Below are 351,099 nucleotides of genomic sequence, written 5' to 3' on the forward strand. Positions count from 1 at the left end.
GTCGGCCGCACCAGGATTTCATTGACGTCGACATGGGCCGGCTGGGACACCGCGTACATCACCGCGTTGGCAATGTCTTCGGATTTCAGGGCGTGGGCCGGGCGCTCATCGAAGAACGGTGTGTCCACCATGCCGGGTTCGATCAGGGTCACCCGGATGCCGCTACCGCGCAGCTCCTCCCGCACCCCGTAGCCAATGGCCGACACTGCCCACTTGGTGGCGCTGTACATGGAGCCGGGAATGGTCACCCGGCCGGCAGCCGACCCGGTCAGCAATAAGTGCCCCTGGCTCTCGCGCAGCGCCGGCAGGCAATGCTGGACGGTGAGCCCGACTCCGTAGATGTTGGTCAGGATCATGTCTTTCCAGACCTCCGGATCGGCGCCGCTGAAGCCGCCGGGCTCGCCACCCCGACCGGCGTTGGCGAACACCGCATCGATCTGGCCAAACTCCGCCAGGGCCCGGTCGACCATGGCCTTCTGATCGTCCCCGCTCTGAACGTCGCACTGCACCGTCAGCACCTGGCCGCTGCCACCCAGCTCCTGGGCCAGCGCTGCCAGTTTGTCCTCGGACCGGGCCGCCAACACCAGCCGGTAGCCGGCCTGGGCCGCCGCTCGGGCCGTGGCGGCGCCAATGCCCGACGACGCCCCGGTAATCAACATCACTGGCGAGTTCGCCATAACATCATGCTCCTGTGCGAGTGTGTGTGGGAGGGTCTACGGCCTCCGGCAGGCAGCCGATCAACGTCAGGGCGGGATGGACGCTGCCGTGGGCTGACTCAGTAGGCGTTGAGCAGAAACACCGCGACGATGGCCAGGGCCAGCAGGAACCACCGGGCATAAAAGTCCGGCTTGTCCTCGGCTGGATCGGTGGCGATCACGGCGTGGCCGCCGGCCTCGTATTCCCGGACCAGTTCCCGGGCCCGGTACAGATCGTCGTCTTCGACATGGACATTGCTGAATCCGGCTGTGCCGATTTCACCCATGGCGCCCTGAAGGTAATGGCCACCTACGTGCGCCTCGATGCCATGGGCATTGAGCAGCCCGGCTACGATGTGAGCCTCGGTGATATCACGGGCCCGATATGCTATTTGCATCGCCCTGCTCCTTCTGTGATCTTTGAAGGCAGCACCCGCCGCCATCTACGGGTATTATCTGAAGCATAGTTCGCCCCTGACCCCGGGGCCAATCTGACACGGTCCGCCCATGCTCTGGTTTGTTCTCGCCCTGATTGCCCTGATCGTCATCATTACCCTGGTGCTGTTCCGGATTGAGGATCTGTCCCATCTCGACCAGCACGACCACCCGGTTCGCGAGGGCGCACCCAGCGACGCCCATCAGGAAGTGCTGGGCCGCATCCGGGAACTGGGCCAGAGTTCCCGGGGCTTGCGCGGCAAGGCCAGGCTGCTGGCCTTGCGGCAACACATGGACGGTTTGAGTGATGGTCTGGAGCTGGCCTCGGAATTCCGCGGCACCGACGACCCCAAGGGCGAGTGGGTGCTAGCACCGGGTGTCGATACCCGCCGGCGGGTCCTCTACATTCACGGTGGTGCCTGGGCCGCCGGCAGTCCGCGCAGCCACCGGGGCATTACCGACCGTTTGTCGCACCTGGCCAACGCCGCGGTGTTCGCGGTGGACTACCGGCTGATGCCGGAGAACCGCTACATGGATGGGGTTCGGGACTGTCGCAAGGCCTACACCTGGCTGCTCAAGCATGGCCCCGACGGCGCGGAGGACGCGTCGTTTGTGGTGGTTGCCGGCGATTCCGCCGGTGGCAGCCACACCCTCGGCCTGCTGGCGTGGATCCGGGATAACGGGCTGCGTCAGGCCGACGCTGCCGTGGCGCTGTCGCCCTCCACCGATCTGACCCTGACGGCCCCGAGCAATCGGGACAACATCCGCACCGATCCCCTGCTCGGTCCCACCTTCGGCGGCCTGTCCCGGGTGCCGCTGCCGGTCATCTGGTGGGCCACCCTGGCCGCCTTCCGGGTGTCACCGGCGAGCGCGGTGGCGTCACCGGTGCGCGGAGATCTGCGCAACCTGCCACCGGTGCTGATTCACGCCAGTGACAGCGAAATGCTGCTCGACAATGCCCGGCGTTACGCCGCCAAGGCCCAGGCCGAGGGCTCACCGGTGGAGCTGCACACCTGGCCCGGCATGGTCCATGTCTGGCACATCTTCGTGTCGCTGCTGCCGGAGGCAGACGAGGCCTTTGACGACATCCAGGCGTTCCTGCAGCGAGTCGAAGCCGGCGAACAGGAGCACCGCGCCCGTCAGAGCTGAACCTTGCCGCGCAAGGCCTTAACCTTGCCTTTCTGGGTTTTCTTGTCGACCCGCTTGCGCTTGGCGGACCGGGACGGCTTGGTCGGCCGTCGGGCCTTGCGCGGTTTCACCGCTTCCTGAATCAGTTCCTTCAGTCGCTGCAGCGCGTCTTCCTTGTTCAATTCGAGGGTTCGGAAGGATTGTGCTTTGATGATAAGGACACCGTCCTTGCTGATACGCTGATCGTTCAGGGCCATCAACCGTTCCTTGTAGAACGGCGGCAGGCTGGAGTGCAGAATATCGAAGCGCAGGTGCACCGCCGAGGCAACCTTGTTCACGTTCTGGCCACCGGCACCCTGGGCACGGATCTGGGAGATGTCGATTTCCCAATCAGCAAGTTCAACAGCATTGGACAGTTTCAGCATGGCCGAAGGATAACAAATCCCGGGCCGGCAAGCCGCAAACGCAGGAACAGGACATGTGCGGACGATTCACCTTCTACACGCCGCCGGAAACCCTGATCAACGAGTTCGACCTTGACGATCTGGAAGTGGACGGCCACTTCGAGCCGGGCTACAACATTCCGCCCGGCGTCGGCATTGCCATGATCCGCTCCACCATGACCGGCCCGTTGCTGCTCACCCACTCCGACTGGGGCTTCCGTCCGGCCTGGGCCGGCGCCAAGGCGCCGACCCCGATCAACGCCCGCGCCGAGAGCGTGGCCACGTCCGGTTACTTCCGGGAGGCGTTCGCCCAGCACCGCTGCCTGATCCCTGCCAACGGCTGGTACGAATGGCGGCAGACCCCGAGCGGCAAGGAACCCCACTACATCACCCCGGCCGACGCCCGGCAGAACCCGGCGATTTTCTTCGCCGGAATCTGGACGCCGCACGAGGGCGACCACACCACCGCCTGCGCCATCACCACCGAGCCGGCCAGCGAACACCTGCGTCACATTCACGACCGTCAGCCGGTGGTGCTTGACCCGGGTTGCCTGAGAGACTGGCTGGACCCCGCGCGCACCGACCGCGACAGCATACGCGCCGCCACACGCCGGCTGCCGCCCGAGCAGCTGCAGGCCTTCCGGGTCTCGACCGCGGTCAACAACGCCCGGCACGACGCCCCGGAGCTGATCCGAAACATTGGGTAGCGACATTTCAATGACCGTAACCTGACATTCGGCGCCGGCACGAATAAGGTAAGGGCTGATTTGATCGCCCGGAGTCCTTGCATGCCTGCCCCATCCCGCCCGCTGTTCCTGGTGCTGCTGCTCACCCTCGTGCTTGGCGGCTGCGCCAGCACCAACCAGCTGTCGAGCGGCCCCGACCTGCGGCCCACGACCGTTGCCGGCGCGCCCGATTCGGCCAAGGCGGAGAAGCTGTGGCAGGTGTATGAGCGCTACGCCGGCGTGCCCTATGAATACGGCGGCACCTCGGCCCGGGGGTTCGATTGCTCCGGGTTTATCCGCGCGGCGTTCGATGAAGGTCTGGGCCAGCAGCTGCCACGGACCACCTCGCAAATGCTCCGATACGGGGAAGTGGTGGCAACGGACGACATCCGCCCGGGCGACCTGGTGTTCTTCCGGATACGCGGCAAGGAGCAACACGCCGGGATCTACATGGGCGACAATCGCTTCATGCATTCCTCAACGTCGGTGGGGGTGACCCTGTCGGACCTGGATGGCTACTACTGGAAAGACCGCTACACCCAGGCCCGACGGTTCGAATGACGCCCCGGCGCTAGCGTTTCTTGCGCACGTACAGGACCTTGTGCACCCGGGCGACCACTTCACCGGATTCGTCCAGGATGTCGACGTTCCATTCCGGCAGGTGCTTGTCGCCATTCTCGGTCAGGCGACGGATTTCCTCGACCCGCTCGTCGGTGAGCTCAAAGTGGGCCCTGACCGTGCCCTTGCCGGGCCGGACGAAATCAATGCTCGCCGATTTGTCCCACACGATGTAGTCACTGCCCAGCCGCCGCATCAGCAGCAGCATGTACATGGGGTCGGCCATGCTGTACAGCGAGCCACCGAAGTGGGTGCCCACGTAGTTGGTGTTGTACCAGCGTTGGCGCAGCTCAACGGTCGCGGAACTGAAATCCTCGGCGACGTGGGTCACGGCCACGCCGGCGCCCAGGTACGGGGCGAAAGCGGTCAGCATCCGGCGCAGGGCACCGGCACTGGCAAACCACTGGCGTACTTTTCGATTCATGGGTGGGCCCTTGTCGAGGAATTGGCTTTAAGTAGCAGCCTATCTTCTACAAGGGCGCGCGGGCATGCAAGGAAAATTCATACGGTCGTTTGATTTTTTTGCGGGCCGGTCACAGCCCACTGAAGGCCAACTGAAGGGCGATACCCGCCATCATCAGACCGATCACGCCATCGATCAACCGCCAGGCGGTCGGACGCGACAGCACCGGCGCCAGGGCCGAACCGCCCCAGGCGACCAGGCCAAACCAGAGGATGGAGGCGCTGCTGGCGCCGGCGACAAAGGTGGTGGCGTTTTCCTGCTGGGCCCCGACTGCGGGAATCAGCAGCAAGGTGTCCAGATACACCTGCGGGTTGAGCAGGGTAACGGCCAGGGTGGTGAACAGTACCCCCTTGAGGCTGCGCTTGGTGAACTCGCCCGCCTCCAGGGCTACCCGGCCCCGGCTGGCACGGTAGAACGCCTGCACCGCGAGCCAGCCGAGAAACGCGACCCCCAGCCAACGCAGCAGTTCCAGGGCTTCCGGCATGGCCATCAGCGCGGCGCTGACCCCGAACATGCCCAGGGTAAACAGGGTGACGTCCGCCACCATGCAGATGCCGGCGGACCACCAGTGGTGCTCCCGGCGAATGGCCTGGCTCAGGATATAGGCGTTCTGGGCGCCAATCGCCACGATGATGCCGCCACACACCACCAACCCGGTCAGATAACTCTCCAGCACAGCAGGACCTCCTCAAATGATGGCGCAAGCATAGCGACTCCCGGCTATACTTGAAATTCATACTCATAATGCTGCATAAGTTTTACTTATGATTGACTACAAACTGCTGGAAGCGCTGGCCACGGTGACCGAGTGTGGCGGTTTCGAAAAAGCCGGAGCGGCGCTCGGACTCAGCCAGTCGGCGGTGTCCCAGCGGATCCGCACCCTTGAGATTCGTATGGGCCAACCGGTGCTGGTGCGCAGCCCGACCCTGAAAGCCACGCCCGCCGGCCAGCGCCTGCTGAACCACGTACAACAGGTGCAGCTGCTGGAACGGGACCTGGCCCGGTCGATTCCGGCCCTGTCGGAACCCTCGGCACGACTGCGCATCGCACTCAACGCCGATACCCTGGCCACCTGGTGGGGTGAGGCCATCGGCGCCTTCTGCAGCGAGGAAAGCCTGTTGCTGGACCTGGTGATCGAGGATCAGGACGTGGGCCTGCGCCGCATGCGTGAAGGGGATGTAGCCGCGTGCCTGTGCAGCAGTCCGCAGCCGGTCGCCGGAGCCCGCAGCGTGCCGTTGGGCAGCATGACCTACCTGCCCCTGGCCACGCCGGACTATGTGCGCCGGCACTTTGCCGGCGGGTTTAACCACGACAGTCTGGAGACCGCCCCCGCCATCGTGTTCGGTCCCAACGACCAACTGCAGCACCGGTTCCTGGCCGAGTGCGGCTTTCACGGCAGTGTCCCGCACCACCTGTGCCCGTCATCGGAGGGATTTGTTAAGCTGGCGCTCGCCGGGATGGGCTATGGCATGATTCCCGAACTCCAGGTCCGCAAGGAACTGGCCGCCGGCAGGCTGATCAGCATTGCCCCCGGTAAGTCCTTGCAAGTACAGCTATACTGGCACTTCTGGCGCCACGGTGGTGGCATCATGGACCGACTGACACAAACCCTGACATCCAACGCAACGTTTACCCAATAAGGAGCTGTGGGAATGGCCACACTGATCGCCGGCCTTGTTCTGTTTCTCGGCATTCACTCGCTGTCCATCGTCAACGAGCCACTGCGCAATCGCCTGCAGGCATCACTGGGCGAAATCCCGTTCAAGGGCCTGTACTCGCTGATCGCACTGATCGGCCTGGTCCTGATTGTGGTCGGCTACGGCGCCGCCCGCATGGACCCGACCGTCCTCTACACCCCGCCGGGCTGGCTCCGGCATCTAGCCCTGTTGCTCCTGGTGCCAGTGTTCCCGCTGCTGCTGGCGACCTACCTGCCCGGCCGCATCCGGCACACGCTGAAGCACCCGACGCTGGTGGCGGTGAAACTCTGGGCCCTGGCGCACCTGCTGGCCAATGGCATGCTCCACGACACCCTGCTGTTCGGCGCGTTCCTGGCCTGGGCCGTGGTCGACCGGATTTCCATCAAGCGACGCGCGCCGCGGGCGACGCCGACCCTGCCCCAGGGCAAGGCCAACGACCTGATCGCCGTGGTCGGGGGGCTGGCGCTGTACGTGGTCACCGTGCTTTGGGCCCACCAGTGGCTGATCGGCGTATCGCCTGTCTGACCGGGGCAGCCCGGGGTCTATACTTACCCCACTGCCTTACCGACTGAACAAGGACCCGATTTTGGATCTGACCACACCCGCCCTGCTGTTCCCGGCCATTTCCCTGCTGCTTCTGGCGTACACCAACCGCTTCCTGGTCCTGGCCCAGCTCATCCGCCAGTTGAAGCAGATGGACACCGAGGAAGACCATGCCCTGATTGCCCGCCAGATCAGCATGCTGCGCAAGCGCATCGTGCTGACCAAACGGATGCAGGCCTTTGGGGTGCTGAGCTTTCTGATGTGTACGGTGTCGATGTTCCTGCTGTTTCTCGGATCGGAACTGCCTGGCGCCGTCGCCTTTGGTATCAGCCTGGTGCTGCTGTCGCTGTCGCTGCTGTATTCGTTCTACGAGATTCAGCTCTCGACCAACGCCATCAATGTGGAGCTGGCCAATTTCGAGGCGCGCAAGGAAGCGTCGGCCCAGACCGAGCGTCAGTGAGGCTGGCGCGGCGCCAGGCCGAACCAGTGGGGAAAGCGGAGCAGGCAGAACAGGGCGATCATGTCGTAGACCGCGTGCCAGACCATGACCATCGCCAGGCTGTCTGACAGGGCGTAGGCGCCGCCCAGAATCAGGCCCAGGCCGGTCGCCACCAGAAAATAGACAAAGGAAATGTAGTGGGCCAGGCCAAACGCCAGGGAGGCCAGCGCCACCGCGGTCATGGTTCCGAAGCTTGCGTCCAGCCAGCCCTGGAGGGCGCCCCGGAACAGCAGCTCCTCCCCCACCCCGGCCAGGATGGACAGGACCACCAGGGTCGGCCAGCCAAAACCGGCGGCAAACTCCCGCAGGTGACGCATCTGGCGCTCCAGGCCGACGGGGAACAGGCCCGGAACCCGGGTCAGCAGCATCAGGCCGGCGTAGGTCGCCAGTGCCCCGAGGCAGCCCCAGCCCAGCACCGCCCCCCAGGCCAGGCCCTGATTCTGCACCGGAATATCCAGCAGCAGGATGCCGATCAGCCCCACCACCCCGAGACCGCCCTGGAAAGCCAGCGCGGACAGGGCAGACATACCGGAGCGGGAGCCCGTTGCCGCCATTCAGGACTCGAACAGGGGTTTCACGGGCAGCAGGTCGTCGTACTCCGGCGCCTGCTTCTGGGCCTTGGCTTGGAAGGTCTTCATCATGTCGTTGGGCCGGAACATGCCCGCCTGCCAGGTCGCCATGTAGCGCAGGCTGTCCTCCACCGAATGGTCCCGGCTGTAGTTGAGCATTTCCTTGCAGCCGGTGACCGCCAGCGGCGAATTGGCGGCAATCTGGCCGGCGATTGCCATCACCGCTTCCAGCATCGCTTCCTGGTTGGCGTAGGTGGCGTTCACGAAGCCCAGTTGCTGGGCTTCCTGGGCGGTAAACTTCCGGCCGGTGTAGGCCAGTTCACGCACCACACCCTGGGGCATCAGCTTGGGCAAACGCTGCAGGGTGCCCACGTCGGCGGTCATGCCCAGCTCGGTTTCCTTGATGGTGAAGTAGGCGTCCTCGGTGCAGTAGCGACTGTCGGCGGCACACACCAGATCCAGGGCACCGCCGATACAGCCGCCATGGATCGCCGCCAGCACCGGCAGGCGGACTTTTTCGAGCGAGGTCAGGGTGTCCTGGAGCTGCAGCACAATGCGCCGCAGGTTTTCCGCCATCCGTCCTGGATCGCCCTTCATGGGCACCGCATTGGGATCACTGAATACGCCCAGATCCATACCGGCGGAAAAGTGCTTGCCGGTGCTGGAGATCACGATGACGCGGGCCTCGGTGTTGGTCTCAATGTCCTGCATGCACCTCGGCAGCTCGGTCCAGAAGGCCTTGGTCATGGAGTTCAGGGCTTCCGGACGGGAAAACTGGACGTGGGCGATGTAGTCCTTCACTTCAACGTTGAAGCTTTCGTAGGTGGCAAGATCAGACAAGGTGAGACTCCTTCGTTGCTATTGTTCTGTGCTGTTGAGCGGTGCTGGGTTCTGGCCGCGGGCCTGACGCCTGCCCGGGCGGTAAGGCCACATCATTAACCAGCTAACCATCTGCCGACAACCCGGAGCCCGAAATTTCTGATACGTTCAGGGGAATTGCCTCTGGTGCCGGACTTGCCGACGGCATCGGAGCAATCCATGCTGAAGCTTTGAGCAGGAGACGGACATCATGACTCAGCGTTTTCAGGCCCGCACCAGCGATGTGGGCGGCATCCCCGTAGCCCGGAATCTGCCCACCCGGGGGCGCCGGCAGATCGGCGCCTGGTGTTTTCTCGACCACATCGGCCCGGTCCACTTTGGTGCCGACGACGCGGGTTTGCAGGTCGGCCCGCACCCGCACATCGGACTGCAGACCTTTACCTGGATGATTGAGGGCGAGCTGCTGCACCGCGACAGCCTGGGCACCGAACAACGCATCCGCTCGGGGGAAGTCAATCTGATGACTGCCGGTCACGGCATCAGCCACACCGAGGAATCGGTGTTCGGCGACCGCGACCTGCACGCGGCGCAACTCTGGATTGCCCTGCCGGAAGCCGAACGCCACACCGAATCCCGCTTCGATCACTACGCCAACCTGCCCTGTTGGCAGGACCAGGGCGCGACCTGGACCCTGCTCACCGGCCACTACCGCGACAAGAGCGCCGATACGCTCCAATTCTCCCCACTGGTGGGACTGGATATCGACTGCGCCGAGGCCCAGGAAATCGAGCTGGACCTGAACCCCGGGTTTGAGTACGGACTGCTGACGCTGACCGGCGGGGTCGACATCAATGGCGACCCGTTCCTGACCGACGAACTGGCCTATCTGGGCGATGACCAGTCGAGCGCCACCCTGACCTGTCAGCCGGGCACACGCCTGTTGCTGGTCGGGGGTGAACCCCTGGGCCGGGATGTGGTGATGTGGTGGAACTACGTGGGCTACGACAAGGCCGAGATTGTCGAGGCCGAGCTGGACTGGGAGGCGCACAGCCCGCGCTTTGGCAGCATTCCCGAATGGCCGGGCGAGCGCCTGCAGGGACCCGCCTCACCGTGGCGGCGGTGACATCATCTCGGACCGTTCGGTGTCGACCATGCGGGCCCGAATCCGCGGCAGGAATTCGGGGTAGTGTTCCTGTAGGAAGGTAATCAACCCCTCCCGCACCGCGCAGCGCAGATCCCAGGCCTGGCTTGAGTCGGGTGCGCTCATCAGGAACCGGACCTGGATGGTCTGGTCGTCGGAATCGGTGACCTGCACCGTCTCGATCTTGCCATCCCACTGGGGTGACTGGCGCAACAGGCGGGCAAACTCCTCCCGCAGTGGAAAGATTGGCATGGCGTAGTCCACCCGGATAAACACCGTGCCCAGGAGATCGGCGGTGTTGCGGGACCAGTTCTGGAAGGGATTCTCGATAAACCACTGCAAGGGCACGATCAGGCGACGCAGATCCCATACCCGCAGCACCACGTAGGTGGCGGTAACTTCCTCGACCCAGCACCATTCGTTCTGGACGTAGAGCACGTCATCAATGCGGAACGGCTGGGTCAGCGCGATCTGCATGCCCGCCAGCAGATTGCCCAGCACCGGCCGGGCGGCGAACCCGAGGATGATGCCACCCACACCGGCGGACGCCAGCAGACTGCCACCGACGTGGCGGACCGAGTCAAAAGTCATCAGGGCGGCGCCCAGGCCTACAATCACGATCAGGATATTCAGGCCCCGAACCAGGAACCGGGTCTGGGTTTCCACCTTACGCGCCCGCTTCCACTCCCCTTCCAACACCGGATTCAGGGTCACGATGACCTCGCCGATGGCGGAGGTGCAGCGCACCAGCGCCCAGGTAACGGCAAAGATCAGCAGCAGGGTGGCAATGTGTTGGAATTCGCTCAGGTAAGGCAGGTCCTGTGGGCTGGCCTCCAGTACCCCATTCAGCACCAGCAGGCTGACCACCCAGCCCACCGCCCGGGCCGAGGCATCAAGAAACAGCCGTGGCACCGCCTTGCGCCGGGTGAGCCGATGCACCAGGCCCAGCGCCAGGCGAAACCCACCATAGGCCAGAAGCGCGGACACCAACGCCGATATCGCGGGATACAGCCACCCGCCCAGTCCCGCGTCCACGGATTCCAACATGGGCCACTCCACCGCCTGAATTCATTTGCTTTCAAGATAGCAGTCAATCCAACTGCTGCACCCCCGGCGGCAGTACGACCCACTCCGGATCTTCGAACTCGCCCAACGGCGTGATGTCGACGAACGGCGCGACGCTGCGAATAATCTCGGCTACATTGGGGTTATGCTTCGACTCCATGGCGTCCCTGGCTTCCTTGCTGTCCCAGCTGGCAATGGCAATCAGCGTATCCGGTGCCCCGATTTTTCGGTGCAGCGCCGTGCCGCGCGCGCCCGGCGCCTGCTGGATCAGTTCACTGGCCCGCACCCAGGCATCGGCGTAGTCCTCGGCCCGATAGCCTTCCCTGATTCGGACTTCAAAGATAAACTTCATAGGCACCTCCCAGGTGACCGCACGCGGCGGTTTTGCGTTACGTTTGATCGGCCTGATGCCGGGCCGCGGGAAGGCTGGCCCGGATTTGCCCGGGCCGCCCCAGGATGCAGTACTGCTCAGGAAGGCAGTCGATGAGCCAAAAGCCAAGGAAAACCATCCGGTTACTTCAGGATGCCCTGCTCGTTGCCCGGGGCTTGCTACCCTGCGGCTGCGTTGTAACCAGTGTAGATAGCAGGAACGACGAGGTCACAATCAGCCTTGAGCGGGTGACATCGCCGGCGGTCGCGGATGCACTGTCCGAAGGCGCCGCTCAGGGCATAGGTGTGGACCTGCACCTGTATCCGCCCGAAGTGGTTGGCGGCCTGCACATTCGCGGCAAGGTGGTGAAAGCGTCGAAACAGAGCTTCAGCCTGCGCGCCAAACCCGGGCAGCCGGTCATTGCGCAGGTCCAGTCGCTCGAGAGCCAAGCCAGCACCGCTCAGCTTCTTGCCAACCCCTCGGGCCTTGAGGGGTTGAAGCGCCTGTTCCAGAGCCACAGCCATCGTCTGCTGGACCGGCTGCTGCACGATTTCGTCGACACCACCCAAGACAAGATCCAGAAGGCGCTGGACGACGCCACCGATCTGCGGGAAATCACCCGCCTGAAAGACATGCGCTTCATCGTCGGCAGCCGCCGCAACCAGATCTTCGACGACTTCGCCGCCCGCTTTTCCGCCAACAGCGCGGTCCTGACCGCGGACACGGGTGAACAGGCCAAGGGGTCGGAACTGCACGTGCTCCAGCAGCAGGTGTTCGAGGACTGGCTCGACCTGCAGAACGTGGCCTCTCGCCTGCTGGCCAAGCACCGCGATCTGCTGTTTGCCCTGAACCAGTTGCTCAATCAGGTGTTCGGACGCGACCTCAAGGACGCCTCCAATCCCCTGGCCCCGGCTGCCCTGTGCGCCTGCCTGCAGTATTCCGCAGACCGTCTCGGCATCGCCCGTGAGCACCGGCATGTGCTGTACCAGGCCTTCCAGTCGGCACTGGAACAGGCCTGGGCCCCCGCCATGCAGTCGCTGATTGCCGACCTGACCCGAGCCGGACTGCACAGCCTCCGCTACGACCAACTGCCGCCCAACTGGTCCGCCCGGGACGAGGACACCGAGAAGCCGGAACCGCCGAAACCCGCGGGCGCTGGGGGCTCAGCGTCGGATGCGGACGGGCCCGAACCGGCGCCGGCGCCCGAGCCAGCCAGCCACACCCCGGACCAGTCCCTGTTCCGCCTGATGGGGCTGGAAAACCACAGCAATCTCGGCGGCTGGGAACAATCCAGTCCGCAGTTCAGTGCACACCTACGGCCCAAGCGGGAAGACCTGCTGGAGAAGCTCCGGTCACGGCAACCGGCCATCAGCGATGCCATTCGGGAGATGGCAGAGCTGGATGCCGAATTTGGCGCGTCGATCGATCAGCCGACGCTGGCCAAGGCCGATCTGGTCGATCAGTTGTTTGCCCCCCTGCAGGCCAGGAACGGCATGTCGGAGCCACTTCGCGACAAGCTCGAGCAGTTGCGACTGCCGGTGTTCGAGGTGCTGCTGGACACCCCGGAGTTCCTGAACCAGGAAGATCACCCGGCCCGGGAAATCGTCAACGATCTCATGCGACTCTGTTTTGCGGAGCGGGCCTCGACCAAGAGTCTGGAGTCCACCGTCACCGCCATCATCGACGAGCTGATTCACAGTGAAACCCTGGACGCCGACCAGCTCGACCGCCTGAACGGCAAGCTCAAGGTGCTGGTGGAACGCCAGGGCCAGTCCTTCGTGCGCAACTCCGAGCGCCTGGCCAAGACCCTGGAGGGCAAGGAGCGCCTGAGAGTGACCCGGCAGCAGGTCCAGCGCCGACTGAACGCCATTCTTGGTGGCCGGGATGTTCCCAGGGTGCTGCTGGACCTGCTGGAAACCGGCTGGGAGCAGCTCATGGTCCTGGCGGTGCTACGGGAAGGACCGCAAAGCGACCAGTACGCCGAACTGTTCGACGTGGTCGGGCTGCTGCTGTCCTGGCTGGCCCCCGAGGCCCAGACCGAGGAACTGGCGTTCGAGCGGGAGCTGGAAAGCGGGCCCATCCTGACCTTCATCGATCGCGAGCTGCGCAACGTGGGTGACATCGGACGATTCAGGTCGATCATGGCCGACCTGACCGGTCAGCTCCAACAGCAGAAAAGCATCAGTACGGTTTACGTTGAGACGTATGGCGACGCGTCGGAGCCGGCGCCCGGGCCGGAAGTGGATGCCGGCGACCGATGGACCACCCGGGCCCGGGAACTGGCGGTGGGCGACTGGGTCGAGATCACACTGGATGACGACGAGAAACGCAAGTTGCGCCTGGTGTGGGGGGGCGAGGAGGTACTGCGGTTTGTCTTCCTCTCCCCCACGGGTATGAGCGAGATCAGCTTCGAATTCCCGGAATTCGTCCAGAAACTGCGTACCGGCGAGGCTTCCCTGGTGGACGATGGCGACATCCCGTTCGTGGACCAGAGCCTGTTCAACATGGTCCAGGACGTGTACCGGCGGCTGAACTTCGAGGCCACCCACGATGCCCTGACCGGCTGCATGCACCGCCGGGATTTCGAAAAGCTGGTCACCGCCATGCTGGCCCAGTCCGACGATGGCGGTGCAACCGGCGCCCTGGTGGTGGTGGATATCGACGAATTCAGCGTCATCAACACCACCTATGGCGCCAATGCCGGCGATCAGCTGCTGCAGGCCACCGGCGAACTGGTGACCCGCCATTGCCGCAGGTTGCACCCCGAGCCCCACGCCGGCCGGATTAGCGGCAACGAGTTCGCCATCCTGATCAGCAACCCCGCCATTGAGGACAGTCTGGATTTCGCGGAGAACCTGCGCCAGGACTTTGAGAAGCAGGCCTTTGCCCACGCCAACGCCGAATTCCGGGCCACCCTGAGCGCCAGTGTCTGCCCGATCACCCCGGCCGCCCTGTCCGCCGGCGACCTGCTGAATTCGGCCAGTCTGTCCCTGAAATCGGCCAAACGGCGCGGTGGCAACCTGGTTGAACTGGTGTCCGAGTCGACCAACACCGCCAAGCCGGAGACTCCGCAGTGGGTCTCGGAGATTGATCGGAGCATCCGGGACGGCAGCCTGTTCCTCCGGGCCCAACCCATCGTTGCCATCGACGGCCCGGCGAATGCGGGAAAATCGTACGAACTGCTGCTGGGTCTGACCGACGCCTCCGGCAAACAGGTCTCGCCCCAGGCCTACATTGAGGCGGCCGAGCAGTTCCGGCGCAGCACCCGGGTGGACGCCTGGGTGGTGGAGCAGACGCTGACCTGGATGCAGACCCACCCCGAGGTGCTGGCCGGCATCGATACCCTGAACGTGAACCTGTCCGGGGCCTCACTCAGCGACGACGGCTTCATGCTGGAACTGGAAACCCGGCTGAAAGCGAACCGCCAGCACGCCTCCAAGATCTGTTTCGAGGTCACCGAAACCTGCGCCGTATCCAACCTGCATTACGCGGCGGATTTCATGCGCGAAATGAAGCGCCTCGATTGCCGGTTCGCCCTCGATGATTTCGGCACCGGGCTGTCGTCGTACGCCTACCTGCAGAAACTGCCGGTCGACTACGTCAAGATCGACGGCATTTTCGTTCGCGACATGGCCACCAACCTGACCAACTACGCCATGGTGCGCTCCATCAACGAGCTGTGCCACTTCCTGGACCTGAAAACCATCGCCGAGTACGTGGAAGATATGGAGATCCTGGAAACGCTTCGCGAAATCCAGGTGGATTACGCCCAGGGCTTTGGCATTGCCAAGCCCCGACGCCTGGACAGCCTGACCCGGGACATCACTGCCTCGGCTGGAGCCACGCTCTAGTCTCCGACTCTGCCGGCGCTGACCGCCATCGGCGCCGATTTTTACGTCGCTGTTTTTTGCAGATCGACCGGGCCACTGCCATGCTTATGATACGCGCGTAACCAAGAGTATTGCCGGACGGCAATACGGGGAGGACGCCATGTACCACAAGATCCTGGTGCCGGTCGATCTGGCCCACACGGAGAAAATCGGCAAGGCGTTGAACACGGCCATCGACATGGCCAAGCATTACCACGCCACGCTCTGCTACATCGCCGTCACCAACACCGCACCCGGGGCCGCCGCCCACAACCCCAAGGAACTGGAACAGAAGCTCCAAACCTTCGCGGAGGAACAGGGCAAGTCCCACGGCATCCACACCGAGAGCAAAGTGCTGTCCACGCCCGACACCGCCGTGGAACTGGAGGACAAGCTGCTGCGCGCCATCGAGGACACCGGCTCCGACATGGTGGTGATGGCGTCCCACGCCCCGGGGCTGGGCGACCGGCTGCACCTGCTCCACTCCAACGCTGCCAACATCGTCAAGCAAAGCACGGTCGCGGTCTTCGTCGTGCGCTGACCGGCAGGCAGCAACCCGGGCTTCCCTTTCCGTTACCAGGGCAGCTCCTCGCCATTGCTGTGCCAGAAGGAACCGCTGTTTTCCAGGTTCAGACGCTCAATACACGCCGCCAAACCTCGGGCCGACTCCTCGGGTGAGATCAAGCCACCGAAATTCACCATTCGGGTCTGGACGTATCCCGGGTGCAGTTGCGCCACCGCCACGCCCTGGGGTTTGAGGTCGATGGCCAGGGATTTGCCGAAGGCATTGAGCGCGGCCTTGGACGCCCGGTAGCCGTAGCGACCACCCGAGTCGTTATCGGCGATCGAGCCCATGCGGCTGGTGATGTTGGCGATCTTGCCGCCGGCGGGAATCTGGGGCGCCAGGGCCTCGGCAATCCTCAGGGGCGCGTAGGCATTGACCTCCATCAGGGTGCGCAGGGAATCCAGGTCGATCGAGCCCAACTGGTTGTCCTGTAGCAGGCCGGCGTTGTTGATCAGCAGGTCAATACGCTCACCGGCCAGGGCGTCGACGAGCCGCTCGATACCGCTGTCGGCGGTCACATCGACCCCGTCGATGACCTGGCTGGCGATGGCCGCCAGCTCCTCCGACCCGCTCCGGCAGACACCAATCACCCGCCAGCCCTCGCGGGCATAGTGCCGGGCCAGCTCGAGACCAATGCCCCGATTGGCACCGGTGATAACTGCAACTTGTTGATCAGACATGACAACCTCCTCGGGTAAGCATAGGGTAAGATGACGAAACACCCATCCGGACCGGAATCCTGCGAATGTCCGCTCTGCTTGTCTTTGCCGTGTTTGCGCTGGCCTTTATCGGCCTGGCCGTGTTCTACCTGTTCTTTTACCGGGACTGGCGCCGGCGCCGGCAACTGCGCCGGCCCTTCCCCGGCGGGTGGCGAGCCCTGCTGACAGACAATGTGCCCCTGTATCGACGGCTGCCGCCGGAGCGTCAGCGAATGCTTGAGCAACACGTTCAGCTGTTCCTGGCGGAAAAAACCTTCTACGGCTGCGCGGGCTTCGAGATCGACGATCGGGTCCGGGTCACCATCGCCGGCCACGCCTGCCTGCTGATCGTTGCCCGGTCGTTCGACGACTACAACGACATCCGCAGCATTCTGGTCTATCCGGACATTTTCCGGGTTCGGGAGCAGGAACACGACGGCCCGGTGGTGAGTGTAAATGATGAGATTCGCGCCGGCGAAGCCTCCAGCCACGGCCAGGTCGTACTGGCCTGGGCCGAATGCGAGGACAGCGCCCGGTACCCGGACGAACCCTACAACGTGATCCTGCACGAATTCGCCCACCAGCTCGACTACCTGGACGGCGCCGCCGACGGCGCGCCACCGTTGAGCGGGCACCAGGCCCAGGCCTGGCAGACCACCATGTCCGACGCCTACAACCACCTCCAGGACACGCTGGAGCAGCATGAAGAAAGCTGGCTTGATCCCTACGGTGCGACCGAGCCGGCGGAATTTTTTGCGGTGCTGACCGAGACCTTTTACCAACAACCGGGCCACCTGAAAGCAACCCAGCCGGCGGTCTACGCGGTGCTGTGTGACTTCTTCAGGATCGACCCGCTTCACCTGTTTCGATCGGAGCCGCCCCCGCCCGTCACCTGAGATGACAGATTCGGGGTTTGGATATAGGCTAAAAAGACCGTTTTATAGGGATGTAAAACAAGTGCGACGGTACTGGTCCCTTCTATCCCTGCTGGCCCTGTTTGCTGTAGCGACTGGCACCGACGCAGCCCCGGGCAGCGGCGATCGACCATTGCCCATGCTCAACGCGGAAATGAGTTACCAGGGCCCCATCGCCCACCGGGTCGCGTTCATTGCCGAGCTCGGCGAAGAACTCTCGGTCGGCGATATCCAGCACCTGATCCGAACTGCCCCCCACCGCCTGGAACGAACCGATGCGCGCGTGCTCACCCGCGGAGTGAACGCCGGCGCCATCTGGATCACCGCCGACATCCTCAATCTGAACGACGCCCCGGTGACCCGGCGCCTGACGGTGCGGACCGGCTGGTTGGATCGGGTCGATTTCTACTTCCTGGGCAATGGCCGGCCCGTGCGCCGGCTGGCCGGCGGTGACAGCTTACCCGTGTACCAGCGCTTCTTGGGCAAGCGCATCGCCACCGCAGACCACGCCTTTCACCCCGGCGTTACCCGCCTGATGCTGAGGGTCGAGACGGCCGACCCGCTGGTGGTGCCGTTCTATTTTTCCAGCCGGGAAGAGGCCCACGAACGGGAGCAGTTTGAAACCGCCTTCCACAGCTTCGTCTATGGGGTCATGCTGGCCCTGGCGGTCTACAACCTGCTGCTGTTTGCCGGACTGCGCCGCCGACGCTACCTGTACTATTTTCTGTTCATGCTCGCCTTTGTCGCCATGACCGCCGCCTACAACGGCATTGGCATGGCGCTGTTCTGGCCCAGTGCCCAGGTCTGGCAGCAGTGGGCACCTCCGCTGCTGATCCTGTGTTTCGCGTTCACCGGGCTGGCCTTTGCCACCAGTTTTCTGCAGACCAGACGTCGGCGGCGCCGGCTCTACCGCCTGACCCAGATGGTCTGCGGCGCCTATCTGTGCGCCTTCGCCGCCTGTTACTTGTTGGGGGAACGGGGCTGGGCAATGTGGCTGGCGCTGTCCCTGGCGCCGGTGTTCACCCTGCTGATGCTGTACCTGGGCATTTCGAGCTGGCTCAGTGGCATGCAGTCGGCCCGTTATTACCTGCTGGGTACCGTGGCTTCGGCCACCGGCGCCAGTGTCACCGCCCTCACCGTGTCCGGCCTGGTCGGCTACAGCCGGCTCGGCTATTACGCGGTGGACATCGGCATGGTCCTGGACGCCATGCTGCTGGCCCTGGCCCTCGCCGACCTGGTGCGACGGACCCACAACGCCCGGGTGGCGGCGGAGCGCCGGGCCCAGGTGGACCACCTGACGGGCCTGGAAAACCGGCGGGGCTTCGTACCGGTTGCACAGTCGCTCTGGGGCCTGGTCAAACGCAAGAACCGGGACATGTGCGTGGCCATGATCGACATCGACCATTTCAAGGCGATCAACGATCAGTTTGGCCACGCCACTGGCGATCGGGTGTTGCGGGGCATCGCCCGGGTGCTGGACAACTCCCGGCGGCACGGGGACCTGCTGGCCCGCTGGGGTGGCGAGGAATTCGTGCTGCTGCTGCCGGAAACCGATCTGGAGGAAGCCTGCCAGGTGGCGGAGCGACTCCGACAGAACGTGGAGGCACTGACCGTTCGCGAAGGCGCGGACCGAATCCAGTGCACCGTCAGCATTGGGGTCGCCAACCGCGACTCGGAGGAGGTGAGCCTGGATAAGACCCTGGTCATGGCCGACCAGGCGCTCTATCAGGCGAAAATGGGGGGCCGCAACCGGGTCTGTGCCGGGCCCACCACCGGCACCCCGGTCAAGGCCGCCTCAGCCTGACACCGTTCACCGGGGTCGGATCAGGAACCAGCTGAACAACACCAGCCCCCCGAACACCGTGTAACTGAGGATGAACACCCATTCCGGGGCGCTGTAATAGAGGATGGCCTGAAGCCAGTGCTGGATGAACGAGCCCTCGTAGCTGGCGTCGCCAGCCCGCTCCCGCAGCGCCATTTCCCAGGTGGTCAGGGGGCAGATCAGCCCCAGCCAGGACTGCAGCACCACGATGGCGATGGCCACCAGATGGCTGACCCGAAACCAGAAATTCCTCACCCAGCGCCACGCCAGGAAGTGCCCCAGGTAGATCAGCACCAGGCCGAGCACCACAAACGCCACAAACAGCACGTGCAACACCAGCAGTGCATCGGCGAGTACGAGGAATCCGGTCCCGGAGCCCATGGCGGTTACCGGTCGTTAGTGACCGGCGTGGTCGCCATGGCCGGAGTGATCATCTTGGCCATCCATGTCCCCGTGCTCCATGGGCTCGACCGCCAGTTCGACCTCAATCTCGCCGCCGTGGTCAAACCGGAGCGTCAGGGGGATGCGCTCCCCGGCCTGCAACGGCCGGTTCAGCGTCTCCAGCATCAGGTGGTAACCGTGGGGTTTGAGCTCCACGGTGTCGCCGGCCGGAATGGTCAGGCCCTCCGTCAGTGGCCGCATACGCATCACGCCGTCAGACATGCTGGACTCGTGGATGGACACGGCGCCGGCCCGGGGGGTGTTGGCGCCGGTCAGGGTAATCGCGCTGTCGCTGTTGTTGCTGATCGCCAGATAGCCCACCCCCATGGGTGTGCCCGGCGGCGTGGGTCGGCTCCAGGGGTGATCGATCTTGATGGCGCCCTGGGTGTAGTCGTGAGCCATGGCCAGGACCGGCGTCAGGGCGAACATCAGGGTAAGAACACTGGCTCTAACATTCATGGGCTTGCATATCCTTTGGCATCAACAGGTTGTATTCCTGTGAGCTTAACCGGTGCGGGGTCGGGAACAAGCTTTTTTTCTGTGGCGAATCGTCGCAGTCGGGTCACTCCACAGACGCAAACAGGGTTTCCTTGATCTGGTCGATCGACACCGGCCGGCTGAAGTAGAAGCCCTGGAACCGCCGGCAGCCCATGGCGATCAGGGTCTTTACCTGTTCTTTCTGCTCCACCCCCTCGGCCACCAGTTCCATGCCGTGGTTGTGGGCGATGGCGACGATGCTTTCCACCATGTTGCGAGCCTGCTGGTCCTCGTTGATGTGGTCCACGAAGGTCTTGTCCACTTTGAGTTCATCAATGGGCAGGCTGCGCAGCAGGCTCAGTGACGAATAACCCGTGCCAAAATCGTCCATGGACAGCCGGATACCGGCATCGCGCAATCGGTGCAGCACCGGCAGGATGGCACTGTGCCGGGACATGAACAGGGTCTCGGTGATCTCCAGCGTCAGCTCACCGGGCGCCACCCTGTAATGGCGCAGCTTCTCCAGCACTGTCTCGGCAAAGCCGCGCTGCATGATCTGCAGCACCGAGATGTTGACCGACAGCTCCAGCGGGAATTCGGGGGACCGGGGCAACTGGCCGAAATCCGCTAGGCTGTGGTCCAGGACATAGTCACCGAGCTGCACCATCAGCCCGGACGCTTCCGCCACCGACACGAATTCGTAGGGGGGCACGTAGCCCAGTTCCTCATCCTGCCAGCGGGCCAGCGCTTCCATGCCAATTACCCGGCCGTTGGCGTCCACCTGGGTCTGGTAGGCCATGGTAATGAGATTGGGCTCGAGCGCGCCGCGCAGCCGCTGTTCGATGTGCACCCGGCGCAGGTAGCCGGTCTCGATGTCGCTTCGGAACAGGCACACTTCGTTGCGGTTTTTCTTGGCCCGATGCAAAGCCAGGTGCGCACTGCGCACGATGCTGCTGAACGAGTTGCCGTTGGCCGGGAACATGGCGGCCCCGATGCTCGCGCCCAACTGCAGATTCAGCGGCCCCCGCTGCAGGCCACTGCCGGTTTCCGACAACAGGTGCCAGCAGTACTCGGACAAGCGCTCTGGCTCGGTCTGACTGGTCACCACTGCAAACTCATCGCCACCCAGGCTGGCCACCACGGCCTCATCTCCAGCCGCCTGACGCAGGGCCCGGGACCACTCCGACAGCACCCGGTCACCAAAATCCTGGCCGAACCGGTCATTGATGCCGCGGAAATTGTCGATATCAACCAGCACCATGCTGAAGGGCTCCCGATGATCGATCCGGGAATGGATCTGCTCAATCAGGCCGGCCCGATTGAGCAACCCGGTCAGGTCATCGTGCCGGGCCTGGTGAAACAGCTCCAGGCGTCGCTTTTTCTCGACCCGGTCAATCATGTTGAAGAGGTAGTACAGCAGCGCCGACACCACCAGGAACAGCCCGGCGTAGACCATCAGCTCCTCGAAGAACTCGCGCAAGATACCGGCCATTCCCGACTCGGAAATGATCCACAGTTCGAAACGGGGGTCGAAGACCGCGGCGCCAAGGTAGGTACCGCTCTCCCGCTCGGAGTAGTAGACCTCGGCCTCGTTGCCGGCCTTGATGGCCTCGATGCTGCGCCCGGATTCCGCCTCCAGGCGCCGGGCCGCGTTCTCGATCTGTTCGTCGGTGCGACGGATGGTGGAGTAGATCTCGGGCCCCACCCCTTCCCGGGCCAGGAACTGCAGGTAGCCGTCCCGCGCCCGGAACAGCATCAGGCTGTCGCCAGGGTGATGGCGTGGATACTGGCGGAAGACCCCATTGTCACCGTCCAGGCGAATGCCAGCAGTCAGTACCGCCAACACGCTGCCATCCCGCCCTCGCAAAGCCTTGCGGATAGGAATGATCCATTCGCCCAAAGGCTCGAAAAAATAGGTCCGGCCCAGCACCATCTTGTTCGACTGAAGCGCTTGCTCGAAACCGTCCCGGGTCTGCTCCTGAGCACGAAGGTTCGGCCATTCCTCCATTTTGATGTTGGAGGTCATTGAGACAACCTGACCATCCGGTCGGGCCAAACCCAGTCCGACCAGCGATTGGCTGGAGGCAAGAACGCTGTCCAGCAGTGGGATCGCGTAACGCTCTACGGGGAAATGGCCCTGGCGCAGCAACTCACGACCGACAACATCCAGCACCAACTCCTGGGTACTCAGAATGCTGGAGACAGACTGGGCAAAGAACTCGGCTCGCGCCCGGTGACGACGCTCATTATCTTCGACGGTGTCTTGCCAGGAGGACGAAACCAGGACGGCGAGCAGCACCAAGCCGACCGCGTAGACCAGCCAGAACAGCGTCCAGATATTTCGCTTAAAAATGGTCAAAGTGAACTCCCGGGCACGCCCATGACGTTGCGTGGGCATCCTGCCAGTAAGTGGAGTATAGGCTTTGTCCACCTCCTCGGAATTTACGATTCGTTAATTGCCCGCCCCGTTAGCCCTCCGTCAGGGCGCCAACAAGGGCCTCGAGAAACCGGGCCGCCTCACCGCCCGTCGCCGCCCGATGGTCAAAGGTCAGCGACAACGGCAGGATGCGCCGGACCGCCGGCTTGCCCGCCACCGGCACCACCTTGTCCCGAATCCGGCCGGCGCCCACGATGGCGACCTGTGGCGGTGTCACCACCGGGTTGGCGTACTGGCCGGTCAGGGTGCCGAAGTTGGACAGGGTGATGGTCGCCCCCTGCATTTCACTGGGTGGAATCTTTCGGGTCGCCACCGCCTCGCGCAGGTTCTCCAGGCCCTGGCGCAGGTTTTTCTGGCTGCGGTGGTTCACGTCCCGCAACACCGGGACGAACAGACCGTCCGGCGTGTCCACGGCAATGCCGACGTGGACCTCATTGAGCAGGCGCCGGCTCAGGTTGTCGCCATCGAACCAGCAGTTCAGCTCCGGCACGGTCTCGCAGGCGAAGGTGATGGCCTGAACCAGGCGCATAGTGATGTCCGTGCCTTTTTTCCAGTCGCTGATGTCGGCATCCTCATAGATCGACACCGGCACCACCTGCGCGTGGGACAGGGCCATGTTCTTGGCCATGGTGCGGCGCGGCCCCCGCAGCAACTCGGCCTCGCCCAGCTGTTTCTGGTGACTGGCCTGGCGATGGACATCGTCGTTGGTGATCAGCCCGCCCGGGCCACTGCCCTTGATCTGCTCAAGGCTTACGCCCAGGCGTTCGGCCAGGGCCCGAACTCCCGGTGTTGCCCGATTGGCCCGGGCCCGGCGGCTGGACGCCGCAGCGCCAATGATGAACTGATCCTCGTCCGGCGGCTGGTCCTTACCCTTCCCGGCCCCCTTAAGTTCGCCGACCACGGTACCGCGGTCGGCGCCCTCGCCTTCAAAGGCCAGCAAGGGCTCGCCGGTGTGAATGATGTCCCCGGGCTCGCCGTAGAGTTTGGCGATGGTGCCCGATTCCGGCGACGGCACCTCAACGATGGCCTTGGCCGTTTCCACCGACACCAGCACCTGATCCAGCGCCACCCGGTCGCCCACCTTGACGTGCCACTCGACGATTTCCGCCTCTGGCAGTCCTTCGCCCAAATCGGGGAGTTTGAAGTTCTTCATAGTGCGATCACCTGTTCCACCGCCTCCAGGATTTCACTCACCTGGGGCAGGTAGGCCTGCTCATTGCGATAGTAGGGCATGATGGTGTCATAGCCGGTAACCCGAACCACCGGCGCCTGCAGATCCAGAAACGCCCCTTCGGCGATGGAGGCGGCGATCTCGGCCCCCACGCCGCCATTGCGGCAGGCCTCGTGCACGATCACCGCGCGGCCGGTTTTGGCCACCGAACACAACAGGGTGTCCCGATCCAGCGGGCTGACCGTCGCCACGTCGATCACCTCCGCCGACACGCCCTGCTCCAGCAGCTGATCCGCCGCCTGCAGGGTTTCCATCACACAGGCGCCCCAGGTAATGAGGGTGACATCCTCCCCCTCCCGCAGGGTGAAGCAGGTGTCCAGGGGCAGGGCCTCGCCATTGTTGGCGACCCGCTGGGTGACCGCCCGGTAGATGCGCTTGGGCTCGAGGAAGATCACCGGGTCGGGATTGCGAATGGCGGCCAGCAACAGGCCATAGGCGCGCTGGGGCGAACTGGGAATGACCACCCGCAGCCCCGGGATGTGGGCAAACAGCGCTTCGGTGCTTTCGGAGTGGTGCTCGGGCGCGTGAATGCCGCCGCCAAACGGCGCCCGATAGACCAGCGGGCAATGCAGCCGGCCGCGGGTGCGGTTGCGCATGCGGGCGGCGTGACTGACGATCTGCTCCATGCCGGCGTGGATGAAGCCCATGAACTGGAATTCCGCCACCGGTTTCAGGCCCTGGGTCGCCATGCCCACGGCGGTACCGGCGATCAGGTTTTCCGCCAGGGGCGTGTCCATCACCCGCCGGAACCCGAAGCGCTCCTTCAACCCCACCGTGGCCCGGAACACGCCGCCGTTGGTGGCCACGTCCTCGCCCAGCACCACCACGCTGTCGTCGTGGGCCATTTCCCAGGCCAGCGCCATGTTCACCGCTTCCACCAGGGTGATGTCGCGAACCTCCGTGCCGCTCATGACTGACCTCCCCGATACTTGGCCTGAATCCGCTCCCGCTGCCCGGCCAGGGCCTTGGGCAGGGATTCGAACAGGTAATCCAGCATCGCCGTCGGCGGCTCCGGCTCGGTGGCCAGATAAACCTCCACGGCCTCCTCCACCGTCCGCTTGCAGTCGGCCTGAAGTGCCTTTTCCTTATCCGGATTCCAGAACCCGGCGTCGTGCAAATAATTCTGCAGGCGTTTGATGCCGTCCCGTTCCCAGGCCCGTTTCAGATCCTCGGCGCCGCGATAGCGGGTGGCATCGTCGGCGGTGGTGTGATCCCCCAGGCGATAGGTGACCGCCTCGATCACCGCGCCACCCTTGCCCGAGTGCGCCCGTTCCAGGGCATTGTCCAGCGCCTCGATGCAGGCGAAGTAATCATTGCCATCCACAATGTGTCCGGGCAGGCCGGCGCTGATGGCTTTCTGGGCAATGGTTTCGGCTCCGGTCTGGACGCTGCGCGGGGTGGAAATGGCCCACTGATTGTTGATGACCACAAACACCACGGGCAGGTGCCAGGCCCCGGCCAGGTTGATGCTTTCGAGAAAATCGCCTTTGGAGGTGCCACCGTCGCCCACGCAGCAGACCACGGCGCGGGCCTCGCCACGAATCCGGAAGGCCGACGCCACACCCACCGCATGGCAGCATTGGGTGGCAATGGGCACGGCGATCGGCAGGTCCTGCGGGCAGTTCTTCCAGGCACTGCCCCGCTCATCGCCGCCCCAGTACAGCAGCAACTCCGGAAGCGTGGCACCGCGCAGGATGTGCACCGCCTGGTCCCGGTAATAGGGCACGAACACGTCGGTTTTGGCCAGGCTCTGGCCGATGGCGGTACCAATGATCTCGTGACCCAGCACCGAGGGGTAGGTGCCGCATTTTCCGGTCCGTTGCAGGGCAATGGTTTTTGCGTCGAAGGTGCGGGTCAGCACCATGTTGCGATAGGCGGCCAGGGTACGCTCGGTGTCCTCGGCCTGGGGCGGCAGGTCTTCAACGGGCTTGCCTCGGTCATCCAGGTAACAAACGCTGTCCACATGAAATTCGTGGCGCTGTCTCATCCCATCCTCCTTACCCCGTCCACGTTCACGTCAGAAGCAGGGGCCGATCGGATGCCCGCTTGTGGCAGGCGGTAAATCGGCATGGGGCCAATCTTTATGGTACTGGCGTGGGTTACACGCTCCTGGGACTTGCACGAATGCCAAAACCGGCTCTCTGTCTATTATTTAGACGATTGCCTTCAATTGATCAAAGCCGCCCCAGACGATGGGCGATAGCGCGGGGTCGGATGAGGCTTACTTGCCCGGCGCCACGCGGGCCAGAATCTGGGGCGAATCGGACAGGGGCAGCGCAATGATCACGCCCTCGTTCGAGGCCGGGTAGATCCCGGTCAGCGCGGTGGTGTTCACTTGATGCGAGACCAGAATAATCGGCGCGCCCTGGCCCATCTCGTTCACACCGACAATGGTGTCCCGAGTCTGCCTGGGCCCGTCACCGCGGTTCTGAAAAAAGGAATTCAGCGGCGGCCAACCGGTAACTTCGCCCATGTCCATGCCCGTGGCGGTATCCATGCAGCGGCACCACTGAGACGAAAACACCCTCGCCGTGGTAATGCCATGCTCCGCCAGAAAAGGCTTCCAGGCTCGAGCCTGGGCCCGCCCTTCGTCGTTGAGGTTTCGTTGCGTGCTGCAATCGCCCAGCTCAAAATTGCCCGGGTCGCCGGTGCCGGGTGCGAGCGCATGGCGCATCATCAGGACGGCTTCGCCATTTCGAAGTGCCTGCCAAGCCTCACCGTTGTCATCGGCTGCCAGCAAGGGCGCCGCCATCATTAAGACACAAAGCGCCAACCACGAACCTTTCGTTTTCATCGCTTGTTTCCTCTCGACGCAGTTTCAATTACGAAAATAGTCCAGACGATTTGCAGCCGTGCAGGGCCGGGGAATTGGGAGAGCGCTTCCAAAAACCGCTACAAGCACATCCATGTGCGCTTGGCTCCGGCCATCCATGGCCTCCGACATTTTTGGAAGCGCTCTCCCAATCCCCCAGCCACCGAACTGGGTGCATAGTCCAACATACGTAAGTCCCTACTACCGGGCTCACGCTCTCAACCTGTAAACTCGCGTCAACAACCACTGAGCTTTTGATGCATTCAAGGACACCACTATGCCAATCTGGGTCGACGCCGACGCCTGCCCCGTTCCGATTCGGGAAATCCTTTGCCGCGCGGCGACTCGCTGGCAGATTCAGACCACGTTTATCGCCAACCACGCCATCAACCTGCCGCCCAGCCCGTACATCTCGCGCCGACAGGTGGCCCACGGTTTTGATGTGGCGGACAACGAGATCATGGAGCAGATGACCCAGGGCGACCTGGTCATCACCCAGGACATCCCCCTGGCTGCCGAGGCCATCGAGAAGGGCGCGGACGTGTTCAACCCGCGGGGTCAGGCCTTTACCAAGGAAAACATCCGTCAGCGCCTGGCCATGCGCAATTTCATGGAGGAGATGCGCAACGCCGGCCAGGTGACCGGTGGCCCGGCGCCGTTCAGCCAGACCGACCGCAAGGAGTTTGCCGACAAACTGGACCGGTGGCTGCAGCGTAACCACAAATCCTGACGGCCACGCTACAACAGTCATCGGACACTTGTTGGAAATGATTCTCTTTTATTTTTAGCAGCTAACCGCTACCCTTGGCGCTTTTCCCAGCCCCATGGAGTGTCCCGATGTCTGGCCAGACCCGCCAAACCACCAGCAGTTTTGCTGCGCTTGCCCGCCTGCTGAAATACGCGCGGGGCTACCGGCGCCAGATCATTGCCGCCACCACCTGCTCCATCATCAACAAGCTGTTCGACATCGCGCCGGAGATCCTGATCGGGGTCGCCATCGACGTGGTGGTGAACCAGGAGCAGAGTTTTGTTGCCGGGCTGGGCTTTGAGACGGCGCGGGAGCAGATCACCATCCTGGCGATCCTGACCTTCTTCATCTGGGCCGGAGAATCCCTGTTCGAATACCTGTTCCAGATCTTGTGGCGCAACCTGGCCCAGCGGCTGCAGTCGGACCTGCGCCAGGACGCCTACGAACACGCCCAGCGCCTGGACATGAGCTTCTTCGAGGCCCGCAGTTCCGGCCAGCTGGTGGCCACCATGAACGACGACGTCAACCAGCTGGAGCGCTTCCTGGATGGGGGAGCCAACGCCATGATCCAGGTGCTGGTCACCGTGGTGGCGGTGGGCGCCGTGTTCTTCGTGCTGTCTCCGCTGATTGCCCTGCTGGCCTTCACCCCGATTCCGCTGATCATCTGGGGCGCGTTTTTCTTCCAGCGCAAGGCGGGGCCGCTGTACGCTGATGTCCGCGAAAAAGTGGGCGACCTGTCCAGTCGCCTGGCCAACAACCTGGGTGGCATTGCCACCATCAAGAGTTTTACCGCCGAGCGGCGTGAAGCCGAGCGGCTGAAAGCCAGCAGCGAGGCCTACGTGGAGGCCAACCGCCGGGCCATTCGCATCAGCTCCGCGTTCATTCCGGTGATCCGCATGGCGATCCTGGCCGGCTTCCTGGCCACCTTTACCGTGGGCGGGATGATGGCCCTGGAAGGCTCCCTGAACGTGGGCGCCTACGGCGTGCTGGTGTTCCTGACCCAGCGCCTGCTCTGGCCCCTGACCGGCCTGGCCGAAGTCATCGACCTGTTCGAGCGGGCCATGGCCAGCACCCGGCGCATTCTGGACCTGCTCGCCGAGCCGGTATACGTCCACGACCAGGAAGGCGTGCCCCTGGCGCAGCCGGTCCGGGGTGACGTGCGGTTCGAGCAAGTGAGCTTTCACTACCCCGCCAGCGGCGCTGGCATCAAGGGCATTGACCTGCAGGTGCCGGCCGGCCACACCCTGGCGCTGGTCGGCGCCACCGGCTCCGGCAAGTCCACCCTGGTCAAGCTGTTGCTGCGCTTTTACGACCCGAGCCAGGGCCGCATCCTGATCGACGGCCAGCCCATCCAGTCCCTCAGCCTGAACTCGCTGCGCAGCGCCATCGGCCTGGTCAGCCAGGACGTGTACCTGTTCGAAGGCAGCATTCGTGAGAACCTCGCCTACGGCAAACCGGACGCCACCGACGCCGAGATCGTCGAGGCCGCGAAAACCGCCGAGGCCTGGTCCTTCATCGAGGCCCTGCCCGACGGGTTGGACACGCCGGTGGGCGAGCGCGGCATCCGCCTGTCCGGCGGCCAGCGCCAACGCCTGTCCCTGGCCCGGGCCCTGCTGAAAGACCCGCCCATCCTGGTGCTGGACGAGGCCACCAGCGCCGTCGACAACGAAACCGAGGCCGCCATCCAGCGCTCCCTGAAACGCATCGGCCACAACCGCACGGTGATCATGATTGCGCACCGCCTGTCGACGATCGTGGACGCGGACACCATTGCCGTGGTCGAGGCGGGCCAGGTGGTGGAAGCCGGCACGCACCAGGCACTCCTGCAACAGCAGGGCGCTTACCACGCCCAATGGCAGGTGCAGACCGGTCAGGTGTGAGATCGCTGCCAGGGTCGGTGACGCCTGTGGCCGACCCTGAACTTTATTGATAGTGATTCGCGTTTAGATTATCCTGCGAGGCTTCTGATTGCCGGGAGCCCCCATGTCTGCGTTTTTCGAAGTATCCAGCCTGGGTGTCAGCATTGGCGACACCACCATCATTAAGGACATCAATCTGGCGTTTCGGGAGGGCGAGGTCACCGCCCTGCTCGGCCACAACGGCTCCGGCAAATCGACCCTGCTCAAGGCCCTGGCCCGCCAGCTGGCGCCGGCCCGGGGCGAGATTCGCCTGCTTGGCCAGTGCGGCCGCAAAACCGACCAGCGGGAATTCGCCCGCACCGTCGGTTACCTGCCCCAACACCCACCCGGCACCGATGGCCTGACCGTGCGCGAGCTGGTGGCCCTAGGGCGCTACCCCTGGCGCGGGCCACTGGGCCGCTACACCGCCGAGGATGACCGGCTGATCGACCAGGCCATTGCCGATACCGGCCTCACCCCGTTCCGGCACCGCTCGGTGGATACCCTGTCCGGCGGCGAGCGCCAGCGGGCCTGGATCGCCATGCTGCTGGCCCAGCAGACCCGCTGCCTGCTGTTGGACGAACCCATCTCGGCCCTGGATGTGAAGCATCAGGTTGATACCCTGCGCCTAGTGCATCGCCTGGCCCAAGAACGGGACCTGACCGTGGTGGTGGTGCTGCACGATGTCGACCTGGCGGCGCGCTTCTGCGATCGCCTGGTGGCCCTGCGCGGCGGCCAGTTGATTGCCGACGGCAGCCCCCGGGAGATCATGAACAGCGGTACCCTGGAGACCATCTACGGCGTGCCCATGGGAGTCATGGAGCGGGCCCCGGGCCAGTGGGTGTCCTATGTCCACTAGCCCGGTATGCCGGGCGCTGGCCGCGCTCTGGCTGTGCCTGCTGTCCACGGTGGCCCTGTCCCAGACCTGGCCGCACGAGCAAGGCCAACTGACCCTCGATAAAACACCCGGACGCGTCGTCACCCTGAACTGGGCCGCCACCGAAGCCCTGCTGTTGCTGGGCGTTACCCCGGTGGGGGTGGCCGACAAGTCGGGCTACGCCACCTGGGTTCGGGAGCCGGCATTACCCGACCAGGTGCCGAACGTCGGCACCCGGGTTGCCCCCAGCCTGGAGGCCATCGCCGAACTCAAACCGGACCTGATCGTCACCAGCTCGGAAATGGCGCCGGCCGCAGACCTGCTGCAGCAGATCGCACCGACCTACGTGATCAGCGTGTACAAGCAGGGTGTCGAGCCTTTCGAGCGGGCCAAGACCATGCTGCTCACCCTGGGCGACATGTTCGACCGCGAGGACCGCGCTGAGGCGATACTGGCCGACATCGACGCCACACTGGCCGAACAGCGCCGCCGCCTGGCCGCCCACGGCGCCGATCAGTGCCCGGTGGCCCTGGTGAGCTTTATGGACGACCGCCACGTGCGCATTTTCGCGCCCAACGGCCTGTACCAGACCGCCCTCGACGGCCTCGGTCTAAAGAACCTCTGGCCCAAGGAAGGCAACTACTGGGGCTTTTCCACCGTTGGCCTGGAGGCAATCGCGCCCTACCCGAGCGGCCGCATCGTGGTGCTGGAGCCCACGGTAACGGGGCTGTCGGAGAACCTGGCCGACAGTCCGTTCTGGACTTATCTGCCGGCGGTGCAGCGCAATCAGGTGTACCAGATTGAACCGGTCTGGCCCTTTGGCGCGGTGTTCCCGGTCAAGAGGCTGGCAATCCTGCTGACTGATGCACTGATTGCGGGAGGCGCCGACAATGTACGCTGACGCCCAAAGAGCCCCGACTTCGCCCCGGCTGCCCGGCCGCCTGCCCCTGACCGCCGTATTGCTCTGGCTCTGCGCCCTGGCCGCCAGCGCCGCCCCCTGGCTGATGACCCTGGACCCGTTAGCGGTGGTGTCGGTGTTCTGGTCCTACGACGGTAGCAATTACACCTCGGTACTGGCCCATTTCAGCTGGGCACCCCGGGTCTCCATCGCCCTGCTCATCGGCTGCGGCCTGGGCCTGGCCGGCGCCGTCACCCAGCAGGTGCTGAGTAACCCCCTGGCCTCGCCGACCACCCTGGGGGTGGAGGCCGGCGGCCAGTTCGGGGTCACCGTGGCCACGCTCTTCGCCCCCGCCCTGCTGGCGTTCAGTCAGGATCTGGTGGCCGTGGCCGGCGGCCTGCTGGCGATCGGCATGGTCATCGCCCTGACCTGGCGCCTGGGCTTCTCGCCGGTGACCGTCATCCTTGCCGGCCTGGTGATCACCTTCTTCATGGGTGCCCTGAACATGGGGTTCATGCTCCTGAAGGGCGAATGGCTGGGCAACCTGTTTATCTGGGGCGCCGGCTCCCTGGTGCAGAATAGCTGGCAGCCGTTCATGGATCTGTGGCCGCGCATTCTGGTGCTGGGCGCCGCCCTCATATTACTGATGCGGCCCCTGCAATTGCTGCAGCTGGGACAGGCGTCCGCTAGCTCCCTGGGTGCCCGGGTCGGTTTGCTGCGGGCGCTGGCACTGGTACTGGTGGTGCTGATGAGCGCCACCGTGGTCAGCCGGGTGGGCGTGGTCGCCTTCGTGGGCCTGGCGGCGCCGGTGCTGGCGCGCCTGCTGGGCGCGAGAACGCTGAAGCAGCGCCTGCTGTGGAGTACCCTGCTCGGCGGCGGCCTGCTGTTGCTGGCCGACACCCTTGCCCATTGGGCGTCCACCTGGGGTGACGGCTCGCTGGTTCCGACCGGGACCACCACGGCGTTGATTGGCGGGCCGATCATCCTGCTGGCGCTGCAGGGCTTCAAAAACACCCACCACATGCCCGGCCAGGACGCCAACCCCGGTGCCTTCTTGCCCAAACGCCGCTCCCCACTGATTATCGGTTCGGTGTTGCTGGTGCTGTTGCTGGCGACCTTCCTGGTCTCCATGGGGTGGTCCCCGGGCCTGCAGCAATGGAGCTGGACCCCGGTGGCAGACTGGAGCGAGGCCTGGGTCTGGCGCGGGCCCCGGTTGTTGGCCGCGATTCTGGCCGGGGTCTGCCTGGGCCTGGCCGGCTGCCTGATCCAGCGCATGACCGGCAATGTCATGGCCAGCCCGGAGCTGCTCGGGATCAGCGGCGGTGCCGCCCTGGTCATGGTACTGATCGTGTTGACCGGCACCGAGATCGGCCGGGTCGGACAACTGGCCGCGGCCACCCTCGGCGCGGCCGGCGCGCTGGGCCTGCTGATCCTGCTGGCCCGGCGTCACCGCTTTGCCGGCAACCAGTTGCTGCTGGGCGGCCTGGCCCTGTACGTGTTCATGGATTCCGGGCTGCGGCTGGTGATGGCCTCGGGCGGCACCGTCGCCGCCAAGCTGCTGAACTGGATGTACGGCGCCACCTGGCTGGTGTCCGAAACCGAGGCTCTGGGCCTGCTCGCCCTGACCCTGGTAATTTGCGCCGGATTGCTGGCTACCCTCCGGCCCCTGACCCTGCTGGCGCTGGGCGACACTTCCGCCTCGTCCCTGGGGCTGCCGGTCGGCCGCGCCCGGCTCGGCCTGCTGCTGCTGGCCGCGGTGCTGACCGCCGCCGCCACGGTGGTGATCGGCCCGCTCAGTTTCGTGGGTCTGATTGCCCCACACCTGGCCCGGGTCCTGGGTCAGCAGACCGTGGGTCGGCAGATGCTGGTATCGGCCCTGGCCGGCGGCCTGCTGCTGGCGTTGGCCGATTACCTGGCCCGAACCCTAATCTTCCCGTCCCAGTTGCCGGCCGGCCTGCTGGCCGCCCTGGTCGGCGGCATCTACTTCCTGTGGGGGCTGAGCCGTCATGGTCGTGGCTGAGTACAAGGGATTCGATTGCTTGGCCGGCTACGACCGACTGCTCAGGGCGTCGAACCTGGACCCGCTGACGGTGCTGTCCGCCGCCGTGCCCGCGAACGAGACCGACCGCCCGGTACGCCTGTCCCTGGCCGAGGCCCTGGCGGAACCCGATCGGCTGCGTCAGCGGCTGGTTCAGGAGTATCCGCACACCACAGAGCCCCGGCTGCAACGCGCCGGCCTCTCGGTTCTGCACCAGGATCTCGCGCTGTCTGCGATCGCACCGCTAACCTTGCGGCTGTTTCGGGACGGCTGCACCCACCTGCCGGACCCCTCGCGGATTTTTCTGACACCGCCCTCCAACGCCAACGCACCCTCGCGCTGGCTGCATTTGCCAGCGGGCAACACCGTGGGGGTCGATGAATTTGTCGCGGAGACGACCGGGCTGTTGAACAGCTGGTATCCGGTGTTTCGGAAATCCCTGGGGGTCAGCCCCGGGGCGTACTGGAGCAGCGTTGCCCTGGCGCTGGCCGCGCCTTTCTCAGCGGTCTGGAACCTGGCCGAACCGCCATCGGTCTGCACACTTGCCCAGGCCTGGCTGGAACAGTTTGACTGCGACAGCCATCGCTACGTGGACTGGATTCCAGCGACCTTCAATGGCCAACAATGCGCCATTCCCCAGCGGCGGGGTTGTTGCCTGAAATACCTGTTGCCGGAAGGGGGCTACTGCGGAACCTGCGGCATCTACCGCAAGGCACGGATGAACGCCGCCTGCCGCCCTAGCCGAGGCCAAGGGCCAGAGCAGTGGCAACCAGGGCAATAGTCAGCCCGGCCACGGCGGCAATCTTCAAGCCTTCGATCATTTCCTGTTCCGGCGTCATGGCGTCAACTCCTTGTCCACGTGATGACTGGGTTGCTGACCCATATGTTAATGCGAATCACTTTTATTTAAAACAAAAAATTGACTGCCGGGAAGCGGCGCCCGCTGGAACCGGCCCGGACCCGGCAGCCTGTTCCGCCAGATGCTATTCTGAGAAAGCCTCAGGCACGGGAATTCGCGATCCGTTTCTCTCCACCTATTTGCACCCGGGAGGTTCCAATGCGCCTGTTCATGCACCTGGCGATGGCCGGCTTGATGGTCATCGCCACCCTTCCCGCCCAGGGCCAAACCTTTTCATCCAAGGCGGTCCAGTTTCGGCTGGAACCCGTGGCCCAGGGGCTTGAGCACCCCTGGGGACTGGCATTCCTGCCGGACGGCAACCTGCTGGTGACCGAGCGAGCGGGCCGGCTCCGGATTGTTCGGGACGGCACACTGGACCCGGAGCCGGTACCCGGGGTCCCGGATCTGGTGGTCTCCGGCCAGGGCGGTTTGCTCGAGGTGTTGCTGCACCCCGAATTCACCGCCAACCGCACGCTCTTTCTGAGCTATTCCCACCGGAACGGTGCCGGGATGACCACCCGGGTGGCGAAGGCCAAATTCATCGAGGACCGCCTGACCGACGTTTCAGTGATTTTTGAGGCCGAGCCCCGTTCCAGCAAAACCCGGCATTTCGCCGGGCGCATGGCCTTTGATGGCGAGGGGTACCTGTACATTGCGGTGGGCGACCGGGGCGAAATGGACCGGGCCCAGGACACCGGCGACGATGCAGGCGGCGTGCACCGGATCACCGTGGACGGTGAGCCGGCACCGGGAAACCCGGGCCTGGACGATCCGCGCATCCAGGACACCTTTTACACCTGGGGTAACCGCAACATCCAGGGTATGACCGTGCACCCGGAATCCGGCGCCATCTGGACCCATGAGCACGGCCCCCGGGGCGGTGACGAGGTCAACATCCTGCAGGCAGGGACCAACTACGGCTGGCCCGAGATCACCTACGGCATCGATTACTCCGGCCTGCCCATCACCATGGACACGGAAAAGGAAGGCATGGCCCAGCCACTGCATTACTGGGACCCATCGATCGCGCCTTCGGGCATGGCGTTTTATGACGGCTCACTGATACCGGAATGGCGAGGCGACCTGTTTGTCGGCGCCCTCAAGATGCGCAAGCTGGTCCGGCTGCGCATTGCCGATGGCGAGGTTCAGGACGAGGAGGATCTGTTGACCGACCTGGGCGAGCGGCTCCGGGACGTACGGATGGGGCCGGACGGAGCCCTGTGGCTCCTGACCGACCACGCGCGAGGCAATCTCTACCGGCTGGTTCCGGCTCAGTGAGGGTCGTTGGTTCGCTCGGTTTTCTCGAACTGGGGCAGGTCGTCGGTGATGGTGAACCAGTCCGATTTTGAGCCGACATACACGTGCTGTGCCGGGCCTTTGCCGAGGGGTTCGTTGAGGCTGCCCACCCGCAGCCGGAGGATGCCGGGAATGGCATCGACCCGGCTGTAGAGCTGGCTGCCGCACCGGCGGCAAAACGCCCGATACTTGCCGGGACGGGACTCGAATTCGTTGACCTGCTCCTCACCGGAGAGGAACCGGAACCGAATCTTCTGGACCGGAGCGCTGGCCGAGAAGGCGCTGCCGTGGGCGCGACGACACTGACTGCAGTGGCACAGGGCAACCGGACCCAGCGGACCGTCGTATTCATAGGTGATGTCGCCGCACAGGCACTGGCCGGTATACATAGGTAGGGCTCTCATTACAGGTGGAACGTAACACCGCTGATGATAACTGCGGGCCACTTGAAGAACCAGCGCGCCGGCACCATCTTACAAACACACATCTCCACCAGGAGGACCGTATGTCATTCAGCACACTTCCGAACATCGGCATGGGAACCTTTCGATTGAAAGGCAATGACGCGCGCGAAGCGGTCAAAAGCGCCCTGTCGCTCGGGTACCGTCACATCGACACAGCCCAGATGTATGATAACGAGGCGGAAGTGGGCGACGGCATTACCTCCAGCGGCATTCCCCGCCGGGAGATCTTTCTGACCACCAAGGTGTGGCAAGACCAGCTGCACGCCGATGACCTGATCCACAGCCTGCACGACAGCCTGGCCCGGCTGAAAACCGACCACGTGGATCTGGCCCTGATCCACTGGCCTTCGCCTGACGACGAAGTGCCCATGGCCGAATACCTGGGCGCGCTGCGGGATGCCCAGCGTGAAGGTCTGGCCAAGCACATCGGCATTTCCAACTTCACCTGCGCGCAAATGGACCAGGCCGTCAAAATCCTGGGTCAGGACGCCATCCTGACCAACCAGGTGGAGGTGCACCCGTTCCTGGCCAACCGCAAGGTGGTGGAGCACGCCCAGAAACTGGGCATCACCGTGACCGGCTACATGCCACTGGCGGTGGGCAAGGTCATGGAGGATGACACCCTGCAACAGATCGGCCAGGCCCATAACGCCACACCGGCGCAGATTGCCATCGCCTGGGTCGCCGCACGGGGCGTGGTGCCGATTCCCTCGTCCACGCGACCGACGCACCAGAAAGCCAATCTGGATGCGCTGAACATCCGGCTCAGTGATGAGGAAATTCGCGCGATCGATCAGTTGGATCGGGGCGAGCGGATTGCCGACCCGGATTTCGCGCCCGCCTGGGACTGATCCACAGCCCAAGCACCGCGAGGACCAGTGCGGCCACGGGAAACAGCAGCAACCAGTAGGTGTGCAGCGTTCCATAGGTGGCCGCGCTGAAGACCAGCCAAATCGCCGGCACGGGCATCAGAAGCCAACGCGCCGGGCCCGAAAACACACCCAGTAACAGCGCACTGGCGGCCACGGTGGTATCCGGCACCAGCCCGAACAACGCCAGCGCCATGCCCTGCCCCGACTGCAGCACCGCAACCCAGGGTAACAACACCACTGCGCCCAGCCAGGGAAGTCCAAACCTGATCACCGACCTGTGATCCAGCGGGTCGTTGTCACCGCCGCCGGCCAGCAGGGCGAGCCCCACCCCCTGGGCGACAAACGCCCAGCCAAGGAGCTCGGCGGGCCAATTGATCGGGCCGAAATACTGCACCAGAAAACCATAGCCGCTACCGACCCAGGCCGCCGCCACCAACCATAGCGCCAACCGGCGACATCCCGGACGGGGATGACACAGCAGCCAAGGTATCGCCAGGGTCAAAACCAGCAGTAACGGGTGCCAGGGCCAGAGCGCGTGATTGATCCTGACGTACAGCCGCAGGAACACGTCCGGGCCGAACATGATGAAATCCTGCAGGGAATAGCTGAGCCAGTCGGCACCGCTCACAACGACCTCACGTAGGCCAGCATCCGCTCCCGCTGGGACCGATCAGGCAGCTGCCCGTACAGGGCGGCCATGTTCTCCTGCATGTGGGCTACCTGGGACGTCGCGGGGATGGCGCAGGTCACCGCCGGATGTCCGAGCACGAACTTCAGGAAAAACGCGGCCCAGGTCCGGACACCGAACTCCTCGGCCCACGTCGGCAGCGGCCGGGACTGGAGCCGACGGAACAGGGCGCCGCCCTGAAACGGCCGGTTCACGATCACCGCGATGCCCCGCTCCTGGGCCAGGGGCAGCAGGCGTTCCTCGGCCTCGCGGTCGAACAGGTTGTAGGTCAATTGCACAAAATCGAGCGGCTCGGAAGCCATGATGCGGGCCAACTCGCCATGGCGGCGGCCGTGGGACGTCGTGATCCCCAGGTAGCGGAGTTCGCCCCGGGCCTTCATCGCCTTGAGGCTGTCCAGGTGGCCGGGCCAGCCCAGCAGATTGTGCACTTGCAGCAGATCAAAGCGTCGGACGCCCCATTTCTGGCGAGAAGCTTCGGCCTGGCGTTCGGTCGCCGACTCGTCACTGGTCCAGATCTTGGTGGCGGCAAACACCCGGTCCCGGGCATCCAGGGTTCGCAGGGCCTCGCCCAACACCTCGGCCGAGGATCCGTACATGGGCGAACAGTCCACCAGGGTGCCACCGGCCGCGAGGAAGGTTTCAAGAACGCGGGTGCGCTGCTCGACCAGATAGGCGTCGCCGCCCACGTTGAAGGTGATCCAGGTGCCCATGCCAATGGCCGGCAAGGCTTCACCGGTCGACGGTATGACCCGGGTGATCGGAGCGCCGCTCGCGGTCCCGGCGGCATCGGCGAACACCCACGGCGCCCTTACCACCAGCCCCGAGAGACCGGCGCCCATCAGAAAGCGCCGGCGACTGAACCCCTGTGCCATGTCCGCCCCCCTTTACCTGCCCTTACCTGCCCTTACCTGCCCTTGCCCGTTCCACGGTAGCGTCGCACAGAGCGATCCTTAACGGGAATAGCCGCCCCGGTGCACCTGAACGTATGTACGCGGCCGCCGGAAAAAGGATGACCGGCAGGCTCGGGGCGCAGCAACTGGTCAGGCCGGCCGATCAGCGGGCGTACTCGGTCTCCAGGTAGCCCAGAATGCGGGCGGACTCGAACAGCCCCTTGCCGGTGTTCGGATCCTCCAGGTACGGCACCTGAACACGATTGTGTTGCTGGAAGAACGCATCCCGCTTGCCACCGGCAATGGGCGCGTAACGGCCGGGCTTGAGACGCTGAAAGGCCGGGCCGATTTCGGTCCAGTGCTCCTTGCCGAGGTTATGCAAACGGTAGGGGATTTCCAGTTCGCACAGTTTCTCGCGCACCAGGCGGGAAAAGGGACTGCCTTCGAAGCTCCACAGGTGCAGTGGCTGCTCCGGCTGCCTGCCGGCGTCGGCCCGCAGACCCCGCAGGGCACTGGCCGCCGAGGCCAGGGAGCCCAACGCGGACTGCCAAGGCTTGTCCTGATAAAGCCGGGGCACGGAGCGCTGGCCATACTCGCGGAACAGGTACGCAACAATCGCGGCGGACTCGTACATGACCGTGTCGGTGTTCCGGTCTACCAGCAAAGGGAACTGTTGCTTGCCGCCCAGGGCTTCCGCCTCGGCCCGGAAAACGCGGCCGCCCTTCGGGCAGGGCCGGATATCCACGTCCAGGTGCAGCGCACTCAGGGCTTCACGCACCTTGCGACAAAACGGGCAGGCCTCCATGTCGTACAGGGTCAGGGGCTGTTCCGGCTGGGCGGCGGGCTTGACCACCATGCAGCCGCGCCAGCCCGATAGGGACGAGGTGGCCAGCGAACCAAAGACGTTAACGGTGTGGACCAGGGGATTGGGCATATCGGAACCTTGTTGTGACTGTGCCTGCATTATCAGGCTATTAGCGGTTTTTCCATTGGCCAGGACGTCGAGCCAGCCGCAATTCAAGGCTAAGCCAATGATTCCGAAGGAGACTTACACGCAGTCACAAAAGTCAATACAAACAATGAGTCTACTGCCATTTTTTAACGTCATGTAGAGCTTTTCTGCATAGTACGCACGGCAAAGATGGGCTATTGTTGAAGAATAAGAAATCTCTAATGGATAGCAGGGTGAAACGGGGTATGCAGCGCGCTTACAGGGCTCCACATCGGCGGTCGGTCCTCAAACGTACAGTCATTGCTGCGGGAACGGCTCTTGCACTTGCGGCCAGCGCCGGTGTGCAGGCGCTGGAAGGCGGCGAGTCCGAGTACTCATCCGCCGGCACCTGGAGCAAACAGGTCCGGGATTACGCCCACAAATCCCTGAACAACGACGACGCCCTGAGCATGGCGGCCATCCCCCTGAACGGCCCGGGCATCGAGCAGTACATCAATGCCGATGAACTGATGAGCCCCGGCTCCATCATGAAGCTGGTCACCACCTTCGCCGCGCTCGAGATCCTGGGCCCGACCCATCATTGGGACACCGATTTCCTGACCGATGGCAAACTGGTCGGCGATACCCTGGAAGGCAACCTGTACGTCCGCTTTGGCGGCGACCCGAAACTGACCCTCGAACGGCTCTGGTCCACCCTGCGTGAACTCCGCGGCATGGGCGTCACCACCATCAACGGCGATCTGGTGCTCGACGGCAGCTACTTCCGGGTGGACGAAGGCTTCCCGCTGTTCGAGGACAACGGCGACAACCCCCACGCGCCCTTCCTGGTGGAGCCGTCGGCCTACCTGAGCAATCTGAATCTGCTGCACTTCCAGGTGCGGGCGGACGAGCGCGGCACCCAGGCCTGGAGCACGCCCAACCTGGCCGAGGTCATGATCGACAATCGGGTTATCGCGACGGCGGAGGGCCCCTGCCCCAGCCGCCGCAACTTCGACTGGGAACCCATCTTCCACGACGACAACCGGGTGACGGTGCGAGTCACCGGCGAATTGCCCCAGGGCTGCCGCACCACCAGCTACCTGTCGCTGCTGCCCCACGACCAGTACAGCGCCTCCCTGATCCGCTCGCTGCTTGAGGAAACCGGCGTCGCTTTGACTGGCAGCCACAGCAAAGGCGTCACCCCGGAAGAGGCCCGGCTGGTGCTGAAGACCACATCACCCGACCTGGTCACCATGGTGCGCGACATCAACAAGTGGAGCAGCAACGTCATGGCGCGCCAGATGCTGCTGACCATTGGCGCCGAAAACCGTCTCGATGGCGAGGACGACGACCGGGTGGCCGGCATCCGGGTGATTTATCAGTGGATGGAGAACAAGGGCATCAACACCGCCGGCATGGTGATCGACAACGGCGCCGGCCTGAGCCGCCACGGCCGCATCACTGCCCGCCAGGGTGCCCGGTTGCTGCAGCACGCCTGGAACAGCCCGTTTGCCGCCGATCTCATGGCCTCGCTGCCGATCATCGCCATGGACGGAACCATGGCCCGCCGCCTGCGCAACACCGGCATGGACGGCAGTGGCCGGATCAAGACCGGCTACCTGGAAGACGTGCGCTCCATAGCCGGCTTCACCCGGGACGAGCACAACACCACCTGGGCCGTGGTTGGCATGGTCAACAACGACCCGGCCTGGAACGGACAGGCGGTACTCGACCGCATCCTCTACTCCCTGCACTACCGGCCACCGACCGGCACGGCGATATCCCGGGCGGAGTCCGGGTCTTCGTCGGAAACCTCGATTCAATAAAAAAGCCCCGGCGGTGCCGGGGCTGCATGAGAAAATTCAACTCTCGCCTTACGGTGATACGAAATCATCCAGCAAGGTGACGGTAGCAACACTCGCCACGTCCTCATTGAGTCGGGCCAGCGCGGTATAAACGCCGCCAGCGGCCAGCGACAGGCTCGGTGATTTGTAAAGCTCGGTAGCTCCATCGTCGGTAGTGATGAAAATGACATAGTCGTCAGCCGCCACGCTGACGTAGCCGGAGGATTGGCCATACTGGAAATCATCCAGGGCCGGAACCGAATTACCGATCAGCGTCGCACCCGCGCCACCCGCTGCGGTCGGTATCAGGAACACATCAACACTCTGGGCCTCGACCGCGCCGTGCAGAACGCGCAGCTTGGCTTCGGTCGCAACACGTCGATTGTCGTCGGTAAAGGCAAACAGATCGAGCCCGTCGGCCAGCACCCCGGCCGCAACCAAGGTTCTAAGATCGCCATTGGCCAGCTCCAGGGTTTCGTCGATGACCGCTGTACTGGTATCGCCGGCGGCCGTGATCGCCACCCGGTTCGCACCGGTGGCCAGTTCGACGTAGGCCCCAGTGGTCGCGCTGGCCGGCACGGTCTCACCGAACGCCACGGCTCCGGCGGCAGGAGAGCCGTCGGGATCTTCATTGACGTAGATATCCACGTCCGGTGTCGGGGCTGACGAATTGTGCGCTGCCCGTATACCGACTCCGGTGTTTACATCCAGGAGCTCGGCGGTGTCGGCCCCGTCCAGCACCAACAAACTGACCGGAGAGTCACCGAATACGGTGTTATCCACCGCCCCAATCAGCAAATCCGCGCCGGCGGCCAGTGCCACACTGCCGCTGTCATAAACCACGGTATCCGAACCGGCCGGCGTTACCCGAATCTGATAGTCGCCCGCGGGCACTTCCAGGGGGCCAACGCTTTCCTTGAAGGCAAAGGTGAAGGTGGCCTCAGCGGGCAAGGCATCGCCCGCAGCCGTCACGTACACATCCACCGGACCTGCGGCGGCCGCCTGGGCATCGGGCGACAGGTGCGCAACCCGCAGGCGCACGGACGACGCCGAATCCCGACTGCCATCGTCGGACAGAATCAGCGGTTCAATGGTGCTGTCCCCCACCTTGCCCAGGGCAATGACATCGTAACTGGTGTCGAAACGGAACGAGGTGTCCGCCTCAATGACCGTGGCGGTGTCCCCGCCAGGCAAAACACCATCGATGGCGAGGCTGGCATTGCCGGCTCTGGGCGTGAGTACAGCGGCCTGTTTGAAGTCCGCGCCCGACACGACCGTGTTGCTGTTTACACGCACATTGACCGCCGGCGCGTCCGAGGAGGCGTGGATTACCCGGACACTGGAGTTCCGTTTATCGTCGTCATCGTCGAAGCAGCCGGTCAGCACCAGGCTGCCGGCCACCACCAGGGGTATGGAGAATTTGATGTTCATCGTCACTGTTCCTCGAAGGCTGAGGTTGGCTACCCACAGCAAGTCGTTAGAGACTTCACTAGTTGCAGAGCTGACACGCTTGCAAAATTTTTCTACGGGGGCCCAAACAGTTCGGATTTACATTATTTGACATTTCGGCGCACGGGTGTGCACCGACGTCAGGACTCGAATCGGCGCAGGGCCAGATCCGTCAATTTGCCGGCCACGGGCGCGATGAAGGTGACCAGGGGAAAGGCGACGACCCAGGCCACCAGAAACGCCGCAGCCCAGCGGGCCGGGTAACCGGCATCAACACCGGTGTTGATCAGTGTAATGACACCGGACATCAGGAAGGACATGATGCCTGACATGAAAAAACCGAAAACAAGCTGCCGGACTCGCGCCGGCTTGAGCTTGGACATGACACCTCCCGCTCGCGCCATCTGAACTATAATCGCCCCATGCGAAGACCATGGAACAGTCATCCGAATTCGATCCGATTACGCATAGTAATAAGCTTGCGATCTTTTTGCGAGAACCCCTCGCCAAACACCGGGTGTCAGCAATGAACCGAACCCATCCCCGACAACGACTCACCTGGCTTGCCCTGCTCGCCATCGGCCTGATGATGATCTCCGCGTGCAGCTCCACGCGCATGGCCTACCGCTATGCCGACTGGGGCATCGTCTGGTGGGTCGAGGATTACCTTACCCTGACCGACGCCCAGAAAACCGAACTGAACCGCAGCCTGGACGAACTGCGGGCATGGCACTGCGCATCGGAGTTGCCGCGTTACCAGGCGTGGCTCGACACCCTCCAGGACGACGTGCGCGCACGGGAATTCTCCCCGGCCACCCTCGCTCATCACCAGCAACGGCTGTTCGGATTTTTCCCGCCCCTGATGAACCAGATCACCCCCATTGCCACTCGCCTGCTCGCCAGCCTGTCCGATGCCCAGGTCAGCGAACTGGAACAAAACATGAGGCAGCGACAGCAGGACCTGGCAGACGAATACCTTGAGGGTGATACCGAAGACCGGATAGCGGCCCGGGCCGAACGTACCCGGGAACGGACAGAGCGATGGCTGGGTGAGCTGAATGCGCAGCAACGGGCGCTGATTGCCGAGTGGTCCGAGCAGCGCGGACGTCAGACCGAAATCTGGCTGCAGGGGCGCCAGCAGTGGCAAGACGCCCTGCTCGCGGCCCTCGAACACCGGCACCAGCCGGGCTTCGCCAACCAGGTCGAGTCACTGATTCTGGACGCGGAGCGGTTCCGGGGAGAGGACTACCGGGAGATGATGGCCGACAGCCGCGCGGCGCTGAACGCCTTGATGCATGAACTGATGATGGCAAGCGATGCGATCCAGGTTGCCCACCTGGCCGACCGCGCCGCCGAGCTGAACCGCGACTTTGAGGCCCTGACCTGTCACGGCGGCGCCAAAGTCGCGAATGCGATGGACGATCAGACCGTCAGGTAACCGCCATCGGCGTTGATGCAGGCGCCCGTGGTGTAGCTCGACGCACCGGATACCAGGTACAGCACGGTACCGGCCATTTCGTCGGGGTCGGCCACCCGCTTCATGGGGATGTGGGCCATGGCCTGTTTCTTGATGGCTTCGTTGGTGGTCAGGGCACTGGCGAACTTGGTGTCGGTCAGGCCCGGCAGGAGCGCATTCACCCGGATGTTCTGCTGGCCCAGCTCCATGGCGAAGGATTTGGTCATGGAAATGACCGCCGCCTTGGTGATCGAGTAGATGCCCTGGAAATGGCCGGGGTTCACGCCATTCACCGACGCCACGTTGACGATGGCGCCGCCACCGGCTTTCTTCATCATCTGCGCACCGCGGGCACACATAAAGAAATAACCCCGGATGTTCACATCCACGGTCTTGTTGAAGGCGCCCAGATCGGTGTCTTCAATCGGGCCAAAATAAGGGTTGGCCGCGGCGTTGTTGACCAGAATATCGAGCTTGCCATGGGCCTTCTCGATGTGACCCCAGACGGCGTCGATCTGTTCCATATCACCGATGTGACAGGCGTGCGCTTCGGCGCTGCCACCGCTCTCCCGAATGCTACTGGCCACTGCCTCGCAGCCATCGATCTTGCGGCTGCTGACGATCACGTGGGCGCCATAGTTGGCCAGGGTGCGGGCAATGCTCTCACCGATGCCCCGGCTGGCACCGGTAATCAGGGCTACCTTGCCGGTCAGATCAAACAGATCTTTGTTGCTCATTCGTTCACCTCTTGCTTAGCGGAAAGTCACTCTTGGCGGAAAGCCACTTTTAGCGGAAAGTCACCAGACCCGGCTCTTCGGCTTCCAGGTGACTGTAATTGTTGAACACCGCGAGACTGCGCCGGGCTCCTGAATAAAGCACCCGACTCACGCTGGTGTTGGCGATCACCTCATTCAGCGCCAGGGCCCGGGCGTCATCCAGACCCAGCAGTTGCTGACAGATCACGGAAATCGGACCACCGGAGGTGGCGACCAACACGTCACCACCATCGGCGTAGTCGATCATCTCGGCAAACGCCGACAGGACCCGGGTCTGGAACTGCGGCCAGGTTTCCGCGTAGTCCTGATCATGCTCACCGGAGGCCCAGCGCCGAACCGCCTGCACAAATGCTTCCTGGAACGCCCGCGCCGGCTTGGGAAAAGCCTTGAGATTCCGGGCCATGACGGCCCGGTCGGCCCACTCGGGCCGAAGCCGGTTCACCACCTCGGTGTGGTCAAATTCATTGAATCCCGCCGACACCTGCATGTCCGGCAGCTGACTGCCAAAGCCCGTGGCGATGGCTTCCACCGTCTCCCGATGCCGTTCGAGATCGCCACCAAACACCGCCTGGGGCCGGACCTTGCCGGTCAACCAGCGGCCCAGCACCCGGCCCTGTTCCCAACCGGTGGGTGAAAGCTGGTCGTAATTGGCTTTACCAAAACTGGCCTGGCCGTGGCGGATCAGATAGATGGTGGCCATTACAGGGCACTCTCGGCGATCAGCCGCTGACAGCGCTTCTCCAGGTAGTTGGCGGCGTGGCCAAAGGCGGCAAAGCGCTGGTCCTTGGTCTGCCCGTGGTAGTAGCGGTAGTAGATCTGCTGGATGATCACCGCCAACCGGAACAGCCCGTAGATCTCGTAAAAATCGAAGTTATCGACCCGGAACCCGGACTTCTCCATGTAGTACTCCACCACTTCCTTGCGGGTCAGCATGCCCGGCCGGTGGGTGGGCTGACGGCGCAGCATCTGGAACGGACCTTCGTCGTCGGCCTCGATCCAGTAGGCCAGGCTGTTGCCCAGATCCATCAAGGGGTCGCCGATGGTGGCCATCTCCCAGTCCAAAACCCCGACCACCTCAAACGGGTTGTCCGGGTTCAGCACCACGTTGTCGAACCGGTAGTCGTTGTGGATGACCACCTGGGCGATGTCGTCCGGCATCTCATCGTTAAGCCAGGCCATCACCTCTTCAAAATCACCGACATCCTCAGTGCGGGCCTTGCGGAAGCGGTCGCTCCAGCCGCCGATCTGGCGCTGCACGTAACCCGCACCCTTGCCCAGCTTGTCCAGACCGGCCGCCGGCGCATCCACCCGGTGCAGATCCACCAGCTTGTCGATCACGTTCAGGCACAGCTTGCGTGTATCCGCCTCGCTGAGCTCAAAACCGTCGGGGAAATCCTGGCGCAGGATGATGCCCTTCAGGCGCTCCATCACATAGAAGTCGCAACCCAGCACCTCATGGTCGTCGCAGATGGCGATGATGTTGGGCACGTAGGGATAGACCGGCTTCAGCGCCTGCATCACCTTGGCTTCCCGCAGCATGTCGTGGGCGGACTTGGCGATCTTGCCAAACGGCGGCCGACGCAGCACGAAGGAACGGTCGCCATAGTCCACCTGGTAGGTCAGGTTGGAGGCACCGCCCGGGTACTGGCGGATCTCCGGCTCACCGCTGAGATCGGGAATCGCCTGCTTCATGAACCGGTCGACCGCGGCCGCGTCCAGCTCCTCGCCCTCGCGGACATCCTTTGCCTGATCAATCTGGGTCATTCAGGACTCTCCTCTCTTCTGTACGTTCAGGCCTTGGCCTTGCCGCCCATCTTGCTCATCCAGCGTTTGCTTTCCTGGTGCATCAACCAGTCAAACGCCTTCGGCGCATGGCGCTTGACCATCCACATCCGGCGTTCCTTGGCGTGGGGCAGCACCCAGAAGCTCTTGTCCTTCACCGAGCGGACGATGTCTTCAGCCACATCCTCGGCGGTGATGTTCGAGCGCTTCATCAGCTTGTTCACATTCTGCTGGATACCGGGCAATTCCGAACGCATGCTGCTGGCCAGATTGGTCTGGAAAAACGCCGGGCAGACACAGCTGACATGGATACCGGCATCCCGCAGCTCCTGGCTCAGGGTTTCGGACAGGGCAATCACCCCGGCCTTGGAGACATTGTAGCTATCCATCAAAGGCGCCAGCATCAGACCGGCCATGGAGGCAATATTCACAAACGCACCAGAGCCCTGCTTCTTGAACTGCGGCGTGAACGCCTTGCAGCCCCGAACCACGCCCAGCACGTTGATGTCGAGAATCCACTCCCAGTCCGCCATGGTGGTGTCTTCGATGGAACCGGCAGAAGCCACACCGGCGTTGTTCACCACCACATCAACACCGCCCCACTTGGCGGTCAGCTCGTCACAGATCTTCTCCAGATCCGTCAGCCGGCGCACATCGCACTCGACGTAATAACCCTCGCCACCGGCGCTGTTGATCTCCTGCTCCACCAGGGCACCCTGCTCCGGGTTGATGTCGCCGATGCAGACCTTGGCGCCGTCTTTGGCGTAACGCAGCGCAATCGCACGACCAAGCCCGCTGGCGCCACCTGTAATGAAAATTCTCTGAGTCATTGTCATTTCCGTCACGTGTTAAAAAATCGAAGCCAACTCCGAACATCGACGGAGCTGGCGGATGGGTATTTCTGAAACTGTGCGGAGCCATGGATGGCGGAGCTCAAGCGTCACATGGACGTGCTTGAGCGGGTTTCAGAAATACCCATCCGCCAACTCCCGCCCCAGATTCAGGAACCCCGATTCTTATATTTAGCCAACTCCAGGCGAGCCACCATAGCCCGATGCACCTCATCCGGCCCATCCGCCAACCGCAAAACCCGAGCATAGGCGAACAACTGCGTCAGCGGGAAGTCATCGTCACTGACCCCGGCACCGCCGTGAATCTGAATGGCCTGATCGACAATGGTCTGCAGCATGGCCGGAATCACCGCCTTGATCATCGAGACTTCCTGCAGCGCCCCGGCAATGCCCTTGGTGTCCAGGGCCCAGGCGCACTTCAGGGTCAGCAACCGCGCCTGCTCGATCGACATGCGGGCGTTGGCGATGATGTCCGGGTTGCCACCCAGCTTGGCCACCGGGCGACCGAAAGCCTCGCGGCTGGTGGCACGCTTGATCAGCAATTCCAGGGTACGCTCGGCAGCGCCGATGGCGCGCATGCAATGATGCACCCGGCCCGGCCCCAGACGTCCCTGGGCAATTTCGAAACCACGGCCCGGGCCGGCAATAAAGGCACTCTTGGGCAGACGCACGTTGTCGAATACCACCTCGCCGTGGCCGTAAGGCTCGTCGTAGGCGCCAAACACCGGCAGCATGCGCTCCACCTTCACGCCCGGGGTGTCCAGGGGCACCAGCACCATGGAATGGCGACGGTGCTTGTGGGCGTCCGGATCGGTCAGCCCCATGAAAATGGCGACCTTGCAGTCCGGGTGGCCGATGCCGGTGCTCCACCATTTGCGACCGTTGAGCACCACCTCGTCGCCTTCCACCACCGCGGTGGCTTCCATGTTGGTGGCATCGGAGGAGGCCACGCCCGGCTCAGTCATGCAGAACGCGGAGCGGATCTCGCCGCTCATCAGGCGCGGCAGCCACTCGGCCTTCTGTTCCTCGGAGCCATAGTGGATCAGCACTTCCATGTTGCCGGTGTCCGGCGCGTTGCAGTTGAAGATTTCCGGCGCAATGAAACTGCGGCCGGTTTCCTCGGCGATCAGCGCGTAGTCGGAATTGAGCAGGCCACAGCCGTATTTCTCATCCGGGAAGAACATGTTCCAGAGCCCCTGGGCCCGGGCCTTCTCCTTCAGTTCCTTGATGATCGGCAGAACCACCCAGCGGTTGTCCTGGGCCATCAGTTCCTTGTGGTACTGCGCCTCAATGGGAAAAATCTCGTCGGCCATGAACGCCTTCACGCGCTTCAGGTAATCCTGGCCTCTCTCGGAAATGTTGAAATCCATCGCCCTGTCCTCGCTGAAATCCTGACGGCTGGTGCATTGCATTGATCACAATGACGCCAGTCTAGGACCGCCCAAACTATTACGCGACTGAATTTTTCTTATCCTTTATCATTAACCGTACTTATTCACCGACACGGACTTCGAGATGGCCCTGAATCGCCTCGACCTCAACCTGCTGCATGTGTTCGACACCATTTACCGGGAGGGCAGCCTGACCCGGGCCGCCAAGGCCCTGCACCTGACCCAGCCGGCGGTCAGCCACTCCCTGTCGCGGCTGCGGGACCATTTTGACGACCCGCTGTTCACCCGCCAGGGCAACCAGATGATTCCCACGCCGCTGGCGCGCCGGTTCCTGGAGTCCATGCGCCCGGGGCTGAACCAGATCCAGGGTGCGGTGAACCAGTTCCACGCCTTCGATCCCGCCAGCCAGCGCAAAACCTACTCCCTGGGGCTCAGGGACATTCTCGAATCCACCGTGCTGCCGCAACTGATGCAGCGACTGGACCCTTACCCGGAACTGGAGGTGGTGAGCCAACGCACGGCCCGGCGCGACATGGAAACCCTGCTGGCGGCGGGCAAGCTGGACTTTGCCGTGGATGTGCTGTTACCGGTGAGCAACCAGACCGCGCACGAACGTCTGCGGCGGGATCGCCTGGTGGTACTGGCCCGGTCGAACCACCCGCTGACGCGACAGCCACTGACCATGGAGGGCTACCTGTCGGCCCGCCACGTCCTGGTATCGTCCCGATCGGAGGGGCCGGGGGTGGAGGATTTCGAGCTGTCCCGGCTGGGAGTGACCCGCGACATCCGGCTGCGCTGCCAGCACTATTTCGCCGCCTGTCGGGTGGTGGAGACCTCGGACCTGCTGGTGACCATGCCCGAGGCCTACGCAGGCATCATGGCCCAGCGGGCGGACGTGGTCATCATGGACCCGCCCGCCGACCTGCCGGCACTGGACGTGCACCTGTATTGGCACCAGGCCTACGAGAAGGAACCCGCGCTGGTCTGGTTCCGGGACCAGCTCAGGGACATCGGCTAATCCGTGCGGTCAGTAGGCACCGACCACCATCAAAAACCCGAAGAACCCGATGGCGCACAGACCGAGGGCGGCCACAACAATGCCAAAACCCCACCAGATGGCGGCGCTGTCGGAGATGGCAACATCGTGGCCTCTCAGGGTGCGGTAAAAGGCCCAGGGCCCCAGGACAAAGGCGCCAACCACGGCGAACACCAGGCCCACGCTGATGCCGGCGAAGGTCCAGGTGGCCAACACCATGGCCCGGTCCGATACCTGATCGGTGACCCCGTGGCGTTCGAGGAATTTCTTGCAGAAAAACCAGAGCAGTGCGAACAACGCGACCACGAACACGAGGCCGCCGATAAACGTGATGATGCGATAAAGCAATGGAATACCCTGTCAGTTAGAGCCGCCCTACACCGGGAAAACGGGCTCGGGCAGACATTCAAATCCCGGTTTGGCGAACAGATACCCTTGATAGAGATTAATGCCCTGGGAGCGGAGCCAGAAATACTCCTGTTTGGTCTCAACACCTTCAGCGACAATCCGCCCGCCGAGATGGTTCATCATGGTAATAATGCCAGATACCACCGCCTGCTTGTTAGGGTTGTCGTGAATGCCGCGTATCAGTCCCATATCCAGCTTGAGAATATCTGGCGGGCTCGCAATCATGATGTTGAAGCGTGAGTAGCCGGCACCAAAATCGTCGATCGCGGTGGCGAACCCCATTTCCTTATAGGCTTCAATGATCGATACCAGGTGCTCCACGGATGCCAGCTTTTCATTCTCGGTCAGTTCAAAGATGATCTTTCGAGTATCGAAGTCGTAGGTCTTCGCTGCAGCCAGGGTGGTGCGGATGCAATACTCGGCCTGATAGACCGCGTTAGGCATAAAATTGATGCTTAGACGCGACTCCATACCCAATCGAGCCGCCAGCTTAACCGCCTTCACGCGGCAGACCTGATCAAAGGTGTAGCGATTGCGCTCATTCACCTGTTCCAGAACCGACATCGCCCCCTCTCCTTCCAGTCCACGGACCAAAGCCTCGTAGGCATAGACGGACCGATTCACAACATCGACAATGGGCTGAAAAGCAAATGAGAAGGAGAAGTCCAACCCTTCGCCACATTCACACTGACCACAGTGGCTTTCGTCGAAAAGTACAGCGGACTGTTTCACCATGCATCCTTATTTATCCGGGTGAGATTAAGGTTCTAGAGATACCGATATTCCGGTGCATTACACTGATCGCCGCTCGAAAGGCAGTTAGGTCACCTAAAGTCTGCAAAGCGGCGGTGGCGGCTGCTCCTCAGCCGACTAAACTGGGGAACACAAACATGTACGCGCACAATCTGAAAAAGGAGTATTCCGAATGGCCGAAACCATCCGCATTGCGGTTACCCCCGGCGACGGCATTGGCCCGGAAGTGGTGAGCGAAGCCGTCCGCTGCCTGGAAAAACTGCGCGCCAGACACGGCCTGGCCCTGGAGTGGACCCGGTTTCCCTGGCCATCCCACGCGTGGCACGAGGAGCACGGCGAATCCATGCCCGAGGACGCCCTGACCCAGTTGCAGGCCTACGATGCCATCTTGCTGGGTGCGCTGGGTGACCCGGGGCCCATGGACGACAGCGAACGCTACCTGCTTCCGGACAGCATTTCCCTGGCGCCGCTGCTGGACATGCGCAAGGGCTTTGACCAGTGGGTGTGCGAACGCCCAGCCCGCCTGCTGCCGGGTGCGCGCCAGTACTTGGCGGACGAGCGGGCCAAGGACATCGACATGCTGGTGATTCGGGAGAACTCCGAGGGCGAGTATGTGAGCCAGGGTGGCCGCCTGCGCAAGGGCACCGAGGATGAAGTGGCCACCCAGATGGAGGTGTTCACCCGCAAGGCCACCGATCGGATCATCCGGTATGGCTTCGAACAGGCCCGACTGCGGGCGGCGCAACGGGTCAAGGAAGGGCGCACCCGCAGCTTCCGCACCCTGGATGGCCGTACCTGCGAAAGCCAGGTGTGCCTGGTGACCAAGCGCAACGCCCTGCGCTACTGGGGCGATATGTACACCGAAGCCTTCGAGGCCATCAGCCAGGAATTCCCGGACGTCGCCGTCCACCACGAGTTGGTGGACGCGGCTTGCATGAAATTTGTCCAGAGTCCCTGGGCGTTTGACGTGGTGGTCGCCAGCAACCTCCAGGGCGATATCCTGACTGATCTGGCGGCGGTGCTGTCCGGCGGTATGGGGGTGGCGCCGTCGTGCAACCTGAACCCGACCAACCCGGACATGCCGTCCATGTTCGAGCCCACCCACGGCAGCGCCCCCGACATTGCCGGCCAGGGTGTGGCCGACCCTACCGCCATGCTGTTCACCACCGCGCGGATGCTGGAATGGCTGGGACGTCGGGATCCGGCCCTGGCCGCCGCCGGCAAGCAACTGTTTGATGCGGTGGCGGCGGACCTGGCCGAACAGTCCGGCAATCCCCGCAGCACCCACGAGATCGGTTCGGCCATCTGCCAGCGACTGGACGGCTGACCGGCCACCGGCCCCAAAAAATGGCGGACCCTAGCGGTCCGCCATGACAAACTCCAGGCGCCCCGGCGCCACCCGCACGTCCACCGGCAGCGCTCCGAACATGCGCTGGGTGAAGTCGGTCTCATCGAGTCGGTAGACCGGCATGGTTTCCAGCATCTGCGCCACCGCCCGCATGACGTTCTGGGTCAGCGGGTTCAGGTCGCCACGAAAGAACGGCGACTCGACGCTGCTCTCCAGCAGTTGCAGGCGGCGGATGAAGATCGCCTTTTCAGTACTGTCGTACACCGGCGCCCCCTCCACCTTGAGCGCGATGTCCACCGGCAATCGCGCCAGCATGGCGTTGACCGCCACCTGCCCCCGCACATCAATCACCGCCACATCCCGGCCATCCGGCCCCAGGGTGATGTCGGCGTCGCTGAGACTGAGGCTCAGGGGCGAGCCACTGCGCAACTGCTGCCGGTCAAACTCCTTGACCACATCCTGCAGGTGGCGCTCCAGCTCGCCTTCGGAAATCGAATAGGGGGAAATGCTGGCGCAGCCGGTGCTGAGGACCAGGGCCAGGACAGTCAGGGCCCACAGGCCGTTTCGGAAAGGTGTCAGCATAAGAGGGTCTCCGGGAATTCGCCTCTTATCCTGCGGCACGGCAGCACCGCGGGCAAGGCAGGAAAATTAACAATTGGTCAGGCGGCGGGCGGGCCGTTACTCGTTTTCGGCCCGGGCATCCACGTGGGGCGTGAGGTCGTCATCGAAGCTGACGTGGATCAGGATGGGGCGACAGCAGACCTGGCAGTCTTCCACATACTCCTGCTCCGGCACCGACGGGTCGACACTGACATCCAGGGTCTCCCAGCAGTAGGGGCATTGTATGAGGACAGACTCCAGGGCTGACATGCCGGCTCCTCAGAATTGCTGTTTCGCCATCCAGGGGATGATGCGGTCGAAGGCCTGCTCGAGCTTCTCGCAGGTGGTCGAGAAACTGATTCGCACCGCGTTGGTGGACTCCTCACCAAAGGCATCCCCGGGTACCACACAGACGCCGGTTTCCTTGAGCATGCGCAGCGCCAGGTCGGACCCGTCGACGTGGGGCGGCAGATCCGGGAACGCGAAAAAGGCCCCGCCCGGCTTGTACCCGGTCAGGTAGGGGGTCTGGTCCACCAGTTCCACCACCTTGTCCCGCCGCTCACGGTAGATATCCACCATGTCCCTGACGCACTGCTGGTCGCCGGTGAGCGCCGCCACACCGGCGAACTGGGACGGGGTATTGGCCACCGAGGTGGTGAACATGTGGTAGCGCCGCAGGGACTTGATGGCGGCCTGGCTGGAAATCACCCAGCCCACGCGCAGCCCCGCCATGCTGTAGGTCTTGGAGAAGCTGCTAATGCACATGATGTTATCCAGGTCCATGGAGCAGTTGAGGACACTGGCAAAATCGTCGTCGTCAAAGATCAGGTGGTCGTAGACCTCATCGGCGTAGACCTGGATGCCCCGGTAGGCACATTCCTCAAGGATGGTCTCCACGGTGCTGCGCGGGTAGACCGCCCCGGTGGGGTTGTTCGGGTTGTTCAGGATCAACGCGAAAGTGCGCGGCCCCATGGCCTTGATCACTTCGTCCGGATCCAGCTGGTGATCGTTCTCGGCCCGGGTCGGCACGAACTTGACCTCGCCACCGTTCATGCGGATCAGCGGCGCGTACAGCAGGAACGAGGGGTCGGTCACGATGAACTGGCGCCCCGGCGCCGACGTGGCGGAAATCGCCAGGTACATGGCCTCGGTGGCGCCACTGGTGATCAGGATGTTGTCCCGGGTGAGCTTGCGGTTGTAGCGTTTGCCGTAATAATCCCGCAGCGCGACCAGCAACTCGGGCAGGCCCGCGTCCATGGTGTAGCCGGTCTGCCCGGCATTGAGCGCATCGATGTAGGCGTCAATCACGTGCTTGGGGGTCGGCAGGTCGGGCTGACCAATGGAAAGATGGATGACATCTTTCATGGTGGCCGCCATGTTCACCATGCGACGGATACCCGGCACCGGAATCGCCTGCATGGCAGGGTTCCAGCTGGCCTTGTTCTTCCGGTACTTCACTTTTCGCGGTCTGGCCTGGCCGGTTTCGTAGTTGGCGGCGGATGCCATAAACACCTCCTGCAGAACGGGGCAAAAAAGAACCTACCCCTGCAGGTTAGCCAGTAACAACAGGGCGTACAAGACATAAACGCAGAAAGTATGGTGTCGCTCCTAAGCCCATTGCAACGGCGATTGGCGGGCGACCGTCCGGACCGAAGTTGACCCCACCGCACGGGCATACCAGACTGACGTGAGACCCGGATTCGGGGCTCGACACCCAGTTCATCAGGCGGAGGTTCAATGACACAGCCAAGCAAACCCGTGGTTACCGTTCTCACTGCACCGGACGAGCCGGAACCACCGGGCATGGACGCACTCCGGGCCCGGGCGGAGGTGCGGTTTGCCTGCGACGAGCAAACCCTGAACGACACCCTGCCCGGCACCGACATCATGATGGTCACCGACTTTCGCACCGAAGCACTGGAAGCGGCGTGGGGCTCGGCCGACCGACTGCAGTGGATTCACGCCACCAGCGCCGGGGTCGACGCGCTAATGTTCCCGGCCCTGATCGAGGGCGACGTGGTGGTGACCAACGCCCGCGGCATTTTCGACCGGACCATCGCCGAGTATGTGCTCTGCACCATCCTGATGTTTGCCAAGGACTTCCCCGGCTCCCTGCGCCTGCAGCAAAAGCACCAGTGGCAGCACCGGGACACCGAGAGGGCCCAGGGCAAGCGGGTTCTGGTGGTGGGCGCCGGCTCCATCGGCCGGCAGATCGGGCGCCTCGTGGGCGCCATCGGCATGAACGCCCACGGCATAGCGCGCACCCCGCGCCAGGACGACCCGGACTTCGTCGCCGTCCACGGCAACGACGACCTGTATGAGCAGCTGGGGCACGCCGATTACGTCGTGATCGCCGCGCCCCTGACCCCGAAGACCGAAGGCCTGTTCGACGAACGCGCCTTCAAGGCCATGAAACCCAGCGCCCGCCTCATCAATATCGGCCGGGGCCCCATCGTGAAAACCGGCGATCTGCTGGCGGCACTGCGCAACGGCGAGATTGCCGGCGCGGGTCTGGACGTGTTCGAGGAGGAGCCCCTGCCCGCGGACCATCCGCTCTGGGACATGGAGAATGTCACCATGACCGCGCACATGGCCGGCGACTTCATCGGCTGGAAACGCGCCTTGACCGATCAGTTCCTGGAGAACTTCGATCACTGGCATCGGGGCGATGATGTGTTCAACCTGGTCGATAAGGAACTGGGCTACGCCGGTAGCCGCTGACCCGCCCCGCGTCGGGGGTGGCTCAGCCACCCCCGCCCTTTCAAACACCCTGACCTTACAGGCGATTGCTGGCAGCGTACTGCCGCTGCAACGGCAGTAGATCCACCACCCGTTCCGGCCGGTTGGGGTCGACCAATTCCGTGGCCGACTTGTAGACCCGGGGCGTGGTGTACAGGAGTTTGAGCGCGGTACCGTGGGGCATGGCCACGTAGCGTTCTGCGTGATGCTGCTCCAGCCAGGCGCGGACCCTGGGTGCCTTGTTGGACGCCATCTTCGGGAAGAAGTGGTGCTCGACATGGTGACTGAAGCGGAAATGCAGACGATCCAGCAGCGGATGACTGCGCAGGCTCATGGAGTTGTCCAGCGGGTTATTGGTGGCGGTCTGCGGGCGCAGGAAGTGATTGGTCAGAATGTAACCCTGGCCCAGGGCGTTGGCGACCATGAACGGAATCACCACGGTGAACACCATGAGTGGCCCAGACACCACCGCGAGCGCCACCCAGGCGGCCAGACAGACCAACGACTGCCGGATGGCCCGTTGCCGGTCAAAGCCTCGGAACTGCTTGCGCCGTTTGGCCTGGAACCAGAGCACCAGCTGGGCGTGGAAGGTGAAGGAATAGGTCAGGAACAGGTAGCTGTACCAGGAGCCTGAACCGGGCGCGAGCTTGGTGAACTTCTTCTGCTTCGGGTCGGTCTTGTAACGGCGCAAGGTGCCGAAGCTGTCCGGATCGACGTCGCCGGCGTTGGTGTTGCCGTGGTGAACCACGTTGTGCCACTTGCGCCAGAATTCGGGCGGCACGATGAACGGACCAAAGCCCAGCCAGCCGAACAGATTCTGCCACCGGCGACTCATGCCCAGGGCGCCATGCAGGACCTCATGGGCCAACAGCGCCTGACAGCCGATGCTATGCCCCACCAGTAGACCAAGTCCGAGGTTGGCGTACCAGGGCAGGCCGGCCAGCAGGATGACCGCCAGTCCACCCCAGATCAGCAGTTGCAGTGGCAGGAACCAGATCACCCGCCAGCTCTGGGCCTGGAAGGTATCCGCAGGCAGATCCCGCTTCATTGCATCCCGGAGCTCACGCTCGTCGGGCTGGCCATACACCGGCCGTTCCAGGCCTTCAGGTTTTACCGCAGCGTTCATGCGTAGTCCTCATCCATCCGTCGCACAATTTCAGACGCCAATTTCAGCGTACATTTGTACGCCGAAAATACATAAGGATCGCCCATGCTGCAATGACCGAGCTGTTATTTTTTGATGAATTTTCCATATCAGGGTACAGGTGTACCAAAAAAAGAAAACAATGAGGCAAAAAAAACGGGAGCCCCAGGGCTCCCGTCTTGTCTCTGTTTGCCGCTGCGTCAGCGGCTGCGACCGGAAGGTCAGCTGCCGGACAGGGACTGGTCCGACGGATCGATCTCCATCTGCTGGATGGCGATCACCGCCTGGGTCCGGTTACGGACACCCAGCTTGCGGAACACCGCGGTGATGTGTGCCTTGATGGTGGCCTCCGAAACATCCAGATCGTAGGCGATCTGCTTGTTCAGCAGGCCCTCGGCCAGCATGCCCAACACCCGGAACTGCTGGGGTGTCAGCGATGCCAGCTTCTCGGAGAAATCGGTCGCGTCCGAGTGCATGCGCTCGATCTTCTCGGCCACGCCCTCGGGCAACCAGACGTCCCCTTCCAGCACGGCCTGGATGGCCTCGGTGATCGTCGGCAGCGGCGCCGACTTCGGAATGAAGCCGGACCCGCCGTAGTCGATGGAGCGGCGCATAACCTGCAACTCTTCCGAACCTGACACAACCACCACCGGCAAGCCCGGATACTGGCCTCGCATGAACACCAGGCCGGAGAAGCCGTGGGCCCCCGGCATGTTCAGATCCAGTAACACCAGATCCGCATCCGGGTGCGACTCTACCGCCGCCTGCAGTGCCTTAATGCTATCGACCTCTACGGTCTCGGCATCGGGCACCGCCTGACTGACCGCCTGCTTCAATGCTGCTCGAAACAACGGATGATCATCAGCGACGATAATTGTTTGTGCCATTCACAGTTTCCTTGCAGAGTTACGCCCTAATGCCGGGCCTTATTTGAATTCACGACTGCTGATCAGCTCGTCCACCACGCCCGGATCGGCAAGTGTGGAGGTATCGCCCAGCTGGTCGTGCTCGTTGGCAGCGATTTTACGCAAAATCCGCCGCATAATCTTGCCCGACCGGGTCTTGGGCAGTCCAGGTGCCCATTGAATCACATCCGGCGAGGCAATCGGACCGATTTCCTTGCGAACCCACTGCACCAGTTCCTTCTTGAGCTCGTCGGACGGCTCCTGACCCTGCACCAGGGTGACATAGACATAGATGCCCTGCCCCTTGATCTCGTGCGGATAACCCACCACCGCGGCTTCAGCCACCTTGTCGTGGGCCACCAGGGCGCTCTCGACTTCCGCCGTGCCCAGACGGTGACCGGACACGTTCAGCACGTCGTCCACGCGGCCGGTGATCCAGTAGTAACCGTCTTCATCGCGACGGGCACCGTCACCGGTGAAGTAACGCCCCTTGTAGGTGCTGAAGTAGGTCTGCTTGAAGCGCTCGTGGTCGCCGTAGATGGTGCGCATCTGGCCCGGCCAGCTGTCGAGGATGACCAGGTTGCCCTCGGTCTTGCCCTCCAGGATGTTGCCGTCGTTGTCGACCAGCGCCGGTTTGACACCGAAGAAAGGCACGGTGGCGGAACCGGGTTTGAGGTCGATGGCGCCGGGCAGCGGCGAAATCAGGATGCCGCCGGTTTCGGTCTGCCACCAGGTATCGACAATCGGGCACTCGCTGTTACCGATGACCCGGTGATACCACTCCCAGGCTTCCGGGTTGATGGGCTCACCCACCGAGCCCAACAGGCGCAGGCTGTCGCGGGTGGTGCCGTCCATGCAGGAGGCACCCTCGGCCATCAGCGCGCGAATGGCGGTCGGTGCGGTGTACAGGATATTGACCTTGTGCTTGTCCACCACCTGGCCCATGCGGGAGCTGTCCGGGTAGTTGGGCACCCCCTCGAACAGCACGGTGATGGCGCCGTTACACAGCGGGCCGTACAGAATGTAGCTGTGGCCGGTCACCCAGCCGAAGTCGGCGGTGCACCAGTAGACGTCGCCGTCGTGGTAATCGAACACGTACTGGTGGGTCATGGAGGCGTACACCATGTAGCCGCCGGTGGTGTGCAGAACCCCTTTGGGCGCGCCGGTGGAGCCGGAGGTGTAGAGCATGAACAGCGGGTCTTCGGCGTTCATCGGCTCGGGCGGGCAATCGGCAGAGGCGCCCTGCATCAGGTCCTCGTACTTCTCATCGCGGCCGTCGGTCCAGGGCACTTCCGAGTTGCCGGTGCGGGTCACCACGACCACCTTCTCCACCAGATCGGCACCCTCGATCTTCAGCGCCGCGTCCACGTTCTTCTTGAGCGGAATCTTGCGGCCGCCGCGCACGCCTTCATCGGCGGTGATCACGAACCGGGATTTGCCGTTGACGATCCGGGCACCCAGAGCCTCCGGTGAGAAACCGCCGAACACCACTGAGTGGATGGCACCAATGCGGGCACAGGCCAGCATGGCGACTGCCGTCTCAACAATCATGGGCATGTAAATGGTAACCACATCGCCCTTCTTGACGCCCAGGCCCTTCAGGACATTGGCAAACTTGCTAGTCTGCTCGTGCAGCTCTCGGTAGGAGACATGACGAGAGTCAGCCGGATCGTCGCCCTCGAAGATGATGGCCGTCTGGTCGCCTTTGTCGGCCAGGTGACGGTCCAGGCAGTTGGCGGAGGCATTCAGCTCACCGTCTTCAAACCACTTGATGGACAGGTTGTCGTAATCGTAGGTGGTGTTCTTGACCTTGCTGTAGGGCTTGATCCATTCCAGGCGCTTGCCGTGCTCGCCCCAGAACGTCTCCGGGTCCTCAACGGATTGACGATACATCTCGTCGTACTGCTCCCGGGTAATCAAGGCCCGTTTGGCCACGTCCGGACTGACCGGATAAACCTGTTTATCAGTCATTGTGCTCCCCCTTCTCAGAGTCTGTTGTGATTGTCGGTTTTTGGAATACAGAGCGATGAGGCCTACTTGGGCCTTTTAAGACGGATAGCCGTAGTTCAACATGGGCACGACTGCTCGATGAATTAGACTAACGTCCTAATGTGCTTGCACTTTTAGCCCACAACCGCAGACACCCCGAGGGCCCAAAGCAGCAAACCGCGGCATCCGGGAAGTTCTCTTAAGGATAGACACAACGAGGCCGATCGCAACCGGGCCCCGGGGGACCCGGCGCCGGCGTGCGATGGCAATAAACAGGAGGAAATCCGGAGGCCGCCAGAGATCTGTCGGCCTCCCATGGACGGGACTCAGGCCGCTTTCTTGCGAGCCTTCGCCGAACGCAGACTGTACAGCTTACGCTCCTTCAAGGCATACCGGTTCAGACCGGCCAGATGGATCTTACGCAGGTACACGCTCCAGTCGATCTGGCGCGCATCCACCGGGAACAGCACCGAATCCAGCTCTCCCATCCGGGTCGAGAGCGACAGCAGTTCGTCGTTGCGGAAGATGTAGTTCGGCGCGGTGTAGAAACCGAAAATGGTCGCCAGTGACCGGGTGGTGTCGAGGTTGCGCAGCGCCCGGAGCTCACGGCTGTGGCCCAGCATTTTCAGGAATCGGCCGGTCAGACTCAGCGGAATGCGCACGCCACCAACAACCGCCTGGAACAGCCGGCGGTTGACCGCAATGAAGGGTTTGCTGGGCTGACGGTAGAACAGCTGGTCGTACTCGGCGTAGCTGGTCTTGGCCTCCACCATCAGGTGATCAATGAATTCGCCCAGGGAGATGGGGTTGGAGCTGCCACTGCAGCACTGGTAGATGCGGTGATCGGTGGGCTCGGACAGCATTTCCGCCAGGGACAGGATGATGGCGTTGCCGACCAGATCCACCGGAATCACATCGATCACGCCGGACCGCTTGCCCGGGAACAGGGTCACCTTCTCCCGTGCGTAGGCCAGGATGATGGCATCGGCCACTTTCACGCCCTCGATCCAGCCCGGCGCAGGCTCTTCCAGGGCACTCTCAATGATGGACGGCCGAACGATGGTCAGGGCCCGGCCAGTCAGCGCCTTCATCAGCAACTGCTCACCCAGCCATTTGGTGAAGGTGTAGGTGTCGCTCCAGCCATAGCGGTTGGCTTCGCGAATGCCCAGGTCCACCAGCTTCTTCTCGAGCATCTTGCCGGCGTAGCGGGAGCGCACGTCGGCGATCTTGTCTTCCAGCAGTCGCACCAGCTCATCGATCTCGTAGTAGCCGTCGGTGCTGCGCGGGATACTCTCGCCCGCGGGCTTGATCACGGTCTCACGGACCTGACCGGCGTTCATGCCGTTGACGTAGCAGGTGGACACCTGAAGAACGGCCAGTTCGCTGTTCTGGCGCGCCAGTTCAGCGATGTTACCCAGGCAACGGGTGTTGATGGCCAGAGCCTTGTCCAGCTCTTCCCGGAAGTTGACGCTGGCCGCGGAATTGATCACGGCATCGATACCCTTGGCCAGGGTTCGGAACTGGTCCGACGACAGCCCGAACAGAGGTTCGGTGACCTCGCCCGTCACACAGTGCACCCGCTCCTCCACGAAGTTCTCAAACGCCTCGTTGTCATCGTGGCGCAGACGCTCGAACACCGAGGACGTGGCGATTTCTTCCAGGAACCGGGTGCGGGCATCCGGATGACGCTTGTTGCCGCGAATCAGCAGGTGAATGCCGCCAATATCGGGAACCGCCCGAATCAGTTTTTCCAAAACCACCTTGCCGAGGAAGCCAGTGGTACCGGTAATCAGGACGTGCTTGCCACGGAGTTGCTCGAGGACTTTCGAGGACGACTCTCCGGGTTTCAACTTCTGTGTTGCCATGGGTGGAACTCCTTCTCAACGTTAAGGTCTGCGACCGGCTTACTGCCTTGCCGGCTCAATTTTTAAAGGGGGGGCGTGACTGACGCTTGTAAAAGACAGTGCATTATACGGGCCACGGTTTTCCGGCGTGATTAATATTTGCACACCTTCTGTGACAACGCGGTGACGTAATGCAAAATTACGCCACAAAAAATGCCAATGAAATGACTGATTAGAAGGCAGGATTTTCGAGCCCGCAATCAGCGGGAATCGCGGTCCTTGCCAGCCAGCGAGCGCAGCAGTTCGTCGAGGGAGATTTCTGCCGGCTGCTCCTTCAGAACCCGCACCAGACGGGCCTGCTCGCCGAAACTGACGCGATCATAAACCGGGTCGGACGGCTCGCTGGCAGGGTTGGCTTCGGCAGTGGCCGGGGCCGGTTCCGGAAGCATCTGGTCGGCCATGTGGCGCAGGTGCGCCGCCAACTGGTGACGGTTGTCGTCGGACAGTTTTTCCCACTCGATGGCGCCGATCCCGGTCTGGATAATCTCGATGGTATCGCTGTCCGGCTTGCGCCCTAAAAGTGCAAACAACCGGGTGAATGCCTCATAACGCAGCAACGAACTGTCGCCGCCGGCCGCCAGCGCAGACTCCAGATCCGCCACCGCCTGCAAGCAACGTTCCCGAGGCGTACTCGGGGTCGGGGCAGCTTGCGCCGTTGCCGGCGCCTGTTGTCGGGACAACCAGTGCCAGTAGGCAGCGATACCGGCCTTGCGGCGGGACAACTGGGTCAGACGGACATCGAGCATGTCCGCCAGGGTATGGAACTGTCGACAGGAGGGATCGGCCACCGGCAGCAAGGCCACCGGTTTCTGGTTCAACACGGACTGACGCAGGGTCTCGTCCCGCCAGATGCCGCCCATATAATGAAGGGACAGGTCGAGATGACGCTGCGCCGCCGAATCCAGACGCTGGAACACCGAACGGGCCTGGCTCGCGCCCTGGGCCATGTTGACCAGCACGCTGGGCACCCGTTTATAACCCCGACGCTTGAGCACCTTGATCAGAGAAAAGGCGTCGGTCAGGGACGCGGGATCCGGAGTCACCACGATGCACGCGAGTTCCGCCGCGGCAATCATATGCAGCCCCGTGGCCTGAAGCCCGGCCGCGGTGTCCGTGATGACGTAGTCGTACCGACGTTCGAGCCGGGACAGCGCGCGCAGAATCTGCAGGCTGTCGGTCGGGCCCATGTCGATGCACTCCTGCACGCCCGAGGCGCCCGGCACGATGTGCAGGCCAAAATCGGTTTCCAGCAGGGTGTCTTCTAGGGTGCAGTCGCCGGCAACCACGTTGGCAAGGGTCTTGTGGGGATACAGCCCGACCATGATGCTGACATTGGCCAGATCGGTGTCGCCGTCGAGCAGCAGCACCCGCTTGTCCTGCCGCGCCAGGGTGAGCGCCAGATTCAGCGCCACCGAGGTCTTGCCGACGCCGCCCTTGCCCCCGGTTACCGCGATGGTGCGAGGCTGGTTCACAGTGCGCTGGCCGGGCTGCTGGGCGGTCATGATCGGAACGGAGTGTCCTGTATCGGTTAAGAATCGGTTAGTATAACCTGTCAAAATTCTACACATATCACAGCGTAGATCATACGCTGCTCAAAAAAACATCAATAAGCATTTAATAACGACGGATTATTGTCTAAGCTCAAGCGCAAAAATAACAATGAACCATCCGTCAGAAACGGAATAACGATACTAACGACTTCATTAGGGTGCGGCGGATAAGCTTCATGGATTTAGCTCCTGATCTCCAGTTACCGAGCCTTCCGGAGGTGACCCTGCGGGCGCTCGAGGCGTGCCATCGGGACGAGAACTACCGCACCATCAGCAACATTGTGTCCATGGACACCGCCCTGGTGGCGCGCATTCTCGCCCTCGCCAATTCGGCCCTGTACGGCCCTGGCACCCGCATCACCTCGGTGGACCAGGCCCTGACCCGACTGGGCACCCGACGCTTTCACACCCTGGTACTGACGGCGGCCTTGCGCCAGTTGCTGTTCGAATTGGGCGGCGACGAGTGGCAACAGCTGCGGGATTTCTGGCGGCATTCCCTGACCACGGCCCTGACCGCCCGGGCCCTGGCCACCCTGACCCGCTACCCGGAGCCGGACGAAGCCTTCATGCTGGGGATGCTGCACAACATCGGCGAACTGATCGCCATCAAGACCCCGGCCGAGGACGCCAAGCAGTATTATCTGAACCAGCAAAATGAGGTGGCCGCCGCCCTGGTCGACGCCTGGGGGCTGGGGCCGATGGCCGTCGACGCCATGCGCTACCAGCAGGCGCTGCCCACCGAGCTGCGCGATGCCGGCCACCTGGTCAAACTGATCAGCCTGGCCACCCGCCTGGCCCTGTCCGACGCCGCCGGTATTGCCGCCGCGGCCACCGTCTTCGGCCTGAGCGAGGAACTCACCCGGGAAATCAACCGTCGCATTGCCCACGAGGTCGCGGGCATGGCGACGTCCATGGGCATCCCGCTTGAGGGCGATTACGACGGCGACAGTGCCACCCAGCAACTGAAACAGACCATCCTGCAACAGGCCCTGGCAAATCAGGCGCTGGGTCTGGCCAACCTGAACGGTCCGCTGGACGAGGTGCTGCCGGAAACCGTCAACAGCCTGACCCTGGTGACCGGTTTGCCGGCGCTGTGTTTCAGCCACAGCGACGACACCCTGGTGCTCAGGTCCGGCACCATGGGCCATATTCCCCAGCTCGCTACCGCGGCCCAGCCCGGTGGCAGCGTACTGACCGAAGCCCTGCATAGCCGGGCGCCGATCAGTCTTGGCAGCCGGACACCAACGGTACTGGACCGCCAGCTCCTGTCACTGCTGAAGTCGCCCTCCTTACTGGCGGTTCCGGTGGTCGTCGACGGCCGCTGCCCGGGCGTGTTTGCCCTGGCCACCGACCGGGACAGCGCACCGGCCATCACCGAACTGGCCACCCTGTTTACCCGGCAGCTGGCCACCGCGCTGGCTGCCCAGCACCACGGCCAACCCCTGCCCGATGAGGCCGATGACCTCGGCCGGCAACTGGCCCGGGAACGCATTCGCGAACAGATCCATGAGGTCAGCAATCCGCTGACGATCATCCGGCAGTACCTGTTCCAGCTGCGGGAAAAGCTCAACGACGGTGAGGTCCAACAGGAACTGGACGTCATACGGGAAGAGCTTGACCGGGCTGCTAACCTGCTCCTGCAGATGAGCCAGAGCGACAGCAGCGAGGGCGACACCGACCGGGTCGACCTGAATGCCGAACTGAAGAACCTGGCACGGATTCTGGACGACAGCCTGTTCTCCGACGGCCAGCACCAACTGGGCCTGGAGCTGTGCGACCAGCCGACCACCCTGCAGGCCGGCGCCGCCCCCATTCGCCAGATCATCATCAACCTGGTGCGTAACGCGGCCGAAAGTCTGCCGGAGCCCGGCGGCGAGGTCCGTCTCCGCACCCTGGCGCCGGTGTGGCAGAACGGCCGTACCTGGGTGGAACTGGAGATCAGCGACACCGGCACCGGTATTCCCGATTCGGTTCGGGACCGCCTGTTTGCGCCAGTGCAGACAACCAAGGGAGAGGGCCACAGCGGTTTGGGCCTGAGCATTGTGAAACAGCTGATGGATGACATGGAGGGCATCATCGCTTGTCGCACGGGACCGGAGGGCACCAGCTTCCGACTTCTGCTACCGGCGGCGGGACACGAAAACACCGAGACCGATTGACGACGCGAAAACGGACACTGACCGATGGCACCTGAACTTACTGATCCGCATTTCAGTACTGGGTTAACGGCACGCATTCTGGTGGTGGATGACGAACCCCGCCTGCTCACCACCCTGGCAACGCTGTTGCGCGGCCGTGGCTACGAGGTGACCGAGGCGCACGGCGGTGAACGGGCTTGCGAACTGGTGGACACCCAGCGCTTCGACCTGGCGCTGCTGGACCTGCGGATGCCCGGCGTGGACGGATTCGAGGTCATGTCCCACCTGGCCCGGGTACAGCCCGATTGCGGCGCCATCGTGGTCAGTGGGGAAAGCTCGTTCAGTGCGGTCAGTCGCGCCCTGCGTCGCGGCGCCCTGGATTACATCCGCAAACCCTTCGACCCGGAAGAACTGCTGGCCACGGTCGCCAGCGTCACCAACAAACAGTCGCTACTGAAAGCCCACGAGAACATCCAGTTGCGCCTGGAAAAGTCCGAGGCCCTGCACCGCTACATCGTCAACAGCTCGCCCGACATCGTGTTCATGCTCGATGCCCGGGGCCACTTCTGTTTCGTGAACAGCAAGGTGGAGAGCCTGCTGGGCTATCAGCCCGCGGAAATCTGCGGCAACCATTTCCGCCACATTCTCGACGACCGGGATGTGGCCCGGGGCATGTACGCCCTGAGCGCGCCCAACGTCTCCTCGGACAATCCCAGGACCCTGGAAGTGCGGCTGAAAACCCGGGGCAGCCGGCGCGCCACCCGGCATTTCGAGATCACTGCCTTTCCGATCGACCCCCAGACCTGGCCTCACTCCGACGCCACCCGCGGCGGAGGTTCCGGTCAGAGCGCCCGGTATTACGGCACCGCACGCGACGTCACCGAACGGAAAGAGGCCGAAGCCTTCATCAATTTCCAGGCCTATCACGACCTGTTGACCCGGTTGCCCAACCGGGCCCTGTTCAAGGACCGGCTGGAGCTCGCCATCACCCAGGCCCGGCGCAGCGGCCAGAAACTGGCGGTGATGTTCCTGGACCTGGACCGGTTCAAGGTGGTCAATGACACCCTCGGGCACGCCATGGGCGACCGGCTGCTGCAGGCGGTGACCCATCGGCTCGAGCGCTGTCTGCGCAAGGGCGATACCCTGTCCCGCTTTGGCGGCGACGAATTCACCCTGCTGCTGCCCGCCATCCGCAATCCGGAGGACGCCCGGCAGATCGCCAAGAAGCTGATCAAGGCCCTGCGCGCGCCCTTCCAACTGGGCGAGCACGAGGTCTTCGTGGGCGTGAGTATCGGCATTGCCATTTACCCGGACGCCGGTGATTGCATGGACCAGCTGATCCAGAACGCCGACATCGCCATGTACCACGTCAAGGCCCGGGGCAAGGATGGCTACCGGTTCTACTCCGAAACCATGAGCATCGACTCGGCCAACCGCCTGAATCTGGAACGGGACCTGCGCCTGGCCCTGGAGCGCAACGAATTGCGCGTGTTCTACCAGCCCCAGGTCTGCTCCAGCGACAACCGGATTGTCGGTCTCGAGGCCCTGGTGCGCTGGCAGCACCCGGAACGCGGTCTGCTCTTCCCCCGGGATTTCCTGCCCCTGGCCGAGGAAACCCGGCTGATCGGCCAGCTCAGTGAACAGGTGCTGGACCAGGCCTTCCAGGATGTCGGGCACTGGATCCGCTCCGGCCATGGTGACCTGCGGCTGGCGGTGAATCTGTCCCCGGTCCAGGTGGAGCACCCGAAATTCGTGGAAACGCTGATGCAGCGAGTGCAGGCCCACAACTTCCCGGCCGGCAACCTGGAGATCGAAATCACCGAGAACGTGATCATGAACGATCTCGACCAGATCAGTCAGAAACTGCGAGAACTGGCCGCACTCGGGGTGCGCATCGCCATTGACGATTTCGGCACCGGCTACTCCTCCCTGAACTATCTGCATCGGCTGCCCATCCACACCCTCAAGGTCGACCAGTCCTTCGTCAAAGGCATGCGCAGCGGCGAGGACGGCGCCTGTATCGTCAACGCCATCGTGGCCATGGCCCACGGCCTGAAACTGGAAATCGTTGCCGAAGGGGTCGAAACCGATCAGCAGCTGACCTACCTGCGCAGCCTGGGCTGCCATCAGGTACAGGGCTTTTTCTACGGACCGGCCGAGCCCGCGGCCCGGATCGCCGTGACCCTGGAGCAGACCCTGGCCAGCGTGACTCCCGCCTGACTCAGATTAACGATTGTCAGACACTCCGATATAAAAGCATGAAACGGTTTGCAAACTATTGCCATGCGTTAACTTTTGTATCCGGAAATGCGCAGTACTGCACATAAATCCCCCACCCCGTTCCCTAAGCTCAAATCCATCAGGCGTCGCTCACCGAACCCCGACAGGCTGTCAGGCCAACAACGACAACAACGGTGACGACATCCAGAGCAACGGGAACAGGCAGCAGTCACCATGCGCGATAAATACAAATACATTGGTCCGGTTTACGATTTCCTGAGCAATCTCTACAGCGGCAAGAACATCCACCGATGCAAAACCGCCATGCTGGATGTCGAAACCGTGCAACCCGGCGACCGCATCCTGTTTGCGGGCGTTGGCCATGGCCGGGACGCCATTCGCGCCGCAGAACTGGGCGCCGAGGTCACGGTGGTGGACCTGTCCGAAACCATGCTGCGCAAGTTTGGCGAAGCCCAACAAAAAGAAGCGCCCCACCTGAGTATCCGCCGGATCCACAGCGACATCATGACGGTGACGGAATTCGAGCAGTACGACATGGTGGTGGCGAACTTCTTCCTGAACGTGTTCGACGAGGACATGATGGTGCGGGTGCTGGAGCACCTGATCCGGCTGGGCAAAGCCGACGCCCGGGTGGTGGTCGGGGACTTCTGCTACCCCACCGGCAACCTGGTGGCGCGCCTGTTCAAGAAGCTCTACTGGTACATGGCCGTGTTCATCTTCTGGCTGTTCGCCAACAACGCCTTCCACAAGATCTACAACTACCCCGAGCACATGCAGCGCCTGGGTCTCCAGGTCACCGAGAAGAAGCATTTCAAGCTGCTCAACATGGACTGTTACTGGTCGATCCTCGGCCGCAAACAGGCCTGATCTTTCGCATCAGCCAACCTAACGGAACTTGGGGAGCACCGATATGAGCGATCAGATTCTTGCCCTGGACGGACTGCGTGAACTGGCCGGCAATGCGTTTACCTTCGCCGAGCGGGTCGGCTACCTGAAGAAGCACGGGGTCCATTCCCAGTCGTTCTCGACCCTGCAACCGGGCATGCAGTACTTCGACCTGCCCGGCGTTGGCTACATCGCCTACATGCGCAAATGGGGCGGCACCTTCGTGCTGTCGGACCCGGTGTGTGCACCGGAAAACTTCCCGGTCATTCTCGAGCAATTCCACAACCGCTTCCCCAACGCCAGCTACATCCAGGTGTCCAAGCCGGTGGTGGACGTGCTGAACCTGCGCTTCGGCCTCTACGGCACCCAGTTCGGCAGCGAGTCCCGCATCGACCTGGGCACCTGGTCGCTGTCGGGCAAGAAGAAACAGATCCTGCGGACCGCCCTGAACCAGGCCGAGAAAACCAACATCACCGTCAGGGAGCGGTTCAGCGACGACCACACCCGGGAGATCTCAGAAGCCTGGATCCGCACCCGCAAGTGCAAGAGCAACGAAATCCGCTTTCTGATCCGCCCGATGGAGATGGCGTATCGGGAGAACGAGCGACACTTCTACGCCTACCAGGATGGCAAGGCGGTGGGGTTCATCTACTTCGATCCGATTTACCGCAACAACGAGATCATCAGCTACGTCCCGAACATCTCCCGGGCCAACGCCGATTTTCGCCAGGGCATTTTCTACACCCTGATGGCGCACGCCATGGACGTGTTCAAGGCCGAAGGTGTGCCCTACGTCGATCTGGGGCTGATTCCCCTGTCACTGGCCAACGAGCTGGAGCCCCAGGAGAGCCGGTCCCTGAAACGACTGCTGCACCTGGTCTACGAGAAGGGTAATTTCCTCTACAACTTCAAGGGACTGGAGTTCACCAAATCGCGCTTCCGGGGCGAAGGCTTCAAGACCTACTGCTGCCACCGGCGCGCCATCCCGGCGCTGGAATTCCTGGCTATGTTCAAGCTGACGCGGTTGCTGTAGCCCGCGCCGCGCCTCCGGACCAGTTATCCCGGATGGCACCGGGTTCAAGATCCAGGCCGGCCATATAGCGGGCCAGTCCGCTCGGGGCCGGCCCGGAGAACAGGGCCACCCGAACCGGGGCGCCGGGGCGTTGGTTCCCGGACACCGCCGCATCCGCACGACCCTGGTCCGCCAGCAACTGATGTACCCGCCGGGCGATGGCGTCTCCCGAATCAATCCAGAACCGCACCGCCGGCAGCGCCGCCCGCAGATTCTCCAGCAACAGCGGATAATGGGTGCAGCCGAGCACCACGGTATCGACATCGGCGCGGGCAAAGCCGGCAACGGCCTCGGCCAGGGCGGCCTGCGGCACCGGTGCCCCGCCCACGGATTCCTCGACCCAGCGCACCAGGTCCGGGTGGCCAATGCGCTCGACCTGACAATGACCGGCAAACTCGTTCACCAATCGGTCCAGATAGGGTCGGCGAATGGTGGCCGGGGTGGCCAGCAGGCCAATCCGGCCGTTCCGGGTCTCGGCCGCGGCCGGCTTGATTGCCGGCACCACGCCCACCACCGGCACCGGGGCCATGGCCCGTAAGTGCGGCAGCACCACGGTACTGGCGGTGTTGCAGGCCACCACAATGACGTCACAGGGGTACAGCGTCAGCGCTTCGGCGATCAGCCGACAGCAGCGTTCAATCACCACCGGCTCGGGCTGATCACCGTAGGGGAAACCGGCGTTGTCGGCCAGGTACAGCAGTTCCGCCGCCGGCAATTGGCGCCGGATGCAGGCCGCGACGCTGAGGCCGCCAACCCCGGAATCGAACACCAGCACGCGGGGCGCAGACAGGCTCGTCAACGGGCAGTGCCTCCCTGGCCGATTTTCTCGGCCATGGTCCGGATCAGCCGGCCGGCGATGGTGGTTTCGGGCGGAACGGGCGGGGTGTCGCCGGGTACATACCAGTCGGCATGGGCCAATTCGTCTTCCTGCAGCACCAGCTCACCACCGGCGTAATCGGCGAAAAACCCCACCATCAATTGATGCGGAAAGGGCCAGGGTTGGGACGACTGGTACCGGACGTTGGTCACCGTCAGCCCGGTTTCCTCCATGACCTCCCGGGCCACCGCGCCCTCCAGACTCTCGCCCGGCTCGACGAAGCCGGCGATCAGGCTGTAGAAGTGATGACGGGCCCGGGTCGATCGGGCCAAAAGCATCCGGTCGTCCCGGCGGATGACCACGATCACGCAGGGCGCCAGCCTTGGGTACCAGGGAATCTCGCAGGTTTCACACCACTTGGCCCGTTCCCGGGGATGGGGACCCGTCTGCCCGCCACAGCGGCCGCAGTAGCGGTGATCGCGCCACCACTGCCAAACCTGGAACCCGGTGCTGAGCAGGGCCGCCGGCGCCTCCGGCATCATCAGCAGCGCGTCTCTCAGGGGTACCGACTCCAGCCCGGGCACCGGCTCCTCGACCCCGGTCACATACACCGAGCCGGCTGCCAGGTGCCCAAGCGCAACCGCGTTCGCCAGGCCCGGTTCGCACCGGGCGTCATCCGCCGGCAGCAGCCAGCCGTCCGCCGGTTTCAGGATGTCCGTGCCAGACACGACCAGAACCCCATCCCCGGAGCGCGGGGCGTCCGAGGTCCAGCCGGGGGTCCAGCCTGTGGTTGCGATCGCCATCGTGGGTTCTCACTTGCGAATTGGAAGAATCAGGCTGAAATGTACCACACTGAGCCCAGGTTCCAGTACGATGACCGACTTTCCGCCCCGTGCGCAACCAAGTAAACTTGGCCCCAATCTGAGTCACCGGAGCACCACTTTATGCGACTTTATCAGGGCATTCGCAGCCTGATCCTGACCATTCTGCGCAAGATTCTCTTCCTGTGGGTCAGGACAGACGTCAGCGGCAACAGCCTCGACGCCCTGAGCCTCGACCCCGACAAGCCGGTCTGTTACGTGCTCCAGTACAGCTCCCTGTCGAGCCGACTGGTGCTGGAGCAGGAGGTCATTCACGCCCGCCTGCCCGGCGCCACCGAAGCCCTGCCGGTCAAGAACGGCCCGTCGCACTCGTTCTTCTTCCTGTACCGGCGAACCGGCGGTCTGTTCCGCCGCCGACAGACACCGATCCTGACCCCGGAGTTCGCCGCTCTGGTCGGCTATGGCCTCGAGCAGCCGGACCAGGACGTGCAGATCGTGCCCGTGTCGCTGTTCTGGGGGCGCTCGCCGGACAAGGAGAAGTCGCTGGTCAAACTGCTGCTGTCCGACACCTGGAGCGTGGCCGGCCGTCTGCAAAAACTGCTGATCATCATGCTGCACGGCCGCAACACCTATGTGCAGTTCAACCAGCCACTGTCGCTCAGACAGGTGGTCGACGAATACCGCAACTCCGAAGAGCGGGCCAAGCGCAAGCTGGCGCGAATCCTGCGCACCCACTTCCGCCGCGTTCGCCAGGCCGTGCTCGGGCCGGACCTGTCCCATCGCCGCACCCTGGTGAGTGGCCTGGTCCGGACCCAGGCGGTCAAGGAAGCCATCCGAGAAACCGCGGCCAAGGACGACATTCCGCCCGAAAAAGTGCGCGCCAAGGCCTGGAAGTACGCCGATGAAATCGCGGCCAGCATGTCCATCGTGACCATCCGCTTCCTGGAGGTGGTACTGGCCTGGCTGTGGAACCGGATCTACAACGGCATTGCCGTCAACAACATCCGGGTGGTCAAGGAAGTGGCCCAGGAAAACGCGGTGGTGTATGTGCCCTGCCACCGGTCCCACATCGATTACCTGCTGCTGTCCTACGTACTGTACAAGAACGGCCTGATGCCGCCGCACATCGCCGCCGGCATCAACCTGAACATGCCCATCGTCGGCCCGATCCTGCGCCGGGGCGGTGCCTTCTTCATGCGCCGCAGCTTCAAGGACAACCCGCTGTACGCCACCGTGTTCAACGAGTACATGCACGTGATGTTCTCCCGGGGCTACTCCGTGGAGTATTTCGTCGAGGGCGGTCGCAGCCGCACCGGCCGCATGCTGCAGCCACGCCCGGGCATGCTGTCGATGACCGTGCGCAGTTTCCTGCGCGACCACCGCAAGCCGATCGTGTTTGTGCCGGTGTACATCGGCTACGAGAAAGTCATGGAGGGCCGGTCTTACCTGGGCGAGCTGCGGGGCAAGAAAAAGCAGAAGGAAAACGTGTTCGCCCTGGCCAAGACCGTGCGCAAGCTGAGCAACTCCTTCGGCCGGGTGGCGGTGAACTTTGGCGAGGCCATCCCGCTTGCCGAGGTGCTGGACCAGGTCCACGACAGCTGGCGCCAGGAAGCCTACGACGCCGAGTACCGTCCGCCCTGGCTGAACCAGGCGGTCGATGAACTGGCCGTCCGTGTGGCGTCCAACATCAACGCCTCGGTGGCGGTCAATCCCATCGGCATGACCGCCACGGTGCTGCTCGGCACCGATCGACTGGCGATGGACGAGGACCAGCTGGTGCGCCTGATGGACCAGTACGCGTTACTGCTGAAGGCCTACCCCTATGCCGACACGGTCACCCTGCCCGAGGGCAGCGGCAAGGACTGGGTTGCCTACTGCGAGAACATGGGCCTGGTCGAGCGCCAGCCGCAAAAGCTGGGCGACATCATCGCCCTGGCGGGCAGCAACGCGATCCTGATGACCTACTACCGCAACAACATCCAGCACCTGTTCGCCCTGCCCTCGCTGATCGCCAGCCTGTTCGAGAACAAGGACAGCCTGCGTCGGGACAAGGTGGTGTTCCTGGCTGAAGTGGCCTACCCCTACCTGCAATCGGAACTGTTCCTGCAATACCGGGCGGACGAGGCCGAACAGGTGATCAACCGCTGGATTGACGTACTGATCGATCAGGGCCTGCTGAACGCCCTGGAGGATGACCGCATTGGCCGGCCCGAGGAAGGCACCGAAGCCATGCTTCGGCTGCGGGTGCTGTCGCGCTTCATCATCCAGACCCTGGAGCGCTATCACATTGCCCTGGGGATTCTGCGCAAGTACGGTTCGGGCAAGATCAGCGCGTCCGAACTGGAGGAGCAGAGCACTCTGCTGGCCGAGCGCATGTCCATTCTCTTTGGCCTGAACGCGCCGGAGTTCTTCGACAAGAGCCTGTTCCGCAACTTCATCGCCAACATGCAGAAAAACGGGGTCATCACCACCGACGAGAACGGTCTGATCTATTACGGCGAGGGGCTGGACGACGTCGCCGAGGACGCCCGCCTGGTTCTGAGCGTGGAAAAACGCCAGGCCATTCAGCAAGTCACCATGCTCGGGGCCTGAGCGCCCTAGCGTGGCTCTGGCAGCGCCTTGAGGGCATAGACGTCGTACCGGCTACTCTTGCCCTCAACCCGCATGGTTGGCTCGGGCCCGGCGATCGCCGGCGCCTTGCGGGGGCGCTTGACCACCACCCGATAGCCGGCGGCTGACAGCGCCGCCGCCAGCAGTGCCTCGCTGTCGTCATCGTCGCCCACCACCCGCTGGAACACCTGCATTTCCTTTTTCACCAGCGCCGACTTGTCCCGATGTGGGAACATCGGGTCCAGGTAGATCACGTCCGCGGCACCGGGGTCGGCCGACGCCAGCCAATCGATGCTGCTGCCCTGGCGCAGGGTCATGCGTTCGATGATCGGGGCGCAGTCGACGTTGAGGCCGGCGCGCGCCAGGCCATCGGCCAGCAGGGCATGAATCACCGGATTACGTTCAAACAGAGTGACCCGGCAACCGAGCCCCGCCAGCACGAAGGCATCCTGGCCCAGACCGGCGGTGGCATCCAGCACGTGCAGGTGGGCGCGGGTCTTGTGCAGGCCGACGGCCTTGGCCACCAACTGACCGGCGCCACCGCCGTGCTCGCGCCGATAGCCCATCTTGCCGGTAACGAATTCGGCCCGGACCGGACCGGGCGCGCCCTTGCCCGTCAGTTGCAGGCCCAGGCCCTGATCATCCAGAAACAGCAGCACCGAATAGTCCCGGACATCCCGCGGCCGAACTATGCCCAGGTTGGGCAAAGACAGGGCATCACTGAGCGCGGAAGCCTGGTCGGCGTCGCCAAGCGCGCTGCGGCCCACGGCCATGTGCTGAGCCAAATCAGCGGGAGACACGGAAGAAGAGGCAGGCGTCGTCATCAGACCAGAATATCGATACCGGCCAGGGGTGCGTCGGCGCCGGACTCCTGCCCAGAGGCGGCAATTAGGGCGAAGGTCGAAAGGGCCTGGGCGGTAGGCAGGGGTATCTCGTCGGCACGGAAGCGTTCGAGCCGGGCATCCTCGGCGGCCCGCCGGGCTTCGACCCGACGCTCCAGGCTCTCGGCCGGAGTGCGCTCAACCGGGGTGCGCTCAATCGTTGCGGGCGGACGGCCGTCGGCCAGATCCCGTCGAGCGGTTTCCGGCGCCTGCTCCGGACTGGCGGCCGGCGCCCGGGCAACATCGCTACGTTCCCGCGCCGGATTGTTGGTGCCGGTCTGGTAGCTGTAGGGATTGCTTGAGTTGATGTTGCCAATCATGACCTGATACCGCGTGATCAGTGACCAAGAACCACACTCAAAGTATGGTAGAAGACGGGGTCGAAAGGAAGCCTGGCAACCGCCTCAGGGGCGGCTTGTTCGGCCAGCCTCATTCACGGCCAGGCAGCTTTTTCCAGGCCACCTCGTCGCGAATGTACACCGGCTGGGCCCGTTCGGCGGGGACCGCCTGTCCGTCTCGATACCCCACCTCGGCGAGCCGAGCGACCCAAGCGGCACGGGGCACCAGGGATTCGTCAATGTCGGTCATGCCCTCGGCGACGGCCGCGGGCATCTGGTCCCGGAAGCGCCAGCCCTGGCCGGCACCGTGCCATGGCGACACACTGTCCGGCAGGGTGACCAGCCCGGGCGGGCACACCCGCTCGTCGGCCACGGCGACCGGTCGGCCGTCGCGGCACACGAAGCAGCCCCAATACACCTCGTGCATCCGGGCATCGAAGGCCACGGCAATGCCCTGCTCCGAGCCCAGATCCATGGTCTCGATCGCCCCCAGGGCCACACTGGCCAGGGACGACACCGGCACCACCGGAATGTCCAGGCCCCAGGCCAGGCCCTGCACCACCCCGGTCGCGATCCGCAAACCGGTGAACGAGCCCGGACCGCAGGCGAACGCCAGGGCATCCAGCTCGGCCGGAGCCAGCTGACGCTCGGCCAGCAACTCCCGGACCATGGGCATCAGCAGCCGGGTATGGCCCCGGGGCGCCAGTTCGAAGCGCTCGGACAACTCCCCATCAACCAGAAGGGCTGCCGAGCAGCCCTCCGATGACGTATCCAGTGCCAGCAGTTTCACGACCTAGAGATTCCTCGCATCGGGGCTCGCCGGCGCTTACTGGAGCTTGGCCAGGATCTGGTCGCGGATGCTGTCCAGGCTGCCTACCCCTTCGACGCGCACGTACTGGGGCGCGGCGGCGGGGGCTTCGGCGGCCCAGTCCTGGTAATAGCCGACCAGCGGAGCGGTCTGATCGTGGTAGATCTTCAGGCGCTTGCGGACGGTCTCTTCCTTGTCGTCCTCACGCTGCACCAGCGGCTCGCCGGTCTCGTCGTCCTTGCCTTCGGCTTTCGGCGGATCGAATTTGACGTGGTAGATACGGCCGCTGCCTTCATGCACACGACGGCCGGACAGGCGGCTGACGATTTCCTCGTCATCAACGGCAATTTCCACCACGTAGTCGATGGCGATGCCCTGCTGCTTGAGCGCTTCCGCCTGGGGAATGGTGCGCGGGAACCCGTCCAGCAGGAAGCCGTTCTTGCAGTCCGGCTGCTGGATCCGTTCTTCGATCAACGCAATGATGATGTCATCAGACACCAGGCCGCCGGTCGCCATGACTTCTTTGACCTGCAGCCCCAGCTCGGATTCGGCCTTCACTGCTGCGCGCAGCATGTCACCGGTGGAGATCTGGGGAATGTCAAAGCGTTCGGTGATGAACTGGGCCTGGGTGCCCTTGCCCGCTCCCGGCGCGCCTAGCATGATGATTCGCATAACGTTGTGCTCCCGTATTAGTCATTATCGTTTGAAAAATTGCGGCAAAGATCCGTGCCTTTGCGACAATCTCTCGGCACAGGGAAGGCGTGGGCCGGTCCCGGCGAAGGCGCATTATACGAAGTCAGCTGCCTCAGAGAAAGTCGACCTCCGTATCATGCACAGAAATCGGGCACAAGCGGCCCGAAAGACTCGAGGCCTCAGGATGACAGGGAATTTGCCAGGGCGTCCAGATCCGGAGCGACTCGATCGATCTCCTCCTCCAGATCGGCGACCACGGCCGGGTCCAGATCCAGGGCCGCCAGCAGCGCGGGCAGATCGTCGGGATTGAACTCGTCGCCAACGTCACGGGCCTTTAACAAACCGTTGGCCAGCTGCACCATGCGCACGTAATTCTCGTGCTCCCCATGGTAACCCGGGTGCTGGTGCATGCCGGCGGCCTTGACCACGGGTTCAGGCAACTGCCAGAGCTTGTGCAGGATCCCCCCGATCGCGCCGTGGCCAACGGCCAGCACCTGATCGCCCCGGGCCTGACCAAACACCTGCTGCTCCAGCGAGTACATACTGATCTCCGGGTTGGCTTCGCGCAGGGTGTTCAGTTCCTCAAACTCGGCCGGAAACAGGTGGCCGACCAGCAGCAGACCGAAGTTGTGGAGCAAGCCACAGAGATAGGCCAGGCCTTTGTCCGCGCCACACTGGTCGGCCAGGCTCTGGCACAGGAAGGCGCAGTACAGGGAGTGGCGCCAGAAGTTGGCCAAGCCCAGCATGCCCTGCCGGGGCACATCGAAGGCCCGGACCGCGGCGATGCCAATGGCCACGTGGGCCACCCGGTCGAAGCCGAGCACGCGGGTCACCGCGTCCTGCACGGTGTTGATCTCACCCGGGTAGTTGAACAGGGCCGAGCGGGCGTAGCGCATGATCTGGGCGGTGAGGCTGGGATCAAACTCGATCAGCTCCGCCAGTTCCCGGGCGGTGGCCTCGCTGTTGGTGGTCAGCCGAAGAATGCGCAGGGCCAGGGCCGGCATGGGCGGCAGGCGGTACAGACGCTGCAGCTTGTCGGCCACTTCGTCCAGCGAGAGGGCCTTGCGGTCGCCATTGCCCTGGCCCCGAATCACCAGGTGCCCCTGGCGCGCGCCGGCCAGGGCCAGCCGCAGGTCACGCCCTTCCATCTCCAGCAGGCTGTCGTCGCTGCCGCTGGCCATGACCGCACGCTCGGCCTGGGCGACGTCGTCGTCCAGCAGCACCGGCAGGTCGTAGGCGCCTCCGATGGGCGGAATGAAGCCCGGGTCGCAGTCGCTGAACAGGCGCATGGACTGACGCGCGGTCAGGGTCTGCAGTCGACGCCCGGTGAACTGGTGGATGGCCTCCAGATCCAGGGCGCTGTCGAACTGGTGCACCGCCATCACCGCGCCCTTGATGTCGATCAGCAGGGTCGCCTGGACCACGTCGGCGCGAGGCTGCCCGGACTCCATCACCGCTGCGTTGAAGCTGGTGGCCTGGGGGATGGGTACATCCGTGTAGGGTATGCCCTTTCGGGCCAGGAATCGTTCCAGTCGCGCAGCCAGAGCCACAGCTTACTCCCCTTTTGATCGTCAGCGGCGCCCGGCCACCGGTTGTTGTTTTCAGAGCCTTAGCCGGTGTTGCGCATGCCTGCGGCAATGCCCGCCATGGTGACCTTGAGGGCCCGTTCGACCAGCTCCGGCACCTCACCCTTGCCCTCGCCTTCGCGGTTCCGGCGCAGCAGTTCCGCCTGCAGGTAGTGCAGTGGATCGGTGTAGGGGTTGCGGACGCGCATGGAGTGGGCGAACACTGGCTCGTCTTCCAGCAGTGCGTCCTGCTGTTTCAGCTCCAGCAACCGCTGGATACAGCGCTGCAGCCGCTCCCGCAGCTCCGTGCCCAGGGCTTCGAGACGGTCGTCGTCCAGCAGTGTCTGCTCATAATGGCTGGCAATGCGCAGATCGGCCTTGGCCAGTACCATCTCCAGCATGTCCACGTAGGTCCGGAAGAACGGCCAGCCCTTCATCATGGCGCGCAATTGTCCCAGCCGGTCGTCCTTGGCGGCCGCTTCCAGCGCCACGTCGCTGCCAAGCCAGCTGGGCAGCATCAGGCGCATCTGGGTCCAGGCGAAAATCCAGGGTATGGCCCGCAGGCTCTCCACGCCCCCGCTGGCCTTGCGCCGGGCCGGTCGACTGCCCAGGGCGAGCTTGCCCAGGGCCTGCTCCGGCGTCACCTGCCGGAAGTAAGGCACAAAATCGGGGTTCTCGCGCACCACATCGCGGTAGGCCTTGAGCGAACGCTCGGTCAGCCAGTCCATAGTGTCCCGCCAGGCCGGTTCCGGTTCCGGCGGTGGCGCCAGCGTGGCCTCGATCACCGCGGTGGTGTACAGGGTCAGGCTCTGCACGGCCAGGTCCGGCAGACCGAACTTGAAGCGGATCATCTCGCCCTGCTCGGTGATGCGGAAACTGCCGTTCACCGAGCCCGGCGGCTGCGACAGGATGGCCCGGTTGGCCGGACCACCGCCCCGACCCACGGTGCCGCCCCGGCCATGGAACAGGGTCAGGTGCACGCCGTAGCGATTGGCCACCTGGGTCAGTTTCTCCTGGGCCTGGTATTGGGCCCAGGCGGCCATGAGCTGGCCGGCATCCTTGGAGGAGTCGGAGTACCCGATCATCACTTCCTGGCTGCCCTGGCAGTAGTCGCGATACCAATCCACTTCGTACAGCGCGGACATGCTGTCCGGCGCACCCCGCAGATCGTCCAGGGTTTCGAACAGGGGCACCACCCGCATCGGGAATTTCATGCCGGACTCCCGCAGCAGCAGGATCACGCTGAGCACGTCCGAGGGCTTGCTGGCCATGGAAATCACGTACGAACCCAGCGCCTGAGGCGTCTGCTGGGCCACCACTTCGCAGGTGGCCAGCACTTCCCGCACCGGCTCCGACGGTTCCCAGTTGCGCGGCACCAGGGGCCGACGGCCCTGGAGCTCCCTGACCAGGAAGGCCTGGCGATCAGCCTCGGACCAGGACAGATAATCCCCCAGCCCCAGGTAATCGACCATTTCCGCCACCGCCTCGGCGTGGCGCGAGGCCTCCTGACGGATGTCGAGCCGGATCAGCGGCAAGCCGAAGGTGTGGGCCCGGCGGATGGTGTCCAGCAGCGGGCCATTGGCGATCGACTCCATGCCGCATTCCACCAGCGAGCGGTAGCAGAGCTCCAGGGGTGCGGTGAAATCCTCGTTTTCGAACAGGATATCGGTGGCATCGGCGGCCTCACCGGCAACCCCGGCCTCGGCCCAATCCCGGGTCTTGGCCAGACGCTCCCGCAGGTCCGCCAGCACCTGCCGATAGGGCTCCCGGGCGTCGCCCACCTGCGCCCGCAACTCGTCACTGGCCTGCCACATGGACAGCTCCGCGCGCAGAGCCTGAATATCCCGCAGGTACAGGTCCGCCGCCATCCAGCGGCCCAGCAGGAACACCTTGCGGGTGACCTGGTGGGTGACGTTGGGATTGCCGTCCCGGTCGCCGCCCATCCAGGAGGCGATGCGAATGGGCGACGCCTGCAACGGCAGGCCCTTGCCGGTGGCTTCCGACAGGGCCGCGTCCAGGCTGCTGAGGAACCGGGGCAGCGCCTGCCAGAGGCTGTTCTCGATCACGGCAAAGCCCCACTTGGCCTCATCGACCGCGGTCGGCCGCTCGTGGCGAATCTCATCGGTGTGCCAGGCCTCGGTGATCAGCCGGGTCAACCGGTTCACGCTCTCTTCCCGCTCGGCCGGCATCAGGTCTTCGTGGTCGAGCCGGGCCAGGCACTCGGACATCTCGTCGTACTTCATGATCAGCGTCCGCCGGGCCACCTCGGTCGGGTGCGCGGTCAGCACGAACTCGATGCGCAGCTCCGCCACCCGACGGTGCAACTCCTCGGCGCTGACGCCATTGGCTTTCAGGCGGTCAAACACCTGACCCAGGGATTCCACCATCAAATCGGACTGATGACCTTTCTTGCGCCGGATACCGTGGTACTGCTCGGCCAGGTTGGCGAGGTTGAGAAACTGGTTGAAGGCGCGGGTAACCGGCAGCAACTCGTCGTCGCTGAGCTTGCCCAGCAGGTTGATCAGGCGCTGGCCCGAGCCGCTCTCCTGGCGCCGGTCGGCCTTGGCCGCGGCGCGGATCTCCTCAATCAGATCGTAACAGTCCCGGCCGGGATAGCTCTGGATGCTCTGGCCCAGCAGCTCGCCCAGCATGCGCACGTTTTCTCGGAGATCGGGGTGTAGCTCAGTCACAGTGACGTCCTTTTAATTGACGGAGACAAAGTAAACTTACGATACTAAGGAATCGTCGAGAAAGTCTATTGGCCTTTCAAGCTGTTGGCCGCAAGGAGTACTCATGAAAGTGACTGATCTGCCCAAGCATTGGGAAAGCAAAAAAGAGCCCGTGGAGCGGACCCACGACTACAACCTGCGGCTTCCGTTGGAAGACGCTGCCCGGATTGCCGCCCTGGCGGAGTTGTACCCGGATCGCTCGGAAACCGACATTCTCAACGACATGATCGGAGCGGCCCTGGACGATCTGGTGCGTCAGAGCCCGCTGAAGGACCGTCTGGAAGGTAAGGACAAGTAACGGGCGCGGAACGCGCACGGGAAGAATTCAGAGAGTCAGGGGTATTGTCCGCGGGGTGGCTACCGTCACCCCGCGCAGGAAATGGGCGTCGCCCTGTGGCCGGTCAGGCGCTCAGGCTACGGATTCCAGCTGTCGAGCCTTGAGCCGCTGGATGTGCTTCTGGCTCAGACTCACGAACTTCGGGGTCAGACCCTGGTCTTCGTAGAGCTCGAACCCATCCTCGTCGTAAGCCACCACCTTGGTGCCCTGAACGTAGGGAAAACTGGTTTCCATCTCATCCAATGACGCCGAAATCAGGTCGCGCATCAGGTCTTGCGGCGACTTCATCGGATACAGTGCCGCCAGTTTTTCCAGGCGTTTGTGATGCTGGTCGGACAACGCCATGAAGTAGGCGTCGCGGGTCAGCCGACCGCGTGCGTGCTTGTCCCAGTAGTTGACCAGATCCTTGATTTTCATGGTGCCTTCACTCCTGCATCTTATTGATGGCGCACGGCGCACAAAGTCGGTGCAACCGTTACCCGAAGTGTAGACGAAGCGGCCTCGCCGGGAACCTGCTAATTGGTAACGGATTGTACTTACCGCACCCCAGGGCTCAGGCGCCCGAACCGCCCTTCTCCACGCCTTTGACCGACTGCCAGACGGCATCCAGCGCTTCCAGGGATTCCTCGTCCATGTCGCGGCCGTCACGTCGAAGCACCTGCTCGATCGCCCGGAACCGGGCCTCGAACTTGTGGTTCGTGCGTTTCAGGGCCTGCTCCGGATTCACTTTCATGAAGCGTGCCAGATTGACACAGACGAACAGCAGATCGCCCAGTTCGTCCTCGACGGCATCATGGTCACCGGTGCCGGACTGGGCGGCGTGCCAGGCTTCCTTGAGCTCGTCGATTTCCTCATGCAGCTTGTCGAACACCGGCTCGATGTCCGGCCAGTCGAAGCCGTGACGGGCCGCCCGCTTCTGCAGCTTTTCGGCGCGGGCCATGGGTGGCAGGGTCCGGGCCACGCCATCCAGCCGGCTGGCGGGGGTATCCGAGGGCGCCGCCTGCGCCCGCTCCTCGGCCTTGATCCGTTCCCAGCTTTCCTTGATCCAGGCCTCGGTCGGGCGGTTGTCCGGATCGATGCGGCTGTCCAGGGTGCCGTCCGGGAACACGTGGGGATGACGCCGGATCAGCTTGCGCACCAGGTTGTCGACCACGGCGTCAAAATCGAAGTGACCGTCCTCTCGCCCCATCTGGGCGTAGAAGATCACCTGGAACAGCAGGTCCCCGAGCTCGTCCTTCAGGTGCGGGTAATCGGCGCGCTCGATGGCGTCGGCCACCTCGTAGGCTTCCTCGATGGTGTGCGGCACGATGCTGCCGTAGGTCTGCCGGGTGTCCCAGGGGCAGCCGGTCTCCGGCTCCCGCAACCGGGCCATCAGGGTCTTCAGGTCGTCGATGCTGTAGCTCATCCGCGCTTACGCCTCACGTCGATGATGTTGGGCAGGTTGCGGATCTGGGCCAGCAACCGGGCCAGCTGTTCCAGGCTGGAAATCTCCACCGTCACGGTCATGGTCGCGGTGTTCTCGTCCTGGTTACTGAGGGTGTTGAGCGCCAGCACGTCGCTCTTGGAGGCCGACAGCACCTGGGTGATGTCCCGCAGCAGACCGGACCGGTCATAGGCCTGGATCTCGATGTCTACCGGGTACACCGCCGCCGGCCGGCCGCCCCAGCTCACCTCGATGATGCGGTTCGGCTCGAACTCGCGCAGGTTCAGGAAGGTCAGGCAGTCCTCCCGGTGCACGGTCACCCCGCGCCCGACGGTGATGTAGCCACCGATGGGGTCGCCCGGCAGCGGCTTGCAGCACTTGGCCACCTGGGTCTTGAGCTTGCCGACGCCCTGGATCTGGATGTCGGTGGCGGTGTCGTAAGGCTTGTGCCGTTGGGTACTGAGCTTGAGATCGAGCTGCTCGGACTTGGGTTCCAGCATCTGCTGGGCCACGTTGGCAACGTGGGTCGACCGCAGGTCGCCGGCCCCGATGGCGGCGAACATGTCGTCCGCGCTGTGGTAGTTCACCTTCTCGGCCAGCTCGGTCAGATTGATGTCGTACAGCGACAGGCGCTTGAATTCGTCCTCGAGGATGGCCCGGCCATCGACGATGTTGCGGTCCCGGTTCTGCTGCTTGAACCAATGGGTGACCTTGGCCCGGGCCCGGGAGGTCTGCACGTACCCCAGGCTCGGGTTCAGCCAGTCCCGGCTCGGGGCCGGGTTGTTGGAGGTCAGGATAAAGATCTGGTCGCCGGTTTTCAGCGGATAGGTCAGCGGCACGATCCGGTTGTTGACCCGGGCCCCGCGGCAGGCGTGACCGATCTCGGTGTGCACCCGGTAGGCAAAGTCGACCGGGGTCGCGCCCTGGGGCAGATCGACCACGTGCCCTTCCGGGGTGAAGACATAGACCCGGTCCGAGGCGACATCGGACTTGAGGTGATCGGCCAGCCCGGACAGGTCGCCCAGATCCTCCTGCCATTCCAGCACCTGGCGCAGCCAGTTGATCTTGGCGTCGTAGCCGGTGGACTTGTTGCTGCGGTCGGTGCCCTTGTACAGCCAGTGGGCGCAGACCCCGAGCTCGGCTTCCTCGTGCATCTTGTGGGTGCGGATCTGCACCTCCATGACCTTGCCCTCGGGGCCGATCACCGCGGTGTGCAGGGACTGGTAGCCGTTTTCCTTGGGGTTGGCGATGTAGTCATCAAACTCGTTGGGAATGTGGCGCCACAGGGTATGGACAATGCCCAGGGCCGCGTAGCAGTCGCGCACTTCCGGCACCAGGATGCGCACCGCACGCACGTCGTAGACCTGGGAGAAGTCGATGCCCTTGCGGCGCATCTTCCGCCAGATGCTGTAGATGTGCTTGGCCCGGCCGGACAGATCGCTCTTGATCCCGGCCTCGTCCAGTTCCTTGGTCAGGGTCTTGATCACCCGCTTGATGTAGCCATCCCGGTCCAGGCGTTTTTCATCCAGCAGCTTGGCAATTTTCTTGTAGGCGCTCTCATGCAGGTACCGGAACGACAGGTCCTCCAGCTCCCACTTGATGTGACCAATACCGAGCCGGTGCGCCAGCGGCGCGTAGATGTCGAAGACTTCCCGCGCCACCCGCATGCGCTTTTCTTCCGGCGCATTCTTGACCGCCCGAATGGCGCTGGTGCGCTCGGCAAGCTTGATCAGGGCGACCCGGACGTCGTCGATCATGGTCACCAGCATCTTGCGGACGTTGTCCAGCTGGCCCTCACTCTGGCCCAGGACATTGCCCTTGAGCGGGTGGTGGATGGAGGAGATCGCGGCCATCTGCTGGACGCCGTTGATCAGCCCGGCAACCTCGTCGCCGAATTCCTTGCGGATGTCCTCCAGCGGCACCCGTTCCTCGCGAACCGCCCGATACAGGATGGCTGCCACCAGGCTGGCCTGATCCAGATGCAGCTCGGCCAGAACCTGGGCCATCTCGATGCCGATCCGGAAACTGCTCGACCCCGGAGCCCAGAGCCGGTCCTCGCGGAAGGCCTGGAGATCGATCTCCGCCGCCTTCTCACAGGCTTTGCGGAACTGGTCGACGTCCTCCAGATAGGTTTGGGCGGCGATTTCCTGGACCCACCGCTCGATGTCCACCTCGCCGTCGCCGGTCACTGCGTAGTCTTCGCGAACTTTTACCATATCGGTCTTGCCATTCCAGGTCTTACCCTCGTCCCCCGGGACCCGTCCCGGGGGCGCATCCCAGGTCTCAGCCCGGGTCCCGCTCGAACAGGGCCATGGATTCCACGTGCGTGGTGTGCGGGAACATGTCCATCACACCGGCGCGCACCAGCCGATAGCCATTGCGCACCATCACCCCGGCGTCGCGGGCCAGGGTCGCCGGATTGCACGACACGTACACGATCCGGTTGGCGCCGAATGCGGTCAGGTACTTGCAGATGTCCTCGGCGCCGGACCGCGGCGGATCGATCAGGATCTTGTCGAACCCTTCTTTGGCCCAGCTCTGGCCGGTGAAATCCCCATGAAGGTCGGCGCCGTGGAAGGTGACATTCTCCAGGCCGTTCAGCTGCGCGTTTTCCCGCCCGCGCACCACCATGGCGTCATCGCCTTCCACACCGACCACCTGGCCGCCCTTGCGCGCCAGCGGCAGGGTGAAGTTACCCAGGCCACAGAACAGGTCCAGGACCCGCTCGCCGGGCTGCACATCCAGCCACTCCACGGCCCGGTGCACCATGGTGCGGTTGATACCGGCGTTGACCTGGGTGAAGTCCATCGGGTGGAACTGCATGGTCAGGTCGAACTCTTCCAGCCGGTAGCTCAGCCGTTCGTCGGCGGCGCCGGCCGATTCGGGCCAGATCCGGTGCACGGTATCCGGTCCCTTGGGCTGCAGATAGATATGCAAACCGTGGGCCTGGCCGAAGGCAATCAGCCGCGCCCGGTCGGACTCGCTTAGCTCGTCCATGTTGCGGAACACCATGACCGCGTCGTCATCGCCACAGGCGACTTCCACCTGGGGAATACGATTGTAGGCGTCCAGTTCATGCAGCATATCCCGCAGGGGCTGGATGCGCTCGCCGATGCGGGGGTCGAGCACCACACACTGGTCGATGTCGGTCAGGAAACTGTTGCGCTTTTCCCGGAAGCCCACCAGCACCGACTCCCGTGCCGGTACGTAGCGCACGCCCAGGCGTGCCTTGCGGCGATAGCCGAGACTCTGTTCGGACCGCATCGGCGCCACCCACTGCTCCGGCTCAATGCCTCCAAAGTGGGCAAAATGCTCGCGCAGGGTGTCTTCCTTGAACCGGATCTGGGCGTCACCGCTCATGTGCTGCAGGCTGCAGCCGCCACACAGGTCGGCAAAGTCACAGGGCGGGGTCTGGCGTTCCGGCACGCTCTCGAGGATGTCCAAGGCGCGCAGCTCGTCGAACTTGCTGCGGGTGCCGACCATTTTCGCCATCACGGTTTCGCCCGGCAGGGCGCCGTCAACGAACTGGGTCTTGCCATCCTGGCGGGCAATGCCACGGCCGTCGTGGCTCAGTTTCTCAATCTCACAGCGCACCGGCTCTTTGGGCAGAGCCTTACGGCGTCGTCTACTCATACTGACTACTCTTGATGATTGGGTCCGGGTCAGGCGCCGGGAAAGACGCCTGTGGACAGGTAGCGGTCGCCACGGTCACAGATAATGGCAACGATGACGGCGTTTTCAACCTGCTCGGACAGGCGCAGGGCGGCCGCAATCGAGCCACCGGACGACACGCCACAGAAAATGCCTTCCTGGGAAGCCAGGGCGCGCATGGTGTTTTCCGCCTCTTCCTGGCCGATGTCCAGCACCTGGTCGACCCGGGTAGCGTCATAGATTTTCGGCAGGTATTCCTCCGGCCAGCGGCGGATGCCGGGAATGGCCGCGCCCTCTTTCGGCTGCAGGCCAATGATGCGGATGTCCGGGTTGCGCTCCTTAAGGTAGCGCGACACCCCCATGATGGTGCCGGTGGTGCCCATGGAGCTGACAAAGTGGGTAACCCGGCCTTCGGTCTGGGCCCAGATTTCCGGGCCGGTAGTGCGGTAGTGGGCCAGCGGGTTGTCGCCGTTGCTGAACTGGTCCAACACCTTGCCCTTGCCTTCGGCCTCCATCGTCAGGGCCAGGTCCCGGGCGGTCTCCATGCCCTCTTCCTTGCTGACCGTGACAATCTCCGCGCCATAGGCGCGCATGGAGGCACGACGCTCCTCACTCATGTTGGCGGGCATGATCAGCACCATCCGGTACCCCTTGATCGCCGCCGCCATCGCCAGGGCGATGCCGGTGTTGCCACTGGTGGCTTCGATCAGGGTATCCCCTGGGCGGATTTCGCCCCGACGCTCGGCTTCCTGGATCATGCTGAGCGCGGGCCGATCCTTCACCGAGCCGGCCGGGTTGTTACCCTCCAGCTTGGCAAGAATCACATTCGAGGTCTGGCCCGGGAGTCGCTGCAGGCGCACCAGGGGGGTGTGCCCGACATAATCTTCGATGGTGGGGAAATTCATATCATTGCCCTGTGATACACTTTTGGACCGCATGATACGCGTTATGACGGCGGTGTCCCAATACAGCTTCCAGCTATATCAATCACCCCTGGCTATAACCGTATCTTAACTTTGGACGGCACTGGGACTGATACCACAGTCATTCGCCTGCGGATCAACTATTCTGACAAGGACGTGCCCCGAAAATTACACCACGGGGCTCAGGCATTAGATCGGGAACCGGATATGCGACGCTGGGGCATTCGCAAAAAAGTGCTGGTGGTGACCCTCGTCCCCACGCTGCTCACCACGCTCATGCTGGGTATGTTCTTTACCTACAGCTGGGTCACCAATATCGAGAGCCTGCTCCGCGACCGCGGCGAATCCCTGTCCCGCCAGCTTGCCGCCGGCGCCGAATACGGCCTGTTCACCGCCAACCGCAGCCTGCTCAGCAGCCTGTCCAATGCCCTGCTGGAAGAGCAGGATGTCCGATCCATCACCTTCTTCGACAGCGACGGCGCCCGCCTGCTGCACACAGGCCCGGGCAGCTCCGACACCCTCAGCGCCGACCAGCTCACCGCGGACCAGGCGGTGCGAATCCTGCGCGAGGACAGCACCCGGTTCGTGACGCCAGTGTCGCTGCAGGACCTGATGATCGAAACCATGCTCGATCCGGACGCCCGCGAATCCATGAGCCGGCCCCAGGCCCCGCTGGGCTGGGTGGCGGTCGAGATGTCCCACGTCCGCACCGAGAAGGAAACCTACAAGGCCCTGCTGATTTCCCTGCTACTGGTCCTCGCCGGTGTGATCGTCAGCCTGATCATCGCGCTGCGCCTGAGTCGTGCCTTCACCGACCCCATCTTCGAGCTCAATCGCGCGGTGGCCAAGCTCAAGGAAGGCAAACTGGACACCCGCATCTTCACCGGCGCTGGCCCGGAATTCGAGCAACTGGAGTCCGGCCTGAACGCCATGGCGGAGGAGCTGAGCAAGGCCCAGGCGGAGATGCAACAGAACATCGACCAGGCCACCGAGGACCTGCGGGAAACCCTGGAGACCATCGAGATCCAGAACATCGAACTGGATTTCGCCCGCAAGGAGGCGCTGGAGGCCAGCCGGATCAAGTCCGAGTTCCTGGCCAACATGTCCCATGAGATCCGCACGCCCCTGAACGGCATCATCGGCTTTACCGAACTGCTGCTGAAGAGCCCGCTGCCGCGGCAGCAACGGGACCACCTGAGCACCATTCGCAAGTCCTCGGAGATCCTGCTGACCATCATCAACGACATCCTCGACTTCTCGAAGATCGAGGCCGGCAAACTGATCCTCGACCGGGTGCCGTTTCAGCTCCGGGACATCGTCGAGGAAGTCATGGTGATGCTGGCGCCGGCGGCCCACGCCAAGAACCTCGACCTGGTGCCCCTGGTGTACAACGACGTACCCGACAACATCATGGGTGACCCGTTGCGGGTCAAGCAGGTGATCACCAACCTGGTCAACAACGCCATCAAGTTCACCCAGACCGGTGAGGTGGTGCTACGCGCCAGCCTGGAAGAAGACGCGGCCGACAATAACCGGGTCACCCTGCGCCTGAGCATCACCGACTCCGGGGTCGGCCTGTCCCGGGCCCAGCAACAGTCGCTGTTCAACGCCTTCAGCCAGGCCGACGCCTCGACCGCCCGGCAATACGGCGGCACCGGCCTGGGGCTGGCCATCTCCAAGCGCCTGGTGGAGGAAATGGGGGGCAAGATCGGCCTGGAGAGCGAACTGGGCAAGGGCTCCACCTTCTGGTTCACCCTGACCTCGGAACTGTCCGCCAGCGGCGAGACCGTGGCGCCCCGGGACGCCCTCAGCGGCGAACGGGTGATCTACCTGGAGCAGCAGAAAACCACCGGACTGGCGGTCGAGCACCTGCTGCGGGACTGGGGCATGACCGTGGACCGGGTTGCCTCCCCGGCCGCCATGCAGGAACAGATTGAGGAAGCCCAGAAAAGCCAGGCCGGCTACGCCCTGGCCATCATCGGCATCACCCGGCACGTGCTCAATTCCAGCCAGTACTGCGCGCTGGTCCGCGCCCTGGAGATCGAGCGGGACTGCCGGACCCTGCTGCTGACCCCGACCCTGGAAACCCACGACGCACCGCTATCCGGCCTGGCCAGCGGACACCTGACCAAGCCGGTGTGCCGGGACGCCTTCTACGACGAACTGGTGCTGCTGGTGCACGGCATCAACTCAGGCGGGCGCATGGTGCTGGAGCACGACCGCCCCGCTGCGCCCCGACTGCCAGCCGGCAACGTCCCGAGGGTGCTTGCCGTGGACGACAACGAAGCCAACCTGAAACTGGTGATGACCCTGCTCAACGACTGCCAGATCGAGGCCGAAGGGGCGGCCAGCGGCTTTGAGGCCCTGAGCAAGGCCCGCCACAAGCCGTTCGACCTGGTATTCATGGATCTGCAGATGCCGGGCATGGATGGGGTTGAGACCACCACCCGGCTGCGGGACATGGACCCGGCCACCCACCGGACCCCGGTCATCGCCCTGACCGCGCACGCCCTGGCCGATGAACAGGACCGGCTGATCCAGCAGGGCTTCGACGGCTACATGCCCAAGCCCATCAGCAGCTCGCAGCTGACCGACATCATTCGCGACTACACCGGTTTCGAGTGCGGCAAGGCCGACCGCCACGATCAGGTGCGGGTACCCGAGATCCGGGACACCCGACGGGCCATGCGCCCCTCGACCCGCAAGATGCAGCAGGACTGCGTGAGTATTTCAGAGAGCATTCAACTGGCCGCCGGCAAGGCGGACCTGGCGGAGGAACTGTTCAGTATGCTGCTGGAGCAGGTGCAGAGCGACCGGTCACGGATGGAGGAATTCTGGCGCAGTGGCGACCAGGATGGGCTGCTGGAATGCGTGCACAAGCTGCATGGCGCCACCCGCTACTGCGGCGTGCCGGAACTGCGGGCCGCTGCCAACCGGCTGGAGACCGCGCTGAAATGCTCGGCGCCGGATCTGGAGCACCAGAAGGACCAGCTGGTCTCAGCCATCGAGCGGCTGCAGAACTGGAGCGACCAGACCGATTGGCAGCAGCTATTCCGGGAACAGCATCAGCAGGCCGAGACCAGCTGAGCCGACGGCCAGGCCTTCAGCCCCGCCCGCGGGCCTGATCCAGAATGGCCCGCATGTCGCGCACCGCGTCCTTGAGCCCGGTGAACACCGCCCGGGCAATGATGGCGTGACCGATGTTGAGTTCGTTGATGCCCGGGATTGCCGCGACTCGCTCGGTGTTGTGGTAGTGCAGGCCGTGGCCGGCGTTGACGATCAGGCCTTTCTTACGGGCGTAGCCGACGGCCTTGGCGATGGTCTGGAATGCGGCGTCGGCTTCCTCGGCGGTTTTTGCCTCGGCGTATTCCCCGGTGTGCAACTCCACCACCGGCGCGCCACAGCGTACCGCCGCATCGATTTGGGTCGGGTCCGGATCGATGAACAGCGACACCTCCGCGCCCAGACGCGCCAGCCGGTCACAGGCCTTGGCGACCCGCGCCTCCTGGCCGTCCACATCCAGGCCACCCTCGGTGGTCAGCTCCTCGCGCTTTTCCGGCACCAGGCAGACGCACTCGGGCCGAACCTGCTCGGCAAAGGCCAGCATGGCGTCGGTCACGGCCATTTCCAGGTTCATCTTGGTCTGCAGGGTCTCCCGCAGCAGCAGCACGTCGCGATCCTGAATGTGCCGCCGGTCCTCCCGGGGGTGGATGGTGATGCCGTCGGCGCCGGCCTCCTCCGCCATCAGGGCGGCCTGCACCGGATCCGGATACCGGGTGCCGCGGGCCTGCCGGAGGGTGGCCACGTGATCAATGTTAACGCCGAGTAAAACCCTAGGATTCATGCCGTTCTCCCCGAAGATGACTGAATAGACTGCGACTGTGCAGGGGCCGGCCCTGCAGAAGAAAATCGAAAAGCACCCGCATCACCCGCTTGGCAAGGCGGCGGCCGGACTCCGACGCCAGGTCGCCGTCGGCCAGGGCCAGGAGCACGTCCCCCGGCAGGTGCTGCAACCGGGTACCGGGCCCCGGAGTGGCGACGATGCCCTGCTCCGGATCATAACAATACTCCTGCCCCGGCTCGACGGAACGCCCGGTATCGGTCGCCAGGTCCCAGGCAAAATCGACCCCCAGCGCCGCGGCGAAGGCCAGCTCGAACCGCCGAAGCACCGGCTCGATTTCCGTGGTTTCGGACAGCTCGGCGAGGACATCGATGTAGGCGGCAAACAGGGTGGGATGCGGGTCGGCCGCCGGCAAGATCCGCTGCAGCAACTCGTTGAGGTAGAGTCCGCTGTACAGGGAGGCGGTGCGTTTCAGGGCCGGACCCGGTCGAACGTCGACCTGGGTCAGCGTCTTCAGGTCCCCGCGTCCGGTCCAGTCCAGCATGAGCGGCTGGAAGGGCTGCAACTGGGCCTTGAGCGGACTCTTGGCGCTGTTGGCGCCACGGGCAATCAGGGTCATGCGGCCGTGATTGAGGGTGAATACGTCCACCATCAGACTGGTTTCCCGCCAGGCCCGGCGGTGGACAACGTACGCGGGCTCCTGCTGCTCCGCCCCCTTCATGCCAGCCTCAGAGGTCGTTCATCCCGAGACTTTTCAGCGCCCGGTCACTGTCGGCCCAGCCGCGCTTCACCTTGACCCAGAGCCGCAGCATGATCTTGCTGTCGAACAACCGCTCCATGTCGGCCCGGGCTTCCTGACCGATGCGACGCAGGCGTTCGCCCTTGTCGCCGATCATGATCTTTTTCTGGCCTTCCCGTTCCACCAGGATCAGCGCCGAGATGTGCAGGGTCTTGCCATCGCGCTTGAATTCCTCGATTTCCACGGCCACCGAGTACGGCAGTTCGGCACCCAGCTGGCGGGTGATTTTCTCCCGCACGATCTCCGAGGCCAGGAAGCGCTCGCTCCGGTCGGTAATCTGGTCGTCCGGGTAGAAGTGGATACTCTCGGGCAGGAAACGGCCGACCGCCTCTTCCAGGGGCGCCAGGTTGTCTTCCTTGAGCGCGGACATGGGAATGATCTCGGCAAACTCGCGCTTGCGGGACAGCATGTCCAGGTGCGGCAACAGCGCCTCGCGCTTTTCGATCCGGTCGACCTTGTTCACCGCCAGGATCACCGGGCACTTCAGCTTGCTGAGTTTCTCCAGCACCAGTTCGTCGGCGGTGGTCCAGGCCAGCTGGTCGACCACAAACACCACCACATCGACGTCGATCAGGGCCGAGGTCGCGGCCTTGTTCATGTATCGGTTCAGGGCCCGTGGCTCTTCCTCGTGCATCCCCGGGGTATCGACGTAGATCGCCTGTACCGGGCCCACGGTCTTGATACCGAGCACCTGATGCCGGGTGGTCTGAGGCTTGCGTGAGGTGATGCTCAGCTTCTGGCCGAGGATGTGGTTCAGCAGCGTGGACTTGCCGACGTTGGGTCGACCCACGATGGCAACGAAACCACAGCGGCTGTCCGGATCGTCCGGACGGGTAATATCATTCATTATGGACTCTCTACCCCCAGTTCTTTCAGGGCATTTCGGGCGGCCTGCTGTTCCGCCACCCGCCGGCTGCTGCCGGTCCCGGTGGTCTTCCGGTCCAGCGACGGCAGCGCGCAGGAAACATGGAAGGTCTGGTTATGGGCCTCGCCATCGACGGAAATCACGTCGTACCGGGGCAAGGGGAATTGCCGGGACTGCAGGTACTCCTGCAACCGGGTCTTGGGATCTTTCTGGGTGTCCTGCAGATCGAGGTTTTTCAGCCGCAGCTCAAACCACTGCAGCACCTTCTCCCGACAGGTGTGGAAGTCGCTGTCCAGGTAGATGGCGCCGATGATCGATTCGACCGCGTCGGCCAGGATCGACTCGCGCCGGAACCCGCCGCTCTTGAGCTCACCGGAGCCCAGTCTCAGGTAGCTGCCCAGGTCGAACTCACGGCCGATCTCGGCCAGGGTCACGCCCTTGACCATGCGGGCGCGCAGCCGGCTCAACTGGCCCTCCCGGGCCTTCTCGAAATGCAGAAACAGATACTCGGCGATCACCATGTTGACGATGGAGTCCCCGAGGAACTCCAGGCGTTCGTTGTTCTGGTTGCCAAAACTGCGGTGGGTGAGCGCCAGCAACAGCCGTTCAGGTGTTTTGAACTGGTATCCGATGCGGCGCTGTAATTGATCCAGGTCCGGTTGCGAACTCACTTGCCCTTCATCTCGTATTCGTGCTTGAAGTGAACGACGGTATCGACGTTACTGAAAAGATTGTTGCGTACCTCGTAGTCGACGTTGATCAGGACCAGGTCACCGTCCTTGTCGACTGAGATGTTCTTGGCGTCAAACCCGCGCACGTTATTGACGCTCAGACGCTTGTTGATCAGGGTCCGGATCTGCGCCGGGCCCATGGTGGACAGGCCGTCGGTGCCATCGAGACTCTCCAGGGCCTCCTGGATGGTGATGTCATCCAGATAGACCGGGCCGAGTTTGATGGCCAGGGTCAGCAGGCTGCCGAAGAACAACACCATGACCAGCATGGTCAACGCCGACGCACCGCCCTGACGGCGCATCACGGAGAGACTGTTTTTCTTCATTGTTACTGCACTCCAGAATAGTCGGGATTACTCAATGCCGCCGACACGATCAAAGGACGGCAGGCTGGTCAGTGACTTCCAGTGCATCCAGATCGCGAAGGCCTTGCCTACTACGAGCTCGTCCGGGACCATGCCCCAGTAACGGCTGTCATTGCTGTTGTCACGGTTGTCGCCCATGACGAAGTAGTGTCCCTCGGGCACTACCCACTCGCCTTCACCCCCGGCACCGGGCCGCCCCATGGTCAGGAAGACGTCGTGCTCGACATCGCCCAGGGTCTCCCGACGCAGCTCCACCGGCGGCAGGCGGGCAATAAACCGACTCTCAACCTGCTCGCCGTTGATGAACAGCTGCTTGTTGCGGTACCGGATCCGGTCGCCGGGCATACCCACCACCCGCTTGATGTAATTGGTCTCGCCGTCTTTAGGATAGCGAAACACCATGACATCGCCCCGCTCCGGGTCGCCGATGTCGACCACCTTGGTGCCCGCCACTGGCAGGCGCAGGCCATAGGCGTACTTGTTGACCAGGATGAAATCGCCCACTTCCAGGGTCGGCAGCATGGAGCCGGACGGTATCTGGAACGGCTCCACCAGGAACGAGCGCAGCACCAGCACAATCGCCAGCACCGGAAAGAACGACCGGCTGAGATCGACCAGGTAGGGTTCCCGGGGAACCTCGGTCCCGTCCACCGCCGCCCCGGCGTCATCCGGGGATTGTGGCTGGCCGCTGGCGCGGGCCGCCGCCAGCCGGCGCTCCCGCAGGAACAGCTTGTCCGCCAGCCAGATCAGACCTGTGGCAAAGGTCAGTACTACCAGTACCAGGGGAAAATCGATATCCATCCAGGTGCCTTTTATTTATCCACTTGCAATACAGCCAGAAACGCTTCCTGAGGCACCTCAACATTACCCAGCTGCTTCATGCGTTTCTTACCCTCTTTCTGCTTCTGAAGCAGCTTCTTCTTCCGGCTTACGTCGCCACCGTAGCACTTGGCGGTCACGTTCTTGCGCAGCGCCTTGACGGTCACCCGGGAAACCACGTGGGTGCCGATCGCCGCCTGAATGGCGATATCGAACATCTGCCGTGGGATCAGTTCCTTCATTTTCTCGATCAATTGCCGGCCCTTGTAGTGGGCCTGATCCTTATGCACGATCAGCGCCAGGGCATCGACCCGGTCGCCGTTGATCAACACGTCCAGGCGCACCAGATTGGCGGTCTGGAAGCGGGCAAAATGGTAGTCCAGCGAGGCGAACCCGCGACTGGCGGACTTGATGCGGTCGAAGAAATCCATGACCACTTCCGCCATCGGCAGTTCGTAGGTGACCTGGACCTGAGTGGACATGAAGTGCATGTTTTTCTGCACCCCGCGTTTCTCTTCACACAAGGTGATGACATTGCCCAGGTGTTCCTGCGGCACCAGAATACTGGCCTCGACGATGGGCTCGCGCATCTCCTCGATGGAGCCAATATCCGGCAGCCGTGACGGGTTGTCCACCGACAGGGTCTCACCCTGCTTGGTGACCACCTCATAGATAACCGTCGGCGCCGTGGTTATCAGGTCGATGTCGTACTCGCGCTCGAGCCGCTCCTGGATGATTTCCATGTGCAGCATGCCCAGGAAGCCGCAGCGGAAACCGAAGCCCAGGGCATCGGAGTTCTCCGGCTCGAAGAACAGCGAGGCGTCGTTCAGGGTCAGCTTTTCCAGGGCATCCCGGAAATCGTCGTAGTCGTCCGCGCTGACCGGGAACAGGCCCGCGTAAACCTGGGGCTTGACCTTCTTGAACCCCGGCAGCATCGGGGTTTCCTCGGCGAACTTCTGGTGCACGATGGTGTCACCCACCGGGGCGCCGTGGATGTCCTTGATTCCGGCCACCACGAAACCAACGTCGCCGGCCTCGAGAATGTCGGTGTCCTTGGGCTTGGGATTGAAGATGCCCACCTTGTCGGCGCTCCAGGACTTGCCGGTGGACTTGATGACGATCTTGTCGCCCTTCTTCATCACGCCCTCGGTGACCCGCACCAGGGACACCACGCCCAGGTAGTTATCGAACCAGGAATCGATGATCAGCGCTTGCAGTGGCGCCTCCCGGTTGCCCTTGGGTGGCGGGATGCGCTTGATCAGATCCTCCAGCACGTCCTCGACGCCCAGACCGCTCTTGGCACTGCAGCGCACGGCGTCGGACGCCTCAATGCCGATGATGTCCTCGATTTCCGCCGCCACCCGCTCGGGCTCGGCCTGGGGCAGGTCCATCTTGTTCAGGACTGGCACCACTTCCAGGCCCTGTTCAATGGCGGTGTAGCAGTTGGCCACCGACTGGGCCTCGACGCCCTGGCCGGCATCCACCACCAGAAGTGCGCCTTCGCAGGCGTACAGGGAGCGGGATACCTCGTAGGAAAAGTCCACGTGGCCGGGGGTATCGATGAAATTCAGCTTGTATTCGTTGCCATCCTTCGCGGTGTAGTTGAGGGTGACACTCTGAGCCTTGATGGTGATCCCGCGCTCCCGCTCCAGATCCATGGAATCCAGGACCTGCTCGGCCATTTCACGATCGGTCAGGCCACCGCAGATCTGTATGAAGCGGTCGGCTAGGGTCGATTTACCATGGTCGATGTGGGCGATGATGGAGAAGTTACGGATTCGGCTCAGTTCAGTCACAGACAATGAATACTCATAAATAGACGAAGGATTGAGCCCGGAAGGGCCGGTACCGGGATCCGGGGACGCCGTGATTTTACCGGTTACCGGCTGTTATTGCCATGATCAGGAAATCAGCGGTTTCTCATATTGCCGGATCAGGAAGCCAATCAGGGCATCTTCATCGAGCGGATAGCTGAACAGGTTGCCCTGGCACTGGGCGCACCCGGAGGACTTCAGGAAACTCAGCTGCTGCGGGGTCTCCACGCCCTCCGCCACCACCGTCAGGTGCAGCTTGCGCGCCAGGGCAATAACCGCAGAGGCGACGTCGGTGGCGCTCACGTTGTAGGGAATGTCGCGGATGAACCGGTGGTCGATCTTGATCACATCCAACGGCAACTGCTGCAGGGCCACCAGCGAACAGGAGCCGGTACCGAAGTCGTCCAGGATCAGGCAGACCCCCAGATCGTGCAGCGCCACCAGCAGTTCCCGCAGTGCCCGGGGGTCCTCGTTCAGCAGTTCCGCCGGCATTTCCAGCTCCAGCCGCTCCGGCGACACCCCGGTCTCGGTGATCACCTGCCGGATCATGTCCAGGAAACCGGGGTCGGTGAGCTGCCGGACCGACAGGTTGACCGCCATCTTCAGGGCCTCGAACCCGGCGCGCTCCAGCGCCTGGACCTGGATGCAGGCCTGCCGCAGCGCCATCTCGCCGAGCCGCAGGATCAGGCCGGTTTCCTCCGCCAGCCCGATGAACTGCTGGGCCGACACCAGGCCTTTTTCCGGGTGGTGCCAGCGCAGGAAGGCTTCGACGCCAATGACCCGCTCGGTCACCAGGTCCACCTTGGGCTGGTAATGCAGCACGAAGCGGTCGCCCTCCAGGGCCGTAGCCAACTCCTCCTGCTGCAGCAGGCGACGGGCGGCCTTGATGTTCATGGCCGGGGTGAAGAACTGGTAGGTGTTGCGGCCCAGCTCCTTGGCCTGGTACATGGCCAGGTCCGCGTACTTCATCAGCGTGCCCGAGTCTTCGCTGTCGTGGGGCATCATGGTGATGCCGATGCTGACGGTGATGCCAACCTCGTGATCGTTCAGGCGCACCCGCTGGCACAGCCGGTGCAGGATGGTCTCGGCGACCTTGCCGGCGGCCTCCGGGCCGCTGATCCGGGACAGCAGCACGACGAACTCGTCGCCACCCAGGCGGGCCACGGAGTCCTCCTCCCGCACACAGCCTTCCAGCCACTCCGCCACCTTGCACAGCAACTCGTCACCGGCATCGTGCCCGAGGGTGTCGTTGATGCGTTTGAAACCGTCCAGGTCCAGGAACATGAGCGCGGCCGGCTCGCCGCTGCGCCGACTGCGGCGGACCACATGATTGAGCCGATCCCGGAACAGCTGGCGATTGGCCAGGCCGGTCAGCGGGTCGTAGAAGGCCAGCCGATGCAGTTCCGACTGGGCTGCCTTCAACTGGGTCAGATCGCGCAGGCTCAGGACCACGCCATTGACCCCGGGTACGTTCAGCATGGCGGTGAAAGTGCCTTCCATATCCCGCCACTGGCCGTTGGCGTCCCGGATCCGGGCACGAATCACCGGTACCTGGGCGCCCGGCGCCGCCACCGCGTCCTCGAAGCCCTGCTGCAACTTGGGCCAGTCCTCGCCATGAACCAGGGCGTCGAGCGCCTGCGCCTGCAGTCGGGCCGGTTCGTAGCCCAGGATGTCGAGGCTGGACGGACTGGCGTACAGGGCCTGGCCGGCCCGGTCCATGACCAGGGTCACGTTGGCCGCGCCTTCGGTGATGGCCCGATAGCGGCCGGCACCGATCTGGGCCATCAATCTGGAGCGGATCAGCATGAGCACGAACAGGAACATCAGGACACTGATGAACAGGCCACTGCCGAGCACGATGGGCGGGCGGGGATCCGAGGCCAGAAAATCGAACGCCGGCGTCGAGCGGGTCTGCAGCAGCCATTCGCGCCCCCCGGCGTTCAGGGTCTGGCTCATCTGGAAGCTGAAGTCGTTGTCCAGAGACCCCAGGTTGGAGCCGTACATCAGGGTGTCCCGCTCGATCACGCCGTTGTCGTAGATGCGGACATCCAGGAAGGGCGAGATCAGCCCGACGATGCCATCGATCAGATTGTTCATCCGGAAGGCACTGAACACGTAACCGGCCAGCATCATCCGGCGTTCGGCCCGGATTTCCGGCACCTTTCCGCCCTGATACACCGGGTAGTACATCAGGAAGCTGGCCTGGTCTTCCGCCAGCTCTTCCTGCACCAGCACCACCTTGCCGGTCACCGTCGGCACGGCATCGTCCCGGGCCACTTCCATGGCCCGGCGATGGATCGGATCGCTGAAGGCGTCGTAACCGAGGGCCCGGCGGTTACGCTCGGTCCCGGGCTCCAGATACACCATCGGGTAGTAGTAGGGCCCGGTGCCCAGGGGGCTGACCAGGTAATTGTGGACCCCGCCGGCCCGCACCGAGGCAATGTGATCGGCCATCTGACGCACGCCGATCCGGCGCACAAAGCCAATGCCCTGGATGCCGGGGTAATAGCGATCAATGTCCACCCGTTCGACGTACTCACGCCACTCCTCACGGGACACCTCTCCGGCCACGGCAAACAACCCGGCGCTGCCGGCCAGGACTTGCTCGTAGTTCAACAGGCGTTCTTCGATGGCGGTCTTGAGCTGGAGGGACTGGCTGCGAAAGCGCGCCTGGGTGCGGTCTTCCACCAAGTGAATGGAAACCTGCCAGAGCAGCAGGGTGACTGAAATAACTACCGCAAAGATGAGCCACGCGATCCACGCGTTGCGAAATTCCAGCAACCGCCGGAGAGGGAGTTCCTTACTGTTCATCATCAAATCGGGTCCGTTCCATGGCCTTACTTCTTTTTATCGTGCGGCCAGTATAACAAAAGCCCCCGTCACTGTCGTTTCTGACAGCGGCCGGGGGCATTCGTTACCCGAAAGACTGGAACGGAATTAAATCAGGGTTTCATCACCAGGTAGATCGCCCTGCCCTGGCGGATCACCCGCACCGACACGGCCCGATCCTCGGGCAGAGACCGGACCACGGTGCGGAAGTCCTCCACCGAGCCGACCTTTTCCCGATTGATCTCGGTGATCACGTCCCGGGGCCGGATACCCGCCTCGAACGCCGGCCCCCGGGTCACGTTGGTAACCACCACGCCGTCCTCGCCGTCCAGAGATTTGGCCAGCTCGGCGGGGATAGGCTCGACGGTCAGACCCAGCGGCGCCGACGACGACCCGCTATCGCCACCCTCGGGCGCGGACTGCTGGGCGCCGTTCTGCTCAGGCAGCTTGCCGATCTCGACGGTCATGGTCATTTCCTCGCCACCCCGCAGGATGGTGAGACTGGCGCTTTCCCCGATCGGCGTGCGCCCCACCATCGGCGGCAGATCCGACGACAGCTGAATGTCCTCGCCGTCGTAGGCGAGTACGATATCGCCGGACTGCAACCCGGCCGCCTGGGCCGGCGAGCCATCCAGCACTTCAGCCACCAGCGCGCCCCGGGGCCGTTTGAGACCGAACGACTCGGCCAGGTCGCGATTGACCTCCTGAATCAGGACACCCAGCCAGCCCCGAGCCACCATGCCCTTGTCGCGAATCTGCCGGAACACGTTCATGGCGTCGTCGATGGGAATGGCGAACGATACCCCCATGAAGCCACCGGACCGGGTGTAGATCTGGGAATTGATGCCAATGACCTCGCCGTCCAGGTTGAACAGCGGACCACCGGAGTTGCCGGGGTTGATGGCCACGTCGGTCTGAATGAAGGGCACGTAGTTCTCGGTCGGCAGGGACCGGCCGAGGGCGCTGACGATACCGGCGGTCACGGTGTAGTCGAAACCGAAGGGAGAGCCGATGGCAAACACCCACTCACCCACTTCCAGATCACGGGAGCGGCCGACCTTGACCACCGGCAGGTCGTCGCCGTTTTCCAGCTTCAGCACCGCCATGTCCGAGCGCGGGTCGGTGCCCACCAGCGTGGCCGGCAGTTCGCGCCGGTCGTTCAGACGCACGATGATCTCGTCGGCGCCTTCAACCACGTGGTTGTTGGTAAGCACGTAACCGTCGCTGGACACGATAAAGCCCGAGCCCATGGAGGTGCGCGGCTGGGGCTTACCCGGCGCGCCACCGAAGGGCGAATTCGGGCCGCGGAAAAAATCCTGGAAGAATTCCGGCAGCTGCTCGAACTGGCGCTGATCGAACGGGGTGCCGTCAAAATTCCGGAACCCGCCACTCTTCTTGGGGGTGCTGGTGGTGCTGATGTTGACCACCGCGGCGGAATTCTCCTCCACCAGCTCGGTGAAATCGGGCAGGCCTCGGGCGGCAACCGCCTGGCTCCAGAACAGCGCAACCATGACGGACAGCGTTAGCAGGACCTCCAGCGACCGCTGCCAGGGGGCAGCAGGCGATGGCTGAACGGCCCGGGTCAGAGTTCTCGGCATGTGGTTCTCCCTTACGTTCATGTCATTAGCTGTAATTTTTGGATCGACGTGACGTTTTTCAACTTAAAAAACCGTAGGATTTGCAGACAGTTTTCGAACTTACGCGCCGGAGGCGATGCGGTTCACCCGCAGCAATCGGGGTTCGTACCGGTGACCGCGGCCGGTCTGGCGCCAGCGCCCCAGGACAAACCCCAGGGTCAGACCTCCGACAGCACCGGCAATGGCGCCCAGGTCGGCGCCACCGGACAGCTGGTGGCCGGCGACACTGGCGAGCACCATCAACAGCAGCGGCAGCGCGTACACCAACAGTGACGCCCCGAGCAGGGCCTGTTCATCGATGCCAAGGGTCACCTCATCGCCGACCCGGGCGTCCACGGTGTTGCGCACCAGGACCTGGTTGGCGCGCCCGGACGTGGCCGAGGCGAGGACCCGTTGGCCGCAGCCACTGCGGGCGGAACAGCTTTCACAGGCGCTCTGGCGAATGGTCTGCACCCACGCCTGATCCTCCTTCAACGCAATCACCTTGCCGGTTTCAGTAATCATCTGGGGTCCTAGTGCAGCGCCAGGGCATCATCGATGCGCACCGAATCGGCCACCTGACGGGCGGTCCTGGGCGGAATCTCGCCCACCACGGTAATCAGGAACTGGCCGCCGCCGGCATCCAGCTCCCGCATGTAAACGGTAGTGGCACCAATCCGGGAGGCACCCAGGGGCATGCTTACCTGGCCCTTGGGTTCGACGAAGACCGAGAACGCAGCCACGCCGTCGGAGAAGGCCACTGCCCGGCCCTGGCTGGTGCGCGGCGCGGCCGCCGGAACAAAACCATCGGGCTGCCAACTCAGGTCCCAGCCCTCCATGAAGGGCGTTTCGAGGGTCCGGGCGGTGACCGGCTCATCGAGGCTGTGAGTAACTTCGCGCCCCTCGGTCTGGATTTCGAATTCCCGATCCGGAATCTCATCGGTAATGTCGAGACTGGTGAACTGGAAGTGTTCCAGGACCTTGCCGTCGGGATCACCAACGTGACTCTTGACCAGCAGCCCGGTGGACTTTTCCAGCCATAGCCGGTGGTTGTAGCGGTGGGCGTCATTGGCGGTTAGCCCGATGATGACCGCGTCGTAGCCGGCAACCCGGTCCTCGCCCAGCAGTTTCGCGGTGTACCACCGGCTGACCGGGACCTGCTCGTTGGTGTAGGCCTCGGCGAACGGGCCGGACGGAATCACCTGGTCAAGCCGGATGCGGCCGTGGTGAGGCAGGACACAGATCACGTTCATGCCCTTGCGGACAATCTCGCCACTGCCGCCATCCTGCAGGACCAGCCGCTCCTGCACCATGCCATCTACGAAGCGGTGGGCGATGCGCATGGAATGCACCCGATCGCCCCGGGCGTAGACAAACACCCCGCGGTAGGACGTCATGTTGAGCGCCGGTGCCAGTTGCTCCAGCCAGCGCACCGCAACCTCGTCATCGGCCTGGGCCGCCGGCACCAGCAACACGGACAGGCCCAGCAGCACCAGCGCCCGGAGGCTGCGACGCAGCCGGCCGCTCGGGCCGGGCCTTGTTAGTCGGCTTGGCTCTGCCATGGTCAGTACCCGCTGTCGGTAGCGCTGACCAGGCGCGCGTAACCCACCGAGCCTCGCCCGGCGCCTACGCTGTTGTGCTGGGCGTGTTCGAGCAGGTAGCGACTCATGTGCTCCCACTGCTCCTGATCCAGGCCCCGAAGTGCAATCTCGTCCACCGGCGCCGCCGGCGCGGATTCGGTGGCGGCAACGGAGGCCGCGCTCGGCCCATCGACCGAGTCCCAGCCGGCGCCGGCGCCAAAGCCGATCAACAGCGCCAGGGCCACCATGGCCACCGCCGGCCACTGCCAGCGCGCCACCGGTTTGAGGTCGCCCAGCTCTGCCGACAGCGGGCGTGTCGGACGACCGTCCAGCACTTCCCGCACCGCGCCGCTGACGTCAACGCCATCGGCCGGGGAGTGATTGCTGTGCATCAGCCCCCGAACCTGCTGCCACCGCTGCCACTGGTCCCGAACCTGATCCTGGTGATCGTGGGACAGCAGCCGCCGGACCGAGAGCTCGTCGGCCTCGTCGTCCATCATGGCTGATAGCGTTTCTCTGAGACGATCATCCATAGGATGCACCCTCTACTACGTCACTGTTTGGTTAAGCAAAGGCCCGAGGTGGCGGTCAACGGAATCGCGGGCTCGAAAGATCCGCGACCGCACCGTACCAATCGGACACTCAAGAATTCGGGCAATGTCCTCATAACTGAGGCCATCGTATTCGCGCAGCAGGAAGGCCGAGCGCAGTTCTTCGGGCAACTGGGCGATGGCTTCCGATAGCGCTTTCTGCAATTCCTCGCGCTGCAACAGGCGCTCCGGTGACGCCACGTCCCGGAGCCGGCTGCCATCGTCGAAGTTTTCCGCCTCGGTCACGTCGGCGCTGCCCTGGGGCCGTCGGCCGCGGGATTCCAGGAAGTTTTTGGCGGTGTTGACCGCAATCCGGTACAGCCAGGTGTAGAACGCGCTGTCCCCGCGGAACCGGTCCAGGGCCCGGAAGGCCTTGACGAAGGCTTCCTGGGTCAGGTCCATGACTTCCTGGCTGTCGTACACATAGCGGCTGATGATCGAGGCCACGCGCGACTGGTACTTCACCACTAGCAGGTCGAACGCCGACCGGTCGCCATTCCGCACCTTGCGCACGAGCTGCAGGTCGGTCTGGCTGTCGGGGGTTTCACCCTGTCGCTGGTCTTGATCAGGAGTCATGGACGGTGCGCCGCGCTTCCCTGTGGTTTCGGCCAGTTGTTCGGCCTTCATGAGGTTTCTTTGCGTCATCAGTGCTGTCCGGCGTCCATGGATTGCTCGGGTAAGGCCAACCGGCGGGCGGTCCCCCCTGTCAGGCCAAATAGACAGCACGGGCAAAGTTTAGTTCAATAGACGTCCACATTATGGCCCGCGATCACGACCCAATGCCACAGTCCTACGAATACGATGTCCTGATTATCGGCAGTGGTGCTGCCGGCCTCACCGTCGCCCTGAATCTCCCCGAACATTTGCGGGTCTGCGTCCTGAGCAAGGCGGAGATCTCCAGTGGTGCCACGCTCTGGGCCCAGGGCGGCATTGCCGCGGTTCTGGATGACGACGACACCATCGAGGACCACATCCAGGACACCCTGGCCGCCGGTGCCGGCCTGTGCCACGAGGACGCGGTCCGGTTTACCGTCGAGCACGGCCGGGAAAGCATCGACTGGCTGATCAATTCCGGCGTCGACTTCACCAAGGACGACAACGCCCATTACCACCTGACCCGGGAGGGTGGCCACAGTCACCGGCGCATCATCCACGCCGCCGACGCCACCGGGCACGCGGTTTCCACCACCCTGACCGAACAGGCCAGGGCCCGGACCAACATCGAACTGATGTCGAGCCGGGTGGCCATCGACCTGATCACCCACCGCAAGCTATCGCTGCCGGGCAACCGCTGCGTCGGGGCCTATGTCCTGAATCTGGAAGACAATCACGTCGAGCTCTTCCGTGCCCGCTTCACGGTGATCGCCACCGGTGGCGCTTCCAAGGCCTACCGCTACACCACCAATCCGGACGGTGCCTCGGGCGATGGCATTGCCATGGCCTGGCGCGCCGGCTGCCGGGTCGCCAACATGGAATTCAACCAGTTCCACCCGACCTGCCTGTATCACCCGCACGCCAAGTCGTTCCTGATCACCGAGGCGGTCCGGGGCGAAGGCGGCCTGCTGAAGTTGCCCGACGGCAGCCGGTTCATGGATCGCTTTGACGAGCGCGCCGAGCTGGCACCCCGGGACATCGTCGCCCGCGCCATCGACCATGAAATGAAGCGCCTGGGCGCGGACTACCTGTACCTGGACATCAGTCACAAGCCCGCCGAGTTCATCAAGCATCACTTCCCGACCATCTACGAGAAGTGCCTGGGCTTCGGCATCGACGTGACCAAAGAACCGATCCCGGTGGTGCCGGCCGCGCACTACACCTGCGGTGGCATCATCACCGACGAACGCGCCCGGACCGACGTTAACGGCCTGTACGTGGTCGGCGAAGCCGGCTTCACCGGCCTGCACGGTGCCAACCGCATGGCCAGCAACTCGCTGCTGGAATGCCTGGTGTACGGCCGCTCGGCGGCCCAGGACATCACCCGCCGGGAAGCGGATATTCCGGCGCCGCCGGAGGCACCGGACTGGGACGAAAGCCAGGTCCGGGATTCGGACGAGGACGTCGTTATTTCCCACAACTGGGACGAACTGCGCCACTTCATGTGGGACTACGTAGGTATCGTAAGGACCACCAAGCGGCTGCAACGGGCCAAGCACCGGGTTGATCTGCTGTCCCGGGAAATCGGCGAGTTCTACAGCAACTACCGGGTGTCCAACGACCTGCTGGAACTGCGGAACCTGGTGACGGTGTCCGACCTGATTATCTGCTCGGCGCTGCAGCGCCGGGAGAGCCGGGGACTCCACTACACCCTGGACTACCCTGGATTGAACAATGAAGCCACCGACACCATCCTGGTGCCCACGACCTACCGGACGCTGGCGCCCTGACCCGGCCCGGTAGCGCTTACCCAGTCAACTTACTTATGGAATCTGCCATGTCTGACAACGCAGCCTCAACCGACAATACCGAGTTCAATCGACTGTGGTGGCACAGCCGTCGCGGCATGCTTGAACTGGACAACCTGCTCATTCCATTCATCGAAGAGGTGTACCGGACGCTGCCGGCGGAGGACAAGCTGCGCTACCAGAAGCTGCTGACCTGCGAAGACACCGACATGTTCGAATGGTTCATGCAGCGCAGCCGGCCCCAGGATCCGGACCTGCAACGGATCGTCGACATGATCGTCAACCGTGTCCAGCCGAATTGAGGTCGCCCTCACCCCCTCAATACCCGCCGGCCTGATCGCCGCCCTGCCCTGGTTGGCGCTGACCGCCTTCCTGCTCGTGGCGGCGGGTTCGGCCCAGCCCTGGCTGCTGGCCGGCGTGCCGGTCTCCCTGCTCGGCGCGGCCTGGCAGTTCCGGCGCACCGGACTGCTTCGAGGCCACCGGGCGGTCGCGGGCCTGACGGTTACCGACGGCCAACTCCTGGCCCGACTGGCCGACCAAACCGCCGTGGCCGTGGACGCCGCCGGCGCCAGCCGCCTGGGCCCGCGCCTGACCCTCTTGAAACTGCGCCCGGTCGGCACCACCTCTGGTTCATATTTCACCGTCCTGCTGGCCCCGATCGCCGGCCTTGCCGGCAACGCGTCGGCGGACGATTTTCGTCGCCTGAGGGTATGGCTCCGACTGGGCCGGCCCCGAAAGGAACAGGCGCGACATCCCGATCTGGAGTAATTCATGAGCGATGCCGAACAACCCGAGCCCGGTCTGCCAGCGCAAGCCCTCGCCAGCCTCCCACGCCCGGACAGCGGCTGGTCGCCGGTGAGCAACCGTATCCTGGTGCGCATCAGCGGCCCGGGCACCGACAAGTTTTTGCAGGGTCAGTTCAGCCAGCACCTGGACGAGGTCGTGCCCGGCTTCTCGCCCCGGGCCGCGGCCGCCACCCCGAAGGGCCGGGCCTACTGCCTGACCCGGATGGTCCGGGCCGGCGACGACGTGCTCATCGACCTGGAAGCCGACCTGGCCGAGGCCATCCTGGGCCAGCTGCGTAAATACCTGATGCTGTTTCGGGGCACCTCGGCCCAGGTGCTGGAAGACGGCGCCGTGATCGGCCTGTACGGCAGCCCGGGCGCGGAGCAGTTGGCTGGTGCGGCGCTGGCCGACCTCAAGGCCCCGGGCGATACTCTCGAATTGCCCGCCGGGTTCCTGATCCGGGTGGAGCCCACCGCTGACGGCGTGCCCCGGTTTGAGCTCTGGCAGCCCGAGGCCGCTGCCACCGGTCTGACCGAGGCCGATGAGCACACGCCGGCCGACTGGCAGGCGAGCGACATGGCCGCCGGCATTGCCCGCCTGACCACCGAGACCACCGAGGCGTTCGTGCCCCAGATGCTGAACTGGCAGCACCTGGGCGGCGTGCACTTCAAGAAGGGCTGCTACACTGGCCAGGAAGTCATTGCCCGGATGCACTTCCTCGGCCAACTGAAAAAGAGCCTGTTCCGCTTCCGGCTGGCCCAGGCCCCGGCGCCGAGCCCGGGCGTCCAGGTCGTGGCCGGCGACAAGAGCGTCGGCACGGTGGTGGATGCCGTTGGCTTCACCGATGGCAGTGCCGAGGTGCTGGCAGTGGTTCGGCACGATGCCGCCGACGGCCCCCTGGCTATCGACGGCGGGCCGGACCAGGTCCTGGAACCCTTGCCCCTGCCCTACCCGGTGCCGGAGCGGGGCGAAGGCGCCACACCGGATACATAAGTTGACAGGAAAACCCGCGTCAATTTGCTATAACGTAGCTCACTCTTTTGATTTTATTGGACGCCGGCCCCGGTCATCCGCCGGCATCGCTTCTGACAACCGGACTGTTACTGACCATGTCGAATATCGTCGAAACCATCAAAACCGATCTGATCAGCGCCATCGAAAACGACAAACTGGTGCTGCCGACCCTGCCCGAGGTGGCCTTGCAGGTACGCGAGATTGCCGAGTCCGAGGATTCGGCGATCAACGACCTGGTCAAAGTCATCAGCAACGATACGGCACTGTCCGCACGCATCATCCGGGTCTGCAACAGCCCGCTGTTCCGGGGCAGCCGCGCCATCGAGAACCTGAACATGGCGGTCAGCCGCCTGGGCATGGCCTACACCAGTAACCTGGCCATGGGCCTGGCCATGGAGCAGATGTTCCAGGCCACCTCGGACATGATCGACAAGCGCCTGCGCGCGACCTGGCAGACCAGCACCGAAGTCGCCGGCATCTGCCACGTCCTGGCCCAGCACTACACCAAACTGAAAGCCGACCAGGCGACACTGGCCGGACTGGTGCACCTGATCGGGGTGCTGCCGATCCTGCGCTATGTGGAAGACCAGGACATCCAGATCAGCAGCATCATGCTCGACAATGTGATCGACGAGCTGCATCCCCGGGTCGGGGCGACGATCCTGGAGAAGTGGGATTTCCCGAAGGAACTGCAGAACGTGCCCCTGGAGTTTGCCAACTTCCAGCGCCAGGTGGCGCAGACCGATTACGCGGACCTGGTCATGGTGGCGAACCTGCAACTGGTGGCCGGTTCTGACCACCCCTGGACCGAAATGGACTGGAATGGCATCAGCGCGTTCGACCGTCTGGGCCTGGATCCCAACATCGACATGAGCGAGGAAGAAGACCTGAACGCGCAGATGGAAGCCGCGATGGCGCTTCTGCAGTAATACCGGTCAATCAGTTGCGGTAACGGGCGATCAGCTCGGCCTTGGAGGGCAGCGTCCAGTCGATGGATGGCTGCCCTTTTTGTTGCAGCCAGTCGTTGGTCTGGGAGAAGTGGCGGCAGCCGAAGAAACCCCGGTAGGCGCTCAGGGGGGACGGGTGCGGCCCCTCCAGCACCAGGTGCCGCTGCCGGTCAATGTGCCGGCCCTTTTTGCGGGCGTAGCTGCCCCAGAGCAGGAACACCACGCCTTCGCGCTCCCGGTTGACGGTCTCGATCACCCGGTCGGTAAAGGTTTCCCAACCCTGGCCCTGGTGGGCCCCGGCCTCGCCCTGCACCACCGTCAGGACACTGTTGAGCAGCAGCACTCCCTGGTCGGCCCAGGGCTGCAGGCAGCCGTGATCCGGCGCGGGAATCCCCAGATCGCTGTCGATTTCCTTGAAAATGTTGACCAGGGAGGGCGGCGGCGGCACGTCCGGCCGCACCGAGAAACACAGACCGTGGGCCTGGCCCGGCCCGTGGTAGGGATCTTGGCCCAGGATCACCACCGAGACCTTGTCCAGAGGCGTGCTGTTGAGGGCGTTGAAACAGTGTTTGCTGGCCGGGAACAGGACCTTGCCGGCCTGCTCCTCGGCCGCCAGGAATTCCGCCAGCGCGTGCATGTACGGCTCGCGGAACTCAGTGGCCAAGTGATCGGTCCAGCCCCGGTCGGATTTGAGCTGGCTGGCCAGAACCTCAACCGGGCTCACCGATCACTCCTCGTCCTGACGCTGGTCCGGCTTGTGCTCCGGACGCATGGCCGGGAACAGGATGACGTCGCGGATGGACGGGCTGTCGGTCAGCAGCATGGCCAGGCGGTCGATGCCGATGCCTTCGCCCGCGGTCGGCGGCAGCCCGTACTCCAGCGCCATCACGTAGTCCTCGTCGTAGAACATGGCCTCGTCGTCGCCGGCGTCCTTCTCGGCCACCTGCTCCTGGAAACGCTCGGCCTGGTCCTCGGCGTCGTTCAGCTCGGAGAAGCCGTTGGCGATTTCCCGACCGCCGACGAAGAACTCAAAGCGCTCGGTCACGAACGGGTTACTGTCCTTGCAGCGGGCCAGCGGCGACACCTCCTTCGGGTACTCGGTGATGAACGTCGGCTGCATCAGGCGGTGCTCGGCGGTGGCCTCGAAAATCTCGATCTGCACCTTGCCCAGGCCCCAGCCGTCTTTCAGATGGATACCCAGATCCTTCGCGACCTGACGGGCCGAGGTTTCGTCCGCCAGCTGCTCGGCGGTCACATCCGGGTTGTGGCGCTGGATCGCCTCGACCACGGTCAGGCGCTCGAACGGCTTGCCAAAATCGTACTCGATGGTTTCCTCGCTGCCATCGGCCAGGGTACGGCTGTTCACCACGGTGGTGGTACCCAGCACCTTGTCGGCGATGGTGCGCAGCATGTCCTCGGTCAGATCCATCAGGTCGTTGTAGTCGGCGTAGGCCTGGTAAAACTCGACCATGGTGAATTCCGGGTTATGACGGGTCGACAGGCCCTCGTTCCGGAAGTTGCGGTTGATCTCGAACACCCGCTCGAAACCACCCACCACCAGGCGCTTGAGGAACAGCTCCGGGGCGATACGCAGGTACATGTCGATGCCCAGGGCGTTATGGTGGGTCACGAACGGCCGCGCGGTGGCACCACCGGGGATCACCTGCAGCATCGGGGTTTCCACTTCCATGAAGTCCCGGTCGGTGAAGTACTGGCGCATGGCGCTGATGATCTTGGAACGGGCGTGGAACACCCGACGGCTGTCCTCGTTCACCATCAGATCCACATACCGGTGCCGGTAGCGGGCCTCGGTGTCGGTCAGGCCCTTGTGCTTCTCCGGCAACGGCCGCAGCGACTTGGTCAGCAGCACGTACTCGTCCATGGTCACGTACAGGTCGCCCTTGCCCGACTTTGACAAGGTGCCCTTAACACCCACGATGTCGCCCAGATCCCAGTGCTTGGTGTCCTTCTGGACATCCTTGGAGGCGTAGATCTGAATGCGGCCGGAGGCATCCTGAACCACCTTGAACGCCTTCCGGTCCAGCATCATCCGGCCGGCAATGGCGACCTTGATGCCCAGGGACTCCAGCTCTTCCTTGCTCCTGTCGCCGTATTTGGCCTGCAGCTCAGCGGCCGTGGCGTCCCGGCGAAAATCGTTGGGGAAGGCATTGCCCTGCTCGCGCAGCTCCGACAATTTGGCGCGACGCTCGGCAATCAGCTTGTTGTCCTCTGGCTGGGCATTCTGAGTGTGTTCAGTCATGTTGGCTCACTAAAATCGGGAATGTCGGTTGGGCTTGGCGCGGTAGAACCTACAGCGCCATTTTCAGACTGGCTTCGATGAACTTGTCGATATCACCATCGAGCACTGACTGGGTGTTGCTGGTTTCGACCTTGGTGCGCAGGTCCTTGATCCGGCTGTCGTCGAGCACATAGGAACGGATCTGGCTGCCCCAGCCGATGTCGGCCTTGGCGTCCTCGGCCTTCTGCTTCTCGGCGTTACGCTCCTGCATCTCGCGCTCGAACAGCTTGGCCTTCAACTGCTTCATGGCCTGGTCTTTGTTCTGGTGCTGGCTTCGGCCAGCCTGACAGGCCACCACAATACCGGTCGGGTTGTGAGTCAGACGCACCGCGGACTCGGTCCGGTTAACGTGCTGACCACCGGCACCGGAGGCGCGGTAGACGTCGACGCGCAGGTCGGCCGGGTTGATCTCGACCTCGAAGCTGTCGTCCACTTCCGGCGACACGAACACCGACGAGAACGAGGTGTGACGGCGGTTGCCGGAGTCGAACGGCGATTTCCGCACCAGGCGATGCACCCCGGTCTCGGTGCGCAGCCAGCCGTAGGCGTAATCGCCCTGGATGTGAATGGTGGCACTCTTGATGCCCGCCACTTCACCTTCCTGCAACTCGACGATCTCCGCCTTGAAGCCCCGACGCTCCGCCCAGCGCAGGTACATGCGCAGCAGCATGTTGCCCCAGTCCTGGGCCTCGGTACCGCCGGAACCGGCCTGGATGTCCAGGTAGGCGTTGTTGGCGTCCATTTCGCCGGAGAACATCCGGCGAAACTCCAGCTTCTCGAGTTCCTTGTCGAGCCCTTCCAGATCGGCTTCGATCTCGGCGACGGTGGCTTCGTCTTCTTCCTCGGCCGCCAGCTCCAACAGACTTTCGGCGTCGCCTAGCCCGCTGGTGAGGTTGTCGATGGTTTTCACGATCAACTCAAGATCGGAACGTTCCTTACCCAGCGCCTGGGCCCGTTCGGGATCGTCCCAAACCGTCGGCAACTCCAGTTCACGCTCTACTTCGACCAGTCGTTCACTCCGCTGATCGTAGTCAAAGATACCCCCTGAGCGCTTCAGTGCGCTCACGAAGCTCTTTAATCTTCGTCACAATGGGATTAATTTCCATGAAACCCTTACTCGCTCTTGAAAATGATGAGTAAAAACAGAGGCGGGATTCTACCGGAAATCGGTTTGTAAATCAGCCTGCGGGTTTCCGCACAGGGAAGTTGACTTGACTGGCCCTGGGGGGCTGGCCGCCGCCCGGGGTGTCTTTTCTTCTGGGAAAAGAACTCGCTACGCTCGGACACCTTTTCCCGGCAGAAAAGACACCCCGGACCCCGTCCGATTCTCACGACGGCAAATAACAACCGCGATTGGCGAGTCTCGACTTTTGGGGGTACTGACAGGCGGTCAGCACTGTTGTCTGCCGGCTACGGTGTGGGGGGAGGTTTTCTGCAGCAAAAAGCTGTCCGAGCGCAGCGAGTTCTTTTTGCGAAAGAAAAGCTTCCCCCGCGCCGGAGCCAGCCCCCAAGCCAACAGTTCACCCAGAAACCAAAAGAGTCAGCCCAACGGCTCCAGATAATCCACCAAAAGCTGCAAATTGGTCCGTCCCCGGAAGGTATTGGCATCCGGTTTGTAGACCACCCGAGCCCCGGTGCGGGTGTAGTCAGGCACTTCGGGCCCGGTGTTGAAGGCAATGCCGTCGACGATGCCGCCGCCGTCCACCGGCTGCAACACCAGCTTCAGGTGATTTTCGCCTACGATGCGCTGACTGACCACGCGGAACTCGCCGTCGAACACCGGCTCGGGGAAATGCTGGCCCCAGGGACCGGCCCGCTTCAGCAGCGCGGCGGTATCCAGGGTGAGTTCGTCCGGCGTCAGCGGGCCGTCGGTGGTGATGGCGGCCTCCAGGTCCTCCGCGCTCAGGGTGTCCCGCACGGCGCGGTCGAAGGCGTCGGAGAAGGCATCCAGATCGTCCTTTGCCAGGGTCATGCCGGCGGCCATGGCGTGACCGCCGAATTTCTTCAGCATGCCCGGGTGGCGGGCATCCACCGCGGCCAGCACGTCGCGGATGTGCAGGCCGGGAATCGACCGGGCCGAACCTTTGATGTCCTCGCCGTTGTCGTCCCGGGCGAAGGCAATGGTCGGACGGTGGGTCTGCTCGCGGATGCGCGCCGCCAGGATGCCGATGACCCCCTGATGCCAGTCCGGATCGAACAGCGCCAGACCCCAGGGCAGACCCTCGATGTCCAGGGACATCGACGCCAGCAGGTCCTGAGCCTGGGATTTCATGTCTTTTTCGATGGTCCGCCGTTCCCGGTTGAAGGTATCCAGCTCCCGGGCCAGCCGACGGGCCTCGTCCGGGCTGTCGGCGAGCAGGCAGGCGATGCCGATGCTCATGTCGTCCAGGCGCCCGGCGGCGTTCAGGCGCGGGCCCACGACGAAGCCCAGGTCGGTGGAACTGATGGCGCTGTGGTCACGGCCGGCCACTTCCAGCAGCGCCAGGATGCCGGGCCGGGCTTCGCCCCGGCGGATCCGGCGCAGGCCCTGTTCGACAAGAATCCGGTTGTTGTGGTCCAGCGGCACCACGTCGGCCACGGTACCCAGGGCCACCAGGTCCAGCAGGGTCCCGAGGTTCGGTTCCGGCTCGGGCAGGCGCCCCACTTCCCGCAGGTGCTTGCGCAGCGCGGTGAGCACGTAGAACATCACCCCGACACCGGCGGCGTTCTTGCTCAGGAAGGGACAGCCCGGCTGATTCGGGTTCACGATGGCGTCGGCGTTCGGCAGGGACTCGCCGGCCAGGTGGTGGTCGGTGATCACCACCCGGATCCCCAGATCCCGGGCCGCCTGCACGCCCTCCATGGCGGAGATGCCGTTGTCGACGGTCACCAGCAGATCTGGCAAATCCCCTTCGTCCCGCAGCCGCTCGATGATGCCCGGGGTCAGGCCGTAGCCGTCGGAAAAGCGGCTGGGTACCCGGAAATCCAGGCTCTGCAGCCCGAGCATGGACAAGCCGAGCATGGCGACCGCGGTGCTGGTGGCGCCATCGGCGTCAAAATCCCCCAGGATCAGCACCCGTTGTTGCTGCTCGATGGCCTCGGCCAGCAACTCGACGGCACGGTCGATGCCCTGCAACGCCATGGGCGACGCCAGGGATTTCAGGGTGTAGCTCAGCTGGTCATCGGACTGGACACCCCGGGCCGCGTACAGGCGCCGGAGCAAGGGAGGCAGGTTTTGCCCCCAGGCCGGCACGCTGGCCGGCTGGGGGCGACGCAGGATCTTTTTCGGTGTCATTCCGGATCAGGCGTTTTTCCAGTGTTTGGCGATAAATTCCTGGACCCCGGCAATGTTGTTGTCCAGCACGGTGTAGTTTTCGTCGCGCTCGAACAGATCCGCCATATGGGCCGGAAGCTGGGGCTTCACAGTCAAACCGGACTCGGCAATGGCGTCCGGGAATTTGGCCGGATGGGCCGTGCCCAGGGTGATCATGGGCACCGAGCTGTCGCGCCGGCAGTTGCGGGCCGCCCGTACGCCGATGGCGGTGTGCGGATCCAGCAGGTATTCGTTCTGCTCGTAGATTTCGCGAATGGTCTCGCAAGTGCCCTTGTCATCGACCGCATCGCTGTCGAACAGCTTGCGCGCGTGCTTCCAGCGGTAGTCCTCGATGCTGACCGGGCCCTTGCTGGCGTTTTCCAGCAGGGTCTTGACCGCCTGTCCGTCTCGGCCGTGCAGATCGAACAGCAGGCGCTCGAAGTTGCTGGACACCATGATGTCCATGCTCGGCGACAGGGTATGCTCGAGCTGGTGCTGCTCGTACTTATTGCCGCTCATGAACCGGTGCAGGATGTCGTTGCGGTTGGTGGCGATGACCAGCTGGGAAATGGGCAGGCCCATTTTCTTGGCCAGGTAGCCGGCGAAGATGTCGCCGAAGTTACCGGTCGGAACCGAGAACGCCATGCTCCGGTCCGGGCCACCCAGGGCCAGGGACGCCTGGAAGTAGTACACGATCTGAGCCATGATCCGGGCCCAGTTGATCGAGTTGACCGCCGCCAGTTGGGTCTTGCCAGCCAGGAAGCCCTGATTGCCAAAGCTTTCCTTCACCATGCGCTGGCAGTCGTCGAAATTGCCACGCACCGCGATGTTGTGGATGTTGTCGCCTTTGACCGTGGTCATCTGACGGCGCTGCACCTCCGACACCCGCTCGTGGGGGTGCAGGATGAAGATGTCCACGTGCTCGCAGCGGCGGCAGCCTTCGATGGCCGCCGAGCCGGTGTCACCCGAGGTGGCCCCCATGATCACCACGTGCTGCTTGCGCTTTTCCAGCACGTAATCCAGCAGCCGTCCCAGCAGTTGCAGGGCAAAGTCCTTGAACGCCAGGGTGGGTCCGCGGAACAGCTCCATGACCCACTCATTGGCATCCAGCTGCACCAGCGGCGCAACGGACTGGTGACTGAACACCGAGTAGGTGTCATCCAGCATCTTGCGGAAATCGTCGGCCGGAATGGCGTCATCCACGAACGGGTGCATGACGTTGAAGGCCAGTTCGCTGTAGGACAGACCGCGCCAGCTGCGGATCTCCTCCAGGCTGAAATGGGGCAGCGATTCCGGCACGTACAGACCGCCATCGCTGGCCAGGCCAGTGAGCAGAACGTCTTCAAAGCCCAGTGCGGGGGCTTCGCCCCGCGTACTGATATATCTCACGAGGGTACCTTCAGTTAAAGTTTTCAGCGCGGATGCGGACAACCTGACCGTCGATGTCGGTCAGGGCTTCCAGCTCCTCGATGGCGCGGTTCATCTGCCGCTCCTGGACCGTGTGGGTCAGGATAATCACGGGGATGCGACCGTCCTTCAACTCCGACTCCTTCTGCATGATGGACTCGATGTTGATGCCATGCTCGCTGAGGACCGAGGCGATCTTGGCCAGCACGCCCGGGTGGTCCAGGGCGGTGATGCGCAGGTAGTAGGCGGACTGAATGTCCTCCATCGGCAGCACATCCAGCTGCTCCAGCGCGGCCGGCTCGAAGCCCAGGTAGGGCACGCGCTGGGCGCTGCCACTGGCAACGGCACGGGCCACGTCCACGATGTCGGCAATGACCGCCGAGGCGGTGGCCTCGTCACCGGCGCCGGGGCCGTAGTACATGGTCTGGCCAACGGCGTCGCCGTCCACCAGCACCGCGTTCAGCACCCCGTCGACCTGGGCAATCAGGTGGCTCTGGGGCACCAGGGTCGGATGAACCCGCAGCTCGATGCCGTCGTCGCGACGACGGGCAATACCCAGGTGCTTGATCCGGTAACCCAGCAGCTCGGCGTGGGAAATGTCGTACGGGGTGATCTTGGAAATGCCTTCGGTGAAGCCTTTCTCGAACTGCAGCGGAACCCCGAAGCCGGCGGAGGCCAGGATGGTCAGCTTGTGCGCGGCATCGATGCCTTCCACGTCAAAGGTCGGGTCGGCCTCGGCGTACCCCAGGTCCTGGGCTTCCTTCAGCACTTCGGAGAATTCGCGGCCGGCGCGCATTTCGGTAAGGATGTAGTTGCCGGTGCCGTTGATGATCCCGGCAATCCAGTCGATGCGGTTGGCAGCCATGCCCTCGCGGATCGACTTCATGACCGGGATGCCACCGGCCACACCGGCCTCGTAGGCAACCACGACGCCCGCCTTCTCGGCCGCCTCGAAGATTTCGTTGCCGTGCACCGCGATCAGCGCCTTGTTGGCGGTCACCACGTGCTTGCCATTGCGGATCGCAGCCAGCACCAGCTCTTTCGCGGTTTCATAGCCACCAATCAGTTCCACCACAATGTCCACGGCTGGATCGTTCACCACGTCAAAAATGTCGGTGGTAAACGGCACCTCTCCGAGATCCATGTCGGTCCGGGGACGGCGACTGGCAATCCGGGTAATTCGGATGTTGCAGCCAGCCCGGCCGGCAATGAGCCTGGCATTGCGGGCCAAAACATTGAAGGTACCGCCGCCAACGGTTCCCAGTCCGCAGATTCCGACACTGACGTCTTTCAAACTCTCACCTCTGATCCCGAAGGGTACTGATGAATTGCATTTAGGGACGCATAGTATACCCATTCAGGTGGCCTTGAATAAGCCCTGAACAGTCAGTGATTAAAATCCGTGAAAGACCCCGCACCGGGGCGGGGTCGAGAGGGACGAGCGCAGGCGGGATCAGAGCAGGCCGAGACCCTGGGCAAGGTTGTTGGCGGGCACATAGCCGCGCACCATGTTGCCGTCTTCCAGCACGATGGCCGGGGTGCCGGTAACACCAACCTGGCCGCCGAGCTGATACTGCTCCAGTACCGGGTTGTCGCAACTGGCCTGGGCAACGGAGCGACCTGCCTTGGCGTCGTCCATGGCGGCTTGCGGGTCTTCGGAGCACCATACCGACACGTACTTCTGGAACGACGGCGTACCCGGGCCGGAGCGCGGGAAGGCGTAGTAGTTCACCGTGATGCCGTAGGCGTTAAGCTGGGGCACCTCGTCATGGAGTTTCCGGCAGTAGGGGCAGTCGATGTCGGTGAACACGCTGATCACCGCTTTCTCGTTTTCGGCCGGAAAGCGGATCACGCCCTCGTCACCGAACGCCGCCATCGTCTGTTCCCGCTGGCTGGCTCGAGCCTCCTCGGTGACGTTGGCAATGCCGTTTTCGGTGATCTTGAGCAGATCGCCGGTCAGCAGATACTGGCCGTCCGCGGTGGTGTAGATGGTGTCACCGTTGTTGCTCTGGACCTCGTACAGGCCCTCGGCTTCGGATTCACGCACCGACTGGACCTTCAGGCCCGGGACGGCGCTGGTCAGGCGCTCGGCGATTGCGTCTTCAACCTCACCGGCCAGCACCGGCACCGCTGTCAGGCCGCTGACCAACAGGCCGGCCACAAGGACCACTCGCTTCAACTTCATTCTGGCAGACATACTTTAATCCAGTCAGATGACATGGGACCCGGCCGCACAGGGTCGAGCCATGGATACGCTACTGCGACACAGGCCGGCCGCAAAAGTTCAACGGGCTACCTTAACCAAAATCCGGCAACTCAGCCACGGGGATGATGGGCCTGATGAAGACTCTGTAACCGCTGGCGTGCGACGTGGGTGTAGATCTGGGTGGTGGACAGGTCGGAGTGACCAAGCAGCATCTGCACCACTCGCAAGTCCGCACCGTGGTTGAGCAGATGGGTGGCAAAGGCATGCCGGAGGGTGTGGGGCGACAGATGCTTGCGAATGCCAACCCGGGCGGCGTAGTGCTTGATGCGGTACCAGAAGGTCTGGCGGGTCATGGCGGCCGGCCGGTTGCCGGGAAACAGGGCGTCGCAGGAACGCCCCTTGAGCAACTCGGCCCGGGCCTCTTTCATATACCGCAGCAGCCAGTCCACCGCCTCCTCGCCCAGCGGCACCAGGCGCTCTTTGTCGCCCTTGCCGGAAATGCGTACCACGCCCTGACGCAGGTTGACCTGATCGACCCGAAGCCCGGTCAGCTCCGAGACCCGAAGTCCGCAGCCGTAGAGAATTTCCATCATCGCCTTGTCCCGGAGCTCGATGGGCAGCTCCGGGTCCGGCTCGGCCAACAGAGCCTCGACGTCAGCCTCGGTCAACGAGTCGGGCAGGCGCCGCGGCAGGCGCGGGCTGTCGATCCGCAAGGTCGGGTCTTCGGCGATCAGGCCCTCGCGCAACAGATACCGGTAGAACCGGCGCATGCCGGACAGGCGGCGGGCGGCGGTGGACGTCTTGACCCCCTGCGCCAGGCCGCTGGACATCCAGGCCAGCAGATGGGTCCGGTTCGCCGCCATCAGCAAGGGCCGTCCGGGCTGGCCTTCCAGCCAGGCCGCCAGTCGGGCAAGGTCACTGCGGTAGGCCTGCCGGGTCTTCTCACCCAGACCATCCTCAAGCCAGATGGCATCGGCAAAACGGGTGATGATCGCCTCATCTTCCGGTCTCACGACTCCTCCTACGGGCTATCCGGCCTGAGCACGTCCGACCCATGGGCCAGACACAAAAAAAGCAGCCAGAGGCTGCCTTTTTGACTGCGTACTGTTCAGCGTGCCGCTGATCAGCCCAGCTTTTCCTTGATGCGAGCTGCCTTACCAGACAGGTCACGCAGGTAGTACAGCTTGGCCTGACGCACGTCACCCCGACGCTTCACGCTGATGCCGTCGATCAGCTTGGAGAAGGTCTGGAAGGTACGCTCTACGCCCACACCGTAAGAAATCTTACGAACGGTGAAGGAGGAGTTCATGCCACGGTTACGCTTGCCGATGACAACACCCTCGAACGCCTGCAGACGCTCACGGTTACCCTCGGTGACGCGAACCTGTACGACCACGGTGTCACCCGGCGCAAAGGCAGGGATTTCCTTGGTCATCTGTTCTGCTTCAAGTTGACTGATGATGTTGTTCTTGCCGCTCATCGTAATGCTCCTGATACCCAATCTTTTAATGCCCTGATGATTCAGAGGCACCCGGTTCGTTCAAAATCTCGTCCAGCAACTGACGCTCTTCCTCCGTAAGCACCCGCTGTTCCAGCAGGTCGGGGCGCCGTTCCTGGGTTCGCCTCAGCGACTGTTTCAGCCGCCAACGCCGGATCTGATCATGGTGACCGCCCAATAAAACATCCGGCACCGCCTGACCTTCGTAAACCTCGGGCCGGGTGTAGTGCGGACAATCCAGCAAACCGTCGGCGAACGAATCCTGTTCGGCCGACTGCGCATGACCCAGCGCTCCGGGGATGAGGCGCGTAACCGCATCAATGACAGCCATGGCCGCCAATTCGCCACCAGACAGCACAAAATCGCCCAGTGACACTTCCCGATCGACTTCCGCCGTAATCAGGCGCTCGTCCACGCCCTCGTAACGCCCCGCCACCAGGATCAACCGCTCTTCCGCCGCCAACGACTCGACCACGGACTGATTCAGCGTTTCTCCCTGGGGTGACAGATACACCACGCAGGCCTTACCGGGTGCCGACGCTCTGGCCGCATGGATGGCATCCCTAAGAGGCTGGATTTTCATCAGCATCCCGGGCCCGCCACCGTAGGGCCGGTCGTCGACCGTGCGGTGCCGATCGTGGGTGAAATCACGGGGATTCCAGCTCTGGAAAGTCAACAGACCGTCCCGAACCGCCCTACTTGTGATCCCGTAGTCCGTTACCGCACTGAACATCTCCGGGAACAGACTGACTGCGCCAATCCACACCCGTCAGAACTCCGGATCCCAGTCGACCACCATGCGCGACTCGGCCAACGCCACTTCCCGGACCACTTGATCCGGCAGGTAGGGAATCAGCCGTTCGCGCTGATCGATGGATTCAGGCGTTGCCTGCACCACCAGCACGTCGTTGGAACCCGTTTCTATCAGGTGATGCACCTTACCCAGGCACTCACCCTCGACCGTAAAGACATCCAGGCCTTCGAGCTGAAACCAGTAAAACTCCCCGTCGGGGAGTTCCGGCAACGCATCGGTATCGACTCTGACCTCAGCACCGCAGTACGTGAGGGCGACATCTCGGTCATCAACACCTTTAAGCCTGACGACGATCCCCTGCCCTTGGCGGCGACCCTCTTCAAGCCTGGCGGGAATACGTCGACCGTCCAGATCCAGCGTCCAGTTCCGGTAACTCAGTATTCCTTCCTTGGGGTCGGTGTAGGAATAAACCTTTAACCACCCTTTGACCCCAAACACCGAGGTAATCCGGCCGATCACAGTTTCCTGCGAAGTCTGTGTCATGCCACGAACCCCGGTCGAACGCTATTAGCCAGCGGCTTTCAGCAGCTGTGCAACGCGCTCGCTGGTCTGTGCACCCTGGCCCAGCCAGAATTCAACACGCTCACGATCCACACGCAGACGCTCTTCCTGGCCGCGGGCGATCGGGTTGAAGAAACCAACGCGCTCAATGAACCGACCGTCGCGAGATTTGCGGCTGTCGGTGACTGTCAGATGGTAGAACGGGCGCTTCTTGGAGCCGCCACGAGCCAAACGGATTGTTACCATTTAACCAATATCCTGTTCTGTTGTACGAAACTTGTACGATTCACGCCAACTGTTCGGCAGCTGACGAGAAGACCCATACTCGAAAGGGGCGCTATTCTATGCTAAAAAAGCGCCGATGAAAACAGGGAAACTCGTTGATTCCCCGTTTTCGGTGTAAGGCTTTTTACATACGGCCAAACGGGGGCACACCACCCCCACCGCCGCCCGGCGGCATCATGCCACCCAGGCCACGCATCATGTTGGCCATACCGCCTTTTTTGCCAAACTTCTTCATCATTTTCTGCATCTGCTTGTGCTGCTTGAGCAGACGGTTCACGTCCTGAATCTGGGTACCGGAACCGGAGGCGATGCGGCGCTTGCGGGAATTGTTGATCACGTCAGGGTAACGACGCTCTTTCGGGGTCATGGAGCAGATGATGGCCTCCATTTGCCCCATGGACTTGTCGTTCACCTGCTGCTGGGCCATCTGGGCCATCTGCCCCATACCCGGCAGCTTGTCCATCAGGCCACCGATGCCGCCCATGTTTTTCATCTGCTGGAGCTGATCCCGGAAATCCTCCAGGTCGAAGCTCTTGCCCTTCTTGATCTTCTTGGTCAGCTTCTGGGCTTTCTTCTGGTCAAGCTTGCGCTCCGCTTCCTCGATCAGCGACAGCACATCGCCCATGCCAAGGATGCGGGATGCAACACGATCGGGGTGGAAGGGCTCCAGGGCGTCGGACTTCTCACCCACACCCAGGAACTTGATCGGCTTGCCGGTAATGTGGCGAACCGACAGGGCGGCACCGCCGCGGGCGTCACCGTCGGTCTTGGTCAGCACCACACCGGTCAGCGGCAGGGCATCGTTGAAGGCCTTGGCGGTGTTGGCGGCATCCTGACCGGTCATGGCATCGACCACGAACAGGGTCTCAACCGGATTGACCGCTTTGTGCAGACGGCCGATCTCGCCCATCATCTGCTCATCGATGTGCAGGCGACCGGCGGTATCGAGGATGACCACGTCGACGTGTTTCTTGCGGGCGGCGGAGATCGCACCCTCGGCGATATCGACCGGATCCTGTTCGGTGGTGCTGGGGAAGAACTCCACCCCCACCTCACCGGCCAGGGTCTCCAGCTGCCGGATGGCCGCCGGGCGATAGACGTCGGCACTGACCACCATCACCGATTTTTTCTGACGCTCTTTCAGGAAGCGGGACAGCTTGGCCACGGTGGTGGTCTTACCGGCGCCCTGCAAACCGGCCATCATGATCACGGCCGGCGGCTGGACCGCCAGATTGAGCGACTCGTTGCCCTCGCCCATGACCCGTTCCAGCTCTTGCTGGACGACTTTCACGAACACCTGGCCCGGGGTCAGGCTGCGCTGCACTTCCTGGCCGATGGCACGCTTGCGAACCCCTTCTACAAACCCTTTCACCACCGGCAGGGCGACGTCTGCCTCAAGCAGCGCCTTGCGGACTTCTCGCAGCGTATCCTTGATGTTGTCGTCGGTTAGCCGCGCCTGACCGGAAATCTTGCGCAGGCTACCGGAAAGTCGGTCTTGGAGGTTCTCAAACATGTTGCTCTTCCGTACCCCGGATAAATTGAGTGCATGGCCCTCAGAGCCGGGCTCGGCTCCTTGATTCCAGTTGCATAATCGCGACATTATAACCAGACTATCGCCCTGAAACGACCAGCCCGGTCAAATCGGTGCACATCGCCACCGATTCGCAATAAAAACAGTGCTATATAAGGATGTCATGGGAACGCTGATTCTCGCGGTCACCTCTCTTTTTCTCTACAGTGTCGGCACCGCGCTGCAAGCGCTCCACGTCAGAGGTCGCGTCACCAGCAACCTCGCGATCACCAACCTGATTGGCGTCCTGGCACTCACCAGCCATGGTTTGCTTATCGCCCAGAATGTCCATCACGACGGCGGCTTCGACTTCGGCTTCTTCAAAAGCTCTATGCTGATTTCCTGGCTCATCGTGTTCCTGCTGCTGGGCCTGAATCTGCGCAAACCGGTCCAGAACCTGCTGCTCGGGGTCTACCCGCTGGCCACCCTGACCATCATCCTGGCCCTGGTGACCCACACCCCGTCACGCCTGGTGCCCGACGACAGCTACGGCATGCTGTCCCACATTGCCCTGTCGGTGACCGCCTACAGCTTGTTCACGCTCGCGGCCATCCAGGCAATGCTGCTGTACGGCCAGAACCGGCAACTGAAACACAACTACAACAGCCTGCTGGTTCGCAGCCTGCCACCGCTGCAAACCATGGAGTCGCTGCTGTTCGAAATGGTCTGGGCTGGCGTGGTCATGCTGGTGCTGGCAATTGTCACCGGCGCCCTGTTCGTGGAAGACCTGTTTGCCCAGGATCTGGCGCACAAGACCGTGTTCTCCCTGCTGTCCCTGCTGGTGTTCGTGGCCCTGTTGATCGGCCGCTACACCAAAGGCTGGCGCGGCATGACCGCCAGTCGCTGGACCCTGGCCGGCTGCGCCCTGCTGATGCTGGCGTTCTATGGCAGCAAATTCGTGCTGGAGCTGGTGTTCCAGAAAGGCGCCTGACGGCCATCGCCCTAACTTGACACCGGGCTCGGCGAACCCCTATTTTCCCCACTTGGCGGTAATATAAGGATCCCTCTCTTGAACGAAACATCGCTCACCGCGCTGTTTGTCCTCCTCATCGGCCTCATCTGTCTGTCCGGTTTCTTCTCCAGCTCCGAGACCGGCATGATGTCCCTGAACCGGTACCGACTCAAACACCTGGCCAAAACCGGTCACCGGGGCGCCAAACGGGCCCAGAACCTGTTGCAGAGAACGGATCAGCTGATTGGCGTCATCCTGATCGGCAACAACTTCGTCAACATCTTCGCCTCGTCCATCGCCACCGTCATCGCCATCGAAATCTGGGGCGACGCCGGCATTGCCATCGCCACCATCCTGCTGACGGTGGTCATCCTGATTTTCGCCGAGGTGACCCCGAAAACCCTGGCCGCACTGTTCCCGGAAAAAATTGCCTTCCCCGCCAGCTACGTGCTCGGGCCGCTGCTGAAACTGCTCTACCCGATCGTCTGGGCGGTCAACCTGCTCACCGGCGCCATCCTCAAGCTGCTGCGGGTCTCTCCCGACGAGGCCGCCAGCGACCACTTGAGCCGCGAGGAACTGCGCACCCTGGTAAACGAAGCCGGCGCGCTGATTCCGGCCAAGCACAAGGACATGCTGGTCAGCATCCTCGACCTGGAGAAGGTCACGGTCAACGACATCATGGTGCCGCGCAACGAGGTGGTGGGCATCGACCTGGACGACGACACCGACACCATCCTGCGCCAGCTGCGCAGCAGCCAGCATACCCGGTTACCGGTGTTCAAGGGCGACATCAACAACATCCAGGGCATTCTGCACCTGCGCAGCGCCTCCAAGCTGCTGCAGCAGGAAGAGATCAACAAGGCCATGATCATGCAGCTGTGCCAGGAGCCCTACTTCATTCCCGAGAGCACCCCCCTGAACACCCAGCTGATCAACTTCCAGAAAGGCAAACGCCGGTTTGGCGTGGTGGTGGACGAGTATGGCGATGTCCTGGGCTTGGCCACGCTCGAAGACATCCTGGAGGAGATCGTGGGGGATTTCACCACTGATTACGCCGCCACCAGCCCGGACATCATTCCCCAGGACGATGGCACCTTCATCATCGACGGCACGGCGCCGGTGCGCACCATCAACAAGACCCTGGGCTGGAAACTGCCGACGGACGGGCCCAAGACCCTGAACGGGCTGATCACCGAAACCCTGGAAAACATTCCCGACTCCAACGTCTGCCTCAAGGTGGCCGATCATCGGGTCGAGGTACTGCAGATCAAGGACAACGTGGTGAAGGCCGCCATCGTGCACCCGCGCAAACGGCGCAAGCGCTCGCTCATGAACTGATCGGACACCCCGGGCGCAGTCCGGCGGGTTTAAATAGACTTGCCGGTTATGATGGCGCCGGTTTTAGAAAGATCAAATATTAAGCACTTTCTTGACCGCCATCGGTTCGCCACCAAAACTAACCAATGTGACAACAAGAACAACGATGAGGCATTCGTCGGCACGCACAGTGCGCGGTGTTGGGCCAGTCCCCCACTCCCGATTCTTTGATGGCGGTCTCAGGTTTGCTTTTAGTCATGTATCGTTTGCCGAAAATGCGGTAAATTTGACCAATAACTAAAACAGAGAAGGATCTTTGCTCGGTCATGTATCCGGTTGAGGCGTAAAAGGAGTCTGCCATGAACAAGCAGTCCGGCATACATTACCTCCGGGAGCACAGGGAAGCGGCGAACGGCAAACCGGTCCCTGCGGAGGTTACCCGCATCCGTGACACCGTTGTCGCCGGACTGGGTGATTTACTGCAAGGCGCGTTCGACGCGGTGGACGATTCGCTGTTCGAACTGGCCAACAACGCCCGCAGCAACAATGAGCAGAACCGCTACTTCGAGGCCATGCGCGAGATCCGCATCAAGCGCAAGGGTGTCGAGCGGCATTTCCAAAAGGCGGTCACCGATTTCTTTTCCGACCCGCCCCATACTGGTCACAATCAGGAGGAAATGCTGAGCAAGCAGGCCAGCGCCGACGGACTGTCCCTGGTGGGCGATGAAGACCTGGAAGAACAGGTTGCCCTCAACGCCATGATCACCAAGGCCAAGGCCCATTTCCAGGGCCCATTGCTTCAGCTGCAGACCCGCTTCAGCCAGGTCTACCCCCAGGCCACCGAGGAGTCGCCGGTTAATCCGATGGCGCCCGAACACCTGTGCCACGCCTTTACCGACGCCATCGGAGCCCTGGAAATCCAGATCCGCGAGCGTCTGATCCTGCTCAAACAGTTTGATCGCTACGTGGTGTCCAACCTGGGCATGCTGCTGGACGAAGCCAACCGGATTCTGATTCAGGCCGGTGTGATTCCCAATTTCCGCTACCACGGCAAGGCCGGCAAACAGCACAAGACCGGGCCGGACCAGGCCTCGGACACAGCCGCCACCGACTCCCAACAACCACCGAGTGAAGACGTCAGCAACAGCGTGGTGTTCGGACAGATCCGGCAGATGCTGGCCCTGCAGCGGGCCAACGCCGGCATCCCGCCCCGCGCCTCGGACCCCACCATCCGGGTGGTCGGCGACTCGGAGCTGGCCGACCTGCTCAACGCCATGCCGCTGCCGGATACCCGGCCAATCAGCGGCAACCTCAGCGACGGCGAGCCAATCACCATCGACCTCAGGTACGTGGTCCAGCAGTTGCTGGCCAAGGCGGACTCCGGCGATGGCCGCAAGCCCGCGCTGAACGAAATGGACGAAGACCTGATCAACCTGGTGTCCATGCTGTTCGAGTTCATCCTCGACGACTACAACCTGTCGGCGCCGGTCCAGGTGCTGATCAGCCGCCTCCAGATCCCGATCCTGAAGGTGGTGATCCGGGACAAGAGCTTCTTCAGCCAGGCCACCCACCCGGCCCGCCGCCTGCTCAACGCCATGGCCCGGGCCGGCATTGGCTGGAGCACCAGCGACGAAAAGGCCAAGGACAAGCTGTACGGCCAGATCCACAACATCGTGCAACGAATCCTCAACGAATTTGACGGCGACATCGCCCTGTTCGAAACCCTGAACCGGGAGTTCGAGCAATTCCTGGAGAAGGAAAACCGGAAGGCGTCACTGGTCGAGCAGCGGACCCGGGAATCGGAGCGGGGCCGGATCAAATCCCAGAAGGCCCAGGAAACGGTCGACAACCTGCTGAAGCAGAAAGTGTCGCGCTACCGGCTGCCCGACACCATTCACGACATCCTGATGAACGGCTGGAGCCGGGTCATGTTCCTGGCCTACCTGCGCGACGACCTCGAGCATCGCTGGCAGGAAACCGTGCGCGTCGTCGATGACCTGGTCTGGTGCCTGCACCCCCATCACGAGGACGAGGAGCGTGACCAGTGGGTCCGGGTGGTGCCGCCCCTGCTGAAATCCCTGCGCGCCGGCCTCGAAGAGGTGTCCTACAATTCGTCCCGACTGGACGAGATGATGGGCCACCTGAAGCACGAACTGGCCGAAGCGTTCCGCACCAACGCCGCCATCGAGGCGCGCCAGGACTCTCCGGCCGAGCCGGAGGAAGAGGAGCCCCTGGCGACCCTGCACCAGACCGCGGTGGAGCGTCAGCAGGAACTGGAAGACGCGGCCATCTCCGAGTACGTGGCACAAATCGATGGCATCGAGATCGGCAACTGGGTGGAATTCCGCCTGGTCAATGGCGCCAATTTCCGGTGCAAGCTGTCGGCCATCATCGAGGAGGCGGACTGCTTTGTGTTCGTCAACCGCATGGGCCTGAAGGTGATCGAGAAGACCCGGGTCGAACTGGCGCACGAAATGCGGCGCGGACGGCTGACGCTGCTGGAACAGGGTGCGCTGATTGACCGGGCCCTGGATGCAGTGGTGGGCAGTCTGCGCAGCAAGACCGCCTGAGCTTGATGCAGGAATCCCCGGGCCGCCTGACCCAACTGCCGGCGAGTTACCGGATCGCCCTGGCGCTGTCCACCGCCGTGCTCGCGCACACCCTGCTGCTTGCCGGCTTGCCGGCACTGCCGGAGCAACCCGACCCCGCCCACCGGGTTCGGGTTGAACTGGTCTCGCCCGGAACGGCGGCAAGCCGCCCGGCCACTAGCCCAGCCGTGTCACCCCCGGCCGACAGCCGCAATCCCCGGTTCGAGATTCCCCCGGCCACGCCCGGTTCACGACCACAACGCCCATCTGCTGAAGCATCGCCCACACGCACTCACGGCAGGAGTGCAGAGACCGAAACGACGGTGGCCGAACGGACAACGCCCGCCGCCCCGCCCACGGCCAGCGCCCCGGCATCGACCGACTCTGCCGCCAGCAGAGGCGGCGCGCCGGCCCAGGTGGCCGAACGACCGGCACCAACCACGCAGATCACCGAAACCCCGGACGAGCAGGATCCCTACCTGATCAGACTGGCACTGCATCTGAGTGAGGAACTGGAACGATTGAGAGTGCCGGCGATACGCCAGCTGACGGACAAGGTCGCGATGGAGATTGAACTGCAATTGCTGGGTAATGGCGCCCTGACCCGGGCACGGGTACTGAAGTCGACGGGCATCGAACGGATTGATGATGCGGCCTACCGGGCCTCACTGGCGGCGAGCCCCTATCCGGAGCCGCCGGCAGACCGCCAGGACCAGAACCGGTTCGAGGTGGAACTGATCTTCACCCCGAGCCGACTCTGAGCAAGCAGGATCAGGCCTCGGCTTGCTTCGCGGCGTCCTTGACCAGCTTGGCCAGCTCACCGCTCTCGGACATCTCCAGTACGATGTCACAACCGCCCACCAGCTCGCCGTTGATGTACAGCTGCGGGTAGGTCGGCCAGCTGGAGTAGACCTTCAGCGCCTCACGCAGTTCCTGGTTGTCCAGGATGTTGACGAAGGCAAAGCGCTCACCGCAGGCCATCAGGGCCTGGACGGTCTTGGCGGAAAATCCGCACTGGGGTGCCTGGGGGCTGCCCTTCATGTACAGGATGATCGGGTTTTCTTCGAGCTGGCTTTTGATCGTTTCGTTGATGTCCATGAACATTCACCTCTGATGGAAAACGGAATTGCCAGTGGGCAATGCACTTGCCGCTATTGTACACGCCCCGCCGAGACCGCACCAAACCCCGCGCGGCTCGCGCCTTGGCAGCGTTGTCATCCCTGCTACGAAGGGCTAGACTTGATGGCCCATTTTTTCCGGCAGTTTCTAGCCAACCCGATTTTCCCCGGGCTTTGTTGATATAAGGGCCATTGCATGGCGGCACGACACTTTCTAACGCTGAACGACCTGACCACCACCGAGCTCGAGAGCCTGGTAGACCACGCCAGCAAACTGCGCAGCGACTGGCGCCAAGGCAAGGTCAGGGATTCCCTGAAAAACCGTGTGCTGGCGATGATCTTTGAGAAGTCCTCGACCCGGACCCGGGTGTCGTTCGAAGCCGGCATGACCCAGCTGGGCGGCTCCGCTCTCTTCCTCTCGCCCCGCGACACCCAGCTTGGCCGGGGCGAACCCATTGAAGACTCGGCCGTGGTCATTTCCAGCATGGTCGACGCGGTGATGATCCGGACCTTTGCCCACGACACCGTCGAACGCTTTGCGGCCGCCTCCCGGGTACCGGTGATCAACGCCCTGACCGACGATTTCCATCCGTGCCAGTTGCTCGCGGACATGCAGACCTACCGGGAACATCGGGGCAGCATTCGCGGTGCCACCGTGGCCTGGATTGGCGATGGCAACAACATGTGCCACTCCTACATCAACGCCGCCGCGCAGTTCGACTTCCACCTGAACGTCGCCTGCCCGGCCGGTTACGAGCCGGCCGAGCATCTACTCGAGGCCCACGGCGATCGGGTCACCGTGTTCCGCGACCCGGCCGAGGCCGCTCGCAACGCGCACCTGCTGGTGACCGACGTCTGGGCTTCCATGGGTCAGGAAGAAGAGCAAAAAATCCGCGAGCAGGCCTTCCGCGATTACCAGATCAACCCGGCGCTGATGCAGGTGGCCGACAAGGACGCCCTGTTCATGCACTGCCTGCCCGCACACCGGGGCGAGGAAATCTCGGTCGACATGATGGAACACCCGGGCTCCGTGGTCTGGGACGAGGCCGAAAACCGGCTGCACGCCCAGAAGGCCCTGCTGGAATTCCTCATCCTGAACCGCCTGGACTGAGCCGATGACTGAGAACACCCAGGCCCAGGGCGAGTGGCTGCTGGAGGTCAACAACCTGTCGTGTGGCTATGGTGGTGACTCGGTAATCCGGGACGTCAGCTTCGCCCTCAGCCACGGCGACATCGGCTGCCTGCTCGGTCCGAGTGGCTGTGGCAAGAGCACCATCCTCCGCGCCCTGGCCGGCTTCCTGCCGCTCAACAGCGGCGAAGTCCGCCTGCAGTCCCAGGCCATCAGCCTACCGGGCCGGACCCTGGCGCCGGAGAAACGCCGGATCGGCATGGTGTTCCAGGACTACGCCCTGTTTCCGCACCTGACCATCGCCGACAACGTCGGCTTTGGCCTGCACAACATGGCCCGGGCCGAGAAACGCCAGAAGGTCATGGAACTGCTCAATGTGGTACACCTGCAGGACCTGGCCGACAACTACCCCCATGAGCTGTCCGGTGGCCAGCAGCAGCGGGTAGCGCTGGCACGGGCCCTGGCCCCGGAGCCGACCCTGATCCTGCTCGACGAGCCGTTCTCCAATCTGGACGCGGACCTGCGCCGTCGCCTCAGCCTGGATGTCCGGGAGATCCTCAAGACCCTGGGCATCAGCGCCATCCTGGTGACTCACGACCAGCAGGAAGCCTTCGCCATGTGCGATCAGGTGGCGGTGTTGCGGGATGGTCACATCCAGCAGTGGGATGTGCCCTACAACCTCTACCACGAGCCGTCGAACCGGTTCGTTGCTGGCTTCGTCGGCCAGGGCGGGTTTGTGCCGGGCAAGACCTTGGGCCCGGACACCATCGAATCGGAACTGGGAGTCATCCACGGTAACCGGGCCTACAACTGGAGCCCGGGCACCCTGGTCGATGTCCTGATCCGTCCAGACGACATCGTCTACGACCCCGACTCCGAACTGCGGCCCAAGGTGGTGGAAAAAACCTTTGCCGGCACCTCGACCCTGTACCGCTTCCGCTGCTCGGAAGACACCGAGTTCGAGGCGCTGTTCCGCAGCCACCTCGACTTCCATCTGGGGGAAACCGTGCCGGTACGGGTCGAAGCCGACCATCTGATCGCCTTCGAACGCACCGTCTGACCGGCACTCAGTCGTTGCGCACGCGCTCGACCGCGTCCAGCCAGCCGGCGTACAGCGACGCCCGCAGCGCCGGCTTCATGGTCGGGTGAAACTGGTGCTCGCATTCCCAGAGCCGGCCAATCTGCTCGAGACTCTCGTACACCCCGGTCTGCAGTCCGGCCAGGTAGGCCGCACCGAGCGCCGTGGTTTCGGTCACCCTGGGCCGGTCCACGGTCACATTCAGGATATCGGCCAGGAATTGCATCACCCAGCCATTGACCACCATGCCGCCGTCCACCCGCAGTGACTCCAGGCGAGCACCGTCGTTCTGGATCGCGCGCACCAGATCCTTGGTCTGATAACAGACCGACTGCAGCCCCGCGGTCACGATTTCCGCGATGCCGGTGTCCCGGGTCAGCCCCATGATGGCGCCCCGGGCGTGTGGGTCCCAATGGGGCGCCCCCAACCCGGTAAACGCCGGTACCAGATACACCGGATTTTCCACCCCGACCGTTTCAGCGTGGGCGGTGGACTCGCTCGCGTGGCGGATCAGCTTGAGTCCGTCCCGCAACCACTGCATGGCGGCGCCGGCCACGAAAATGCTGCCCTCCACGGCGTAACAGGGCTTGCCATTCAAACGGTAGGCCATGGTGGTCAGCAACCGGTTTTCCGAGCGCAGGGCGCGGTCGCCGGTGTTCAACATAAGAAAGCAGCCGGTGCCGTAGGTGCTTTTGGCCATGCCCGGTTCAAAACAGGCCTGACCGATCAGGGCGGCGTGCTGGTCGCCAGCAACCCCGGCGATGACCACCGGCGCACCCAGCCACTCGGCCTCGGTGGTGCCATAGTCGTCGGCGCTGTCCAGCACCTCCGGCAGCAGCTGCCGGGGCACCCGAAACAGCTGCAGCAGCTCGTCGTCCCACTCCTGGGTGTGAATGTTGAACAGTGCCGTGCGCGAGGCGTTGGTGGCGTCGGTGTAATGGGACTGGCCGCCGGTCAGGTTCCACAGCAACCAGCTGTCGACCGTGCCGAACGCCAGCTCGCCCGCCTCGGCCCGAGTCCGGGCGCCGTCGACGCTGTCCAGGATCCAGGCAATCTTGGTGGCGGAGAAATAGGGGTCGATGAGCAGCCCGGTCCGGTCCACCACCGTGTCCTCGTGGCCGTCGGTCTTGAGCTTGGTGCACCAGGAGGCGGTGCGCCGATCCTGCCAGACAATGGCGTGATAAATAGGTTGACCGGTTGCCCGGTCCCAGATCACGGTGGTCTCCCGCTGATTGGTGATGCCGATCCCGGACAGCTCGGAGGCCTCGATCCCGGCCTTGGTCAGGGCGCCCCGGCACACTGCCAGGGTGCTGTCCCAGATCTCCTGCGCGTCGTGCTCCACCCAGCCGTCCTTCGGAAAATACTGGTGAAACTCCTGCTGATCGGTCGCAACGCTGGAGCCAGTCTGGTCGAACACGATGGCCCGGGAACTGGTGGTGCCCTGATCGATGGCAAGCAAATAGCGGGTCATGAAGATCTCCGGTTGTTTTTCTACCGGATTCTAGCAGCCGGCGCCGGCCCATGACGGTAAACAGTACAAAAAACAGCGAGAAAGGTACGCAATCGGGGTGGCGGCGGTGTTGAGCTGGGGGCAAAAAAAAGGGCCGGAAACCCGGCCCTCAAATGACGAATGAAACAAGGAAAGTTCGTAAGAACTACAACCTCAAAAGTCATCCCTTACGGCTGTTAGTATCGATCACAGGCCGCCCGGCTTCCGTAGCGGTTGTGTAGCAGGTTTGTTACATCTGGTGAGAGGCTGAGGCAAGGTTCACACTATGGCGTCAACGGGCTTCTTCCGGGGCCAGACCAGACTGAAGCGGGCGCCACCGAGCGCCTCGCTGCGGCCGACAAAGGCCTGACCGCCATGCCAGTACAGGATGCGTCGAACAATGGACAGGCCCAGGCCATAGCCACCGGAGGTTCGGGTCCGGCTGTCGTCGAGCCGGGCAAAGGCGGTGAACACCTTCTCCCAGTCCTCTTCCGGCACCCCGGGGCCATCATCTTCGACGTCGATCCGGCAGTTGTCCTCATCGATCTGGCAGTGCACCACCACCCGGCCGGCGGCGTAGCGGCCGGCATTGCCGACCAGGTTCTGGATCGCCCGGTGGATGTACCGGGGCTCGACGTCCGCCATGGCCCAGCGCTCGGCGCTCGACTCGATGTCGGCGGTAATTTCCAGGTGCGGCCGGATCAGCTGCTGCTCTTCCACCACCTGCCGGACCAGACCGGTTACCGAGGCCTCCTGCAGGGAGAACACCGGGCCGCCCTGCTCCAGGCGGGCGTAAGTCAGGATCTCGTCGATCAGCTCGTCCAGTTCCTGGATGTCGCCATCAATGCCCTCGAGCTGTTTGCGCAAGCGTTCCTGATCGTCGCAATCTTCAAGCATCTGGACGCCAAAGCGGATCCGCGCGACCGGGGTTCGCAGCTCATGGGACACCGCGTGGATCATCTCCCGCTGCACCTGCACCAGGCGCTGGATGTGCTCGGCCATGCCATTAAAAGAGGCGGCCAGGCGCGAGACCAGGGTGCCGGTGCCGGTTTCGACCCGGGCGCCCATCTCGCCCCGGGCGATGCGGATCGCCACGGACTCGACCTTGCGCAGGTTGCTGTCCACCTCGCGCAGCCCCAGGAACAGGGCCACCGCCAGCACCCCACCGATGACCACCACCAGCAGCAGTACCACAGGCCAGGCCCAAGGATTGAGCGGTGGGGCGAAATCGACCCGGAACAGCTCGCCATCGTTGAGCTGCATCAGGATGTGACCGGCCTCATCCCGGCCATTGCGGAAGAACACCAGCCCCGATTGGACCACCCGGTCGAGCACGTCCACCGAGGGCAACAGGCCGGCGTCATCCACTGGCCGGATCCGCACGTCCAGCGCCTTCGTCATCTGGCCAATCAGGTCCGGCCGCTCCTCGGCGCTGACCGCAGCCAGATGCCAGCGCACGATCAGCGCCACGGCCTCGGCCACATCGCGGTAGGGCTCATCAAATCGAAGCTGCAGCACCCGGCCATCTGCAGCGGCCACCAGCACCCGGTGCCCCAGGGTACTTTTCTCCGCCACCACCTGATCGTAGCCCAGGCGCTCACGGGTGACCGGCGACAGGCCCAGCTGCTCCGGCCCCGACACCCGGAAGTCGTACAGCGTGGTCAGCCAGTGGTAACGCTGGGCGGGGGCCGGATCGGACTGCAACCATCGCATCAACGGTTCGGGAAAGCGCTCTTGCCAAAACTGGGCACGGACGGCGTTGACCCCGACGAACAGCGCGACACAGAGAATCACCACCAGGGCGGTCAGGCCGGCAAAGCGGGCATAAAGCTTGAGGAAGAACATCAAGGGCATGTCAGCAACCCTGGCACGGAGTGCCGGTGCGGTCGCGGGGGCTCACACCGGCTCCGGAGACTGAAACCTCAGGCTTCCTTGACGAACAGGTAGCCTTTACTGCGAACGGTCTTGATCCGGCGGGGATGGATGGGGTCGTCGCCGATCTTCGGCCGGATCCGGGACACACGGACATCGATGGACCGATCCTGGCCGTCGTATTCGATGCCGCGCAGCGCGGTGAAGATTTCTTCCCGACTCAGCACCCGGCCGGCGTTGCTGGCCAACAGCCAGAGCAGGTCGAATTCGGCGCTGGTCAGGTCAATGCTTTCGTCGCTCAACCAGGCTTCCCGCATGGAGCGGTCCACCACCAGATCGTTGAACTGCAGACGCACCGGCTCTTCGCCACTGGCTTCGTCGCCCGCCGCCTGGCCGGTTTCGGTCACCCGGCGCAGCATGGCCCGAATGCGGGCAAGCAGCACCCGGGGTTTGACCGGCTTGCCAATGTAGTCGTCCGCGCCCATTTCCAGGCCCAGCACCTGATCGAGGTCGTCGGTGCGGGCGGTGAGCATGATGATGGGGCCGGTGTAGAAAGGGCGTACCCGGCGACAGATCGACAAACCGTCTTCGCCCGGCAGCATGAGGTCAAGTACCACCAGGTCCGGCTGCTCGTTGCGGATGCGCTCGACCGCGGGTCCGCCGTGGGTTTCGAGGGAGACGTTCAGGCCATTACTCTCCAGGTACTCTCGGGTCAGCTCGGCCAGCCGTTCGTCATCCTCAACGATGAGAATTCGCCAACTTTCGTTTGTCTGTTCCACGCCATCCATCTCTGGTTTTGTTATTCCAATGGTAAGTACCACACCCTGCCCGACCATACAGGCAACCTGATGTAACAGCAATTATACATGCTATTCAGAAATATACATGGAACGGGGGCACGGTTACAGCCGGTGACAGGACACCGTGGGCTGGCCCAATCGGCCAGGTTTTGTCATCGACACGTCACCCGCCGGTCACGGACGTGTCACACCGGCTTCATAGGCTTGTCGGGAAATGGAAACATAAGAGATCACGCCATGACCGCACAAACCGCGAAACCGCGTCGCAGCGCCCGCCGTCTCAAGACCGCCATCACCCGCCGCCCGGAACTTATCGAAGCGGCGCAGCGTTTGCGCTACCGGGTGTTTTCCGAGGAGTACGGCAGCAACCTGGGTGCCAAGGTACCGGGCCTGGATGCCGACGACTTCGACACCGTGTGTGATCATCTGATTGTCACCGATGGCGACAGCGGCGAACTGGTCGCCACCACCCGCATCCTGCACCAGGCGGATATCGCCGCCGTGGGTGGCTTTTACTCCGCCGGCGAGTTCGACCTGGCGGCGCTGACCCAACTGCCGGGCGCTGTGGCCGAATTGGGCCGGACCTGCGTGCATCCGGATTACCGCAATGGTGCCACCATCAGCCTGCTCTGGTCCGCGGTGGCCGAGTATTTGGTCGCCCACAACGTGGATTACCTGATCGGCTGCGCCAGCATCAGCATGGCCGATGGCGGCCTCAAGGCCTGGCGCATTGCCCGCCACCTGCAGCGGGAATACCTGGCCGACGACGGTATCCGGGTGACCCCGCGGCGGGAACTGCCACACCTGACCCACACGGTGGACGACGACCGCCCGGTCGACGTGCCCCCGCTGCTAAAAGCGTACATGCGCCTGGGCGCGCGGGTTTGCGGCGAGCCGTGCTGGGATCCGGAATTCCGGTGTGCCGACCTGCTGGTTCTGCTGGAGGTCAACAACCTGGCCGCCCGCTACAGCCGCCATTTCCTGGGCAAAGCCTCCTGACAACCGGATGGAGGGGCCCGCATGGCACCGCTGCGACTGTCACTTCGGCTGACCGCTTTTACCCTGTTCCTGGGCGCCACCGCCGTGCTGGCGGCAACGCTGCTGGCCACCGACACCCTGACCCGGCGCAGCATTGATCGCACCCCCTGGGCCCGACGCTGCTTTCGCTGGGCCTGCCGGTGCCTGGGTCTGCACATCCAGGTCCACGGAACGCCCTCCCCGGACCCGGTCCTGTTCGTGAGCAACCACATCAGCTGGACCGACATCCCGGTGCTTGGCAGCCAGGCACCGATGCTGTTCCTGTCCAAGGCGGAGGTCGGCGACTGGCCGCTGATTGGCTGGCTGGCGCAGCAGGCGGGCACGCTGTTCATCAAGCGAGGCGGGGGCCGGGCCCGACGGGTCCGGCAAACCATTGCCGAGCGACTGGCCGACGACGAGTCGGTACTGGTGTTTCCGGAGGGAACGACGAGCCAGGGTCTGCAGGTGCTGCCCTTTCACGGGCTGTTGCTGGCGGCGGCGGAGCAGTCCGGTCGACCGGTTCAGGCCATCACCATCAGCTACCGGCGCGACGGACGCCCCGATCCCATCGCCCCCTTTGTGGGCGACGACGCCTTCCACCGGCATCTGTTCACCCTGCTGCGTCAGCCCAGGGCCCGGATTGATGTGCTGTTCCACCCGCCTGAACCGGGGGACCCTGCGCTGGGCACCGGTGAACTGGCGGCCCGGCTGCAGGCACGCGTGCAGGCGGGGCTGACGCGGATTCAGGCGGGGGAGCTGGACGCCCCGCCCGCGGAGACGATCAGAACAGTGGCCGGCCCTGGGCTATCTCGTCCTCGGTAGCTTCCCGACGACCCACGATCTCCAGGTCAAAATACAGGGTGAAGCCGGCCAGGGGGTGGTTGGCGTCCACCTTCACCAGGTTGCCATCGATACCCACCACCTGGACGATCTGGGCCTCGTCGCCGGTATTGGTCTGGAACTTCATCCCGATCTGCAGGTTTTCCACCCCTTCGAACAGGGTGCGGGGCACCTTGCGCACCAATTCCGGGTTGTGCTCGCCGTAGGCCATGGCCGGCGGCACCGTGACTTCCAGGCAGTCACCCACGTTGCGATCCTTCACCGCTTTCTGGATGCCCTCGATGATGTCGGGGCTGCCATAGATAAAGTGCAGGGGCTCACTGCCCTCTGAGGTGTCTACGAGCTCGCCGATCTTGTTCTTGAGCACGTAGTGAACGGTGAAAACGTCGGGTCTGGCTTGTGAAACTTCCATCAGGCGTTCGAGTTTCCTGTATCGGTTGGCGAATCAATCTGTTGCAGGCCGTGGATCAGCAGCCGCTGGTCCAGCTTCTCCCGCAGCCCGGTGGGGCGCTCAAGCCCCATTCGGGCCAGCAACGTCCCATAGCGGTCGTGCTCGTCCCGGGCCCGGACGGCGTGCCACAGGGTCGTCAGTTTACCACGACGGGTCGCCGTTGCGGCCTTCAGGGTTTTAAGGGCTTTCCCTAACGTCAGTTCCTCATCGGTGAAATCCCGACCGAAGGGAAACGCCGGGAACAGCTGCTCTTCCCCGCTGCCGGCGACCACCGAGCGCACCGCCTCGGGCGTGTTGCCGCACCAATCCTCGGGCAGGCGGAATCCCGGATCGACCTTGCCGGCCTTCTGCGCCTGCTTCAGCAGGCCCGGCTGGAACCGGGAGTCGGCGATCCGGATCAGCTGCAGGTAGACCTGTTCGTCCGATTGGCCGCGCAGGTCGGCGATGCCGTATTCGGTAATGACGATATCCCGCAGGTGGCGGGGAATGGTGCAGTGAGCGTAGTTGAAAACGATGTTGGACAGGGTTTGCCCGCCGCTGTGGCGGGTGGCCCGCAGACAGAGAATGGAACGGGCCCCGGGCAGTTCGTGGGCCATGGCGACAAAGTTGTACTGCCCGCCGACTCCACTGACCACGCGGCCGTCTTCCAGGCCATCGGACACCGCCGCGCCACCCAGGGTGTACATCATCGCGGAATTGATGAACCGGCTGTGCACCCGCTGCGCCGCTTTCAGACGCTGGTTGCCGTAGCGATGGTCGTACAGGTGGTTGATGAAGTTCACGCTGGTCATGCAGATGCGCTGGCGCTGCTCGGCGTCCAGTTCCCTGAGCGCCTGGTAGAAGCGCTCCGGCCCGACGTAGAAGCCACCGTGCATGGCCACACCACCCTTGAGCCGCCGCCCCAGGGCCAGCACTTCGATGGCCTGGCGGGCCTCGGGATCGTCCAGATCCCCCTCCACCGACTGGCCATTGACCAGAAGCCGGCCGCCCTTGAACTGGACCGCCTCCTTGAACACACCGACGCTGACCAGCCAGCTGACATCCCGGGCCCGGAGCGGGGAATCGATCAGGCGGGCGCGCCGCAGCACGTCCAGCGACCCCATGGACACCTGCTCATCCAGCTCACCGGCGTTGATCAGTACCTGCAGGTCGGCGTGGTCGAACACCTCGCGCCGGAGGATGCCCGCCTGCATCAGATGCAGGAAGCCGTCCACCATCATCTCGCTGCACCCGTACAGGCCCCGCTCGAATGGCCCCGTGCCACCCTCCTCGCGCACCACCGGAAACCGCTCGCCCACGCGGAGCTGATCATAAACCGCACGCCAGTCGCCGTTGCGCTGGTGCCGGAGGATGGTGCTGTGCACCAGCGCCGCGCCCAGCGAGCCGATCCCCACCTGCAGGGTGCCGCCATCGCGCAGCAAGGCGCTGGCGTAGAACCCTATCAGATGGTCCTCGGGGCTGATCGCCATTTCCGGCGCCGAAAACAGCGGATAGTCGGTCGCGGGCTGCTCGAACACCAGATCAAAGTCCGACGCATGAACGGCCGCGTGCCGGTCCAGCCAGGGCAAATTGCGATTCAGCTCCGCCACCAGCGCGACCGGCGTACCCTGGGCCTGCCGCTCGCGCAGCAGCGGCATCAGGTCCAGGGTCAGATCGGGATTGCAGCTCAGGCTGACCATACCGGGTTTGCCAACGGCGTCCCCGGGCGCCACCATCTGGGCCACCACATTCACCCCCTGGGCCATCAGGTCTCGCACCGCGTGGGTGTAATTGCTGCAGACGTAGTGCCGCTGCTGGGAGGTGTTGTTCAGATAGTTGCCGGCTTTGAAGAAGAACTCGGAGACCCGGACGTTGTCCGGCAGCCGATTGCCGACCACATCCCGGGCGTAAGCCAGCTCCGGGATGGCACCATAGAGGCGTTCGGCAAAGGGCTCCAGGAATCGGCGCTCGAGGGAGGAGGAGCCTTTGGGCGCCAGCAGCGACAACGCGGTGACGATGTGCAACTGCAGCTCCGGGTCGTCCTTGGCGCGCTGATACAGGGCATTGACGAACCGGATGGGCTTACCCAGGCCCAGGGGCAGGCCCAGGGTAATGGTCTTGCCAACCCGGGCGATCAGCTCATCCACACAGGCGTTCACATCGTTCGAACGACGACCGGTCTCCTCCGCCATCACCAAGCTCCTTATGGGTCTATCAGACTGCTAATAACGAGCGATGATCACACGACAAAAAGACCCTGGCAATGCGCCAGATCATGATTTTTCGGGGATTTTCGGCGGGAAGGAAGCGCTGGATCGGCTTCAGAAGTTCCACTTGAGGTTCAGGCAGGCACCTTCGTTAAGCAGGGCGATGCCGTGGTCCGGTTGCGCCGGCTCGGAGGCGTAGCGCTTGCCCTCGCCAGCGGGCCTGCTCAGGGTGAGGGTCAGCAGGCGCGAGCCCAGTTCGCTGAACGCCTCCGTGGGATCGTTGTCGAAGTCCCCGGACATGCGCTCCTGCAGCTCGTAGATGTCCTCGGTGGTGACGACCTCGCCAATATCGTCAAATACGCGCTCAGCGGCTTCGGCGCGGACAACAAAAGCGACCAGATTGAGTGCGAGCAGGGCGACAAAGAGGCGAATAATCATGATACTTCTACAACCTTTAATGAGCTGGCAATCTTAGAGATTCATTAGGCTAAAGTCTAATCATTAAAGGCCAGAAAGATGTGAAACTGCACACATTTACGCCAGTATTTTGTCAGCGAATACCTGCTTTTTTGTCAATAAATAATCCTGAATATTACAGCGTGTAACACCGAGCCGGACCTCGCCGGCGGCGAGGCCCGGAATCAGGGAGTTACGGGCAGGGGAAGGTGTGTTCCCCGTGCAGCGCCTCGATCGCATCGAGCACCTCGTCACTCAGGACCACCTCGGCCGAACCGACGTTTTCCTTGAGCTGCGTCATGGTGGTGGCACCGATGATGTTACTGGTGACGAAACTCCGGCTGTTCACGTACGCCAGGGCCAGCTGGGTTGGCGTCAGCCCGTGCGCATGGGCCAGTTCCACATAGGCCCGGGTCGCCGCCATGCCGCGATCACTGGTGTAGCGGCTAAAGCGTTCGAACAGGGTGAGCCGCCCCTCCGCCGGCCAAGTGTCGGCCAGGTACTTGCCCGTCAGCATGCCAAACGCCAGCGGCGAATAGGCCAGCAGCCCCACCTGCTCCCGATGGGCAACTTCCGCCATGCCGACCTCGAACGAGCGGTTGAGCAGGTTGTAGGGGTTCTGGATGCTGACCGGCCGCGGCCAGTCGCGTTCGCGGGCCAGCCGGAGGTACTCCATGGTGCCCCAGGGCGTTTCGTTGGACAGGCCAACGTGGCGGATCTTGCCTTCCTCGACCAGCTCGGCCAGCGCCCCCAGGGTCTCCTCGATGGGCGTGAACTGCTCGTCCGGCTTGTGCTGATACCCCAGCTTGCCGAAGAAGTTGGCGTTCCGGTCGGGCCAGTGCACCTGGTAGAGATCAATGTAGTCGGTCTGCAGCCGTGTCAGGCTGGCCTCGCACGCCTCGCGGATGTGGGCCCGGGTCAGGCGCGGGCCGTTGCGCAGGTAACTGAGGCCATTTCCCGGGCCGGCGACCTTGGAGGCAATCACCAGGTCGTCCCGGCGCCCCCGGCGGGCCAGCCAGTTGCCCAGGTAGCTTTCCGTCAGTCCCTGGGTTTCCGCCCGTGGCGGCACCGGGTACATCTCGGCCGCGTCAATGAAGTTCACCCCGGCCGAGGTGGCGTAATCCAGCTGCTCGAACGCCTCCGGCTCGGAGTTCTGCTGGCCCCAGGTCATGGTGCCCAGGCAAATCAGGCTGACATCCAGGTCGGTCTGTCCAAGTTTTCGGGTTTCCATAGTCTCTCCGCTGTCGGGTTTCGGGAACGGGTAAAGGGAATGTCATGGGAATGTCGCAGAACTGTCACGCCCCCTTTCCACACTGGGTACATGTCAGGGGAAGCACAGGAACCATCGTGACCGATACCAGTCTGGCCACACGGCGCCAACAGCACATTACCATTGTATCTGAGACCTTTCCGCCGGAAATCAATGGCGTGGCGAATACACTCAGACACCTTTGCCAGGGGCTGATGCAGCGTGGCCACCGGGTCTCGGTGATTCGTCCGCGCCAGCGCCACGAGCGCAAGGGCATGGTCGAAAGCGCCGGCCGGGCCCTGTTCAGCCACGAACACGTGGTCACCGGTCTGCCCCTGCCCGGCTACGCCGACCTGCGTTTCGGTCTCGCCCGCAGCGGCCAACTGCGCAAACTCTGGAAGCAGGACCGGCCCGACGCGGTCTACGTCGCCACCCAGGGGCCACTGGGGGTGGCCGCGGTCGGTGCCGCTCGGGCACTGGCCCTGCCGGTCAGCTCCGGTTTCCACACCAACTTCCACAGTTACAGCCGGTATTACGGCGTGGGCATTCTGGAACGGCTGCTGTGCGCCTATGGCCGCTGGTTCCACAACCGCACCGCAATCACCCTGGTGCCGACCCGCAAGATGGCACAAACCACCGCCGCCATGGGCATCAGGCCCACCGGACTCTGGAGCCGGGGCGTGGACTGCGGCCGGTTCGCACCGCACAAGCGCGACCAGGCGTTGCGGGCCCGCTGGGGTCTGGCCGCCAACGACCGCGCCGTGCTCTACGTCGGCCGGCTGGCGCCGGAGAAAAACCTGCGTATGGCCGTGGCCTGTTACGAACGCATTCGCGCCCTGCACCCTCAGGCCAAATTCATTCTGGTGGGCGATGGCCCGCTGCGCCGGCAACTGGCGGACAAGCACCCGGACTACATCTTCTGTGGCACCCAGCGGGGCGAGGATCTGGCCCGCCACTACGCCTCCGGCGACCTGTTCCTGTTCCCCAGCAAGACCGACACCTTTGGCAACGTGGTCCTGGAGGCCATGGCCAGCGGTCTGGCGGTGGTGGCGTTTGACGACGGCGCCGCCAGCGAGCACCTGCGCCATGAGGAAAACGGCATGAAGGCGCCACTGAGCACGGACGAGGGGTTTGTCGACGGCGCGCTGCGCCTGGCCGACCAGCCCACCTTGCTGAATCGCCTTCGGGCCCAGGCCCGCCTGGACGCCCTTGAGCTGGACTGGAACTCGCAAATCGAGCAGTTCGAGCAACTGGTTTTCAATCAATCTGCCAGGACGGAATACCATGCCATCAACAAGCAGAGCATCTCGCTTCTTTGAACAGGCAGACCAGCGTGAATACGCCTTCTGCCAGGCCATCAACCGCGTCGCCGGGGTACCCTCGGTACTGGGTTACTTTCGGCTGGTGAGTCGGCTCGGGGATGGCTGGTTCTGGTACGCCCTGATCCTGGCCTTGCCGTTCCTGGCGCCTCCACCGGGGCCGGCGCTGGCATTGCTGATGGCCCTGACCGGGCTGAGCTGCACCCTCACCTACAAGCTGCTGAAACGGTGGCTGATCCGTGAGCGACCGTTCATTTCCTTTCCGACCATCAACTGCGGCACACCGCCCCTGGACCGCTACAGCTTCCCGTCCGGCCACACCTTGCACGCGGTCTGCTTCCAGACCATGCTGTTTGTCGCGGTGCCGGCGTTGGCGCTGGCCATCCTGCCGTTCACGCTGAGCGTGGCGGCTTCGCGGGTGGTGCTGGGTCTGCACTACCCCACCGACGTGGCGGCGGGTGCGTTGATCGGCGGTCTGATGGGCTTTGCCGCCAGCCACTACCTGCTGGCGGACATGCAGCGACTGATGGCGGGGTAGTTTCAGTCGAACAGTCGCAACTGGGTCACCGGCGCCTCGTCGTTGCGGAACCGTACCCCCAACCCCAGTAGCCGCACCGGCCGGTCCTTGTCGCCCACCAGCTCCTGGAACAGCGGCAGGTAATCGGTCTCGGCCGGCTCACTCACCTGCTCCCGCACCCGCTCCAGGGTGTGGGTGGAAAAATCGCTGTAGCGAACCTTCACAAACAGTTTGTGGATCGGTTTCTGCCGGGCCTTACGGGCCAGGCGCCGGTTCAGGTCCGCCACCAGCGCGGCCAGCACCGACTCGCAGGCGGCCCGATCCGGCAGGTCCTGGGAAAAGGTGCGCTCCACGCTCACCGACTTGGCGATCCGGGACACCACCACCGGTCGCTCGTCCCGGCCGTAGGCCATTTCATGCAGGCGATAGCCCTGCTTGCCGAAGCGATCGACCAGGACCTGCGGCCCCACCGCCTGGATGTCGCCGCAGGTCTCGACCCCGAGCGCATGCAGTTTCGCCGCCGTCACCTGGCCCACGCCGAACAGCTTTTCCACCGGCAGGGCCCGGACAAAGCGGTCGACATCCTCCGGCCGGATGACGAACAGGCCGTCGGGTTTTTGCCAGTCACTGGCAATCTTGGCCAGGAACTTGTTCGGGGCCACGCCGGCGGACACGGTGATCCCCACCTCCTTGCGGATGCGCTCCCGCAGGTAGCGCGCCATCAGGGTGGCACTGCCCTTGTGGTCGGTGATTTCAGACACGTCCAGGAAGGCTTCGTCCAGGGACAGGGGTTCGACCAGATCGGTCAGTTCCCGCAAGATCGCCATCACCTGCTTGGAGGCGGCCTGGTAGCGCGCCATGTCCGTGGGCACGGTCACCAGCCCCGGGCAGAGCCGCCGCGCCTCGCTGCCGGGCATGGCCGAGCGCACCCCAAACGCCCGCGCCTTGTAATTGCAGGTGGTCACCACCCCGCGCCCGCCGGCGCCCCCGACCGCCAGCGGTACCTCGCGCAGGCTGGGATCGTCCCGCATTTCCACCGCGGCGTAAAAGCAGTCGCAGTCCACGTGGATGATCTTGCGCTGAGGCATGGGCAAAGGGCTCGCGTCAACATTCTGTACATTTATACAGCCTTGTATCTTAAGCTATCATGCTGAGAATGTCAGGAACCCTACCGTTCACCCGTTGACGCATTGTGAGGCGCCATGACCAACCCCATTCCCAAAAACCAGCAAACCGAAATCGAAGCCGCCGCCTTCCGGCGCCTTGTGCAGCACCTGCGTGATCACACCGAGGTGCAGAACATCGACCTGATGAACCTGGCCGGCTTCTGCCGCAACTGCCTGTCGAAGTGGTACCGGGCCGAAGCCGACGCCCGCGGCATCGAACTGTCCGATCCGGATGCCCGCGAGATCATCTACGGCATGCCCTACGAGGAATGGAAGAGCCTCTATCAGACCGGCCCCAAGCAGGAACACAAGTGATGCATGTGAAGGAAGCGGTTCGGATTCACCTGGCCTCGGTTACCGCCGGCCATGCCCGCTTTGACGACACCCTGGCGCTGATTGCCGAGCATTTCGAATACCAGCCGGCCGGTTTCCACAACGGCGGTCTGTACAACGGCCCCGGCGAGAATGCCGGCTCCTGCCGGGTGTTCGCACTGGGCCAGCACTGCAACCTGTCGGAAACAGAGACCCTGAACCTGTTCGCCGAGCATTACCGTCAGGTCCAGGACGAGCCGGCCGGCGACAGCCACGGCAACATCCGTCAGTTCATGGCCACCGGCTGGTCCGGCATCCGCTTCGACAGCGCCCCACTGCGCCCTCGGCCCGCGGCCAACACCAAGGAAGAGACCCATTCATGACCGACTCCACCACCTCCGGGGTGCAACAGGTTTTCCAGCTGAAAAGTGCCAGCGTGTCCATGACCGCCCTGGAACTGCATCACTTCGACCCGGACGATTTTGAGGCCACGCTCCGGGACAAGATCAGCCAGGCCCCGGGCTTCTTCAAGGACATCCCGATCATCATCAGCCTGGAGAAATACGAGGGCCTGGACAGCGAGCTGGATTTCTTCAAGATCATCGGCACCTGCCGACGGCACCAGATCCATGTGGTGGGTGTGCGCGGCGGCAACGACGACCAGCGCCGACTGGCCCGGGGCGCGGCCCTGGCGCTGCTGCCCGGTAACAGCCAGCGCGACCGCGCCCACGCGCCGGAATCGGAACCGGCCGACACGGCCAGCGCGGACGCCGCCGGCACACCGGACGCCAAAGCCGCCGGTGCCGGCGAACCGGTTCCGGCCCGGGTGGTCAACCAGCCGGTGCGTTCCGGCCAGCAGATCTATGCCCCCGAGGGCGACCTGATCATCCTCGCCCCGGTGCAGGCGGGCGCCGAAGTGCTCGCCGCCGGCAATATCCACGTCTACGGCCCCCTGCGCGGGCGCGCCCTGGCGGGCATCCACGGCGCCGAGTCGGCCCGGGTTTTCTGCCAATCCCTGGAGGCGGAGCTTGTGTCCATCGCCGGACACTATAAAATCTCCGAAGATCTTCAGGACAACGGCTGGAAGACGGCAGTACAGATCCAGCTCAGGGACGACCTGCTGGTGGTGACGCCACTGGACAAGGCCTGATATCAACACGGACTTCAACAACGTGAGCCGACGCGTCGGCAGACACCACGAATCCACCGCGAAACAGGAATCTAACCTTGGCTAGAATCATTGTCGTTACTTCAGGAAAGGGCGGCGTTGGCAAGACCACGACCAGCGCCTCGATCAGCACCGGCCTGGCCAAACGCGGCCACAAGACCGTCGTGATCGACTTCGATGTTGGTCTGCGCAACCTCGATCTGATCATGAACTGCGAGCGACGGGTCGTGTACGACTTCGTCAACGTCATCCAGGGCGAAGCGACCCTGAACCAGGCCCTGATCCGGGACAAGCGGGTCGACACCCTGTACATCCTGCCCGCGTCCCAGACCCGCGAGAAAGAAGCACTGACCAAGGACGGCGTCGAGAAGGTCATCAACGAGCTGTCGGAAACCTTCGACTACATCGTCTGCGATTCCCCGGCCGGCATCGAGCACGGCGCCCTGATGGCACTCTACTACGCCGACGAGGCCGTGGTGGTGACCAATCCGGAAGTCTCCTCCGTGCGCGACTCGGATCGCATCCTCGGCATCCTGCAGAGCAAGTCCCGGCGCGCCGAGATGGGCCAGGACCCGGTCAAGGAGCACCTGCTGCTGACCCGCTACAACCCGGGCCGGGTGGAGCGAGGCGAAATGCTGTCGGTGGGGGACGTCGAGGAGATTCTGGCCATCCCGCTGCTGGGAGTGATTCCGGAAAGCCAGGTGGTGCTGAACGCCTCCAACCAGGGCCTGCCGGTGATCCTGGAACAGGACAGCGATGCTGGCCAGGCTTACGACGACGCCGTGGCACGACTGCTGGGTGAGGACCGGGAACACCGGTTCATGACCGCCCAGAAGAAAGGTTTCTTCTCACGGATGTTCAAGGGAGGCTAAGGGATGAGTTTCCTGGATTATTTCAAAGGCAAGAAGAACAACAGCGCGAACGTCGCCAAGGAGCGACTGCAGATCATTGTGGCCCACGAACGCGGCCAGCGGGATCAGCCGGACTACCTGCCCAAGTTGCAGCAGGAATTGCTGGAGGTCATTCGCAAGTACGTCCAGATCAGCGACGACATGGTGCAGGTGGAAGTGGACCGCAACGACAGCTGCTCGGTGCTGGAACTGAACGTCACCCTGCCCGAGCGATAACCGGGTGCCGCTGGTAGGCCCGTGCCGGGCCTACCAGCGCGCGAAATGGTCTTCCATCAATCCGCGCAGACCCTGAACCGGAATCTCCCGCCCCTCATCGTCAATGACGCGCCCGTAGAAGGTGCCAATGAACTGGCGGAAATTGGACGCCAGCACCCAGGCATTCAGCTTCTCCCGCCGCACTCCGGCCGGCTCGAACCGGAGCTCGACCCGACCGTCGTCGGTGCGCACCTGCCAGTCTCCACCGGGCCGAAAGCGATCGAAACGAAACTGCGCCGGCCCCAGGGGCAAGCAACGGCCATCGAGCCAGAGGGCGTTTTCGGTCATGCCGGTTTCGTTGACGCCGGCGGCCAGGTTCAGCCCCAGGGACCGGCCATCGCCCAGGGTGCCGGCCATGCAGGCCCAATTCCAGGCTGTTTCCCGGCGCATGAAACCGCAACTCCAGTCGATCGAGGCGCGGGTGCTGGCGTCGCAGCGCCAGATCCGGTGATCCCAGCGGATCTCGCCTTCCACCGGCAGGCCCGCCGATTTCCGGGTAAAGACCCAGCCGTTGTAACCGGCCGGACAGACCAGGCGCAGCGGGTCCTCGTCCTCTTTCAGCTCCAGATCCACCCGGATGCCGCCCGGCGCGGTCACCGCCACATTGCGACCGCCGGCCCCGGCCACGATCCTCAGTGCCACCTCGCCTTTCACGAAGGTGGCCATGCCGTGCTCCGGCAGGGGCTCGATCTGGCTGCCCCGGGCCAGTGGCTGCAGAAACGACTGCTCGTACAGGCGCCCGGTCTCGAAATCGAACAGGTAAAAGAAGCCATTGGCCACCAGCTTGAGGTCCACCAGGGCCATGCCGAAGACCCAGCCGGGCGCCATGGCACTGACAAACTGGAACTGGTTGAAGCGCCAGCGCCGGGCCAGACGGGACCGGGACCGATCCATGACCGAACGCAGGTCATAATCCAGATAGTTGATTTCATCCACCGGTCCGTCCAGCCGTCCCGGGGTGATCCGGCCTTGGTCATCAATGAGCTTGCGCATGGTCATCAGTTACCTGGTTCACAATCCATTGTTTCCGTGGCCGTCTCCCACATCACCGCATGCTAGACTCCGGCCACCGTCGTCAAGGAAGTGTACCCCATGAGAAAGACCGGAGCCCACCGTTTCACGGGCTGGGCCTCAGCCGTTTGCCTCGGCCTGTGCGCCCTGTTGCTGACCGGCCCGAGCGCGGCCGGCACCGGCGCCGATCTGCCGGCGGAGAACGCCGAGGGCTGGCGTCTGCGCAAGGAAGCCGACAACATCCGCGTGTTCACCATCGACCAGGACCAATCCAGCTTCAAGGCCTTCAAGGCCGAGGCCCTGCTCGACGCGCCCATCGAGAACCTGATGGCGGTGATGATCAACCCGCAGTCCTGCGTCGAGTGGGTGCACAACTGCACCGAATCCTACGCCTTTGGCACCGGCGACTTTCACGACCGCTACGCCTACTCGGTAAACGACATGCCCTGGCCGGTGACCGACCGCGACTACGTACTGCGCATCCAGACCCGGGGCAACCGCAGCACTGGCGAGGTGATCATGGATCTGAACGCCACCCCGAACCAACGCGCCGAGTTCGACACCCGGGTCCGGGTCGACCATTCCGACACCCTTTACCGGTTCATTCCCGAGGGCAGCAGAACCCGAATGATCTGGCTCCAGCACACCGACCCCAACGGCGCCCTGCCCGGCTGGCTGGTCAACAGCCTGCTGGTGGACATCCCCATCCGTTCACTGCAGGCGCTGGAGCAGGTGGCGGCCAAGCCCCGGTACCAGGATTTCGAGCTGGTGTACGACCCCGAGGGCCGGTTGATGGATGTGCGCCAATCTGGCCACTGAGGGGATGACGCGCCTGCGCTGACAGGCTAAGCTTGGGCAAACGGACTTTATGGCAGGCAGACCACGCGCAATGACGGTTCTCGCGTTCGAGATCATGACCCCCAGCATCAAGGCAGTCCCCCAGTCCTGGACCATGGAACGGCTGGCTCGCTTCCTCACCGACAACGAGATCACCGGCAGCCCGGTCACCGATGAAACCGGCGAAATCGTCGGCATTGCCACGCTCAAGGACATCACCGAGTTTCGCTGGAACGCCAGCCACTCCAACGCCGATGCCCGGCTCACCCAAGAGGAACAGCAGGAGGCCCGCCGCCTGCGCATGGCGATTTTCGAGGAAATGGGCAAGGTGCCGGTGGAGGTGCGGGATATAATGACCCCGAGTGTTTTATCAGTTGACGAGCAGACGCCCGTGCGCGACATTGCGGATATCATGATGCGCGAGCACCTGCACCGGATCTTCGTCACCAGGGATTCAAAAATTACCGGCATCATAACCACTTACGATATGCTGAAGTTGATTTCAGACAGGGAACTTACGCAGCGCTGCAGCCGTAACGACTGAGCCATCAGAGAGGTAACGCCACCTATGCCCAGAGCACCGCAAGCTCGCAAAAAGATGTACGTCCTCGATACCAACGTCCTGATCCACGATCCCAACGCCCTCCTCAACTTTGAAGAACACGATGTCATCATCCCGATGACGGTCCTTGAAGAGCTCGATAGCCTCAAATCCGGCAAGCAGGCGGTGGCTGCCGACTGCCGTCAGGCCATCCGCAACATCGACAAGCTGCTGGGCGACGCCAGCCCCAAGGAGATTGAGAAAGGCGTGCCGATCGTGCGGGCCAAGAAAGCCGAGCCGCTGGGCAAACTGCTGATCCTGATGAGCACCGACCACGTCGATTCCCATTCGCTGCCCGAACACCTGAACGACAACAAGATCATCAACACCCTGGCAGCGCTGCAGAACCGGCATAAGAGCCGCGACATCATCCTGGTGAGCAAGGACATCAACATGCGCCTGAAGGCGCGCGGCTTTGGCGTCGAGGCCCAGGACTATCACAACGACCAGCTGCTGGACGACATCGACCTGCTGCCCAAGGGCTACAAGGAATTCCCCAATTCGTTCTGGGACACCATCGAAAAGGTGGAGACCGTGCAGCGGGAGGGCATCACCGAGCACATCCTCAGGCGCGAGGGCGAGCTGGCCAGGCTCAACATCAATGAGTTCGTCATCGACCAGCAGGGCTTTGTTGGCAAGGTCTCGGACCTGTCCGAGGATCAGTTGGTGATCCGCGACCTGCACCAGCACGACCTGATGAACGAGGAGGTCTGGGGCCTGGTTCCGCGCGACGTATACCAGGCGCTGGCGCTGAACCTGCTGCTCGACCCGGACGTGCACCTGGTCAACCTGACCGGCTCGGCCGGCTCCGGCAAGACCATCCTGGCCCTGGCCGCCTGCATCGAGATGACCGTGGCCAGCAAGCTGTACAAGCGCATCATCGCCACCCGCTCGACCCAGGGCCTGGACGAGGACATCGGCTTCCTGCCCGGCACCGAGGCCGAGAAGATGGAACCCTGGCTGGGCGCCATCGTCGACAACCTCGAAGCCCTGCACGAGGACGATGAAAACATGACCGCCAGCGTCGACTACATCCTCAGCAAGGTGCCCCTGCACTTCAAGTCGATGAACTACATCCGCGGCCGCAGCTTCCAGCACAGCCTGATCATCATCGACGAGTCCCAGAACCTGACCCCGCACCAGATCAAGACCATCATTACCCGGGCCGGCAACGGCTCCAAGGTGATCTGCCTGGGCAACCTGGCGCAGATCGACACCCCCTACCTGAGCGCGCTCAGCTCCGGTCTGACCTACATGACCGAGCGCTTCAAGAGCTTCCGCCACGGCGCCCACATCCACCTCCAGGGTGTGCCACGCTCGGTGCTGGCCGAGTTCGCCGAGGCCAACCTCTAAACCGCCGGCGTTCGGCAGGCACAAAAAAACCGGGGCCGGGCCCCGGTTTTTTATCGCTTCAACTCAGACCCGATAACGACTGACCTGCTCGGCCATATCCCCGGCCAGGGCCGTGAGCCGCTGGGTCGCGGTGCCCGCCCGGCGCGTGCCCTGGGCGGTCTGCTCGGTGATGGCAACGATCTCGTGCACGTTCTGGTTGATGGTCTCCGACACGCTGGTCTGCTCTTCGGCAGCGCTGGCGATTTGGGTGTTCATCTCGTTGATGGTGGCCACCGCCTCGCTGATGCGCTGCAGGGCGTCGTTGACCTGGCGGGTCTCCACCACCGTCGCTTCGCTGCGCTCGCTGATGGCACCGATCAGGGTCACCGCGTTGCCGGCACCGGTCTGCAGACGCTCGATGGTGGCCTGGATCTCTTGGGTGCTCTGCTGGGTCCGGCTGGCCAGGGTGCGCACCTCGTCGGCGACCACGGCAAAACCACGCCCGGCTTCCCCGGCCCGGGCCGCCTCGATGGCGGCGTTCAGGGCCAGCAGGTTGGTCTGGTCGGCAATCTCCCGGATCACCTCGAGCACGTTGTCGATCTTGCGGGAGTCGGCGCCCAGCTTCTCGATGACCTTGACGCCCTCACCCACCTGCTCGGACAGACCGCCAATCACCTCGATGGTCTGGTGCACCAGACCCTGGGCATCGCAGACCTGGCCGTTGGCCCGGTCCGCCGCATCCGAGGCCTCGCTGGCGTTGTTGGCCACTTCCTGGGCGGCCGCGGTCATTTCGTTCATGGCGGTCGCCACCTGGTCGCTCTCGGACTTCTGGCGCTCAACGCCCTCCTCGGCTTCGCCCATGACCTGATTCAGTTCGGCGGAGGCCTCGTTCAGGGTCCGGGTCGAAGCCAGCACCCGCTCCACCAGCCCGTGCACCTGATCGGCGAAGCTGTTGAACGCGGTGGCCAGCTGGCTCAATTCGTCCTTGCCGTCGACATCGAGCCGGCGCGTCAGGTCGCCGTCGCCGCTGGCGATGCTGTTCATGGCCGAGACCGCGGATTTCAGCGGGCGAATGATGCTGCGCACCACCACCAGGGCCAGCCCGACGATGATGGCCAAGGCGATCAGGGAGGTGGTGATGGAGCCGATCACCGCATCGTTCAGGGATTCACCGACCTTGGTGTCCATAGCGGCGACCTGGGCCTCCAGGCCGTCGACCCAGAACCCGGTTCCGATCATGATGCCCCACTTCGGCAGCATCTCGGCGTAACCCAGCTTCGGGGCAACCTCGCCGGTGTCGCTGTTCTGCCAGCCGTAGGGCACGTACCCACCGCCGCCGCGGGCGACCTTCACCAGCTCGCGGATCAGGTAGGTGCCGTTCGGGTCCTGGAAATCCCACAGGTTCTTGCCTTCCAGGGCCGGCTTGACGCCGTGCATGACGTTCACGCCGCTGGTGTCGTAAGCAAAGATGTAGCCGGCGCTGCCGGAATCGTTGAACCGGAGCTGGCGCAGGATCTGGTAGGCCTGCTCCCGCACCTCGGGATCGTCGGCCGAGCCCGGCTGGTTATACAGGTGGGCGATGGAACTGCGGGCCAGGTCGAGGTAGTTCTTCAGTTCCTGGCGCTTGCTGGCTTCCATGTCGGCGGAGAAGCCGGCCACCGCCCCATCGCCGATCTCGCGGGCCTGGTTCAGGTTGTAGGTGGTCAGAAAAGCGGTCAGCACAATCACCGGCACCAGCGCCAGCAGCAACACTCGGGTCTGTATGGTCAGATTTTTCATAGCAAAAACTTTTGGTTTTTTTGGGGTGCGGGAACTGCCCCGGGATCACCGGGACAGGCAGATGGGCGCTATGTTACCGAACCATTACCGGAAAGATAATTGGACATCCTGGGGAGTTTGGAAACAGTCCGTAACCAAAAGCCCCCGCACCCGGCTCAGTCCTTGAACTGAGCCTTGTCCAGACCGTGCTTTTTCATCTTGTCGTAGAGGGTCTTGCGGGCAATGCCCAGCTGCACCATGGTGTCCTTGATGCTGCCGTGGCAGGCGTTCAGAGCACTGACGATGGCCGAGCGTTCGAAGCCGTCCATCATCTCGGTCAGGGTCTGGCGACCGGCGACGTTGGCGTCGCCCTCGGGGGCATTGCCATCGAGGGCCGCCGGACCGAGCAGCACGTAGCGTTCGGCCAGGTTGCGCAATTCCCGGACGTTGCCCGGCCAGGAGTGCTGCATCAGCCGGGCCGCCTGACTGGCGTCCAGGGGCACGCTCTCGCGATCGTAGCGGGCGGCGGCGATCAGCACGAAGTGGTGGAACAGCAGCGGAATGTCCTCCTTGCGCTCGCGCAGGGGAGGGATATCAACATTGACCACATTCAGCCGGTAATACAGGTCCGAACGGAACTCGCCGGCATCGCTCAGGGCCTTCAGGTCCGCCTTGGTGGCGGCAATGATGCGCACGTCCACGTCCTGCACCTGATTGCTGCCGAGCCGTTCGACCTTCTGTTCCTCCAGCACCCGCAGCAGCTTCACCTGCAATGGCATCGGCATGCTCTCCAACTCATCCAGAAACAGGGTGCCCTGGTGGGCGTGCTCGATCTTGCCGATGCGCCGTTTTTCCGCGCCGGTGAAAGCCCCAGCCTCGTGCCCGAACAGCTCGCTTTCGATCAGGTTTTCCGGCACCGCACCGCAGTTGATGGCGACAAAATTGTGGGCGCTGCGGCGGCTGTTCTCGTGGATGTAGCGCGCCAGCGCATCCTTGCCCGAGCCGGTCTCGCCGTGCAGCAGGATGTTGGCGGAGATGTCCAGCACCGGGTCAATGGTGGCCATCACCTTCTGCATGCCCGCCGAATCCCCGAGAATGCGGGGCCCCGGCCGGGCCAGGTGGCGCAGCTGGGCCTTCAGACGCCGGTTTTCCAGGGCCAGGTGGCGCTTTTCCAGGGCGTGGCGCAGCAGCTCGATCAGCTCCTCGTGATCGAACGGTTTCTCGATGAAATCGTAGGCGCCCTGCTGCATGGCAGACACCGCGGTGCTGATGTCGCCCTGACCGGTGAGGATCACCACCGGGATGGCATCGTCCAGGTTGCGGATCCGGTCCAGCAACTCCAGGCCATCCATGCCCGGCATGTTGTAGTCGCACAGTACGACACCGGCAAACTCCGCCGACACCTGCGCGAGCGCCGACGGTGCGTCCTCGAAGCAGGCCACCGGCAGATCCTCGAGGGCAAAGGTCTGGCTGATGGCCTGACGGATGTGCGGGTCGTCATCGACAAAGATAACCGAAGGTTCTGTCATTCCATGGACTCCCGTTTCTTCAGGGTTAACACAAACTCGGCACCCGGGCCGTCGGTGCGGTTGTGGCCGGTCAGCCGTCCGCCCAGGGCATCGACGATCTGGCGGGAAATGGACAAGCCCAGGCCCAGGCCCTGCTTGACGGACTTGGTGGTAAAGAAGGGTTCGAATATCTGCTCGGTGTTGCCGGGCAATCCCGATCCGTTATCGCGGACCCGGCACTGCCAGTGCTCACCGGCGTCCTCGACCTCGATCCTTATCGCCGGTTGCGGGCGACCCTCGACCGCCTGCACCGCGTTCGCCATCAGGTTCACCATGACCTGCTCGATGCGAATCAGGTCACCGTGACACATCACCGGCTGCTCCGGGCGTTGCCAGACGATGTCGATGTCGGCGCTGCTGGACTGGGCGGTGATGATTTTCAGGGCGGCGTCGACCGGCTGGCGCAGGTCCACCACCGAGGGCGGGCCCTCGGACTTGCGGGCGAAGACCTTGAACTGCCGGGTCAGCTCCGCCATTTTGTCGCACAGGGTGACAATTTCTTGCAGATTGGCATCGACCATCTCGGTGGCGCCCTTGTCCAAGAACTTCCGGCTGTTGCGGGCGTAGGTCTGGATGGCGGTCAGAGGTTGGTTCATTTCGTGATTGAGCCCTGCGGACATCTGCCCCAGCACCGCCAGCTTGGCGGCCTGAATCAGCTCCTGTTGGGTTTCCCGCAACTCGTTCTGGGTCCGCTCACGTTCGCGGATTTCCTCCTGCAGCTGCTGGTTCGAACGCTCCAGATCGGCGGTGCGCTCCGCCACACTGCGTTCCAGTTGCTCCCCGCGCAGTGCCAGCTCAGCCTCCCGGCGATAGCGCTCCCGCAGGTACAGCCAGGTCAGCAGGCCGCCCGCCAGCAGCGCCAGGCCCCCGAGCACAAACGCCAGGCGGGTCCAGACCACCGGCCGGGTGCTAACCATCACCTGCAACGACCAGTCCAGCCGCGGCAGGGGCGTGCGCACGCTCAGGTAGTCGCCGTTGGGGCCGTCGCCCTGGATGCGGATCTTGGCCGACCGCTGGGACAGACCCCAGGGCCGCCCGAGCGGCTGGATGTCCATGGGCGCCAGGTCCCGCTCCGGGTAGCGCAGCCGCGACTGCGGGTCGGTGCCGGCGCGGTCGTCGGACTCGAAATCCCGATACAGCCACTGCGGCTTGCTGGCCAGAAAGCTGATGCCGGCGGCGTCGAGCACCACCATTTGCGCCTCGCTCAGGGACGCCGGCCGATGCCACTGGGATTCCAGCTCGTGCACCAGCACCTTGACGGCGATGACGCCGACTATGCGGCTATCGTTGCTGCGAATCGGGTGGGAAAAGTAGAGTCCACGCACGCCGGACATCATGCCCAGGGCGAAATAGACGGTCGACGAGCCGGTCGCCATGGCGTCGGAAAAGTAGGGACGGAACGAGTAGTTGCGCCCGATAAAGCTGTTTTCCTGCTGGTAGTTGCTGGCGGCGATGGTCAGCCCCGTGGGGTCCATGAGATAGACATCGGAACTGCCCACGATGGTGGCCATGCGCTGCATTTGCTCATTGGCCAGCTGGATGACCTGCGGGTCGCCGGGGTGCCGGAGCGCGTCCTCCAGCAGCGGGTGCTCCGCCATCAGTTCGGGAATGGGCAGGTACCGGTTCAACTCGTTGGCCACCAGTTGCCGGTAGCGAAACGACTCCTCCAGACTCTCCTGCTCCACCTGGCGGTAGCCGACCCAGCCGCCGAGCGTCCAGGACAGCACCAGGGTCAAGACAAGAAGTGCAACTGCGCCAATGCGGAGGGGCATAGGGACCGGTTCCTGCAAAAACCGCTAGAGTAGCGTCCGGGTTCGGACGGGACAACCGCCATGCCGCGGCCGTCCCGTCCGTACCGGACCGGCGCTTAGGCCGTGGCCACTTTGCCAGCCCGCTGGCGCTGCATCAGGAACGCCACCACCACCAGCATGAAGCCGGCGAAGTCGGTCCAGATACCACCCTCGATCATCAGCACGGCCGCGACGATCAGCAGGATGCGGGTGAGCCAGGGTGCCGACACCCGGGCGAACCAGCCCAGCACGCCCGCCGACAGGATGTAGACCCCGAAGGTGGCGGTGATCAGTGCCCGCGCGACTTCAAACCAGCCCGCTTCCATCAGCAGTGCATCGTTGTAGAAGAACATGAACGGCACGATGAAGGCGGCAATGCCGATGCGGAACGAGGCCACCGAGGTTTCCATGGCATTGGCTCCGGAGATACCCGCTGCTGCGTAGGAGGCCAGTGCCACCGGCGGCGTGATGGCGGACACCACGGCAAAGTAGAACACGAAGAAGTGCGCGGTCAGCGGCTCGATGCCCAGCTGCACCAGACCCGGCGCCACCACCGAGGCGGCCACCGCATAGGCAGCCGTGGTCGGCATGCCCATACCCAACAGAATCGAGATGAACATGGCGAACACCAGTGCCAGCAGATGGCTGGTGGCGGCCACGTCAAGCAGCAGCACCGAGAAGCGCGCGCCCACACCGGTCAGGGAGATAACCCCGACGATCACCCCGGCCGCGGCACAGACCACGATGATCTGGATCGCCATGTAGGAGGCAATTTCCAGGGCCCGGAGGATGGCGGCAATGCCCATCTTGTTCGGGGAGATCCAGCTCACCACGGCGGCGGAGACGGTCGCCAGGGTGCCGGCGCGAATCACCGAGTAGCCCTGGAACAGCGCCACGATCAGGATCACGATGGGCACGAACAGATAGGCCTGTTTGATCAGGCGCTTCAGGTTCGGCAGCTCGTCCTCGCGCATACCGCGCATGCCCAGTTTCTTGGCCTCGAAGTCGACCATGAAATAGACCGAGGCGAAGTACAGGATCGCCGGAATGATCGCGGCGATGGCGATCTCGGTGTAGGGAATGCCGGTGATCTCGGCCATGATGAAGGCGCCGGCGCCCATGATCGGCGGCATGATCTGGCCACCGGTGGAGGCGGCGGCCTCGACCGCGCCAGCGGACTTCTTGCTGTAGCCCACCCGCTTCATCAGCGGAATGGTCAGGGAGCCGGTGGACACCACGTTTCCGGCACTGGTGCCGTTGATCATGCCCATCAGGCCGGAGGCAAAGATGGACACCTTGGCCGGACCACCCCGGGACCGACCGGCGGCGGCAAAGGCAAAGTTGACGAAGTAATCACCCACCTTGGACGCCTGCAGGAAGGCGGCAAAGATGATGAACAGAATGATGTAGGTGGACGACACCGCGGTGGTCGGCCCCAGGATACCGGCATCGGTGTAGACCTGACTGAAGAAGCGCTGGATCGACAGGCCCGGATAGCCGAGGAAGCCCGGCAGATAGGGGCCGGCAAACACGTAGGCCAGGAACACCAGGCCAATGACGACCAGGGCCATACCGGCAACCCGGCGGGTCAGTTCCATGATCAGGGCGGTGCCGGCAATGGCGGCGAAGGAAATACCGATCGGCGCAAAGGAGGTGCCGGTCGACATGCGCATGGCGGTGTTGTAGACCACCAGGAAGTAGCCGGCCACGGCCAGGGAGCAGACGATCAGCACCAGGTCCGGCAGGCTGAAGCGGGACCGCTCACGCTGATGAAACCAGGTCATGACAATACCCACGCCGGTGGCCGCCAGCAGGGGCCAGCCGTAGTGCCAGGTTTCCAGCTCGACCGGGATCCGCATCGCGCCGCCCTGCACCATCAGGTAGAAGTTGACGGTCTGGTAGAGCGTGTACAGGGCCGGCAGCATGGCGATTCCGGCAATCCAGGTGGTCCAGCGATGACGCGCGGGGCCCTCCTCGGCGGACACAAAACGGGCGCCGGCAAACAGAATGAAGCCCAGCACCAGGGCGCCGGCAATGTGGACAATCCGGAACGACCAGGTCTCCAGCGGTGCCACGTTCAGGGTGTACAGGTGGAAGGCCGAGTAGGCGATCGCCAGCAAGGTGACGAACTTCAGGAGGCCGCCTTGAAACAGCCGGCGGTTGGCCTCAACCGGCTCCTCGTCCACATCGTGGGCCAGCATGTGATCGTCTTCCGGCACCGTGCCGGCAGCCGATTGGGAGGCGCCGTCTTTGGGGTATTGTTCTGTGGTCATGATAAGCCCTGCTTACTGAAAGAGCGGTGTCGACGCGGGGTCGACGACTGCAGGAAGGGCCGCCGGGGCGACCCTTCCACTAGCTTGGTTACTGTTTGATCATGCTGTCTTCGATCGGGTAACCGTTCTCGTTGAACCAGCGAGCCGCACCCGGGTGCCAGGGCAGCACGTTGTTCTTGCTGTAGTTCTCCGGCACCGAGTTGCGCGCCGCCTTGTGGATGGAGACCATCTTGTCGTTGTTCTCCATGGTGAGCTTGGTGATTTCGTACACGAAGCTCTCCGGCATGTCGCAGTTCACCATCGCGAAGTTCCACATGGAGACCACGCGGGACGGCTCGTTCAGGGACTGGTAGGTCGCGGCCGGAATAATGAACTCGGAGACCGGGAAGTTGTCGGTGATGGTCTTGGCCTCGGCGTCGGTCATGCCGATGATGTTCACGTCGGTCTGCACTTCCAGCTGGCTCACCGCCGGAATCGGGATACCGGCCGCAAACGCGACCACGTCGATCAGACCGTCCTGGAGCTGACCACCCAGGTCCGACCAGCTGCCGTTACGACGCTCGAAGTTCACACCCAGGGTTTCCATCATGCGCGGGAAGTAGGTGTCGGAGGTGGAACCGGCCGGGCCGAAGCCAATGGTGGCGCCATCGGGAATGTCGGCGATCGAGGTGATACCGGAGCTGGACAGCGCGGTCACCGAGAAGGGTGTCTCGTACATCGGGAACATGGCGCAGACGTTGTCCATGGCCATGCCGGGTGCGAGCGGGCTCTTGCCTTCCATGGATTCCCGGGCCGGGCCCATGGTGGTCAGGCCGAATTTCAAGTCACCGGTGTGCACCAGGGCCATGTTCTGCATCGGACCACCGGTGATTTCGGCACCGCCGGATACGCCCAGGTTCTCGGCCACAAAGTTGGCCCAACCGGAGCCATAGGCGAAGTAGGTGCCACCCTGGCTGGCGGTGCCCACGGTAAAGCTGTCCGGCCAGTCGGACCGGTCCTGGGCAGAGGCTGGGTTGGCAACGATGAGAGTGGAGGCAAAGGCTGCCGCCATCACGGCTTGAGTTTTCATAGAGGATGCTCCCCGTTTCGTTTTTGATTGTTCGATGCGTCACGGAGTTGTGAACCCCGATGACCGTCATTGAGCAAGGAGCAGACCAACTTAATAAAATTGTTTTAAATCAGTGCCTTTTGTTCAGAGCCCTGCTATTCCCGCTCAAAAATGGGTGAACTCCCACCCATTCACTGCAGACAATGGGTGGAAGCTCACACTCAGTGTAGACGGAAGCGGGAATTCCAGCGGAAAAGCAAAAACAGGGACTTACCAGCGCCCTTGCAGGGTCGCCACCAGCCGACGGCCGCTGGCGTGGTCGCGATGCTCGCACAGATAGATGCCCTGCCAGGTACCGAGGGCCAGGCGGCCGTGGCTTACCGGCAGGGTCAGGGAGGGCCCGATCAGCACGCTTTTGATGTGGGCCGGCATGTCGTCCGGGCCCTCCATCACGTGGGCGTAGTGAGGCGCATTTTCCGGCACCATGACGTTGAAGTGGCGCTCCAGATCACCGCGCACGTCCGGGTCGGCGTTTTCATTGACCGCCAGCGACGCCGAGGTGTGCTGGATGAACAGGTGCAGCAGCCCCACTTCGCAATGGCTCAGATCCGGCGCCTGGGCCAGCACCTCGTTGGTGACCAGGTGGAAGCCCCGGGGCAGCGGCGCCAGCTCGATGAAGGTCTGATCCCAGATCATGGCTGGCCTCCGGTCATTTTGGGTTCTCGTCCCAAGGGTGCACCGGCAGGACATCGTCGGCCAGGTCAGATTCGTAGCTGCTGCGGAAGTGCTTCATGGCAGCTTCCGCTTCGCTCAACTCATCGAACCGGGCAATGTGGTAGATCGCCTCGCCCTCGTTGACCAGCGGCAGGTTGTTCACGCAGATGACGATGCCGGAACAGGGCGATAGCACCGCGCTCTCGGATTCGCCGAAGGGGTCGGCCACCATCGCCAGTTTCTGTCCCTTGCGCACCCGCTGCCCGAGCCTGGCCACCGGGCGCATGATGCCGTCCATGTCGGTCCGCACCCACTGGGAGTTGGCGGCGGTCTCGGAACGGGACTTGGGCGCCATGGGGCCTTTCTTGGCCGGAATCATCTCCAGGGCCCGCATTACCCGGACCACCCCTTTCACCCCACTGGAAATCACCACCTCGTCGAAGCGCAGGGCCTCGCCGCCCTCGAAGGTGATGACCGGAATGTCCTGGGAGTCGGCGTAGGCCCGCAGGCTGCCTTCCCGCAGGCTGGCGTTGATGATGATGGGTGCACCAAAGGCCTCGGCCATGCGGGTGGTTTCCGGGTTTTTCAGCTCGGCCCGGATCTGCGGCAGGTTGAAGCGATGAATGGCTCCGGTGTGCAGGTCAATGATGTGGGACACGTTCTCCATGATCTGAGAGCGCAGCAGGTAGGCGATGCGTCCTCCCAGGGAGCCGGTCTCGGTGCCCGGGAAACAGCGGTTGAGGTCGCGCCGGTCCGGCAGGTACCGGGTCCGCTGGACAAAACCGAAGATGTTGACGATCGGTACCGCCACCAGGGTGCCACGCAGGTGCCGCAGGGCGGAGTTCTTGAGCACCCGGCGGACTATCTCGACACCGTTGATTTCGTCGCCGTGGATCGCCCCGCACACCATCAGCACCGGGCCCGCACGACGGCCATGCACCACCTCCACCGGAATGTGCAGGGGGGTGTGGGTGTACAGCTTGGCCACGGGGATTTCCACCGTGCGCCGGGTGCCGGCGCGAACCTCGTAATCGCCAATAACAAAGGGAGCCCGTGCCGCCATCTCAGCCGCCTCCCCCTTTGGTGCGGGTTTTCCAGGGTTTCTGGTTCTTTTCGGTCCAGTTGATGATCATGCCGGCGATATTCTTGCCGGTGGCATTCTCGATGCCTTCCAGGCCCGGCGAGGAGTTCACTTCCATCACCAGCGGACCACGGCTGGAGCGCAGCAGGTCCACGCCGGCCACGTTCAGGCCCATGGCCTTGGCGGCGGCGATAGCGGTGCGCCGCTCCTGGGGTGTGATGCGCACCAGCGAGGCGCTGCCGCCCCGGTGCAGGTTGGAGCGAAATTCCCCTTCCGCACCCTGGCGCTTCATGGCGGCGATCACCTTGTCACCGATGACGAAGCAGCGGATATCGGCGCCGCCGGCTTCCTTGATGAACTCCTGCACCAGAATGTCCGCTTTCAGGCCCATGAACGCCTCGATCACACTCTCGGCAGCCTTGCGGGTCTCCGCCAGCACCACGCCGATGCCCTGGGTGCCCTGCAGCAGTTTGATCACCACCGGCGCACCGCCCACCATCTTCAGCAGCTCCGGGACGTTGTCCGGCTTGTTGGCAAAGCCGGTGACCGGCATGCCCACGCCCTTGCGGGCCAGCAGCTGCAGCGAGCGCAGCTTGTCCCGGGACCGGGTGATGGCCACCGACTCGTTCAGGGGAAACACCCCCATCATTTCAAACTGACGCAATACCGCGGTGCCGTAGAAGGTGACCGAGGCGCCGATGCGGGGAATGACCACGTCGTACTCTTCCAGCACCTCTTCGTGGTAATGGATCTGGGGCTTGGCCGAGGTAATGTTCATGGAACAGTGCAGGCAATCGATGACCCGCACCTCGTGGCCTCGGTTCAGCCCCTCCTCCACCAGCCGACGGGTGGAGTACAGGTTCTTGTTACGGGATAACACCGCAATTCTCATGTTTCAGTCCTTAGGGCCGGTTCGCCGGCAAGATAGGAAGCTTCGGGATAGACAAGGGCACGTCCGGACATGGCGGTGCGTCCCAGCAGCATGCGAAAGCGCATGGAGTCCCGATTGGTCAGGGTCATTTCAATGGGCCAGCTCTGGTCACCGACCACCAGGGTGGTCTCAATCACCAGACGCAGTTCTTTGTGGCCGCCGGAGTCGGACACCTCGCGCTCATCCAGCACCCGGGCGTCGCACTCCACCACCTGATGCATGTCGTTCTGGATCGGGTGCACCCAGAACCGGACCCGGCGCTCACCGTCCTCGGTGTAGGGCTCGGTGCGAAAGGTGTGCAGGCAGGAGGTGCGGGCACCGGTATCCACCTTGGCCTTGATGCGGCCGATATCGAGGTCCGGCAGCGCCACCCACTCCCGCCAGCCCAGCCCAGCCTTGTTGTCGTTGGGTTTGGGCGCAATGGGTTTGATCACTTCAACGGTCTTGGTCGACATCCACGGATTCCTTGTTGGCAATGGTTTCTGGGCCCAGCAACTGCACGCGGAAGGGCTCGGAATGGCTTCCGGCATAAATACTGGTATGGGGGAAGGGAATCTCGATGCCTTCGCGATCGAGCGCCTTCTTGATTCCGACCATGATGCCGCTCCGACCATCCAGCACTTTGTCCTTGGGCACCCAGAAAGAGAACTGCAGGTCCACGGACGAGGGCCCAAAAGCCGTCACCAACACAAACGGCTTGGGCTCTTCCAGGCACACCGGGTTCTGCTCAGCCAGACCCAGCAACAGCTTCTCGACCCGCTCCACATCTTCAGCGTAGGCAATACCCACGGTCAGGTCGAGTCGGCGGATCGGGAACCGGGACCGGTTCACCACCCGGGTCTTGATCAGGGTTTCATTGGGTATACGCACGTACAGGTTGTCCGGCGTTCGCAGTTTCACGCTCAGCATGTCGATGCCGATCACCTCACCAATGGTGGCGTCCACCTCGATCACATCGCCAATTTCGAAGGGTTTCTCCACCAGCAGGAACAGCCCGCTGATCATGTTCGACGCCGAGGTCTGGGACGCAAAACCGATGGCCACGGTCAGGATACCGGCGGCGCCCAGCACCACCTCAAGCGAAAACCCGGCTTCCCGCAGCGCCGCCATGGCGAACAACAGGACAATCAGGTAGAACACCAGCCGGCGGACCATCACCGTGTGATGGCGGGTACTGCGCTGGGCCATGAACTTGGCCGCACTGCGCCCGGCAAAGGAGCCCAGCACCAGGCCCAGGACCAACAGGAACAGCGAGCTGAACCAGGTACCCCAGGCTATGTCTGTCACTACCGACATGACGCCGGCCTGTATCTGTTCAAGCAAACCTTGTACTCCCTAGCGGGGGTTATCCAAAAATGCGATCGAAGGCGCGCACCAGTCGACCCCGGGCCATTTCTTCCCGGGCCGGACCCACGCGCTGACAGACGCCCGCCGCCGGCAACAGCTTGGTGTCGACATTCAGGCTGGCAGAATTCATCTCGGTCTCGCACACCACAGTGACTCCCGGGGTCCACAACTGGCCACGGTCGTTCAGGTGCAGCGACAGCAGCGGGGTCGGCAGACTGAACCGCTCCAGCAGCAGCGGTTCCTCGCGCCGGTTGACGATGGTCACCGGGGTCACGGCCCGCCAGGGCCGCTTGGGCACCGCTTCCAGCACCAGACGGGCGAAACTGGACGAGGAATAACACAGCTCCCCCTCCATGGTGTTGCGACCGACCCAAGTCAGCGACGGCGTCCCCAAGGGAATCTCCGTCAGTACGGACTGACTTTCGCCCACACACACCTTCATCCATACCACCGTGCCCACGTAGATCACGCAACGGCCGCCGGCGGGGATGGTGACCGGGTGATAGGGACGGATAACGGTGGGCAAGGAGGCGACAGCCGGTATGAAGGTGACCGTCTCGGATTCGCCACTGCGGATAAAACGCTGCAGCTGCACGTCGGCCGAAGGCAGGGTATGGCCAATGCTCTGGCTCCAGGTGACCGGATCGGTATCGGCGCCCAGGGTCTGGGAGCGGACCTGCCACTCCTGGTCCAGCAGAGTGACCCACAGCCGGACCTGACCAAGCTCGTGATACTGGGTCTGGCCCGAAGCCAGGGTATAGGGCAAGGCCCAGACACCGTCGTCACGGCCGGCGCTTTCGGAATCCATAGTCGCCACACATCTCCTGTCAGTCACTGGGGCGGATTGAACTTACTATAATCCAATCATGGCACCTCAGCGAATATCCAAGTCTGTGATTTTATTGAGACACTGGCATGTATTTACCCCTATGCCAACACGCCTAACGGGATACAGGATTTGCAATGACACAGCTCGTCTGGTTCCGCAACGACCTGCGGGTCGCCGATAACGCCGCCCTCACCGCCGCCTGCAAGGCCGATGACCCGGTTCACGCCTGCTTCGTGGTCACCCCGGAGCAATGGCAGGAACACGACTGGTCCCCGGCCCGGGTGCAGTTTGTCATCGCCCACGCCAATGCCCTGGCCGAGGACCTGGCGAAGCTGGGCATCCCCATGACCTTCCTCCAGGCCAGGCGCTTCGACGACAGCCTCGAGCCACTGACCCAGCTGTGCCGGGACCAGAACATCGCCCGGGTACACTTCAACGAGGAGTACGGGGTGAACGAGCGCCGGCGGGACAAGGCGCTGAAACAGAAACTGGACGACCTGGACATCGAGACCTGCAAATACCGGGACCAGACGGTGGCGCCGGTGGGCGACATCCTGACCCAGCAGGGCGAGCCCTACTCGGTCTTCACCCCCTTCTCCCGGCGCTGGCGCAGCTGGGTCGACGAAACCCAGCCGACCCCCTTCCCGATTCCCAAGGCCATTGCCGACCCGGTCAAACCCGCGCGCCTGGATGAGATTCCCGACGCGTTCCGCGACGCTCCACCGGCGCTGGTGGAGACCGGCGAAGACGCCGCCCACCACCAACTGGAGGCGTTCCTCAGCGAGCGCGCCGGCGCGTACAAGGACGACCGGGACTTCCCGGCCCTGGATGGCACCAGCCAGCTCTCCCCCTACCTGGCGAACGGCGTGCTGTCAGGGCGCCAATGCCTGCTGGCCGCCCGACAGGCCCAGGGCATGGGCGGTAACCAGGACGGTCTGACCACCTGGATCAGCGAAATTGCCTGGCGCGATTTTTACGTCAACATCCTCTACCACTACCCCCGGGTCAGTATGCACCGGGCGTTCAAACCGGAAACCGAGTCCCTGGCCTGGAACCCGCCAGGCGAGCAGTTCGAGGCCTGGAAAGAAGGCCGCACCGGCATTCCCATCGTCGATGCCGCCATGCGCCAGCTCAACGAGACCGGCTGGATGCACAACCGCCTGCGCATGGTCACCGCGATGTTCCTGACCAAGAACCTGTTCATCGACTGGCGCCTGGGCGAAGCCTACTTCATGTCGAAACTGGTGGACGGCTACCTGGCGTCCAACAACGGCGGCTGGCAGTGGAGCGCGTCCACCGGCACCGACGCCGCGCCCTACTTCCGGGTGTTCAACCCGGTAACCCAGAGCGAACGCTTCGACCCCAAGGGCGAGTTCGTGCGCCACTGGGTGCCGGAGCTGGCCAAACTCGACGCCAAGCGCATTCACGACCCGAGCAAAGGCGGCGTGATTCCCGGGGGCTATCCACGGCCCATCGTGGATTTGAAGGAGAGTCGAAAGGAGGCGATCGCCAAGTTTCAGGCGCTGAAGGACTGACGCCGACTTTGGTGCAGCAGCGGCCTGGTAGGGCCTTCCAAAACACGCTGTAAATACATCCCTGTACGCTCGGCTCCGCCATCCATGGCTCCGCACGGTTTTGGAAGGCCCTACCAGTCCACTGCGATCAGGCTCGGGTCGTTCCGCACACCGGACATTCCGGGTCCCGGGCCAGCTTCATTTCCCGCCAGGCCATCTGCCAGGCGTCGAGAATCAGCAGCCGGCCGACCAGCGGCTCGCCCACGCCGGAAATGAGTTTGATGGCTTCCATGGCCTGGGCCGAGCCGATCAGGCCCACCAGGGGCGCGATGACGCCGGCCTCGGAACAGGTCAGGTCCTCGTTGCCCTGCTCCGGATACAGGCAGTGGTAGCAGGGACTGAGGTCATTGCGGCTGTCGTACACCGAGAGCTGGCCCTCGCCGCGGATGGCGGCGCCGGAAACCAGTGGCACCTTCGACGCCACGCAGGCCCTACTGACCGCGAACCGGGTATGAAAGTTGTCGCAGCAGTCCACCACCAGACTGGCCTCTTCCACCTGCCGGGTCAGGGCGTCGCCGTCCAGGCGCTGGTTCAGGGCCGTTACCGAAATCAACGGATTCAGGCGTCGGACCCGGTTGGCCAGGGCCTCGGCCTTGGACTGGCCGAGTTCGGACTGTTCAAATCCAATCTGGCGCTGCAGGTTGGCCAGTTCGATGTCATCGTCGTCCACCAGGGTCAGCTGGCCCACACCGGCGGCCCCCAGGTACAGGGCAACCGGGCAGCCCAGGCCGCCCGCGCCGATCACCAGCACCCGGGCCGACTTCAGGGCAGCCTGGCCGGCGACATCGAAACGGGGCATGAGAATCTGGCGGCTGTAGCGCAGCAGCTCGTCATCACTGAGCATCTTGCTCTCCTGTTTTCTGGCCTGGGTTCTGGCCCGATGGACTCGGGCACCCACCCCACTGACCGAGCGTCATCCGGTCCCGGTCGCCATAGTCTTTCCGACTTACCACCGCGCCAAAGCCGCGGGCCTGCAACAAACTGGCCACCGCCGCGGCCTGGTCGTAACCGTGCTCGAGTAGCAACCAGCCACCCTCGGCAAGCCACTGCGGCGCCTGCTCGACAATCAGCCGGATGTCGTCCAGGCCGTCCCGGCCCGACACCAGAGCCGAGGCGGGCTCAAATCGCACATCGCCCTCGCCCAGATGATGGTCATCACTGGCAATATAGGGCGGGTTGGACACGATCAGATCAAATTTTCCCGGTGCCAGGCCGGAAAACCAGGAACTTTGCGCCACCTCGACGGGCAGCCCAAGGGCGCGGGCGTTGCGTCGGGCCAGGGCCACGGCGTCGTCGACGCAGTCGCAGGCACTGACCCGCCAATCCGGTTGCTCGCTGGCCAGGGCCAGGGCAATGGCGCCGGTGCCGGTGCCGAGATCCAGCACCCGGGCCTCCCTCGGCAGCGACAGCGCCAGGGCGGTCTCCACCAGGCACTCGGTGTCGGATCGGGGGATCAGGGTCGACGGACTGACGGCAAGCGGCAGGGACCAGAACTCCTGGTGACCCAACAGGTAGGCGATCGGCTCGCCCTGGGTCCGTTTGGCCACCAGGGTCTCAAACCCGGCAATCTGGTCCGGGGCGAGGACCCGTTCGGGCCAGGCCCGGAAGCTGGTGCGACTCAGGCCGGTGACGTGACTCAGCAGCAATTCGGCATCGAGCCTCGGGCTGTCGCCGGCAATTCGCTGCGCGGCCTGGCGCAGAAGGTGTTCGCAGGTGTCGGCGGGATTAGTGGTCATCGGCGAGCGAGGCCAGCAGCTCGGCCTGATGCTCCTGCTGCAGCGGCACGACCACGGCGTCCAGGTCACCGGACACCACCTCGTCCAGCTTGTACAGGGTCAGGTTGATGCGGTGATCGGTCACCCGCCCCTGGGGGAAGTTGTAGGTGCGGATGCGCTCGGAGCGGTCGCCGCTGCCCACCAGGCTCTTGCGGGTCTCAGCCACGGATTTCTGCTGGCGCTCGAGCTCCGCGTTCTGCAGACGCGACGCCAGGAAACTCAGGGCCTTGGCGCGGTTCTTGTGCTGCGAGCGTTCCTCCTGGCACTCCACCACGATGCCGGTGGGCAGGTGGGTGATGCGGATGGCGGAATCGGTCTTGTTGACGTGCTGGCCGCCGGCGCCGGAGGAGCGGAAGGTGTCGATGCGCAGGTCGGACTTGTTGATCTCCACCGCCTGGGCCTCGTCCGCCTCCGGCATGACCGCCACGGTGCAGGCGGAGGTGTGGATCCGGCCCTGGGATTCGGTTTCCGGCACCCGTTGCACCCGGTGCGCGCCAGACTCGAACTTGAGCGCGCCGTAAACGCCGTCACCCACGACCCGGGCAATCACTTCCTTATAACCACCGTGCTCGCCCTCGCTCTCGCTGACCACCTCCACCTGCCAGCGGCGACGCTCGGCGTAGCGGCTGTACATGCGGAACAGGTCGCCGGCGAAAATGGCGGCCTCGTCACCGCCGGTGCCGGCGCGGATCTCCAGGAACACGCTTTTGCCGTCGTTGGGATCCTTGGGCAGCATCAGGCGCTGCAACTCCTCGTCCAGCTCCTCGTTTTTCTGCCGGGCCGCGGCCAACTCGTCGGCGGCCATTTCCCGCATGTCGGCATCGCTGTCGTTGGCCAGCTCATTGGCCGCGTCGATGTCGTCCAGGGACGCGCGCCAGGCTTCGAAGCAATGCACGATGGGCTCGATTTCGGCGAACTCCCGGGACAGGTCCCGGAACTGATTCTGGTCGGCTATGACGGAGGCGTCGCTGAGCAGCGCGCTGACCTCCTCGAAGCGGTCGGTGAGCTGCTCGAGGCGGGATTGGATCGATGGTTTCATAGTTTTTCCGGGGTGGTCGGCTCGTCGGCCTGCAGAGCGTCCAGCTGGTGCAGTTCACGCAACCACTCGGTGACCTCGGGCCGACCCTCGGTGGTTGCCTTGCGCACCTGCACCGAGGGTTCGTGCAACAGTTTGTTGGTCAGGCCACGGGCCAGGCTGCGCAGCACCGTCTCGGGATCGCCGCCGTTGCGCAGAGTCCGCAGGGCCTTTTCGGTTTCCGCATCGCGCAGAACCTCGGCCCGCTGCCGGAATTGCTTGAGGGTGGACACGGCGTCCAGGGCACGCAACTGGTTCAGGAAATCCTGCACACCGGCAGACACCAGATTCTCGGCCTCCCGGGCGGCGCCCTCGCGGGACCGGATGTTTTCTTCAATCACTTGGCGCAGGTCGTCCACGGTGTAGAGGTATACGTCAGCCAGGGAAGAGACCTCGGGCTCGATGTCCCGGGGTACGGCAATATCGACCATGAAATAGGGCCGGTGCTTGCGCTTTTTCAGGGCCCGCTCAACCGCGCCTTTGCCCAAGATGGGCAGCGGACTGGCGGTGGAGGAAATAACGATATCGACGTCGGCCAGGTGCTCGGGAATCTCCGACAGCAGGATACCCTTGCCGCCGTGGGCACTGGCCAGGGTTTGGGCCCGTTCCAGGGTCCGGTTGGCAACCAGGAAATCCTTCACGCCGGCATCGGCCAGGTGCCGGGCCACCAACTCGATGGTCTTGCCGGCACCAATCAACAGGGCCCGGTTGCGGGCCATGTCGGAGAAGATGTGGTGCGCCATGCTGACGGCCGCGTAGGCAACCGACACCGGGTTCTCACCTATAGCGGTCTGGGTGCGCACCCGCTTGGCCACCGAGAAGGAATGCTCAAACAGTCGGGACAGGAAGGAACCGCTGGCGTCGTTCTCACGGGCCAGGGCGTAGGCGTCCTTGAGCTGGCCCAGGATCTGGGGCTCGCCCAGCACCATGGAGTCGAGGCCCGCGGCCACCCGCATGACATGCCGGACCGCATCGGCATCCCGGTGCACGTACAGGGACTGCTCCAGCTCCGCCGCTTCCAGTTCGTGGAACCCGGCCAGCCAGCGCAGTACCGCCGGGGCGCAGTCGTCGTCGCCGGCCAGGTACAGCTCGGTCCGGTTGCAGGTGGACAGGATGGCGGTTTCGGTGGCACCGGAGGCCACGCGCAGTTCGGCGAAGGCATCCGCCATCCGCTCCGGCGTAAACGCCACGCGTTCACGCAACTCCACGGGAGCCGTGCGGTGATTGATTCCGAGCGTTATCAGTGCCATCTATCCGGTGAACAACCTTTGTGCCAACTGGGGAATATTGCCGCCATTTTAACGGTCAGCGCCCTTCGCTGCCACCCAAACGCCGCGCGCTTCGGCAAGTGCGGACAGGTTGGGCAAGTTCAGACGCTTGTGCCATTATAGGGAACCGGCCGACGCCGGATGCCCAGCCAGCGCCTGATCAGTGCCAGAGCGGCCCAGGCTGGCGACTGTTTTTGATGCGTTGTCGACAGAATCACGGGAAGTTGCATGCACAAATCTGCACCGTTTTTGGTTACCTGCCTGACCAGCCTTACCCTGGTCGGCTGTGCCAGCTTTTCAGGCCCCCAGGAAGCCTCTGACACCGAAGCGCCTGCGCCGGCCAAGGCAGAGCCAAAGCGGGAAGACACCATTCAATACGCGGATTTCGAGCCGGACGTTCTCTATCTATTACTCTCCGGTGAGATTGCGGCGCAACGCGGCCGCTTCGACGTCACCCTGGTCAACTACCTGAAGGCCGCCAAGCAATCCCGGGACGAAGGCGTCATTGAGCGGGCCATGCGCATCGCCCAGTCCCTGAACAGCGACAACGCCCAGCATCAGCTGGCCGAACTCTGGCTTGAGATCGACCCGGACAACCTGCAGGCCCACCGGGTCTCGGCCATCCAGGCGGTCAAGCGCAACCAGCTCGACGTTGCCCTGGGCCACATGGAAAAAATCATGAACCAGGGTGGCGATGCCGACTTCGACAGCCTGGCCGCCATGGCCGGCAACCTGCCGCCGGACCAGCAGCAGGAACTACTGCTTCTATATAGGGAGCTTTCGGAACGCCACCCGGACTCCCCGGAACTGGAATACAGCATCGCCCTGCTGCTGAAAGTCATCGGCGATCCCGGCCAGGCCCTGAATCGCCTGGACCCACTGCTTGAGAAAAACCCCAACTTCCAGCCGGCGATCATTCTCAAGGGCGACCTGCTGTACGAGGGCGGCGCCGAGAAAGAAGCGCTCGACTACCTGATGACCAACACCCGCCGCTTTCCCGCCAATCGGCGCATGGGCACCCTGTATGGCCGCATGCTGATCGGCGAGGGCGAGCTGCAGGCGGCCCAGGACGAATTCAACCGACTGGTCCAGCAGTACCCGAACGCACCCGGGCTGCGGCTGTCCCACGCCCTGGTCGCCCTGGAAAACGGTCAGACCGATCTGGCCGAGGCGGAACTGACCCGCCTGGTGGAACAGGGCCATCACGTGAACGAGGCCAACTATTACCTGGGTCGCATCCAGGACGAGGCCGGCAACACCAACCAGGCCATCGGCTATTATCAGGGCGTCACCCAGGGCAACTACTATTTCCCGGCCCTGGCCCGGACCAGCGCCCTGCTGGCCGAAACCGACCGGCTCGACGAAGCCGTGGCCAACATCCGTACCCTGAAAGACAGCAACCCGGAGCAGGCGGAAAATTTCTGGCTGCTGGAGGTGAACCTGCTGCTGGACCAGGAGCGTGAGGAGGCAGCCCTGGCCACCGCCACCGAAGCCCTGGACGAATACCCGGACAACATCCAGATCCGCTACGCCCGCGCCATGTTGCTGGACACCCTGAGCCAGCCCGGTCGTGCCGAGGAGGACCTCAAGCACATCCTCAATCAGGATCCGGACAACGCCGTCGCCCTCAACGCCCTCGGCTACATCCTGACCACCCGTACCGATCGCCTGCGCGAAGCCCGCGGCTACATCGAGCGGGCCCTGGCACTGGACCCGGAGAACCCGGCCATTCTCGACAGCATGGGCTGGGTCCTGTTCCAGGAAGGGCAGCTGGAGCCGGCGCTGGATTACCTGGGCCGCGCCTGGTCCGCCTACCCGGACCCGGAAGTGGCCGCCCACTACGGCGAGGCCCTGTGGATGAGCGGCGCCGAGGACCAGGCTCGCATCGTCTGGAAAAAGGGCCTGGAACAGGACGCCGACCACGACATCCTGCGGGAGACCATCCTGCGACTGACCGACGACGGTGAGCTTTGATGGCTCCAGTGTTTCGACTCTGGCTCGCCCTGCCCCTCATCGCCCTGCTCGTCGCCTGTACCACCATTCAGGTTGAGCCGCTGCCCGAAGGCATGACCGACCAGCCGCCAGCGAACTGGGCCGCCCGCACCCGCAGCCTGAGCCAGTTCGACCACTGGCGCCTGATGGGCAAGCTGGCGGTGCGCCAGCCCTCCGACAGCGGCACCGCCATCATCAACCACTGGATCCAGCAGGGCGAAGCCTACGACCTGGCGCTGTCCTCATCCTTTCTGGGCATGGGCAGCACCACCCTGAAGGGTGTGCCCGGCTTTATTGAGCTGACCCTGCCGGACGGCGAGACCTACCGTTCGGGCGACCCGGAAGCGCTGGTGCAAGCCGCCACCGGCTGGCAGCTGCCGCTGGACAACCTGATCTGGTGGATTCGCGGGCTCCCGGCCCCCGGCGGCGACTTCCGACTGCTGTTCGACGCCAGCGAGCAACTGGCCATCATCCGCCAGGCCGGCTGGGAGATCCGCTACGACCGCTGGCAGACCTTCCTGCCAGACCAGCCCAGCCTGCCGGCGCGGATCACCGCGCTGAAGGACGACAAACGGGTGCGCCTGGTGGTCAGCCAATGGGACCGGCATGAGGTGACGCCGTGACCGGCAGCCTGACCCTGCCCGCCCCCGCCAAACTGAACCTGTTCCTGCACATTGTTGGTCGCCGCGCCGATGGCTACCACGAGCTGCAGACCCTGTTCCAGTTCCTCGATTACGGCGACGACCTGACCTTCACCTTGACCCCCGATCAGCCGGACATCCGCCTGACCGAATCGATGACCGACGTACCCGATGACGACAACCTGGTGATTCGGGCCGCGCGGGCACTGGCGGCCCGATCCCCGGCGCCCCTGCCCGGGGTTCGGATTGCCATCACCAAGCGCCTGCCCATGGGCGGCGGCCTGGGTGGCGGCAGCTCCAACGCCGCCACCACCCTGCTGGCCCTGAACCACCTGTGGCAACTTGGCCTGTCGGAGGACGAGCTGGCCGAACTGGGGTTGGGCCTGGGCGCCGATGTGCCGGTGTTCGTGCGCGGGCACGCCGCGTTCGGCGAAGGCGTGGGCGAGCGCCTGACTCCGGTCGAGCCTGCCGAGGACTGGTTCCTGGTGCTCAAGCCCGCGTGCAACATCAACACCGGAAAGATTTTTTCCGAGGAAGGGTTGACAAGAAACACCCCGAGAATCACAATAGCGCCCGCTTTTGAGGGAGACGCCTCGAGGTACCGAAACGACTGTGAGGATGTAGTTCGCAAACTGTATCCTGAGGTTAATCAAAGCCTGGAATGGCTTGCACAATTCGGACCTGCAAGATTAACCGGAACCGGGGCTTGCATATTTGGACGTTTCCCGACAGAATCCGCAGCCCGGATTATCTGGGAAAGCAAACCCTCCGGCATCACGGGGTTCGTAGCTAAAGGGGTGAACCATTCACCTCTACATAAAAAGCTGACTGAGCTGAAATGATGCCAAAGAAGCACGATACTGGGGTGTCGCCAAGTGGTAAGGCAACGGGTTTTGATCCCGTCATGCGCAGGTTCGAATCCTGCCACCCCAGCCACCTTTCTCCCGTTTCTTCAGACTCAAACGCCGATATTGAGAAGGATGCCGTCGTGTCCAAACTGATGATTTTTGCTGGCAACGCCAATCCCGACCTTGCCAAAGCCATCGCCCAGAAACTCCACATCCCGATGGGACAGGCCACCGTTGGCCGTTTCAGCGACGGCGAGACGACCGTTGAGATCAACGAGAACGTCCGCGGGCACGATGTGTTCATCATCCAGCCGACCTGCTACCCGACCAACGATAACCTGATGGAACTGATCGTGATGGCCGATGCGCTGCGCCGCGCGTCCGCAACACGAGTAACCGCCGTTATCCCCTATTACGGGTACGCACGCCAGGATCGCCGGGTGCGCTCAACCCGGGTCGCCATCAGCGCCAAGGTCGTGGCTGACATGATTTCCAGCATCGGCGTGGACCGCGTGCTGACCGTTGACCTGCACGCCGACCAGATTCAGGGCTTCTTCGACATCCCGGTGGACAACATCTACGCCACCCCGGTGATGCTGGAAGACATTGAGAAGCAGCGCTTCGAGAACTTTATTGTGGTGTCGCCCGACGTGGGTGGCGTGGTACGAGCCCGCGCCGTCGCCAAGAAACTGGACGACGCCGACCTGGCCATCATCGACAAGCGTCGCCCGAAGGCGAACGTGTCCCAGGTCATGCACATCATCGGTGACGTCAAAGACAAGACCTGCATCCTGGTCGACGACATCATCGACACCGCCGGCACCCTGTGCAAGGCCGCCAATGCCCTGAAAGAGCATGGCGCCGCCCGCGTGGTTGCCTACATCACCCACCCGGTTCTGTCCGGCCCGGCCATTGATAACATCAACGCGTCGGACCTTGACGAGCTTGTGGTGTGCGACACCATTCCGCTGGGTGACAAAGCGAAAAATTGTGATAGAATCCGCGTCCTCAGTATGGCCGGCCTGATGGCCGAATCGATTCGCCGCGTCAGCAACGAGGAATCGATCAGCGCCATGTTCGAGAATGCCTAAGCGGATTTAACGCCATTTCCAACAGGCAAAACAAGCAGTTACCGGGTCGGGAGCCTAATCAGGCTCCCGACTCTTTTAGTCAGTCGGAAAAAAATTCCGGCTTTTCAGAAACATCACCTGATGCAGCGCCTGGTCGCGGGCCCTTCAGGTGACGAGCGAGGTTAATACCATGTCTCAGGATTTTGTAATTGAAGCATTTCCTCGTGACGATCAGGGGAGAGGTGCGAGCCGCCGCCTGCGTCGCGAGGAGCGGAAGATTCCTGCCATCATCTACGGTGGCAACAAGGAAGCTACTCCGATCGCCATCTGGCACAACGAGCTGAAAAAGGCTCTGGAAAACGAAGCTTTCTTCTCCCACATCCTGACCGTTGAGCTGGGCGGCAAGAAAGAAAGCGTGATCCTGAAGGATCTGCAGCGTCACCCGTACAAGCCCATCCTGACCCACGCCGACTTCTTGCGTGTGGACAAGGACCACGAGATCCACGTGAACGTACCGCTGCACTTCATCAACGAAGAATCTGCACCGGCTATCAAACTGCACGGCGGTGTGGCTAACCACCAGGTCAACGAAGTGGAAGTCATCTGTCTGCCGCAGAACCTGCCTGAGTTCATCGAAGTCGACATGACTCCGGTTGAAATGGACCAGGTGGTTCACCTGAGCGACCTGAAACTGCCGGAAGGCGTTCGCGTTGCTGCCCTGCAGCAGGGTGAAGACCACGACCTGCCGGTTGTCGCCATTCACAAGCCGCGCGGCGCCAAGGTCGACGACGCGGAAGAAGGTGAAGAAGGCGAAGAAAACGGCGAAGAGAAGGAGTAAACACTCCGGGGGCAACGGCGAATGGCACAGGATATTGTCATGGTGGTCGGTCTGGGCAACCCAGGCTCTGACTACGAGAATACCCGCCACAACGCCGGCGCCCTGTTCGTCGAAGCGCTGGCCCGCCATGCGGGCCAGACGCTCCGTCCCGAGAAGAAGTACCACGGGCTGTACGCCCGCATTCACTGGCAGGGCCTGGACCTGCACCTACTGAACCCTTCCACGTTCATGAACCGCAGTGGTCTGGCCATCAAGGCCCTGGCGGATTTCTTCAAGATCGCTCCCGAACAGATTCTGGTTGCCCACGACGAGCTCGACCTGCCCCCGGGCACGGCCAAGCTGAAGAAAGGCGGCGGCCACGGCGGCCACAACGGCCTGCGCGACACCATCGTCCATCTCGGCACCAAGGATTTTCAGCGCTTGCGCCTCGGCATCGGCCATCCGGGCGACAGCCGCAAGGTCACCGGCTTCGTGCTCGGCCGACTGGGTAAGCAGGAAACCGAAGAGCTCAACGCCGTGTTCGACGAGGTGATGCGGGTACTGCCAGACGCAGCGGGCGGCAAGCTCGCGGCGGCGATGAACCGCCTGCACAGCTTCAAGCCCACGCCCTGAGCGGGCATTTCCCCTTACTCGCACGGACCGCCAGACACCGGTATAATCCGGCCACATTTTTTCAGTACCAGCAGAGGCATTCCATGGGATTTAACTGCGGCATCGTCGGCCTTCCCAACGTCGGCAAATCCACCCTGTTTAACGCACTGACCAAATCCGGCATCGGCGCGGAAAACTTCCCGTTCTGCACCATCGAGCCGAACGCGGGCGTGGTGGCCATGCCGGACCCTCGCCTGACCAAGCTGGCCGAAATCGTCAAACCGGAGCGGGTGCTGCCCACCACCATGGAATTCGTGGACATCGCCGGTCTGGTGGCCGGCGCGTCCAAGGGCGAAGGCCTGGGCAACCAGTTCCTGGCCAACATCCGCCAGACCGACGCCATCGCCCACGTGGTGCGCTGCTTTGAAGACGGCAACGTGATCCACGTCGCCAACAAGGTCGACCCGGCCTCCGACATCGACGTGATCAATACCGAACTGGCCCTGGCCGACCTGGACACCGTGGAGAAAGCCATCAAGCGCGTGCAGCGCGTGGCCAAGAGCGGCGACAAGGAAGCCAAGGCCCAGCTCGAGATGTTCGAGAAACTGCTGCCAGTGCTGAACGAAGGCAAGCCGGTGCGCAGCATGAACCTGGACAAGGACCAGATGGCCCTGATCCGCGAGCTGTGCCTGCTGACCGTGAAGCCGACCATGTACATCGCCAACGTCAACGAGGACGGCTTCGAGAACAACCCGCACCTGGACACGGTGAGGGAAATCGCCGCCTCCGAGAACGCGGTGGTGGTGCCCATCTGCAACAAGCTGGAAGCCGAGATTTCCGAACTGGAAGACGAAGAGAAATCCATGTTCCTCGACGAGATGGGCATGGAAGAGCCCGGCCTGGACCGGGTCATCCGCGCCGGCTACGGCCTGCTCGGCCTGCAGACCTACTTCACCGCCGGCCCGAAGGAAGTGCGGGCCTGGACCGTGCGCATCGGCGCCACCGCGCCCCAGGCGGCGGGTGTGATCCACACCGACTTCGAGCGCGGCTTCATCCGTGCCGAGATCGTCAGCTACGATGACTACGTGCAATACAACGGCGAAGCCGGCGCCAAGGATGCCGGCAAATGGCGCCTGGAAGGCAAGGACTACATCGTCCAGGACGGCGACGTCATCCACTTCCGCTTCAACGTGTAAGTTTTCCGGAAAAATTGGCCTCCAAGCCTTGACAGGCTGAGCCCAAATACTGAAAATACGCGCCTCGTTTGGGGCGAAGCCCGGAACGAAATGGCAAGGTAGCTCAGTTGGTTAGAGCACAGCACTCATAATGCTGGGGTCGGCGGTTCGACTCCGCCCCTTGCTACCATCTTTTCCGATCTTTGATCTCCAAAGCTGATAGCGTTGTTTTGCTACCAAGATCAAAGATTTAAAAAGACCCTCGCAGCAATGCCTGGGTCTTTTTTTATGCCTGCCGAACAATCATTTTGTTGAGACCAAAAAGCTTCAGATTCCCCCGGGGGTCCCTATGGGGTCCGAAAATCTCGATTTCGGCTCTAACTTATTATTTTGTGTGCAATAAAGATGGGTTGTGCGCAAAGATCTTTTGATTACAAAAAGCAGTGCGGAGTTTCGAGGTACATTTATTTTCTCGATAATTAGTGTGCCATTAATTGACTGCATCACTATATGTGGTACACTGGAGGTATAGAGTCGGAAAGCATCCCACAATGTTTATTTCCTATCTATGTCGTGCTGTTTTTCTCCTTGAGTAAGCTTAGCCCCCGGTCTTCGGGGGTTTTCTTTTTTTGGGCTCAACAATTCTTTGCGGCGCTTTGTCTTTCGATTTCAGGAGCTGCTCGAGCTTAGGATCAAACTTGATGCCCGACTTCTTCAGTGCGTCGTAGTCTTTCTTTAGTGAATCGAGGATGTCGCTCATGCCCTGCCCTTCGTTTAATCTGTCTTCTATATAATAGTGCACAGAGGTAATCATGACGCACACACAAAGACTGTCGATCAGCTGGAGCAATCGCCACCAGACTCTGTTTAACTCTGCGCTGCTGGATGCCCTGGACTCCGGACGCCTGGTCATCACTCCTGACGGCGGCTTCGAGCTCAGCCCGGTTTTTTTTGATCACGCAAGCGCCAAGGATTTTCTCGATAAGATTCCCGAAGACGATCTTAAGGAGATGATCCAGGTGTGGGTAGACAAGAGAAAGTGAGCCGCTTTCATGCGAATCGTCTGCATTTCTGACACCCACAGCTTGCACGATCAGATTGAAGGAATCCCTCATGGCGATGTGCTGATCCACGCCGGCGATCTCACCGGGAGCGGTCGGATCCCGGCCGGCTTTGAAGCCGTCGAGTGGCTCAGTCAGCTGCCCCACCGCCACAAGATTCTGATCGCTGGAAACCATGATTTTTGCTTTGAAGACTACAGCGCCTGGATGCGGGAGCACTGCGAGCGCTGCGAAGTCATCTACCTCGAAGACGAAAGCACCGTCATTGATGGAGTGAAGTTCCATGGCAGCCCCTGGACTCCCAGGTTTCGGGATATGGCGTACAACGCCGACCCGGCACTGGCGGCTGAAAAGATGAGGCTGGTACCGGCGGACACCGATGTCCTGATCACTCACGGCCCACCCCGGGGGGTCATGGACTACGTGCCGGAAGATGACCTGCATGTCGGCTGTCTGTCCGTCGAGGCCCGCATTCCCTTTCTGAAGTCCCTGAAAGCCCACGTCTTCGGCCATATCCATGAGGGCTACGGAATCCTGGAGAAAGGCGGAGTCGTTTACGTGAATGCGAGCACGTGCACAGAGAGGTACAAGCCGACAAACCCGCCGATCGTCATCGATATCTGATGATCAGCAAACCGCTCTCTCACGCTCCCGATGTGCGGTTTACTGCACTGAAAGGCCTTTCAGGAAAATGAGAGCCGTGTTTTGAGGGGAAAGTGCGCCGTCCGTGGCGCGTGCCCGGGCTTAGGCGGATGCCCGGAGTTCCTCGAAGCGGATCAGTGAAGCTTGAATCAGCTCTGCCTCTTCGTCTTTAGAGACCGGATCCAGGGCGGCCACCACCGGCTCCGACAGGGAGTTCAAACTCACCATCATCGGCGCGTACTTGTCGACGATCTCAGTAACGTTCACCAGCTCTTTGTTTAGCTTCTTGTACAGCGCAGTCACACCGTACTGAGTCTGCTTGTCCACCTGGCCCTGAGCTTCCATGTCGTAGCCGAGGGTGCGGATGCACTCTTTCACGATCTGGGTCTTGTACTTCTTACCGAAGTCCACAGAGCTGAAGACCAGCTTCACCAGCGCCATGGCGCGGACCGCGTGCCCGGATTCCAGTTCGATCGGGTTGGCCAGAGCTTCGAAGGCAGCCTCGGCTGAAGCCTTGGTGATCACTGACTGGAACGGCTTTTTGAAGTCAAAACCGGCCTGTGCCAGGAACTGAGCGGCGGCGTAGGCAGCAATGCTGGAGCGGGTCGGCACGCGACCGTCGGCTGCGTCGATGCGGGCTGCACTCAGCTGCTTTCTTTTGAGCACAATCAAATCGGCGTTCAGGCCGAACACTTCAGTGTAGGTCTGCTCGCACAGCTCTTTGAGCTCAAGAACATTCAGCGCGTCGATCGTACGGGCAGCGACTTCCTGCTTGAAGGTCTTCGTCTCACCGCCCATGTCGATCTCAGTGACCTTGCCGGCACGGCGCATGCGAGAAGCTTCAAACGCGGTCTCTTCCTGGATTTCGGCGTTCTTCTTACGACCGGCGGCTTTCGCTGCGGTACCGTCCTTTCTCTTTTTGACATCAACATCAGCGCGAGTAACGGTGAAGCCCATCTGCTCGGCGGCGATGATCACGGTCTGCTTGAAGCTCTCGAACTGCGTGTTGCGGGAGGCCGCGTGCCGAGCTAAGAAGCGGGCGCCTTTGTGCTCAAAGAGCTTTTGGGTTTCGGCGCCAGGGTTTGATGCAGTCTTGATCAGGTCCGAATAGATAATTTCATCTGCTTTAATCAGACGCTTTGAGGCCTGGCCGCGACGGAAGCCGATGAAGGCAGTGCGGGCAGCGCGGAAGCGACGGACGGACTGAAGAATGCTTGTGGCGTTCAGGGTCTGACCCGCGAGCACGTAGACGCGATCGTAGTCTTCGAGCTCGATAGAAGCACCGGAGTTGATGACCGGGCTGATCACAGCGGCGTCAGCGGCTTCAAGGATCTCGTTGATGTCTTCGACGGTCTTGCCCTTACGCTCCAGATAGTCGGCGGTCAGCTCAGTGACAGCGCGGTTGCTGGTGCGCAAGGCATTGGCGATCTCAGAGAAGCCTTCGGCGCGGTAGTCACAGAAGACGGCGACTTTCTTACCGGCATTCAGGTCTTCTTTAGCAAGAGCCAGAACTTCGCTCTCTTTGCTGATCTTGATCTCTACGTCCGTGCTGCTCTGGGCTGTCAGGACACGCGGGAAGGCACCAGTCATCGAGTACAGCTGGGACAGCGTCTGATCCGTGATCATGGCGTCAGCGACGACGACCCGGTCGGCCTGCTTCATCATCTTTTCCAGCGCATTCATAGCGGCGGCGCGGTCGTAGAAGCTGCTACCCAAGGTGCCAGTGGCCATGTGATCGAAGAGATCCTGGACTTCGTCGATGATCAGAACGCGGCAGTTTTTGCGGTCTTCGGCGTGCTTGTGCTGAGCGACCGTGTTGATGACGCCGATCAGACCCTGAGGGGCTTCGGCGGAGCTGTTCTTGTAGTGATCTTCATGATCGCTGCTGAAGAAGTTGGATGCGATAGAGCGCTTGCCAGTCACCATTACCGGGAACATGCGGCGGGCCCGGGCTTCGGTGTAGATGTCACGCAGCGCTGTGGTCTTGTAGGTAGCCATGCCGCCGTTCAGGACAATCAATTTATCGCTATTATCAAAGACACTGTTTTTAATGGTACGGTAATCTTCAACAGATTCACCATCGATCATCGGCAAGTGGAAAGAGCGTACGCGACCTTCGGTAATCATGATCGCTTCTTTCACTTTCAGGAACGCGGCCCGGGGGACTTCGCTTTCAAGCGCGTCGAAGTCGTCGCGGAAGAAGCTGACCTTCCACTCTTTGCTGATAGCGTACGCCAGATTCTTAGCAGCTCGGTCGTGCTCATAGACTGTGCGGGCGGCGTTCACGAGCAGCTTGGCTCCGCCGATGCGGTCTACTTTTCGGAAGTCTGTCTGTACGCCGTCGGATGTGATTGCGGTCTGACTGAAGCGACAAGCCAGGTCGAGCACCTCAAAGTCGGTCTCGATGCGGTCAGACTGTAGCGTGAAGTCGATCTTCTCGCCGGCCAGGTTGGCGTCGTGCTTAGCGGCGTCGACTTCGGATCGGTAATTTCGGGTGATAATCATGTGCTTATTCTCCATTTAGAGTAACTTTCTTCATCCCACACACTTACTGTATCATAAATTAGTGCATTTACATGCTACTAGAACCTCTTTTATTATACGCTTTTCACATAAGCACGTAATCTTTGATCGATTTCAGCTATTAAGACTCGCCGATCTCCCCTTCCCCCAGCGCCCCACACCTTGTCATTCCGCGTCAGCGGGCCCCCTAAAAATCAGCTAAACCCTTGCGCCCCAAGGCCTCCGAAGATTTTCGGGAGAAATTAAAGTTCTTATATATATGAATATCAATTTCGGGCAAAAATCTTCGGCATGAGAGTTACTCTCATTTAGAAAAGAAATGTCCCCACCTGGCGGTGGGAGTGACAACGTGGGGCGTTGCGGGTGGGAAGAGAGTTACTCCTGAAAGATCTAAGCGTGTAATTTGTTATGCCGTAATGATATAATGGAGAGACAAGAGGTAGCTCCATGTATGTTGGCATAGATCCCGGAAAGTCGGGTGCAATCGCAGTTTTAGACGACTCGGGAAAGATCCTGGATGTCATCGACATGCCGTGTCAGACCATCGGCTCCCGGGTCTTTCCGGACGGCGCCGCCATTGCCCAGGTTATCTCGAAGAGCCGCCACGCCTGCATTGAGCTGGTCTCCAGCCGCCCGGGCCAAGGGGTGGTTTCCGTCTTCACGTTCGGCCAAGGCTTCGGCGGTGTCGTGACGCTCTGCTCTGCCCTCGTCGACGACGTGCAGCTGGAGTCCCCGCAGGCCTGGCAGAAGCACTTCAAGCTCAGGAAAAAGAAGGGTGAGAAGTCACTGAGCAAGCAGCAGATCGCGGACCGGTGCCTCGCTCTCTACCCGGACGCCCCGCTCTACGGCCCCCGGGGCGGGCTCAAAGACGGACGCTCTGACGCGATCCTGATCGCTCGCTTTCTTTACGATCAGAAACAGTAGCATATATGAAAAGGACTAAGAGATGCCTCCAAGAAAAACGGCACAGAAAAAGGGCTCAACAAAGGCGAAGGACAAGTACCCTGGTCTCGGCCGACCGTCACGGTACAAGCCCGAGTACGCCCAGCAGCTGATCGAGCACTTCGACGTACCGCCCGGAGAGTACCTGGACGTCCCCCAGCGGGACGGGTCCATCAAATCCGTGTGGCGGGCAAACCCACTCCCCACCCTGGCCGGCTTCTGCCGCAAACTCCTGATCTGCCGAAAGACCCTGCACAACTGGGCCCACGAGGTCGACGAGTCTGGAGCCCCGGTTCGCCCTGAATTTTTACACGCGCTAAACGCGGTGAAAGAGATGCAGGAAGACGTCTTCACGACTAACGGTCTCTCCGGCGCTTACAACGGCCCCTTCGCCGCGTTGGCTGCAAAGAACATCCTCGACTGGCGTGACAAATCCAGCTCTGAAATCTCCGGTCCCGACGGTGCACCGATCCAGCAGCAGACCACCCTGGACCTCACGCCCGAAGCCGCTGCGGCCATCTCCAAGTCCCTGGAAGAGCAGTTCTGATGCCCCACTCGGCGGAGCAGAAGATCATGGATCCCCGGGTTCTGGCGGTGCTCAAGCACAAGCTGGAAACGGATTTCCTGTTCTTCACTCGGTACTTCTTTAAGCAGCTCACCGGTCAAAACTTCGTCGTCTCTGATCATCACCGAATCATCGAAGACCACGTCTACCAAGTCACCGCCGCCCAGATCTTGCGCCTGATCGTCAACATCCCCCCAAGATATGGGAAGACGGAGATGCTGGTGGTGATGTTCATCGCGTGGTGTATTGCGAAGAACCCCCGCGCCAAGTTCATCCATCTTTCGTACTCCGACGAACTGGCTTTCGACAACTCATCCCGGATCAAAGAGCTGATCCTCTCCGACGCCTTCCAGGCCGTCTGGCCTCACATCCAGCTCAAGGGCGACGCCAAGTCAAAGAAGAAGTGGTACACGACCCAAGGCGGCGGCGTCTATGCCACTTCCTCCGGCGGTGCGGTCACAGGCTTTGGTGCCGGCTCCACGGCCTCCGAGGGCTCCCAGGATGCGTCACATGAGCAGCTCCAGGAACTCGAAGAACACGGCATCGACACCAGCTTTTTGACTACAAACCAGGAGCAGCTGGACCCGGACCTCTTCTACGGCGCCATCATCGTCGACGACCCTTTGAAGCCCGGCGACGCCGAGTCCGCCACGGTCCGGAAGACCATCAACAAGCGCATGAGTAACACCATCGCGTCTCGGGTGAACTCCCGTAAGACTCCGATCATCGTGGTCATGCAGCGGCTGCACGAGGAAGACACCACCGGCTATCTCCTGGATGGTGGTACCGGGGATACCTGGACACACCTGAAGCTGGCTGCCCTCACCGAGGATCCGGTCACCGGGGAGCAAAAAGCCCTGTGGCCGTTCAAGCACACAGTCGAAGAGCTGGAGCGCCAGCGGGATGCCGACCCGTACGTCTTCTCCGGTCAGATGCAGCAGGAACCAACCCCAATCGCCGGCGGTGTCGTGTCGCTTGATTGGTTCGGCCGGTACGGCGAACACCCCGCAGAATGCGAGCAGATCGTCTTCAGCTGTGACACCGCGTTCAAGACCGCAGAGATCAACGACCCCTCGGTCATCTCAGTCTTCGGTAAGTACAACAAGAGATGGTATCTGCTCGACGTGTGGAGACGCAGAGCAAAGTACCCGGAGCTCAAGCGCACCCTGATCAACCTGAATGCGATCTGGAGCCCTCACGCCATCCTGATCGAGGACAAAGCCAGTGGGCAAAGCCTTATCCAGGACGGCCGGGAAGAAGGCTTACCCGTAATTGCTATCGAGCCGGAGGCCAACAAGGTCATCCGCATGAGCAATCAATCCAGCCTGGTAGAGGCCGGCCTGGTAGTGCTCCCGGAGAAAGCTTCATGGCTGTATGACTTTGAGCAAGAGATAATTCACTTCCCGAAGTCCAAGCACGATGACCAAGTCGATACCCTCAGCCAGCTCCTGAAATGGCAGCGTAAACAGTCGCTCAGCATCACCTTGGACTACGAGGATGTGGATATGAAAGAGCTGGAAGCGGAGCTCGAGGACTACTACTAACTGCTTTTTGACCCCAAAAACATCGCCCTCAGATTCCCAGTTACCCCAAAACCTGGACAATCCACCCTACTTTTCACGTGAAAGCGCTTTGGCCACAACCTAATCGCTCTGGTGTCTGAGTCCTGCCAAGGCCTTTCGTCCTCACTTCTTATTCCATTTTTAATGACAAATAGTTTTTTAGTGCTATAATTATCTTATAAGTATGGATAAAGGAAGGGAGCACAGGCATGAACCGATTTCTCAAAGAAGCACTGACCCACGGCTGCACACAGATGCTTGGCGGGCTCACGCTTCACACCCGGCAGCACATTCAGATGCAGCAGAAGAGCTGGCCAGACGATGCGCCGGGCAAGCACAAGGACTTCAGTGACTCGCCTTTTTGGCTTCAATCAAAAGACGGCCGCACGGTCGGCATGGAAAAAGACGCGCTGATCTGATTGCCCGGGGTCTCGGCACCCCGCTTCTTGTCCTCAATCGGCTTTGATCTCAACAAGAAGTTGGGGTCAAAAAGTTTTTGGGGTCAATAAACACCCTGCCCTCTCCTCCCCTCCTGTTTCGGCTTCTACGTACAAATTTATTTCATCTTTTTCTCATTTATCTTCTCGGGCGACTGCCTGGAATTGCACTTATTTCGCTATCCGACCTCGAAAAAAATGACAAATTAGATATTATTCCATAAATTTGTCGTTACCTTAAATTTTGGTATAGTATTTACAAAGAGTGAAGAAAAACAACAACCTGGAGAAACGTCATGAATACATTCACATACGACATCACTGACTGCATCGAAGCCAAAATTACTGTGAAAGAGCGCGATGACTTTCTTATGAACGGAACAGTCACGACTGTTTACGACGTCGAGATTGCCGGCCAAAAGTTCGAGAGATGTGAAGTCACCGCACCGACCACATCTCAAGCTTTTGTGCACGACGAGCCGACTTTCATGGAAATGATGCGCAGCCTTGAGCTTGATGCAAAAGACAGCGGCCGTCTTGCAGAGTGCATCGAAGACGCGGTCACGTCCGCCTAATAACCACCCCGGGACTCCGGCCCCGAATAAAAACTAAAAGGAGAAAACCATGGAACTCAAAATAAAAAGTCGAAAACTTGACCGCTTGCTTACGTTCTCACGCCCTGGCGGCACCTACATCTACGTCGATGCTAACGGACGAGCGGGTACCCAAGGCGAGCAAATCTGCAAAGGCGGCGAAACAAATCAAGGTCAGTGTCTCAGCTATCGAGGTGACGACAAGAAGGCGTTCGAAGCCATCTGTCGCAAGTGGCTGTCCGATCATATCTACAAGACCAAGACCGCTGGCTGGGGGGTGTGACATGACTCTTATCGAGCTTCTCAACGTCAAGATCAGCTACGACTTTTCCGGTGATCACGCTTCGCTCCAAGCGCCTCTTCCCGAAAAAGAAGCTGTCGCACTACGACGGTACATTCAGCAGAAGATCCGCACCGGCCGCTTTCCTGAACGCTTCCACGGCCGCTTCTCAGAGCTCGGAGCCTGACTCCAGTCCTCCCAGACCAGCCCCTTCATCAGGGGCTTTTTCGTTATTACAGTAGCATTTATTGTCCACAAAAAGCCTTACATGATATAATCAGTTATAACTGAATCAATTCTTATAGGCTTTGGGCATGAGCAGACTCCTCGGGGAATTCCGGAAGGGCGACGACTGGGACATCTTGATCCGCTTCAATCTCGCCGACGACTCCCCCATCGACATCACCGGCTTCAAGTACACCCTGACCCTGGTTGAGGATTTTGGCGATGCACCGGCCCTGGTGGCTGAGCACACCGCTAACACCGTCGAGGGTGCACAGGGTATCTGCCTGTTCCGTGTCGACAGTGAGCTGACCGCTGCGGTGGAAGCCGGCAAGTACTACTGGGATATTCAGCAAGAAGACCCGGACGGCCGGATCAACACCATTCTGCCGGAGCCTGAGGACTACAAAGACCGCTTCGTCGTTCGCCCTGACGCCACTCGGTAAGGGAACTATTTCATGGCGAGACCGCAAATTTCTGCCGGCAAGGCGGTGGTCATTAGGGGCGAGAAGGGAGATCCCGGGAAGTCCGTCGACTACAGCGTCGAAGAGCATCGAGTTGGTTTCAAAAGAGAAGATGAGACCGACTTTCGATACACAGAAGACCTGCGCCCGGAGATCGTCACTCGCACCATTCGGCCCACGGGACGGAAGTATCTGCTCGGGAAGATCGGGGAGATCCTGGATCTGCGGGCTTACACAGACGATGAGCGGCGACTGGAGGTCTCACTCGCGACTGAAGCTTATGAGAACAACTTGTACCTGACGTCGCTTGTCGACACCTCCAACCTCTTTATCGAACTCACTCTCCTGGAGAAATAAATCCCATGTCTGAAAGACTTTATTACCACAACCTCGATGGCGTTGGCGTCGCCCAGCTCAAAGGCATGCGTCTGCACAATGTCGCAGACCAGGCTGGCCAGGATCAGATCGTCTCTACCGGCAACAACGGCTCTCCGCTCAGCTCTCAGAACGCGGGCCTCGGCATCTACCGCACCGACCTGCGCCGGGTGGCTTACTGGTCCGGATCGGAATTCATCTTCCAAGAGATCGAGATTGATGGCGACATCCGATTTAAGGGCCAGCTCGATGCCTCTCTTGCGATCGACGACCCGGCTCAGCCGCAGGCGGTCGACAACATCAGCGGTTATCAGTACGTCGTCACCGTCGCAGGCACTCTGAATGCCGGCGCTACCGGCGTTGCCTTCTCGCCGTTTGCAGACGTAACCCCAGGCGATCAGATTCTTTTCGTATCTTCGACCGAAGCGTACGTAATCCAGCGCAACGACGTTCAGGCGACCGAGAGCATCATGGGCAACATCCGCCTGGCGACGCAGGGTGAAGTCGATGATGGTCAGAGCTCTAACACCGCCGTGACCCCGAAAACCCTGGGCGTCCGTCTCACCTCGCACCCGAAGATGTTTGTCACGTCCATGGATCTGACGGGCGCCGGCAACGACAACATTCTTCAACACGATCTGAATCTCGTGAACAAAGACGGCTTCGTGCTGAGCGCTTCGCACAACGGCCGAACGATCGATGTGGAAGTCGAGTCAATTGATGTCAACCGAGTGAAGTTGAGCTCCCTGCTGAGCCTCGGCGGTGTGGTGGTGGCCATCTCCGGCCTGGTGAAATAAATCGTTGTTACTGTAGCATTTATTTGTTGCGTGTTATAATAAGCTATTCTATAAAGGTTTCGATTCATGTCTAGCTCAGAGATCAAGCTCACCTACGCCCAGGCCCCACTCGTCATTGCCGGGGAGCAAGGCGCGCCCGGCCCAGAAGGACCGCAGGGACTGACCGGTCCTCAAGGCGAAGCCGGTCCCCAGGGTCCGCAGGGAGAAGTCGGTCCGATCGGTCCCGCCGGTGCAGACGGCGCCCAAGGTCCCGCTGGTCCCCAGGGTCCTGCGGGTGCTGACGGTGCCCCGGGTCCTGCCGGAGCGGATGGCGCCCAAGGTCCTGCTGGTCCTCAGGGTCCTGCGGGTACCCAGGGTGAAGCTGGTCCCGCTGGCGCGGATGGTGCGATGGGACCTGCCGGTCCTGCTGGCGCTGACGGCGCGGATGGCAAGACGATCTCGAGCACTGAAATCAATCCCCAGGGCGAGCTAGTCATCACGTACAGCGATGCATCTGTCGTCAATGCTGGCCCGGTGAAAGGTGCGGACGGAGCAGATGGCCCCCAGGGTCCTGCTGGTCCCGCCGGTGCTGATGGCGCTCAAGGCCCTGTCGGTCCTTCGGGCCCCGCCGGTGACGCTGGTCCTGCCGGCCCTGCGGGCGCTGATGGAGCCGCCGGGGCAGAGGGTGTCTCAGTCGTCAGTAGCACGATCAATGAACAGAACCATCTGATCCTGACTCTCTCTGACGCGACTGAAATCGATGCAGGTCTGATCGAAGCCTCCGGCGGCCCCCGCATCGGCGAAATCCTGCGCTTTTCCGGAGCCGAGCCAGATGCCAAGTGGCGCCGGGCTGACGGCTCTGCGTACGCTGAGGCCGAGCACCCGGAGCTTGCGGCAAGCGGTTTGTCTGCAAATCAGAGCGTGCCGGGCGGTGTGGAGTCGATGACTTTCACGGAGTACTACAGCGGCTTCGAGAACTCGAACCAGGGCGACATTCGGGTCCGATTCTCAAAGTACGACGCTAATCGAATCACCGTTGCCGGCAACGATAAGTACCCGACATTGATCGATCTATCGGACTTGAGCAAAAAATGCCGAATGTTGCTCAGGTCAGGTGGCACCGCTATTTCAAATGCTTACAACTTTCACGTGCACCACGAACTTGAGCAGGCTGGATATATGCCGGGGCTGATGTCCGCGAGCGCCGGAATGCTTGCATTCGACGTGCCTAGCACTCTCGCACCGACGACATCGTACGTATATGTAGACGTTGAAAATTATCGAATTGTTTACAGCACGGATGTTGTCGGAGCCCCAGCCGAAATGACTCCGGCGTTCTGCAAAGACAATCTATGGTCTTTCTACGACGGCTCTCAGATCATCTGTGTGACGTTATCAGACACCTACGAGTGCTACATCATCTCAAGCGATGACGCTGGAGCAACGTTTACATATCGCGCAAAGGTTCCCGGATACGATTCGAACAAGCGTGCGTACAACTGTGTCCGCGGAAGTGACGGATCATTTGTTGTAATGACGGGCGAGGATGTCCGCTACTACGCATCGCTTGATGACTTCAGTGCGGGCAATGCAATCGTGATCCAGATACTAACTGCTTATTACGCTGCCGGTCTTCAAGCAGCTTACAGTGCCGATCTCGGTAAGTGGATGATCGTTGAAGGAAGCAACTCTCTGTACACAACTGGAAATGTTGTCTTCTACGATCCCGCAACAAACACGACTGAAACCCACCTTTACGCTGACTACGCCGGCGCAAACGTCCGAGCCCAAATCGTTCCGGTCTCCGGTGGCTTTCTTTTCTACAGCGGCTTCGACAGCAAGATTGTCTACTACACATCTGCATCAACTCCGACCGAGATGACAACCGCGAGCGCAGATTCTGCGTACTCGAACGCCGCGACAACCGTCTCTTACAGCTACTTTGACGAAGCCAACTCCGTCTACCTGCTTTCCGGAGGCAGCGACTCGAAGATGCTACAGAGCTACGTCGTGAACATCGGCGCAATCACCTCCTACTTCCTGCCGAACGTCCCAGATTCTGGCGACGGCCGGGCCTACATCCGCGTCGAAAATTAAGATAGGGAAACAGAAAAATGTACGCAGTCATCAATGGCCTTGGACACATCCTGTCTTTCGAGCACGAGCCGCGAAACGACGGTCGCTTCACCGACGTAGAGATCTCCCCGGACCTAGTCCGGGAGCTCCGGGCACAGCGCGAAGCGGGCTTTGTCATCAAGTACAAAGACGCCGAGTTCGTTGTTGAAGCCCCGCGTCACGTGGTGACCTGGGAGCAAATCCGGGAGCAGCGAGACACGAAGTTTGCGGAAGCGGATGCGGAGCTTTTTCGTCTGATCGACGATGAGCTGATCAATGCTCAGGATCACACCGCTTCGAAGCGTGACGTCGCTACTTATCGAAAAGAGCTTCGTGACGTACCCCAGACTTTCGCACAGCCCCAGGACGTCGTCTGGCCCACCCCGCCGTTCGCCTGATTTCAGTAGCATCTATTTTCAAGGTCAATAAATATGTCTCACGAAGATATGGAAAAACGGAACATGGCCAGCTCGGTGGACACCCACTTTTCGGCCATGCCCCGGGCGTCCTGGACAGACTTCACCGTCAACAAGTCAGTGAAGGAAGGCATGCACGCAAGCGGCTGGGTGTACGTTGCCGTGTCCAAAATTGCTGCTGCCGTGGCCTCCGCGCCCCTGGTTGTCTTCAATAAGGATGGGCAGGTCGAGTGGAATCACCCGATCACCAAGCTGCTCGATAAGCCGCATCCGGAGCTGTCCCGCATCGAGCTGACTAAGCTTCTGGTCGCCTGGCTTCAGCTCGGGGGTGCCGGGTATTTTCAGAAAGTGAAGAGTTCCCGGGGCATCACAAAAGAGCTGTGGCCCGTGTCTCCAGACCGCATCGCGCCCGTCGGCTCCAAGAGCCACTCGGGACTTATTTCCGGCTATGAGATCTACGAAGCCGGACAGCGCAAGACCTCGTCTGACTACACGACCGACACCGTTATCCGGGTCTGCATGCAGGATCCGGCCGACCCCCTGCGTGGTCTCTCCCCGCTCCGTGCGGCGGCCAAGGCGGTGGACCTGGACGTCGAGCAGGCGAACTGGAACAAGTCTCTGATGCAAAACCGAGGCAACCCGGACATCGCCATCAGCGTGAAGGGTCAGCTGGACGACACACAGAAGAAGTCGATCCTGAAGTCCATTCTCAGCAAGTTCCGGGGTTCCAAGAACGCCGGCATGCCCCTGGTTTTCGGGCAGGAAGCATCGATCACGAAGCTCGGTCTGAACCAGCAGGAGATGGATTTCCTGAACTCCCGGCGCTGGAACCGGGACGAGATCCTGGGCATCTTTGGAGTACCGCCTCAGCTGGCCGGTGCGCAAGAGTCCAGCACGTACAACAACTACGCTGAGAGCAAGCGGATCTTCTGGCAAGACACCATCCTGCCGCTGATCAACCTGATCGTAGACGCCCTGAACAACTCACTGCGTAGCGAACTCCAGGATGGCTACTACATCGGTGCCGACCTCTCCAACATCGAGGCGCTCCGGGAATCCCAGGACGCCAAGATCGAGCGGGCGGACAAGCTGTTCCAGATGGGCGTGCCGATGAAGACCATCAATGAGCGCCTGGAGCTGGGCCTTCAGGAGTACCCGGGCTGGGAGATTCCGTTTGGTGGCAAAGAACTGTTGAACGACGGCGTGTTCCAGAGCACGGAGTCCCGCTCTTCAAAAAAGTCCCAAGACACGGATGTCTTGACTAGAAGAGAAGCATTCCAGAAGCAATACCAACTCGTCACTCGCGAAGCGGCCAAGAAGAATTCGGAGGCGGAAGCCGAAAGACGGGAAGCCTATGCGTCCTCGGTCATGGCCCCGCTGTTCGAAAAGATCCTGTCTACGCAGCTTGAGAGCCTAACAGCGGACGAAACGGCTCTCGGAAGCATCAGTAAGACAGATATCGTAGAGAAGCTCGTAGCGAGCGCCTCAGACGATCTGACGGAGATCGAGGCATTGCTGGCAGAAGCCGGCCGCATTTCCGCTGAAGCTGTGGTCATGCCAAAGCGTTCGGACATCCAGCTGCGCAGTGACCCCTTCGTCTACGAGCAGATCCTGACGAAGATTCAGGAAGAGACGCTGATCGCCACTGAGCTTGCGATGATCAATGCCACCTCCCTGGTAGCCGTGATGAAAGAAGTGCAGCAGTCCCGTGAAGCGAGAGAGACCGTACAGCAGCTCAAAGAGCGGTTGTCCTCAAATTACACTTTTTCCCCAGCCCGAAGCCTGGCGATTGCCCGGACCATGACCGGTACCGCATCCAGCATGGGGCAAGAGGTGGCCGCTCGGGAAGCTGGAGCCACGTTCAAGATCTGGGATACCTCGATCTTTGACTCAAGAGACTGGCACCGGGCCCGGGATGGTGAGCGCGTTGGCATCGATGAGCGCTTCTCCACTCAGGCCGGCGGCTCTCCCCGTTACCCGTGCGATCACGAGACCACAGCAGCGGATCGGGTGAACTGTCGGTGCTCCATGAGCTTCGAATAATTTTAGTAGCATTTATATACCACTGAATATTTTACGTGGTATAATAACGATATATTGCAAGTCGTTTTTATGACTCAAACGAATAAAGGTACCGAGCATGTCACTTGAGAAGCGAGCCCTGGGGTTTGTCGAAACCCGAGCCGAAGGCGAAGAAGGAATCTTCAGCGGATACGTTGTGACGTGGGATTCCGTGGACTCCTACAACACCTCGTTCAAGAAGGGCTCGTTCAAGAAGACCATCGCTGAGCGTGCGGGCAAAGTTAAATTGCTCTGGAACCACGACTTCGAAGGCATGCCACTCGGCTCCATCCTGGAACTCAAAGAAGACGACAAGGGTCTGTGGTTCCGTGCCCAGCTCTCCCTCGCCACCGAGCGCGGCAAAGAGGCTTACGAGCTGCTCAAGATCGGTGCCATCAACACCATGTCGTTCGGCTTCAAGATCCTGAAAGACGCTGGCTTCAAAGACGGCGTACGTCAGATCACCGAGGTCCAGCTGATGGAAATCTCCCCCGTAAACTTTGAGAGCAACCCGACTGCCACAATCAACGACGTCCGTGCCACCGACTTCTCCGAGACTCTGGACGAGCAGGACATGCGCTCGGGTGGCCGTCGGATCCTGTCCGCCTTCGAAGACACCATTTGGGATATCTGGTACGACGCCGAATCCCCTGAACAACTGATGCAGCTTATGGATGCCGCCTGGGGCTCTGCCCACACCGCGTATCTGGAGTGGCTGCAAAAGATGACTGAATCCGAGCCGGAACTGCGCGGTAACCCTGAAGCGAACGACCTTTCCCGGGCCTTCATTGAGTCCATGGAAGGCAAGACGCCTCTGGAATTCGCTGCACGTTCCACTCTGAATCTCGACCAGGTGGAAAGCCTGCGCCGGGGTAACACTGTCGACGAAGCCGCTGCTCAAGCACTTCCTGACAATCTGCGTTCCATTCACGCAAGTGAAAAAACCCGCATTGCAGAAGACCTGATCGCCCAGATCTCCAGTCTGTCTGTCGAGCTTCGCAGCACTGTGCTCGATGCCTTCGTCAAGCCTGAAGCGCCACAAGCGCCGGCCGCTCCGGAAGAGCCGCAGGTGGACGATGATCTGATGACGCAGCTGCGCGATGCACTGAATCAAATTGCTGCCCAATAAGTGTAGCAATTAAAAGCCCCAACTCCTTTATAGGAATATTAACGATGAACGAAGAATTGAAAGCAATGCTTGAGCAGCTGAAAGGCCTCCAGGCTGACGTGCGCTCTGCTAACGAAGCTGGCGAGAAGGTTGAAGCCTTGACTGCTCAGATCGATGAACTGCGTGGCCAGATCGACGAAATGACCGCTGCTGCTAACCGTCCGGCCGGTATCGCTCCCGCCGCTGACGTGGACGTAGAGAAGCGTGCCCAGGCATTCGACGCATACGCTCGTCAGGGCAGCATGGAAATTCGTACTCTGGATGGCTCCACCGACGCTGACGGCGCCGTATTCATGCCGGAAGACCTGGCTGCTCGCATCAAGAGCAACGCTGCTCAGATGAACGAGATCCGGAAGCACGCTTCCATCAACCGCACTGGCAACAACAGCGTCCTGGTTCCGACCCTGAGCCGTCCCAAGAGCTCCTACGGCACCGTGGCTCCGACCCCGGAAGAGCTGGCCTCTGGCTTCACCCGCCTGGAAGTTCACGACTGCAAGAGCCTGGTTGTGATCCCCGAGAACAGCCTGAGCGACTCTCAGTACGACCTGGCTGCAAAGCTGGAAGAGCTGTTCTCTGAGTCTGTGTCTGAAGAAGAAGCCCGTGCCTTCATCGCCGGCACCGGTACTGGTGAGCCCCTGGGCATCGTGTCTGCCGACACCAAGGCCAACGCCGTGACTTCCCTGGCCTCCGGCTCTCTGGGTGCGACTGACGAAGCTGTGATCGACCTGATCAACAAGGCCGTTTACAAGCTGAAGAAGAAGTACCGTCGCAACGCCAAGATCATGTGCAACAGCAACACCGAAGCGGTTCTGGCCAAGGTTCGTGACGGCAACGGCAACAAGCTGCTGACCAAAGAAGCTGGCGTTTCCTACTTCGACGGCATCGAAATCGTCACTTGCGAAGACATGGACGACATCGGCGCCAGCAAGCACCCGATCGTGGTTGGTGACCTGCGCCAGTTCGAAGTCTACGACCGCAGCGACATGACCGTTAAGCGTCTGACCGGCGGCGAGTACGACACGTCCAGCACTGTCGGCTTCCTGCTGAAAGCCCGTCATGCCGCCGGCGTGACCATGGTTGAAGCGTTCGTACCGGTGAAGTGCAAAGCCTAACCGCTGAGCACTGATCAAAACGGGGCTTGAGCACTGAGCCTGGCCCCGTTTTACCTCCCCCAAAAAGTATTTGGAGTCAAAAATGCGCGGTGGATTTAAAACGAATTTCGCAGTTGAGGAAGTGCTTGCGGTTGAAGCTCGCATCGACGCGACTGCTCCGGGTGCAGCGGTATACACCCACAATCAGCGCGGTATCGCTTTCCTCGTTCAAGTAGCGGCCGGCGGTTCTGTGAACGTCGCGGTTGAGTATTCAGACGACGGCGTGACCTGGACTGAAGACACGGACCGGGCTGTGACTGCGGGTGCGGGTCTCACTGAGATCAACATCAACAACGCGCAGTACGCGTACTACCGGGCCTCCGGCACCAACGCGGGTACCGTCACTTACGGCGTTTCCGCGATCAAAGGTCCGCACCGACTGGTAGCGATCTAAGCGTTTTCGCCGGCCCGGGATCTCCCCTTCCTTCCATAAGTCCCGAGCCGGCACCCCTTTTTGAGTTCAATTTGGAGAATTTCTGATGGCACTGTTTCGATTCGAAGCGATCCGCGACCTGATCGATCTGGAAGGTCCGGTCTCGAAAGAGGGTCCTGCGGAGCTGTCGGATTTTCCCCAAATTGCACTTCTCATGGATTCCGTACAAGCGTCTCTCGAAAGCTTCTGCGGACGTTCGTTTGAGCTGGAAACCTACACCGAGACTGGCTTCATTGACGGCCTGGAGCTGTTCCTGCCGGCCCTGCCGATCAAGAAAGTGAAGAGCTTCGAGGTGGACGGCGTGAGTGTCGATATCACGAAGCTGAAGATCACCCGCAGCGGCGTGAAGATCCCGAACTTCCCGTTGGATGCGCAGTGGAAGCTGAAGTACCAGGGTGGCTTCGACGACATCCCGGCGGACATTCAGCGTGCGGCTCTGCTTCAGACCGTGTACGAGTACAACCGGTTGCCGAACATCGGTGCTACCAGCGTCTCCACGGACGGCGGATCGGTCTCTACGCCGCAGCTGGGGCTGCTTCAGGAAGTGAAAAATTTGATTTGGAAGTATAGGAATTACGACATTTTGGGCGTTTAGATGAGATAAAAAGCGCCAAAAGTTTCCGGCAGAAACTCGGAAGAAAATGCCTCGCAACAATTTGTTTTTATTGACGTTTCCAGGCCTTCGAATTTTTAAAAAAATACCCCGAATTTTGGCGGCCAAACTCACGACATTTTTTCTTTCAAGATACTGTTTTGTATAGGTTTTTCGTTGAATTTTAATTTTTAAAAAATGAGCAGAAACCGGATCATTTTTTATACCATTTAAAACTAACCCGGAAGGATTTTGGTTCTATGTCTGTCGAGCACTCTTCTCACCCTAAGCCGCTGCACTCGACAGCTGATATGACCCATGCGATTGCCGAAGCAGTGGCTCGGGCATTCGAGAGTCAGCGCAAATCCCAGCGATCGGAAAGCTGGGAAGAGAAGCACTCGGAGCATCACGAAGCCCTGGAAGAGATGCTGCCGCATATCGGCGACCTGGTCAGTTACATCGTTGTGGTCAAAGCGCGGGAAGAGCGTAGAAAGCGGATCTACGAGAAAGTCACCGGTGCAGTTTTTGTCGGCGGGATACTGAGTTTTTGCGGCTGGGTCGGCAAGCAGCTGATCGAGAATCTAGGTAGCTGAGATGCCGTCGTATAGCGAAAAGTCGGCGTTTCGACTGTCGACCTGTCATCCGGATTTGCAGAAAGTGTTTCAGCGGGTCATTCGGGTGTTCGATCACTCTGTGCTGTGCGGACATCGCGGGAAGGACGAGCAGAACCGGTTCTTTCGCCAGGGTAAATCCAAGGTCCGGTGGCCAAACGGCAAGCACAACTCCGTGCCGAGCATGGCCGTGGATGCGGCGCCCTGGCCGATCGACTGGCACGACAGGGAAAGGTTCTCTCTGTTTGCCGGGTTTGTGATCGGAATTGCCCGGGAGATGTACGACGACGGCGAGATTGATCATCTGATCCGCTGGGGTGGTGATTGGGACTGTGATACGGAAGTAACTGACAATGGCTTCGATGATCTGCCGCACTTCGAACTTATCAACCCCTAGCCCCTCCCCTCGTCATTCCGCGTCAGCGGGCCATCTTTTTTAGCTGGAACCCGCGTGGCTCAAAGGCTCCGAAGATTTTCGAGAGAAATTGAATTCTTTATATATATGAATATCTATTTCTGCCCAAAATCTTCGGCATGAGAGTTATTCTCAACAACGTAACGATGTCCCCGCTGCGCGGGAGGTACGAGGGGGAGTGCTGTGGGAAGTGAAGTAAGAGTAGTCGGTTTGAGGGATGTGCTCGAACGCGTCCGCAATGCAGGCCCGAACGCCGCCCAGGCGACAAAGGATGCGATCCGCTCGTCTCTACTCAGTGTGCAGCGCAAGATGAGTCAGCGCACGAAGAACGGCCCGCTCTACTCTCGCACCGGCGAGTTGTCCAGGTCTTTCAATACCCGCACCTACGGCACCGACAAGATCGAATCCGTGGGTGGCCGGGTCTTCACGAACTCTGTCTACGCCCCGATCCACGAATACGGCGGCACCATTCGGGCCAAGCGGGCCTATGCCAGCCTCCCCGGCGGGCCGTTTCTCAACATCCCCTCCGATCAGAACAAAACCGCCGCTGGCGTGATGCGCCTGAGCCCCCGGGAAGCCTTCAATGCCGGCGCCTTTATCGTACCAATTAATAGTGCACGATCTAAATTTATGGTACTATTAAACAATAAACCGTTATTCTGGTTGGTAAAAAGTGTGACGATCAAACCCAGGCTGGAGTTCGTCAGCACTGCTGAAGCAGAAGTACCGACGTTATTGAGCACAATCACGAAGAACTTGGATAAAGAGCTCTGAGAATGGCACTACCCGCGACGATGCAGATACTCGACGAGATCGAGGCACGGCTGAAGCAGATCACCAAAGCCAACGGCTACAGTGTCGATCTGATGAAGCTCGAGCGTGCGCGACTAACCCCGTTTCAGAGCGGTGAGATGCCCTGCATCAACTACTGGCCCGAGTCCGATCAGCTGGTCGAAACTCTGCCGTCAAAGCATCTTCGTGAACTCTCACTCAACGTCGAATTTTACGACACCTCCGGGCGCTCTGCGGCACTCACAGACAAAGCCGCCTTGCTCGCAAACGACGCGTATACCGCACTCTGGCGCTCACCCGACCTCCCCTTGGTGTCCGACCGGCCCGATCCCAACCTGGGTGGAATCGTGGATTCCCTGGTCTTACAGAGTATTCAGCCCGCGATCGGCGAGGGTCAGAACCCTTTCTGCGGGGCTGTGATGAGCATAGCGGTGAGGTACCGGATCGATCCACACACCCTTACCGCGCTTGCATAAGTGTAGCATCTATTAATCAACGTTGAATTAAGGAAATATTTACCATGGCAAATCAATTGCTGAAGTACGAGGCGGGTCAAGAATCCGTGCCGATGGGCGCTCTGACCGATTCCGGAGACGCGAAAGTCTTCGAATCCGAAGCCCAGCTGTTCTCCAAGCGTTCAGGCTTCGCTCCTGTTGTTCGCCCGAACGGCATCTTGACCGGCGGCCAGGTGACGGCTGACGAAGGCACCAACAACTCTGTAGTTGCTGGCAACGCCACTGCCAACATCGGCGGTCAGAAAGTGACTGTGACCCAGGCCACCCTGGCGGTTGTTCGCGCTTCGACTGACACCCACATCGTCAACTCCGTCATCGTGAACGGCGCCGGCACTTACGCCGTGATCCAGGGCGCTGAAGGCACCACCTTCTCTGAGACCCGTGGCGCTGCCGGCGGTCCTGCTCTGATCCCGGACGACAGCATCGAAGTCGCTCAGGTTCGACTGTCCGGACAGGGCGCTGCCGCTGTTGCTGGTTCTGAGATTCAGTCCGTGCCCGGTCTGCACAAAGAGATGGCCCTGAGCCCGGTGTTCAAGATCAACGCCCTGAATGGCACCGTGGAATTCGCTGCTGCTCTGCCGCAGATCCACGTTGGCGGTTCTAAGGCTGTCTATGCGTCTTACGCTGAGCCGATCTTCGCTGACGTTGACCTCGCTTCTGACTTCCAGCCGTCTGAGAACAGCTACAGCCTGAGCTCCCAGGAAGTTTACGGCGGCGCCATCGCATCCGTGTCTACCTCTCTGAATGCCGCTGGCTTCACCGCTTACCTGGACGACGGCATCGCCGACCCTCTGGCCAAGCTGGAAGGTGAAGAGCTGTTCTTCGAGTTCTACCCAGATCGCTACCGCAGCAACAAGATCCTGGAACAGGGCAAGCTGGGCATGACTCGTAGCTACCCGGCCGGCGGTCGTGTACAGGGTGATTTCACTATCTCCCCTGAGAGCCGTGGCGTCTCTGTAGAGCAGTAAGGAAAAGGGCTCAAGCATGAATTTTGACACCAAAAAGTTTCAGAAGACTGTCTTTGAGCCTCGAACCCGTGAGGTGCCGGTCCCGGCCCTCGCGGAGTTTTTTGGTGACGGTGCGGACCCAGTCTTTACCGTTCGTGCGCTTGAGCACTCTGAGATCAGTCGTGTCCGTGAGTGCAATCAGCGCGACGAGATGATCAAAGCCGCCGTCAGTGCGCTGAGCGGTTCCGACGTTGAGAAAGGCAAAGCCATCAAGGAAATCCTGGGCGATGTCGACGACGTGCCGGAGCGTACCCGGGTGCGCATCGAGACACTGAAGATTGCGTGCGTTGAACCGAAGCTGGATCAGCAGACCGCTGTCCGCCTGGGCCAGTTCTTCCCGAACGTTCTGGAGCAGCTCACTGAAGTCATCTTTGAGCTGACCGACCAGGGTGGTGTCATCGCAAAAAAAAAGCGCTCGATCTCTGGCTGAACACGGACATTAAGTTCGACCTCTTCCTCTGTGCCGAGCAAGGCGGATTCCTCTATCAGCACAGACCCGACCTCTTTCCGGACGGGAGGCTCTCTGATGTGGAGCGACACCTCTGGTCCATGCATTACGAAGAACGACAGAAAAAACTCGACTCCGAACGTAAATAGGAACTTCAGGAATGGCAGCAAAAAGCACAGTAGAGATCGTTTTCGGAGCGATTGATAGAACCGGCGGCACGATCTCCCGGCTCGGAGGTCAGCTCGAGGACATGAGGGGCGCGGCCGATTCGGTTGTCTCTCCCCTTGCCAACGTCACTGACTCCATCCTCAAGCTGGATGCTGCCCTGGCTGCCATAAGCCTTGCTGCGGCGGCGTTTGCGACGAAAGAAGCGGTTGCTCTTGAAGCCTCTCTAATCGACTTGCAGAAAGTCCTGGGTGACGGCCAAAGCGCGTCTGACTACACCGACGAGCTGGTGGCCCTGTCCAATGAATTCGGCGTGGCCTCTGACGTAGCCACCCAGTCAGCGGCGGATTTCGTCCAGTCTGGCTTCACCATCGAAGAAGCCCTGGGGCTCGTGTCCGACCAGCTGATCGCGATGAACGCGGCGGAGCTGGATGCAGCCCAGGCCACCTCTATCATCATTCGATCCCTCAAGGGCTTTGGTGCCGAGGCGTCCGACGCCGGCCGTCTGATCGACATCCTGAACGGTGTCTCCAACAAGTACGGTGTGACCGTTGCCGAGCTGGGTGAAGGCTTCGCCAAGATCGCCCCTCTCGCTAACACGCTGGGCCTCTCGTTCGAGGACGTCACCAAGTACCTCACGCCGATGATCGAGGCGACACAGAGCGGCTCAGAGTCTGCGAACGCGCTCAAGACCGTGCTGTCGAAGCTGATCAAGCCGACCAAGGATCAGGCCGACCTGCTGGAGCGGGAGCTCGGCATCCAGCTGGAAGTGAACGGTCAGCGCAAGTCAGCGGCCCGGATCCTGGAAGAAGTCATCGCCAAGTCCGACCGCATGACGGAGGCTCAAAAGCAAAGCACAGCGGCGATCCTGGGTGGTGCTGAGCAGGCTTCCCGTCTCGCTATCTTGCTCAATACCTCCAGCGTACAGGCGGACGTCTACTCCGTCGCCATGGGCTCAGCTGGCTCCGCTGCTGCCGAATTCGCGGTCAAGACGGAGTCCGCGCAGTTCGCGATTAACCGACTCCAGACCGCTTTCAAGAACACCGGCAGCACGATCGGCATGGAGTACATCGAGCAGACCAAGGGCATTGCTGACGCTACCACCGGCCTTTTGCAGTCAATCCAAGAGACGTCGCAGGGAGAGAATGCCGACAAGCTCTTCAGCGTGCTGCGCTCAGCTCTGGAAGACCTGGAGGCCGACATCACGGCCATGGCGGAGAACCTGCCGGAGGCGTTTGAGAATGTGGATCTTTCGGGCCTTCTGGATGCCTTCGGGGTTGCCGGGGATGCGATTGATGAGATCTTCTCGATCGATGTGACGGATCCTGCGGCTCTCTCTGAAGCGATTCAGTTTGTGGTGGATTCGCTGGAGTCCCTGACCCGGGTCAGCACAGAGATCTTCAAAGAACTCGACAAGATGTTCGACCTGATCATCGCCGGAGTAGATGCGTTCAACCAATCTGGCGACGGCGCCAAGGAGATGGCCGGTCAGATCCTGGGCATGGCGAAGACCGCCAAGATAGCCCTGGGCGCGATGGAAGGGCTTACCGGAGCCATTGATGGCCTGGGTACCGGGCTGTCCCTGCTTGCCGGTGCGTCGGTTCTGAAGACCCTCGGCGGCCTTACTGCGTTCAACAAGATCACCCCCATCATTGCCGGCACCACGGCTGCGGTGGCCCGCCTGGCAACAAGCTTTACCCCGCTCGGTCTTGCCGTGAATGTTGCCGCCGGCGCAGTTGCTCTCGCTACGACTGACTTCGACGACCTTTGGTATTCGATTCAGAAGCTGATCGGTATCGAAACGGAGCAGGAAAAGCAGCACAAGAAGACCATGTCGGCGATTGATGAGATGGGTGAATCGATCGCTAAGTTGCGCAAGCAGTATGAGAGCGGCGCGATTGACTCTGCGACATACAACAAGGGCGTCAGCGAAGTGTCCGGAGTGACCCGGGACTGGGCCTCGAACATCAAGACCGCAGTCAGTGAGAGCGAGAAGCTCCGGGACTCATCGAAGAAAACCGGCGATGCCGCAGGAAAGCAGGCGCTTGAGATCGAGAAGACCACGAAAGCGTCTGAGAGTGCTGCTCAAGCCGGCGAGATGCTTGCAAACTCCGGCGTCAGCGTCGGCACGGCTTTCGAAGAGGCTTCGGAAAAGTTGGGCGTTGCTCGCAACGAAATTGAAGAGCTGGCTTTCAATGATCGGCTGCGTCTGATCGAAGTCGCATTCGACATTCAGTCTGAGCAAGCCCGGCAAAAGCTGGATGTGATGAAAGCAGAGCTCGGCTCTGTCAGCGATTTCTTCGACAGCACCGGCGAAACCATTGTTCAGATGTTCGATCAGATCGGCCGGCGCGATGGTTACGATCGAGAGCGCCTGGGCTTTCTCGAAGAGGAGCAAGATCGTCGAGGCAAGATTTTCCGTCAGCAGCAAGACTCCTTGGCACTGGCTAAGAGAGACCTGGAAACTCAGGGGCTTCTGACCGGCTCCGTGCAGGACTTGACCGGACTGCTCGATCTCGCCGCCCAAAATTACGGAGCGAAAGTCGGTGGGTCGATCAATTCCGCGTTCGGCGCCACGAAAAACCTGGTCAGCGAAACCGGCAATCTTGTCAGCCGGAACCTCGAAGCCACGGACTCAGTCGACGGATTGAAGCTGAAGCTAGATGAGATCTCAGCCGGGGTCTTCAAAACCGCTGTGGATCTCGACATCTCAAGAGCGAAAACCGCGCTGAGCTCGCTGGAGAACGCAGGCGAAACGGCGCTCGGCACGATCAGCAGCACCGGCAGTCTGATCACCAAGCTCGTCGACAAAATCAGCGACAAGAGCACCGGCTATTTCGATCGCAACAAGTTCTCCGAAATCCTCGACCAGGAAGTGCAAATGCGGCAAGAGTCGATCGATACTGCGAAGCGCGTTGCTGAAGCTCAAGTTTCGCAAGCGGAGTCAATGACTCGACTGAACAATGCCCGTGCCGAAGCTTTCTCAGATGGCCGTGCGCAGATTGAGATCAAAGCAGATGGCTTGGCACCTGAGCTCAGTCTTGTGCTTGAGAAGATCGTCGAGATGTCCCACATCGAAGCCCTGGCCGGCGGCCGTGAGTACCTTCTCGGCGAGATTTAATATCGCATATAAAACACTATATTGTTATAATGCAATAATATAAGCAAAGAACCATCATCATGAAAGCAGCTATCTTCACAGACAATTTCGACCCGGATGGTGATCGACTGCTCACGCTTGCCCCAGGTAAAAGCAAAATGGGGGACGTCTCCCGCCGACGAACTCGTGTGAAGACTTTAGACGGAGGGTATGCCATTGAAGACCGTGGCTACTCACCCGCCGACCGCTCAATGTCACTCGTGTTTGCAGTGAGCGAAAGCGAGCTGGACTACTTGCGCTATCTGACAGCGACGTACACCTACGCGTACATCTGCATCGAAAAGAATCTCTATTACGTGAGCATCGCCAGACTCAGTGAGGGAGTGATGCAGGCGACCCTTTTCGTCGACGTTGAAGAGGAATACTGATGTCAGCCGTAGCGTTCTACCGCGACCAGGAATTGGCCGAGCGAATTTACTCTCAGATCTTCCTCTCGGCCGACCCGAAGGTTACGTCGCTTGAAGTGATCGATGGGGTTGGCCTGCCGTCGGCAGGGGTTACGATCGATGGGACAGGAGATACGGTTTCCATCTCCTTCTCCGGTGGATCCGCATCGACTCAAGTGACCGCCGACGGCGAATACGTTCTCGATGTCTCCCCCGGGGTTTTCTGTGTTGTCAAAGTCACGGATTACGCTAATCTCGGCGCCACCTCGTCGCAGATGACCGGCGGCTTCGGCAGCGTCAAGAATGCGCTTTTCTCTGACATCACGGCTCAAGAAGCTACGGATGGTGATGTCGAAACAAAGTCGCTGTACGTCAAGAACATCGGTGATGCCATCAACGAATTCCGGCTCTATCTGACACCGAGCAATTCCGGAGAGAGCTACCGTATCGATGGCGCCGCACACAACAGCGTGGAGAGCGCAAAAGTTGTGACGAACTTTGCCGCTGGTGAAGTGCGTTCATTCAGCATTAATCGAATCGTTGATAGCAATAAAGCTCTGACAGCGACTTCTCTAACGTCTGCCGAAATCTGCTACGAAGCGCATTACGCCTCTGCTGCTGTCGCCTCAAGTAAGCAGACATTTAGTTTCTCTGTCGAGTCGAGGATCTACGAGATAGACCCGGGATTCGAGAAGCGGGTTACATATCACTGCGTCATCACGACAGAAGTCAGCGACATTGAGATTCCGTTGCAGAGCTTCAGCAGCCGCTCACGAGTCGATCTTGTCGGTTACGAAGTACCCAGCTTTTTCGTATTCGGAAAAGACGCGTCAGCTCGAGCTGAAGAGATTCAGAGCGACATCGACTCTGGAAGGATCAAGGGTGCTCCGATCTACAAACAGATAACGAATCTCAGCTTGCAGTCACCGGCATTTCATCAGCTCTCGAAGCTTGCCGAAGATCAGCTTGTTCGCATCTACAGACGTGTGCTGCTGTTTTCCGGTGCGACGAATGAAACAGAGATCTGCCGTGGGCTGATCAGTCAGATCCAAATTAACGAGAATCCCAGCAGCTCCTCGCTCCAAATAGCTGCGGTCGAGGAAATCGATGCCCCCGAAACCCAGCGAAATTCAAAGCTCCCGGCCGTCATTTCAGCGTCGGGAACCCTGGGTGGCGGGCTCACGATTCGAATGATGCCGCACGACATGCGTCCGACTGATCGCGTTTACTACCGGGCTACGAGCTACGAAGTTGAGCAGGTAGCGCTCATCGTTAACGAATCATCAAGCAGCATGGAATTGCGCTGTGGCTAGAGCAGAGATTGTTGAGAACATCGGCGGCGGTTACTACAGAATCCGGCTCATCAAGAAGCTGAAGCTGATTGCAGAGCGGCTCAGCACGCTTGAATCTAAGTCCTCTGAGCTTGCTTTGCGGATCGAAGGCGGCGGCACTGAAGAGGAAATGCGGCAGCTTCGGTCTGATCTGATCAACACTAACTCGATGATCAAAGTTCTTAAGAAAGCGAGCGCTCCTGGACAGCCGATTCTTTGCGCGTCAGCTGATGAAAACGCAACGATCCCCGTCGGCACGGTCGTGACGGTCATCGAACACGCATGTTCAGGAAACGCATCGACGTTTGTGATTGCTCCGAACGCCACGAATTTTGACAGCAAACAGCACTCAGAGATTGTGACGACACCTGAGATGTCGAAGTGGGAGTGGCTGTACGCCAGGATCGCTCAGCCTCTTGCGATCACTCAGAAGCCCAAGTTTTGGTTCGGCAAGATACTCTCGATATCGGAAGATCTGAGGTCAGCCAACGTCAGCATTTTCCCGCGCACGGTTGAGCTCAAGCCGCTTCTTCCAAAAGCCACCGAAGAGCACATATGCAACTGCCGATACCGCCTGGGTAATGACTTCGCCCGTTTCAGCGTTGGCGACGTTGTCGCAGTGGATTTTCATTTCGGGGTCGGCACTCCGACGGTTATCGGATTTTCAGAGATGCCGGAGAGCCCGGAATTCATCAACCCGGTTATCCCGACGTCTCAAGGCTTTGAGCTCGAACTATTTCTTAGCGGTGGTTCCAATAAAAATAAACAGGCCTACGGCGCCGTATTTAATGGACAACTGCGGTATTGGCGGACTGAAAATAGTCACGTTAGTGAAGAAATTGGACACAAGCTAGACACGATCCAGCAAATCGGCACGAACTACCCAATCGAATTTAATCTTGAATTGCGCAGTGCCTTTCTTGACGACAGCGCAAGAAACTACGTCCAGCCACCTGTGATTCCGAGCGGCCTGGATCCAGACGATTTTTCGAACTGGAAAATTCCAGATACCGGAATGCCGTACGAGATTGGCAAACACGCCTCTATGCCTTACGTGACACACGATCTTCGACTGGTTGAGCGCTTTTGCCGATTCGGAAGTGAAGTGGATCCGACAATCGAGGACGACTGGCGTACTGAATTCGAGTTCGGCGATCCACTTCAAAGTGTCGACTCAAGATCAAAAGATTCGGTAGTCGAATACGAAGACCTGAAACCCCACGAGTTCCCTTTTTACGTCAAAAGCCTGGAGCGTCCGATCGCTTTTCCGACGTGCATCTTGCTCGACGACCAAGAAAATCCCAGCGCGATCCGCTTCTATGACCCCGAATCTTTTGCGCTACTAATGCATCGACCGCTCCAGCTTGAGTACGAAGATGGCAACGCTATCTACACTGCCGGCTGCAATCCCTTTAGCTGTGCACACGGCAAGCGCCCGATCTACAGTGGCTCGTACGAAGAAATTTTGCGGTGGGGCATGCAAGAGCATTTTGTCATTACGAATGAGAACCACATCGCCGGCATTTATTACCCTCCGTGGGAGAGCCCTTCAGATAGTAGGTCGTCTAGTCGTGATGATAATCCGATCAGCCAAAATGGTCGTGTACTAGCAGACCGACTCTGGCGCTGGGATTATTCGACTGTCGACACGGTGATCGGCGAAGACTATGCGTACAACGTTTTGCCCGCTGAAACTGACGCTATAAATCTGATGAGTAAGGATACCGGCAGTGTTCAATTTCCGATTCTGACCGTTCCAGTGGATACCTCTTACTACGACAAGTGGGGCGGCGTATACATCCCTGATTTCCCACTAAAAAACGTTTATCCCGGGAAAATATTTGGCACCGAAAGCGGCATTCTAACAGTCAGAAATGAAGTGACTGAAGAGATCGAAGATCGCGTCGACATTCCTCAAATGGGAACCCTTTTCAATAAGCTGGGCGACTATCGAACGAAGAGGCGTGACCCAGAAACAGGCGAGTTCCGATATACATCCGACGATGAGAACCATGTCTATTTCAGCGAAAACAGAATCTCATTTAGGTTCCATTTTATCGGCACACTCCACAAACCCGTGACCCACTAACAGTAGCATTTAAGAGCAATTACCATGAATTTGAACTTAGAAGTACAACGAAAAAAATGGGCCAACCGGCGCCGCATGGCCTGGATGTCCTTCATCGCCATCCTAGTTATCGGGGTGCTGTCATTCGTTTTCCCTGCCGCCGCTGAGCAGTCATCAGGTGTCCTGGGTGCCGTGGTCGCCCTCCTGGGCGCCATCGTCCTCGGATACCTGGGGTTCAGCTCCTGGGACGACGTGAGAACGCAAGAAGGCGCATACGAGCGATGAGCTGGCTGATCGGGAAGCTCCTGGGGCCCAAGGTCCTGCTGGGAATAATTTTGAGCCTGGTCACTGCACTACTGATCATTTGTCTTCAACTGAACCTGGCAAATAGTGAAGCGGCGAATGCGTCACTGAACAACAAGACGCTTACTGAATCGGTGAACTCGAAAGAACTGGCACTGCTGCGGCTCCGTCAAGAGCGGCATGACCTGGAAGTCTTACTGATGGCCCGCGATGCGGAAGTGACGAGCGGAAGAGAGCAGCTGGAAGAACTGAGAAAGGAACTGAATGATGTGGAAAACGATGCGTGTCTTGATGCTGCTGTGCCTGACGCTGTCGCTGAGCTCTTGCGCGACGACTGAGTACGTCACCCGCACCGAGGTCGAGGTCCTGGCGCCCCCGGCGGCTCTGCTGGTCTCTCGTACCGCTCCAGAGCTGTCGTGTAAGCCGACCTACCGAGAGGTCGTGGAAAGCCTGCTGATGCACCGGGAGCTGCTGAAACAGTCGAACCTGGACAAGCTGGCAATGCAGAAGTGGATTGAGGACAATGATGGTTTCGTGATTTCGGAGTAAGAGATGGCAAAGCTGAAAGCAGTGTCACCGATCGAACGAGCCGGCCGTGAGCACGAATTCAGAATCAAGATGCTGCGCGGCGAGCTTACCGCCGGCCAAGGCTTGAGGTTCATTCGAAAAAAACTGCTAGGGCTTTCTCGAGATCAATACAGCGAATACTGTCGAATCAGCAAGGAATTGCTCAAGCGCATTGAGAAAGACGATGACAGTGTCTCACTGAGAGACATCAAGAAAGCCCTAGAGCCTCTGGGCTACAGTTTAGCGCTCGTGTCTCAAGCGGAAATACCGGAGTGTCTGATCGAAGAGTACCAGCAAGACCACCCCTCGAACCCTCCCCGCAAGGGGGACAAGCTTTTGGCGGAGCAGGCGCTGACATCGAAGTGAAACTATATTTTCCATAACCGCCAATAAATGAAAAAATCCTTTCAGAATTACCCGAAAACCACGAGGTTCTGAAAGGATCTTTTCATTCAGTGCCGTGAATCAGTACACCCAATTTGCACTGACCACCGGCGGCGGAAGACGACTCATTCGGTTCAGCTGCTGATCCATGAATCGCTTCACCGACGGCCAGTTCCTTTTCCCGATCATCTCGATCTGGCGCTCGCTCGGACCGAGCAAGACATGAAACCGGCACAATTCTTTCTCTTCAAAAGCACCCCGGCATCCCACAACCTCAGTGCTTACTACAATTTCTCGACTCTCATCACATGCTGTTAACTTCACAAATTCTCCTTGGTTTTTAGTTTTACGACAGACGCGAACGGAACTCGCTGCGCAGCCACATTTCCAGCACTTCCCATTCCTCGTGCACTTTCACAAGCGAGATGACTTCGTCTCCGCGCCCGAGGTAGATCTCATCACTGACGGTCTCGGCGGATGCCTTCTCACCGGTCTCTTCTTCGAAGACAGAGCCAGGCGTCTTGATCCGGGCGAAATCCGAGTGCTCGATCTTCATGTCACGCAAGTCCTCGCCTTGGATTTTGCTCACTTCCAGCGGCACTACGACCAGGTACTCGACGTCTTCATGACGAATCACCAGCTTGCCTTCGAGTCGCGCAGAAACCATCAGTTCGCCGGCGACTACCGTCCGTTCGATCTGAATCATCTTGATGCCATCGCACGCCATCTTGCCTTCGCTGAGCACCGAGATCGGAGCCACCTGGACTGCATTTTTCTTCTTTAGATTGCTCATTTTTTTCTCCGATTGAACATTTCATAACGTTTAATAAGTCCAATCATATATTCCGGAAATTTTCATGCCAACTTATTTTTTTCCGTTTACTTACAGATATTTAGAAAATGATACCGAACAGTATAATTCCAAATTCGTAAGCTATTAATGGAAAAGGAAAAAGTGAAAACGTAATTTTTTGAAACTTTTTTCAGGCAACTTTGAGCTGGGCGGGAAGGATGTTGCGGGCATAGAAGGCTTTGAATTTTGGATTCTTCACGAAGTCTCCGAGTTCGTCTTCAAACGTGTAGATGCAGTTGAGGCCGGCTTTGATCTGTCGCTCACACCACTCCTCGAGAGTGTACTTCGTGCCGTCCTTGCGGGCCGTGGCCCAGGTGCACTCGACGCCACGCTTGCTGAAGATGAAGAAGATCCCGATGTCGTTCTGCTCCATGATCAATCGGTACTTCTGACTTTCGGCGAAATCCCGGAACCTGCCCTTCACTTCGATCGCAATCCTGGTGCCTGGCATCACCCCATCACTGACGTACTTGGTCTTCTTCACATAAGGAAACTCGTGCCGCGTGGTGTACAGCTGAAGCTTCGCCAGCGGGCTGTCACCAGCCAGGACCCGGGCTTCCAGGGCGGAATCGATCCGGTGCCCGTTTACCTTCCCGATGCGCTGGAGATCCACGAAGTGATCGTTCAGGTACGGGTTCTTGAGCAGCTCCACAAAGTCCGCATACCCCGTATCATCAGTCACCGCTTTCATATCCTTCGCGTACTGGAGCTTCGTCTCTGTCGGGGCATTCGGGATGTCGACATCTTGATACTTCACCAGCAACTCCTTCTGCTTCACCGCCGCCTGCCGGGCCCGCTCGGAGTCCTGGACGATCGGATGGGCCTGAATCTGAGTGAGCATGTCCTGCATTTCTTGACGCGAGAGAGACTCGATATCGAGCCCGTGTAACTGTGAGAAATCGAAAGAAGGGTTGTGATCAACCGGCCAGGACATGCCACCATACCAATACCATGTATTGAGTATCTCATAATTAAAGGTATGGTATATAACGATTTATTTTTTGATCGGTCGGGATTTCAGGCTTTATAGCAGGGGATTTTTTGGGGTCAATAGAGAACCCCCCCGCCCCGCCTGGGCTGCCGGCGAGCAACAGTTTTTCCAGGTAGGACGGGTATTTTTTTAGTGGTTTTTCAGGAATTGGCCGACACCGCCGGATCGACGGGCATCTAGTGCTGCTTGGCGCTTGAGCTCTCTTGCAGCCTGCGCTTTTTCCGCTGACTCTGTAGCCGCTGGATTCGCATCAGATCCGCTGCTAACTGCTCTTTCAGCTCGCTGCGTATAGCCTTTCGGTACAACTGTGACTTGCTCATAAACGATACCCTCATTCGGCCCTTTAAGTTCCACCATCTGCCCCTCGTCTTCGTCGTACTGCATGCCCGTCAGGCGAGAGAAAGTGAGCCGCGAGCTCTTCAAGTGATAGCCTGAGATCGACTTCTGCTCGAAGCTGTAGCTGATGCCTTTCGGAAAGCCTTTGTCGTTCAGTGTCAGCATGACGCCGACACCCAGGGCTTCGCACATCTCAACGAAATCCTGGAAGCTCTGACCGCGACTTTCTTCGACCGCGATCGCAAGCTTCGCCAGTAGTCGCTCACGCCAGCTGAGACCGACCTTCTTCTCTTTCTTGATCGCTCTGAGGCCCATCTGGAAGTCGTCTTTCGGTACGTCACGACCCCAGGTCTCCCGGGGTGACGGGGATGGGTCCAGCTTGAAACGCTTCTCAAGACGACGCATGCACGACATGCCACGCTCGAAGTCGTTCTTGTCAGAAACCATGCGGTAGCTATTCCCTATCTGCACTCTGCAAGCAAAGATGTGCACGTGCTGAGAGTCTTTCTCTTCGTGAATCGCCGCTGTCCACTTCGCAGATGGCTTGTAGCCCAGGGAGAAGACGTAGTCCTCCGCGACCTCTTTCCATTGCTCGTCTGTCAGATGCTCGTTCGGGCGAAGCGAGATGATGTAGTGAGCGAACTTTTGCTTAGCACGCAGATTCTTCGCCGCCCCGAACTCAAGCTCGTCTTCCATGTCGTCGAGATCGATTCTGACGATTTTACCCTCCGGATCCCGGGTGATTGGGTCTCCGGAGAAAGTTGTCGAGCAGATGTGACGCAGGTTTTCGATCTGATGATCGTGACCTTTTCCGCGATAGATGTACGCCAGGGTCCCTCCGGCGCTTGCTCTGTTCTTCATCTTCTTGTGAATCATGATCGCACCCCACAATGCGCTCGGTTACTTTTTCGCGTGCTTCCGGATGTACTTCGAAGTCTGCGAGAGAGTCCTGAGCATGTTCTCCATCATCGCTCGATCATCTTTGCCTAGCGCAACATCGCTAAGGAAGTGCTTGATCATCGGCATCATAGTTGCCGCAAGATCGTCGATCGCGTGCAGGCCGAGGTCGCCTTTCGAGCGTGGTTTCTTGCGCAGGATCAGCTCACGCACGAAGACGGCAGGCTCACCGGTCCAGCCGTACTTGTAGATCAAGTCATCCAGCTTCTCGCGCTCGGCGGCGTTCATGCGCAGCATCAGAACTGGCTCCCGCTTCTCCGGGTCCTGCTTCTTCGGCCGGCCAGGCTTCTTTCTCTCTTTCACTTCGACGTGCTCATCCGGGGCTCGACTGTCCGCAAGAATCTCTCGAATCTCGTTCTGAACCAGCCCGAAAGCGGTCATGCCATCATCAAGAAGGTGATTTGATGGGACTTCGGCGGTGTTGTTTTTTGTCATTGTCATAGCGCTCATCCTCTTTTGTAGTAACGCTTTGTCTGTAAACCGGAGTTACTCCGTGTCTGCTGATGCAGAGTTACGCCGCACATAGCTGGCTTAGTAACTTTCCGATAATTTAATAGTATCAGACTATCATTGATTTCGTGGCAATCTGCGTAGTTTTTTTAGCATTTTTAAACAAAATGATTTTGACACCAACAATCGCTTTGAGAACAAAAGGAAATGAGGAGGGATGACCGGGAAACCAGTAATTGCCATAGGTGGCACAGGAAATGCCGTAGATGGCACATAAAATGACAAAGGTGGCACTAACTCTTTTTCCGTTACTTTTTATGCCGAATACGATGATAGCGTTGTTTACAAAATCGTTATAGTCGCTATACTTTTTGCAACCCAACCCGGAGGTCGAAATGGTTCAGCGATATTCAGAGCACGAGAAGCTGATTGCAGAAGCTGTGAAAGCGCTTAGGCACCTCAATTACGTGCAGAGCGACTCATTCGATATCGACGAGCAAGAGCGTCGTATCGTCATTGCTGACGGAGACTACACCGGTCGTCCGCCGGTCAAGAAAGAGATTCAGATCGAGCGGGCGCAGCAGAGCTACGACGAATCGCTGGCTGAGCTAAAGAAGTACGAGAAGGACCAGGGTGTCGATGCCACTCCGATCTCTGAGATCGAGCAGAAAGCGCTGTACGAAGACGAGAAGCGCGGTCGAAAGAAAGGCGGCCGGGCCCTTGCTCTTCAGAAATATATCCGCCGGATCGAGCGTAAGATCGACGACACCATGGCGGCGCCTGAGTCGGACTTTGTCCAGCCCGAGGGTGCATCTGGTCGTCCGAAAATGTCCCGGGCGGAGAAGATCAAGAACTTCGAAAACCTGGTCGACAAGGCTCGCAAAGAGCTGGAAGTCGAGTACCGCATCATGGACCCAAAAGAAGTGCTTTGGCATCAAGTGCACGACTTGAAGAGCGACCGTCGTCAGCTGCGCCTGGCCCTGCGGAACCCGGATAACAACCAGTCAGCACGGATCTGGAAGCGACTCAAGACAGAAGAGGCGATCAAGGAAGAGCTACTAAGCGTCACTGAGAAGATCGCGGCGAAAGAACATGAGATGCGCACCAGCGAGTTGAAGACTCACCGCAAAGCGGTGGACAATCTTTCAGAGCTGTCACTCGAAGAAGTCTCAGATTACAGAAAGACACTAGAGAATCTGATCAAAGAGCAGAAGAAGATCAAAGAACTGGAAGCGCAGGCGAAAGAATTGGGCATTGACGTATCGGTTCTCAAAGCGAAGTGATGTGCCCGCATGGCGGGCGTCTCAAGGTGGTTGGAGGCGGTTTTTGGGGAGAGTCGTATCGGTTCGGATGTCGGTTTCGGTTTAAGAATCTTCTAAAACACGGCGCTCTCCGCCGTAAATTAGGGAAAACGCAAACCGGGGTGAAGCATGAGCAATAAAAGCGAGTTCGAAGAGACCGTCGAAAAGGTCTTCGATGAAGTCGAGCGCACCCGAAAAACCCGGGAAGTCATCGACTCACTCGGCGGCGACGAAGACGGGCAGATCATCGAGCTAGACAGGAAGTCCGGCGGGAAGATCATTCCGAAGCCTAACACTAGAAATTCGGAGTGAACCCCTTCTCTCTCATAGCTTCCGCCCCATTGATCTCGTCGGGCGAGTAGCCTTCCCTGAGCGCTAGAATGGACTGCACCGGCATCGTTATACGTTCACCAGCCCCAACTAACTGATAAGTGCTGTTCCGCGTAATCGCGAAGAGCTCATCTCCCTCCTTTACTTCCTTGAGAACAGGGGAGGTGCAACAGTAATTGCCGGGAGACCACCGACCCGAGGGGTCTCTTTCTACGATTCCCCAAGCAATCACTCCTTCCATTGCTTTTCCCTCAAACTCAAAGTCAATGAGAAACCATTTCTTCAAAACCGTCGTTACTTGCATGTTTAACTCCAAGCTTTTCAATCGTAAGGGCAATCAGGACTACCCCATTCTGCCCCTACGGGCCCACCTACTGCTCCTTGGAGCTTTCGATGTTTAATCCACTCTATAGCCATCTCATCCATGATTTCGGCGGGAATCTCAGCAGTAAGCTGCTCGATCATTTTGCCCCCAAAGACTTCTTTCGAAACGGAGAATGAGGGCGGCGGGGTAAGATCCAGGAAGACCGACCTCGGATCGTCAGAGAGTAGCTCTTCAGTATAAAGGTGGTACTTTTCGCTGCCTGATATCGATGCTCGCGTGCTCATTCATCACCTCCAGCTACGCCAGAATCCTCATTTATCACAGCCTGCATACGCTCAACTTCGTCGTGAACTATTCCACGCAGCGAGCTGTGCAAGAATATAGTCATGAGAACGAACTTCTCTTTTACGCTCAGATCACCATATTTCAAAGCGAGTTGGGGCGGCCGATCAGGGTTGTGCTTGATAGTCTTCTGCAAGACCTCTTTACCCTGAGCAGTAAAAGCACTGTAGAGATTATTCACATCACTTTTCGTCAACTCAGAGTCGGTCTTATGAGCAAACTTATTGCGAATATTACCGAGCACAGACAGTGGCCGTATGAGATCCTCATCCATCCCGAGCGCGGCAGCCAGAAGGACCTTCTCTGAAAACTCTAGCTTTATTTTGTCGAGATATTTGTGCTCTTCGACATTAAGCAGTAGGACATGATCCAGCTGCTCTTCGACTTTGATGTGAGAACGAACGACCAACGCAAGCTCATCGTCTGTGAGAAAAGCCTGCATTAACTTGCTAGTTTCTTCTTCTTTAGAGATCAACAGCTAAACTCCCTTTCCAACGATAGTACCCGCCCCTCCAGGCTGTCGTTTTACTACCCGAAGACTCTCGCAACAGCTTCTTTTCTGTGATCGTGAGTGAGGTGAGCATAGATCAGTGTAGTGCTGATGTCTTCGTGCCCGAGCAATTCCCGAATCGTATTGAGATCAACACCCGCCAAGGCCAACCTGGACGCGAAGGTATGCCGGAAGTCGTAAGGCCGGAAGTCCTCGATTTGCGCATTCTCAATGACACGAGTGATCGCCCTAGGCAGACGCTCCATCGGCTTGCCGGTCTTGCCCGGGAAAACCAGGCCTTTCTTCTTAGACCCCGGGCTCCGCTGCCACCGTTCAAACGCCTCAACGGCCTTGTTTGACAGAGGAATGTGCCGAGTCTGACCGCTCTTAGCGCCGGCACCCACAACTGTCAGGGTCTTGTGTCCGAGGTCCACGTTCTTCCAGTCCAGCTCCAACAATTCCTCCGGCCGGCACCCGGTGTGGATCGCAATCAGAATGAGCGGGTACACGTGATCACTGAACTGATCCTCACGGATCTCCGGCTTCAACGGCTTCTTCCGGTCTTTCAGGAAGCGGTTGTAGCTCGACCTACCCTCCCGGGCCTTCGCCTCACGTCCTTCCAGCAACTCCATCAGACGCGCATCCTCTTCTTTAGAGAGGAAACGGACTTTGGTGCGCATATCCACCTTCAGCTGCTTGAACTTCTTCAGCGGACTCTCTTTCAGCACACCAACGCGAACTGCATGAGACAGCACAGCCATGAGCGCAGCGATATCCCGATTCACCGTCTTCTCAGAGATCCCTTTACCCAGGCGCTTCTGCCGGAACTCCAAGACCTTTCTTTCAGTGATCTCAGTCATGGGCTTTGAATACCAGCCCCCGAAATGCAGCTTGAGCCGATCCAGGTCCTCGTCTGCCCTCTTCCGCTCAGCTTCCCGCCACGGCCTATAGATGTCATCGATAAAAGTGCCCAGCTTCTGCGACTTTTCCGCTATAGACTTTTGACGTGCCTCCTTCTTGACCTGGTTGAGGTTCTTCCCGGCCGCCACCTCGCCAGCCCTACGCCTCGCCTCCTCACGAGCGTCAGCGAGAGACACCGCATCACAAAGCCCGATCTTGTACTTGCTGCGCTTACCATCCTCTCCCGTATAGACCAGGTAGTAAGACTTCAGCCCAGTCACTCCGACTCTTACCAAGAACCCGGGGACAACCGTATCCCTCACTTCGTATCTCTTGTCTGTGGGAGCAAGGGAATTAATCAGCCTGTCTGTCAGTTTCTCCTTCACGCCATTCTCCTGGGGTTCCACCCCTTCTTTCTTTGACATCAACCTTAAACCGCACCGGGGTCCGCAGACTGGCCCGAATCTACATAATACCTGATATTTTTGATCGGGGGTCCGCCGGGGGTCCGGATATCGGGGGTCCCTATGGGGTCCGGAAATGCTCATTTGGGACCAAACTGCCTTTTGTTTACAACCATTCGCCCCGCAGTCATGAGCACGCTATTGAATCGATGGGAACCGGCTCGCTTGGGACTATGATTGCGCACAAAGAGAATCAGTTTATTGATTACAAAGAGAAAAAAGAGATAGACTACACATTCAGAGTTGAGATTTGAGTGCTGTGAACCACCGAATTTTGAGGGGACTCTGAAGTTGAATTCGAAATGGCAAGGTAGCTCAGTTGGTTAGAGCACAGCACTCATAATGCTGGGGTCGGCGGTTCGACTCCGCCCCTTGCTACCAGACTTCGAAAAGGGCCACGATGCAGATCGTGGCCCTTTTTTTGTTCTGCCCCCCTCAATCCAGGTCGTTCCGGTACCGGCACGTGCGAATCGCGCGGCGAAGGCTCGCGGTCAACTGGCTGTCGCCGTGGGCATGGGACACATACAAAGACAGATTGACCCAGGCCGCGGTCCGTTCGAAGTAATCGCCCTGGTAGCCGTCCATGTACTTGTCCACCAGCACCCAGGGCAACACCACCACATCGGCCCGCCCCAGTTTCAGCATTTCCACCGCCTGGCCCCAATGAGAGACGTGAATGACTCTGGGATTCTGGCCCTGCAGCAGCTGATCGCCAACAAAGCGCCGGACGAAGGCGTAGGTCAGGCCCTCGGTGCTGCCCAGGGGTGGCAGATCCTTCAACAACAGGTAGACGTACTCGGTCTGGAACAACAGGCCGCCAAAATCGGCGTACTCGTCCCGATCCGAGGTTTGCACCAGCGGCAGGCCTGCGGCGATCCCGCCTTTTTTCAGCTGGTACAGCATTTGGGCCAGGGGCATTTCCACGAACTGAAAATCCCCGTCGACCCGTTCGAAGACACAACGGTAATAGGACGCAAACCGGCCAACGAGCCGGCCCTCGTCCACCGCAATCTCGCGCTTGATGCCCTCGAACACGGCCACGATCTTCGGCGCCGACGGTGCCGATAACGCTGGCCAGGGGGCCATCTGCAGCAGGGCAAGGAACAGCAAGGGGGTGAGTGAGCGCAATCGTTCCATGATCGGTCTCCGAGGCACCAGATACTCATCCATGATTGGTGCTTTGTGTCCAAGTGTGGTGACTTTACCGCATCGACGAACCCGTCGCCGATACTGGACTATAGCGTACAATCCCTATCTTGCTACCCGATTTTCAAACAGGCATGATGCCACCGGCTGCCAGGCATTGCGCCGGGTCCAGCCACTGGGGACGCCCCCACCCTTCCCTGGACATGAACGCGGGACGACCCGCCGTCGTATCTTCCTTTGTTATGCGAACCACCAAAGATAGAATCCGTCAGGCCGTTCTGTTCGAATCCATCGGCCTTCTGCTCTCCATCCCCCTGGCCGCCTTTGCCTTCGGCTTCGACCTGGGCAAGACCGGGGTCCTGGGTGTGGCCGGCGCCACCATGGCGACGGTCTGGAACTACCTCTACAACCTGCTGTTCGACCACGGCCTGAAACGGCTGACCGGCTCGACCCGCAAGTCCCTGGCGTTGCGCTGCCTGCACGCCCTGGGCTTCGAATTCGGACTGATGCTGGCGTTTTTGCCGGTGATCGCCTGGTGGATGAGCATTGGTCTGCTCGAGGCGCTGCTGGTCGATGTCGCCTTCGTGGTGTTCTACCTGGTGTACGCCTTTGCCTTTACCTGGTGTTACGACACCGTGTTTCCGGACCCGGATGCCCGCCAGCCGGCGCCCTCCGGGCAGTCCCAGCAGGCTCGTTAACCCCTGTCCCGGCGCACCCGGCGCCGGGTACACACAAATTACACAAGCTTTAACAATTCATCGGGCGGCAATGCCGTACTATGACGACCTGACATCCTCACACCGGTTTTACCGATCATGCCGTCTCGACACGCCGAGTCCCTGTTTCTGGTGGTTCTAGTGGTACCAGCGAGTTTGCTGGCTGCGGGCACCAACCTGAAGGCCATTGCCATTTCCCTGGCTCTGTTTGCCGTGTGCCTGCTGGTGTTCTTCTACCCGTCGATCAGCGACTACCTCAGGCGCCAGCGCCAGCAGCGCAACGACTGACACCCCGCTCAGAACCCCAGGTAGCGGTGGCCCAGCTCCTGCTGAAACGGCCCGATGTACTTCTCATTAATCTCGTACACCACACCCTCGGCCCAGGCCTCGTCGTAGCAGGCGTCGAAGGCTTCCGCCAGCTCGCGCTTCCGGAACACCATCTTGTACGGGGCCGGGGTGAAGATCGGGGCGAAGCGCAGCGCCGGCGTGCCTTTCAGGTTCAAGGTGCGGATTTCCGAGGTCAGGATCTGGCGATTGACCTCGGAGACAATCAGGCCATCGGCCAGGATGGCATCGACGCGCCCCAGCAACAGCAGGTGGGAGTGGATTCGCTGGTTGGCGATCTCGAACAGGTTGCCCAGTTCAGGCTCCAGTTCGTCCAGCTCCAACAGCTGGATGCCATTTTTGAAGGTGACCAGGTCAAGTCCCCGGAGATCGTCGAGGTCATCCAGCGAGCCGATCCGGTTGGCGTCGTACACCGCCCCATTTTGGTACCAGATGTAGGCCGCGGTAGACGCCCCGGCCAGCTCCTGGCCCAGCGGTACGGTCATGACCGCGTCGGCTTTGTCTGACTCCCGATAGGTCACCAGGTGCCGTCCGAAGGGCTGGATGGTGAACTCCGCCTGGTAGCCACAGCGCGCCAGGACCTGACGCACGGTCTCGGCGTCCCGACCCGAACCGCCGACCTCGGAAGCCCCCGGCAGATCCGGCGCCAGGATGCGCAACGGCTCCGCCCGGCCAAGCTCTGAGCCAAGCAGCAGCAACACACCAAACCAGGCCAACACCGGCTTACTGGGTAGAGTCATCGATCCTGCTCAATGGACACTGGTCTTCGACAGCACGTTCAACACAAACACCCCGGACACGATCAGCACCATGCCAACAATACCCCAGGCATCCAGCTTCTGGCCAAACACCAGCCAGCCGGCGGCCGCCACCAGGACAATCCCTAGGCCCGCCCAGATAGCATACGCAGTGCCAACCGGGATGGTTCGCAACGCCAGGCCGAGCAGGTAGAACGCCACGCCGTAGCCGACCACCACGACCACGGACGGCCAGAGCCGGGTAAAACCCTCGCTGGCTTTGAGTGACGACGTTGCCACCACTTCGGCGACAATGGCCATGGCCAGAAACACCCAATTCGTCATACTTAGCAACCTCCGTTTCTCGGCGGCCTATTGTGCTTGCCGGCTGGCAGAAAATGAACCGTAGAAACCGAGAGCGGTGATCCGCCCTGCCCCTTCTCGGAACCGCCAGAATGTCCTAAGCTCCGGTTTTGCCTCAAGGAGCCGCCCATGTCCCGGACCACCGTCGCTGGCCTCGACCTCGAACGCCTGGAACGCATCGCCCATCACATCGATGCCAACTACCTGAAACCCGGCAAGCTGCCGGGGGCCGTGACACTGGTGGCCCGGCAGGGGCAGGTGGTCTGGACCCACGCCCAGGGTCTGATGGACGTGGAACGGCAGAAACCAGCGCGCCGGGACACCCTGTTCCGGATCTACTCCATGACCAAGCCGGTGACCTCCATCGCGATGATGCAGCTGTACGAGCAGGGCCGGTTCCAGCTGGACGACCCGGTCCAGAAGTACATCCCGGCCTGGAAGGACCTGAAGGTGTACAAATCCGGCCATTGGCCGACGTTTGAGACCGAGCCACCCAGCCGCACCATGACCATCCGGGACCTGCTTACCCACACGGCCGGCCTGACCTACGGCTGGCTCGACCGCACCCAGGTGGATGCCGCCTACCGTCAGCTCAAACTGGACGGCGGTGGCAGCCTGACCCTGGACAAGCTGGTGGAACGTCTGGCCGAGCTGCCCCTGGAATTCTCGCCGGGGTCGGCCTGGAACTACTCGGTCGCCACCGACGTGGTTGGCTACCTGGTCCAGCGCCTGTCCGACCAGCCTCTGGACGACTATTTCCGGGACCACATCTTCGACCCGCTCGGCATGGACGACACCGGGTTCCAGGTGCCCGCCGCCAAGCTCGACCGCTTCGCCGCCTGCTACCTGCACCAGCCCGGCGACACCATGAAGTTGCAGGACGATCCCGAACGCTCCCGGTACCTACGCAACCCGAACTTCCTGTCCGGCGGCGGCGGCCTGGTGTCGACCGTGGACGATTACCACCGGTTTGCCCAGGCCCTGTGCCAGGGCGGTGCCTACCAGGGCCAGCGCATCATCGGGCGCAAGACCCTGGAATACATGCGCTGCAACCACCTGCCCGGGAACCAGGACCTTCCCGCCCTGTCGATTGGCGCCTTCAGCGAGACCCCGTACGCGGGCAACGGCTTTGGCCTGGGGTTCTCGGTGCGCACCGAGGTGGCCGGGGCCGGCACCATCGGCTCGGTGGGCGAGTTTGGCTGGGGCGGACTGGCCAGCACCTACTTTGTGGTGGATCCGGTGGAGGAACTGGTGGTCGTTTTCATGACCCAGCTGATGCCGTCCTCCGCCTACCCGATCCGCCAGGAACTGCGGGCGCTGGTGCACGGCGCCCTGGTCTGATCCCGGGCGCCGCCAGTCGGGCGCTATCTGGTCCGGGACTCTGTGGCATACTCGGACAACGCCAGCACGACAACCAACAACAGCAACAAACCAATGTAAGGACGTAGCAATGAAACTTGAAACACTGGCTCTGCACGCGGGTTTCGACGGCGACCCAACCACCCACGCCGCCACCACGCCCATTTACCAGACCACCTCCTACACCTTCGACGACACCCAGCACGGCGCCGACCTGTTTGACCTCAAGGTACAGGGCAACATCTACACCCGCATCATGAACCCCACCAACGCGGTGCTGGAGGAGCGCATGGCCCAGCTCGAAGGGGGCATTGGCGCCCTGGCCCTGGCCTCGGGCATGGCCGCCATCACCTACGCGCTGCAGACCATCTGCAAGGTCGGCAACAACATCGTCAGCACCAGCCAGCTCTACGGCGGCACCTACAACCTGTTCGCCCACTCCCTGCCCAACCAGGGCATCGACTGCCGGATGGTGCCCCACGACGACTTCGCCGCGGTCGAGCAGGCCATCGACGACAACACCCGGGCCCTGTTCTGCGAATCCATCGGCAACCCGGCCGGCAACGTGGTCGACATTGAGCGCTGGGCCGAGATTGCCCACCGCCACGGCATTCCGCTGATTGTCGACAACACGGTGGCCACGCCGTTCCTGTGCCGACCGTTTGACCATGGCGCCGACATCGTCGTGCACTCACTGACCAAGTACATCGGCGGCCATGGCACCACCGTGGCCGGCATCGTCGTGGATTCCGGCAAGTTCGACTGGAAGGCCAGCGCCGACAAGTTCCCGATGCTGAATGAACCGGACCCGTCCTATCACGGCGTGGTCTACACCGACGCCCTGGGCCCGGCGGCCTTCATTGGTCGCTGTCGGGTCGTGCCCCTGCGCAACACCGGCGCAGCGCTGGCGCCCTTCAACGCGTTCCTGATCATGCAGGGCCTGGAGACCCTGTCCCTGCGCATGGAGCGCCACTGCCAGAACGCGGAGCAGGTCGCCAACTTCCTGCAACAGCACCCGTCCGTGGAATGGGTCAACTACGCCGCCCTCGCCGACAGCCCTTACAAGGCCACCTGCGAGAAGATCTGCGGCGGCAAGGCATCGGGCATCCTGAGCTTCGGCATCAAGGGTGGGCGCGAGGCCGGCGCCCGGTTCATCGACGCCCTGCAACTGATCTACCGCCTGGTCAACATCGGCGACGCCAAGTCCCTGGCCTGTCACCCGGCCACCACCACCCACCGCCAGCTGAGCCCGGACGAGCTCAAGAGCGCCGGTGTCAGTGAGGACCTGGTGCGGCTGTCGATCGGCATCGAGCACGTCGATGACCTGATCGCCGACATCCGCCAGGCCCTGGACGCCGCCCAGGCCTGATCATCCGTTGCCCCCTCCCGCCGGGTACGACCAATGTCGTGCCCGGCATGCCCGTGATTGCCCGTACCTGCCTTGTAACTGCCTGTCGCCGCCATTACTCTTTACTGTCTGGCTATTCCCTTTTTTACGAGAGTCCGGTTGCTATGAGCGACAGCGCAAAATCCCGCATCACCAGTGGTTCCAAATTCCGTAACGAGCACGGCTTTTCCGCCATCAAGGATGGCATCAAGCGCAGCTCGAGCGGGACGTCGGAAGCCAAGCCGGTCGAGCGCAAGCCCAAATGGCTCCGGGCCAAGATGCCCGGCGGCGAGCGCTATGAGGCGGTGCGCAAGAATGTGTCGGAGCACCGGCTGAGCACCGTGTGCCAGGAGTCCCACTGCCCGAACATCGGCGAGTGCTGGGCCGCTGGCACTGCCACCATCATGGTGATGGGCTCGGTCTGCACCCGGGCCTGCAAGTTCTGCGCGGTCGACACCGGCAACCCCAAGGGCTGGCTTGATCACGAAGAACCGGAAAACACCGCCAAGTCGGTGGAACTCATGGGGCTGCGCTACATCGTGCTGACCTCGGTGGACCGGGACGACCTGGACGACGGCGGTGCCGGCCATTACGCCGCCTGCGTGTCGGCGATCAAGCAGCGCACACCGGATGTGGCGGTGGAAGCCCTGACCCCGGACTTTGACGCGGTCATGCCCCACGTGGAAAAGGTGGTGGATTCCGGCCTGGACGTGTTTGCCCAGAACGTGGAAACCGTCAAACGCCTGACCTCACGGGTACGGGACCCACGGGCCGGCTACGAAAAGACCCTGAGCGTACTGGCCCACGCCAAGCAGCACCGGCCGGACGTACTCACCAAGACCAGCCTGATGCTGGGCCTGGGCGAGACCGAGGAGGAAATCCTCGAGACCATGGACGACCTGCGTGCCATCGGCGTCGACATCCTGACCCTGGGCCAGTACCTGCGCCCAACCCCGAACCACCTGCCGGTGGAGCGTTACGTCACCCCGGAAGAATTCAACCGGTTCCGGGAAATCGGCCTGGAGAAGGGCTTCATGGAAGTCCCGTCCGGTCCAATGGTGCGCTCCAGCTACCGGGCCGACAAGGTGTTCGACCAGAACAACCTCGGCTTGGCCGTGCCGGAGGTGCCCCAGGCCACCAACGCCATGCAGATTCCGGTCAAAGCCGTCGACTAAGGTCGCACGACCGGGCCAAAGCGCCGGTTCATGGTCACAGTTATGATGGGTTTGTGGCACACTCTGCACTCGTTTCCCGCAGAGTAGTTGCTTCATGGACCGGTTTCGCGCCCTCTACGATCGTCTGATCCTCCCCAACCCCGCCTGGGTTCTCGTTGTGTTCGGCCTGCTGCTGGCCCTGGCCGCGGTGAAATTTGGCCAGTTCCGGCTCGATGCCTCGGCCGAATCCCTGGTTCTGGAGAACGACCGGTCCCTGGAACAGTACCGCGCGGTGAACCGGCGCTTCACCACCTCGGACGACTTCCTGATCGTCACCTACAGCCCCCGGGACGAGCTGTTCTCCGAACCGGGACTGGCGGATCTGCGGGCCCTGCGGGACGAACTGCAGGCGCTTGAGGCGGTCGGCTCCACCAACAGCATCCTGAACGTGCCGCTGCTGCACAGCGAGGCGCTGACCCTGGACACGGTCGATACCGAGATCAAGACCCTGGACCAAGACGAGGTGCCGCCGGACACCGCCCGCCAGGCGCTGCTGGACAACCCGCTCTACCCCAACCTGCTGATCAGCGAAGACGCCCGTACCACCGCCATCCAGGTCAACCTGCCGACACCGGAGCGCTATTTCGAGCTGCTCGGCGAGCGCAACCGGCTACGGGACAAGGCGGCCGCAGGCGAGGCCTCAGACGCCGAACTGGCGCAACTGGAGACCGCCAGCGATGCCTTTATCCGCTACACCGAGCGGCTGGGCGAGGAGCGGGACGCAACCATCGATACCGTGCGCGCCATCCTGGAGCAGTACCGGGACCGGGCCGAGATTCACCTGGGCGGGGTGCCGATGATCGTGTCGGACATGATCCGGTTTATCCAGAACGACCTGTCGACCTTCGGCCTCGGGGTGCTGGTGTTCCTGGTGCTGACCCTGGCGATCATCTTCCGGCAGTGGCGCTGGGTGCTGATTCCCATGCTCTGCTGCGGCTTCACGGTGTGGATGATGGTCGGTTTCCTGGGCTGGGCCAAGTGGCCGGTGACCGTGATCTCGGCCAATTTTGTGGCCCTGCTGCTGATCATGACCCTGTCCCTGACCATCCACCTGATCGTGCGCTACCGGGAGTTCCAGCATGACCAGCCGGACGCCGAGCCGAGGGCGATCCTGAGCCAGACCCTCATGGCCATGATCAAGCCCTGTTTCTACATGGCGATCACCACCATGGTCGCCTTCGGCTCGCTGACCTTCAGCGGCATTCGTCCGGTCATCGACTTCGGCTGGATGATGACCCTGGGGCTGACCGTGGCCTTCCTGATCACCTTCCTGGTGTTCCCCTGCCTGATTGCCCTGCTGCCACCGCCGCTGGACGCCCGGGTCACGTCCGACCGGGTCCCCTTCACCGATGCCTTCGCCCGCTTTACCGAGCGCTTTGGCACCACGGTGCTGGTGGCCTCGGCGATTATCGCGGTGCTGTGCGCGGTGGGAGTCAGCCGGCTGACCGTGGAAAACAGCTTCATCGATTACTTCAAAGACTCCACCGAAATCCACCAGGGCATGATCACCATCGACGACCGGCTCGGCGGCACCACGCCGTTGGACGTGGTGATCACCGACGATCCGGCGCCGGAAAGCGCTACCGGCGACAGCGACCCCTTCGCCAGCGGCTGCGACCCCTTCCTGGACGACTGCGGCGAGGCCGAAACCTATCGGGACACCTGGTACACCTACCAGAAGATGCGCAAACTCGGGCAGGTGCACGCCTATCTGGACAGCCTGCCGGAAACCGGCAAGGTGCTGTCCATCGACACCACCCTGGATATCCTGGCGCAGATCAACCAGGGCGAACGCCTGGATGCCCTGGAACTGGCCTTTGTGCCGGCCGCGGTTCCGGACGACCTGCAGGACGTGCTGCTGACCCCCTACATCTCCGAGGAACACGACCAGGCCCGGTTCAGCGTGCGGATCCTGGAAACCATGCCGGAACTGCGGCGTGAGGCCCTGCTGAACCGCATCCACGAGCACCTGACCACGGAACTGGGCTACGAGCCCGACCAGGTGCTGTTTACCGGCATGACGGTGATGTACAACAACATGCTGCAAAGCCTGTTCGACTCACAGATCAAGACCATTGGCGTGGTCTTCCTCGCCATCATGGCCATGTTCCTGCTGCTGTTCCGCTCGCTCAAGCTGGCGCTTATTGGCATTGCGCCCAACGTGATCGCCGCCGGCTCGGTGCTGGGCCTGATGGGTTGGCTCGGCATTCCCCTGGATATGATGACCATCACCGTGGCCGCCATCACCGTGGGCATCGCGGTGGACGACACCATTCACTACATCCACCGGTTCAAGACCGAGTTCAGCAAAGACCGGGATTATCTGGCGACCATGCACCGGTGCCACCGCAGCATCGGCCAGGCCATGTTCTACACCTCCCTGACCATCGTGGCCGGCTTCTCGATCCTGGTGCTGTCCAACTTCATCCCCACCATCTACTTCGGCCTGTTCACCGGGTTCGCCATGTTCATGGCCCTGCTCGGCGCCCTTACCCTGCTGCCCCGGCTGATCGTGATGATCAAACCTTTCGGGCCGACCGACACCGACTGACCGGAATCCTCCGGGCACAAAAAAAGGCCGCATCCTGGGATGCGGCCTTTTGCGTTCAGCGTGCCTTGCGGGCCGGTTTAACCGCCCTGCTGCTGTTGCATCATCTGACGCTGCTGCTGCATTTGCTGCTGCATCTGCTGCATGCGCTGGTCCAGGGTCTCACGCTGCTCCTCGGTGAACACGCTGTCGACCTTGGCCTGCATCAGGGTGGACAGTGCCGCGATCTCACCGGTCACCTCGCCCAGCTCCTCGGCGTTGTCCCGGATGGAGTCCTCGTCATAGTCCGGCTTGATCTCGGCCTGCATCTGCTGCTGCAGGGCGCGGGCTTCCTGGCGCAGTTCGCCAATCTCGCCCTGCATGTCATCGATGATGCCGCGAATTTCGCTTTGCTGGTCGTCGGACAGACCCACCATCTGGGCCAGCTGATCGACCTGGTCCGGCTGACCGCCAGCGGCCTGCTGGGCCAGGGCCGGAGTGGACAGGGTCAGTGCCACAAGTGCAGAACCAAAGACTTTTGCGAGCTTCATAAACTTCTCCGTTAACGGGGTGGCCACAACGTAAAAACCACCGGAATGCATCAATATGATTCGTCAGGTGTTACACCCTAAAACACCTACGCCCCGGTTTGCATCCCGATGGCCCCGGTTTTTGTACATATTTCTCACTACGCCGCCGCTCAAACCGCCACACGCGCGGGCTCAAACAAATGTGAAAATTTGGTCATTCCCCTTCATAATGGCGCCGTTCAACCACCAGCGGAGTACACGAGATGGCAATCAACTGGTTTCCGGGGCACATGCACAAGGCCCGCAAGGAGATCAAACAGGTCATGCCCCAGATGGACCTGATCATCGAGGTGCTGGACGCGCGCATTCCGTTCAGCAGCGAAAACCCGCTGGTACCGTCCCTGCGTGGCGACAAGCCGCTGATCAAGGTGCTGAACAAGCGCGACCTGGCCGACCCGGACATCACCGAGCAATGGCAGGCGTGGCTGGAACGGGAACGGGGCGTGCGCACCATTACCCTGACCCACAACCAGCGCAGCGAAGCCCTGGGCATCCTCAAGCTGGCCGAGGAAATGACTCCGGACCACGACCGCCAGAAACGGGCGTTGCGGGTGATGATCCTGGGCATTCCCAACGTCGGCAAATCCACCATCATCAACACCCTGGCGGGTCGCCCGGCGGCCAAAACCGGCAACGAGCCGGCCGTGACCCGGGCCCAGCAGGCGATCAAGCTGCCCAACAACGTCCTGCTGTACGACACCCCCGGCTTCCTCTGGCCCAAGCTGTCCCCGGAGGCCTGCGGCTACCGGCTGGCAGTGACCGGCGCCATCCGCAGCTCGGTCCTGGACTTTGAGGACGTCGCGCTGTTTGAGGCCGACTACCTGCGTCAGGCCTACCCGGAACTGGTGGCCGCCCGCTACGGCTTCGACCCGCTGCCCCCCGACGGTCTGGGGGTGATGGATGGCATCGCCGAAAAGCGCCGGTTTTTCAGCCGGGGTGGCATCCCCGACCTGCACAAGGTCTCGGAAATCCTGCTGAACGAATTCCGCGCCGGCACCCTGGGCCGGATTTCTTTGGAAACCCCGGAGATGGTGGAGCGGGAAGCCCAGGAAGCGGCTCGCGCCGCCGAAGAGAAAGCCGCCCGGGACGAAGCGCGGGGCAAGACTAGGAAGAAAGGCCGCAGCGGCAAATCCTGAACCGGCCACCACTGGCGTAGTCCGAGGGCAAGGCATCGAACATGCCGCGCGCGGTGCGCACGAAGTGCGGCTGGTCGTAGAACCCGGCCTCCATGGCCAAGCGCGACAGGGACTTGCCCGGCTCCCAGTGCGCCAGCACCTGGTTCATCTTCAGTTGCAGCAGGAACCGACGCAGGGTGACGCCGGTCTGCTGGCGAAACAGGTGACTGAGTCGGGACGCCGACAGTCCCACCGCCGCGCCCAGCTCCCCCACGTCGATTTTGTCCGGCAGCGCCGAGCGCAGCCAGGCACACACCTGTTCGACCCTGGGGTCGATGGCCGTCGGGGTGGTACCGACCTGCTCGATGGCCTCGGTCAGCGCCGAGGCTACGGTCGCGCAATCAGACTCCGGACCCAGCGCCAGGGTTTCCGAGGCAGTCCCCAGGTCCACCGAGTCGGCGCCAGCCAGCAGTGGCAGCAGCGAACGCCACAGGGCGCTGTCCGGATCCAGCTGCGCGCCCCACATCCGGGTGCTGCCGGGGTCCAGGGACTGCTCCACTTCCGGCGCCACCAAGGCCGCCCGGGTCGAGCGCCACTGGCCATTTACCTGAAGTTGGAAGGGGCCATCGAGTCCGACCAGCCAGGACGCGCTGGTGTGGCGATGGGGACGATTGGGCACGAGTTGCCCGACCACCTGCCAGTGATCGGGCCAGAGGAACAGGGTGCCGTTGGAGAACTGCTGCATATCCGGGCTGGCTCGCAAGTCTGGACGATGGCCAAAGCATACCCCAGTTCGGCGCTTTCACCAGCCCCGGCTTCGATCATTCGGCGCCATCAACCCGGTCCGTCGGGCCGGGCCGGCGCGGTTAGCTCAGTGGCCCTGGATGTGACCGCCGGACTGGTTCTTGTCGTGGCTGTTCAGGGCGTATGGCACCGGAATACCCAGCTTGGCGGCAAACTCGATGCTGACGAAGATGGGCCCGATCAGCAGGAACACCAGGTCTTCGACAAACGACGGCTTCTTGCCTTCGATCTTGTGGCCGTAGACCTGCAGCGCCCAGGCGGCGATCCACACCACCAGACTGGTCCAGAACAGGGACCAGCCGGCCGCCAGCACGGACTGGATGATCCAGGCGGAAACCGCAAACCAGCCCGCCATGAGCACGAACACGCCCAGCGACAGGCGCAGATACACCACCCCGGACACGGCCGCCAGCACCGTGGCCCCATTCAGCCATTCAGCGGCGGCGCCGGTCAGGCCGAGCCAGCTGCCGATCGGGATCAGCCACAGCAGCCCGAGGGTGGAGAAGACGATGGCCGGCACACAGACAATGTGCACCCACTGGTTAAAGGAATTCTGGTGGCTCTCGCCGTAGTCGCCCAGAAACTGAGGCAATGAACGCATGGTGTTGCTCCCTTGTTGTTGTCCGAAGTTGAGGCCAGTCTAGCAAGCCCGGGGCTGGCAACCTTGTACGTAACGGCTATCGCCCGCGTCCTGACCCTGCCCTCGTCATTGACCCGTATCCCTGTCCCTTACCAAGGTCACATATCCCGGTTCGGGCAAAGCCCTTACACTGTGTGACAGTGACATTGCTCGAACGGTTCGGCCCCAGCAGCGGGCCACAGAGGAGGAAAGTATGAGACGCGTCGTCGTCACCGGCATGGGCATCGTGTCCTGCCTTGGCAATTCCCTGGATGAGGTACTGGACAGCCTGAAAAACGGGAAATCCGGCATCCGTTTCAACGACACCTACAAGGAAATGGGCTTTCGCAGCCAGGTTTCCGGCACACCGGATGTCGACACCTCGGTCATCGACCGCAAGATCCGCCGGTTCATGGGGCCTTCGGCCATGTACAGCTACCTGTCCATGGAGCAGGCCATTGCCCAGGCGGGCCTGACCGAGGAGCAGATCTCGAACGACCGCACCGGGCTGATCGCCGGGTCCGGCGGCGCCTCCTGCTCCAGCCAGGTTGAGGCCACCGACATCATGCGCGAGAAAGGCGTCAAGCGCATTGGTCCGTACATGGTGCCGCGCATCATGACCAGCACGGTATCGGCGTGCCTGGCCACCGCCTACAAGATCCGTGGCGTGAACTACTCCATGTCCTCGGCCTGCGCCACCAGCGCCCACTGCATTGGCCATGCCATGGAGCAGATCCAGTCGGGCAAGCAGGACATCGTGTTCGCCGGCGGCGGTGAAGAGGAGGACTGGAGCCTGACCATGATGTTCGACGCCATGGGCGCCCTGTCCACCAAGTACAACGACGCCCCGGCCACCGCCTCACGGCCCTTCGACACCGGTCGCGATGGCTTCATCATCGCCGGTGGCGGCGGCATGATGGTGCTGGAGGAACTGGAGCACGCCAGAAAACGCGGTGCCAACATCATCGCCGAGCTGACTGGTTACGGCGCCACCTCGGACGGCTACGACATGGTCGCGCCCTCCGGCGAAGGCGCCCAGCGGTGCATGGAACAGGCCATGGCCACCATCCGGGGCAAGGTGCAGTACATCAACGCCCACGGCACCAGCACCCCGGTGGGCGATGTCGCGGAAATGGGCGCGGTGCGCAAAACCTTCGGCAGCGACGTCCCGGCGATTTCCTCCACCAAGTCCCTGTCCGGCCACTCCCTGGGCGCGGCGGGCGTGCACGAAGCCATCTACTCACTGCTGATGCTGCAGAACGGGTTCATGGCCGGCACCGCCAACCTGACCCAGGTGGACGAGAAGATCAGCGACCTGCCCCTGGTCGGCCCGGCCTCCAAACCGGCGGACCTGACCACGGTCATGTCCAACAGCTTTGGCTTTGGTGGCACCAACGCCTCGCTGGTGTTCGAGAAGCTCTGAGAGTAGCCACCACCAGGCTTTTCCCGCAGCGCTCAGTCCTCTGGGCGCGCGCTCCCTATCTGTCGCGGACCCTCTCTGGTCCGCGATTTTTTAGGGCCTCTCAAGACACCGCAGGATTGGCAAAAACGGGGTTCCGTACTAAGGTACGAGAATTGATCCGGATCAATTCAGACGAAACCCCGTTTATGACTCAAGCCATCCCCTACCGTCAGGTTCCCCCAGCTCTCAAAGCCTCGTGCCATCAATGCAGCCTGAGCAATCTTTGCTTGCCCCTGGCGCTTGAGGACAACGACTTGGATCGGCTTGAGGACATCGTCCGGCAGGGTCGGGTCTTCGACCGAGGCGAGCACATCTTCGATCAGAGCACGCCCTTCCGCTCCTGTTTTGCGGTGCGCAGCGGCGCCGTGAAAACGTCGATCGTGACCGAATCGGGGGAGGAGCAGGTCACCGGATTTTATCTGCCGGGCGAGCTGATCGGGCTCGACAGCATGAGCGACAACCACTACGCCTGCACCGCCCGGGCGCTGGAGCGCACCAACGTGTGCGAGTTTCCGGTGGATAAACTGGAAGAGCTGACGGTCAAGCTGCCGGATCTGCAGCACCACCTGTATTACCTGATGAGCCAGGAAATCCGCAACAGCCACCAGCTGGCCCTGCTGCTGAGCAAGAACACCGCCGAGGAGCGCATCGCCGCCCTGCTGCTGTCCCTGTCGAGCCGGTTCCAGCGCCGGCGCCTGTCCGGCACCCGGTTCAGCCTGCCGATGCCCCGCAACGACATCGCCAACTTTCTCGGTCTGGCGGTGGAAACGGTCAGCCGGGTGTTCACCCGCTTTCAGCAACAGGGGCTGATCAAGGCCCGGGGCCGGGAGGTGGAGTTGCAGGACCTGGAGGCGCTGCAGAAGATCACCCGGGAATTCACCCGCCAACGCTGCCAGTAACCGACGCTCCAGGCGTCGCGCTATTCCGCCGGTGCCTTGGCGTCCCGGCCGTTGGGCGCTTTCAACATGGCAATCTCATCGACCAGACCGGAGCGCCAGGGCTGCTGCTTGATGCCAAAGGTGTTGCGGATCTTGGTGCAGATCAGGGTGGTGTTGAGCGGCTCCAGCTGGCCCCAGGACGGCACCTCGTCCACCACCCGAATGCCTTCCGGAATGCCCGGCAGACCGGCGATCGCCAACCCCAGTTCGTACAGATTGATCTCTTCCGCGCCGGCGTATTGGTAGGTGCCCCAGACTTCCGCGCCGCAATCGATCTGCATGATCACCGCGGTGATGACCCGGGCCAGGTCCCGAACCGCCACCGGCTGACCACGACAGCGCCCGGGCAGGGACAGGGTCTGGCTGGCCGCGGTGCTGGCCTGGACCTTGCGGATGAAGCGCGACAGGCTCCAGCCCGTGCGCAGGATGATGTGCCGGGGCAGCAGCGTGCGCAACGCCTGCTCGCACTCCCACTGCCAGTTGCCCAGCTCGTTGAACGGTTGACCGGGGTTGGAGGTGATGTAGCCGGTCTGCTTGCGGCCATCGAATACGTAGCACGATGACAACTGAAACAATGCCATGCCACGATCCCGGGCGTACTCGGCAATGGCCACCGGCAGGCAGAACGCGGCCTTGTGGGTGCTCTCGGGGTCCTGCTGCGCCACCTCCGGGTCGGACAGCCAGAGCGCATTGACGATCAGGTCGGTGTCCTCGGGAATCCAGTTCTCCAGGGCATTGAGATTGGCACTGGCCGGATCGCTGACCAGCAGTGGGCTGACCTGCAAGGGGGTATCCCGCAGACGTTCCAGGACCAGCTTACCGAGCGGACCATAATCGTGGACTACAAGCACATGCACGAGGAGTCGTTGCCTCCAGACTTTCACTGATATGACGGAATTCCCGACCGGTCAGGCCAATGGCAGCCCCACACCGGTCCCTACAATAACAGCCAACACCAACCATCGGCAGTTTTCTTTTCGCCTTTGCCATCAACTGCCTATAACAACAGGATTCGACATGCTGAAGCAACAGAGCCACATTGTGGCGCCGATTCCCGACGAACTGCGCTCCCGCGCCCTGAGTACCGTGACCGAGCTGCGCAACCGCGGCAAGGCCGACAAACAGGCCATCGACCAATTGTTCGAACTGATTGTAGAAATGACCGACTCGGGCCTGGATTTCTTTTTTCTGGAGCCCCTGCGCCGCCTGAACGCCAGCAGCATGTTGATGGGCATGGCCCGGGTGGGCATCAGCAGCATGCTCAAGGGCAGCAAGATGGTGGTCCACAAGGTCCTGAAAAAACTGGACGATCGGAGCCTGGCGGCCATCCTCGACTTCATCGAGGAAATCATTCACGAGCCCGAAACCGCCTGATTCCGGGCCGGATCTCCTGCGCTACCGGTATTCCCGCGGCACCCGCGCGGTGATACCGGTCAGCAGCTCATAACCGATGGTGCCGGCACAGCGGGCCACCTCATCCACCGCCACCGTCTCGCCCCAGAGTTCAACCACGTCGCCCTCTCGGGCGTCCGGGACGTTGCTCAAATCCACCGCCAGCATGTCCATGGACACCCGCCCGATCAGGCGAATGCGCCGGCCATTGATGGCCGCGGGCGTGTCCGTGCCCGCGTGCCGGGGGTAGCCGTCACCGTAACCGATGGCGACCATGCCCATGCGCAAACGCCGGTCGGCGACGAAGCCGGCACCGTATCCCACCGACTCGCCCGCCTCGATGGTGCGCACCGACATCAGCGGCGCCTGCAGCGACATCACCGGCTTCAGGCCGAGCTCCGGGCCGATCTTGCCGAGCAGCGGCGAGCCGCCGTACAGCATGATGCCGGGCCGGCTCCAATCGAACAGGGGCTGGCCGGGAATGAAGTGCGCGGCCGAATTGCCAACGCTTTTCATCAGCTCCGGCCAGGGCGCCGTCGCCTCGACAAAGCAGGCGGTCTGCTCCTCGGTCATGGCGCTGTCGTTGTCGTCGGCGCAGGCGAAGTGGGTGACGAACCCGAGCAAACCGGGCCGGGCCCCGAGGCGGTCAAGCCGGGCCATAACGTCGGCCAGCTCGTCGGGATGAAAACCGAGCCGGTTCATGCCGGTGTTGACCTTGAGCCAGAAGGTGGGGCGGGCCTCGCCCTGCTCCAGCCAGTCCAGTTGCTGATGGCCGTGCAGCACCGGCTCGAAGCCCCGCTGCAGACACAGGTCCAGATCACCCGCGCTGTGCACGCCCTGCAACAGCACCACCGGCTGCAGCAGTCCGGCGGCGCGAATGGCCAGGGCTTCTTCCAGGCAGGCGACCGCGTATTTGGGGGCGTCGGAGAGCGCCTGAGCCACCTGGGCAATGCCGTGCCCGTAACCGTCGGCCTTGACCACGGCCATGGCCAGGGCCGGCGCGGCCCGTTCCGACGCTTGCCGGTAGTTGTGGCGCAGGGCCTCGAGATCAATGCGGGCAAGGGTCGGACGAGGCATCAGTAATCGTCACCGTAGTCGCCGTGGGCCAGGTCTTCGAATTTGGTGTACTTACCAATGAACGCCAGCCGTATCGTGCCGATCGGCCCGTTACGCTGCTTGCCGATGATGATTTCAGCGATGCCCTTGTCCGGGGTGTCCTCGTTGTAGACCTCGTCCCGGTACACGAACATGATGACGTCGGCGTCCTGCTCGATGGCCCCGGATTCCCGCAGGTCCGAGTTGACCGGGCGCTTGTTGGGCCGCTGCTCCAGACTCCGGTTGAGCTGAGACAGCGCTACCACCGGGCAACTGAGTTCCTTGGCGATGCCCTTCAGGGAACGCGAGATTTCCGAGATCTCCGCGGTCCGGCCCTCGGTGTTGCCGGGCACCCGCATCAGCTGCAGGTAGTCGACCATGATCAGGCCGATCTTGCCGTCGTTTTCCCGGGCAATCCGGCGCGCCCGGGAGCGCATTTCGGTGGGACTCAGGCCCGGGGTGTCGTCGATGTACAGGGGTTTGTCCTTGAGCAGGCTCACGGCGGAGGTCAGGCGCGGCCAGTCGTCCTCCTCGAGCTTGCCGCCCCGGACCTTGGTCTGGTCGATGCGGCCCAGGGAGGACAACATCCGCATGGCCAGGGCGTCGGCGGGCATCTCCATACTGAACACCAGGACCGGGGTACCGGTGCTGATCAGGGCGTTCTCGACGATGTTCATGGCGAAGGTGGTCTTACCCATGGACGGGCGACCGGCCACGATGATCAGGTCGGACGGCTGCATACCGGAGGTGCGGTCGTCCAGGTCCCGGAACCCGGTGGTCAGACCCGTGGTCTGCTCGCCGGACTCAAACAGCTCTTCAATTCGGCTCAGGGTCTTGGTCAGGATCGGATTGATGGCCTGGGGGCCGCCGCCTTCCTTGACCCGGGACTCGGCGATCTGGAACACGCTGCGCTCGGCCTCGTCCAGGATCTCGTTGCTGTTGCGGCCCTGGGGGTTGAACGCGGAGTCGGAGATCTTGCCCGACACCTCCACCAACTGACGCAGCACCGAGCGCTCCCGCACGATGTCGGCGTAGGCCTTGATGTTGGCTGCGCCGGGGGTCTTTTCCGCCAGCTCGGCGAGATAGGCCAGGCCGCCGGCGTCTTCGATGTCGCCGGCGCGCTCCAGGAACTCGGCGAGGGTGACCACGTCCAGTGGCTCGCTCTCACTGGCCAGGCGCTCGACCGCGCCAAAAATCAGCCGATGGTCCTGGCGGTAGAAATCGGCGGCGGAGATGATCTCGGAGATTTCATCGAACCGGCGGTTGTCCAGCATGAGACCACCCAGCACCGCCTGCTCAGCCTCCAGGGAATGGGGCGGCACTTTGATGCGGCTGGTTTCAAGGTCGGTGTTTGCGGGTTTGATATTGGGCTTGGCCATAACAACGTCTTCTGCTGGATACCACGAACCGCTAAGAATACCAGAAAGCAACGGGCCCGAAACCGTCTCCGGTTCGGGCCCGTTCAATCAAGCGGGGGTCGGGTAACCGCCCCCTGTCGATGCTACAGATCAGTCTGCAACAACGGCCAGCTTGACAGTCACTTCAACGTCAGAGTGCAGCTGCAGCTCGATGTCGTACTCGCCGGTCACGCGGAGCGGACCTTCCGGCAGACGAACTTCGCTCTTCTCGACCTCGGTACCGGCGGCGCTGATCGCGTCGGCGATGTCGCGAACACCGATGGAGCCGAACAGCTTGCCTTCTTCACCAGCCTTGGAGCTGATGGTGAAGGACTGACCTTCCAGCGCTTCAGCGCGGCTCTGGGCAGCGGCCAGCTTCTCGGCAGCCGCTTTTTCCAGCTCGGCGCGACGCTCTTCGAACGCCTTCAGGTTTGCTTCAGTGGCAGGTACTGCCTTGCCGTACGGAAGCAGGAAATTACGACCGTAACCGGCCTTTACCTTTACCTTGTCACCCAGGGAGCCAAGGTTTGCAACTTTCTCGAGCAGAATAACTTCCATCTCGTTAACCTCTTCGTGCTTTATTCAGCCGGCCCGGCGGGTTTCATACGCCCCCGGATATCCAGCCAGCTATCCACAAAAGCCAAAACCACCAACAGAATCATCAGGCTTGGGCCCAGCAGCGCCAGTGCAACGTAGAACAACACCAGCCACTGCCCACTCAGTTTCTTGAGACCGACGATGCCATGGACCAGGGCCACGCTCGCCAGGAACAGGGGCGTACCCGCCACCCATGCCAGCAACATGGCGTTCAACCCGAGCATCGGGCCCAGCACCATGGTGACTGCACACACCACCGCAACGGCGGGTGACAGCCTCAGGGCATGGAACTCCTTGCGGAATCCGCCGGGGTTATAGAGCCCCGCCTGCCACGCCCTGGCCAGCATCGTCATGCCCACGCCGATGGCCAGGTAGGAACCGGCCATGCTCGCGTTCATCGTGTCCCGGATGACCTGTTCCAGGTCGGACCCGAGGGTCTGGGCCACGTCGGCATTGTACTGTTCGTAAAAACTGACCCCGGCCTGGACCAGATCGTCCAGCAATCCCGGGTAGATCACGGGCAACATCAGCCCGGTCACTATCGCCAGAAAGCTCCCTCCGAGAAGGGCCCTTTCCCAGGACAGCGTTGCTCTCAGGATCGACGCCATCAGCATCACCTGCAGCAAAACCGCCAGCGCGGTCGGGTCCTGCCCGAACCAGCTCCAGCCGAGTGCCGGGAGCAATGCCCAGAGGCCGACGTTCAACCCCTGACTGATGCCGAGCCTGAGAATCACCAGGCCGACAACCGCTGCGCCAATCCAGAACAGCAAGGGCACCGCAGTCGTGACTGCTGCTACCCCGCCGGCCTGCAGGGGACCGCGCATTACATACTGTGCCAGTGCACGCATGGTCCCAAGTCCTGTGTCTCTGTTACTTAGTTATCGTGGCTGTCCGAGTACGGCAGCAGTGCCAGGTAGCGGGCACGCTTGATCGCGGTAGCCAGCTGACGCTGATAACGTGCTTTGGTGCCGGTGATGCGGCTGGGCACGATTTTGCCGGTTTCAGTGATGTAACCTTTCAGGGTGTCCAGATCCTTGTAATCGATCTCTTTGACACCTTCTGCCGTGAAGCGGCAGAACTTACGACGTCTGAAAAAACGAGCCATAACTTAACTCCTCAACTCCGGTTAATTACTCTTCTTCGTCCTGGGTCTCAGCCTTGCGACGGTCGTCGGACTCGGCTGAACGGCGCGGACGGTCATCTCCACCAGAACGACGGTCCTCGCGGGACTCGGCGGCTTTCATCGGAGACAGATCGGTAACGGCCTCGTCGCGACGCAGGATCATTTCGCGGATGATGGCATCGTTGAACCGGAAGTTGTGAGTCAGCTCGTCCATAGCGGCCTGTGAACATTCGATGTTCATCAGCACGTAGTGAGCCTTGTGAATCTTGTTGATCGGGTAAGCCAGGTGACGACGGCCCCAATCTTCCAGGCGATGTACCTGACCGCCATCTTCAGTGATGACGCTGGTATAACGCTCGATCATCGCGGGCACCTGCTCGCTCTGATCCGGGTGTACCATGAACACGATTTCGTAGTGACGCATGAGTTCTCCCTACGGTTTATACAGCTTTCTTTCGCCCATCGGGTACGACCCGCGTGGCCGAACGTGAAAGCAAGGAGGTGACAGCTTCGGCTGCCGGTTTCATTTTTTGCTTTATCAATAAGGCTTTACGAAAAAGGCTTGATCAAAAGCGAGGTTTCGGATGGCCACTTTCAGGCAATACAAAACCACCCCTTGGAAAAGGGGTGACGTATTCTAGGCATCCAGCGGGTTCTGTGCAAGGGTTAACCAAGGCGCTGGCGCAAGGCTTCGTACAGACAGACCCCGGTTGCCACCGACACGTTCAGGCTGTCGACGTGGCCGAGCATGGGGATGTTGATCAGCTGGTCGCAGTGCTCCCGGGTCAGGCGCCGCATGCCCTTGCCCTCGGCGCCCATGACCAGAGCCACCGGGCCCTTGAAGTCGGCCTGGAACAGGGTCGCCTTGGCCTCACCGGCGGTGCCGATCAGCCAGACTCCCTGATCCTTCAAGGTGCGCAGGAAACGCGCCAGATTGGTGACCCGCACAAACGGCACCGTCTCGGCCGCGCCGCAGGCGACCTTGCGCGCCACCGGGGTCAATGACGCCGACTTGTCCTTGGGCACAATCACCGCCTGCACCCCGACCGCGTCGGCGGTGCGCATGCAGGCGCCCAGGTTATGGGGATCGGTGACGCCGTCCAGCACCAGCAGGAAGGGCGCGGCGTCCTGGCCGGCCAGCTGCGCCAGCAGATCGTCCTCGGTCCACTCCCGGCTTTCGCTGACCGCGGCGACTATGCCCTGATGCACACCGGCGACCCGCTCATCCAGCTCCTTGCGATGAACCACCTGCCAGCGCACCCCCAGGTCATTGAGGGCATCGGTGATCACCTTGACCCGCTTGTCCTGCCGTCCGGTCTGGATCCAGACCCGCTGCAACCGCTCCGGCTCGCGCTTGAGGACCGCCTCGACCGCGTGCCAACCAAATACATACTCTCCGGACACTGAACCTGCTTCCTGTTACTTGCGGGATTTGCGTTTTTTCGGGGCCTTGCCGCCCTTGCCAGGCTTCTGGTCCTGCTCCAGGGCGAGCTTGGCGGCCTGGGCCACCAGCTCGTCCCGGGCCGACATGGGCTCGTCCTTGGGGCTGGCCGGTTTCTTGTCCGTGGCTGGCCGTTTGCGCGGCCGCTTCAGCTCACCGCCGCCGGAATCCTTGGCTTTCTTGCCGGCCTTGGCCGGCTTGTCCCGGCCCGCGGCCTTGCCCTTGCCGGAATTGCGTCGCCCCTTGCCCCGGTCATCGGCCTTCTTCGGCACCTCGAGGGCATCCCGGTCCGCCTGCCGGTGCACCGGGTCGCTGATCAGCTCCAGGTCAATCTTGCGATCTTCCATGCCAACCCGCACGACCTTGACCCGGACTTCGTCCCCCAGCCGGAAACTCATGGCTGTGCGCTCACCGATCAGCCGGTGCTTGACCGCATCGTGGTGGAAATAGTCGCCACTGAGAGTGGATACGTGCACCAGACCTTCAATATAGACGCCCGACAACTCGACAAAGAACCCGAAAGGCACCACCGCGGCGATGACCCCATCGTAGTCTTCGCCCACGTGGTCGCGCAGGTACTCGCACTTGAGCCAGGCCATGACGTCGCGGGTGGCGTCGTCGGCGCGCCGCTCCGCCATGGAGGTGTGCTCGCCAAGCTGCTCCATCCGGGCCATGTCGTAGGGATAGACGGCCAGCTCGGCATCGGTCTTCGGCGGTTTGACCACATCCTTGGCGTCGTTGGTGCCGTGGATGATCGACTTAATCGCTCGATGGGCGATCAGATCCGGGTAACGCCGGATGGGTGAGGTAAAGTGGGCATAGCCGGCGAAGCCCAGGCCAAAGTGACCGCCCTCTTCCGGGCTGTAAACAGCCTGACTGAGCGAGCGCAGCATCACCGTCTGAATCACGTTGGCGTCCGAGCGCTCGGAGATTTCCGACAGCAGGGCCTGGTAGTCGGCGGAAGTGGGGCTGTCTCCACCGCCCAGCTGCAGCCCCAGTTCCCCCAGGAACAGCCGGACCGCATTCAGCCGCTCCTCGGAGGGGCCGTCATGCACCCGGTACAGTGCCGGCAGCTTGTACTTTTTCAGGAAGCGCGCGGTGGCCACGTTGGCGCACAGCATGCACTCCTCGATGATCTTGTGGGCGTCGTTGCGGGTGACCGGCACGATCTCCTCGATCTTGCGCTGGGCATCGAACACGATCTTGGTTTCGGTGGTCTCGAAATCGATGGCACCGCGCTCGGTGCGCGCCTCGCGCAGCAACTGATACAGGCCATACAGGTTGTGCAACTGCGGCAGCACATGGGCGTACTGCTCGGACAGGCGACTGCCCTGGGGCGATTCGGGCCGCTCCAGGATGTCGCTGACCTTGTTGTAGGTCAGCCGGGCGTGGCTGTACATCACCGCCTGATAGAACTTGTACCCGCTGATCCGGCCGGCGGCGCTGATGGTCATGTCCGCCACCATGCACAGCCGGTCCACCCCCGGGTTCAGGGAGCAGAGCCCGTTCGACAGTTTCTCGGGCAGCATCGGCACCACGTGGTCCGGGAAATACACCGAGGTACTGCGGTTGACCGCCTCCTCATCCAGCGGCGTGCCCGGACGTACATAATGGGACACGTCGGCGATGGCCACCACCAGCCGGTAGCCGCCGCGGGGTCGGGGTTCGCAGTAGACCGCGTCGTCGAAATCGCGGGCGGTCTCGTCGTCGATGGTCACCAGCCGGAGGTTGCGGATGTCGACCCGGTTTTCCTTGTCCTTTTCCGCGACCTGCTCGGGAATGCCGGCTACCTGCTCGCCCACCGCCGGCGGCCAGCTGTGGGGAATGTCGTAGGAGCGGATGGCAACATCAATCTCCATGCCCGGCGCCATGTGCTCGCCCAGCACTTCCACCACCTTGCCCAACGGCTGGGTGCGGATACTGGGCTGACGAACGATGTCCACCACCACGTACTGACCGTGACGGGCTTCACCCACGTTCTCGGCCGGCACCAGCACCTCGTGGTTGATGCGGGCGTTTTCCGGCACCACGAAATTGATGCCGCTCTCCTGGAAGAACCGCCCCACGGTCTGGCTGGTCCGGTGCTCCAGCACCTCGACAATCACCCCTTCCCGGCGGCCGCGCTCGTCGACCCGGTCGACCCGGGCCGCAACCCGGTCACCGTGGAAAACCTGGCGCATCTGACGGGCGGTCAGGAACAGGTCGCTGCCACCATCGTCCGGAATCAGGAAACCAAAGCCGTCCTTATGGCCCACCACTTTGCCGGTGACCAGGTCGGCCTCCTCTATAGGCAGGTAGGCGCCCCGACGGTTGCAGATCAATTGGCCGTCCCGACACATGGCGATCAGCCGACGCCGCAGCGCCTCGATACCTTCCGGCGAGGTCTGGTCGAGTTCGGCACACAGGGTCTCGTGGGTGGCGGGCGCACCGCGCTCCTTCAGATGAGCGAGGATGAATTCCCGACTCTGGATGGGGTTGTCGTATTTCTGGGCCTCACGATTGGCGTGAGGATCCCGGGAGCTGTTCTTCCTGGAAGCCATTCGGATCCTTGCTGTCATTCTGCGCCCATGGGGCGCGGATGAATTCATTTGAGGTGCAGTATAACGTTGGGAGAGCACAGCTGCCTAACAAGGGCGGGGGAATAGGCATAAATACCTGCCAAACTTTTTTTTCAGAAAATGTTTGACAGCTCCTGCCGGAATTATTAAAGTACGCGCCATCGGTTGAGGGACACACCTAACCGACGGCAGAAACGTCTAGTTTTCAACAAGCTAACGACGCAACTGCAAATCACCTGCCGAGGTGGTGAAATTGGTAGACACGCTAGCTTCAGGTGCTAGTGGGGGCAACCCCGTGGAGGTTCAAGTCCTCTCCTCGGCACCATTTCTTCCCCCAAGAAATGGCAGAATCAGTAAACTTCCCAACACTCAATGATTGCTTCGCTCCGAGTCCAGTCGCATATTCGTAATATCGCGTGAGTCCGACGAAAGACCTGCAAAAAATTGTGCTGTTAAAGAAGCCGGCCTTGATGGCTCCGAGTGAGAATCCACAGACACTCACCCGGAACAACCAACACACCTGATTGCATTACCAATTCTTGAAAGGCACGTTCTTGACCCGCTCCACGACCGGTCGACGGAACCAATCGGTTTTTTGCGCACCCCCCGACAGGACGTACTCCAGATAATCCGGATACGCCAGCCCCATATCGACGGCGGCCAGTGGCGGCGCAAAATCGTCGGGAATGACCAGCGCGAACGGGTAATTATTCTCATCTTTGAAGACCGTGAGACTGTTCTGCGCGTTACGCGAGTACCCCAACACTGGCGATTTGCCCATCAGGTGCACTTCGTATTCGGTGTCGTACACATACAGATAAGGATCGAATGGCGCCTCCTCTATATCTGCAAAAGGCACCGGCAGGTCGAACACCACGGAGAAATCAAAGCGGGGTCCCTCCACGACGGCTTGCTCGTGAAACGTGTTCACATAGGTGGAGCTGCCATCCGAAAATTCGCCAGCAATGTTCTCAGCAAGCAGAAGATCTAGCTCACCGCTCACCCATTGCTGTTTCGGGAAACCAAGCTTTGGGGTCAGGCTGCTCGCCTCGTAAAAATTGTAGGTCGCCAACCCGGATGCCCACGTTGGCAAGGCGATACGAAGACGCCAATCGTGATTGTAGGCAGCACCCCGGGCAACCAGATACCCCGACCCGGTAATCCGGCTGACCTCGCTATTGGCGTTTGTGTCCATGGCTACACGATAAGCGACCACCAGATCATTGAAGTCATAATCGCCCTGCTTGGGAAACAGGTCTTCATAAGAGGCCACATAATAGCCGTCGTTCGAGGGGTAGTAGGTCCAGTTCACCAGGGCCTCGCCGGAGGCATTCAGTGTCAATGGCGCCAGCGCCCGACCGGGGGCAAGCGCATCCAGGTAGGTAGCGTCTGCGCTCGACAGCAGAGCAATTTCCTCATCGGCTCCGGCGAAATCATAGAAGGCTTCAGGGTCCGTCAATTTACGGTCCACGACCAGAAAGCGCACGGTAAACGTGGCACCCATCAAGTCTGTCAGATCACGGGCGACCGGCACGCGAAGCGTTCCGTCAAAAGACGATCCATTCATTTCACTCAAAATGTCCGAGCTGGTTCGGTTCGATTGGCTGTCGCCAACGATCGTACTGTAGAGCGCCCGATTCGTATTACCTTTCTTTAAGAGCAACGAGTAGGTCACTGTGGAGAGATCGGTAATAACGACTGTTTCAGTCGCGTAGATCAACCTCAATTCCACTGACTCGATGGCAACCCCCTGACTCTCTGAGTTCTCACTGCCATCGTTTGGCTCGTTCAGTGAGACCGAAAAAACGAGAGCGCCGTTGTTGTCCCGTCGGAAAGCTTCCAAGGTTGCTCCGTTCGATACTTTCTCTTTGAGGGCGGGCGAAAACAGATCGATGGTGCCAACACCGTCGTTTTGGATTTTGTCCTGAAACTTGAACGACAACACACTGGCCAGGGCCTGACCACTGCCAAGCATCAGAACCACACTGGCGAACAGACACATCAGACGTTTCATAGTAAAAACTCCTCGGTAAATACCTGTCCGCCTTCGGACACACTGAAGATCTCGACAATGAGCGCAGCACTGGATGTAGGAAGGGAAAAGGAAAAGGACGTTGAGTCTCCCACCCGGAATGAGGAGAGGCGGTAGACATTGTCTGCGCCGTCCGATGCCTTGAGGACGTAATTGTCCGACATCGACAGACCAGCCAGCCGATCAGCGTCCAGAACCACTGCCACTGTTTTAAAGTTGCCAAACTGGAAAGCCTCTGGCGCTTTGTTTTCAGCCAGTGCCGTGGACGTCGGCGCAGCGACAACCGCATCCTCCGTTTGCGGAGTGGAGCTGCCAGATGCACTGACGGAGCTGGAACCGCCAGAACCACCGCAACCGGCAAGCAGCAGCAATGCGAGGGTCGACGCAAGAGCGTGGAAGATTGTTTTTTTATCCGGAGCCAGGTTGGCCGGGTTGATCTGCATAACTACCTCCAATCGACAGCAAATGACTGTTAATTGGGGCATTGCAGCGTTCGGGCCAACTCTTCAAGCAATTGTTTTATATGTTTTTTTGTTTTACTTGCGGACGACTGTCGCAGGAGGATTCGCATTCTGCTAATCACCCTTCCCAGAGTAAAAAAAGCCCAACCGGGGTTGGGCCAAAGGCGTTGGATACAAACGGGATCAGGCGGCAACGCTTTTCGACGCAGGGCCCTCATAAAATTGATCGAAAGCGGCTTTATCCACGGGGCGACCGGTCAAGAATCCCTGAACCGAATCGCAGCCAAGAAGCTTCAGGCAATCCAACTGCTCGGGCGTTTCTACACCTTCGGCAATCACATGCAGGCCAACTTCGTGTCCGACGGTAATAATGGCTTTGGCAATCGCCAGTGCCGTATTGTCGTGGGTAATGTTTTGAACAAAACTCCGGTCGATTTTCAGGCAATCGACAGGCAAGTTTTTCAAGTAACTGAGCGATGAGTAGCCAGTGCCAAAGTCATCCACCGATACCCTGACTCCCGTCGCCCGAAGTGCCTCCAGGTTGAACACAGCACGGCTGCCAGCATCCACCATCACAGCCTCTGTCACTTCCAGTTCCACCAGCGACTGGTCGATCTCACGCTCGGCAATGGCGTCATGCAACTCTCGGGTAAATTCACCGGTGTTCAGGTGGCTACCAGAAATATTGATCGATACCGGCACACTCGGGCGCCCCTGGTTACGCCAGTCGACCATCTGATCCAGCACCTCCTGAATCACAAACTGACTCAATGGAACGATCAGACCGCAACGCTCGGCGGCCGGAATGAAGACTGCCGGTGATACCGGCCCCAGCTCCTTGCAATTCCAGCGAATCAGCGCTTCCATACCAACCAGCGTCATGCTGGTGAGTGAAAACTTGGGCTGATAGTGCATCTCCAGCCGGCCGCGGAGCACATCACGACGCAGCAGCCGTTCGATTTCGTAATCTCGCTGGATGTCCAGCCTGACATCCTCGTTGTAGACACTGACTGGCACTCCGGCCGCCTCATTCATATTGGCAGCACAGGCGGTCGCGGCGATAAACCCATCGGCAACGGGCACTGACTTCATCGTGTCGGTCACGCCCGCCTTCCAGGTCAGAGAAAAGGTATAGCCATTCACCTCGTAGGGTCGATTCAGCGCGGCATAAACACAGGATGCCATCTCGGCGCTCACGTTCTCATCCGTGATGCCAAAGAGCGCAATCATGAATTCCGAGTCGCCAATCCGAGCAAGGGCAGGCCGTTTTCCGCGATCCTGAAGAGGCCCCTGGTTGGCTACCACGTCCCGCATCCGATTGGCGATCAGAGCCGCCAGGTCATTCAGTCCAGCACGGCCGATTCGAGACTCATAGCTCGAAAAATTACTGGCGATAAAGCGCAGCAAACCAGTGTGTCCGACGTTCTCAACATCGTGCTCGAACTGAGCATTCAGCTCCCGGGTAATGAAATTGAGGTTTCCAAGCTGTGTACAGGCATCCCGATAAACCAACTCGTACATTTTCTTGTCAGCCAGCCAGCTTTCGGTCAAATCGTTGAACAAACAGAAACGCTCGCCATCGACACCGAGAACAAACCTGCCCTGAATCAGCATGTCGTGCTGCTGCGTAGACCGGATGAAGAACGGCTCACCGCCGGCCATGGTCTCCGATGCCTTCCAGCCTTCCTGCGCTTCCAGCTTCGCCGAGCCCGACAACACATCGAACAACGACAGCCCCGGGAGCAACACAGAGGAAAAGGCCTGATCGATTCGCTCCAGATGATGCCGATCAATGATGATGCCATTCGGATCCAGCGTCAGGGCTGCCTCCGATGATGACTTCAGCATACGGGTGACCTGATCAGCGCGGGCTTTTTCCCGGTTTTCGCTTTCCCGAGCGCGAATCAGTGACTTCAGGCGTTGAATGGTAATTCGCCAGTTCAACGGCTTGGGTGCAAAATCGGTAGCGCCACACTCGAAGGCGTGTTCAATCGAGTCATCGTCATCCTGGCCCGTGGCGAGAATGATTGGCACGGGGTCATCTTTCAAAAACTTGCGCATGGCTTTACAGGTATCAAAGCCATTGAGACCGGGCATACGCGCATCGAGCAACACAGCGTCAAAAACCCGGGTTTGTAGCCACCGAATAGCGCTGCTGCCATCTGATACTTCGGTGACCACAAACCCCGCTTTTTCCAGCGCTGCTCGAGCGACGATGCGAACGGCAATGTCGTCATCCACAACAAGAAGATGATGGGCGGATGATGAGTAAACGGGTGTTTCGGTCTCAGTGTTGCTTTTCATGGCAGCGCCCCTTCTCCGGCAGTGCGTAAAAAATCAGGAATCCCCTTTTCTATCCCTCACTTTGCATCAGGCATGCCAGAATTGAATTATTATTTTTTTCAGTGGGTTGCATTCTTTCTCATGGAGAAACAAAGCGTTTTCGCAAATTGCATCGCAATGTGAGGGCGTCGTTTTTGCAGTTCGACAACCCGCGATCTCGCAGCCCCAAAAAAAGGCCGCAAAAGCGGCCTTTAAACGATAAAGCTCGGTCTCAGGGGCTAAGCGCTAAACCGCCTCCCACTGCTGTTTCTTGCGATAAATCGTGGAAGCGCTGATCTCGAGGAACGCGGCTGCCCTGGGTACATTGCCACCACAACGGTCTATCGCCCGTTCAATGATTTCTTTCTCCTCAACCCACAACGGCCGAATGTCGCCATTAGCCTCTGGCGGTTGCGGCGCCACTGCGCCATTGAGCGGCTGGCGGTCGATTTGACTCGGGGTCCTCTCCATTGCGTAGGCATGGCTTGATTTCGCGACGGCTCGACCGCCCGAACGGACGGAATCAGGCAACATATCCGGCCGAACCAGCTCGCCATCGTTCAGCACAACGATATTCCGAATGACATTGCCAAGTTCCCGGACATTCCCCGGCCAGCTGTAATCCAGCAGGATGCGTTTTACCTCTTCGCTGAAACCGCGAAAGCGCTTGTTCTCTTCAACCGTGCACTGCTTGAGCATCCGCTCACCGATCAGCAGGCTGTCATTGCCGCGCTGACGGAGCGGTGGCATCTCCAGAGGAATAACGTGAAGCCGGTAATACAGGTCTTCCCGGAACCGCCCGGCTCTGACCTCTTCCAATGGATCGCGGTTGGTGGCACAGATGAAGCGAACGTCCACCTTGACCTCCCGATTGGCACCGACCGGCTGAAACGTTCCCGACTGGATGAAGCGCAGCAGCTTGCTCTGCAGATCCATGGGCATTTCGCCAATCTCATCCAAAAACAGCGTGCCGCCAGAGGCCCGGGCTGCTGCACCTTCACGGCTGCCGGTCGCGCCGGTAAACGCACCCTTCACATGGCCAAAGATTTCGCTTTCCAGCAGATCCTTGGGGATGGCCGCACAGTTCAGGGCGATGAAGGGTTTGTCCCGACGCAGGCTTTCGGCGTGCAGCGCCGATGCACAGAGTTCCTTGCCGGTTCCGCTCTCACCAGTGATAAACACGGTGGCATTGCTCTTCGATGCGCTTTCGATGATGCGATACACATTCTGCATAGGCAGCGATGCCCCGACCATCTCGTGAAAGGCATCGCGCTGGAACGATTTCTCGTACTCCGTGACAATCTCTTTCAGCTGTTCCTTTTTGAGAATATTTTCCAGCGTGACCAGAAGACGAGCTTTTTCAAAAGGCTTGGACAGGAAATCGCTGGCGCCTCGCTGCATGGAGTCGACGACCACATCAACCGAACCATGGGCGGTCATAACCACCACCGGCAACGGATCTTCCGTTCTCTGGATTTCGTCGAGAATGTCCAGGCCTGTCATATCCGGCAGGCGGACGTCTGTCAGTACCAGGTCGAACCGTTGTGACGCCAGTTTTTCAAGCGCTTCAGAACCTGTCCCAGCTGTCACCACCGAATAATCGGCCTCCAGATAGCTGCGGTAGACCAGCGCATTGGAGGCACTGTCTTCCACCAGGAGAACACGAGGACTGGATTGATAATCAGGCATGTTCGGGAGCGTCCTTATTCAGAGGCGATTTTTTCTTCCAATGCAGTCATTTTCTGACTGTAGGCCTTTTCGGTTTCCTCGGCTACAGTGGCCAGTGTAGCTACCAGTCCCGCCAGCAAGTCCGTCTGATGCTCTGCCGCCGCATATTCCAGCGATTTCGCCACTGCCGATAGCCGGGCCCCACCGTAGGTACCGGAGCAACTTTTGAGCGCGTGCGCCTGCTCTCTCAGCTCGCCAATGTCCCCTTCGGCAAAGGCGGCTTCGACGGCTGACCAACGGTTTTTTATCTCGCGGATAAATATAGACAACATCATGGGAATGGTCTCCCAGGAAGTGTCGGTCGCAAGCTGAGCAAGCGCTGGCTCGTTCAGCACTTCCTCATTTTCGAACGCCGCTGTACTTGTCATTGTTGTGTCCTCGTTGTTCTGTCTGCGTTGAGCAACCGCTGAGATCAATGTAGTCACCTGAAACGGTTTACTGACAAAGTCATCCATGCCGGCTTCCCTACACCGATCAATTTCGGATGTTTCAGCGTTTGCGGTCAGTGCGATGATCTTGGTTCTAGCGTTTGGCCCATGCCCCTTGCGGATGATCTCGGTGGCTTGCAGGCCATTCATCTTCGGCATTCGCACATCCATCAAAATCGCATGGTATGGCTGCTTGCCTGCCATCGCGACCGCCTGTTCGCCATCCTCAGCATGGTCCAGGCGGTAACCGTGACGCTGCAGAACCGCGGCCGCCACCAGCCGATTGGCTTCAACGTCATCCACCAGCAGGAGACGATGTTCTGCTTCATCGGGTGACAACGGCTGTTCCGGAGGTGCCGCTGCCATGTGCAAGCCCTCGTCGCTGCGCGCACCCAGTGTCGACGACTGGCTGGCCGGTTCGAAAATGGCAGCAATCAGGTTTTCGGCAAACAGGGTACCGCCGCCGAGCGACTCCACATTCCGCTCATCACTCGCTTCGCCCAACTTCAAGATGCGCCAGTCACCCACTTCCGGCACCGGCAACTCAGCGAGGCTTGGAGTATCGACCAACAGGATGCGTTCGTCGGCAACCGAGGACTGACTCAGCCATGACATCTGATGGTTGACGCCGTCAGTGTTCGCCACGACGTTTAGGCCTGTGTGCTCTGCCCACTCGGCGAGGGCGAAGGCAAGGCCCCGGTCAGAAACCACCATGGCAACATCAACGGCCCTCTGGGCAGGCGCCGCCAATTCGTTCTTTTGCTTCCCCTCGGGCTGTGCGGCTTTCACCGTGAAGGAAAAGCACGAACCCTCTCTCTCAGTGCTCACCACTGACACGCTACCACCCATCAACTGAACCAGTTGCCGGGCAATGGTCAGGCCCAGTCCAGTGCCACCATATCCGGTGTCTCTTGCAGCATCTACCTGCTCGAACTCACCGAAAACGGCATCGATCATGCTTTCCGGGATACCCGGGCCGGTGTCATGAACGTCAACCTGCCACATTGTCTCCCCATCCACCTCAATCTGGCGCGGCGCAACGGTAATCGATCCGCTCTGGGTAAACTTGAACGCGTTGTCGACCAGAATGGTCAATACCTGGCGAACCCGGTCGGGGTCGGCACACACCCTCAGCGGCGAGAAGGCATCCGCCAGAAACGCCAGCGTCAGATCGGGCTTGCTCGGGCGAGTCATGATGGCGGCAAAGACCTCACGCACGATCGGTCCCAGGCTAAAGATCTCTTCGCGCACTTCGATCTGCCCGGCCTCGATGCGAGAAAAATCCAGTACATCATTAATCACGTGCAACAAGGCATTGCCCGATCCACGGGCGATACCGATCATCTTTTGCATGTCAGGCGACAGGTCCTGCCCCTGGCCGAGAACCTCAAGCGCCCCCAGAACCGCATTCAGCGGCGAACGGATTTCATGGGACATGTGAGACAGAAAACGCGATTTGGCCAGCGACGCTTCCTCGGCAGTCGACTTGGCCTCAATCAACGCCGCTTCACTGGCTTTGCGCTCGGTGATATCTCGCAGAGTCGCGGTGACGACAACATCGTTTTCAAGGTAGGTGGCCATCAATGCCAACTCAATCGGGAACTGATGCCCTCTGCGATGCAAAGCTACAGCTTCGATACGCTTGCCAATCAGCGGGCCCTCTCCAGTCTCAAGGAATTTCTGCATTCCCGCAGCATGGGCTGACCGGTATTGTTCCGGAATCAACATCGTGGCCATATCCCGGCCCATGGCCTCTTCTCGGGTCCAGCCCAGCATTTCAACGGCCGACTTGCTGTACTCAATGATCCGCCCCTCGGAGTCGATACTGAGTAGTGCGTCCAGGCTGGAGTCAACGATGGAAGATCTGAGCTCCTGGGCTTGCTGGGTCTGACGCTGAAGAAGCTGCATCTCTTTACGCTGGTCATCCAGTCTCTGATTTTTTTCTTCCAGGCTGGCAATCGTGTCTTTCAGGCGTTGTTCACGCTCGCCAAGCGCGTGACTCATTTGATCAAACGCCTGCATCGTCTGGCCGAGTTCATCCCCTTTGCCGGCCGACGAAAGCCTGAGCCACTGTCCCTTCTGGGCGGCCTCGGCTGCTTTTCTGAGCTGAGTGATTCGCCGGGTCAACAGCGTCGCCAACAGCCACGAACACAGCGCGACCAGCACCAATTCAAGCCCCGCAATGACCAGAAAGCGTTGCCGGGCCTCGGCGACCAGGGCGTTCAATGAATCGACCGAGATGCCGAGTTCAATTTGCCCGAAAGAATATCCGCTCTCCACAATGCCGGTTCTGGTGTCATACACCCCATCATCGACCGACTGAAAATCCGAGTCGGCGGAAAACGTGCTCTCCGGCAGATTCCCGGCCGCAGCCAGATAACCGCTGTCGTCGGTGATCTGCACATAGACCACCTCCTCAAGCTGCACCACCTGACCGGCCACCTCCTCCAGTGTTGCCAGGTCCATGCTGATCACGGCATCTTTCACCACCGACTCGATCAAATTCACCGTGTCGCCGGCTCGTTTCGACAAGGCCTGCTGATTGGAAACGGTCAGGTAGTTCACTGCCTGCCAGATCAGAATCGCCAGAAAAAACGTTTCCAGCAGGGCGATGCCTACGATGGTTTTCCATTTAATCGACACAACCATCACTCCTCAAAACGGATAACAGCCATTGGCCTATTGTGCCGAGATGTTGAGCCGACGTACGTCGTCCCAGTCAGCATTGGCAGCCGCTTCAAAGCCCTTCATGCGCAAAGGCTCCAGTATTTGCAACCCCGCCTCACTGTCCTCCAGGCCTGTGAGAGCGCCAAGCAGGGTGCGACGCGTTTCTTCATTGACGCGTGGGTGCACGGCAATCGCGTGAGGGGTATATCCTGGCGATCGCCACAACACCCTCAGTTCTTCCCGCACACCAGCCTCAAGGGCGTTCAGGGTGCGCTGGATGCCCCCCCCGGCCACAAAACGACCGGAGGCAACGCTGCGATAAACCGAATCGTGGGAAGAAACAAAATGGGCCGTATAGCCCGCAGCCTCTGTTTCGAGATGGGAGCGTGTTACCAAGGTTGCCGCGAACGCTCGTGGTGCTGGGAATGCGAGCGCTTGTCCGGCCAGATCCGAGAGCGAAGTGATTCCGCTCTCTCGCCGCACGACGATGATCCCCCTGATTCGATGGTCCCGAGCCCGAGCCAGTGCCTGATACCCAGGATTTTCGTTGAACAGGGTGAAGTGGTAAGGGTTCATGTATGCAATATCGTATTCGCCCCGGGCCAATCGCTCTTCGAACGTCGGAATGTCTGGCGCCGTGGCAAAGTCAACGGTCAATCCTGAGCGGTCACTGATGTTTTTGAGCATGGGTACCCAGGCGCGGGCCAGCTTGGAGGCCGCCTGCTGCGGCACGACACCAAAGGTGAGCGTATTTGTCCCGTTGCTTTCTGCGGTTCCCTGAGCACTGACGACGTGCGGCGCCAGTAGAAACAGCACCAGGATTCCCATCAAGGTTTTTTGCCTTGGCATGGCCTGAAGCCTGCGCATCACCGTCTCTCCTGTTTCGGGCCGCCCGACCACCGAGCGACTCCATAAAGACAGCAATTGCCGCGCCATCTTTACGGGGCGCGTAAATCCTCGCTTTTCGCCAACCATTGGCAGGCTGAGCCCCAAATTGCAGAGACCCACCTCACTTTGCAATGCATTTTGCAAAGCGTTGTGAGAATGATTGGCGAAGCAAAGGGCCCTGTGTCCGGCCAGGCAGTTGGCACTGCTTTTGCTGATTGACAGAAGACAGGCCCAGAAACGGTTAATGGAATCGCGCCATGCATAAAGCCTTTGTTCACTCCCCCAAACCCAGAACCAACCAGACAGAACCCATTCGTATTCTGGTGGTTGATGACTCGCTGGCCGAACGCTCCGTCGTCATGAGCATGCTGACCAAACTGGAATACGAAGTCTTTGAGGCGTGCAATGGTGTGCAGGCGCTGAAAGTGATGGACGAACAACCCATCGATCTCATTCTCAGCGACTGGCGGATGCCGGAACTCAATGGTCTGGATCTATGCGTGGCCGTGAAAAAACGGGGAGAGAATGCGCCCTACTTCATAATGGTGACGGGGCAGAACAATCCCTGCGATCTTGTCGCCGGCATGGACTCGGGGGCCGACGACTTCATAACCAAGCCTTTCGTAATGGAGGAAATGCGGGTTCGGCTGGAAGCGGGCGAGCGGATTGTACAGCTGCGCAAATCCCTGGACAGCCGAAACAAGGCGCTTAAAGGTCTGCTTGAACGGGAAACCCACGCCAAACAGGCGATGCTTAAGGACCTGAAAGCCGCGGAGATGCTTCAGCGCGCCATGTTGCCCGAGAAGAACCGCAGGGTGGGCCAGATTGAGCTTGCTCACTTCTACCAGCCTGCGATGGGAGTGGCGGGCGACATCTACAATGTATTGCACCTCGATGAGAACCACGTGGCCTTTTACCTCATCGACGTGGCCGGCCATGGAATCCGATCAGCCATGCTGTCGTTCTATGCGTCACAGTTGCTGTCGGCAACAGGCGCGTCCCACTCGTTGTGCTTCGACGAAGACGGGGCGATTTCGAGGCCCTCGGCAGTCGCTGCCAGGCTGAATCAGACGTTTACCGGTAACGCGGATCAGCGCGATTATCTGACCATGATCTACGGCGTACTGAACACTCAGACAGGGCAGTGCGCTCTCTGCCAGGCCGGCCATCCACCGCCAATGCACATTCCGTCTGGCGAGCAGCGACCAAGGTATCTGGGCAAAGGCGGCTTTGCTGTCGGCATGCTGGAGGACGCCACTTACGAAGACATGAACCTCACACTGTCCCCGGGGGACCGCCTCCTGCTGACATCCGACGGCCTGTACGAGTGCCGTCTTAAAACTCAAAAGGAAGTCACACCGAACCACATGATCGGGTTGATGGCACACCTCCGCCAGTTCCCGACGCATGATGTCCAGAAACAGCTGGATACCATGTTCCATGCAATGGCGACCCGCCGACCGGTCGAAGACGACCTGTCGATTCTGATGATCCATTGGTCCCGGCCAGAACAGAGGGCGCACTGCGACTCACAGGACTGACGCTGATGGCATCCGTGATTGTTAGGTTTCAAGCCAAAGAGGCCAATATCGAGAAGGCTATCGAGCAGTTGGAGCTTTACCTGGAAACGCTGGACGTGTCGCCAGAGCACCAGTTTCAGATCCAGACCTGCTGCCGGGAAGCGCTCAACAATATCGTCGAACACGGAACCCAGGGGCAGCAAGAGTCGCCTTTGATGTTCTCACTCTCCCTATGGCTCGAAAAACACCCCAACCGGCGCAGGGCCCGGGTTCAGATCACCGATAACGGCGCAGCGTATGAGCCTCCAACTGCGTCGCCCAAGCCGGACGAACTCTCGCTGTCAGGCCGAGGCTGGTCAATCCTGCAGCAGTGGTCAGACGAACTCAGCCTGACCCGGAAACAGGGTTTGAATTATCTGACAATAACCAAGCGCCTTGACTAACAAGCAACCTGAGACGCAGGCCGGGATCCCCGGCAAACGATTCGCCAATCGCTTTGCATTTTGCAAATCGAATTCAGGTGCAGCCGCTACCTCTCCTCCAAATAATTCATAACTCACTGTATTCACTTACTTTAAAGACTTGGCACACCAATTGATAAGGATCTTGTGAACCAGCTCACACGATGGCTTCACAAGAGAGGTATGCCATGCAAGCAGCGACTCAAACCCTAGCTCCTGACGTTCTGGTCGTTGATCTGCCAGACAAACTCGTCATGGCAAATTCGCAAGCCCAGGCCGACGCTGTAACCCGACAGATCGACCAGGGCCACCACCGCGTCGTTTTCAACCTGGCCCCCGTTAAATTCATTGATTCAAGCGGTCTTGCAGTCCTCGTCGCTGCACTGAAAAAGCTGCGTCCACTGAACGGCAAAGTGGCTCTGGCCTCCCCCGGCGCCAACGTGCTTTCCCTGATCGAACTCACCCGACTGCACGAGATCTTCGAGATCTTCTCCGATCTTGAAACGGCCGTCGCTGAACTCACCAACGACAAGAATTGATGACCATGCTGCGCTCGCTGCTGACTCAATCCGGTGTTCTGCCAGTGGTCTTCCTGCTCGGCTGTGCCTCCCCCGGGATGGACACCTCAGAGGGAAACCGGGTGGTTCACGATCAGCACTGGTCAGCAGACCTGAACGGACCACGCAGCGAGCGCCCGTATTACATTGCGCCGACCGCCGCCTATACCGCCTATGAGCATGCCGCTCTGAGCGCGAGCCCTCGAACAGCCCGGTTGGACGCCAGCAGCGCATTCGGACGGACACCGGCCCCGCGGCTTTCTCCCGGGGATCGGGTTCGGATTGCCCTGCCACCAAAAGCGGTGTTTGAGGGCGTTTTCCAACACTCTGACGACGCCTTTAGCGGTATTTTCGAAATCAGCTTCGATGGCACGCTGCATCTGCCGTATGTGCCTGCGATCGAAGCGGCTGGTAGCACGCTTGCCGAGCTGGAAATGCGAATCAACCAGACACTGGAGACCAACGGCTATTTCCGCCCCGGCATGGCCCGACTGCATCTGTCGATCCAGGAGTGGGCACCGATTCAGGTGTCTGTCTCCGGAGCGGTGTTCAATCCGGGACTGATCGGAGTCAACGCCCGAACCCCGGACGGATCGGGCGATCAACTTCAGCTCCAGGGTGGCAGTACGGCGCTTAATCGTCTGTTGACCGCAGCGCTGAGAGGCGCCGGCGGTGTCACTCCCAACGCCAATGTTGAAACCATTGAAATCGTCCGCGACGGACAGGTTTTAACGGCTGACCTGACCGGAGCCCTCGATGGCTCTCACCTCCAGGATGTCGCTCTGGTTCACGGCGATCAAATCAGGGTGCCGGGCCGAGCCCTGCCAGATCGCAGGATGGTCCGGCCCACAGCGATCACCCCGCCCGGCATCCGCGTGTTTATCTCGAATCTGACGGTGCCCGCCCTGAACAACGCCAGCTCTGCCGTAGAGAGGCATGCGACCAGCCTGCCCTATGGCTCTCGGTTGCATACAGCCGTGGTCTCGGGTAACTGCGCCGGCGGCATCGTCTCCACCAACAGCGACCGGTATGCCGTTCTGGTCACCAACGATCCGGTGTCAAAGCGCCCGGTTACCATCGAACGCCGCGTGGAGCAGTTGATCCAGGCCCCCAACCAGACCGCCTACAACCCGTTTCTCATGCCGAATGACAGCATTGTCTGCTACGACTCCCGCGTGACCAATCTCAGGGACATCGGACGCGCCATCGGCGACATTCTCAACCCGTTCGGATGGTTCTTCTGATGACCTCTGCGGCAGGACCGTCCGAACCGGGATCTACGCCCGGTACAGGCCTGATCCGTCGCCTGGTCGTTGAAGGTAGCAGCCTGCCGCCCAGAGCCCGTGCCCGACTCTACTTGATCATCTTCGGCACCATCCTGCTGCTGGTCTGGGGGCCGATCAGTCTGATGCTGGCCTTGAAGCCCGACACGTACACCAGTGAGTGGACGCTGATCCTGCCCGGCACCGGTAACGGTCTGGCCCTGAACCTGGACAGCATCGGTCAGGCGGCGGCCAACTCGGCATCGCCCTACACCAACAGCTCGGTCGACCCGGTGGTGAACTACAAGGCCATCGCTCAGAGCAGCTCTGTACTTGCTCAAGCAGCGAGGGCTCTGGACATGACCCTGACGGAGTTCGGCCAGCCAAAAATCAAGCTTGTTGATCAGACCGCGCTGATGGAATTTCGCATCACGGGCCGGACATCCGAGCAGGCCTACCAGAAAGCCATCGCGCTTAACCAAGCTTTGAAGCATCGACTCGACCAGCTCAGGGACGACGAAGCCGAGCAGCAGGCCGCTGCCAGCCTGGCCATGCTCGAACAGTTCAACAGCAAACTGGAGCAAGCCCAACAGCAGAAGCTGTCCTACCAGATCAATGCGGACATTATCTCGCTGAACCAGTTCGAAGAATTGATTGAGACCCTGGAAGCCCGTAAACAGCATCAGCAGACGATGGCCAAGCGCCAGCAGGCACTGCTGCAACGGATCGAAACCCTGAAAACGGGGCTGGCTGTGAGTGAGTCGGAATTGGCCTACGCGCTCGCTCTGCGCAGCGACTCGGCGTTCCAGCAGATGGTCAGCCAGCACGCGGCGGTACATACCCAGATCTCCACCATCGACGGCGTCTGGGGTCACAACCACCCACAACTGAACCAGCTGAATGTGGCGCACGACACGGTGGAAGCGGAACTGATCCGTCGCGGTCGTTACGTCACCCAGAACGAACGTCTGACGGCCCGCCAACTGGTTCAGCTCGGCACTCATTCAGAGCACGACCATGCGTTGATCGAACTGCTGGAGCTCACCGCAGAAAGGGACGGTCTGGTGGCCGAGATTCGGATGGAGGCCGAACAGATCGACCAACTCCAGCGACGCATTGAGACCGGCGCCGCCCAGGCCATTCGTCTGGAGGACCTGAACCGCAAGCAGCAGGTATCCACCGCCGTCTTTTCTACCGCCTTGGCCAAGCAGGACATCGGCAATGCAGATCGGTTCTCCTCCTACCCGCTGGTCCAGATGCTGACAGCGCCCAGTCAACCCGAAACACCCGATCGCATGATGAAAACGCTGGCTCTTCTGGGCGGCATTGCAGCCACGCTGGGCACCGCCTTCGGTCTCGGCTTGCTTTGGATAAGAAAATCATGGCTCCGGAAAGTACTGAAGAACGCCTAGTCTGGACCGCTCTGGTCTGGACCTATCCCCTGTATTTTCTGGGGGCACTGTACCTGTCCGGACCGGTTGTGGGCTGGTTGCTGTTCTTGCTGTTTCTCGGACGCTTCGCTCGTGGCGAACAGCAACAGCGGATTCCGCTGGCCGTATGGCTTTGGTGCGCCGGCATGCTGGTGATGCTGATCAGCCTGGTGATTGGCCACGTGCTGAACCACCTGGGCACGGTCCAGCTCATCAAATCCTCGATCGGCTGGGCCAAGGGCTGGGCGCTTCTGGCGATTTTCATCCTGGCAGGCACGCAACACATTCGCCCAGAGATTCTGGTTCGCGGGGCGATGCATGTGTGCCTGCACACACTGATGTTGCTGCCTCTGTTTATCGGCGCCTGGCTATTGCGCCTGCCGGAAACCGCTTACGTGTCGCCCATCAAAATGATCGGCGGCCCCGGCCCCGAATTTTTCGCCGTGTCGCTCTATGAAATCGATCCGGGCAGTGGGTTGCCTCGCTGGCGCCTGTTCACACCCTGGGCGCCGGCACTGGGCTTTGTTGCCAACGTCTTTTTCCTGCTCAGCCGTCTCGAGACCGACCGTTTCTGGCGCAGAAGCGGCGTCACCGCGAGCGTGATGATGATTCTGATGTCCCAGTCACGCCTGGCTCTGCTGGCGCTGATCTTCATGGTGGGCCTGCTGTGGGCATGGCGGCGCCTGAGTGCCCCCGCCATCGCCTTCTGCACCGCTGCAGGCGCTTTCGTTTTTGCTTTCGCCGGAGGCTGGATTCTGGAAACGCTGGCCTCTTCCTACGATGCCATCAAGGCGGCCCGTGCCGATTCCACTCGGGTCAGAGAAACGCTGGCGCGCATTGCATTGCAGCGCTGGGAGAACGAGGCCCCCGTCTGGGGTCACGGTGTCGTCGAACGCGGCCCTCATCTGGTGGAGTACATGCCCATTGGCAGCCACCACAGCTGGTATGGGCTGCTGTTCGTCAAGGGCGTGGTGGGCTTGCTGGCTCTGGCAATTCCTATGGCCTGCTCTGTGTGCGCGCTGATCCGAGCCGGTGCCGCGCTGCCCTGCCGGGTGGCTGCCTGCTGTGCGCTACTGCTGTTTGCCTATACCTTCGGTGAAAACCTGGAGATCCTCGCCTACCTGATCTGGCCTGGCCTGATCATGATCGGCGTCGGCCACCGTCTGGCCGCAGAAAACAGGACCAAAGCGGCCCCGAACCTTCCACAACTCGCTCGACCCTGTCGACAGGAGACCCTCCATGGCGAAGCCTGATAAACCACGCGTAACCGTCGTCGTACCCCGTTATTGGCCAGCAACCGGCGGCTCAGAACTACACGCCCACCTGTTGGTGAACGGCCTGTGCGAGCAGGGCTGGGGCGTGAACGTGATCACTCAGGTGTTGACCAACACCGAGAACTGCGAACTGGCCGCCACCTTTGCCTCCTCCCAGACGTTTGCAGACGGTGAGGCAGAGGTGACAGTGACGGCGCCCGAAGGCTGGAGAAAGCACATTCTGACCACCCTCGCCGAATCCCACCAATCGTCGGCCCTGGCCCGGCGCGGCTACGACAGCCTGATGCGTCCCTTTGCCACCGCCAACATCGTTGAGCGGGCCCGGGGATCTCAGCTCATCCATTTCATCTACAACGGCATGACAAGCGTCGCCGAAGCAGCCCTGGACGCCGCCCGCGCGCTCAACATTCCATTTGTGCTCACGCCCCTCGCCAACACCGAATTGCCACCGGGCACCGGTTGGGCGTCCCGACGAATGTCGCGAGTTCTGAAAGCGGCTGACAGCATCATCGCCCTGACCGAAGTCGAACGCACCTGGCTGATCGCCCGGGGAGCTCCTGAGGCCGCGACCACGGTCTGTCCGATGGGCCCGGTGATCACTTCCCCCTCTCCGGTGCACGAGTTCCGCCAACGTCACGCACTGGCAGACCACCCTGTGGTGCTGTTTCTGGCTCGACATGACGAAGCCAAAGGCTACCAACTGCTGGCAGAAGCCCGCCATGAAATATGGGCAAGACATCCGGACACCCGACTACTGTTCGTTGGCCCCCAGACCGCCCGCTCGCAGGCGTTTTTTGACCGTATCCACGACCCTCGCCTGCTTCTTTTGGACAACTTGTCCCAGCCCGACAAGAACGCAGCCTTGCAGGCCTGCTCATTGCTTTGCGTGCCCTCCAGCCGCGAGTCACTTGGGTCCGTCTATCTGGAAGCCTGGCACTATCAAAAACCCGTGGTGGCACTGGCCATTCCGGTGTTACAGAGCCTGATGTGTCATCAGGTCGATAGCCTCTTGTGCCAGCCCAACCACAGTGACATTGCCAATGCCATCAATTCTCTTCTCGACGCCCCGGACCAATGTGAAGCCATGGGGCTTGCCGGCCACCTGAAACAACAGGCCAGGTTTCGCTGGCCAGTCATCGTCGAGACACATCAAGCACTTTTCAAAGTGCTGTGCGAACAGACCTCGAGTTCGTTCCGCCACACGGGATCTAGAGATCTTTCTGTTAACAACTCCGACTGTGGAGTCCACTCATGAAGAAGGTACCAACCATGCCGTCCATCAGCGTAGTGATGCCCGTTTACAACGTCGCAGAGTTTGTTGCCGTTGCGATTCGTTCCGTCCTCGATCAAACCATGGCCGATTTCGAGATGATCATCGTGGATGACTGCTCTCCAGATAACAGCATCGAGATCTGCGAGTCGTTCCAGGATCCACGTATACGCATTGTTCGTCATCAGCAGAACCGGGGCCTGGCCGGCGCCCGCAACACCGGTATTCACGCTGCCCGAGCGCCGCTGATTGCGTTCCTCGATTCCGACGATTTCTGGCACCCGGAGAAGCTGGATAAGCATCTCCAGCACCTGAACCAACGTGCCTCTGTTGGCATTTCGTTCAGCCGCTCAGCCTTTGTGGACCGCTGGGGCATGCCGCTGCGCTGCTATCAGATGCCTTTGCTCAGTGGCATCACGCCAGACCACCTGTTCTGTCGTAACCCCGTTGGTAATGGCTCTGCCCCCGTGGTGCGCCGTGAGGTTTTTGACGCCATTGGTTACCAGGCCGAGTTCCGAGGAGAGCCGGAAATCCGTTATTTTGACTCGGAACTTCGACGGTCTGAGGACATCGAGTGCTGGCTAAGGATCTCACTGCAAACCAACTGGAGCATTGAAGGCATTCCCGAACCGCTCACGTTCTATCGTCTGAATGAGGGTGGCCTGTCATCGAACCTCCACAAACAGCTCGAGTCCTGGGAAGAGGTCGTGGAGAAAACCCGCCGGTATTCACCCCAGTTTGTCGAGCGGCATTACCGGACGGCCCGCGCCTATCAGTTGCGTTATCTCTCCCGCCAGGCAATCCGTCTCGGGGACGGCGAAACCGCGATGCGTTTTTTGCAACGAGCCTTCGCAGCCGACAAACGCATGCTCACCCAGGAACCGGCGAGGACCCTCTGCACGGCCGGCGCCGCTTTTTTATTGAAGCTGTTGCCGCGTGGTTATCGACTGGTCGAATGGCAGGCTCTGCAGATTATTGGTCTCCTGCAAAAACGCCGCATCCAGCGGGACATTAAAACCGTTTGATGTGCGGGGCAGAGTGATTCGCATTTTGCGACGCACTCTGCTCAGGAGTCTGCCGATTCCACGTTGTTACCGGATGACCTGCGCCCTGAAGCCGCATGTCCAGGGCGCTTTCTGCACTTGGCACGAAGATTGGAAAGGTCTCTGTGAGATTCACATGAGATCGGGGCTGACGTTATGCACCAGACGATTCCAAACACCATCGAGCCGGCCGGGGCACTGATATTCAGCGGCACGACGCCCCAACGACAAACACCGACACCGATGGACAAAGTGTTGGGAATTCACTTCGCCAACGTTAGCTTCCCTGAGGCCATGAGCCTTCTTGGCGCAACACTGAAAAGCAGTGACTCCAGCAACCTGTTTTTCATTAACGCCCACTGCCTGAACGTCTCGTTTGAAGACCCTGTTTATCGCGACGTTCTGAAACAGACGCCGCTGATTTTCCCGGATGGCTCCGGCATCCGTCGTGGTTGTCAACTGCAGGGCATCCCCCTGCAAGCCAACCTGAACGGGACCGACCTGTTTCCCGAGCTTTGTCGACTGCTGGCCGAGGAACAAAAATCGCTGTATCTGCTTGGCGCAACACCTGGCACCGTAGAAAAAGTCGCTGCCTGGGCCACCCGCGAGTTTCCGGGGCTCAGAATTGCCGGAACGCAGCACGGCTACTTTGCCAAAGACGATGAGGCCGCCGTCATTGACGCCATCAATACCAGTGGTGCCGATGTCCTCTGTGTTGCCATGGGGGTGCCACTGCAGGAAAAATGGCTGCATCGTCATAGCGGTGGCCTGAATACCCGGCTAAACCTCGCGGTCGGCGGGCTGTTCGACTTTTACGCCGGCAACGTTTCCCGCGCCCCCCTGTATTTCCGCCAGAAGGGCATTGAATGGGTCTGGCGCCTGATTCAGGAGCCGGGTCGGATGTGGCGCCGTTATCTTCTTGGCAATCCGATCTACGCAATGCGGCTGCGCTACGAGGCGAAAACCCGGGCACTGATCAGTGCCTTCCCCGAACGCCTCAACAACCGTTTTCAGAGGGCGCGGTTGTCTGCGCGGGCCGCCCTGCGACGACTGGCCCATCGCTGGTCTACCTCACTGGGCAGCGCCTCCAAGCGTTCCAGCGACATTGTGCTTTCAGTGGCCGCTCTGACGGCTCTGCTCCCGGTGTTTCTCATCGTCGCGATCGCCATCAAACTGGATTCACCCGGTCCGATTTTCTATCGGCAACAACGTGCTGGTCTCCGCGGTCGAGCCTTTTCGATGTGGAAATTACGCTCCATGTGCGTGAACGCTGAACATCTGCGCGAGCAGTTGGAGGCCCAGAACGAGATTGCCGATGGCGTTACCTTCAAGATCCGCAACGATCCGCGGGTCACACGCGTGGGGCGTTTTATCCGCAAATACTCGATCGATGAACTGCCACAGCTGTTCAACGTCCTGCGAGGTGACATGTCCATTGTGGGGCCAAGACCGGGTCTGTTCAGCGAACTGACCAAATACGAGCTGTCGCAGCGTCAGCGCCTGGACATCAAGCCCGGCCTCACCAGTGAATGGGTGGTCGCCGGTCGTAACAATCTTTCCTTTGCCGAGCAGGCTGAACTGGACATCCAGTACCGCAACCAGCGAACCCTGTGGCGGGATTTTGTCCTGATGCTTAAAACCGTGCCTGCGCTCATTCGCGGCAGCGGTGCCAGCTGACTTTCCGGAGATGCTTATGAAATCTGCCATCGTTTTTGCTGATCGCGACGGTCGCGAGCTGGAACCGCTCAATGACCGCTACTGCCCCGCCATGCTGCCTGTTCTGGGCAAACCGCTGCTTGAGCATGCTCTTGAGCACTGTCTAGGCCTAGGTGTCGAAACCGTCTTTGTAGTCATCAATGCCCATGCCGCTTCGGTACGCGCTTACTTCGAGTCTGGTGCCCGCTGGAGCCTGAACATTCACTATGTTCTCAGTCGTCAGGATGAGCCCTCCAATCGGGTACGACAGCGGATCGGGCGCTCGCTGAAAGGCCCCTTTGTCGCAATGCGCGGCGATATCTGGCATGGCCTGACCCCGGATTTTCCCTGTAACGACGTAGGCCTGCCGGCACCCCACAGCCGGCTTGGCTATATCGCCGGCCAGTCCAGCGACGAGAGGTTGGAAGCGTTGGGCTGGCAGTCCATTTGCAGCACCCACATTCCAGCTTCACAACCACAGGCGGTGCATCGGCCGTGCACGGTGCGCTCCCTGGCCGACTATCATTCGCTTTCCCTGGCAACCCTGGAAGCGGTTTTCGCAGACGCAGAGCGAGAGCAAGGCGCACCGGCCTCCCGGTTGATGCTTGGTGCCCAAACCCGGGTCAACCACGTCAGTCTGGATGAGGGTACGGCCTATATCGCAGAACACAGCCGGGTAGATATTGGTGCCCAGCTAACGGGCGCTGTGTCAGTGGGGCGGCATTGCCTGATCGACCGGGGTACTCATATTGCCAATTCGGTTCTGATGGACCATACCTACGTGGGCGCCGGTCTGACCGTCAGGAATGCCATTGTCGATCAGGACCGCATCATTCGGGTGGATCTGGATGCCACCATGACCATTGCCGACTCGTTTCTGCTCTGGCCAAACAAACTACCTGTCGAAGGTAGCTGGATGAGCAGGATACTGGAGCGACTGATGGCACTGCTTCTAATCCCACTGGGCGCACTGATCGATGGCCTTTACTGGTCCAGCAAACGCGGTAAGCCCAGCAATAATTACCGGGACCGCCTTCCACTGAGCGTGCAACTCTGGGCCGCTGCAAAAGGCCGGATAGCGCTTTTCGGCCGCGACGAGCACACTGGCCAACTCCTGCAGAAATCGTCAGAAACGCTGCCCTGGCGGGAACGCTACGAGACACTGCCACTCGGAGCCATCAGTCTGGCCAGGATGCAATTGCCAGATCGCGCTGAGCTTGCCCTGATCATGCTGACCGAACTGGAATTGAGTCGTCCAAGGACCATTGGCTATCTATACCTGAACCTGGTCAGATGCTGCTGGTCAGGGTTAATGGCGTTGAGTCCATTGTCCGCTTTTACGTCCCGCTCCACGAACATCGCCTGAGGAATTGAGATGAACACGCCCGACCTGCCCATCAACGAGGTATCCAGACTGGAGGCGCTCCACAAACTCCGCATTCTGGACACCGATCCGGAGGAGCGGTTCGACCGCATCACGCGACTGGCTCAGCGCCTGTTCGACGTTCCGATCGTCGCTATCAGCCTGGTTGATAAAGACCGGCAGTGGTTCAAGTCCAGGATCGGACTAGAGGCGAGGGAAACTGAGCGCTGCGTATCCTTCTGCGGGCATACCCTGCTCAGCGAAAAACCGCTGGTCGTACCGGACGCCCACACCGACGAGCGTTTTGCAGATAACCCTCTAGTCACAGGCGAGCCGTATATCCGGTTCTACGCTGGTCACCCGATCCATGCAGCGGATGGGCAGCGCATCGGCTCCTTGTGCATCATTGACACCCAACCCCGCGAACTGACCCAGGGACAGATCGTGACGCTTGCCGAGCTTGCCAACCTGGTCGATTACGAGTTGATCAAGCCGGCTGCAGAGGCAAATGAAGATGGACACGGCAATCACGCCTTTACGCACTTTCTGGAGAGGGTCGGAAAGGTTGTTTCCTCACGACAGAAAGCTTTCCTGATTGCCTCCGTGGTGTTTCTGCTAGTGTGCGCGTTTGGTTGGAGCTGGAAAGGCGCCACGCGGGATGCCATCGCTGCCGTTGATGAGGCCAGCGTCGTAGAGCGATTGTCCAACCTGCGCGGTCGTCTGGAGACCGAGCTGAACGCGAGACTCCACCTGACCAGAGGTCTGGCCGGATTTGTCCGGGCTGATCAGAACAATGTGGACCCGGATCGATTCCAGGCCTTCGCCGACGATCTCGGTCACGAAATGACAGCGGTACGAAGCTTACAGCTCGCACCTGATGGCGTGGTGCAATACGTGTGGCCAGTGAGCAAAAACCAGAAAGCCATCGGCCACGATCTGTTAGGCGATCCCAATCGTCGTATCGCCGCGCAGAAAGCGATCGACAGTCAGCGTATGTGGCTCTCCGGCCCGCTAGAACTGATCCAAGGCGGCACGGCTCTCATTGCTCGTGAGCCGATCTTTGTTCCTGTTGACGGTGAGCGCGAGGAGCAGTTCTGGGGCTTCGCCACCATCCTGGTAGACATGCCGGAACTGCTCGCAGCGGTGGAGCTGGACACGGAAGAGGCGCGCAGTCGTTTTGCCATTCGCAGTGTTCATGAGTCCGACAACAAGGTGTTCTACGGCAACCCTGAAGCCTTCGAGATCGCCGATAACATCGCCTCGGTTGCTCTTCCCGGCGGACAGTGGGAAATCGCCCTCACTCACGACTCTGAGGGGAAATCGTTCCCGGCGCTTCTCATCATGTTGCTGATACTGATATCCGCTCTCGGTGCGGCAGTCTTCATTTACGTTTTGCTTCGACTGCCAAGCCAGTATCAGAGGGCGGTTGCGTCTGCTAGAACGGCATTGGAAAAAGCCAACTCGCTGTTCCGCGAGGCTATCGAATCACTTCCCGATGGCTTCGCGGTGTTTGACCGTGAGGACAGATTGCTGACCTGCAACCAGCGTTTTCGGGATTTCTTTGAAACCTCTCAGTTGGCCAGTCTCAGCGGCATCAAGTTCGAAACGCTGCTGCGTATGACCGTCAACATGGGCATTGTCGAACTGGAAGACAATTCCGAAGCCGGCAAGGCGGAATTTATTCGCCAGCGACTCGAGCAGCACCGAAATCCGGGCAGCGGCGGCAGTGAGACCAAGTTGACCTCCGGGCGTTGGGTACGGTCCGTGGAAAGCAAAATTCCCAGCGGCGGCTCTGTGGTGTCATACACCGACATCACCGAACTGAAAACCAAGGAACAGGAAATACAACTTGCCAGGGAAAAGGCAGAAACCGCGAACACAACCAAGAGCGCCTTCTTAGCCACCGTCAGCCATGAGTTGCGCACTCCAATGAATGCCATTCTGGGGGTCATGAACCTTGTCCAGTCCAATAGCGATCTCTCCGACGAGAATAAACACCTGATGGAGACGGCCCAAAATTCGGCTGAACGTTTACTGCAACTGCTCAATGAATTGCTCGACATCTCCAAGATGGAGGCGGGCAAGCTGGAACTGGAGATGTCCCGATTCTCACTGGAAACCGTGATCCATCGCGTGGTGACCCTGGCTAAAACCCGGGCCGAAGAAAAACACCTGGTGCTGGATTACTGTATTGCGAAAGAGGCCAGTCTGTTTGTCGAGGGCGACCCGGGACGAATCCAGCAGATTCTTCTCAACCTGCTCGGCAATGCCATCAAGTTCACCAATGCTGGTCGGGTGGCTCTCAACGTTTCACTGGACGATCGCGACGCCAATACCGCCAGAATCCGTTTTATCGTGACCGATACCGGTGAAGGGTTCCCCGAAGAACAGGCAGGCCGACTGTTCAAACCCTTCTCCCAGCTTGATTCTTCGGCCTCTCGGAAGTACGAGGGCACCGGTCTTGGTCTTGCTATCTGTCATCGCTTGGTCACCTTGATGGGAGGCGACATCAGCGCTTCTTCGGTACCGGGGGAAGGCGCGACGTTTGAATTTGTCATACCCATGGCCATCAAACAGGACGAAGACGAGACACAGGCGACCCAAACGCCCCCGCGCTACCAACTGCCCAGCGATTGCGGCAAAGAGGCCGTCCGCGTCCTTCTGGCCGAGGACTCACCGGCCAACCAGGTGGTTTTCAAGGCCATGCTGCAAAAAACCGGCTATCAGGTGGACATCGTGGGCAATGGTAAAGAGGCCGTTGAAGCGACTGAAAAATTCCCCTACGACGTTATTCTAATGGACATCTTCATGCCGGAACTGGACGGTATCGAGGCTACCAAGGAGATACGTGCCAATGGGCGCCAGGAAAACATCCCCATCATCGCGCTGACGGCAAACGCCATGCAAGGCGACAAGGAGCGATTCCTGGCAGCAGGCATGGACGATTACCTGCCAAAGCCGGTTAACCGGGCGGATCTGCTCAAGAAGCTTGAACGCTGGACTCTGGCCGACCTCCCCGGCAAGTGATTACTCGCCAGTCTGCTCCGGCAACTCGCGTTGCAAAATGCAATGCGAGTTGCCAGCAAAGGGACCGAAAGACCTCACTCAAATCCAATATCAGAAAAAAAACTTCATAAGAATTTGTTTTTATTATTATTTTCACCCTCCCACTGACAAGCGGAGTTGGCACGGTTTCTGAGTTATTTCTTGAAAGCCAACAACGGGCATTAATCCATGCGCTTCAATAACCTTGCCACTCGCTTCAAACAGCGACTGACCAAAAACCAGGATCGTAGACTACTGGCCAACATCGGCTGGTTGACCGTTGGGATGATGACGAATCGTGTCCTGCGCCTGCTCATCACCATTGTGGTGGCACGCACTCTGTCTCAAGCGGATTACGGTCTGATTGCCCTCATTTTCACCGCCCATGAAATGATTGGCCTATTTCTTCAGCGCTGCACCTCGGTGAAGCTGATTCAGGCAGCCGAAAACGAACTGCCCCATCTGTGCGAGGCGACCTCGTCACTGAATTGGGTCCTGGGCGCGAGCCTGTTCCTGATCCAGTGCGCAACCGGTTGGCTATTAAGCCAGGCTTATCAGGCGCCGGAACTGTTTTTGCCCCTGTGTGCGCTAGGGCTCACATACCTGCAGTTACCCACCGCGATGGTACAGGCCGCACTGAATTTTCGGGCGGGTAAATTGCGCCTGATGGCCAAAATTGATGTAGGCCAGACCCTGGTTGACACATTGGGCATCTTGGCGCTGATTGTTGCAGGCGCTGGGATATGGGCGCTGGTCATCCCAAAGATTTTCACTCCACTGATCTGGATTATTGGCAACCGCAGGGTCTGTGGTTGGCGCCCGCCCGCGGTTTGGAGCTTCAATGGCTGGAGAACCATTGTGTCATACAGCAGTAGCCTGCTACTGATCGATGCCATGCAGGTGCTGCGGCAAAACGCAGATTATTTGCTGATCGGCTACTTTCTGGGTGTCGAAGCCCTCGGGCTCTATTTTTTTGCGTTTAACGCCGGCCTGGGTATCGCTACCTCGTTCTCCACTGCGATCAGCAGTGCACTTCTGCCACACCTCTGCGAGTCCGCCGAGCAGCAAGACATTCTGCGGGCGCGCTACCGGCGAGGGCTCAAGCTGACAGTGATACTTGTCGGTGGTCTGATGCTCGTGCAAACCAGCCTGGCACCGTTCTATGTGCCGGTGGTTTTTGGTCAGGACTGGGTTGAGCGAGGGAGCGTTGAACTGATCGTGCTGCTGTGTCTGGTGGCACTGCCCAAGAGCTTGATGGACGCGAGCAGTCAGTACCTGCGCGCGGAGGATCGGCCAGACACCGATCTTCAACTGCAAACGGTGCTCACGGTGTTGCTACTCGCAGGCTTCGGCGTGGCGGTCACTTTGGGCCTGAAAGCCGTGGCCGTGGCGACGGTGGTTTGCTACTACCTTTTCGCCGCCATCGTGATCAGCCGTTGTCTGCGCCTCACCAGGAAAGCGACTTCGGTCAGCGGCCCGCACACCAAGCCAGAAACTTCGCTTTCATCCTCGAACCACACTCGGCCTCAGCTGCCTGCACAGGCCAATGCCTGACCCCATGCCTTCGAATTATTTTGATGATGCTTTCGCATCGCCCGGCAATCACTGAATGTTCCCGATTGAAGTTCCGCGAAGCGCTGACAGTGGGAGCGCAACCTGCGTTTCGATAAGGGTTGTGGTAGCGCTGCCCTACTCCGATTGGCAATGACTCACACCAGCGGGCCATCCTCACGCTCCGCGTAACGCGGCAGTCCATCGGTGAACTCGTACCACTCGGCCGCCGAGGCGGCAAAAATGTGATACGCCGGCCGGGCATCGATTGCCGTGGTCAGGGTGCCGATGCGCAGACGCAACAGCTCCGGCTTCGAGTCCAACCGACTGTACAGGGGACTGCCGCACTCGCGGCAGAAGGCCCGCTGCTTTCCCGGTTTCGATTCAAACTCCTTCACCAGCGCCCGCCCGGCCACAAACCGGAAATGGGCGGCCTCGACGGGACTGTTGGTGGCGTGGGCCGAGCCCTGGGCACGGCGACACTGCGAGCAATGACACATGACGATCGGTCCGAGGGTGCCGTCGTATTCGTACTGGACCCCACCACACAGACAGCTGCCCTTAAGCATCGTTTCGGCCTCCTGGTATCGCGAGCTACACAAGTAACGCTGGCTTGATGACGCTATAGCCTAGCCCATCGCTGCCGCCTACTGCAGCAATCCGACCAGATACCCGGACAACGACTGGTACCGGTACTCCACCCGGGCGAAGGCGCTCGACGGCAGGTCCCCGAACTCTCGGCCACAGGCCTGGCTGCCGCTGTACGTCTTCAGATAGGCCTCACGGATGAGGTTCGGCTGGCCGTCAATGAAACCGGCGCCACCCAGGGCCGGATACAGCATCAACCATTCGAACGCGCCGTCGGAGTCCACGTTGTCCAGGCCGGCCGTGGCCAGGTCCAGGACGCCATAACGCAGCGGGCGGGACGTGCTCAGGCTGTCCTCTTCCCCCGGATAGCTGAATTCCCGGGCATCCAATTCCAGCGCCAGATCGACCAAGCCGGCGGGCAGCGGGGCATCGCTTGTGACGGTGAATGGCTGACGGGCGCTGACCGCCAGGGGCGCGTCTTTCGCCTCATCCATCAGGGCGCAGCCCTGGACTGTGGCATCGAAGACCAGGGACGCAACCGCACTGCCCTGCTCGCTCAGGCGGTAGCCCGGGAACTGATCGGCGGCGTTGCTGGTGTCCGGCACCAGGGTCCGGGTCAGCGTACCGCCGCCGGGCTGCGGCAGCTGCGCCACCAGCTCGGCCAACGCGCCCTCGGCCAGGGTCCAGCTGTAGGTGATTTCCGGGGTGCCGCCCAACTCGCTGGAGCCGGCGTAGACGTCGTTGTGCTGGTGACAGCTGGTGGTGGTCTCAAACCGGATCTGGCGGTTATCCCAATCGAATTCGAGACGCTCGTCCACGCCCTCAACGTCGTAATGGATCCGACTCTGGGATGACAGCGCGGCCGCCGGCAGCCATTGGGTCGGCAGTTCGGCCATGTAGCCATTCACGGAAATCAGCCGGGCCAGCTCCGGCATGGACGGCGCCAGACAGCCGTCGGCCGACACCGATTTCAGGCGCCCGGCTTCGGTGTAGTCGAAGGTCAGCTCGGCGGACAGATCCAGATCGGACAGGTTGGACGGCAGGGTCTGGGATCGCTCGGGCTGGGCATAGACTCGCTGGCTGGTGAGCAGGGTTGGATCACTCAGTTCCAGGGGCACGGTGGGCAGGGCCAGCGACTGAATGTCGACGTTGCGGTAGCGCCCGGACGCGGCGTCGTCGACCAGGGCGACCACGGTGTTGGCCTGGCGCACCAGAGAAATCCCCAGCAGTCTGACACCCTGGGGACTGAGATAGCGTTCGGTGCCGTCGCTGCCGCTGCGGCCCAGCAGATCGTTGTAGCCGTCAGGGATCTGACTGGCCATGAAGCGCACCAGCGCTCGGGCGTACGCGTGGGCCCGGTCATCCCCGGCCATGACGTAGTCGCGCACCAGGTTCAGCTCGCTCAGACTCTCGGCAAGGTCGTCGCCGGTGCCCGCCGGCAGCCCTACCAGACTGCGGTACCGGGCCAGCGTGGTCAGCGGGGTCACGTTCCGCACCCCGGGCGCCGCCGACATCAGGTAGGCCCGGGCGACCGGCACGTCCCCGGACGGGGTTTCTTCCAGGGTCTTGCCCGGCAGGGCCAGGGCGATGAGCGGGAAGTCCCTGGGATCGAGATCCGGGCCCACCGACGCAGGCACCGCCAGCTCGGCGGTGTCCAGGGCAAAGTTGCCGCCCGCACCGGTCATTGCCGTGGGCTCACCGGAAGCCAGCTCCACGGACGCCCCGTTGTCCAGGGTAACGGTCAGGGGGCCCGGCGTGTACTGGCCGTCACCGTCCATATCCAGCCAGACCCGGGCGTTGACCAGGTAACCGTCGATGACTTTGCCGGTGTAGGAGGCGGATTCACCGTAGGCGACGCCGTCAAAGTCCCGGCCGTCGACCGGCATGGTGTCGGATTCCTCACCGCAACCGGCGAGACCAAGGGCAAACAGGGAGGCAGAGAGGCTCAGCAGGGGTTTCATCGCGGCAACCGATTATCCTTGTTGGAGGTTGTGCCGCTACTTTAGGGGATGTGGAAACGGGAGACCTTGATAGGTTTGGCAATTTGTAAACTTTGGTAACCGGGCGGCCCGGCGGTAGGTCCGCCGGGCCGCCCAAGGCTCAGAACGAGCGCGCCACGATTTCCTTCATGATTTCGTTGGTGCCGGCGTAAATGCGCTGGACCCGGGAATCGGCCCAGGCGCGGGCGATGGGGTACTCCCACATGTAGCCGTAGCCACCGTGGAGCTGAACACACTCGTCCATCACCTTGCACTGCAGGTCGGTGGTGTGCTGCTTGAGCATGGCCGCGGTCGGCACGTCCAGTTTCTTGTCCAGATGCAGCTCCAGGCAGCGGTCGGTGAACACCCGGGCGGCGGTGATTTCCGCTTTCATTTCGGCCATCTTGAACCGGGTGTTCTGGAACGCGATCACCGGCTTGTCGAACGCCTTGCGTTCCTTGACGTAATCCAGGGTCCATTGCCAGGCGGCCTCGGCCGCGGCCACCGCCGTCAGTGCCACCTGCAGGCGTTCCGCCGGCAACTCCTGCATCAGCTGGAAGAAGCCCTGGCCTTCCAGGCTTCCCAGCAGATTGCCGGCCGGCACTTTCACGTCCTGGAAGAAGAGTTCCGAGGTGTCCTGGGCCTTCATGCCCACCTTGTTGAGGTTCTGACCCTTCTCGAAACCGTCCCAGGCCGACTCCACCAGCAGCAGGCTGGTGCCCTTGGCGCCTTCCTTGGGGTCGGTCTTGGCCACCACGATCACCAGGTCGGCCAACTGACCGTTGGTGATGAAGGTCTTGGAGCCGTTCAGCAGGTAATGGTCGCCCTGCTTCACGGCACTGGTCTTGACCCCCTGCAGGTCGGAACCGGCACCCGGCTCGGTCATGGCGATGGCGCCGATCATTTCGCCGGAGACCAGCTTGGGCAGATAATGCTGCTTCTGCTCTTCCGACCCGTAGTTCAGGATGTAGGGCGCCACGATGTCGGAATGCAGGCCCCAGCCAATGCCGCTCAAGCCGGACCGGGCCAGCTCCTCCATGACCACGGCACTGTAGCGGAAATCGGCGCCCACGCCGCCGTACTCCTCGGGCAAGGTGGGGCACAGGAACCCGAGTTCGCCGGCTTTGCGCCAGACCTCGCGGCTGACCTGGCCATCCTTTTCCCATTGCTCGTGGTAGGGCGCCGCCTCCTGCTCCAGGAACTTACGGACAGAATCGCGGAAGCCGTCGAGATCGGCGTCGAACAGAGTGCGTGGAATCATGATGAACCTCGGTGAGAGACCAGTGTTGTGTTTATCGTCTCTCAAGTCTCGGCCGGCGGGCGTCTGCGCTCAATGATGAAAACCATCAATCGGGCTGACCAAAATGATCGTCGGTCGCCGGCGGCTCAGTCCGGCAGCTTGGCCTGGACCCGACCCTCGCCCCAACGGGGCATCAGGTCCTGGTCGATACCCAGGTGGTCCAGCAGGCGGGCGACGATAAAATCCACCAGGTCTTCCACCGAGGCCGGCTTGTGATAGAAACCGGGACTGGCGGGCATGATCACCGCGCCCATGCGGGTGAGTTTCAGCATGTTTTCCAGATGGACTTCCGAGAACGGGGCTTCCCGGGGTACCAGAATGAGTTGCCTGCGCTCCTTCAGGGCCACGTCGCCGGCCCGTTCAATCAGGTTGTTGCTGGCACCCGTGGCCAGGGCCGACAGGGTGCCGGTGCTGCACGGACACACCACCAGCGGCGCTTTTTCCCCCGAGCCCGACGCCGGCGGTGCGAACCAGTCTTCCCGCCCGAACACCAACACCTGCCCCGGCTGCGCCTGGGCCCAGTCGGTCAGGGCGTCCTGCATGGCCGCCGGTGAACCCGGCAGTTTCAGATCGGTCTCGGTCGCCATGACCACCTGCGCGGCCCGACTGACCATGACCTGCACCCGGCAACCGGCGGCCACCAGGCACTGCAGCAGGCGGAGGCCATACTGGGCACCGGACGCGCCGGTGAACGCCAGGTTGATGGTGCGGGAATAGGATGCAGGTTCGCTCATGTTGGGGTCCTTGGGTCGGAAAGCATCAGGGGCTGGCTGAGCCAGGGCTGAATCGATCAGGGCTGAATACGTTCCAGTTCCGCGACGAGTTTACCGTGAATACCACCAAACCCGCCGTTGCTCATGATGACAATGTGGCAGGGGCTGGGCAGCTCGTCCAATGCCTGCCCTATCAGCGCTTCCACCGACGCCTCCACCCGGTGCTGGCCGGCGGTTCCGTTGGTGGCCTGCCAGCCGGCCACCAGCTCGGGCAACCAGTCCATGCCGTTGAGGTTGGCCCAGAGCACCCGGTCGGCGGCCGCAGCACTGGGCAGCAGGGTCTGCTGATGCACCCCCTGCTTCATGGTGTTCGAGCGCGGCTCGATCAGCGCCAGGATCGGCTCGTCACCGACCTGCGCCCGCAGCCCCTCCAGGGTGGTGGCGATGGCCGTGGGGTGATGGGCGAAATCGTCGTAGACCCGCACGCCACCGATGTCCGCCAGCAGTTCCATCCGTCGTTTCACCCCGGAGAACCGGCACAAAGCCGCCACCGCGTGGTCCGGGGTCACCCCGACGTGGCGGGCGGCGGCAATGGCCGCCAGGGCATTGCGGACATTGTGCAGGCCGGTCTGGGCCCAGGTCAGTGTCGCCACCGGTTGTTCGTGATGAATCACCATGAACCGGCTGCCGTCCTCGGCCAGCAGTTCGGCGCGCCAGTCCGCGGTACGGGGGATCTCACTGCCCACGGCGGTATCCTGCACCGGGCTCCAGCAGCCCAGCTCCAGGGCCTTGTCCAGGTGCCCGTCCAGGGCCGGCCGGATGATCAGGCCCTGGGAGGGGACGGTGCGCACCAGGTGGTGGAACTGACGCTCGATGGCCTCGACGTTGTCGAAGATGTCGGCATGGTCGAATTCCAGGTTGTTCAGAATCAGGGTGTTGGGGCGGTAATGGACAAACTTGGAACGCTTGTCGAAAAAGGCGCTGTCGTATTCGTCCGCCTCGATCACGAAGAAGTCGCTGGTCCCCAGCCGCGCCGACACCGGGAAATCCTTGGGCACGCCGCCGACCAGGTAGCCCGGGTCGAAGCCGGCCTGATCCAGAATCCACAGCAGCATGGAGGTGGTGGTGGTCTTGCCGTGGGTGCCGGCGACCGCCAGCACCCAGCGATGGCGCAGCACCTCCCGGGACAGCCACTCCGGACCGGACATGTAATCGATCTTGCGGTTCAGCACCGCTTCGACCTCGGCGTTGCCCCGGGACATGGCGTTGCCGATCAGCACCAGATCGGGCTTGGGCTCCAGGTGCTCGGCCCGGTAACCTTCCATCAGTTGAATGCCCTGGGCCTCAAGCTGGGTACTCATGGGCGGGTAGACGCCTTGGTCGGAGCCGGTCACGGTGTGGCCCAGTTCCCGCGCCAAAACCGCCAGGCTGCCCATAAAGGTGCCACAGATTCCCAGGATGTGAATGTGCATTCCGTTACTGCCCTCTGCCATTGAAACCCGACAAGCCTCCCGTATCCGTCCGGGCCCGTCAAGAGCGGCACCATCCGCAAACCTGCTCATGAAAATCCCCGGCGTTTGGCGTATCATCTGCGCCATTGTCGAACCAGCAGGAGGCTCTTTCCCGAGATGGCCATTAAGAACGCGTTCTATGCTCAATCCGGCGGTGTAACCGCTGTCATCAATGCCAGTGCCAGCGGGGTCATCCAGACCGCCCGCAAGCACCCCGATAAGATCGGCAAGGTCTATGCCGGCCGCAACGGCATCATCGGGGCGCTGCAGGAAGAATTGATCGACACCAGCGTCGAAAGCGACGAGGCCATCCAGGCTCTGATCCACACCCCGGGCGGTGCCTTCGGTTCCTGCCGGCACAAGCTCAAGAACATCTCCGAGAACCGCCGCGAGTACGAGCGCCTGATCGAGGTGTTCCGGGCCCACGACATCGGCTACTTCTTCTACAACGGCGGGGGCGACTCCCAGGACACCGCCTACAAGGTGTCCCAGATTGGCGAGAAGATGGGTTACCCGATAACCTGCATCGGCGTGCCCAAGACCGTCGACAACGACCTGCCGTTCACCGACTGCTGCCCCGGTTTTGGCTCGGTCGCCAAGTACATCGCCACCTCCACTCTGGAAGCCAGTCTGGACATCAAGTCCATGTGCGAAACCTCCACCAAGGTGTTCATCCTGGAAGTCATGGGTCGCCATGCCGGCTGGATTGCTGCCGCCGGCGGCCTGGCGGGCCAGGGCGAGGGCGAGCCGCCGCACATCATCCTGTTCCCGGAAATCCCGTTCGACCGGGACGCCTTCCTGGCCCGGGTCGATCACTGCGTCAAGGAATACGGCTACTGCGTGGTGGTGGCGTCCGAAGGCGCCCAGTACGAAGACGGCCGCTTCCTGGCCGATGCCGGTGCCAAGGACGCGTTTGGCCACACCCAGCTGGGCGGCGTGGCGCCGGCCCTGGCCAACATGGTCAGGCAGGCCCTGGGGCACAAATACCACTGGGCCGTGGCCGACTACCTGCAGCGCAGCGCCCGGCACATCGCCTCCGCCACCGACGTCAAGCAGGCCTACGCCGTGGGCGAAGCGGCGGTGGAAATGGCCATTGACGGCAAGCAGGCATTGATGCCGACCATTGTCCGCGAGCAGGCCAAGCCCTATCGCTGGAAGATTGGCGAGGCGCCCCTGAGCGAAGTCGCCAACCAGGAAAAGAAGATGCCGATCCACTTCATCACCGACGACGGTTTCGGCATTACCCAGGATTGCCGCGACTACCTCGAGCCCCTGATCGAGGGCGAGAGCTTCCCACCGTTCGACAACGGCCTGCCGCGGGTCGCCAAGCTGAAAAACCAGCTGGTCGAGAAGAAGCTGAAGACGCCGTTCCAGCTGTGATCGGCTAGGCACAAAAAACGCCCGGATGCGACAGCGTCCGGGCGTTTTTTTTGGCGCCGGCCCGAGATTAGCGGGCCGCCACCTCCTGGCTGCGGGCGAAGTCGAAGAATTCGTCGCAGCCGCCGATGTACTGCTCGCCCACCAGAATCTGCGGCACCGTGTGTACCGGACGCCCGATTTTAGCGGCGATGTCGGCCTTGCTCAGGCCCTCGGTCATCATGTCGACCCAGGTGTAGGGCCAGCCGTTAGCCTCGCACAGGCTCTTGGCGCGTAGGCAAAAGCCGCAGCTGGCGCGGCCGTAAATTGTAACCCGATCCATTCAGACCTCCTGCCTCTCGGCATGATCGGTGAGTAACTTGCTTGGCAAACTTGCTGACCATGGTCGCACGGTCACCGCGAATTGAAAATTGATGCTGTGAATCGGCGTCATAGGCCGGGACCATTTCCGCGGCCCCTATTCCGCCCGTCTCCGACCCATACCCGGCCCATACCCGGCCCGCCTCAGGTTTTCAGGCGCCCCAGCTCCCGCTCCAGCACCGTTACCTGCTCGTCGAGACTGGTGCCGCTGCCCTTGACCCGGGTTGCCAGCTGACGCAGGTCACTGGCGGCATCGCCGATCTGGGTCAGGTTCCGGTTGATCTCTTCACTGACCGAGCTCTGTTCCTCGGCCGCCGTGGCCACGTGGGTGACGTGTTCAACGATGGTGCCGATGCGCTCCACCACCGTGGCCAGCGAGTGCGCGGCCTCCTGGGTGCCATCGACCGCGGCCGAGGCCCGGCCGACGCCGCTTTCGATCACCGAGACCGCGCCGTCGACGTCGGCTTTCAAGCCCTCGATCATCTCGCTGATGTCATCCGTGGACTGGCGGGTGCGCAACGCCAGGGTGCGCACCTCGTCCGCCACCACCGCGAAGCCGCGGCCCTGCTCGCCGGCCCGGGCCGCCTCGATGGCGGCGTTGAGGGCCAGCAGGTTGGTCTGTTCCGCGACCCCGCGGATGACTTCCAGGATCCGGTTGATGTCTTCGCTGCGGCTAGCGACCTGGCTGATGGCGGCGCTGGCTTGGCTCATGTCCCCCGACACCGCATTGACGCCGTTGACCGCCGACAACAGGGTGTCCTGGGTGAAGCTGATGCCATCCTGGGCCATGCGGGCGTTGTCTGCGGCGTCACTGGCAAAGCCGGCCACTTCCCCGGCGGCGGCCGACATCTGGTTCATGGCTGCGACCACGCTGTCGATGTCCTGGTGCTGACGCGAGGTCTGCTCGTCGGTTTCCGCGGCGATGCGGCCGACCCCGCGGGCCTGTTCACTGACCCGGGCATTGACCTGCTTGAGGTCGTTGATCATGTCCCGCAACCGGGCCAGGAAGGTGTTGAAGCCGTCGGCCAGGTCGATCAGTTCGGCGTGGGTGTCGATGGCCAGCTCCCGGGTCAGGTCGCCCTCGGCACTGGCGAGGTTCTGCATCCGGTCCCGGATTTCAGTCAGCGGCCGGGTCACCGAGCGCACCAGTACCACCAGGGCCAGGCTGGCCAGCACCACCACCAGGATGCCCACCATCATCTGGTCCCGGGCCGTGGCCGCTACTTCCTCCGAGAGCATGCCGGTGATCTCGCCCACACCCGCCAGGGCCGCGTCCCTGGGCAGCTCGATCAGCAGCGACCACTGGCTGCCGGCCAGCTCAATATCCACCGGGTAGGACACCGCCAGGGTCTCGCCATCGTCGTACCGGCCGTCCCCCTGGTGCAATTGGACGAACTCGTCGGCCAATTCGGGCAGGGCTTCGGCCAAGGGCCGCCCCAGATGCGCCTGGTAGTGACTGGACGCGGCGATCAGTCCGGTCCGGCTGAGCAGGGTGACCCGGGACTGGCCGTCGAACAGGGTGCGGCTGACCTCGGCGATGGTCTGCTGCAGGGTGCTCAGGTTCAGGTCGGTGCCGGTCACGCCGGCAAACTCGCCGTCGTCCAGGATCGGCACTACCAGACTGGTCATCAGCTCGGTGTAGCCCTCCTCGATCTCATACTCGTACGGCTCCATGATGCACGGTGCCCGGGACTCCAGGGAGCACAGGTACCATTCGCCATCACGGATGCCAAATTCGTTGCGGGTCTCCAGGTACTTGAACGACGGATCCTGGGTGGCGTTGAACACCACGTCCCCGTCCGGGCCCCGGTAGTAGTAGATTTCCAGGGTCCCCTCGTCGCTGCTGTGCTCTTCCACGCCCCCGGTGAAGTAGCGGTCCTGGCCGTCGTAGGCGTCCGGCTCGAAGTGGGCGTAGATGGAACTCAGGCTGGCCTGGTCCTCGAGGATGGCGCCGATGGTTTCCTGCATGTCCCGGCGGCTGATGCGCCCGGAACTGTCGGCCTGGATGTTGCGGGTCACCACGTTGCGCACCACCTCGGGCGTGCGGTAGGCGGTGGCGAACTGGCCGCTAACCAGCTCGCCGTATTTGCCGGCGGTTGCGCTCAGCTGGTCCATGACAATACTCTGCACCGTATCCCTGGATTCGGACGTCAGTCGCTGCTCCATGCTGCCGAGCGACATTTGCGCGGTCACCACGATGCTGATGCCCATGACCAGCAGCAGCGCAATCACCAGCGCGTAGAGTTTGAATTGAAGGGAGAGCTGTCTCATTTTAGGGGGAACCTGTTGACGGGTGTTGCGGGTTTCGAATTCTGACACAAGGAGAACCGGTTGGCCTACCTGACCCTGTTTCTGACGGCCTTTGCCGCCGCCACCCTACTGCCCGCCTATTCGGAAATTCTGCTGGGCACGCTGGTGGCCCAGGGGCTGTCGTACTGGTGGCTGTGGTTTGCGGCGACCCTGGGGAACACCCTGGGCTCCGTGGTCAATGGTGTTATCGGCCGGCAGGTCGATCGCTTTAAAGACAGGAAGTGGTTTCCGATCAGCGAGCAGCAACTGCACCGGGCCCGCAACCGGTTCAACCGCTACGGTCAGTGGTCGCTGCTGCTGGGCTGGCTGCCCCTGGGCGGAGATGCGCTGACCCTGGTGGGCGGCATCATGCGGGTGCCCTGGCTGAATTTCGTGATCCTGGTGGGAATCGGCAAGGGCCTGCGCTACGCCTTCGTGCTCTGGCTGGTCGCCGAGGCGTCCTCGCCGTAGAGGTATTTGCGCAGCAGGGGTTCACCGTTGAATTCCGAGTGCAGCACCGCGATGAAGGTGTACACCCCGATCAGCTTGCGGTTGAGGAACACAAACTCCTTCGGCGGCACGCGGAAATAGCGGCTGATCGCCGAACGTGCGGCCTGGCGGGCAACCCGGGACGGCAGGTCGCTCTGCTTCCAGCGGTACTCGCCGTCGGCGTTGACGGCGTACTCCGGCCAGGTGCCGTGGTCCGGCGCCAGGGGTTCCAGCACCGACATGCACACCGCGCCGAAGGTCTTGAGCACCTCCGGGGGCCAGTCCCGGCTCATGAAGCGCAACTGGACCCCGCCATCAATCACCGCCTCCAGATCGTTCTCATAGGAAGCCCGGATCATCTGCCGGACCGGATCCAGGAACTCGTCGGTGTAGGACTGCACGGCACCAAAATCCAGCAGCACGATGCGATCGTAGCCGGGATCCTCGCCTTCCTCACCGGCGATGCGGATGCGGTAGTTGCCGAAGTTGGGGTCGGTCTGGATCTCACCCCAGACAAACAGCTCCCGGAAGAACAGTTCCAGGGCGGCCTCACCGAGGGCGCTCCGGCGCTCCAGGGGCAGTTCCCGAACCGGGCCGGAGCTGACCGAATGGCCGTGTTCGTAGGTGGAGGCAATGACGTGTGCGGTGGAAAACTCCTGCAGCACCCGGGGCACGATGAAGCGCGGGTCCGACGCCAGCATGGTCCGGAACTTTTCGGTGGTGCGGGCTTCGAGGCGGTAGTCCACCTCCCGATGCATCATCTCCCGGACCTCTTCCAGCCAGTCGTTAAACTCCGGTCCGAAACTGACCAGACGGGCGATTTTCAGCAGCTGGGCGACGGCATTGAGGTCGCTGTCCACGGCGTCGGCGACCCCGGGGTACTGGACCTTGAGCACCAGCTCCAGACCATCGCTGCGCCGGACCGCCCGGTGCACCTGGCCCAGGGAGGCGGCACCGATGGGCTCCGGATCCACCTCCAGTTCGGCCAGTCGATCCGCCCCCAACTCCCGTTTCAGCACCCGCTCGATGCTCGACCATTCCAGGGCGGTGGTCTGGTCCTCCAGGGTGTGCAGGGCTTCGGTCACCTCCTCGGGCAGGAAGTGCTCGCCATACAGCGCCATCACCTGACCGATCTTCACCACACTGCCTTTCAGTTGCCCCAGTTCCTCGACCAGAAACTGGGCCTGGCTGGACAGCATGGCGCGGTGTTTTTTCTCGCGCTTCTCGCGGTTGGTGAACCAGTTGGTCGCCATGTGCGAGGCCATCCGGGTACCGGCGTACAGTCCAGCGCGGGTGAGACTCAATCGGCGCTCGAAACTGCCGGTTTTGATGCGGGAAACCGATTTTCCTGAACGTCTGGTTGCCATGAAGGACCTATGCGGATCGAAAATGTCACCGTGACCGACGGTTCCGGGCATTATACGGATACTGTATCGACCTGACCCAACCGATGCGACCCACCAACCCTGGCGGCCGGGCCAATGCATCCGCCAGCCCGCCCGACGCGGCGCTGTTACACAGTTTACGATTTTACACAGTGTTCGGCCCAAAACCGGTCTAGTATGGGGCTCAGAGTCGCCCTGACCCGCTTCACAACAATAAGACCCGCACATGCCCGATGGTTCCTACTCAACCACCGACCCCAGGCTGTCCCAGTTTCGTGTGAAAGGGGAAATCCCGGTTCCGGTCCTGATCAACTGGCTGACGGTGTTTGCCATGCCGTTGCTGCTGTTTTTCGGCTGGCGCTCGTCTGTTCTGGGCGACCCCATTACGCCTACGATTCTGATCGCCACGGCCACGCTGCTGGCCCTCAACGCAGGCCTGTACGGGGTGTTGCGGCGGGAAACTCTCCATCGCCGAGGGTTCATCACCCTGATTACCGCCCTGTTCACCTATCTGGCGGTGGGCGCGGTGGAAGGGGGCTCGGCGGTACTCTGGCTGTTCGCCTACCCCCCGATCATCTTCTACATCAGCAACGCCCGGGTCGGCGTACGCGCCTGTGCCGGGGGCTATGCCGCCCTGGCCCTGCTGTTCAGCCCGATCGGCGATTGGGTCATAGATTCGCCCTACAGCTCCAGTTTCCGCCTGACCATGCTGGCGGCGCTCGGCTTCGAGATGGTGACCTGCTACATCCTTGACCAGAGTCGGCGCCGCAGCAAGCTGAGCCTGATGCGACTGGCCAACGAGTTCGAATACGCCGCCAAGCACGACGCCCTGACCGGCCTGGCCAATCGGCGCGAAGCCCTGGCCCAGCTGGAAGGGGAGCAGCACCGGTACCTGCGCAACGGACGCCCGTTTTCCGTGCTGCTGATGGACGTGGACCTGTTCAAGACCATCAACGACACCCACGGTCATCACGTCGGCGACGAATTGCTGGTCCTGGTGGCCGACACCCTGCGCGCCCAGAGCCGGAAGATCGACACGTTATCGCGCTGGGGCGGTGAGGAATTTCTCGCCCTGCTGCCGGAAACCGAACCGGAGGAGGCGGTGCAGTTGGCCAACCGCATCCGCGAAGCCATCGCGGGCGCTTCGATCGAGGTCGACAAGACCCCGGTGCGGGCAACGATCAGTATCGGGGTGGCCGGGATCCGTCACTCGGAATCCCTGGATCGCCTGTTGCAGCGGGCCGACGAGGCCCTGTACCGGGCCAAGGCCCGGGGCCGCAATCAGGCGTGCATCGGTGAGGAAGAAACGGCAGCCTGACGGCTACCAGCCCTGGCGGTAGTCCACGGCGTCGGCACCCAGTCCCTTGACCAGCTGGGCGACCAGGCGCTGCTCCAGGTCCGCCACGGTGGCCTCGGGCTGGAACTCCGAGACCTGGGTCATGGCCATGCCGGCATAGCCGCAGGGGTTGATGCGGCGGAAGGGCTCCATGTCCATGGCCACGTTCAGCGCCAAGCCATGGAACGAACAACCCCGGCGCACCCGCAGGCCGAGCGAGGCAATCTTGGCCGCGCCCACGTACACCCCGGGCGCATCCGCGCGCGGCGCCGCCTCAATGTCCAGCTCTGCCAGGGTGCGCACGATGGCCTGCTCGATCTGGTCCACCAGGGAGCGCACCCCCAGCTTGCTGCGACTGAGGTCCAGCATCAGGTAGATCACCAGCTGACCGGGGCCGTGGTAGGTCACCTGCCCACCCCGGTCCACCGGGATCACCGGGATGTCGCCCGGTGCCAACAGGTGCTCGGCTTTACCCGCCTGCCCCTGGGTGTAGACCCGGGGGTGTTCCAGGCACCAGAGTTCGTCGGTAACGCTGGCGTCCCGCTCGGCGGTGAACGATTTCATCGCCTCCCAGGTTTCCATGTAGGGCTGCTGGCCCAGCGAACGCACGATCAGGTCGGTCATGGGGTCAGAGCACCATATGGACCCGGCCGCTGGCCTTCAGGCCCTCGAACAGGGCCTTGAGCTGCGGTTCCCCGGTGGCGACGATGGTGAGCTGGACCGAGGAGAACCGGCCGTTGCTGCTCTTGTTGACCGAGATGTGCTCCTCGCGGATGCCCGGGGCGTGCTGCTCCACCACCTTGACAACGAACTCGACGAAGTCCGGTGCGGAGTCCCCGATGACCTTGATGACGTAGTCGCAGGGAAATTCGATTTTTGGTGCTTTCGGCTCACTCATGCCGCTGATACTCCCGGGGACCAGGCGTCACCCTTATTGAAACAACTGAACGAAAAAGAGCTTGATGGCGTCCCAGATGCGCTTAAAGAAGCCACCCTCGGGCACGTCGGTCAGGGCCAGTACCGGCTGATCGACCAGGACATCGCCGTTGAGGCTGACCCGGACCCGGCCAAGCTCGTCCCCCACGTTAATGGGTGCTTTGATCACCGAATCAAGGTCTACCGTGGATTCCAGGTCGTTGCGGGATCCGCGGGGGATGGTCACGAAGACGTCGTCGGTCAGGCCCACCGACAGCTGGTCGGACTGACCCGCCCAGACCCGGGCCTTCATCAGTTCCTGACCAGTGCGGAACAGGCGCTCGCTCTCGTAGTAGCGGAAGCCATAGTTCAGCATTTTCTGGACTTCCTGGGACCGGGCTTCAGTGCTGCTGGTGCCCATCACCACGGCGATAAAGCGGGTGTCGTTGCGCTTGGCCGAGGCCACCAGGCAATAGCCCGCTTCCTCGGTGTGGCCGGTCTTCAGGCCATCGACGCTGTCGTCACGCCACAGCAGGCTATTGCGGTTCGGCTGCCGGATGTTGTTGTAGGTAAAGTGCTTCTCCGCGTAGATCGGGTAATTTTCCGGGTAGTCGTTGATGATGGCCCGGGCCAGCAAGGCCAGATCGTAGGCGGTGGAGAAATGCTCCGGGGACGGCAGACCGGTAGCGTTCTCGAAATGGGTGTCCTTCATGCCCAACAGTTGCGCCTGCTGGTTCATGATGTCGACGAAAGCGTCCTCGCTGCCGGCCACGAACTCGGCCAGTGCCACAGAGGCGTCGTTTCCGGACTGAATGATGACCCCTTTCAGCAGGGTTTCCACCGGCACGCTGGTGCCCTCCCGGACGAAGGTCCGCGAGCCTTCGGTTTTCCAGGCCCGGACACTGATCGGCACCATGTCGGACATGGCGATGCGGCCTTCATCCAGTTCCCGCTCCACGATGTAGGCGGTCATCATCTTGGTCAGACTGGCCGGCGGCAGACGCTCATGGCTGTTCTCTTCCATGATGATCCGGCCACTTTTCGGGTCCATCAGCACGTAGGAGCTGCCGGCGATCTGCGGCGGCGACGGAATCAGCACCGACTGGGCAAAGGCGTTGCCCACCAGCACCAGGCTCAGGGCAAGTACGATCGAAAAAGGACGAAGCAAAGATGTAAGGGCCATGGGTTTAGTCATTTTTTGGTTGGGTGTGTGTCTGGTTTGGTGGCTCGGGTCCGGTTACTGCGAGTCGGTCAGCAGGATCGACTGGGCGAAGCCCCGGGACTCCAGCAGGTTCTGGATGCGCCGGGCGCTGGCCTCGTCGGCGAAGGGGCCAACCTGAACCCGGTGGAAGCGGCCGGTGACGGTATCGATGGCGCGCACCCGCATGGGGTCCTCCAGCACCGCCTGGGCCCGGACCAACAGCTGCTGCGCCGGGTCGCGGCTGCTGAACGACCCCAGCTGCACGAACAGGGCCTGCTCGCCGTTCGCGGTGTCGCCACTGGCCACCACCGGGGTATCAGCATAGCTTACGGTGTCGCCGGGGGCGAAGGGCTGGCCGGCCAGGGTCATCGAGCCGTCCGGCCGTACGGTAATGGCCGCGACCTCGACCCGGGCGGTGCCCCGGGACTGGTAGCCGAGTTTTTTCGCCGCCGCGTAGGACAGGTCGATCAGCCGGTCGCCGTGGAAGGGACCGCGGTCGTTGACCCGGACGATCACCGACCGGCCGTTGTCCAGGTTGGTCACCCGGGCGTAGCCGGGAATCTGCATCGATTTGTGAGCGGCCGACATGGCGTACATGTTGAAAGTCTCGCCATTGGAGGTCTTGTGGCCGTGAAATTTCTCGCCGTACCAGCTGGCGATGCCCCGGGCGACGTAGCCGTCGTTGCTGGCCATCACCTGGTACTGTTTGCCCCAGACGGTGTACGGGGATTTGTTGCCGGCCCGCCGGGGTGGCTCATACTTGGGCCGGGCGTCGGGCAAGCCGGAGGCGTCGAAGTTGCCGGACGGGGCGCGATCCTGATCGATGGTGTACCGGGACGAGTGGTCGGTCGCCGGCGCGGACGCGCAGCCAGCGAGCACCAGTGCGCACATCGTCGCCAGTAGCCATGAGAGCGGGAGTTTGCAATTCACTGTCCGGGATTCCTCTTGCCTGATCATCACCCACGTCCGCGCAGGCAATTTTGGCCTTATTGTAACGGGTTATAACCTGGATTCACCATTACCCGCCCGCCACGTTCCGGGCCGCGGGCTAGGCGCTGATCATTCGCCGGTGGGTGTGGATCGACATCAGCACCCCGAACGCCGCCATCAGCGTGACCCCGGAGGTGCCCCCGTAGGAAATCAGCGGCAGTGGCACCCCAACCACCGGCAGCAGCCCGCTGACCATGCCGACGTTGACGAAGATGTAGATGAAAAAGGTCATGGTCAGGGCGCCGGCAAGCAACCGGCTGAACGAGTCCTGGGCCGTCACCGAAATGTACAGGCAGCGCAGGATGATCAGGAAATAGAGGGTCATCAGCACCAGCATGCCGATGAAGCCAAACTCCTCGGCCAGCACGGCGACGATGAAATCGGTGTGGCTTTCCGGCAGGAATTCCAGGTGCGACTGGGTGCCCTGCAGCCAGCCCTTACCGTCGATCCCGCCGGAGCCAATGGCGGTCTTGGACTGGATGATGTTCCAGCCCGCGCCCAGGGGATCGCTCTGAGGGTCCAGCAGGGTCAGGACCCGCTGCTTCTGGTAATCGCGCATGACGAAGAACCACATCATGGGCGCGGCCACCGACACCATCGCCACGAAGGCGGTGATCAGTTTCCAGCTGATACCGGCAAAGAACACCACGAACAACCCGGCCATGCCCACCAGCAGCGAGGTGCCCAGGTCCGGCTGCTGGATGATCATCATCATCGGCACCAGCACGATGGCCAGACCGGCGCACACGTGGCGGAACCGCGGCGGCAGGTAATGACGCGACAGGTACCAGGCCGCCATCATCGGCACCACCAGCTTCATCAATTCGGACGGCTGGAACCGGGGCAGACCGGGAATGGCCAGCCAGCGCTGGGCGCCCTTGGCCCCGACCCCGACCAGCAACACCGCCAGCAACGCCGCAATGCCGGCGCCGTACAGCCAGGGGGCCCAACGCCGGAACACCGAAGGGTCGAGCTGGGCGAACACCAGCATGACCACGAAGGCCACGCCCAGGCGAATGCCCTGGGCTTTGACCACATCGATGTTGCGGTCGGCGCCGCTGTAGAGAATGAATAGGCCGCCGGAAATCAGGGCCAGCAACAACACCAGCAGGATCGGGTCCAGGTGCAGGGCCGACCAGATGCCCTGGGGCCGCCCCAGGGAGCGGCTGGCCGAGGAGTCCGCAAAATCATTCAGCGCCATCAGCCCGCGCCTCCTTCGCGCTCGGGATTGCCCGCCACGGTACCTGCGCCGTCCTCGGTGTCCAACTCCAGCAGCCAGGCATCGAACAGTTCCCGGGCCACCGGCGCCGCGGTACTGCTGCCGCCACCGCCGTTCTCGACAATCACCGCGACCGCAATCCGAGGGTTGTCGACCGGGGCAAAGCCCACGAACAGGGCGTGATCCCGCAGCCGCTCCCGGATTTCCTCGGCGTCGTATTCCTCGTCTTCGGCCAGACTGAAGACCTGGGCGGTCCCGGTCTTGCCGGCCATCCGATAGGGGGCGCCGCGACCGACCTGGCGTGCCGTCCCCTTCCGGCCGTGCATGACCTCGGCCATGGTCTCGACCACGTAGTCCCAGTCGTCCGGGTTCTTCAGCTCCAGGGGTTCGTGGGTCGCGTCAGGCAGGAATTCACTGACCGGGGTATCGCCCTCGATGGCCTTCAACAGCCGCGGCTCGATCCAACGCCCGCGATTGGCAATGAGCGAGGTCGCCGTGGCCAGCTGCAGGGGGGTTGCCAACATAAAGCCCTGGCCGATGCCGAGGTTGACCGAATCCCCCGGGTACCAGGGCTCGTTGCGGGTCGCCCGCTTCCAGTCCCGGGACGGCAGCAGGCCACTGAGGGCGCCGGACACGTCCAGTGCCGCGTCTTCGCCGAAGCCGAACCGGGACAGGTACTCGTACATGGTGTCGACGCCCATCTTGACCGCGATGTCGTAGTAATAGACGTCGCAGGATTCGGCCATGGCGTCCATCAGGTTGACCCAGCCATGGCCACTGCGTTTCCAGTCCCGGTAGCGGCGACCGGACTCGGTCAGCTTGAAATAGCCCGGGTCCCAGATGGTGTAGTCCCGGGTGGTGGCGCCACTGTCCAGGGCCGCAATGGCGAGCATCGGCTTCATGGTGGAGCCCGGCGGGTACTGGCCCCGCAGCGCCCGGTTGAACAGCGGCTTGTCGCGGCTTTCGCTCAGTTCGCGGTAGTCGCTGACGCTGATGCCGGTGACGAATTTGTTCGCGTCGAATCCGGGCACACTGGCCAGGGCCAGGATGCCGCCGGTGGCCGGTTCGATGGCCACGATGGCGCCGCGCCGGCCATCGAGCAGGTCGTGGGCGCGTTTCTGCAGGCGCAGATCCAGATGCAGCTGCAGGTCTTCCCCGGGTACCGGGTTTTCCCGCTCCAGCACCCGCATGGTCCGGCCCCGGGCGTTGGTTTCTACGTGCTGGTAGCCGACCTTGCCGTGCAGCACCTCTTCGTAGAACCGCTCGATGCCGGACTTGCCAATGTAGTTGGTGCCGGCGTAATTGACCGGATCGATCCGCTGCAACTCATCCCGGTTGATACGGCCAACAAAGCCCAGGGCGTGGGCGGTCAGCTCGCTGTGGGGGTAGTAGCGCACCAGCTCGGCCTTGACCTCGACCCCGGGCAGTTCGTGCCGGTGCACCGCCAGGCGCGCCATTTCCTGCTCGTCGAGGTCGTAGCGCAGCGGGATTTCCTGGAACGGCCGGCGCGGCTCCTGCAGCCGACGCTGGAAGCGGTCCCGATCCTCCTCGGAAATGTCCAGGATGGCGCCAAGCTGGGTCAGGGTCTGCTCCATCCCCTCCACTCGCTCGGGCACCAGGGTGACACTGAACACCGGCCGGTTTTCCGCCAGCAGGGTGCGGTTGCGATCGTAGACCAGCCCCCGGGGCGGCGGCACCGATTGGACCTGGACCCGGTTCTTGTCCGACAGGGTGGTGTAGATGTCGTGCTCGACCACCTGCAGCTGGTACATGCGGGCCAGGAGCCCGACGATCAGCAGCATGACAATGGACAGCATGACCATGGTCCGGCGCTGGAACAGGCGACGCTCGGCGGCGGTATCCTTGAATTCACCCCACGGCATACGCGTCCCCTAGGCCCGGTGGTAGGGATGGTTGCGGGTGATGGACCAGGCCCGGTACAACTGCTCGGCGAGCAGGACCCGCACCAGCGGGTGCGGAAGGGTCAGGGGGGAGAGCGACCACTGCTGGTCGGCGCGCTGCCGGCAGGCGTCGGCGAGACCGTCGGGGCCGCCCACCAGGAAGCTGACGTCGCGACCGTCCTGCTGCCAGTTCTCGAGCTGGCTCGCCAGCTTTTCCGTGGACCAGGGCCGGCCGCCCACTTCCAGCGCCACCACCCGATCCTTCGGACCGGCGGCCGCCAGCACGGCGTCGCTCTCGCGTTGCATGAGTCGGGGAATGTCCGGGTTCTTGCCTCGATGGGCCACGGGGATCTCGACCAGTTCCAGGGGCAGTTCCGGAGGCATCCGGCGGGCGTAATCGTTATACCCTGCACTGACCCAGTCGGGCATCTTCTGCCCCACGCAGATCAGACGTAAACGCATGGTTATTCGCTGCCTGCAACACCAAGATCCGGGGCATCGCGCCAGAAACGCTCCAGATCGTAGAACTCCCGGGTGGCGGGCATCATGACGTGCACCACCACGTCGCCCAGATCGACCAGAATCCAGTCGCTGGCGGCCGCGCCTTCAACATTGCTGGCGCGCACGCCCTCGTCCTTGGCCTCAGAGACCACGGAATCGGCGAGGGATTTTACATGACGGTTGGACGTTCCGGATGCCAGAACCATGAAGTCGGTGACGCTGGTACGGTCACGGACATCAATCACACTGATGTCCTGTGCTTTCACATCTTCCAGCGCGTTTACTACCAGTTCTTTCAGTTGTTCTGCCTGCATAATCACCCTGTTGGACGGGCGTCGGCCAGGATGGCCGCCCGAAAAGTCATATTCAGACGCGATTGTAGCACTAAAAGTTCCCGCCAGGGCAGGCTCGGTAGAGCCCCTGTCGTCGAATCTCGTCCCACACCGGATCGGGCACCAGGTAGCGCGGTGACCGGCCATCCGCGATGCGCTCCCGGATACCGGTGGCGGAGATGTCCAGCAGCGGCGGATCCAGTTCCAGCACCAGGCCCGCGGGCTGCTCGTGCAGGGCCTGGAGACCCGATGCCTGGCGGCGCACCAGCAGGCGCGCGGGTTCGCCCGCCGGATCCAGCCCGGGCCCGGGCCGGCGCACCACCACGATGTGCGCCAGATCGGGAATCTGCTGCCAGTCCCGCCAGCGGTCGAAACCGGCGAAGGCATCGGTGCCGACCACCATCACCAGGGGCACGTCCGCGCCCAATTCCTGGCGCAACTGGCGCAGGGTATCGGCGGTGTAGGAAGCCCCGGCCCGCACCAGTTCGCGATCATCCACCTGCAACTGGGGCTCGCCCGCCACCGCCAGCTTGAGCAGGGCCAGACGCTGCTCGGCGGTGGCGCCGGTGTCGCCGCGATGGGGCGGGATGTGACAGGGCACCAGGTTGATCCGGGCACCGCCGAACCGGTCACTCAGCTCCAGGGCCAGCCGCAGGTGGCCATGGTGCACCGGATCGAAGGTGCCGCCGTAGATGACGTGCATCGGCATCAGGTCCGGATGTGGCCGTCGCCGAAGACCACGTATTTCTGCGAGGTCAGGCCCTCAAGTCCGACCGGGCCGCGGGCGTGGATCTTGTCGGTGGAGATGCCGATTTCCGCGCCCAGGCCATACTCGAATCCGTCGGCGAACCGGGTCGAGGCATTGACCATGACCGAGCTCGAATCCACCTCGGTGATGAACCGGCGGGCCCGGGTGTAGTTCTCGGTGATGATGCTGTCGGTGTGCTGGGAGCTGTAGCGGTTGATGTGCGCGATGGCGCCGTCCAGTCCGTCCACCACCCGCACCGCCAGAATCGGGCCCAGGTACTCCGCCTCCCAGTCGGCCTCGGTCGCCTCGTTGGCGTCGATGATGGCCCGGGTGCGCTCGCAGCCGCGCAGCTCCACGCCCTTCTCGGCAAACGCAGGCGCCAGCAGGGGCAGGATGTCGTCGGCAATTTCGCCATCCAACAGCAGGGTTTCCATGGTGTTGCAGGTGCCGTAACGCTGGGTCTTGGCGTTGACCGCAACCGCCAGGGCCTTTTCCGGGTCGGCGTGGCTGTCGATGTAGACGTGGCAGACGCCGTCCAGGTGTTTGATGACCGGTACCCGGGCGTCCCGGCTGATCCGCTCGATCAGGCCCTTGCCGCCCCGGGGCACGATTACATCGACGTACTTGGGCATGGTGATCAGCTCGCCCACGGCCGCCCGGTCGGTGGTCTTGACCACCTGCACCGCGGATTCCGGCAGTCCGGCCTCGGCCAGGCCCTGGGCCAGGCAGCGGGCGATCGCCTGGTTCGATTCGATGGCTTCGGACCCGCCCCGCAGGATGGTCGCGTTGCCGGATTTCAGGCACAGACTGGCCGCCTCCACCGTCACGTTCGGGCGGGATTCGTAGATGATACCGATGACCCCGAGCGGCACCCGCATCTTGCCCACCTGGATGCCGGACGGTCGGAAGGTCATGTCGGTGATTTCGCCAATCGGGTCAGGCAGCGACGCCACCTGGCGCAGTCCCTCGATCATGGTGTCGATGCGCTCCGGAGTCAGTTCCAGGCGATCCAGCATGGCGCCATCCAACCCGTTTCGGCGGCCGTTTTCCAGATCCCTGATGTTGGCGGTGACCAACGCGTCCCGGGCGGCGTCCAGCGCCTCGGCGGTGGCCAGCAACGCCTGGTTGCGCACGGCCGTGGTTGAACGTGCCACCTGGGTCGCCGCGGCGCGCGCCTGCTCCCCCACTTCAGCCATGTAAGCTGCAATATCCATCCGATTACCTTCGTGTGTTCCAGCGAAATTCACTATTACCGGCTAACTTTACCTTTCCCGTTTCAAGTACGCACCCCAAACGGATATTATTATCCGGCGGTATGCCACATACTTAGGGAGTTTCCAGAAGGAAGGACACCATGGCCCAGCTGGCCGATAAATTTCTGTTGAGCAGACTGTCCCGGGCCGGTTTCGTGGCCCTGATCGCCGTCGCCGCGCTCAGCGGCGCCTTCGGCGAAGCGCTGACCGCCGCCACCGCGGCCGCCGCCGCCGGCATCGTGATCTGCGGCCCCACCTTTCACACCAGTCGCGAACGCATGCCCTGGCCCCAACTGCAGCAGCTGTTCTTCATCGCTCTCCTGTTGTTGCTGCTCACCAGTTTCTGGACCGGCCCCTGGGCCCTGAGTCACTGGCTCTATGTGATCCCCCTGCTGGCTTTTGCCCTGGTGGCCCGGGGCCTGGCCATGGCCATCACCCTGGCGGTGATGGCGCTGACCGGCCTGGCCATTCCGCTGGCGACCGGTCTGGCCGATCGCCACCAGATGGTCAGCGCGTTCCTGCTGACCGCCCTGCTCTCCGGTCTGCTGGTGTTTCTGCGCGAATACAAGAGCCGGCAACTGGCGCCGCTGCGCCGGACCGACGAGCTGACCCAGGCCGCCAGCCGGGAGTACCTGTCGGCCGACCTGCACAAGGAAATCCAGCGCAGCGAGCGTGAAGGCACCGACATGTCGATCATCATGATCGGGCTCGACACCCACCTGAGCGACCACGATCCGGACGCCGACATCCGCTCCATCCTGCCGCGCATCGGCCGCTACCTGCACTCCCAGATTCGCGACTTCGACACCTACTACCGGGTGGCCGACCTGCAGTTCCTGGTGATCCTGCCGGGCATCGCCACCACCGATGCCATCCAGCGTTCGGAGATCATCCGCAAGGGCCTGTGCACCCTGCTCGAATCCCACGGCATGGCCCTGACCGTCAGTACCGGCATTGCCGGCCTGAACATTGGCGACGACGCCGACAGCCTGCAGCAAAGCGCCGCCAACGCCCTGCGCCGGGCCCAGCAGCAGGGTGGCAACCGGACCCAGGCCTACAGCGCCTGGAACCAGTCGAACAGTGCCGGCCACTCCTCGTCAGAAGGACCCGCATCATGACCGAAACCCGGCTGCGTACCTGGACCCACAGCATCGGCTACGGCCTGGCGACCCTGTTCATCATTTCCCTCGCGCTACAGAATCTGCGCTTCGGTTTTTACGAGCTGTTTTACTTGGCCGCGGGCATGGCGGTGCTGACCCTGGCCGGCCTGACCTACACCTTCCTGTGCCGGCGCCACCAGCTGTCCGCCCCCGGCCACCTGATCATCCTGTCCGGGCTCAACAGCGGCCTGTTGGCCGCGATCCTGACCCTGAATAGCCCGGGCATCGTGCACTGGGCCATGCCCCTGCTGGTGCTCAACCTGCTGGTGCTGCCCCTGCGCCAGGGCGTGGTGCTGTCGCTGCTCCTGCTGCTGCCCACGTCTGCGGTGCTGTTGCTGCAAACCCCGGTGGCCGACGCGGTCACGGTCATTGCCGGCCTGCTGGCCCTGCTCACCGCGGTCTCGCTCTACACCTGGCATTACGACCACATGGCCCAGTCGGCCGAGGATCTGGCAATCACCGACCCGGTGACCGGCGCCCACAACGCCCGGTTCCTGGACGAAACCCTGCAGAAGGAAATCAGCCGCGCCATCGCCACCGGCCACCCCTTGTCGGTGATCGACCTGAGCATCGACTACGCCGATGAGGTTGCCGACCTCCACGGCAAGGCCGGGGTCCAGAATCTGTTCCGGGACATGACCGAGCACCTGTTCAGCGTTATCCGCGCCGGCGACACCCTGTACACCCTGAACGACTCGGAATTTTTCCTGATCCTGCCCTTCACCCCCGAGGAAGGCGTACGGGTGATCGCCGAGCGTATCCGTCGCACCATCGCCGAGCACCAGTGGCCGGTGGTCGGCAAGGCCACCGTCAGCCTGGGCTGCACCACCCGGGGCAGTGGCGACACCCGCACCGACGGGCTGCGCAAGCGCGCCCATGACGCCATGCAGGAGGCCCGCCGACGGGGCGCCGACGCGGTCTGGTTCAGCGCCGGAGAGTCCATCGCGGCATGAGCACCGACTGGCTGAACGCTCTGTCGGCCTGGTTGAGCATGCACCCCGGCTGGCTGGCCCTGGCGCTGTTCAGCACCGCCCTGGTGGAGTCCCTGGCGCTGGCCGGCATTCTGGTGCCCGGCGTCGCCTTCCTGTTCGCCTTTGCCGCCCTGGCCGGGCAGACCGGCATGGCGCTGACCGAGGCACTGCTGTGGGCTGGCCTCGGCGCCATCGCTGGCGACACCATCAGCTTCGCCCTCGGCCGCAAGCTCCAGGGTCGGCTTGATGTCGTCTGGCCCCTGAGTCGCTACCCCAAGGCCATCGCCAAGGGCGAGGCATTCTTTCGCCAGCACGGTGGCAAGAGCGTGGTGATCGGCCGTTTCGTCGGCCCCATCCGCCCGGTCATTCCGCTGGTTGCCGGCGCCTTCCTGATGCCCTGGCGCCGGTTCCTGGCGTTTAACGTTGCCTCCGCCGTCGGCTGGGCGCCGGTGTACATCCTGCCCGGTTTCCTGGTCGGTGGCGCGCTGGCCAGCGAGATCCGGCCGCCGGCGCATTTCTACCCGGTGATCGGCATCAGCCTGGCGGTGATCCTGCTGGTGTACCTGGTCCTGATCCAGTTCCAGCTGGGTTTTGGCGAGGGCAGCCGGCTGTATTCCTGGCTGGAGCGGCGCATGGCCCAGTACGACACCACCCACCGGTTCTGGCGTCTGTACACCAACCACCGCCCGGATCGCCGGGGCGAGTTCCCCCTCGCCTCACTGATGCTGACCCTGGGCGCCTCCAGCCTGCTGTTGCTCTGGGGCCAGCTGGCCACCCAGACCGATATGCTGGAGCCGTTCAATCAACTGGCCCTGGACTGGCTCATCCAGCTTCGACACCCCCTGCTCGACACGCCGGTGATTGTCGCCACCTTGCTGGGCGACCCGCCAGTGCTGACCGCAGCCGCGGTTCTGGCGGTCCTGGCGCTGTCGTTCCGGGGTTACTACGCGGCCGCGGTGCATGTGGTAGTGGCGGCGGTACTGACCTTCGTGCTGGTGACGGTGCTCAAGGCCACCCTCGGCGTGGCCCGTCCGGAGGCGGTTTTTGGCCCACCGAGCTCAGGGGCCTTTCCCAGCGGCCACAGTGCCGGAATTACCGTGCTGGTGACCATGGTGGCCGGTTTTGTTGCCGGTGAGGGCCACCAGCGCCAGCGCTGGCAGACCTACGTGCTGCTGTCGCTGCCACTGCTGCCGGTGGCGATCAGCCGCCTGTATCTGGGGGTACACTGGTTTACCGATGTGGTTGGCGGCATCCTGCTGGGGCTGGCGATCACCGGTGCGGTCCGGGCCAGTTACAGTCGCTACGACCGGATTCACCTGTCGCCGGATCTGACCATGGTGCTCGCCGGGGTGGCCTGGCTGATCTTCACGGTCGTCTATGTTGCCGTCCAGTGGCCCGGCGCCCGGCTGGCGTTCGTGCCGGTCTAGCCCTGCTCCAGGGCCTCCAGCAGTTCCTGCAAGCGGCTCAGTCGCTCCAGCGGATCCTGCAACTCCACCAGACGCTGCTTTTCCTGTTTGTCCAGGGGCAGGAGTTCGGTCAGACGCCAGCCCACGTCCCGGGCGTCCTGGTAGTCCACGTCCATGTCCAGATCCCGAACCACCGGGTGCTTGAACAGGGCCCGCAACACCGACGGCAACTCGTTGAAGCGCTCCGGTACGTCGCTGTCGGCCTCATTCAGCAGCACTTCGACATCCCCGACGTTCAAGCCGTCGTCCTGCTGCCAGCTCCGGACGACCGAGACCTTGGCGGTGCCCTCCACGGTGATCCCCAGCAAGCCGTTGTCGAGCTGCTGGAAATCAATGATGCGCACGTAGGTGCCGATGTCGTAATAGGACGCGGTGCGGCCGGTTTCGGCGCCATCGCGCAGCAGCACCACCACGAACCCCCGATCCTCTTTCAGGCAGCGGGTGAGCATGTCGATGTAGCGGGGCTCGAACAGCTGCAGCGGGATTCTCCCGCGGGGGAGAACGATGGAATTGAGAGGAAACAGGGGTACGTTCATATCAGTACAGGTCACCGCTCGGCGGACTCCAGATTGTTCAGACCTCAACGGTCAGCGAATGGATAACAACTGCTGCACTTCCTCGACCCGGGCCCTGGCTTCGGTCAGCAACTGCAGACTCCTGGACGCATTCAACTCCAGCTCGCCCAGCCGGCGGTACGCCGGCACCTGGTCAAAGCGCGGCAGGTTGGCATTCTGGTTCGAGCCAATCATCGCATGCAACTGGGCCACGATCACCACATCGACCAGGGTCGGTTCGGCCTCACGCGCCTCGTAGGCCCAGTCCTCGGCGTGCCGAACCGCCTCAGCGAAAGCCGGCGGAAACGACCAGCTTTCCAGCACCGCGGCCCCGACGTCGGCGCGCAGCTCCTGCACGGCGTGATGGAGCCGGTCCGGATTGGCGAACAGGCGGTTGTGGTGTTCCGCCTGCACCAGCACCGGCACCACCCCGATGTCATGCAGCAACCCCGCCAGCATCGCCTCCTCCGGATTCAGCCGGGTGGCGTGGTCCGCCAGCACCCAGGCCAGCGCGGCCACCTCACGGGAATGGCGCCAGAGCCGCTCCATTTCCTTTTGCAGCGCCACCTGCCGGGTGTTGAACACCTCGCGCATCGAGAACACGGTCACCAGCTGCCGGGTGGTGCGCATGCCCAGCCGCACCACCGCTTCACGCACGTTGCGGACGTCACTGAAGCCCCGGTACAGGGGACTGTTGCACGCGCGCACCAGCTTGAGCGCCATGGCCGGATCGGCGGACACTGCGTGGGCCACCTGCTCGGCCGTGGAGTCCTCGCGGTCTACCGTCCGGCGCACTTTCCAGGCCACGTCCGGCACGCTGGGCAGTTTGATCTGATTGGTGCGCAACTCCGCGTAGAACGCCATCAGCAGCGCGTGTTCCTCACTTTCGCCGCCGGGGCCGTCGTCGGCGTTCAGTTCCACCTGGTCCACCGGCGCCGTGCGCAACATCTGGGTCAGGATGTCCTGCTCCACCACCAGGAACTCGCAGGGTTTGACCGCCGTAACCTCGTACACCCGCGGCTGCAACCGGGCAATCGGGTTGAGCGCCTGCTCGGTCTCGGCCTGGATCAGCAGGGTCCGTCCGTCGGCCGAGGCCAGTTCCACCTGACCGGACACCAGGAAGAAATCCAGGCCATCCCGGACGCCCCGCTCCAGCACCCGCTGGCCGGGTCCATGGGTCCGACGTTCGGCCCGGCTCGCCAGCAACACCAACTGGTCGTCGGTGAGTCGGTTCAGCGGCTGAAATTCTTTGAGACGACGAAGCGGCAGGCTGCCTTCGCCAGCCATAGGCAAGCTCCTTGTGACACGGCCATCCATCAGCGGATTCACACTATTGTTACTCATTGTAATCAGGGTCCGGCAAAACAACCATGCGCCGGCAGTCTAATCTGGTAGACTTCTGGGCTGCACAACGCCAACCGACACCCACCGCTGGGTCCCAACAGAGAGAACAGAACACCATGCCTCAGTATCGTTCGCGGACTTCCACCGCTGGCCGTAACATGGCCGGCGCTCGCGCCCTCTGGCGCGCCACCGGTATGAAAAACGAGGATTTTGGCAAGCCGATCATTGCAGTTGCCAACTCCTTTACCCAGTTCGTACCCGGACACGTCCACCTGAAGGATCTTGGGCAGTTGGTGTGCCGCGAAATCGAAGCCGCCGGCGGTGTGGCCAAGGAGTTCAACTCCATCGCGGTCGACGACGGCATCGCCATGGGCCACGACGGCATGCTCTATTCCCTGCCGTCCCGGGAGATCATCGCCGATTCCGTGGAGTACATGGTCAACGCCCACTGCGCCGACGCCCTGGTGTGCATCTCCAACTGCGACAAGATCACCCCGGGCATGCTGATGGCCGCCATGCGCCTGAACATTCCCACCATCTTCGTGTCCGGCGGTCCGATGGAAGCGGGCAAGACCAAGCTGTCCGAGCACAAGCTCGACCTGGTGGACGCCATGGTCATTGCCGCCGACCCGAATGCCGATGACGAAACCGTGGCCGAGTACGAGCGCAGCGCCTGCCCGACCTGTGGCTCCTGCTCCGGTATGTTCACCGCCAACTCCATGAACTGCCTGACCGAGGCCATCGGCCTGGCCCTGCCGGGCAACGGCTCGATGCTGGCCACCCACGCCGACCGCGAACAGCTGTTCCTGCAGGCGGGCCGTCAGATTGTGGAGAATGCGCGCCGCTATTACGAGGAAGACGACGCCAGCGTGCTGCCGCTCAGCATCGCCTCCATGGCCGCGTTCGAGAATGCCATGGTGATGGACATCGCCATGGGTGGCTCCACCAACACCATCCTGCACCTGCTGGCCGCGGCCCAGGAGGGCGGCGTGCCGTTTACCCTGAACGAGATCGACCAGCTGTCGCGGAAGGTGCCGCAGCTGTGCAAGGTGGCGCCCAACTCGCCCAAGTACCACATGGAGGACGTACACCGGGCCGGCGGTATCATGGGCATCCTCGGGGAACTGGAACGCGGCGGTCTGATCAACACCGACCTGCCCACGGTGCACAGCAAGACCATGCGTGAGGCGCTGGAAACCTGGGACATCATGCGCTCGCCCACGCCCGAGGTGGTGGACTTCTACAAGGCCGGCCCGGCCGGCATCCCGACCCAGACCGCGTTCAGCCAAAGCACCCGCTGGCCGACCCTGGACGGTGACCGCGCCACCGGCTGCATCCGATCGGTGGAGCACGCCTACTCGTCGGAAGGCGGGCTGGCCGTGCTCTACGGCAACATTGCCCTGGACGGCTGCGTGGTGAAAACCGCCGGGGTGGACGAGAGCATCTACGTGTTTGAAGGCAAGGCGCGGGTGTTCGAGAGCCAGGATTCCGCCGTGGCCGGCATTCTCAGCGACGAGGTCAAGCCCGGTGAGGTGGTGATCATCCGCTACGAGGGCCCGAAAGGCGGTCCGGGCATGCAGGAAATGCTCTACCCCACCAGTTACCTGAAATCCAAGGGCCTGGGCAAGGACTGCGCGCTGCTGACCGACGGTCGATTCTCCGGCGGTACCTCCGGCCTGTCCATCGGTCACGCCTCGCCGGAAGCGGCCGCGGGCGGCGCCATCGGCCTGATCGAGAACGGCGATCGCATCCTCATCGACATCCCGAACCGGTCGATCAATGTCGAACTCGACCAGCAGGAACTGGATCGGCGCCGGGAAGCCCGCGACGCCAAGGGCTGGAAACCGGAACTGGCGCGCGACCGCAAGGTGTCCACCGCCCTGAAGGCCTATGCCCTGCTGGCCACCAGCGCCGACAAGGGCGCCGTCCGGGACGTCAGCAAGCTGGACTAGGCGGCGACCGCCTCCGGCTACAAAAAAGCCCGCTCAGGTTACCTGGCGGGCTTTTTTCGTCCGGGCGGGGGTTACCAGAGGGACCAGCCGCCATCTTCGTCTTCTTCGATGGCGCCGTCCTCGGTGCTGCTACCGGCAGCCGTATCGGCGGCCGGGGCGCTGGATTCCGCGGCCGCACCGGACTGGCTGCCGCCGGCGCTGGACGTCGTGGACGACGCCGCGACCTGCACGAAAATCATGCCCAGGGCCTTCTTGGTGTCCTCATCGAGGATGCCACTGGCCTGGAGCCCGTTATCCTTCTGGAATTGGGTCAGCGCGGCCCGGGTGCTGTCGTCCATCTTCGCACTGACGTTGGTCACCTGGTACCCGGCGCCATAGAGGGCGTTCTTGACCGCGACGGTTTCGTTCGCCATGGCAACGGGCGCGAGCCCCAGGGCAATGACGGTGCCGGCTGCGACAGTCAGACGGCTCAGGGGGTTGGTCGATTTCTTATTGGTCGTCACCTGCTGTACTCCTGATCTTTCAGCGATACACATTTCATTGTTGTTTTGTGGCGCCTATCTCCACAGGCAGGGCCTTACCCGAAAAAGCGTACCATATTTTTACACATCGCCACCTCAGCCGACCGGATCGTCCGAGTCTGGGCGCTCCTGGGCCTGGTGTGCATGTGCGCCCTCGCCGAATTCGCGAATGAAGATGCCCCAGAACGCCATGAACAGCGCCGCAACCAGCGGCCCCATGACAAAGCCGTTGATGCCGAACATGACGATGCCGCCCAGGGTCGACAGCAGCACGATGTAGTCGGGCAACTTGGTGTCGCGCCCCACCAGCACCGGCCGCAGCAGGTTGTCGGCCAGGCCGATCACCACCACGCCGAAGACCGTCAGGACCACCGCCTCGACCACATCCCCGATCGCCGCCAGGTAGATGGCCGCCGGTACCCAGACCAGGGCCGCACCGACCGCCGGCAGCAGCGAGACAATGGCCATCACCACGCCCCAGAGCAGCGCGCCGCTGATGCCCAGGATCCAGAAGATCAGACCGCCCAGGGCGCCCTGGATGATGGCGATCAGCAAATTGCCCTTGACCGTGGCCCGGGTGACTTCGGCAAATTTGGCAAAAAGCAGGCGCTCGCGCTCGTCTCCCAGGGGCAGGGCCTGGATCAGCAGCTCCACCAGCTTGCTGCCGTCCCGGAGCAGAAAGAACGCCAGATAGATCATCAGCGCCAGGCCGAGGAAGAACTGGAAGGTATTCTGGCCGACCCCCAGGGCCTGCTTGGCCAGGAACTGGCTGCCGCCGACGAACACACTGACGGCGCGATCCCGGATTTCAGCGAAGTCGAGATTGAACTGACCCAGGAACGCCTGGATCGCCGGAAACGATTTGTTGACCCGGTCAATGTACTCGCCCGGCCGGATTTCCCCGCTCTGGATCTGCTGGTACAGGCCCACCCCTTCGGCGATCAGCGAGGTGACCAGCACCAGCACCGGAATCACCACAATGACCATGCAGGTGACGAGCGTGATCAGGGCATTCAGGTTGGGCCGGTTGCCCAGCTTGCGCACCAGCAACTGCTGCACCGGGTGGAAAATCAGGGCAATGGCGACCGCCCAGAAGATGGGCCCGAAAAACGGCTTCATCAGCAGCACGAAGGCGAGGGAAACCCCCACCAGCATGGCGAGAAAAGTCCGGGTTTCTAATTTTGCGTACATAGTGGTGACAGTCCTGAAAGTGGGCGGCCAGCAAGGTCAGTCGGCCCTGGCCGCGGGATGACGCTAGCCTACCATGGCAACGTGGTCACTGTAGCCCGCTTCAGGTTATAGTGGTCGGTTATTGATCAGCTATTATTAAAGACAGGTCGTTGCCTTGGAACTGGAAACCTTTACCCCAGAAACCGCCCTGGAGGCCGCCATTGAGCTGCGCCGGGTGCTCGCCGCCCGCACCCACCGCCGCAAGGTGATGGGTCAGGAGGTGCAGGTTCCGGGCCAGCTGGGCGAAGCCCTGCAGTTGCCACGCACGATCAATCGGCTGCAAAGTAAGCAGCAACGCCAGCGGGATCTCGGTCTGGACGACTTTCACGAGCTGTGGCCCACACTATCGCCAGCGACTCGGGAAAAGGTGCTGAACGCGATAGGCTGGTACGATCCAAACGAGCTTGATTGGGATGACAAGCGCTCCAACCGGCGACCGGTGGTCGACCCCGGGTCCTGATTCGTAGATCCCGGTACATGACTTTAAACTGTCATACTCCGTCCCTAGGTTGGACGTCATCAGGAGGATATCTATGAGCACAAACGAACAATTCTACATCGCCCAAGTGGCCGAAGGCAGCGCCGTGCCGACTCTGCTCTGCGGCCATTGCCGTTCCATCCTTTCCCGGGCACGCATTTTCCGTAATGAGGGCGAAAACGAACGGGAAATCGAGTGCAACACCATTGGCCTGTGTTCCGCCGACGACTGCGGGGCCGTCAACTGTTGCGACGCCGCCATGGCCCGAATTGACAACCCGGAGCAGCTGTTCGGGATCGCGTCCTGATTCAAAGCGGCAACGCTCTGTTACGCAACTCAAACACACAAATTTTCCATCTGATTTATCCTGAACTTCGACGATTGTCTGAGTCGGCCTCCCGAGACGCCTGACTCCGGCAATCACGCATTCAATCAGTCAGGACAGTCGATGGCATGCGTATTCTGAGAACCGATGAAGCCCGCTTCGCAGGTCTTCCGGATTACCCTTTTGCTCCGCATTACCTGGATGTTGAACCCAACCTGAGAATGCACTTCGTGGACGAGGGTCCGGCGCACGCCTCCCCGGTGTTGATGTTGCACGGCGAACCGTCCTGGTCCTACCTGTACCGGCACATGATTCCGTTGGTGGCCGAGGCCGGTCACCGGGTGCTGGCCCCCGACCTCGTGGGCTTCGGCAAGTCCGACAAGCCGGCGGCGGTCGAGGATTACAGCTACGAACGCCACATGGCGTGGCTCACCACCTGGCTGGAAACCCTGGACCTGCGGAACATCACTCTGGTGTGTCAGAACTGGGGGTCACTGCTGGGCCTGCGCCTGGCCGCGGAGCATTCCCATCGATTCAGCCGGATCATCGTCGGCAATGGCATGCTGCCCACCGGCGAAGACCCGGTTCCGGCCGTGTTCTCGTTCTGGAAAGCCTTCGCCAGCCACAGCCCCTGGTTCCCGGTCGGGCGTATCGTGCAGCTCGGCACCGAACGCACTCTGACCCGGGCCGAGCTGGCCGCCTACGAGGCGCCCTTCCCGTCCGCGGACTACAAAGCCGGCGCCCGCGCCTTCCCGAGGCTGGTGCCGGTGTCCGGGGACGACCCCTCGGGCGAGGCCAACAAGGATGCCTGGCGGGTGCTGGAGAAATGGCGCAAGCCGTTCCTGACCTGTTTCAGCAACGGCGACCCGATCACCCGCGGCGGCGACCGCTACATGCAGCGCCGCATTCCCGGCGCCCACGGCCAGCCCCACATCACGCTTCGGGGCGGCCACTTCCTGCAGGAAGACTCCCCGGAGGACTTCGCCCGCATCATCATCGACGCCCTGAAAGCGGAAATGGCGGCCTGAGCCGTCTGAACAGGGGCCCGGTTAGCCGAAGACCGTGACCGTCTGACGGCTCAGCGCCACCAGCTCGCCACTGGCAGTCCAGATGCCCGCCTGGGTGTGGCCGTAACCAGCTCCGGCCTGATCGATACTCGCCTTGTACAACAGCCAGTCGCCCGGCTTGAGCGCCGGTCGCGGGTGCACGATGTCCAGCGCCCAACTCAGGGAACTGGCCGGCGCCCGCTTCTTCAGGTGCGGCAGAATCGCCGGTGGCCAGGCATCCACCAGGGCCACGATGTGGGCGTCGGAGAATTGCTCCGGCGTCTCCCGGAACTGCATCCAGCCGCCCATCTCCCGACCACCCTTGCCGGTGAAGGGCATGTCGCCGAAGCTCCAGCGCATTTCGATGTGCTGGGTGAAATCCGGGGTAACCCCCTGAATGAACGGCAGCGACTGACACTCGTCCACCGGCTTGGCCGTGGGCGCCGGTAGCGCGTCGACCTGGACCGCCGATTCCCGGTCACCCCCGAAACTGGCCAGGCACACCAGGCGCGGCTCGCCATTTTGCCAAATCCGGCCCTGCACCTGGCTGACCGCCTTGCCTTCCCGCAGGACTTCCGCCTCAAACGCGGCCGGCACACCCGGCTCCACCGGGCCAACGAAGGATACCTGCAGCGAACGCATGGCCCGCCCGGGCGCGACCCGCTGTGCCATGCAATCGAACACCAGTGCGGCGACCAGGCCGCCGAAGCTGGCCCGGCCCTGGCCCCAGGATTGGGGAATCACGAGCTCGTTTTCGTGCCGTACCGCCGACAACAACTGATCAAAATTCATGGGGTCTTCCTGTTAGCAACCTACCTGGAATACAGAAGACTGCCCCAGTTTCGGAGCCGGCGCAATGCTGCCGCACCGGCAAGTACCTACGGTCGCTACCGGATTTTGCATATTAAAGGGGGCCTAAAGCGGCTATAATGACGCCACTTCATGCATTGCACGGCAATGCCTTACCTCCCGAATTCCGAGTAAATCAATGTCAGAATTGTCCTTCGCCGAACTGGGTCTGGACCCGGCCGTACTTGAAGCCGTGACCGCCGTTGGCTACGAAAAACCGTCGCCCATTCAGGCCCAGTCCATCCCCGCCCTGCTGGCCGGCAACCACCTGCTGGGTGTGGCCCAGACCGGCACCGGTAAAACCGCCGCTTTCGCCCTGCCACTGCTGAGTCGCGTCGACGCCTCGGTGGCCGAGCCCCAGATCCTGGTACTGGCGCCCACCCGGGAGCTGGCCATCCAGGTGGCGGAAGCCTTTACCACCTATGCCAGCAAGTTCCGCCAGTTCCACGTGCTGCCGATCTACGGCGGCCAGGACTTCTACCCGCAGATCAAGGGCCTGCGCCGCGGTGCCCAGGTGATCGTGGGCACCCCGGGCCGGATGCTGGACCACCTGCGCAAGGGCACCCTGAAGCTGGACAACCTGAAGGCACTGGTGCTGGACGAGGCGGACGAGATGCTCCGCATGGGCTTCATCGACGACGTGGAAGCGATCCTGGCCAAGACGCCGGAGAACTGTCAGCGCGCCCTGTTCTCGGCCACCATGCCGCCGCAGATCAAGAAGGTGGCGCAGACCTATTTGCGCGACGCCACGGAAGTGAAGATCGAGAGCGAGACCCGCACGGTCGAACGCATCTCCCAGTTCGTGCTGCCGGTCTACGCCGAGCGCAAGCTGGACGCGCTGACCCGGATCCTGGAAGTGGAGCCAGTGGACGCCACCATCATCTTCGTGCGTACCAAGGCCGAAACCACGCTGCTGGCCGAGAAACTCTCCGCCCGGGGCCACGCGGTGGCGCCGCTGAACGGTGACCTGAACCAGCGCCAGCGCGAGCAGACGGTGGAAGACCTGAAGCGCGGCAAGAAAGACATCGTGATCGCCACCGACGTGGCGGCCCGGGGCCTGGACGTGGCGCGTATCACCCACGTCATCAACTACGACGTGCCCTACGACACCGAAGCCTACATTCACCGGGTTGGCCGTACCGGCCGGGCCGGTCGTACCGGCAAGGCGATCCTGCTGGTCACGCCGCGCGAGCGCAGCTGGCTGAAGACCCTGGAGCGGGCCACCAACTCGCCGATGGAGGCCTACCAGCTGCCGTCACCGACCGAGCTCAAGAAGATGCGCGAGCAGCAGTTCGAGAGCCAGCTGATGGGCTTTGCCGAGGACAAGAAGCTGGCCAAGGCGATGTCGCTGCTGGACGAGATTGCCGAGCGCAACGACATGGACATGGCCATGGTGGCCGGCGCCCTGGCGTGCTGGATGGAAGCGGCCCAGCCGGGTTCGCTGCCGCTGGAGCAGCCGGACGCCCTGCCCGTGGTCTCCGCCACCCCGCCGCCACGGCGTGATCGCAAGGGCGGTCGCCCGGGTGGTTTCAAGAAAGGTCCGAAAGGCGGCTTCAAGAAGGGTGGCCCGAAAGGCCGTGGCAAACCGTCCGGAAAAGGCGGCAAGCCGGCAGGCAAGCGCCCACCGCGCCAGGCTTAAGCCGGGCGCTGGTAGACCACAAAGCTGTAGTCGTAAGGATTGTTGTCGGACGCGGAGAAATCCTCCCGTCCGATTTCCTCCCACTCATCCCAGTTCACTTCCGGAAAGAATGCGTCCCCATCCACCTCGGCGTGCACCTGGGTGACGTACATCCGGTCCACCAGCGGCAGGGCCTCGGTGTAAATCTGGCCACCGCCGATGATCATCACTTCCTCACCGCCTTCCAGCTCCGCCTGGGCTTCGGCCTTGACCAGAGCCTCCTGCAACGAGGTCGCTGCCACCGTTCCGGTGGGCGCTTCCCAGTCCGGATTGCGAGAAATCACCAGGTTCATCCGGCCCGGTAGCGGACGGCCAATGGAGTCCCAGGTCTTGCGCCCCATGATGATGGGCTTGCCCATGGTGGCCTGCTTGAAATAGCGCAGGTCGCCGGGCAGATACCAGGGCAGGTTGTTGTTGCGGCCGATGACCCGGTTGCGGGACATGGCGACTATGAGGGCTTTCCTCATCTTTGTGTGTCCTCTTGCTTTGGAGTTAGCGAGGGCGGGGATAAGCTTGCCAAAACCCGCTCAAGCACGTCCATGTGGCGCTTGAGCTCCGCCATCCATGGCTCCGCACAGTTTTGGCAAGCTTATCCCCACCCTCGCTCCAGACTTCATTGGAGCCGCCATAACATTTAGCTTCTGCGAGGCAACCAGACCAGGCAGCACCGGAAATTGAGCCTCTAGGCGTTTTACCCGATCGTCCCTTTCCGCAGGTCAAAGTCGGGCGGTGGTTGGGGTGGTTCGAAAATGTGCGGAGCCAGGGATGGCGGAGCCAAGCGCACACGGACGTGTTCACAGCGGTTTTCGAACCACCCCAACCACCGCCCGGCCACTCCCAACAGGAGGGCCGGAAAAACCAACTCCCACGTTAGATCGCAATCGGCGCCTTAATCACCGAATGCGGCTCATACCCCTCAAACTCAAAGTCTTCCAGCTCATACTCAAAGATAGACGCCGGCTTGCGCTTGATCACCAGCTTCGGCAGCGACCGCGGTTCGCGCTTGAGCTGTTCGAAGACGATGTCGTCGGTGAGGTGGTTCTGGTACAGGTGGCAGTCACCGAAGGTGTGCACGAACTCACCCACGTCCAGGTCGCACTGCTGGGCGATCATGTGGGTCAGCAGGGCGTAGGAGGCGATGTTGAACGGCACGCCCAGGAACAAGTCGGCGCTGCGCTGGTAGAGTTGGCAGGAGAGTTTGCCGTTGGCGACGTAGAACTGGAACAGGCAGTGGCACGGCGCCAGGGCCATGCGCCCTTCCCGCACGTTGTCCTGGGGCCCGATGGATTCGTCCGGCAGTTCGGCCGGGTTCCAGGCGGAGACGATCAGGCGGCGGGAGTTGGGCTTGGTTTTGATTTGCTCGATCACTTCGCTGATCTGATCCACCACCCGGCCGTCCGGGCACTGCCAGCTGCGCCACTGCTTGCCGTAGATCGGGCCGAGGTCGCCGTCCTCCAGCGCCCACTCGTTCCAGATCGAGACCTTGCGCTCCTTCAGCCAGTTGTTGTCGGTGGAACCGTTCAGAAACCAGAGCAGCTCGTAGATGATGCTGCGCAGGTGCACTTTCTTGGTAGTGACCAGGGGAAAGCCGTCCTGCAGGTTGAAGCGCAACTGCCGGCCGAACACCGAGCGGGTGCCGACGCCGGTGCGGTCACCTTTGTCGAATCCGTTGTCGACGACGTCCTGCATCAGGTCGAGGTAGGCTTTCATTCTGCAGTTCTCCGATAAGCGATAAACATGAGTACGGCACCGGCCAGAATCATGGGGGTCGACAGCACCTGCCCCATGGTGAGCCAATCGAAGGCCAGGTAGCCGAGCTGCGGGTCCGGCTCGCGCACGAATTCCACCAGGAAGCGGAACACGCCATAGAAGATCAGGAACATGCCGGACACCGCCATGCGCGGCCGGGGATTGGCGGAAAACCACCAGAGGATGGCGAACAGGGCCACGCCTTCAAGGGCAAACTGGTACAGCTGCGACGGGTGCCGGGCCAGGCTGTCGGGTGCGGTGCGAAACACCATGCCCCAGGACACGTCGGTGGGCTTGCCCCAGAGCTCGCCGTTGATGAAGTTGCCAATGCGGCCGGCGCCCAGGCCGACCGGCACCAGCGGGGCGACGAAGTCGGCGATTTTCCAGAACCCGGCGCCCACCTTGCGGCCGTACCACCACATGGCCAGCATCACACCGAGCAGGCCGCCGTGGAAGGACATGCCACCTTCCCAGACTCGCAGTAGCCAAAGCGGGTCGGCCAGGAAGGCGTCGAAATTGTAAAACAGCACGTAGCCGAAGCGGCCGCCCAGGATCACGCCCAGGGCCAGGTAGAACAGCAGGTCGCCCATCTGCTCTTCGTTGATCGGCGACCAGGGCTTGCGGGTGCGCAGGCGCCCCAGCCACCAGCCGGCGACGAAACCGACCAGGTAGGTCAGGCCATACCAGTGAATTTTGATGGGGCCGATGGCAATGGCCACCGGGTCAATCTGGGGATGCTGCAGCATCGACAACCTCTCAGCTCAGAAGGAAGCGAAATCCCAACACCAGCAGGATTACGGCGAAGATTCGTTTTAACAGGGCTCCGTCCAGGCGGTGCGCCAGAACGGCCCCGACCCGGGCGAATACCACGCTGGTCGGGATGATGCCAAGCAGAGCCGGCAGATAAATGAAGCCAAGACTGTACTCGGGCAAATTGGGGTTGTTCCAGCCGGTGCCGATATTGCCCAGGGCGCCAGCAACGGCAATCGGCAGACCGCAGGCGGCCGAGGTGCCCACGGCCTGCTGCATACGCACATTGCACCAGCTCAGGTACGGCACAGTGAGGGTGCCGCCACCGATGCCAAAGATCGCCGAGGCCCAGCCAATGACGCCACCGGCGGGGGTCAGGCCGACCGGGCCCGGGACCGCCCGGCCGGGTTTCGGGTCGGCGCCGGCCAGCATCTTGATGGCCACGGCAATCACAAACACGCCGATCACCAGTTCCAGCGCCGGACCGCTCAACAGCGACGCCGACCAGGCCCCCACCACGGCACCAACCACAATGCCGACCGCCATGGGTCGGAAGATTTCCCAGCGCACGGCGTTGCGCTGATGGTGCGAGCGAATGGAGCTAAGGGATGTGAAGACGATGGTCGCCAGCGACGTGCCAACCGCCAGATGGGCCGCCACTTCGGCACTGACGCCCTGGGCACCGAAACTGAAGATCAGCACCGGGACAATGATCAAACCACCACCAATGCCGAAAAGCCCAGCCAGGGTGCCAGCCAGGGCGCCCAGCGCCAGGTAGGAAGCAACGACGAACAGCAGGCTCATTGCGGTGATCACAACCCCAGGAAATTAAGGCTGGTATGATACACACCGGAACCGGCAACTTCATTAACCGCAGGAGCCTTGCGCAAGAGCATGTGCCTGATCGCCTTTACCCTGGGCCAGAGCCGCCATTTCCCCCTGGTGGTGGCAGCCAACCGTGACGAATTCTTCCGGCGCCCGACGGCCGCCATGGACTGGTGGAGCACCCACCGCGGCACCCGGGTGCTCGCCGGTCGCGACCTGCAATCGGGCGGCACCTGGCTGGCCGTGCGCGCGGACGGCACCATCAGCGCCGTCACCAACGTCCGCGAGGGCTCCCCGGAGGCCGGGTTCCACAGCCGCGGAGAACTGCCGCTGCGGGCTCTCGAGGAGTCGCAGCCGGATCTGGCGACCGCCCTGTCGAGCGCGCCCGACCAGTACGCCGGCTTCAATCTCGTGCGCCTGGACACCGACAACGGCTGGTACTACAGCAACCGCGACGCGCACCCCGGCCGGCAGGTGCACCGGGGCGCCTATGGCCTCAGCAACCATCTGTTGCAAACGCCCTGGCCCAAGCTGCTGCGCCTGCGCCAGAATGTCGCCCACGCCGTGGCCGACGCCGATGACGATGCCGACGCCCTGCACCGGGACCTCATTGGCCTGCTGCAGGACACGACCCCGGCGCCGGATCACCTGCTGCCCGATACCGGCGTCGGCCTCGACACCGAGCGTTTCCTGTCGTCGCCGTTTATTGTCGGCGACGGTTACGGCACCCGCGCCACCACGGTGATTACCGTTGCGGCCACGGGCGAGATTCGGGTCAGTGAGCAAAGCTGGGGCGCCAACGCCGAAGCCCTCCAGTGCCGCCAGTTTCACTGGCAGCGATGACCGCCAAGCTCTGGTATAATCCGCGAAATTCAGACACCCGATCGGAGAGCCATCGATGGCCAGTGAACAAAGCGCCACGTCCATAGCCGACTTCGAAAAATCCCTTGATGAGCTGGAACGGCTCGTCCGGGATCTGGAACAGGGCGAGCTGTCCCTGGAGCAGTCGCTGACGGCGTTTGAACGCGGGGTAAAACTGACCCGAGAGTGCCAGCAAGCCCTCAAGAGTGCGGAACAGCGGGTTGAACAGCTGGTGCAGAACAGCGACGGCACCCTGGAAACCCGTCCGTTCACCCCGGATGATGCCGACTGATGACTGACCCTATGCAACTGGCCGCGGATTTCCTGGAAACCTGCCGTGTCCGCGTGGATGCCGAACTGGACCGAAGCATCGCGCAAAGCTCGGCCTCAGACCGGCTGCAGCAGGCCATGCGTTACAGCGTGCTGGGCGGTGGCAAACGCATTCGTCCGGCCTTGTGCCTGGCCGCTGCCCGAGCGGTCGGCCAGAGCAGCGAGCAGGCCCTGGTGCCGGCCTGCGCGGTGGAGCTGATCCACGCCTATTCCCTGATTCACGACGATCTACCCGCGATGGACGACGACGAGCTGCGCCGTGGCCGGCCGACCGCCCACATCGCGTTCGACGAGGCCACCGCCATTCTGGCCGGCGACGCCCTGCAGGCCCTGGCCTTTGATCGCCTGGCCGACGCCCCCGCCACCTCGGCGCCGGCGCGGCTGGCGATGGTTCGGGCGCTGGCGCGGGCGAGCGGACACGGCGGCATGGTCGGCGGCCAGGCCATCGACCTGGAGTCGGTGGGCAAGACCCTGACCCTGGCCGAACTAGAAACCATGCACCGGCACAAGACCGGCGCCCTGATCGAGGCCAGCGTCACCCTGGGCGCCCTGACCGCACCGGCCGTGTCGGAGACCGCGCTGGCGAGTCTGGCAACCTACGCCAAGGCCCTGGGTCTGGCGTTTCAGGTTCAGGACGACCTGCTGGACATCGAAGGCGACACCGAGGTCATCGGTAAACCCCAGGGTTCGGATGTGGCTCGGGCCAAACCCACCTTCCCCGCCCTGCTCGGCATCGCCGGAGCCCGGGAACACCTGGCCACCCTGCTGTCCGGCGCCCTGGACAGCCTGCGCGATTTTGGCCCCGAGGCGGATCCGCTGCGGGCCATGGCCGACTACGTGGTGGCACGCAGCCATTGAACCCCGGCGCCGCCAGGGCGCACACTGACGTCACAATCTCGCAATATCTGGCCCGATAGGTGTGAAACAGCCTAGCCTGTTCCCTTATAATGCCAGGCAGTTGCCGAACATTCCGGAAAAGACCCGAGCAGATGCAGGACACTTATATTTTCAAGGAAATCCCGTCGCAGCGGCCGAACACGCCGTTGCTGGACCGGATGGATTCACCGGCCCAGTTGCGCGAGTTGCCTGCGGACCAGCTGACCCAGCTGGCCAGGGAGCTCCGGGCGTTTCTGCTGTGGTCAGTGGGCCAGACCGGCGGCCACTTCGGCGCCGGCCTCGGTGTGCTCGAGCTGACCGTCGCCCTGCACTATGTCTTCAACACCCCCGAGGATCGGCTGGTCTGGGACGTCGGCCACCAGGCCTACCCGCACAAGATCCTGACCGGTCGGCGCGAGCAGATGGGCAGCATCCGCCGCAAGGACGGTCTGGCCGGATTCCCAAAACGGGCCGAGAGTGAGTACGACACCTTTGGCGTCGGCCACTCCAGCACCTCCATCAGCGCCGCGCTCGGCATGGCCATTGCCGCCCGCATGCAGAACACCGGGCGCAAGAGCATTGCCGTGATCGGCGACGGCGCCATGACCGCGGGCATGGCCTTTGAGGCCCTGAACCACGCCGGCCACCTGCACGCGGACATGCTGGTGATCCTGAATGACAACGACATGTCCATTTCCCGCAACGTCGGTGGCCTGTCCAACTACTTCGCCAAACTGCTGTCCAGCCGCACCTACAACCAGGTTCGCGACAGCAGCAAGCGGGTGCTTCAGGGTACCCCGCACCTGATGGCGCTGGCCAAGAAGACCGAGGAGCACTTCAAGGGCATGATTGCCCCCGGCACCCTGTTCGAGGAGCTGGGCTTCAACTACATCGGCCCAATCGATGGCCACGATCTGCCACTGCTGGTGGAGACCCTGGAGAACATCCGCGAGCTGGAAGGCCCGCAGTTCCTGCACGTGGTGACCACCAAAGGCAAGGGCTTTGCGCCGGCCGAGGCGGATCCGATCGGCTATCACGCCATCAACAAGATCGAGCCGGTGCCGGCCAGCAAACCGGAACCGGTACCCGCCACCCCGGCCAAGCCCAAGTACGCCAATGTCTTCGGTCAGTGGCTGTGCGACGCCGCGGCTCAAGACGAGCGGGTGGTGGGCATTACCCCGGCCATGTGCGAAGGCTCTGACCTGTTGGCATTCTCGGAGCGGTTCCCGGACCGCTACTTTGACGTCGCGATTGCCGAGCAGCACTCGGTGACCCTGGCCGCCGGCCTGGCCTGCGACGGTGCCAAGCCGGTGGTGGCGATCTACTCCACCTTCCTGCAGCGCGGCTACGACCAGCTGATTCATGACGTTGCCATCCAGAATCTGGATGTGTTGTTCGCCATCGACCGCGCCGGCCTGGTGGGCGAAGACGGCCCCACCCACGCCGGCGCCTTCGACATCAGCTACCTGCGCTGCATCCCCAACATGGTGGTGATGACGCCGTCGGACGAGAACGAAACCCGACAGCTGCTGCACACCGGCCTGATGTTCCAGGGCCCGGCCGCCGTTCGTTACCCCCGTGGTACTGGCCCGGGCGCCGAGATCGAGCAGCAGCTGACCGCCCTGCTCCTGGGCAAGGGCCGCCAGGTCCGGGACGGCAGCGGTGTCGCCATCCTGAACTTCGGCACCCTGTTACCGGCCGCGCTGGAAGCGGCCGAGGCACTGGGCGCCACGGTTGCCGACATGCGCTTCGTCAAACCACTGGATGAGGAGCTGGTGCTGGCCCTGGCCGAGCAGCACGAGCTGCTGGTGACCCTGGAGGAAAACACCGTGGCAGGCGGTGCCGGCAGCGCCGTGACCGAGTTCCTGAATCAGCGGGAAGTGGTGATGCCAACGCTGCAACTGGGTCTGCCGGACACCTTCATTGACCACGGCAAGCATGGCGAACTGCTGCACGACTGCGGCCTGGATGCCGAGGGCATTCGCACCGCCATTGCCGAGCGCATGGAGCGACTGCGGCACCAGTCTCTGAAAGCGGTCAAATAACCCGCCGCCCAGGTTCACTCAAGGCAACAAAAAGCCCGCCAATTGGCGGGCTTTTTGATTCTGGAACACGCCTCAACGTCAGACGTCGGGCTCGTCGTCCTGATGGGTTTCCAGCCAGTGACCAAGCTTGCTCTGCTTGGTGGCCAGGTACTGCTCGTTGTGGGGATTGCGGCCCACGTGGAGCGGCACCCGCTCGGTGATGTCGATGCCGTAGGACGACAGGGCCTTGACCTTGCGGGGGTTGTTGGTCATCAATCGCAGGCTCTTGATGCCCAGATGCTCCAGCATGTCCTTGCACATGCTGTAGTCACGAAGATCGGCGGCGAAGCCCAGCTGTTCGTTGGCCTCCACCGTGTCCGCGCCCTGATCCTGCAGGTGGTAGGCCCGGATCTTGTTCAGCAGGCCAATGCCGCGGCCTTCCTGACGCAGATACAGCAGGATGCCCCGTCCTTCCCGGGCGATGCTGCGCAGCGCCTCTTCCAGCTGATAGCCGCAGTCACAGCGCATGCTGTACAGGGCATCACCGGTGAGGCATTCGGAGTGGGTCCGGGCCAGCATGGGCTCAGAACTGTCCAGCTCACCCAGAGTGAGGGCCACGTGCTCCTTGCCAGTATCCGGCTCCTCAAAGCCGTGCATGTCGAAGACCCCAAACGGGGTGGGCAACCGGCAGGTCTGGATGTAACGAACAGCCACAGTCTTTCCTCGTGGTTCAATCAATCGGGCCGCGCATTCTAGCACGCGGCCGTCGGCTTGGCGTAGTCCCGACACTGTAGCTCCTCCAACCGTCCTGGGATATCAGAGCTTTACGAAATAGCCGGTGGGTCGGATTAGGCGTTGGATCCGGGCGCAACCCAGTGACCGCTGCGACCGCCCTTTTTCTCCAGCAGCCGCACCGAGCCGATCTCCATGCCGCGGTCGACCGCCTTGCACATGTCGTACAGGGTCAGGGCGGCAACACTGGCGGCGGTCAGGGCTTCCATCTCGACCCCGGTCTGGCCCGACAGCTTGCAGCGGGTGAGGATATGGACCGACGCGCCGTCGGCTCCGGGGTTGAGTTCCACCTTGACCGACGTGAGGTTGAGGGCGTGGCACAGGGGAATGAGCTCGTGGGTTTTCTTGGCCGCCATGATCCCGGCGATGCGCGCCACGGCGAGGACGTCGCCCTTGGGATGCTCGCCCTCGATGATCATGTTCAGGGTTTCCGGCGCCATGCGGATCGAGGCCTCGGCCCGGGCTTCACGCTCGGTCACGGCCTTGTCGGTGACATCGACCATGCGGGCTTCGCCCTTGTCGTCCAGGTGTGTCAATTTACTCACGGTATCTCCAAGCTGTTGTAGGGCTGAAAAGCGGCCTGATCACCCAGAGCATACCAGAGATGCCCCGGCCCCTGGCCTCAGTGTTCCGGCCACCAGAACCGGATGCCGGCGGCGCCCTGCCCGCCATCACGCCGGGCCCGGCCGGCGTCGGTATCGGCGAGCCCGCCCAACCCGTAGACCGGTACGGCGGCGGCCGCCACCAGGCTCTGGAACGCCGTCCACCCCATGGCGTCGGCCCCCGGATGGGTGGCGGTGGCCTGAACCGGACCCAGGGTGACGTAGTCGGCACCCAGGCGCTGGGCATGGGCGATCTGCTCAGCGTTGTGGCAGGACACCCCCAGCCAGGCCTCAGAACCGATGGGCCGGGTCTGCAGCGTGGCGGCCTCGCGCCAGGGCAGGTGCACGCCGGCGGCCCCGGGGGTTTCGTGGAAGCGCTCCGGGGCCCCGTGCACCAGGACACCCGCCCCCGCCTGCCGGCACAGCGGCAGCGCCTGCTGCGCCAGATCCCGGTAAACCGCGGGCTCTAGCTCAGGGGCCCGCAGTAGCACCAGCGCCTGGGGCTTGGCCTTGAGCCCGGCAACCAATCGGGCCACGCCCTGCTCCACCGACGCCATGGGCCCGGTGATGGCCAGCACGGACGGCAGCCTCAGGGCCCGAATGATCGGCCGGTTGGCGGCGGGAAAATCGTCATCGTTGAGGCTGGACGGTGCCAGCCATTCGATCGGCTGGCCTTCCCGACCCTCGGGTGTGCCCTGGGCCTCGGCAGTGCGCCAGACATCCAGGAACACCTGCTTGTCACCGTAGTTATGGCGAATGCCAATCACCGGCTCCAGCGACGTCTCCGGCACCGTCAGGCCGGTTTCCTCCGCCAGCTCCCGGACCAGCGCCTGCTGGACCGACTCCCCGGCCTCGACCTTGCCGCCGGGAAACTCCAGCAACCCGCCCTGATGCACGTGGTCGGGGCGACGTGCAATCAGGACCTTACCGTCGCGAATGACCACGGCGACCGCCACATGGATTTCCCGGATCGGTGTGGCAGCGGTCATCTCAGGTCCGGTACTCGGCATTGATGGTGACGTAGTCGTGGGAAAAGTCGCAGGTCCAGACGGTTTCGGCGATTTCGCCCCGCTTCAGATCGATGGCAATGGTGATGTCCTCGCGATCCATGACCGCCTGGCCGCGCGCCTCGGAGTAGTCATCGGCCCGGCCGCCCTGGCGCACCAGGCACACATCACCCAGGAAGATTTCCAGCGCCGACAGGTCCAGGTCCGGCACCCCGGCCCGGCCCACGGCCGCCAGAATCCGGCCCCAGTTGGGGTCGGACGCGAACAGCGCAGTCTTGACCAGGGGCGAATGCGCCACTGTGTAGGCGACGTCCAGGGCCTCCTGCTGGGTCGCAGCGCCGCTGACCGCAATGGTGACGAACTTGGTGGCACCTTCACCGTCCCGGACGATGGCGTGCGCCAGGTCCAGGTAAATCTGGCGCAGGGCTTCCCGCAACTGCGGCAGCGCCGGGCTGTCCGCGGTGATTTCCGGACCGCCGTACTGGCCGCTCGCCACCAGCATGCAACAGTCGTTGGTGGAGGTATCGCCATCGATGGTGATGCGGTTGAAGGACTGCTCGCCCAGCTCCGAGGCCAGGGTCTGCAGCAGCCCCGGCTCGATGCGCGCGTCGGTGGCAATGAAGCCCAGCATGGTAGCCATGTTGGGACGGATCATGCCCGCGCCCTTGCTGATACCGGAAATCGTCACCGTGTGTCCGTCCAGATCGACCTGGCAGGAGGCCCCCTTGGGCCGGGTGTCGGTGGTCATGATGCCCCGGGCCGCCTCGGGCCAATGATGCTCAGCGGCGTCCGCCAGGGCCGCGGGCAAGGCATCGACAATCTTGGCCACCGGCAGCGGTTCGCCAATGACCCCGGTGGAAAACGGCAGCACCTGGTTGGCGCTGACGCCCGCATGCTCCGCCAGGGCCTGGCAGCAGGCCTGGGCGTCTTTCATGCCCCGTTCACCGGTGCCGGCGTTGGCGTTACCGGTGTTGATCATCAGGTAGCGCGGGGCCTGTTCGGCCAGGTGACGGCGACTGAGGACCACCGGGGCGGCGCAGAACTGGTTGCGGGTGAAAATACCGGCCACCCGGCTCTCCGGGGCCAGTTCGAACACCACCAGGTCCTTGCGACCGGGCTTTTTGATTCCGGCGCTGGCAATGCCCAGCTTGACGCCCGCGACCGGGAAAAATTCAGGCAAGGTTCCGGGACCTACCGCCATCCTGTGTCTCCTCTGAAAACGCCTGTAACAGGCGGTGCAAAACGTAAAAACCCGCAGCCTGCAGCGGCAGGTTGCGGGTCTCTCAATTCCTGGCAGTGCCGGTGATCAGCTCACCTTGCCATGGCACTGCTTGTACTTCTTGCCAGACCCGCACGGACAGGGCTCATTGCGCCCAACCTTGCGCTCCTGTCGGACGAAGGTTTCCGGTGTCGCCGCCGTCTGCTGGCCACTCTGGCCGCCCTGGGCACCGCCCTCGGGCTGGCTTTCAGCGGTGGCGCTGGTCTGGTCGTGACGCAGACGGGCCCGGGCCAGTTCCTGCTCGAGCTCCTGCTTGCGCCGGCGCTCGACCTCTTCCATCTCCTCGCGGCTCTGAACCCGAACGTGACACAGCACCCGGGTCACGTCGCGCTTCATGGTTTCCAGCATGTCCTCAAACAGGTTGAACGCCTCGCGCTTGTATTCCTGCTTGGGGTTCTTCTGGGCGTAGCCACGCAGGTGGATGCCGCGCCGCAGATGGTCCATGTTGGACAGGTGCTCTTTCCAGAGGGTATCGAGCACCTGCAGGAACACCTGCTTCTCAAACTTGCGCATGGGCTCGGAACCGGCGATCTCTTCCTTGGCCTTGTAGGCGGTCACGATCTCGTCGAGGATCTTGGCGCGCAGGTTCTCCTCGTACAGTTTGCTGTCTTCGTCCAGCCACTTCTGCACCGGCAGCTCGATCGCCATTTCCGTCTGCAGCTGGGCCTCGAGACCAGGCACGTCCCACTGCTCCGGCATGCTCTGGGGCGGGATGTATTCGCTGACCAGCGAGTCGACGACGTCGGCCCGGATGGTATCGACCATTTCGGAGATGTCCTCGGACGACATCACTTCGTTACGCTGCTCGTAGATCACCGTACGCTGGTCGTTGGCGACGTCGTCGTACTCCAGCAGGGTCTTGCGCATATCGAAGTTGCGGCCTTCCACCTTGCGCTGGGATTTTTCGATGGCGTTGGTGACCATGCGGTGTTCGATGGCCTCGCCCTTCTTCATGCCCATGGCCTGCATCAGGCTCTTGACCCGATCCGGGGCGAAAATCCGCATCAGGTTGTCTTCCAGGGACAGGAAGAAACGGGAGGAACCCGGGTCACCCTGACGGCCGGCACGACCACGGAGCTGGTTGTCGATACGGCGGGATTCGTGACGCTCGGTGCCAATGATGTGCAGGCCACCGGCCTCCAGCACCTGGTTGTGGCGCTCGGTCCACGCAGCCTTGACTCGGGCGACTTCTTCCTCGGACGGGTTGTCGAGGTCCGCCACCTCAAACTCCCAGTTGCCGCCCAGCACGATGTCGGTACCACGACCGGCCATGTTGGTGGCAATGGTGACCGCCCCTGGCCGCCCGGCCTGGGCAATGATCAGGGCCTCGGATTCGTGCTGCTTGGCGTTCAGGATCTTGTGATCGATGCGGGCCTTCTTGAGCAGCATGGACAGCAGCTCGGAGGCCTCGATGGACGCGGTACCCACCAGGATCGGACGCCCCTCGGTGGTGACATCCTTGATCTCGTCGATGATGGCGTGGAATTTCTCTTCCTGGGTCAGGTACACCAGGTCGTTGTAATCGATGCGCTGGATCGGCTTGTTGGGCGGAATCACCACCACGTCCAGGCCGTAGATCTGGCGGAACTCAAACGCCTCGGTGTCGGCGGTACCGGTCATCCCCGCCAGCTTGTCGTACAGGCGGAAGTAATTCTGGAAGGTGGTGGAGGCGAGGGTCTGGCTCTCGGCCTGGATGTTGACCCCTTCCTTGGCTTCCACCGCCTGGTGCAGACCTTCACTCCAGCGCCGTCCGGGCATGGTCCGGCCGGTATGTTCGTCGACGATCACCACCTGGCCGCCCTGGACAATGTAATCCACGTCTTTCTGGAACAGGTGATGGGCGCGCAGGGCCGAGTGCACGTGGTGCAGCAGGCTCAGGTTCGCCGCCGAGTACAGGCTTTCGCCCTCAGCCAGCAGCTCCTTCTGCAGCAGCAGTTCCTCGACCCGCTCGTGACCACTCTCGGTCAATTCCACCTGCCGGGATTTTTCGTCGATGGTGAAATCGCCGGTGGGCTCACCGTCTTCCGGCACCTCGCCCTTCTCGAGGTTCGGAATCAGTTCGTTCACGGCCTTGTACAGCTTGGAGCTGTCCTCGGCCGCGCCGGAAATGATCAGCGGGGTCCGGGCTTCGTCGATCAGGATGGAGTCGACCTCGTCCACGATGGCGTAGTTCAGGCCACGCTGAACCTTGTCCTCGGTGCTGAACGCCATGTTGTCGCGCAGGTAATCAAAGCCGAACTCGTTGTTGGTGCCGTAGGTGATGTCGGCCTGGTAGGCGGCGCGCTTCTCTTCCGCCGGCTGGCCCGAGGCCACCACACCGACCTGAAGCCCCAGGAAGCGGTAGAGCTTGCCCATCCACTCGGCGTCACGGCGGGCCAGGTAGTCGTTCACGGTAACCACGTGTACGCCCTTGCCCGGCAGCGCATTCAGGTACACCGACGCGGTCGCAACCAGCGTCTTACCCTCACCGGTCTTCATCTCGGCGATGTGGCCTTCGTGCAGGGTGATACCACCGATCAGCTGAACATCGTAATGACGCATGCCCATGACCCGGCGGCTGGCCTCCCGAACCGTGGCAAAGGCCTCTGGCAACAGGGCTTCCAGGGTTTCGCCGTCCTCCAGGCGACGACGAAATTCAGCGGTCTTGCCTTGCAGCTCAGAGTCCGACAAATTGCCAAATTGCTCTTCAAGTTCGTTGATGCGCGCAACCAGCTTACGCATTCGCTTGATTTCCCTGGCGTTTTTACTGCCGAACATCTTAGTTGCAAGCTTTGTGAACATAGACCACTGCTTCTTTGATTAAACGGAGGAAGCCGGCATTCTAACCTTATTTCGCAACAGGACAAAAGGTAGGGCGCACAGCCGCGGTGTTTGGGCTAAGCCGTTGAAGTGCTGGGCGCCGGCCAGGGCGCCTTCGGGGCGACGGAACGGGGAAGGGATTGGGAAACCAACGGGCCGGTGAGCACCGGCCCAGGCTCAGTTGCTGGAGCGGGCGATGTACTTGACCGGATCCTTGGAGCGGCCGTTGCTCAGGACCTCGAAGTGCACGTGCGGGCCGGTCGAGCGACCGGTGCTGCCCATCAGCGCCACCACCTGGCCTTTCTGCACGACATCGCCGACATTGACCTTGATGGTCTTGCAGTGCCCGTAGCGAGTCACCAGACCGTCGCCGTGGTCGATTTCCACCAGATTGCCGTAGCCGTAGCGCTCGCCGGCCCAGGTCACCACGCCCCCGGCCACGGAAATGATGTCGCTGCCTTCCTTGCCGGCCAGGTCAACGCCATCGTGCCAGGTGCGTTTGCCGGTGAAGGGGTCGGAGCGGTAGCCGTACTTGGAGGACAGCCAGCCCCAGGTGATCGGCCGGCCCTCCACGAACATCTCGTCTTCCAGTTTCTGACGGGACGCGAGCTTGTCCAGCAGGCGCAGCTGCTGTTCCCGGTCCGCCAGCTGGGATTCGAGCCGCTTGATCATGGCCGTCAGTGCCGGCGCGGTGAACGACTCCCGTTCGCCCTCGCCTTCCGGCCCGCCAACGGCTGCCGGCTCGTTGAAATTGAACTCCTCACTGGCCACCAGGCCGGATTCGACAAACCGCTGCCCCAGGGCATCCAGCCGGAGCAGCCGGCCCTGCATCTGGCCCAGGCGCAGGGTCAGCGCATCGACCTGTTGCTGAACCTGTTGCTCGACCGAGGCCAGCTCGGATTTCTGCTCGGCCAGACGGGCCTGCCAATGGGCCACCAGTTCAGAGGGCGTCGGTTCCGCCGCCTCGGCCTTGCTGACAGCGACCTGATAGCCGGTCCAGCCCGCCGCCACCAGCAACGCCAGCGCAACCGCGACCAGGCCTGCCACCAGGGCTCCGTTCAACGCGACGACACGGGATTGCCCATGACGCTTGCCAACAAGGATAATGTTCATAGTGTTTTCTGATTTCGCCATGGAGCCGCAACCTTAATCCTGTAGTGTTGCGCCCCGGAAATTTTCCGAGTGGGCCTGCCGTCCATGACAACAACTACGTACAAGAAGTCGTAGGGCCCGGGTAGACATACTGAGATTTCTCAATGTAAAACGAGTCAGGAACAGGCACTACGCATAAACCGTGCCGAAGTGTAACCAATCGTAAACGAATCCGTCGAGCGAAAACCCGCCATGAAACGAAAAAGTGAGCAAAAAGTAAGCCTGGACCGGCTCGGCGGCACCCCGGTCTTGCGCGAGCTCATGGCCAAGGCCGAGCTGCACCGGCAGGCCGAATATCAGGTCCTGGCTGCCCTGCCGAAGGGCCTGGCCAGCGGTACCCGCTTTGTCAGCCTGAAGGAGGGCGAATTGGTGCTGTCCGCGGAAAGTGCCGGCAAGGCCAGCCAGATTCGGTTTCGCCAGCACGAAATCATGGAGAAGGTGCGCGAGCACGAAGCTTTCCAGTTCGTCTGGAAACTGAAGGTGAAGGTGAGCCCACCCCGCTTTCAGGAAAAACCGACGTTCCGGAAAGAACCGCTCAGCAAAGAAAATGCCCGGCTCCTCAAAGAGGAAGCCGGGCACACGAAGGATAAAAAACTACGCGAGGTTCTCGAAAAACTCGCAAGCCACGTCCGGACTTAAGGCCTCCCGCCTTAAGCCTGGGCCGCCAGCACAGGTTTCATGTAGGAGATAGGCGCGGTGGCTTCGTCGTCGAAGGTCACCACTTCCCATGCGTCCTCTTCCGCCCTGAGCTTGCGGAGCAGCTTATTATTCAGATCGTGACCGGATTTGATGCCCCGGAACTCACCAATCAGGCTGTTACCAAGCAGATACAGGTCGCCGATGGCGTCCAGCACCTTGTGCTTGACGAACTCGTCGTCGTAACGAAGACCGTCTTCGTTCAGGATCTTGTAGTCGTCAACCACGATGGCGTTATCCACACTGCCGCCCAGCGCCAGGTTCATGGCCCGCAGCTTCTCGATGTCACGCATGAACCCGAAGGTCCGTGCCCGACTCACTTCCTTGACGAAGGAGGTGCTTGAGAAGTCCACGGTGGCGGTCTGCGCCCGCCCCTTGAACACCGGGTGGTCGAAGTCGATGCCGAAGCTCACCTTGAAGCCCTCGAATGGCAGGAAGGTCGCCTTCTTGTCACCCTCTTCAATGGTCACTTCGCGCTTGATGCGGATAAAGCGCTTGGCCGCTTCCTGCTCGGCAATGCCTGCAGACTGAAGCAGGAACACGAAGGGTCCGGCGGAGCCATCCATGATCGGCACTTCAGCGGCGCTGAGTTCCACAAAGCAGTTATCGATACCGAGACCAGCCATAGCTGACAGTAGGTGTTCCACTGTCGCAACACGGACACCGTCTTTTACCAGCGTCGTGGACAGCATGGTCTCCCCAACATTTTCCGCGCAGGCACGAATCTCGACCATCGGGTCCAGATCCGTACGGCGGAAGATGATACCCGAGTCAACGGGCGCGGGCTTCAGGGTCAGGTAGACCTTCTCCCCGGAATGCAGCCCCACACCGGTCGCACGGATGGTATTTTTAAGTGTCCGTTGTCTGATCATCGGTTAATAATTCCGTCACAAAATGTCGATATTCTGAGCAAAAATCTGCCCGGAGAATATCAGAAAGTAAGACTGAGTACCATTTAACCACCCTGGCTTTTCATGAAATTTACAATAAGCCAACGAACGGTAATCAGTACCCCTGTACCGGTCGGTCAGGCCAGTAATGCCGCCTAATGCGAACCGGATACCACTTGCAACAAATTATCAATCAGCCTGGCGCCGGAGGAATGCGGGAATATCGAGATAGTCCACGCCCTGTTCCTCGCTTTCCTTGCTCTGATCGATCGCCACATTGCCGTGGGACACGGCGCGACGACGCAGAACTGCGGGACGGTCCAGCTGGTTGTAATCGGTTTTGCCATCCAGGGTGCGGGTGTTGTCCACCACCTTAGTCGGCTTCTCGCGGTCGCCGCCCAGGCCGGTCGCAACCACGGTGACCTTCAGTTCGTCGGTCATCTCCGGATCAATCACGGTACCCACCACGACGGTCGCGGAATCCGAGGCAAACTCACGCACAATGTCGCCAACCTCGGAGAACTCGCCCAGGTTGAGGTCCATGCCCGCGGTGATGTTGACCAGGATGCCCTTGGCGCCCTGCAGGTTGATGTCCTCCAGCAGCGGGCTGCGTACGGCGGCTTCGGCAGCCTCGCGGGCCCGGTTTTCGCCGGTGGCACGGGCGGTGCCCATCATCGCCATGCCCATCTCGGACATGACCGTCTTTACGTCAGCAAAGTCGACGTTGATCATACCGTTGCGGGTAATCAGGTCGGCAATGCCCTGAACCGCGCCCAACAGCACGTCGTTGGCGGCGGCGAAAGCATCCAGCAGGCTGGTCTTCTTGCCCATGACCGCCAGCAGCTTCTCGTTCGGAATGGTGATCAGCGAGTCAACGCTTTCTTCCAGCTCCTTCAGACCGGACTCGGCCACGCTCATGCGCTTGCCACCCTCGAACATGAACGGCTTGGTGACCACCGCCACGGTCAGGATGCCCAGTTCACGGGCCACATCGGCAACCACCGGGGCCGCGCCGGTACCGGTGCCGCCGCCCATGCCGGCCGTGATGAACACCATGTCCGCGCCCTTCAGGGACTCGGCAATGCGGTCCCGGTCCTCCAGCGCGGACTGACGGCCGACTTCCGGATTGGCGCCGGCACCCAGGCCCTTGGTGATATTGCCACCCAGCTGGATGATCTGGCGCGCGTCCATATCAGTCAGCGCTTGGGCGTCTGTGTTGGCGCAGATGAATTCCACACCTTCGATGTCGCTATTCAGCATGTGGCGTACGGCGTTACCGCCGCCGCCGCCGACACCAACGACTTTAATGACAGCGTTTTGCTGGACATTATCGACGAGTTCAAACATTTCCCCTACTCCTTCGTGCTGTTATGTCAGCCTTTCCAGGCTGTTTGTTCGAGATTGTGTTTTCGAGATACCTTCGTTTACTGCTTCCTGGTCCGGTCAGAACTGACCGGTAAACCAGGCCTTCATGCGCTCAAACAGCGAGGGTGCTTCTTCACCCTTGAGCACCGGCGCTCGCCCAAGATCCATCTGGCGAAAGCCATGGATCAGCAACCCGACGCCGGTGGCGTAGATCGGGTTGTTGACCACTTCCGTCATGCCGGAGACCGCCTGCGGACAGGCCAGCCGGACCGGCATGTGGAAGATTTCCTCGGCCAGCTCCACCACACCTTCCATGGTGGAGGAGCCGCCTGTAATCACGATGCCTGCGGGAATCATGTCCTCGAAGCCGGAACGACGCAGTTCCGACTGGACCAGGGTGAACAGCTCTTCGTAGCGGGGCTCGACCACCTCGGCCAGGGCCTGACGGGACAGGTCCCTGGGCGCGCGGTCACCGACACTCGGGACCTTGATGGTTTCGTCCGCACCGGCCAGCTGGGTCAGGGCGCAGGCGTACTTGATCTTGATTTCCTCGGCGTTCTGGGTCGGAGTCCGCAACGCCATGGCGATGTCGTTGGTGACCTGGTCGCCGGCGATGGGAATCACCGCGGTGTGACGGATGGCACCGCCGGTGAACACCGCGATGTCGGTGGTGCCGCCGCCGATGTCGACCACGCAGACCCCGAGCTCTTTCTCGTCCTCGGTCAGGATGGCGTGACTGGAGGCCAGCTGCTCAAGGATGATGTCGTCCACCTCGAGGCCGCAGCGCTTCACGCATTTCTCGATGTTCTGGGCCGCGTTGACCGCGCAGGTCACCAGGTGAACCTTGGCTTCGAGCCGGACCCCGGACATGCCCATGGGTTCCTTGATGCCCTCCTGGCTGTCGATCACAAACTCCTGGGGCAGGATGTGCAGGATCTTCTGATCCGCCGGAATGGCGACGGCCTGGGCCGCGTCGATCACCCGATCGATGTCGGCCTGGGTCACTTCGCGGTCCCGGATCGCGACAATGCCATGGGAGTTCAGGCTCTTGATGTGGCTACCGGCAATGCCGGCATACACCGAGTGGATGCGGCAGCCCGCCATCAACTCGGCCTCCTCCACAGCGCGCTGGATGGCCTGAACGGTGGTCTCGATGTTCACCACCACACCGCGTTTGAGGCCACGCGACGGATGGGAACCGATACCCACCACTTCGATGGTGCCGTCCATCTTGCGCTTGCCGACGATCGCCACCACCTTGGAGGTTCCGATATCGAGGCCGACAATCATGTTTTCCGTTTCAACCGATGACATGTATCTCACCAAACCGTGGTCAAAATTAACCGTTGTTATGAATTCGGGCCGGCGGCCGTTTCCGCCGCCTTCCATTGCACCGCGACACCGTTGGTGTAGCGGGCATCCACCCGACTGACTTCATCCGACCGCGACGCCAGCCGGGTTTCATAAACCGTGATGAAACGCTCGAACCGCTGTTCCACCTGATCCCGGCCCAGCACCACTTCGATGCCGCTGGCCAGATGCAGGGTCCAGGCCCCGCGCTGCTCCAGGGTCAGGCCGGCGAAATTCAGGCCGTGTCCCTGCAGTTGTTCACTCATGCTCTGGGCCATGCGAATCACGTCCCGGACACGCTCGTCGGGCCCCGCCAGCCGTGGCAGGCGTCCCGCCACCTCCGGATTGGCCGGGGCAAACAGCTCACCGGTGCGGCTGACCAGGCGGCCATCGGTCCAGTAGGCCAGCGGTTTTTTCTCCCGCACGTCAACCACCAACCGATCCGGCCAGACCCGGCGCACCGCCGCGGATTCCACCCAGGGCCGCTGCTCCAGGCTGGTCTTGATCTCCGACAGATCGGTGGAGAAGTAACTCTTGCCGATCCAGTTGCCAGCGGCCCGCTCGATCGCAACCCGGCTGTCGCCCAGGAACTGGCCATTCACATCCACCGCCATGAACTGCTGGTCCATGGCACCGAGTACCTTGCCGGTGCCCCAGGGCACCAGCGCTGCCAGCATCACCACCACGGCTCCCATGCCCACCTGAAGCCAGGGCACCGCCGCCAGCACCGCTTTCAACACGCCAAACCGGTCCCGCTCCGGCTCGAGGGACGTTGCCCCCCGACGCCGGGAGGGTTCGGACGGAACCGCCCGACTCCGGATCAGCAGTGTCTCAAGCATCGGCATCCTCCAGGGTGTCCCGGAGAATCCGGACCACCAGTTCCTCGAAGCTGATCCCGGCCGCGCGCGCCGCCATGGGCACCAGGCTGTGATCGGTCATGCCGGGCACGGTGTTGATCTCCAGCAGCCAGAACTGGCCGTCGGCGTCCTGCATGATGTCGACCCGGCCCCAGGTCCGGCACCCCACCACCCGGAACGCATCCAGCGCCAGGTGCTGCAGGCGCAGCTCGTCGTCCGGCGCCAGGCCGCAGGGAATGCGGTAGCGGGTATCGTCGGCCAGGTACTTGGCGTCGTAATCGTAAAACTCGTGGTCGGTGCTCAGGCCGATGGCCGGTAGCGCCCGATCCTGCAGCAAGCTGACGGTGAATTCCGGGCCCTCGACCCACTCCTCGACCAGCACCAGCGTGTCCAGGGCCTCGGCTTTCTCATAGGCCTCGATCAGCTCCTCAACCGAGGACACCTTGCGAATGCCGATGCTCGACCCCTCCCGGGACGGCTTCACGCTCAGGGGCATGCGCAGCTCGGCGGCAATCTGTTTCGCGTCGGCCACCGAGGCCATGGTCCGGAATTTGGGCGTGGGCAGGCCACAGCCTTCAAACACATACTTGGTGCGCAACTTGTCCATGGCCAGGGCCGACGCCAGCACCTCGCTGCCGGTGTAGGGAATGCCCGCCTGCGCCAGGATGGCCTGCAGGGTGCCGTCTTCACCGCCACGACCGTGCAGGGCAATGAACACCCGATCAAACTCCGGCTCATCCACGGTTTCCAGGAGACAGCCCCGGACGTCCACCGCAAAGGCATCGACGCCGGCCGACTGCAAGGCCGCCAGCACCGCCTTGCCGCTCTTCAGGGACACTTCGCGCTCGGCGGAATCGCCGCCCATGAAAACCGCGACGCGACCAAGAGCCCGGACCAGTTCCGGGTCAGCCTGGTAGGCCTGGGGTTCGGAATGTTGCATCTCACTCACTGGCTATCACTCCTGCTGCGGCCAATCGCGCCGCTACGCCACCAATATCGCCGGCGCCCTGGGTAATCAGCAGGTCGCCGTCCTGCAGCACATTGGCCAGCAGGCTTTCAATTTCGTTGTTGTCCTCGACGAAGATCGGCTCCACCTTGCCCCGCTGCCGAATGCTCCGGCACAGGGCGCGGCCATCTGCACCCGGAATCGCGGGCTCGCCGGCGGAGTACACCTCCATCAACAGCAGCCCATCCACCTCCGACAATACCCGGACAAAGTCCTCGTACAGGTCCCGGGTCCGGCTGTAGCGGTGGGGCTGGTACAGCATCACCAGGCGCCGGTCCGGCCAGGCATCGTGGGCGGCCCGAATCACCGCCTCGACTTCGGTCGGGTGATGGCCGTAATCGTCCACCAGAGTGACGGTGCCCTTGGGGGTCTGGTAATCGCCGTACACCTGGAACCGGCGGCCAACGCCGGCAAACCCGGCCAGGCCCTGGCCGATGGCGGCGTCGTCCACGCCCTCGTCGGTCGCCACCGCGATGGCGGCGAGCGCATTCAGCACGTTGTGACGGCCAGGCATCTTCAGCTCCACCGCCAGATCACTGCGACCGCCGGGCCGTTTGACCACGAAGCGGGTGCGCAGGCCATCGGACTGGATCTGTTCGGCCCGGTAATCGGCGTCCGGGTTGTCGATGCCGTAGGTGATGATGGCGCGGGAGATACGTGGAATGATTTCCCGGACATAGCCGTCGTCCACGCACATGACCGCCACGCCGTAGAACGGCAGGTTGTGCAGGAAATCGACGAAGGTTTGCTTCAGTTTCTCGACATCGCCGCCGTAGGTATCCATGTGGTCGGCTTCGATGTTGGTGACCACCGAAATCACCGGCGTCAGGTGCAGGAAGGAGGCGTCGCTTTCGTCGGCCTCGGCGACCAGATAGCGGGAACCGCCCAACTGGGCGTTGGTACCGGCGCTGTTGAGCTTGCCACCGATGACAAAGGTGGGATCCAGCCCGGCTTCGCCCAACACCGAGGCGATCAGGCTGGTGGTAGTGGTCTTGCCATGGGTGCCGGCCACGGCAATGCCATGACGGTAGCGCATGATTTCCGCCAGCATCTCCGCACGCGGCACGATGGGCACGCGGCGATTGCGGGCCGCAACCACTTCCGGGTTATCCGCGGCCACCGCCGAGGACACCACCACCACATCGGCCTTGGCGCTGTTCTCGGCCCGGTGGCCGATCTGCACTTCCACGCCCATGCCTTGCAGACGGGCGGTGACCACGCCTTCTTTCAGGTCGGAACCGGACACGTCGTAGCCCTGGTTCTTCAGTACCTCGGCGATACCGCTCATGCCAGCGCCGCCAATACCCACAAAATGGATGTGACGGATCCGGCGCATTTCCGGCACCTGATAGACCAGGGGCTGGTTGTTAGCGTCAGCCATGGGCGGCCTCCAGACAATAATTCACGACTCTCTCCGTTGCATCCGGGCGGGCCAGCGCGCGCGCGGCCTTCGCCATGTTCATTACCCGGGACCGGTCTTTGGCCAGGTCCTCCAGGGTCTCGGCCAGCCCGTCGGGGGTCAGACGGGACTGGGAAATCATCAGGGCAGCCCCGGCTTGCACCATTTGCTGCCCGTTCTGGGTCTGGTGATCGTCGACGGCGTGGGGAAAAGGCACCAGGATCGCCCCTACGCCAGCGGCACACAGCTCGGACACGGTCAGAGCGCCGCTGCGACAGAGCACCACATCGGCCCAGTCATAGGCCTCGGCCATGTCCTTGATGAACGGCTCCAGCCGGGCGTCGACGCCCGCCTGTTCGTAAGCACTCTGGGCCGCGTCAAGGTTCTTTTCGCCGCACTGGTGCCGGACGTCGGGACGATCCCCCTCCGCCATCTGGGCCAGGGCGGCCGGTACCTGCTGGTTAAACACCTGGGCGCCAAGACTGCCTCCGACCACCAGCACCCTGAGCCGGCCGTTGCGCTCCGCCAGGCGCTGTTCCGGCGCCGGCAGTTGGGTCAGGTCGGTGCGCACCGGATTGCCGGTGCACCGGGTGATCACGTCGCCGCCAAAGCTGCCGGGGAAGGCCTCCAGCACCGTCTTGGCAAACCGCACCAGCAACCGGTTGGTCAGCCCGGCCACGGCGTTCTGCTCGTGGATCACCAGGGGCGTGCGGGTCAGCCAGGCCGCCACGCCACCGGGGCCGGTGACAAAACCACCCATGCCCACCACGCAATCCGGTCGGATGCGGCGCACGATGGTAAAGGCCTCGCCCAGCGCCCGCATCAGCCGGAAGGGCGCCAACACCAGGGCCAGCTTGCCCTTGCCCCGCAGGCCACTGATGTGAATCAGCGACAGCGGGATGTCGGTCTCACCGATAAGCCGCTGCTCCATGCCACCGCTGGCACCCAGCCAATAGACCTGGTGCCCCTTCTCTTCCAGGGCGCGGGCCGTGGCCAGAGCCGGGAACACGTGGCCGCCGGTACCGCCGGCCATCATCAGGAAACGACGCTGTTCAGTCATACACCGCCCCTCCCCGCTGTTTCGGTCCGGTCTTCTCCCGGGCCAGACGTTCCTGGTCGAGCCGTTCCATTTCCACCCGCGCCAGCACGCCGATGCACACACACATGATCATCAGGCTGGAACCGCCATAGCTCACCAGCGGCAGGGTCAGGCCCTTGGTGGGCAGCAAGCCGGTGCTGACCGCGATGTTGATGGTCGCCTGCAGCCCGATCAGCAGGGTGATGCCGTAGGAGAAACAGGCGCCAAACGGCATGTTGGCCTTTTCCGCCCGGCGGGCGATCACGAAGCCACTGACCACCAGCAGGGTGAACAGCGCCAGCACAATCAGCGAGCCCAGCAGACCAAACTCCTCGGCGATGATGGCGAAGATGAAATCGGTGTGGGCTTCCGGCAGATAGAACAGCTTCTGGATCGAGTTGCCCAGGCCCACTCCGCCCCAGTCGCCGCGGCCGAAGGCAATGAGCGACTGGGTCAACTGGTAACCGCTGTCGAACTGGTCTTTCCAGGGGTCGAGGTAGCTGACCACGCGCTTGAGCCGGTACGGCTGGGTCAGTACCAGCAGCGCTCCGAGCACCACCAGCACCACGATCAGGGGCACGAAGCGGGTGAGCCGAACGCCACTCAGGAAAATCATGCCGGCGGCCGCGGACACCAGCACCACGGTGGCGCCGAAGTCGGGCTGGATCACCAGCAGGACCGAGGCCACGCCCAGCACCACCAGCGGCTTCAGGAAACCGGCCCAGGTGTTCAGCAGTTCCTCGCGACGACGCACCACGTAACCGGCCAGGTAGGCAATCAGACACAGCTTGGCCACCTCGGACACCTGGACATTGAACAGACCGAAAGGGATCCAGCGGGTGGAGCCGTTGACCGTCCGGCCCAGGGGGGTCAGTACCAGCACCAGGGCCAGCAGGCCGATGCCCAGCAGCAGCCAGCCGCTGCGCTCCCACCAGGCCACCGGCACATTGACCGCCACCAGTGCCAGGGCACAGCCCATGGCCGCAAACAGCAACTGGCGAATGACGTAGTGGTAGCTGTTGCCCATGGTCTCGGTGGCAATGTCCATGGACGCCGACGAAATCATCACCACGCCCATGACCAGCAGGGCCACGGCACTGATCACCAGCATCGGCAGGGGCCGGAGTTCTCCGAGCCAGGCGTTGGCGTTTGGCATGGCGATCCCGGTCTGCATCACAGCGCCTCCACCAATGCCCGGAACTGATCGCCGCGATCGCCATAATCCCGGAACATGTCAAAGCTGGCGCACGCGGGCGACAGCAGGACCCGGTCTCCGGGCTGCGCCAGACTGCGAGCCAGCGCCACCGCGTCGGCCAGGGTCTGGGCCCGATGCTGGTCGACGCCGTTGCCCAGGGCCTCGGCGATCTGGCCGGCATCCCGCCCGATCAGGACCACCGCCCGGCAGTGCAGCAGGGCCGGTGCCTCCAGCGGCGAGAAATCGGCGCCCTTGCCTTCACCACCGGCAATCAGCACCACCTTGCCGTCGGCCGGCGCCAGACTCTCGATGGCGGCGACCGAGGCTCCCACGTTGGTGCCCTTGGAGTCGTTGATGTAATCGACGCCGTCCAGCTGCCGGATGAACTCGCAGCGATGAGGCAGACCGGGGAAATGGCGTGCCACTTCCAGCATCCCCTCCATCGGCAGGCCGACGGCGTGGCCCAGTGCCAGCGCCGCCATGACGTTGCTGAGGTTGTGCTGGCCCATGAGTTTGAGCTCGCTGGCCAGCAACAGGTTGTCGAAACCAAAGGTAATCCAGGTGCCCTGGTCGTCGTCCCGGGTGCTGAAGGTGTCCGGGTTGACCCGGTGGAAACCGAAACACAGGAACCGCAGGTTGTCCCGGGCCATGGGGGTGCTCAGGGCATCGTCCAGATTGACCACGGCGTTCTGGCAACCGCGGAAGATCCGCTGCTTGGCCTGGAAATAGGCCATCTTGTTCGGATACCGGTCCATGTGATCGTCGCTGACATTCAGGACCGTGGCCGCCAGGGCGTTGAGTTCGTCCGTGGTCTCGAGCTGGAAGCTGGACAGTTCCAGTACGTAGAGGTCCGCGCCCCGGCCGAGCAGATCCAACGCCGGCGTGCCGATGTTGCCGCCCACCTCGACCTTGCGCCCGGCCGCCCGGGCCATCTCGCCCACCAGGGTGGTGACGGTGGTTTTGCCGTTGGAGCCGGTGATGGCCAGGATCGGCGCATCGGCGGCCTCGGCAAACAGGTCGATGTCGCCGCGAATGCGGGCACCGTTCTCGGCGGCCTGGGCAATGGCCGGCTCGGTCACGCCGATACCCGGGCTGACCACCAGCTCGTTAAAGCCGGAAAACAGCTCCGGATCGAAGGCCCCCAGATACACGGGTACGTCCGGCCAGCCGGCTTTCAGCTCATCCAGCCCCGGCGGTGCCTGGCGGCTGTCGGCCACGGCGATCTCCCGTCCCTGGTCGGACAGGTAGCGCACGCAGGAAAGCCCGGTCTTCCCGAGCCCTACGATCAGCGTGCGACGATCCGACACAATGACACCCATAGCGTTTCCCGACTCCTAACGCAGCTTCAGACTGGCGAGGCCAATCAGAACCAGAACCACGGTGACCACCCAGAAGCGCACGATGACGCGCGGCTCCGGCCAGCCCTTCAATTCAAAATGGTGATGCAGCGGCGCCATACGGAAAATGCGCCGGCCGGTGAGCCGGAACGAGGCGACCTGCAAAATCACCGAGACGGTCTCCATCACAAACACACCGCCCATGATGAACAGCACGATTTCCTGACGGACGATAACCGCGACCACCCCGAGCGCGGCGCCCAGGGCCAGGGCCCCGACATCACCCATGAACACCTGGGCCGGGTAAGTGTTGAACCAGAGGAAACCGAGGCCGGCGCCGACGATGGCGCCACAGAAGACGATCAGCTCACCGGTGCCCGGCAGGTGGGGAATCAGCAGGTAATCGGCAAACTGGGCGTGGCCGGACAGGTAGGCAAAGATCCCCAGGGCTCCGCCGACCATCACCGTCGGCATGATCGCCAGACCGTCCAGGCCGTCGGTGAGATTGACGGCGTTGCTGCTGCCCACGATGACGAAATAGGTCAGCAGGATGAACACCACCGGGCCCAGGGTCAGGGACACCTGCTTGACGAAGGGCACGTACAGGGAGGTTTCCTGAGGCAAGGCGGAACTGAAAAACAGGGCAACCGCGGCTCCGGCCCCGATCACCGACTGCCAGAAGTATTTCCAGCGCGCTGGCAGGCCCCGGGGGTTGCGCTCCACCACCTTACGGTAATCATCGACCCAACCGATGGCACCGAACAGCAGGGTCACCAGCAGGGTCACCCAGACGTAGCGGCTGGTCAGATCGGCCCACAGCAGGGTGCTGATGCCAATCGCCACCAGGATCAGGGCGCCGCCCATGGTCGGCGTGCCGGCCTTGCTCAAATGGGTTTGCGGGCCATCGTCCCGAACCGCCTGGCCAATCTGATACTGGCTCAGCTTGCGGATCATCACCGGGCCAATAATCAGGGAAATCAGCAACGCCGTCAGCGTACCCAGAATCCCGCGCAGGGTCAGGTACTGAAACACGGTCAGCGCCGAGAAATATTGCGATAGAACCTCTGTCAGCCAGAGCAGCATCAGTTATTCACCTTTTCCTTAATTCCCTCCACCACGCGATCCATGGCGGAACTGCGAGAACCTTTCACCAGGACCGTCAGCGGGGCCTGCTGACCGGCAAGAACGGCCGTTACGGCCTCATCATGGGTCTGAAACATTTCGGTGCCGGCGCCGAAGCCGTCGGCATAACCTTCACAGCCCGGCCCGACCGTAACCAGCCGTTCGATGCCCTCGACGCGGGCGAACTCGCCCACGTCCTGATGCATGCTGCGCGCCTGGGGGCCCAGTTCGGCCATCCCACCCAGCACGGCCACCCGGGTTCCCGGGCGTTTGGCCAGGACACTCAGGGCCGCTTTGATGGAGGCGGGATTGGCGTTGTAGCTGTCGTCGATCACCGTCAGCTGCGGCGTCAGCTCAAGACTTTGCAGGCGGCCTTTGACCGGCGCCACCGCCGCCAGGCCTGCGGTAATGGCACGGTCGTCGGCGCCCAATTCACGGGCGGCGGCAACCGCCAACATGGCGTTGGTCAGGTTGTGCTCGCCTGCCAGCGCCAGGCACAGGGTACAGTGCCAACGCCCTGGGCCCATTACCCGGAAGCTCTGGCCGGCGGTGCCGGCATCGATCAGCTCGGAGCGGTAATCGGCATCCGGGTGGCCGGCGCGACTGACGCTCACCACCCGGCGCTCACCGGCCCTGGACCGCCACTGGTCAAACGCGGGGTCATCCCGGTTCAGGACCACCAGGCCGTCCTCCGGGACACCGTCGATGATCTCGCCCTTGGCCAGCACGATGTTCTCGTAGCTGCCAAACCCTTCCAGGTGCGCCGAGCCGGCGTTGGTGAGGATGGCCACCCGCGGCCGGGTGATCGCCACCGTGTGGGCAATTTCCCCGAGCCCGCTGGCCCCCAACTCAATGGCGCCGAACCGGTGCTTTGGTTCCAGACCGAACAGGGTCAGCGGCACACCGATGTGGTTGTTCAGATTGCCCTGGGTCGCCAGGGTTGGCCCCATCTGCGCCAGGATTGCCGCGGTCATCTCCCGCACCGTGGTTTTGCCGCTGCTGCCGGTGACCGCCACCAGGGCGGCGGCGCTTTCATCACGGTTACCGGCGGCCAGCCGGGCCAGGGCGTCCACCGTGTCTTTGACCACCAGCTGCGGCAGATCAACCGCGGGGTCCGCCAGATCCACCACCGCGGCCACGGCGCCGCAGTCCCGCGCTTTTTGCAGGAACCGGTGGCCGTCGAAATTCTCACCCCGAAGCGCGACAAACAGCTGGCCGTCGGTCAGGGCGCGGGTATCGGTGGAGACGCCCTCGAAACGGATCTGCTCCGGCGCCTGGGCCACCGTCGTGGCGCCGGTCCACTGCTGGGCCTCGGCCAGCGAAAAGGCGCGCATCATGCCACACCCCCATTCAAGTTCAAGCCGTGCCGAACCTGCTCGGCATCGCTGAACGGCAGCTTCTGTCCCGCCAGCTCCTGGTAGGCTTCGTGGCCTTTGCCGGCGATCAGGACCAGATCGTCCGGCGAGGCCATCTGGATGGCCGCCTGAATCGCCTGGGCCCGGTCGTGGATGACCTGGGCCCGGTCCGGAGCCGAGAAGCCGGCCAGGATATCCCGGGCGATGGCCTCGGGCGCTTCGCTGCGCGGGTTGTCATCGGTCACGATAACGACATCCGCGCGCTGTTCCGCCTCCCGCGCCATTTCCGGACGCTTGCCGCGGTCCCGGTCACCGCCGCAGCCAAAGACGCAGATCAGGCGTCCGGCCACGTGCGGGCGCAGGGCCGCCAGCGCATTGGCCAGGGCATCCGGGGTGTGGGCGTAATCGACCACCACACGGTTGCCGTTAGCGCCGGTAAACTTTTCCAGACGCCCGGGCGGGGGCACCAGACGAGCCACCGCGGACTGCACCCGCTCCAGCGGGACACCCAGGCTCAATACCGTGGCCATGGCCGCCAGCACGTTGCTGGCGTTGAAGCTGCCCATCAGCGGCACGGCGATGTCGAACGCGCCCCATTGGCCGTCGACGCTGGCCTCGAAGCCATCGTCGGTGGGCGCGAAGGATTTCAGCCAGAGTTCGGTCTGGGGCTCGTGCAGACTGTAACGAATGCGATCGCACTGGCCCTCGAGCTGCTCGTACAACTGCCGGCCAAAGGGATCGTCGTAATTGATCACCGACAGATGCAGGGCCTCGCGGGTGAACAGGCGGGCCTTGGCCTCGCCATAGGCCTCCATGGTGCCGTGGTAATCGAGGTGATCGCGGGTCAGGTTGGTGAACACACCCGCCGCGATGGTGAGGTCGTCGACCCGCCCCTGATCCAGGGCGTGGGACGACACCTCCATCACCGCCGCGCGGCCGCCCTGGCTGAGGATCCGGGACAATACCCGATTGACCTGAACCACGTCGGGGGTGGTGTGACTGGCCGGCTGCAGGGCGCCTGGCATGCCATACCCCAGGGTGCCCAGCATGCCACAGGGCGTGCCGGTATGCCGGAGCAGATCCGCCACATACTGGGTCACCGAGGTCTTACCATTGGTGCCCGTCACGCCCACCAGGCGCAAACGCTGGGACGGGTGTTCGAAAAAGCGGTCGGCAATCTGCCCGAGCCGGCGCCGCAGACCGACCACCGGTACCAGCAGCGCACCCTTGAACTCGGAGCACTCACCCGCCTGCTCCGATTCCAGCAGTACCACCGTGGCGCCGGCCGCGATGGCGTCGTCCACGTAATGGTCGGCGGACGTTCGGGCGCCAGCCAGGGCGACAAAGGCATCGCCGGATTTGACCTCGCGACTGTCGGTCTTGAGGCCATGAATGGTCACGTCGAACACCGACGGCACGGCCGCGATTCCCTGTAACAACGTACTGAGCGATGTGATGCACATAGGCTTACCCCCGTTCCCCGGCTGTCTTTGCCAGCGCATTGGCGCCACCGACTTCCAGTTCAGGCTTCACATTCAGCAGTCGCAGTGCGTCACTCATGACCCGGGCAAACACCGGCGCGGCCACTTCCCCGCCGTAGTATTCCCCGGACTGCGGCGCATCAACGGCCACAACCGTGACAATTCTCGGGTTATCAATGGGCGCCATGCCGGCAAAGATCGCCTTGTACTGGCTGTCCTCATAACCCTGCTTGCCGACGAGATGGACGGTCCCGGTCTTGCCACCCGCCGAGTAGAAACCGGGCTGGGCACGCTTGCCGGTGCCCTTGGACACCACCTCACGGAGCATGTTGCGGACTTCGTGGGTCACTTTTTCTGAGAGTACCCGCTGACCTTCTGGTTCCCGGTCCTGTTTGATCAGACTCAGGGGATAGCGCACCCCACCGTTGGCGATGACCATGTAGGCCTGGGCCAATTGCAGGGCATTGACGCTCATGCCGTAGCCATAGGACAGGGTGGCCTCCTCCACCGGGCGCCATTTTGGCGGTGACGGCAACACACCGACGGCCTCGCCCGGGAAGCCGATTCCGGTAGGCTGACCGAGGCCAAGGCGGCTGTACAGGTCGCGAATGGTATCGCCACCCAGGTCGGTGGCGATTTTGCTGATGCCAACGTTACTGGATTTGGCAATGATATCGGTGAGGTTCATCACCCCGTAATTGCGATGGTCGCGGATGGTGAAGCGACCAAACCGGCGGTAGCCGGGCGCCGTATCGATGGTGGTGTTGATGGAATACCGCCCGGACTCCAGGGCCGCCGCCATGCTGATCGGCTTCATGGTGGAGCCGGGTTCGAACAGATCGGTGATGGCCTTGTTGCGCAGGTTTTCCGCCGACAGCTGGCTGCGGTCGTTGGGGTTGTAGGAGCCCTGGTTCACCATGGCAAGCACTTCGCCGGTGTCCACGTCGAGCATGACCAGGGTGCCACCCCGGGCATCGTGGGCCCCCACCACGGCCTTCAGCTCGCGGTAGGCCAGGTACTGCAGACGCAGATCAATGCTCAGCTGCAGGTTGTGTCCCGGGCTGGCGTCACGAATGAGGGTCAGATCCTTGATGACCCGACCACGGTTGTCCTTGAGCACGCGCTTGCGGCCGGATTCCCCGGATAACCATTGGTTGTAGGCCAGCTCCATGCCCTCCTGACCGCGCTCGTCAATGTTGGTAAAGCCAACAATGTGAGCGGTCACTTCACCAGCAGGATAGTAGCGGCGGTATTCCTGCCGGGTGTAGACCCCGTCGATGTCGAGCGCCATGACCTCTCGGGCCAGCCCGGGCTGAACCTTGCGACGCAGGTAGATGAACTCCCGGCTGGCGTAGGCCCGCAGCCGATCGCGCAGGTTGGCCTCGGAAATATTGAGCAGACGGGCCAGGTTAGTAAGCCGGGCCTCGTCGGGATTGGTTTCGGACGGGTTCGCCCAGATGGTCTGCACCGGCGTGCTGACGGCCAGGGGTTCGCCGTAGCGGTCGGAGATGACGCCACGATGGGCGTCGATGGACTCCACCCGGATGGTCCGGACGTCGCCCTGCTTGCGCAAAAACTCGTTGTCGACGATGTGCAGGTCCACCAGCCGCCAGGCCAGGACGGCGACCACCATCAGGAAAACGCCCAGCACGGAGCCATAGCGCCAGGCCTTGAGGCCGGACGCCACTCGTTTGCTCCAGGTTGTCTGAGCTCCCTGACCGGACAAATCGTTCACCCTGACGGCTGTTGTTATCGTGTTTTATTGGACCAATGTCGGCGACATCAACGGTACCAAGACAATATCCTGACGGCCCGGCACCACCATCCCGAAGCGCTCTGCCGCCAGTTTCTCCACCCGACCATGCGCACTCAGTGCGCTCTGCTCTAGCAGCAGCTGACTCCACTCCTGCTGGTAACGGTCCCGCTCACCCTGCAGGTGAGTCAAGGTATTGAACAGTTCGCGGTTCTCGTGAGCACTGACCACCACGCCGATGGACGACGCCACCAGCAGGGTCACCAGTGCCAGGGAAATCACCACGTTGCGCTGACGGGTGGCATCGAACACCTGCCGCGAAATCCGCACGGCCGCGGCAACGCCGTGGCGCACCCGCTGCTTGTTGAGCTTGGCCGTCTTGACCGGCTGCTCTATCGCTACCGCACCCATGCCTAAGCACTCCCTTTCGATTTGGATTCTGAATCAACGCGCTCCAGCACACGCATCACCGCGCTGCGGGCCCGTACGTTGTCACGAACTTCATCGGCGCCAGCCTTGGCCGCCTTGCCAATCAGCCGGAAGCCCGAGGCTTCCTGGTCGGCAGTCACCGGGATACCTCGAGGCAGCTGCGGCCCCCGGGCCAGATCCCGCATGAATCGCTTGACCACGCGGTCTTCCAGGGAATGAAAACTGATCACCACCAGGCGACCACCCGGTGCCAGCCGATCCACCGCGGCCTGGAGCCCCACTTCCAGGTCTTCCAGCTCGCGATTGATAAAGATCCGGATGGCCTGGAAGGTCCGGGTCGCCGGATGCTTGTGCTTGTCCTTTTTCGGCACGGCCTCGGCCACCAGCTCCGCCAACTGGCGCGTCGTTTCGATGGCCTCTTCCTGACGACGGCTGACAATGAATCGGGCGATACGGCGAGAAAACCGCTCCTCGCCGTATCGCCAGATCACATTCGCAATGTCTTTTTCGTCGGCCTGCGCCAGCCACTCGGCAGCACTGGGCGACTGCTGCGGATTCATCCGCATGTCCAGGGGCCCGTCGCGCATGAAACTGAATCCGCGTGCGGCGTCGTCCAGCTGAGGCGACGACACCCCCAGATCCATCAGCACACCGTTTACCTGCGGCCAGCCGCGGCCAGACAGAGCCGACTCCAGGTCCGCGAAGGAACCGTGAAACCAGGAGAAGCGGCCATCGTCATCGGCCAGCTGCCTGGCCACGCCAATGGCTTCCGGGTCCTTATCGATACCCAGAAGCTGGCCGCCTTCACCGAGGCCACGCAAAATAAGCCGACTGTGGCCACCACGACCAAAGGTCGCGTCCACGTATGCACCATCGGGGTCGTTAATCAGGAACTCGACCGCCGAATCCAGAAGGACCGAGCGATGCGGGAGTGCCGCCCCGGCCTTCTGCTTGCGATCGGAGGTCATAGGGAAAGCGCCTCCATCTCCGGCGGCATGTCGTCGTCGCCGGAGGACTCATCGAGCCAGGCGAACCAGCGCTCTTCGCTCCACAACTCCAGCTTTTTTCCCTGGCCAATCAGCATCAGCTTTTTCTCGAGGTAGGCGTAACTTCTCAGTGTCGGCGGAATCAGGATACGCCCGGCGGAGTCCAGCTCCATGGGCGCGGCATTACCAAGCAGTAACCGCTGCAGCCGACGGGCCGCCTTGTTCATGTTCGGCAAGGCCTCAATTTTCGGACGCAACTCTTCCCACTCGGGCTCGGGATAGACCAGCAGGCAGCGCTCTTCGTCGGCGTTGGCCGTCAATACAATGCGACCGCCACAGGTCTGCGCGAGTTCCTCGCGGACCTTGGCGGGGATCGCCAGGCGACCCTTTGCATCCATATTGATGGCATGACTGCCGAGAAAATTGCTCATTTATGCCGTCTCAGAGAGCCTCAAATCCACAAAAAACCACTAGAAACCACTTTTTCCCACTTCTGCACACTATAGAAACACCCAAATCACAATGCAAGCGCCGCAAGCGGCGTCGCACTGGCAAAAGTTCCTTTAATGACAAGCAGTTACAGCCAAGGATTTGAGAAGCTGACTAGATTACGGTAAAGAAAGGATGAAAAATCAATCACCTGCAGAAACGTCTGAAGAAGGCAAGTTAGGTGTAAGAATTTTTGGCTATAACAGAGAACATCGACAACATGCCGACATAATATGAGAAAGAAAGGAGAAGCTCGCCGATAAGCCGGGTTCTGTCGTGGACAGTCATTCATCTAGGACCTGCGTCACCACAGGCCTCAAGCAACCTACCCGAATCCAGCGCGGGCCACGCCATTGGATTCCTATTTGGTCTTGCTCCAGGTGGGGTTTACCATCGCCGTGGACTGTTGCCAGCCACGCGGTGCGCTCTTACCGCACCGTTTCACCCTTACCGGCGCCCGAAGGCGCTTAGGCGGTCTGCTTTCTGTTGCACTTTCCGTCGGCTCACGCCGCCCAGGCGTTACCTGGCACCTTGCCCTGCGGAGCCCGGACTTTCCTCCCCCGGCGATGGCCGGCGGCGACTGTCTGGCGAGCTCGGGCGAGACAATACTCCTGCCCCTCCAGCCTTGCAAGGAAAAGAACCCGTTAATCGCCCTGCTTCAACGCCAGCGCCCGTTGGTACATCTCGTTCTTCGGACGCCCACTGAGCTCGGACGCGAGCTTGGCCACTTTCTTGACCGGCAGCTCCGGCAACAGCAGACGAATCAGGCGATCCACATCCAGGGCGCCCGCCTGTTCCGCGTCGGCGACCGGCTCGACGCCCCGCACCATCACCACAAACTCACCCTTGGTGCCGTGAGGATCGGCCGCCAGGGCCGACTGCACCTCACGCACCGATCCGGCGTAGAAGGTTTCAAAGGCCTTCGTCAACTCGCGGCCAAGCACCAGTTCCCGCGACTCGCCAAGCACCTCGGCCATGTCATCGACGGCATCGAGAATTCGGTGCGGCGACTCGTAGAACACCAGCGTTGCCGATTCCCGCGCCAGCTCGGTCAACGCCGACCGCCGACCCGTGCGTTTGGCAGGCAGAAACCCGACAAACAGGAACCGGTCGGTCGGCAGACCCGCAGCACTCAGGGCGGTAACCAGCGCACACGGCCCCGGAATCGGCGTTACCGTCAGCCCTCGGTCCCGGGCCGCGCGCACCAGCACATAGCCCGGATCGGAAATCAGCGGCGTGCCGGCATCGGAGATCAGCGCTACGCTGCGCCCCGATTCCAGCTCCGCCAACAAGGCGCCAGCCCGGTCGCGCTCATTGTGGTCGTGCAGCGCGATCAGGCGCTTGTGCAGCCCCAGATGCTGCAGCAGTCGACCGCTGTGGCGGGTATCTTCGGCCGCAACCACGTCCACCCCGGCCAGGACCTTTTCGGCCCGGGGCGAGAGGTCATCCAGATTGCCGATCGGGGTCGCCACTATATAAAGCACCCCGGCTGCGCCGACACTGGTTTCCGCTGCCGGTCTCGTCTCGTCGTCCACGTTTTTCAAACTGCCTGCCTCATTAATGCCGCCCGCCCATGACACTTACGTCATGTGAATTGAATCGGGAGCTGTTAAACTTGCCACCGTTGGATCGGCGCCACAAGCCCAATTATCCGGAGTACTTCGAGCTTGCCATGATCAGAATCCCCAGCAATCACCGAGCCCTAGCCACGGCACTCACCGTCGCCCTGCTGTCCGCAGGCTGCGCCAGCGTGAACCTCCAGACCCACGTCGCCCAGACCCCGGATCAGGCGCTGGAGCTGGCCGGACAGGAGCAGAACCGTGAGACCGCGCAACGCTACCTGCTGCGAATCGCCAGCCGATTCCAGGACCAGGGCGATCACCAGGCGGCGCGTACGCTACTGCAAAGCGAGCAACTGGCGCAATTGGCGCCAAGCCTGGAAAACCAGCAGCGACTGCTGGCGATGGCCAGCGCCACGGCACTGAAGGATGAACGCTGGGCTCGCGAGCTGACCGAAGACCTTGCCCCCGACGCCATCATCAACTACGAACCGGAACTGATGGGCCTTGCCGCGCAACTGCAAGCCCAGACCTACGAACTGGCCGGCCAACCGCTGCCAGGGGCCATGACACTGGTGCTGCTGACCCAGACCGACAGCAACGCCAACCCCCAGCAACTTCATGACCAGATCTGGCAACTGCTGACGGCCGCTGACGACACCGAACTCGAATCGACCACCCAGTCCGCCATCGGCTACGAGGCCGAAGGCTGGCTGGAATTGACCGCCGCCGTGCGCGCGTCGAGCAACGAACTGGACCAACAGGGCCGCGCCATCCGCAGCTGGCAGAACAACTGGCCCGGCCATCCCGCGGCCCAGGTACTGCCCTCTGAGCTGCAGCTGATTGCCACCCTGGTCGACAGCCGACCGGAAAAAATCGCCCTTGCGCTTCCCCTGAATGGCCCGCTGGCCTCGGCCGGCAAAGCCATCCGCGACGGCTTCATCGCCGCCTATTACATGGACTCGTCCGCGGACCGGGACGCCACCGACATTCGAGTGATTGATACCTCCAGCTCGGCTTTTGCCGAGCTTTATCAGGAGCTATCGGACGATGACATCGACCTGATCGTGGGCCCGCTGGAAAAGGAAGCGCTGGCCAGCCTGAGCACCATGAACACGCTCCCGGTGCCCGCCCTGGGCCTGAACTACCTGCCCGCGGGCAAGCGCGCCCCGGAAGGCCTCTACCAGTTCGGCCTCTCCGCCGAGGACGAGGCGCGCCAGATTGCCGACCGTCTGGCGGCCGAGGACATTCGTCAGGCTCTGGTGCTGATTCCCCAGGGCGAGTGGGGCGATCGAGTGGAAACGGCGCTGAAAGAGCGCATGGCCCGTCATGGCACCGTAGCCCTGGACGTGGAACGCTTCTTCCGGGACGACAACCTGCGCGCCGTCACCGCCGATCTGCTCGGCATCACCGTGTCCCGGGACCGGGCCATCCAGGTGGAGCGAACCATTGGCCTGGACGTCGAATTCGAACCTCGACGCCGCCAGGACGCCGAGGCCATTGTCATGGTCGCGGAACCCACCATCGCGCGTCAGTTCAAGCCGCTGTTTGCCTATTACTTCGGCGGTGATTTGCCCGTGTTCTCACCGTCAATCGTGTACGAAGGCAGCCCGGATCCGGCCCGGGATCGAGATCTTGACCGGGTGATCTTCACCGACACCCCCTGGGTCCTGGCATCGGACAACGAGCTGCGGGCCCGCGCCGACCAGCACCTGTCCGGCACCCGCGGCCAGCTCGGGCGCCTGTTTGCCATGGGCGCCGATGCCTGGCAACTCAGCAAGCGCCTGCCCCTGCTTCGCCAGGTCGACAGCGCCTCCATCCAGGGCCAGACCGGCGTCCTGACCATGACCGGCGAGGGCAGTATTCATCGGGAACAACTTTGGGCCCAGTTCCAGAATGGCAGCCCGCAGTTGCTGGCCGCTCCGGATCCCCGGCAGGAACGAGAGCCCGCGGAATCCGGAAACCGCATCGGGACCGGCACGGATTCCGACCAGTAAACCACCGCGACTCGGAACCAACATGCCATGGAAGGCAGAAAAGCATTGGGCACCCACTACGAGGGGGTTGCCGCCCGCTACCTCGCCCGTCGGGGCGTGCGCATACTGGCGCATAACGTATACAACCGGGGCGGCGAGATCGACCTGATCGGACGGGATGGGGACACGCTGGTGTTCTTTGAGGTGCGCTTCCGCAGCGCCGGGAGCTACACCGACCCGGCCGGATCCATCACCTACACCAAGCAGCGTCGACTCCTTCGGGCCGTGTCGTTTTATCTGCATCGACACCAGCACTGGGACACCGTGAGCCGGATCGATGTGGTCGCCATCAGCCCCGGAACGGTGAAGCAATACCGGGTACAATGGATCAAGAACGCAATTCAAGCAGGGTAATCAAACCGAATGACGGATACCGAACACCAGATCAACCAATGGTTCGCCAGCCACATGGAGCATACCGCACAGGCGGCCAGCACCGTTGGCCCGGATATCGAGGAAATGGCCGACGCCTTTGTCGGGGCGCTGCTGCAGGACGGCAAGATCATCACCTGCGCCAATGGCAACGCCAACATCCTGGCCCAGTATTTCTGTACGGCGCTACTGAACCGCTTTGACCAGGATCGCCCCGCCCTGCCGGCGATCAACCTGGGCGCCGACGCCACCACCTATTCCGCCATTTGCCGGGACAACCGCTTCAACGACACCTTCTCCCGCCAGGTTCGGGCCATCGGCAAACCGGGGGATCTGCTGTTTGTGATCGTGGATGATGGCCACAAGGCCAATCTGATTCAGGCCATTCAGGCGGCCCACGACCGGGAGATGAACGTTGTGGTGCTGAGCGCGCGGGAGAAATCCGACATCACCTCGCTCCTGCATCCGGAAGACCTCGAAATCGCCTTGAACGATCTGAGCCCGACCGAAGCCACGCCCTTGCTGCTGGTGATCATCAACGCCCTGTGCGGACTGGTCGACGCCAAGCTGTTTGGCGGGTAATAAAAAAGCCAGCAGGTGCTGGCTTTTTTTCGCATTCCTTCGACTTACTTGACGACCTTCAGCGTCGGGCGGCCTGACGGACGTTCGTCGCCACCCTGGCGCGGCTCGTCTTTGTCGCCCGGACCGTCAGGGTCCGGTGAGCCCGGCTCACTGCCGAACACCATGCCCTCGCCGTTTTCCTTGGCGTAGATCGCCATGACCGCCTGCAGGGGAATGAACACCTGCATGGGTACGCCGCCAAACCGGGCGCTGAATTCCAGCGCCCCGTTGCCAATGACCAGGCCACGGACGGCGCCGGGACTGATGTTGAGAACGATTTGCCCGTTAGCGACGTGTTCGGTCGGTACCTGCACGCCCTGAACACCGGCATCCACCACGATGTAGGGGGTGCAATCGTTGTCCAGTATCCACTCGTTGAACGCCCGAACCAGGTACGGCCGACTCGACGTCATGGTGATCTTGCTGTCAGGCACTGCTCTCTCCTGCCCAGGTGAACGGGTAACGTCAGTTTAGCTGCGCATGTCTTCTTCAAGGTCGGACAGACTGGCCTTGAAGCCGTCCCGACTGAAGATGCTGTCCATGTACTTCTGTAGCGGCCGCGCCTGCTTGTCATTCAGCTCGACACCCAGTGCCGGCAGACGCCACAGGATCGGTGCAATGCAGCAGTCCACAATGGTGAACTCTTCGGACAGGAAGAACGGCATCTCGCCGAACAGGGGCGCCGCGGCCAGCAGGCTTTCGCGCAGCTCCTTGCGTGCCGCTTCCGACGCCTTGGCGTTGGGCTGGGCGACGATCTGGTCCACCAGGCCACACCAGTCGCGCTGGATCCGGTGGATCATCAGTCGGCTGTTGGCGCGCGCGACCGGGTAGACCGGCAGCAGCGGCGGATGCGGGAACCGCTCGTCAAGGTATTCCATCATGATGTTGGGCTCGTACAGCACCAGATCACGATCCACCAGCGTCGGCAGGGCGTTGTACGGATTCATGTCGGCCAGTTCGGCCGGCGGGTTATCCGGATCCACATCCACGATGTCGACGGTGACACCCTTCTCTGCCAGGACAATACGCACACGGTGGCTGTAATGGCTGGCCGGATCCGAGAAAAACGTCATTGATGACCGCTTGGTCACAACGCCCATAGAACTACCTCACGAGTAAACAAACCGAAATGATCCCGACAAAAACGCAAAATTCCAGCGGGCCGGTTAGTGCCCGCTGGAAATCGGGAAACGGGATTATACCCTATTTCTTAATGCACGTCCTTCCAGTACTCACGATTGAGCAGGTAGGCAAAGACGAAGAAGATGGCCACGAAGATCAGGACGAAAATGCCCAGACGCTCGCGCTCCACCCGGATCGGGTCGCCCATGTAGGACATGAAGTTGGTCAGGTCGTACATTGCCTGATCGAACTCGGCGGCCGACATGCTGCCCTCAATGGCGTACTCGGGGCAGACATCCGCGTTGTTGATGTTGCCACTCAGGGGCTCAACACTGGCATCAACACCGATCTTCGGCTCAACGGCACAGAGGCCCTGGAGACCGACCATGACATGGGGCATACCAACGTTGGCAAAGACCACGTTGTTCACGCCCAGCGGTCGGGATTCGTCCTTGTAGAAGCCACGCAGATAGGAATAGACCCAGGACTCACCACGCAGACGGGTCTCGAGGGTCAGGTCCGGTGGCGGTGCACCGAACCAGTCCGCGGCCATGTCCTTGTTCATGGAGTTCTTCATCAACTCACCGATCTTGGCACCGGTGAAAATCAGATTTTCCTCGTACAGCTCGGCCGGAATCTCCAGATCATCGGACACGCGCTTGTAGCGAGCGTACTCCATGGAATGACAACCCATGCAGTAGTTGGTGAACAGGGCGGCACCACGCTGCAGCGACGCCTTGTTGGTGTGGTCGGTCTCGATGTGATCGAGTGGAACCGATCCGCCGGCCGCAAACCCGAGGGCCGGGACGATCGCGATGAAAAGACCAAAAATCAGCTTTCTCATTATCCCGTCACCCTCTCTGGCACTGGCTTGGTTTTTTCCATGCGCGTGTAGAACGGCATGAGAATGAAGTACAGGAAGTAGAGCACGGTCAGGATCTGAGCCACGGTGGTGCGGCCTTCGGTCGCCGGCACCAGGCCCAGATAGCCCAGCACAACAAAGCTGACCACCAGGATCGCCAGGGCGATGCGGCTCATCCAGCCTTTGTAGCGCATGGAGCGGACCGGGCTGCGATCCAGCCAGGGCAGCACGAACAGGATGGCAATGGCGCCACCCATCACGACCACACCCCAGAACTTGGCCGGCAGACCGAACAGGTCAACGGTGACCGCTCGCAGCATGGCGTAGAACGGCGTGAAGTACCAGACCGGGGCAATGTGCTCGGGCGTCTTCAGGGCGTTCGCAGGCTCGAAGTTCGGCTTCTCGATGAACAGGCCGCCGGCCTCCGGGAAGAAGAACACCACCACGAAGAAGATGAAGAAGAAGACCGCTACACCCAGCAGGTCGTGCACGGTGTAATACGGGTGGAACGGAATGCCATCTTTGGGGATGCCGTTCTCGTCCTTGTTCTTCTTGATGTCGATACCGTCCGGGTTGTTGGAACCCACTTCGTGCAGTGCCAGGATGTGCAGTACCACCAGACCAAGCAAGACGATCGGCAGGGCAACCACGTGCAGGGCGAAGAAACGGTTCAGGGTAATGCCGGAAATCAGGTAGTCACCACGAATCCACAGGGACAGGTCTTCACCAATCACCGGAATGGCGCCAAACAGGTTAACGATAACCTGGGCACCCCAGTAGGACATCTGGCCCCAGGGCAGCAGGTAACCCATGAAGGCTTCGGCCATGAGCATCAGGTAGATGAGCATACCGAAGATCCAAATCAGCTCGCGCGGCTTCTGGTAGGACCCGTACATCAGACCGCGGAACATGTGCAGATAGACTACGATGAAGAAGGCCGAGGCGCCGGTAGAGTGCAGATAGCGCAACAACCAGCCCCACTCGACATCCCGCATGATGTATTCAACCGAGGCAAAGGCGCCTTCGGCCGACGGGTTGTAGCTCATGGTCAGCCAGATCCCGGTGATCAACTGGTTGACCAGCACCAGCATGGCCAGGGAGCCAAAGAAGTACCAAATGTTGAAGTTCTTGGGCGCGTAGTACTTGCCGACGTGCTTGTTCCAGGCATCGACGACGGGCAGACGCTCATCGACCCAGTTCAGTAGCTTGTTCATTACGCCGCCTCCGGATCAAGTCCAATCGTGAGGGTCGCATCATCGTCAAAACGATAAGGCGGCACCTCGAGGTTCAAGGGCGCAGGCTGCGCATCGTATACCCGTCCGGCCAGGTCGTACTTGGAACCGTGACAGGGGCAGAACAGGCCGCCCAGCCAGTTTTCACCCAGATCCGCGGGCGCCACTTCCGGACGGTAGGACGGCACGCACCCCAGGTGCGTACACAGGCCGACAATCACGGCAATCTCGGGCTTCAAGGCACGATAAATACCATCGATGTAGGGCGGCTGCTGTGGCGATTCCGACTGGGGATCCTTAACCACGTCGTTGAGTTTCTCGATGTTCTCGAGCATCGCCTCATCGCGGCGGATGACCCAAACGGGCTTGCCACGCCATTCGACGGTAATTTGCTGACCGGGCTCCAGCTTGCTGACGTTGACAGTTACCGGCGCGCCCGCAGCTTCTGCTTTCGCGCTGGGGTTCCAGGACCCCAGAAAAGGTACTGCCGCACCAACAACGCCTACGCCACCGACCGCTGCTGTCGCGCCAATCAAGAACCGGCGCCGGCCTTGGCTCACGTCGCCATTACTCATTATGGTTTTCTCCCATCAGGCGATGTCACAGCCCGCAGAACCGCCGGCAATGTGCATCTAAAAGGACTTCACAACCCAAAAATATAAGCGCCCAAATGGTAATGAAATTGCCAAGTGCTTACAAGTCGGAAAGCCGGCACTGGCGGCCTTCACCTGCCTTGCACCTACCCCGGCGCACACCAATCGGGCATAAAAAAACCCGGCCAATTGGCCGGGTTCTTTGGGCTCTGCTCCCGCGCGATTAACGCTTGGAGAACTGAGGACGCTTACGCGCCTTCCGCAGACCCACTTTCTTACGCTCGACTTCACGGGCGTCACGGGTAACGTAGCCTGCCTTGCGCAGGGCCGGACGCAGAGTCTCGTCGTAATCCATCAGGGCACGGGTAAGACCGTGGCGAATCGCGCCGGCCTGACCGCTGATGCCACCACCCTTGACGGTGATGTTGATGTCGAACCGGTCAGTGGATTCCGCAACAACCAGCGGCTGACGAACGATCATGCGCAGGGTCTCGCGACCGAAGAACTCTTCGATGGAGCGACCGTTGATGGAGATGTTACCGCTTCCCGGCTTGATGAAAACCCGAGCCGTGGATGTCTTGCGGCGACCAGTACCGTAATTTTGTGCTACAGACATATCCGCCTTCCGTTAAATGTCGAGTTCTTTGGGCTGCTGGGCTGCGTGAGGATGCTCAGCGCCGGCATAGATTTTCAGCTTCTTGAACATGGCGCGGCCGAGCGGGCCCTTCGGAAGCATGCCTTTGACAGACTTCTGGATGATTTGCTCAGGCGCCTTGTCGACCAGCTTCTCGAAGTTGATGGACTTGATTCCACCCGGAAAGCCGGTGTGACTGTAGTACATCTTGTCAGATGACTTCTTGCCGGTAACCCGCACTTGGCTCGCGTTGATAACCACGATGTAATCGCCAGTGTCTACATGAGGGGTGTACTCAGGCTTATGCTTGCCCCGCAGACGACGGGCGATTTCGGTTGACAGACGACCCAGCGTCTTGCCGGCTGCGTCTACAACGTACCAGTCACGTTTTACTGTTTCTGGTTTCGCACTCAGAGTCTTCATTGATTCCGCCTTGAACGCTATATAAGAAACGTTAAAAACCACCGCCGGTACATGCTTGGCATCCGGAGGCAGTTTGTACCTGTAATAATGCGGCAGTGACACCGTTCGGGGCTGAGACAGTGACATCGCCTTGAAAAGCCAGGGCGCGAAGTATACTCGAACTCCCAAAGAAAGCCAACCCCGAACCCCGGTGTTTCGTTATTCCCCTATGCGTTCCCGGCGCCAGCCGTAGAGCTCCTCCACATTCGCCAACAATTGGGGCGCGAGGGCTTGCGGGGAGGTGCCCCGCAGCTCCGCCAGTGCCGCCAGAATGCCGCCGAGATAGGCCGGGGAATTCTGCCCCGGGCGCACACCTTCGGGCGCCATGTCGGGCGCATCCGTTTCCAGGACCAGCGCCGCGAGCGGCAATCGGGCCAGGGTGTCCCGGGTCTTTCGGGCCCGGTCATGGGTAATCACGCCCCCGACCCCGATTTTGCACCCCAGGTCCACCAGCTTCGCGGCTTGCTGGTAACTGCCGGAGAAGCCGTGAATCAGGGCAGCGCCGCTCCAATGGCAACGGTTGAGCACACCGTGAACGTCGTCGTGGGTCTTGACCGAGTGAATGACCAGCGGACGCTCGAGTCGTTGGGCCAAGCTTACCTGGGCCTCGAACAACGGATACTGCTCGGCCAGACTGCCGCCCCGCAGCCGATCCAGACCGCACTCGCCGATGGCGACGCAGCGTTCGGGGTCGGCCGTGAGCCACTCCTCGATCAGGTCGAGATCGGCGAGTCGATGGTCGGCGCTGAACCAGGGGTGAATTCCCAGGCAGTAATACACATCCGGATAGGCTAGCGCCGTGTCCCGCACCCTGGCCCAGTCCTCTCGACGCACGCCCGGGATCACCAGGCGCTGAAGCCCCGCCGCCCGTGCCTTGCCGAGCTCGGTGTCACGACACCCATCGAACCGAGGGAAATCAAAATGACAATGAGCGTCGACGAATTGCACCTGCTCCTCCCGACCGGGCTCAGTGCTCCCGGGTCTTGTGGAACTGAATGTCCGGGAATCGCTCCTGGGCCAGGTTCAGGTTAACCATGGTCGGGGCGATGTAGGCCAGCCGGTCACTGCCATCCAGCGCCAGGTTGTCGCCGTTCTTGCGCTGGAACTCGTCCAGCTTGCGCTCGTCCTGACAGGTGACCCAACGAGCGGTCGCCACGTTGATGGGCTCGTAGATGGCCTCAACCTTGTATTCGCTCTTCAGGCGACTGACCACCACATCGAACTGGAGCACCCCGACCGCACCGACGATCAGGTCGTTGTTGCGGACCGGCCGGAAGACCTGGACCGCGCCCTCCTCCGACAGCTGGATCAGCCCTTTCTGCAGCTGCTTGGCTTTCAACGGGTCCTTCAAACGGATCCGGCGGAACAGTTCCGGGGCGAAGTTCGGGATGCCGGTGAACTTCATGCTGTCGCCGGCCGTGAAGGTATCGCCGAGCTGAATGGTGCCGTGGTTGTGCAGGCCGATGATGTCGCCGGCAAAGGCCTCGTCGGCGTGCTCGCGATCGCCGGCCATGAAGGTCAGGGCGTCGGAGAACCGCACGTCCTTGCCAATCCGGACGTGCCGGGCCTTCATGCCCTGGCTGTACTTGCCGGACACGATCCGCAGGAACGCCACCCGGTCCCGATGCTGCGGGTCCATATTGGCCTGGATCTTGAAGACAAAGCCCGAGAAGCCATCTTCGGCCGGCTCCACCAGACGCTGGTCGGTGTCCCGCGCCTGCGGCTCGGGCGCCCATTTCACCAGACCATCCAGCATGTGATCGACACCGAAGTTACCCAGTGCAGTACCGAAGAACACCGGCGTCAGCTCGCCCGCCAGGAAGGCTTCCTGATCGAACTCATGGGATGCACCTTTGACCAGTTCGATTTCGTCCCGCAGATCCGCAGCGTAGGCACCAAGCGCCTCATCCAGTTCCGGGTTGTCCAGGCCGGCAATGATGCGGGCGTCCTGGATGGTGTGCCCCTGGCCGGACTGGTACAGGATGACCTCGTCCCGGTGCAGGTGGTAAACCCCCTTGAAGCTCTTGCCCATGCCGATGGGCCAGGTAATGGGCGCGCAGGCGATGTTCAGCACCTCCTCGACCTCGTCCATCAGCTCCACCGGGTCCCGGGTGTCCCGGTCCAGCTTGTTCATGAAAGTCAGGATCGGGGTATCCCGCAGCCGGGTAACCTCCATCAGCTTGATGGTGCGGTCCTCAACGCCCTTGGCGCTGTCGATCACCATCAGGCAGGAATCCACGGCGGTCAGGGTTCGATAGGTGTCCTCGGAGAAGTCCTCGTGGCCCGGCGTATCCAGCAGGTTGACCAGCTTGCCGCCGTAGGGGAACTGCATCACCGAGGTGGTCACGGAGATGCCCCGCTCCTTCTCCATTTCCATCCAGTCGGACTTGGCGTGCTGACCGGACTTCTTGCCTTTGACGGTGCCGGCCTTCTGGATGGCCTGACCGAACAGCAGAACCTTTTCGGTGATGGTGGTTTTACCGGCATCCGGGTGCGAGATGATCGCGAAGGTGCGGCGCTTGGCCACTTCCTTGGAGAGGTTAGACATAATCGCTAGGTAACCTGAATCAGATGGTCTGAGAAACCCGCTATTATAGGGGCTAAGCCCGGCCGACGCGAACCAGGTAAACCGGGGTCAGCGGGAAAACCGGAGCGCCATGACCCGGGCATCTTCACGACCCTGCGCCGCCGGGTAATAGCCGGGCCGGCGGCCAATCTCCTCGAAGCCCTCGGCTTGATACAGGCGGTATGCTGCCTCGTTGCTGACCCGGACCTCCAGCAGGGTCTGGAACATCTGCTCACGCCCGGCCTCGGACAGCAGATGCCGCAACAACAGGCGGCCGGCACCCTGGCGCTGGCGCCGCGGATCCACACAGAGGTTGAGCAGGTGGGCCTCGTCGGCGAGGTAGGCAACCACGGCGTAGGCGACCAGTCGCCCGTCGCGGCACCCGGCCCAAAGGCGATAATTGTCCCGGAAACAGTCCCGAAACACGGCCTCGGTCCAGGGATGGGAGTACCCGAGCCGCTCAATCTCCAACACCTCGGGCAGATCGTCCGCGGCCAATGAGCGGATATGCAGCGTCTCGGTCTGACTGCACCGACACGCGTTCTGGCTGGGGCTCATGGCCCGGCCAGCGCCTTGATGGCCTGCCAGAGCCCCCGCTTGAGCGTCGGGCTGACGGCCAGTTCGGCCAGGGTATGTGGGTAGGCAATGGCAGGTTCGATACCCGCAATGTGTTGCAGGCCACCCGCACCAGATTCCTCGGCGGGCGCAACCCCCAGGGCGATTACTTTCCGCCCCTCGGCGCCGGCAAGGACATGGGCCATGACCGCACGCAGGTCGGTCAGGGAATTCCCGGGCGCCCGGAGGTTGTTGAACACCGGCCAGCGCAGGTTGCCGTGTGATTGCGCGGAAGCCTCACCGAGGCTCCGGAGAATGTTGGTTGCCAGGGTTTGCTGCAGCCTCAGGCTGGCGTCGCTGGAGAGACCAGCTACCAGGGCAACCCGCTCGCCAACCCAGACGTTGAGATTCAAAACCGGAACCGGCTCGGTCGCAGGCGCAACCGGTACCGCAGGCTCCGTCGTTTCCGCCACCGGGGCCTTGGCCGACTGGACCGCGGCATCCGGCGTCGAGGGCCGCTTGTCGCCGGCTGGCGATTCCATCAGCGCCTGCAGGTTCGCCACCCGTGCGGCTCCTTCGCCATCACGCCCGGCCTCGCGCGCACCATGACTCCCACCTGGGCGCCGCTCGGGCGTAGGCCGAGGCCCAGCACCCGAGGGCATCGCCCCCGGCTGTTGCTGCGCATACCCCTGGACCGGCTCCGGGCCAACTTCAGCGTCACTGAAGTCGAACTCTGGGCTGGGCGCCGCTCCGGGCAGCGGCTCGCGCGCGTACCACATCCGGATACCGGCAGCGCCGAGGTAAAACTGTCGCTCCGACTCAGCTGCGATCATGACGGGTCACCAACTCTGAACATAAGGCCTTTAAACGTCTGCCACCTGCGGGTGCTGGCGAATGCCACCACGGCTGATCAGGTTCAGCGCCTCAATGTAAGCCTTGGCGGACGCGATGATGATATCCGTGTCGGCGCCCACGCCATTCACGATACGACCGCCCCGCTCCAGACGTACGGTGACCTCACCCTGGGCATCGGTGCCACTGGTGATGTTGTTGACCGAGTACAGCTGCAGGTTACACCCGGAATCCACCAGGGATTCGATGGCCTTGAAGGTCGCATCCACCGGCCCACTGCCTTCCGCTTCCACCTTATGCTCCTTGCCGTCCAGGGTCAGGGTCAGGCTGGCCTTGGGCACCACGCCGGTCTCCGAGCACACCTGCATGCACACCAGGCCATACCGGCCAATCTCTTCTTTCTGGCGGGTATCGCTGGCAATGGCCTGCAGGTCTTCGTCAAAAATTTCATGCTTGAGATCGGCCAGGGCCTTGAAGCGGGTAAAGGCCTCGTTCAGTTCGGTTTCGGTCTCGAACTGAATGCCCAGCTCCAGCAAACGGGTGCGGAAGGCGTTGCGTCCGGAATGTTTGCCCAGCACCAGGCTGTTGGTGTGCCAGCCGACATCTTCAGCCCGCATGATCTCGTAGGTTTCCCGGTGCTTGAGCACGCCGTCCTGATGGATACCGGACTCGTGGGCGAAGGCGTTGGCGCCGACAATGGCCTTGTTGGGCTGGACCGGGAAGCCGGTGATAGTCGAGACCAGTCGGGACGCCGGCACGATGTGCCGGGTGTCGATCCGGGTATCGATGTTGAACAGGTCCTGGCGGGTCCGCACAGCCATGACAATCTCTTCCAGGGAAGCATTGCCCGCGCGCTCTCCCAGGCCATTGATGGTGCATTCGACCTGGCGCGCGCCCTGGGTAACCGCTGCCAGGGAATTGGCCACGGCCAGGCCCAGGTCGTTATGGCAGTGCACCGAGAAAATCGCCTTGTCGGCGTTCGGAATCCGGTTCAGCAACTGGTGGATGGTGTGACCGAACTGCTCCGGGATCGCGTAACCCACGGTGTCCGGGATGTTGATGGTCCGGGCGCCGGCATCAATGGCGGCCTCGATGATCCGGCACAGGAAATCCAGCTCGGAGCGACCGGCGTCTTCGCAGGAAAACTCCACGTCCTCGACGTGGCTGCGGGCGCGCTTGACCGCCCGAACCGCCTGCTCAATCACTTCGTCCGGCTGCATCTGCAGCTTGTGCTTCATGTGAATGGGCGAGGTGGCAATAAAGGTATGGATGCGGCCGCTTTCGGCCGGCTGAATAGCCTCTGCCGCGCGGTCGATGTCCTTGTCCAGGGCCCGGGCCAGGCTGCACACGGTGGACTCCTTGATGGTCTCAGCGATCGCCTTCACCGCTTCGAAGTCACCTTGGCTGGCGATGGCAAATCCCGCCTCGATCACGTCCACGCGGAGCTTCTCCAACGCCTTGGCAATCCGGAGTTTTTCCGTCTTGTTCATGGTTGCCCCGGGGCTCTGTTCGCCGTCGCGGAGCGTGGTATCGAAGATTACCAGATGATCTTGGGCGGGCATTCGCGGGCTCCATCAGGAAAGTTGGCTCAGTAGCCTGGAAGTATACCACTGACCGGGATTTTTTAGGGGGCAATAAAAAACCCCAACCGCTGTGCGATTGGGGTTTTCGGTATTAGGAGTCTGACGATGACCTACTCTCACATGGGCAAATGCCACACTACCATCGGCGCAGGCCTGTTTCACTTCTGAGTTCGGGATGGGATCAGGTGGTTCCAAGCCGCTATGGT

The 351,099-nt window shown here is 62.1% G+C and carries 335 protein-coding genes, 4 tRNA genes, 1 rRNA gene and 1 other RNA gene (1 of these 341 only partly in view); 142 read left to right on the forward strand and 199 right to left on the reverse strand.

Annotation, left to right across the window (positions count from 1 at the left end; all coding sequences use genetic code 11):
• Positions 1-677: the 5' portion of an SDR family oxidoreductase gene (locus U5822_RS01575; RefSeq protein ID WP_322853864.1), read on the reverse strand. Its footprint begins 16 nt before the window's first position; only the first 677 of its 693 coding nucleotides appear in the window; its start codon is at positions 675-677; its stop codon lies off the left edge, out of view.
• A 98-nt stretch (positions 678-775) separates the two neighbouring features.
• Complete coding sequence (locus U5822_RS01580; RefSeq protein WP_322853865.1) at positions 776-1,093, reverse strand: putative signal transducing protein; 318 nt, start codon at positions 1,091-1,093, stop codon at positions 776-778.
• A gap of 109 nt (positions 1,094-1,202) precedes the next feature.
• Here U5822_RS01580 and U5822_RS01585 point away from each other — a divergent pair, with 109 nt between their 5' ends.
• A complete protein-coding gene (locus U5822_RS01585) occupies positions 1,203-2,279 on the forward strand; it encodes an alpha/beta hydrolase (RefSeq protein ID WP_322853866.1) in 1,077 nt (358 codons plus the stop codon).
• Here the strand turns inward: U5822_RS01585 and arfB are convergent.
• Positions 2,270-2,683: an alternative ribosome rescue aminoacyl-tRNA hydrolase ArfB gene (arfB, locus tag U5822_RS01590; protein ID WP_322853867.1), complete on the reverse strand. Its 414-nt coding sequence runs from the start codon at positions 2,681-2,683 to the stop codon at positions 2,270-2,272. The two genes, U5822_RS01585 and arfB, sit on opposite strands and share 10 nt — an antisense overlap.
• 53 nt (positions 2,684-2,736) lie before the next feature.
• Here arfB and U5822_RS01595 point away from each other — a divergent pair, with 53 nt between their 5' ends.
• Positions 2,737-3,408: an SOS response-associated peptidase gene (locus tag U5822_RS01595; protein WP_322853868.1), complete on the forward strand. Its 672-nt coding sequence runs from the start codon at positions 2,737-2,739 to the stop codon at positions 3,406-3,408.
• An 81-nt stretch (positions 3,409-3,489) separates the two neighbouring features.
• On the forward strand, positions 3,490-3,987 hold the full coding sequence (locus U5822_RS01600; protein ID WP_322853869.1) for a C40 family peptidase: 498 nt from the start codon (positions 3,490-3,492) through the stop codon (positions 3,985-3,987).
• Positions 3,988-3,997: 10 nt separating this feature from the next.
• On the opposite strand, the gene U5822_RS01605 is transcribed toward U5822_RS01600, so the two are convergent.
• Together U5822_RS01605 and U5822_RS01610 are read right to left on the reverse strand one after the other, a co-directional pair.
• Positions 3,998-4,468, reverse strand: a complete 471-nt coding sequence (locus U5822_RS01605) for a DUF4442 domain-containing protein (protein WP_322853870.1) — start codon at positions 4,466-4,468, stop codon at positions 3,998-4,000.
• A 109-nt stretch (positions 4,469-4,577) separates the two neighbouring features.
• Complete coding sequence (locus U5822_RS01610) at positions 4,578-5,183, reverse strand: LysE/ArgO family amino acid transporter (RefSeq protein WP_322853871.1); 606 nt, start codon at positions 5,181-5,183, stop codon at positions 4,578-4,580.
• 88 nt (positions 5,184-5,271) lie between these two features.
• Between U5822_RS01610 and U5822_RS01615 the strand changes: the two genes are divergently transcribed.
• The 3 genes from U5822_RS01615 to U5822_RS01625 all read left to right on the forward strand — a co-directional run bounded on the left by U5822_RS01615 (position 5,272) and on the right by U5822_RS01625 (position 7,207).
• On the forward strand, positions 5,272-6,147 hold the full coding sequence (locus U5822_RS01615; protein ID WP_322853872.1) for a LysR family transcriptional regulator ArgP: 876 nt from the start codon (positions 5,272-5,274) through the stop codon (positions 6,145-6,147).
• A gap of 12 nt (positions 6,148-6,159) precedes the next feature.
• Positions 6,160-6,729 carry an NnrU family protein gene (locus U5822_RS01620; RefSeq protein WP_322853873.1) on the forward strand — a complete coding sequence of 190 codons (570 nt, stop codon included), beginning with the start codon at positions 6,160-6,162 and terminating at the stop codon, positions 6,727-6,729.
• Between the two features lie 61 nt (positions 6,730-6,790).
• Entirely contained in the window at positions 6,791-7,207 is a 417-nt protein-coding gene (locus U5822_RS01625) for a DUF2721 domain-containing protein (protein WP_322853874.1), read from the forward strand.
• Here U5822_RS01625 and U5822_RS01630 read toward each other — a convergent pair.
• Complete coding sequence (locus tag U5822_RS01630) at positions 7,201-7,800, reverse strand: CPBP family intramembrane glutamic endopeptidase (protein ID WP_322853875.1); 600 nt, start codon at positions 7,798-7,800, stop codon at positions 7,201-7,203. The two genes, U5822_RS01625 and U5822_RS01630, sit on opposite strands and share 7 nt — an antisense overlap.
• Positions 7,801-8,655 carry a crotonase/enoyl-CoA hydratase family protein gene (locus U5822_RS01635; protein ID WP_322853876.1) on the reverse strand — a complete coding sequence of 285 codons (855 nt, stop codon included), beginning with the start codon at positions 8,653-8,655 and terminating at the stop codon, positions 7,801-7,803.
• Between the two features lie 229 nt (positions 8,656-8,884).
• Here U5822_RS01635 and U5822_RS01640 point away from each other — a divergent pair, with 229 nt between their 5' ends.
• The gene (locus U5822_RS01640) at positions 8,885-9,757 is read left to right on the forward strand and encodes a pirin family protein (protein WP_322853877.1); all 873 of its coding nucleotides are present in this window, start codon (positions 8,885-8,887) and stop codon (positions 9,755-9,757) included.
• On the opposite strand, the gene U5822_RS01645 is transcribed toward U5822_RS01640, so the two are convergent.
• Positions 9,740-10,822, reverse strand: a complete 1,083-nt coding sequence (locus tag U5822_RS01645; protein WP_322853878.1) for a mechanosensitive ion channel family protein — start codon at positions 10,820-10,822, stop codon at positions 9,740-9,742. The genes U5822_RS01640 and U5822_RS01645 overlap by 18 nt on opposite strands.
• A 43-nt stretch (positions 10,823-10,865) precedes the next feature.
• Positions 10,866-11,192: an antibiotic biosynthesis monooxygenase family protein gene (locus U5822_RS01650; protein WP_322853879.1), complete on the reverse strand. Its 327-nt coding sequence runs from the start codon at positions 11,190-11,192 to the stop codon at positions 10,866-10,868.
• Between the two features lie 131 nt (positions 11,193-11,323).
• On the opposite strand from U5822_RS01650, the gene U5822_RS01655 reads away from it, so the two are divergent.
• Together U5822_RS01655 and U5822_RS01660 are read left to right on the forward strand one after the other, a co-directional pair.
• Positions 11,324-15,061 (forward strand): DUF1631 family protein, encoded by a 3,738-nt coding sequence (locus U5822_RS01655; protein ID WP_322853880.1) that lies wholly within the window; start codon positions 11,324-11,326, stop codon positions 15,059-15,061.
• A gap of 139 nt (positions 15,062-15,200) precedes the next feature.
• Positions 15,201-15,620, forward strand: a complete 420-nt coding sequence (locus tag U5822_RS01660) for a universal stress protein (protein ID WP_322853881.1) — start codon at positions 15,201-15,203, stop codon at positions 15,618-15,620.
• 32 nt (positions 15,621-15,652) lie between these two features.
• On the opposite strand, the gene U5822_RS01665 is transcribed toward U5822_RS01660, so the two are convergent.
• Positions 15,653-16,324 (reverse strand): SDR family oxidoreductase, encoded by a 672-nt coding sequence (locus tag U5822_RS01665; protein WP_322853882.1) that lies wholly within the window; start codon positions 16,322-16,324, stop codon positions 15,653-15,655.
• 65 nt (positions 16,325-16,389) lie between these two features.
• Between U5822_RS01665 and U5822_RS01670 the strand changes: the two genes are divergently transcribed.
• Both U5822_RS01670 and U5822_RS01675 read left to right on the forward strand, forming a co-directional pair.
• Positions 16,390-17,238 carry a M90 family metallopeptidase gene (locus tag U5822_RS01670; protein ID WP_322853883.1) on the forward strand — a complete coding sequence of 283 codons (849 nt, stop codon included), beginning with the start codon at positions 16,390-16,392 and terminating at the stop codon, positions 17,236-17,238.
• Between the two features lie 61 nt (positions 17,239-17,299).
• Positions 17,300-19,060, forward strand: a complete 1,761-nt coding sequence (locus U5822_RS01675; RefSeq protein ID WP_322853884.1) for a diguanylate cyclase — start codon at positions 17,300-17,302, stop codon at positions 19,058-19,060.
• 6 nt (positions 19,061-19,066) lie between these two features.
• Here U5822_RS01675 and U5822_RS01680 read toward each other — a convergent pair whose 3' ends face one another.
• The 7 genes from U5822_RS01680 to U5822_RS01710 all read right to left on the reverse strand — a co-directional run bounded on the left by U5822_RS01680 (position 19,067) and on the right by U5822_RS01710 (position 26,458).
• Positions 19,067-19,459, reverse strand: a complete 393-nt coding sequence (locus tag U5822_RS01680; RefSeq protein ID WP_322853885.1) for a DUF2784 domain-containing protein — start codon at positions 19,457-19,459, stop codon at positions 19,067-19,069.
• Between the two features lie 15 nt (positions 19,460-19,474).
• Complete coding sequence (locus U5822_RS01685; RefSeq protein ID WP_322853886.1) at positions 19,475-19,978, reverse strand: copper chaperone PCu(A)C; 504 nt, start codon at positions 19,976-19,978, stop codon at positions 19,475-19,477.
• A gap of 103 nt (positions 19,979-20,081) precedes the next feature.
• On the reverse strand, positions 20,082-22,355 hold the full coding sequence (locus U5822_RS01690) for a bifunctional diguanylate cyclase/phosphodiesterase (protein ID WP_322853887.1): 2,274 nt from the start codon (positions 22,353-22,355) through the stop codon (positions 20,082-20,084).
• A 109-nt stretch (positions 22,356-22,464) separates the two neighbouring features.
• Complete coding sequence (locus U5822_RS01695) at positions 22,465-23,586, reverse strand: dihydrolipoamide acetyltransferase family protein (RefSeq protein WP_322853888.1); 1,122 nt, start codon at positions 23,584-23,586, stop codon at positions 22,465-22,467.
• On the reverse strand, positions 23,583-24,575 hold the full coding sequence (locus U5822_RS01700; protein WP_322853889.1) for an alpha-ketoacid dehydrogenase subunit beta: 993 nt from the start codon (positions 24,573-24,575) through the stop codon (positions 23,583-23,585). The genes U5822_RS01695 and U5822_RS01700 overlap by 4 nt, the downstream gene beginning before the upstream one ends.
• On the reverse strand, positions 24,572-25,651 hold the full coding sequence (pdhA, locus tag U5822_RS01705) for a pyruvate dehydrogenase (acetyl-transferring) E1 component subunit alpha (protein WP_322853890.1): 1,080 nt from the start codon (positions 25,649-25,651) through the stop codon (positions 24,572-24,574). The genes U5822_RS01700 and pdhA overlap by 4 nt, the downstream gene beginning before the upstream one ends.
• Before the next feature lie 234 nt (positions 25,652-25,885).
• A complete protein-coding gene (locus U5822_RS01710) occupies positions 25,886-26,458 on the reverse strand; it encodes a histidine phosphatase family protein (RefSeq protein WP_322853891.1) in 573 nt (190 codons plus the stop codon).
• A gap of 295 nt (positions 26,459-26,753) precedes the next feature.
• On the opposite strand from U5822_RS01710, the gene U5822_RS01715 reads away from it, so the two are divergent.
• The 7 genes from U5822_RS01715 to U5822_RS01745 all read left to right on the forward strand — a co-directional run bounded on the left by U5822_RS01715 (position 26,754) and on the right by U5822_RS01745 (position 35,111).
• Positions 26,754-27,206: a YaiI/YqxD family protein gene (locus U5822_RS01715; RefSeq protein WP_322853892.1), complete on the forward strand. Its 453-nt coding sequence runs from the start codon at positions 26,754-26,756 to the stop codon at positions 27,204-27,206.
• Between the two features lie 107 nt (positions 27,207-27,313).
• Positions 27,314-29,104 (forward strand): ABC transporter ATP-binding protein, encoded by a 1,791-nt coding sequence (locus U5822_RS01720; protein ID WP_322853893.1) that lies wholly within the window; start codon positions 27,314-27,316, stop codon positions 29,102-29,104.
• Between the two features lie 103 nt (positions 29,105-29,207).
• Positions 29,208-29,981, forward strand: a complete 774-nt coding sequence (locus U5822_RS01725) for an ABC transporter ATP-binding protein (RefSeq protein WP_322853894.1) — start codon at positions 29,208-29,210, stop codon at positions 29,979-29,981.
• On the forward strand, positions 29,971-30,900 hold the full coding sequence (locus U5822_RS01730) for an ABC transporter substrate-binding protein (protein WP_322853895.1): 930 nt from the start codon (positions 29,971-29,973) through the stop codon (positions 30,898-30,900). Before U5822_RS01725 ends, U5822_RS01730 begins: the two co-directional genes overlap by 11 nt.
• The gene (gene fhuB, locus U5822_RS01735; RefSeq protein WP_322853896.1) at positions 30,890-32,917 is read left to right on the forward strand and encodes a Fe(3+)-hydroxamate ABC transporter permease FhuB; all 2,028 of its coding nucleotides are present in this window, start codon (positions 30,890-30,892) and stop codon (positions 32,915-32,917) included. The genes U5822_RS01730 and fhuB overlap by 11 nt, the downstream gene beginning before the upstream one ends.
• A 19-nt stretch (positions 32,918-32,936) precedes the next feature.
• Positions 32,937-33,716, forward strand: a complete 780-nt coding sequence (locus U5822_RS01740) for a (2Fe-2S)-binding protein (RefSeq protein ID WP_322853897.1) — start codon at positions 32,937-32,939, stop codon at positions 33,714-33,716.
• 276 nt (positions 33,717-33,992) lie between these two features.
• On the forward strand, positions 33,993-35,111 hold the full coding sequence (locus U5822_RS01745) for a PQQ-dependent sugar dehydrogenase (protein WP_322853898.1): 1,119 nt from the start codon (positions 33,993-33,995) through the stop codon (positions 35,109-35,111).
• Here the strand turns inward: U5822_RS01745 and U5822_RS01750 are convergent.
• On the reverse strand, positions 35,105-35,518 hold the full coding sequence (locus tag U5822_RS01750) for a GFA family protein (protein WP_322853899.1): 414 nt from the start codon (positions 35,516-35,518) through the stop codon (positions 35,105-35,107). The two genes, U5822_RS01745 and U5822_RS01750, sit on opposite strands and share 7 nt — an antisense overlap.
• 116 nt (positions 35,519-35,634) lie before the next feature.
• Between U5822_RS01750 and dkgB the strand changes: the two genes are divergently transcribed.
• On the forward strand, positions 35,635-36,444 hold the full coding sequence (dkgB, locus tag U5822_RS01755) for a 2,5-didehydrogluconate reductase DkgB (protein ID WP_322853900.1): 810 nt from the start codon (positions 35,635-35,637) through the stop codon (positions 36,442-36,444).
• On the opposite strand, the gene U5822_RS01760 is transcribed toward dkgB, so the two are convergent.
• The 3 genes from U5822_RS01760 to U5822_RS01770 all read right to left on the reverse strand — a co-directional run bounded on the left by U5822_RS01760 (position 36,359) and on the right by U5822_RS01770 (position 38,977).
• Positions 36,359-37,093, reverse strand: coding sequence for a hypothetical protein (locus U5822_RS01760; RefSeq protein WP_322853901.1), 735 nt, complete (start codon positions 37,091-37,093; stop codon positions 36,359-36,361). The two genes, dkgB and U5822_RS01760, sit on opposite strands and share 86 nt — an antisense overlap.
• A complete protein-coding gene (locus U5822_RS01765) occupies positions 37,090-38,025 on the reverse strand; it encodes an aldo/keto reductase (protein WP_322853902.1) in 936 nt (311 codons plus the stop codon). Before U5822_RS01765 ends, U5822_RS01760 begins: the two co-directional genes overlap by 4 nt.
• 181 nt (positions 38,026-38,206) lie before the next feature.
• On the reverse strand, positions 38,207-38,977 hold the full coding sequence (locus U5822_RS01770) for a glutathione S-transferase N-terminal domain-containing protein (RefSeq protein WP_322853903.1): 771 nt from the start codon (positions 38,975-38,977) through the stop codon (positions 38,207-38,209).
• Positions 38,978-39,240: 263 nt separating this feature from the next.
• Between U5822_RS01770 and dacB the strand changes: the two genes are divergently transcribed.
• Entirely contained in the window at positions 39,241-40,800 is a 1,560-nt protein-coding gene (dacB, locus tag U5822_RS01775) for a D-alanyl-D-alanine carboxypeptidase/D-alanyl-D-alanine endopeptidase (RefSeq protein ID WP_322853904.1), read from the forward strand.
• Positions 40,801-40,848: 48 nt separating this feature from the next.
• Here dacB and U5822_RS01780 read toward each other — a convergent pair whose 3' ends face one another.
• Both U5822_RS01780 and U5822_RS01785 read right to left on the reverse strand, forming a co-directional pair.
• Complete coding sequence (locus tag U5822_RS01780) at positions 40,849-42,249, reverse strand: DUF4397 domain-containing protein (protein WP_322853905.1); 1,401 nt, start codon at positions 42,247-42,249, stop codon at positions 40,849-40,851.
• A 158-nt stretch (positions 42,250-42,407) separates the two neighbouring features.
• On the reverse strand, positions 42,408-42,650 hold the full coding sequence (locus U5822_RS01785) for a DUF2798 domain-containing protein (protein WP_322853906.1): 243 nt from the start codon (positions 42,648-42,650) through the stop codon (positions 42,408-42,410).
• Between the two features lie 143 nt (positions 42,651-42,793).
• Between U5822_RS01785 and U5822_RS01790 the strand changes: the two genes are divergently transcribed.
• Positions 42,794-43,705 (forward strand): DUF6279 family lipoprotein, encoded by a 912-nt coding sequence (locus U5822_RS01790; RefSeq protein ID WP_322853907.1) that lies wholly within the window; start codon positions 42,794-42,796, stop codon positions 43,703-43,705.
• Here the strand turns inward: U5822_RS01790 and U5822_RS01795 are convergent.
• The 5 genes from U5822_RS01795 to U5822_RS01815 all read right to left on the reverse strand — a co-directional run bounded on the left by U5822_RS01795 (position 43,690) and on the right by U5822_RS01815 (position 48,502).
• Positions 43,690-44,460 (reverse strand): SDR family oxidoreductase, encoded by a 771-nt coding sequence (locus tag U5822_RS01795; RefSeq protein ID WP_322853908.1) that lies wholly within the window; start codon positions 44,458-44,460, stop codon positions 43,690-43,692. The genes U5822_RS01790 and U5822_RS01795 overlap by 16 nt on opposite strands.
• 49 nt (positions 44,461-44,509) lie before the next feature.
• Positions 44,510-45,199: a histidine phosphatase family protein gene (locus U5822_RS01800; RefSeq protein ID WP_322853909.1), complete on the reverse strand. Its 690-nt coding sequence runs from the start codon at positions 45,197-45,199 to the stop codon at positions 44,510-44,512.
• Complete coding sequence (locus tag U5822_RS01805) at positions 45,199-46,263, reverse strand: phosphotransferase family protein (RefSeq protein WP_322853910.1); 1,065 nt, start codon at positions 46,261-46,263, stop codon at positions 45,199-45,201. Before U5822_RS01805 ends, U5822_RS01800 begins: the two co-directional genes overlap by 1 nt.
• Before the next feature lie 26 nt (positions 46,264-46,289).
• Entirely contained in the window at positions 46,290-47,111 is an 822-nt protein-coding gene (locus tag U5822_RS01810) for an SDR family oxidoreductase (RefSeq protein ID WP_322853911.1), read from the reverse strand.
• A 170-nt stretch (positions 47,112-47,281) separates the two neighbouring features.
• On the reverse strand, positions 47,282-48,502 hold the full coding sequence (locus U5822_RS01815) for an acyl-CoA dehydrogenase family protein (RefSeq protein WP_322853912.1): 1,221 nt from the start codon (positions 48,500-48,502) through the stop codon (positions 47,282-47,284).
• Between the two features lie 145 nt (positions 48,503-48,647).
• Between U5822_RS01815 and U5822_RS01820 the strand changes: the two genes are divergently transcribed.
• A complete protein-coding gene (locus U5822_RS01820; protein WP_322853913.1) occupies positions 48,648-49,541 on the forward strand; it encodes a LysR family transcriptional regulator in 894 nt (297 codons plus the stop codon).
• Between the two features lie 9 nt (positions 49,542-49,550).
• Here U5822_RS01820 and U5822_RS01825 read toward each other — a convergent pair whose 3' ends face one another.
• On the reverse strand, positions 49,551-49,907 hold the full coding sequence (locus tag U5822_RS01825; RefSeq protein WP_322853914.1) for a hypothetical protein: 357 nt from the start codon (positions 49,905-49,907) through the stop codon (positions 49,551-49,553).
• Between the two features lie 27 nt (positions 49,908-49,934).
• Positions 49,935-50,702 carry an EAL domain-containing protein gene (locus U5822_RS01830; RefSeq protein WP_425258614.1) on the reverse strand — a complete coding sequence of 256 codons (768 nt, stop codon included), beginning with the start codon at positions 50,700-50,702 and terminating at the stop codon, positions 49,935-49,937.
• 190 nt (positions 50,703-50,892) lie between these two features.
• Between U5822_RS01830 and U5822_RS01835 the strand changes: the two genes are divergently transcribed.
• On the forward strand, positions 50,893-52,047 hold the full coding sequence (locus U5822_RS01835; RefSeq protein ID WP_322853915.1) for an isocitrate/isopropylmalate dehydrogenase family protein: 1,155 nt from the start codon (positions 50,893-50,895) through the stop codon (positions 52,045-52,047).
• A gap of 30 nt (positions 52,048-52,077) precedes the next feature.
• Here U5822_RS01835 and U5822_RS01840 read toward each other — a convergent pair whose 3' ends face one another.
• The 3 genes from U5822_RS01840 to U5822_RS01850 all read right to left on the reverse strand — a co-directional run bounded on the left by U5822_RS01840 (position 52,078) and on the right by U5822_RS01850 (position 54,174).
• Positions 52,078-52,650, reverse strand: a complete 573-nt coding sequence (locus U5822_RS01840; protein WP_322853916.1) for a YceB family lipoprotein — start codon at positions 52,648-52,650, stop codon at positions 52,078-52,080.
• A 96-nt stretch (positions 52,651-52,746) separates the two neighbouring features.
• Positions 52,747-52,938 carry a CPXCG motif-containing cysteine-rich protein gene (locus U5822_RS01845; protein ID WP_322853917.1) on the reverse strand — a complete coding sequence of 64 codons (192 nt, stop codon included), beginning with the start codon at positions 52,936-52,938 and terminating at the stop codon, positions 52,747-52,749.
• Positions 52,939-52,947: 9 nt separating this feature from the next.
• Positions 52,948-54,174, reverse strand: a complete 1,227-nt coding sequence (locus tag U5822_RS01850) for a pyridoxal phosphate-dependent aminotransferase (RefSeq protein ID WP_322853918.1) — start codon at positions 54,172-54,174, stop codon at positions 52,948-52,950.
• Positions 54,175-54,405: 231 nt separating this feature from the next.
• Between U5822_RS01850 and U5822_RS01855 the strand changes: the two genes are divergently transcribed.
• Entirely contained in the window at positions 54,406-55,389 is a 984-nt protein-coding gene (locus tag U5822_RS01855) for a D-2-hydroxyacid dehydrogenase (RefSeq protein WP_322853919.1), read from the forward strand.
• Between the two features lie 55 nt (positions 55,390-55,444).
• Here U5822_RS01855 and U5822_RS01860 read toward each other — a convergent pair whose 3' ends face one another.
• From U5822_RS01860 to U5822_RS01880, 5 genes are all read right to left on the reverse strand, one after another.
• A complete protein-coding gene (locus U5822_RS01860; RefSeq protein WP_322853920.1) occupies positions 55,445-56,533 on the reverse strand; it encodes a fatty acid desaturase family protein in 1,089 nt (362 codons plus the stop codon).
• A gap of 239 nt (positions 56,534-56,772) precedes the next feature.
• On the reverse strand, positions 56,773-57,438 hold the full coding sequence (locus U5822_RS01865) for a response regulator transcription factor (RefSeq protein ID WP_322853921.1): 666 nt from the start codon (positions 57,436-57,438) through the stop codon (positions 56,773-56,775).
• Positions 57,439-57,477: 39 nt separating this feature from the next.
• Entirely contained in the window at positions 57,478-59,427 is a 1,950-nt protein-coding gene (acs, locus tag U5822_RS01870) for an acetate--CoA ligase (protein WP_322853922.1), read from the reverse strand.
• 344 nt (positions 59,428-59,771) lie between these two features.
• Positions 59,772-61,310: a fatty acyl-CoA reductase gene (locus U5822_RS01875; RefSeq protein ID WP_322853923.1), complete on the reverse strand. Its 1,539-nt coding sequence runs from the start codon at positions 61,308-61,310 to the stop codon at positions 59,772-59,774.
• Between the two features lie 239 nt (positions 61,311-61,549).
• A complete protein-coding gene (locus U5822_RS01880; protein ID WP_322853924.1) occupies positions 61,550-62,851 on the reverse strand; it encodes an AAA family ATPase in 1,302 nt (433 codons plus the stop codon).
• Between the two features lie 224 nt (positions 62,852-63,075).
• On the opposite strand from U5822_RS01880, the gene U5822_RS01885 reads away from it, so the two are divergent.
• The 4 genes from U5822_RS01885 (at position 63,076) to U5822_RS01900 (ending at position 69,196) form a co-directional block, all read left to right on the forward strand.
• Positions 63,076-65,058 (forward strand): HDOD domain-containing protein, encoded by a 1,983-nt coding sequence (locus tag U5822_RS01885; protein WP_322853925.1) that lies wholly within the window; start codon positions 63,076-63,078, stop codon positions 65,056-65,058.
• 24 nt (positions 65,059-65,082) lie between these two features.
• Positions 65,083-67,257, forward strand: coding sequence for an EAL domain-containing response regulator (locus U5822_RS01890; protein WP_322853926.1), 2,175 nt, complete (start codon positions 65,083-65,085; stop codon positions 67,255-67,257).
• A gap of 234 nt (positions 67,258-67,491) precedes the next feature.
• The gene (locus U5822_RS01895) at positions 67,492-68,145 is read left to right on the forward strand and encodes a class I SAM-dependent methyltransferase (RefSeq protein ID WP_322853927.1); all 654 of its coding nucleotides are present in this window, start codon (positions 67,492-67,494) and stop codon (positions 68,143-68,145) included.
• Positions 68,146-68,188: 43 nt separating this feature from the next.
• The gene (locus U5822_RS01900) at positions 68,189-69,196 is read left to right on the forward strand and encodes a DUF2156 domain-containing protein (protein ID WP_322853928.1); all 1,008 of its coding nucleotides are present in this window, start codon (positions 68,189-68,191) and stop codon (positions 69,194-69,196) included.
• On the opposite strand, the gene murI is transcribed toward U5822_RS01900, so the two are convergent.
• Positions 69,174-70,034, reverse strand: a complete 861-nt coding sequence (gene murI, locus U5822_RS01905; protein WP_322853929.1) for a glutamate racemase — start codon at positions 70,032-70,034, stop codon at positions 69,174-69,176. The two genes, U5822_RS01900 and murI, sit on opposite strands and share 23 nt — an antisense overlap.
• Complete coding sequence (gene nudC / locus U5822_RS01910; RefSeq protein ID WP_322853930.1) at positions 70,031-70,855, reverse strand: NAD(+) diphosphatase; 825 nt, start codon at positions 70,853-70,855, stop codon at positions 70,031-70,033. Before nudC ends, murI begins: the two co-directional genes overlap by 4 nt.
• A gap of 141 nt (positions 70,856-70,996) precedes the next feature.
• Between nudC and plsB the strand changes: the two genes are divergently transcribed.
• Positions 70,997-73,465, forward strand: coding sequence for a glycerol-3-phosphate 1-O-acyltransferase PlsB (gene plsB / locus U5822_RS01915; protein ID WP_322853931.1), 2,469 nt, complete (start codon positions 70,997-70,999; stop codon positions 73,463-73,465).
• Between the two features lie 5 nt (positions 73,466-73,470).
• Here the strand turns inward: plsB and U5822_RS01920 are convergent, their stop codons facing one another.
• The 6 genes from U5822_RS01920 to ppc all read right to left on the reverse strand — a co-directional run bounded on the left by U5822_RS01920 (position 73,471) and on the right by ppc (position 80,458).
• Positions 73,471-74,307, reverse strand: a complete 837-nt coding sequence (locus U5822_RS01920) for a class I SAM-dependent methyltransferase (protein ID WP_425258620.1) — start codon at positions 74,305-74,307, stop codon at positions 73,471-73,473.
• Positions 74,307-74,684, reverse strand: a complete 378-nt coding sequence (locus U5822_RS01925) for a UDP pyrophosphate phosphatase (protein ID WP_322853933.1) — start codon at positions 74,682-74,684, stop codon at positions 74,307-74,309. Before U5822_RS01925 ends, U5822_RS01920 begins: the two co-directional genes overlap by 1 nt.
• Positions 74,685-74,793: 109 nt before the next feature.
• Positions 74,794-75,492 (reverse strand): tRNA (adenosine(37)-N6)-threonylcarbamoyltransferase complex dimerization subunit type 1 TsaB, encoded by a 699-nt coding sequence (gene tsaB / locus U5822_RS01930; protein ID WP_322853934.1) that lies wholly within the window; start codon positions 75,490-75,492, stop codon positions 74,794-74,796.
• A gap of 36 nt (positions 75,493-75,528) precedes the next feature.
• Positions 75,529-76,182, reverse strand: coding sequence for an adenylate kinase (gene adk / locus U5822_RS01935; RefSeq protein WP_322853935.1), 654 nt, complete (start codon positions 76,180-76,182; stop codon positions 75,529-75,531).
• A gap of 200 nt (positions 76,183-76,382) precedes the next feature.
• On the reverse strand, positions 76,383-77,753 hold the full coding sequence (locus U5822_RS01940; RefSeq protein ID WP_322853936.1) for an HDOD domain-containing protein: 1,371 nt from the start codon (positions 77,751-77,753) through the stop codon (positions 76,383-76,385).
• 59 nt (positions 77,754-77,812) lie between these two features.
• Positions 77,813-80,458 (reverse strand): phosphoenolpyruvate carboxylase, encoded by a 2,646-nt coding sequence (gene ppc, locus U5822_RS01945; RefSeq protein ID WP_322853937.1) that lies wholly within the window; start codon positions 80,456-80,458, stop codon positions 77,813-77,815.
• A 103-nt stretch (positions 80,459-80,561) separates the two neighbouring features.
• Here ppc and U5822_RS01950 point away from each other — a divergent pair, with 103 nt between their 5' ends.
• Complete coding sequence (locus U5822_RS01950; RefSeq protein ID WP_322853938.1) at positions 80,562-80,795, forward strand: hypothetical protein; 234 nt, start codon at positions 80,562-80,564, stop codon at positions 80,793-80,795.
• A 111-nt stretch (positions 80,796-80,906) separates the two neighbouring features.
• Here the strand turns inward: U5822_RS01950 and U5822_RS01955 are convergent, their stop codons facing one another.
• The 5 genes from U5822_RS01955 to cysM form a co-directional block, all read right to left on the reverse strand.
• Positions 80,907-81,251, reverse strand: coding sequence for a pilin assembly protein (locus U5822_RS01955; protein WP_322853939.1), 345 nt, complete (start codon positions 81,249-81,251; stop codon positions 80,907-80,909).
• A gap of 136 nt (positions 81,252-81,387) precedes the next feature.
• Positions 81,388-82,239 (reverse strand): nucleoside triphosphate pyrophosphohydrolase, encoded by an 852-nt coding sequence (gene mazG, locus U5822_RS01960; protein ID WP_322853940.1) that lies wholly within the window; start codon positions 82,237-82,239, stop codon positions 81,388-81,390.
• Positions 82,236-84,473, reverse strand: a complete 2,238-nt coding sequence (gene relA / locus U5822_RS01965; RefSeq protein ID WP_322853941.1) for a GTP diphosphokinase — start codon at positions 84,471-84,473, stop codon at positions 82,236-82,238. The genes mazG and relA overlap by 4 nt, the downstream gene beginning before the upstream one ends.
• A 67-nt stretch (positions 84,474-84,540) precedes the next feature.
• On the reverse strand, positions 84,541-85,890 hold the full coding sequence (rlmD, locus tag U5822_RS01970) for a 23S rRNA (uracil(1939)-C(5))-methyltransferase RlmD (RefSeq protein WP_322853942.1): 1,350 nt from the start codon (positions 85,888-85,890) through the stop codon (positions 84,541-84,543).
• Between the two features lie 29 nt (positions 85,891-85,919).
• A complete protein-coding gene (gene cysM / locus U5822_RS01975; protein WP_322853943.1) occupies positions 85,920-86,813 on the reverse strand; it encodes a cysteine synthase CysM in 894 nt (297 codons plus the stop codon).
• 225 nt (positions 86,814-87,038) lie between these two features.
• Here cysM and U5822_RS01980 point away from each other — a divergent pair, with 225 nt between their 5' ends.
• Positions 87,039-89,918 (forward strand): ATP-binding protein, encoded by a 2,880-nt coding sequence (locus tag U5822_RS01980; protein WP_322853944.1) that lies wholly within the window; start codon positions 87,039-87,041, stop codon positions 89,916-89,918.
• Between the two features lie 16 nt (positions 89,919-89,934).
• Here U5822_RS01980 and pdxJ read toward each other — a convergent pair whose 3' ends face one another.
• The 13 genes from pdxJ to rpoE all read right to left on the reverse strand — a co-directional run bounded on the left by pdxJ (position 89,935) and on the right by rpoE (position 103,325).
• Entirely contained in the window at positions 89,935-90,675 is a 741-nt protein-coding gene (gene pdxJ, locus U5822_RS01985; RefSeq protein ID WP_322853945.1) for a pyridoxine 5'-phosphate synthase, read from the reverse strand.
• Positions 90,665-91,393 (reverse strand): DNA repair protein RecO, encoded by a 729-nt coding sequence (gene recO / locus U5822_RS01990; protein WP_322853946.1) that lies wholly within the window; start codon positions 91,391-91,393, stop codon positions 90,665-90,667. Before recO ends, pdxJ begins: the two co-directional genes overlap by 11 nt.
• Before the next feature lie 7 nt (positions 91,394-91,400).
• Entirely contained in the window at positions 91,401-92,318 is a 918-nt protein-coding gene (era, locus tag U5822_RS01995) for a GTPase Era (protein WP_322853947.1), read from the reverse strand.
• Positions 92,318-93,007, reverse strand: coding sequence for a ribonuclease III (gene rnc / locus U5822_RS02000; RefSeq protein ID WP_322853948.1), 690 nt, complete (start codon positions 93,005-93,007; stop codon positions 92,318-92,320). The genes era and rnc overlap by 1 nt, the downstream gene beginning before the upstream one ends.
• Positions 93,004-93,393: a DUF4845 domain-containing protein gene (locus tag U5822_RS02005; protein WP_322853949.1), complete on the reverse strand. Its 390-nt coding sequence runs from the start codon at positions 93,391-93,393 to the stop codon at positions 93,004-93,006. The genes rnc and U5822_RS02005 overlap by 4 nt, the downstream gene beginning before the upstream one ends.
• A gap of 27 nt (positions 93,394-93,420) precedes the next feature.
• Positions 93,421-94,233, reverse strand: coding sequence for a signal peptidase I (lepB, locus tag U5822_RS02010; protein WP_322853950.1), 813 nt, complete (start codon positions 94,231-94,233; stop codon positions 93,421-93,423).
• An 11-nt stretch (positions 94,234-94,244) separates the two neighbouring features.
• A complete protein-coding gene (gene lepA / locus U5822_RS02015) occupies positions 94,245-96,047 on the reverse strand; it encodes a translation elongation factor 4 (RefSeq protein WP_322853951.1) in 1,803 nt (600 codons plus the stop codon).
• 105 nt (positions 96,048-96,152) lie between these two features.
• Entirely contained in the window at positions 96,153-98,879 is a 2,727-nt protein-coding gene (locus U5822_RS02020) for a bifunctional diguanylate cyclase/phosphodiesterase (RefSeq protein ID WP_322853952.1), read from the reverse strand.
• Positions 98,880-99,007: 128 nt separating this feature from the next.
• The gene (locus U5822_RS02025; protein ID WP_322854197.1) at positions 99,008-100,405 is read right to left on the reverse strand and encodes a DegQ family serine endoprotease; all 1,398 of its coding nucleotides are present in this window, start codon (positions 100,403-100,405) and stop codon (positions 99,008-99,010) included.
• A gap of 186 nt (positions 100,406-100,591) precedes the next feature.
• A complete protein-coding gene (locus U5822_RS02030) occupies positions 100,592-101,035 on the reverse strand; it encodes a SoxR reducing system RseC family protein (protein WP_322853953.1) in 444 nt (147 codons plus the stop codon).
• An 8-nt stretch (positions 101,036-101,043) separates the two neighbouring features.
• Positions 101,044-102,072, reverse strand: coding sequence for a MucB/RseB C-terminal domain-containing protein (locus tag U5822_RS02035; protein ID WP_322853954.1), 1,029 nt, complete (start codon positions 102,070-102,072; stop codon positions 101,044-101,046).
• A gap of 2 nt (positions 102,073-102,074) precedes the next feature.
• Positions 102,075-102,623, reverse strand: a complete 549-nt coding sequence (locus U5822_RS02040; RefSeq protein ID WP_322853955.1) for a sigma-E factor negative regulatory protein — start codon at positions 102,621-102,623, stop codon at positions 102,075-102,077.
• A 15-nt stretch (positions 102,624-102,638) separates the two neighbouring features.
• On the reverse strand, positions 102,639-103,325 hold the full coding sequence (gene rpoE, locus U5822_RS02045; RefSeq protein ID WP_322853956.1) for an RNA polymerase sigma factor RpoE: 687 nt from the start codon (positions 103,323-103,325) through the stop codon (positions 102,639-102,641).
• A gap of 134 nt (positions 103,326-103,459) precedes the next feature.
• Here rpoE and nadB point away from each other — a divergent pair, with 134 nt between their 5' ends.
• From nadB to U5822_RS02070, 5 genes are all read left to right on the forward strand, one after another.
• Positions 103,460-105,064 (forward strand): L-aspartate oxidase, encoded by a 1,605-nt coding sequence (gene nadB / locus U5822_RS02050; protein WP_322853957.1) that lies wholly within the window; start codon positions 103,460-103,462, stop codon positions 105,062-105,064.
• Between the two features lie 47 nt (positions 105,065-105,111).
• Positions 105,112-105,384, forward strand: a complete 273-nt coding sequence (locus U5822_RS02055; RefSeq protein WP_322853958.1) for an FAD assembly factor SdhE — start codon at positions 105,112-105,114, stop codon at positions 105,382-105,384.
• Positions 105,368-105,850, forward strand: coding sequence for a hypothetical protein (locus tag U5822_RS02060; protein ID WP_322853959.1), 483 nt, complete (start codon positions 105,368-105,370; stop codon positions 105,848-105,850). Before U5822_RS02055 ends, U5822_RS02060 begins: the two co-directional genes overlap by 17 nt.
• Positions 105,851-105,853: 3 nt before the next feature.
• A complete protein-coding gene (gene ygfZ, locus U5822_RS02065) occupies positions 105,854-106,861 on the forward strand; it encodes a CAF17-like 4Fe-4S cluster assembly/insertion protein YgfZ (protein ID WP_322853960.1) in 1,008 nt (335 codons plus the stop codon).
• Positions 106,862-106,977: 116 nt separating this feature from the next.
• On the forward strand, positions 106,978-107,811 hold the full coding sequence (locus U5822_RS02070) for an HDOD domain-containing protein (RefSeq protein ID WP_322853961.1): 834 nt from the start codon (positions 106,978-106,980) through the stop codon (positions 107,809-107,811).
• A 10-nt stretch (positions 107,812-107,821) separates the two neighbouring features.
• On the opposite strand, the gene ung is transcribed toward U5822_RS02070, so the two are convergent.
• The 13 genes from ung to ffh form a co-directional block, all read right to left on the reverse strand.
• Entirely contained in the window at positions 107,822-108,553 is a 732-nt protein-coding gene (gene ung / locus U5822_RS02075; RefSeq protein WP_322853962.1) for a uracil-DNA glycosylase, read from the reverse strand.
• Between the two features lie 3 nt (positions 108,554-108,556).
• Positions 108,557-110,089 carry a lysine--tRNA ligase gene (gene lysS, locus U5822_RS02080; RefSeq protein WP_322853963.1) on the reverse strand — a complete coding sequence of 511 codons (1,533 nt, stop codon included), beginning with the start codon at positions 110,087-110,089 and terminating at the stop codon, positions 108,557-108,559.
• Positions 110,090-110,138: 49 nt separating this feature from the next.
• Positions 110,139-111,234 (reverse strand): peptide chain release factor 2 gene (prfB, locus tag U5822_RS02085; RefSeq protein ID WP_322853964.1). Its coding sequence is split into 2 segments (ribosomal slippage): positions 110,139-111,161 and positions 111,163-111,234, totalling 1,095 coding nucleotides; the frame shifts between segments, so codons are not numbered across the junction.
• A 434-nt stretch (positions 111,235-111,668) separates the two neighbouring features.
• Positions 111,669-113,402, reverse strand: coding sequence for a single-stranded-DNA-specific exonuclease RecJ (recJ, locus tag U5822_RS02090; RefSeq protein ID WP_322853965.1), 1,734 nt, complete (start codon positions 113,400-113,402; stop codon positions 111,669-111,671).
• 6 nt (positions 113,403-113,408) lie between these two features.
• Positions 113,409-114,809 carry a threonine synthase gene (gene thrC / locus U5822_RS02095; RefSeq protein ID WP_322853966.1) on the reverse strand — a complete coding sequence of 467 codons (1,401 nt, stop codon included), beginning with the start codon at positions 114,807-114,809 and terminating at the stop codon, positions 113,409-113,411.
• A 10-nt stretch (positions 114,810-114,819) separates the two neighbouring features.
• The gene (locus tag U5822_RS02100; RefSeq protein WP_322853967.1) at positions 114,820-116,121 is read right to left on the reverse strand and encodes a homoserine dehydrogenase; all 1,302 of its coding nucleotides are present in this window, start codon (positions 116,119-116,121) and stop codon (positions 114,820-114,822) included.
• A 159-nt stretch (positions 116,122-116,280) separates the two neighbouring features.
• Complete coding sequence (locus U5822_RS02105) at positions 116,281-117,024, reverse strand: DsbC family protein (protein ID WP_322853968.1); 744 nt, start codon at positions 117,022-117,024, stop codon at positions 116,281-116,283.
• 119 nt (positions 117,025-117,143) lie between these two features.
• Positions 117,144-118,046, reverse strand: a complete 903-nt coding sequence (gene xerD, locus U5822_RS02110) for a site-specific tyrosine recombinase XerD (RefSeq protein WP_322853969.1) — start codon at positions 118,044-118,046, stop codon at positions 117,144-117,146.
• Between the two features lie 110 nt (positions 118,047-118,156).
• The gene (rplS, locus tag U5822_RS02115; protein WP_041340442.1) at positions 118,157-118,513 is read right to left on the reverse strand and encodes a 50S ribosomal protein L19; all 357 of its coding nucleotides are present in this window, start codon (positions 118,511-118,513) and stop codon (positions 118,157-118,159) included.
• A 25-nt stretch (positions 118,514-118,538) separates the two neighbouring features.
• A complete protein-coding gene (gene trmD / locus U5822_RS02120) occupies positions 118,539-119,297 on the reverse strand; it encodes a tRNA (guanosine(37)-N1)-methyltransferase TrmD (protein WP_341850461.1) in 759 nt (252 codons plus the stop codon).
• Between the two features lie 3 nt (positions 119,298-119,300).
• On the reverse strand, positions 119,301-119,828 hold the full coding sequence (rimM, locus tag U5822_RS02125) for a ribosome maturation factor RimM (protein WP_322853970.1): 528 nt from the start codon (positions 119,826-119,828) through the stop codon (positions 119,301-119,303).
• A 24-nt stretch (positions 119,829-119,852) separates the two neighbouring features.
• Positions 119,853-120,092, reverse strand: a complete 240-nt coding sequence (rpsP, locus tag U5822_RS02130) for a 30S ribosomal protein S16 (protein ID WP_322853971.1) — start codon at positions 120,090-120,092, stop codon at positions 119,853-119,855.
• A 163-nt stretch (positions 120,093-120,255) separates the two neighbouring features.
• Positions 120,256-121,644 carry a signal recognition particle protein gene (gene ffh, locus U5822_RS02135; protein ID WP_322853972.1) on the reverse strand — a complete coding sequence of 463 codons (1,389 nt, stop codon included), beginning with the start codon at positions 121,642-121,644 and terminating at the stop codon, positions 120,256-120,258.
• A gap of 181 nt (positions 121,645-121,825) precedes the next feature.
• Between ffh and U5822_RS02140 the strand changes: the two genes are divergently transcribed.
• The 4 genes from U5822_RS02140 (at position 121,826) to U5822_RS02155 (ending at position 127,319) form a co-directional block, all read left to right on the forward strand.
• On the forward strand, positions 121,826-122,632 hold the full coding sequence (locus tag U5822_RS02140) for a cytochrome C assembly family protein (protein WP_322853973.1): 807 nt from the start codon (positions 121,826-121,828) through the stop codon (positions 122,630-122,632).
• Positions 122,633-122,710: 78 nt separating this feature from the next.
• Positions 122,711-123,991 carry an HlyC/CorC family transporter gene (locus tag U5822_RS02145; RefSeq protein ID WP_322853974.1) on the forward strand — a complete coding sequence of 427 codons (1,281 nt, stop codon included), beginning with the start codon at positions 122,711-122,713 and terminating at the stop codon, positions 123,989-123,991.
• Between the two features lie 338 nt (positions 123,992-124,329).
• The gene (locus tag U5822_RS02150) at positions 124,330-126,540 is read left to right on the forward strand and encodes a DUF1631 domain-containing protein (protein WP_322853975.1); all 2,211 of its coding nucleotides are present in this window, start codon (positions 124,330-124,332) and stop codon (positions 126,538-126,540) included.
• 5 nt (positions 126,541-126,545) lie between these two features.
• A complete protein-coding gene (locus U5822_RS02155) occupies positions 126,546-127,319 on the forward strand; it encodes an energy transducer TonB family protein (protein ID WP_322853976.1) in 774 nt (257 codons plus the stop codon).
• 10 nt (positions 127,320-127,329) lie between these two features.
• Here U5822_RS02155 and grxD read toward each other — a convergent pair whose 3' ends face one another.
• Entirely contained in the window at positions 127,330-127,656 is a 327-nt protein-coding gene (grxD, locus tag U5822_RS02160; protein WP_322853977.1) for a Grx4 family monothiol glutaredoxin, read from the reverse strand.
• Positions 127,657-127,872: 216 nt separating this feature from the next.
• On the opposite strand from grxD, the gene argF reads away from it, so the two are divergent.
• Together argF and U5822_RS02170 are read left to right on the forward strand one after the other, a co-directional pair.
• Complete coding sequence (gene argF, locus U5822_RS02165) at positions 127,873-128,787, forward strand: ornithine carbamoyltransferase (RefSeq protein WP_322853978.1); 915 nt, start codon at positions 127,873-127,875, stop codon at positions 128,785-128,787.
• Positions 128,788-128,791: 4 nt separating this feature from the next.
• The gene (locus tag U5822_RS02170) at positions 128,792-129,865 is read left to right on the forward strand and encodes an ABC transporter ATP-binding protein (RefSeq protein ID WP_322853979.1); all 1,074 of its coding nucleotides are present in this window, start codon (positions 128,792-128,794) and stop codon (positions 129,863-129,865) included.
• A gap of 7 nt (positions 129,866-129,872) precedes the next feature.
• Here the strand turns inward: U5822_RS02170 and glpK are convergent, their stop codons facing one another.
• The 3 genes from glpK to U5822_RS02185 form a co-directional block, all read right to left on the reverse strand.
• Positions 129,873-131,354 carry a glycerol kinase GlpK gene (gene glpK / locus U5822_RS02175; protein WP_322853980.1) on the reverse strand — a complete coding sequence of 494 codons (1,482 nt, stop codon included), beginning with the start codon at positions 131,352-131,354 and terminating at the stop codon, positions 129,873-129,875.
• A 297-nt stretch (positions 131,355-131,651) separates the two neighbouring features.
• Positions 131,652-133,226 carry an ATP-binding protein gene (locus U5822_RS02180; protein ID WP_322853981.1) on the reverse strand — a complete coding sequence of 525 codons (1,575 nt, stop codon included), beginning with the start codon at positions 133,224-133,226 and terminating at the stop codon, positions 131,652-131,654.
• Positions 133,227-133,294: 68 nt separating this feature from the next.
• Positions 133,295-134,032 carry a response regulator gene (locus U5822_RS02185; protein ID WP_322853982.1) on the reverse strand — a complete coding sequence of 246 codons (738 nt, stop codon included), beginning with the start codon at positions 134,030-134,032 and terminating at the stop codon, positions 133,295-133,297.
• A 249-nt stretch (positions 134,033-134,281) separates the two neighbouring features.
• Here U5822_RS02185 and U5822_RS02190 point away from each other — a divergent pair, with 249 nt between their 5' ends.
• Together U5822_RS02190 and U5822_RS02195 are read left to right on the forward strand one after the other, a co-directional pair.
• Positions 134,282-135,043, forward strand: coding sequence for a GNAT family N-acetyltransferase (locus U5822_RS02190; protein WP_322853983.1), 762 nt, complete (start codon positions 134,282-134,284; stop codon positions 135,041-135,043).
• 21 nt (positions 135,044-135,064) lie between these two features.
• Positions 135,065-135,883, forward strand: a complete 819-nt coding sequence (locus U5822_RS02195) for a lysophospholipid acyltransferase family protein (protein ID WP_322853984.1) — start codon at positions 135,065-135,067, stop codon at positions 135,881-135,883.
• Here U5822_RS02195 and U5822_RS02200 read toward each other — a convergent pair.
• From U5822_RS02200 to U5822_RS02215, 4 genes are all read right to left on the reverse strand, one after another.
• Positions 135,843-136,313: an FKBP-type peptidyl-prolyl cis-trans isomerase gene (locus U5822_RS02200; protein WP_322853985.1), complete on the reverse strand. Its 471-nt coding sequence runs from the start codon at positions 136,311-136,313 to the stop codon at positions 135,843-135,845. The two genes, U5822_RS02195 and U5822_RS02200, sit on opposite strands and share 41 nt — an antisense overlap.
• Complete coding sequence (locus tag U5822_RS02205; RefSeq protein ID WP_322853986.1) at positions 136,313-138,523, reverse strand: acetyl-CoA hydrolase/transferase C-terminal domain-containing protein; 2,211 nt, start codon at positions 138,521-138,523, stop codon at positions 136,313-136,315. Before U5822_RS02205 ends, U5822_RS02200 begins: the two co-directional genes overlap by 1 nt.
• 129 nt (positions 138,524-138,652) lie before the next feature.
• A complete protein-coding gene (locus U5822_RS02210) occupies positions 138,653-138,976 on the reverse strand; it encodes a hypothetical protein (RefSeq protein WP_322853987.1) in 324 nt (107 codons plus the stop codon).
• A gap of 211 nt (positions 138,977-139,187) precedes the next feature.
• Complete coding sequence (locus tag U5822_RS02215; RefSeq protein WP_322853988.1) at positions 139,188-140,225, reverse strand: NADP(H)-dependent aldo-keto reductase; 1,038 nt, start codon at positions 140,223-140,225, stop codon at positions 139,188-139,190.
• Between the two features lie 116 nt (positions 140,226-140,341).
• Here U5822_RS02215 and U5822_RS02220 point away from each other — a divergent pair, with 116 nt between their 5' ends.
• On the forward strand, positions 140,342-141,562 hold the full coding sequence (locus U5822_RS02220; protein ID WP_322853989.1) for a glycosyltransferase family 4 protein: 1,221 nt from the start codon (positions 140,342-140,344) through the stop codon (positions 141,560-141,562).
• Positions 141,528-142,100 (forward strand): phosphatase PAP2 family protein, encoded by a 573-nt coding sequence (locus tag U5822_RS02225; protein WP_322853990.1) that lies wholly within the window; start codon positions 141,528-141,530, stop codon positions 142,098-142,100. Before U5822_RS02220 ends, U5822_RS02225 begins: the two co-directional genes overlap by 35 nt.
• 2 nt (positions 142,101-142,102) lie before the next feature.
• Here the strand turns inward: U5822_RS02225 and dinB are convergent, their stop codons facing one another.
• On the reverse strand, positions 142,103-143,167 hold the full coding sequence (gene dinB / locus U5822_RS02230; RefSeq protein ID WP_322853991.1) for a DNA polymerase IV: 1,065 nt from the start codon (positions 143,165-143,167) through the stop codon (positions 142,103-142,105).
• A gap of 114 nt (positions 143,168-143,281) precedes the next feature.
• Between dinB and U5822_RS02235 the strand changes: the two genes are divergently transcribed.
• The 5 genes from U5822_RS02235 (at position 143,282) to minE (ending at position 145,852) form a co-directional block, all read left to right on the forward strand.
• The gene (locus U5822_RS02235; RefSeq protein WP_322853992.1) at positions 143,282-143,560 is read left to right on the forward strand and encodes a DUF1244 domain-containing protein; all 279 of its coding nucleotides are present in this window, start codon (positions 143,282-143,284) and stop codon (positions 143,558-143,560) included.
• Positions 143,560-143,940 (forward strand): HopJ type III effector protein, encoded by a 381-nt coding sequence (locus tag U5822_RS02240; protein ID WP_322854199.1) that lies wholly within the window; start codon positions 143,560-143,562, stop codon positions 143,938-143,940. The genes U5822_RS02235 and U5822_RS02240 overlap by 1 nt, the downstream gene beginning before the upstream one ends.
• Positions 143,937-144,707, forward strand: a complete 771-nt coding sequence (gene minC, locus U5822_RS02245) for a septum site-determining protein MinC (protein WP_322853993.1) — start codon at positions 143,937-143,939, stop codon at positions 144,705-144,707. Before U5822_RS02240 ends, minC begins: the two co-directional genes overlap by 4 nt.
• Before the next feature lie 77 nt (positions 144,708-144,784).
• The gene (gene minD, locus U5822_RS02250; protein ID WP_322853994.1) at positions 144,785-145,597 is read left to right on the forward strand and encodes a septum site-determining protein MinD; all 813 of its coding nucleotides are present in this window, start codon (positions 144,785-144,787) and stop codon (positions 145,595-145,597) included.
• 3 nt (positions 145,598-145,600) lie between these two features.
• Positions 145,601-145,852 carry a cell division topological specificity factor MinE gene (minE, locus tag U5822_RS02255; protein ID WP_322853995.1) on the forward strand — a complete coding sequence of 84 codons (252 nt, stop codon included), beginning with the start codon at positions 145,601-145,603 and terminating at the stop codon, positions 145,850-145,852.
• 30 nt (positions 145,853-145,882) lie between these two features.
• Here minE and U5822_RS02260 read toward each other — a convergent pair whose 3' ends face one another.
• On the reverse strand, positions 145,883-146,884 hold the full coding sequence (locus tag U5822_RS02260; RefSeq protein ID WP_322853996.1) for a DUF2804 domain-containing protein: 1,002 nt from the start codon (positions 146,882-146,884) through the stop codon (positions 145,883-145,885).
• Between the two features lie 99 nt (positions 146,885-146,983).
• Between U5822_RS02260 and U5822_RS02265 the strand changes: the two genes are divergently transcribed.
• The 3 genes from U5822_RS02265 (at position 146,984) to U5822_RS02275 (ending at position 149,693) form a co-directional block, all read left to right on the forward strand.
• Entirely contained in the window at positions 146,984-147,721 is a 738-nt protein-coding gene (locus U5822_RS02265) for an START domain-containing protein (protein WP_322853997.1), read from the forward strand.
• A 70-nt stretch (positions 147,722-147,791) separates the two neighbouring features.
• Positions 147,792-148,283 (forward strand): CBS domain-containing protein, encoded by a 492-nt coding sequence (locus U5822_RS02270; protein ID WP_322853998.1) that lies wholly within the window; start codon positions 147,792-147,794, stop codon positions 148,281-148,283.
• Between the two features lie 24 nt (positions 148,284-148,307).
• Positions 148,308-149,693: a PhoH family protein gene (locus U5822_RS02275; protein WP_425258639.1), complete on the forward strand. Its 1,386-nt coding sequence runs from the start codon at positions 148,308-148,310 to the stop codon at positions 149,691-149,693.
• A 63-nt stretch (positions 149,694-149,756) separates the two neighbouring features.
• Here U5822_RS02275 and U5822_RS02280 read toward each other — a convergent pair whose 3' ends face one another.
• The 11 genes from U5822_RS02280 to U5822_RS02330 all read right to left on the reverse strand — a co-directional run bounded on the left by U5822_RS02280 (position 149,757) and on the right by U5822_RS02330 (position 162,990).
• On the reverse strand, positions 149,757-151,451 hold the full coding sequence (locus tag U5822_RS02280; protein WP_322853999.1) for a methyl-accepting chemotaxis protein: 1,695 nt from the start codon (positions 151,449-151,451) through the stop codon (positions 149,757-149,759).
• Between the two features lie 155 nt (positions 151,452-151,606).
• Positions 151,607-152,959, reverse strand: a complete 1,353-nt coding sequence (locus U5822_RS02285) for a sigma-54-dependent transcriptional regulator (RefSeq protein ID WP_322854000.1) — start codon at positions 152,957-152,959, stop codon at positions 151,607-151,609.
• Entirely contained in the window at positions 152,956-154,770 is a 1,815-nt protein-coding gene (locus tag U5822_RS02290; RefSeq protein ID WP_322854001.1) for a sensor histidine kinase, read from the reverse strand. Before U5822_RS02290 ends, U5822_RS02285 begins: the two co-directional genes overlap by 4 nt.
• Positions 154,771-154,865: 95 nt before the next feature.
• A complete protein-coding gene (locus tag U5822_RS02295) occupies positions 154,866-157,061 on the reverse strand; it encodes a TRAP transporter permease (protein WP_322854002.1) in 2,196 nt (731 codons plus the stop codon).
• An 88-nt stretch (positions 157,062-157,149) separates the two neighbouring features.
• Positions 157,150-158,130 (reverse strand): TAXI family TRAP transporter solute-binding subunit, encoded by a 981-nt coding sequence (locus tag U5822_RS02300; RefSeq protein ID WP_322854003.1) that lies wholly within the window; start codon positions 158,128-158,130, stop codon positions 157,150-157,152.
• Positions 158,131-158,379: 249 nt separating this feature from the next.
• Positions 158,380-158,805: a secondary thiamine-phosphate synthase enzyme YjbQ gene (locus tag U5822_RS02305; RefSeq protein WP_322854004.1), complete on the reverse strand. Its 426-nt coding sequence runs from the start codon at positions 158,803-158,805 to the stop codon at positions 158,380-158,382.
• A gap of 13 nt (positions 158,806-158,818) precedes the next feature.
• Complete coding sequence (locus U5822_RS02310) at positions 158,819-159,886, reverse strand: succinylglutamate desuccinylase/aspartoacylase family protein (RefSeq protein ID WP_322854005.1); 1,068 nt, start codon at positions 159,884-159,886, stop codon at positions 158,819-158,821.
• A gap of 1 nt (position 159,887) precedes the next feature.
• Entirely contained in the window at positions 159,888-160,796 is a 909-nt protein-coding gene (rimK, locus tag U5822_RS02315) for a 30S ribosomal protein S6--L-glutamate ligase (RefSeq protein ID WP_322854006.1), read from the reverse strand.
• A complete protein-coding gene (locus U5822_RS02320; protein WP_322854007.1) occupies positions 160,793-161,290 on the reverse strand; it encodes an ATP-dependent zinc protease family protein in 498 nt (165 codons plus the stop codon). The genes rimK and U5822_RS02320 overlap by 4 nt, the downstream gene beginning before the upstream one ends.
• A complete protein-coding gene (locus U5822_RS02325; RefSeq protein WP_425258692.1) occupies positions 161,271-162,131 on the reverse strand; it encodes a mechanosensitive ion channel family protein in 861 nt (286 codons plus the stop codon). The genes U5822_RS02320 and U5822_RS02325 overlap by 20 nt, the downstream gene beginning before the upstream one ends.
• Positions 162,132-162,180: 49 nt before the next feature.
• Positions 162,181-162,990 carry a hypothetical protein gene (locus tag U5822_RS02330; RefSeq protein ID WP_322854009.1) on the reverse strand — a complete coding sequence of 270 codons (810 nt, stop codon included), beginning with the start codon at positions 162,988-162,990 and terminating at the stop codon, positions 162,181-162,183.
• Between the two features lie 155 nt (positions 162,991-163,145).
• Here U5822_RS02330 and phrB point away from each other — a divergent pair, with 155 nt between their 5' ends.
• Positions 163,146-164,546 (forward strand): deoxyribodipyrimidine photo-lyase, encoded by a 1,401-nt coding sequence (phrB, locus tag U5822_RS02335; RefSeq protein ID WP_322854010.1) that lies wholly within the window; start codon positions 163,146-163,148, stop codon positions 164,544-164,546.
• Between the two features lie 127 nt (positions 164,547-164,673).
• On the opposite strand, the gene U5822_RS02340 is transcribed toward phrB, so the two are convergent.
• Genes U5822_RS02340 through hemA form a run of 4 tightly spaced genes read right to left on the reverse strand, consistent with a single transcriptional unit; the run spans position 164,674 to position 168,685 of the window.
• Positions 164,674-165,429 (reverse strand): HesA/MoeB/ThiF family protein, encoded by a 756-nt coding sequence (locus U5822_RS02340; RefSeq protein WP_322854011.1) that lies wholly within the window; start codon positions 165,427-165,429, stop codon positions 164,674-164,676.
• Positions 165,419-166,321 carry a peptide chain release factor N(5)-glutamine methyltransferase gene (gene prmC / locus U5822_RS02345; protein ID WP_322854012.1) on the reverse strand — a complete coding sequence of 301 codons (903 nt, stop codon included), beginning with the start codon at positions 166,319-166,321 and terminating at the stop codon, positions 165,419-165,421. Before prmC ends, U5822_RS02340 begins: the two co-directional genes overlap by 11 nt.
• Complete coding sequence (prfA, locus tag U5822_RS02350; protein ID WP_322854013.1) at positions 166,311-167,399, reverse strand: peptide chain release factor 1; 1,089 nt, start codon at positions 167,397-167,399, stop codon at positions 166,311-166,313. Before prfA ends, prmC begins: the two co-directional genes overlap by 11 nt.
• Positions 167,396-168,685, reverse strand: a complete 1,290-nt coding sequence (gene hemA / locus U5822_RS02355; protein WP_322854014.1) for a glutamyl-tRNA reductase — start codon at positions 168,683-168,685, stop codon at positions 167,396-167,398. The genes prfA and hemA overlap by 4 nt, the downstream gene beginning before the upstream one ends.
• Positions 168,686-168,931: 246 nt before the next feature.
• Between hemA and U5822_RS02360 the strand changes: the two genes are divergently transcribed.
• The 9 genes from U5822_RS02360 to U5822_RS02400 all read left to right on the forward strand — a co-directional run bounded on the left by U5822_RS02360 (position 168,932) and on the right by U5822_RS02400 (position 176,048).
• Complete coding sequence (locus U5822_RS02360; RefSeq protein ID WP_322854015.1) at positions 168,932-170,677, forward strand: tetratricopeptide repeat protein; 1,746 nt, start codon at positions 168,932-168,934, stop codon at positions 170,675-170,677.
• Entirely contained in the window at positions 170,677-171,318 is a 642-nt protein-coding gene (gene lolB / locus U5822_RS02365; protein WP_322854016.1) for a lipoprotein insertase outer membrane protein LolB, read from the forward strand. Before U5822_RS02360 ends, lolB begins: the two co-directional genes overlap by 1 nt.
• Complete coding sequence (gene ispE / locus U5822_RS02370) at positions 171,315-172,178, forward strand: 4-(cytidine 5'-diphospho)-2-C-methyl-D-erythritol kinase (protein WP_322854017.1); 864 nt, start codon at positions 171,315-171,317, stop codon at positions 172,176-172,178. The genes lolB and ispE overlap by 4 nt, the downstream gene beginning before the upstream one ends.
• A 19-nt stretch (positions 172,179-172,197) precedes the next feature.
• A tRNA-Gln gene (locus tag U5822_RS02375) sits at positions 172,198-172,272 on the forward strand.
• 52 nt (positions 172,273-172,324) lie between these two features.
• On the forward strand, positions 172,325-173,275 hold the full coding sequence (locus U5822_RS02380) for a ribose-phosphate pyrophosphokinase (protein ID WP_322854018.1): 951 nt from the start codon (positions 172,325-172,327) through the stop codon (positions 173,273-173,275).
• 169 nt (positions 173,276-173,444) lie between these two features.
• Positions 173,445-174,092 carry a 50S ribosomal protein L25/general stress protein Ctc gene (locus U5822_RS02385; protein ID WP_322854019.1) on the forward strand — a complete coding sequence of 216 codons (648 nt, stop codon included), beginning with the start codon at positions 173,445-173,447 and terminating at the stop codon, positions 174,090-174,092.
• A gap of 21 nt (positions 174,093-174,113) precedes the next feature.
• Positions 174,114-174,704 carry an aminoacyl-tRNA hydrolase gene (pth, locus tag U5822_RS02390; protein ID WP_322854020.1) on the forward strand — a complete coding sequence of 197 codons (591 nt, stop codon included), beginning with the start codon at positions 174,114-174,116 and terminating at the stop codon, positions 174,702-174,704.
• 83 nt (positions 174,705-174,787) lie between these two features.
• Positions 174,788-175,879, forward strand: a complete 1,092-nt coding sequence (gene ychF, locus U5822_RS02395) for a redox-regulated ATPase YchF (protein WP_322854021.1) — start codon at positions 174,788-174,790, stop codon at positions 175,877-175,879.
• A gap of 92 nt (positions 175,880-175,971) precedes the next feature.
• A tRNA-Met gene (locus tag U5822_RS02400) sits at positions 175,972-176,048 on the forward strand.
• A 408-nt stretch (positions 176,049-176,456) separates the two neighbouring features.
• Here the strand turns inward: U5822_RS02400 and U5822_RS02405 are convergent.
• On the reverse strand, positions 176,457-176,618 hold the full coding sequence (locus U5822_RS02405) for a hypothetical protein (RefSeq protein ID WP_322854022.1): 162 nt from the start codon (positions 176,616-176,618) through the stop codon (positions 176,457-176,459).
• Positions 176,619-176,670: 52 nt separating this feature from the next.
• Between U5822_RS02405 and U5822_RS02410 the strand changes: the two genes are divergently transcribed.
• A complete protein-coding gene (locus U5822_RS02410; protein WP_322854023.1) occupies positions 176,671-176,901 on the forward strand; it encodes a hypothetical protein in 231 nt (76 codons plus the stop codon).
• A gap of 9 nt (positions 176,902-176,910) precedes the next feature.
• Positions 176,911-177,543, forward strand: a complete 633-nt coding sequence (locus U5822_RS02415; protein WP_322854024.1) for a metallophosphatase domain-containing protein — start codon at positions 176,911-176,913, stop codon at positions 177,541-177,543.
• Positions 177,544-177,663: 120 nt separating this feature from the next.
• On the opposite strand, the gene U5822_RS02420 is transcribed toward U5822_RS02415, so the two are convergent.
• Positions 177,664-180,066, reverse strand: a complete 2,403-nt coding sequence (locus tag U5822_RS02420) for a hypothetical protein (RefSeq protein WP_322854025.1) — start codon at positions 180,064-180,066, stop codon at positions 177,664-177,666.
• Positions 180,067-180,531: 465 nt separating this feature from the next.
• On the opposite strand from U5822_RS02420, the gene U5822_RS02425 reads away from it, so the two are divergent.
• The 10 genes from U5822_RS02425 to U5822_RS02470 all read left to right on the forward strand — a co-directional run bounded on the left by U5822_RS02425 (position 180,532) and on the right by U5822_RS02470 (position 186,321).
• Positions 180,532-181,008, forward strand: coding sequence for a RuvC family protein (locus U5822_RS02425; RefSeq protein ID WP_322854026.1), 477 nt, complete (start codon positions 180,532-180,534; stop codon positions 181,006-181,008).
• A 22-nt stretch (positions 181,009-181,030) separates the two neighbouring features.
• On the forward strand, positions 181,031-181,573 hold the full coding sequence (locus U5822_RS02430) for a hypothetical protein (RefSeq protein WP_322854027.1): 543 nt from the start codon (positions 181,031-181,033) through the stop codon (positions 181,571-181,573).
• Complete coding sequence (gene terL / locus U5822_RS02435; protein ID WP_322854028.1) at positions 181,573-183,135, forward strand: phage terminase large subunit; 1,563 nt, start codon at positions 181,573-181,575, stop codon at positions 183,133-183,135. Before U5822_RS02430 ends, terL begins: the two co-directional genes overlap by 1 nt.
• 227 nt (positions 183,136-183,362) lie before the next feature.
• Positions 183,363-183,572, forward strand: coding sequence for a hypothetical protein (locus U5822_RS02440; RefSeq protein ID WP_322854029.1), 210 nt, complete (start codon positions 183,363-183,365; stop codon positions 183,570-183,572).
• Between the two features lie 314 nt (positions 183,573-183,886).
• Positions 183,887-184,165 carry a hypothetical protein gene (locus U5822_RS02445; protein ID WP_322854030.1) on the forward strand — a complete coding sequence of 93 codons (279 nt, stop codon included), beginning with the start codon at positions 183,887-183,889 and terminating at the stop codon, positions 184,163-184,165.
• A gap of 49 nt (positions 184,166-184,214) precedes the next feature.
• The gene (locus U5822_RS02450; RefSeq protein WP_322854031.1) at positions 184,215-184,466 is read left to right on the forward strand and encodes a hypothetical protein; all 252 of its coding nucleotides are present in this window, start codon (positions 184,215-184,217) and stop codon (positions 184,464-184,466) included.
• A 1-nt stretch (position 184,467) separates the two neighbouring features.
• Positions 184,468-184,650, forward strand: coding sequence for a hypothetical protein (locus tag U5822_RS02455; protein WP_322854032.1), 183 nt, complete (start codon positions 184,468-184,470; stop codon positions 184,648-184,650).
• A gap of 127 nt (positions 184,651-184,777) precedes the next feature.
• Positions 184,778-185,131: a hypothetical protein gene (locus tag U5822_RS02460; protein ID WP_322854033.1), complete on the forward strand. Its 354-nt coding sequence runs from the start codon at positions 184,778-184,780 to the stop codon at positions 185,129-185,131.
• A gap of 12 nt (positions 185,132-185,143) precedes the next feature.
• On the forward strand, positions 185,144-185,506 hold the full coding sequence (locus U5822_RS02465) for a hypothetical protein (RefSeq protein WP_322854034.1): 363 nt from the start codon (positions 185,144-185,146) through the stop codon (positions 185,504-185,506).
• 5 nt (positions 185,507-185,511) lie between these two features.
• A complete protein-coding gene (locus U5822_RS02470; protein WP_322854035.1) occupies positions 185,512-186,321 on the forward strand; it encodes a hypothetical protein in 810 nt (269 codons plus the stop codon).
• 75 nt (positions 186,322-186,396) lie between these two features.
• Here U5822_RS02470 and U5822_RS02475 read toward each other — a convergent pair whose 3' ends face one another.
• The gene (locus U5822_RS02475; RefSeq protein WP_322854036.1) at positions 186,397-186,639 is read right to left on the reverse strand and encodes a hypothetical protein; all 243 of its coding nucleotides are present in this window, start codon (positions 186,637-186,639) and stop codon (positions 186,397-186,399) included.
• A 69-nt stretch (positions 186,640-186,708) separates the two neighbouring features.
• Between U5822_RS02475 and U5822_RS02480 the strand changes: the two genes are divergently transcribed.
• The 21 genes from U5822_RS02480 to U5822_RS02580 all read left to right on the forward strand — a co-directional run bounded on the left by U5822_RS02480 (position 186,709) and on the right by U5822_RS02580 (position 206,370).
• Positions 186,709-188,397: a hypothetical protein gene (locus tag U5822_RS02480; RefSeq protein WP_322854037.1), complete on the forward strand. Its 1,689-nt coding sequence runs from the start codon at positions 186,709-186,711 to the stop codon at positions 188,395-188,397.
• A gap of 17 nt (positions 188,398-188,414) precedes the next feature.
• The gene (locus U5822_RS02485; protein WP_322854038.1) at positions 188,415-188,813 is read left to right on the forward strand and encodes a phage tail assembly chaperone; all 399 of its coding nucleotides are present in this window, start codon (positions 188,415-188,417) and stop codon (positions 188,811-188,813) included.
• Positions 188,814-188,846: 33 nt separating this feature from the next.
• Positions 188,847-190,874, forward strand: coding sequence for a phage portal protein (locus U5822_RS02490; RefSeq protein ID WP_322854039.1), 2,028 nt, complete (start codon positions 188,847-188,849; stop codon positions 190,872-190,874).
• A gap of 97 nt (positions 190,875-190,971) precedes the next feature.
• Complete coding sequence (locus U5822_RS02495; protein WP_322854040.1) at positions 190,972-192,021, forward strand: HK97 family phage prohead protease; 1,050 nt, start codon at positions 190,972-190,974, stop codon at positions 192,019-192,021.
• Between the two features lie 44 nt (positions 192,022-192,065).
• Entirely contained in the window at positions 192,066-193,172 is a 1,107-nt protein-coding gene (locus U5822_RS02500) for a phage major capsid protein (protein ID WP_322854041.1), read from the forward strand.
• A gap of 82 nt (positions 193,173-193,254) precedes the next feature.
• Positions 193,255-193,605, forward strand: coding sequence for a hypothetical protein (locus U5822_RS02505; RefSeq protein ID WP_322854042.1), 351 nt, complete (start codon positions 193,255-193,257; stop codon positions 193,603-193,605).
• Positions 193,606-193,690: 85 nt separating this feature from the next.
• Positions 193,691-194,239: a hypothetical protein gene (locus U5822_RS02510; RefSeq protein WP_322854043.1), complete on the forward strand. Its 549-nt coding sequence runs from the start codon at positions 193,691-193,693 to the stop codon at positions 194,237-194,239.
• A 257-nt stretch (positions 194,240-194,496) separates the two neighbouring features.
• Positions 194,497-194,829, forward strand: a complete 333-nt coding sequence (locus tag U5822_RS02515) for a hypothetical protein (protein WP_322854044.1) — start codon at positions 194,497-194,499, stop codon at positions 194,827-194,829.
• Between the two features lies 1 nt (position 194,830).
• Entirely contained in the window at positions 194,831-195,244 is a 414-nt protein-coding gene (locus U5822_RS02520) for a M15 family metallopeptidase domain-containing protein (protein ID WP_322854045.1), read from the forward strand.
• Between the two features lie 237 nt (positions 195,245-195,481).
• A complete protein-coding gene (locus tag U5822_RS02525) occupies positions 195,482-196,036 on the forward strand; it encodes a phage virion morphogenesis protein (protein WP_322854046.1) in 555 nt (184 codons plus the stop codon).
• 2 nt (positions 196,037-196,038) lie between these two features.
• Positions 196,039-196,530, forward strand: a complete 492-nt coding sequence (locus tag U5822_RS02530) for a hypothetical protein (RefSeq protein WP_322854047.1) — start codon at positions 196,039-196,041, stop codon at positions 196,528-196,530.
• Positions 196,531-196,574: 44 nt separating this feature from the next.
• Positions 196,575-197,537, forward strand: a complete 963-nt coding sequence (locus U5822_RS02535) for a hypothetical protein (RefSeq protein WP_322854048.1) — start codon at positions 196,575-196,577, stop codon at positions 197,535-197,537.
• 16 nt (positions 197,538-197,553) lie between these two features.
• Positions 197,554-198,006, forward strand: a complete 453-nt coding sequence (locus U5822_RS02540) for a hypothetical protein (RefSeq protein ID WP_322854049.1) — start codon at positions 197,554-197,556, stop codon at positions 198,004-198,006.
• 178 nt (positions 198,007-198,184) lie between these two features.
• The gene (locus U5822_RS02545) at positions 198,185-201,310 is read left to right on the forward strand and encodes a phage tail tape measure protein (protein WP_322854050.1); all 3,126 of its coding nucleotides are present in this window, start codon (positions 198,185-198,187) and stop codon (positions 201,308-201,310) included.
• A 59-nt stretch (positions 201,311-201,369) separates the two neighbouring features.
• Positions 201,370-201,717 (forward strand): hypothetical protein, encoded by a 348-nt coding sequence (locus U5822_RS02550; RefSeq protein ID WP_322854051.1) that lies wholly within the window; start codon positions 201,370-201,372, stop codon positions 201,715-201,717.
• A complete protein-coding gene (locus tag U5822_RS02555) occupies positions 201,717-203,048 on the forward strand; it encodes a hypothetical protein (protein WP_322854052.1) in 1,332 nt (443 codons plus the stop codon). The genes U5822_RS02550 and U5822_RS02555 overlap by 1 nt, the downstream gene beginning before the upstream one ends.
• Positions 203,041-205,155, forward strand: coding sequence for a hypothetical protein (locus U5822_RS02560; RefSeq protein WP_322854053.1), 2,115 nt, complete (start codon positions 203,041-203,043; stop codon positions 205,153-205,155). Before U5822_RS02555 ends, U5822_RS02560 begins: the two co-directional genes overlap by 8 nt.
• 24 nt (positions 205,156-205,179) lie before the next feature.
• A complete protein-coding gene (locus U5822_RS02565) occupies positions 205,180-205,419 on the forward strand; it encodes a hypothetical protein (RefSeq protein WP_322854054.1) in 240 nt (79 codons plus the stop codon).
• Positions 205,416-205,775: a hypothetical protein gene (locus U5822_RS02570; RefSeq protein ID WP_322854055.1), complete on the forward strand. Its 360-nt coding sequence runs from the start codon at positions 205,416-205,418 to the stop codon at positions 205,773-205,775. The genes U5822_RS02565 and U5822_RS02570 overlap by 4 nt, the downstream gene beginning before the upstream one ends.
• Complete coding sequence (gene lysC / locus U5822_RS02575; protein ID WP_322854056.1) at positions 205,717-205,986, forward strand: Rz1-like lysis system protein LysC; 270 nt, start codon at positions 205,717-205,719, stop codon at positions 205,984-205,986. Before U5822_RS02570 ends, lysC begins: the two co-directional genes overlap by 59 nt.
• 3 nt (positions 205,987-205,989) lie before the next feature.
• Complete coding sequence (locus tag U5822_RS02580; protein WP_322854057.1) at positions 205,990-206,370, forward strand: helix-turn-helix transcriptional regulator; 381 nt, start codon at positions 205,990-205,992, stop codon at positions 206,368-206,370.
• Positions 206,371-206,469: 99 nt separating this feature from the next.
• Here U5822_RS02580 and U5822_RS02585 read toward each other — a convergent pair whose 3' ends face one another.
• From U5822_RS02585 to U5822_RS02605, 5 genes are all read right to left on the reverse strand, one after another.
• Positions 206,470-206,712 (reverse strand): hypothetical protein, encoded by a 243-nt coding sequence (locus tag U5822_RS02585; protein ID WP_322854058.1) that lies wholly within the window; start codon positions 206,710-206,712, stop codon positions 206,470-206,472.
• Positions 206,713-206,734: 22 nt separating this feature from the next.
• Positions 206,735-207,181: a hypothetical protein gene (locus U5822_RS02590; RefSeq protein WP_322854059.1), complete on the reverse strand. Its 447-nt coding sequence runs from the start codon at positions 207,179-207,181 to the stop codon at positions 206,735-206,737.
• 190 nt (positions 207,182-207,371) lie between these two features.
• Complete coding sequence (locus tag U5822_RS02595; protein WP_322854060.1) at positions 207,372-208,175, reverse strand: PDDEXK family nuclease; 804 nt, start codon at positions 208,173-208,175, stop codon at positions 207,372-207,374.
• A gap of 186 nt (positions 208,176-208,361) precedes the next feature.
• Complete coding sequence (locus U5822_RS02600; protein ID WP_322854061.1) at positions 208,362-209,444, reverse strand: relaxase/mobilization nuclease domain-containing protein; 1,083 nt, start codon at positions 209,442-209,444, stop codon at positions 208,362-208,364.
• 24 nt (positions 209,445-209,468) lie between these two features.
• Positions 209,469-209,966: a hypothetical protein gene (locus U5822_RS02605; RefSeq protein ID WP_322854062.1), complete on the reverse strand. Its 498-nt coding sequence runs from the start codon at positions 209,964-209,966 to the stop codon at positions 209,469-209,471.
• Between the two features lie 404 nt (positions 209,967-210,370).
• On the opposite strand from U5822_RS02605, the gene U5822_RS02610 reads away from it, so the two are divergent.
• Complete coding sequence (locus U5822_RS02610) at positions 210,371-211,258, forward strand: hypothetical protein (RefSeq protein ID WP_322854063.1); 888 nt, start codon at positions 210,371-210,373, stop codon at positions 211,256-211,258.
• 147 nt (positions 211,259-211,405) lie between these two features.
• Positions 211,406-211,588: a hypothetical protein gene (locus U5822_RS02615; RefSeq protein ID WP_322854064.1), complete on the forward strand. Its 183-nt coding sequence runs from the start codon at positions 211,406-211,408 to the stop codon at positions 211,586-211,588.
• Here U5822_RS02615 and U5822_RS02620 read toward each other — a convergent pair.
• The 4 genes from U5822_RS02620 to U5822_RS02635 are packed head-to-tail and all read right to left on the reverse strand — an operon-like array spanning position 211,572 to position 214,049.
• Positions 211,572-211,910 carry a hypothetical protein gene (locus U5822_RS02620; protein ID WP_322854065.1) on the reverse strand — a complete coding sequence of 113 codons (339 nt, stop codon included), beginning with the start codon at positions 211,908-211,910 and terminating at the stop codon, positions 211,572-211,574. The genes U5822_RS02615 and U5822_RS02620 overlap by 17 nt on opposite strands.
• A gap of 17 nt (positions 211,911-211,927) precedes the next feature.
• A complete protein-coding gene (locus tag U5822_RS02625; protein ID WP_322854066.1) occupies positions 211,928-212,215 on the reverse strand; it encodes a hypothetical protein in 288 nt (95 codons plus the stop codon).
• Positions 212,212-212,748, reverse strand: coding sequence for a hypothetical protein (locus U5822_RS02630; protein ID WP_322854067.1), 537 nt, complete (start codon positions 212,746-212,748; stop codon positions 212,212-212,214). The genes U5822_RS02625 and U5822_RS02630 overlap by 4 nt, the downstream gene beginning before the upstream one ends.
• A 53-nt stretch (positions 212,749-212,801) precedes the next feature.
• On the reverse strand, positions 212,802-214,049 hold the full coding sequence (locus U5822_RS02635) for a site-specific integrase (RefSeq protein ID WP_322854068.1): 1,248 nt from the start codon (positions 214,047-214,049) through the stop codon (positions 212,802-212,804).
• 382 nt (positions 214,050-214,431) lie between these two features.
• Here U5822_RS02635 and U5822_RS02640 point away from each other — a divergent pair.
• Positions 214,432-214,508: transfer RNA gene (locus tag U5822_RS02640), tRNA-Met, on the forward strand.
• A 54-nt stretch (positions 214,509-214,562) separates the two neighbouring features.
• On the opposite strand, the gene U5822_RS02645 is transcribed toward U5822_RS02640, so the two are convergent.
• Positions 214,563-215,264, reverse strand: a complete 702-nt coding sequence (locus tag U5822_RS02645; RefSeq protein WP_322854069.1) for a substrate-binding periplasmic protein — start codon at positions 215,262-215,264, stop codon at positions 214,563-214,565.
• A 251-nt stretch (positions 215,265-215,515) separates the two neighbouring features.
• Here U5822_RS02645 and U5822_RS02650 point away from each other — a divergent pair, with 251 nt between their 5' ends.
• Together U5822_RS02650 and U5822_RS02655 are read left to right on the forward strand one after the other, a co-directional pair.
• Positions 215,516-215,971 carry a PACE efflux transporter gene (locus tag U5822_RS02650; RefSeq protein ID WP_322854070.1) on the forward strand — a complete coding sequence of 152 codons (456 nt, stop codon included), beginning with the start codon at positions 215,516-215,518 and terminating at the stop codon, positions 215,969-215,971.
• A 117-nt stretch (positions 215,972-216,088) separates the two neighbouring features.
• Positions 216,089-216,277, forward strand: coding sequence for a hypothetical protein (locus tag U5822_RS02655; RefSeq protein ID WP_322854071.1), 189 nt, complete (start codon positions 216,089-216,091; stop codon positions 216,275-216,277).
• An 8-nt stretch (positions 216,278-216,285) separates the two neighbouring features.
• Here the strand turns inward: U5822_RS02655 and U5822_RS02660 are convergent, their stop codons facing one another.
• Together U5822_RS02660 and U5822_RS02665 are read right to left on the reverse strand one after the other, a co-directional pair.
• Positions 216,286-217,074 (reverse strand): transporter substrate-binding domain-containing protein, encoded by a 789-nt coding sequence (locus tag U5822_RS02660; protein ID WP_322854072.1) that lies wholly within the window; start codon positions 217,072-217,074, stop codon positions 216,286-216,288.
• 9 nt (positions 217,075-217,083) lie between these two features.
• Positions 217,084-217,416, reverse strand: a complete 333-nt coding sequence (locus tag U5822_RS02665) for a DMT family transporter (protein WP_322854073.1) — start codon at positions 217,414-217,416, stop codon at positions 217,084-217,086.
• Between the two features lie 147 nt (positions 217,417-217,563).
• Between U5822_RS02665 and U5822_RS02670 the strand changes: the two genes are divergently transcribed.
• The 4 genes from U5822_RS02670 to U5822_RS02685 all read left to right on the forward strand — a co-directional run bounded on the left by U5822_RS02670 (position 217,564) and on the right by U5822_RS02685 (position 223,945).
• A complete protein-coding gene (locus U5822_RS02670) occupies positions 217,564-218,775 on the forward strand; it encodes a serine hydrolase domain-containing protein (protein WP_322854074.1) in 1,212 nt (403 codons plus the stop codon).
• Positions 218,776-218,884: 109 nt separating this feature from the next.
• A complete protein-coding gene (locus U5822_RS02675) occupies positions 218,885-220,162 on the forward strand; it encodes an O-acetylhomoserine aminocarboxypropyltransferase/cysteine synthase family protein (RefSeq protein ID WP_322854075.1) in 1,278 nt (425 codons plus the stop codon).
• 143 nt (positions 220,163-220,305) lie between these two features.
• Entirely contained in the window at positions 220,306-221,355 is a 1,050-nt protein-coding gene (gene lipA / locus U5822_RS02680) for a lipoyl synthase (RefSeq protein WP_322854076.1), read from the forward strand.
• A 94-nt stretch (positions 221,356-221,449) separates the two neighbouring features.
• The gene (locus U5822_RS02685; protein ID WP_322854077.1) at positions 221,450-223,945 is read left to right on the forward strand and encodes an efflux RND transporter permease subunit; all 2,496 of its coding nucleotides are present in this window, start codon (positions 221,450-221,452) and stop codon (positions 223,943-223,945) included.
• Positions 223,946-224,022: 77 nt separating this feature from the next.
• Here U5822_RS02685 and U5822_RS02690 read toward each other — a convergent pair whose 3' ends face one another.
• On the reverse strand, positions 224,023-224,472 hold the full coding sequence (locus tag U5822_RS02690) for a Spy/CpxP family protein refolding chaperone (protein WP_322854078.1): 450 nt from the start codon (positions 224,470-224,472) through the stop codon (positions 224,023-224,025).
• 242 nt (positions 224,473-224,714) lie between these two features.
• Between U5822_RS02690 and ylqF the strand changes: the two genes are divergently transcribed.
• Positions 224,715-225,647 carry a ribosome biogenesis GTPase YlqF gene (ylqF, locus tag U5822_RS02695; RefSeq protein WP_322854079.1) on the forward strand — a complete coding sequence of 311 codons (933 nt, stop codon included), beginning with the start codon at positions 224,715-224,717 and terminating at the stop codon, positions 225,645-225,647.
• On the opposite strand, the gene U5822_RS02700 is transcribed toward ylqF, so the two are convergent.
• A complete protein-coding gene (locus tag U5822_RS02700; protein ID WP_322854080.1) occupies positions 225,616-226,371 on the reverse strand; it encodes a helix-turn-helix transcriptional regulator in 756 nt (251 codons plus the stop codon). The genes ylqF and U5822_RS02700 overlap by 32 nt on opposite strands.
• 126 nt (positions 226,372-226,497) lie before the next feature.
• Positions 226,498-227,031 (reverse strand): Mpo1 family 2-hydroxy fatty acid dioxygenase, encoded by a 534-nt coding sequence (locus U5822_RS02705; RefSeq protein WP_322854081.1) that lies wholly within the window; start codon positions 227,029-227,031, stop codon positions 226,498-226,500.
• Positions 227,032-227,263: 232 nt separating this feature from the next.
• Here U5822_RS02705 and fabB point away from each other — a divergent pair, with 232 nt between their 5' ends.
• Both fabB and fnr read left to right on the forward strand, forming a co-directional pair.
• Complete coding sequence (fabB, locus tag U5822_RS02710; protein WP_322854082.1) at positions 227,264-228,472, forward strand: beta-ketoacyl-ACP synthase I; 1,209 nt, start codon at positions 227,264-227,266, stop codon at positions 228,470-228,472.
• Between the two features lie 185 nt (positions 228,473-228,657).
• A complete protein-coding gene (gene fnr / locus U5822_RS02715) occupies positions 228,658-229,410 on the forward strand; it encodes a fumarate/nitrate reduction transcriptional regulator Fnr (RefSeq protein WP_322854083.1) in 753 nt (250 codons plus the stop codon).
• A 20-nt stretch (positions 229,411-229,430) separates the two neighbouring features.
• Here the strand turns inward: fnr and U5822_RS02720 are convergent, their stop codons facing one another.
• On the reverse strand, positions 229,431-230,306 hold the full coding sequence (locus U5822_RS02720) for a sugar nucleotide-binding protein (RefSeq protein WP_322854084.1): 876 nt from the start codon (positions 230,304-230,306) through the stop codon (positions 229,431-229,433).
• 160 nt (positions 230,307-230,466) lie between these two features.
• On the opposite strand from U5822_RS02720, the gene U5822_RS02725 reads away from it, so the two are divergent.
• A complete protein-coding gene (locus U5822_RS02725) occupies positions 230,467-230,823 on the forward strand; it encodes a hypothetical protein (RefSeq protein WP_322854085.1) in 357 nt (118 codons plus the stop codon).
• A 21-nt stretch (positions 230,824-230,844) separates the two neighbouring features.
• Here U5822_RS02725 and alr read toward each other — a convergent pair whose 3' ends face one another.
• From alr to rnr, 8 genes are all read right to left on the reverse strand, one after another.
• Positions 230,845-231,918 (reverse strand): alanine racemase, encoded by a 1,074-nt coding sequence (gene alr / locus U5822_RS02730; protein ID WP_322854086.1) that lies wholly within the window; start codon positions 231,916-231,918, stop codon positions 230,845-230,847.
• A complete protein-coding gene (gene dnaB / locus U5822_RS02735; protein ID WP_322854087.1) occupies positions 231,918-233,315 on the reverse strand; it encodes a replicative DNA helicase in 1,398 nt (465 codons plus the stop codon). The genes alr and dnaB overlap by 1 nt, the downstream gene beginning before the upstream one ends.
• A gap of 129 nt (positions 233,316-233,444) precedes the next feature.
• Positions 233,445-233,891: a 50S ribosomal protein L9 gene (gene rplI, locus U5822_RS02740; RefSeq protein ID WP_322854088.1), complete on the reverse strand. Its 447-nt coding sequence runs from the start codon at positions 233,889-233,891 to the stop codon at positions 233,445-233,447.
• 20 nt (positions 233,892-233,911) lie between these two features.
• Positions 233,912-234,778 carry a YybS family protein gene (locus U5822_RS02745; RefSeq protein ID WP_322854089.1) on the reverse strand — a complete coding sequence of 289 codons (867 nt, stop codon included), beginning with the start codon at positions 234,776-234,778 and terminating at the stop codon, positions 233,912-233,914.
• A 26-nt stretch (positions 234,779-234,804) separates the two neighbouring features.
• Positions 234,805-235,035 (reverse strand): 30S ribosomal protein S18, encoded by a 231-nt coding sequence (gene rpsR, locus U5822_RS02750; RefSeq protein WP_007154918.1) that lies wholly within the window; start codon positions 235,033-235,035, stop codon positions 234,805-234,807.
• Positions 235,036-235,060: 25 nt separating this feature from the next.
• The gene (rpsF, locus tag U5822_RS02755) at positions 235,061-235,477 is read right to left on the reverse strand and encodes a 30S ribosomal protein S6 (RefSeq protein ID WP_322854090.1); all 417 of its coding nucleotides are present in this window, start codon (positions 235,475-235,477) and stop codon (positions 235,061-235,063) included.
• A gap of 242 nt (positions 235,478-235,719) precedes the next feature.
• Positions 235,720-236,457, reverse strand: a complete 738-nt coding sequence (rlmB, locus tag U5822_RS02760) for a 23S rRNA (guanosine(2251)-2'-O)-methyltransferase RlmB (RefSeq protein WP_322854091.1) — start codon at positions 236,455-236,457, stop codon at positions 235,720-235,722.
• Positions 236,458-236,472: 15 nt separating this feature from the next.
• A complete protein-coding gene (rnr, locus tag U5822_RS02765; protein ID WP_322854092.1) occupies positions 236,473-239,034 on the reverse strand; it encodes a ribonuclease R in 2,562 nt (853 codons plus the stop codon).
• A gap of 256 nt (positions 239,035-239,290) precedes the next feature.
• Here rnr and U5822_RS02770 point away from each other — a divergent pair.
• Positions 239,291-239,377 (forward strand) — tRNA-Leu (locus U5822_RS02770).
• Between the two features lie 204 nt (positions 239,378-239,581).
• On the opposite strand, the gene U5822_RS02775 is transcribed toward U5822_RS02770, so the two are convergent.
• The 6 genes from U5822_RS02775 to U5822_RS02800 form a co-directional block, all read right to left on the reverse strand.
• Entirely contained in the window at positions 239,582-241,066 is a 1,485-nt protein-coding gene (locus U5822_RS02775; protein WP_322854093.1) for an LruC domain-containing protein, read from the reverse strand.
• Positions 241,063-241,527 carry a hypothetical protein gene (locus U5822_RS02780; protein WP_322854094.1) on the reverse strand — a complete coding sequence of 155 codons (465 nt, stop codon included), beginning with the start codon at positions 241,525-241,527 and terminating at the stop codon, positions 241,063-241,065. Before U5822_RS02780 ends, U5822_RS02775 begins: the two co-directional genes overlap by 4 nt.
• A gap of 201 nt (positions 241,528-241,728) precedes the next feature.
• Entirely contained in the window at positions 241,729-243,849 is a 2,121-nt protein-coding gene (locus U5822_RS02785) for a putative bifunctional diguanylate cyclase/phosphodiesterase (protein ID WP_322854095.1), read from the reverse strand.
• 264 nt (positions 243,850-244,113) lie between these two features.
• Positions 244,114-245,556: a sigma-54-dependent transcriptional regulator gene (locus tag U5822_RS02790; RefSeq protein WP_322854096.1), complete on the reverse strand. Its 1,443-nt coding sequence runs from the start codon at positions 245,554-245,556 to the stop codon at positions 244,114-244,116.
• A gap of 14 nt (positions 245,557-245,570) precedes the next feature.
• Positions 245,571-248,666 (reverse strand): ATP-binding protein, encoded by a 3,096-nt coding sequence (locus U5822_RS02795; protein WP_322854097.1) that lies wholly within the window; start codon positions 248,664-248,666, stop codon positions 245,571-245,573.
• A gap of 36 nt (positions 248,667-248,702) precedes the next feature.
• Entirely contained in the window at positions 248,703-249,557 is an 855-nt protein-coding gene (locus U5822_RS02800; protein WP_322854098.1) for a phosphate/phosphite/phosphonate ABC transporter substrate-binding protein, read from the reverse strand.
• A gap of 278 nt (positions 249,558-249,835) precedes the next feature.
• Between U5822_RS02800 and U5822_RS02805 the strand changes: the two genes are divergently transcribed.
• The 12 genes from U5822_RS02805 to U5822_RS02860 all read left to right on the forward strand — a co-directional run bounded on the left by U5822_RS02805 (position 249,836) and on the right by U5822_RS02860 (position 266,052).
• Complete coding sequence (locus U5822_RS02805) at positions 249,836-251,119, forward strand: PP2C family protein-serine/threonine phosphatase (RefSeq protein WP_322854099.1); 1,284 nt, start codon at positions 249,836-249,838, stop codon at positions 251,117-251,119.
• 5 nt (positions 251,120-251,124) lie between these two features.
• Positions 251,125-251,541 (forward strand): ATP-binding protein, encoded by a 417-nt coding sequence (locus U5822_RS02810; protein WP_322854100.1) that lies wholly within the window; start codon positions 251,125-251,127, stop codon positions 251,539-251,541.
• Positions 251,542-251,747: 206 nt separating this feature from the next.
• Positions 251,748-252,098: an STAS domain-containing protein gene (locus tag U5822_RS02815; protein WP_322854101.1), complete on the forward strand. Its 351-nt coding sequence runs from the start codon at positions 251,748-251,750 to the stop codon at positions 252,096-252,098.
• The gene (locus tag U5822_RS02820; protein ID WP_322854102.1) at positions 252,098-253,360 is read left to right on the forward strand and encodes a polysaccharide biosynthesis/export family protein; all 1,263 of its coding nucleotides are present in this window, start codon (positions 252,098-252,100) and stop codon (positions 253,358-253,360) included. Before U5822_RS02815 ends, U5822_RS02820 begins: the two co-directional genes overlap by 1 nt.
• The gene (locus U5822_RS02825; protein ID WP_322854103.1) at positions 253,360-254,790 is read left to right on the forward strand and encodes a GumC domain-containing protein; all 1,431 of its coding nucleotides are present in this window, start codon (positions 253,360-253,362) and stop codon (positions 254,788-254,790) included. The genes U5822_RS02820 and U5822_RS02825 overlap by 1 nt, the downstream gene beginning before the upstream one ends.
• Positions 254,760-256,061 carry an O-antigen ligase family protein gene (locus tag U5822_RS02830; protein ID WP_322854104.1) on the forward strand — a complete coding sequence of 434 codons (1,302 nt, stop codon included), beginning with the start codon at positions 254,760-254,762 and terminating at the stop codon, positions 256,059-256,061. The genes U5822_RS02825 and U5822_RS02830 overlap by 31 nt, the downstream gene beginning before the upstream one ends.
• Positions 256,048-257,337: a glycosyltransferase family 4 protein gene (locus U5822_RS02835; RefSeq protein WP_322854105.1), complete on the forward strand. Its 1,290-nt coding sequence runs from the start codon at positions 256,048-256,050 to the stop codon at positions 257,335-257,337. The genes U5822_RS02830 and U5822_RS02835 overlap by 14 nt, the downstream gene beginning before the upstream one ends.
• A complete protein-coding gene (locus U5822_RS02840) occupies positions 257,334-258,377 on the forward strand; it encodes a glycosyltransferase family 2 protein (RefSeq protein ID WP_322854106.1) in 1,044 nt (347 codons plus the stop codon). Before U5822_RS02835 ends, U5822_RS02840 begins: the two co-directional genes overlap by 4 nt.
• 174 nt (positions 258,378-258,551) lie before the next feature.
• Positions 258,552-260,072, forward strand: a complete 1,521-nt coding sequence (locus U5822_RS02845; protein WP_322854107.1) for a WecB/TagA/CpsF family glycosyltransferase — start codon at positions 258,552-258,554, stop codon at positions 260,070-260,072.
• A gap of 16 nt (positions 260,073-260,088) precedes the next feature.
• Positions 260,089-261,456 (forward strand): nucleotidyltransferase family protein, encoded by a 1,368-nt coding sequence (locus U5822_RS02850; RefSeq protein ID WP_322854108.1) that lies wholly within the window; start codon positions 260,089-260,091, stop codon positions 261,454-261,456.
• A 9-nt stretch (positions 261,457-261,465) separates the two neighbouring features.
• Entirely contained in the window at positions 261,466-264,480 is a 3,015-nt protein-coding gene (locus tag U5822_RS02855; RefSeq protein WP_322854109.1) for an ATP-binding protein, read from the forward strand.
• Between the two features lie 207 nt (positions 264,481-264,687).
• Positions 264,688-266,052, forward strand: a complete 1,365-nt coding sequence (locus tag U5822_RS02860; protein ID WP_322854110.1) for an oligosaccharide flippase family protein — start codon at positions 264,688-264,690, stop codon at positions 266,050-266,052.
• A gap of 155 nt (positions 266,053-266,207) precedes the next feature.
• On the opposite strand, the gene U5822_RS02865 is transcribed toward U5822_RS02860, so the two are convergent.
• The 5 genes from U5822_RS02865 to mpl all read right to left on the reverse strand — a co-directional run bounded on the left by U5822_RS02865 (position 266,208) and on the right by mpl (position 272,101).
• Positions 266,208-266,618: a GFA family protein gene (locus U5822_RS02865; protein WP_322854111.1), complete on the reverse strand. Its 411-nt coding sequence runs from the start codon at positions 266,616-266,618 to the stop codon at positions 266,208-266,210.
• A 78-nt stretch (positions 266,619-266,696) separates the two neighbouring features.
• Entirely contained in the window at positions 266,697-268,598 is a 1,902-nt protein-coding gene (locus U5822_RS02870; protein ID WP_322854112.1) for a hypothetical protein, read from the reverse strand.
• Positions 268,599-268,737: 139 nt separating this feature from the next.
• On the reverse strand, positions 268,738-269,877 hold the full coding sequence (locus U5822_RS02875; protein WP_322854113.1) for an acyl-CoA dehydrogenase family protein: 1,140 nt from the start codon (positions 269,875-269,877) through the stop codon (positions 268,738-268,740).
• Between the two features lie 125 nt (positions 269,878-270,002).
• Complete coding sequence (locus U5822_RS02880; protein ID WP_322854114.1) at positions 270,003-270,650, reverse strand: flavin prenyltransferase UbiX; 648 nt, start codon at positions 270,648-270,650, stop codon at positions 270,003-270,005.
• Positions 270,651-270,706: 56 nt separating this feature from the next.
• Positions 270,707-272,101: a UDP-N-acetylmuramate:L-alanyl-gamma-D-glutamyl-meso-diaminopimelate ligase gene (gene mpl / locus U5822_RS02885; protein WP_322854115.1), complete on the reverse strand. Its 1,395-nt coding sequence runs from the start codon at positions 272,099-272,101 to the stop codon at positions 270,707-270,709.
• A 156-nt stretch (positions 272,102-272,257) separates the two neighbouring features.
• Between mpl and U5822_RS02890 the strand changes: the two genes are divergently transcribed.
• Positions 272,258-273,520: a 6-phosphofructokinase gene (locus tag U5822_RS02890; RefSeq protein WP_322854116.1), complete on the forward strand. Its 1,263-nt coding sequence runs from the start codon at positions 272,258-272,260 to the stop codon at positions 273,518-273,520.
• 67 nt (positions 273,521-273,587) lie between these two features.
• On the opposite strand, the gene U5822_RS02895 is transcribed toward U5822_RS02890, so the two are convergent.
• The gene (locus tag U5822_RS02895) at positions 273,588-273,839 is read right to left on the reverse strand and encodes a GrxA family glutaredoxin (RefSeq protein WP_322854117.1); all 252 of its coding nucleotides are present in this window, start codon (positions 273,837-273,839) and stop codon (positions 273,588-273,590) included.
• Positions 273,840-274,021: 182 nt separating this feature from the next.
• The gene (locus U5822_RS02900) at positions 274,022-276,148 is read right to left on the reverse strand and encodes a methyl-accepting chemotaxis protein (RefSeq protein WP_322854118.1); all 2,127 of its coding nucleotides are present in this window, start codon (positions 276,146-276,148) and stop codon (positions 274,022-274,024) included.
• Between the two features lie 60 nt (positions 276,149-276,208).
• On the opposite strand from U5822_RS02900, the gene U5822_RS02905 reads away from it, so the two are divergent.
• A complete protein-coding gene (locus tag U5822_RS02905; RefSeq protein WP_322854119.1) occupies positions 276,209-276,637 on the forward strand; it encodes a YqaA family protein in 429 nt (142 codons plus the stop codon).
• On the opposite strand, the gene U5822_RS02910 is transcribed toward U5822_RS02905, so the two are convergent.
• Entirely contained in the window at positions 276,592-278,022 is a 1,431-nt protein-coding gene (locus tag U5822_RS02910) for an ABC1 kinase family protein (RefSeq protein WP_322854120.1), read from the reverse strand. The genes U5822_RS02905 and U5822_RS02910 overlap by 46 nt on opposite strands.
• A gap of 244 nt (positions 278,023-278,266) precedes the next feature.
• Between U5822_RS02910 and U5822_RS02915 the strand changes: the two genes are divergently transcribed.
• Complete coding sequence (locus U5822_RS02915; RefSeq protein WP_322854121.1) at positions 278,267-279,358, forward strand: GGDEF domain-containing protein; 1,092 nt, start codon at positions 278,267-278,269, stop codon at positions 279,356-279,358.
• 3 nt (positions 279,359-279,361) lie between these two features.
• Here the strand turns inward: U5822_RS02915 and lipB are convergent, their stop codons facing one another.
• From lipB to U5822_RS02965, 10 genes are all read right to left on the reverse strand, one after another.
• Positions 279,362-280,000: a lipoyl(octanoyl) transferase LipB gene (gene lipB, locus U5822_RS02920; protein ID WP_322854122.1), complete on the reverse strand. Its 639-nt coding sequence runs from the start codon at positions 279,998-280,000 to the stop codon at positions 279,362-279,364.
• A 4-nt stretch (positions 280,001-280,004) separates the two neighbouring features.
• Positions 280,005-280,274 (reverse strand): HP0495 family protein, encoded by a 270-nt coding sequence (locus tag U5822_RS02925; protein ID WP_322854123.1) that lies wholly within the window; start codon positions 280,272-280,274, stop codon positions 280,005-280,007.
• Positions 280,275-280,307: 33 nt separating this feature from the next.
• The gene (locus tag U5822_RS02930) at positions 280,308-281,474 is read right to left on the reverse strand and encodes a D-alanyl-D-alanine carboxypeptidase family protein (protein ID WP_322854124.1); all 1,167 of its coding nucleotides are present in this window, start codon (positions 281,472-281,474) and stop codon (positions 280,308-280,310) included.
• 54 nt (positions 281,475-281,528) lie between these two features.
• Complete coding sequence (locus U5822_RS02935) at positions 281,529-282,422, reverse strand: septal ring lytic transglycosylase RlpA family protein (protein ID WP_322854125.1); 894 nt, start codon at positions 282,420-282,422, stop codon at positions 281,529-281,531.
• 118 nt (positions 282,423-282,540) lie between these two features.
• On the reverse strand, positions 282,541-283,683 hold the full coding sequence (gene rodA, locus U5822_RS02940; RefSeq protein WP_322854126.1) for a rod shape-determining protein RodA: 1,143 nt from the start codon (positions 283,681-283,683) through the stop codon (positions 282,541-282,543).
• Positions 283,683-285,584: a penicillin-binding protein 2 gene (gene mrdA, locus U5822_RS02945; protein WP_322854127.1), complete on the reverse strand. Its 1,902-nt coding sequence runs from the start codon at positions 285,582-285,584 to the stop codon at positions 283,683-283,685. The genes rodA and mrdA overlap by 1 nt, the downstream gene beginning before the upstream one ends.
• A gap of 9 nt (positions 285,585-285,593) precedes the next feature.
• Complete coding sequence (gene rlmH / locus U5822_RS02950; protein WP_322854128.1) at positions 285,594-286,064, reverse strand: 23S rRNA (pseudouridine(1915)-N(3))-methyltransferase RlmH; 471 nt, start codon at positions 286,062-286,064, stop codon at positions 285,594-285,596.
• Positions 286,065-286,066: 2 nt separating this feature from the next.
• Positions 286,067-286,417 carry a ribosome silencing factor gene (rsfS, locus tag U5822_RS02955; protein WP_322854129.1) on the reverse strand — a complete coding sequence of 117 codons (351 nt, stop codon included), beginning with the start codon at positions 286,415-286,417 and terminating at the stop codon, positions 286,067-286,069.
• 70 nt (positions 286,418-286,487) lie between these two features.
• Positions 286,488-287,138, reverse strand: a complete 651-nt coding sequence (gene nadD / locus U5822_RS02960) for a nicotinate-nucleotide adenylyltransferase (RefSeq protein WP_322854130.1) — start codon at positions 287,136-287,138, stop codon at positions 286,488-286,490.
• A 5-nt stretch (positions 287,139-287,143) separates the two neighbouring features.
• Positions 287,144-288,397, reverse strand: a complete 1,254-nt coding sequence (locus tag U5822_RS02965; RefSeq protein ID WP_322854131.1) for a glutamate-5-semialdehyde dehydrogenase — start codon at positions 288,395-288,397, stop codon at positions 287,144-287,146.
• 140 nt (positions 288,398-288,537) lie between these two features.
• Between U5822_RS02965 and U5822_RS02970 the strand changes: the two genes are divergently transcribed.
• Genes U5822_RS02970 through U5822_RS02980 form a run of 3 tightly spaced genes read left to right on the forward strand, consistent with a single transcriptional unit; the run spans position 288,538 to position 291,994 of the window.
• The gene (locus U5822_RS02970; protein WP_322854132.1) at positions 288,538-289,554 is read left to right on the forward strand and encodes a GGDEF domain-containing protein; all 1,017 of its coding nucleotides are present in this window, start codon (positions 288,538-288,540) and stop codon (positions 289,552-289,554) included.
• Positions 289,551-290,549 (forward strand): GGDEF domain-containing protein, encoded by a 999-nt coding sequence (locus U5822_RS02975; RefSeq protein WP_322854133.1) that lies wholly within the window; start codon positions 289,551-289,553, stop codon positions 290,547-290,549. The genes U5822_RS02970 and U5822_RS02975 overlap by 4 nt, the downstream gene beginning before the upstream one ends.
• Complete coding sequence (locus U5822_RS02980; RefSeq protein ID WP_322854134.1) at positions 290,546-291,994, forward strand: bifunctional DedA family/phosphatase PAP2 family protein; 1,449 nt, start codon at positions 290,546-290,548, stop codon at positions 291,992-291,994. Before U5822_RS02975 ends, U5822_RS02980 begins: the two co-directional genes overlap by 4 nt.
• Here the strand turns inward: U5822_RS02980 and U5822_RS02985 are convergent.
• Both U5822_RS02985 and U5822_RS02990 read right to left on the reverse strand, forming a co-directional pair.
• Positions 291,991-292,569, reverse strand: a complete 579-nt coding sequence (locus U5822_RS02985; protein ID WP_322854135.1) for an LON peptidase substrate-binding domain-containing protein — start codon at positions 292,567-292,569, stop codon at positions 291,991-291,993. The two genes, U5822_RS02980 and U5822_RS02985, sit on opposite strands and share 4 nt — an antisense overlap.
• Before the next feature lie 51 nt (positions 292,570-292,620).
• On the reverse strand, positions 292,621-293,874 hold the full coding sequence (locus U5822_RS02990; protein WP_322854136.1) for an HDOD domain-containing protein: 1,254 nt from the start codon (positions 293,872-293,874) through the stop codon (positions 292,621-292,623).
• Positions 293,875-294,047: 173 nt separating this feature from the next.
• Here U5822_RS02990 and ilvD point away from each other — a divergent pair, with 173 nt between their 5' ends.
• Complete coding sequence (ilvD, locus tag U5822_RS02995) at positions 294,048-295,883, forward strand: dihydroxy-acid dehydratase (protein WP_322854137.1); 1,836 nt, start codon at positions 294,048-294,050, stop codon at positions 295,881-295,883.
• Between the two features lie 71 nt (positions 295,884-295,954).
• Here ilvD and U5822_RS03000 read toward each other — a convergent pair whose 3' ends face one another.
• Complete coding sequence (locus U5822_RS03000) at positions 295,955-296,386, reverse strand: peptidoglycan-binding domain-containing protein (protein ID WP_322854138.1); 432 nt, start codon at positions 296,384-296,386, stop codon at positions 295,955-295,957.
• Positions 296,387-296,500: 114 nt separating this feature from the next.
• Entirely contained in the window at positions 296,501-297,595 is a 1,095-nt protein-coding gene (locus U5822_RS03005; RefSeq protein ID WP_322854139.1) for an AI-2E family transporter, read from the reverse strand.
• A 154-nt stretch (positions 297,596-297,749) separates the two neighbouring features.
• Here U5822_RS03005 and U5822_RS03010 point away from each other — a divergent pair, with 154 nt between their 5' ends.
• From U5822_RS03010 to U5822_RS03020, 3 genes are all read left to right on the forward strand, one after another.
• The gene (locus tag U5822_RS03010; protein WP_322854140.1) at positions 297,750-298,094 is read left to right on the forward strand and encodes a hypothetical protein; all 345 of its coding nucleotides are present in this window, start codon (positions 297,750-297,752) and stop codon (positions 298,092-298,094) included.
• A gap of 73 nt (positions 298,095-298,167) precedes the next feature.
• On the forward strand, positions 298,168-298,419 hold the full coding sequence (locus U5822_RS03015) for a hypothetical protein (RefSeq protein WP_322854141.1): 252 nt from the start codon (positions 298,168-298,170) through the stop codon (positions 298,417-298,419).
• Positions 298,420-298,565: 146 nt separating this feature from the next.
• Positions 298,566-299,465, forward strand: a complete 900-nt coding sequence (locus U5822_RS03020; RefSeq protein ID WP_322854142.1) for a haloalkane dehalogenase — start codon at positions 298,566-298,568, stop codon at positions 299,463-299,465.
• A 21-nt stretch (positions 299,466-299,486) separates the two neighbouring features.
• Here U5822_RS03020 and U5822_RS03025 read toward each other — a convergent pair whose 3' ends face one another.
• Positions 299,487-300,275, reverse strand: coding sequence for an acyl-CoA thioesterase (locus tag U5822_RS03025; protein ID WP_322854143.1), 789 nt, complete (start codon positions 300,273-300,275; stop codon positions 299,487-299,489).
• Between the two features lie 196 nt (positions 300,276-300,471).
• Here U5822_RS03025 and U5822_RS03030 point away from each other — a divergent pair, with 196 nt between their 5' ends.
• On the forward strand, positions 300,472-301,971 hold the full coding sequence (locus U5822_RS03030; RefSeq protein WP_322854144.1) for a DEAD/DEAH box helicase: 1,500 nt from the start codon (positions 300,472-300,474) through the stop codon (positions 301,969-301,971).
• On the opposite strand, the gene U5822_RS03035 is transcribed toward U5822_RS03030, so the two are convergent.
• From U5822_RS03035 to U5822_RS03050, 4 genes are all read right to left on the reverse strand, one after another.
• Positions 301,968-302,477, reverse strand: a complete 510-nt coding sequence (locus U5822_RS03035; protein ID WP_322854145.1) for a dihydrofolate reductase — start codon at positions 302,475-302,477, stop codon at positions 301,968-301,970. The two genes, U5822_RS03030 and U5822_RS03035, sit on opposite strands and share 4 nt — an antisense overlap.
• Positions 302,478-302,880: 403 nt before the next feature.
• Complete coding sequence (locus U5822_RS03040; RefSeq protein ID WP_322854146.1) at positions 302,881-303,720, reverse strand: thymidylate synthase; 840 nt, start codon at positions 303,718-303,720, stop codon at positions 302,881-302,883.
• Positions 303,717-304,505 (reverse strand): prolipoprotein diacylglyceryl transferase, encoded by a 789-nt coding sequence (lgt, locus tag U5822_RS03045; RefSeq protein ID WP_322854147.1) that lies wholly within the window; start codon positions 304,503-304,505, stop codon positions 303,717-303,719. Before lgt ends, U5822_RS03040 begins: the two co-directional genes overlap by 4 nt.
• A 10-nt stretch (positions 304,506-304,515) precedes the next feature.
• Positions 304,516-305,313 (reverse strand): sulfite exporter TauE/SafE family protein, encoded by a 798-nt coding sequence (locus U5822_RS03050; protein ID WP_322854148.1) that lies wholly within the window; start codon positions 305,311-305,313, stop codon positions 304,516-304,518.
• Between the two features lie 90 nt (positions 305,314-305,403).
• On the opposite strand from U5822_RS03050, the gene U5822_RS03055 reads away from it, so the two are divergent.
• The 4 genes from U5822_RS03055 to dxs all read left to right on the forward strand — a co-directional run bounded on the left by U5822_RS03055 (position 305,404) and on the right by dxs (position 309,446).
• Entirely contained in the window at positions 305,404-306,177 is a 774-nt protein-coding gene (locus U5822_RS03055) for an NRDE family protein (RefSeq protein ID WP_322854201.1), read from the forward strand.
• Between the two features lie 55 nt (positions 306,178-306,232).
• Positions 306,233-306,487, forward strand: coding sequence for an exodeoxyribonuclease VII small subunit (locus tag U5822_RS03060; RefSeq protein ID WP_322854149.1), 255 nt, complete (start codon positions 306,233-306,235; stop codon positions 306,485-306,487).
• Between the two features lie 17 nt (positions 306,488-306,504).
• Complete coding sequence (locus tag U5822_RS03065; RefSeq protein ID WP_425258694.1) at positions 306,505-307,383, forward strand: polyprenyl synthetase family protein; 879 nt, start codon at positions 306,505-306,507, stop codon at positions 307,381-307,383.
• Positions 307,384-307,514: 131 nt separating this feature from the next.
• The gene (dxs, locus tag U5822_RS03070; protein WP_322854151.1) at positions 307,515-309,446 is read left to right on the forward strand and encodes a 1-deoxy-D-xylulose-5-phosphate synthase; all 1,932 of its coding nucleotides are present in this window, start codon (positions 307,515-307,517) and stop codon (positions 309,444-309,446) included.
• A gap of 78 nt (positions 309,447-309,524) precedes the next feature.
• On the opposite strand, the gene ribA is transcribed toward dxs, so the two are convergent.
• The 6 genes from ribA to U5822_RS03100 all read right to left on the reverse strand — a co-directional run bounded on the left by ribA (position 309,525) and on the right by U5822_RS03100 (position 317,017).
• Positions 309,525-310,139: a GTP cyclohydrolase II gene (gene ribA / locus U5822_RS03075; protein WP_322854152.1), complete on the reverse strand. Its 615-nt coding sequence runs from the start codon at positions 310,137-310,139 to the stop codon at positions 309,525-309,527.
• 134 nt (positions 310,140-310,273) lie between these two features.
• Entirely contained in the window at positions 310,274-310,762 is a 489-nt protein-coding gene (moaC, locus tag U5822_RS03080) for a cyclic pyranopterin monophosphate synthase MoaC (protein ID WP_322854153.1), read from the reverse strand.
• A 77-nt stretch (positions 310,763-310,839) separates the two neighbouring features.
• Positions 310,840-311,808, reverse strand: a complete 969-nt coding sequence (locus U5822_RS03085; protein WP_322854154.1) for a Nudix family hydrolase — start codon at positions 311,806-311,808, stop codon at positions 310,840-310,842.
• A gap of 1 nt (position 311,809) precedes the next feature.
• The gene (argJ, locus tag U5822_RS03090) at positions 311,810-313,027 is read right to left on the reverse strand and encodes a bifunctional glutamate N-acetyltransferase/amino-acid acetyltransferase ArgJ (protein ID WP_322854155.1); all 1,218 of its coding nucleotides are present in this window, start codon (positions 313,025-313,027) and stop codon (positions 311,810-311,812) included.
• Positions 313,028-313,132: 105 nt separating this feature from the next.
• Entirely contained in the window at positions 313,133-315,886 is a 2,754-nt protein-coding gene (gene secA, locus U5822_RS03095) for a preprotein translocase subunit SecA (RefSeq protein ID WP_322854156.1), read from the reverse strand.
• A 195-nt stretch (positions 315,887-316,081) separates the two neighbouring features.
• The gene (locus tag U5822_RS03100) at positions 316,082-317,017 is read right to left on the reverse strand and encodes a M23 family metallopeptidase (protein ID WP_322854157.1); all 936 of its coding nucleotides are present in this window, start codon (positions 317,015-317,017) and stop codon (positions 316,082-316,084) included.
• A gap of 231 nt (positions 317,018-317,248) precedes the next feature.
• On the opposite strand from U5822_RS03100, the gene U5822_RS03105 reads away from it, so the two are divergent.
• Positions 317,249-317,695 carry a DUF721 domain-containing protein gene (locus tag U5822_RS03105; RefSeq protein WP_322854158.1) on the forward strand — a complete coding sequence of 149 codons (447 nt, stop codon included), beginning with the start codon at positions 317,249-317,251 and terminating at the stop codon, positions 317,693-317,695.
• Between the two features lie 11 nt (positions 317,696-317,706).
• Here U5822_RS03105 and lpxC read toward each other — a convergent pair whose 3' ends face one another.
• The 18 genes from lpxC to rsmI form a co-directional block, all read right to left on the reverse strand.
• Positions 317,707-318,624 carry a UDP-3-O-acyl-N-acetylglucosamine deacetylase gene (lpxC, locus tag U5822_RS03110; protein ID WP_127330694.1) on the reverse strand — a complete coding sequence of 306 codons (918 nt, stop codon included), beginning with the start codon at positions 318,622-318,624 and terminating at the stop codon, positions 317,707-317,709.
• Positions 318,625-318,831: 207 nt separating this feature from the next.
• Positions 318,832-319,989 carry a cell division protein FtsZ gene (gene ftsZ / locus U5822_RS03115; RefSeq protein WP_322854159.1) on the reverse strand — a complete coding sequence of 386 codons (1,158 nt, stop codon included), beginning with the start codon at positions 319,987-319,989 and terminating at the stop codon, positions 318,832-318,834.
• Between the two features lie 96 nt (positions 319,990-320,085).
• The gene (gene ftsA, locus U5822_RS03120; protein WP_138440935.1) at positions 320,086-321,321 is read right to left on the reverse strand and encodes a cell division protein FtsA; all 1,236 of its coding nucleotides are present in this window, start codon (positions 321,319-321,321) and stop codon (positions 320,086-320,088) included.
• Positions 321,322-321,356: 35 nt separating this feature from the next.
• A complete protein-coding gene (locus tag U5822_RS03125; RefSeq protein ID WP_322854160.1) occupies positions 321,357-322,196 on the reverse strand; it encodes a cell division protein FtsQ/DivIB in 840 nt (279 codons plus the stop codon).
• Positions 322,189-323,154: a D-alanine--D-alanine ligase gene (locus U5822_RS03130; RefSeq protein ID WP_322854202.1), complete on the reverse strand. Its 966-nt coding sequence runs from the start codon at positions 323,152-323,154 to the stop codon at positions 322,189-322,191. The genes U5822_RS03125 and U5822_RS03130 overlap by 8 nt, the downstream gene beginning before the upstream one ends.
• A gap of 1 nt (position 323,155) precedes the next feature.
• Positions 323,156-324,601 (reverse strand): UDP-N-acetylmuramate--L-alanine ligase, encoded by a 1,446-nt coding sequence (gene murC, locus U5822_RS03135; RefSeq protein WP_322854161.1) that lies wholly within the window; start codon positions 324,599-324,601, stop codon positions 323,156-323,158.
• Positions 324,594-325,679 carry an undecaprenyldiphospho-muramoylpentapeptide beta-N-acetylglucosaminyltransferase gene (gene murG / locus U5822_RS03140; protein ID WP_322854162.1) on the reverse strand — a complete coding sequence of 362 codons (1,086 nt, stop codon included), beginning with the start codon at positions 325,677-325,679 and terminating at the stop codon, positions 324,594-324,596. Before murG ends, murC begins: the two co-directional genes overlap by 8 nt.
• Positions 325,672-326,871, reverse strand: coding sequence for a putative lipid II flippase FtsW (gene ftsW / locus U5822_RS03145; RefSeq protein ID WP_322854163.1), 1,200 nt, complete (start codon positions 326,869-326,871; stop codon positions 325,672-325,674). The genes murG and ftsW overlap by 8 nt, the downstream gene beginning before the upstream one ends.
• A complete protein-coding gene (murD, locus tag U5822_RS03150; RefSeq protein WP_322854164.1) occupies positions 326,871-328,211 on the reverse strand; it encodes a UDP-N-acetylmuramoyl-L-alanine--D-glutamate ligase in 1,341 nt (446 codons plus the stop codon). Before murD ends, ftsW begins: the two co-directional genes overlap by 1 nt.
• Positions 328,212-328,226: 15 nt before the next feature.
• Positions 328,227-329,312 carry a phospho-N-acetylmuramoyl-pentapeptide-transferase gene (mraY, locus tag U5822_RS03155; protein ID WP_322854165.1) on the reverse strand — a complete coding sequence of 362 codons (1,086 nt, stop codon included), beginning with the start codon at positions 329,310-329,312 and terminating at the stop codon, positions 328,227-328,229.
• Entirely contained in the window at positions 329,312-330,688 is a 1,377-nt protein-coding gene (locus U5822_RS03160) for a UDP-N-acetylmuramoyl-tripeptide--D-alanyl-D-alanine ligase (RefSeq protein WP_322854166.1), read from the reverse strand. Before U5822_RS03160 ends, mraY begins: the two co-directional genes overlap by 1 nt.
• Positions 330,685-332,169 carry a UDP-N-acetylmuramoyl-L-alanyl-D-glutamate--2,6-diaminopimelate ligase gene (locus tag U5822_RS03165; protein ID WP_322854167.1) on the reverse strand — a complete coding sequence of 495 codons (1,485 nt, stop codon included), beginning with the start codon at positions 332,167-332,169 and terminating at the stop codon, positions 330,685-330,687. Before U5822_RS03165 ends, U5822_RS03160 begins: the two co-directional genes overlap by 4 nt.
• A gap of 4 nt (positions 332,170-332,173) precedes the next feature.
• Positions 332,174-333,913, reverse strand: coding sequence for a peptidoglycan D,D-transpeptidase FtsI family protein (locus tag U5822_RS03170; protein ID WP_322854168.1), 1,740 nt, complete (start codon positions 333,911-333,913; stop codon positions 332,174-332,176).
• A 33-nt stretch (positions 333,914-333,946) separates the two neighbouring features.
• On the reverse strand, positions 333,947-334,351 hold the full coding sequence (ftsL, locus tag U5822_RS03175; protein ID WP_322854169.1) for a cell division protein FtsL: 405 nt from the start codon (positions 334,349-334,351) through the stop codon (positions 333,947-333,949).
• Positions 334,352-334,353: 2 nt separating this feature from the next.
• The gene (gene rsmH / locus U5822_RS03180; RefSeq protein ID WP_322854170.1) at positions 334,354-335,337 is read right to left on the reverse strand and encodes a 16S rRNA (cytosine(1402)-N(4))-methyltransferase RsmH; all 984 of its coding nucleotides are present in this window, start codon (positions 335,335-335,337) and stop codon (positions 334,354-334,356) included.
• Positions 335,334-335,786, reverse strand: coding sequence for a division/cell wall cluster transcriptional repressor MraZ (gene mraZ / locus U5822_RS03185; protein ID WP_322854171.1), 453 nt, complete (start codon positions 335,784-335,786; stop codon positions 335,334-335,336). The genes rsmH and mraZ overlap by 4 nt, the downstream gene beginning before the upstream one ends.
• A gap of 302 nt (positions 335,787-336,088) precedes the next feature.
• Positions 336,089-336,440, reverse strand: an RNA gene (gene rnpB / locus U5822_RS03190) — RNase P RNA component class A.
• A 48-nt stretch (positions 336,441-336,488) separates the two neighbouring features.
• A complete protein-coding gene (gene rsmI, locus U5822_RS03195) occupies positions 336,489-337,379 on the reverse strand; it encodes a 16S rRNA (cytidine(1402)-2'-O)-methyltransferase (RefSeq protein ID WP_322854203.1) in 891 nt (296 codons plus the stop codon).
• Positions 337,380-337,459: 80 nt separating this feature from the next.
• Here rsmI and U5822_RS03200 point away from each other — a divergent pair, with 80 nt between their 5' ends.
• Genes U5822_RS03200 through U5822_RS03210 form a run of 3 tightly spaced genes read left to right on the forward strand, consistent with a single transcriptional unit; the run spans position 337,460 to position 340,393 of the window.
• Complete coding sequence (locus U5822_RS03200) at positions 337,460-339,400, forward strand: penicillin-binding protein activator (protein ID WP_322854172.1); 1,941 nt, start codon at positions 337,460-337,462, stop codon at positions 339,398-339,400.
• Between the two features lie 27 nt (positions 339,401-339,427).
• Positions 339,428-339,793 carry a YraN family protein gene (locus U5822_RS03205; protein ID WP_322854173.1) on the forward strand — a complete coding sequence of 122 codons (366 nt, stop codon included), beginning with the start codon at positions 339,428-339,430 and terminating at the stop codon, positions 339,791-339,793.
• Positions 339,794-339,802: 9 nt separating this feature from the next.
• The gene (locus U5822_RS03210) at positions 339,803-340,393 is read left to right on the forward strand and encodes an SIS domain-containing protein (protein WP_322854174.1); all 591 of its coding nucleotides are present in this window, start codon (positions 339,803-339,805) and stop codon (positions 340,391-340,393) included.
• Between the two features lie 44 nt (positions 340,394-340,437).
• Here U5822_RS03210 and U5822_RS03215 read toward each other — a convergent pair whose 3' ends face one another.
• The 13 genes from U5822_RS03215 to rrf form a co-directional block, all read right to left on the reverse strand.
• The gene (locus U5822_RS03215; protein ID WP_322854204.1) at positions 340,438-340,845 is read right to left on the reverse strand and encodes a ClpXP protease specificity-enhancing factor; all 408 of its coding nucleotides are present in this window, start codon (positions 340,843-340,845) and stop codon (positions 340,438-340,440) included.
• Between the two features lie 57 nt (positions 340,846-340,902).
• On the reverse strand, positions 340,903-341,532 hold the full coding sequence (locus tag U5822_RS03220; protein ID WP_322854175.1) for a glutathione S-transferase N-terminal domain-containing protein: 630 nt from the start codon (positions 341,530-341,532) through the stop codon (positions 340,903-340,905).
• 110 nt (positions 341,533-341,642) lie between these two features.
• Entirely contained in the window at positions 341,643-342,398 is a 756-nt protein-coding gene (locus U5822_RS03225) for a cytochrome c1 (RefSeq protein WP_322854176.1), read from the reverse strand.
• Positions 342,398-343,630 carry a cytochrome b gene (locus tag U5822_RS03230; RefSeq protein WP_322854177.1) on the reverse strand — a complete coding sequence of 411 codons (1,233 nt, stop codon included), beginning with the start codon at positions 343,628-343,630 and terminating at the stop codon, positions 342,398-342,400. Before U5822_RS03230 ends, U5822_RS03225 begins: the two co-directional genes overlap by 1 nt.
• Positions 343,630-344,223, reverse strand: a complete 594-nt coding sequence (gene petA / locus U5822_RS03235) for a ubiquinol-cytochrome c reductase iron-sulfur subunit (protein ID WP_322854178.1) — start codon at positions 344,221-344,223, stop codon at positions 343,630-343,632. Before petA ends, U5822_RS03230 begins: the two co-directional genes overlap by 1 nt.
• A 241-nt stretch (positions 344,224-344,464) precedes the next feature.
• Positions 344,465-344,857 carry a 30S ribosomal protein S9 gene (gene rpsI, locus U5822_RS03240; protein WP_322854179.1) on the reverse strand — a complete coding sequence of 131 codons (393 nt, stop codon included), beginning with the start codon at positions 344,855-344,857 and terminating at the stop codon, positions 344,465-344,467.
• 12 nt (positions 344,858-344,869) lie between these two features.
• Entirely contained in the window at positions 344,870-345,298 is a 429-nt protein-coding gene (gene rplM, locus U5822_RS03245; protein WP_322854180.1) for a 50S ribosomal protein L13, read from the reverse strand.
• Positions 345,299-345,496: 198 nt separating this feature from the next.
• Positions 345,497-346,285 (reverse strand): TatD family hydrolase, encoded by a 789-nt coding sequence (locus U5822_RS03250; RefSeq protein WP_322854181.1) that lies wholly within the window; start codon positions 346,283-346,285, stop codon positions 345,497-345,499.
• A gap of 19 nt (positions 346,286-346,304) precedes the next feature.
• Positions 346,305-347,885, reverse strand: a complete 1,581-nt coding sequence (gene prfC / locus U5822_RS03255; protein WP_322854182.1) for a peptide chain release factor 3 — start codon at positions 347,883-347,885, stop codon at positions 346,305-346,307.
• An 87-nt stretch (positions 347,886-347,972) separates the two neighbouring features.
• Positions 347,973-348,461, reverse strand: coding sequence for a ribosomal protein S18-alanine N-acetyltransferase (rimI, locus tag U5822_RS03260; protein ID WP_322854183.1), 489 nt, complete (start codon positions 348,459-348,461; stop codon positions 347,973-347,975).
• Complete coding sequence (locus U5822_RS03265) at positions 348,458-349,021, reverse strand: 2-isopropylmalate synthase (RefSeq protein ID WP_322854184.1); 564 nt, start codon at positions 349,019-349,021, stop codon at positions 348,458-348,460. The genes rimI and U5822_RS03265 overlap by 4 nt, the downstream gene beginning before the upstream one ends.
• Before the next feature lie 300 nt (positions 349,022-349,321).
• Entirely contained in the window at positions 349,322-350,872 is a 1,551-nt protein-coding gene (locus tag U5822_RS03270) for a 2-isopropylmalate synthase (protein ID WP_322854185.1), read from the reverse strand.
• Positions 350,873-350,990: 118 nt separating this feature from the next.
• Positions 350,991-351,099: ribosomal RNA gene (gene rrf / locus U5822_RS03275) — 5S ribosomal RNA — on the reverse strand; the annotation flags it as partial.

It is taken from the genome of Marinobacter qingdaonensis, assembly GCF_034555935.1.
GTDB lineage: Bacteria > Pseudomonadota > Gammaproteobacteria > Pseudomonadales > Oleiphilaceae > Marinobacter > Marinobacter qingdaonensis.

Bases quoted from the DNA above. Each gene is read 5' to 3' on its own strand.
- mpl (WP_322854115.1), bottom strand. From the start codon at position 272,101: ATGCACATTCACATCCTGGGAATCTGTGGCACCTTTATGGGCAGCCTG.
- U5822_RS01640 (WP_322853877.1), top strand. From the start codon at position 8,885: ATGACTCAGCGTTTTCAGGCCCGCACCAGCGATGTGGGCGGCATCCCC.
- U5822_RS02545 (WP_322854050.1), top strand. From the start codon at position 198,185: ATGGCAGCAAAAAGCACAGTAGAGATCGTTTTCGGAGCGATTGATAGA.
- U5822_RS01730 (WP_322853895.1), top strand. From the start codon at position 29,971: ATGTCCACTAGCCCGGTATGCCGGGCGCTGGCCGCGCTCTGGCTGTGC.
- U5822_RS02455 (WP_322854032.1), top strand. From the start codon at position 184,468: ATGACTCTTATCGAGCTTCTCAACGTCAAGATCAGCTACGACTTTTCC.
- U5822_RS01660 (WP_322853881.1), top strand. From the start codon at position 15,201: ATGTACCACAAGATCCTGGTGCCGGTCGATCTGGCCCACACGGAGAAA.
- rsmH (WP_322854170.1), bottom strand. From the start codon at position 335,337: ATGACCTCCGATCGCAAGCAGAAGGCCGGGGCGGCACTCCCGCATCGC.
- U5822_RS02840 (WP_322854106.1), top strand. From the start codon at position 257,334: ATGAAGAAGGTACCAACCATGCCGTCCATCAGCGTAGTGATGCCCGTT.
- U5822_RS03165 (WP_322854167.1), bottom strand. From the start codon at position 332,169: ATGTGCATCACATCGCTCAGTACGTTGTTACAGGGAATCGCGGCCGTG.
- U5822_RS02415 (WP_322854024.1), top strand. From the start codon at position 176,911: ATGCGAATCGTCTGCATTTCTGACACCCACAGCTTGCACGATCAGATT.
- U5822_RS02290 (WP_322854001.1), bottom strand. From the start codon at position 154,770: ATGCCCCTCCGCATTGGCGCAGTTGCACTTCTTGTCTTGACCCTGGTG.
- U5822_RS01860 (WP_322853920.1), bottom strand. From the start codon at position 56,533: ATGAACGCTGCGGTAAAACCTGAAGGCCTGGAACGGCCGGTGTATGGC.
- U5822_RS01890 (WP_322853926.1), top strand. From the start codon at position 65,083: ATGGCACCTGAACTTACTGATCCGCATTTCAGTACTGGGTTAACGGCA.
- ffh (WP_322853972.1), bottom strand. From the start codon at position 121,644: ATGTTTGAGAACCTCCAAGACCGACTTTCCGGTAGCCTGCGCAAGATT.
- U5822_RS02445 (WP_322854030.1), top strand. From the start codon at position 183,887: ATGAATACATTCACATACGACATCACTGACTGCATCGAAGCCAAAATT.
- U5822_RS02320 (WP_322854007.1), bottom strand. From the start codon at position 161,290: ATGTCGACCAAGACCGTTGAAGTGATCAAACCCATTGCGCCCAAACCC.
- rplM (WP_322854180.1), bottom strand. From the start codon at position 345,298: ATGAAGACTCTGAGTGCGAAACCAGAAACAGTAAAACGTGACTGGTAC.
- U5822_RS02800 (WP_322854098.1), bottom strand. From the start codon at position 249,557: ATGCGCAGGCTTCAGGCCATGCCAAGGCAAAAAACCTTGATGGGAATC.
- fhuB (WP_322853896.1), top strand. From the start codon at position 30,890: ATGTACGCTGACGCCCAAAGAGCCCCGACTTCGCCCCGGCTGCCCGGC.
- U5822_RS01615 (WP_322853872.1), top strand. From the start codon at position 5,272: ATGATTGACTACAAACTGCTGGAAGCGCTGGCCACGGTGACCGAGTGT.
- U5822_RS02745 (WP_322854089.1), bottom strand. From the start codon at position 234,778: ATGCGTGCACTGGCACAGTATGTAATGCGCGGTCCCCTGCAGGCCGGC.
- terL (WP_322854028.1), top strand. From the start codon at position 181,573: ATGCCCCACTCGGCGGAGCAGAAGATCATGGATCCCCGGGTTCTGGCG.
- rsfS (WP_322854129.1), bottom strand. From the start codon at position 286,417: ATGCAGGCAGAACAACTGAAAGAACTGGTAGTAAACGCGCTGGAAGAT.
- mraY (WP_322854165.1), bottom strand. From the start codon at position 329,312: ATGCTGCTCTGGCTGACAGAGGTTCTATCGCAATATTTCTCGGCGCTG.
- U5822_RS03030 (WP_322854144.1), top strand. From the start codon at position 300,472: ATGTCAGAATTGTCCTTCGCCGAACTGGGTCTGGACCCGGCCGTACTT.
- U5822_RS01725 (WP_322853894.1), top strand. From the start codon at position 29,208: ATGTCTGCGTTTTTCGAAGTATCCAGCCTGGGTGTCAGCATTGGCGAC.
- U5822_RS03020 (WP_322854142.1), top strand. From the start codon at position 298,566: ATGCGTATTCTGAGAACCGATGAAGCCCGCTTCGCAGGTCTTCCGGAT.
- minE (WP_322853995.1), top strand. From the start codon at position 145,601: ATGAGTTTCCTGGATTATTTCAAAGGCAAGAAGAACAACAGCGCGAAC.
- U5822_RS03050 (WP_322854148.1), bottom strand. From the start codon at position 305,313: ATGAGCCTGCTGTTCGTCGTTGCTTCCTACCTGGCGCTGGGCGCCCTG.
- U5822_RS03005 (WP_322854139.1), bottom strand. From the start codon at position 297,595: ATGTACGCAAAATTAGAAACCCGGACTTTTCTCGCCATGCTGGTGGGG.
- pdxJ (WP_322853945.1), bottom strand. From the start codon at position 90,675: ATGAATCCTAGGGTTTTACTCGGCGTTAACATTGATCACGTGGCCACC.
- U5822_RS02605 (WP_322854062.1), bottom strand. From the start codon at position 209,966: ATGACAATGACAAAAAACAACACCGCCGAAGTCCCATCAAATCACCTT.
- U5822_RS02550 (WP_322854051.1), top strand. From the start codon at position 201,370: ATGAAAGCAGCTATCTTCACAGACAATTTCGACCCGGATGGTGATCGA.
- alr (WP_322854086.1), bottom strand. From the start codon at position 231,918: ATGCCTCGTCCGACCCTTGCCCGCATTGATCTCGAGGCCCTGCGCCAC.
- U5822_RS02235 (WP_322853992.1), top strand. From the start codon at position 143,282: ATGACCAACCCCATTCCCAAAAACCAGCAAACCGAAATCGAAGCCGCC.
- U5822_RS02155 (WP_322853976.1), top strand. From the start codon at position 126,546: ATGCAGGAATCCCCGGGCCGCCTGACCCAACTGCCGGCGAGTTACCGG.
- U5822_RS02595 (WP_322854060.1), bottom strand. From the start codon at position 208,175: ATGTCCTGGCCGGTTGATCACAACCCTTCTTTCGATTTCTCACAGTTA.
- U5822_RS02810 (WP_322854100.1), top strand. From the start codon at position 251,125: ATGGCATCCGTGATTGTTAGGTTTCAAGCCAAAGAGGCCAATATCGAG.
- ftsA (WP_138440935.1), bottom strand. From the start codon at position 321,321: ATGTCATCGGTTGAAACGGAAAACATGATTGTCGGCCTCGATATCGGA.
- U5822_RS02225 (WP_322853990.1), top strand. From the start codon at position 141,528: ATGCCATCAACAAGCAGAGCATCTCGCTTCTTTGAACAGGCAGACCAG.
- rpoE (WP_322853956.1), bottom strand. From the start codon at position 103,325: ATGACGCAAAGAAACCTCATGAAGGCCGAACAACTGGCCGAAACCACA.
- U5822_RS01715 (WP_322853892.1), top strand. From the start codon at position 26,754: ATGCCAATCTGGGTCGACGCCGACGCCTGCCCCGTTCCGATTCGGGAA.
- U5822_RS02860 (WP_322854110.1), top strand. From the start codon at position 264,688: ATGCGCTTCAATAACCTTGCCACTCGCTTCAAACAGCGACTGACCAAA.
- argJ (WP_322854155.1), bottom strand. From the start codon at position 313,027: ATGGCGGTAGGTCCCGGAACCTTGCCTGAATTTTTCCCGGTCGCGGGC.
- U5822_RS01745 (WP_322853898.1), top strand. From the start codon at position 33,993: ATGCGCCTGTTCATGCACCTGGCGATGGCCGGCTTGATGGTCATCGCC.
- U5822_RS01770 (WP_322853903.1), bottom strand. From the start codon at position 38,977: ATGCCCAATCCCCTGGTCCACACCGTTAACGTCTTTGGTTCGCTGGCC.
- U5822_RS03025 (WP_322854143.1), bottom strand. From the start codon at position 300,275: ATGAATTTTGATCAGTTGTTGTCGGCGGTACGGCACGAAAACGAGCTC.
- dxs (WP_322854151.1), top strand. From the start codon at position 307,515: ATGCAGGACACTTATATTTTCAAGGAAATCCCGTCGCAGCGGCCGAAC.
- U5822_RS02385 (WP_322854019.1), top strand. From the start codon at position 173,445: ATGTCTCAGGATTTTGTAATTGAAGCATTTCCTCGTGACGATCAGGGG.
- U5822_RS02410 (WP_322854023.1), top strand. From the start codon at position 176,671: ATGACGCACACACAAAGACTGTCGATCAGCTGGAGCAATCGCCACCAG.
- U5822_RS02660 (WP_322854072.1), bottom strand. From the start codon at position 217,074: ATGACTCTACCCAGTAAGCCGGTGTTGGCCTGGTTTGGTGTGTTGCTG.
- U5822_RS01980 (WP_322853944.1), top strand. From the start codon at position 87,039: ATGCGACGCTGGGGCATTCGCAAAAAAGTGCTGGTGGTGACCCTCGTC.
- U5822_RS01630 (WP_322853875.1), bottom strand. From the start codon at position 7,800: ATGGCGGCAACGGGCTCCCGCTCCGGTATGTCTGCCCTGTCCGCGCTG.
- U5822_RS01920 (WP_425258620.1), bottom strand. From the start codon at position 74,307: ATGACGACGCCTGCCTCTTCTTCCGTGTCTCCCGCTGATTTGGCTCAG.
- rplS (WP_041340442.1), bottom strand. From the start codon at position 118,513: ATGAGCGGCAAGAACAACATCATCAGTCAACTTGAAGCAGAACAGATG.
- phrB (WP_322854010.1), top strand. From the start codon at position 163,146: ATGACACAGCTCGTCTGGTTCCGCAACGACCTGCGGGTCGCCGATAAC.
- U5822_RS02965 (WP_322854131.1), bottom strand. From the start codon at position 288,397: ATGGATATTGCAGCTTACATGGCTGAAGTGGGGGAGCAGGCGCGCGCC.
- U5822_RS03040 (WP_322854146.1), bottom strand. From the start codon at position 303,720: ATGAAAGCCTACCTCGACCTGATGCAGGACGTCGTCGACAACGGATTC.
- U5822_RS01795 (WP_322853908.1), bottom strand. From the start codon at position 44,460: ATGAGCAACAAAGATCTGTTTGATCTGACCGGCAAGGTAGCCCTGATT.
- U5822_RS02070 (WP_322853961.1), top strand. From the start codon at position 106,978: ATGTCGAATATCGTCGAAACCATCAAAACCGATCTGATCAGCGCCATC.
- recJ (WP_322853965.1), bottom strand. From the start codon at position 113,402: ATGACACCGAAAAAGATCCTGCGTCGCCCCCAGCCGGCCAGCGTGCCG.
- U5822_RS01720 (WP_322853893.1), top strand. From the start codon at position 27,314: ATGTCTGGCCAGACCCGCCAAACCACCAGCAGTTTTGCTGCGCTTGCC.
- U5822_RS02205 (WP_322853986.1), bottom strand. From the start codon at position 138,523: ATGGCGGAGGAGACCGGTCGTCGTTCGAACGATGTGAACGCCTGTGTG.
- lipB (WP_322854122.1), bottom strand. From the start codon at position 280,000: ATGACCGACCTGATCGTGCGTTCGCTGGGCCAGCAGCCCTACATGGAA.
- rpsR (WP_007154918.1), bottom strand. From the start codon at position 235,035: ATGGCTCGTTTTTTCAGACGTCGTAAGTTCTGCCGCTTCACGGCAGAA.
- mazG (WP_322853940.1), bottom strand. From the start codon at position 82,239: ATGAGCTACAGCATCGACGACCTGAAGACCCTGATGGCCCGGTTGCGG.
- U5822_RS02480 (WP_322854037.1), top strand. From the start codon at position 186,709: ATGGGACCTGCCGGTCCTGCTGGCGCTGACGGCGCGGATGGCAAGACG.
- hemA (WP_322854014.1), bottom strand. From the start codon at position 168,685: ATGGCACTGATAACGCTCGGAATCAATCACCGCACGGCTCCCGTGGAG.
- U5822_RS02150 (WP_322853975.1), top strand. From the start codon at position 124,330: ATGAACAAGCAGTCCGGCATACATTACCTCCGGGAGCACAGGGAAGCG.
- pth (WP_322854020.1), top strand. From the start codon at position 174,114: ATGGCACAGGATATTGTCATGGTGGTCGGTCTGGGCAACCCAGGCTCT.
- dinB (WP_322853991.1), bottom strand. From the start codon at position 143,167: ATGCCTCAGCGCAAGATCATCCACGTGGACTGCGACTGCTTTTACGCC.
- recO (WP_322853946.1), bottom strand. From the start codon at position 91,393: ATGAAGGGGGCGGAGCAGCAGGAGCCCGCGTACGTTGTCCACCGCCGG.
- rodA (WP_322854126.1), bottom strand. From the start codon at position 283,683: ATGGCGCTGAATGATTTTGCGGACTCCTCGGCCAGCCGCTCCCTGGGG.
- lolB (WP_322854016.1), top strand. From the start codon at position 170,677: ATGGCTCCAGTGTTTCGACTCTGGCTCGCCCTGCCCCTCATCGCCCTG.
- U5822_RS02645 (WP_322854069.1), bottom strand. From the start codon at position 215,264: ATGGAACGATTGCGCTCACTCACCCCCTTGCTGTTCCTTGCCCTGCTG.
- U5822_RS02275 (WP_425258639.1), top strand. From the start codon at position 148,308: ATGCCCAGAGCACCGCAAGCTCGCAAAAAGATGTACGTCCTCGATACC.
- U5822_RS02620 (WP_322854065.1), bottom strand. From the start codon at position 211,910: ATGCAAGTAACGACGGTTTTGAAGAAATGGTTTCTCATTGACTTTGAG.
- argF (WP_322853978.1), top strand. From the start codon at position 127,873: ATGGCGGCACGACACTTTCTAACGCTGAACGACCTGACCACCACCGAG.
- U5822_RS01790 (WP_322853907.1), top strand. From the start codon at position 42,794: ATGAACCGAACCCATCCCCGACAACGACTCACCTGGCTTGCCCTGCTC.
- U5822_RS02540 (WP_322854049.1), top strand. From the start codon at position 197,554: ATGAATTTTGACACCAAAAAGTTTCAGAAGACTGTCTTTGAGCCTCGA.
- lysS (WP_322853963.1), bottom strand. From the start codon at position 110,089: ATGACTGAACACACTCAGAATGCCCAGCCAGAGGACAACAAGCTGATT.
- U5822_RS02570 (WP_322854055.1), top strand. From the start codon at position 205,416: ATGAGCTGGCTGATCGGGAAGCTCCTGGGGCCCAAGGTCCTGCTGGGA.
- U5822_RS02530 (WP_322854047.1), top strand. From the start codon at position 196,039: ATGGCACTACCCGCGACGATGCAGATACTCGACGAGATCGAGGCACGG.
- U5822_RS01595 (WP_322853868.1), top strand. From the start codon at position 2,737: ATGTGCGGACGATTCACCTTCTACACGCCGCCGGAAACCCTGATCAAC.
- pdhA (WP_322853890.1), bottom strand. From the start codon at position 25,651: ATGAGACAGCGCCACGAATTTCATGTGGACAGCGTTTGTTACCTGGAT.
- U5822_RS02725 (WP_322854085.1), top strand. From the start codon at position 230,467: ATGCTGAAGCAACAGAGCCACATTGTGGCGCCGATTCCCGACGAACTG.
- U5822_RS02615 (WP_322854064.1), top strand. From the start codon at position 211,406: ATGAGCAATAAAAGCGAGTTCGAAGAGACCGTCGAAAAGGTCTTCGAT.
- grxD (WP_322853977.1), bottom strand. From the start codon at position 127,656: ATGGACATCAACGAAACGATCAAAAGCCAGCTCGAAGAAAACCCGATC.
- U5822_RS02485 (WP_322854038.1), top strand. From the start codon at position 188,415: ATGTACGCAGTCATCAATGGCCTTGGACACATCCTGTCTTTCGAGCAC.
- U5822_RS02915 (WP_322854121.1), top strand. From the start codon at position 278,267: ATGCCCGATGGTTCCTACTCAACCACCGACCCCAGGCTGTCCCAGTTT.
- nadD (WP_322854130.1), bottom strand. From the start codon at position 287,138: ATGCACGTCATCTACGGCGGCACCTTCGATCCGGTGCACCATGGCCAC.
- U5822_RS02775 (WP_322854093.1), bottom strand. From the start codon at position 241,066: ATGAAACGTCTGATGTGTCTGTTCGCCAGTGTGGTTCTGATGCTTGGC.
- U5822_RS01830 (WP_425258614.1), bottom strand. From the start codon at position 50,702: ATGGTGAAACAGTCCGCTGTACTTTTCGACGAAAGCCACTGTGGTCAG.
- U5822_RS01765 (WP_322853902.1), bottom strand. From the start codon at position 38,025: ATGGCACAGGGGTTCAGTCGCCGGCGCTTTCTGATGGGCGCCGGTCTC.
- U5822_RS02665 (WP_322854073.1), bottom strand. From the start codon at position 217,416: ATGACGAATTGGGTGTTTCTGGCCATGGCCATTGTCGCCGAAGTGGTG.
- U5822_RS02185 (WP_322853982.1), bottom strand. From the start codon at position 134,032: ATGGATGGCGTGGAACAGACAAACGAAAGTTGGCGAATTCTCATCGTT.
- U5822_RS01925 (WP_322853933.1), bottom strand. From the start codon at position 74,684: ATGATTGGCAACATCAACTCAAGCAATCCCTACAGCTACCAGACCGGC.
- fabB (WP_322854082.1), top strand. From the start codon at position 227,264: ATGAGACGCGTCGTCGTCACCGGCATGGGCATCGTGTCCTGCCTTGGC.
- U5822_RS02495 (WP_322854040.1), top strand. From the start codon at position 190,972: ATGTCACTTGAGAAGCGAGCCCTGGGGTTTGTCGAAACCCGAGCCGAA.
- U5822_RS02180 (WP_322853981.1), bottom strand. From the start codon at position 133,226: ATGCCCTTGATGTTCTTCCTCAAGCTTTATGCCCGCTTTGCCGGCCTG.
- U5822_RS03035 (WP_322854145.1), bottom strand. From the start codon at position 302,477: ATGAGGAAAGCCCTCATAGTCGCCATGTCCCGCAACCGGGTCATCGGC.
- ftsW (WP_322854163.1), bottom strand. From the start codon at position 326,871: ATGCAGACCGGGATCGCCATGCCAAACGCCAACGCCTGGCTCGGAGAA.
- U5822_RS02980 (WP_322854134.1), top strand. From the start codon at position 290,546: ATGAGCACCGACTGGCTGAACGCTCTGTCGGCCTGGTTGAGCATGCAC.
- U5822_RS01605 (WP_322853870.1), bottom strand. From the start codon at position 4,468: ATGAATCGAAAAGTACGCCAGTGGTTTGCCAGTGCCGGTGCCCTGCGC.
- U5822_RS01620 (WP_322853873.1), top strand. From the start codon at position 6,160: ATGGCCACACTGATCGCCGGCCTTGTTCTGTTTCTCGGCATTCACTCG.
- U5822_RS02005 (WP_322853949.1), bottom strand. From the start codon at position 93,393: ATGAAGAAAAACAGTCTCTCCGTGATGCGCCGTCAGGGCGGTGCGTCG.
- U5822_RS02285 (WP_322854000.1), bottom strand. From the start codon at position 152,959: ATGACAGAACCTTCGGTTATCTTTGTCGATGACGACCCGCACATCCGT.
- U5822_RS02870 (WP_322854112.1), bottom strand. From the start codon at position 268,598: ATGAAACCCCTGCTGAGCCTCTCTGCCTCCCTGTTTGCCCTTGGTCTC.
- U5822_RS01895 (WP_322853927.1), top strand. From the start codon at position 67,492: ATGCGCGATAAATACAAATACATTGGTCCGGTTTACGATTTCCTGAGC.
- murG (WP_322854162.1), bottom strand. From the start codon at position 325,679: ATGACTGAACAGCGTCGTTTCCTGATGATGGCCGGCGGTACCGGCGGC.
- U5822_RS03130 (WP_322854202.1), bottom strand. From the start codon at position 323,154: ATGCAACATTCCGAACCCCAGGCCTACCAGGCTGACCCGGAACTGGTC.
- U5822_RS02260 (WP_322853996.1), bottom strand. From the start codon at position 146,884: ATGCGCAAGCTCATTGATGACCAAGGCCGGATCACCCCGGGACGGCTG.
- U5822_RS03215 (WP_322854204.1), bottom strand. From the start codon at position 340,845: ATGACGTCGAGTCGGCCGTACCTGGTTCGGGCGTTCAACGAGTGGATA.
- U5822_RS02970 (WP_322854132.1), top strand. From the start codon at position 288,538: ATGGCCCAGCTGGCCGATAAATTTCTGTTGAGCAGACTGTCCCGGGCC.
- U5822_RS02975 (WP_322854133.1), top strand. From the start codon at position 289,551: ATGACCGAAACCCGGCTGCGTACCTGGACCCACAGCATCGGCTACGGC.
- U5822_RS03125 (WP_322854160.1), bottom strand. From the start codon at position 322,196: ATGCTTGAGACACTGCTGATCCGGAGTCGGGCGGTTCCGTCCGAACCC.
- U5822_RS02650 (WP_322854070.1), top strand. From the start codon at position 215,516: ATGCGAACCACCAAAGATAGAATCCGTCAGGCCGTTCTGTTCGAATCC.
- lpxC (WP_127330694.1), bottom strand. From the start codon at position 318,624: ATGATCAGACAACGGACACTTAAAAATACCATCCGTGCGACCGGTGTG.
- U5822_RS03270 (WP_322854185.1), bottom strand. From the start codon at position 350,872: ATGCCCGCCCAAGATCATCTGGTAATCTTCGATACCACGCTCCGCGAC.
- U5822_RS02340 (WP_322854011.1), bottom strand. From the start codon at position 165,429: ATGCTCAGTGATGACGAGCTGCTGCGCTACAGCCGCCAGATTCTCATG.
- U5822_RS02330 (WP_322854009.1), bottom strand. From the start codon at position 162,990: ATGGATTCCGAAAGCGCCGGCCGTGACGACGGTGTCTGGGCCTTGCCC.
- U5822_RS02930 (WP_322854124.1), bottom strand. From the start codon at position 281,474: ATGGCCCTTACATCTTTGCTTCGTCCTTTTTCGATCGTACTTGCCCTG.
- fnr (WP_322854083.1), top strand. From the start codon at position 228,658: ATGACTCAAGCCATCCCCTACCGTCAGGTTCCCCCAGCTCTCAAAGCC.
- era (WP_322853947.1), bottom strand. From the start codon at position 92,318: ATGAATGATATTACCCGTCCGGACGATCCGGACAGCCGCTGTGGTTTC.
- U5822_RS01750 (WP_322853899.1), bottom strand. From the start codon at position 35,518: ATGTATACCGGCCAGTGCCTGTGCGGCGACATCACCTATGAATACGAC.
- lepB (WP_322853950.1), bottom strand. From the start codon at position 94,233: ATGGATATCGATTTTCCCCTGGTACTGGTAGTACTGACCTTTGCCACA.
- U5822_RS01695 (WP_322853888.1), bottom strand. From the start codon at position 23,586: ATGAAGAACTTCAAACTCCCCGATTTGGGCGAAGGACTGCCAGAGGCG.
- prfA (WP_322854013.1), bottom strand. From the start codon at position 167,399: ATGAAACCATCGATCCAATCCCGCCTCGAGCAGCTCACCGACCGCTTC.
- U5822_RS03100 (WP_322854157.1), bottom strand. From the start codon at position 317,017: ATGAACATTATCCTTGTTGGCAAGCGTCATGGGCAATCCCGTGTCGTC.
- ftsL (WP_322854169.1), bottom strand. From the start codon at position 334,351: ATGGGTGCGGTAGCGATAGAGCAGCCGGTCAAGACGGCCAAGCTCAAC.
- mrdA (WP_322854127.1), bottom strand. From the start codon at position 285,584: ATGCCGTGGGGTGAATTCAAGGATACCGCCGCCGAGCGTCGCCTGTTC.
- ygfZ (WP_322853960.1), top strand. From the start codon at position 105,854: ATGAGCGATGCCGAACAACCCGAGCCCGGTCTGCCAGCGCAAGCCCTC.
- secA (WP_322854156.1), bottom strand. From the start codon at position 315,886: ATGTTCACAAAGCTTGCAACTAAGATGTTCGGCAGTAAAAACGCCAGG.
- arfB (WP_322853867.1), bottom strand. From the start codon at position 2,683: ATGCTGAAACTGTCCAATGCTGTTGAACTTGCTGATTGGGAAATCGAC.
- U5822_RS01900 (WP_322853928.1), top strand. From the start codon at position 68,189: ATGAGCGATCAGATTCTTGCCCTGGACGGACTGCGTGAACTGGCCGGC.
- U5822_RS01680 (WP_322853885.1), bottom strand. From the start codon at position 19,459: ATGGGCTCCGGGACCGGATTCCTCGTACTCGCCGATGCACTGCTGGTG.
- U5822_RS02805 (WP_322854099.1), top strand. From the start codon at position 249,836: ATGCATAAAGCCTTTGTTCACTCCCCCAAACCCAGAACCAACCAGACA.
- rlmH (WP_322854128.1), bottom strand. From the start codon at position 286,064: ATGCGTTTACGTCTGATCTGCGTGGGGCAGAAGATGCCCGACTGGGTC.
- U5822_RS02140 (WP_322853973.1), top strand. From the start codon at position 121,826: ATGGGAACGCTGATTCTCGCGGTCACCTCTCTTTTTCTCTACAGTGTC.
- U5822_RS02625 (WP_322854066.1), bottom strand. From the start codon at position 212,215: ATGAGCACGCGAGCATCGATATCAGGCAGCGAAAAGTACCACCTTTAT.
- U5822_RS02670 (WP_322854074.1), top strand. From the start codon at position 217,564: ATGTCCCGGACCACCGTCGCTGGCCTCGACCTCGAACGCCTGGAACGC.
- U5822_RS02880 (WP_322854114.1), bottom strand. From the start codon at position 270,650: ATGAGCGAACCTGCATCCTATTCCCGCACCATCAACCTGGCGTTCACC.
- plsB (WP_322853931.1), top strand. From the start codon at position 70,997: ATGCGACTTTATCAGGGCATTCGCAGCCTGATCCTGACCATTCTGCGC.
- rimK (WP_322854006.1), bottom strand. From the start codon at position 160,796: ATGAGAATTGCGGTGTTATCCCGTAACAAGAACCTGTACTCCACCCGT.
- U5822_RS02190 (WP_322853983.1), top strand. From the start codon at position 134,282: ATGACCGCACAAACCGCGAAACCGCGTCGCAGCGCCCGCCGTCTCAAG.
- U5822_RS02035 (WP_322853954.1), bottom strand. From the start codon at position 102,072: ATGGCAGAGCCAAGCCGACTAACAAGGCCCGGCCCGAGCGGCCGGCTG.
- U5822_RS02835 (WP_322854105.1), top strand. From the start codon at position 256,048: ATGGCGAAGCCTGATAAACCACGCGTAACCGTCGTCGTACCCCGTTAT.
- U5822_RS01710 (WP_322853891.1), bottom strand. From the start codon at position 26,458: ATGAAAACGAAAGGTTCGTGGTTGGCGCTTTGTGTCTTAATGATGGCG.
- U5822_RS02280 (WP_322853999.1), bottom strand. From the start codon at position 151,451: ATGAAAAATCTGACCATACAGACCCGAGTGTTGCTGCTGGCGCTGGTG.
- prmC (WP_322854012.1), bottom strand. From the start codon at position 166,321: ATGACCACTAATCCCGCCGACACCTGCGAACACCTTCTGCGCCAGGCC.
- U5822_RS02590 (WP_322854059.1), bottom strand. From the start codon at position 207,181: ATGAGCAATCTAAAGAAGAAAAATGCAGTCCAGGTGGCTCCGATCTCG.
- U5822_RS01685 (WP_322853886.1), bottom strand. From the start codon at position 19,978: ATGAATGTTAGAGCCAGTGTTCTTACCCTGATGTTCGCCCTGACGCCG.
- U5822_RS02815 (WP_322854101.1), top strand. From the start codon at position 251,748: ATGCAAGCAGCGACTCAAACCCTAGCTCCTGACGTTCTGGTCGTTGAT.
- U5822_RS02020 (WP_322853952.1), bottom strand. From the start codon at position 98,879: ATGATGAACAGTAAGGAACTCCCTCTCCGGCGGTTGCTGGAATTTCGC.
- U5822_RS02900 (WP_322854118.1), bottom strand. From the start codon at position 276,148: ATGAGACAGCTCTCCCTTCAATTCAAACTCTACGCGCTGGTGATTGCG.
- U5822_RS02360 (WP_322854015.1), top strand. From the start codon at position 168,932: ATGCACAAATCTGCACCGTTTTTGGTTACCTGCCTGACCAGCCTTACC.
- nadB (WP_322853957.1), top strand. From the start codon at position 103,460: ATGCCACAGTCCTACGAATACGATGTCCTGATTATCGGCAGTGGTGCT.
- U5822_RS02515 (WP_322854044.1), top strand. From the start codon at position 194,497: ATGTCTGTCGAGCACTCTTCTCACCCTAAGCCGCTGCACTCGACAGCT.
- U5822_RS02705 (WP_322854081.1), bottom strand. From the start codon at position 227,031: ATGCGTTCATTGCCTCAGTTTCTGGGCGACTACGGCGAGAGCCACCAG.
- U5822_RS02295 (WP_322854002.1), bottom strand. From the start codon at position 157,061: ATGACCACAGAACAATACCCCAAAGACGGCGCCTCCCAATCGGCTGCC.
- U5822_RS01655 (WP_322853880.1), top strand. From the start codon at position 11,324: ATGAGCCAAAAGCCAAGGAAAACCATCCGGTTACTTCAGGATGCCCTG.
- U5822_RS02195 (WP_322853984.1), top strand. From the start codon at position 135,065: ATGGCACCGCTGCGACTGTCACTTCGGCTGACCGCTTTTACCCTGTTC.
- glpK (WP_322853980.1), bottom strand. From the start codon at position 131,354: ATGACCCGCTATTTGCTTGCCATCGATCAGGGCACCACCAGTTCCCGG.
- rimI (WP_322854183.1), bottom strand. From the start codon at position 348,461: ATGAGCCCCAGCCAGAACGCGTGTCGGTGCAGTCAGACCGAGACGCTG.
- U5822_RS02990 (WP_322854136.1), bottom strand. From the start codon at position 293,874: ATGGCTGGCGAAGGCAGCCTGCCGCTTCGTCGTCTCAAAGAATTTCAG.
- U5822_RS01800 (WP_322853909.1), bottom strand. From the start codon at position 45,199: ATGGCCACCATCTATCTGATCCGCCACGGCCAGGCCAGTTTTGGTAAA.
- U5822_RS03225 (WP_322854176.1), bottom strand. From the start codon at position 342,398: ATGAGAAAGCTGATTTTTGGTCTTTTCATCGCGATCGTCCCGGCCCTC.
- U5822_RS02310 (WP_322854005.1), bottom strand. From the start codon at position 159,886: ATGGCGGCACGGGCTCCCTTTGTTATTGGCGATTACGAGGTTCGCGCC.
- U5822_RS02215 (WP_322853988.1), bottom strand. From the start codon at position 140,225: ATGGAAACCCGAAAACTTGGACAGACCGACCTGGATGTCAGCCTGATT.
- U5822_RS02505 (WP_322854042.1), top strand. From the start codon at position 193,255: ATGCGCGGTGGATTTAAAACGAATTTCGCAGTTGAGGAAGTGCTTGCG.
- U5822_RS02420 (WP_322854025.1), bottom strand. From the start codon at position 180,066: ATGATTATCACCCGAAATTACCGATCCGAAGTCGACGCCGCTAAGCAC.
- U5822_RS02460 (WP_322854033.1), top strand. From the start codon at position 184,778: ATGAGCAGACTCCTCGGGGAATTCCGGAAGGGCGACGACTGGGACATC.
- U5822_RS02520 (WP_322854045.1), top strand. From the start codon at position 194,831: ATGCCGTCGTATAGCGAAAAGTCGGCGTTTCGACTGTCGACCTGTCAT.
- adk (WP_322853935.1), bottom strand. From the start codon at position 76,182: ATGCGAATCATCATGCTAGGCGCGCCGGGAGCGGGCAAGGGCACCCAG.
- cysM (WP_322853943.1), bottom strand. From the start codon at position 86,813: ATGAATTTCCCCACCATCGAAGATTATGTCGGGCACACCCCCCTGGTG.
- dkgB (WP_322853900.1), top strand. From the start codon at position 35,635: ATGTCATTCAGCACACTTCCGAACATCGGCATGGGAACCTTTCGATTG.
- murC (WP_322854161.1), bottom strand. From the start codon at position 324,601: ATGGCTGACGCTAACAACCAGCCCCTGGTCTATCAGGTGCCGGAAATG.
- U5822_RS02830 (WP_322854104.1), top strand. From the start codon at position 254,760: ATGGCTCCGGAAAGTACTGAAGAACGCCTAGTCTGGACCGCTCTGGTC.
- lysC (WP_322854056.1), top strand. From the start codon at position 205,717: ATGCGTGTCTTGATGCTGCTGTGCCTGACGCTGTCGCTGAGCTCTTGC.
- U5822_RS02925 (WP_322854123.1), bottom strand. From the start codon at position 280,274: ATGAGTGAGCCGAAAGCACCAAAAATCGAATTTCCCTGCGACTACGTC.
- U5822_RS01650 (WP_322853879.1), bottom strand. From the start codon at position 11,192: ATGAAGTTTATCTTTGAAGTCCGAATCAGGGAAGGCTATCGGGCCGAG.
- U5822_RS02890 (WP_322854116.1), top strand. From the start codon at position 272,258: ATGGCCATTAAGAACGCGTTCTATGCTCAATCCGGCGGTGTAACCGCT.
- U5822_RS03220 (WP_322854175.1), bottom strand. From the start codon at position 341,532: ATGGGCGTTGTGACCAAGCGGTCATCAATGACGTTTTTCTCGGATCCG.
- U5822_RS02490 (WP_322854039.1), top strand. From the start codon at position 188,847: ATGTCTCACGAAGATATGGAAAAACGGAACATGGCCAGCTCGGTGGAC.
- U5822_RS02265 (WP_322853997.1), top strand. From the start codon at position 146,984: ATGAGAAAGACCGGAGCCCACCGTTTCACGGGCTGGGCCTCAGCCGTT.
- U5822_RS02300 (WP_322854003.1), bottom strand. From the start codon at position 158,130: ATGAAAACTCAAGCCGTGATGGCGGCAGCCTTTGCCTCCACTCTCATC.
- petA (WP_322854178.1), bottom strand. From the start codon at position 344,223: ATGAGTAATGGCGACGTGAGCCAAGGCCGGCGCCGGTTCTTGATTGGC.
- U5822_RS01805 (WP_322853910.1), bottom strand. From the start codon at position 46,263: ATGACCCAGATTGATCAGGCAAAGGATGTCCGCGAGGGCGAGGAGCTG.
- U5822_RS01580 (WP_322853865.1), bottom strand. From the start codon at position 1,093: ATGCAAATAGCATATCGGGCCCGTGATATCACCGAGGCTCACATCGTA.
- U5822_RS02845 (WP_322854107.1), top strand. From the start codon at position 258,552: ATGCACCAGACGATTCCAAACACCATCGAGCCGGCCGGGGCACTGATA.
- prfC (WP_322854182.1), bottom strand. From the start codon at position 347,885: ATGTCTAACCTCTCCAAGGAAGTGGCCAAGCGCCGCACCTTCGCGATC.
- rpsP (WP_322853971.1), bottom strand. From the start codon at position 120,092: ATGGTAACAATCCGTTTGGCTCGTGGCGGCTCCAAGAAGCGCCCGTTC.
- U5822_RS01955 (WP_322853939.1), bottom strand. From the start codon at position 81,251: ATGAAAATCAAGGATCTGGTCAACTACTGGGACAAGCACGCACGCGGT.
- U5822_RS02430 (WP_322854027.1), top strand. From the start codon at position 181,031: ATGCCTCCAAGAAAAACGGCACAGAAAAAGGGCTCAACAAAGGCGAAG.
- U5822_RS01950 (WP_322853938.1), top strand. From the start codon at position 80,562: ATGAAAGTGACTGATCTGCCCAAGCATTGGGAAAGCAAAAAAGAGCCC.
- U5822_RS02985 (WP_322854135.1), bottom strand. From the start codon at position 292,569: ATGAACGTACCCCTGTTTCCTCTCAATTCCATCGTTCTCCCCCGCGGG.
- ftsZ (WP_322854159.1), bottom strand. From the start codon at position 319,989: ATGTTTGAACTCGTCGATAATGTCCAGCAAAACGCTGTCATTAAAGTC.
- U5822_RS02405 (WP_322854022.1), bottom strand. From the start codon at position 176,618: ATGAGCGACATCCTCGATTCACTAAAGAAAGACTACGACGCACTGAAG.
- U5822_RS01700 (WP_322853889.1), bottom strand. From the start codon at position 24,575: ATGAGCGGCACGGAGGTTCGCGACATCACCCTGGTGGAAGCGGTGAAC.
- U5822_RS03105 (WP_322854158.1), top strand. From the start codon at position 317,249: ATGAAACGAAAAAGTGAGCAAAAAGTAAGCCTGGACCGGCTCGGCGGC.
- U5822_RS01880 (WP_322853924.1), bottom strand. From the start codon at position 62,851: ATGACCGCCCAGCAGCCCGGCCAGCGCACTGTGAACCAGCCTCGCACC.
- U5822_RS01840 (WP_322853916.1), bottom strand. From the start codon at position 52,650: ATGCTGACACCTTTCCGAAACGGCCTGTGGGCCCTGACTGTCCTGGCC.
- U5822_RS02535 (WP_322854048.1), top strand. From the start codon at position 196,575: ATGGCAAATCAATTGCTGAAGTACGAGGCGGGTCAAGAATCCGTGCCG.
- U5822_RS02440 (WP_322854029.1), top strand. From the start codon at position 183,363: ATGAACCGATTTCTCAAAGAAGCACTGACCCACGGCTGCACACAGATG.
- relA (WP_322853941.1), bottom strand. From the start codon at position 84,473: ATGGTAAAAGTTCGCGAAGACTACGCAGTGACCGGCGACGGCGAGGTG.
- U5822_RS01785 (WP_322853906.1), bottom strand. From the start codon at position 42,650: ATGTCCAAGCTCAAGCCGGCGCGAGTCCGGCAGCTTGTTTTCGGTTTT.
- U5822_RS02700 (WP_322854080.1), bottom strand. From the start codon at position 226,371: ATGCAGCAGTTCTCCAACGGCACCCTGTTCCTCTGGCCCGATCACTGG.
- U5822_RS01600 (WP_322853869.1), top strand. From the start codon at position 3,490: ATGCCTGCCCCATCCCGCCCGCTGTTCCTGGTGCTGCTGCTCACCCTC.
- murD (WP_322854164.1), bottom strand. From the start codon at position 328,211: ATGGGTGTCATTGTGTCGGATCGTCGCACGCTGATCGTAGGGCTCGGG.
- U5822_RS02790 (WP_322854096.1), bottom strand. From the start codon at position 245,556: ATGCCTGATTATCAATCCAGTCCTCGTGTTCTCCTGGTGGAAGACAGT.
- minC (WP_322853993.1), top strand. From the start codon at position 143,937: ATGACCGACTCCACCACCTCCGGGGTGCAACAGGTTTTCCAGCTGAAA.
- dacB (WP_322853904.1), top strand. From the start codon at position 39,241: ATGCAGCGCGCTTACAGGGCTCCACATCGGCGGTCGGTCCTCAAACGT.
- U5822_RS03160 (WP_322854166.1), bottom strand. From the start codon at position 330,688: ATGATGCGCGCCTTTTCGCTGGCCGAGGCCCAGCAGTGGACCGGCGCC.
- lgt (WP_322854147.1), bottom strand. From the start codon at position 304,505: ATGCTGCAGCATCCCCAGATTGACCCGGTGGCCATTGCCATCGGCCCC.
- U5822_RS02910 (WP_322854120.1), bottom strand. From the start codon at position 278,022: ATGGCAACCAGACGTTCAGGAAAATCGGTTTCCCGCATCAAAACCGGC.
- U5822_RS02685 (WP_322854077.1), top strand. From the start codon at position 221,450: ATGGACCGGTTTCGCGCCCTCTACGATCGTCTGATCCTCCCCAACCCC.
- U5822_RS01810 (WP_322853911.1), bottom strand. From the start codon at position 47,111: ATGACTCAGAGAATTTTCATTACAGGTGGCGCCAGCGGGCTTGGTCGT.
- U5822_RS03015 (WP_322854141.1), top strand. From the start codon at position 298,168: ATGAGCACAAACGAACAATTCTACATCGCCCAAGTGGCCGAAGGCAGC.
- U5822_RS01780 (WP_322853905.1), bottom strand. From the start codon at position 42,249: ATGAACATCAAATTCTCCATACCCCTGGTGGTGGCCGGCAGCCTGGTG.
- U5822_RS01815 (WP_322853912.1), bottom strand. From the start codon at position 48,502: ATGGATTTCAACATTTCCGAGAGAGGCCAGGATTACCTGAAGCGCGTG.
- U5822_RS01835 (WP_322853915.1), top strand. From the start codon at position 50,893: ATGGCCGAAACCATCCGCATTGCGGTTACCCCCGGCGACGGCATTGGC.
- U5822_RS03055 (WP_322854201.1), top strand. From the start codon at position 305,404: ATGTGCCTGATCGCCTTTACCCTGGGCCAGAGCCGCCATTTCCCCCTG.
- rimM (WP_322853970.1), bottom strand. From the start codon at position 119,828: ATGACACAGACTTCGCAGGAAACTGTGATCGGCCGGATTACCTCGGTG.
- U5822_RS02470 (WP_322854035.1), top strand. From the start codon at position 185,512: ATGTCTGAAAGACTTTATTACCACAACCTCGATGGCGTTGGCGTCGCC.
- U5822_RS02500 (WP_322854041.1), top strand. From the start codon at position 192,066: ATGAACGAAGAATTGAAAGCAATGCTTGAGCAGCTGAAAGGCCTCCAG.
- U5822_RS02170 (WP_322853979.1), top strand. From the start codon at position 128,792: ATGACTGAGAACACCCAGGCCCAGGGCGAGTGGCTGCTGGAGGTCAAC.
- rplI (WP_322854088.1), bottom strand. From the start codon at position 233,891: ATGGAAGTTATTCTGCTCGAGAAAGTTGCAAACCTTGGCTCCCTGGGT.
- dnaB (WP_322854087.1), bottom strand. From the start codon at position 233,315: ATGGCCAAGCCCAATATCAAACCCGCAAACACCGACCTTGAAACCAGC.
- U5822_RS02200 (WP_322853985.1), bottom strand. From the start codon at position 136,313: ATGGAAGTTTCACAAGCCAGACCCGACGTTTTCACCGTTCACTACGTG.
- U5822_RS02305 (WP_322854004.1), bottom strand. From the start codon at position 158,805: ATGATCTGGGATCAGACCTTCATCGAGCTGGCGCCGCTGCCCCGGGGC.
- U5822_RS02425 (WP_322854026.1), top strand. From the start codon at position 180,532: ATGTATGTTGGCATAGATCCCGGAAAGTCGGGTGCAATCGCAGTTTTA.
- U5822_RS02610 (WP_322854063.1), top strand. From the start codon at position 210,371: ATGGTTCAGCGATATTCAGAGCACGAGAAGCTGATTGCAGAAGCTGTG.
- rlmD (WP_322853942.1), bottom strand. From the start codon at position 85,890: ATGAGTAGACGACGCCGTAAGGCTCTGCCCAAAGAGCCGGTGCGCTGT.
- lipA (WP_322854076.1), top strand. From the start codon at position 220,306: ATGAGCGACAGCGCAAAATCCCGCATCACCAGTGGTTCCAAATTCCGT.
- ylqF (WP_322854079.1), top strand. From the start codon at position 224,715: ATGGCAATCAACTGGTTTCCGGGGCACATGCACAAGGCCCGCAAGGAG.
- U5822_RS02865 (WP_322854111.1), bottom strand. From the start codon at position 266,618: ATGCTTAAGGGCAGCTGTCTGTGTGGTGGGGTCCAGTACGAATACGAC.
- U5822_RS01845 (WP_322853917.1), bottom strand. From the start codon at position 52,938: ATGTCAGCCCTGGAGTCTGTCCTCATACAATGCCCCTACTGCTGGGAG.
- U5822_RS01850 (WP_322853918.1), bottom strand. From the start codon at position 54,174: ATGGCATCCGCCGCCAACTACGAAACCGGCCAGGCCAGACCGCGAAAA.
- U5822_RS02565 (WP_322854054.1), top strand. From the start codon at position 205,180: ATGAATTTGAACTTAGAAGTACAACGAAAAAAATGGGCCAACCGGCGC.
- U5822_RS01645 (WP_322853878.1), bottom strand. From the start codon at position 10,822: ATGTTGGAATCCGTGGACGCGGGACTGGGCGGGTGGCTGTATCCCGCG.
- U5822_RS02025 (WP_322854197.1), bottom strand. From the start codon at position 100,405: ATGGTTGCGCTGTTCTGGAGCCAGGCGGTTGCCGCCCGAGGCCTGCCC.
- U5822_RS01820 (WP_322853913.1), top strand. From the start codon at position 48,648: ATGGCCCTGAATCGCCTCGACCTCAACCTGCTGCATGTGTTCGACACC.
- U5822_RS01875 (WP_322853923.1), bottom strand. From the start codon at position 61,310: ATGGCAACACAGAAGTTGAAACCCGGAGAGTCGTCCTCGAAAGTCCTC.
- U5822_RS02820 (WP_322854102.1), top strand. From the start codon at position 252,098: ATGACCATGCTGCGCTCGCTGCTGACTCAATCCGGTGTTCTGCCAGTG.
- U5822_RS02675 (WP_322854075.1), top strand. From the start codon at position 218,885: ATGAAACTTGAAACACTGGCTCTGCACGCGGGTTTCGACGGCGACCCA.
- U5822_RS03205 (WP_322854173.1), top strand. From the start codon at position 339,428: ATGGAAGGCAGAAAAGCATTGGGCACCCACTACGAGGGGGTTGCCGCC.
- U5822_RS02600 (WP_322854061.1), bottom strand. From the start codon at position 209,444: ATGATTCACAAGAAGATGAAGAACAGAGCAAGCGCCGGAGGGACCCTG.
- U5822_RS02030 (WP_322853953.1), bottom strand. From the start codon at position 101,035: ATGATTACTGAAACCGGCAAGGTGATTGCGTTGAAGGAGGATCAGGCG.
- U5822_RS03230 (WP_322854177.1), bottom strand. From the start codon at position 343,630: ATGAACAAGCTACTGAACTGGGTCGATGAGCGTCTGCCCGTCGTCGAT.
- U5822_RS03060 (WP_322854149.1), top strand. From the start codon at position 306,233: ATGGCCAGTGAACAAAGCGCCACGTCCATAGCCGACTTCGAAAAATCC.
- U5822_RS01665 (WP_322853882.1), bottom strand. From the start codon at position 16,324: ATGTCTGATCAACAAGTTGCAGTTATCACCGGTGCCAATCGGGGCATT.
- ychF (WP_322854021.1), top strand. From the start codon at position 174,788: ATGGGATTTAACTGCGGCATCGTCGGCCTTCCCAACGTCGGCAAATCC.
- U5822_RS02850 (WP_322854108.1), top strand. From the start codon at position 260,089: ATGAAATCTGCCATCGTTTTTGCTGATCGCGACGGTCGCGAGCTGGAA.
- U5822_RS02055 (WP_322853958.1), top strand. From the start codon at position 105,112: ATGTCTGACAACGCAGCCTCAACCGACAATACCGAGTTCAATCGACTG.
- U5822_RS02780 (WP_322854094.1), bottom strand. From the start codon at position 241,527: ATGCAGATCAACCCGGCCAACCTGGCTCCGGATAAAAAAACAATCTTC.
- mraZ (WP_322854171.1), bottom strand. From the start codon at position 335,786: ATGAGCAATTTTCTCGGCAGTCATGCCATCAATATGGATGCAAAGGGT.
- U5822_RS02510 (WP_322854043.1), top strand. From the start codon at position 193,691: ATGGCACTGTTTCGATTCGAAGCGATCCGCGACCTGATCGATCTGGAA.
- acs (WP_322853922.1), bottom strand. From the start codon at position 59,427: ATGACTGATAAACAGGTTTATCCGGTCAGTCCGGACGTGGCCAAACGG.
- U5822_RS02825 (WP_322854103.1), top strand. From the start codon at position 253,360: ATGACCTCTGCGGCAGGACCGTCCGAACCGGGATCTACGCCCGGTACA.
- U5822_RS02555 (WP_322854052.1), top strand. From the start codon at position 201,717: ATGTCAGCCGTAGCGTTCTACCGCGACCAGGAATTGGCCGAGCGAATT.
- U5822_RS03210 (WP_322854174.1), top strand. From the start codon at position 339,803: ATGACGGATACCGAACACCAGATCAACCAATGGTTCGCCAGCCACATG.
- U5822_RS02580 (WP_322854057.1), top strand. From the start codon at position 205,990: ATGGCAAAGCTGAAAGCAGTGTCACCGATCGAACGAGCCGGCCGTGAG.
- U5822_RS01855 (WP_322853919.1), top strand. From the start codon at position 54,406: ATGACACAGCCAAGCAAACCCGTGGTTACCGTTCTCACTGCACCGGAC.
- U5822_RS02690 (WP_322854078.1), bottom strand. From the start codon at position 224,472: ATGAAGCTCGCAAAAGTCTTTGGTTCTGCACTTGTGGCACTGACCCTG.
- U5822_RS02655 (WP_322854071.1), top strand. From the start codon at position 216,089: ATGCCGTCTCGACACGCCGAGTCCCTGTTTCTGGTGGTTCTAGTGGTA.
- U5822_RS02855 (WP_322854109.1), top strand. From the start codon at position 261,466: ATGAACACGCCCGACCTGCCCATCAACGAGGTATCCAGACTGGAGGCG.
- U5822_RS02325 (WP_425258692.1), bottom strand. From the start codon at position 162,131: ATGTCGGTAGTGACAGACATAGCCTGGGGTACCTGGTTCAGCTCGCTG.
- U5822_RS02465 (WP_322854034.1), top strand. From the start codon at position 185,144: ATGGCGAGACCGCAAATTTCTGCCGGCAAGGCGGTGGTCATTAGGGGC.
- rnr (WP_322854092.1), bottom strand. From the start codon at position 239,034: ATGGCTTCCAGGAAGAACAGCTCCCGGGATCCTCACGCCAATCGTGAG.
- rpsI (WP_322854179.1), bottom strand. From the start codon at position 344,857: ATGTCTGTAGCACAAAATTACGGTACTGGTCGCCGCAAGACATCCACG.
- U5822_RS02240 (WP_322854199.1), top strand. From the start codon at position 143,560: ATGCATGTGAAGGAAGCGGTTCGGATTCACCTGGCCTCGGTTACCGCC.
- U5822_RS02270 (WP_322853998.1), top strand. From the start codon at position 147,792: ATGACGGTTCTCGCGTTCGAGATCATGACCCCCAGCATCAAGGCAGTC.
- U5822_RS02875 (WP_322854113.1), bottom strand. From the start codon at position 269,877: ATGATTCCACGCACTCTGTTCGACGCCGATCTCGACGGCTTCCGCGAT.
- U5822_RS02785 (WP_322854095.1), bottom strand. From the start codon at position 243,849: ATGAAAAGCAACACTGAGACCGAAACACCCGTTTACTCATCATCCGCC.
- U5822_RS01670 (WP_322853883.1), top strand. From the start codon at position 16,390: ATGTCCGCTCTGCTTGTCTTTGCCGTGTTTGCGCTGGCCTTTATCGGC.
- ilvD (WP_322854137.1), top strand. From the start codon at position 294,048: ATGCCTCAGTATCGTTCGCGGACTTCCACCGCTGGCCGTAACATGGCC.
- U5822_RS01885 (WP_322853925.1), top strand. From the start codon at position 63,076: ATGGATTTAGCTCCTGATCTCCAGTTACCGAGCCTTCCGGAGGTGACC.
- U5822_RS02450 (WP_322854031.1), top strand. From the start codon at position 184,215: ATGGAACTCAAAATAAAAAGTCGAAAACTTGACCGCTTGCTTACGTTC.
- U5822_RS02895 (WP_322854117.1), bottom strand. From the start codon at position 273,839: ATGGATCGGGTTACAATTTACGGCCGCGCCAGCTGCGGCTTTTGCCTA.
- nudC (WP_322853930.1), bottom strand. From the start codon at position 70,855: ATGGCGATCGCAACCACAGGCTGGACCCCCGGCTGGACCTCGGACGCC.
- U5822_RS02210 (WP_322853987.1), bottom strand. From the start codon at position 138,976: ATGATTATTCGCCTCTTTGTCGCCCTGCTCGCACTCAATCTGGTCGCT.
- U5822_RS02040 (WP_322853955.1), bottom strand. From the start codon at position 102,623: ATGGATGATCGTCTCAGAGAAACGCTATCAGCCATGATGGACGACGAG.
- U5822_RS03085 (WP_322854154.1), bottom strand. From the start codon at position 311,808: ATGACCGCTGCCACACCGATCCGGGAAATCCATGTGGCGGTCGCCGTG.
- U5822_RS01865 (WP_322853921.1), bottom strand. From the start codon at position 57,438: ATGGCACAAACAATTATCGTCGCTGATGATCATCCGTTGTTTCGAGCA.
- U5822_RS01585 (WP_322853866.1), top strand. From the start codon at position 1,203: ATGCTCTGGTTTGTTCTCGCCCTGATTGCCCTGATCGTCATCATTACC.
- rpsF (WP_322854090.1), bottom strand. From the start codon at position 235,477: ATGCGTCACTACGAAATCGTGTTCATGGTACACCCGGATCAGAGCGAG.
- U5822_RS02105 (WP_322853968.1), bottom strand. From the start codon at position 117,024: ATGTCTGCCAGAATGAAGTTGAAGCGAGTGGTCCTTGTGGCCGGCCTG.